The following is a 461,373-nucleotide window of genomic DNA, read 5'->3' as shown; positions in this document are numbered from 1 at the left end:
ATGTGGCGTTTAATCGGCCAAACTGAAAGTCAGTTTTTAAACCAAAAAGATTTTGAACACCTGGAATTAACTGGCTGTTTATCGCCCAGTTGATATTTCCTGCTTCTACTTTTCTTAGAAAACTTTCTTCCGGATTCTTATAATTCAGCTTTAATGCATTTTCAAAGTTGAAGCTGGCTTTGGTATCAAAGTTGGTCAAAAACCCAAGTCTGTCTCCCAGATTCGCGTTGAAGTTAATAGCGATCTGTTCGTTAAAAATAAAGTTTGTATTTCTTCTCTGACGGATCGGTAGTGCCGGATTATCGATAAACTGGTTCATTACGCCAAGATCCAGCGCAACAAATCCTGTCGGTTTAAAGTCTAGGAATTTATCTCCCAATATTTTAGAAAGTGCCGGCGGAACATCCAGTTTTGGTAAAAGTCCGCGTGCGCCCATAGCACTCTGACCATCCTGTCTGGAAGAATATTCCCTCAGCAAACTTTTAAAGGCACGATCCTGCAATGCCTTATCATACGTTTCCAAATCCATGGTTTCCGGAGCACGATAGTCCAGATTTCCTGTTGGAGTTATTATATTTTCGCTGACGGCTATTTTGCCGCTGCTGTCCAGTAATATCGATGTTGAAATATTGGCCGGATCTTTAAGATAAAACGGAGATCTTGGCCGTGGTTGGGCAAATTTGTTGGAATAGTAATCTTTCCAACGCATAATCAATTGATTCCCTGCGCGATCCACATTTTTCTTTGTGGTATCTCCGATCGTATCGGACAAAACAGCCCAGTCGGCAACCGCCTCAGAATATGATTCTTTTTGATCAACAGAAGCCGTTGCCAGCAGCATCGCTCCGGTTGAAATTGTTACAGCCTTAAAAAGAGATGAGTAAACAGTTGATGACAAGGCTAATAATCTTTATTTTGAGAGGGGTTTGGCAATCATCAATATCAACATATTCAACAAAACGGTAAAAAGCTTATCCATATTTTACGAAAAATGATGTTAAAATTCAGATTAACGAAGTGCAAGTTTAATTAGCTGCTCCACCGTAATTTCATAGCCTTCCCGTTTGATAATCGTATCCACGCTTTTCTCCGCCGTTGCTTTTGGAATTCCCAAAGTAACCAGTGCTGCCAGCGCCTCGCTTTTCAGTGCATTGTTTGAACTGCCCGGCGTTTTTACACCAGTAGTCAGCATCGCATCTTTGCGCATTTTATCACCTAATTCCAATATTACTCTTTGTGCCGTTTTTAATCCGATTCCTTTCATGGACTGGATCAAACGTAAATCTTCATCAATGATACCCTGACGAATTTCAGAAGATGAAAGAGAAGAAAGCATAACCAGCGCGGTTGAAGGACCCACTCCTGAAATACTGATCAAATCCAGAAAGAGTTTTTTTTCATCATTTTCCAAGAATCCGAAAAGGACATGTGCGTCTTCCCGGATATTTAGATAAGTGACCAGCTTACAGCGCTTCCCAACATCCGGCATAGCAGCGTAGGTCTGCAAAGAAATACGAACCTCATAACCCAGACCCTGGATGTCAATAACGGCAAAAGCGGGATCTTTGTAAGTTACGGTTCCGTCAACGTAGGCAATCATATGTATAGTATGTGCGTTAATAAAGCTATTTCTAGCTCGATACGATTAGTTTCATCCCTGGCTTGATCTCATTTCCTCTGATCTTGTTTGCCTTTTTCAAATCTGTAACTGGCAAACCATAACGTAATGAGATATTCCACAAAGTATCACCCTGTTGTACTGTGTGGTACCGCATTTTGATATGTCTTGATTTTCTGGTTTCCTCTTTTTCCGATCTTTCTGCTTTCTCATTTCTTGCAGAAGCAATCATCGTAGCCGGAACGGTAACCTTTACATCTTTATAAACAATCAGCTTCTGTCCGCCTCTGATTGCACTTTTGCGAATGTGATTCCAGGCTTTCAATTCTGCAATCTCAACATTATATTTTCTTGAAATGGATTCAAGCGTTTCTCCTCTTTTAACGGTATGCGAAGATTTTTTCGACTGGATTTTCGTAACTGTTCCTGTCTGCCGAATTTCCTCCGTTTCTTCCTGTCCGTCAGCATCCGCTACCAATCCCTTTTCAATTGTATCAATTTTAGCCAATTCTTTTTCAGGTTTTGCCGAAGCAACCAGAACCGGTTTCACTGTAACTTTTACATCTTTATAAAAAACCAATCGCTGACCGCGTTTCAATGCGTTTTTACGCATATGATTCCATCGCTTCAATTCAGCAACGGCAACGTCATATCTTCTTGAAATCGACTGCAAAGTCTCTCCTCTTTTAACTGTATGAGAAGATTTCTTCGATTTGATTTTCGTAACACTCCCATCGCCATAGTCATCATACTGATCGTTTTCCACAAAGGCATAAGGAAACGCTCCTTTTCCCATTGCAGCTGCTCTTGCGCTATCAATTCCGGCCAGCAATACGCCGGAAGGAAGCAGTCGGCGCGTACACGAATCCATGATCACATTTCTGTTGCTGATCAGGTAAGTATATTTCACGCTTGGAACCTTCAAAACAAAGTCGCGCGTTTGATCCGGCAATATTGTCTTGGTCAATTGAGGATTCAGTTTATTTAATTCCTCAAAATCAATACCGCTGGTTTCGCAAAAAGTCACTAAGTTGATATAACCATTTACATGAATGGTATCATTTGGAATCTGGTATTCAGGATTTTGGGCATAAACACCATGATCATTTCCATAATTCATCATGTAGTTCATAGCCACATACTGAGGCACATACGATCTTGTTTCTTTTGGTAAGGCATTATAAATTCCCCAGAAAGTAGTTCCGTGGGAACGGCGCATGGCACGTTTCACATTTCCTGGACCAGTGTTATAAGAAGCCAGGGCCAATTCCCAATCTCCGAAAATATTATATAGCTGTTTCAGATAACGACATGCGGCTTCTGTTGCTTTCACAGGCTCAAAACGTTCATCGATATAACTGTCCTGGTACAATCCGAACTCGCGGCCGGTTGCAGGCATAAATTGCCACAATCCACCTGCTCTTACCCGTGAAAGTGCAGTTGGATTCAGTCCTGACTCAATCATTGACAAATATTTCAGCTCAGTAGGAAGCCCGTATTTTGCAAGTGTTTTTTCAAATAAGGGGAAGTAAAGAGGCATTTTCTCCATCATGCTGATGGTGAACTTTGTCTTTTTGTAGATAAAGTATTCCACAAATTCGTGGGAAGACTTATGATATGTCAACGGAATTGACTTTTCCAGTTTCGCGAATCGCTCGCGTAACAGTTCCTCAGGAATAGCTGGTGTCAAACCAATTTCCTCCACAGTTGGAAGCATAGGAATGTCAGTATTTTCATCAGCTGCCGCCGCTATCCCTAGCGTATCCGGACCAATAATTCCTAATTTCTCTTGTTGTATTGTCGCCATAACCGGCGAATTCCACATTCCCACACACACGGCTCCAAGCCACAATACTCTCTTTGAAATCCTCATTAATTATGCTTTTTGATGGTTAGTCAATTCCTGTTATCAAATAGTCAATGTCTGATGATGAATACTTTATAGAAAAATGACATACTATTTATAATTTTTTAGAATGATTGGTATCAATTTTAAAAAACTATCTACTACTGGCACAATTATTTTACACTAAACACTGGTGTGAAATAATACAAATTTGGTTTTTCCTAATTTCAATTTTTGACTCAAATCGGAACAAAGTTAGTATTCCGCAGGTAAATTACGCCTCTAAAATATTTTCTTTTAAAATTAATGAAAGATGATTTGCAAATGAAAGCATCTTTTGCTCTTCAAAAAACGGAGCCATGATCTGAATACCGATTGGCATACCATCTTTATCGACGCCATTAGGAATAGAAACCGCAGGATTTCCCACAACGTTAGCCTGTACAGTAAATATATCGGCAAGATACATTTGTAAGGGATCTTCTGTTTTCTCTCCAATCGTGAACGCAGTTGTTGGTGTTACAGGAGAAATCAGAAAATCAAACGACCCGAAAAAGCGTTCGGTTTCTTCCCGCACCAATCTTCTAACGCGTTGCGCCTTGGTATAGTATGCGTCATAATAATTTGCACTCAAAACAAAAGTACCTAATAATATTCTTCTCCTCACTTCGTCACCAAAACCTTCTGTTCTGGAATTCTTGTAAAGTGCCTCCAAATCTCCTGTAACAGCGGATCTGTGGCCATATCGGACGCCATCAAATCTTGATAAATTTGAACTTGCCTCGGCAGTTGTAAGAATATAATAAGTTGGCAGTAAATAATCCAGCAAAGGCATTTCCACCGGAGTCACCTCGTGTCCCTGCGCGCGCAAACGATTTAGAACTTCTAATGTTTGTTCACGAATTTCAGGTGCAATAGATTCATTTTCAATTGTATCGCGAATATAGCCGATTTTAGCTTTGCCATTCCAATCAAGATTTTTGGAATAAGAAGGCACCGGTTTTACAGAAACTGTACTATCAAAATCATCACCTCCGGCCATGACTTCCAGAATTAGGGCAGCGTCTTCAATATTTTTGGTGATCGGACCGATAGAATCGAAAGATGAAGCATAAGCAATAAGTCCGTAACGCGAAACACGCCCGTAAGACGGTTTCAACCCCACAACACCACAAAAAGCAGCAGGCTGGCGAACTGATCCACCCGTATCACTTCCAATAGATGCATGACAAAGTCCGGCCTGAACCGCCACAGCAGAACCTCCCGAAGAACCACCCGGCACTTTGGAATTATCAGCCGCATTTAAAACAGGTCCGAAGTATGAGCTTTCATTGGAGGAACCCATAGCAAATTCATCACAATTCTGACGGCCAATAACAATTGCATCTTCATCCAGAAGACGCTGCACGGCAGTAGCATTGTAAGGAGCTATGTAGGAATCTAAAATCTTGCTTCCGGCTTGTACGCCATGTCCTTTATGAGAAAGGACATCTTTTAATCCAACAACAAGTCCCGCAAGTTTCCCGGCAGTTCCATTCCGGATCTTGATATCGATTTCAGAAGCCAAGCTGAGCGCTTCTTCCGAATAAACTTCAAGGAAAGCATTTAAATGGGCATTGGACTCAATCCGTTCCAAATAATGATTTACCAACTGCACGCAGGTTAAACCTCCTCCACGCAAATCATTTTGTATCTCGGTCAGCGTCGGGTACTCTTTCAACGTAATTATTTTTGGCGGGTAACAAATAAAAAATCAGAGCCATTTAAGTTTTTACTAAACGGCTCTGTTATGTACACAATACAATGGAAAAACTACTTTGTAGTAGTATCCTCCATGCTTTTTTCAATATTCTCTTTTACGTCTTTAGTCGCGTTCTTGAATTCATTAATGCCCTGGCCCAAACCACGCATTAATTCAGGAATTTTCTTTGCACCGAAGAAAAGCAAAACGAACAAAGCTACCAAAAAGATCTCTTGTCCACCCAATCCCATAATTCCACCTAAAACAGTTACTGATTCCATATCTATTCTTTGATTATATGTTTACAAAAATACTTATTATTTTGAAAAGAACTAAAACTTCAGACACTTTATCCTATATTAATTGTTTTTTCATTCTTTTCCCATTCACTGAATTTATTAATATCTTCTCCCAAAGTCCTGATCAGCCAAAGTACCAGCGCAATGTCATCCGTAATTCCTATAACAGGCAGAAAATCAGGAATCAGGTCAATTGGCGATACAAAATAAATGAGTACTGCAACAATCGATACCAGACTTTTCCAGGGCAAATTCTTATATGCACCCGAAGAGTAAGCTTTTACCATCCGGACCAGCAACTGAACGCTACCCTGAAATTCTGCCAGATTACCCTTAAATCCTACATGCTTTAACTTACTGACAACTTCACCTGCCAATTCAAAAAGACGACTGGCATTACCAGCGTATCTTCCTGCCTTTCCGGTTGCTTTTTTGAAAAATATGGAACGTAATATTTTCGCGATCAACGATTCGTCATTCATTTCTTAAATAAGAAAAAGTGGTTTGTGATGCCAATATAACTATCTAATTACGTAAAAAATTGCATTTCGGATCATACCAAACTACTTTTCTTACAAAAATTAAAACAGGGTGTGGTTTTAACAAATTAAGTAACCTATTTTTAGGATATATTTCAAAACATTAATTTTTATACAATTAACTATATTTTTTTATGAAGATTACAGTCGTAGGCGCAGGTGCTGTGGGTGCAACCACAGCAGACAATATTATTCGTCGCGAATTGGCGGAAGAATTAGTGTTGCTGGATATAAAAGAAGGTGTGAGTGAAGGAAAATCGTTGGATATGTATCAAACCGCAGCATTGCTTGGATTTAATACAAAACCAATCGGTTCAACAAATGATTATGAAAAAACAAAAGGATCGGACGTGGTGGTAATCACTTCGGGTATCCCACGCAAACCCGGCATGACTCGTGAAGAGCTGATCGGTATTAATGCGGGCATTGTCAAATCTGTAACTGAAAATATTTTAAAATATTCACCAAAGGCCATTATCATCGTCGTATCCAATCCTATGGATACCATGACTTACCTGGCGTTAAAAGAATCCGGCATTCCTAAAAAACGTCTTATCGGTATGGGCGGTGCTTTGGATAGTGCCCGTTTCAAGACATATCTTGCCCTTGCCATGGATGTTTCTCCAAGCGATATTCATGCGATGGTAATCGGTGGACATGGTGATACTACCATGATTCCACTGACACGTTTGGCAACATATAACGGAATTCCTGTGAGCCGTTTTCTTTCAGCTGAAAAGCTGGAACAAATTGCTGCTGATACCATGGTTGGTGGTGCAACACTTACTAAACTTATCGGAACTTCTGCCTGGTATGCGCCAGGTGCAGCTGCTGCGATGATGGTTGAAAGTATTGTTCGCAACCAGAAACGCATTGTTCCATGCGGTGTTTACCTGAATGGTGAATATGGTCAAAAAGATATTTGTATGGGCGTACCGGTTGTTTTGGGTCGCAATGGCTGGGAGAAAATTATCAACCTTCGCCTGAGTGATGCCGAAAAAGCGGCTTATGAAAAATCCGCAGAAGCAGTTCGTGCTATGAATGGAGCATTAGCTTTATAATTCTCCTTTTTTCTGTAAAAGCCAGCCTTGAAATTCAGGGCTGGCTTTTATGCTTAAGACCTTTTCAAAAATTACAAGTGTCCTAATCAAAGAAAAATTTGGTTACCAAATCAGGTTTTCATAGTCATAACGATTTTTTAGACAATCTTGATTCGTTAAAATATTGTATGGTTTAAAATGATTATTACAATTATAAATTTTATAATTTAGGTTTTAATTGTTATATTATTCTTATTGCAATTATTTATTTAATCAGTCTTATCAACTCACTAAACAATTATGGAACATGAAAAGAATTCTAATGTTATTATCCCTTACCTTACTTACAGCTGCAACTTATGCGCAGGGAATTAAAGGCAAAGTGACCGACGAAAAAAGCGGTTCAGGTATGCCAGGAGTTACCATTTTAATTCAGGGAACGAACAATGGAACTGTAACGGATGCGGAAGGAAATTATAACTTGTCCATAGGCTCCGGATCGTATCAGGTAGTAGTAAGTTTTATTGGCTATACAACACAAACGATTAAAGTAGATGTTAACGGACAAAAAGAACTGAATGTTATTCTTGCGGAAGGTTCTTCCGTTTTAGATGAAGTCGTAGTTACGGGTTCCCGTGGCGGTGGTCGTGTCAAAACAGAAAGTCCGGTTCCGGTTGATGTCATCAACATTCAACAGATGACTACACAAGCTCCTCAAAATAATCTCAATCAAATCCTGAACGTTGTTGCCCCATCTTTTACTTCCAATACGACTACGGTTGCAGACGGAACAGATCATATTGACCCGGCGCAACTCCGTGGTCTTGGTCCGGATCAGGTTTTGGTGTTGTTAAATGGAAAAAGAAGACATACTTCTTCGCTCGTTAACGTAAATGGTACACCCGGACGTGGTTCCGTTGGTACCGATTTAAATGCAATCCCGGCTTATGCCATTGAAAGGATTGAGGTACTTCGCGATGGCGCTTCTGCCCAATATGGTTCAGATGCGATTGCAGGTGTTATCAACGTGAAAATGAAAGAAGCAACAGGAAAATTGAATATGTCGGTTTATGGTGCAGGAAATTTTTCCCAGGGCGCCAATGATCACACAGGTGGAATGGACGGAGGAAATCTTCAGGTCGATGCCAATTATGGTCTCAGACTCGGACAAAAAGGTTTTATCAATTTCACAGCCTCTGCACTCACCAGAAAACCTACTTCTCGTGCCGATTTTGCCACAGGAAATATTTTTAATGCATACAACGCGATTGAATACAGAACCTTGCAAAGCGGCGGAAATGTCGGAGGACTGGTAAATAATGTTGCTGCTATTAAACAAGGAGCCTTGGGCGTTAGTTATCTGGATGCTGCAACGCAAAGTTCTATCGCAGCCGCAAATTCCATCGGAGATCTGCAAAAAGTACTAGGCGCCGACGTAACTGATAATGAGCTGGCTTACCGCGGATTGGAAAGAAAAGATTTCAATATGCGTGTTGGCCAGTCGGAACTAAAAAGCATTCAGCTGTTTGCAAACATGGCGATTCCTATCAACGAAAACCATGAATTTTATGCTTTTGGCGGTTATGGAAAAAGGAAAGGGAATGCTGGCGGTTTTTACAGAAGACCAAATCAGTCAAGAACTTACACAGGTCTTTTCATCAATGGTTTTCTTCCGGAAATTCATTCGGACGTTATTGACGCTTCTGCTGCTGCGGGTATTCGCGGTAAACTTGGCCAATTCAATTATGATCTGAGCAATACTTTTGGTTCCAACACATTTAACTATGGTGTAGAAAATACTGTTAATACCACATTGCTTCAAAACTCTCCGACTGTCTTTAAAGCCGGCGGATTAAATTTCAAACAAAATACAATCAATCTTGATCTTAACCGGAAATTCGATGTGCTGTCTGGTTTAAATCTTGCATTTGGTGCGGAAGGCCGTTTTGAATCTTACAGAATTAATGCTGGTGACGACAATTCATGGGCGCGTTATGATGTAAATGGTCAGGTCATAACGTCATCAACACAAGTAGTTCCAACAGATTTCTTCGGAGCTGCACGCCCCGGCGGAGCTCAGGTTTTTCCTGGATTCAGACCAGAAAATGCTCAGGAAACAAAGGATGCAAATCGTCAGAGTGTAGCCGGATATGTTGATGCAGAACTGGACATTACGGACAGATGGTTATTAGAAGGAGCTGTTCGTTTTGAACATTATTCGGATTTCGGAAGTACTACCAATTTCAAACTGGCAACGCGTTACAAACTGACGGACAATATTAATATCCGCGCCGCAGCCTCAACAGGTTTCCGTGCACCTTCACTTGCTCAAATCTATTTCAATTCTACCTCAACCCAATTTGTCGGCGGAGTTCCTTTTGAAGTTGGTACATTTAGTAACGCTTCCCAGGCAGCGCAATTGTTGGGAATTCCTCAGTTGAAACAAGAAAAATCAAAAAGTTTAAGTGCAGGGTTTACAGCGAAAATACCCGGCGCCAATTTGACAATTACGGCTGATGGATATTTTGTCCGAATCAACGACAGAGTTATTTTAACAGATCAATTCTCTCGGCCAAGTGGTACGGTAACAGGTTCTGCATTGGAATTACAACGCTTGTTTGATCAGGCAAATGCAACAGCTGCGACTTTCTTTGCCAACGCAATCAACACAGAATCAAAAGGCGTAGACCTTGTTATTTCGCATAAAACAAACTTTGATAACGGCGCAACATTAAGAACAGATTTGGCAGGAACAATATCTCAAACCAAACAAGTTGGTGATATTAAAGCCTCTAAAATTCTTGCTGATAATGGCCAGATCAACAATTATTACTCCGAAGCTTCAAGAATCTATTTGCAGCAGGCATTTCCAAGAGTGAAGTTTAACTGGAGTCATTCTCTAACAGTTAACAAACTTGACCTGTTTATCAGAAATGCATATTTCGGAAAGGTAACTGATCCAAATACGGTTGATGTAAATGGTGATGGTTTTATTGGAGCAAAAATTGTGAATGGATTGGCCGTTGAAACTGAACATCCGGTTTGGGGCGGACGGTTAATCACCGATCTTTCTGTTGGGTATCAAATTACAAGTTTTGTTAAAATTGTCGTGGGCGCTAATAACATTTTTGATATTTATCCCGACAGAAATTACAATCCAATCACGGCAAAAAGACCAACCGGTGTTGAAAACGGCAAAATTCTTTACAACGCAGCAGCAACCACTGTCGACCTTTCTAATCAAAATCAGTTTGTGTATTCAAGAAACACTTCTCAGTTTGGGATGAACGGAAGATTATTATTCGCCCGTTTAAATTTCACTTTTTAAGTCTAATAAAATATCAATCACAAAAAATGAGGCTGCAAAATTTCGCAGCCTCATTTTTTGTAAATCAAAGCAATCAAGCTATTAGATTGAAACCTGATATTGAAGAATCCAGGATCCTTTCCTCATATCTTTTTGAAGTTCATTTGAAAGCGTACTGTTTTTGTATACCGGACGGTTTTCATAATTTAACGTCAGCTTGCCATTATGACCTTTCATCAGCCAGTTGACACCCAAATTGTAAAGGAGCACCGGATCCCACAACCGGTCATAATCCGAATACTGCAAAGATGCATAAGGCATCAGCGTACCCTGACTGCCCAATAATCCATCTTTAAATTTATAGCCAGCCTGCGAATAAATCACATTTCCGGTTCCAAACATCGGATAAGCATTTCCATGTGTTCCACTTACACCCGTTATAGGTAAAGTTGTTCCGGTTGCCGGATTCATACTTCCATTATACCGAAGATATCCCTTTCCATAATCTGTATGAAAATAGCCCAGATAAGCAGATACCGCAGTTCCCTTTTCCTTATTTACGGGCATATCCAGATAAGACGCGATTGACCAAAGATTCATATTGCTATACAAAGTATCAACGCCTTCTTTTCGCCATAAGGCATTTTTCTGAGCGATGAAACCAGCTTCAATATTCAGGATTTTCCGTTTGCCAAGATAGGTTCCGGTCGTGTATCCTGGCGTTGTATTATCTTCCGTATCAAAAAGGTTATAGATAAACAATCCATCAAATTGTTTTTTATGTTTCTTTTGGGCAAATACCGAATTGGCATTTAAAGCAGGAGGAACTGCGCCATTTGTCTCAATAGGAAATGGATCCGCCACACTGATCCGGTAATTTATCTTTCCAATTTGTCCACGACTATAAACAGCAAGTTTTCTTGAAAACTGATCCGTTTGATCTGCCGTTGCCTGTGCAAAAATGGGAACATCCATGGTCATGATTGTTGAAATACTTGGCTGAGAAAAGCGGGAAAGTCCGTTCACGATCGTCAGGCCACCTCCGAAACGGATAAAACTATTTCCCTTTCTCTGAACTTCATATTCTCCAAGGGCGTCATGAAAGAAAGCCGCCACTTTTCTGTTGCTCGGCGTTCCGGCAGTATTGTATCCCGGGAAACCATTTGTCTTATTAAAATTGTTCAATCCAAACTGGGTATAGAAAAATATCCTGTCAGTAATCTGACCAAATAATTGCAATCTTGTTCGGCGCAGACCTATATCAAAAGTTTGAGAAGCAGGATCCGAAAGTACAGTCGTACCGGGATTATTATCGTTCAATCTAAACCAGACCTGATTGGTGAACGTAAATTTAACATAATGATAACCAGAGGGATTCAGGCTGTAACGTATGTCACTTTTGTTGTTATCGTCGGTAAGTTTGACCTGAGACATTGCAACAGATGAAATTAGTAAAAGCAAGGCAAGTACTATTTTTATTACCATATACGTTGGTGGTTTTAAAATGCATGAATTGTATGATACTGTTAATAATGAGATAAAACGAGATTAAAAACAAATTAAAAATGATTTTTTCCAAGGCAAAAGAGTGTTTTTTCAATATATCGTTTTACAATCAATCTAATAACCAGAACCGTATCAAAAGCTGTTTTTTATTTTTGCTTGTTATACTTCCTCTCCTGGCAACCGCTCAGGAAACGCCGCAGCTTATTAATTTCCCCAATACAATTTATAAAGCCCATAACCAGAACTGGGCGATAGATCAGAGCAAGGACAACATTATATATGCTGCCAATTCGGATGGTTTGCTGGAATATGACGGGGCTGCATGGAAATTATATCAACTGCCTAACAGACAAATAATTCGTACAGTTTTGTGCGACACTTTGATCAATGGAGATTCACGCGTTTATGTTGGGGGATTTTCTGAATTCGGTTATTGGCAAAAAACTGCCAAAGGACAGCTTATTTATCATTCATTAAGTCAGAATGCCAATTTTACAAGTCTGAAAACGGAAGAAATCTGGCATATCACAAAAGCAAAAGATGCCATCTATTTTCAATCATTTGCAAGAATATATAAATATGATGGCAAAAAAATAACAGAACTGAAATCGTCAGGCAATTTCATGTTTATCCGGAATGTGCGTAACCGGCTTTTTTTCCATATGCTGACAAAAGGTTTATATGAATTGAAAGACAATAAGTTTTTGCCTCTTCCGGGAACTTCCCTTCTATCCAATGCTGTCGTTTCCGGTATTCTACCCTTTTCAAATAATCGTCTTTTGATCACAACCACAAAACATGGTTTATTCATTTACGATTTTGAAAAACTAACGGAATGGAAAATTCCGCTTTCCGAAGAACTGAAAAAGAATATTATCAACAATGCACTTGTTTTAAATCCTGACAGCAGCCTTGCACTGGGAACAATATTAAAAGGGTTATATCTTCTTGATAAAAATGGTAATCTGAAATATCATTTCAAGAAAGAAAACGGCTTGCAGAATAACACCATTTTGGCATTAAAAGAAGATAGCCGAAAGCATCTTTGGCTCGGAATGGATCAGGGAATTGATCTCATAAAATTGTCTTCTCCAATCATTTCCTATCAGACCAATGACAATCCGCTTGGCTCCACTTATGCCGCGGCTATCTGGAAAGGGAATCTTTATGTAGGATCCAATAATGGAGTTTTTATAAAAAAATGGTTGTCGGCAGAACCTTTCAGAGCCATTCCGGGACTTGAAGGACAAACGTGGACTCTTAAAGTAGTTGATGGCCAGCTCCTTTGCGGACATAATGACGCGACTTTTCGAATTGAGGAAAATGGTATTACAAGAATTTCGTCTGTAACCGGCGGTTGGGTTTTTCTTCCGGTTGAAACAAAAAACGAAAAACTTTTATTGCAAGGCTCTTATACCGGACTACATGTTTACAAAAAAGATCTCAATGGAAACTGGGCTTATGCTTTTGAAGTAAAGGGAATTCCGCCTATTCCGATCAAACAAATTGTCAGGACAAAAGATGGCTCGCTTTGGCTGGCTCATGCCTACAAGGGACTATTCCGGACCGTTTTGAATGAAAATATGGATTCTGCAAAAGTATGGCAGGAATATAAATCTCCCATTGATATCCCAAGCGAATTTGCTATTGAAATCACGCCCTGGCAACCAAATATCCTTGTTCATTCAGGAAACGGTTTTTTCCAGCCAAATGATGAAAATAAATTAATGCCTTATCTGAATCTGAAAATCAGCGATGGTTATGCTTTTAAAATACGGACAGGAATCGATGGAGATTGGTTCAAGGTTTATTTGAATAAAATTCTCATCACAAATAAAAATGGTACCCGCTTGCTGGATTTATCTCTTTTGAGAAATAATGAGACCATTATTCCATTGTCCGACCAATATTACTTTTTCGGCCTGGATAACGGTTATGCACTGTATGACCGGACTTTATCAGAGAAACCTTTAACAATTACCACGTCTCCCCTAATCCGCAAAGTCGTTAACCTGAGAAACCTCTCAGAAACATTTGACACGAAAATCACTACAACTTTGCCCAAAGATGTCCGGTCCATTCGCATCATGTATGCGTTGCCCGAGTTTGGCCGGAATCTGCAATATAAATATCGTTTAAAAGGACTTTCTGAACAATGGTCGGAATGGACTGAGCAGAGCTACGTAGAGTATACAAACCTTGAATCCAAAGATTATACTTTCGAGGTTAAAAGTAATTTAAATGACCAAATTACAGTTTACCGGTTTTCTGTAAAACCTTATTGGTATGAAACCGTTTGGGCAAAATTGTTATTTGTATTAATGGCAGCAGCAGCGCTTACAGGAATTATGTTTTATCAGGAGAAAAGACTGATCTCACACCGGAAAAAATTATTGGAAGAACAGGAAGATAAACTCCGTCAGCAAATATTAATTAATGAAAGAAGAATCATCGAAATCAGAAACGAAAATCTTCAAAGTGAAATCAAAAACAAAAGTCAGCAGCTAAGTAATGTCGCGATAAATGTTGTCCGCAAAAATGAAATCTTACAGGAAATACGGGACGAACTGCAACAGGTAAAACAGGAACTCGGCCAGCAATTACCAAACATTCATTATCAAAAATTACTGCACAGTATTGAAAGAAACGTTGCCGGAAAAGACGACTGGGTGTTGTTTGAAGAGAACTTCAATGAAGTTCATGATGAATTTTTCAAACGTTTGAAGAAAACCTGTCCTGAAATTTCACCTTCCGAATTGCGCCTTGCTGCATGTTTAAGAATGAATCTTTCCAGCAAAGAAATGGCTCCTGTACTTGGAATTTCCCTTCGTGGTATTGAAATCAAGCGGTACAGATTACGAAAAAAACTTCAATTAGCGAATGATTTCAATCTTAATGAGTATATGATGGAGATTTAAATCATATAGACAAAACCAATATTTTCTTCTTAAAATAACAAATTTCATTGCATTATTCTTATTGATGTAGTTGTGATGTAGTGGTATTTTTGACAATGGCTATTATTACTTCTTAGTTTTGAAGACAATTTAATCTTTGTAAAGTTCAAAATACCTAACTAGAAACCAATGAAAGCAAATGTACGATCGCTGTACTTGTTGATCATTTTTGCGTGCATGACCACACTATCGTTCGCGCAGGGAATCAACATAACAGGTAAGGTCACTTCGGCGACAGACGGCTCCGCACTTCCGGGCGCAAGTATTCTGATTAAGGGTACCACTACGGGTGCTCCAACAGATAATGAAGGAAATTATACCATCAACGTTCCGTCTACAAGTTCAATCCTGGTTGTTTCCATGATCGGGATGACACCACAGGAAATTCCCGTAGGTTCAAATTCAGTAATTAATATCGCACTTCAGGAAGATGCAAAAGCGTTGAATGAGGTAGTGATTGTAGGTTATGGAACACAAAAGAAACTGGATATTACTGGTTCCGTAATTTCAATCAAAGGAAGTGAAATCTCAAAACAATCTTCTATTAACCCTGTCAGTGGTTTACAAGGAAAAGTTGCTGGTGTTCAAATCAACAACTCAGGAAAACCGGGTGAAGCTCCGCAAATTCGTATTCGTGGTGTAGGTACTGCTTATGGTAGCCCCAACCCGCTTTATGTTGTGGACGGAGTTTGGTTTGATGATATCAGCTTCTTGAATTCCAACGATATTGAAAGCATGAACATCCTGAAAGATGCTTCAAGCCAATCAATATATGGTGTTCGTGCAGCAAACGGTGTTGTTTTGATCACAACCAAAAAAGGAAAATCAGGAAAAGCGATCGTTGATTATAATGGCTATGTGGGTGTTCAGAAAGTGACCAACCAGATTAAAATGGCCAATGCCAATCAATACGCAACTGTGACTAATGAACTGAGCGCTATCAACGGAGGAAAACAACTTCTGGATCCTTCTCAGTATGGTGAAGGAACGGATTGGTACAAACAAATTCTTCGCGATGCATTCATTACAAATCATCAGATTTCTGTCAGTGGCGGCGGTGAAAAATCAACTTACGGTTTGTCACTGGGTTATCTGAAACAAGATGGTATTGTTGACAGGAACAATTTCAAACGTTATACGGCCCGTTTTCAAAACGATTTCCAGATCTCTAAAAATCTGAAAGTTGGTTATACAGCAACAGGTGCATTCAGTAAATCAAACGACGAGCCAGGGGTGGCAGGTGGTGGAATTTTCCGTCAATTATATGCAGCTGCTCCGGTAGTGCCGGTTTATAATGCGGATGGAAGTTATGGTGATCCTTCAAAATTACTTCTGGGTGATGCTGTAAATTTCAACCCACAGGTAACAGTTGACGTTTTCAACCAGGTTACGAAAAAAACTTTGCTGACAGCAAACGCATATGCTGAGTTGTCATTTTTGAAAAACTTCACATTCCGTACAAGTTTGGGTGGACGTTATGGACAGGATGAAACACGTACTTATACACCAGTTTATGCGGCGACCTTAGCTCAACGTAATACTAACAGTTTACTGAAATTTGTTCGTCCGCAGGCTCGGTACTGGATTTTTGAAAATACGCTGACCTACACCAAAGAAATTGGCAAACACAGTTTTACTGCACTTCTTGGACAATCAGCGCAGCACGATCAATCCTATCAGCTTACTGCTACTGCACGCGATGTTCCCTATAAAAGTGAAGGTGACTTATATCTTGCTTTGGGGGACGCTGATACTAGAAGTGTAACGGACGAAGGTGATTTGGCGACTTACTCATCTTACTTCGGTCGTGTTAATTATTCCTTTTCTGATCGTTATTTGATCAATGCTTCGTTAAGAGCGGATGGTTCTTCCAAATTCTATCAAGGCGGAAATGCCTGGGGTTATTTCCCATCGGTTGGTGCAGGCTGGGTAATTAGCAATGAGCCATTTTTACAAAACCAGAAAGTATTTGATAACCTGAAACTTCGCGGAAGCTGGGGTAAAATCGGAAATGCTTCTGTTCCTTCGAACCTTTCAACTTTAACGGTGGCAACCGGTGGATCTTTGGCTGCCATTTATGGTAGTACTGTGAACACGGGGGCTAGTATCAATTCTATAATCCCCCCAGTTACTTACTGGGAACGCGGAGTAGGTACAGATATCGGTTTGGAAGCATCGATGATGAAAAACCGTCTTTCAGTTGAATTAGATTATTATACTAAAAAAACAGAGAGAGCCATTTTTGATATTCCTGTTCTAGCTTCTATCGGTACTCAATCTGGTAGTATATTAGGAAACCAGGCTGATTTCCAAAATAAAGGATTTGAAGCATCGATCAGCTGGAGAGATGAAATTGGCAAAGATCTGTCATACAGCATCGGTGTTAACGGTAGCATGAATACCAACAAAGTTTTGTCTGTATCAACAGGTGCCAACCCGATTTATGCGGGTGGTGTAGGACTTACAGGTGGCGCACTTGCTACAAGAACCCGTGTTGGTGATCCTATCGGTTCTTTCTACGGATATATTGTAGACGGAATTTTCCAAAACCAGGCTGAAATTGATGCTTCTGCACAAAAAACTGCAAAACCAGGTGATTTCAAATACCGTGACATCAGCGGATCAAACGGAACACCGGATGGCAACATTACCGGTTTGGACAGACAAGTTATTGGTAATCCGAATCCAAAATATACATACGGTATCAATACTACCTGGAACTACAAATGGCTTGATTTGACATTGGATTTCCAGGGTGTTGCTAAAATCGACATTTACAATGCAAACCTGGGCTGGCGTTATGGAAATGAAAATGTCACCAAAGATTTCTTTGAAAACCGCTGGCATGGAGAAGGAACTTCAAATACGTATCCGTCTGCAAATATCGGAGGTGGCAGCAATTATCTTCCAAACTCATTCTTTGTACAAAGCGGAAGTTATTTCCGGGTTAGAAATGCACAGCTAGGGTTTACTTTACCAACGAAAATCACGGATCGTCTGAAACTGAAAAAACTGAGAGTATATGCCAATGCGCAGAATGCACTTAACTTTTTCAAATACAAAGGACTTTCGCCGGAAGTTAGAGCAACCGACAATAAACCAACAACGGCTGGAATTGATGCCAACGTTTATCCGTTGTCTGCAACTTACAACTTTGGTTTAAATATTACTTTCTAAGATCATCACGACTATGAACAATATAGATTTTAAAACAAATTTTAAACGGATCGGGCTTTATGCCGGACTTGCTTCCATGTTGCTTTTCCCGGTTGCATGTCAGGACAGTTTCCTGGATACCGATCCGCAAGGCAAGCAGGCTGGTGACGTTTTCTGGGTAAATGAAAGCGATGCAACCAAAGCTGTCAATGCCATGTATGCGAATTTGCGCAGTTTTGACAATACAGCTTTTGGCGCGATTGCGGTTGAAAGTTTAGGTTCTGACGAAACAGAAAAAGGAAGTTCTGCCTCAGACGCTACTTTTTTGAACACATACGACAATTTTTCCGTGGGTTCTACGGATGGTCAGCTTGGTGCTTTCTGGTCTGCTCAATACAAAAATATTAACTATGCCAACCAGGTTTTAGATAATATTCCTGCTATCGAAATGACTGCTGCTTTAAAAGAAAGATATCTGGCAGAAGCAAAATTCATCCGTGCTTATTCGTATTTCCGCCTGGTTCGCGCTTTTGGTGATGTTCCTTTAAGATTAAAAGTACCTGCCGGAACGGAAGAATATAACATTCCAAGAACTGCAAAAGCTGAAATCTATACAGCGATTGAAAAGGATTTAACAGAAGCAGAAGCTGTATTACCAACCAGTTATGGAGCTGCGGATTTGGGTCGTGTTACAAAAGGCGCGGCCTTGTCTCTACATGCGAAAGTATCAATGTATGAGAAAAAATGGCAGCAAGTATATGATCTGACTACGCAGGTTATCGGTTTGGGTCAATATAAACTGGTTTCAAATTTTGAACAATTATTCAGAATTGCTAATGAAAACTCGACCGAATCCATTTTTGAAATACAAAATGCTTTGGTACTTGAAAATGCTGATGCGTCCAATTCTCAATATTCACAAGTTCAGGGTGTGAGAGGTGTTGTTGGCGGTGGCTGGGGCTTTAACGTTCCAACCAAGGAATTAGCTGATGCGTTCGAAACGGGAGATCCAAGAAGAGACGCGACAATTATTTTCCGTGGTGAAACAACGCCGGAAGGTGATTTCATTCCAACGGTTGGCGACAATCCAATGTATAACCAGAAATCATATGTGCCTTTCAGCCTTTATGTTTCAGGATTTAATGAAGGGGCTCAGCAGAATGTACGTGTGATTCGTTATTCAGATGTTTTGCTGATGAATGCAGAAGCTGCCAACGAATTGGGGAAAACAACGGAAGCATTGGCTTCTTTGGAAATTGTTCGTGCAAGAGCAAGAGGTGCAAGTACAACCATTCTTCCAAAAGTTACTACCACAGAGCAAGTTGCTTTGAGAACTGCCATCTGGCACGAACGTCAGGTTGAATTGGCGATGGAATTTGACCGCTATTTTGATGTGATCCGCCAGGGAAGAGGAACAGCAGTTTTCGGACCAAAAGGATGGATTGCAGGTAAAAATGAAGTATGGCCAATTCCTCAGACAGAAATTGATTTGAGCGGCGGCGTTTTAACCCAGAATGCCGGATACTAATTAAATAAAATCCTACAACAAACACCGGTCGATAATACTCAGAAATCTGATTGTAAAATTCGGCCGGTGTTTTTTTATCCTAAGGGATACATCTCTCCCAGCCTAACAAAAGCAACACAGTGAAAAATTGGTTTCAAATATTCTTTCTGCTTCTTATTGTTTTTGCATCTGGGTGTAAAAGTGATGATGTTAAACCACCGGAAACGATTAAACCGGCAACTTTTGCAATTGACTCGACTGACAAATTCCCGATTATATCAGACGATGCCCTTTTGACTTTAGTACAAAAGCAGACCTTCAAATACTTCTGGGATTTTGGACATCCGGTTAGCGGTTTGGCCAGAGAAAGAAATACTTCCGGTGATGTGGTTACCTCTGGCGGAAGCGGTTTTGGCATTATGACAATTCCGATTGCTATTGAAAGGGAATTTATAACCCGGGCGCAAGGCCTGGAAAGAATGCAGAAAATCGTCGCCTTTTTGAAAACCAACGCACAAAAATTTCACGGTGCATTTCCACATTGGTTGAATGGTGCGACCGGAGTAGTGGTTCCGTTTAGTGCAAAAGATGACGGCGCAGATCTGGTTGAAACTTCATATTTGATCCAGGGTCTGTTGACAGCACGACAATATTTCGATGGGAATGATGCCAATGAAACTGCGCTAAGAAATGACATCAATACAATCTGGTATGCCGTAGAATGGGATTGGTTCAGAAATAATAATGAAAACGTATTGTATTGGCATTGGAGCCCAAATTACAACTGGGATATGAATTTGCCGATTAAAGGCTGGAATGAATGTCTGATCACCTATGCGTTAGCCGCCTCCTCGCCTACGCATGCAATCCCCAATATTGTTTATGATAACGGCTGGACCGGAAACGGTTCTTTCAAAAACGGCAACAGTTATTATGGAATAAATCTGCCATTGGGAGTTGCCTATGGAGGTCCGTTATTTTTCTCCCAATATTCGTTTCTTGGTATAAATCCAACCAATCTTACCGACAAATACACAAATTATTTAACTCAAAATCAGAACCATACCTTAATCAATTATAATTACTGCAAGACCAATCCATTAAAATATAACGGATACAGCGAACTCTGTTGGGGATTAACAGCCAGTGATATTCCAGATGGCTACAATGCCAATTCTCCGACCAGCGACAAAGGCGTGATCGCTCCTACCGCGGCTATATCAGCATTTCCATATACACCCACAGAATCGATGAAAGCCTTAAAGTTTTTCTATTATAAGCTGGGTGACAGGCTTTGGGGAGATTATGGATTTTATGATGCGTTTTCTTTACATACAAACTGGTACGCAACGTCTTATCTGGCCATTGACCAGGGACCGATCATTATCATGATAGAAAATTATCGTAGCGGCTTGCCATGGAAACTGTTTATGAGTTCACCGGAAATTAAAACAGGAATGAAAAATCTGGGCTTTCAAAGTCCGAATTTATAATTGAATAGAAAATAGATAAGACGAATAATTCACTACCTCAACATAAAGAATTTTATAAATATGAAATCAATACTCTTATCACTAAGCCTGATATGCGGTCTGCTTATTTCGCAGAACAGCATCGGTCAAAAGAAAAAATCTGCCGTTGCTCCACTAACCTTTAATCCCGTAAATCGTCCTAAAAATTTATCCGATACGGCCTTACTTGAATTGGTACAAAAACAAACATTCCGGTATTTCTGGGAATTTGGACATCCGGTAAGTGGTATGGCCAGAGAAAGAAGCAACGTCGCCTTTGATTATGGCGATGAAGTTGTTACAACCGGCGGAACCGGATTTGGTATTATGGCGATGATCGTAGCAGCAGAACGCGGCTGGGTTCCGAGAGATTCAGTTTCAAAAAGACTTTTAAAAATGGTGAAATTCCTTTCCAAAGCGGATCATTATCACGGTATTTTTCCACATTGGCTAAATGGAGGAACTGGTAAGATTATTCCGTTCGGACGAAAAGATGATGGTGGAGATCTGGTAGAATCTTCTTTTTTGTTTCAGGGATTGATTTGTGCAAAACAGTATTTTAAAGGAGAAAATGATACCGAAAGGGATTTAAGAAACCGGATTACCTGGATTTGGGAAGAGGCAGAATGGGATTGGTATACCAGAGGAAATCCGGATCAGCTTTTCTGGCATTGGAGCCCGAACAATGGCTGGGCAATGAATTTTGAATTGCGCGGTTATAATGAAACGCTGATCACTTACATCATGGCAGCGTCGTCACCCCGATATCCAATCACGGCACAGGTTTACAATAAATGCTGGGCACAAAGTGATCATTTTAAAAATGGAAAAGAGTTTTATGGTGTCAAACTTCCATTAGGTTTTGATTTTGGCGGTCCTTTATTTTTTGCACATTATTCATTTTTAGGATTAGACCCACGCAAACTGAAAGATCAGTATGCTGACTACTGGGAGCAAAATGTGAATCACACGATGATTAACTACAAACATTGTGTTGCCAATCCTGGAAAATTTAAAGGTTATGGTGAAAATAGCTGGGGATTAACAGCAAGCGATACCTTTGATGGATACAATGCATTTTCTCCGACCAATGATTTTGGTACCATAACACCGACCGCTGCATTATCCTCTTTTCCGTATGCGCCTCAACAATCAATGAAAGCGCTGAGACATTTCTACGATGATTTGGGAGATAAAATTTGGAGCGAATATGGATTTACAGATGCCTTTAACGAATCGCAAAACTGGTATGCAAAATCACATTTAGCAATTGATCAGGGACCAATAATTGTGATGATTGAAAACTACCGGACAGGATTATTGTGGAAATTATTCATGAGTAGCCCGGATGTACAAAATGGATTAAAAAAGTTGAATTTTGAAAGTCCGGCTTTGAAAACAATCAGCAAAAATTAACTGGTCATTTGCCAAAATTCACAAGAATAAGCTTTCCGAACTGCTTTTCAGAAATTATAAAATAAATTGTACCTTGATGGTATTTTAACGGCGTTCATGGAGCACAATTCCATGAACGCTTCTATACCCGACGCAATTTATTATGAACCTGTTTCACAAGATTTTCTCTATATTTCTAGCCATGAACGCCATGGCTTTTTCTGTTTCGGCTCAAATGTGGAAAGCCATCGAACCAGAAAATCTTCCGGTAAAAAGACTGGAAAATGCAATGGCTGAGGCTAACGGAAAACTTTATCTGCTCGGTGGCCGCGATATTAAAACCGTGGATGAATATGACCCAAAGAAAAATACCTGGGTCAGCCTAAGCAAGACACCTCTTGAAATGAGCCACTTCCAGGCAGTATCATTCAAAGACGAAATATATGTGGTGGGCGCGTTTACGGGCGGGTATCCTCACGAAACGCCAATTCCTAATATTTATATTTTTAATCCAATCAAAAATGAGTGGCGGAAAGGCCCGGAAATTCCTGAAAACAGAAGACGCGGTGCCGCTGGCGCTTTTGTTTTGAATGATAAAATCTATGTGATTTGTGGCATTCAGGACGGTCACTGGGATGGACAGGTTGCATGGTTTGATGAATTTGACCCTGCAACAAATACATGGAAACAATTGCCGGATGCCCCAAGAAAACGCGACCATATACAGGTTGCCGTTGTTGACAATAAACTTTACGTAGCTGGTGGACGACTTTCCACGGCAAGAATTAATCAGGTACTCAATACCACAATTGCCGAAGTTGATGTATATGATTTCAAGACCGGCAAATGGGAAACCTTAGATCCTTCCAACAATATCCCGACCAAACGAGCCGGAAATACTACCGTAGCTTTGGGCCATAAAGTTTTATTTATCGGAGGAGAAAGTGATGCGCATGAGGTAGGTCATAATGAAGTTGAAGCATTTAACACACATACCCGGAAATGGGAAAAATATCCGTCTCTGCTTCAAGGCAGACATGGTACTCAGGCCGTTACGATGCATAAAAAAGTTTATATAGCTGCCGGTTCAGGTAATCGGGGTGGCGGTCCGGAACTGAACACGCTGGAAGTTTTAGAAGAATAATCCATATAAAAGTCCTATCCTATTTCTTAAATAATAAATATTAATGTTAAAGAAACTCATTTCTTTCTGTCTGGTAATTAGTCCGTTTTTTGCTTTTGCACAAAAAAAACAAACCGTTTTTACCCACGCCGATACTTTGCGCGGCTCAATAACCCCCGAACGCGAATGGTGGGATCTGACTTACTATCATCTAAATGTTAAACCAAATGCAAAAGATAGCACGCTTACGGGCAGTACGGTTGTCAATTATAAAGTTTTGAAACCAAATCAGATTATTCAAATCGATTTGCAGGAACCTTTAAAGATTGAAAAAGTCGTACAGGATGGCCAGAATTTAACTTATAAAAGAGATGGAAATGCATTTTTCATCACGTTGACAAAAAAACAGGAAAAAGGAAAATCTGAATCCATTGAAGTATTTTATTCAGGAAAACCGCGTTTGGCAAAACGTCCGCCTTGGGATGGTGGCGTGCAGTGGGTACCTGATGGAAATGGAAATACAATTATTTCTACTTCTTGCCAGGGACTTGGTTCCAGCGTCTGGTGGCCTTGTAAGGATCATATGTATGATGAGCCGGATAGTATGATGGTGAGTATTACAGTGCCAAAAAACCTGACGGATGTTTCCAATGGAAAATTGCGCAGTGTTGTTGAAAATAATGATGACACGCATACTTTCAACTGGGCTGTTGTTAATCCGATCAACAATTATGGCGTCAATATGAACGTGGCGAATTTTGTGAGCTGGACTGAAACTTTCAAAGGTGAAAAAGGAGATTTACCGTTAAGTTTTTATGTATTGCCGAAAAATCTTGAAAAGGCAAAAGTTCAGTTTAAACAGGCAAACCAAATGCTAAAAGCCTTTGAACACTGGTTTGGGCCATATCCTTTTTATGAAGATGGTTATAAATTGGTTGAAGTTCCTTATTTGGGAATGGAACATCAAAGTTCAGTTACCTATGGTAATGGATATCAAATGGGTTATCTCGGACGTGATTTGTCGAAAACTGGTTGGGGTCTAAAATGGGATTTTATCATCATTCATGAAAGCGGACACGAATGGTTTGCCAATAATATTACCTACAAAGACGCGGCCGATATGTGGGTCCATGAAGGATTCACGAATTATTCAGAAAATCTTTACACAGAATATTACTTTGGCAAAGAGGCCGGCGCCGATTATGTAATTGGAACACGTGCGCTCATCGCCAATGATATTCCGATCATCGGGCCTTATGGTGTGAATGAATCAGGATCGAGAGATATGTATTACAAAGGCGGAAATATTCTGCACACGCTTCGTCAGGTTGTAAATGATGATGAAAAATGGAGACAGATTTTGCGTGGACTGAATAAAACATTTTATCACCAGACCGTTGTCACAGCACAAATTGAAGAATATATTTCAAAACATGCCGGAAGAAATCTTAATAAAGTATTTGATCAGTATTTGAGAGATACCAAAGTTCCGGTGCTGGAATATACTTTCAAAGATAACAGCCTACAATACCGCTGGTCGAATGTGGTAAGCGGATTTGATATGCCGGTCAAAATAAAACTGGGAGATTCAAAAGAACAGTTTGTTTATCCTACCGGTGAGTGGAAAACTTTAAAAACAAAAGGAGAAAAAACACTGGTTGTAGACCGCAATTTTTATGTTGAATCGAAAAGCGTTTAAGCTTTAATCCCAACATTCCATAATAAGCAAATCCCCTTTTGAGGCGGCAATCCGAACCATTCCATCGGCTTCCGCCTCATTACTATTTCCGGTCCGATGGCCCAGCGTCAGGGTTTCATCATTAAGATTATATTTCAATCCGGAAGTTTTAATTCCTTCGACTATACCAACCGGGATAAGAGAAATCGGTGTTTTGGCAACATACCATTTTTCAAAAACGCCCGACAACGGAAATATTTTTGAATAATCATCCAGCAAAACCAGACGAATTGTTTCTTTATAACGAACCAGATTTGTAATGTTTGTAATGGAATGATCTGCACGACGGCCTGTTGCCCAAATGATATTAGCTGCCGGAAAACCTTCACTTACTAAATAATCGATCGCTTTTTCAAGATCCGTTTTTTCCTGATCAGGCGTGTGAACAATTTTCAAAGGATACTGACGGGACCTGATTTCTTCAAAATCATGATGATGATCAAAATCTCCCAACCATACATCCACTTTAATTCCCAGTTCCAAAACCCTGTAAATCGCGTGATCTAGGACAAGAACCAGCGGACTCCATTCCAGTAATTGACCAAGCAATTCTTCACTGCAAGCTTCTCCATTGGCAATAATAAGTGCGGGTTCCTGTTTGTCCCTGATAATATGGTGTGAAGACATAAATTTAATTTTCCGATAATCGTCGATTCCCACGAAGTTACAAACTAATAAATAATTTTTGCGGCGACAGTGTCAGTGCATCGCCATCAGGTTATATCGACTTTGTCACCAAGCCTTCCACTTTATCACATCTTGTAATAAAACGTTCAACCAGCGTAGTTCTGACTTCAACAACCATCCGGCATTCCATTTCAAAGTTTTGTTCAAGAACCGGCAATTCCATTTCCTTAATAATCCGCATGACATCATTCATCTGGACATAGGAAAATTTCAGCTCGTAATTGACGACCAAATGTTTCACAACAATGTCAGCATTCTCCAATGCGTCTTCCGTTGCCGATCTGTAAGCATTTATCAAACCCGGAATTCCTAATAATGTCCCTCCAAAATAACGCACTACTACAACCAGAATATTGGTTATTTCTTTGGAATAAAGCGTATTTAAAATTGGCCGTCCGGAAGAACCTGACGGTTCGCCATCATCGCTCAAACGATACTGCATTCTGTCCAGACCAAAACGATAAGCATACACATGATGATTGGCTTTCGGATGCAATTCTCTTAATTTCAGAAGATGCGTTTTCACTTCATTTTCTGTTGTAATAGGAAATATGAAGGAAATAAATTTGCTTCCCTTATCCTTATAAAAACCTTCAACAGGTTCGGCAATTGTTTTGTAAGTATCTTCAAATAACACGGCTTGCCCTTCTTTTATATCTGTAAAGCACAATGGTATAAATCAAAGCTGCCGCAGCAAAAGCCGCCATAATCATAAAAACCAGTGGTAGATTTTCTATTTTGTTTGCAAAAATAGCAGCGGAAAGAAATGCCCCTATACCAATTCCTGCTTCGAGAGAAATATACATGGAAGCTATTGCGCGTCCACGGTTATGGTCGTTGCTCAAATCCACAGTCCAGGCGGAAAGTACGGGTGATAATATTCCCATTGAAATACCAAAAAATGCCGCTCCGGTCACGAAAAGAAAAACAGAATCGGCATATCCGGTGATGATCATCGAAATAATCAAAATGCTACATCCGGCAATGGTTACTGGTATCCGACCTTTGCGATCAGAAAGTTTTCCGGCTACAAAACGGATCAATATGGAAAATAAAGTGAATACCATGAAATAAATTCCTCGGTTAGCAAGGCCAAGATGCTCACTAAAATCCGGGCTTAAAGTAGCCACCGCGCCAAAACCAAAATAGGCAAGAAATGTTACAAATGCCGGGCTGAAAACATCAGGCTCAAAAATATCCCGCCAGGTAATTTGAAATGCCTTTACAGAAAGCCGCTCCTTTTCAACCAGCGTTTCTTTCATGTTGAAAAGAATAACGATTGACATCAATGCAAAAAGTGATGACGTATAAAAAAGCGCATTTATTGAAAAAGACTGACTGATCATACTTCCAATAGCCGGTCCGAAAGCGGAACCAACACCCATACACATACCATGAATTCCCATCGCTTCTCCTCTCCGATGTGCCGGAATTATGTCTGCGATGTAAGCTGCGGTGCCTGTTGGTTTAAAACCTGTGGAGAATCCGTGAACCAATCTTAATAATAAAAAGGGCATTACCGTCGTGAAAACAGGATACAAAAATCCACAAATAAAACACACCAGCGAGCCAAATGCCATCACCGGAACACGACCGACGCGATCCGTTAACCGACCACTAAAAGGCCTTGATATTCCGGCAGTTAGCGTAAATAAACCAATAATAAAACCCTTGTATTCAGCGCCACCCATAGCCGACAAATAGCTTGGGAGCTCGGGGATAAGCATATTAAAACTGGAAGAGAAAAGAAAGGAACTCGTACCAAGCAACCAAAATTGCAGTGTAAATATTCCGGGAGAAGCCGTATTTTGCATCCCGTAAATTTACAACTATCTTGGGGAAATAGTTGAAGGTTGAGAGTGGAAAGTTAAAAGTTAAGGGTCTAGAGTTGAAAATCACTTCGATGTGAAATACGACCATCCTAACTTTCTTAATAGCCTTATTCGCTTATTACTTTGCGTATGCACTCATTCTCAACTTTTCAACGCTCAACTTTTAACTGAAAAATGGTTAGAATATTTTATAAAGAGGGACGGCTGATAAAGCGCGAAAATGATATTCGTGAGCTTGGAAAGGTGCAAAACCTTGTCTGGGTAGATTTACAATCTCCCTCGGCCGAAGAAGAAGAATGGGTTGAAAACAAGTGTGATATCAGTTTTCAAACACCACAGGAAATTGTTGAAATTGAAAGCAGTTCACGGTTTTTCGAACAAAATGAAACCATCAACGCAAACTCCAACTTTTTGAGTATTGATCGGGATGGTTATAAAACTTATCCGGTTTCATTTATTCTTCATAAAAATATTCTTTTCACATACCGTCGCGGTGATTCCAAAACATTTGCCGATACGGTTAAGAAAATGAAAGTAAGTCCGGATACTTTCCAAACCGGCGTGGATTTTATGCTCATGCTGCTTGAAACAAGAATTGAGGCTGATGCGGATTCCCTGGAAGCGATTTCAAGAGATATTTCACAGATCAGTAAGGATTTGGCTCATGAACAAAAAGCCCGTCAGGAAGTACTTATTCGTATCAGTGCATTGCAGGAAACGACAATGATGCTCAGGGAAACGAGTATTGACAAACAGCGTGTACTTTCCGGAATTTTGCGCAGTCAGTATTTCCCGGAGGACCGGAAGGAGCATTTACGTATTATATTGAAAGATATCAGCTCACTGCTGGAATATACCACTTTCAATTTTGAGCGTCTGGAATATCTGCAAAATACTTTTATGGGTTTGATCAACCTTGAACAAAGTCAGGTAATCAAGATTTTCACCGTTGTGACAATTATTTTCATGCCTCCAACCCTGATTGCGGGAATTTTTGGTATGAATTACACCCACATTCCTTCCACCGAAGAACCCTGGGGTTTCTGGGTTTCTTTGCTCCTGATGGTACTTTCTTCACTCGTTGTACTCTGGTTTTTCAGAAGGAAAAGATGGATTTAAATTTTTGATATTTCCCTTACTACAATTTACATGTCAAATAATACAGCTGCCTCAATTGAACTGACATTTGCAGAAACACAAAAAGATATTGAAGAAATTCTGTCTCTTCAGCAACTTAATTTAAAAATCAACGTCTCAGAAGAAGTAAAAAAAGACCAGGGTTTTCTGACCGTTTGCCACAGTGAAGAGCAACTGCAAATCATGCAAAGTTTAACACCACAGATCATAGCAAAAGCAGATGGAAAAGTGATAGCGTTTGCCCTTGCCATGCTGCCTTCCATGGGAAAACTGATACCGGATCTTCAACCTATGTTTGATATTGTGGATGATATCGAATGGAAAGGAAAAATGATCAGAGATTACAAATACTACATGATGGGGCAAATATGTGTAGCGGCCGAATTTCGCGGACAGGGAATTTTTGACAAACTATATCTCACACATAAAAAATTTTATGAAAAAAAATTTGATCTATGCATCACAGAAATCTCAACATCCAACAAAAGATCTCAAAGAGCTCATGAAAGAGTTGGTTTTGAAACAATTCATCTTCATGAGGATCATGTTGATGAATGGAATGTGGTGGCATGGGAACTAAAACACTACGTGATACCTTAAATACCTAACATGTTAAAATACAATTAATAAAATGCAGATATCATTAATCTGTAATTGTAATATGGCAGGTTAATTATATTTTCTAAACCTGGCTGAATTTTCAGAAAAATTAATTTTTATTTTTTTTCTTCCTGTAATATTCAGTAAATCAATTATTTCGGCTACTCAACCAATTAAAAAAGTACAATTAATATTTAGAATATCAATGTAATATTATTCTAAAGGTGATTTGTGCTCTTTCACTTCTTCCAACCCTTTTTCCTGAATCAGTGTCATAATTGTAATGGCATAAAACTTGCAACAGATTACGTAATTATCAGGTATAGTCTATTAAGAGAGACAAAAAATTTACCTGAAACGAAATCAAGGTTTATATGCGATGGGCGGTGGCAATATCAAACGGTGCTTCGAAATAATGTGAGAGAGCGTTTGATTATGAACAATGAATCTTATAAAAAGGCGTTTCAGTTCCAAACTTGTGAGAATCATCTGCCATAGGCTGATTTAGTAAAACCGCTATACCGATCTAAAATAATGTATTTTAAAAGGTATTAGGTTATTCAATTCATTTAACTAAATAACCGACTGAATGAAAAGTATCTCAGTAATAATTCCTAATTATAATGGGAAACATTTATTTGAAAAGTATTTTGGACATAATTTCAATGTACTTATGTCCATTAAAACAGAGGTTGAAATCATTGTGATTGACGATGCTTCTACGGATGATTCTGTGGAATATTTGCAACAGAATTACGGAGACACTATCACACTTCTTAAAAAAGAAACCAATTCAGGATTCTCTGAAACCTGTAATCTGGGAATTAAGCAGGCAAATAATGATTTAATTTTCCTGCTCAATACGGACGTTACGCTGGAAGAAGGATACATAGAAAAGCTTTATAAATATTTTGAGAAAGGTGATACGTTTGGAGTGATGGGCCGTATCATTGGAATGGACGATGATTTGATCCGTGAGGCGGCAAGAGAGCCAAAAATTATGGGTCGTAAAATAAAATCTTCGGATCTGTTTCACCTCAAAAATATTAACGCACTCACACCTACGTTTTATCTTTCCGGAGCCAATGCTTTAATGGATACTAAAAAGTTGAAAACCATTAACGGCTTCAATGAAATGTTTAATCCATATTACGGTGAAGACCAGGAGTTATCAATTCGTGCGTGGAGGATGGGTTGGAAGTGTTATTATGAACACAATGCAGTTTGCCGTCACGAGGTAATGGCCAGCACCAAAAACCACAATCCTAAAAAAGCAATCAAAAGAATTCATTTCAGAAACCGCTACTACGTTCACTATCTACATCTGCAAGGCATTGATCTAACGCTTTGGCATTTACAGATTTTACTTTGTGATGTACTTTTAGGTATTTTGTCGTGCCAGTTTTACAAAGCTGAGGCTTATATGGATTTCCGCAGAAATCGCCAGGGACTCATGATTAAAAAGAGTGCCTTTACCCGGCAAATGAAAAGAAATCATTCCAACATAGGGATTATTGAAGTCATTGAAAGTATCAAGATGATGCTAAAATATCAGCATGTTATCAAGCTATGATATGAAGCGAAACATCTGTCAGAGGTGCTTTATCTAATCAGGCCAAATCCCGGTATATACTCAGGTATTGTCTCGCAGCTTTTTGCCAGGAAAAAGATAAAGCCCTTTCCCGAATTTTACCGGATGGCATTGTTTCTTCAAAATGTTCCAAAGTTGTTTTTAAAACATTTTGCATAGATTCCGGATCAAAGCTTTCAAAATAATAAGCAAAATCGCCTCCAATTTCAGGTAAGGAAGTGCAGGTGGATAAAATCACAGGCTTACCAAAATACATGGCTTCGATAACCGGCAAGCCAAATCCTTCTGCCGTAGAAGGAAACAAAAATGCCTTACAATTACTGAGATACCATTTTTTGTCATTTTCTGAAATGGGTCCGGTAAACAATAATCTATCTTCAACACCGTATTTTATTGCCTCATTTTTTATTTGCTGAACATAATCCTGATCTCCCTCTATTCCCGCTAAAACAAGATAAAAATTGTTATTTTTTAATAAAGCTGGCAAAACGTGAAAATTCTTTTTTTCAACAATGGTCCCGATAGAGAATAAAAAAGGCTGATCAGGTATATTCTCCGGCTGGATTATAGGCAGACTATCATCAACATTACATCCATTATAGATGACCGACGTCGGCTTTTCACCAAGAACCAGATGAGTCTTCAGATCATTCTGTACATAATGTGAAATAGCTACGATGTGATCTGCCCGGTTAATCTTTTTTTGCAAAAGGGCTAAACTTCTTTTCCTGTTTTTCTCAGTCTGCTTGCTGTCATATAAAAAATTCAAATCATGGATTGTTATTATGATTCGAACCTTCCTGTTTGAAGGAAAATAATTGGAGGCCTGAAAAGTACAATGCCAGATAGCTCCTTCATACAATTTTGGAAATAAATGTTTATGCAAAAAATGCTGCGGCTGATATTTTGCCTCGCTTCCAAAAACACCAGTCTGTGATTCCGGCAGATAAAATTTAACGGTTTCATGTTCAGAATCGATCTCCCGTAATATCGCATTTCCCAATTGCAGACAGAAATGAAATAGACCTGTATGAGGATATTTCATCCTTTCACAATCAATGTAAATGTTGTTGAGCATAGTCTTTGATTACCAATAATATTAACGGGGATTTTTTAAATGTACAAATAACGTTGGAATGATATACGATTGCCGTAAAAAGATTTCTACGAACTACTTTTTTTCAAATTCAAATTAGTTTGTTTTCATATGGATAAGATATGTTTCTTATCAGACAGTTTTTGTTATTTACGCCAAGTTTTTTTACCGTTTGATAGAATTTATTTACAAGCTGTTTACCTGAATTTTCAATAAAACCTTTACAGAAAAGATATAATTTGATTTATTTCTCCTTGAAATTACGGCTCAAAGCGTGTAGATTTGTTTTCTGCAGCAACCAACCTGATGGTAAGTCCGCTATGCTGCAATTGATGATCTGGTCTGTATAAATAATTTGAATTAACTATGTCACAAGAAGTTACAAAACAGGAACCCCTGTTGATAGAGGATCCGTTGCGCTTTGTTTTATTTCCGATTAAACACATGGATATATGGGAAATGTACAAACGCCACGAAGCGTCATTCTGGACTGCGGAAGAAATTGATTTATCGCAGGATCAAAAAGACTGGGAAAACCTGAGCGATGGTGAGCGCCATTTCATATCTCACATTCTTGCATTTTTTGCAGCATCTGATGGTATTGTTAATGAAAATCTTGCAGTTAATTTTCTTAGCGAAGTACAATATGCGGAAGCAAAATGTTTCTATGGCTTCCAGATTGCGATGGAAAATATTCATTCTGAAACTTATTCCTTGCTGATTGATACCTATATCAAGGATCCGGTAGAAAAAGATCATTTATTGCGTGCGATTGATACTGTCCCTTGTGTTCAGAAAAAAGCAGAATGGGCCTTAAAATGGATCAATAGCCCTGTTTTTGCGGAAAGAATTATTGCTTTTGCGGCGGTTGAAGGTATTTTCTTTTCAGGATCTTTCTGCTCAATTTTCTGGTTGAAAAAGCGCGGGTTGATGCCAGGACTTTCATTCTCGAATGAATTGATTTCCAGGGATGAAGGACTTCATTGTGAATTTGCCTGTTTGTTGTATACGCAGCATATTGTAAATCAGTTACCTCAGGATAGAGTAATTGAAATCATGCTGGACGCAGTAAAAATTGAACAGGAATTCGTTACTTCTGCCTTGCCGGTTTCTCTAATTGGTATGAATGCTGAACTGATGAATCAATACATCGAATATATTGCAGATTTTTGGCTTGAAAGATTAGGTTGTCCAAAACAATTCGGATCTGCCAATCCTTTTGACTTTATGGAATTAATCTCTTTACCGGGCAAAACAAACTTCTTTGAAAAACGCGTTGGCGATTATCAAAAAGCAGGTGTTATGAGCGGTTTACAAGATAAAGACTCAGGACACAAAATTTCTTTCGATTCAGATTTCTGATATTTATACCAACCTAATAATTGTCCGAAATTAATTTCGAACAATTATTAGGTTCATTTTCTTCACATTATTTGAGGATTCCATCGCTACGGTTTTTTCCACTTCCCTATCTCCGACGCCACTTCCACCGGCGTAATTTGTTTCATACATTCACATTTTGAAACATCATGCTCACATTTGTTACAGGCAGAATGTCCTACTAAAAAAGAAGCTTTCGGACCAATTGGCCCCCAACGTTTTGGAAAAAGTGGCCGCATCGGAGGATACAAACCAAGGGCATTGTTACCCAACGCCGCCGCAATATGCAATGGTCCAGTACTGGCGGCGATCAAACCATTGGAATAATAAATAAAAGCAATAAATTCCCTCAGGCTCATCATACCCGTCATATCCACCACGTGTTCAGGCAGTTGCGCAAGCCATCCGCGCATGGAAGCACCATCCGCCTTTGTCCCCGAAATGAAAATTTTGTATTTATCTTTTGGTAAAAGATGAATCAGATCCGCGAAATTTTCCAGTCCCCATTCTCTTGCACTTTTGTTCGATTTGGGATGTAAAATAATATTAAGCCTGTCCTTTTGTAAATAAGCCAGCAACCGCTTTGGCAATGGAGAAATTTTTGTCATCCTAAAATGACGGAAAATATCATTTAACGGAACAGATTCGTCAATATCAAGTGCTTTCAGCAATTTGATATTCAACTGAGCCTCGTGTAAATCTGAACCTCTGCGACTAAGTTTAATCAATTTGTTACAGGTCATCCAGTGAAACCAGCGGTTTGTGGTGCCGATTCTTACCGGAATTTTCGCATCCTGCGCCAATTTTGCTATTTTCTTGTTTGGTAAAACATGGACAATTGCATCATATTTTTCCTTTTTTAAAAATGCTATCTGGTCCTTATAGTCCAGTTTGTTTATTAGATCAATGTTAACAAACTTATCAATTGCAGTACAAGTATGAATAACATCTTCGGTATAAGATTTACCTAGAAAATGCACCTCAGAAATATCTTTATGCTCTTTTAAAATATCACAGACTGGAATTGTCAGAATCACATCTCCGATTGCATCCGTTCGGCTGACAAGAATTTTAAGCTTTTTTTTCAACATTTCTTCAAGTATCGTTTGCCACTGGCAGTTAGGGCATTTTTATTTTTTATTCTAAATTATTGAGCCATTAACGTAATGAATATAGTAAAATTTACTGTTTTTGATGCAATTCCCTATATAAAATAGTTAAAATATCATAAAATCGGTGACTAACCTTTGTCATGACTTTTCGCCACAACTTTGGCTTAACATTAAAGGTCTTCTATCGTTTTCCAAACCAGCTCACTTTCATAACCTTTCCCTAATGCAAAACGGGCTAATTTTTGTCTGAGCTTAAACTTATCCGTTTCAGTTCTTGACAAAAGTTCTCTTTTTTTGATTAATAATTCTTTCAAACCTGTTTGGTAAGCCTGTTCGGGAATTTCTTTCATTCCCTGTTGTATGCTATAATCGGTGAGTCCACGGCGATGAAGCTCCTGTTTGATTTTCATTTTCCCCCAGTTTTTCATTCTGAATTTTCCACCGGCGTAGGTTTTGGCAAAACGTTCTTCGCTCAAATAATTCATTGTAATTAACTCGGCAATAATTTCATCCGCTTCCTCTCCCCAGACTTCCCATTTTTGTAACCGCTTTCTAACCTCATCCTGGGTGCGTTCCTGATAGGCACAGTACGAGGCAGCTTTTTGAAGAATGAGACGATCCATACCGAAATTATAGTGATAATGTTTATTTCACAATGAGACGCAAGAATAAAGATAAAATATCAACTATGAATAACTATTTTTGATAAAACATCAATAAAAATATCGGCGCCGCGCCTAAACCAATTAACCCATATGATTCTTGAAAGACGTACTTTTTTGAAGTTTTTCCCTGCAATATCCGGACTTCCATTTCTTGATTTATCTGAAAATGAGCCAAGTGCAGCTAAATTAGCTTTACGATTTATCGTTGCATCTGATGGACATTATGGTCAGCCGAATACGGATTTTAAAGCTTATCACAGTGATTTAATTGGTTGGATAAATCAGGAAAAAGTACAAAAAGGTGTTGATTTTTTAGTTATCAACGGTGATTTAATTCATGACGATCCGACACTTTTATATGATGTTAAATCAACCTTGGAAAATCTTCGTGTACCGTATTATGTAACACGGGGAAATCATGATAAAGTAGGTGTTGATGTTTGGCAGAGTACCTGGGGATATTCTACCAATCACAGTTTTGCAAAAGGTGAATACGCTTTTATTTTGGGTGATACTTCTAACGAGAAAGGAGAATATGTTTGTCCTGATATTCAATGGTTAACGTCTGAAATTACCAAATATTCCACTGCAAAAGGGATTTATATTTTTCTCCATATCACACCAGAAAAATGGACTTCCGGCGGTGTTGATTGTAAAGAAGTTACCACTTTATTTGAAAAAACGCCGAATGTAAAAGCGATTTTCCATGGCCATGATCACGATCAGGACAGCCAAAAAAACCTGGGCGGAAAACCATATTTCTTTGACGGACACTTCGGTGGGAATTGGGGAACGACTTATAAAGGTTACAGAGTTGTGGAAATTTTTCAGGACGAAACCTGGCAGACTTATCAATATAATCCAACTGCGGCACCAATTCTTAATTCTTTTACAGGAAAAAAATAACGAGAACATTTTTAAAAAGAAAGGCGAAATGAATCTGATCATTTCGCCTTTCTTTTTATAAATCTGTTTGCTTACAAAACTTTGATCAAATGATTTTTCTTCCCTTTCGAAACAAGAATAAATTTGTCTTGCAGTAGTTCAAAATCAGCCAGAGATTGCTCCGGTGACGAGACTTTTACTTTGTTAATACTCACTGCATTTTGCTGCAACGCACGACGCGCTTCTCCTTTTGAAGGATATATTTCTGAATTCGTTACAGTTGAAATCAAGTCCAGCAAATTTGAAGTAGAATCCCAATCTGCACGAAAAATTTCCGTTTGTGGTACTCCATTGAAAATCGTGTCAAACTCATCAATCGCTATACTTTGCAGCATTTCCAAAGTTGCTTTTCCAAACAAAACATCAGAAGCTTTTAGTACCAATTGATAATCGCGTTCGGAGTGAATACGCATTGTTAATTCTGCTGCCAAAGCCTTTTGCATAATTCTCAAATGCGGTTCGGCAGCGTGACTCACTTCTAAAGCTTCGATTTCTTCTTTTGATTTCAGCGAAAAAACACGCAGATATCTTGGAGAATCTTCGTCACTTTGATTTAGCCAGAATTGGTAAAATTCAAATGGTGAAGTCCTTGTTGGATCCAGCCAGATATTTCCGCCTTCGCTTTTTCCAAATTTCGAACCATCTGATTTGGTTACCAGTGGCGTTGTTAAAGCATAAGCTTTAAAATATCCTTCCTCATCTCCTTCCTTACGACGAATAATTTCAGTACCCGTTGTGATATTCCCCCATTGATCCGAACCGCCCATTTGAAGACGGACATTTTTATGTTTGTATAAATGATAAAAATCATACCCCTGTAAAAGCTGATATGAAAATTCAGTAAAAGAAATCCCGGTTTCAAGGCGTTTTTTTACAGAATCTTTTGACATCATATAATTGACCGACAAATACTTACCGGCCTCGCGAAGGAATTGAAGAAATCCAATTTCCTTGAACCAGTCGTAATTGTTAACCATTTCAGCGGAATTTTCACCGCAATTAAAATCAAGAAATTGCTCCAATTGCTTACGGATTCCTTCCTGGTTAATACGCAAGGTATCTTCATCCAAAAATGAACGTTCCGACGCTTTAAACGAAGGATCTCCTATCATTCCGGTTGCCCCTCCTACTAATGCAATTGGTTTATGACCTGCTTTTTGTAAATGAACCAACAACATAATCGTCGCCAGATTACCGATATGCAGGGAAGCAGCCGTAGGGTCAAAACCGATATAACCGGCGGTCATTTCTTTATTAAGTTGCTCATCCGTTCCTGGCATCATGTCGTGCAACATGCCGCGCCAGCGCAATTCTTCAATGAAATCGGTTCTCATTTTTATACTATTTGGCAATTTTTAAAATCAAGGTGCAAAGATAGATTGATTTTGGTAAACGTCGCAGATTTAGGAAAGGTATCTGGTTTGCAACGTAAAATTTAGAAACGGATTCAAACGTTATTGTTGATTAATTGTTTATTTTAGAATTAAAAAGAGAAATTATTTAACAAATATCAGTCAAACGCATGCTATCCAAATTGAATACTATAATCTATCTGATTGCAATTCTTTGTATTATTTCCATTCCGGATTTTGCCCAGCAGCCAACAACTTACTGCAATCCAATGGATATTGATTACAAATACAATTTTGAACAATTGAATGAAAAGATTTCCTATCGGTCCGGTGCTGATCCGGTTATCATCAATCACAAGTCTGAATATTTTTTATTTGTAACGATTTCCGGCGGTTACTGGCATTCCAAAGATTTGCTGAACTGGAAATATATTACGGCAAACCGCTGGCCTTTTGAAGATATGTGCGCACCGGCTGCCGTTTCAGTAAATGATACTTTGTTTCTATTTCAATCAACTTTTGAGTCGCGTCCTATACTTTATTCGGTAGCACCGGAAAAGGGAATCTGGGAATTTTATAATCGCTGGACACCGCGTTTGCCCAAAGATATTGGCCCCTGGGATCCTGCACTTTTTCATGATCCGGATACAAATCGCTGGTTTATGTATTGGGGTTCTTCCAATGTTTATCCGATTTTTGGCGCGGAGCTTGATCATTCTAAAAAGCTGGCTTTTAAAGATCAGTACAAATCCATGTTTTGGCTTAATCAATATGAACATGGTTGGGAACGGTTCGGCCCAAATCATTCTGATCCGTTCAAACCTTTTACGGAAGGTGCCTGGATGACAAAATATAATGGAAAATATTACCTGCAATATGGGGCTCCGGGAACGGAATATAATGTGTATGCAAACGGGACTTATGTAGCAGACGACCCGCTCGGACCATTTACTTATGCACCATATAATCCGGTTTCATACAAGCCAGGAGGATTTGCGACTGGTGCCGGACATGGAAATACCTTTCAGGATAATTTTGGAAATTACTGGAACACCGGCACTTCCTGGATTGGTTTAAATTGGGCCATGGAGAGACGGATTGTGATGCATCCGGCTGGTTTTGATAAAGACGGGCAAATGTTTGCAAACACCCGTTTTGGCGATTTTCCACATAAAATGACAAGCAAAAAGTGGAATGGGAAAGGTGATGAATTATTTACGGGCTGGATGCTTTTATCGTACAAAAAACCAGTGACAGCATCCTCCACGCTGGACACTATGTCCGCCAATAAAATTACCGACGAAAATCCACGAACTTTCTGGGCCGCGAAACAAAATAAACCTGGTGAAACATTAACGATCGATCTTCAAAAAGAACAGGAAGTAAAAGCCATCCAGGTAAATTATACAGATTACAAATCTGACATTTTTGATAACAAGCCGGAGCAGGTTTATACCGAATTTAAAATCCTGGTTTCTGTTGATGGAAAAAAATGGGAAATTGTAAGAGATCTTATCAAAGAACCAAAACGGGATCGTCCGTGTGCTTATATTGAATTAACAAAACCTGTAAAAGCACGTTATGTCCGCTATGAACACGGTCACGTTGCATCACCGATTTTAGCAATAAGTGAATTCCGGATTTTTGGAAATGGCTCTGGGAAATCACCAGCTACGCCGAAAAAATTTACTGCTGTTCGCCAGAAAGATCAGCGGAATGTGGATTTGAAATGGGAAAAAGTATCGGGTGCAGTTGGTTATAATGTACTTTGGGGAATTGCTCCTGATAAATTATATCAAACATACCAGTTCTGGAACGACGAGCCGAATATGTTTGAACTTCGGGCTTTAAATGTCGGTGTGCCTTACTTTTTTGCTATTGAAACTTTTGATGAGAATGGGGTTTCGGGAGTGAGTGAGGTGGTTGGGGTTAAGTAAGAAAAGATTCAACTGTACGCAAATATAGTACAATTAAAGTTTGATGAATTTAAATCTCAAACTCCGGCTTTTCCTCATCCAGAAATACAATTCCTTCATATATTGCTGAAACCGGCAATGTGAAATTTAAAAGATCACAAGAAATAACCGACTCTGGTTTGTTAAAAGATTGATATGTCCAGAAACCTTCCTGTTCTGTTCTCGTATAAAGCTCTACCAGACATTCAAATTGAGAAACAAGCATGTAATATTGTAGGGATGAGATTTGGAGATACTGTCTCAATTTATAACCTCTGTCACTGTTGGATGAATATTTAGACCTAACCTGACCCAATAGAATTGGACTTCGGACAGTTCTTATCCTTGAAGTTTTTTCCAATTCCCGAATCAACATTATATCTGGACTAAAATAATTCCTCTCCGCTTCCAATTTCACATTTTCAGCAATAGCAATTGATTGGACTTGAAGTATTTCTCCTTTCAAGTAATTTTTTATACAATTAACTATTCTATTATGATTGACTGATTCTTCTGGCAATGAAAAGAATTTCCCATCATAACTTTCACATCTAGTTCCACTTATCTTCTCAAATTTCAGAAACTCAGAAATCGTATATTTTTTACCGGACATATGGTCGTATTATCATTTGAAATATAATACGCTATTTCATTCAATAAGTCATCATTCCCTCCGCCACAAGAGCGAACTATCCCCATAACTCAAAAACCGATACCCATTATCCATTGCCTCCTTATATATCCGCTGCCAATCCTCTCCTACCAAAGCTGCAACCAATAAAATTAATGTTGAGCCCGGCTGGTGATAATTGGTTACCAAACCTTTACATAAACGAAACTTATAGCCAGGAAAAATAAATATCTCAGTTTCGCCAACAATTTCATCCAGATTCTCCGAATCCATATACTTTGCAATCGCCGTTAGCGATTCATAAGCGGATGGAAGTTCGTCAGCAGAAAAAGGATAGGGATATAGTTTTTCAATGTTAAAAACGGTTGTTTCAGCACGGAATAATTTCACGCCAAACCAGTACAAACTTTCCAGAGAACGCAGAGAAGTTGTGCCCACAGGAACAATGGATTCCGTATTTTTAAGCAGCTCGTCAATTAACTGACGGGAATATACAACCTGCTCGGAATGCATCTTATGCTCTGTTACCGAGTTTGCTTTTATAGGTTGAAATGTTCCGGCACCCACATGCAGCGTAAGAAATGAGCGACGAATTCCCTTTTCAGCTAAATTTTTGAAAACATTTTCAGTAAAATGAAGTCCGGCTGTTGGCGCTGCAACGGCTCCGTTCTGGCGTGCATATACGGTTTGATAGGTTTGCTTATCTCCTTCCTCCGTATCTCTTTTCAAATAAGGTGGCAAAGGAATTTCACCTAATGCCTGCACAATATCCAGAAACTCAATATCCTGATCCCACCAAAGTTTTACAAGATTTTTTTCGTAATCATGATACGCAACCCGAAGCTTCACAAGTATTCCATTCACGATTAAGTCGGTAGAAAGAATATCTGTCAGTTTAAAGCGCTTTTTATTCCCGATCATACATTCCCAAGCACAGGAATCACGAACGAGCATGGCGTCATTAATAATTCTCGTCGGTAATTCCGGATGTAATAGAAGGATTTCAATGGTAGCACCCGTTTCTTTCTGGAAGTACGCGCGGGCAGGAATTACTTTGGTATCATTAAAAACCAAAAGCGTGTTTTCAGACAGGTTTTCAACTAAATCAGTAAATTTCTGATGCTGAATTTCTCCTTTATCATAAACCAAAAGCTTCGAACTGTCGCGGGGATTTAATGGATAACGCGCAATTCGCTCGTCGGGCAAATCATAATCAAATGATTCTATCCGAAGCGATTCCGCTTTTTCCAGCCAATTATTTTCCATCTGATCTTAGTAGGTATCTTCTTCCTCCGGCGTTGGTGTTTTCAGGAAACGTAACGGAAAAAGGAAAATCAGCAACAATAACGCAAGGCCCAAATAGGAAACCCACACAAAGTCAAAGACGCTTAACTTAAACTGGTTGCTATTAATGGTAGCCAATGCCAAAAGACTAAATCCAATAACGGTATTAATACCAGCAACGATGCAGTAAAGCCAGTTTATCAAATGCTCATTCAATAATGGCCGATACTGTGGCTGCGACCAAATTTTTCTATTAGGAATAGGGAAATGGGAAGCTTCAATTTTAGGAATTTGTTTTGCAAAAGCCGAAATAATCACATTATTCAGGACAAAGAAACCCATAACAATATAGAACAAATGCTCCTTGTTGACATAAATTTCGGCCAAACCCGATGCCGCAAAATCCACCGCAACCTGCTCAGGGAAAACGGAATAAGTCCACATCAATGAACCAATTACAAAAAGCATTGAGAACCAACGCCATACTTTTATACTAAATGTTCCAATTTTCATGAAATAACAATCCTCCTTATCTTTTCTATTTTCGCCATAAATTCGGGTGCAAAATTAGGTTGGAGACTTTCCAAAACCTAATCACTGTGAGAGTATATGAATTTATTAATCTCCTCAACTTTTGATCTCAGATGTATTTCCAGGCAAAAAGCCGCAGAGCGGCTTAATAATTGTAGTAGTTTTAGCAGGTTCCAATCCTGGAAAAGGTGTGGCGCACCGAAATTATTTGTCTCAAATTCTTCTAAAATGAAAATATATACCAAAACCGGCGATAAAGGCACAACTTCTCTAATTGGCGGCACCAGACTTAGCAAGGCACATATCCGTATTGAAGCATATGGCACAGTGGATGAATTAAACAGCTATATAGGTTTGCTTCGCGACCAGCCTGTCAATGAAAATCGTCGTGATCTGTTAAAAGAAATTCAGGACAGATTATTTACAATGGGTTCACATCTGGCTTCTGAGCCCGAGCAAACGAAGAAAATCCTGCCGGATTTATCAGAAGAAGACATCAAACTTCTTGAAAATGAAATGGATAAAATTGATGCGGTCGTTCCTGCGTTACGAGCATTTGTACTTCCAGGCGGTCATCAGTCCGTATCATTCGGCCATGTTGCACGTACCGTTTGTCGCCGGGCCGAACGTGGCGTTATTCATTTACAAACGCAGGAAGAAGTGGAAGATAGTGTTGTAAAATACCTTAACCGGCTCTCTGATTACCTTTTTATGCTATGCCGGGCCATGACTTTTGAGCTCGGAATTGAGGAAGTTACGTGGAAACCAAGAGTTGCCCCAAAAAATTAATTGTTATACTAAATATCTTCGTTTTGTTAGTATAAATTCCTTAAATTGCGGGACTAATACAAATCCTGGGAACTACTTAATTTACAGCATAAATTTAGGGCTTATGACTGCCGACACATTGCAAATAGAGATTAAGCAAACGGATAAATCACGTTTGCAGGAGGTTGATTTTAACAATCTTGTTTTTGGCCGGAACATCGCCGACCATATGTTCATTGCCGATTACCGCGATGGCCAGTGGCAAAATACACGCATCGTCCCTTACGGCGATCTTTCACTTAGTCCTGCAACAGCTGCTTTACATTACGGACAAGCAATTTTTGAAGGTATGAAAGCCTACAAAAGCGAAGAAGGCGACACACTTCTTTTCCGTGCAATTGATAACTGGAAACGTTTCAACAAATCTGCGGAACGCCTGTGTATGCCAACTATTCCTGAGGAAGTTTTCATGGGTGGGCTTACAGAATTGCTGCGTCTGGATGCTGCCTGGGTTCCTTCACAAGATGGCTGCTCATTATATATCCGTCCTTACATGTTCTCAACTGACGCTTATATTGGTGTGAAACCATCTGATACTTATACATTTATCATCTTTACATGTCCGGTTGGAACGTATTATGCGAAACCTCCGCGTGTTAAAGTTGAGACACATTTTATCCGTGCTGCCGAAGGTGGAGTTGGCGGAACAAAATGTGCTGGTAACTATGCCGGTTCACTTTATCCTGCAAAACTTGCTCAGGAAGAAGGTTATGATCAGTTGATCTGGACGGATGCACGTGAACACGCTTACATCGAAGAATCCGGAACGATGAACGTGATGTTTGTTATGGACGGAAAACTGGTAACGCCATTTGTTTCTGACACAACACTTGACGGAATTACCCGTAAAAGTATTGTTGCCATTGCGCATCAATGGGGAATTCCGGTTGAAGAACGCAGAATTTCAGTAAAAGAGATTATTGAAGCGCTGAAAGAAAATCGTTTGGAATCTGCATTTGGTGCCGGGACTGCCGTTGTGGTTTCTCCTTTTGCAACAATCGCTTACGAAGGTGTGGATTACGCTCTTCCTGAGTTGAAAGAAGATTCTTTTGTAAATAAAGTGAAAGATTATCTTACTGAAATCCGTACAGGAAAAACAGAAGACATATTCGGCTGGACTTTGAAAGTCTAGTTTTCAAATAAATCAATAAAATCATTTCGATGGATGGCAGCAATGTCATCCATTTTTTTTACTCCCATGCTCCAACATTCTGCCTGGGTCATTTTCTTCTCTTTTCCAATTGTTGGACGCAAGGTAATTTTTCTCCACTCTCAAAATTCAAATCAAATACAACTATTGCTGTACGAATCTTCAAAAACTACTTTTATTACAAGGGATTGCAAAAGACGAAAGTGTCAGCTTTAAACTTAAAACCCTTACAATCTGAAACATCTGCAATAGAAATAATTTCTTTCACATCTCACAATACTTGAATTATTACAATTCATAAGTTGAAATATTTAGTCAGAAATGACGTAATAGTATTATATCAAATTATTTAGTGGTTACTTTTTATTTAACTACACAATAACTAATTATAATACTATTTTCATCATTAAAATAATACAATATCAATACATATTGTGATTTTTAAGTAGCAATTTTACAGGAACAAGTTTTATGACTTCTATAATTGGATAAAATAGTACTATATTGCAGATCAAAAAAGTCTAGTAATTTGTATTAAAAATTATAATCCAACTAACGAATCATAAGCATGTTTAAAAGATTACTTATGATCGTCTCTTTGTTTTTGGGAACCTGCCTGATGGCAATGGCTCAGAACCAGAATATAACCGGGACGGTCTCAGATGAAAAAGGAGAAGGATTACCAGGCGTGGGCGTGGTAGTGAAAGGTACAACGATTGGTACAACGACGGATGTAGATGGGAAATTCACCTTGGGAATTCCGGCAGATGCAAAAACACTGGTTTTAAGTTCAGTTGGAATGAAATCCCTGGAAGTTGAAATTGGTGGCAAAACAAGTTTTGCTATTAAAATGCTTTCGGATGAACGCGCACTTGATGAAGTGGTGGTTGTAGGTTATGGTACGACCAAGAAAAGTGATATTACGGGTGCAGTAGCCTCTGTAAAAGCAGAAGCAATTACTAAAATCGCTACATCAAATCCTTTGCAGGCAATCCAGGGACGTGTTCCTGGTGTTAATATCGTTAGTCAGTCGGGAGAACCTGGTGCCGCTGTACGGGTACGTATACGTGGTGTCGGAACGATCAATAATAGTGATCCTTTGTACGTTGTGGATGGTTTTCAAACAAGTGATATCAGCTTTTTAGCACCGGGAGATATTGCGTCTATGGAAATTTTGAAAGATGCTTCTGCTACTGCAATTTACGGTTCGCGCGGATCAAATGGTGTTATCCTGATCACTACGAACAGAGGAAAAAGCGGAGAACCAAAAATCTCTTTTTCAACCTACGCCGGTGTACAGAAAGCGTGGAATAAAGTGGATGTACTTGACGCAAGTCAGTATGCAACATTGCGCCTTGAATCATATACCAATGACGGTACGGTACTTCCAACCAATGAAGCACTTTACCAGACTTTAAACGGTTTCAAGCAAGGAACGGATAAAGGAACAAACTGGCAGGATGAAGTATTGCAAACCGGTGTTGTTCAAAATTACAGCCTGAATGTAATGGGTGGAAATGATAAACATCGTTACAGCGTTACTGGTACTTATTTTGGACAAGACGGAATTGTTAAAAACTCACCTCTTAAAAAGTTTTTCTTACGTTTCAACAATGACTTTTATCTTACAAAATGGCTTGACGGCGGACTTTCTGCTGCTTACGCCAATACGGATAAAACGCAGTACAGTGGTGGTCAATATGGTGGTATATTAACCAGTGCATTGACAACTTCTCCATTAGCTAAGGCATGGGATCCTGTCACCAATTTCTATGGAACGCGCCCAGTACCGGAAGGAGGAGCATACAACCCGTTGCGTATTGTTGACGAAACAAAAAACAACAAAGCTTACGAAACGCTGGTAAATTCTAATTTCTTCCTGGATGCAAAAATCATCCCGGGTTTGAATTTCCGCACACAATTTGGTGTGAACTGGAAAACGACGCACGCCAAAAGATATTTGCCGCAATACTATCTGGCAAATGACGATCAGCGCCAACATAGCAGTTTGCGTGAAGGAAGAGGTGAGCAATTGGGCTGGGTTTGGACAAACTATTTGACTTACGCAAAAACAATTGGCAAACACAGCTTCACTGCCATGGCTGGTTTTGAACTTCAACGTACGACATACAGCGATATGTTCCTGACCGTTCTTGATGTGCCCAATGACAAATCTCAGTGGTATTTATCAGCAACAAAAGGGACGGATTATTTAGTAGAAGCAACACAGTCAGACGAATCTTTACAGTCGTATTTTGGTCGTTTGAACTACAACTTTGACGAACGTTTTCTTTTAACAGCAACCCTTCGTCGTGATGGTTCTTCTCGTTTTTTACCGGCAAATCGCTGGGGGACTTTCCCGTCTTTTGCAGCAGGTTATAACCTTGCCGAAGAACCTTTCATCAAAAGCATTCCTGCTATCACGCAGTTGAAACTTCGTGCCGGCTGGGGACAAGTTGGTAACCAGAACAGTGCAGCCAATTATGGTTATGCAACAACAGTTACCGGTAACAATATGTATGTTTTTGGAGACAATGCAGTGCAGGGTTTTGCACCAACAACAGCCAGTAATCCGGATTTGAAATGGGAAACAACTACGAGTTCAAACTTTGGTCTGGATGCAGGTTTCTTCAATAATCGCCTTACTTTAACTGCTGATTATTTTATTAAAGACACGAAAAACATGATTGTTCGTGTGCCAATTCCTGTATTTGCAGGTGTTGGGCCTCCGTATGTAAACGCCGGAAGTATGAACAATAAAGGTATCGAATTGGCCATTGGTTATAAAAACCACATCAAAAGCTTCACCTATGACGTTGGTTTCAACGTTACCAAAATTGTAAATAAAGTTACAAACCTTGGTGGCGGAGAGCCGATTGCCGGTGGAGATATCACTGGTCTTGGACAAACAACACGTACAGAAGTTGGTCGCGAAATCGCAGTTTTTTACGGTCTTAAAACAGACGGAATTTTCAGAACACAGGCAGATCTTGAAGCTTACTCGAAAAATGGTACAGCGATTCAGCCAAATGCAAAACCAGGCGATGTTAAGTTTGTAGATACCAACAACGACGGTGTAATTGACAACAATGACCGTACCTATCTTGGAAGCGCAACACCAAATCTTTCTTTCGGTTTCAATGCAAATTTTGGCTACAAAGGTTTTGATTTGAGTTTTTTCCTGCAAGGTGTAACAGGCGTACAACTGGTGAATGGTTTGGGTAACTGGATGAACAATGCAAACGGAATGTTCAATTCTGTATCAAGCCGCATGGATCGCTGGACGCCTGAAAATACACAAACAGATCAGCCTCGTATGACGCAGCTGAACCCAAATAACAACGACCAGTTTAGCGATCGTTTTGTGAGCAATGGAAATTATGTTCGTTTCCGTAATCTTACGCTTGGTTACACTTTACCAAAAGGATTACTTGACAAATTGCATATCAGCAGTGTCCGGGTTTATGTAGCTGCCGACAACTTGTTGACTTTCACAAAATACAAAGGAATGGATCCTGAAATTGGTGAATTCAACAACAACCCGCTGAATTTTGGTGTTGACCTTGGCGCATATCCGCAACCTCGGGTAGGCAGAATCGGACTTAACATAAACTTTTAAAAAATTAAACAATTCAGTTTTTGGTCAACAGACAACAGCTGATCGCTAAAAGCTAATTCCTACAAAACATGAAAAAATATAGTTTTCCCGCACTTTTGATAACCGCTTTCATGCTGTTACAAGGTTGTAGCGACTTTTTGGATAAAGACCCGTTGGGACGTGAAACCGACACCAACTATTTCTCTGATTCCACCAATTCAATTCTTGCCATCAATGCCGTGTATGATGTTTCTTCTTATGACGAAGGATCGGACGGACTTGGCAATTATCTTCCGCATAATTATGAATGGATGTGGGGCGATGTAATGTCGGACGATGCTGAAAAAGGAAGTACGCCCAGTGACTTTTTGGATATTCAAAACCTGAAAGAATGGAGAGCACTTGCCACCAATACACCGGTTTCAGGGGTATGGGGTAACCTTTGGATTGGGATTTACCGCGCCAACTGGGTTTTGAAAAATATCGAAGCGGCACCGATCAGTACTTCTCTGAAAAACAGAATTGCCGGTGAAGCACATTTCTTCCGCGCTTACTATTATTTCTATCTGGTTAGATTATTTGGCGGCATGCCTTTGTTTTCAGAGCCCGTAAAAACTTCTGAGTATTCAACGACCAAGCGTTCAACTTTACCTGAAACCTATGCTTTTATTGAAGCAGATCTGAACAAGGCGATTACTTTATTACCAGAAAAAAGTGGTTACGCAGCCGCAGATCTTGGTCGCGTTACAAAAGGTGCTGCCCGCGGTTACCTTGCCCGTGCAATCATGTATCAAATGGGTATGGATAATACCAACAATCATACGTGGCAGCAGGTTTATGATTTGACTAATGCAGTTTCTACCTCAGGTCAATATGGCCTGACCGCAAATTTCGCTGCGATATTTGATGAAGTCAGTGAAAATAATATCGAATCCATTTTCGAAATCCAGGCGAAAGAATCCGGACAAACCTGGGGACCGATCAAAACGGGTGTTACCAACAACGTAATCCAGAACAATCGTGCAACTTGGGGATGGGGTTTCAACAATCCAACTGCAAATCTGGTTAGCGCTTATGAAGCAAACGATCCGAGAAAAGCCATGACTGTTTATGGAAACGGAGACATTTTGTTTGGTGTAAAACAAACAATCGCTTACCCTGCTGAAAATTCAACCGGATATTTGAACCGCAAAGCTGCAATCGTACAACCTGCGCAGGCATCTGCATCTGGCCAGAATATCCGCAGAATGCGTTATGCAGAAGTATTGCTGATGAAAGCCGAAGCCGCTGCAAGAACCGGAAATGAAACTGTTGCCCGTGCCGCAATCAACGAAATCCGTGCAAGAGCGCGTAAATCAACTTTGCCGTTGGGATCTACTGTGGGTGGCTCAACTTATGATCCAACCAATATTCCAGCTACGGCTTTGCCTGATATTACAAGTTCAGTTACGGGACAAGCATTAATTGATGCTATCTTGCATGAACGCCGTGTTGAATTGGGTATGGAATCACTGCGTTTGTGGGATCAGATCCGTACAGGAACTTATATTAATTCACTTACGGGCGATATCAAAACGAGAGCTCAGGCACATTCTATCGCTGGTACTGTAAACCCGATTCCTGTTTTACCGATTCCATTGAACGAAGTGCAAACCTGGGGACTGCAACAAAATCCTGGTTACTAATCGTATTGATTATTAGCGAATTTTGATAGAAACGTAAGTTTCAAATTAATACTGACTCCGTAAGAGTTGCCTATTTCCAAGTAAGAATATAGGCGATTCCTACGGAGTTTTTTAAATAAAAATTATTAAAGCTTGCTGTAAACCGGATATTCCTAAGGAGCAAAATACCTCAATATTAAAAACGCCATGAATATCTTCCCTTAATTTATACTTCTAAAAACAAAATTGTTCTACATTCATTAATACAAACTCAAAAATCATTTCTGACACAAACGCTACACGAAATTTTACTATCATGCCCTTTACTAAATCTTTACTTTCATTCTTTCTGGTCATTGGAATTATTTTTTTTGCTTCCGGCTTTTCAACCGCGCAAATTGATAAAAGTGCAACACAGGCCACGAAAAATCTTTATTCTGGACTTAAAACAAGTGCTTCCAAAGGCGTAATATTTGGTCAGCAGGATGCATTGGCTTATGGTTTGAATGCGGACAAAAGTCGTTGGATCGGAGATGAAGGAAGGTCAGATGTAAAAACAGTTTCCGGTGAACATCCGGCATTGGTCGGTTATGATTTAGGACATCTTGAATTGGATAGTGCAAATAATCTGGACGGCGTTCCTTTTAAAAGAATTAAAGAAGACATTAGAAAAAATTACGAACGTGGCGGAGTTAATACTATAAGCTGGCATCCAAATAATCCCCTTAATTTTTCAAAAACAGCCTGGGACAAAGCTGATTTCACCATCAGGAAAATTTTATCTGATCAAACAAACAAGAAGAATTTTGAAAAAACGCTGGACAAACTGGCCACTTTTTTCCTAAGTCTAAAAGATTCCAAAGGCGAAGCAATCCCGGTTATTTTCCGTCCATATCATGAACATACCGGAAGTTGGTTCTGGTGGGGAGCCGACCATTGCACACCGGAAGAATACAAACAATTCTGGCAGTTTACGGTTGCTTATCTTCAAAAAACAAAAAAGGTACATAACCTGCTGATTGCTTATTCAACCGATAATTTTAAAAATAAAGAACATTATCTTGAACGCTATCCGGGCGACAGTTTCGTTGATATTCTAGGTTTTGATACTTATCACAGAAATCCTCCTGCAAGCGATTCTGCTTTTATTTCTAACGCCAAAAGAATGACCGGAACAATCCGCGATTTAGGAAAGATCAGCGGAAAACCTTTCGCTATAACCGAAACCGGACTGGAACAATTAACCGAACCCAACTGGTGGACGCACGTTCTTCAGCCAATTCTTGAAAACTCCGGATTAAGTTATGTTTTGGTCTGGCGCAACGGCCGTCCGGATCATTACTACGCTCCTTTTGAAGGAAATGATACGGCAGAAGATTTTAAAAAATTACAGCAATCGGGAAATATTTTACTGGAGAAAAAAGTCGCCAGTGAAAATTTGTATGGAAATCCTGCCAGGAAATAATCAGCGCTCATTTTTAACCCATTCTTAAATGAAAATTCAACTCGTCGATTTCCTGGTTATAGTATCTTATTTAGTGCTGGTAACCGTCATAGGACTCGTCCTCAAAAAGCAGGCTGAACGAAGTAAAAACGATTATTTGCTTGGTGGAAAATCCATGCCCTACTGGATGCTCGGCGTTTCCAACGCCTCCGGAATGTTTGATATTTCCGGAACTGCCTGGATGGTTGCGATCATGTTTGTTTATGGGGTTAAAAGTATCTGGCTTCCCTGGCTGTGGCCGGTTTTCAACCAGATTTTCCTGATGGTTTATTTGTCCGTCTGGCTGCGTAGATCGAATGTTTCGACAGGTGCAGAATGGATGCTGACACGTTTTGGAAACAAAGCAGACGCGCAGCTTTCTCACAAAATCATCATTGCTTTTGCCTTGTTAAGCTGCCTCGGGTTTATGGCTTACGGGTTTATTGGATTGGGAAAATTTATAGAAATATTCATTCCCTGGCCGCTGGTTCAGCCATATGTTCCGTTTACACTTGCACCAGCATATGTAGCGCATACCTATGGTATCATTTTTACTTTATTCACTGTTTTTTATTCTCTTTTAGGGGGAATGAAAAGTATTGTCTGGGCGGATCTGATCCATTATGTGATCATGGTTTTCGTCTCTTTTGCCATCGCGATTATTGCGATGAACGCTTTGGCCGCACATGGAAGTTTGCCCGTTCCCAACGGCTGGGCTGATCTGTTTTTTGGAAAAGATTTAAATCTCGACTGGACAGGTTATATCGATGAAGTAAATGAGAAAATCTCCGCAGACGGTTTTTCTCCATTTGGTTACTTCTTCGCTTTGATGACCGCCAAAGGAATACTTTCGAGTCTGGCCGGACCTGCGCCCAACTATGATATGCAGAAAATCCTTTCAACAAAATCCCCTCGGGAAGCTGCGCTTATGAGCATGATCGTGAATGTGGTTTTACTGCCAACACGTTATTTACTGATCATCGGAATCACAATTTTAGGTTTGCTTTATTACAAAGACCTCAATATCGCCTCTCCAAACGGACAGGATTTCGAACGGATTTTACCGGCTGTCTTAAACGCATACATCCCATCAGGACTTTTAGGTTTGGTTCTGGTTGGTTTGATGGGTGCATTTATGGGAACATTCGCCGGGACTTTCAACGCTGCGCAGGCCTATATGGTGAATGATATTTACCTTAAATCTTTCAACCCAAACGCGACAAATAAGCAAATCACCAAAATGAATTACCTGACGGGAATCGTCGTGGTTGCTATCAGTATTTCACTTGGTTTTTTCGCCAAAGATGTCAACAGTATTTTACAATGGATCGTGTCTGCACTTTATGGCGGATACATTGCTTCAAATGTTTTGAAATGGCATTGGTGGAGATTCAACAGCAACGGGTTTTTCTGGGGAATGTTTGCCGGAATTTTGTCGGCAATGATCTTGCCATACATTTTCACCGACACAGTCCCGCTTTTTTACTTCCCGATTATTCTCGTTTTATCCGCCATAGGTTCTGTCGTCGGCTCACTTATGACACCAGCAACAGATACCGAAGTTTTGAAAAAGTTTTACAAAAATGTAAAACCATGGGGATTCTGGGGACCAATTCGTGACGAGGTCATAATGGATGACCCAACATTCAGTCCGAACAAAAATTTCAAAAGGGATATGTTCAATGTCGTCATTGGTGTTATCGGACAAACTTCTATCACCGCCTTACCGGTTTTTGCGGTGCTGATGATGCCTCTGCAAACAGGAATTACAGCGGCGGTACTTGCAGTCTGCGTTGTCATACTTTGGAAAACCTGGTACAACAAACTTCCTACTGAAAATGAAGGAGCAACTTCCCCTAAATCATAAATCAAGAAATTATGTCAGTTTTTAAAACACGTCTAGCACAAATACAGGAAGAGCATATAGCTCTGATTGAACGAAAAAACCAGCCAGTTTGGCCCGGAAATGGCATTTATGATCGTTACACCCATCCGGTTTTGACGGCCAGACATGCACCTATCTTCTGGGAATACGATTTGAATCCAGATACCAATCCATTTTTGATGAAGCGTTTTGAGATCAATGCAGCTTTCAATGCCGGTGCGATCAAACACGACGGAAAATATCTGGTTGTGGCCAGAGTGGAAGGCGCCGACAGAAAATCATTTTTTGCCGTTGCCGAAAGCCCAAATGGTATTGATCATTTCAAATTCTGGGATCACCCGGTGGTAATGCCTGAAACCGATGAACCGGATGGAAATATTTATGATATGCGTCTGACAAAACATGAAGACGGATTTATCTACGGACTTTTTTGTACAGAACGTAAAGATCCGAACGCAAAACCGGGTGATGAATCTTCCGCAATCGCGCAATGCGGAATTGCAAGAACGTCCGATCTGAAAACCTGGGTTCGTCTGGCTGATCTGGTAACGCCTTCGCCACAGCAAAGAAATGTCGTTCTGCATCCGGAATTTGTTGATGGAAAATATGCATTTTATACCCGTCCGCAGGATGGATTTATTGAAGCAGGTTCGGGCGGTGGAATTGGTTTTGGTTTATCAGAAACAATCGATAATGCGGTTATTGAAAAAGAACACATTGTTGACCAAAAACGTTATCACACCGTTTACGAAATAAAAAACGGCCAGGGACCATCGCCTATTAAAACCGAAAAAGGATGGCTGCATCTGGCTCATGGTGTCAGAAATACCGCCGCAGGTTTACGTTATGTACTTTATATGTTCATGACCAATTTGCATGATCCGACCAAAGTGATTTACAAACCAGGAGGATATTTTATCGCGCCCGAAGGTGAAGAAAGGATTGGTGATGTATCCAATGTAACTTTTTCAAATGGCTGGATTCTGGATGACAACGGAACGGTTTTCATTTATTATGCATCTTCCGATACGCGTTTGCATGTTGCCACTTCTTCACTTGAAAAATTGCTTGATTACGTAACGAATACACCGGCGGACGGATTCCGTTCGGCACTTTCGGTTGAAGTATTAACAGGTTTGATCAATAAAAATCTGACTCACGCGGGTCATTCTGTCGAAATATAATGTTAGAAAAACTGGCACAATTCAAATCTGAAATCGGGAACGAACTAAACTCGATTTTGGATTTTTGGGTAAATAATTCTGTCGATAATCAGAATGGCGGTTTTGTTGGAAAAATCGATAATGCCGGAGTTGTTTATCCGGATGCAGAAAAAGGCTGCGTTTTGAATGCGCGTATCCTCTGGACTTTTTCAGCCGCGTTCAACAAATTCCAGAATCCAGTTCATTATTCTCTGGCAGAACGCGCTTACAATTATATCCAAAATCACTTCCGCGATCCGGAAAATGGAGGTGTATTTTGGTCCGTTGATGCATCCGGCAAACCGTTTAATACCAGAAAACAGATTTACGGATTGGCTTTTACGATTTACGGACTTAGTGAATTTTACCAAAATAATAAAAAACAGGAAGTCCTGGATTTTGCAATTTCGCTTTTTGAGTTAATTGAAAAGCATAGTTACGATCATAAAAATGGCGGTTATTGGGAAGCATTCAGCGCTGATTGGCAACCCATGGAAGATTTGCGATTAAGCGAAAAAGACCGGAACGATCCCAAAACCATGAACACGCATTTACATATTATTGAAGCTTATGTAAATCTGTATCGCGTCTGGCCGGAAAAAAGATTAGCAGAACGAATTCAGCACTTGCTGGAAATATTTGAAAAACACATCATCGATCCTGAAACTTTCCATTTGAAATTATTTTTCGACGACAAATGGAGAAGTCAGTCTGGTGCAATTTCTTATGGACATGATATTGAAGCAACCTGGCTTTTGCAGGAAGCGGCTGAAATTCTGGATGACGAATTTTTATTGGACAATTGGAAGGAAATCGCCATAAAAATGGCAGATGCGACTGCCAAAGGTTTCTTGCCCGATGGAAGTTTAATCCACGAATATGACCTTTCAACCCACCATCCCGATACGCACCGTGAATGGTGGGTGTCGGCAGAAGGTATGGTTGGCTACTTGAACGTATATAGCATCAGTGATGACGAAAGTTATCTTAAAAAAGTATTTGGTCTTTGGTCATTTATTCAAAAACATTTGCTCGACAAGAAAAATGGCGAATGGTTTTGGGGTGTTTATGACGACTATTCAAAGATGAATGAAGACAAAATCGGCTTCTGGAAATGTCCATATCATAACGCCAGGGCCTGTATGGAGATTTTGAGAAGGGTTTAGCATTCAACCTTGCACAGGAGGCTTGATAGCAATCAGGTCCTGTGTAAAGTTGCTGCTGCCAAGAATTACTTTAATCGGTAAGCCAGAATCAAATAGTTTCTTTTTATTGTAGACTGGAAATATTTATAGACTGACATTCCGTTGCTGTTCTCATGACGAAGTTCAAAAGAAAACTTATTGTAGTATCCTCCTATTCCAGCCAATAGCCCTTGTTCATACTTCCGCGAATCTCCTATGAAATTCTTTGATTTGATCGCCATTCCGTTTGATACTCCAAGGTTAATAAATAGAGAAACTGTCCCGACTGGAATTTTATATCGGAACATATTTTTCAGATTTATGTAACTATAATCCAGCACAAGATCTTTCGGAATATAGTACTTCATACCAGGTGCCGTTGTTTTGTAGGAATTATACGTTAGCTCGTTATTGATTGAAAATCTTTTTCTGGTTCTTGGTATCACAAAATTCAAAAATCCTCCCACAGTCAGATTATTCGAAGCCGAATAATCAAGATCTGTAAGCCCTTGAATATTACCTTTAAAAGCAGTCTTCGTTCTTGTGAGTCCAACTAACACACCCGCCTCAGTAATAATTTTTTCCTGAACAAAGGCAATCTCAGACTTCTCCAAAGAACATTTTGAATAATATGTTTTAAATAAAGACTCTATATCGCTTGGAGAATACCTAAGGTTGGTAAACGACTTATCAAGTGACGGACAATCCTGAAAAAAGACCTTTAGCTGATTTTTATACCGTGCGCTGCTTATAACACCCGATTTGATACCATTCTCTACACGGTAACGATAATTGTCCAGCAATTCAAATTCATCAGGCCCATTTCCAATATACATTTGTACCTTATTATCTGCATCTTTCAAATAATAGAATCTCTTTAATCCTAAGTATTCAACAAGTAAAAATACCGTCACTTTTGTAATAATCGCTTTACTGGAATAGGATAAATCTTCATCGTTACTCGGACTTATATCTTTGTCAACAGTCGCTTTAAGGTAGTTTTCTCCATGCACCTGAAATCCCGAGATATCTGCCGTTCCATAAGTTGTCTCATCTGCTTCCAAAACGGTTTTAAAACTGATTGTCTCAGGATTTTTCGACCAGTTTTTATAGTTGATAAATCCTCTTAGCGTATCCTTTTGATTAACAATTACAAAACCAGGCTCATAGTTTTTTTGGGCCGATACAGTTTTACAGAAAGCGATTAAAAGTAAAAGAGAGGTGGTAAAAATTTGACGATTCATTGATTTGATGAGAGGTTGGTTGAGTAAGTCACGAAGATATTAATTTAAAAAATATTGTAACCTAAGTTGTATTTATTTAAACGTCAACAGAAATATAAAATTTTAAGAAAGAACATTGATATAAGGGTTTCAAACGCTGAATAATGCAACTCAAATTGCAAATCGGTCTGAGCAGAAATTGTTGATCAAAATTCAAATATTGCTAGAAAGAAAATTTTGACTGATTTTTGAATAAAAGGTAGTCCTTCAACTATTCTCTTCAAAACCTCATTATTTGTACCAGTTCCACAGAAGCTCTTTCTCTCCATTTTTAATATTGATTCAAATATATCAATGATTTGATAATCAAATTATTATAAAGTAAAATACTACAAATCATATACCAGAAAGTATCACTTCAATAACAGTACAAATCTGCCGCATCAAAAAATGTGTTATTTTCTGATAAAATAAGATTATGCTTACCTGTTTTTAAAATGGTACATTTGAAACAATTATTTTGATTATACCCATAGAAAAATCCAATTTTATTCTTATCCGTATAATTATTTTAATTTTTAATGAAAAAGAGTCCAGTTAACCTATTTTAAAACCTACAAAAGTGGTATGCGAAAAATTGTACTAATCCCAGTATTATTCCTACTCTCCTTACTAGTCACCGTGGGCTTTGCTCAGGAAATGACAGTAACAGGGAAAGTGAGCGAGGATGGAGGAAGTGAAATTGCAGGTGTCAACGTGGTCCTTAAAGGAACCAACCGGGGCACGACAACAAATGACAAAGGAGAATTCAGCATTTTGGCTGAAAAAGGTAAAGTTTTGACTTTCAGCTACATTGGCTACAATTCAAAGGATGTTACCATCAACGCATCTGTAATAAATGTATCCCTTGAAGTAGAAGCAACGGCTTTGAACGAGGTCGTGGTAACAGCCCTTGGTATCAAAAAAGAGAAAAAAGCGTTAGGATATTCTGTTTCTGAAATAAAAGGAGAAGAACTTCAGCAGGCACGTTCTACCAACATCGCCAACTCATTGGTTGGTAAAGTAGCAGGTTTGAACATCACAAGTACCGCAACAGGACCAGGCGGATCTACACGTATAACATTGCGCGGTAACGGATCTATTGACGGTAATAATCAGCCATTGATTATTATTGATGGTATTCCTATCGATAACAGCAACCTTGGTGCTGCAGGTATGTGGGGTGGTGGTGACCGTGGAGATGGTATTTCCAGCTTGAACCCTTCTGAAATTGAAACAATGAGCGTTTTGAAAGGTGCTACGGCAGCGGCACTTTACGGTTCACGTGCTTCTAACGGTGCGATTCTGGTAACAACAAAAGGCGGAAAAATCGGAAAAGGTCTTGGTGTTGAAATCAACTCCAACATTACAATGGACAATCTTTTGATTACAAAATGGAAAGATTTTCAATATGAATATGGTTTGGGTCGTAATGGTGTTAAACCAACTACACAGCAGGAAGCAATGCTTTCTTCAAGCTTTGGTGCCAAACTTGACGGATCAAGTGTAATTCAGTATGATGGTGTTTCGAGACCCTATTCTGCTGTTAAAGATAACCTTACCAAGTTTTACAACACCGGTAGTACTTTTAACAACTCAGTTGCTTTGACTGGTGCAACGGAAAAAATGACGTACCGTTTATCTCTGGCCAATATGAATAATAAAGGCCTTGTTCCTGATAACACACTGGACAGACAAAACTATGCTTTGAACGTTAATGCTAACCTGAGCAAAAATTTCACAATTCTTGCAAACGTTAAATACGTAAAAGAGAAAAACCATAACCGTCCGAAAGTATCCGATTCACCAGGAAATGCTAACTATACCTTGATCAACATGCCAACTTCGCTAAGCGTGGCTACGATGAAACAAAGTATGCTGGATGCTAATGGTTATGAGCAGGTTTGGGGTGATAACATTTATGTAGACAACGCATATTTCGCTGCAACACAGTTCAAACAAGATGATAACAAGGATAGATTTATGGCTTCTTTCGAGCCAAGATATAACCTTACTGATTGGCTTTATGTAAAAGCGCGTGTTGGATTTGACAAATATTTCTACAATTACACAGCAATTACGCCAACTGGTACTCCTTACACTCCACTTGGAGGATACGACAAAAACATCCAGAACTTCTCAGAAGTTAACTCGGAATTGTTGTTAGGTTTAAATAAAAAACTATCAAGTGATTTCAACCTGAACGCACTTGTGGCAGGTAATTTGATGAAACAAGTTCGCAGACAGGATTATATCAGCGGATCAAGTTTCAACATTCCGTTCTTTTACGATATCACAAACATCAGCCCTGCTTCAAGATCAGCTTCTTACAACTATATTGAGAAAAGAATTAACTCTGTATACGGTTCAGCTGAGCTTTCTTACAAAAACTATGCATACCTTACTGTAACAGGCCGTAATGACTGGTTCTCTACTTTGAACCCGAAAAACAACAGCTTGTTCTACCCATCGGTAGCGGGTAGCTTTGTTTTGTCAGAAGCTGTGAAATTGCCTTCTATCATCAATTTTGCGAAATTGAGAGGTTCATGGGCCAAAGCAGGTGGTGACACGGATCCATATCGCTTATCACTTTATTACAGCTTGTCAGGAGCGCATTTAGGTTCTCCATTGGCTCAGATCAACGGAAGTGTGGTCCCAAATGCATTCCTGAAACCACTTACTACCAAAACATATGAATTTGGTATTGAAACAAGAATGTTTAACAATAAATTTGGTATTGACGCAACACTTTACAACCGTCACACTTACAATGACATCGTATCTGCATCTATTTCCGGAACTTCAGGTTTCACAGGAGCACTTTTGAACCTTGGTGAAATTTCAAACAAGGGTATTGAATTAATGCTTACTTATGATCTTGTTAAAGGCTCGAAATTCACATGGGATGTTTCTTATAACATGGGTTACAACAAAAGTTTAGTTGTTTACCTTGCTGATAATCTTCCAAACATCACGGTTGATAATCCTCGTTCACAAACTGCTTATGTATTCCAGGAAGTTGGCAAGCCATTCAGTTTGTTAAAGGCCAATTCATTTGTAAGAGATGCCAAAGGAAATGTTGTTTTCAACGACCAGGGATTGCCTGAAACAGGAACTTTACAATCTTACGGAACAGGTATTTCTCCATACACAATGGGTATTACCAACTCGTTCAGATACAAAGGTGTAGGACTTTCTGTATTGATCGATGGTAGATTCGGCGGCCATATTTATTCCGGTACAAATGCATTGGCAACCCGCTACGGACTTACAAAAGAAACTTTGGTAGGACGTGAAGGTGGTGTAATAGGAAAAGGTGTTAACAGTAAAGGTGAGCCAAATACAGTTAGCGTACCTGCAACGCAGTACTACGAAAACCTTTACAATTTCGGAGAGCCTTTCGTATACAGCTCTAACTTTATCAAACTTCGTCAGGTAATCCTTGATTATTCAATCCCTGCAAGAGTATTTGGAAAATCTCCCTTCAAAGGAATTTCTATCTCGCTTGTTGGAAGAAACCTTGCGATTTTGATGAAGAAAACACCGAACATCGATCCGGAATCTACTTACGGAAATGGTAACGCACAGGGTTATGAATTCGCCGGTGTACCTACAACCCGCAGTATTGGTGTCAACCTTAATTTGAAATTCTAATTTATCATACCTGACGGTAAATAAATTATCAAAACATATTAATGAAACTTCTTATGATACGTAAAATAGCAGTTATGTTAGCCCTGACTTTTTCGATGGGCGCTTGTACCAAGGATTTTGAGGAAATTAACATTAACCCTACCTCCCCATCCAAAGTACCTTTAGATTATCTTTTAGGCCAGGCCCAGTTGTTAATATCTGGATCCGCCGGTGACCCGGGTTACAAAGTATGGAGAGCCAACTTTATCTATTCAGCAATGATCGTTCAGCAAATGGCATCAGTTGATGACTATTATGCAGGAGATAAGTATACTTACAACGCTGATAACAGCGGTGCTTATTTTGCAGATTCATACGTTAATTCGGTAAAAAGTCTTGCTGATGTTATCTCTCAGGCCTCAGCAGATCCCGCCAATGTGAACATCCTTTCCATTGCAAGAATTCTCAAAGTGGAGCAAATGCATATCATCACAGATTTATATGGAGATGTTCCTTATACAGAAGCTGGAAAGGCATTTATTGAAAATATTTACAAGCCGAAGTATGACATGCAGCAAGCGATTTATGCCGATATGTTAAAAGAGCTTGATGAAGCAGGTTCTGCTTTGGATGCCTCTAAATATGTTCCTACTGCTGCTGACTTCGTTTACAAAGGCGACGTTACAAAATGGAAAAAATTCGCTAATTCACTAATGCTTCGTCTGGCTATGCGTATGCAAAAAGCCGATCCTGCTTCTGCGCAAACATGGGCAAAAAAGGCTGTTGATAAGGGAATAATGACCTCTAACGATGATACATTTGCATTTATTCATTCAGATGGTTCTACTGCAAGTCGTAACCCTAATTCTTATAATCTGGGTATTGGCCGTGGTTTGGTGAAAGGTGATAACCTTCAGTGGTCAAAAACACTGATTGATATGATGAAGGCAAGAAAAGATCCACGTCTTGGAATCATTGCTCAGCTGGCAAACGGCGACAGAGTTCCGGCTGATCAGAAGGGCCTTCCAAACGGTTTGGATAAAAGCAGCGGACCTAACGGATTGGTTACTGCAACGGGTGATGCAAACATTAAAAATTATTCTCGTCCAACAGATTTGATGTATGACGACAATGATCCTAACGTATTGTTAACTTTTGCTGAAACACAATTCCTCAAAACAGAAGCGATTGAAAGAGGCTGGGTAACAGGAACAGCGAAAGATTCATTTGAAGCCGGACAAAAAGCTGCCGTTACACAATTGGTAGTTTATGATGCAACAGCCGTTGTTTCTGATCCTGCTGCTTATGTTACAGCAAATCCATATCCTGCATCAGGAAGTCTGGCTGATAAAATGACGCAGATCCATGATGAAATTTTCATCCTGACTGCTTCAACTTTCAACCATTATGAAGGATGGGCCAACTGGCGCAGAACAGGAATCCCGGTATTGAAAGCAACAAATTATCCTGGTAACCAGACAGGCGGTGTTATTCCTCGTCGTTTGATTTTGCCAATCAATGAAAAAGCAGTTAATGAAACTAACTATAACGAGGCAGTTCAGCGTATTGGCGGTGACACTTTCCTTGGCCGTATGTGGTGGGATAAACAATAAGAATTTTCACTTATCAAAAAGATGCTCCAAAAGTTTTGGAGCATCTTTTTGCTTTTTATCCTAATTTTGAATTTCTACGGATCTTAACCAAACTTATTAAAATATGCTTGATGTATTTCCAGCTTCAACCGATAAAGCTGTTGTTTTTGAAAATGTTCAGAAATTCATTGACGAACAAGGCTTTTCAGTTGTAGCCAAAGATCATTCCCGTCCATGGGGAGGTTTTTTTGTACTTGACGAAAGTCAGGCACCTCAGTTTATCAAAACTTTTTTCCCGCACCTTTCTTTGGAAGATTTTGCAGGTTATGATAAATTAAGTCCGAAAATATTGGTTGTTGCTCCAGAAAAACGCCTTTCTTGGCAATACCACCACCGCCGTGCCGAAATCTGGAAAGTGATCGGTGGTAATGCAGGTATCGTGATCAGCGATACGGATGAAGAAACTGAAATGAAACAGTTACCAATCGGAACGGTGATCAGCCTTAATCAGGGCGAGCGTCACCGCCTGATCGGTGTTGACGAATGGGGTGTAGTGGCTGAAATCTGGCAGCATACAGATCCTTCGAATCCTTCGGATGAAGATGATATCGTTCGTGTTCAGGATGACTTTGGAAGATAATATTTCTTCACGATGCCATGATTTTTTGAAAAATCATGGCATATCTTTTCCTACTAAACTTCACTTATAACTTCGGCACAAACTCCTATGAAATTCGGAAAAATTGAAGATCCGCAACACGTCGAGTTTAAACTTCCGCCGGATAATCCGGGAAATTTGAATATTCTAAAAGGTGTTAAAGGAAAACCTGAAATTTTCATCGGTTGTGCCAAATGGAATAAAGCCGATTTAAAAAATTTCTATCCGAAAGGAACAAAAGACGAGTTGGCGTATTATGCAACTCAGTTCAACAGCATTGAACTGAACGCTACTTTTTACAATAATTTCCCGCTTGAAACCATTGATAGCTGGCATACCAAAACGCCGGAAGGATTTCGTTTTTTCCCAAAACTTCATCAGGGAATAAGTCATTGGAAAAGATTGAAGGACGCCGAACAGCCCACGAGTACTTATCTCGACCATATTTCTCATTTGGAAGAAAAACTGGGTATGCTGTTTTTGCAAATGCCGGATAATTTCGGTCCGAAAAACTGGGAAGTATTACGGGATTACCTGGAAGTCTGGCCATCCGGATTTCCCCTTGCGCTGGAATTGAGGCATACCGCCTGGTATGATGGCTCCTGGGATAACAGCCCGTTGTATGCGCAGCTTGAAAAGAAAAATATCTCACACATTATCACTGATACAGCCGGCAGACGCGATTTGTTGCATATGCGGTTAACAACACCGACAGCTTTTATCCGTTACAACGGCGCGAATGTTGATTCGGATTATACACGTCTTGACGACTGGCTGGATCGTTTGAAACTTTGGGTGGATCAGGGAATTGAAAATATTTATTTCTTCGTCCACCAAAATCATGAAGAGGCTTCTCCCCTTTTATCAGCCTATCTGATTGAAAAAGTGAATAAAGAATTGGGAACGGATATTAAAATTCCGCATACTCCTCAAATTCCGCCGAAAAAAGGTGATTCAGGTCAAATCGGATTATTTTAAGGCTTTCTCCTTTGCCACGAATGCTCTAATTTTCACGAAAGTGTTTTGATTTATGTGTTCGTGGTTTTTATAATTCAAATGCGGTTCCTTGTTCCGGATAAATTATTTCCAGACCCAGCGCGTTATTATTGCTTAATTGCCCTTTGATAATCACTTCATTTTGACCTGTTGGTTTGATATGGGTGATAATCAACTTTAAGTCTTTCATGTTTTCTTTTCCCGCCAAAACTGCCAGTTTATCCATTTCCTTCATAATCCAGTTTGGTGTTAAATGACCAAATAATTTATTATCCGGCTGCTCATTCGGATAGGAAACTTCCAGAAAAATTCCGGTTAATGTTTTTGCTTTAATAAAAGGAGCTGTCGCTTCCCACACTTTTTGCAGCTTGGTCGATTTTTCAACTTCATCCGGACCTGTATCTCCAAAATACAGTGCTTGTTTTCCATTATTTTGAATCAAAAACGCAGCGCCTTCATAAGGATTTCCATGGCTTAGTGAAAAAGTTTTAACTGTCATTTGAGTATTTTCCAGCGGAATTTCCTGACCTTCTGACAAAGGTTTGTAGGTATATTTTTTCAAAGGATTAACTCCCTCACTTCCGAAATTTGGCCAGCTTTCCCAGTTGAAATAATGATTTTTGATGACGTCAAGACATTTTGGAAGCGCATAAATTGTCTTTGCGGTATCTTCCGGTGCGTTCGTTATCATACCCGAAACGTGATCCAGATGCGCATGAGAAATAAGAAATCCTTTTATAAAACTCCTTGAAACCTGATCTGCCGTGGCTGAAAAGGCGCCATTGGCAACTGCCACTTCCACTCCCTGCCGAACCGTTCCGCCATCCAGACAAACATAAGCCTGGGAATTAACCGGAGCGATCATATAAGCCGAAAGATTTCCTTCCGCACCGCCACCTTTTACGCCAAGCGGAACGACATTAAACGCCGATTGCGCCTGACTGACTGAAACTAAAATCAGGTAAAAAATGGAAGTTAAAATCAGGTTGTAAATCCGATGTTTCATGATGATTTGGATTAAGGGTATCATAAAAATAAAATCCTTCACCCTAAAAGTACGGATGAAGGATTTATATTATTGTTTATTTTAAATTCAATTCAACGTTCTGGTATCTAAAACTCGAATTTCAATTCTTAAAATGCTACCGTATATCGTACGGAAACGGCGCGGCCTGGTAAATTATAACCGCGTTTTTCATAATAATTTTCGTCAGTCAAATTATTTATTTTCAAAGCCAATGTATGTTTTTGAGCGATTTTGAAAGCGGCGGTGAAATCCAGAACCATGTATTTTGGATAATCAATAACGGGATTAATCGGATCTGTATAATCTATATCCTGACGTGTTCCAATCGAACGACCGGACAAACGAAGCCGCAACCATTTTAAATTATCATATTCCAGACCATAGTTAAATGTGTTTTTCGCCACATTCTGAATATCACGGGTAACTTTTGATTCGTCAGTACCCACAATATCTTCCGTTGCTTTGATCATGGAAGTGGCATTTACAAAAGCTCTGAGGGAATATCTGTAATTGGATAAAGCACCAAAATCATAGGTTATTTCGGTTTCCAAACCATTAATTTCAGCATTTGCTGCATTGACAAAAGTAGCGCGGGAAACGATCACATCTTTGTTTGCAAGAGGCTCGTTAACTGTTCTGATCACCTTGGCAATCCGGTTTGTTACCTTTGTTGAGAAATAAGTAACATTTGCAGAAAGTCCTGCTTTTGGTTTATTAAAACTCAATCCCAAATCCCAGCTCACGCTGCTTTCATTTTTCAAATCCGGGTTTCCGGCAGTCACCGCAATTCTTCCTTTTGAATCACGAACTTCATTATACCCGGCCACGCTATAAGCGTCCGTTGTTACAAAAGCACGACCGACCGTTCCTTTCACACGTAAAGCCGGAATCAATTCATAACTCACGCCAAGACTTGGACTCGTGAACGGATTGTTTTTTTTGCCTGATTTATAAGTTGGCAAAAGCGCCGTTTCCTTCACGTCAAAGGTAATATTGTCATAACGGACACCAGGTTGAACAGTCAATCGACCGAAATTCAACATCGCCTGAGCAAAAAACGCAGAAGAAATTAGTGCATAAGCGGGTTGTGTCGGCGCACGTTCTGTCGTATCATTCGTCCAGCGACGACTTTCTGTTGAAGAATTCAAATAGTCATAACCAACAATTAAAGAATGATTTCCGATTGTCCAGACATCTTTTACCTGGATACCTTTCCAGTTATTCCCCAATTCGGCAGAGCGGAAAGGAACAACAGTTTTGCCGGATACATTGAGTGTATAATTTTTTGTATTTTCTTCCGAAGTAAATACTTTCAAACTCGGACTATGATTTCCAATTTTGCCGGTCAGCGAAACATCAAAAGCTGCGCGATCAACATCTTTTGTACTTGCCTCGGTGGAACCGGAAGAAATTTCACCCGGCGATTCTACATTTTTCGCCTGGAATTTATCGCCGCGAATATCAATTCTCCAATTGTCATTTAACTGATATCCAAGCCTTAAAGAACCCGTGAAATAATGAAGTTTTGTGTAAGGCCTTGTTGCACCATCCGTCTGGGTTTCATCCACATCCGTCTCCGGTTGAGTTGTGTAATTTTTTCTGACCTTGGTGTAATCAAAAGCATCACGGAACAAATTCCATTTCCCGATCTTGTAATTTTTTGATCTTTCGAAATAGGAAAAAGACATATCGTAATCCAGCTTTTTCGTCAGATTACCACCTGCATTCAAGCCAGCCTGGTACGACTGAAAGCTTCCATATTCCAGAAAACCGTTCCCTTTCGTATCGCCTTTTGATCTTTGGGTAATGATGTTAATAACACCACCCATCGCCTGAGAACCGTACAAAGAAGAAGCAGGCCCTTTCAAAACTTCAATTCTTTCGACGCCATTCAGATTGATTTGAGACAAATTGGTTGCACCCGCCGCACGGCCGTCAATCAATAACAAAGTCCGTTGGTTTAACCCTGAAAACTGAGGACGAAATCCACGGATACCAATTCCTGATGACAAGTTTGGATATTGGATTACATCCACCGCAGCCGTCTTTCTTACGATATCAGTCAGGTCATTTGAAGGCGTCATTTCAATATCCTGGCGCGTAATAATATCCAGTTTTTGAGGAATTTTTTCTTTCCGCGTTTCATAACGTGTAGCCGTTACAACCACAGGATTCAAAATATTTTCTCTTGTAGAATCAGATAAAACCACTTCCTGCGCTTGAGCGGAGAAAGTGGCGGTCATGGCTAATAGACCTGCAAACGTGAGTTGATGAATGGTAGCTTGGTAAAAATTGAAATTCATTAGGTATGGATGTATAAAAAATGATTGCGATTTTGAGCTTATGAAATCAGACTTTTTGAAGAATATCTCACCCTTCATACGCGCCGTATAATGTTATCAGTCCGATAACAGTTGAGAAAGTCCCGACTATGTAATTAATAATTTTTAATACGCGATCCCGTTTCGCAGCAAATTTATTGATCGAAAAAGCGAAGAAATAACCATAAGCAGACATGGAGAAAATGATTCCGAAACTTTGCAGAATAATGATCCAGACTGCCGTGTAAGCATCACTTGCGGCGAGGGTCAACGCTACTGCGCAGGCACCACCCGTTCCGGCCAGTCCGTGCACCATGCCCACCCAAAAAGAACGGCTGAATTTTTGTTCGGCTGCCGGTTGAACTGTCAAATCAGGCTTTCTGAAATTCCGGCGGAAGGCTACAATTCCGAGCCAGATCATCAACGGTCCGATTACCAATTCGACCTTTTCAGAAATGTTCAGAGAGATTGCTGATTTCAATATCAAAACCAGACAAGCAAAAAGAATCAACGTCAAAGAATGTCCAAGCGCCCAGTGCGACGACCGCCAGATTAATTTCAAACGATCCTTCGGCTTCTGGTTTTTCTCCGTTGCCAATACAGAAACTGCTGCCATATGATCCGGCTCAAAAGAATGCTGAACTCCAAGAAGAAGAGAGTCGATAAGTAAATAATTGATCATTTCCTTTCACATAAGTTATTGAGAAAAACCCGTTTACCATATCACAGGCAACTTATGGAAAATGCAATACGAAGCAACCCAGCAACAAAAATCACGCTGCCAAACCAGTAACTTCACGCCTTTTTTCCCGAAAGCATTCCGAATATGATGTTACATGGCAGGTCTTCTGGCTCGTTCAGTCTCCCAACGCCTTCCCGGGATTAATTTTGAATGATTGAATCTTGAATGAGAGAATGATGGAGCGCGCCAGATTTTGGAGTTATCAGCCATTCTATCATTCACTCATTAAATCATTCAAAATTATCCCCAGTGGCAAAAATGTTGTGACTTTTTTAGTGAACTTACAGCAGCGGGTACTACTCCGGATTTTCACCGGATTCCCTTTTAAGTGTTCGGCAAATTTTGCGTCACACACCACTTAACGGCTGCAAACTTACTATTTAATTTTATAGTGAGACAAAATTATTTTGCCGGAAATAAGTTTTAAGCGGTTTTTACGAGACGTTCCTAACGGAACGAAAGTTGTGGGTTGGCTATGTTTTTCTACCGACGAAATGTCCTGATGGGACAATTAAGTATGTGAATTCTTTATCGCAAAACATTGCTAAATGAAAACATCTTATTGATGTAATATACTCATTATTAACAATTTGTCACATACAAACATCTCGTCTATAAAAGAATAAGCCGAATCCTAGCACATGTTCAATAGGAACATCTCGTCGGCAGAAAACATATTCATCATTTAACAATCCTGTTCCATAGGAACATTCGTTGGTAGAAAGATACGACAAACCCCATCGCCATGTTCCGACAAGAACATTTCTTGATATAAAACGTATCCTTATTAAACCACCATGTTCCATAGGAACATTTCGTTGGTAGAAAAATACATGCATTGCTTATTGTTGCGCGTTCCTTCGGAACGTTTCGTGACTTCCGAAAATCTTTGCTACTATTCTAATTCCTTAAAAATATACTGGTCGTTCCAATCAATGTCAAAAGCAATTAAAAACTTCCGGTATTCCTCCATAAAATTTTTCTTTTGATGATGTGTTTCCTGATTTTGAATGTACCTGATTACATCGGGCACCTGACTTTTTCCATATGAAAAAGCGCCATAACCTTCCTGCCACGCAAAAGGATACTTACAGAAATTCTGCGTTTTAATCCATTTGCTGCTTTCAGTTTTTACGTTTTGAATCAAAGAAGAAATCGATTGATGCGGACTAATACCAACCAAAATATGAATGTGATCAGGCATGCTGTTAATTTGAAGCATTTTGTGCGATTTTCCTGAAAAATACCTGTGATGTATTTGTGTAATTTTTCCTTCCAAATAGGTTGAATCAAAGCTTCCCGATATTTTACCGCGAATACAAATTGGACATAAATTTGTGTGTAGGTATTAGCCATTATACATTTATTTATAGTGTGTTAGAATTGCAATCTATTGAAAATTAAGAAGGAGCCAAAAGATTATTCACGCATTTTTATGAACGAATAACCAAGATGGAACAAGCCGACAAAACAAAATCACGAAACGTTCCTAAAGGAACGAGTGTTCAGATGGTATCGCCACTTTCTACCAACGAAATGTCCCGATGGGACAATGAAGTAAATGAATTCCTTCTCGTAAACATTTCCTAAGTGAAAGTATTTTGTTGGTAGGAAAACATTAGCATTATTCAACCATCATGTTCCGGCAGGAACATTTCTTTGGTAGAAAAACCATCAGCTTCCGGACATTCGTTCCATAGGAACGTTTCGTAAAACTTTCAATTACTCCATTTAAAACCCTACATTTGCGCCTCAATAAGTTCTTTTCTTTATTTTTCCAACAGGAAAAGGTTTTACTATCAGTGAATTAATAGGGAATCGTGTGTAAATCACGAACTGTCGCGCAACTGTAAGTAACATCAAAAGTTTATATCAACAATGTCCACTGGGGCAATGATTGAGTTTTGAATGAGAGAATGCTAGAATGGCTGACGGCTCCAAAATCTGGCGCACTCCACCATTCTATCATTCTCTCAATCTATCATTCAAAATTCATTCCCCGGGAAGGACGGTATAAATGTTACAAGTCAGGAGACCTGCCTTTTCTTTGTTGACAATGCTTTCGCGGAATGAAGCTTCGTCAGGTTTGGTGTTTGTATATCCAGGCAATTTTGCCATGGATCGTCGTGCGCTTTTTGTACGACTCTAAACGTTTTTCTTGTCTTTTTTTCCTTTCTCCGTTTGCATTGTAAAATGCTGTAAAGAGCTTTTAACTCATTTCTCTAAACAAGTTAAAAGTATGCAAACGCAAAAAAACTGTTTCCCGCGGACTGGAAACGGCCATCTCATTTTTCAAAAAAAACGGTACAGTTGTGTGCTGAAAATCGCTTTATTATTTCAATTTTTCCTGATTAATAATGTCTTTGCACACCATTTTGGAACATTAAACGGTTCCATTCAAAGTGAGACAGGAGAGCCGATTATCGGTATTCATGTCCGTTTGGAAGGTACCTCATTCGCCACGATTACGAACGAATCCGGGCATTTTGAAATCAAAAATATTCCGGCTGGGAATTATACATTTTTGGCGAGTGGGACTGGTTATGAAGTAAAAAAAGAAAACATAGATATCAAGCAAAATGAGATAACACTTTTACAATACAAACTGAATAGTAAGACCAACGAATTGTCGGAAGTAGTAATCAGTTCGGTATCAAACCGCTCTTTTTCTTCGGTAAATAAAATTGACGTTGCCTTACGTGATATGCCCATCACCACTTCGACGGTTTCTGTAAAAACTATTGAACAACGCGGCGCGGATAATCTGGGTGAAGCGATGAAAAATACAACCGGTGTTCGTGCAAACAATACTTATGGTGGCTTTCAGCATTTTACGATCCGTGGTTTTTCAAATTTCGTTTTACTGGTTGATGGTGTTCGCGACGAAAGACATAATATCTCAACCAGCGCACCAAATACGAACCTTGCCAATGTGGAAAGCATTGAAGTTCTGAAAGGGCCAGCTTCGGTACTTTTCGGTCACTCCGCTTTGGGTGGAATTATCAATATTGCCAGAAAAAGACCTACTGAAAATTTCAAAGCGGATTTTTCTGCTACGTATGGAAGTTTTAATACAAGACGTATACGTGCCGGTGCCGGTGGAGCGGTCAGTGATAAATTACGTTACCGCATAGATTTTGGAATGTCGGATACAGACGGCTATCGTCATTCCGGTTCGAATACCAACAATGGATATCTGGCCTTAGAATATACCCCGACTGACAAAGATTTATTCTATCTGACCGTTGGAGCAAATAAAGATATTTATGATACTGATGCCGGAATTCCAATGCTTGAAGGAAGCAAAACAATACCAGGTTTGAATGTTAATACGCGCTACAATGACCCGGCCGATTTCCTGAAACATACCCGCTATGATTATCAGCTAAAATACATTCACAAGTTTAATGAAAGGTTGAAAATCTCAAATCAGCTTTCCTATTACGATGATAACATCAATTACTTTTCAACAGAAGAATTAACGCCAAATGCTACACTGGATTCAATAAATCGGTCATATCCTTTTTATTTTAACCACTTGACAAAACCTTTACAAAACCAGTTGGAATTGACTTATGAGTTCAATACCGGAAATATTGAGCACAAACTGCTGGTTGGTTATTCACTAAGTTTTTTGAACAGAAAAACCTACAATGGCGATGTTTACGGCCCTGGAAAAAACATGACCATTGATGTTAACAACCCAATTCTGAATCAGGGATATATCAATTTTACAGACAAAAATTACCGTGCAACTATGGAAAATGTTCACGGAATTTATGTGCAGGACTGGATCAAAATCACGGAAAATCTGAAAGCGTTGGCTGGTCTTCGTTACGATATTTTCGACGGGACTTACTATACGAATTTGGTCGATGCTGACAGAAATGTGACAGAAAAGGGAGCTAAGTCTACTATTTCAAAAGCAGCTTTAACCTACCGTGCAGGATTGGTTTATCAGCCAATAGAATCCTTGTCTGTTTACGGATCTTACTCAACTTACTTCAAACCCTCGCGCCGAGTAGCGCCAAACGGAGAAACTTTTGACCCTGAAACAGGATATCAGGGAGAAGTAGGAAGTCGCCTGGAATTATCTTCGAGATGGGCTGCCAATCTTGCTTTTTATTACATGCGGAAAAATAATCAGCTGGAAGCTTTGCCAGGTGGAATTTACAAACGCATCGGTTCGGCAGAATCAAAAGGTTTTGAAGCAGAAATCAGCGGAAATCTTCTGCCCGGTCTGGATGTGACGGCTGGCTATACTTATTCAAAAGCGAAATATTTGCCATACAAAACCGCAGAAATTAACGCTGCTGCCGGAAAACGAGTGGCTTTTGCACCAACCAATATGTTGAACGCCTGGCTGAACTATGAATTGCAAACGACTGCCTTAAAAGGTTTGAGTATAGGTGCCGGAGCAAATTATATGAGCGAAACTTTTACCACAAGTGCTAATGATTACGCATTGCATGGCTACACCACAACAGATCTTGCGTTTGGATATCGCGTTGGACGTGTCGGTTTAAGATTCAATATCAACAATGTATTAAACGAAAAATATTTCGCGAATGCCATTTTTGCCAACCAGTTCTCACCCGGACCAACTAGAAATTTCTTGTTGAGCTTAAAATACAGCATCTAAAAAGGTGCAGCGCACCGGAATATTTGTAGTAAAAGCCGCCCTGCCCAGATTCGGAAAGGTGCCTCGCACTGAAATATTTAACCGCAAACATTTCGATTGGCGACTACCAGTTGCCAATCGAAATATCAATATCAAACTCCCAACATGAAAACCATTACAAAATACACCCTTCTTTTTCACCGCTACCTCGGCTTTGCATTAAGTCTGCTTTTTGTAATCTGGTTTTTATCGGGTTTTGCCATGATGTATGTCAAATACCCGACAATGAAGCAAAATGAAAAATTACAAAATCTCCCGGTTATAGATCTTAGCCGGACAAAATTCACTTTAAACGAAGCACTTCAAAAAGCAAATATCACCGATACGCTCAGAGCTGCCAGATTAGGCATGTTACTGGAAAGACCTGTCTACCGCATCACGACCATTCAAAATAAAAATCTTGCGATCTACGCAGATAACGGCGAATTATTAGCACCAACCGATACGATACTCGCACAAAAACTGGCTATTGCTTTTGTAAAAAACAGATGTCAGCCGGAAAAACTTGAAACACTTACTGAAATCGATCAGTGGATGGCGGGCGCCCGATCCATAGGGTATCAGCCGCCGGTGCATCGGTTTAAGATGAATGATCCCGAAAAAACCTATGTATATGTTTCGACACAAACCGGAGAAGTAGTACAAATGGTGAATGTCAAACAACGCTTTTTAGCCTGGCTTGGCCCTATTCCGCACTGGATTTACCCAACCGTTTTATTGAGAAACCGCCCGCTCTGGAATGATATCATTGTCTGGACTTCTTCGCTTGGGACACTAATGTGTAGTGCCGGAATTGCCATGGGCTTTATCCGTTACAAAAGAAAAAACAAAGATTCGCTGGCATTTAGTCCGTATAAAAAGAAGTGGTTTCGCTGGCATCATTACACTGGATTTGTTTTTGGAATTTTCGCTTTCACCTGGGTTTTCAGCGGTTTGTTATCTATGACACCTTGGGATTGGGCGCCTTTTACAAGACTGAATCCGGAAGAAAATAAACAATGGACCGGCGGAATTTTCAGTCCAAAACTTTTTGCGCTAAGTCCGGTTAATGCCTCGAAAATATTCAAAAGCAATCTTGCTTTAAAGGAAATTCACTTTACACAAATTCAGGGAAAACCGTATTTTATTGGCTATCAGGATGAAATGCACACAGAATTATTATCCGCTGACAATTCCGAAAATAAACCCTTTGCGCTTTTTCCTTCAAAACCATTTGTTAAAAATATTATGGATTTGAACCCGGGTGCAAGTTTAGAAGAAGCCGTAGTCCTAACAGATTATGACGATTATTATTACACAAAAAATAAGGATAAACGTCTACCGGTATTGCGTGTCAAAATGAATACGCCGGAAAAAACCTGGTATTATGTTGATTTAAAAACGGGTCAGGTTGTATTAAAACATGAGAAGAAAAGTCGTTTGGAAAGATGGTTATACAACGGTTTACATAGTCTGGATTTCAGTTTTCTTCTCTACAAAAGGCCGCTTTGGGATATTGTAGTGATCATTTTAATGCTTGGTGGATTGGCTGCGAGCAGTACGGGATTGGTGTTAACGTGGAAATGGTTGAGGAGAAAAACGAAGAAGAAAGCGAAAGTGGGGTTAAAGACGAAAATGATTATATGAAATTTAAAAGAGATATTCACGAGACGTTCCTAAGGAACGAAATGGTGGATAACGCATCCAACTCCTACCCACCAAACGTCCCTTTTGGACGAATAAATGGTAGCCAAGATGTATCACATAAAATTATAGACTCGCTAAATAAAAACGTTCCAAAGGGACGGCTCGTTGGTAGCTACAAATTATGAATCTTGATGGCCTTCGTTCCATAGGAATGGCTTGTGTAAATATCCAAAAACCATCAACATGAACTTAAAAATTGTCAAATACCAACAAACCCGATTCTTAATGTATTTTTGTTAAGACAACAATAAACACCAATCGCCGACTCCTATGAAGCACAGAATTTTTTACCTCTTTCTATTTTTCATTCCACTTCTTTCCGATGCCCAGAATGCGGCGATGCCTGACACGGGCTGGGTCCGGAAAAACTATCAAAAAACGGAACAATTCATTGAAATGCGGGATGGCGTGAAGCTTTATACCGCCATATACACACCACGTGACACAGACGAAAAGTATCCGATTCTGATGCAACGAACGCCTTATTCCTGTCGCCCGTATGGTGTCAATAATTACCGTCCACGCATCGGACCGAATGGTGTTTTGATGAAAGAAAAATACATTTTTGTTTATCAGGACGCGCGTGGTCGATACAAAAGCGAAGGGAATTTCCGGGAAATGACACCGGCAATCGATAATAAAAAAACAAAACAAGACGTCGATGAATCCAGTGATACCTATGACACGATTGAATGGCTTTTAAAAAATACTGCCTCCAATGGTAAAGTTGGGATTTATGGAATTTCCTTTCCCGGGTATTATTCCTCAGCCGCTTTGCCTGACGCGCACCCGGCTTTAAAAGCAGTTTCGCCGCAGGCACCTATGTCAGATGAGTTTTTGGGAGACGACTGTAATCACAACGGAGCTTTTTTCCTGATGGATAATTTCGGTTTTTACAGCCATTTCGACGGTCCGAAAAGTGCGAACGGAGAGAGTTACAAACCATTTTTCAATGCCGATTTCAGTGACGCATATCAATATTTTCTTGATTTTGGTCCGTTAAAAAAAGCAAATACCAACGCTTATTTTTCTGATCCCAAAAGTGTGTGGCGACAAGTTACTTCTCATGATACTTACGACGAATTCTGGCAATCCAGAAATATCAAAAAGCACTTAAATAATATAAAACCGGCTGTTTTAGTGGTTGGTGGCTGGTTTGATGCCGAAGATTTGTACGGTGCTTTGAAAACCTATTCTGCCATTGAAAAACAATCACCAAACAATAATACGAGATTGGTTATGGGTCCGTGGACACACGGCGGCTGGGCCTCTCCTAGCTGGAAATCTTTTGCAGATTATCAGTTTGGCGCAGACTTAAACCAATACTACCAGAATGAAATCGAGACCAGGTTTTTCAATTTTTATTTGAAAGATAAAGGTGAATTTAACCAGGCGGAAGCGACCGTTTTTGAAACGGGTTCCAATCAATGGAAAAACTATGAAGTTTGGCCACCAAAAAACAGTCAGCCGGAAACATTTTATTTCCAATCAAAAGGAAAACTTTCAACTGAAAAACCGAAGGTGGCAAAAGCGGTTACCGATTATATCAGCGATCCCGCCAAACCTGTTCCCTATACCAACGAAATCAGCGGCGACCGGAATAATAAATACATGGCTGAAGATCAGCGTTTCGCTTCCCGCCGACCTGATGTAATTTATTTCCAAACGGATTCCTTAACCTCAGATTTGACTTTAACGGGTGAAATAACGGCAAATCTTTTCGTTTCAATCACCGGAACGGATGCTGATTTTGTTGTAAAAGTGATTGATGTATGGCCTGATAGTTTGCCGGCACAAGTGCAACGCGGACAACCAAAACCATTGGATATGAGCGGTTATCAGCAAATGGTTCGCGCAGAAGTGTTCCGTGGAAAATTCCGTAACAGCTTCTCAAAACCAGAGCCGTTTGTTAAAGACAAAGTTGAAAAAGTTTCGTTCAAACTAAACGAAATTGCGCATACGTTCAAAAAGGGTCACCGCGTGATGGTACAAATCCAAAGCAGCTGGTTCCCCTTGGTAGACCGTAACCCACAAAAATTCATAAACATTTTTGAAGCCAACGAATCAGATTTCCAATCCGCCAAAATCACAGTTCACCACGACCTAAAAAACAGCAGCAACATCATATTACCCGTTCTAAAATAATTAGGTTACACAGAGGGCCACAGAGGTAATAAGAGATACACAGAGTTTTTTCTTATCTCAAAATAAGACTCTATGTCCCTCTTTTTACCTCTGTGGTTCTCTGTGCAACCCAAAAAAACATGACTCATTTTCTTATTTCAGCTCCTTCCAGTAATTCCGGTAAGACCACCCTTACCCTCGGCCTTTTGCGGGCTTTGAAAAACAGAGGGTTGAATGTGCAGCCATTCAAATGCGGACCGGATTATATTGATACCAAACATCATACAATAGCATCAGGAAATCCTGGAATAAATCTGGATATTTTCATGGCTTCGGAAGCACACGGGCGTGATATTTATGATCGATATTCTGAAAAAGCAGACGTTTCCGTAACAGAAGGTGTCATGGGACTTTTTGATGGTGCTGATAAAATGCAGGGAAGCAGCGCGGCGATTGCGGAGTTACTGGATATTCCGGTGATTTTAGTTATTAATGCCAAATCGATGGCTTATTCCGCCGCGCCTTTGTTATATGGTTTTAAGAATTTTTATAAAGGGATCCGCGTCGTTGGAGCGATTTTCAACTTTGTCAGCACCGCTTCACATTACCGGTTTTTACAGGAAGCTTGTGAGGAAGTTGGTATTGAGGCGCTTGGTTATTTGCCCAAAAATGAAGCGCTGGCAATTCCTTCGAGGCATTTGGGATTGCACATTTCTTCTGAAACGGATTATGAAAGTATTATTGAAAAACTGGCCGAAGAAATTCCTAAAACGATTAATATAGACCGGCTGCTGGAAATTTCTACAAGAGAAATTCTTCCTAAAACAAAGTCAAAGACTTTATCTCAAATTCCTGTTTCAGCTAAAAAATATAAAATTTCCATTGCCCGGGACGAAGCCTTTACCTTTACTTATCATCAAAATATAGAAGTACTTTCTTCATTAGGTACGGTCACATTTTTTAGTCCAATTCATGATAAGGTACTTCCTGAAACGGACTTCCTATACCTGCCTGGCGGTTATCCTGAATTATATGCGGGTGAATTAAGTGAAAATAAAACGATGCTTGAAAGTATTCGATCTTATTGTTTTAATGGAGGATTAACCTTTGCAGAATGTGGTGGTTTGATGTATTTAGGAAATGAAATTATTACTTCTGACGGCTTAAATTTTCCAATGTCCGGTGTTCTGGATTGCATTACTTCCTTGGAAAATTCAAAATTAACCTTGGGCTATCGAACGATTCAATGGAATGATATGGTATTGAAAGGCCATGAATTTCATTATTCCAGATTAGTGGAAAATGCTTTGGAAACCGAATCCGCGATGGTTAAAAATGCCAAAGGAATTGAAGTAGAAACTCGGCTTTACAGGAAACTGAATACGTTTGCTTCTTATGTGCACTTGTATTGGGGAGAGCGATTTGAGTTTATTGAATACTTATTGGAAAATTTCGCGTCTAAAGGTTTCACGCAAAGCAGGTAAGCGGACGCCGCGCGGTTAAAACGCGAACAACGCTAAGTTTTTACTTTGCGAACTTAGCGTTTTATCCGCGCGGCGTCCGCTTTTTTACTTTGCGTGAAATAACACACACATCTAAACTTGACAATGAATAAAGACGATACACTATGGAAAGGCATACTCGAAAATATCTGCGACCGCGGCGGCGGACCGCGATTTCTTAAAATTCTTCTTCGAAGACGCCGAGAAGCTTTTTGACCTGGAATGAGGTTTTCAATTTTTAGATAAAGAACTCGAACAGCTCTTTCCAACCGAAGAAATAGAAGCACCGAAGTTTGTGGATAAGCTAGTGAAAGTTTATACCAAAGCCGGAGAAGAAGACTGGATTTTAGTACACATTGAAGTGCAGGGATATGATGATAAAGATTTTGCCAAACGGATGTTCACCTATTTTTATCGCATCCTCGACAAGTATGGAAAGCCGGTAACAGCCATCGCGATTTTCACAGATACGAACAAGAAATTTCATCCCAATGTTTATGAATACAAATACCTCGGCTCAAAAATTATTTATGAATTTAATACCTACAAAATTATTGAGCAAGATGAAACAGCACTGATTGAAAATGAAAATCCATTTGCTATCGTTGTATTAACGGTGTTATTGGCACTAAAAAAGAAGAAGCTGGATGATGAAAGTTTGTTTGATCTGAAATATTCGCTGGCCAAAAATCTGCTCATGCGGAAGATTCCAGAGAAGAAAATAGATGATCTGCTTATCTTTTTACAACGCTACATAACCTTTGCAGATCAAGGATATAATGTTAAATTTGATAAAGAAATTGGAGCGCTAACCGGAAATCAAAAAAGTATGGGAATAAGAGAAATGGTACTCGATAAGGCTGAGAAAAAAGGTATTGAGAAAGGAGTTGAAAAAGCAACCATCTCGTTCATTATAAATTTATGGGAAACGGGTAATCATACTGTTTCTCAAATTGCCAGTTTGGTTAAGGTTTCTGAGGCATTTGTGCAAAATACTATTGCTTCAAAATAATCTGCGAAATTTTTAAAATATCAGTAATAACTTACACACCATCAACCTAAAAAGACTCCCACCCCGGAGTCTTTCTTTTTATCAACAAACACGTTAACGGCCACACTAAAAGCTAACCGCTAATAGCCAACGCCTAACAACCTATGTCAGAAATAAAACGCCAACGTATCACCCGCGCAGACGGGAAAGCCATCAATCTTGTACAGCGCCGGGGACATTTGTCTTATTGTTATAACGCTTGCTGCTGCGGTCGGGTGGATCGCGGGTATGCGCCTATTCCGGTTGAATTGTACAAAAGTGAATGGCTGCGCCGGAAAATGCGGAATGTAGTGCATATGACAAAAGGCGGTTGCCTGGGCCCCTGTACGTTGGCGAATGTGGTTACGCTTTTATTTGACGGGAATTCTGTTTGGTTTCATTCAGTGAACAGCGACTGGCAGATTATTGCCATTTTTGATTACATCGACAGCATGATCGCGGCGGATCGTTTCCTTGTTCCACCGGCAGAATTATCTGAAAATGTGTTTCAATTTTATACATGGAAAGGCTCGGAAGCTTCCACAAAAATCGGCCAGACTCCCATGCCGACGGAGGGAATTGTTTTCCTAACCCATGCGGATACTGACTTATTAACATTGCACAGAACCATCCAGGATTTGCCGGATGATTTCCCAAAAACGTTAGGCATTAACCTAATGGCCGTGAAAAGTGAAGCGCAGATGAAGCAGTTACTTGATGGTGAAATTGCGGCGGCGCAAATCATTATTCTAAGGATTCTCGGTCGGCCTAGTGCTATTCCAGGGTTTAATGAATTGATCAATCGTGCTAAGAAAAACGGGCAGCATCTTATTGTTGTTAGCGGAACAGGCGATTTAAATCCTGATTTTGCAGCCGCTTCAACGGTTTCGCCAGCTATTTTGCATGACGCGATGTTGTATCTGCAAGCCGGGGGTTATGCCAATTTCACTTCGCTGCTTTATTACCTTTCTGATCATTTGTTGATGACAGGCTTTGGTTCCGACGCGCCGGTTACTTTGCCGGAACATGGCATTTATCATCCTGACCTACCCGAAAATGCTGATCTTTCCGATTGGCTTAAACGATATAATCCAGACCTGCCGACAGCCGGAATTACCTTTTACCGCTCGCACTGGACGAGTGGAAATACAACTTTCATTGATGCGATGGTCGGCGCTTTGGAAGATCGTAATATGAATGTTTTACCCATTTTCACGTCATCGCTCAAAGTGACCGATCCGGTTTCCGGACAACCTGTTGCTTTCCAGTTTTTCAATGGTGAAAAAGGTGTTCAGATTGATGTTTTGGTTAATACCGTTTCGCTTGCGATTACCGATATTCAAAAGGCAGGTTCGGAGAATACCGGCGCGGAGAAAGCGTTGAGTCAGTTGAACGTGCCGATTATCCAGGCTATTTCCAGTACCATGAACCGCAATGCCTGGGAATCTTCCAGTCGCGGGTTGAGTACTTTGGATACGGCTATGAATGTCGCGATTCCTGAATTTGACGGGCGGATTATTACCGTCCCAGTTTCTTTCAAGGAAAAAGACAGACAGGCAAAAGGGTATGAGGCGCTCGACAACCGCATCGATCGTGTGGCTGGAATTGCGCTGCGTTTTGCCCGTTTGCGTCATTTAAAAAATTCGGAGAAAAAAGTCGCATTCATCTTTACCAATTCCAATACCAAAGCTTCCCAGATTGGGAATGCGGTCGGGCTGGATGCGCCGGCTTCGCTGATGAATATTTTGTATTCCATGCTGGCGGAAGGTTACCAGATTAAAGATCTGCCTGCTACCGGGACGGAATTAATCCATCAGTTAATTGACCGCTGTTCTTACGACCAGACTTATCTCACACCCGAACAGCTTTCGAACGCGGCCGGTCAGGTTTCGTTTGAGCAATATGCTGGCTGGTTTGACGAATTACCGGAAGCTTTACGAAAAAAAATAACCAAACAATGGGGACAGGCACCCGGCGAAACCTATGTCCATGACGGGCATATCGCCCTCGCCGGACTTGAACTTGGCAATGCCTTCGTAGCCTTGCAGCCGCCGCGTGGCTATGGCATGGATCCGGATGCGATTTATCACCAGCCGGATCTCGCGCCGACGCATCATTATTATGCGTTATACCGCTGGCTGCGTGATGGCTGGGGCGCCGATGCGATTGTCCACGTAGGCAAACACGGAACGCTGGAATGGCTTCCGGGAAAAGGAATCGGGTTGTCAGAAAACTGTTTTCCGGATGCAATTCTGGGCGATCTGCCGCTTTTTTATCCTTTTATTATCAACGATCCCGGTGAAGGTTCGCAGGCGAAACGCCGTGCCCATGCCGTGGTGGTGGATCACCTGACGCCTCCCATGACTTCCGCGGATAGTTATGGCGAACTGGCGCAGCTGACCCAGCTTGTCGATGAATATTATCAGGTGGAAACGCTTGATCCTTCGAAATTGCCTTTGCTGCAAAGACAGATCTGGGAACTGATCAAACAGACCAATCTGGATACTGATCTGGCTGCGATGCTGAGCCGTGATCATGGCGATCACAAGCACGATTGGGACGATGATATGACGCCCGAAGGTGTGCCGGCGAGTCTGGCGGAGATGGATGGAAAGGATATTGCCCACCTGATCGAGGACATCGACGGGTATTTGTGCGAATTGGGCGCAGCGCAGATCCGTAACGGTTTGCACACGCTCGGACAAATGCCAGAAGGTGATGCGCTGATTGATATGCTGCAAGCGTTGACCCGGCTGCCCAATGCAACGGTGCCGGGTTTACAGTCGGAAATGGCTTTGCTTTTTGGATTTGAAATAGAGGACCTTTTACAGAAAAAAGGTCAGAAAATAGATTCAGTTTCGCCGCAATTTCAATCGCTCGCCGGTCGTCCGGTGGTGACGGCGGCGGATGCGATGGAGATTATTGATGAGCTGAATAATCATTTGTTCCGGGTGTTGGCGTTGCATCGATTTCATCCAAAATCCATTGATCAGGTTTTGTATAAAACGCTGGATATGGCGCCTTCGACGGCGGGTTTGGCACGAATCCGGCTTGTGCTGGAATTTGTCTGTACCCAGCTGGTACCGAATCTCGCGCGGACGGATGAAGAAATTACCAACCTCATGCACGGACTTTCCGGTGGGTATATTCCTGCCGGTCCGAGTGGCGCGCCTACACGCGGCATGGCGCATATTTTGCCAACCGGACGAAATTTTTACGCCGTAGATCCGCGCGCACTTCCATCCAAAGCGGCTTGGGAAGTGGGCCAGCAGCTTGCACGGGAAGTTCTGGATCGTCACCTGAAAGAAACCGGGCGTTATCCGGAAAGTGTCGGGATTAGTATCTGGGGCACTTCGGCGATGCGTACCCATGGGGACGATGTGGCGGAAGTGCTGGCGCTGATGGGTGCCCGGCCGGTATGGCAGCAGGAAAGCCGGCGCATTACCGGCGTGGAAATTATTTCGCTCGAAGAACTAGGCCGGCCGCGGATTGATGTGACCACCCGGATCAGTGGATTTTTCCGTGATGCTTTTCCGCATCTGATCGAACTGCTGGATGACGCCGTGCAGCAGGTTATTGTACTCGACGAACCGCTGGACCAGAATTTTGTCCGCAAACATTATTTGAAAGATCTGGCTGAATTACAAAAAGACAACGAATTATCGATTGAAGATGCCGAGGAACGGGCCAGTTACCGGATTTTCGGGGCAGCTCCTGGGGCTTATGGTGCGGGGATTTTGCCTTTGATCAATGAAAAAAACTGGCATGCGGATGCGGATTTTGCGCAGGCGTATGTCAACTGGGGCGGTTATGCCTATACGAAGAACGCGCAGGGTGTGGATGCCCGCAGTGAATTTCAGCAATGTCTTTCAGGCGTGGAGGTGGCGCTGCACAACCAGGACAACCGCGAACATGATATTTTTGACAGCGACGATTATCTGCAATTCCATGGCGGGATGATTGCGACCATACGCAGCCTTACCGGACAGCAGCCGAAACATTATTTCGGCGACTCGCAAAACCCGGCCCAACCGGTGGTGCGCGACCTGAAAGAGGAAACGTTGCGTGTTTTCCGTTCAAGGGTTGTAAACCCAAAATGGCTCGACAGCATCAAAAAACACGGCTACAAAGGCGGACTGGAACTAACGGCGACGGTTGATTACCTCTTCGGTTATGATGCCACGGCAAATGTGATCGACGACTGGATGTATGAAAAAGTGGCCGAAACCTACGCCCTGGACGCCAACATGCAGCAATTTTTCGCCGAAAGCAACCCATGGGCCTTACACTCCATCGCCGAAAGATTACTCGAAGCCGCACAAAGAGGGCTATGGACAGAGCCTTCCGCTGAGGTTTTGCAGGGGTTGAAGGAAGTTTATCTGGAGAGTGAGGGGTTGTTGGAGGTTAGGGGGAGTGAGGATGCACTTACACGTTAAATTGATGAATTAGATTAATTCTTTAATCTAATTAGAAGTATAAACATCGACAGGTATTGTTTATACTTCTAATTAGTTAACTACTCCTCTTGTAATGAAATTAGAAAAATCCTCGATCTTAGACCTTTTCCAAGCTAACTTAAATTTTAGCACTTCGTTGCTAACAACGAATTTGGAAGAAAGTGACCAAATTGAATTTAAACAATCACTCCATACTGTTTCAAATACTGTCGATAAAAAATATATAAAGCCAATAACTGCCTTTGCAAATAATAAAGGCGGATTTTTAATTTATGGTATAAATCCAGATAGAGAATTAGTAGGGATAAAAGATGACCAAGAGAATCTAGATAACAGCTATTTTAGCACTACTACAAGACTAGGGATAGATGGAACTTTGGAATTCAGTTTCTTCACCCAAAGATATTTAAATAAAATAATCGGCTTTCTTATTATACAGGAAGCGAAGTCAAAACCAATAATTGCCAAAGTTGATACAGGAGAAATAAAAATGGGTGATATTTTTTATAGATATCCTGCTCAGTCTACTAGAATTACTGCGAGTGACTTAAGAAGCATTATCAATGAAGAAATTACATTAAAAACTCAAAGGATTGTTGAGACATTTCAAAAAATTGTTGAGGTAGGAAATGAAAATATTGCTTTAATTAATACTAAAACCGGTGAAATTCAATCAAGTGAGCAGAGCCTTAAATTATTTTTAAATGAATCCATCCTTAATAAGCTAAACCTGATTAAAAGAGGAGAATTTGTAACAGAAAAAGGTGCTCCTGCTTATATTATCAAAGGTGAGATTGATGTAGAATCAAACAGTAATTATATTGAAAAATCAGTACCTGTAAATATTACAGATTCAGAAATATTACGAGTCTTTTTCAAAAAAGATTGCCAATATCCTGAAATTTATATCAAGAAAATATTAAGCAGCAACACAATATACCATCCAATTCATTACTTTACTAAGCTACTTGGCAAAAGCACTTTACAATCAATTCAGTATATCCAGAATCTGAACTTTTTAGAAATCAAACCAACTACAAAGAATAAATTATTAGAAAGATTGCAACCGTATGATTATAATACTTCCGGTGTTCTGTTTCCAAATTGCTCCATCACTCTCAACAATGGAAATTCATTAGAAGACTGTATATCTAAAATCTTAATAGAAAAGGGAACAAAACAAAAATTTGACGAAATGAAAATTAGTAGGACAATAATTTTCAATACCTTGTTTGCACAAATTGAATTACCCACTGAATTTTATGAGGTTAATACACAGAGATGTGTAGAAGCTTTTGGTCATTTAACTAAGGATATCGTAATGAGCAACATTACTTTACAATAATGAACTTCTCAAACTATACCTATTCCCAATAGACAGTTCGGCTCTAGGAAATTTTCGAAAAATTGTTTGCAGAATTGATGATTGGCTTTATAGAGATTAATTACTTTTTCATATTTGAGTAATTAAGCTAAAAACGAATCAATAGTATGGCAGAATTTGATTTTTCTACTTTAAATAGCTCGGATCTGGAAGAATTAGTTTGTGATTTACTAAATGCCAAAAGCAGAGCAAATAATTCAAAAGTCACCTTTAAGACATTTAAAGATGGAAAAGATAAAGGAATTGATATTCTTCATTCTGTTGAGAAGAATAATTATGCAATAATAGGACAAGTAAAACATTATTGGCGATCTAATTTCAATTTGTTATTGCGTGACTTAAAAAAAGAGAAGTTGAAAGTTGATCTATTATCCCCAAGCAAATATGTTTTTGCTACCTCCTTAGATTTAAGCCCACAAAATGTATTGGAGATAAAAATGCTTCTCAAACCTCACATTAAAAGTTTGTCAGATATTTACGGTAACAAAGGATCTTAACAGAATGTTGGAATTGTATCCTGAGATACAAAAAGAACATTTCAAATTATGGTTTTCTAGCACCACGGTATTGAGTGAAATTCTCAATTGGAATATCAAAAATAGATCTCATATATTTAAAGAAGAAGAGTTAAAAAGAAGATTAAGACTTTTTGTTGAAACACCATTTTTAAGTAATGCCCGAAATTTTCTTACTAAAAATAATTTTATAATTATTACGGGGCAACCCGGAGCAGGAAAAACAACAAATGCAGAATTACTCATTTACGAATTAATTAAAGATAATTATGAATTAGTAATTATTGATGACGATATAAAAGATGTCGAAAGATCACTTTCTGACAACAACAACAAACAAATATTCTACTATGATGATTTCCTTGGCCATACTTCATATGAAATTGCAAAGGCGAAAGGTTCGGAAACTGCATTACTTAAAATACTCAGACGTGTATCGTTTTTAGAGAATAAAAAATTTATTTTTACAACTAGAACATTTATATTGAACACCGCAGTTGGAGAGTCCGAAAGATTAAGGCAATTCAACATAAAAGCCAGAGAAGGAACAATAAATTTAGAAGAATACACATCCGAAAATAAATTTCAGCTTCTTACAAATCACATTGAAGAATCGAAAATTAGCAATCAATTAAAAGAAGTTTTACACAAAACAGACATCAAAAATTTCGTAGTTAATCATAGAAATTTTTCTCCACGTTCGGTGGAATTTATAACTTCCTCTGAAACGATTACCGCTGAGACCCCTGAATCCTTTGAGAAATTTATTAAAAATAATTTTGACAAGCCAGACGAAATTTGGCGACACGCTTATGAGCAGCAAATAAATGAAATCGATCGTTTGCTATTAAATACTATGGCTAGTTTCGGAGATAGTGTTCGTTTTGAAGAATTGGAAAACGCATTTATCTCTCGTCTAAATTATGAGTCTGAATTTAATAATTTTGTTCGGCCCATTAATGCTTTTAAATTGTCTATAACCCGATTAGAAGGGGGATTTATTATTATGGATCAAGATGACTATTGCTACTGCCAATTTTTGAACTACTCCTTATCAGATTTTATGACAAGTTGTTTACAAAATAATTTGGACGAGGTACTACGGATTAGTGAGTCAGCAACATATTTATCTCAACTAACAAATAGATTATTCACTCTAAGTAATACTCGTTTTAAAAATCATATTTCGGACAGACTTAAGTTTAGGCTTATTAGTGAATCGTTTACTTTTATTAAACCTAATACAAAGAATAGTGATTGCATAACATTAGCAATATTTGTAAATAATTATTTTGATGATTCTTACTCTATTATAAGTGAACTAATACGAAATGTCACGGATTGGTCAGTTTTGAGAACCGATGACGATTTAGGTTTTTATTTCAGATCATTTTTAAGAAATATTGAATCAATAAGCCTTTTGAAGCAGATAAAGGAACTTGGTAACTATATATTCCCTCCATTAATTCTATCAGACAATCAAATTGATGATGCTATTGATCTGCTACTAATAATTGAACAAAAAATTGGGTATGATATCGAAAACTTTTTTAGAAATTATAGCAATAATGATTTTGATGAACATTTTAGTGGTTTACTAAATGACAAAATTGAAGAAGATATAGATGACCTAAAATCATATTCTCATGCACATGACTTTGTAAGTGAAAAAGAAAAAGAATCTGAAAGCTTGAGAATCCGATTGACATCTTTTAGTCTAAACATTAAAGCAAATTTTTCAGAATATGATAATTACGACTGGTATGAGATCGGAATTGATAACCACGTTAAAGATTTAAGTAACAATAGTGACTAATAGTTGACACAACTGTGGACAACATATTTTGTAATCAAATTCAAATTAGCAAATAAATATATTAAAACGTATACTAACTATAAAAGGATAATTTCCTCGAATTCTATCTCACTCCTCAACCCCAACCCTATTCCTATCAACCCACCAAGCCAACCCCAGTACAATCACCTGCAAAACCACAAACGAAACAAACAAAATCATGATATTATCTTCCGGTGGCGGGCCGAATAGGTTGTAGGCGTTGGCCAGAATGAAAAAGCCGGTCATGATCCACAATCCCCAGGTACCTTGCGCGTTGATGGCTTTCGTGCTTTTGCATAGATATAAACGCCGCCGAAAAAGATAATACTTTCCAGCAATACGGTGATCATCTTATAATTCCATAAACCCATCCCGACTTTGAAATCACCAAAAGGCGTCAGAGGCAAAACCGGGATGTGGACTATAACGTCCAGAAACCAGTGGCTCAATACGGCTGTCAAAGGGAATTTTACGAAACGTTCCTACGGAACGAAAACCACATCGATCTCTCCCGGCTTCTACCAACGAAATGTCCCGATGGGACAATGACGTTGGAATATTCAGGCGTTTTGTTCCATTAGGAACATCTTGTTGGTAGGAAGTTAGTTTCAATTTTTGGGTACCGTTCCTTAGGAACAGCTTGTATTTGCCGATACTAAGTGTAATCTGGGAACCACATTAATTTGATAATTCGATAGGTATATTTGCTAATCGTTCTATTTTAGATATTGACGGCCCCATTGAAGATTAAACTTACTCTATCAATTTCAGATGTACAAAACTCTCCTCACAACCATTTTCATCTGCCTTTTACTGGTTTCCTGTTCGAAAAAGAGCAACCCTGAACCCGAGGAAATACCAGACTTTTACGTAAAATTTAACGCAAATGGAAAAGAATATTTATTTGACAAATTTGGTAAAGATGAAGGTAGTGCAAGCGCAGTTTTTAGCAGATACAATAACTTAACTGACTCTCTGTATTCCAGTAGTATTTTAATTTTTAAGAATTTCTACACTCCCTATCCTGGAATAACAATTAGCCTTAGATCTAAAACAGAGATTAAACCATCTGTTTTCAAATATGAAAAAGATAATCCTGATTCTTATGTCACTATCGACGGAGACCGAAGACAAAAAGTGATTATTCACATGTCATTGCCAAAAGGCGCGTTAAATGAATATGAATTATATTCAACGGATGAAGAATCAACAATAACGATTACGAAGTTGGACTCGGCAAATATGAAAGGAACTTTCAGTGGGAAATTAAAAGCAAAAACGGGTGAAACTATGCTGATCGATCAGGGGAAATTTAATCTGCCAACTACTAATTTCAGATATGCATGGTAATTCGTGCTTTCGGCATATATCTAAACCCCACCAAGACACACTTCCAAATCAACCCAACCGCAGCAATTTCCTGAAATCAAGGATTATAGTTGGCGCAAAACACCTGACTGCAATCCAGCCTTTTACTTATGGTTACGATATTTATGAACACGATATTCTTCTATCCGATTTCACTCTGACCAAACCGTTCCAGCTGCTGAAAGACAGGAATTAGCGACTGTCCTTTTTCGGTCAGTACGTATTCAATGTGCAAAGGTTTTTGTTTGATCACATTTTTTTGCAGCAGTCCAACGACTTCCAGCTCTTTTAAGGCAACGGCCAGTGTTTGTTTGTTAGCGCCTTCAATCTGGCGAAGCAGGCTGCTGAAACGCAAGGTACCGTCCACAGCCAGGCGAAATATTTCAGGCTTCCATTTCCCGGAAAGCGACTTTAAAAGTGCCTGGGCAGGACAAGTTTCATTGGTTACCAATTCGTTTTTAGTAGTCATAAATATCTGACTTATTGCGCACTCAAAATTAAGTCCTCAACTTTACCCAAAGATAAAAATAAACTGTGTTGGGTAATCGACTGCCGGTAAAAGTAACTTACCAATCACAGTTTCCACATGGAAAATTTCAGTGACCAGGCTTTAAACAAAACGAAAATGCAAGAACAAATAAATCCTTTATTATGTGACATTGAAAGCGGTCTTTGTGAAGTTGCCGTTGATCAAAAGGACACCACAGCCCTTGAAACATCAAAAGTTATTAAAAAACCCATAAGCATACTGTATTATACAGACCCGATTTGTTCCTCCTGCTGGGGAATTGAACCGCAATTGCGAAAGCTGAAGTTAACATACGGCAATGATTTTGAAACTGAATATAAAATGGGCGGTTTGCTCAAAGACTGGAGTTATAACAGCGGGCAGATCAGCAAACCGACGGACGTAGCAGTGCATTGGGACGAGGTTAGTGTGCATTATGATATGCCCATAGACGGGGATATCTGGCTGGAAGATCCCCTCGATTCATCCTATCCACCGTCGATTGCATTTAAGGCGGCTCAGATGCAAAACAGGGAAAAGGCCCTTTTATTTCTTCGTGAGATAAGAGAAATGGTCTTTTTGCAAAAGAAAAATATCACCCGATGGGAACACCTGGAAGTGGCTGCGACAAAAGTTGGCCTCGACATTATACAATTTAAAAACGACTACGAGGGTAAAGCAAGGATATTATTCCATGAGGATGTACAGGCTGGAAAAGAATCAGGTGTCAGAGGATTTCCAACAATGATCTTTACCAATGCCATGGGAGAACAGGAATTCGTATATGGTTCGAAGTCCTATGGTGTCCTTGAAAATGTAGTGCTTAAACTTTATCCGGCTGCAACAAAACTGATCTATAAAACGGATTGGAATTCCGTATTTTTGAAATACAATTCATTAACAGCGAACGAGTACGCACAAATAACAGGAACGGAAAGAAATCAGAGTGAGCATATTTTAAACGGCCTGGCAGCTGAGGGAAAGTTAGAAAAGTTGAGTACGAAAAATGGAGCCATCTGGACTCCGAAAAAAATACAGTAAGGGGCTTTTGGTAATTAGTTGTTAGCATTTAGTGCTGTAATCGGATGATTGATAAGTCATTGCAAAATCAAAAAAATTAGCTATTTTTTGCTGCTTATTTAAGTGATAGCTGGGGTTATGAAAAACATAAAAATTGAAAATATGGAACAAAACCAACCTAACGACGCGGAAACTCTGAAAGAGCAAAAAAAGATAAAAAACACTAAATTGATCAATGCATTCCTTATTGGCATCTGTATAGGCATTAGCGTGTACGGTGCGGTGAAAAATGGTTTCGGCTTTTTTACTTTTTTCCCATTGATTTTAGCTTATTTGCTGTTTCATAAGAGAGATAAAATCAAATTATTATAAGTCAGATATTCCATGCAAATCAATTTAACAGTAGTTTTTAAAAGCAAACCTGAGCATATCGAAGACGTACGTGCCATGCTTTTGAACCTGGTTGAAAAATCAAGAGAAGAAAAAGCCTGTCTGCAATATGACCTGCACCACGGTACAAAAAATCCCGAAATTTTCATTTTTCACGAAATTTGGGAAAGCCAGGAAGGTCTGGACCTGCATGATCAGCAGCCTTACATCAAAAAGCTTGTTGCAGAAATTCCGGCTTTAATTCAGGAACCAGCCGCGATTTACCATACTGAATTGTTGAATTTGTAAAAGTTAATGGTAAACAACTCCGGTATATTGCGGCCTTGCGCGTTGATGGCTTTCGTATTTTTTGCATAAATATAAACGCCGCCGAAAAAAATAATACTTTCCAGCAATACGGTGATCATCTTGTAATTCCAGAAACCAGTGGCTTAATACGGTTGTCACTGGGAATTTCACGAAACGTTCCTACGGAACGAAACCACATCTACATATCCCAACTCCTACCGACAAAATGTCCCTATGGAACAATGACATTGAAATATTAGGTATTTCTGTTCCGGTAGGAACATTTCGTTGGTAGGAAGTGAATTAAATTTCCGGGTAACCGTTCCTTCGGAACGGCTCGTGTTTGCTGATGCGAAGTATAATCTAAAAAAATGCTCAATGACTAAATTTAATCAATCAAAAACTACGTAAATTCAAACTGATCAACCTCTCTGTCAAACCTTACTTTCCACTCCTATTCCCATCAACCCACCGAGCTAACCCAAGCACAATCCACAATCACCTGCAAAACCACAAACGAAACAAACAACATCATGATATTATCTTCCGGTGGTGGGCCGAACATGTTGTAGGCGTTGGCCAGAAGGAAAAAGCCGGTCATGATCCACAATCCCCAGGTGCCCTGGGCGGTGATGGCTCTTGTGCTTTTTGCATAAATATAAACGCCGCAGAAAAAGATAATACTTTCCAGTAATACGGTGATCAGTTTATAATTCCAGAAACCGGTGGCTCAATATGGTTGTCACTTGGAATTTCACGAAACGTTCCTACGGAACGAAACCACATCTACATATCCTAACTCCTACCGACAAAATGTCCCTATGGAACAATGACATTGAAATATTAGGATTTCTGTTCAGGTAGGAACATTTCATTGGTAGGAAGTAAATTTAATTTCCGGGTAACCGTTCCTTCGGAACGGCTCGTGTTTGCAGATGCGGAGTATAATTTAAAAAAAGGCTAAATGACTAAATTAAATCAATCAAAACCACATAGATTCAAACTACTAAACCTCCTTATCAAACCTCACTTTCCAACCCTGTTCCGATCAACCCACCAAGCCAACCCCAGCACAATCACCTGCAAAACCACAAATGAAACAAACAACATCATGATATTATCTTCTGGTGGCGGGCCGAACATATTGTAGGCGTTGGCCAGAACGAAAAAGCCGGTCATGATCCATAATCCCCAGGTACCTTGCGCGTTGATGGCTTTCGTGCTTATTGCATAAATATAAACGCCGCCGAAAAAGATAATACTTTCCAGCAATACGGTGATCATCTTGTAATTCCATAAACCCATCCCAACTTTGAAATCGCCAAAAGGCGTCAGGGGCAAATCCGGGATGTGGACAACAACGTCCAGAAACCAGTGGCTCAACACCGCGAGACCAACAATAACAGCACTTTTGACATCCTTTTTGAAAAACCAGTAGCCGCCTCCAACGATAAGCCCCCAGATAATTCCCATAAAAAGGCTGTGCGTATAGGGGTAATGGACGAACTCGAAAGGTGTCACTTCGGTGAAACCGGGATGTATTTTCACGGTTTCAATATTGAACAGCAATAAAAATGGCCACAGGATATCCACAAATTCCACGGCTACAAAAAGCATGGTAAGCGAAACTTTGGGTGCTATTTTCTTCGCGGCAAAGGCGAGACCATAATGTCCTAAAAACATGATTTCTGACTTGGTTTGGTACATGACAAAAGTACCGGTCGCCCACGCCAAGCTACTTGACAAAAATCAAGAAAACGGATTTGGATGGAAATTTTAAAAATTTGGGAAGTTTGTGTTACGGGCTCACTGCAACTGCTTTCTCCGGATACGGCTGATGGTTTCGGGCGTCATACCGAGCATGGAGGCGATGTATTGCAAAGGTACCTGATTGAATAACTCGCGGTTTTTTTCAAAGAAAAACTGATAACGCTCCTCGGCTGTCATCGAGATAAATGAAAAAATACGGTCTTCCATCATCGTGAAACAATGCGCAAGGAACAACTTTTCCGTCTCCGGCCATTTCGGAATAATTTCCCCTAACCTATTATATTCCGCGCGTTCGATCACAAATATTTCCAGGTTCGTCAGTGCCTGCATATTCCAGCGCGACGGCGTTTGAAACAGCAAACTGGACAAATCCGCTACAAAATAACCTTTGGTTGATATCCATTGTGTGACTTCCTTCCCATCAATATCGGCATAAACCCGCAACATCCCCGACTGGATAAAACACAGCTGATTACACTGCTTGCCAGCTTTCAGGAAATAATCACCTTTATTCAAAGTCTTTTTCCTGAACAGCATGGACACTTTCACAAGGTCATCCTGATCAAAGGTGAAATAGGAATGGAGATATTGTTCGAGGTCGGTCATGTTTAGCTATCAGCTTTCGGCGGTCGGCTGGCCGCACAGGCTTTCAGATTTATGTAAAGAACGAAATTTTGTATGATTACTGAAAGGTGATCGCAAAAGTATGTGTTGATATAATTCGCGACAATGTATAATCGTCTTAAATATTCAAATTTAGAATCAGATTTGGATATTTTAAACCAAAACGTTTACTTACCACCGTAAAAATAATTCTCCACTTTTAAATATTTGTTTATGGGTAAATATGTGATAACCAAGCGCTCAAATGGTGAGTTTCAGTTTAATCTTAAAGCAGATAATGGACAGGTGATTTTAGCCAGCGAGGGATATGTTGCCAAAAGTTCGTGTGAAAACGGCATTGAATCGGTAAGAAAAAATTCACCCGATGATGCACGCTACGAGAAAAAAACTTCCTCAAATGGTAAGTTTTTTTTTAGTCTAAAAGCTACTAACGGCCAGATTATCGGCAGCAGTGAAATGTACGAAAGCACATCGGGAAGAGATAACGGAATAGAATCAGTGAAGAAAAATGGACCGACTGGAACGGTTGATGATCAGACGGTTTAAAGATATTACTTTCTGAAAACTCACAGGATTTAGTCTCGTGAGTTTTCGGAATGGTTTCAATTGATTCTTGTTCCTAAACTAGGCGATCAAATCATATTCTTTAATCAACGCATCTGCCGGTATGTGCAGTAGCTTGCTGAATTTCCTGATCATGGTCAGCGAGAGAGCCTGCTTATAGTTTAACACCTTACTTACAGTCCCTTTATCGCCATACTCATTGGCAAGATCGGTCGATTTAAAACCAAAATCAGCCATTCTTATTTTAATCAATTCAATAGGATCAACTTCCGGCAAACTACGGTTTTCTTTTTCAAATTCAGATATAAGGTGTACCAAAAGAAGTTTCTCTTTGTAATCATCAGAATTTTTAGGCGCACGTTTTACTTCTTCATACCGCGCAAGGGCTTTGTCATATTCTTGTTCGGTTTCCAGCAGAAACCATTGAGAGTTTGTCATTTTTTTAGCTTTAAACGTCAATAGAATTAAATGGTTTCTGCATTAATAAGGTCATACTCGGAATGGGTGCCAATGAACCTTACCTCTACAATTTCATCGTCATAATCAACCTCAACAATAAGACGATACTTATTTCCAACAATTTTGAACCGTGCCCTATTACCTCTGATAATTTTTGCTTTCGGAAAGTCCTGTAAAACATCCAGATTCTTCTTCCACTTCGCTTTTTCAACCACGGATATCCAGACTCTCAGACTTTTACCTGAATCTGCATGTCTGATTGCAAATTTGTCCAGTTTACGAGAATATAGTATGATCATGTATTAAAAACCTCTTATTATGTATTCCGCGGTTTTCTGCTGAATTAATTATTAAGATTTTCATAACATGATACTATAAGCAAAAATAATAAAAGTTGGCAAATAACCAACTTTGGTTATTTAAATTTATTTCTCTCACCGATCAAATAACGAACCTTGAATATATTCGTCCCCAGATTTTCCTAAAAATTTAAAAACAGCTATTTTTTGATTCTTATATGGACCTAGTGGTTTTTTAAAAAGAATCATTTGCTCAATCATAAAGTTTTCGAAAGTGTGATTTTCAGATTTTAATAGGGTCAAGAAGCAATCATAAAGTATTTTTTCCAGATGCTTCTCTATCGTTATATGAAGGTCATCTTTCATAAAGCGAGGCTCAAAAGTTCGATTATATTTTACACTTTTGTAGGGTTTGACTATGCCATTCAGCTTGGTTTTTAGTTTTTCAACAATTGCTTTAACAGGCTTTTTATCCTCTATATCAACATAAATTACTGAATTGTAGTCAAAACCTTTAATGCCAGAAAGTGTGACATTAAAAGGAGAAATAGAATCGGTAACATCTCTTAAAAATCGAATAAACTGACTTTCTTTCGATTCATTAAGACAGGTTAAAATTGCGGTTAAATGAGGATAATACCTTTTATCTCTCTCCAAAACAGATTGCTCTTGAATACGCATATTAAGAGAAACTGCCTTATCATAAAATCCTCCTTTGGGAATATTAAACACCAATAGATATTCAAACATTCTGTCTTCCGGATCTTGTTCCATGTTATTAAGTATATCTAAATTTATCAATCAACCTTCAACCCCGGCCCAACAACCTGCATTTCATTCTCACCAAATATCTTTGCAATTTCCTCCTGCGCAGGCACATGATCCACCCCAGCCATGGTGACGAAAAAGTTTTCAAGCTTGCCAGCAGGTTGTAATACGACCAGCATTTTACCTTTTTCTGAAACCTGCGTCCAGGCGTGAGGGACTTTCCGGGGCAGAAATATGCTGTCGCCTGTTTTCAAATCGTATTTGTCTTCTCCAACTTTGAAAATGTAGGAACCATCGATTACGTAAAAAATTTCGTCCTGTAATGGATGCACGTGCAATGGTGTACCTCTGCCTTGCGAGAGCGATGTTTGTTCAAAAATTGCCAGATCTCCATTAGTATCACTGCCTGAAATTTTGACATCAATCACGTTGGCATTTACGCCTTTCAGCTGAATATGTCCGTGAATTCTTCCTTCTCCCTTGGAAATTTTAAAGCCCTTTTCATTTCTGGAAAAGACTTTTGCAATGTTATTCCAGGCGATGGACGGTGCAGTAAATAATACAAGCAATGCCGTGATAAAGTTTTCCCTTTTCATATGCAAAAAGATTTAAAAATACTGATAAACAATAAGTTATATTCATTTTTCAATGTCTGATCAGATATAAAATTTACAAAAAAGTTATGGGAATGACTATTACCAGGCTTAGCAGTTATTGAACGGAGAAATTAATTTCCGTTATTATTTTTGTGTCTTCAAGATACATTTATCAGTAAATTCAATACATTTCCGGTTTTAAGAAAGCAATAGCCTGATGTATGTTTTGGCCAGCATCTGATTATCTCGTTTTTAAACCTTCCCGGAAATATGCAGCAGATTAAAGTATCTGAAAATTTTAAAAAAATGACCTTAAAGGCGATAGGTTCTATTGTCCTTTTTATTGTAACCTATTTTGTCCTTGTCATTCTTGCCGTCGCGCTGACAATCCTTTGCGGCATCCTCGGATTTGCACTTGTCTCGAGCAAAATAAATTCAATTACAATCATGCTGTCCATTGGACTGGTTAGTATGGGCATTTTAATCCTGATATTTCTGGTCAAGTTTATCTTTAAAAGGCATGTAACGGACCTGTCGCATCTGACTGAAATCACACGTAATGAAGAACCTGCGTTGTTCCGGATGATTGAAGATATCGTGAAAGAAGTCCAGACTGATTTTCCTAAAAAAGTATATCTGTCAACTGATGTAAATGCCTCCGTATTTTATGATTCAAGTTTCTGGAGTATGTTTTTGCCGGTCAAGAAAAACCTTCAAATCGGCGTGGGACTTGTTAATACAGTTTCTGTGATTGAATTAAAAGCTATCCTGGCGCATGAATTCGGGCATTTTTCACAACGAACTATGAAAGTCGGAAGTTATGTCTACAACATGAACCAGATCATTTACAACATGCTATATGACAATGAATCTTATGACAGCCTGGCTCAAAAATGGGCAAGCGGAGGTAATATTATAATGATATTTGTCACTTTTGCCGTAAAAATTGTTCAGGGAATTCAGTGGATTTTAAAAAAGGTATATGATGTCCTTAATCTCAGCTACATGAGTTTGTCGCGGGAAATGGAATTTCACGCTGACGAAGTGGCCGCTCACGTGGCAGGCTCACGTCCGCTGATCAATTCCCTGTTACGTATGGACCTGGCCGATCAATCTTACAATGCTGTTTTAAATTATTATCAGTCGAAGATCAACGATGCGGTAACATCGCAAAACATATATCCGCAGCAGGAATATGTAATGAAATTTTTGGCAGAGAAAAATAAATTACCGTTTGAAAATAATCTTCCTCAGGTAAGCCAGGATCATCTGAGCCGTTATAATAAATCAAAACTTGTCATTACCAATCAGTGGGCTTCTCATCCCAGTACCGAAGACAGAATCCATCAGCTTGAAAAACTGAATCTGGAAACCCGAAATTATGATACAAAACCCGCTTCGGCACTTTTTACCAATATGGCCGACTTGCAAAAAAGTCTGACAGACAAGTTATTTTCATCAATCCAGTATTCAACCGATACGGTCGTTCAATCGGGAGAGGAATTCATTAATGATTTCCTGGAAGAGCAAAGAGACAATTCTTTTGATGAAATTTATAATTCTTATTATGACTATAAAAATCCTTCCGCGCCTGATGATGACCAGAATAGTCTGTTACCTTCAGACCGGGTTTTCGATTTAAAAACACTATTCAGCAACGAGTCCGTAGATGAAGTTTACACCTTGGTCAGCCTGGAAGGTGATATAAATAATCTTCGCCAGATATCAGAAGGAAATTCGGGCATTAAATCTTTTGACTACGACGGAATCAAATATTCTCCGACCGACTGTCCGGCACTTATCACAGAGCTTGAAAGCAAAGTGGTTGAAGTGAAAGATTCAATTTCCAGAAATGATAGCAACATTTACAAATATTTTTTACAGTTAGCTGAACAACAGGGAAAAGAAGATGTTCTTAAAGGACTATATCAATCTTTTTTCAATATTGATCAATCCTTTGATGATAAGTTCGGTATTTATATTAAAATGCTGAATACCTCTAATTTCATCTTTCAGACTACGCCAATTGAAGTTATCTCGGAAAACCTCAAAATATTGAAAGAAGCTGAAACTGAATTTAAAAAAGAAATAAAATTCATGCTTACGGAAGAGAGATTTAGGGCGAGCCTTACAGAAGAAATCAAGGCTAATTTCGAAGATTATCTTTCCGGTTTTTATATTTTCTTTTACGATCAGTCCTATAAGCAGGAGGAACTGAGCGTTTTATTTAACACAATTAAAAACTATCAAACGGTTTTGTCCAAAACACATTTCATTGCCAAAAAGCAACTTCTGGATTATCAGGTTTCGCTGGTCAGGATTTAGGGAAGACATATCTATAAATTATTTTCAAGCCGGATATCAGAGAAAAGTCACTCTGTTATCCGGCTTATATATTTCATTAACTTTCACTTTTCTTCTTCGTCTCCTTAAAAAGCTTGTCCGGAATATCAACCGTCGTGCCAATCTCAGCCTTATTATCCCAACGCAATTTGTTGATATATTTTTTCGGCGTCATACCCGTTGCGTCATGACGCGCATCGAAAGATTTCTCGCTTTTTGGATTTTTATCTCCCACCGGAGTCCCCTCCTGCCCGCCTTGAATCGTAGATTTTTTTCCTGTTTTAGGATTCGTCCCCACCGCTTTCCATGTTTTTCCTTTCGCCGTAGCTTTGGATATTTTAAATTCTGCCATGGCTATTTTTCTTTTTTATCCCAGTTTTTTTCCATGTCCTCATAATTCTCCTTCGACACCGTGGAGTCTTTTTTACTATGCGATTCTCCTTTTTTCTTTTTTGCATTAATATTATTGACCAACGAATTTTTCACACCCAGTTTATTCTTTTTGGTACCTGTTTTCTTTTTGGCCCCGGTTTCTTTTTTTGTCTTTTCCATGATCTTTTTTAGTTGTTGATGAAGTGATTTTCGTGACGTTGTGTAAAATGTATGCCTGGTTGACTGGCAGCCTTAGGAATATAATTTGAAACCATTCCTGACCTTCACCATCAGCAAATTGTATATCTATTTTCCCAAATCGGACGGAACAATCCAATATCAATACTTATTTAAGTACCGAATAATCAGACAGATACCGAAAAATAAGTTCTCTTGAGCAAGCTGCTATTTTCCTTTAAATTCGTTTCCGAAAAAACTTATCCAACTTTCAGGGCTGACGATAATTTTCACTTTTAAACACCACTAAAATGGCAAAATATAATTTACCTCGTTTTGACCTGACTCTTGATGGGGATGATAATGTTGTCTGGAGTTTTCTTGAATCTCTTGATGGTTTTTTTGAAAATCTGGTATATGAGCCATTTAATTTTGCAGATTGGGTTGGCCGTCAACGCATCGGTGATTTAACGGCAAAAATGTTCCGAGAAGCTTGGGAAGAATCTAAGGATGCACTGAGAAGGGTTTGGGATCTTTACCGGGACAGTCAATATAAAAATACAATAATTGCTAAATTGGAAAGTGTAGGATTTACCAGTTACAGCCTGAAAGCCAAAGCTAATTTACTGAATACTTTATCGGACAAGCTGCGCGATTTTATCGATACTTTTTACAACTACGAATTACCTGATAATGGACTATTCTCATTGCTGCATAGTTTTAAGAGATTCGGAAGCACTATCTATACCGAATTTATAAAATTGTTCAAAGATCTGTTAGACTATCTGAATGCTTTGCTGGGAAGTTTGGCAAAATATTTGAAGTGCTGGATATTGTGAAAGAATTTAAAGAATTGGTTGAAGGAAGCGTTGATGTGTAAATTTACGAAGTCTGTTAGTGTGTCAGGAATAACTGATACTCTCCCAACACACTAAGAATAGTCATTGTGACTTTACAAAAACTATTTCGCCGCTGGCTTTTTCTTCGTCGGATCATCCGCTGCATTTACGTAAGTTGTTCCTGTTGGTCCATATCCTGTAATGGACACAATCACTTTCGTATCTCCCGTTTGTGCAAAATGATTAACACCCGGTCCTTCTGAATATACACTACCAACCGGCAAAGTTTTCAATTTCGCTGCGTCAAACTTAGAACCATATCCAAAATGCCAGGTTCCCGATACTACCGTTCCGATTCTGTCATCAGGATGATCGTGTGCGGCGATGGTCGTATTGGGTTCAACTTCCAGTAAAATTGTATACAATCCGGGTTTCGAGGGATCGCCATATAAAACAATAACTTTCACCGCTTCGTAACCTGATGAACCCGGCGCAAGTTTTCCTTCCGGTGCTTTTTTAGCAATTACTTCTTTTTGTGTAAGTCGGAGCTGACCTCTGAATGGTGCCGCATTCTGGGCATATGCCGCTGTCACAAAACAGGAAACAACAAAAATTTGAAGTACAATCTTGATACGATTGTGAAAGATCTCAGACATAACAGTTATGGTTTAACATTAATATTTTGAACGTCTCAGACATTTATCAAATAGAATACCATTTTATTAAAAAACTTATAATCAAATAGTTAATTCATAATCACAGATTTCAGACAACGATATTTCGTCTGAATACTTAGGAAAAAACTGTATAAAGTTGGTATAGAAAGCAACTAATTATCGATTTTCCTGAATTAGGTATGGCTTGAATTTGTATCATATTTCTGATACAAACCCATAAATCATGTTATTTTTATAATATATAAGGCCGTGGTAATTTTGTATCATCAAAAAAGAGATATCAAAATGACTAAAATATTCATCATCAACGGAGGACAAAAATTCGGTCATTCCGGTGGACGGTTTAATGAAACCATAGCAAATGCAACTGAAAATTTTTTTCTGCAACACGAAGGATTTGAGGTAAAAACAACCAATATCAATCACGATTACGATCCGAAAGAGGAAGTTGAGAAATATAAATGGGCCGATTTTGTAATTTATCACACGCCGGTCTGGTGGTTTCAGTTGCCGCACGGATTTAAAAAATATATTGATGTGGTATTTACGGAAGGACATAATAACGGAATCTATCACAGCGACGGCCGCTCTTCAAGTAATCCCGCGATTAATTATGGTACGGGCGGAATGTTGAAAGGGAAAAAATATATGGTTACCACTTCATGGAACGCGCCCAAAGAAGCCTTCACTCTTCCTGGTGAATTTTTCATGGAGACCAGCGTAGATAATGGGCCGCTTTTCGGTTTTCACCGCATGAATGCATTTACGGGAATGACACCTTTGGAAGGTTTACATTTTCATGATGTTGAAAAAAACGCGGATATTGAGCGTGATATGCGATTGTATATTGATCATCTTGAAAAAGAGTTCAAAATTTCCGCAGAGCCGGCACTTGTTTAGTAAAAACGACTTTCTATATACGTATTCAGGAATCTTCTTTGGTAAGAAGTTTCCTGAATTTCATTTTATGGCCAGAGAAAAAATTACGCACAATTCCTAAATTGCCTTACTTAACAAAATCCTCCTGATTGCCGTAAGATGTGAAAACAGTACCATCGGTACCAAAAGAGAGGGCAAAAAGATAAAAGGGAAAATCAGAATACCACGATTGGGCTGATCAAATGCAAATTGCTGAAAGACACCCGGCACAGATAATATTGCATTGAAAACAATATTAAACAGCAAACTAAGGCATACAAAATTCCAAACCAGAAGTACTGATCTGCTCAATTTCCTTTGTACAAAAACAAAATAATAAATCACTGGTGCAGAAATTCCAGAAAGAATATCAAAATTCCGTCCTTCAAAAGTCATTAATTCCGGAACCAGTTTATCCATAAAAAGCCAAAATAATGTCAATTCCACGGGTACTCTGATGATGTGAAAAAGCGTAAGTATTTTGATATCCAGACCGTCGATAAAATTTCTTCCTTTTTTTGTTGAGAACAGTATGATAGTCATAATCAAAGGCGGTAGTAATAATAACCCAACTCTGGGAGGAACAGAGTTTGTGATTTTATAGAAACCGGAAAGGCTAATGACAGTCTGTGCAGCCATCCAAATGGCGATTATTACAAGAAATGTTTTCGAATGATTTGTCGCTCTGTAAAAAAGAAACAAGGCTGCTAATACGGTGAGCCCAAAAACCAGATAGACGTAAATTGGTAGATTTTCCATTGCTTAAATATTTATAAGACAAAGGAATACATTGCCAAATGGAATGCACTTGCCAAATGACAAGAAATCGATTTTGTTAATCTCTTTTGGAAAACTCTCGTCTTATCCTGCTTAAAGAAGTATCTGTGATCCCAAGGTACGAAGCGATGTATTTTAGCTGGGCATATTTAAAAATTTCTTTCTCCGTACTGATCAGATTTTCATAGCGCTCTTCTGCACTTTTATTGATCATGGCCAATGTTCGCTGTTTAAAAGCAACAAATTCTCTTACCAACATGGCACGCCCGAATTCCCGGAATTCAGGAATGGTGTGAAAGAGCATATTCAGTTTTTCAAAAGTTAAAATATAACCCTTGCAATCGGTCAAAGCCTGAATATTTTCGGTAGAAATGGTGTGCATAAAAAATGATGACGCTTCAAATACAACCCTGTTTTTGGTATAAAAATAGGTTGTCACTTCATTCCCATCGGTATCAAAAGTGAAGGCTCTCATCACTCCATCGGCCAGAAAGAAATAGTTATCACTGACATTCCCTTCTTTCAAAAAATAATCATTTTTCAGGAAAGTTTTTTCTTCAAAATGTGCCGCTATTGCCATCAGCGTTTGATTTGAAGCAGGAATGGTATTCTGAATAAAATCTATCAGTGGCTTTTTGTTCATTGCTTTGAGAATGAATTCGGGATTCATTCCCGCAAGATAGCTCAAAGTAACAGGAATAGATAAAACTAAAAATGAAATTCCCGGACACTTGTACATCCAGGAATTATTCAAATCTGACTCCTCAAATTACTTCCCGGTCATGTTTACTACCGTGTTGCAAACAATCGTCGCATTGATGACAACACCATCCGCAGTTTTGCCTATGACGGTTACGGTTTTTGAACTTCCGTTTTCTTTAATGGTCAGTTTACCGCCGCTTCCCTGTTTTTTACCGGCGAGGGCATTGTCACTGTTGCTTACTTCGTAACTTTTGCCCATCAGTCTTTTGCCGAAAGCAACTTTGATATAAAACTTATCCGTACCTTTTTTTGCCGCTTCATAATCATCCACCAACAATTGTAGACTCGAAAATTCTTTGTCCGCCTTACCGCCTACCGAATATTGATTTCCAAAAGATTTCGGTCCGGTCGCTCCCATGCTGCATGTCGGATCCGCACTGGTTGCGGAAAATGATCCGGCGTTTGGTCCGCCAGTTAATGTGCCGCTAATGGTAGTTCCCGGTGCATTTCTGGCCGCATATTTTTCAGAAAAAAACACAACTGATGCTTTTTTGCTTTCCGAAGGTTTTCCATAAAGAAGAAAAACAGAGCTTATAAATAATAATAATTTAGACATAGGATGCTGATAGATTTAGGTAAAATAATTGAGCTTAAATATTTTGATAGTAGGTCTGTGAAGACACAGACCATGGAATTGCTGATAGATTAGGTTAAAATAACTGAACTTAAATATTTTGATATAGGTCTGAGAAGACATAGACTACGAAATTGACCATGAATTTTTGGTAAGATATATGCCATTGAATGGTCAATATGGAAAACGACTAAAAACCGATAATTTATGTTCATATGTATCAATAAGTTGCCGCAACAAATTCCATTAAATAAAGCAATTCTCAACACATTTCAATATTTACAACTCCTTTTTAATTACTATTTAATCTTTAAATTATGTAACTAAAATTTACATTAAACAATTAAAATTTGATTTTGTCTGGCATTATTTTTGAATTGTAAAAATTCTCACCATTAATTAAATCATTATGGAAAATATCAGTATGCCCGCCGATCACACAGAACTTCGTTTTACAGATCAGGATGGTAACCGCCATGAAGGACATTACAGCAAGGTTTTGAAATCTTTTGTTGATACAGAAGGAGGAAAAGATCCGGAGGATATCAATAATATTTATCAGGAATATAAAATTGTAGACTGGGAATATTTACATAAAAATAAAAACCCGGACTCTGATATCATGGTCATTTTATAAGAAAAGCAAATAGAAAAAATTCCATTGCCGATACTTGATCTGCAATGGAATTTTCATTTTCGCACCATTATTTACATTGCATAAGTGTCGCCATTCCGGTTTCCCACTTTGGATTAAGTAAATTTAAAGAGGGGACATAAATTGTCCTCACCTGCAATGACTTTAACCTGACCAAAGCACTATTTTTACATAAGCTTAAAGAAGTAAGATTATAACATGAAACAATTTCCAGATTTTCAAGGTTAGATAATCCGCTTAAATCAAGCGATTTAACCATAGACGAATTGGAAATAATCGTTTTTAAACCGAGATTACTCCCCAACACAAGGTTTCCAATTGTTGACGCATATCCACCCTGCTCCGAACTTCCGGAACAATCCAGATATTCCAGTTTCAGGTTATTGCTGACATCCAGTGTATCAATCGAAGGAATGAAATCTGCATTAACACCGGTCGGAAAAGCGTAATAGTAAATATTCGGATTGAGGGACACCGTTGAATAATATCCTCTAACTTTTAAAAATCTGAGATTTGTAAAGTATTCTATCCCTTTCAGATTTTTGTTCGATCCGTAAAAGACAATATCCAGACTGTCGACATTTTTAATATACTCATACCTGATCTTGCCATTTAAGACCTTCTCCGGATCAATTTTGTATTTAACAAGCAAATATTCAAATTCAGAAGAAACCGATACCTGGGCACTGTCGGCTGGAATTTTTAAAGGTTCTTTTATTGTAGCTTTTGGTCCTGCATCCTTTTCCACAGTTTCTTCTTCGCATCCAGGAAGCGTAAATAAAATGATTAGGGACAAAACGGATAACTTCAAAAATACCCGGTTTCCGACTTCGTTAGAAATGCTTCGTAAGATGTTTTTCATGGCTAAGTAGTTTTTACTTAGAGAGTAAAAAAATCATCAAATGGTTGTAACTTAAATTGTTAAAATTAAATCCCAGATGAATGGCGCGTAAAAACGATATCAATAACTGATTATATGGACACGGCATGGATTTTGCTTTAAGGATTAAATTTTTATCCCCAAATCTGATTTTTTATGCCGGAAGGACCATCCATCGTTATTTTAAGAGAAGCCGTTGAAGCGCTCAATATCAAAGGCAAAAAAATCGATTTTGCTGAGGGGAACAGCAGTAAAATTGACATTGACCGACTGGTCGATAAGAAGATTACGGATATCAGATCCTGGGGAAAGCACTTTCTAATTTGTTTCGACGACTTTACCCTGCGTATTCACTTTATGCTTTTTGGAAGTTATCTGATCAACGAAAAGAAAAAAACTGCTCCCCGCTTAACGCTGGAAATCAAAAATAACGAACTGAATTTTTATTCCTGCTCGGTAAAATTTCTTGAAGAACCTGCTGATAAAATCTATGACTGGGAAACAGATATTATGTCGGATCGCTGGAATCCGGAAAAGGCATTGGCGAAATTGAAGTCTGCTCCCAAAATGTTTGCCTGCGATGCTTTGCTGGATCAGGATATTTTCGCCGGCTCTGGTAATATTATCAAAAACGAAGTTTTGTTTAGAATCAGAGTCAACCCTTTAAGTTTGCTAGGAGAAATCCCGGAAGATAAACTTGAAGAAATGGTCGCAGAAACACGCAATTACAGCTTCGATTTTCTGGAATGGAAGAAGGAATTCACTTTGAAAAAACACTGGCTGGCACACACCAAAAAGATTTGTCCACGCTGTAATATTCCCTTTGTCAAAGAGTATCTGGGGAAGTCTAAAAGAAGAAGTTATTTTTGTACCAACTGCCAGATTTTTTATGGAAAGCCTGTGGTAAGAAAAAAGAAAGTCGCTCTTGTTTAAAATTTAAACAAAAACGACCGGGATTTTCAATCTCCAAGATTTAAAACATTGGCCCCCAAAGGCTCTTCCATAATCCTTTCAAGCTTTTTGTCGTGTATTGTCACCATTATTTCCACAGAGCCCGTACTTACCGTGGCAGCTAACATATGCCCTCCGAAAGCATGAAAGTTTTTGTCGGTAACAACGCCATGAACATGCAGTGATACCTGTTGTTTTTGCCAGGCAATAGATCCGTTCATACTTGCCATTTCCACATCGCTGAATTCTTTGGGATCATATTCTTTCGTTTTTTGGTTGAAGAAACCGAATTTAGCGTTGACAAAACCCATTCCGGAAATATTTGCGGATAGAATTTTTTCTGCCTCAGCCAGCTTTTCAAGTTGGGCAAAAACATCGTCTCCTTGCCTTAATACCATCAGATATCCAACCGGAATTTTGATATATCTTTTTGTTGAATCCATTTTTTGCGCGTTTGAATTTCCTGTCATTGCCAGCATTATGAGAAAAAAGAGAATGAGTGATTTCATTAGACGGATATTTGAAGGTGAGTTTGTTATGTTTTAACAGTTCGTAAAAATCATTCCATTTGAGAAAACCCGTTCTTGCTGGTCTGATTATTTTGAAAAATCAGCTTGTATTGATATGCTTCAAATCACTTATTAATCAGCAGATTATGGCAAAATTAAAAAGTAATGACGTTACGATAGATTACAATATTTATGGAAAAGGATCCGTAAATCTCCTTTTTGTTCACGGTTCCTACATCGACCAAACTTATTGGACTGAGCAGGTTAAATATTTCGAAAACGATTATTCTATTATCACTTTGGATCTTGCCGGACATGGTAAATCGGGGCGTGAACGTAAAAATTGGTCGATTGAAAGATTTGCAGATGATGTAGTAAATCTGATCAAAGAACTTGATTTGAAAAATGTAATTCTTGTCGGGCATTCTTTGGGAAGTGATGTCAATTTAATCGCCGCTTCAAAATTTCCTGAACCTATTATCGGTTTTGTCATTGTGGATAATTTCAAAAATGCAGCAACGCCGTTACCTGCAGAATTTGAAAATCAGGTTGATACAATTTTGGAAAATCTAAAAAAGGATTTTGCAGGTACCAACGAGCAATATGCAAGAATGGCTTTGTTGACAGAAAAAAGTTCTCCCGAAATCACGAACAAAATTGTCGCCGCTTACCGTAACACGTATGAGCCAATGGGCCAAGCCACAATGCCGGAAGTATTTGAACTATACAAAACCGAAAAAAGGTTATTGCCCGACCTGAATCTTAAAATTTATCTCGTCAATGTAAACTATATGCCTACAAATGAGCAGGCCTTGAAAGATCATGCGCCGCATGGTTTTGAACTAAAAGAAATCGACGGTACCTGCCATTTTCCAATGCTTGAAAATCCTGAAATACTGAATGAATCTTTGTCAGTAGTTTTTCAGGAGATTCTGGGTGACATAACAAATCTTGATTAGAATAAAAACAATTATTTCAATCATAACTTATTGACATTTAACAAATAAAAATAAATCGCTCCGGTCAATAACAAACGTGTTTATCTTTAGGAAAATGAAAGATGTCTGGCTATTTTTAATACAGGAAATCGCGATAACAAATTGGATTTACAAACCGTTATTTAGCTGATATACATTCCGGAATTCATCTTCATTTTCAAACTAAAACAAATTGTTACCATGTGCCACCACCACAGTTCACATCAACCTATTCAATGCATCGTCCCTCCTTACATGAGCGATAAATTGCTGGACGAAGCGAGTAAAAGTAAATTGCCGCTGATCCTGAAAACAGATCTGAGAAATACCAGATTCAGGAGTGACCGTGCGTTTTTTGCAAAACTTACGGAAACCCAGCGCGCGGCTTTAATTCCACCTCCAAAACCTGCTGCCAAACCGGTCATGAAAATGCAGGTTTACGACATGCAGCATGACACCGTGATCAGTAAAGGAAAACTGGTTTGGGACAATGGCAAGGAAAAAAAGCCGATGGATGCCGATACAAAAAATGTAGTGGCGGCCGGAACTGCAACCTGGGATATGTATTATCAGATTTTCGGTCGGAATTCGGTTGACAATCTGGGCCTGGTTTTGAAACATTATATTCATTACGACAACAAATATGACAACGCATTTTGGGATGGACAGCGCATGGTTTATGGAGATGGTGATGGTAAAATTTTCGGGAGCTTTACGGCAGATCCGGATATTATCGGCCATGAATTGACGCATGGCGTTACCCAATACGAATCCAGTCTGGAATATCATATGCAAAGCGGTGCTCTGAATGAATCCGTTTCCGATGTTTTTGGTATTATGATCAAACAGCGATTACTAAATCTGGATGTAAAAAAATCAAAATGGCTGATTGGTGAAAATGTGGTAAAAGGGGCTAAATATGCTTTGCGGAGTATGAAAGCACCGGGAACTGCCTATGTAAACCATCCGGATCTCGGAACCGATCCACAGCCGGCCACTTTCGACAAACTCGTAAATTTGCCGGATACAGATCGCGGTGACTGGGGTGGTGTTCATATAAATTCCGGCATAACCAATTTCGCATTTTATGTTACAGCATTTAATCTGGGCGGTTTTTCATGGGAAAAAGCCGGCAGAATCTGGTATGCCGCTTTAACAGATATTCAAAATTTAAAACCTACTGCAAGCTTTTTCGACTTCAAAAACCTGACCATTCAAAAAGCAGAAATATTGTTTGGTACCGGAAGTCTGGAAGCAAAAGCCGTTACAGATGGCTGGAATGAAGCAAAGGTATAAATCGATTTTTATGGAAATTAAATTGCAGCGTTTTGGTGGAATAGTTCCTCTAAAACAGGAGGCGACCACGCATGTGAGCTGGTCGGATAGTGAACTGGAACAATTGATCGATCACATCTGCCGGGATGAAAATAAAGAACCGCAGAGTATGAATGAGATTTGCCATTACCTGGAAGTTCAGGGGCGGGAAATTCCGGTCGATTTAAAAAAAGTGCCCCCCAAATATAAAGCTACATTTGAGGGGCTGAAATCTGAATTGAAATATGTCAAGGCCTGAAAATAACCCGGGGCGTTGCTCCGGGTTATTTCAATAAAGCAGTTGCCTTATCAATTTCGGCCGTAAATGCTTTAAGCGCATCGCTTACACGAACAATTCCCTGATCCGCTTCTGACCAGTTGCGTTGTTCAATTGCTTCACGAATCATTGGCAAAGTTTTCACACCATAACCTGTGTAAAATCCAGGAGCATAAATCTGGTGTTTATACCATGGACGTCTTGGCAAACCTTGCTCATTGATCAGATAACGTTCTGATTTGTATAATATATCGTTCAATTGTTTCAATTTATCTGCCGGTAACGTACTTACCTTACCAGATGCTGAGGCATAAGCCGTTGCACTTTTTTCCAATTTCGATAACGCATTTTCCAAAGGCGCAAAATTCAGATAAGGCGCAACTTCCATTGGAATTGGTTTCACGAACGGTTCTTTTGGATCCGCAGTAATTTCAAAACGATTTTCCGAGATCAGTTTATTCTGATCTTCCGCTTTTGTTCTTACAGCTTCCAGGTCACGTTTGATTTCCGTTGCGTAAGTTTGAACGGTGTTTGAAAAATTACTAAAATCAAAAGGAAGAACTTCCGCATCCGCAAAACGCAAAACAGAACGTCCCATCATTTTAGCAAGTGCTACGCCGTAAGAAAAATCAGAATCCTTGAACCGGACATAGTTATCATAAGAATCATAAATCGAGTGATAATCTCCGCCCTCATCTTCACCGCCAAAACCAAGATTAAGTGAGGAAATACCCAAATGCTGAATGAAAGGCGTAAAATCCGAACCGGAACCTAACGCTCCTATGCGTACGTCGCTGCGACTGCGGGTTTCTGCTTTTGAAGAAGCGGGACCATCCACAATCATTTTAGAACGAAGACGCTCAATAACACTGCCGCCTTTTTCGGGATCCGTAACACTTTGTCCAACCTGATTAATAAATTTTTCAAGGGTATGCGATCCGCCAACACCTAAAAATCCGCGACCGTTTCCATCCGTATTCAGATAAACAACCGTTTTTTCAGAAACGATTTTCTGATATTTTTCAACCCATTCCGTCGAACCTAACAAACCTGGCTCTTCACCGTCCCACCAGCAATAAACAATCGTTCTTTTTGGTTTCCAGCCGGTTTTTATCAATTCTCCAAGCACACGAGCTTCTTCAAGTTCTGCTACCGCGCCGCTCACAGGATCACTTGCGCCGAATACCCATGCATCGTGGTGATTTCCGCGCACAACCCATTGATCAGGAAATTCAGTTCCTTTGATCGTTGCGATAACATTATAGGCCGGAACAATGTCAAAATTAAATTCAAGTTTCAAATGCACTTTTGCAGGACCCGGGCCGATGTGATAAGTAATCGGCAAAGCACCGCGCCATGAGGCCGGAGCAACCTGTCCGCCCAATGCTTTTAACAACGGCAAAGCATCACCATATGAAATTGGCAAAACCGGGATTTTCATCATACTAGGTGCATCTTTTACCGACAAACGTTTGTTTTCAGCGCTTGCTACAAAACCATTTGTAAGCGGGTCACCAGGCGCCTGAGGCAAATCTACAACAGAACCACGTTGGGCTCCTGCATCATTTTTAAACGGACCTTTTGGGTAAACTTCACCCTGAAAATATCCGTCTTCTTTTGGATCTGAATAAATGATACAACCAATCGCGCCGTGTTCGTAAGCTACTTTTGGTTTAATTCCGCGCCATGAATTACCATATTTCGCGATCACGATTTTTCCTTTTACATCAATTCCCAACTTCGCCAGTTCGTCATAATCTGCCGGGATTCCGTAATTGACATAAACCAGTTCAGCCGTTACATCACCATCCGCGGAAAAAGCGTGGTATGGAGGAAGCACGTCCTTGGTTTGTCCGGAAGTTGCATCTTCTTTTACAGAACGTTCTGTCAAGGAAGCTTTGAATTTTGTTGGCTCCGTTAATTCAACGATTCTGATTTTTGGTGTTGGAAATAAAACATGAACCGTATCCAAATGTGCTTCAAAACCCCATGAAGTCAGTTTATCACGAAGAAAAAGAGCATTATTAAGTCCGTAGGCTGATCCCAACTGATGCGGAAAAGCCGTCATCCTTTTCATCCATTCCTGCAAATTTTTGGCTTGCAGCTGTTTGTCAAATGAAGCCTCCAGATCAATCTCTTTTTTTGAAGATTCCGCGCTGAAACCCATCAAATTCTGGGCATAAACGGGACTCAGTAAAATCTGTGAAAAGAGCAGGACACGGATCGTTTTTCGAAAAATGTGTTTCATAAAGGGAGCAAAAATTTTAGTTAGGCAGAAAAGAATAATCCTAATATAGTAATTATTAAAATTGAAGATTTTCGACCTAAATAAAATCATAAATAAGCTCAGTTTCCTTCTATCTGCGTGCTTATTTCCTGCAATTTCCTGATTATCAAATCTATTTCAGCCTGCTGTTTTTTTACGGTTTTTGGCCTGATATAAAACCAGCTAAACAAAATCCAGGCGATGGTTATGGAGTAAGCAAAAATCCCCATAGCCGTGCCCATTTTCAAAACAAACTCAATCATATAAAGCGCTATTCCGGTCGACAACAATATAAAATAACCTGTCATCAGAATACCCTGAATAAATTCCTGCTTTTTCTTAATCTCAATCATTCTTTGCAAATAAGCCTGATTGGTTTCGTCTGGTATTGTTTTAAATAAAATCAACAACAAACTGTTTGAAACCGCAATGAAAGAGACAATCGCCATGATCACCATAACGGCTCCTATTTTGGTTGTGATCATTTCAAAATTGTTGCTCATCAAAATGTAAATTATAACCCCAATGGTAGCGATCATCATGAAATTCATCCCGAAAAACTTAATTTTCGTCTTCCTGTTCAACTGTTTTGCTTTTCCTAAAATTTCTTCTAATGCCGGCACGGAGCCCACTTCCTGCTGCTGCCACAATGATTTAAAATCTATCTGATCTTTCATATTGACTGAATTTTTGAGATAATTTTTCTTTGATACGATGAACCCTCACACGGATATTGGTTTCTGAAAGACCAACGATTCCGGCAATTTCTGCCTGTTTTACATCTTCCAATTCAAGAGAAATGATGATACGGTCGGTTTCCGGCAATTCAGAAATACACTGATAAAGCAACTTGATTTTTCCATCCGTTTCTGAATTGCTTGTGGCTTGATCTTCAATCTCAAACGGAATTTCGGATCGAGGCATTTTTTTCTGATTTTCGATCTGCCTTAAACATTGATTGGAAGCAATCCGGAAAATCCAGGTACCGATCGACGCCTCATTTCTGAACTGATCCAACTTTTCCCATACCGTTATAAAAGTCTCCTGCGTAATATCGCGCGCCCATTCTTGGTCATTGACATATCCCATGCAAAGCCGGAAAATTTTGCGGTAATAGGTTTTATAAATGGTTTCGAAAGTCATCGCTGCTATTTAATAAAGTTCGATAATTGCTGATTGTACCAAGCCGTGTCGTCATACATAATAAAATGCAGTCCCTTGGTGGCATAGGCAAATTCCCCGGTTTTCAGCCCTTTATACTGCTCATCAATAGCAGGTTTATAATTTACAAAACTGGGCTCCAAAAGTACGAGCGCCGGACAATTTATTTTTTCCAGAACCGGTCTCAAATCTGTGTTTAAAAAATCGCAATACATTTGGCCAAAGGTTTCCATATCAGATTTTATCGACCAGCCAACAATTTCCCGAATCCGAGAAGTATCAGAAACCATCTGATGCATGGTCATAAACTGCATTTTTTCAAACTGGTCCGGCGTCATACTTTTCATCTGGGAAACTATCGGAGCGCAGTCATTATTTTCCCTGGCTTTAAAATTGGGATTCATCAGCGCGGCCAGACAAGGTAAAGCGTCCACAACGACAATTTTCGAAGCAAGTTCCGGATAATCCGCAGCAAGCGCCAGGGCAAGTCCGCCGCCCATACTGTGACCTACGATAACGGGTTTTACAATTTTTTCAGATTGAATATAATCTGCTATCGCCGCCTCCCAGTTTTTAAAAGAAGGCGAAGTCTGCGCAGGAATTCCGGCAAAACCAGCCATCGTCAAAGTATAACAGGTAAAACCTGATTCATAAGCCGCTCTTGTTTCTTTCCAGACATCACCAGAACTGGCAAATCCGGGAATGAAAATTATATTCTGCTTTCCTTTTCCTGTTTTTTGTACAACAAATGGATAATTTTTTGTTTGTCCAAAACCGATTATACCAGAAAAAACAAAGGCAATAACGATCAATAAAGTAGTTAGCGTTTTCATGATAATTTGATTGATTTAACTATTGGATACAATCAATTCAGGAATGCTACACTTTTGAAGAAATATTTTTTCGCACTACCACTTTTTTCTATTTCATGATAAAAAAAATAAAGTTTTACAGATCGGTTACAACTTATTTAATGACTTCATTTATAAGAAATAAAAATGTTCCTTTACGAAATAACCCACTTCCAGTCCATGAAAAAAACTTTACTGCTACTCTTCGTCTTTCAATTCTTCTTATCAATAGTATCATTTTCACAACCAATCCCGGTTTTAGAGCCTTACTTATCCGGATTCACTCGCCCGGTGAAAGCTACACATGCTTATGATTCGAGGTTATTTATTGCAGAGATCGGCGGTAAAATCAAGGTTGTAAAAAACGGAATTGTCAACCATAATACGCCTTTCCTGAATATCAGCTACAAAATGAGTGACCTTGACTGGGCGGGGATATTCAGTATCGTTTTTGATCCTAATTATCTGACCAACGGCTATTTTTATGTGATGTATGTGGTGAAGAATAAATTCGAAATTAATATTTCAAGATTTAGCAGAGTTGGTGGAGCGGACTCGGATCTGGCAGATGCCTCATCGGAAACGCTTATTTTGACAATTCCTTATACCGATGTTTTAGGCGGACACAGGGGCGGCGATATGGCGTTTGGAAAAGATAATTTTCTGTACATTTCAACAGGAGATAATGGCCCGGGAAGTCGCGGTGTGATGGGTGATCCTGAATTAAATTCACAAAACTCAAATCTGCTTTTTGGTAAAATAATAAGACTGGACGTCAGCAGCACTTCTCCGTCCGAAAATATTCTTCAAAAAATATGGGCAAAAGGCCTTCGCAATCCATGGAGAATAAGTTTTGATCGTGAAAACGGTGATTTCTGGTATGGAGATAACGGTCAGGATGGATGGGAAGAAGTTAATTATCTGAAAGCCACGGACGTCACCACGCCTAAAAATTTCGGCTGGGATTATATGGAGGGAAATTCCGTTTACAGAAATTGCAATTGTAATATTACCACTTCTTTTATTGCTCCAAAATTTGTTTATCCGGGTTTTACAAACAATGGTGGCAGCAGCGCTTCGGTGATGGGCGGTTATGTGTATCGGGGAACAAAATATGGTTCACTGAAAGGATCTTACATTTTTGGTGATTACCAGACTTTCAAAATCGGTATGATCACGCCTGCCGGATTTAGTGGTTTTCTGACCAATGTAACCTATCCTTCGCTGGTTTCATTTGGTGAGGATAATTCAGGTGAATTGTATGCGATTTCCTTTTTTGACGGTACAATTGCAAAAATTACGGGGCCAACCACACCTCTTCCGGTAAAACTTGAAAGCTTCACTGCCAAAACAATCGGCTGCGCCATCGACCTGCAATGGGATACTTCTCTGGAAAGCAATTTCTCCCATTTTGAAGTGGAAAGAAGTGCGGATGGTAAAAATTTTGGTAAAATAAAATCAATTCCTGCATCAGGATCTGATCAAGTTTATCGCTTCACCGACGAAAATCCGTTGGTGAACAGCAATCTGTATCGATTAAAAATGCTCGACAATGATGAAAGCTATGAGTTCAGCCGCATCATAGCAGCTAATACGGAATGTCCCGCCAATGAGATTTCAATTTATCCAAATCCGGCAACGAATCATTTCAGTATCAAAGGCTTACAGACGGGAAACAAAGTTTCTGTTTATAACGCCTCTGGCTCGTTAATCTTTTTAGAAAAAATTGTCTCCGAAGCCGAAATTCAAATCAATCTGAAAAACTATCCGAATGGCATTTACACTATTAATATAAATGAAGAAAATGCCGGTGATGTCATAAAACTGAAATTGGTAAAGGAATGAAATAATTAATACTTCCAATTAATTTATCGTGACAACAAAAGTGCACCAACTTTAACTTTCAATCCATCCGCCACAGCCAAACCAAGTTTTGTATCAATTTTGAAAAAATGATACAGCTGCTCTTTTATGATGTTCTCCTTTTGAGGATTATCGATTCCCTGTAATGAGCAAATAATGTTACATACCAGATTAGCCCTGTCGTCATCAGATAACATTTCTCTGTAAAACAGGCCTGGCAAATTGTAATCCTCCTCGTCGGCTGCAAAACCTTCAACAGCATTCAAATTCATAATCAGAGGCGATATTCCTGAAAAATCAGACAAGATGGCGGATTCTGTATCTGACGCAAATCCCTGCTTAAACCTGATACCATTTCCCAAATTAACACCTGATCTTTTTGTATTGTCGCTCATGGTTAATGCTATTTAAAGTTTGCCTGATGAATTTTCGACGGTATTAAAAAAATCTTTCCACAGATTATAATAACGGGAATAAAGTATCCGCTTCACTCCCGTTGATTGTAATACCATTTAATAGACAATTCAAAAGTACAAATCCCCTATGCTCCGCGCGATTGCTAAATAGCGGTAAAACGTGTACAAATTATGGGAAATCGATAAATGGTAAAAGATAAATGAAATTAACGGGTTACGTTAAAACTATATACGTAATTTTAACGTTTGTAGATTATGAATGCATAATTTTTTTTATACAACCACTTAATTAAGCAGAAATCATGATCGCATTAGGATTACTTGTAAGACTGGAAGCTAAGCCAGGAAAAGAACAGGAAGTAGCAGATTTCCTGAAAAGTGGATTGTCGCTTGTTATGGATGAACCCGATACCGTGACTTGGTACGGAATTAAAATTGGAAAGTCAACTTTCGGAATTTTTGACACCTTTCCTGACGAAGCTGGCCGAAATGCGCATCTAGCAGGGAAAGTTGCGGCAGCACTTATGGCAAACGCATCTGAACTTTTAGCGTCGGATCCGGTAATCGAAAAAATTGAAATTTTAGCTTCAAAATAACTATTCATATTATCCGGAACCGGCAGAATTTTAACTGCCGGTTTTTTTATGTTCTATCAAATATTTTATTTCTTCAAACAAGTTAAACCTTTATAAATATTTGATAATAAGTAAAATATAAAAGTATAGAAGGAGTATAATGCGCTTGCTGTTTGCCTTAAAAATCACTACTTTACACTAAGAAAACGGAGTTAGAATTTAACGATGTTCGAGTAAAAAATTAGGATAATGAAAAAGTTCATGTGGATTTCAGTGATTCTTGTAGTGCTTGTCAATATGAGATGCGCCACATCTAAAAGCAAACGTAAAGTCGTAATTCTCGAAAAAAGCGAAACCACAGTTGCACTCCGGAATGGATCGTCGTTGACCGTAAAAATTCCGTTACAGGCCGGAACGGGTTATGACTGGACACTTGATAAAGGCAAATCCCAAATTGAAGAAATATCGTCCTACACAGAGAAATCTCAGAAGGAAAATCTTCCCGGTAGAAAAAGGATGAAGATTTTTACACTGCGGACTACAAAGGCGATGGGCGAAGATTTATTGAAATTCAACCTGAGCCGTTCTTTTGAAAAAGGACCTGCTGCTGAAACAAGGATTTTAAATGTGATCATAGAACCATGAAGTTCCAGGGCGAACAGGACTCGCAACCTGCTCAGACCCCGGATACCTCAAGAATCAATATAATCGCATCGTTTGAAAGTGCTTCAAATTCCAGTTCATCAAGATTCCGGAGCGACAAACCGTCCCGGGTTTCCATCAATCTGTTCTGAACTTCAAAAGCACCTTCTATAATAAATACAAATATTCCGTTCTCCGGATTTTTAAGATGATACAGGTCTTCTTTCCGACCACTATATTTCCCAATAAAACCAAAAGTTTCCTGGTGAGTAGTAAGACCATTTTGTCCGGGAGAAAACAGCGGAAATAGCTGATTTCTGTTTTCCAGGTCAATATTAATTTCCTGAACCTTGGGAACAAAAGGATATTGATTATTTTTTAAAAATATTTGAATAAAATTTATCAGTTCCTTCTCATATGGATTAGAAATTTCATATTCCATACCTTCCGCAGCTGAGAAAATCTGCATTTGTCCGGCTTCCAGAATTCCCGTTTCACCCAAGCTGTTTGTATATTCAACCGCGCCGACAACCGGTAGTAAAATCATTTCTGTATTTTCTGCCAGCTGCATTTTGAAGCTTTTTCCGGCTGCCAGGGTATCGTCATTCAAAACCTTTAAATTACCAAATGGCTCTCTGTTGTGATCCTGATAAAGACCAAAATTAAAAGTATGAAAACTCCGGAACCAGGATAATTGGGAACATCCGCGTTGCCCGGCCAGATAAATTTGTCCTTCCGTTTGTGTGATCATCATGAGTTAATTTCGCTTTCAGCGGTTGAAGTCAAAAATTCACCATTTGGTATTAAAACCGGTTTCGCAGCCGGAAAAATCACGCTTGAAATATTCAGAAAAGGTTGCAAAGCGATCATTTCTGTTTCCACCTCTTCTCCCCGATTAATCGCTTCACGCTTATCTCCATAAGCAATTAATAACTTTCCATCCAGCGTATCAATCCAGGTTAACGGGTCGCTGTAAAAATAAATCGCCACCTTATGACCTGCCTTATCCTTTACGTCAGAATCTATTATTTCAAATTTGAAACGATTGAAAGGAAGACACAGTTTTCCATAAACATTGACAATATCCGGCACAACATCTTTTAACTGCCGGATATAATTAAATGCCGCCGTACTTACCAGATAAGTCAGATTTTTAGCCGCCGGAACATTTTCTGAAATTTCCTGAAAAGTCCTGTATTTCCCTTCCTGATTATACGTTTGCGCCTGCATGAAAAATTCCATATAGGTATCATCGAAAACATATTTGTCCCAGATCTTTTGAGAATCGGCATCAATTATTTTCCGGTAACAGAGTTGGATAAGGCCTTTTGTCATTTTCCGGGTTGTTTATTTTCCTTCAATTTCAAACAAATCTTAAAATTAAGCACTCACTACGATCGTATGCGTCAGCACGTAACCGTCAGCAACACTTCCTGTAAACGAAGCCAGTTCTGTTGAAACACCGTCGCTGAAAACATTGTCATTTGAATTTGTAGTATCCTGCAAACCGTGACTTTTATATGCGCCCTGAGCGTAAACTGTGTTATTGATTGTCTGGTCAAAAGCAATTTGCGTTACCAGAAGTGAAGTTCCTGAGCTGTTGTAAATATGTGCATGAATATGCGGCGCACGTCCTGAATACCAGCCTGGATAAATACTGGTAAAAGTTACCAGCCCGTTTGCATCCGTTGTTTGTCTTCCGCGAAGAAAATGAACAGTAGTATAGTTGGTTGACTGCATTCCGCTTCCACCGTATTCAGAATAATTTCCGGCAGCATCGCAATGCCAGATATCCACGATCGCATTTGCCAAAGCTGCGCAGCTGTTGTTTTTGTTCTGAATCGTGATTTTCACCGTCAGTTTTGTTCCGGTACGATCAGAAGTGATATCGTTCAACACCAGCGTACTTGGCGTTTTGGTAGGAAATGGCCCTGCTGTTTCAGTCGCAGTTGTCGTACATGAGCCAGTAGTAGTTCCTGTCGTTGTCCCGGTTGTCGTATCAGTCGTAGTTGTTGGATCTACGCTATCTTTGCTGCACGATCCTAAAATCGGAAGAATAGCGGCCGATCCTAGTGCTGATAAAAATCCTCTTCTTAAAAATTCCTTGCGTTCCATAGTTCAGTGAGTATGTTTTTTCAGTCAATACGCGGCAATGGTTAATGATGTTGCTGATCGTAAGCAGATTGAGGTAAAGCATAAGAATGTTGCGGTAAATTCCGGCTTTTATGATTTATCTTTCCAATAACTGATTTACTTTGTCATATGAAAAAATACATCATTTTAATCACTGCGCTGGCTTTGGGATGCACCACAACGAGGCAGCAATCGGTTACCACTGTATCTCCCACAAACCTGACAGCCGAAGGAAAATTATTTACCGCATTGTTTCAACAAAGAGCGGCAGAGTATAAAGCGCTGTGTTTTCAGGCATTCAACATTGCGCATATCCGGGTAGACGAGGCTTTGCTTCAGCCACAATCAAAACCTTTGGCCATAATTACAGACATTGACGAAACCGTTCTGGACAACAGTCCGTATGATGTAAAACAATCATTGCAGGGTAAAGATTATGAGCAAAAATCATGGGAAGAATGGACGGCACTTTCCAAAGCTGATACCATCCCCGGCGCCTTGCCATTTTTGAAATATGCATCTTCAAAAGGTGTAAAAATATTTTATCTTACCAATCGTGCGGAAGCAGAAAGAAAAGGAACGTTGGCGAATCTGGTAAAATTCGGATTTCCGGATGCGGTTAATGAAAATCTGATATTGAAACAAACCGTATCTTCCAAAGAATTAAGACGGCAGAAAATAGCAGAAACACATAACATCATTATGTTCATGGGAGACAATCTGGCTGATTTCAGCGCATTGTTTGACAAAAAACCGGAAGAAGAAAGAGTGAAAAATACCTACGCATCCGCAGCTGATTTTGGTAAACGTTTCATTGTTTTGCCAAATCCGGTTTATGGTGAGTGGGAAGCAGCGGTTTATCAGTACAATCTCAAATTGAAAGCTGCGCAAAAAGATTCTGTTATTAAAAGTGTTTTGAAAAGCTATTGAAACAGGATGCAGCACACCATAATATTTATCCTGCGATTGAAGGTGCTGAACACCGTAATACTTAAATTATAACAATTCCTAGACAAACGTGCAAAGCACATCAATATGAAAAAATCACTATCGTTTTTAATCCTCATTCTTCTAACTTTTCCTTTTACCGGAAAAGCACAAATCACAAAAAAAGGAAAACCGCTTACCGAGCTGCAACAGCAATTTATCGATTTGCGCTTTGGCATGTTTATCCATTACAACATCCCGACTTATGTAAATCAGGACTGGCCGGATCCGGATACTTCGCCTTCTGTTTTTAATCCTACAAAACTAGATTGCAATCAATGGGCAAAAGCAGCGAAATCTGCCGGGATGACATATGGCTGTCTGACGACCAAACATCATAGCGGTTTTTGCATCTGGGATACCAAAACGACGGATTATAATGTCATGAACAGCCCTTTGAAAAAAGATGTCGTGAAGGAATATGCTGAAAGTTTCCGGGCAAACGGATTGAAAGTGATGCTTTATTATTCAATTCTGGATACGCATCACAAACTTCGTCCGGGATTTATTGAAAAGAAACATATTGAAATGATCAAAGCGCAGCTTACCGAATTGCTGACCCAATACGGCGAGATTTCCGCGTTGATTATTGACGGCTGGGACGCGCCATGGTCGAGGATTTCGTATGACGATGTTCCTTTTGAAGAGATTTATACTTTGGTAAAAACCTTGCAGCCCAATTGTTTGCTGATGGATCTGAACGCCGCGAAATATCCAAAAGAAACCCTTTTCTACACCGATATTAAATCATACGAACAAGGCGCCGGACAGAAAATTTCAAAAGAAACGAATAAGTTACCGGCTCTTTCCTGCCTGCCGATCAATGGCTCATGGTTTTGGAAAACTAATTTCCCGACTGATCCGGTTAAAAATCCAAATGAATTAGTAAACAATAACCTGATTCCGTTCAACCAGGTTTTCTGTAATTTCATTTTAAACGTTGCGCCAAATCGTGACGGATTAATTGATGACAATGCCTTAAAAGCATTAAAAGAAATGGGTGATCTATGGAAAAAAGGAGGTAATGTACCAAAACTTGGTCCGGTTGACGCGCCTATCATTTCTTCCAACATTGCCAAACATCAGCCGGTAAATTCCAGTTGGAGTAATGATATGGATATCATGGATTTTGCCAATGACGACAATTTCAGTACTTCCTGGGTTTCAAATAAAGAAGTTAAAAATCCATGGTTTGAGATTTCTTTTGATAAAGACAAAGCCTTCAATACCATTACGATTGCGCAGGGAGAAGCTTCTATCAAAAAATATCGTGTGGAATATTTTGAAAATGGCAACTGGAAACCACTTCAAACAGTGAACAATCCCGAGAAAATTAAAACATTACGTTTTGACAGAATCTGGGCCGGAAAAGTGAGAATTTCAATTGACGAATTTACCGCTCCCCCAACGCTGGCCGAAGTTGGCGTCTACAACGAAAGAAGATAACCAAAAACCATCAATCCTAAAAATCCATCAATCCTTAAATCAAGATCTGACGATTATCATATAAACTGCCAACCTGCATCAATTTTTCTGCCTCAACGAAGTTCTAGTTTTGAAGAGTAAAAACTTACTACTTCAAGCTACTCATGAGCAAGGAAAATACGACGCATACTTTTCATATCCCGGTTTTAGGATTGGGCTATTCTGTTGATACACCCATAAAAGTTTCGCATCTGGGAATTTCATCCGTCGCCTCCATTGTGGACGACGAAATGATTGAACGGATGCGAAAATTTCATACGCTCAAAAACGGTGAAACATATATTCCGATTCTTTCCAGTGAACACGATTTCAGAAGCAGGCGCATCACGGCTTATCTGGATTTAACGGAAAGAATTGTCAACAAACAATTTGAAAATCTTCGTCAGCAGCCTTTTGAAGAAGGAAATGATATCACCCGTTATTTTGATCTTTTGCCTGATACTTCTTCTTTGAAAAAGCGGTACAAAAAAATGCTTTTATCAAACGATCCGGAAGAGAAAAAATGGATGCAGAATGCCTTGCGGAATTGTCTGAAAAAAGGAGCCATTGACGTAAATATTATGTCAAAGGTGGATAAATTGAACAAGGATGTATATGGAGAAATTCTGACCGATGATTATTCAGATGCATCCGCCGCGCTCCGTGGATTTGCCAATAGCACACTGACATCATCACTGATTCTCTCAGCCGGAATGAATCCCAGGCTTTATAATTATCTCGAAAATTTCAGGGATTTTTATCCTGATGAAAATGATAAATTCCGTAAAAAGATCATCCTGAAAGTAAGTGATTTCCGATCAGCATTCATTCAGGCTAAGTTTTTGGCAAAAAAAGGAATCTGGGTTTCCGAGTTCAGGATCGAATCTGGATTAAATTGTGGCGGACATGCTTTTGCAACGGAAGGCTATTTATTAGGGCCGATTCTGGAAGAATTTAAAGAGCGGAAAGAAGAAATGTTGACCGATCTTTTTTCTCTATATCAGGCTGCAATTGAATTGAAAGGATATAAAATCAGTAAAACGCCTGAGATAAAAATAACCGTACAAGGCGGAATTGGAACTGCGGAAGAGGATCAGTTTTTACTGGAACATTATCAGGTAAATGCAACTGGCTGGGGAAGCCCGTTTTTGCTTGTTCCCGAAGTAACAAATGTGGATGAAGCTACTTTGAAAGACTTGGCAGACGCGGAAAGTGACGATTATTATATCAGCAATTCCTCGCCGCTTGGCGTTCTTTTTAATAATTTCAAAAAAAGCAGCGCGGAAAAACAGCGTCTGGAAAGAATCGCAGCCGGTCGGCCAGGAAGTCCGTGCAAGAAAAAATACCTGGTTTCCAATACTGAATTTACAAGTGAACCGATCTGCACGGCATCGCGTCAATATCAGCATTTGAAAATAAAACAATTGCAGGAAATTGATCCAAGACCAGCCGATTACGAAGATCAATTTAACGCGATTACTGAAAAACTTTGTCTGTGTGACGGCCTGAGCACTTCAACATTACTCAAAAATCATCTGCTGAAATCAAGAGAAAATCTGGCCGTTTCTATTTGTCCGGGACCAAATCTCGCCTGGTTTTCAAAAGTATATTCTCTGGATGAAATGGTGAGCCATATTTATGGAAAAATTGATTTGCTGAGTAAAGTCAGTCGCCCCAATATGTTTATTAATGAGCTGAATCTTTATGTTGATTATTACAAAAAAGACCTTGAAACAAACGCCCACAAGCTGAACGAGAAAAAGAACAGATATCTGATCAAATTTAAAGAACAGCTTCTGACCGGCATTGATTATTACAAAGAGCTGGTACCAAAAATTATGAATCAGACGTTGGATTATAAGGCTGAGATGATTGGGCAGCTGATGGGGATTGAGATGGAGTTGCGGGAGATTGGGTGACGCTAACCCCGATTTGCAATCGGGGTTAAGTGGTCTAGCGTTTGTAACGCGAGACCATAACTTCTTTTATCTTAAATATAAACATTACTCGCGTTAATATAAACATCACTCGCGTTGCAAACGCGAAACAAAACAACCTCGATTGCAAATCGGGGTTAGCACATTCAAAAACTTTCCCGAACTTTGCCTCTACATTGGTTTACTTCCAAACCATAAAACTAATTCCAGACAATTAGTCTGTTTTGACTTTGAAACTATATAGAGGATTAATAGAGGCGACGGTTCAGGCCTTGCAGCAAATTTTTTCAGACAAGCAACAGGCAGATCGTGTTGTAGAACGTTTATTAAAATCCAATCCGAAATGGGGCGCGCGCGACCGGGCTTTTTTGGCGGAAAATATTTACGAAATTGTGCGCTGGTGGCGTTTAATCAAGTATTCCGCAAGTCAGGAAAAAGTGACACAGCCGGAACATTTCTGGAAAATGGTTGGTACCTGGCAAATTATAAAACCTGCACAGCTTCATACCGAAACCGATAATATCTTACCTGAATGGACAGAATTTGAAGAAATTAACTTGGAAACGGTTTTGAGCCGTTACCAGGAAGCTTTGAAAGTCCGCAAAATTGCCCAATCCATTCCAGATTGGATCGATGAAGTTGGTGAAAGAGAATTGGGCGATAAATGGGAAAAGGAAATTACTGCGCTGAATAACCAGGCTCCTTTTGTCTTACGTGTCAATACTTTGAAATCCGATTTACAAGCCGTTATTTCTGTTTTTGGTGAAGACAAAGTAGAATTGGTTAAAGAAGTTCCGACGGCAATTGTACTTAAAAAGAGACAAAATGTTTTCGGACAGGATGCATTTAAAAGAGGGTTTTTCGAGGTTCAGGATGCAGGTTCGCAACTGATTCCCGCATTTCTTGATCTCAAACCCGGACAAACCGTTATAGACGCTTGTGCAGGTGCTGGAGGGAAAACTTTGCAAATTGCTTCTTTACTGGAAAATAAGGGGAATATCATTGCGCTTGATATTGAGCACTTTAAACTGGAAGAACTTCAAAAACGCGCAGTCCGGAATGGCGTTAAAATTTTAACGACAGGTTTGATCAAAAATGAATCAACGGTGAAGGATCTCGTTGAAAAAGCAGACAGACTTTTGCTGGATGTACCGTGTTCAGGACTTGGCGTTTTGAGAAGAAATCCTGATACAAAGTGGAAATTGCAACCTGGATTCCTGACTACAATCCGAAATACGCAGTGGCATATTTTGAGCACTTATTCCAAAATGGTGAAAAGAGGCGGTAAAATGGTTTACGCAACTTGCAGCTTATTACCCTCGGAATCAGAAGATCAGGTAACAAGATTTGTTATGGAATTTGGTGACCGTTGGAGGTTAATGGATGAACGCCGCACATCCGTAGCCGACGAAGGCTACGACGGATTTTATATGGCTTTGCTTGAAAGAATAAAGTGAGATAAGCTTTCAATTACTCTTAACAGCAAAATCCTTCGCAATCAATAAACTTTTTGGATTACCATTTTCCGTCCAGCATAATGCCGCATTGTAAATTCCTTGCGGCATTTTTTGTGGGATAATGGTCGAAAAAGAGGCAGGCGGCAACTCTTTTTTCATAAGACTTCCCAGCCAGTTATTATCATTTACACGTAAAGCTACCATGTATGGCTTGTCGTTTTTGTTATCTTCGGATAATAATAAGTAAACATTTTTCCTGGGAATACTGGCCGGCAAATGATCAATTTCAATATTTAAAACCGGATAAATATATTTTCCGTACAGCGATTTATCCTCAATAACATTGGTTTTAAAAACCACTGCTGCATCCAGATTCTGACTTTTGATTTGTTCCTCCCAAGCAAACATTTCACTTTTTGAGAAGTATTCGGGAAAGGTATAATGTTTAAAAAATGTCGGGTCATGATCCCGCGCAGCTGAATATTGGTGAATAAAAAAGGAATGATTCGGAAAATTGTAGGAATCAGCCTTTAACTCATCGTTATGATTGGCAACTGCTTTACCATATTTTGCATAAGACCATCCATTTAATGTAACTGTACCTATCAGAAAAACTAAAAAAACGCCGTATTTAAACTTCCCGTTTTTTAGATTACTTAGTAAAAACAGGTAAAATAAAATACAAATACTGGCCGAATAAACCTGAAACCGCATCGCAGCCATACTGTCAATATTGGACATTCCACGTCCCATCGCGATCATGAATCCGCAGGCCAGCAATTTCAAAAAGCAAATTTCCGCAAAATTGACTGGTAACCAGACGCCTTTCCAGCCTTCTGATGTTGTAAATTTCTTTATAAAAAACAGCAGGTAAATTACCAGAAAAACACCTCCGGCTGTAAGCGACAAAATATAAACGTGTGAATCTGAAAGCACCTTTGTGATGGAGCCTGTAAAGGAAACGAAGCCTCTAAAAATCAGCCAGATTGTTTGAGACAAGGTAAAAGATTCGGAAGAAAAGGAAAATCTAAAACCTTTAAAAAAGAAAAATAAGTAAACGGCTGAGAAAATTGTAAACATCAGACTTTCCCGGGTTCTTTTTTGCAATAACAGCCAGACAAGTCCAACCGGGATAATACTCAAACCATCCAGATTTGCCAGCGTGGCCGCAATGGCAAAAGGAAAAGCCCAATACCAGATCTTTTGTTTCGAAGGTTGTAAAAAGTAAAGACAATAAAGAGAAAATGTAATCGCCAGCGTTTGCTCAAAAGCGGTGATACTCCAAAGATGAACGACGTAAACGATGGGTGAAAATATTAGAATAGTAGCAGGCAGAAAGAAAATCAACCGGTTGCTTACTGTTTTAAATACGAGATATAAAGCATGTCCCAAAAGAATCAGGTTCAGATAACCAAAGATGATCATGATTCTGAAATTCATCTCACCATTAAAAAATGCTATCAGTACAGCTGCCAGTCTTGAAAAGAAGATACGGTGATCATTGTGCTGCACAACCAGTGCATGAAATAAATTCCTGCTATTCTCTTGAATCGAGTTTATGCTGATTAATAATGCTTCATCGTCGTCATAAGGAATATTCACGGCATTTTTAAAAATATATGCACCGAAAATGATGACTGGAATAAGAATTAAAAACAGACGAATATATGTTCGCAGCGAATTTGAAAGCATAGGAAGTAAAGTTCCTGAATAGAAATTAGTGTATGAAAAGGAAAGGTACTAAAAACTAATTATATCAAAATAAAAAAATCTGCTTGTATCATACGCCTTGGCATAAGAAACAAGCAGATCTTACTATTCGGTAAAATGCTGGCTGAGATATTAGTTTTGGTAAACGTACGTATCCAAAAACCCATTTCTGAATTTCCCCTGAGGATCGTATTCTTTTATTAAATTCTGAAAATCAGGCAGTTTTTCATAAAGCGATTGCAGTCTGGCCGGAGCCATGGTAAACATTTTCCCCCAGTGCGGGCGGGCATTAAATGGAGCCAATTCTCTTTCAATAATTGGCAAAAGTTTACTAACATTCGGCCAATCCTGTTTCCATGTAAAATGTATCGCCACGCTATCCTGTTTGTAACAAGGACTCATCCAAAGATTGTCAGCGGCGATAGTACGGATTTCGGTTGTCAGCAAATGCGGACCAACCTGATCGGCCAGTTTGTAAACTGCCATAATAGCGTCCACTGCATTTTTTCTCGGCACAAAATATTCCGATTGTAACTCTACGCCGCTGCTTGGTGTAAAACCCATTTTAAAATGCGGCATTCTTTCATACCATGGACCGGGCACACCCATTTGAACAGTACAGTTTTCTGCTGATAATTCTGGAATTGGGTGGAGATTTTTTGTGGCCAGTTTTGCACCAAAAAGTTCTGCGTCCGGTTTATAGTTTTCTCCTTTTTCAATTTTTCTTTTCACCCAAACTTCCGCAATATCCCGGCTTTGCCAGTTTGTGAAAAGACTAACACTATAACCTTTTGCCTCAATGGCTTCAAAGTTGTCTTTCAGTTCCGAAAAAGGCAGATTTTGATACACATATTGATTCATCTCAAAAGTTGGCTGAATATCCAGCGTTACTTTTGTTACTACACCTAAGGCACCAAGGTTGACAACGGCTGCCAGGAATTTCTGCCCGTCTTTTTCTTTTGTCAATTTTATGGTTTCACCCATTCCGGTAACAATTTCCATCCCGGAAACTGCGGTGGATAAATTCCCGTTTTTGTTCCCAGAACCATGCGTTGCAGTCGCACACGCACCCGCAACGGAAATATGCGGCAGCGAAGCAAGGTTGTGCAAAGCATAACCTTTTTTATCAAGAACAGGACTTAGCTGTCCATATTTCAAACCTGAATTTACAGTAACCGATTTGCCGTCAGCGGATATTTCAATCAATTCATCTGCCTGGGTAAGGGAAATAAATTCATCCTTACTATCGGCGATTTTATTGAAGCAATGACGCGTACCAAGTACTTTAAATTTATTGTGCTTTTTTACAAATTCACTGACCTGTTCCGTTGATTTGGCCTGGTATAATTTGGTGGTACTATATTCAAGATTTCCGGCCCAGTTTTTGAGCTTTTCGCCAGTCGCCCAACCTGTCAAAGGAGAAAATAAAGGAGCAGTCATTAATGCAGATGATATTTTTAGAAATGTTCTTTTCTTCATACTAATCAGATCAAAATATAATTTTATCCCAAATTAGTTTAATAATTACAAAAAAGCGATAATATATTTCGAGTCTTAAAAAGAAGCTTTTTTTACACGGTATTTACCCGTAAAAACATTTCTGAATTAGTATTTCAAATCGCAATCCTCAACCGATTGCCGACCGCCGAAAGCCGAAGTCAAACATTATAATTCCTCCTTTTCCCTATACTCCTGTGCAATTTGTTCTCCCGATTTTGCCAGATTTCTGGCTTCAATGTAAATTCTTTTCACATCCGGAAAAGCAGCTTTGATATTGCTTTCTGTCCGACTGACGGCTTCTACAAGTTCTTTCAAGCTAATATCTTTTCTAAATTGGACATCAAGTGCCAGTAAAATTTCGTTTGGAGAAAGATGCATGGTTAACGGATAATAAACCGTAGAAACATCAGAATCCTGATTGACCAGTTCATAAATTCCACGGACGATATCCGATTGAGCACTTTCACCAACCAGTAATTTTCTGCTCTCAATTACCATCACTACGGCCACAACACACAAGATGATACCAATCACGATGGAAGCAACGCCGTCAAAAAGCGGATTGTTGAAATAATGACCAAGGAAAACACCAAAAAATGCGGTAATCAAACCAGCCAGAGCCGCGGCATCTTCATAAATCACAGCAAAAAGTGAAGGATCTTTACTTGATCGCAATTCACTCCAGAAAGTACCTTTTCCCCTCAGCTCATTGAATTTTTTGACGGCTATAATCAGCGACCCGCCTTCAAAAAACATGGAAACTGCCAGCACGATATAATTCCATTTTGGATCTTTTAGCGGTTCAGGATGCTCAATATGTGTGATTCCTTCATACAAAGACATACCGCCACCCAATGCAAAAATTAAAATTCCCACGATCAACGCCCAGAAATAAAGTTCTTTCCCATGACCAAACGGATGTCCCTGATCGGCTGGTTTTTTGCTTCTGCTGATGCCTAAAAGCAGCAATAATTCATTTCCGGAATCTACCGTGCTGTGAATTCCTTCCGAAAGCATGGCAGAACTGCCGGTGACTGATGCGGCGATAAATTTGATAACTGCAATCCCGATATTGGCGCCGAGCGCGCCGTAAATAGGAAGTTTTGATTCTTGGGCCATGAATAATGATCAGGAGTGAGTAGACTTTTAACAAATTAGGGAAAAGAACTGTACCAAATCAGTTTTTGCAATCAGTAAACTTCTTATTTTTAGACTTTTGCTACTAAACACAACTCACTCCGGTTATGAAACGCGTTGATACGATTGATTTTACCAGAGGTTTGGTCATGATCATTATGGCTTTGGACCATGTGCGTGATCTGATGCATACGACGTCCCTGACACAAAGCCCTCTGGACTTTAATACCACGACTACCGGGTTATTTCTGACACGGTGGATCACGCATCTTTGCGCACCAACTTTCGTTTTTTTATCCGGAACGTCAGCTTTTATTTCCCTGAAAAACAATCAGGACATTTCTGCCGGCAGGAAGTTTCTTATAAGTCGTGGTTTGTGGCTGATTCTTTTGGAATTTACGCTTATCAATTTCGCTTTATGGGCTGATATTCAGTTTAGGATACTGGTTTTGCAGGTTATCGGAGCTATCGGCGCAGGGTTTATTATCCTGTCTTTGTTATTGAAGTTATCATCACGAACCATCGGAATTATTGGGCTGATCATTATTTTTGGTCATAACCTTCTGGACAATGTTACTTTCGAAGAAAATCCTGTTTTGAAAGTTATCTGGACATTTTTTTTCCGGCTTAATATTTTTGAGGTCACGCCAAATTTCACATTTGGCATTCTTTATCCAATTATTCCCTGTCTTGGAATTATGTTGGCTGGTTATGGTTGTGGACAAATATTTTTGCTTGAAGATGGAAAAAGAAGAAAAACCTTGTTTTTCATTGGAATCGGTTTGCTGGCATTTTTTACTGTTCTGCGATATACTAATTTTTACGGGGATCAATCACCTTGGTCGGTGCAGAAAAATGCCGTTTTTACGTTTCTGTCTTTTATGAATGTTTCCAAATATCCGCCTTCCTTGCTTTATGCATCAGTTACATTAGGTATTTCGTTTTTGTTTCTTGCTTTGGCTGATGGTGTAAAAAATGGATTTACGCGGTTTGTATCTATCTATGGCAAGGTGCCTTTGTTTTATTTTCTTTTGCATTGGTATCTGGTTCATTCATTGATGTTTGTGATGGTGTTTGCGCAGGGATTTACATGGAAAGACCTGCCTTTCGGTGCATTTAAGTTTGGACGGCCAGAAACTGGATCCGGGGTTGAACTTCCTTACATTTACCTGATCTGGGCTTTTGTCGTGCTTTCACTTTATCCTTTGTGTGTCTGGTATTCAAAGTATAAGGCTGCACATCGGGAGAAAAAGTGGTTAAGGTATCTTTAAAGGTTTCACGCAAAGGCGCGAAGGCAAAAGCGCAAAGAAGGGAAGTTCTCGTATAGCGGTAAAAGTGAGAAGTTTTTGGTGGCTTGATTTTAATAAGGATAGTGGCAACTTAGTTTATTCGAAAATTTATTGGAGTTTGCGCTGAACAAGCTTCTTTTGCATTACCATTATGAATTCAACTGTACCGCAGCCCTTTTACCACAAGCTTTCACATACGATGATTGCTTTGGCTTTGATTACGCTTACCATTTATCTTGGCCAGGATATAATTGTACCTCTGGCCATGGCTACATTACTTGCCGTTTTGCTAAGACCTATCGAAAGCTGGCTCACCCGTCACGGAATTCCTAAAGTGCTGGCGATAAGTCTGGCCGTTTTGTTTGCAATATTGATAGTAGCCGGACTAGCCGTTTTGCTTTCCATGCAGCTGGCCGATTTTTCTGATGAATGGCCGAAACTTCAAAAGAATATCAATAATTTTTATCTTGATGCCCGTCGCTGGATTCGCCGTGAATATAGTGTTAGTTATCGTCAGCAGGATCAGTATCTGAAAAAGGCCCAAACGCAAACTATGGAAAATTTCCAGGGTGGGGAAACGCTCGGAATTATTACCGGACCGCTGGGAAGCCTGGTTTTACTTCCGATCTATATGTTTTTGCTTCTTTATTACCGCACCATGCTTTTGCTGTTTATGGTTGAATTATTTACCCAAAAACATAAGGAAAAAGTAATGGAAGTTTTGGGTGAGATCAAGGCTATTATTCAAAGTTATATGGTGGGTTTGCTTTTAGAAACGACTAGTGTCGCGATTTTGAACTGTATAGGATTGCTGGTTTTAAATGTACAATATGCTATTCTTTTGGGTATTATGGCTGCGATCCTGAATCTTGTTCCATACATTGGCGGGTTGGTAGCTATTGTTTTGGCCGTCATGGTTACATTCATCAGTCATCCTGAAATTGATACAATTTTAGGCGTCGTCGGAATATTTCTGGCGGTCCAGTTTGTAGATAATAATTTTCTGGTTCCGCTGGTTATCGGTTCTAAGGTTCGAATTAATGCACTTGTATCCATCGTCGGTGTTTTAGTGGGTGGCGCTATCGCCGGTATTTCCGGAATGTTTTTGTCTATCCCGGTAATAGCGATGATGAAAGTAGTTTTTGATCGTGTAGAAGGCCTGGAAGCCTGGGGTATTCTCCTCGGAGACCAGACGCCTAAGGAAGCAAAAGGTAATTTGTTTGGTCTAAGAAAAAAAAAGGAACCCGAAAAAATTGAAACAGATTTGGAATAAGGCTTTTGATTGAGATTTTAAGACAGACATTGATCCGGACTACCAGCTATCTCCAAACCGGAGTAAGCACGGGTCCGGACAGACAATATCTTTGCAGTGCATTTATTAAAATCATTGTTTATGAAGTTGTCAAAGTTTTACATTTTAGCATTCTTACTTTTCGTTTTACATTTTGCCAAAGCACAGGAAATAGCACTGGATCCTGTGACGGTTACCTCATCGCTTATTGAAAAAAGAGCGTCTGAAAGCGGCCGTAATATTGCCGTGATCAAAGGGGATTTATTTCAAAACCTGCCTGTTCACAGTATTGATGATCTATTACGATACATTCCGGGACTGGAAATTCAGGCACGTGGTCCTATGGGTTCACAAAGTGATATCGTTTTAAGAGGCGGAACGTTTCAGCAGGTTTTGGTCATTATGGACGGTCTACGGTTAAACGATCCCAATACCGGTCATTTCAGCAGTTATATTCCTATCGCTCCTTCCGAAATTGAGCGTATCGAAGTTTTGAAAGGCGCTTCTTCCGCAATTTATGGTTCTGAGGCTGTGGGCGGGGTCATTTATATTGTTTCAAAAACTTTTGCGGCAAAACTGGCTGCAAAAAGTGATGATGAATCTGTTTCTTCCCATAATATAACAGCTGTAAATGCTTCCGCGGCTGGCGGTCAGTATGGTTTGTTTACCGGAAATGTTGGCGCATTTGTTCAGAGAAATAAGCTGGCGGTTTCAGGTGGGTTTATTTCAAATAATGCCGATGGCGTTCAGCAAAGAGGTACCAAAGGTTATTTTCACAATAATACTGCGTCACTTTCTGCAAACTATGCATTTTCTCCTGCATGGAATCTGGCCGTAAGATCATCTTTTGATCATCGTGATTTTGCTGCGCAGAATTTCTATACAGCGGTTAAATCTGATACGGCAAACGAACAGGTCAAAACACTTTGGAACCAGGTAAAATTGGGCTACAAAAAAGGCAAATCTGCTTTTTCCTTTGATGGCGGTTATAAATTCGTGGAAGACCAGTATTTGTTCAATTCCCTCTCGATTAAAAATAACAGCAAGTCTAAACTTTGGCAGGGATTGGTAACCTGGCAGCAGGTTTTCACATCGAGCACCAGTTTGGTAGCCGGTTTGAATTATCAGAACAAAAACATTGCTTCCAATGATCGTGGAAATCATTCGATTAATCAGCTTGCGCCTTTTGTTACTTTGTCACAAAGAATTGGAGAGAATTTTACAGTAAGTCCGTCAATCCGTTTCGATTGGCGTGAGAAAATTGGTACCGAGGCAGTGCCGCAGGTTAATTTGTCCTACAAAAAAGACAACTGGCAATTACGCGGAAGTGCGGGAAAAACAATACGTGATGCCGATTTTACCGAACGTTATAATAATTATCAAAAACCGATCGTAAGCAACGGAAGCAGTGTGGGCGATCCGGCATTGAAGGCGGAAAAATCATTCAGTTACGAAGCGGGCGCGGATTGGTTTTTAACAAATCTGAAACTTTCCGGAACGGTTTTCCAACGCCGACAAAGCAATCTGATCGATTATACTTCAACACCCTATGCGCAAATGCCTCGCAAGGATAATCTTTCTCCAACCGGAACCTACGCTTTGGCAAAAAATATTGCCAGTGTGAATACAACCGGTGTCGAATTGGATGCGCAGTACTCCAAGGTTATAGCGGAAAAACAGAAATTATGGTTAACCACCGGACTTACCTGGCTGAATAGTGAAAGCAGCGAAACGACTTCGTTTTACATTTCGTCACACGCCAAATTCCTCGGAAATTTTTCTGCGCTGTATCAATATTCCAACTTCTCATTGAGTGTCAACGGAATTTATAAAAACCGTGCAAAACGTGAAGCATCGGCCATTGAAGCTACTATTTCCAGAGATTATTTTGTGCTGAATGTAAAAGCTGAATATGCAGTTTTGAAAAAAACATTATCTGTTTTTGTGCAGGCTGATAATATTGGAGATACGAAATACAGCGATTTGTTGGGAGCAAAAATGCCTGGAAGATGGGTAATGGGTGGATTGAAATATATTTTTGTAAAGTAAGTTTTAAAGAAGGGTCTAACGCAAAGCAGGTAGGAAAGAAGGGCAAAGGACGCGAAGTAGAAGCTTTGCGATCTTTGCCCTTAACTTTTTTGCTTTGCGTGAAACCCTTTTTAATCTTTCCTGAACCAAGCTTCGTACATATATAAAAGTTATTCTAACCGACGCATTCCTGCCGATTTAAACAAAAATATGTTGTACCTGACTCTAATCTTAACTTTATTTTCTACATTGATTTCAACCGAAAAATCAGTTTCTCAAACAGAAATTAAAGTAAACGAATCCACAAAAATGAACGTCTATTTTCTAAGTGGTTTAGGCGCAGATAAACGTGTTTTTGACAAATTGAAACTGGATGATCGTTATGCTGTTCATTACATTGAATGGATTTCACCTAAAAGAAAAGAGCCTCTGCATGATTATGCTCAAAGACTAATCGCCCAAATGGATACTACCAAACCATTTCAATTAGTCGGACTTTCTTTTGGTGGTATCATGGCCACAGAAATTGCTGAGATTGTTCGTCCTGAGCAGGTTATACTTATTTCAAGTACGCCAACAAGTATTCCGGTTTCAAAATTTAATCGTGGCTTGATTAAATTTCTCCTGGCCAGTCCATTCGCTGCACCTATATTGAAATCTACAAATAAGTATACCTACAAATATTTTGGTGCTGATACGCCGGAGTTGAAAACACTTTTAAAACAAATCCTTCACGATACGGATAGCAAATTTCTAAAATGGGCTTTGATCCGCATGAGTCAATGGAAACACCCGGACAAAATTGAAAATCTGTATCACATCCACGGTTCTGCCGACCGTCTGATTCCTTTGAAAATTGTAAAACCTGACGTCATTATTGAAGGCGGCGGACACTTGATGGTTTACAAAGAGCACGAAGAAATTTCAAAAATTCTTAATCAGCAGCTCGCAAAAAAATTCAAATAATTAAGTTTATTTCTTCTTCAACCCAACCTCACTCCTGCCCTTTGTAGTTTATTTTATTGACACCGACAGATTCTGTCATTCACTAAAACTTAACTTCAAATGGTCATGAAACAAGGAAAATTACTAATCGGGTTGATTTTGCTGGCGCTCATGCAGCTGGTAGCTTGTGAAAGAAATGATGTTGATTCTTCAAATTCAGCAGACAGAATCGGGACTTCCGAGCTGGAAGGAATAAAAGTCGCTACAACTACAACCGTACAAAAGGGCGAGCCTGTTCTTTTTGCTTTGGAAAACGGTTTATCTCCCCTCGATTTTCAATGGAAAATTTCTCCAAAACAAGATATCCGGGTAGAAAAAATCAAGACTGTCGCTTCTATTTATTTCCCACAATCCGGTAAATACACCGTCACTGCAATCGACAGTATTTCACAGGATTCCGTTTCTTTAATAGTGGATGTTGTCATTTATGAACCGGGATACGATAATATAGAAATACGTCAACCCTTTGATGCAGACGATATTTTAAGTTTAACACCTATTACGTTTTCTGATTCCACGTTTCACCTGGAATTTTTGGCAGAAACAAAAAACACTTACAAATGCAACAACAATTACATGCTCTTTTCCCGTGATAAGGTTCAGGACACGTTTGTATACGATTTCCTAAGGGTGATCAGTCCGGCAGGCTGTGCGACTGAAAACGCTAAATCAAAACAATACATTTATACCAATGAGCCGATAGTAGACGGCAAGACCTACAATCTTGAAATCACTTTTAACGGAAAAAATTATAAAGGATCTTTTACAAGAAATGGAGGAAATTACCAGTTCACATGGCCTTATGATGATGGAGTAATTTTCACGAAGAAGACATTGTAACGTAAACCTAACAAAATTTGACGCCGGCAAACGCTCACCTTTGCCGGCGTTTGGAGCATAAGCTTGGACAACTTAAAGGAAATATTAGCTGGTTGCCGACGAAAAGAGCGTCAGAGTCAGGAGAAACTGTATCGCCAGTTTTATCCTGTCCTCTTTGCTTTATGCAGAAATTTTTTTGAGGATAAACACGAGATCGTAACCGCCATCAATAATGGAATGATGAAGGTTTTTAAAAATCTGGATCAGTACGATGCGGCGAAAGGCGAGTTTTTCAACTGGATGTATACAACGGTGAGAAATGCTGCGCTGACTTTACTTCGGGATAAAAAAACGCAGCATTTTGACTATGATGAAATTAATGAAAACATGTTTTTTGAAGCCAGAGAAAATCCATTTCAGGAACTGGAATACGATGATATTGAAGTTTATATGAGTCAGTTACCAATGGCAACCCGACGCGTTTCCAGCCTTTTTTATCTGGATGGATTTTCGGTTAAAGAAATTGCAGAAGCATTAAACATCAGTGAAGGAACTGTGAAATGGCATTTGAGCGAAAGTCGCAGCAGATTGAAAATTATATTTGAAAAGTCGATTTAAAAACTTGTGAGCAAGAAAAACCAACATATCAAAAAGTACCTTAACGGAAAATTACCTGAACCGGAAGTTCAGGCGGATGACGCGTGGGGACAAATGAGTGGTATGCTGGGACTAACTTCTCTTCCGGATTCACCACTACAAACTGTGGGAAAATTCAAGTACTTTTTAAAATATGGTCTGGGACTTTTGTCAGGCGTTACGATTGCTGCGGGCAGCTGGTTATTAATTCCTGAAAGTTCAAAAATAAAAACAGATATAAAATCTCATTTTGAGGAAAACTTTCAAGACAGTATCGTACTGAATGAAACACTGGAAGAAGTAAAACCAAACATTACTGAAAATCTTATAACAGAAAACGACAGTTTTCAGAACGATTCAACTGGTATTGAAAAAAACATTGTAATTGATTCAATATCAAATAATAAAATATATTCCAGACAAGTAACCGACAATAAAAATCAATCCGTTAGTACCAGTTTCAATAATTCTGCAATAACATTATCAAATAAAAAGACAAATTCTGAGCGTAAGGAAAAAGGACAAAAAACCTCAGTTTCGGAAATCCCGGAATCTGATCATTTTGGAAATACATTAAAGGAAAAAGTTAGTAAAGAAAATGTATCAAACAGATTTTCAGAAGTTAATAAAACAGATAGACGGATAGTAAGTTCAAAAGACAAGGATTTTGGAAACAATATTGTTCAAAAATCTTTCAATTCAGTAGACAACAAATCTTCTTATTTCAAAGAAAAAAACGATTCGGTTGAACAAATAAATGATATAAAATCAGACCGTAAAATCGCTTTCTCAGTAAAAAATCTAATTCCAAAATCGACCCGATTTCCTGTTCTGAAAAAAAACAGCATTGTAACTACATCCGTAAAATCAGAAGATAAAAAAGAGGAGAATAAAAAAGTTAATTCTCCAAAGCCACTAGAATCATTTCATATTGGGTTGGAATGGAACGCCGCCAGCTCATTCAAAGACACCAAATATCTGCTTCCCGGTCCGGATAGCACTGACAAACCATATCGATTACTAATTCCGGGCATTTGGATTAGTAAAGATATCAACGACAAACAATCTGTGACTGCCAGTTTTTTCGTTTCCCAACAGTATTTCGCAGGAAATAAAATGATTAAGCGAACACTTGATTCGACCATTAAAGATCTTTTTTATAATACAAAAATGATCAAAGCTGTTGGTATCAATCTGTCTTTACAATATAATTATCAGGTTTTCTCCAATTTGGCGTTTTCAGCAGGATTAGGTTACAGCAAGCTGAATAGAGCGCTTTTTCAGGAAAGCATGACAAATTACGCAAATGAGACTTTTCCAACTTCAAAACTTTCTTTAAAGAAACCTGATCTTGGTGATTTTGTTCAAACCAATCTTGTAACCTTTAAAACGGGTATCCTTTTCAATCCTGGTAGATTTCAATTAGGAGTAAATTTGATTATTCCAATCACAAATGTCTCATCTACTTCATTGCCAATCAGAACTTTAAACGGCCAGGTTTTTTTCCGTTTCCGTTTGAAGTAATCGAAAACTACACAATTACATTAATATCCAAATCAATTTTTAGATTATTAGAAGAACACCTTTTTTTATTTGGATTCAATATAAGCAATGGATAGCTTTGCGGCTTATTAAGACTAATTATATACAAGGTAACCTATCTAATGAAGAAATTATTATCTACAATCACTTTGGTATTAGCCATTTGGCTGATTTCAAGTAATGCGTTTTCACAAGGAACAGGAAGAATTAAAGGAATAATCCGTACTTCTGACGGCGTTGGCGCTGAGTTTGTCAATGTTGGATTGAAAGGATTATCAAAAGGCTCAACGGCAAATTCAAAAGGAGAATACGAAATAAAAAATATTGAAGCGGGACAGTATATACTGATCGCTTCTTTCATCGGACTTGAAACGAAGGAAATTGCAATTGATGTAAAATCAGGCGAAACAACCGTTGTATCCGATATCACTTTGGCTGAAAATGCAAAAACATTCAGCGAAGTGGTCATTACCGCCCAAGGAATACTGCAACGCGAATCAAGCGAATATGTTTCCAAAATGAACTTAAAAAACCTGGAAAACTCTCAGGTTTACACCACAATCACAAGAGAGCTGATGAAAGAACAGCTTGTTTTCAGCATTGATGACGCACTTAAAAATGCGCCTGGTATCAGCAAAATGTGGGAAGCAACGGGTCGTAGCGGTGATGGAGGAAGTTATTACAACTCACGTGGTTTTATATTACAGAGTAAATTGAGAAACGGTATCGCAGGAAATGTTTCGACTAAAATCGATGCGGCAAATCTTGAAAGTGTTGAAGTAATAAAAGGTCCGTCGGCAACATTATTCGGAAACGCGCTGACTTCTTACGGTGGGTTGATCAACCGTGTTACTAAAAAACCATATGCAAAATTCGGTGGCGAAGTTGCTTATTCAACCGGAAGTTTTGGCTTTAACCGTATCAGTGCTGATGTGAATACTCCGCTTGATTCTGCTAAAAAAATTCTTTTGCGTGTAAATACGGCTTACAATTATGAAGGAAGTTTCCAGGATAATGGTTTTGGAAAAATGTTCACGCTTGCCCCAAGTTTGTCTTATAAGGTAAACGATAAATTATCTTTCAACCTTGATGCTGAATTTTACGATGGACAAAATCAGGGTAATACAATCATCTTCTTTCCATTCGGAGGCAAAATTTCTGCTCTTGGTGTAAATAGTGCCGATAAACTGGATATCGATTACAAACGTTCTTATTCCCGTGGTGATCTTTCCCAGAAATCAAGAAATACAAATTTCTTTGGTCAGATGAATTACAAGATTTCTGATAACTGGACTTCATCCACCAACTTCACAGCAACAAACAGTTACTCAGACGGTGTAAATCCATATTTCTACTTGCTTAGCAAATCAGCGGTAACAGGTGTGTCAACAGACATAGGAAACGGATATCTTTCACGTAATGACCAGGCAACGGAAAACAGTAAAGACCGTGTCATGGAATTTCAGCAAAACTTTAACGGTGATTTTAAGATCGCCGGCATGAGAAACCGTTTTGTAGGTGGTCTTGATTTTTTCCACCGGGTTGCAGACCAATACTTCACAGGCGTAACGATTGACACAATTGCGGCAACGGGTGATATTCCAACATACGGACAATTTAATCTGAATACATTGAAAGCTGCATACCAGGCAGGTAAAGGTTTTGATTATCCTTACAATTTCATCAACAATACATACAGTGCCTATGTATCGGATGTGTTGAACATCACAGATCAATTGATCGTTTCGGCAGGTTTGCGTATCGATTATTTTGACAACAAAGGAAATTACAGCATCATCACAGGCAAAAGAACGGGCGGTTATAACCAAACTGCATTCTCTCCAAAATTCGGTCTGATTTATATGCCGATTAAAGATGTTGTTTCCATTTTTGCTAACTATCAAAACGGCTTTACCAATCAGGTTGGAAATAGTTTTGACGGAAAAGCATTCAAGCCTGAACATGCTAACCAGGCAGAAGGTGGTGTAAAAATTAACGCATTCAACGGAAAACTGACTACAACTTTAAGCTATTACGATATCCAGGTTTCAAATCTGATCCGTGCTGATATTACTCACCCAAATTTCTCAATTCAGGACGGAACGCAGAGAAGTAAAGGTTTTGAAGCGGAAGTTATCGCGCATCCTTTACGCGGTTTAAACGTAGTTGCAGGTTTTGCTTACAACGATTCGAAATATGAAAAAGCGGATGAAGATGTGGTTGGACTTCGTCCTGCAACTGCGATGTCTCCATATCTTGGAAATTTGTGGATCAGCTACCGTATTCCGGAAGGAATGGTTCGTGGTCTTGGATTCGGATTTGGCGGAAACTATGCAAGCGATAACAAAGTAGTGAATACAAGAAGCCAGGGTGTTTTCATCCTGCCGGAATATACAATTTTGAACGGAACTGTTTTCTACGAACAATCGAAATTCAGATTCGGAGTGAAAGCGGATAACATTACGGATAAAAAATACTGGATCGGATATTCCTCTATCAATCCGCAAAAATTGAGAAGTTTTACTGCCAGCGTTTCTTTCCGGTTTTAAGTAAAACCAGAAAGATTTTCTGAGTAAAATCAATATCATTTTCTTCCCGTATTCTGGTCAAAAAACCGGAATACGGTATTCGTGTTAAAATTTGTTGCAGCATTTGAAAACTCATTCACCATGAAAAAGGTCTTACATTTTCTTCATCTCTGGCTAGGAATCGGCTCCGGAATCATTGTATTTATACTGGCTGTAACCGGATGTATTTACGCCTTCCAGCTGGAAATCCAGGATGCAACGCAGTCATTCCGCTTTGTGGAACCTCAGAATAAACCTTTTCTGGCTCCGTCGGAATTTAAGGTAATTGCCGAAAAAGCACTGCCGAACAAAAAGCTCCATAGCGTGCAATATGCGGATAAAAAAACAGCCGCTGTCATTACTTTTTTCAATTTCGATCCGGAATATTATTACCTGATGTTTGTCAACCCTTACACGGGTGAAGTTTTGGAAACGAGAAATATGGATACTGATTTTTTCCGGTTTATTCTGCTGGGACATTATTATTTATGGCTGCCACCAAACATCGGACAACCAATTGCTGCATCAGCTACGTTGATTTTTGTCATTATGCTTCTATCCGGTCTTGTTCTTTGGTGGCCAAAAAATAAAGCCGCTTTGAAGCAAAGATTTAAAGTAAAATGGGACGCACAATGGAGAAGAAAAAATTATGACCTGCACAATGTGTTAGGTTTTTACTCGATTCCTATTGCATTGATTATCGCTTGTACAGGTCTAATCATGGGCTTTCAGTGGTTTTCAAAAAGTGTTTACTGGGCAACTTCTGGTGGACAAACCATGACACAATTTTACGAACCAGAATCCAAAGGCAAACCAGTTTTGGATAAGAATACTCCTGCCATTGATTTCCTTTGGAAAAAGACAATGGCTGAATATCCGGCGGCACAAACCATTGAAATGCATTATCCGGAAACAGCTAAATCTACGATTGCAGCAGTTACAAATCCGATCGCAGGAACATATTACAAAGCGGATTATATTTACTACGATCAGTATAGCTTAAAACCACTTCCTGTAACGCATAACTTTGGTCGGTATCGTGATGATATTAATTTGGCAAACAAGATCATGCGGATGAATTACGATATTCACATTGGTGCAATAGTCGGATTACCTGGAAAAATATTGGCCTTTATTATCTCAGCCATCACCGCCAGCTTGCCTGTAACCGGATTTATTATCTGGTGGGGAAGAAGAAAAAAGAGTAAAAAGCCGAAAGTAAGAATGGGAGTTAAAAAGGAATTGGTAAAAGGTTAAACGCAGAGTTAAGAAGAGTTAAGCGCAGAGTTACGCAGGATTAATATTTAATTCTCTGTATAACTCTTCGTTCTCTGCGTTTAAACTCTTTTACTTTGCGTGTAAACCTTTCTTAAAACATATGCAAAGGATACTAAGAACTAACAGTGATAACCTAGATTTCGTAAAACTCACAAGCCAATTAGATATTGAACTTTGCAGAATCTACAATACAAATCCGGAAGACTATGAAGAATACAACCGAATCACCGGCCTGCCTACCGTTGTCTTAGCCTACGAAGATGAAGAACCAATCGGTTGTGGCTGTTTTAAAATTTTCAATGATAAAGCAGTTGAAATCAAGCGCATGTTTATCAAAGAAAATCAAAGAGGAAAAGGAGTTGCATCTTCAATCCTTGCAGCGCTGGAAATTTGGGCGAAGGAACTTGGCTATGAAGAAGCTGTTTTAGAAACCGGAAAAGGACAACCTAACGCAATTAATCTTTACAAAAAATACGGTTATCAAATCACCGAAAACTATAATCAATACGACGATCTGGAAATCAGTGTGTGCCTCAAAAAAGTACTTTAATGACATAAAAAAAATGCGTGACATCTTTCGACATCACGCATATCAAATAATCATTTTCAATTTATGTCAAAGAGACATATTGATTGATACTAACCTTCGCTTTCAATTCATGCAGCAAGCTGAATAAACCGAAAAAAGTACGGTTGATATAGATAAAATGTTTGGAACCACGATTCACATTCATCTTTCTAAGATTCTTATCATTCGCATATTTCTCTCCTAATTCAACCAATCTTGCAAAGAAAACTTCATCCGCAAAATCAAACTCTTCAACCTGAAAAGGCTCTGTGAATAAAGTCAGGATTTCATGGAAAAGTTTCGTGAAGTAAGCCGTTTCTTCCGGCGTATCTTTTTCAGTCAGAATTTCCAGTTCGAATAATTTACTTCTGAAAATCTCCGGATTATTCATATTTACCTTTTCAGCTAACTCGAAATAAGGTGTATAGAAATCCTCAGGAATTTCTTTCATACAGCCAAAATCAATAGCGATCAGATTTTCATCCTTATCAACCAGGAAATTTCCCGGATGCGGATCAGCATGTACTTTCCGAAGCTGGTGAACCTGGAACATGTAAAAGTCCCAAAGCGCCTGTCCTATTTTATTTTGAGCTTCCTGAGAAGGATTCGTTTTAACAAATTCTGAAAGGTGAATTCCTGTCATCCAATCCATCGTAATCACACGTTCCGAAGAAAATTCCTCGTAGTATTTTGGGAAACGAAGGTTTGGAATATGCGCACAGGCGTCCCCGATTTCCTTGCTTTGTGCAATTTCCAGAATGTAATTTGTTTCTTCCGTCAGCTTGGTTTCAACCTCTTTGAAATACTTGTCCGAATCCTTGCTCTGGATATTAAACATTTTCATCGCAATCGGTTTCACCAACGCAAGGTCCGAAGTAATACTTTCAGCAACGCCCGGATATTGGATTTTTACGGCCAGTTCTTTGCCATTAGCCGTTGCTTTATGTACTTGTCCGATACTTGCAGCATTAATCGCATTCGGATTAAACGTATCGAAAAGATCAAGCGGCGATTTGCCAAAATATTTTCTGAACGTTTTAATAACCAAAGGCGCCGACAATGGCGGTACCGAAAACTGAGAAAGCGAAAATTTTTCAACGTAAGCCTGCGGCATAAAACTTTTCTCCATGCTAAGCATCTGAGCCAGTTTTAAGGCACTTCCTTTCAGGTTTTTCAGGCCGTCGTAAATATCTTCTGCGTTATTTGTATTCAGATTGTCCCGTGCAGATTCAGGATTTGTGATCTTCTCACCGTAATATTTTAAATAATTTCCGCCGATTTTAACACCGGTAGTAATCAATTTGGATGCACGCTGAATTTTTGAAGTAGGTATGCTGTCTATGGTTTCCATTCACTACCGTAATTTTTCTTTGATTAAAAATTTACCAAAATCGATCACACTTTCCAGTGGTGTGATGTCAATCAGGTCAAATGTGGCGCGGATTGATTTTTCGATAAAAAGATCTGTCTTTTCAAATCCAACCGATTCATCATCAAGCCAGAATCTTAATGTTACCAACAGTTGTATCCATGCACCTTCTTCCAATCCGTCCTGTTGTAATTTTTGAAGTCGCTCACTTTTTCCTTTCAAATACCCCTGACTGCTTGCGGTGATAAACGATTTAAAATAAGACCGAAATTCTTTCAGTTTCATCAACCCGTTCAGTCTGCTTTTATCGCCTTTCAAAGCGAAGACAACATAACTTCTGTTGGCTGTCAGAATTTCAAAAAATGTGTAGTAATAAGTTAATAACTTTTCACGGAAGCTAAGCAGATCATTATCAGTGCTTTTGCTCATCAATTCCAGCGTCAGTTTATGAAAACTGATGAAAACAGATTTTTCAATCGCTTCAATGGACGAGAAATAAGTATAAAATTCTTTCTCAACTATTCCGTTTCTTTTGCAAAACAGATAAACAGACTTAGGATTTTCATTATGTTCCAGACAGTAATGAATGTACATTTCTGTAATACTCGCTGCTGATATTTCTTTAATTTTTGTTGCCATCTTTTTTTGAATTAGCACATCGACACGATGATTTCCATTAAATTTAAACGAATAAAAAGATACTATTCTTATTTCAGGAATTATTAAGAGGAAAGAAACTCATCTTATTTTCGGCAGATAAGTCTCACTTTTACATGAAAATTTTCACCATCAACAGCTTCTGACATTCACGCATGCGATTAAAAGATTTGGCAAAAATTATTCTGGTATGCTGTCTATTAGCTAACACAATTAGCCTGATTTTCATTACAGAATGGGCTCAAAATATTTTAAAAAACTGGCCGCAGGCAATCGTTTTAGGAATAATCATTTTTACCTTTCAGGCGATCATTCTCGCCGGTTTTGTAAAACCTTACTTTAACGAGATTTCATTTAGTACTCTTTTTGATGGGAAGAAACTTCTGGTTGCCTTGTTCATGGGATTTGTAGTTTGGACGCTGGCTCAAATTTGGGTTCATTACGCTACTGGAATTCCTATCCATTATCCGTCATCGCCAAGAGTCAAAAAATACCTTTTTATATTTTTGCTCAATTCCATTCCTGCTGCTTTGATTGAAGAATTCATATTCCGTTTTCTTCCCGTTCAATATGCTGAGAAGAAAGAAATTCCAAGACAGCAATTGATTGGTCTGGCCATTGGCGTTGCCGTTGTCTTTAGCCTTTCTCATGTTTCGGCTTATGTTTTCAGGGATCATACGGATGTTTCAGGGTTGGCGTCGCCGCTCATCAGCGCGTTTTTTTATGGGATGGCTTACTTTTTTGTCTACGTCGTCACCGACAATATTTACTTCACAACCCTGATTCACGCATTCAGCAATAATCAATTGTATCTGGTCAATTCGCCTTACAACGATTCTTTTTATTTCTACACGCTGATTTTTGTTACACTCGTTTGGTTTATGAGGAAGGAAACCCAACGGGTTCGAAGTTAAAATTTACCAGGAATTTGTCAAAATAATCTTTCCAATATGATCGCTGCTTTCCATTAATTCATGAGCTTTTCCAGCTTCTGACAATGGAAATTCACGATAAATTACCGGCTTAAATTTTCCATTTTCCAGTAACGGCCAGACATTTTCCAGGATTTCTTTTGTCAAATCAGCTTTAAAAGTCACATCCCGATTTCTAAGCGTACTTCCTGTAATAGTCAACCGGTTTTTCATGATCAATCTAAAATCTACACCTTCGGCTTTGTTTCCTTTCATGGTATTGATAAAAACCATACGACCGTCCACACACAGTAATCTCAAATTTTTCGGAATATAATCTCCGCCAACCATATCCAGAATCACATCGACGCCTTCACTTTTCAATACATCTTCAAAATCTTCCTTTTTGTAATTGATACACAAATCCGCACCAAGCGAAACACAGGCTTCACATTTATCGTCAGAACCGGCCGTAGCAAAAACTTTTGCACCAAAACCTTTGGCAATCTGAATTGCCGTAATACCAATTCCACTGCTTCCGCCATGGACCAAAAGATTTTCTCCGCTTTGCAATTTTCCTTTTTGAAATGCATTATGCCAAACGGTGTAAACGGTTTCCGGCAATGAAGCAGCCTCAACATAGCTAAAACCTTTCGGCATAGGCAGACAGTGCTGCGCATTCACAACGGCAAATTGCGCATAACCGCCTCCGGCCAAAAGTGCGCAAACAGCATCGCCAACTTTCCAGTTTTTCACTTCTGAACCAATTCGCTCAATTGTTCCGGCTACTTCCAAACCAGGAATATCCTGTGGCGCACCCGGAGGTGGCGGATAATTTCCTTTGCGTTGAAAAACATCCGGACGGTTAATTCCTGCTGCGAAAACTTTGATTAAAACATCATCTGCCTTAAAATCAGGAATCGGTCGTTCCTGGATTTCTAAAACTTCCGGTCCGCCCGGCTTCGTAATGACAACTGCTTTCATGACTTTCACTATTATAAATCAACTTTAACAATTACCGTGCCCTTATTTTTTCAAAGAAATTCATGACTTCATTTAAAAGCAAAAAACCTGAGAAATCTCAGGTTTTTTATTTTCTATATTAATCCAAAAATCAATAAATATCTTTTCCAAAAGGCGTAAATGACAGGCTCATTAATTTGAAATGTTGTTTGGCAAAAGGCAATCCGATAATGGTAATTGCCAACAAAATCCCGAAAATCAAATGTGTAAGCGCAATCCAGATTCCACCGATGAAAATCCAGATTAAGTTAAAAATTGTTGACAAACAGCCGGTTTGTCCGGGTACTTCCCGCACTTCCCTTCCAAAAGGCATTAGCGTCAATATCCCGATTTTGAAACATTGGATACCAAAAGGGATTCCAATAATAGTGCAACAAAGGACAAAACCTGCAATAAAATATTCAAGTGCGACGACAAATCCGCCGAAAATAAGCCAGATAATGTTACCGATTAAATTCATAGCTAATAGTTGAAAAGTAAATTTATAACGCTGTTAAAAAACATATTTACAACCAAACCTACAAATTTCCTTCCTTCATTTTATTAACGGCAAAATCCACCGCACGTGCGGTCAGAGCCATGTATAACAACGACGGACTTTGATTTCCGGTACTCGTCATGCAGGCGCCATCGGTGACAAATACATTCTGACAATGATGCAGCTGGTTATGCTCATTCAGCATGGAAGTTTGGGGATCTTTTCCCATCCTGCAACCACCCATTTCGTGAATATCCAGTCCGGGAGCTTGTTTGTTATCATGTTGGGAAATGTTGGTACAACCTGATTTTTCCAGCATTTCCGCACTTTCTTTCAAAAAGTCGCGGATCATTTTTTCGTCATTGTCATCATAACCTACCGAAGTGACCAGAAGCGGAATTCCCCACTGATCTTTTTTATCAGAACTAAGGGTAACCTGGTTCGTAGCTTTCGGAATCGTTTCTCCCTGCATGTACATATACACTTTCCAACCTCCGGGTTTTGACATTTCTTCTTTGAAATCTTTGCCAAAAGTTGAAACAGATTTCTCATTTCCGCGTGTCCGGTATGCACCCATGAAGGTGGTAAAACCGCCGACGTAATCGGTATCCTGTTTATGTAAATTGCGATAATTAGCTAAAATCGGCTCGGTTGGATTTCTTCCGAAATAATATTTATCCTCAAAACCCGGCATATCGCCTGCCACCGAAGCACGGTAATTGTGAAAGGCAATATATTTTCCTAAAACACCACTGTCATTTCCGAGACCATTTGGAAAACGTTTTGATTTGGAATTCAGCAGAACGAGATTACTATTTAGGGCAGAAGCATTCAGGAAAATAACTTTGGCAAAATATTCATGTACTTCCTTTGTATTCGCATCAATGATTTTAACGCCACTTGCCTTTCCGGTTTTCTCATCATAAACTATGGAATGAACTACTGAATGTGGGCGAATTGTCAAATTCCCGGTTTTTTCCGCCCAAGGCAAAGTCGAACTTACCGAACTGAAATACCCGCCATATGGACAACCGCGCATACATAAATTCCTGGCCTGGCATCCGCCTCTGCCTTGCTGAATATGGATTTCTTTCGGTTTTGTTAAATGCGCCCATCTTGCGTGAACCAGATGCCGGTCTTTATAATTTTCATTGATTTTTTCCTGAACAACTTTTTGGACGCAGTTTAATTCGAATGGCGGCAAATATTCTCCGTCGGGCATCGATTCCAGACCATCTTTATTTCCACAAACACCAATAAATTCTTCCACATGTGAGTACCAGGGCGCTACATCTTTGTATCCAATCGGCCAGCCGATTCCGTATCCATATCTTTCGGGTGCGGTAAATTCAAACTCACTCCAGCGCTGACACGCCCGTCCCCAGGTTAACGACTTCCCTCCTACCTGATAACCACGGATCCAGTCAAACGGCTTTTCCTGTACATAAGGATGATCTTTGTCCTGTACAAAAAAATGTTTAGTATCATCTCCAAAACCAGCGGCTTTACTGATAAGTGGATTATCATCCAGAAACTTTTTTGTCAGATTTCCACGGTGTTCAAAATCCCAGGGATTTAAATGTGCTGTTGGATAATCTTTATTGTGTTCCACATTTCTACCGCGCTCCAAAACCAGCGTTTTCATTCCTTTTTCACACAATTCTTTGGCAGCCCAGCCACCACTTATACCTGAACCGATTACGATTGCATCGAAATAATTCGTAGAATTTGAATCCTGAACTGAATTTTGTGATGGATCTGTCATGGCGAATAATGATTAGAAATAGATTCCGCGGATTGTTTCGGAAAGATTGGAAGCAGCTTCTTCGTCAAGAAAAATAAAAGCATTTTCATGTGAACGGATAATGGTTCCCGGAATCTGATTCGAGATTTCTTCCATTAAAACTTTTACAACGATATCAGCTTTTTTCTCCCCAGCGACAATTAAAATTGCCGTTTTTGCTTCGGTAAAATGTTGGAGGCCAAGTGTTATTCCGCCGGAAAGCTCAGTTGTTTTGTTAAAATATTTTTGTGCAACTTTCACCGTAACCGGATCCAGTTCGGTTGTATGTGCATAAGAATGGTAGTCAACGCCGGGTTCGTTTAAACCAATATGTCCATTCATTCCCAAACCGACCAACATCAGATCAATCGGTCCGTTTTCCAGAATATATTCATCCATACGCTTGCATTCCATATCAGGGTTTTCAGCGAGACCGTCGAAAAAAATGATTTGTTTTGGATTGATTTTTAATGGGTTGAAAAAATTGGAAAACAAATAATGTTTGCAGCTCCCTTCATCGTTTTCGTCCATACCAATCCATTCATCCAAACCTACAAAACGGCATTGGCTGAAATCAACATGTCCTTCCAGACCATATTTGACAAGATATTTTAATACGATTGTTGGAGATTCCCCAGACGGGAAACATAACAAAGAATCCGGTTTTTTCCGGATTTGTTCTACAATCAGATCCGCAGTTGCTTTGGACATCGCGTCCTTATCAGCATAGATATTCAACTTCATGGAATTGCTTTTACAAACAAAAGGACACGACGTTGATTTGTTACTATTTAATCGAAGTAAAAGTCAATTTCCCAGAAAAGTTGGTTTTTCAAGAATATCCCGCCAGTTTTCAATTTTCAGTTTTTTGAAAAAATCTTCCTCTTCCATTTCCCGGACTTTTCCCGGTTGCAGATCACCAAGTTCCAGATCTTCAATCGACATGCGGATTAATCTTTTGCATTTATGCCCGGCGGCATACACCATTTTTCTAACCTGATGATATTTTCCTTCGGTTAAAGTAATTCTCAGCCAGGTATGCGGCACATCTTCGGGTTCTTTTGAGCGTTTCAGCCAGCCTTTTGGCTTTTCTACAATTTCAACTTCACAAGGCGTTGTAACATATTTCACATTTCCTTTAATCAAAATTGGAATACCAGTTCTTAATAAATTCAGCTTTTCCTGGTTGATCACGTTTTTGACATGCACAACATAAACCCGCTTATGCGGCACCTCTCCCTGAAATAATAAACGGGTAACTTTTTTGTTCGTCGTTAAAATCAACAACCCTTCCGAATGACTATCCAGCCGGCCGATCGCATGAATTCCTTCCGGAAAATCATATTCCAGGTCGCCAAGTAAACCCACAGTATCCGGACTGATGAATTGGGATACCATGTTGGCAGGTTTGTTAATGATAAAATAACGATGTTTTGACTCGGTCATGAAGCTGGATTGCTGACAGGTCGTCCTGCCTTTTTTAATCAAAGATTGTTTCTTTTTATTTCAAAATCTCTTTAACGATGAAATGTTAGTTGATAAACATGTCACTGACAGAGACTTTTCCGCAATCAGTATTTTAAATCTTTCATATACTTTACATTTATTTAATACAATAATTTCTGTGTAAAATCTGGGTACTTCTGTTTCAATATACAAATATAAAACCGTTTGGAATTCGTACTATTGTATAGAAAGCAGACACATTTTAACGTACAGGTTACTCCTCATGAAGTGGGAAAAATTACTCTCGGCGAAACGCTGGGGAAGTGAAGATAAAAATATAGAAGACCAGGCTGAAGCACGGTCGGAATTTCAGCGTGATTATGACAGATTGATATTTTCTTCGCCTTTCCGAAGACTTCAGAATAAAACGCAGGTTTTCCCATTACCCGGAAGCATTTTTGTTCATAACAGATTGACGCATAGCTTGGAAGTGGCGAGTGTCGGACGTTCATTGGGTAGGATTTTCTATAACAGATTAAAGAAAAGCAGACCTGATCTTGACGACGAACTTCCGCTGATCAGTGAAATCGGAAATATTGTGGCAGCGGCTTGTCTGGCGCACGATCTTGGAAATCCGGCTTTTGGACATTCCGGAGAGGCAGCAATTTCCTATTATTTTACAAATGGTGACGGGCTGATTTATAGGGATAAAGTAGCAGAAGCGCAATGGGAAGATCTGACTCATTTTGAAGGAAATGCGAATGCTTTCAGGATTCTGACACATCCCTATGCAGGAAAAGGATATGGAAGTTTCGCGCTGACCTATTCAACATTAGCAGCTATTGCGAAATATCCCTGCGAATCACTTGCAGGACATGACAAATCGAAAATATTTAGAAAAAAATATGGTTTTTTTCAGTCAGAACAAGCTGGTTTTGAGAAAATTGCTACCGAACTTGGCTTGGCGCAAGTTGAAGATAACTATCTGATTTACAAACGTCATCCGATTGTTTATCTGGTTGAAGCAGCTGATGATATCTGTTATAACATCATAGATCTTGAAGACGCACACCGGCTTAAAATTTTATCTTACAGAGATGTTGAAGATCTGCTTTTACCATTAGCGAACGATCCTAAAATGGCTGAACGGCTTGCGGACATTGATGATGACGATGCAAAAATCAGCTTTTTGAGGGCAAAATCGATTAATACATTGATTGGTCAGTGCTCTGAGCTTTTTTATAAGGAGCAGGAAACCATTCTGAGTGGAGATTTTAACCATAGTCTGATTGACCAGATCCAGGAACCATTCTGCTCCATTATGAAGAATATTGAACAGATTTCTATTAAAAAAATTTACAATTATTCTTCCGTAGTGCAAATTGAAGTGGCGGGTTATAAGGTGATGGGCGGACTTTTGGAAGAATTTATTCCGGCATATCTTAACAACAATTCTCACTATTCAAAAAAACTGGTTGAGCTGATCCCGAAACAATTTATTACAAATAAAACTGACGAATACTCAAAAATCCAGACCGTTCTTGATTTTATATCCGGTATGACAGACCTTTATGCAGTAGAATTATTTCGAAAAATAAAGGGGATTTCGTTCCCGTCCATTAGTTAGAAAAGATTGCAGCGTTTCATTATAATTATTTATTTCTCAGGCAATTGACAAGAGCAGTTTCAGCTTCCTGATATTTTTTCAACTGCTCAGAAACTTTCATTATCTTGTAACCTCAAACAGCTTTTCAAAAGCCTATCTCAACTATGAAAATTGAACAGTTCGTCTATTCTGGCGCAGCCTCCGCCAAACCTTTTACAATAAATCCGCAATTAATTTTCGCTTTTGGACATAGAGAACTTCTTGAAAGTCAGACTTTGACGCAGGAGCTGGCTAAAAGCTATCCCGACGCAATTTTAACAGGCTGCTCAACCGCAGGCGAAATTATCAGCGAATCTGTTCATGACGGCACTATCATTTTCACCGCCATTGAATTTGAGGATGTAAAAATCAAATCAGCGAAAGTCGGGCTGAAAGATTCGGCTTATAACAGTTTTGAAATTGGTAAAAAGCTGGTTTCACAATTTCCGCAGGAAGGATTAAAACACGTTTTTGTCGTTTCCGACGGACTAAAAGTGAACGGAACTGATCTTGTAAAAGGTATTGCCGATGAATTACCGGCAAATGTCACCTTAACGGGCGGACTTGCAGGTGACGGACCTCATTTTTCTAAAACTGTCATTGTTGAACCTGACGGAACCGTGGCTACGGAAAGTATTGCCGCTATCGGTTTTTATGGAGATTCCCTTCAAATCGGTTTCGGATCACGTGGTGGCTGGGATAGTTTTGGCTTGGACAGACTAGTCACAAAATCGAAAGAAAACGTATTGTATGAAATTGACGGTCAGCCGGCTTTGGATCTATATAAATCATTTTTGGGCGACAGGGCAAAAGATCTTCCGTCATCCGGACTTTTGTTCCCGCTAAGTATGCGCGACAGCGAAGACCGGGCGCCTGTGGTAAGGACAATCCTCGGGATCAGCGAAGAAGATAAAAGTCTGACTTTCGCGGGTGATATTCCACAGGGAAGTTTTGTAAGGCTGATGAAGGCTAATACCGACAGATTGATCAATGGTGCGGAAGAGGCTGCTGTGGCTGCTAAAAATGGCGATAAAAAATCTCCGGAATTTGCATTGCTGGTAAGTTGCGTTGGCAGAAAACTGGTATTAAAACAAATTGTTGAAGAGGAAGTTGAGTCCGTTTCAGAAGTTTTGGATCAGCCGTTCATGACAGGATTTTATTCCTATGGTGAGATTGCGCCATTTAACCAGAATGTTCAATGTGAACTTCACAATCAAACTATGACCATTACCACCTTCCGGGAATCTTAAAAACTTAACGCATATTGGAAACAACGGAAATTACTTATCACCGTCTTTTAAAACGCCAGATCAGGAAATCTTTATCCCCTGAACTGGCTGAAAATCCTGAATTTCAAGATTTTCTTAATTCCGTCAATCAGGCTTATCTTGAATTTCAGGATGATATTGCCCGTGTGGAACATATATTGGAACAAAGTTCTACTGAATTATTTAAGGCCAACAAAGAGCTGATTAATATTGCCGCTCAGAAAACGGAAGAAGCCGCTTCAACAAACAGAAGGCTTGAAGAGGTGGCCAACAGTATTTCCGAAGTGCTTATTCAGCTTAACAAAGAAGGCAATATCATATATCTCAACAACGCCTGGGAAACGGTAACAGGATTTAAAGTAACGGACAGTCTGAACAAAAACTGGGCTGAATTTCAAATAAATAACGATTCAAAAACCAGGTTAGAATCACTTTTTACAGGGAAAATCAATTCGGTTCAGGATACTTTCAAATTAACAACAGCCGACAAAACCGAAAAATGGCTGGAAATTTCTATTTCTGCACAATTATCTTCTGATGAAGAAGTAATCGGATTTATCGGGACGGTGAGTGATATCACTTCCAGAAAAGCCCAGGAAGAACAGATTAACCGTATGGTTGAGTGGTTTAACGAATCCAGTGAGGCTGTTCAGGTTTCGGATGATACCGGAAAACTGCTTTTCATAAATCACGAAGCAGCCCGGCGTCTAGGCAAAAAACAGGAGGAAATAATCGGATCGCACATTAGCAGTGTTGAAAAAATATTTGAGGAAAATGAGAAATGGGAGGAGTACGTAAATAATTTGAAAAGTACTTCCAAGATGATCATTACCGGGGTCCACAGAAAGACAGATGGCAGTACTTATCCCGTAGAATCAAGTGTAAAATATTACGAAACCAATGGACAGGGTTATGTTCTGGCATTTATACGGGATATCACCGAACGGGTTGAAGCTGAGAATAGACTAAAATCTTACATGCGTGACCTGGAAAGGATCAACGCTGAACTTGACCAGTTTGCTTACGTGGTTAGTCATGATTTAAAGGCACCCTTACGTGCGATAAATAATTTATCCGAATGGATTGAGGAAGATATTGAAGACCATCTTGATGGCGACACAAAAGATCAGTTCAAACTTTTACGCGGACGAGTCCACAGGATGGAAAGTCTGATTAACGGAATTTTATCCTATTCCAGAGCCGGACGTATCAAAACAACCAAAGAAAGATTTCTGGTTAAATCATTGCTTGATGATCTTTGTGATACTTTCAGTTCAAAAAAGCCGATCGAATTTATTTTTGAGGGTGACTCGAAAAGGGAATTGCTTTCCGAAAAAATCACGCTGGGACAAATTATGCAAAACCTGATTTCCAACGGGATTAAGTACAACGATAAAGAGGAAATCAAAATCACAATTGGCTGGAAAGATGGAGATGGAGGTCTTGAATTTTTTGTAAGAGATAATGGACCAGGAATCAGTCCGGAGTTTCATGAAAAGATATTTGTCATTTTCCAAACTTTGCAATCCAGGGACGAAGTTGAAAGTACCGGCGTAGGCCTTGCCATTGTGAAAAAAATCATGGATGAAAAAGGAGCAAAAATCCGTATCGAATCTGTTATGAAGGAATCGACTACGTTCTTTTTCACCTGGCCGGTTAATGAAATAGCCGAGGTTGAAAAAATATAGAATCAATTTGAATAATCCTCTACTTATTAGTAATAAAAGTCATTAATTATAACAATCTTTACAAAATGTCCATTTCAAATCCAATCCCCATGACAATCTTACTAGTTGAAGATGACGAAGTAGATATCATGAATGTGAAGCGAGCATTTAAAAAAAATAACATCTCAAATCCACTCGTGATTGCCCATAACGGCATTGAGGCCCTTGAACTTCTTCGGTCCACGGAAGCAGATGCGCCAAAACCAAGAATCGTTCTTCTGGATCTTAACATGCCGAGAATGGGAGGAATTGAATTCTTAAAAGAAATCAGACAGGATCCAGAACTAAGTTCTTTATCCGTTTTTGTCATGACCACTTCCAATGAAGATGGTGATAAAATTGACGCCTTTAATCTCAACGTAGCCGGTTATATCCTGAAACCTTTGTCTATGGATCGCTTCATTGCGGCTGTGTCTACTTTGAAAAGCTACTGGACCCTTTGCGAGTACCCTGAATAAGCCTGCAAGCCCACCTCCTTTTAAAATGTTATGACCCCCTTGAATCTGCTGTTGGTAGAAGATGATGATATTGACGCGATGGAATTTAAACGTGCCATCCGGAAATGTAATGCTGAAATTCAGGAAATGCGGATATGTAAATATGCCGAAGAGGCCATTATGACCCTGGAAAACTGGACGCCTACCTGCATTTTTATTGATTATCAGCTTCCCAAAACCAACGGTCTGGAACTGCTTAAAAAAATAAAAAAGATTGCTCCAAAGCTTCCCGTGATCGTTTTAACTTCTCAGGGTGATGAACGAATTGCAGTAGAAATGATGAAAGCGGGAGCTATGGAATATTTTCCAAAAGCAGAAATAAACGCAGAAAAGCTGACAAAGACTTTTCATACCATGAGCCAGATGTTCGAGGTAGAAAAGGAACGTGAAATTGCGCAGAAGGAACTGGCGGAAAAGGAGGAATTTATCCAAAAGGTAGCACAGCTTTCACCCAATATCATTTATGTCATTGATATTGAAAAGTGGACAAACATTTTCCATAATCAACAGATCAGTGAAATCCTTGGTTATAAGGCAGACGAGCCACTTCCTGAAAATGTCTTTGCTTTTTCAAAACTGATCGATAATCAGGATGTGCTGACATTCCGGAAACATTACAGTTATATCAGGCATAATTTAAAAGACGGGGAAGTAATTGAAAAGGAGTTCCGTCTTAAACATAAAAACGGGTCTGATGTCTGGATCATTACCCGGGAAGTGCCTTTCAAGCGAAATGACGCAGGTGAAGTACTGGAAGTTTTGGGAACCGCCATTGATATAACAAGCAGAAAACTGGTTGAACAGGAATTGATAAAGGCAAAAAAAGATGCAGAAGAAGCCGCCCGAATCAAGTCTGATTTCTTGTCTACCATGAGTCATGAAATCCGTACGCCTATGAACGCGATCATTGGATTTACGGATTTGTTGCTGACAAGCAATTTCCCGGAAGAGGATCTTCAATATTTAAATACCATCAAATATTCAGCTGACAATCTGATGGTTATACTGAATGACATTTTAGATTTATCCAAAATTGAAGCCGGAAAATTCAGTCTTGAAGATTTTGAGTTTGACCTCCGGGAAAAAACCGGTCATTTATACCGGACTTTCGAATTTAAAGCAAAAGAAAAAGGAATCAGGCTTTCATTTGAAATTGACGACAAAATGCCGTCGATACTGGTCGGCGATGCATACCGTTTGAACCAGATTTTGGTCAATCTTATTGGTAATGCACTGAAATTCACTTCCGAAGGTTTTGTGAAAGTCTCTATCCTCGTTGAAAAGGAATATGCTAATAAAGTGGATTTAAAAATCCAGGTTAAAGATTCCGGGATTGGTATATCTGATGATAAACTGAGCCTGATTTTCGAAAGTTTTTCGCAGGCTCACAACAATAATGCAACCAAATTCTTTGGTGGAACCGGACTTGGTTTAAGCATTACGCGAAAAATTACAGAACTGATGCAGGGAGAAATTACAGCAGAAAGTGAGCTTGGTGCAGGAAGTTCTTTTTGCGTTTCGCTGACCTTCAAAAAAGGAAATTCTGTTCCTGCCAGAGATAATTTAAACGCAAATATTCCTTTTTCTCTTAAAGGTTATAGCGTAATTGTTGCAGAAGATATTCTTGCCAATCAGCTTTTACTTAAACATTTACTTAAAAGATGGGAAGCTGATTTTGTGATTTGTGATAATGGTAAAGAAGTTCTTGACACTTTGAAACTGCGTAATTTCGATCTGATACTCATGGACTTACAAATGCCAGTGATGGATGGCATTACCGCTATGAAAGCCATTCGAAATTCTTTTCCCCATCTTGACAAAGTTCCGGTTCTGGCATTTACTGCTGATACTTTTGCGCAGACTTCGCTTGAAATCATGGATTGTAAATTTCAGGATTTCATTACAAAGCCATTCCGGATTGACGAATTAACATCCGTCATCGGAAAACATCTGAATTTGTAAAACGGTCTTCCACGACACAACTTAGATTTGTACTGATGCTAAATTAGCTCATTGCTACTTCACCATCCGGTGGGATTGCTACCTTTGGGCAAAATTATTCACCATGACAAAAGTAAAGCTTACCGTTAATAATAACGGATCTCTGAAAGTAGACGGAGAATTTGAGATCGTAGATGCGCAGGGAAACGTGTACGGATTGGAAGGAAGAACTGTCGTTTCGATATGTCGCTGCGGACTTTCTGCCAACAAACCATTCTGCGACGGTTCTCACAAAGGACATTTTGAGCATAATGCGGTTGCATTTGATTTGCCTCCTAAAAAAGTTTAGGATCGAAAAAATTCTATTCTAAAATCCACTGGTTTTCAAAAGCCAGTGGATTTTTTGTTGGTATGTGTTTTGATACAATTCAATCGGAGGTCACCTGTTTGACGTATGTCATATATATTAAAACCTAACTAAACGATCTGTGAATTCTCAAACACGTGTCAGCATTATCATTATTCTTATTTTATTCGGAGCATTTTTGCTAACACTTTCCGGCTGTACTTTTCTTGGAAACAAAGCTCATAAAGATATCATTTATGCAAAAGGTATGGGAGCAATTCCTGATCAGCAGCTCAGTATTTTTGAACCAAAAAAACCTAAATCTCCTAAAGATGTTTTAATCTTTATTCATGGTGGAAACTGGAATTCAGGAAGAAAATCTCAATACAATCTGATCGGACGCAACTGGACAAAACGCGATATCGTTTATGTGATCATTGATTACCCATTAAGCCCGACTGCGACCTACAAAGAAATGGCAGAGTATTCGGCAAAGTCTGTAAAATGGGTCAAGGAAAATATTCAGAATTATGGTGGAAATCCTGACAGAATCTTCATTTCAGGGCATTCGGCTGGCGGCCATTTGGCAGCACTCATATCAATTGATGATCAATATTTTCAAAAGTTAGGTATGACAAATCCTATCAAAGGACTGATTCTGATTGATGCAGCCGGTTTGGATATGTATGGTTATTTGTTAGATGAAAAATTCCCGAAAGATCATACTTATTACAAAACATTTACTGCCGATCAAAAGACCTGGAAAGATGCGTCGCCACTTTATCACCTACATAAAGGAATGCCACCTATGACAATTTTCAGAGGTGGAAAAACTTATCCTTCTATTGTTTTGAGTAATGAAAAATTTATAAAAGCAATGCAGGAATTTGCACCTGAAACACCTTATGAAATCTTAAAAAGCAAGAAACATGTTCCAATGATTACGCAGTTTTTCAATCCCTGGAATAAACGCTATAATCAAATTCATCGTTTCATGGAAAGTGTTGATAACAAGGGAAGTATTGTCAAAAATTGATTTTCAATTTTCTTAGGCACATAAATAATTTTTGGCACAAGTTCGTTTCAGTATCAAATTTTTACTATATTTGTGATACTAATAGTATCATCAACAAACGTTAGAACATAGATATGTCGGAAAGACTTCATGAGAAGCTTGAAATTCTTGCTGATGCGGCCAAGTACGACGTATCATGTTCATCCAGTGGCAGCAAGCGCACCAATCACAACAAAGGATTAGGTGAGGCGACGGGAAGCGGAATTTGTCATACCTACACGGAAGATGGACGCTGCGTTTCACTTCTAAAAATCCTGCTTACTAATCATTGTATTTTTGACTGCGCTTACTGCGTTACAAGAAAAAGCAATGACATTAAAAGAGCCGCATTCACGGTTCAGGAAGTGGTCGATCTGACCATGAATTTTTACCGCAGAAATTATATTGAAGGACTTTTCCTGAGTTCGGGTATTTTTAAAAATGCCGATTACACAATGGAAAGGCTGGTTTCTGTTGCCAAAAAACTTCGGACAGAAAATAAATTCAACGGATATATCCATCTCAAAACAATTCCCGGCGCAAGTGATGAACTTATGCATGAAGCGGGTTTGTGGGCAGATCGTCTCAGCGTAAATATTGAAATTCCGACAGAAAGTGGTTTGAAACTTTTGGCTCCGGATAAGAATATCAAAGATATGATCGAGCCGATGACTTATTTGAAAAAGGAGATCATCCGGACGAAGGAAGAATCGAAAATATTTAAGTCTGCGCCGCTTTTTGCACCCGCCGGACAAAGCACACAAATGATCATTGGCGCCAGTGGTGAATCCGATAAAGACATCATGCACACGGCGAATAAATTCTATAAAGGATTTAATTTGAAACGGGTTTATTACTCAGGTTATGTACCAATCAGTAACGATAACCGATTGCCTGGTTTAGGAAGTGCTGTTCCGGTTTTGAGAGAAAATCGGTTATATCAAACGGATTGGCTTATGCGGTTTTACGGATTTCATGTGCAGGAATTACTGAATGATCAGTTTCCAAATCTTGACCCCGAAATCGATCCAAAACTTAGCTGGGCGCTCAGAAACATGGCTTTTTTCCCGGTTGATGTTAATACTGCCGACTTGCAATTAATTCTTCGGGTACCAGGAATTGGCGTCCAATCGGCACAAAAAATTGTTGGAGCGCGCCGGTTCAATAAATTGGGATGGGATCATCTTAAAAAAATCGGAATAGCGATTAACAGAGCGAAATATTTTATAACCTGCAACAGTCCGATAACCGATCGGAAGGATTATACGGAAGCCAAAATCCGGCAATTTATCCTCAACGAATCCCGGAGTAAATTCCTTACCAATGGAGGTCAGCAATACAATCTTTTCGGATAAGCCCGTCAGCGTTTCATACGATGGAACCTGGTATGGCTTATTGACTGCGGTTTTCGATGCCTATTCAAAAAAATGGAATGTTACCGGTTTTTCAGTTATTGACCGCGAAAGCCAGACAGACTTTTTTGCAGAAAAAGTAATTGTGGTAACGGATGAAGAAAAAGCAAAAAGAGTTTGGCTTGGACTGAAAAAGAAAGTCCCGAAAGAAAATTGCATACAACTTTATCGCTGTTATTTATCTGAGATTGCCGGCATTGAAATAACTATATTTTCCTGTATCAAGTTTTATTTTTCCGGTTTTGATTCGCCGCATCTGGCCTATGGCAATCCTGATGTTTTGAAAGTAAATCAAACTTCAAAAATGGTATATCGGGAGAAACACAGAATGGAAGCTTTTGTCAGATTTCAGCGCACGGCTGATGATTTGTATTATGCAGGAATTGAGCCGGATTTTAACGTAATTCCTCTATTAAACGAACATTTTGCTGAGCGTTACGCCGATCAGAATTGGTTGATTTATGATATTAAACGAAAGTACGGAATTTATTATGACCAGGATAAAGTGGAAGAAATCACATTAGATTTTTCCAATGATGCGGGAGCGAAAACATCGGTGAAAGATGTTTTTCATGATTCTGAAACCTTATATCAGGAACTGTGGCAGAATTATTTCAAAAACGTTAATATTCCATCAAGACGGAATATCAAGTTGCATGTTCAGCATGTTCCGAAACGGTATTGGAAGCATTTGATTGAGAAAAAGTAGTTGTTCAGTAATAAAATTGGATTGGATAAAATAGTTAATAACAAATATGTCACCCTTTCAGGGTTTGGCTGGTCGCTACATTGTATTCTTCTATAATAATTTCAACCCTTCGGGTTTGTTTTCCGAATTAAAATTCCAAAGGATGATATTAAATTGAAATAGGTTTGATCAACCTAGATATCAAATCCCGAAGGGATAACATTATTGTAGAAACAGAGAAATGATGGTTAGGCTAAAACCCGGAACGGGTGACATAATTACTTCATAAATTAATTCATCACCCAACCGCAAAAACCCGCTCTTCCGTCAACATATATATCTTCCTTCCTACAACCAAATCCACTCCAAAACCTCCCGTAAAAACGCCAAAACTTGGCAAAATTGCCTGATATTTATCCACTACAAAACACGGCAATCGAAAACTTTGCCGCCCTTTTCCATAGGACGTGAATACCGGATGAATGTGCCCGGCGAAGACAAATTTGGTTGGGTTCAGCTCCACTTTCGGATGGTGTGTAAAAATGAAATTTTCTTCTTCAAAATCATTTTTATACACTTCAATATTATTTTCCAGAAACAAAGTGATCGGTAAAACATCATGATTCCCGATCACAATAATCATTTCAACAAAATGATATTTCTTTCGCCATTCCGAAAAGGTTTCCCATTCTGAATTGTATTTGTTATGAAAAAGATCTCCAAGAAAAATGATACGCGAGCAATTTGTATTTTCCAGTAACTGATCCAGTCTTTCGAAGTTGTTGCCGGCGGCAATTTGAGGAATTGCGATTCCTTCTTTTCTGAAATGTGTAATTTTTCCTAAATGCAGATCACCGATGAGAAGTGTTTGTTTTTCCTGCCAAAAAATCGCCTTTTGTGTTAATAAATCAAAGTGGTTATTCCGTATTTCAATCTGCATCACTATACTGTTTGAGCATTTTTTGTATCCGGTCTTCCAGCTTTTCCGAGGTCAATTGTTCCCTCAGCCGGTCTACCATAATAGGAAACGAAAAAGGCGTTGGCTTTCTCGTTCTTTTGACAATTATTTTTTGTGTTTCAATCCGGTCCAGTGCCTTTCGCATTCTGACCTCTTCCAATTGATAAGTTAAAACTTCCTGATATGCCTGATTGACAAGTAAATTGTTGTTTTCGTATTTCGTCATAACCGTAAACAAAAGCGAACTGGAAGCCTGAACCTGCTTGGTTTTCATAAACTTTCCGGGATAACCCTGAAACATTAATCCGGCAATCGCGGCAATTTCTCTGAATTTTCGTTTCGCCATTTCCGTCGCGTTCACACTTTGGTATATATCATCCACCAAATGAGCTGTGGAAAACAAATCGATTTCTTTCACAATTTTTTCCATATCAACGTATTGATCGCTAAGCAGCTCGAAACCGTAATCATTCATAGCAAGCGAGAAAGTGATAGGAGATAATTTGCTGATCCGGTAAGCCAGAATGATCGCCATACCTTCGTGAACCAATCGCCCTTCAAATGGAAAAATGAAAATATGATGCCCTTCCCGGGTTTCACATTGTTCGATTAAAAGTTCACCGGTATTGGGAATCATCGACCGCTCTCGTTGCAATTCCAGAAGCGGTTTTAGTTTGGATAATTCTTTTTCCTTATGCGGATTTTCAATCGCATCGGATAATCGGTCGCGGATAAATGCTGATAATTGGGAAGACAATGGCATTCTCCCTCCCGCCCAACGCACCAAAAATCCTCTTTTACCCTCAGCCTTTTTAACCGTGACCGTCATCTCATGAATCCTGACAAATTCCACACTCATGCCGGCGAAAACGAACACATCACCCGTTTTCATTCTCGACACAAAAGATTCTTCAACGGAACCCAAATAGCGTCCATGCTGAAACTTAACTTTCAGCGAGGTTTCGGAAACGATGGTTCCCATGCTCAGCATATGCCGGTGTGCGATCCGACGGCTCGTTACTTTATATATACCGTCAATTCTTTCAACTTTTTTATATTCATCATAAACTGTCATTGAGGGACTTCCTGTTGTAATATAACCCAAAAGCCACTCCCACTCTTCCCGGTTTATAAATTGATAACCGTAACAATTTCTGACCTCATCAAACAATTGTTTTTCGTCAAAACCTTCACCAACAGCAAGCGTAATCATCCATTGTGCAAGAACATCAAAAGCATGAATAACGGGCGGACGATCCTCAATGATTTGTTTTTCAACACCATCCCTCAAAGACACGGCTTCGATTAATTCCAAAGCATTGGTCGGGCAAAAATATATTTTACTAGCCACACCCGGCTGATGCCCACTTCGACCGGCACGCTGGATAAATCTGGCGATACTTTTCGGACTGCCGACCTGAATCACCGTATCTACCGGCCGAAAATCTACGCCAAGATCCAAACTCGCCGTGCAGATGACCAGTTTCAGTTTTTCTTCATGTAAGGATTCTTCCACCCAATCACGGATTTCCCTGTCCAGTGAAGCGTGATGAAGCGCCATTATTCCGGCGAATTCAGGATATTTTTCAATGATAATCCGATACCAGATTTCCGTCTGCGACCGTGTATTTGTAAAAAGCAGGGTTGTTTTGCTTTTGCGGACAATATCAACTACATAGTCAATCAGCCTTGTACCCATATATCCCGCCCAGGGCAGCGTTTCTACTTTTTCGGGAAGAATACTTTCAACAAGAATTTTCTTTTGTGTTTTTGCTTTGACGATCACCGTATCTTCCTCCGCCGAATCCATGCCGACCAAAACTTGTTTGGCTTCTTCCAGATTTCCGATTGTCGCCGAAATCCCCCAGGTTTGAAGATCCGGATTTATGGTTCGTAATCTGGCGATTGCCAATTCGGTTTGCGTTCCACGCTTGCTTCCCATCAATTCATGCCATTCATCGACAACGATTGTATGAAGGTTTTTAAAAGTTTCGGAGCTGCCTTTTTGTGCAAATAAAAGATGTAAACTTTCCGGTGTAATCAGCAAAGCTTCCGGCATTTGTTTCTTTTGACTTGCTCGCTCCTTGGTGCTGGTATCGCCGGAACGCACACCAATCCGCAATGTCAGGTTCATTTCCAGCGCGGCAATTTCCATATTTCGGAAAAGGTCTTTTGACAAAGCGCGGAGAGGTGTAACCCACAAAATCTGCAAACCTTTACTTCTTTTAGCAGGATTTTTAGGCAAAGAATTAATGTATCGTATCAAAAAAGGAATCCACAGAGAATACGTTTTCCCGCTCCCTGTTGGTGCATTGACCAAACCACTTTTTCCCGAAAGGTACGCCTCAGAAGCCTCCTTTTGAAAAGCCGCCCATTTCCAGTTTTTATATTTAAACCACTGCTCAACAGCGATATGTCCGCGGGATTTTGTCAAAGGGAATGTTCTTTTTTGAAATTATTGATAATTAAATTTTTCAGGATATTATGCTTTTATCAAATTTCATTCCTGATTTTCTAAATTATCAATTAAATCTTTGAAATAGGTATATTTGTTAACGACTAAATGTAAAAGCTATGCTAACTACAATTGAAGGTGTTTATGAAAATGGTAAGGTAATTTTGACAGAAAAACCTCCTTTGAGAAAAAAAGCAAAAGTCTTAATAACTTTTATGGAGGAAGTTGAGCCAGATGTATCCTTAAACAAACGTCCATTAGGAACGATGAAAGGCACTATCAAAATGTCGGAGGATTTCAACGACTCCCTTGACGACTTAAAAGATTATATGTAATGGCATATTTGCTAGACACGCATGTAATACTTTGGGCTCTTGATAATAATAATCGTCTTTCCATCGAAGCGGAGTCTATTATTTCAGCTTTAAATTCAGATTGCTTTGTTAGTGTAATTTCTTTTTTTGAAATAACTATCAAAAAGAATATTGGCAAGCTTGAATTATTGAAATCAATACAAGAATACATAAATGAAGTGCAGCGAATTGGAATAATAACGCTGCCAATTAAAGATGAATATCTAAACAACTACAATCGTATTCCACTTTTTGATAATCATCGCGATCCATTCGATCGACTGATCTTAGCAACCGCTTTCACAGAAAAATTTCAAATTCTTTCTGCTGATGATAAGTTTAAATTATATAAAGATGTTGTAGATGTGATTTGGTGATTTCCTTAGTTATTTCTCACAAGAAAATTGCTTCAATTGAAGTCTGATAGGCGATTATCATATTGGAATCTTTCAAATGGCTGATAATTGTATCCCAATTTTATAAATAAATTTGAAGATCGTGAAGAAGAAGATTACCTAACTTTATTACGATTCTATTAAGCAGCTGATATCAATGAAAAAGAAGATCATAAATATTAAACATCGCATTCTAATTAAAAAGCGATTAAAGCTCGAAGAGAAGTCTGCAAATCTAACATTAAATGTAAGATTTGCAGACTTAATTACTTATACATCTCCAAAATCCCCTTCAAATTTTCCAAAGTATCCGCCTCCGCAGCCTTTTTATCCTTTCTCCATCTCAAAATCCGGGGAAACCGTACAGCAATTCCGGATTTGTGTCGTGTTGATTCATTAATTCCTTCGAACCCAATTTCAAAAACCAGCTCCGGCTTAACCGTCCTTACCGGGCCGAACTTTTCCAGAATATTACGTTTTATAAAGTAGTCGACCTGGCCAATTTCAACGTCGGTTAATCCTGAGTAAGCTTTGGCAAAAGGGATTAATTTCCCATCTTCACCCCAAACTGCAAAAGTATAATCGGTAAAAAGTTCAGCTCTCCGACCTGCTCCCTTTTGCGCATAAATCAAAACGGCATCAACACTTAACGGATCAATTTTCCATTTCCACCAGTCACCTTTTTTGCGCCCGACCTGATAGGTACTGTTCTTCCTTTTGATCATAAAACCTTCCGCAATATTTTCGCGGGAAGTTGGATGTAAATCATGCAATTCACTCCATTCTTTGAATTCGACCAGTGGCGAAAGATTAAAAACAGATTGAACAGGCATGTTTTTATGAATTTCTTCCAATTGTGCTCTTCGCTGCATTTGGCTCAAATTCCTTATATCGACTCCATTTGCTTCCATGATATCATAAGCGATGAAAGCGACGGGTGCTTCTTCCAATACTTTTTTAGAAAGATTTTTCCGGCCAATACGTGTTTGTAAAACATTGAAAGGCATCGGCTTATCATCAATATAACTTACAATTTCTCCATCCAGAACTGTACCATTTGGCAGGACAGTACTAAGAAAATGCAATTCCGGGAATTTGTCTGTTGAAAGCTCTTCACCCCTTGTCCAGATGAATAGTTCGTTATTCCGATAAATGATCTGGGAGCGAATACCGTCCCATTTCCATTCGACAAACCAGTCTTCCGGGTTTCCCAAATTCGAAACGTCACCTTCGATTGGATAAGCCAGAAAAAACGGATAGGGTCTTGAAGCATTATCATTCTCTCCTTCATCTAAAATCAGTTTTTCAAACGTCGTTTCCAGAGGATCCCATTGTCCCATGACCCGATGCGCAATCACATTTGAATCCGTTGAAGTTGCTTCCGCTAATGCCCTGACTACAAGTGTTTGGGAAACACCAATCCGGAAACTGCCCATTAATAATTTATTGAAAACAAAAGTTTCGTGCTGCGATAATTGAGACCAAGCCTGAAGAATATGATCATGTTTTTCTTCATCGGTCATCTTGGGTAATAGTCCCAAATAATAAAACCATTCGGACAAAGATTTATCAGAATCCTCAGAACCATTTCTTGGTAAAATAAGCGAAATCGTTTCACCTAAATCACCCACGCTTTGATAACTTTCCTGGAAAAGCCACATTGGAATATTTGCCTCCGCAGCGGCCCATTCTTTCACCTGTGTTCTATTTACTTTAAAGGATGGCCGACGACCCGTGAACAAAGTCAGTGCCCACATTTTATCTTCATCTGACGCGGACAGAAAATAGTTTTTCATCAACTCAACCTTTGCATTGGTTTTGTTGGTCCGGTCCAGATTCATGAAAAGTTCAGCGAATTGTTTCATTTTTAGCGATTGGCTTTTAGCGGTTAGCGATTAGCTTAGTTTCAAGTCCGGATCGTCGGGGATTGGCGATAAATCTTTGTTATTCTCAATTCCCTCTGCTTCCGGTCCATCACCCGTCGCCCTATCCTCCGTTTCCTCTTCATTTCCATACATCGTAGTCACCTCCCCCGCTTCAATCCCGTTCTCATTCAACCAACGTGAAAAAATACTGGTATAGCCATGCGTGACATAAACTTTCTCAGCTCCGGATTCTATAACCGCAGTGTTCAAATCAGGCCAGTCCACGTGATCGCTCAATATAAATCCCTGATCAACAGCACGACGATTTTTCGCGCCTCGCAATGCCATCCAGCCCGAACAATATCCAAGAGAATAAGGATTAAATTTCCGGATCCAGGTACTGCTGTCAACTGATGGAGGCGCTAACACTAACGATCCGCGAAAGAGTTTTTTATCTGTTTCTTTGGTAACCAAAGTGAGTTCCGGCAAATCATGTCCGGCTTGTCTCAGCCTTTCGTTTAAGGTATAAATAGCGCCATGCGCATAAATCACTTTGTCTTTCAGCTCAATACCTTTCAAAATCCGCTGCATTTTCCCCAACGAATATCCCATCAGAATACTGGCCTTATCCTGCGCTTTATTTTGCGCCCACCAGTTGTCAATTTCAGAGAAAATTTCCTGTTGCGGCTGCCATTTATAAATCGGCAATCCGAAAGTTGATTCTGTGATAAAAACGTTACATTTCACCGGTTCAAAAGGCACGCAAAAGTTGTCATCTTCCAGTTTATAATCCCCGCTGGCTACCCAAACTTCGCCTTTATATTCCACGCGAACTTGTGCAGAACCGATAATATGTCCGGCTGGATGCAAAGAAAAAACGACACCATTGATTACAAATTTTTCACCATACTCAACCGTTTGCAACGAAATATCCGGCCCCAAACGAAGTCTTAAAATAGCCTCACTGTCCTTATGGGCAAGATAATGTTTGCTTCCCCAGCGTGCGTGATCACTATGAGCATGTGTAATGATCGCACGGTCCACGGGAATCCAGGGATCAATGTGGGCATCTGCCTGAGAACAGTAAATGCTTTTGCCGGTGAATTGTAAGAGTGATTGTGTCGCCATAATTAAAAATTCAATAAAAGCATGCCAATATTAAACCTCACGAGCTCACCAGATAAGACGGAAAATTATGTTATTTTTGAAATGACTTTTTTAAAATTTGGAGTCAAATCAATAAATTCTTTTCAATTCCTATTGATATGGCCATTCAGAATCAAGACAACCTGCTTTCCCCAGCCGAAGAAGCTGCCCGCTACTTGCAAAACGCAAAAGAAATTTTGAGCGAAAAAGCAGGTAAAAAGGACGGATTATATGCTGATATTAAATATGTAAAAATGGCTGCGGGTACTGCTTATTCAGCTGCCTTGCTAATTCTGGATGAATATCTGAAACAAAAAGAAGGAGTAAAATTCATTAAACCCAAAAGCATTGAAGACTATACAAACAGGGTTAGAAAATATGACAAAAAACTGTTGAGATTATTAGTCAATGTTTACGACGAACTGCATATAATCGGATATTATCACGGTACAAGATCTGTTGATACCATTCAAACCGGCCTAAGTAACGTAACCAAAATGCTTGCCTATATCTGAGGTCGCATTTAAACGCAGAGGTACGGGAGTTAAAACGCAGAGTTGAAGGAGTTCATTTTACTCTGCGTAACCCCGCGCAAAACTCCATTACTCTGCGTTTAATTCCCTAATTTTGCCTCTCCCTTGCCACAAGGGAAAAGTAATTTTAATAATTCTTCTCTATGAAATATCCTTTTGCTGCCTTGGTTGGACAGGAAAAATTAAAGCGCGCACTCATATTGTGTGCAATCAATCCGTCCATTGGAGGTTTATTGATCAGAGGAGAAAAAGGGACGGCGAAGAGTACGGCTGCCAGAGGATTGGCTGAAATAATGCCGTTAATTCCTAAAAATGAAACCTTTCCATTATTATTTCAGGAAAATGATTTGCAGGATATTTGCGGTGAATGTCCTGTTGATATAGAAGAAATGGCAGTTCCTTTTATAAATCTTCCCCTTGGCGCAACCGAAGACCGAGTTCTGGGAAGTCTGGATCTGGAAGGTATTTTATCAGAAAAAAAGAAAAGATTACAACCAGGTTTATTAGCAACTGCACACCGTGGGATTTTATACATTGATGAAGTAAATTTACTCCCTGATCATTTGGTGGATGTTTTACTGGACGCTGCAGCGATGGGCGTTAACACAATCCAGCGCGATGGACTGTCTGAAAGTCATCCTGCAAAATTTACTTTGATCGGTACTATGAATCCGGAAGAAGGAAATCTGCGTCCTCAATTTCTGGATCGTTTTGGATTAATGGTCGATGTGGAAGCGCCGCGGGATGTTGCGGAAAGAACGGAAGTTGTACGCAGAAGAATTCATTTTGAAGCCAATCCGGAAAAATTTTCCAGTCAATGGGCTGCTGCTCAAAAGAATCTTCAAAACCAGATCAAAACGGCTCAGCAATTATTACCGTCTGTTATTTTGCCTGATGGATTATTGACTTTGATCAGTCAGCTTTGCACAGAAATGAATGTGACGAGCTTACGGGCGGATATCGTGATGTATAAAACTGCAATCACGCTGGCCGCTCTGGACAAAAGAACTGTCGTGACAGCCGAAGATGTACGACAAGCTGCTGAACTGGCACTGATTCACAGACAGCGAAAAAAACCATTTGAAGGAAATAGTAAAGGTGATAACAGGCTGGATGAATTAATGCAGCAGGAACAGCCAGAGCAAAACAATCTGCCGCAACAGCAAAATCAACCTGAATCAACAAAAGAAGAAGAAGAAGAGCTACTATCTTCTAAGCAGTTGCCTTCTGACGATCAAAATAATAACGATGATCCGGAATCACCTTCTTCAAAACAAGAACAAGTATTCGGTATAGCACCTCAAAAAGAAGCTCCAAATTTTAAAGTTGATTTAAATCCTGTTTCGCACCAAATGCCGGAAGGCCGGAGAAGTCAGGCAATCAATACAAATCGAGGGCCTGAATTAAGAGCGATCCCCGATCAATCTCCAAATGATATATCAATTATAGCAACGGTACAATCTGCCTTAATCCGTGATCAGGATGATTTTCATATTACACGAAATGATCTGCATCAAAAGGTTAGAAAAGGAAAAACAGGAAATTTAATTCTGTTTGTTGTGGATGCTTCGGGATCTATGGCGGCGAGCAGCCGGATGGAAGCGGTGAAAGGAAGTGTGCTGAGTTTACTTACGGATGCTTATCAAAGAAGAGATATGGTTGGCGTGATTTCCTTCCGTGGTGTGGAAGCACAGTTACTTTTGGAACCCACTTATAGCGTTGAACAAGCTGAACAAGCCATGCAAAATTTGCCAACAGGTGGAAGAACTCCTTTGCCGCATGCCTTGCAATTGGCCATTCAGGTGATCAATAAATTAAATCCGGATAAAGATTTAAAACCGCTTTTGGTTATTCTCAGCGATGGGAAAGCCAATGTTCCGCTTCCGGGAGGTGGTGATGCCTGGCAGCAAACACTGCAATTATCCGGTCAATTATTCCAATCCAATATTCCAGCTTTGGTGCTTGATACTGAAAACGATTACCTTCGTTTTGGAAGAGCCGCCGAAATGGCGAAGGTGATGGGCGCAGAATGTTTATCACTTGAAGAACTTTCTTCGGAAAATATCACGGTTACTATTTCCGGTAGAATTGTCTAATTTTCTTTTTTTTCACGCAAAGCAAATAAGGTTTTCGCAAAGACCGCCAAAAATCTTCGCGTACTTTGCGTTTTATCCGCGCGGCGTCCGCTTTTTTTGCTTTGCGTGCAACTTTACCTTAACCTAATGTCAAAGACCAGAAATCTCACAAAATCAATCATGTTTGTCGGCACCGCTTCCGATGTTGGCAAAAGTGTGATTTGCGCAGGATTTTGCAGGATTTTCAAACAAGATGGTTATCATCCGGCGCCGTTCAAAGCGCAGAATATGTCTTTGAACAGCTACGTAACACCGGAAGGTTTAGAGCTTGGACGCGCACAGGCGGTTCAGGCAGAAGCGGCAGGAATTCCTTGTCATACCGACATGAATCCGGTTTTATTGAAACCAACCAACGACCAGTCATCTCAGGTGATTTTGAATGGAAAACCGGTGGGAAACCAGTCTGCATACGAATATTTCAAAACCACCGACCGGAAAGAATTATTCATGGCTGTAACGCAGGCTTACGATCGATTATCGGCTCGATATTCCCCAATCGTGATGGAAGGAGCCGGCAGCATTTCTGAATTAAATCTTAAAAAACGGGATATTACAAATCTGCGAATGGCGCTTCATGCAGGAGCAGCAACCTATCTGATTGGAGACATTGACAGGGGCGGAATTTTCGGAAGTGTTTATGGTACCATTGCTTTATTGACACCAGAAGAACGTCAGTGTATCAAAGGAATTATCGTCAATAAATTTCGTGGTGATTCACGACTTTTTGAAGATGGGAAAAAAATGCTTGAAGAATTAACCGGCGTTCCCGTCGTTGGTGTTTTGCCTTTTTTCAAAGACATCCATATCGAAGAAGAGGATTCCGTTTCGCTTCAAAATAAATTTAATACAACGAAGGAAGGAAAAATTAATGTAGCGGTCATTTTATTAAAACGGCTGTCTAATTTCACTGATTTTGACCGACTGGAAAAAGATCCCCGCGTACACTTATTCTATACTTCACAACCGGAAGAAATTGCAAAAGCCGATATCATCATCATACCCGGAAGTAAAAATACGCTTGATGATTTGTTGACGATCAAGAATAATGGCGTCGCGGCGGCGATTGTTAACGCACGTAAAAACGGCAAAAAAGTCATTGGGATTTGTGGCGGTTATCAGATGATGGGAGACCTGATTGAAGATCCTGATCATGTAGAAGGTTCCTTGGAATCGATGCCAGGACTTGGATTACTGCCTGTAAAAACGGTTTTAAAGCCCGTCAAAACGACCTTGCAGCAACATTTCAGTTATCGGAAAAATCCGGAAGTTTGTACCGGATATGAAATTCATATGGGAGAAACGACTTCTGAAATTAATTCTCCGGTTACTGTTTTATCAAATGGAAGACCTGATGGCTACTTTTTAGATGAAAATTGCTGGGGCAGTTATCTGCATGGTATTCTGGATAACGCGGTGGTGATCGAAGATTTATTATCCGGTTTTTCAACAGAAACGATTGCTGAAACTTTCGACTATAATCAATTTAAAGAATTGCAATACGACCGGCTGGCAGATCATATTCGCGCGAATGTGGATTTGGAAATGATTTATAAAAGTCTGGAATAAATAGAAAATCTATGTTACAAGGCCACGGCGACGACTCGTACCGTTATGCCCAAAAAATCATCGCAGATTTCAGTACCAATGTCTGGTACGGAGGTGAACCGTCGGGTTTGAAAGAATATATTTTTGAGCAATGGTCGGCGATAAACCGTTATCCGGAAGTGATGGCTGAAAGTTTGAGTGAATTGGTTGCGTTTCATCATCATTTAAATCCCGAACAAATTTTAATTAACAGCGGAACGACAGAAAGCATTTATCTGATCGCGCAGGCTTTTGCGGGAAAAAGAACAACCATTGTCACGCCCGCTTTTGCTGAATATAAAGACGCATGCAAATTATATCAACACGATCTGACCTTTTTGCCCTGGTCTAAAATCCAGGAATTTCCTACATTGTTAACCGATCTGGTTTTCATTTGTAATCCCAATAACCCTACGGGAAAATCATTTTCTCAACTCGAAAGTTGGGTTCAGCAAAATCCTGAAACGCTTTTCGTCGTTGATGAAGCTTTTATCGATTTCACAGTGCAAATCAATTCTTCGATATCTTTAATTAACCATTATCCAAACCTGTTGATCATGCATTCGCTTACCAAAGCTTATGCGATTCCAGGGTTACGATTGGGTTATGTTGTCGCTTCGGAGGATTTAATTTCGAAATTGAAAGGTATCAAACAACCGTGGACAGTAAATACGATGGCGCTGCAAGCCGGGAAATTTATTTTTGAAAACTACCAGCAAATTCAAATCCCCTTAAATGGTTTACTAGCCGAAAAAGAAAGATTTACAGAAAAACTCAGCCAAAATCCGATATTGAAAATTCATGAAAGTGCTACACATTTTTTCCTGGCAGAAACACTGAAAGGCAACGCAGCGGAACTCAAACAATTCCTGATCGAAAAATATGGACTTTTAATTCGTGATGCGAGTAATTTCAGAGATTTAACAAAACAACATTTTCGGATCGCTACCCTGTCGCCTGAAAAAAATAATCTATTCATTGAAGCCCTCGAAGAATGGAGAAATTATTGATCATAGCTCCGTTGATTGTCGGTTACATTCTGGATTTAATTATCGGCGATCCTGACAACTGGCCGCATCCGGTTCGTGTATTTGGAAATGCTATTGCATCTGGCGACAAACTTTTAAATAAAAATTCATCTCGATTTTTGAAAGGAATGTTGTTAGCAACAAGTCTTTGTCTGCTCACATTTTTCTTTTTTTATTTTCTAAATAAGAGACTTCTAAACATAAATATGTGGCTTTTCATCGCCGTCAACAGCGTTTGGGTTTGGTATGGATTAGCAAATAATGCTTTAATCACCGAAGGTCAAAATGTGTTTTTAGTTTTGGAAAAAGAGGGATTGGAAGCAGGAAGAAAGCAACTGTCGCGCATCGTTGGCCGGGATACTTCGCAGTTAACTGCCCAGCAAATCCGGATAGCGGTTTTTGAAACCATGTCGGAAAATCTTAGCGACGGTGTTATTGCGCCATTATTTTTCTACGCAATCGGAGGCGTTCCGGCCATGATGGTTTACAAAATGATCAATACTTTGGATTCCATGATCGGTTACCGCAGCGATAAGTACGAGCAATTCGGAAAATTCGCTGCCCGACTGGACGACGTTGCGAATTTCATCCCGGCACGAATTACGGCATTGCTTATGGTGATTGTAACAGGAAATTATCGCGGTCTGCAATTCGTCTTCAAATACGGAAACCAACATAAAAGTCCAAATTCAGGCTATCCGGAATCTGCACTGGCCGGAATTCTTAATTGTCGTTTCGGCGGGCCAAATGTATATCATGGAAAGTGGGTTGACAAACCTTTCATCGGGGAGAAGGAACGGATTATCGAGTCGGGGGAAATTCGGAAAGCAGCATGGATTAATCATAAGGTTTGTTTTGTAACCGTCTTGATTATCAGTTTGTTTTTTTATCATTTCCTTTGATAAGATCCCAATTTAACGACAATGCTTATTTGCCATCGGCAGATCTTGTAGGTAGAAAACATTTAAGGTTAATTACGAGGCGTTCCTATCGGGAACGCTTTGTGGCACGAGTTACATCTTTGCTACCAACGAAATGTACCGATGGTACAGTATCCAAATACACGTGAAACCGATTTGAAATAAATAATTGGGATTTTATTCTTAACTCTCCAGAGAAGTCAAGTTTTAAAGGTGACATCTATTCTTGCCTTCTCTTATACCTAGCTTATTTCATCAATAGAAAATACACACATCAGATTTATTACAACAAATCAAAAACCCCACATAAATCTTAGTAGTTTTGCATTCATCAGGGTAGTATCCCGGATTTGCGAAAATCCGGTTACTTTAAAAGGGAATACCGGTGCAAGTCCGGAACAGTCTCCGCTGCTGTAAGTTCATAAAAACATTCATGACAATTGCCACTGGGGACAATGATTGAATTTTGAATGATAGAATCAGTGAATGATGGCCAATTGCAACACATTCTCTAATTCACACATTCTATCATTCAAAATTACACCCCGGGAAGGCGTCAGGGGAAATGGAACGAGTCAGAAGACCTGCCTTATTCACTTAATACGCATAGCTTTCGGAAGAAAGGCTGGTAGCACAAATGACAAAAAAACAGAAGACCTCCTTTTGGGAAGTTCGCAATGACTTTGCGTGCATTTCCACTTTTATTGCAGCTGCGAAGTTTGCGGCTTTATTATTTATCCCACTGCTATTTTTAGCAGGCTGCGGTACTTCTTCAAATCTCACTGAAAGTGCAGAAACGGCTTCTTCGGGGAAAGACTATTTTTCTGAAAAAATCCAGATTCATCATGCCAAGGGCTTCACGATCGAATACCACGATAATTTTAAGGTGATCAATGTTTTAAGTCCGTTTGAAAAAAGCACCGATACGGCCAAATATGTTTTGCTTCAACGCGGCACAAAAAAGCCGAAAGGATATTCAAACAGCCAGTTTATTGAAATTCCAATTCGTAGTCTGGTCGCGATGTCGTCCATGCACGTAGGGTTGGTTGGACTTTTGGGAGAAGAAAAAATTGTAACCGGACTGGGCAATTTGAAATATGTTTCCAACCCGGAAATTATCAAACAAATTGAGGCGGGCAAAATTGCCGAAGTTGGAAAAGATCAGGGGTTGAATGAGGAAAAATTGATTACCATGCACCCGGATTTGATCATGACCACGGGCAGTCCGGTTTCAAAAATGGAGCGGTATACAACTTTGAACGCTGCCGGAATTCCTGTTTTGATTAATTCTGAATGGGTTGAAACTACACCATTGGGCCGTGCGGAGTGGGTTAAACTTTTGGCAGCGCTGCTAAATCGTGAAGATTTTGTCAACAAGAAATTTGCCAAAATGGAAGAGGAATACAAACGTCTTGCGGCATTATCTCAAAAAGTGAAAGTAAAACCGAGCATCATTACCGGTATGAATTCCAAAGATTCATGGTTTGTCCCGAATGGAAATAGTTATATGGCGCAGTTTTTCCGGGATGCCGGCGCAGATTATCATTGGAATAATACCAAAGCAACGGGAAGTCTGGCGTTAAATTTTGAAGCCGTTTACCCGATCGCTCTGACAGCTGATTATTGGCTGAATGTCGGGATCAGCAACTACGATAACAAAAAAGAAATTCTTGCGAAAGATCCTCGTTATACCGATTTCAAAGCTTATAAATCCGGACAGATTTACAGCTATAATAAACGTGTGAACAACCGCGGTTCGAATGATTATTGGGAATCGGGTGCTGTGAATCCGCAGATTGTTTTGTCGGATCTGATCAAAATCCTGCATCCGGAATTATTACCGGAGCATGAGCTGGTTTATTATAAGCAGGTGAATTAGGCGGTCGGCAATCGGCGGTCAGCTTCCGGCTCTTGCCACTCGAACTCTGGGCCGATTAAAATACTAGTTATGCAAATTTCTTCTCAATCTTATTCCAATTCCCGTCGGCTGATCATTATTGTTCTGTCGGTTTTGGCTGTGCTTTTTTTTCTGCTGGATATCATGCTGGGGTCGGTAAGCATTCCGTTTGGTGAAGTGGTGAGAATTGTGTTTTTGGGAGAATCGGACACTACCGCATGGTTATTTATTATTGAAAAAATACGCTTACCAAAAGCGATTACGGCCATCATTGTGGGCTGCGGATTATCCGTCAGCGGACTTCAAATGCAGACTTTATTTCGCAATCCATTAGCTGGCCCGTCCGAACTGGGTATCACGGCCGGAGCCGGGTTAGGCGTTGCAGCCGTAATGCTTACGAGCGGAAGTACCGCAAGTATTTATGCAATCCGGCAATTGGGTGTTTCCGGGAGCTGGCTGATTGTTGTGATGGCATCGCTTGGCGCCGCTTTGGTTTTGTCCATGGTTTTATTGATCGCCGGAAGAATTAAGGATAATGTTATTTTATTGATTGTCGGCGTGATGGTCGGGACGATAACGGTTTCCGTGATCAGTATCTGGCAATATTTCAGTCAGCCGGAAGAGTTGCAGGAATATATTCTATGGACTTTCGGCTCACTTGGCGGCATTGTTCAATATCATTTATACGTACTCTCCGGCGTCGTGATCGTTGGTTTACTCATCGCTTTTTCTTCTTCAAAGGCACTAAATGCCATGTTATTGGGAGAAAATTATGCAAGAAGTATGGGTTTGACGGTTGGAAAAACCCGCTTCATTATCATGGCCAGTACCAGTTTACTTACGGGAAGTATCACCGCTTTTTGCGGCCCGATTGGTTTTGTTGGTATCGCGATTCCACATATCACCCGATCACTTTTAGGCACTTCCGATCACCGTATTTTAATTCCTTGCTGTTGTCTGGTAGGTACTGTTTTGATGCTCATTTGTGATATTATTTCTCAGATGCCGGGAACGCAGACCGTTCTGCCGATTAATGTGGTCACCTCATTATTAGGCGCGCCGGTTGTGATCTGGGTTATTGTCAGTCGCAACAATTTACGTTCTTCTTTCTCATGAACGATACGCCGCTACTATCTGCCCGGAACCTGACCATCGGTTATAAAACCGGAAAACGAGAGCCCAGAATCGTTTCAGAAGCTCTGAATCTGGACTTATGGCCGGGGCAACTGGTTTGTTTATTAGGTCCAAATGGCGCGGGAAAGTCAACGCTTATGCGAACACTTTCAGGCTTGCAGCCCGCACTTTCCGGAGAAATTATAATTGATAATGAATCTTTGGTAAATCTGAAACCTGTTGACCTTGCGCAAAAATTAAGTCTGGTTTTAACTGAGCGGATTGAGGCAGGAAATTTGACAGTCAGAGAATTGGTAGCGCTGGGGAGAACGCCTTACACCGGTTGGCTGGGCACACTTTCTGAAATTGATAAGAAAAAAATCGATTGGTCGATGGACGCTACGGATACAAAACGTTATGGCGAGCGACGAATGAACGAATTGAGTGATGGCGAGCGGCAAAAAGTAATGCTGGCCAGAGCATTAGCGCAGGATACCAAACTGATTTTACTGGACGAGCCAACCGCCCATCTTGACCTGCCGAACCGTGTGGAAATGATGCGATTGCTGCATAATCTCGCCCGTCAAACCAATAAGGCAATTTTACTTTCCACACACGAATTGGATTTGGCGCTTCAAGCTGCGGACAAGCTTTGGCTCATGCATCCGGATGGAAAACTCGTTTCTGGCGTACCGGAAGATCTGGTTTTGAACGGAAGTTTTGAAGCGGCTTTTATCAAAAACGGCTTCCACTTCGACCGGAATACCGGCACATTTACAATTCACAAGGAAGCCTCATCCACTCCTATTTATTTACGCGGAAAAAGCAATCTTGTTTTCTGGACAAAACGCGCGCTTCAACGGGAAGATTTTGTAGTAAGTGACGATCCTGATTTGCTGCACAAAATTGAAGTTATGGAAGGTGAAGAAAATCCTGTCTGGATATTTAGTGACGGATTAATCACTAAAAAATATCTGAACATCAGCGAATTGCTCGCTGATTTACAACATATCAAAAAGATAAAATAAATTAAAAAAATGATTTCTCATCAATGAAAATATATACTAAAAAAGGCGATAAAGGCACAACAGGGCTATTCGGCGGAAGTCGTGTTTCAAAGGATGATGTCCGGATTGAATGTATCGGGACTTTGGATGAGGCGAATTCAACGATCGGGTTGCTTCGTGTAAAACTGGGAAATGAACACGCCTGGCAGCCAAATCTTCATAAAATTCAGAAAGATCTGATGGATATGATGTCGCATTTAGCCCGCCCTTCTGATGCCAAAAAAGAGAATAAAAATCCGATGCCCGAAGATGGTGCCGAGTTTTGTGAAACCTGGATTGATACGCTGGAATCGGAAATGACTTCACCTTCGGATTACTTTTTACTTCCGGGTGGAAATGAAGTTTCGGCCTTATGCCATATGGCACGTACACAAATGCGCAGAGGCGAACGACGATTGGTTTCTTTGATCAAAACAGATACTGTTCACGAAGCGATCCCAGCCTACATCAACCGTTTATCTGATTTATTTTTCACGTTGGCAAGAGCTGAAATGGACAAAGCCGGCGTTGCAGAGGAGAAATGGCAGTTGTTTTTATACAAACGTTTTAAAGCACCTGAAGAAAAATGATAATCTACATCACCGGAGGGGCACGCAGTGGAAAAAGCCGTTTTGCACAGGAAAAAGCTTTGCAGCTCAGCAAATCTCCGGTATATGTCGCGACGGCACATATCTGGGACGACAATTTTGCCGAACGTGTTCAATTGCATAAAAACGAACGAGGACCTGAATGGACCACCTATGAATCGGAAACAAATATTCACAAACTTCCTATCGAAAATCAGGTTGTCGTTATTGATTGTGTGACGCTCTGGCTGACGAATTTGTTTGTCGCTTTTGATAACGATATCGAACAATCGCTCGCTGTATTTAAAGAAGAAATCGATGCAATCGCGCAGCTTTCCGGCACTTTCATCATCATCTCAAACGAGATAGGCATGGGCGTTCATGCGGAAACGGAGATTGGAAGAAAGTTTACGGATTTGCAGGGCTGGGCAAATCAATATGTGGCTAAAATAGCTGATGAGGCCATCTTCATGGTATCCGGCTTACCGCTAAATTTAAAAAGGTAGGTTACACAGAGGACCACTGAGTTAAGGAGAGATACACAGAGTTTTGTTTTAATATCTTTTCTCTGTGTCCCTCCCCTTATCTCCGTGGTTCTCTGTGCAACCTTTATAATAGAACTATGACTTTACCAGAACAGATACAGCATAAGATAAATAATAAGACAAAACCTCTAGGTGCCCTTGGGAAATTGGAAGAAGTGGCTTTGCAGATTGCTTTAATTCAGGAAACTTTGACACCAGATTTAGTAAAACCACATATAGTCGTTTTTGCTGCAAGTCATGGAATAGCCAATGAAGGCGTGAGTGCCTACCCTTCCGAAGTTACTTTTCAAATGGTTTTAAACTTCCTCAACGGCGGTGCTGCGATTAATGTTTTTACCAAACAAAATGGCATTGAATTAGCTTTGGTTGACGCAGGAGTTGACTATGATTTCGAGCCTAATGAAAAACTTATTGACGCAAAAATTAATCACAGTACCAAAAGTTTTCTATCGGAATCTGCCATGACAGAAACAGAATGTCAGCGGGCGATTGAGAAAGGAAAAGAGATTGTGAAAAACATTACAAAAACAGGCTGTAATGTGATCGGTTTTGGGGAAATGGGTATTGGCAATACGTCCTCTGCTGCCGTGATCGTGAGCAAATTACTTGATATTCCGATTGAAGATTGCGTAGGAAAAGGAACCGGAGTTAATCCGGATCAATATCAAAACAAGATTACAATTCTTCAAAAAGCAATTTCAAATCATACAGAAGTTTTAATAAATCCCTTGCAGATTTTACAAACTTTCGGTGGTTTTGAAATTGCAATGATGTGCGGCGCTTTCCTGGCAGCGGCTGAGAAAAAAATGATTTTGATGGTTGACGGCTTTATTGCTTCGTCGGCATTTTTATGCGCCTTAAAATTAAATCCTGCAATAAAAGATTTCGCCATTTTTTGCCATCAGTCAGAAGAAAAAGGCCATCAGCTTTTGCTTGAAAGTCTGAATGTCAAACCTTTGCTGAATCTGGATATGCGTCTGGGTGAAGGGACGGGCTGTGCGGTAGCTTATCCGTTGCTCAAAAGTGCAGTAGCATTTTTAAACGAAATGGCCAGTTTCGAAAGTGCTGGCGTTTCTGATAAATGAATTTGTTTCTAATTTCTGAGGTTACACAGAGAGCCACAGAGGAATGAAGAGATACCCAGAGTTTTTATCTACAACAAACAAAAACTCTGTGTCCCTCCCCTTATCTCCGTGGTTCTCTGTGTAACCTAAAAAAATTATGAAGAAAGTTAAATATATCATTGCGGCAGTTATTGCCCTTTTAGTCGGTTATATCATTTATGATTCGAGTTCTCAACCGACTGTAAATGATCTAAAAGGAAATTTCAAGGAAGTTGCGTTATATCGGAATCCAAATAATACCGGGCCTATTTTACGTATTTATGCCGTCACAGTGCAAGGCGAACCTTGGGAAGAAATGCAGAAATATGGTGATCTAATGCCTTATACCAAATACGGAAATACCAAGGTCTTCTTTTTTCAGGAAGGAAAACCGGCACCTGCTTCGCTTGTTTTGGAAGAGCCAAATTTCGATGCTCAGTTTCAGAAGAATTGTATTGCCCAATATGAAAAAGATGCGAACGGACAGGTTTCTTTGACCAGAAATCCTTTTAATCACTAAGACGAAAACTATCTTTGTAAATACGTTTTGACTAAATTTCTTTCTAAAATGGCCGCATTAGACATCGTAAAGCAATATTATAACGCATTCAACGAAAAAAACTTTGAAGGGATGCTCGCTCTTCTTCACCCGGAAGTTCGTCATGAACCTAACCAGGGAGAAGTAAGAGTAGGAATCGAAATGTTTACGGAGTTCATGAAAATGATGGACGATTCGTATGAAGAAACGCTGACGGACATGGTGTTTTTTACCGAGCCAACCGACAAAAGAGTTTCTGTTGAATTTGTCGTAAATGGAATTTATAAAAAAGGTGACGAAGGTTTCCCGGAGGCACACGGACAAAAATATGTTCTGCCAGCTGCTGCATTTTTGGAAGTTACAGACCAAAAAATCAGCCGGGTGACGACTTATTACAATCTTGAACTTTGGATTAAGCTGGTTTCTTAGGCCGTCGGCTTTCGGCAATCAGCTGTCAGACTTTGGATAGTAATTATTTTTAGGCACTACCATTTTCAAGTAAATCTAAAATTTAAAACGGGCGAAGAACTGATAGCCGATAGCTGACAGCCGAAAGCCCCAATCCCATGTCTCTTTCCTTTCTAACAAAACAAGGCCACGCCATAGAATCTGTTTTTGATGATCTGGCAAAATTACGGATTGCTGTTTTTCGGGATTTTCCTTATCTGTATGAAGGTTCGCTGGATTATGAGAAGGAATATCTGAAGACGTATGCAAATTCGGAACGGGCATTTTTGTTTGCTGTTTATGATGGCGACAAAATGGTTGGCGCTACCACTTGCATTCCTTTGTCTGATGAAACAGCGGAAGTTCAGGCGCCTTTTAAAGATGCCGGATTAGACATCGACAGTATCTTTTATTTTGGTGAAAGTATCTTGCTTTCTGAATACCGTGGACTAGGCTTAGGGCATCGTTTTTTTGATGAGCGCGAAAAACATGCAGCCAGTTTTGGTACTTATAAAACAACCTGCTTTTGCTCGGTTGAAAGAATAAACCACCCGGCTCAACCATCAGATTATCGCCCGAACGATGCATTTTGGATCAAACGAAAATATCATAAGGTGCCTGAATTAAAAGCTACAATGGAATGGCCGGATATTGGCGAAACGGAATCAACACCGAAAACGATGATATTTTGGATGAAGGAGAGCGAGTAACTTTTTTGGAGTAAGAAAGGGTGCAGAGCACCGCAATATTTGTAGAAATAAGGCATCAATGAAAAGGCAAAAGGTGCAGCGCACCGAAATCCTTAAATAACCAAAATATTATCTCAACATGGTCATCGCTTCCGCCAATTATCCAATTACTGAACACGCAACCTTCGCAGATTGGCGTAAACATGTTGAACTTTGGGTTGTTGATGCTGTAAATCAAAACGCCGGACTTTTACTTTTTCCTGAATATGGCGCAATGGAATTGGTTAGTATTTTTTCCCGTGATATCAGAAATGACATACGCCGGCAAGTAATTGAACTTGATTTTTTAAAAGATAAATTTTGCAATGTTTTTTCTGAGTTAGCTAGAAAATATAACGTCATTATTGTCGCGCCGAGCATTCCGGTGATTGAAAATGAAAGAAATGTAAACCGCGTTTTTGTTTTTTCTTCCAAAGGATTAGTCGGTTACCAGGATAAATTCTTCATGACCCGTTTTGAAAATGAAGAATGGGGAATCCAAAGCGGTATAAAAAATCTCACCCTTTTCGAAGCGTCCTGGGGCACTTTTGGTATTCAGATTTGCTATGATGTTGAATTTTCACTCGGGTCACAATTGCTGAGTTCAATGGGTGCTTCATTGATTTTAGCTCCAAGTTGTACTGAAACCATTCGTGGTGCTACACGTGTACACATTGGAGCACGAGCCCGGGCGATGGAAAATCAGGCTTACACTGTTGTTTCTCAAACCGTTGGAAACGCACTTTGGTCGCCGGCTGTGGATATAAATTATGGTTTTGCCGCCTTTTACTCAACACCGGATAAGGAAATGCCGGAAGAAGGAATAATTTCAACTTTGGAACCACAAAAAGTAGGCTGGCTTATTCAGGAGCTCGTTTTTTCAAAAATTAAAACCGTTCGTGATACCGGCCAGGTATTCAATTTCATGGATCATCAGCATCTGCATATTGGTTTTAAAAGTGAAAAAATAAATATTATTAAAAAATCGATATAGCCTGCTCATAACTGGCAACAAACCCAAACCTATGAAGCAGGAATTACGGCTTTTCTTTACCGCACTCCAATTTTATACTCGTCTCCCCGCTCCTGCCTGGGTTGGTTATAATCCGGACGACATGAATAAGGCAACCCGATACCTTCCGCTGATCGGCTGGATTGTGGGATTTCTTTCTGGCGTTTTTTTACTTCTCGGCACCTATCTGATTGATCTTTCAACCGGAATTATTCTTTCCATGATTTCTTCTATTTTGTTAACCGGAGCCTTTCATGAAGATGGATTTGCTGACGCCTGCGACGGTTTTGGCGGTGGCTGGACAAAAGAAAAAATTCTGGAAATCATGAAAGACAGTCGTGTTGGCACCTATGCCGTCGTAGGACTTATTCTTTTGTTGGGAATCAAATTTTCTCTGCTCAAAGCGTTAATTCCATTCATCCAAAATCAACCGGCTTTGGTGTTGTTGACTTTAATAAGTGCACACGCTTTAAGTCGCTTTATGGCTGTGACGATGATTTTTACCCACTCTTATGTACGTTTTACAAACGACAGTAAATCAAAACCGGTAGCAGAAGTTGGAAGTAAAAGCACACTTTTCATCGCCGGCATTTTTGCAATCATACCGCTGCTTCTTCTATATTTTCTTTTGAATCAGCCGGTACTTTTAATGGTAGTTACCTTTCTTTATCTGATCAAAATAATGCTTGCCCGTTATTTCACAAAATGGATTGGCGGCTATACCGGCGATTGTCTGGGTGCTACGCAACAGGTTTGCGAAATCGGTTTTTATATCTTCACTGCTATTTTATGGAAATTTATTTAGTCCGGCATACTACTCCATCCCTATCGCCCGGGCTTATTTATGGTCGGCTGGATGTTGCTTTGGAAGATACTTTTCCAGCTGAATTTGAAATTATCAAAACAAAACTTCCCCAAAATACGGATATCATTTATTCCAGTCCTTCCACACGTTGTACCTTATTGGCACAAAAAATAAATCCCGTTTTTCATGTAGATAACCGCCTGACCGAACTAGATTTTGGCGACTGGGAAGGCGCAACCTGGGATACTGTCAATGAAGCTGATTTAAAAATCTGGATGGATGATTTTGTAAATGTTGTCGTTCCAGGCGGTGAAAGTATGCAGCAAATGTCCATCCGTGTTCTGGAATTCTGGTCAGGATTAATTCAATCTGGTCATAAAAAGGCAGTTATTGTAACGCATGGCGGTGTGATCAGGCTAATTCTTGCGCATTTACGAAACATTGAACTTGCAAAAGCTTTTGACATTAAGGTGGCCTATGGAGAAGTTGTAGCTCTCGATATCGCCTGACTTTCGAATATTAATTAATCACTACCATTCTTCATTTTCAGCGCCGGGGTACAACTTTTTAAGATAGGTATCGAACTCGACATTTACCTTAAACGACGAACATGGATACTAATATTGAGATTTTAGGCGATCAGGAGGAAACGCTGGGGACCGCGGAGGATTTGAGAGAGGAAATAGCAGTAGAAGTTGTGCAGCATGAGGTAGTTGGAAGTCATGTCAAAATAGAATTTGAAACCTCGAAGGGACTGTGTACCGGTTATTATTTTGTCAACGAACTTGGTCATGAGGAGTTGAATATGGAGCCTGATTCCGTGATCATTCTCACCAATTTGTTCCCGGATTATTATGGAGCCTACATCAATTCGCTCAACAGAGATTGGGTTGATATCGATCTTTCGGTGAAGTATGACGGTTGCCCGGAGTATAAAATTTACAATCGGCATGTGGTTCTGTAAATCCGGCATATTATTGCTTCTTTCTTCTGGAATTTCTGTTATTTTTGGTTTATCCTCAACGTTAAAATTGATAAGCCATGAAAAGAATCCTTCTGTTTTTCGTTACCATTTTGCTTTTCAGTACTTGTAAAAAAGAGTATAGCGTTGGAGATATGAAAGATCCCTGTACCTGTTATGGGGATGAAGTCTGTACAGAACAATATGTTTCTTTAATAATTGATTTAAAAGATCAATACAAAGACCCAATCGTGCTTGATGAATATTATTCAACGATCCTGGAAACGGGAGAGAAAATTAATCTTCAAGATGTTGGGCTCGATTCTTTACGCAGAAAATCAGGACGATATCCGATCTGGGAGGATAAGTTAATGTCGCTTACCGGAAGATGTGCGAAACAAATTGAATTTACCGGGTTACGGGAAGGCCGTGAAATTGTTAAAAAAACTTTTTTAATCGGGCATGATTGCTGTCATGTTAAAATAACGTTGGGAGATCCAAATGTGATTATTCCAAAATAATTTCATTTCAACCTTCCTGCTTTCATCATAATATTCATTTTAATTAAATCAAGAAAGCGGATGTTTGAAACAGATTTTGAAAAAATACTTCATCAGGTTGAAAACATCCATCCTACAACTTATGGCAATACACGTAACTACAAGGACGGGTCAGTTACCCGTTTATCTCCATACATTTCCCGTGGCGTTATTTCAACAAAATACGTTTTTACAAGTTTATTAAATCGTGGTTTTAATTATTGGGAAATTGAACGTCTGATTCAGGAATTGGCGTGGCGGGACTACTGGCAGCAAATCTGGATTGAAAAAGGAAATCTTATCGATGATGATTTTAAATCGTCTCAAACCAATGTCGAAAATCATCAAATTCCAAAAGCCATAATTGAAGCTAAAACCGGGATTGAAGTTATCGATAAAGCAATTTTGGACTTTTATGAAACCGGATATCTGCATAATCATCTACGCTTGTATATCGCAAGTATCACTTGTAACGTCGCCAAAAGTCACTGGAAAATTCCGGCAAAATGGCTGTATTATCATTTGCTCGATGCGGATTGGGCGAGTAATGCGTTAAGCTGGCAATGGGTAGCAGGAGCAAACAGCAATAATAAGTATTTTGCAAATCAGGAGAATATTAACAAGTTTTTCTATTCCGATCAAAAAGATACCTTTCTGGATGTCGGATATGAGGAATTGCCACTTTCCAGTATCCCGGAAATCTTGCAGGAATTGACCACTCCGACTTTGTTGACTTCTCTGCCCGAAAAAAAATCCTTAAAAATAGATTCTCAAAAACCGACGCTGCTTTACAATTTCTATAATCTGGATCCGCTTTGGAAAAATGATATGGATGCAAACCGGATTTTACTACTTGAACCTTCACATTTCCAAAAGTATCCGGTTTCAGAAAAATCCATCGATTTCATTTTAGCACTCGGACAAAACATTGAAAACTTACAGATTTACACTGGTGAGTTTGAAGAGTTAATGAAAGAATACCAGCCAGAGAATATTTATTTCAAAGAACATCCTACAAATATTCATTACACAGGAACTGTGGAAAGTCGCGACTGGATGTTTTCTGTCAAAGGCTATTATTCCTCGTTTTTCAAGTTTTGGAAACAATGTAAAAAAGAACTTTCTATCCTATATAACGCTCAATAAATGCACCTTACAAAAGAAGACATTCAAAATACCGAACGAATCAAACGTTTAAATATCATCAATTCGATTACCGGTATTAAACCTGCGAACTTGATTGGTACAATCTCAAATGATGGAAAAACAAATCTGGCAATTTTCAGCTCTGTCATTCATTTAGGAAGTAATCCGGCGCTTATAGGATTTATTTTAAGACCGGACCGTGAAGCAGGCCAGCATACTTTTGATAACATTAAGGAGAATGGATCTTATACCATTAACCACATTCATGAATCTTTCATCGAGCAGGCACATTACACGTCGGCGAAGTTTACTCGTGAAGAATCCGAGTTTGACAAATGCGCTTTAACCGAGGAATTTATTGCTGATCACAAAGCTCCGTTTGTAAAAGAAAGTATGTTGAAGCTGGGAATGAAAATTGTACAGACGATTCCGATCGAACTTAATGGAACGGTATTAATTATTGGAGAAGTGGAGCACCTGATTATTCCGGATGCTTCGATGGATGATCAGGGACAAATTGATCTGAGTCAGCCGAATGATGTAGGAATTTCCGGGTTGAACACTTATTACAAACTGGAAAAGATTGCACATTTTCCTTATGCCCGTCCCAATGCATTACCAGACTTTCCAAAAGATGTTTAAATGAAAAAAGAACATTTGCCGAAAAAAATATGTGTCGTTTGCGGCAGGCCTTTTTCCTGGCGGAAAAAGTGGGAAAAAGTTTGGGACGAGGTAAAATATTGCAGTGATAAATGCCGAGGAAATAAAAATAAAGTACATGAAATCAGTTAATATCATTTTTCCACATCAACTTTTTGAAGAAAATCCGATCGCAGAAAACGGCTTTCCGGTTTATCTGGTGGAGGAAAAGCTGTATTTCAAACAATTTAAATTTCACAAACAGAAGATTGCTTTTCACCGGGCGACGATGAAATGTTATGCTGCTTATCTGGAATCAAAAAATGTGAAAATTCATTATATTGAATCAATTGATCCGCTTTCAGATACACGAAAATTGGTCGTTGAACTGGCTTCAAAAAATATTAAAAAGCTGCATTATATTGACCCAACGGACAACTGGCTTGAACAGCGATTAACCTCGGCTGCTGCCAAAGCAAACATAGAATTAATTCAATACAGAAGTCCTCTATTTTTGAATAGTAAAGAAGAACTTGGCGTCTTTTTTCATGACAAAAAGAAGAAGTTTTTCCAGACTGAATTTTACATTCAGGAACGAAAAAAAAGACAAATTTTAGTTGATAAAAACAACGAGCCGATTGGAGGTATGTGGAGTTATGATGTGGATAATCGTAAAAAATATCCACGCAAAAAAGAGCCGCCGCACATCACTTATCCTGAAACTACAACGTTTTACGAAGAAGCTAAAACCTATGTTCAGGAAAATTTTAAAGATAATCTCGGGCATTTGACCAAGTATCCGTTTTATCCGCAGGACTTCAAAACAACCAAATCCTGGCTCAAACAGTTTCTGGATAATCGTTTCAAGGAATTCGGGCCGTATGAAGATGCGATTGTCAAGGAAGAAAGTATTTTGCACCACAGCATGCTTACGCCAATGCTGAATGTCGGGTTGATCACGCCTGACATGATTATTAAAACCGCACTTGAATATTCAGAAGAAAACGAAATTCCATTAAATACAACTGAAGGTTTTATACGACAGCTGATCGGCTGGCGGGAATTTATGCGTGGATATTATGAGATAAAAGGCTCTGTCGCCCGGACGAAAAATTATTGGAATTTCACCCGGAAAATACCGAAATCTTTCTATGATGGAACTACCGGAATTGAGCCCGTAGACCAAACAATAAAGAAAGTTTTAGAGCGCGGTTATTGCCATCACATCGAACGATTGATGGTTTTGGGCAATTTCATGCTGCTTTGTGAATTTGATCCGGATGACGTTTATCAATGGTTCATGGAATTGTTTATCGACGCTTATGATTGGGTAATGGTACCGAATGTTTACGCCATGAGTCAGTTTGCCGATGGCGGGATGCTATCGACCAAACCTTACATTGCCGGCAGCAATTACATCATGAAAATGAGCAATTACGAAAAAGGTCCCTGGCAGGAAATCTGGGACGCGCTTTTCTGGCGTTTCATGCATGTGCATCGCAGCTTTTTCACAACAAATCCACGACTGGGAATGCTGATTGGCAGTTTTGATAAAATGGAAAGTGAAAAACGAAAAGGATTACTGAATACGGCACATAAGTTTTTAAAATCTCTGGATTAATTTGGTGCCTGTTTTTCAAGTATTGAATTGGAATCTGGAAATTGATGATTACCCGCGAATGATGAATTTGGAAACAGATATTTAGTAACCAAAATAAAAAACGCTACAACATTGGCAGTTGTGGTAGTGAGCAATGTTATGATGACGGTATCAGAAAGATGAAAGGAAAATTCAAAGTGATCCGGACCTTTTAAAAATCCTCCCTCAAAAGGATTCAGCAAGTAAAAATTACCAATTCCGTGTAGCCAAACAATAAATACGACAACGAAAAGAAAGGTAGCGACTAACTGAAATATACGTGCTGCATATTTCTTTCGCTCACTAATATCCTGAATAACACCTTCCAGACGTGCGATCTGAATTTGCAATGCTACGTCTTTTTCCTTATCAAGATGCCGGACTTCCTGAAGATTACGAATCTCCTGAAGCAAAGTTTCAGTAGTTACAGAATTGGGCTCGTTGAAAAAGGTATCATTACCCGCCACACCCTGAACCATTTGGATTCCATGCGCAACAATTTGCTCAGGACTCGGTACCGGCGGATTGTCTGATGAGATTTTGCTCAAAATATTCCTTAATAATTGAGTTGGAAATAATTGTATTTTCTCCTTTTGCATATGCCTGAGCCCAAGGTGAATTGGCGGCATGTGACCAGTTTGAAAGCGTTATTCCATCCAGGTTTTTTGTAATTTCCCAGGTATAATCTAATGTTTCTCTTTCACTTGATGTTAATAAATCAGCGTTATTAGTATTAGCCGACTCCGGAGTTGCCGCTTTTTCAACAATAGGGCTGCTTCCCCATTTTTTGTAAAGCTGATATATTGAAGGAACTACCGGACCAAATTTCCAGGCGTAAAAAGGCTCATTACATAAAATTTCCTGATGCAGGGCTAAATGCAATCCCTGAGCAAAAAAGACCATTTTCTGCAATTTCATTTGTGTAACCGGATCTCCTTCCTCAATTCCTTTATTAACAAATTCTTTTGCTATAACCTCTGCTGATACCATAATATTTAAATTTAATACGGCTTAAAATAACCCAATTCAACATTTGCAATACACAAAATACTATTTTGCAATCTATTAAACTTAACGAATAATTAAAAGGAAAAGTGCTAGAATTTACGAAGAAGCTGTAATCGTATTTTGCTTATTAATAATTAATTACAAAATATAAATGAATATTTTCAGATACTATTGGTTTCGGAAAATCAGCAGTTTATTGGCTTGGCCAAAGTTTAAACTGATATGGCCCGGAAAGGAATAGAAAGTTAGTTTGTCCAGATTCGTGTCGGATTGTTCAAGGTATACTAGCCTGGGTCGGAAGAGTCCTTCAAAATTTGTTATTAATGTGTAGCGTTTGCCCATTGCAACAAATTAAACATATAAAATGCCTTCTAAGTCCCCAATATTTCAGCACCTAAATTCCACCATTTTACATAAGAAAAAAGCACTTAACGATTTCTCGTTAAGTGCTTCTGAACCAGGGCTCCCGAAGTTGGGCTCGAACCAACGACCCTCTGATTAACAGTCAGATGCTCTAACCGGCTGAGCTATTCAGGAATTTCAAATCCGATTGTTTATCTGAATTCTGGTGCAAATATAGGCTTTCAATAAATATGACGCAAGTGTCAGATAAAAATATTTTTCAACTTTGAACCTGTTGAAGGATTAACTCCTTGACTCTCTTAGCATCTCCCTTGGAAAAATTATTGATAATAATTTCCGGGCGCATCCGTGGAATGACCCGGATGGTTGCAAAGAACATACTATTTTCGATTTCCACACCTGAAATGTCAGAATAGAAAACAAAGTTATCCGTGCTTCTGAAAAGTTTCTTTACAGTAAAAGTTACGCCTTTATCTCCAAATGTTACTTCATCAGGAAAAAATGGATTCATTAGCCCGCTGGCACTAAAACGCTCATTCATATTTTTATGGTTAAGATAAGTTTACGCGACTCAAAAATGCTTACAAAGGTACGTATACTACCTTTTTTGTTTCAAAAAATTCTTCTTTAAAATAATCAGAGAGATCATAAGAACGTGTTTTAATATTCAGTTCTGAAAGCTCTTCGGTTAAGTCGCCTCCTTTTAGATATAAAATACCGTTCCTGAGCGGATGAAATGAGTTACGACTGATATTCTTTCGTACCCAGCCAACAAATGGCGCCATACGCGTTACAGCCCGGCTCACCACAAACTCATAAGTATCTTCCAGTTTTTCAGCCCTGATCTGCTCCGCTTTTACATTTTTTAAATCCAGCGCGGCAGCTATTTCCTGCACAACTCTTATTTTTTTTCCAATACTGTCCACCAGATGAAACTGTGTATCCGGAAACATAATGGCAAGCGGAATACCAGGAAATCCACCGCCTGTTCCTACATCCAGTACTGATGTTCCGGATTTGAACTGTATCACCTTCGCAATTCCCAAAGAATGCAAAACGTGGCGTTCATATAAAGTATCAATATCCTGTCGGGAAATTACATTGACTTTTGAATTCCAGTCCTGATACAATGCTTCCAGCTGAGTGAATTTCTCACGCTGAACATCTGTAAGGTCCGGGAAGTATTTTAATATTAATTCCATGAAGTCCGGGGTTTTCTTCTTGTCATCACAAACAATCCGAAGAAGATATAATAAATAAAAAATGCAAAATCCATCAAAGGAAAACTAAACCACTCGACGGTTCTGTCCAGTTTTCTGTTGATGATAAAGAAAAGTATCCATTGGATAATCCAGCGTGTTCCAATGATCACGCCAAGTTCCTGAAGATAAAATATATCATGGTTAAAAATTCCAAAACCCAAAGCAACAAGTCCCAGGAGCCATATTACCATATGGGAAAAAGAAAGGATCCCTAACATGACTTTATTCCGCTTCCGGTAAAACTGGCTTACTGCCAGATGGCGTCTTTTCTGGCGTAACCATGTCGACCAGCTTGTTTTTGGTTTGGAATACACAAAAGATTCCGGCTCAATAGAAATTGCAGTATTATTGCTGGTTGCTACTTCATTCAGGAAAATATCGTCATCACCACCCATGATATGCCTGTGGCGGTAAAAGCCTTTATTCGCAAAAAACAATTCTGTTTTATAAAGAATATTGCGCCCCACACCCATGTAAGTCAATCCTGCCAAAGAGAAGGAAAGATACTGGACTGCGGTATAAAAAGTTTCGCAGCGAATAAACCAGTTCAATAAACCCGGATATTTTTCATACGGAGAAAATCCGATTACAATATCCTGCTGCTCGGTGATCTGCGAGGCCATGGAAGTGATCCAGTGCAGGGAATCTGGACGACAATCCGCATCTGTCATTAATGCCAATGGATATTTCGCCTGCTTCATACCCACAGTAAGCGCATATTTTTTGGGCGTCACATGCGAGAATTCATCATTGATTCGAATGTATCGGATATGTTTCCAGCTATGAATATTTTCGCGCATATAATCCTCACTTCCGTCATCAGAGCGGTCGTCGAGCAATATCACTTCAAATTCAGGATATTCCTGGGCATCCAGAAGCGGCAATAATTCAATCAGGTTTTCCCTTTCATTCCAGGCGCACACCAGTACTGTAACGCCTGGCGGGCGGCTTTCATAATTCCTGCTCTTCCCATAAAAGGCCAGTCGCGTGAAAATAAAAAGATAGTAAAACAGCTGAATCAGAACAAATGCGCAGAGCACATAAAGTAGAGAATCCGTCACGATACAGGGGGTGTGTAAATTTTTTCCATAAGTAATTTTACAAATATACGGTCATTGTCAGGAATGTTAGATGCCTTCCACCTATTTTTGCAGACTCATCTTGTATATTACCATTAATGAAGTTTACCTTACAAACCCAGGACCAGCACTCAAAAGCACGTGCAGGTCTAGTGGAAACAGACCACGGGACAATTCAAACGCCGATTTTCATGCCGGTTGGTACAGCCGGAACTGTAAAAGCGGTACATCAGCGGGAGTTGAAAGAGGATATTAAAGCCCAGATTATATTAGGAAATACATACCATTTATACCTTCGTCCGGGATTGGACATTATTCACAAGGCCGGTGGGCTGCATGGCTTCAATGGATGGGACAGACCAATCCTAACAGACAGCGGCGGCTATCAGGTTTACTCACTGGCGGGCACGGGGAGAAAAATCAACGAGCAGGGTGTGGTATTTAAGTCACACATTGACGGTGGGATACACACTTTCACACCAGAAGGGGTGATGGATATACAACGTACAATCGGCGCAGATATTATAATGGCCTTCGATGAATGTACGCCCTACCCTTGTGATTTCACCTATGCGCGTAATTCCATAGAGATGACGCACCGCTGGCTTGGTCGCTGCTGCACACGCTTTGATGAAACTCAACCTTTATATAATCATAGCCAGACACTTTTCCCGATCGTGCAAGGAAGTGTATATAAAGACCTTAGAAAACAATCCGCAGAAGTTATAGCTTCGTATGAACGTGAGGGGAATGCCATCGGCGGACTTTCCGTTGGCGAGCCTGCGGAAATAATGTATGAACTGACCGAGGTGGTTTGCGACATTTTACCAAAAGACAAACCGAGATACCTTATGGGTGTAGGCACTCCTGCCAATATCCTTGAATGCATCGCGCTGGGCGTAGATATGTTCGATTGCGTGATGCCTACACGTAATGCCCGCAATGGCATGATTTTTACTAGCGAAGGTATAATCAATATCAAGAATGAAAAGTGGAAAGACGACTTGTCACCTCTTGACAAAAATCTGGGCGGTTATGTGAGTACATTATATTCTAAAGCGTACCTTCGTCACCTGGTCAAATCAGAGGAAATGTTGGGGGCTCAAATTGCCAGTGTTCAAAATCTAACCTTTTATTTATGGTTGGTGAATACCGCAAGAGAAAAAATAATAGAAGGAACATTTACCTCCTGGAAGGCTGGAATTGAAAAAAAATTAATGCAACGCCTTTGAAAGATTGGAAAAAGAACATTTCTTTCGGAAAGATTTTACATTAATTACAGTTAAATTCCGCTATTTCATAAATAGGAGTTGATAAAATGACATTGTTAACCTAATTTTGTGCCCACTAGGCATTTTGATTAGTTATCTGGCCACGGAAATAATATATTGTTTTTATTATAATTGATTATTAAAGATCAATCCTAGTTAATCTTAATAACGCTAACTTGAATAGTATGAAAAAAGTATCCCAGTTGATTTGTTCGCTTGCCTTGGGGTCATTGATGGCTTTGCCTTCACTAGCTCAGCCCTTGGAGCAGCCGAATTCTCCGGATTACAATCCAAAAGCTACGTACGACGGTCCTTACAAACTAAATACATGGTCAATCGCGATTCATGGTGGTCCATCTATGTTTTTCGGTGATTTGAGAGAATACGATTTCTGGCCTGTAAACAAAACCACCACAGACAGCCACAAAGAATCAGGAACTTTTCAAGGAGGCTTAACGATTAACAAACAACTTTCGTATTTGTTTGGCGCTCGTCTTGACGGATCCATTGGAAAATTACGTGGTATGAAACGTCGTAATTACAACCGTTATTTTGAAGGAAACTATCAGGATGTTTCTTTGTCAGGAACTGTTAACCTTAAAGGGTTATTGATGGGACCTAATAAAATGAAGCGTTGGAAAGTTGACGCTTACGTTGGGTTTGGTCAAATTTTCTATGATTCAAAAGCATACGATCTTACAGGCGGTGTTAAACTTCGTGAAACTGGTAAGAAAAATGACTGGATCATTCCAACAGGTCTTGCAGTTAATTATGAATTGACATCACGTCTTGATCTTGGTCTTGATTTCCGTCTGAACTATACAAACTCTGATTATCTTGATGCAACGTGGGGTGGTGACTATGACAGAACACCAAACCTGAATTCTATCAAAGATGCTAAGACTTCACACAAAGGAAACTCTGAATTAGATAGCTATGGTTACGGTTCAGTAGTATTGACTTATAAACTTGGCAAGAAACCTCTTAAAGTTAAGAAAGAGGATGGAAAATGGGCTTACAAACCAGACGAAGGAGGATACTATCACCTACGTTATACAGATCCAAAAGTATTGTTGAGACCTGTTAAGATTCTTACACTTGAAGAAATGGACTCAGTTGCAAAAGCAAACCGTCCAAAAGATATCGATCCAAGATTGCTTCTTGATACTGATGGTGACGGTGTTTCTGACTTCTTCGATAAAGAACCAAATTCTCCAGCCGGAAGTATTGTTGACGGTAGCGGTCGTGTTCTTGACTTTGATACTTACGTGAAAAATGCGCTTGCAACAGGTGCGGCATGTAGCGAAATATTTGCTAACGTTCAGTTTGACACAGACAAAAACTTGTTGAAACCTGAATTCCAGGATATGTTGAAAAACGTAGCTGCCTTGATGAACAAAAACGGATGTCGTCTTCAATTGGCTGGACACGCTGACCGTCGTGCAACAGATCGTTACAATATGGCTCTTTCTCGCCGTCGTGTAGATGCAGTTAAAAACTACCTGATCAACGAAGCTGGATTGAAAGATGCTAGTAAAGTAATCGTTGACTACTTCGGTTCATTCAAACCAATCGCTGAAAGCTCAACTCGTGATGGTCTATTGAAAAACCGTCGTGTAGAATTGAAACTTCTTCCATAAGGAATAATAGAATTCAATAAATAAGAAAGGCTCCCATATGGGAGCCTTTCTTATTTCAAATCACTAGATTTGCGTTGGTATTAAAGTTTTATAGTAAATCAAAAAATTAGACAATCACTTCAATAAAAACCACTCATATAAATTACGCATGGCACAATACGATTACCTTATAGTAGGTGCAGGGCTCTGGGGCTCTGTTTTTGCACATGAAGCTACAAAAAGAGGAAAAAAATGTCTGGTTATTGACCGACGCCCACACACTGGTGGAAATACTTATTGCGAGAATGTTGAGGGTATTAATGTACACAAATACGGAGCGCACATTTTCCATACAAACGATAAAGACATCTGGGATTATGTTAATTCATTTGTAGAATTTAACCGATATACCAATTCACCGGTAGCAAATTATAACGGAGAACTTTACAATCTTCCTTTTAATATGAATACTTTTTACCAGTTGTGGAAAGTACGTACGCCGGAAGAAGCAAAAGCCAAAATTCAGGAACAAGTTAAAGAAGCGGGAATTACTGATCCGAGAAATCTTGAAGAACAAGCTATTTCTCTGGTTGGTGTAGATATCTACAAAAAGCTGATCAAAGGATATACTGAAAAACAATGGGGAAGAAAAGCGACCGAACTTCCGGATTTCATAATCAAGAGACTACCGGTTCGCTTTACTTACGATAATAATTATTTCAACGACAAATATCAGGGTATTCCAATCGGTGGCTATAACAAGCTGACCGAAGGATTATTAGAAGGTATCGAAGTAAGACTTGATACCGATTTTTTCAAAAATCGTGATGAACTAAGTGCGCTTGCGGAAACGGTTGTTTACACAGGTCAGATTGATGAATATTTCGATTTTAGCCACGGCTCACTTGAATACCGCAGTCTGCGTTTTGATAATCAATTACTTGAGCAGGAAAATTATCAGGGAAATGCCGTAATTAACTATACCGATGCTGAAACGCCGTTTACAAGAATTATCGAACATAAACATTTCGAATTCGGTACGCAGCCAAAAACGGTGATCACGCACGAATATCCATCAGAATGGACCACCGGGGCTGAGCCTTATTATCCTGTCAATGACGATAAAAATACTGAGGTTTTCAGCCAATATAAGGAATTAGCGAAGAATGAAGAAAATGTTATTTTCGGAGGAAGACTGGCAGAATATCGTTATTATGATATGCACCAGGTAATTGGATCGGCTTTGAAAAAAGTTAAGGTTCACTTCGGCGAATAAAAAATATCACACACACTATAATGCCTTTGGGCAATTTTACATATGTTTTCACGGATCAACTCCTGTGTAGGTTTGTTGCTATTGGCAATTACCATAAGCTGCGCTACACAAAAAAAGTCTCCTACAATAATTTCTGAAAAGCTTATAACGGCACCTGTACAAAAAAGTACAGGTGCTTATTTGATTCAGCCAGGTAATAAATTGCTGATTCATAATTTAAACTGGTCATCCCGCCTTTTTCCAGAACCTGATAAAATAGAGAACAGACAATCTATTTCAGAAAGCGGCTATCCTGCTCAGGTTAATTCCGAAGGAAATATCAATATGCCCGAAATCGGAAAAATTCACGTTTCCGGTTTAACAAGATCACAACTTGCTGACTCACTAATTTACAGATATAAAGACATTATTCGCGATCCGATTTTCGATGTTGAAATAACAAATCTACGCGTAAAAGTATTAGGAGCCTGCACCATTCAGGGCCTTGTAACGTTGGATAAAGAGACGCAAACATTAGATGAAGTATTGGCAAAAGCGGGTGGAATAAAATACAATGAAGCCGGCAATTCGATTCAGATTATCCGCGGAGATGGCAAAGAACAGAAAATCATCGAATACGATTTTCAGCAAATGGGAAATCCCCAGATAATGAATATTTCGGTTTTCGATAATGATATCATTTATGTTCCGCCTTCACGGGAAGGAATTCGTTCCGTTCGCTTATCCCGAAAACTTGTTATTCTTCAACCAGTACTCATTGCGTTAAACCTAGCTTTGCTCATTGTAAATATTACCAGGTAATGATACCCACTATTGTTGAAACTGCAAATTCCGGAATTTTAAGTTCGCTCGGTCTTGATCTCCACATGCATGTATTGCCCGGCATCGATGACGGTGCCCAAAATTTGCAGGATAGTCTCGCGCTTATTGATGCACATTACCGGGCAGGAATTAGAAAAATTATTGCCACACCACACATTCGGATCGATTTCTTCAAGAATACGCAGGAATCAATTCACAACGCCTGGACAGAATTAACCAACGTCACAACAGAGCAATATCCGGATCTTGAAATTAAATACGCCGCAGAATATTTCGCTGACGATTATTTTTTAACACTTCTCGAAAAAAGAGAAATCTTGCCAGTTTCTGGAAATTACGTTTTGGTGGAAACATCATTGAGACATGATATGCCTTACTTTCGGGATATTTTAAAAGAAATGATTTTACAAGGTTATCAGCCAGTTGTAGCACATCCGGAAAGATATCAGGCCTGGCACAATAAGCCTGAACGTTATGCAGAAATTTATGAACTGGGTGTAATTTTCCAAATAAATTTACTTTCCATAGGCGGCGCTTATGGCCCAACCGAGCAAATTACAGCAGAAAGGCTCATTCAACAGGGCTGGATTGGCGCGCTTGGAAGTGACCTTCACCGTGTAAGTCAGTATAAGTATATAAAAGAGGCAGTGGAAAATCCTTATTTCAAAAGTTTAAAGGATGCCAAACTGCTAAATCATACTTTACAATCTGACTAACAGAATGACAAAAGGGAATGAAGGTGCTTTTTTTGAAGAATTTCTTAATCACTCTGATTCCCTCGATTTTCAAAAGGTTTTCAAAGTGATTCTTAGCCGCTGGTATTGGGTGGCAGGATCACTTTTCCTTTTTGGTATCAGTTGTTTTCTTTTCTTGAAGCTTGTCAAACCAAAATATGTTGCGTCGATAAATCTTAAATATCTCGACAAACAAACCGAGCTTGACGAAATTACCAGCACAAAACCTACCTACCTGATTAATGATGGTAGTAATGAATATCTGACTGAAAAATATAATATTCAGTCTCAGGAAGTTGTCGAAAACGCTTTAATAAACCTTAAATATCCTTTTACGTTTTACCGTCTGAAAGATTTTCGTCGTATTGATATTTATCCCTATCAGCCGCTGTCGGTGAAAGTGATTTCATTTGACGAATTGAAATTTGAAAAAGGAAAGTTTTCCATCGATCCGGAGTTAAATTTTTCTTATCAAACTGAAAACGATTATAAAACTTTCAAGCTTATCAAAGGCGCAATCTGTTCTGTACCAGGTTTATCTTTTCAAATTGAGCTGATAAATATTAATGAAAAATTCAACTTCGAATTTGATTATAACAACCCATCAACCTTAGCCCGGGATTTTATAAAACGTATTGAAGTTTCTGAAATTGAGGATCAAATGCCTGTTCTAACAGTTTCATTCAAACATCATAACAAGCCATTTGCAAAGAATTTTCTGGAAATGTTACTGGAATCTTACCTAACTTATGACTTGCGTCAGAAACAGCAATCATCGGATCTTACGCTACAATTTATTGATAATCAGCTGCGTCTTTATTCAAAAACTTTAAAAGACGCAGCACATAAATTGGAAATTTTTAAACAGAAAAACACGGTTTTTGATGTAAGTACTTCGGCTGTCGGGATTTCTGAAAAAACGCGGGATATTGAACAGCGAAAAAATGAATCAGAAATTCAAAAAGCATATATAAAAGCCCTCGAAAAGAATCTTGGAAATACTTTTGAATCGGTTAATTATTTATCCGTTGGACTGGACGGAACGACCGACGCTGTACTGATTGGATTACTTGAACAATTTAATTCACTGATTTCCAAAAGAAAAGAATTACTGATAAAATACAGCTATAACGCACCTGCTGTTAAAAATCTGGATGAAGAGCTGGTAAAATCGCGTCGACAAATACTAGACAATATAAAACTTCAACAACAGAAAAATTCAGGTACAATTCGGATTCTGGATCAGAATCTGGCTTCACTTCAAAAGCAATTCAGGCAAATTCCCGCCCTCGAAAAAAATCTACTTTATCTGCAAAGCGATTTTGAAGTCAATAAAAATATCTATTCATTATTGCTGAACAAGCAAATTGAATCTTCGATTGTAAGAGCAGGAATGTTGCCGTCATTCCGCATTATTACGTTGATGAAAGTTGAAAAAATATTTCCTAAACCTGTTCAAATTATTACACTTTCATTGTTTCTCAGTCTTTTGACAGGTGTATCTTCCATTTTTATTATACGTTATTTTAATAAAACATTTGTTGATATTGATCTGCCAAAATCTGGTAAAAATATTCACCTACTAGGACTAATTCATCATTTTGAACAAAGAAAAGGTAAGGAAACCAGCTTTGATCTGAATATGCTTTTAACCGATCAATCCATCTTTACCGAATCCATCAGTGCGCTTAGAACGCGATTAAGTTTTTTAAAATCCGATGAAAAATTATATCCGGAAAAAGGAAAGCAGATTCTGATCACTTCTCAGCAATCGGGTGAGGGAAAAACTTTTGTTTCAATAAATCTTGCTTTATCGCTAACAAAAATTCGCAAAAAAGTAATAGTAATCGGCTGCGATTTACGAAAATCAAAGCTGCATTATTTTTTTGGAGACTTGAATGAAAAAGGTTTGAGTAGTTATTTACAGAAGAAAACGGATTTAAAAGAGCTGATCAAATCTTCAATTATATCAAATCTGGATTATATTCCTGCCGGTGCTCCCCCATTTAATCCAGCTGAACTTCTGCAACTGGATTTATTTCAGGACTTACTGAGTCATTGCCGAAAGGAATACGATTATGTTTTTCTGGATTCTGCACCTGTCGGGTTAGTTTCAGACAATATTCCTTTGCTAAATCAGAGCCATACAGTATTATTTATATTAAGATGGCTACACTCCCATAAAGATGCGCCCCGACTAGCCGAGAAATTGGCAGCAGATTATGAAATTGACAAAATCGAGGTTGTAATCAATGATTTTTATCCTGACAATTTATATAATTCGATAAGCTCATCTCCATCTTACACTGATCAATATGGATATGACTATCAGGGGAATTCTTATTTCAACAAAAACAGTAATGGAAAATTCGCTAATGTAAAAAAGAAGTTAGGATTGCAGAATTGATAAAACACGATACACACATTTATGAATAATTTGAATTATCAGCAGCCAAAAATCATTGCAGAAATTGGCTGCAATCACATAGGCAGCATGGATATTGCCAAAGAATTAATTCATTTGGCAAAAGAATGCAAAGCAGATTACGCCAAATTTCAGAAACGAAATCCAAAAGAATTATTAACAAAAGAGCAGTTTACCGCCCCTCATCCTGTTCCGTATCAATCTTATGGTCAAACCTATGGCGAGCACAGAGAGGTATTGGAATTTAATATTGATGAGCATAGGGAGCTGAAAAAGTATGCAGAAAATCTTGGCATTGAATATGCTTGTTCTGTCTGGGATATTACTTCCGCTCAGGAAATAATATCACTCAACCCGGATTATATAAAAGTACCCTCTGCCAGTAATTGCAATTTTGAAATGCTGGTTTTGTTACGAGATGAGTACTGCGGAGATATTCATTTGTCCATTGGAATGACAACTTGGGACGAAATTGAAAAAATCATACAGTTTTTTGAAGAAACAAATCAGGCTAAAAAACGTCTGGTTGTTTATAGCTGCACTTCCGGATATCCGATCGATTTTAAAGATGTCTGCCTGCTTGAATTGAGGAAATTATATTTTCATTTTAAAAGCCGAGTAAAAGAATTCGGGTTTTCCGGTCACCATTTGGGCATTGCCATTGATATCGCAGCTTATACACTTGGCGCAAAATGGATTGAACGTCACTTCACCAAAGACCGAGCCTGGAAAGGTACAGATCATGCAGCATCTTTGGAAGTACCTGGTTTACAAAAGCTTGTAAGAGATCTTCATCATACATATAACGCTTTAAATTTCAAACAGAAAGACATTCTGGATGTTGAAATAAGTCAGCGGGAAAAATTAAAAACACACATACATTGAAAAATATCTTGGCGATCATTCCTGCAAGAGGTGGCAGTAAAGGACTTCCTGGCAAAAACATCAGGCCTATGTCCGGACATCCTCTAATCGCTTATAGCATAAAAGCTGCGTTGGATTCTCCCTCCATCTCCCGTGTTATTGTTTCAACTGATTCCGAGGAAATCGCACAGATTGCAAAAAAATACGGAGCCGAGGTTCCTTTTTTACGGCCTTCGAGATTCGCAGAAGATTTAAGTACTGATCTGGAAGTTTTCACACATACGTTGGAATGGCTGGAAAAAAATGAAAATTATAAGCCCGATATGGTCGTACAGTTACGCCCGACGTCTCCCGTTCGTTTTATTCATGACATAGAAATTTGTATTCATAAAATGCAAAGTTCAGAAGCCGATAGCCTTAGAATTGTCACGCCTGCTTTCAATACACCATTTAAAATGTGGGTTTTGGATGAAGCAAGTACACAAATGCAGCCATTGCTGCAACAAGATGTGATCAGTGAATCCTATAATCAGCCGCGTCAGAATTTGCCTGAAGTTTATTGGCAGATTGGAACATTGGATGTAATCCGTACCGATGTTATTACAAGACAAAAATCCATGTCCGGCCAAAACATTCTTCCTTATATCATTGACCAGCAATATGCTGTGGATATTGATGATCTGGAAAGTTTTAAGCGCGCAGAAAAAATGATACTGAAATATGATTGCATAAAGTTTTAGGTATGATGAAAAAAGATGATCCCATTCTGATTTTTGGCGCTGGTTCCATAGGGGAAAGGCATATCTATATTCTCCAAAATTTGGGTTATCGTAACATCTGGATTTATAGGCAACGTAATCTTCCGCTTAGAAATATTGATAAAAAAATAGTTAACATTTTTAGTGATCTCATAAAAATTGACCAGATAAAACCAAAAGCTGCAATCATTTGCACGCCCACTTTTCAACATTTAGAACAAGCTTTATTTTGTGCAGAACGAGGAATTCATATCCTGATTGAAAAGCCGTTATCTCATAACTTAACTGATTGTGATAAATTAATTACGGCTTCAATTAAACACAACGTACATGTCCAGGTTGCGTACATGCTTCGTTATCATGACTTTTTTCAGGATATCAAATCGATTATTGAAAATAACAAAATGGGAAATTTACTTTCCATGCAAACTTATTGGGGAGAATATCTGCCCGACTGGCATCCATGGGAAGATTACCGACAATCTTACGCTGCCAGAAAAGAACAGGGCGGAGGAGCTGCACTCACGCTGAGTCATGATATTGATTTGTTAAACTGGCTTTCGGAAAGTGCTGTAACAAGCTGGAAAATCTTAAAAAATTACAGATCCTCACTCGAAATAAATGTTGAATCAGGAGCTGATATTCTAATAGGATATGAAAATGGTATTACTGCTCATTGTCACGTCAATTTTCACGAACTAAATTCGAAACGCTCATACCGTTTTGTATTTGATGAAGGATCCATCGAAATAGATTTTCTTCTATCAATAATGACAACTTTTTATCAGAAAAAAACCATCATCAAAACGATTCCGGATTTTAACAGAAACGAGCTTTATAAAGCGCAGACATTGGATTTTTTCAAAAAAATTAATGATGGCAATTTCCGGGAAGGCTCTTTACGCTCACTCGAAGAATCAAAAGTAATTATCAGTATTTGTCAATAATGAAAACTTACAGTACACACACTTCTTTATCTATTGCCGAAAAAGTTGTACTCATAACAGGAGCTTATGGTTTAATCGGACAAACAATTGCCTACGCATTTTTGCAACAGGGTGCATATGTTATTCTGGCTGACCTTGATGAATGCAAACGAAATAAGCTTGAAGATAAAATTTCCAAAACTTTCCCGCCGCGTCAGTTTCTTTTTCAAACGCTGGATATCACAGACGAAGCAAGTTGCCAGAAAGCAATGATAGAAATTATTCTAAAATTTGGTCGGTTGGATGTGCTAATTAATAATGCGGGTCTTGATGCCAAGTTTGATAAAGAATCTTTGGGGAAAGTAAATCATGGCCGCTTTGAAAATTATCCAACGCATTTGCTTCGCATTGCAATCGAAGTAAATCTTACAGGCACAATTCTGATAACACAATCTGCTTGCCATCAAATGATTAAGCAGAAATCAGGCAATATAATTAATGTCGCTTCAACCTATTCCGTAGTTGCGCCTAACCAGAATTTATATGATTATGGAGATGGAAAACAGAACTTCAAACCGGTTGATTACGTCGCTTCCAAATCCTTTATTCCCAATTTCACCAGATATCTTGCCACTTTTTATTCACGTGAGGGAATACGTTGCAACGCCATTGTTCCGCACGGGATTTACAATAATCATGACGAGCCGTTTTTAGAAAATTTTGCCCGCTTGTCTCCACTTGGACGCATGTGCAATCGCGAAGAACTTATTGGGCCCTTTACTTTTCTGGCTTCGGATGCTTCCAGTTATATGACAGGATCACTGTTAACTGTGGATGGCGGTTGGACAGCCTGGTAAATTCAGAATCTAAATAAAAGAACAAATGGACAATTCAGAAGAGAAATGGGATCTGGAAATTGTGGCTCATACAGGATTATTCGATATAAACTGGCGTGAAATCTGGTTATATCGTGACCTGATTTTTTTATTTGTCAGACGGGATTTGGTTGCAACTTACAAACAGACAATTTTAGGTCCACTCTGGTTTTTTATACAGCCCATCCTGACGACATTTATTTATGTCATGATTTTTGGTAATATGGCCAAAATTCCAACCGGCGGTTCTCCTAAAATCCTTTTCTATCTCGGCGGAATTACGATATGGAATTATTTTCAGGAATGCCTGGTCAAAACTTCTGAAACCTTTATTGCCAATCAGAATTTGTTCGGTAAAGTTTATTTCCCAAGACTAATTACGCCCATTTCCATAGTCATTTCCTGTCTTTTAAAATTTCTAATTCAGTTCAGCCTTTTTATAATTACCTGGCTTTATTTTCTGTTTCAAAAAACACCTGACATAAGTCCCAACTTTACAATTTTACTTCTTCCGGTTTACATTATTTTGATGTCAGGATTGGGTTTCAGTTTTGGCATATTGATTTCGTCCCTTACAACCCGTTACAGAGATTTACGGTTTGTAATTTCCTTTGGAATACAACTGCTGATGTACGCAACGCCAATTGTCTACCCTTTGGAAATCGCTTCCGAAAAATACAGATGGCTTCTACTCTTAAATCCTGTCACGAGCATTGTTGAAGCTTTTCGTTATTCATTTACCGGCCATGGAAATTTCTCGTATTACAATCTGACTTACAGCGCATTATTCATTCTGACAAGTTTATTTTTTAGTATAATAATTTTCAACAGAGTTGAAAAAACCTTTATGGATAAAATTTAATTATGGCAAAAACTGTCATCCGGTTTGAGAATGTTTCAAAGCTTTATCAACTGGGAGAAATCTCGACCGGAACTATTTCCCGTGACCTTTCCAGATGGTGGGCAGTTTCGAGAGGCAAGCCTGACCCTGTCAGTAAAATTGGGGAAGCTCCAAAAAAGCATTCAGATAAAGTGCTTTGGGCTTTATCCGATATTTCTTTTGAGATAACGCAGGGAGAAGTTTTAGGAATTATTGGAGGCAACGGCGCAGGAAAGTCAACGCTGCTGAAAATTTTGTCCCGCGTCACAAAACCAACAAGTGGAGCAATCAGGATCAGAGGTAGAATTGCATCTTTGCTTGAAGTTGGAACCGGTTTTCACCCAGACCTCACCGGCCGCGAAAATATTTTTTTGAATGGCGCAATTCTGGGAATGCGAAAACATGAAATCCGCGATAAACTGGATGAAATTGTTGCCTTTGCCGGTGTTGAACATTATCTTGATACTCCCGTCAAGCGCTATTCATCCGGAATGTACGTCCGTCTGGCTTTTGCAGTCGCCGCGCATCTGGAACCCGAAATACTTATTATTGATGAAGTTTTAGCCGTTGGAGATGTTGCGTTTCAGAAAAAGTGCCTTACTAAAATGAAAGATGTTAGCCAAAGCGAAGGCAGAACAGTACTTTTTGTAAGTCATAATCTGGCATCGGTTAAGTCCCTTTGCCCAAAAAGTGTTTTTTTAAAAAATGGTAAACTGGATTATTTGGGAGAAACCGATTTGGCTATTGATCAGTATCTTGAAAATCTTTCACACAACCAAAGTGAGTACTATTTTGACAGTGAAGAAATTCATGAAGCTTCACTAACATATCTAAAAATCACAGATAATAAAAATCAGCCACTTATTACATTTTTGAATAAAGATCCCTGGCAACTGAAAGTTGGCTTTCATGTGCGATATCCAGTTTCAAATCTGGTTGTATCTGTTGGTCTTATGACATCCGAAAATATTCTGATAAGGAATATTTCGTCTCAGGCATTTCAAGCCGAAAATGGGAATTATGAAGCATTTTTTCTTGAAAATGAAATTATTTATGGTGCCGGAACATACCAGATCATTCTTTCTCTTTCAGTCAACAATCATATTATTCAACAAATTGACGACGGTATTTTTATAAATTTTGAAGAAACGCAGCCTCAACATTCCTTTCTTATTACTAAAAACAAGAGTTTAATCTTGAATGAAATGAATGTCCGGATTTATTCGGTTTGAGATTTTTACGCTTTTAATATTCAAATTTTAGTTAGTCGTAAATAGAATAAAATGCCTTTGACGCTATATATCATAGCATTGATATTGCTCAAAGCTATGATATACATTTTTCTCGTCCCTAATTTGCCATTCATCGAGGCAAAAGCATGTGACCAAAACTTCGTTTTGAAATCTAATAGCTAAGAAACTCGACATTGCTTCATTACTCAATTTTGACAACGGAATTCTTCCGGTCAATGAAATTCTTCTCGTTACCAAGCATAAATCAAAATGAAAAATCTGGATGACGGATTTTTCCAAAATCGCATAAACACATTTTCAAAATTAAATGAAAATAGGAGTTCTGCCACATTACCTTGATACCAGAAAGGACCTGGTTGATTTACTCAATTTGCTGGGTAAAGAACATGATGTTGTGGCATACATCCGGGAATCTGATGTGCAAAAAGTTGGAAGATTGTTGCCAGGCATTACCATTATCTCGATTCCGGCACTCACTGGAATTTTCAGGATATTTCAAATATTAGGACAATATACTTACCTCCTATTCGGTCAAATACCAGCAAGTCAAAACAACTACTACCTGACCGAGCATATTAAATTATTGAATTCTTCGTACAAAAAATGGTCTAAATTAATACAATCCTATTTGCTGTCTTTAAGCAAAATGACACCGAAAATTATAAGTTATGACCAATATCTTGATTCCTTTTCCTGGTTAAAACCATCATTTAAACTTGAAGCAGATATTGATGTTTTTTTATGTTTCACTGAAATATCCTGCGACTGGGTTTTCGCAAAAATAATTCAGGAAAATAAACCCATATGGACATATGTGTACAGCTGGGATCATCCGTGCAAAATGAAAACATTTTCAAAAAGAACAAATTATCTTGTTTGGAACGAAGGAATTAAAGACGACCTCGTCACATTACAGGGAATAGAAGATGAAAAAATACAGATATGGGGCGCTACTCAATTTGTCTTCATTGAACAATTTTTAAATTCAAAAACCAATAATTATGAAGATGATTGTTTTCCATACATATACTTAGGCTGCGCAACGGGATACGATGAACTGGCGCGGCAGGAAGTAAAATACTGTGAAGAAATCGCTAATATTTTGCAAACGACATTACCGAATTGGAAATTGATCATCCGTCCTTATCCATTTCAGAAAAATCAGAATGTTTATTATCCTTTGAAGGCTTTATCTAATGTTGTTTTTGATGATAATACAGATTCAGAAAACAAATTCCTAAAACTAAAAAACGCCAAAGCTTTCTTCCACTTTGGTACCACGCTTGGGTATGAAGCTGTTTATTTCAATACGCCATCATTTCTAATCGACCTTACAGACCCTGATAAGGATGTTCTTTTGAATGGGTTTGTGCATCAATATCAAAATGACAAGTACCTTAATGCAAAGGATTCTCTTGTGATTAAAAGTAAAGCCAGGCTTATCAATATTCTTGAAGATTTAGCTCGCGGACAACCTGAGTTTTACTCAAATCAAGACCTTAGGTCATCTACACCTTTACAGTCCCTGCCTGTTTTAGCAGAAAAACTCATTTCGAAAATCTACAATGATAATCTGATCTCCCTATGAAACTTGTTACATCTCCGTTACTGCCCATGACTTCTGCCCCAAGCATTTCGGGCCGGATCTCACTGCGTATTCTCAACGAAGTTCGTAATGTTTTCAGAAAGCAACTACGACACGAAATGCTTTCCCGCCTGCACATTTACCAGCTTGAAAAAAATCAGCCGGAAATTCATATGCTTATATGCAAACGGGATTTTGAAATGGCTGTCATTTCAGCAGCGCAGCTTAATCATCTCGGACAAACAAGTCATTCATTTACTTTCCACGATGATGGCACGCTGGACGATAAAATGGAAGAAACTCTCCATCATTATTTTCCGGGGACTCTTGTTGTACGGCGTAATGTTGCAGACTTCATTGCCAACCAAAAGCTATCTGCCTATCCCAACATTATTGCATTTCGCAAAAAACAGGTATTGGCTTTAAAACTGATCGATAGTGCAATTTGGTCACAAAACAACCGGATTGGCTATTTGGATTCGGATGTTCTTTTCTTTAAATATCCGGAAGAATATATCCGGTCTTTTGATCAGAAAAACGACAGGAATTATTTCAACAAAGACATAACGGACGCCTATATTTCCAGTTCAACTTCGATTGAAAAAGAATTTGGTTTTTCACCTCCTCCAAGGATTAATGCCGGACTGTGGACTATGAATAAAAAGGATCTTGATTTAAGTCAGATTGAACTTTGGCTAAAACATCCATTTTTCAAAAAATACCATGCAGACTACCGGCTTGAACAAACATTTTTGGCTATGCTGGCCAAAATTTCAAAAACCGAAACCGCCCACTTTTCAAACGGTTACGATGTCTCCTTTGAAAAAAGTCCCACGCAAAGTGTTTGTAAACATTATGTTGGACGAATTCGATACGGCTATGAGCTTGAAGGCATTAAGTATCTGATTAAAAGTTAATTCTGTAAATAGTTCAACCTTGAAACACACACATTATCAAAAAATACTAATTCTTCCCGACGCAGGACCAGAAAATCCATTTCAGTATCAGATGATAAATTTTCTGAGAAGCAATGGATTTGACGTGTCCATAGGTACCAAAAGAAAGCTCGGAAGTATTTATTACGCTGTAAATCAGTTTAACCCCGAAATCATTTATTTCGATTGGGTTCATAGTTATGTGATTGGCAAAACGTTCCTATGGAGTTTTATTAAATCCCTGTTTTTTGTTTTTGATATTTTATATCTCCGCTTTTTAAGAAAGATTCCGATCGTTCATACTTTACATAATATCCAAAATCACGGCGGCTTCTGGATACCCTGGGAACATTTTATATATGGATTTTTTCTCAGGCGCTGTTCCAAAATCAGGGTTTATTCAGAAGCCGTAAAAAAGGAAGTTATTATCAAATTCAGAATATTATCCAGCGCAGTTTACATTATTCAGGACATTCCATTTCATTATTACTACCAAAATAATAGCACTCGAAAAGAAAGCAGAATTCATCTCAATATTGCTGAAAAGGGATTTGTTTTCCTGTTTTTCGGGAAGGTAAAAATCTACAAAGGTCTGGAAAATCTGATCCGGTCTTTTCTCTCAATCGCAGGTCCTGATGATCATCTTTTGATTGCCGGAGCATGTGCTGAAGAAAAATATATAGCGGAGCTGAAAAACATTTCCAACAACTCCAATCAAATCATTTGGCATATCCGGTTTATTCCAAAAGAAGACGTTCAATGTTTTTTTAATGCAGCAAATGTTGTTGTCCTGCCTTTTACCAAAATTGATCATTCCGGCAGCCTGGACCTGGCCTTGTCATTTTCGAAACCTGTCATTACTTTAAAAACAGAAGCAATTTTTGATCTGTTATCACATCAAAAAAATCTTCTCTTTGAAAAAGGAGATGATCTAAAAATGGCTATGGCCTTGGCTAAGGAGATTAACGAAGAAGAAATTGGCAAAAACAATTTCAAAATTGCGGATTCTGCGAATTACCGGGATCTGACTGAATTGTTTAAAAAGTATGCGTCATGAAAATACTATTTTGTACCAATACTTTTGAAAACGTCGTAAACGGCCCTTCCAAATTCGCCAAAAATTTACTGGAAATAAACAGACGTTACAGCCATGCAGAAATCAGAATTTTAACTGAGGATATCGCGGTTGAATCTCTGAGTTTCTACGATAATAAAGTTTTCAGATTAGACTTAAAACTGAATTTTTGGAACCGTCCATGGGGATTTATTTATAGAATGTTTCCTTACTACAACGCTTGCCGGACACTTCGGGAAATATACAATTTTGACATCGTCGTTTTTAATAACGCAATTACCGGAATCTGGTCTGCCATAAAACTGGCTAAACCGGTTATAGGTATGATTAATGACGATAACAGCGTTTCAGTTTCCAGAAAGAATTTTATCATTAATTATAAATGGATTCGCCATTTTATCTTCAAACATTTTGAAAAGATTGCGCTGATTTTTGAAGCCGGAGTAATTGCGAATTCCCATTTTCTATACCAATCTCTTTTGAAGAATTATCAACCAAACCTTTCAAAACTACACCTTTTGCATAAAGGTATTATGATTGATAAAGATTATATTTCTCCATTACGTCCCTTGAAATTACCGGTCAAAATCCTGTTTGTTAAATCAGATTTTATTCGTGGTGGATTGGTTGATCTGATCAATGCCCTGGCCTTACTGGTCAATGCGAGATTTGAATTAGATATCGTCGGGCCGAAGATGATTTACAAGCAGGAAATTTTAGCAAAAAATAAATCTTCAAATGTCAAGATCAACTTTATTGGTCCGGCGTCAGAAGAAGCTATAAAAAAACTGATGGATGAAAGTGATTTTTTCATTGTTCCCGCCCATCAGGAAGCTTTGGGAATTGCCAATATGGAGGCTCTGGCTCATGGCGTGACAGTTATTTCCAGTAACGCGGGGGGTATTCCCGAAGTAATGGATTTTGGAAAAAACGGATGGATGGTACAGCCCAAGAATCCATTTGAACTGGCAAAAACACTGCAATATGCAATTGAAAATCCAGAGGAAAGATCAATAAAACAAAAGAATGGATTTGATTTTGTTCGTCAGCATTTCTCGCATGAGCAGGTTATGGATCGTTTTCTGAAAATTCTTGAAAAGTACAAATCATGAAAATGATTTTCATATCCAACAACTGGGCCGATGCCCATCAGCAGACACGTTTGCAGGCGTTGTCAAAATTAAATTTATCCATAATCAGTATAGCCGCTTTACGGAATTATTACAGCGTTAAATCTCCATTTAATTCCATTTTTATTGGAAATATGCGGCATGCGTCTTATAGGAAACGGGTTAATATTTACTTTCAGCTTTTATATCAACTTACAAAACAGACTGAGCGCAATGATTTTATTTATGCTTTCGGATTTGACTTAATGTTGGTCTGTTTGTTTTTCAAGACAATTTCTGGCAAAAGAATTAAAGTAATTTATGAAGTACCCGATATCAGGGAGCTATTTTTTTCAAAATCGATTCGAGGAAAATTAATCAGGGTGATTGAAAAAATTGCTATCCCGAAAATCAATTTACTCGTTGCCACATCTCCGAATTTCATTTCAGAATACTACATCGAATTTCGTAAAATCTCTGTCCCGGACTTTTTGATTATTGAAAATAAAATCCATCTAACAGAAATTGAAAAATCTCTTGGTTTACCAGTTTCAATCATTCCTGATCATACTAGAAAAATAAGAATTGGTTACTTCGGTGTTTTAAGATGTCCGGCTTCTCTCGATTGTTTGATCAAACTTTCCAGAAATGGACGCTTTGAAGTTATTCTGCAAGGGATATTTATGCCTTTGACAAAACATTATGAAAAAGTTATTCAGGACGAAAAGCATATTCACTATCTCGGTACTTATCAGTCTCCAAAAGATCTCAATCTGATTTATTCCAAAGTCGACATTGTCTGGGCCGTTTATCCTTTTTCTAAAAATTTAATTGGAAATCATCTGTTTGCAAGAACTAATAGATTTTATGAATGTCTGTTTTTTAAAAAGCCATTTATAGTCCAAAAAGGTACAGCAGATGCTAAAAAGGTAGTTTTACTAGGAAATATTGCTCTGGAAATTAATCTGGAAAATGAGGACAAGGTTGTTGAATTTCTTGCTGCCCATATTAACCCTCAGAACCTTGTTTCAATGAAAAAGCAACTGCATTTGGTTCCGGAAAAACATTACCAAATCACCAACGAATATAAAGATCTGGGAAAGTGGTTACAGCTAAACAGATAGTATCCGGAAAGATCAATAATTATATTATCACTCCTGTGATTTTATTTTTATTTCTGAATATCGGCAATTATTCCTTTTTCAAATATTCCTTGCAAGGCACTGAAAATTCGTCCAGTTTCCTGAATCTTATTTCCGGTCTCCGATTTTTTCTTCCGGTCTGGATTGTGTTATATTCCTTTGGATTAAGTTTGAAACTTACCTCAAAAATTTTAACGGATAATTTTGATATAGTTGCTTTAGCTGCCAGCTGGTTGCTTTCGTGTCTTCTGAGTATGGATACTTCCAGTTATTTGATATATGGCATCTGGACGTTGTTTTCACTTCTAAGCATTTTATTATTAGTCTCCTATACCGCTGTCATCTCTACAACTTTTTCAGAATTTTCATTAAATATTTCGCAGGTACTCTGGAAAGGAAACTTTATTATACTGGTTCTTGATCTCATCAGTTTGCTACTATCAAAAACAAAAGGCGGGATGCTCAATATATTTTTTGCATCCAATACTTTTTGGGCATATCCGACTATGATCATGGGAATTCTGGCACTGATTAAAATGCGATTTACTTCCCCCAGCTTCTCAAAAAAGCTTTATTATGCCGCTATCTTTATTATTTCACTTACTTCCGTTTATTTCTCCGCCCGTAGAAGTCCGCTTTTTTGTTTAGTACTTACGTTGCCTTTGTTATACCTGCCATTAAAACTCCGACAGATTTTTCTATTAATTCTCTTTTCCCTAACCACTTACTCATTTACAGATTCCACCACAGGTAAGGATTTTCTAAACTCCCTTCCGGATTCCTATATGAAATACCGGATTGAAAGAATGTTTGGTCTGGTGCATGGACGGGAAGAAACGTCTTATTCTGAAAGACAAAAGATATGGAATATCTATCTTGATGCATTTTATCAAAAACCGGTAACAGGAGAAGGTTTAGCCGCTGTGAACCGGATTACAGTCACGACAAAAAACAAAACGGACAGACTCTCCGCACATAATACTTTTATTGGATTATTAGCCGAAACAGGATTATCCGGATCCTTACTTTTGTTTGTAGTTATACTAAGAAGTGTATTAATGGCAGGAAGAATAAGGAATGCAACATGGACAAAAATCTATTTAATACTTTTTATTCCAACCTTATTGATAAACTGGGTGGAATATAATCTTATTCCAGGCCAGATATTTTTTCTCTACACTATAATCGTTTGGCTTTTGCCGCGAGGTCTGCAATATCTCAAAATATAATTTTCCAATACCCCCTAAAAAAACAAAGACATGAAAAAATTTTCATGCCCTGTTTCACACTATACACACACTATATTTTTAATACTTTTATATCTCTTTGGGATTAATCGAATCAGCTTTCAGATGCACAAAATAACACATTAATGTTATCAGAAAAAAATTTCGATTATGATTTTATTTATATTACCCTTAAAACAATCTCTTTTTTCAATAAAAGCAAAATCTAAAACGAAAATACTTTATTACAGACAAAAAATATATTCTTATTCATAAGGTGTGGTTACTATGATATAACTAACTCACTACCTTATCATGACATCAATTTTAACGAAAGCCGCATTAATCAGTTTGTTAACACTTACCCAGCTTGAAGTCGTGCTTGGAATAGAAAACATCATTTTTGTAACAATAGTTGCAGGAAAATTCCCCATATTCCAACGAAAAAGAGCACAAAACTATATTTTACGTATCGCGTTATTCCCAGAATCGCATTATTTTTTGCAATTTCCTGGGTTATTGGATTGAAAGAAGATTTGGAGCCAATCTTTGGTCATGGTTTCACCGGTCGTGATGTAATTTTATTGGGAGAAGAATTATTTCTTCTTTACAGTACAACAAAGGAAATACATCACAAGCTTGAAGTTGAAACTGAAACTATTCCTTTTTCCGACAAACAGATTTCCGGAAAAGCAGGTTTATTCTTTGGAAATGCATTATCCAGATCGCGCTTTAAAATATAATTTTTCTTTTGATTCTGTTTTAACCGCGGTTGGTCTGGTAAAAGAAATTCCGATAATGATACTTGCAGTAATAGCTTCCACTTTTATTATGATCGGTTTTGTTGCTAAAATTGGTGATTTTGTAAATAATCATCCATCAATTAAAATTTTAGCGCTCTCTTTTTTGTTAACGATTGGAACCTTGCTGGTGGCAGAAGCATTTCATTACGAAATCCCCAAAGGTTACGCTTATTTCGCCATGGCATTTTCGTTTATTGTTGAGTTACTTAATATGAAACTTGGTAAAATGCGAAAAATCCTGTAAAGCTGCATGAGCGGATTGAATAATTGCTCTGGAAAATTTATTGATTCCAGGAGTAAATCTTATAAATTTAAATTGATAATCTTAAAAATGCGCATAAATCCCGAAACGGTTGACAGGATAAAACAATCCGCTGACATTGTGGAAGTGGTTGGGGATTTTGTGGCTTTAAAGAAAAAAGGAGCAAACTATTCCGCCTGTTGCCCTTTTCATAATGAAAAATCGCCGTCATTTAATGTCAATCCGGTCCGCCAGATTTTTAAATGTTTTGGATGTGGAGCTGCTGGTGACGCGATAAAGTTTGTGATGGATATTGATGGTATCGGATATGGCGAAGCCCTGAGATACCTTGCCAATAAATATCAGATTGAAATTCAGGAAGAGGAAGTTACAGATGAAGAAGCACTGCGCCAGAACGCGCGTGAAAGTCTCTACATTATATTAAATTTTGCAAAAAACTTCTATCTCCAACAACTTCACAATACAGACGAAGGACAATCAATTGGTCTGAGTTATTTTCGGGAACGTGGATTTACGAATGATATTCAAAAGAAATTTGAGCTTGGATATAGTCCCGATACCTGGGATGCTTTTACAAAAGAAGCTTTAAATAAAGGATATACTGCCGATATTCTTGAAAAAGCAGGATTGCTTATTCATAAAGAAGGCAGCCAGACGGCAGGATATGACCGTTTCAGAGGTCGCGTTATTTTCCCGATTCATAATGTAGCCGGGAAAGTAATTGCTTTTGGAGCGAGAATTCTGAAAACAGATAAATCCGGAAAAGGAGCATCACAGCCCAAATATCTCAATTCCCCGGAGACCGAAGTTTATCACAAAAGTGATATTCTTTACGGAATTTTTCAGGCAAAAAATGCCATCAGACAACAGGAAGCCTGTTATTTGGTTGAAGGTTATACAGATGTTGTATCGCTTCATCAAGCTGGAATTGAAAATGTTGTGGCTTCTTCCGGAACATCACTTACCATTGAGCAGATCCGTTTAATTGGCAGATTTACACCCAATATTACTATTTTGTATGATGGTGATGTGGCCGGTATAAAAGCTGCTTTACGTGGACTTGATCTGGTTTTGGAAGAGGGTTTGAATGTCAGTATCGTACTTTTTCCTGATGGAGAAGATCCGGATAGTTACGTTCGACGGGTTGGCGCGGAAGCTTTCAAAGAATATTTAAAAAAGGCTTCGAAAGATTTTATAACTTTTAAAACCGAAACATTATTACAGGATGCAGGAAATGATCCATTCAGGCTCGCTGCTTTAATTGGTGAAGTTGTAAACAGCATTATAAAAATCCCGGATGCGATCAAGCGCCAGGTATTTTTTCATCGCACATCAGAAATGATGAAAGTCGATGAGCAAATGCTTATTTCGGAAGGGAATAAATTACTCAGGAAACTTCACACGCAGCCAAAACCTCAGGAACGAGGTAATCGTCCTGCAATACCGCAAGGTCCTCAGGATATTCCATTTTCTGATGACGGACCACCACCAGATTTCTTTGAATCGGAATCATCTGGTCCGGCTTCAACAGAAGTGGAAGAATCAAGTCAGCGGACAAAACTTTATTATCAGGAGGAAGCGTTTATACGTCTTTTGATTCTATACGGAGCCCATGAGCTTGAACCAACCATTTCTGTTTGTGCATATGTCCTGGGAGAAATTCAGGGAATTGATTTTAAAGATCCTGTTTTTCACCACCTTTTGACTCTTTTCCGTGAAAATCATAGTCGCGATGTTGTTTTGCAAACAGATTATTTTCAGAATCATCATGAAGCAGAAGTCCGAAATCTGACGATTGGCTGGCTTACAAACAAATATGAACTGAGTACGCTGTGGACGGAAAAATTTGAGATTTATGTGCCGTCAGAACTTGATATGCTGGATAAAAGCAGTTTCATCAATATTCTTCGTCTGAAAAAAGCTTTTATTGAAGAAAAGATGAAAATCTGTATGGAACAATTAAAGAAAGCAAAAACCGAAGATGAAGAAAATGAACTGATGAATGAGTACATTTTTTATAAAGGAATCAGTATGGCCGCGGCGAAAGAATTAGGAAGTGTAATTGGATAATATTCGTTTGAAAAAACGCTTTTACAATCCACAAAAAAGGCCGATCCAAGAGGATCGGCCCATATATATTACTAAATATTAGTCAATTATACATTGTGGTTTACAACACTTCTAACTTTTTCGTTAACGTTATCCGCTACCGAACCAGCTTTGTCTTTTGCCACATTAACATTTTTAAAGAACCCTTCTTTCAATTTGTCAGCTAAGATTGAAAGTTCTTCAAGGCTCTTTTCATATGTATCCTTAGCTGTTCCTCCGATATCACCCGCTTTGCTTTTTACAGTATCGCCTAAATCATATGCTTTACTTTTAATCAGCTTACGCGTATCTTTCCCTTTCTTTGGGGCAACTAACAAACCAATTGCAACACCTGTAACCAAAGCGCTTAGCGTTCCTATTAGAAATTTCTGATTCTTGTTCATAACAAATTTTTATTTGTGTGATGTAAAATACATAGTTAACTAAATTTACTCAAATACCGTGCCAAAAAGACTATCCAACCTCCTGTTAAACCATTATTTTGCAATTTTCCTGATAATTCTATCAGCTACATGCCTGAGTTCTACAAATACATATGCGCAATGGGATATATTAAAAATAAAAACGGTGGTCAATATGCGTGGAGTGCATGCTGTTACTCCAACGACTTGCTGGATCGGAGGATCATCCGGAACTGTTTTACGCACCGTTAATGGCGGAAAAAGCTGGTCTGTCATGAAAGTTCCTGGTGGTGATTCATTGGATTTCCGTGATATACATGCATTTGGCCGTGAAACCGCAGTTGCCATGAGTGCCGGATTAGCGGAAACCGGAAGAGCCAGGATATACCGCACAGAAGATGGCGGAGAAACCTGGAATCTTGTGTACCAATCTACACAAACCGGGGTATTTTTGGATGGTATTGATTTCTGGAATAAAAACCAGGGAATATGCCTTGGCGATCCTTTAAACGGCAGATTATTTATATTGACAACAGAAGACGGAGGAAAAACCTGGCAGGAATTACCACTGGAAAACCGTCCCGAAGGGCAACCCGGCGAAGCATCATTTGCAGCAAGCGGAACTTCTATTTTGGCAGTTGGAAAAGATAAAGTTTTTATAGGAACCGGCGGAGGTAAAATGGCTCGTGTTTTCCGTTCCGAAGATTTCGGTCGGCACTGGAAAGTAGCCGAAACACCAATGCCGGCTGGTCCGACAAGTGGAATTTTCGGTTTGCATTTCTGGTCTAAAAAGGATGGAATCGCAGTAGGTGGAGATTACAAAAATATTTCTGACACAACCAGAAATGTTCTGCTTACTGACGATGGCGGAGAGACCTGGAAATATGGCACCAGCACCAAACCTCTTGGACTAAAAGAAGCTGTCGCAATTTATCACAAACACTACTCAACCTGGAACGGCGATACACAGATCCGCTCAGACGATGTTGCTTTGGTGGCCGTTGGCCCATCAGGAAGCAGCTCTTCTGTAAACCAGGGAAAAACGTGGATACCCGTTGGCACTGAACCTTTTCATGCGGTCAGCTTCGCTGGAAATGTAGGTTATGCGGTTGGAGGAAAAGGATTGATTGGAAAAATAGAGAAAATTTCGAGGAAGAAAAAGAAGAGGAGATTGGTGTTTGCGGAGTGAGAAACTGACAGAAAATATTGTCAACGATTCTTTTCAAACCCAAAATTTAGTAATTTGATGAAAACATTCAGAAAAACTATGTATACTTCAATCAGCGGAATTTTTGAAAATGGCGTTTTAACACTCAGCGAAACTCCTCCAACTAAAAATAAATCTAAGGTTGTTGTTCTTTTTCTAGAAGAAATTGAAACGACTGAAAAACAAAAACGTCAACCGGGTGGGCTTAATCGCTTACAACATCTGGCAGGGAAACCTATGTCAACTCCCAATGATTTTGATGAACCATTGGATGAAATGAAAGATTATATGTAATGAATTATTTTATTGACACACAAATACTTATTTGGTTTCAACTTGACGATAAAAGATTGAGTAATGAAATTTTAAGCATATTAACAGACGTAGATAATTTTATTTATGTTAGTATGGTAAGTATTTATGAAATTGCTATTAAGCAGAAAAACTAATAAGTTATCAGAATTTCCAGCATCAATAGAAGACATAATTTCAGTAGTTAATCAGAATGGTTTTAAAATATTGTCAATTACGGAAAAACATATTTCTAATTATGGTCAAATTCCATTATTAGAAATACATAAAGACCCTTTTGACCGACTTATTCTTTCCACCGCTTTAACAGAAAATATAACTATCATTTCAGCTGACGATAAATTCAAATTGTACACATCACAAATTGAACTTATCACCGCTTGATTTAAAACATTAATCAAATCCTGTCAATCAACTCCTTTACCTTTCTCACTTCCCGTCCCATCAAATGATCAGCAATTGCCGCCGCATGATCACGGCCATTTTCAATAAATATCTTCTCCGTAAACACGCCAGCCATTACCGTTCCGCACAAGTACAGGCCCGGAATATTTGTTTCAAATGTTTCAGGATCAAAAGTTGGCACTTTGGTTTGCGGGTCAAGGACGATTCCACATCGGAATAGTAAATGCTCGTCCGGAAGATAACCTACCAGCAGAAATACAAAATCAGCCGGCAGCCATTCCAATTCACCGGTTTCTATATTTTCAATCTGGATTCTTCCGGGTTCAATCGCCTTGGTAATGCTATTAAAACGTGTATGAATTTTACCTTCCTTCACACGGTTTTTCACATCCGGAACCAACCAGTATTTAACTTTAGTACGGAAATCAGCTTCTTTATGTACAATCGTGACGTGTGCATCGTGACGATATAATTCCAAAGCCGCCTCTACCGAAGAATTGGAACCGCCAACTAAAACCACATTGGTATAGGAATATTTAAATGGTTCATCATAATAATGAGAAACATGCGGCAAATTTTCACCTGGGACATTTAGCTTGCGAGGCACATCAAAATATCCAGTCGCCAGCACGACAGTTTTTGATTGAAAAATCTGACCGTCATTTGCATAAACAAGAAATGTTCCGTCAGCTTGTTTTTCCGTACGATCAACATCCACAAAAAGCTTGAAATTAAGATTGTAATATCCCGCCACTTTACGATAATACTGCAATGCTTCGTTTCTGTTCGCTTTTACTTCCGAGATTGCAAAAGGAATCCCTCCTATTTCTATATTTTCAGCCGTTGAAAAAAAACGCATCCGACGCGGATAATTGCGGATGGATTCTGTGATATTTCCCTTTTCAAGAATTAAATGATCAAGACCATTTTTGGTAGCTTCAATTGCCATGGCAAGTCCGCATGGGCCTCCGCCGATAATGATAACGTCGTGAATATGCATGAGTCTGGTTTCGAAATCTTGGTTGGAATTGCTGTCAGCCTTTGACTTCCGGCATTCAGTAGTAAATTTAAAAAGATTACGGCCAAAACGTTTTATCTGACCACTTTCTTAAATCCTTATAATAGTTCTAACTCTTTATTTAAACGATTGGTTTCTGAACTTTGTAAATTTGCAGACTGTTAAAAGTACCTGTTACAATTATTATTTTTTCAATTGACAAACACGAAACAAAATTTCTCAAAATGCCTCAACGATTGGGGGAAACGGAAAATTCCGTTTGTCTTTCTTATTGACTTTTTGTTGGAAAAACCTGTTGCCTGGCGTTTGGATGAGGTTGATTCGTCAGAAACCTTATTTGATTTTAATGGATTTACCAATTATTCAGAGAATAAAAGAAATGGATTTTTGCCCGATTTTCATTTCACAAAAAACCCAATTTCATTTGATGAATATCAAGCGAAATTCAATCATGTAGTCAACAATCTTAAAGCGGGAAATTCCTTTTTAGTGAATCTTTCGGTTCCAACACAAATTGAAACAAATCTTGGACTAAAAGATATTTTTCAATACAGTAAAGCACCTTACAGATTTTGGTTAAAAGATCAGTTTGTCTGTTTTTCACCTGAAATTTTTATCAAAATAAAAGAAAAGAAAATTTCATCCTTTCCAATGAAAGGCACAATCGACGCTTCTTTTCCTGACGCAGAAAACGTCATTTTATCTAACCCAAAAGAAGCTGCGGAACATGCCACGATTGTTGATCTGATCAGAAATGATATCAGTATGGTTGCCGATAAAGTCTGGCTTGAACGTTATCGTTATATTGAACAAATTGAAACAAACCAGAAGACACTTTTACAGGTAAGCTCCGAAATTGCAGGAATTTTGCCCGACGAATTCGATGGTGAATTTGGAAATTTATTACTGAAACTGCTTCCCGCCGGCTCCATCAGCGGCGCACCAAAACCCAGCACTTTGAAAATCATTAAAGATGCAGAAGGTTATAATCGTGGTTATTACACAGGCGTCATGGGTTATTTCGATGGTGAAAACTTTGAAAGTGCCGTGATGATCCGGTATATCGAAAATCAAAACGGAAAACTTGTTTTCAAAAGCGGAGGCGGAATCACGGCCAAAAGTGATGCAAATAGTGAATACCAGGAATTAATCGATAAAGTTTATTTACCATTTGCCCATGTCCCTTCCATTGTGCTTTGAAACGATTTGTGTCAAAAATCGTCAGCTGGTCAATTTATCTTATCATGAAGCGCGTCTGAATAAAACCAGAACGGAATTATTTGGTTTTACGGATTCATGGAATTTAGCGGAATTGATCTCAGTTCCTGATAACATTACTGATGGATATTATAAATGCAGATTAGCTTATTCGGAAAAAATAGATAACATAAAATGGGAGCCATATAATTTTCGGACAATCACAAAAATTCGGCCCGTGTATGATGATACAATTGATTATTCATTCAAATACGATGATCGAACCTCGTTGAATAATCTTTATGAAAAGCGCGGCGATGCAGAAGAAATTCTGATCATCAAAAACGGAATGGTTACAGATACATTATATTGTAATGTTGCTTTCCAAAAAGATGGACAATGGTTCACACCTGATTCGCCACTTTTACCAGGTACGCAAAGAGCATTTCTTTTAGATTCCGGTATTATTGAAGAAGCCCGAATCTCAGAAAACGACATTTCTGATTACAGTCATATTAAATTATTTAATGCGATGATTAGTTGGGAAAATACGACTGTTCTGGAAGTAGAGGTCATTCAATAAAACTTTAAAAGAAATAGTTCTGTTGAATTCAAAGATGTAAATTTGATTACCAGTAAACTGGTGAAATAGTCTGATTCATTATAATATTTAGTCCTATGAATATTCTAGTAAATACACGGAATGAGCAGGAAGAAAAAGTTATTCTGGCTTTTTTGGATAGTCTGGCTATTGAATATAAGACGGAGTTTGAGGAAGACGAACAAATTTCTAAAAACTTTATACATGAATATAATCGATCGCTGGACAAGGCGGATTCTGAAATTGAGAATGGAAATTTTGTTCATCAAAATGATGTAGAGGCATTTTTCGACAAAAGACGCCAATCTATTTAATGAAAATCAAGTGGAATAAGTCGGCGATTAAGCAATTACTTGACATCATTCAATTTATTGAAGAAAACGAGTTTCAGGAATATGCGGAAAAAGTTGAAAAAGAAATTTTAAACAGAATTCGATCTTTACCGGAAACTTTTCATTATCAATCCTTAGATCGATATAAAATCGATAATGATGGCAGCTTCCGCGCATTTGAATTTGAAAGATATCGCATTTCATTCCGGGTTAAAACAACAGAAATCAGAATTCTACATATTCGTCATACAAGCAGGTTGCCCAAAAGACACTAATAAACAGATTGAAGATTAGTAGCTGGTTCCAGTACTTCATAGCTCCAAGTTATTATTTTGTATATTTGAATTTATAAAAGGAATCACTATGAAAACCAAGTTAAATTCTAACAAAACTAGTTTGTTTAAAACACATACTTCACATTCTCCTGAGGAAATCCTGGCTTCCGGAGGTGCTGAATCTGCCGAACCATTTACATCAGAGGAATGGGAAAAATTAATGGCTCAGCTTGATGCCACCAAGTAATGAATCTTCTATTTGATACAAATATAATTCTTGCCGTTATAAGAGCTTCTGACGGATACGGTATAATCAGCTTTCTTAATCCAGAGAACTTACCACTATATGTTTCCGTTGTTTCAGAAGCAGAAATTAAATCCATAGCGTTGCAAAATAATTGGGGAAGCAAAAGAAGGGATTTGCTTGATATCTTTTTAGACCAGGTCAATATTGTTGATGTCAGTAATTTTAATGTTGATATTTACACTAAAATTGATGCTTATTCGCAAATAGCTAATCCTGCATTTAAAACTTATCTTTTTGCCACACCGAGAAATATGGGAAAAAATGATCTCTGGATTGCATCCCTTGCTGCACTCCTGGGACTTCAATTGATTACAACTGATTCTGACTTCGACCAATTGAACAATGTCTTTTTTGATGTTAGAAAGATAGATCAGAAGGATCTTTTGCCCTATTTTAAAAGTAAATAAAACAGATTTTGCCAATGACCTCCCTTTTTGAGGACGAAATTACCTTATTCGCCGATTTAATTCTTCCGGTTCCTGTTCCGAGGCTCTTCACTTACAGAGTTCCGCGAACGATGGCTGAGATGATTAAGGTAGGTGCCCGGGTGATTGTACAATTTGGGAAAAACCGGGTTATCACAGCCGTTGTTGCCAACATTCATTCCAATCCTCCGGCTCAGTATCAGGCTAAATATATTCTCGAATTACTTGATGATGAGCCGATTATCACAACCAAGCAACTCGAACTTTTCAACTGGGTTTCAGAATATTATCTGTGTAATATCGGTGAGGTATTAAATGTGGCACTTCCGGCCGGATTGAAAATTACAAGTCAGTCAAGAATTCAGCATAATCCTGAATTTGATTATGAAGAATTGCTGACAGATCAGGAACGGTTTATTCTTGATGAAATAAAAAAACATGCGACACTTTCTTATGAAGAAGTGGCCAGATTGGTCAATCAGACAAATATTACAGCTGTAATAAAATCATTGGTTGGGAAACGTGCTATCATTCTTTTTGAAGAAGTTAAAGAAAAATATAAGCCAAAAGTTGTCAAGAAAATACGTTTGACTTCCGCCTTTGTATCTGAAAAATCCTTGGTTGAATTAACCGCTTCCCTTGATAAAATCCCGAAACAGCAGGATATTTTGATGCGGTATTTAAGCCACGTTCCGGTTTATAATCATGCTGATCTGAATCAAAAAGGATTGGATAAATCAATCTTTTCACAAGACGACGGCTTATCAGATTCTGCTTTGCAAACCCTGATTAAAAAAGGAGTTTTTGAACAGTTTGATATTATCGTTTCCCGCTTTGCTGATATTCCGCTTGGTCCGCCGGCAATTGTTAATTTGACAGAATCCCAGCAAACCGCCTTCAAGGAAATTCACGAAGCTTTTTCTGAAAAGGAAGTTGTGCTTTTGCATGGAATTACGGGAAGTGGAAAAACAGAAGTTTATATTGAACTGATCAAACAGGCAATGGAAAGCGGATCGCAGGTTTTATTTCTGCTGCCTGAAATTGCTTTAACAACACAAATCGTAGTCCGTTTACGAAAAGTTTTCGGTGATGCGATGGGAATTTATCATTCCAAATTTTCCGATAATGAACGCGTTGAAGTCTGGAAAGGGATTCTGGATGGGAAATTCCAGTTTGTAGTTGGCGTTCGTTCCGCAATATTTTTGCCTTTTGATAATCTCGGGCTGATTATTGTGGATGAAGAACACGAAACTTCCTACAAACAACATGACCCGGCTCCACGCTATCATGCTCGTGACGTAGCCGTGATTATGGCTTATATGCACAAAGCAAAAACATTACTGGGTTCTGCAACGCCTTCACTGGAAAGTTATTATCACGCCAGAAGCGGCCGTTACGGTTTGGTTGAAATAACACAACGATTTGGTAATGCAGCTTTGCCTACTTTTGTTTTAATTGACACAAAAAAAGAAAAAAAGCAGAAAACGATGAAAAATGAATTTTCATCAGTTTTGCTCCAACATCTTGAATCAAATTTAAATAATAAAGAACAAACGATTTTATTCCAGAATCGCCGCGGTTATTCTCCCTACATGCAGTGTGAAGAATGCAGCTGGATTTCCGAATGTGCCAATTGTGATGTAAGTCTTACATACCACATGAAAGCTCGGGAACTTCGATGCCATTATTGCGGACATAAGGAAGAAGTACCAAGGACTTGTCCTGCCTGCGGTTCAACCCGGGTGAAAACAATCGGATACGGGACTGAAAAAATTGAAGAAGAGCTGCATTTGCTTTTACCAGCCGCCAGGGTTCAGAGAATGGATTTTGATACGACGCGTGCAAAAAATGCATATCAGCAGATTATCCAGGAATTTGAAGAAGGAGGAACGGATATTTTGGTTGGTACCCAGATGGTTAGCAAAGGTCTGGATTTTGACAATGTGAGTATGGTGGGCATTTTTGATGCAGACAGAATTATTCACTTTCCGGAATTCAGGGCATCGGAACGTGCTTTTCAAATGCTTACGCAGGTAAGCGGAAGAGCCGGACGAAGAGCTGACAAACCGGGAAAAGTTTTAATCCAGACAGCAAATCCGGCTCAGAAAATACTGGAAAGAATTATTCAAAATGATTACACGGGCATGTATGATGCTGAGATTGTGGAGCGTGAGCAATACCATTATCCGCCATTTACCCGGTTGATCAAAATAACAATCAAGCATATCGACGAGGCAACTTCGAAACGTGCCGCAGTTGCTTTGGCAGAAAAATTAACGGCCAATTTAGGTCAAAGTCGCGTGCTCGGACCGGAGCCTCCGTTGGTTGAAAGAGTAAGAAATCAGTTTTTGTTCGACATTCTCATCAAACTTGAACGAGAAAAGATTAATTTTAAGGCGGCAAAGTCGTTTATACAAGAAAAAGTCATTGATATTCTAACCGATAAAACCATAAAAGGCGTCCACGTCGTCATTGATGTGGATTGTGTTTAGTAAATTCATATAATACTGCAATTAACTCTATGTCTTCCAAGAAAACCAAAATTGTTGCTACCGTAGGCCCAACATCAGAAACAAAAGAAATGCTTCATGCTTTGGCAGTTGCCGGCGTAAATGTTTTTCGTCTAAACTTTTCTCATGGTACGCATGCAGACCACCTGGCCAGGCTTAATACTATTCGTGAAATAAACGAAGAATTCGGATTGAACCTTGCCATTTTACAAGATTTGCAGGGACCAAAAATCCGTATCGGACTCGTAGCTGAAAAAGATGGTGTATTGATCGAGGCTGGAAATAAACTTATTCTTTCCAACACAGAGGTTTTAGGTACAGCTGAAAAAGTAAGTACTCCTTACGATGGCATGTACAACGACGTAAAAGTTGGTGACCGTGTTTTGATGGACGATGGTAAGCTTGAAGTTCTGGTAACAGGAATTGACGGAAGCGATGTAATCACCCAGGTTGTTTATGGAGGTTTGCTGAAATCTAAAAAAGGTGTTAACCTGCCAAATACACGTGTTTCAATGCCTTCGGTTACAACGAAAGATTACGAAGATCTTGATTTCGGACTGGAACATAACGTGGAATGGGTAGCACTTTCGTTTGTGCGTACTGCTTCTGAAATTGTTAAAGTAAAAGAATACATCGCAAACAAAGGAAAATTTGCCCGTTTGATCGCGAAAATTGAAAAACCTGAGGCTATTGCTAACATCGATGAAATCATCGAAGCAGCGGATGGTATCATGGTTGCCCGTGGAGATTTGGGGGTTGAATTGCCAGCAGAAGAAGTTCCGATGATCCAGAAAATGATCGTTGAAAAATGTAACAAAGCAGGGAAACCGGTAATTGTTGCAACTCAGATGCTTGAAAGTATGATCGAAAGTCCTCGCGCGACCCGTGCAGAACTTAATGACGTTGCAAATTCGGTATTGGATGGAGCTGATGCAGTAATGCTTAGCGCTGAAACAGCGTCAGGAAAATATCCTTTGCTTGCTGTTGAAAGCATGAGCCGTACGATCGAAAAAGTGGAAGAAAACACAAATGCTGTTTATTTCAAATATCACTCGCATGTTAACGAAAAACCGGGTATCGACAAACTGAATGATAACGTAGTAATGAGCGCATGCCGTCTGGCACGTGATACAAGTGCTGCTGCGATCATCGGTGTTACGCGTTCCGGATACACATCTTTCCGTCTTTCGCATCACCGTCCGAAAGCAAGCTTGTTGATCTTCACTTCTGACAAAGTTTTGATGAACACGTTGGCGCTTTATTGGGGAACAAAAGTGTTCTTCTACGATAAAGATCAGGGTGTTTCAACAGATGATTTAATTGAAGACATCAAACTTTTCCTTATCGAAAAAGGTGAATTGAAAAAAGGTGATGTCTTTATTAATACATTGAGCATGCCGGTTTCAAAACAGCGTAAAACTAACGCAGTTAAATTGAGCGTGGTAGAATAAGCTTAAATTTGACATTTATATTAGGCAGCGGAATTCGATTCCGCTGCTTTTTTGTTTTAAGCTGAAATTAAATGACCGAAAAGCAAGCTGATAATCATAATTCGCTTATTACTAAGCATATCAAGGAATTGTCAAAGCATATTTTTATATTTGAATATTACTAGTGATGCGTTAACTTTTTAAAAATACTTATAACACGTTGTAAATAAATTAATTACGAACGTTCTTTGATTTTTTGATTTGATTTGCCCTTTAGCTTTGTGGCTTTTACACAAGGCTATGAATTCAGGAAAGTACGTTTTTGCTCAGCTTTTGCATTTTATTGACCATTATGAGTTTGAAAAATGTGTATCAAAGTACAATGGCGATTTCCGCACACGAGAATTCAATTGCTGGAACCAATTTATTCAACTGTTTTTTGGTCAATTGACTTCTCGTAATTCCTTACGTGACATCTGCACTTGCCTGAAAGCACATAAAAACAAACTTTATCACCTTGGAATCAGAAGCCACGTTAATCAGTCCACACTTTCACGTGCAAATGAGAGCAGAGACTGGAGAATATATGCCGACTTCGGGCAGTACCTTATAGACTTGGTCAGACCCTTGTATGCTATAAATCCAGTTCCCAATGTCAGTGTTCGAAATGAGGTGTTTGCACTGGATTCAACAACGATTTCCCTAAGCCTGAAACTGTTCACCTGGGCGCCAGGAAAGTATTCACGGGGAGCCATAAAAATACATACACTTTTGGATCTGAGAGGAAATATCCCATCCTTTATCCTTGTTACCGACGGCAAATACCATGATAGTAATATACTTGACGAGCTGTTAGTATCACCAGGAGCGATCTATATCATGGATAAAGCTTACATCGATTTTGCAGCCTTATACGATATGAATGAGTCCGGAGCCTTTTTTATCTCAAGAGCAAAGAGCACAATGGATTACACGGTCATAGAAAGCAATTTCAACATTGATCCTACGTCAGGGCTCAGGAGTGATAAAACCATCATACTCAATGGATATAAGTCCAGCAAACTATATCCCGAACCGCTACGGCTGGTAGAATATTACGATGATGAAAAAGAAATTCTTCTGTCTTTCCTGTCAAACAACGATATGCTTTCTGCGCTCGAAATAGCAAAACTTTACAAAAAAAGATGGCAAATAGAGATTTTTTTTAAGTGGGTCAAACAAAACCTGACTATCAAAACGCTCTGGGGACATTCCGAAAATGCAGTCAATATCCACATATGGGTTGCTATAAGCACTTATTTAATAGTAGCTTATCTCAAACATACCTTGAAAAGCAATCTCTCTATATATGAGATCATGCAAATATTGGGCATATCTGCTTTCGACAAAACTCCATTAAAAGAGCTTCTTACTGAATGTCAAATCAATCAAAATGTCAATGAACAATGGAACCTATTTGATGAATAAAACTTAACGCATCAGTACTATTTGAATATAGCAAATCGAATGACTATGATAGCTTCACCAGGTCCGGGCAAAGTTTCCACAGAGATTTCTGCCAATGAAATACCCAGCGTTTTGATCCATGAAATAATTGACGGTAAACCTTTATACAGAAAGGGATACCGTGAGGTTTTGGCCAAAACGAAAAAGATCGAAGATATCATGGGTTCGAGTTCATTACAGTTTTTTATCATTGATTATATTTTGGGTATTCTTTATTCTGAAATCAACAGAACAAAATATCTTATCGCAACTAACGAAGCAGGAATGCATCTGGACAGAAGAAATAATCTTGCAGGCGATATTCTTATTTTCGATAAAAATGTTTTGACAATTGATAAAATCAACAAGCATTACTCCAATGTTCCGCCGAAGATTTCTATTGAAATCGATTTGGATATTGAACTGGAAGAATTTACAGAAATGGGTTACATTACTATAAAGACAAAAAAGCTGTTGGAATTTGGTGCAGAAAAAGTAATCTGGTTTTTGACAGAATCGAAAAAGGTAATGATTGCTACGGTCGAGGGTGAATGGGAGACATTTGACTGGAATAGAGATGTTGAAATTTTGGATGGGATTGTCTGTCATGTAGGCGAATATCTTGCGAATGAAGGTTCACAATTTGCATAAAAAATAAGTATTATGATAGCTTCAATCGGACCTGACAGTGTTTTGACAAAAAATTCTGATACAGAAATACCCAGCGTTTTGATCCATGAAATAATTGACGGCAAACCTTTATACAGAAAAGGTTACCGTGAGGTTTTGGCCAAAACGAAAAATGTTGAAGACATTATGGGTTCGAGTTCATTACAGGCTTTTTTGATTACTTATCTAACAATCTGGATTGGAAAACAAATTGATGACAGCAAATACACGATACTCACCAATGAAGCCGGATTGCATATCGATAAAGGAAACAATCTTGCAGGAGACTTATTAATTTTTGATAATCAGGTTTTTGGAATAGAAAAAATTAATAAAAAGTATGCTGATGTTGCTCCAAAAATTTCGATTGAAGTAGATATTGATATTGCACTGGAAGGAGAATTTTCACAGAATGCCTACATTTCAATAAAGACAAAAAAACTGTTAGAATTCGGAGCAGAAAAAGTAATATGGTTTTTGACAGAATCTAAAAAAGTAATGATTGCAACGGCTGATACGGATTGGCAGATTTATAACTGGAATTATGATGTAGAAATTCTGGATGGAATTACTTGTAATGTTGGAGAATATTTGAAAGAAAAAGGCTCTGAATTTGCTTGAAACGAAAATTTTACAAAAAACTGAACGACTTGAACATTCTGGTCGTTTTTTTTATTTTAAATAATAACTAATAAAATAGTTGTAAAACTAATTAGATAGTCTTACATTTGAATACCCACTATTAAATAACAATATCATAAAAATTGAAAACATGGAAGTAAGAACATTAACACGGGCGGAAGAAGAAATCATGCGAATACTCTGGCAACTAAAAAAGGCCTTTGTAAAAGATATACTTGCAGAAATGCCCGAACCAAAACCTGCTTATAATACAGTTTCAACTATTATCAGGATTTTGGAAAAGAAGGAAGTTGTTGGTTATACGGCTTATGGAAAAACCCATGAATATTTTCCATTGATTACCGAAGAAGAATATAAACGCCATGAAATGCAGCAGCTTATGGTTAATTATTTTGATAATTCTTTGCCAAATCTTGTGTCCTTTTTTGTGAAAGACAACGATTTAAAGACAAATGATCTGGACGAAATCATGAAACTGATCAACGATCACAAAAGCGAATCTTAAACAATCAATCATCCGTTAGCCATGGAAATTTTGATTTATGTTGCCAAAGTAAGCTTATACTGGACCCTCTTCTATATTTGTTACCGGTTGTTGCTTAGTAAACAAACGTTCTTTATCTGGAACCGAATTTATCTGATCAGTTCTTTATTGTTATCGTTTGCACTTCCTTTTATAATTTATCCTGAGTCGGCACCGGTAATTTCTCTTAATTATTCCGTTGCCAATCCAAATTTTACAATCACAGCAACCCGCGCGGAACAAACGCCAGTGATTACCTGGACGCATTTTTTATGGTTCGCTTATGCTTTGGGAGCCTTATTTATGGTTTACAAATTATTCGTCAACTTCCGCCATCTCAACCAGTTTTTAACAGACGGAGAGCTGATCGAACTGGAAGACTGCAAAATCGTTTTGATTAACTCCAACCGCGTCGGTTCGTTCTCATTTTTGAAATGGATCGTTGTAAACCGCAATGATTACGAAAATCACTTTGATCCCATTTTACGCCACGAAACGGTTCATATGCAGCAGTGGCACAGCATCGATATTTTGCTGGTAGAAATATTGAAAATTGTTTTCTGGTTCAACCCTGTACTTCTCCTTTATAAAAAATCATTACAGGAAGTTCATGAATTCCTGGCTGATTATGAGGCGCCTAACCGAGAGAATTATGCAACATTTTTGGTTTCTTATGCCTTAAATGCACCCATCGCTTCGCTTACGAATCATTTTTATAAACCATCTCAAATTAAAACCCGAATTCAGATGATATACAAAAACCGCAGTTCGAAATGGTTGCTAAGTACTTACGTCTTTGCAGCAGCCTTAATTACAACCGTGGCAATATTCGTTGCCGGATGTGAGCAAAAAGAAAAAAGTGAATCAGCAACAAGCGAAAAAGTTGAAGCCGATAAAAAGACAGAACCTTTAAAAAAGGAAGTTGAAGGCAAGCTGAAAGAACGAAATGTCTACACCGTAGTTGAAGAACAGCCAGAATTTCCGGGAGGAATATCGGCAATGTTTGGATTCCTGGCCAAGAATATAAAGTATCCGGAAGCAGCCGCAAAAGCTAATGTTGAAGGAAAAGTTTTCCTCTCTTTTGTGGTAACTGAAACTGGAGAAACAGAAGATATCGTGATCTTAAAAGGGGTTGGATATGGCTGTGATGCAGAAGCGATCAGGGTTTTGAAGCTTTTCCCAAAATGGAAACCAGGAAAACAGAACGGCGTTCCGGTCAATGTAAAATATAATTTACCAATTAATTTTCAACTGGACGACGCAAAAAAAGCTGCGCTTATTGACAAAAAACAATCACAAAAACCGAAAGAATCTGAAAAGATACTTACGGCAGAAGCAGGTGGTGTTAAAGCAATTTCTCCAGAAATTAAGATTACAGCTCCTGCCATTGATCCAAATCCCCTTTTAGTAATTGACGGAAAAATTGCAGAAAATCAAAGTATTAAAGATCTTGATACAGACAAAATACAATCCATTAATGTCCTTAAAGGTCAAAAAGCAATAGCGGCATATGGAAAAAAAGGCAGCAACGGAGTAATTTCAATAATGACTAAAAAGATCTAAAATGGATTTATTGATCTACCTCGGGAAGGTTAATGTTTACTGGATTTTATTTTACGTTTGCTACTGGCTGCTATTCCGTAAACACACGTTTTTTGTTTGGAACCGGTTTTACCTACTCGGATCACTGATGATTTCCTTTGCATTGCCATTCATTCATTTCCCTGACAATGCAAGAGTAATTCCGACAGCAGTTTATGCCGTTTCGACAATTCCAGTTTACGTTTCCAGGCCGGAATCTACAAAAATAATTACGCACTGGACACAGTTCGTCTGGGCGATACAAATCATTGGATGCGGATTGATGTTGTTCAAATTATTGGAAGCATTTAAAAATCTCTTCAAACTGATAAATCAGGGCGAAACCATTCCGTTGGAAGATCACACGCTGGTTTTATTACCGCATAATGAAATCGGTTCTTTCTCTTTTTTAAAATGGCTGGTTGTAAATTTTACCGATTACGAGCTAAATTTTGACCCTATACTACGCCACGAATCGGTTCATATCCGTCAATTGCATAGTCTGGATATTCTCCTGATTGAAATACTAAAAGTCGGTTTCTGGTTTAATCCGGTACTATGGTTTTATAAAAAATCATTACAGGAAGTGCACGAATATCTGGCTGATGAAGAAGTGCCAAACCGTGAACAATATGCAAGATTTCTGGTTGCATATGCATTAAACGCGCCTATTGCCTCTCTGACCAATCATTTTTTCAATTCGTCTTTATTAAAAAGCCGTATTCAGATGATTTACAAAAACCGCAATTCACAATGGGCTTTGGGAAAATATCTGATGATTTTTCCGATCATCGGTATGGTGGTGATGTTGACAGCCGCGCGTGAAAGATTATTAACTGCCATAGAACGTAATAATTTTAAAGTACTATCAACCCGGGAAATCAGTGTAAGTGGTATTGTTAGTGATGAAAACGGACAGGCAATTGAATCTGCCAGCGTAATTGTAAAAGGTAAAACGGCTGGGACATTAACGGATATGTATGGTAAGTTTGAGATTTCAGACGTTTATATAAAGGACAGCCTGGTAATTTCTCACATTAATTATGAAACTATTATAGTTGATGTTAAAAACCCTGAACTGGATTTTATTATCCTGAAAAAGAAAGAGAATACGCTTGGCAAGATTGTCGTAACACCAGACCATTCAAATGAATCAGGCAGTAATTCTTCATCGGTACCTGTTTCAGGAAACACTGAAATGTCCGTAATAGAACAAATGCCACAGTTTCCCGGCGGAGAGACTGAACTTAGTCAATTCCTTTCAAAAAATGTTGTATATCCCTCAGAAGCAGCAAGTGAAGGTGTAGAAGGCGATGTCAAAGTCTCTTTTACGATCAATGACAAAGGATATATCAGAAATCCGAAAATCATTGAAAAAATGGGATATGGTCTGGATGAAGAAGCATTGAGAGTTGTATTGAAAATGCCTCGCTGGCAACCCGGCAAACAAGGCGGGCGGGCGATAGCGGTACAGTACAATTTGAATATTTCGTTCGCAATGAAGGCAGACAGGGAAAAATTTCCGGAGAATATTATAAGTACTGACAAAACTTCTGGTGCTACACAGAATTATCAGTCTGACAAGACAATTTCCGGTCAAAATATTGATTTGGGACTGAACCCCAAAAATTATTCAGCCGGTAAAATCACCAAGCAGGCGGCTAATATGGAAACGGCCATGTATGGTGTTGTTATGAATTTGGACAAGGGAAAGCCTAACTACAAATCAACTGGAAGTATTTTTCCAAAAGAGTATCATATTGCCGTGGATGGGAAAGTCAGCAAAGATCCTGATGTGTTGAAAAAAATCAATCCTGATGACATTCAATCCATATCAGTTTTTAAAAACGAATCCAGGCTTTACGTTAATAGTCCTAATGGCAAAAATGATATCATAATTATTACAAAAAAGAAAAAATAAGCGTCATGGAAACGTTGTTATATTTCGGAAAAGTGAATCTTTACTGGATTCTGTTTTATACCTGCTATTGGCTGCTTTTCCGAAAGCATACGTTTTTTGTCTGGAATCGCACCTATCTTGTTGGCTCACTACTCATCTCGTTTTTATTACCACTAATCAGTATTCCGGAAACGGAACAAACTGCGCCGACTGTATTTTATACCGTCAGCACTGTCGCCGCAGTTCCTTTATCCGCAACTAAATATACCGCGCCCGAAACTTTCGACCTGACCCAATGGATATGGCCATTTCTGGCTCTTGGATCGTTTTTCATGTTAAGGAAATTAATTAAAAGTTTTTGGCATCTCAATCAAATTATAGCACAAGGCGAGCAAATAAAATTATCAGAATACAATCTGATTTTACTGAGCGACAACAAAACCGGTTCATTTTCATTTCTGAAATGGCTTGTCTTAAACCGCTACGATTATGAAAATAATCCGGATCCGATTTTAAGACATGAAATGGTTCACATGCGTCAAATGCATAGTCTGGATATTTTACTGATTGAGATTATCAAAGTGATTTTCTGGTTTAATCCGGTGATCTGGTTTTACAAAACATCCTTACAGGAAGTCCATGAATATCTGGCAGACGAAGCGGCACCAAACCGTGATTATTATGCACGATTCCTTGTCTCCTATTCTCTTTCAGTCCCGGTAACATTACTTACCAATCATTTTTTCAATTCTTCAACACTTAAAAGCAGAATCAAAATGATCTATAAAAATCGTAATTCACGCTGGATATTAGGAAAATATCTGATGATAGTTCCCGTTTTGCTTTTTGCTTTGCTTTTGACAGCTGCAAGAGAAAAATTAACAGTAACCGAAGAAGTGCAAAATTTGCCAGCCAGCACTTTATATAATGAAAGTGAAATTACTGAAAACTCCGCCGTTGTTGAATCAATCCCGGCAATCGTAAAATCAGATACGGGAAAAGTTAAAGTAAATATCGAGGGTGATATTTTGCGGGAATCAGGTTTAGGAATTGCTGATGTTAATATTTTTGATCCGGAAAGGGATATTTCGGTTACCACTGATCCGCTGGGCCGTTTCAAAATGACAAATGTAGATGTTGGAGGAGTTTTGGTTGTAAGTCACGTCAGTTATATTCCACAAATCCTGGTTGTTGAAAAAGGGAAAACAAAGTATACACTGACATTTAAAAATGGACAAAACGAGTTAAAGGGACCAGAATTTACCGCTACTCAGGATGTTTCCAAAATCACCGAAGAGAGAAAAAAGAAGAAAGAAATCGCTGAATCATTATCCTCGGTTAAAGAGCAAAAACCACAATTTCCAGGCGGCGAAGAAGCCTTGGCAAAATATATAGAAAGCAATATCAGATATCCGGAAGAGGCAGTAGGTGTAAGTGCAGGCGGAATTGCGTTGGTTTCATTCACAATCAATAGCAACGGTGATGTACGCAAACCAAAGGTAGTTAAAGAAATCGGTTGGGGAATTGATGACGAAGCTGTTCGTTTGGTATTAAATATGCCAAGATGGGAACCTGCCCGGCAAAATGGCCATCCTGTTGCCATGGAATATATGCTTTCAATACGTTTCAATTTGAAACGTGAGGTTTCAGCCAAAGCAAGATACCAGGGAAATTATCCAGCTGATAATCAAAATAGCAAATATCACTACTTTAATTACAAAATGCCTGACACTCCGGTTTTGGCTAATCAGGATAATGTTTTAACAAAAGCATTTGATTTTTCTAATGATAAAAAGCCTGAGGTAAAGGTGCCGGCTATCCAATTAAGAATCTACAAACCTGCTGAAAAATAAGAGTAAAAAGATATTAAAAGAATACTGATTCGGATGGATTGTGAATAGTGCCCCGTGAAAATAATCACGGGGCATTTTCTTGTTAAAAGCCTGAAATCATTTTCAATTCAATATTTTTGCAGGCACTCTTAAACCAGTATTCCATGTCATTTCTTAAAGCCGCAATTATTGGCGGCGGCCATATTGCGGATCAAAATCATATTCCGGCACTAAAAAAATTATCCGATCAGGTTGAAATTGTTGCCGTTTGCGGTCGTGATATCAACAAAACCCGTTTAATGGCTGATCAGCATGCCATTCCAGGTGCTTTTGATAATATTGAAAACATGTTTTCAGAATATGATCTGGATCTTGTCATTAATTGCACACCCAATAATCTCCATTACGATTATACCATGCAGGCGCTCAAAAACGGCTGCCATGTATTATGTGAGAAGCCGCCCGCTATGACAGCCGCACAAGCGCGGGAAATGGCTGATCTGGCGAAGGAAAAGGGAAAAGTGCTAGCTTATAATTTTCAACGACGTCAGACTTCGGAATACCTACTTCTAAAAAAATGTCAGAATGAAGGACAATTAGGAGAAGTTTATCATATTAAAGCAAATTATCTGCGTCGAAGAGGAATTCCTGGTTGGGGGAATTTTACTAATAAAACAATTCAGGGTGGCGGTGCTTTGATAGATCTGGGCGTTCATATACTTGACCTTGCATTGGGAATGATGGATTATCAAATGCCTGAAAAAGTGGCAGGAAACATTTATGATTTTATTGGTAAAACTGGTGGCAAAGGATTGAAAGGACAATGGGATCCTGTAAAATTTGATGTCGACGATGCATGTTTTGCTTACCTGACTTTTGCAAATAATAAAAGTATTGCGCTGTCCTGTTCGTTTGCTTTAAATCAAAAGGAAGAAGAAATCATTAATCTTGAAGTTTTTGGCAGTAAAGCCGGAGCCATTCTAAATCCATTTTCATTACATACAGAGGTAGCCGGGGAGTTAGCAGATATTCAATTTCCTTTTCTGGAAGAGACGGATACGCAGCTTAAAAATACAACTGCTTTTCTTGATGCGGTTTTGGGAAAACCAACAAATATTTGCCTGGCTGAGGAAGGAGCTGTTTTGCAGGATATTGTTGAAAAAATATATCAAAGTGCAGATTCTCATCGTAATTGACTTTCAATTTTTCAAAATAAAAATGCCTTGCGAACTAAATCACAAGGCATTTTATATTTATTAAGAAGACGGATAATTTAGAATCTATTGCTGGTTATTTGGCGGTTGCCATTACCATTTTTATATCTTGTTTCGCTCCCAGTTCAAGTACATCCACAAGATCCTGAACAGCAAGATTTTTATCTACACGAAGTACAATCGTACGATCCTCTACGCCTGCAAATAAAGTTTGCAGCTGCGTTTCCAGTTGATCAAACGGAATTGGTTCTTTATCAATGTAGTAAACCTTTTTGTCGTCAATAGACAAAGTAATCTGCTTTTTGTACATCTGCTGTGTTGCCGATGCTTTTGGCAGCATCAGTTTGATCACGTTCGGATTTGACATTGTTGAAATGATCAAAAAGAACAGCATCAGGAAAAACATAATATCGCTGAGTGAGCTTGTAAACACCTCAGGGGCAAACCTGCTCTTTCGACGTATCTTCATATTTTAATTATCAATGGGTAAATGAGATTAATGCCTGACTCATTCCGGACATTTTATTTTGACGAAACCGGTTTTGAAAGTACGTCAAGGAAATCCGACGCAGCCACCTGAAGTCTTAATGCAAAGCGGTCGATCTTCATGTTTAACAAGTGATAACCCGCATACGCCAGCAAACCAATGATCAAACCGGAACCCGACGTAATCATTTTCTCATACATACCACTAGCAATTGTACTGATATTAAAATCATTACTAACAGAAATATCATAGAAAATACGAATAATCCCGGAAATGGTACCGACGAATCCAAGCATAGGTGCGATACCCGCGATTACCCCAAGATATCCCAGATTCCCTTCCATACGTTGAATTTCGATCTGGCTGGAAGTTTCAATTGAAGTTTCAATATCCTTGATCGGATAACCAATACGGCCAATAGCACGTTCGAAAATTCTTCCGGCAGCATTACGTTGGTTACGGCACGAAGATTCTGCTGATTTCAGATTTCCTTGCTGGATAAAGTCCTTCACGTTATCTACAAACTGGGAATCGATATTTCCGTTTGAGCCAATTCCCAGGTAACGCTCGATGATGATAAATAAAGTGGCAACAAAAAGCAGTCCCAGCGGGATCATTACTACTCCCCCTTTTCCCAGGAGGTCAATAATAGAGAGCCCTTGAGCAGCGGCGGGTGCGGCCAAAGTAGAGTCAGCAAGTGCTTGTAGAAGCATCATATTAATTGTGAAAAGTGAATAGTTATGCTAATGTAAATGAGATCAAGTCAGTATAAAAACAACCTTGACAATAAACGGAGCAAGTTGCCCCTTATTGTTTAAAGGGCAAAGATAGAAAAATTACTCTTCGGGAGAAGTCCATCCTTCTTTTACATTATCAGTTCCTTCATATAAATCTGATAATTTTAAAGTAGCTTCAATAGATTGGATGGTAACAAAATCTGATAATTTATAAGCATCCTCCGCAAGTAACCAGTGGTTATCTTCTGTTCTTCGGAATATTTCCACACCAACATTTACAGAATTAACTAAAACATATTCTCTCAAACTATCAATGTCTCTATAAAAACGAAATTTGTCACCACGATCGTAAGAACTTGTACCTTCTGATAAAACTTCGATAAGGACAGAAGGGTTAGTAATTGTGTTTTTATCCTTTTCTGCATATTGGTTTGGACCAAAGACTACCACAATATCCGGATAGCTGTAAAGTGAGTTTTCAGGAATATTGATACGCTGATCACTGGAATAGCTGCGTCAGGATTTTTTCTTTTTAAGATTATTATAAACCTCACCAGAAAGATTTTCCTTAATCCTGTTATGATTTGGCGTAGCACCAGCCATCATAAATATTTCTCCCTTGAAATATTCGCTTTTGTAATCTGACTTTTTCTCTAATATCAGATAGTCTTCTTCTGAATATATAGTTTGTGTGACGGCTGACATAATACTCGTGTTTTAACAAAAATAGCAAAATATGTATAGAAACGTAATCTCCTCTTACACACCGCCCGAAACATTATATTTAAAAACTTTGCCAGATATAATTAAAACTGCAATGTCTTCTCAAAACAGCACTTCCCCTCCTTATTTCAACTAAAATTAAGAATTTTCAATTTTTTCAAAGAACGTGTGACTTCATAAGAATGTCATAGTCTAAACTTTCGAAAACAACATTATTCATCCCCTATCTCTCTCAAAATTATGAATTACGACCTTATCAAGGCTCAGATTATTGCCACGGCATCAGAATACGGCGGCAAAATTTTACTAGCAATTCTTGTCCTCATTATCGGGCGAATCGTGATTGGGAAAATCACTTCCATGGTAAGTTCGTTGATGGACAGAAGACATGTTGACCGTGACGTTCAGCCATTTTTGAATTCGTTGATTGGCGTGATGCTGAATGTCATGCTTCTTTTAAGTATTGCAGGAATTCTTGGCATTCAGACCACCTCCTTTGTTGCAGTACTTGGTGCAGCCAGTTTGGCCGTTGGTTTTGCCTTGCAGGGTAGTCTTGCCAATTTTGCGGGAGGTGTTTTAATCCTGATTTTCAAACCTTATCGCGTTGGTGATTTAATTAATGCGCAAGGATTTACGGGCGTAGTTGAAGCAATTCAGATTTTCAATACCATTCTGGTTACGGTTGATAACAAAACAATTATTCTTCCAAACGGTGCCTTATCAACTGCCCCAATCACCAATATTTCAGGTAAAGGCAAAATACGTGTCGATATGGTTTTTGCAGCCGGCAGCCAAAATGGTGTGGACGCCATCAGAGCTTCAATCAGAAAAGTGACAGACGCCTGCCCAACCGCGTTGAAAAATGTGGAACATGATATTTTAGTTACCAAATTAACGGAAAACGCAATTTTCTTTGACGTGCGTGTATGGACACCAAGTGAGAATTACTGGGATACTTATTATTACGTAAATGAGGGTATCAGCAAACAATATGCAGCCGACGGCATCGGAGCTCCAAAGCCTGCCGAGCTTAGTGTGGCGCTAAAACAATAATATTTCATCAATTATATAAGCAAAAATCGAAGAAAATGACGGAGTACGGGAATGAACTTTCCTGTACTCCTCTTTTTATTTATACCTTTGTGCATTATTTCAATTCAAGTTCCGATCTCATCCATACCAATTTATGTTTGAAAACTTACAGGATAAGCTAAACAATGCCTTTCGTACTTTAAAAGGGAAGGATCGCATTTCTGATATAAACGTTGCCGCTACTACAAAAGAGGTTCGTAAAGCGTTGGTTGATGCCGACGTTAACTTTAAGATTGCAAAAGAAATTACTGACCGGATCAGGGAAAAAGCGCTTGACCGGAAAATATTGATATCCGTAGAACCGGGCCAGATGTTCGTTAAAATTGTTCAGGAAGAACTTACTGAATTAATGGGCGGACAAGCGGAAGGAATTAACATCAAGGGTGATCCTGCTGTTATTCTGATCGCTGGTTTACAAGGTTCTGGTAAAACGACTTTCTCCGGAAAGCTATCTGCTCTGTTAAAAAAACAGGGAAGACAGGTTTTGCTTGTAGCTTGTGACGTTTACCGTCCCGCTGCGATTGACCAGTTGAAAGTTCTTGGAGAGCAGGTTGGTGTTGAAGTTTACTCTGAACCGGATAATAAAAGCGCAGTTCAAATTGCTACTAATGCAGTTGCTCACGCAAGAAAAGTGGGTAAAAAAATTGTCATCGTCGATACTGCCGGTCGTTTGGCTGTGGATGAAGTGATGATGCAAGAGGTTGAAGACATCAAATCTGCCGTAAAACCTTCTGAAATTTTATTCGTTGTGGATTCCATGACGGGTCAGGATGCTGTAAATACTGCAAAAACTTTCAACGAACGTCTGAATTTTGATGGTGTTGTGTTAACCAAATTAGATGGTGATGCACGTGGTGGAGCCGCACTTTCTATCCGCCAGATTGTTGATAAGCCGATTAAATACATCAGTACCGGGGAAAAAATGGAAGCCCTTGATTCCTTCTATCCTGATCGTATGGCGAGCAGGATTCTTGGGATGGGTGACGTTATTTCTTTGGTTGAACGTGCGCAACAGGCATTTGACGAAGATGAAGCGAAACGCATTAACGCAAAAATGCGTCAGAATAAATTTGATTTTGACGACTTTTTGGGCCAGCTCCAACAAATCAAGAAAATGGGTAATGTGAAAGATCTGATTGGTATGATTCCTGGAATGGGAACTGCTATGAAGGATGTAAACATTGACAATGAATCTTTCAAACCTATTGAAGCGATCATCCAGTCGATGACGAAAAAGGAACGCGAAAATCCGGATTTGATCGATGGAAGCCGTAAAAAACGTATTGCAACAGGTAGCGGAACTTCAATATTGCAGGTAAATAACCTTTTGAAGCAATTTGACGAAATGCGTAAGATGATGAAGAAAATGAATACTATGCAGGCAGCAGGAAAAATGAGCAAAGCACTTCGTCGCTAATCTCGTAACTACTTGTCCGCAATTTTTTCAACATCAAACTTATTCATGAAACGACTTCTGATCCTGATTGTATTTATTTTAATGTGTAGCCGTGAAGGATTGATGGCTCAGGGATCCGTTGGTTATTATCCATGGAGCAATTTACTGACTATCAGCACCAACCCGCGAAAACTGATCTGGGCAGATGCAAGATTTCAAACAAATTCGCTTTTCAGCAGTTTAAGCATTGATCTTCTTCCGATGTTCAATCTAAAAAGAGGAGAAGTCACGCAGTGGTATATTGGTGGTGGCGTAAGACTTAATCCTTTATACCGTATTGCAGATTCCAAGGCAGATTTAATTACTGTGGATGGATATTCTGTGAACTTTGGTGTTCGTATAAAACCATTGCCGCAAAACCGAAACATTCAGTTAGCGCTGGAATTGAATCCTTATGTAAAAGATAAATTTGACAGCGGTGTTTTAAAAAGTCATTTTGGTATTGTTTACGTTTTTACCAAAAAGAAAAAAAAGATTGAAGAGGCTGCTCAATAAATATTAATTGAAATAGAAAAAGCCTGAATGGAGATTAAACTCTGTTCAGGCTTTTTCTATTTCAAAACATCAAAGAAATTAATTTCCTCCTCTTCCCGCCTTATAAGCGTCATATTCAGCAAGAAGTTTGGCAACATCATCTGCGCCATCGAAATCCAGATTTTCTTCCTTGATCACATATTGCATTTTATTTTTTTCGTCAGAAAGCACTTTTAAGAAGCTGTTTCTGTCTTTCAATTGAATTGGAGTTAACTTATCTCCTTTCAAAATGTATAGACTTTCATCTGTTGCGCCGCTTCCTGACTTTTTATAATGTTTTAACAACTTGGTATTTCCATCATAAAGAACCTGATAAAAACTTTGATCCGTTAAACCGGCAGCTGCTGGAAAACCACGTTTAAAAGTATAAAGAGCAGTTCCGGTTGGAATATTGAACTCTGTAATTTCTGGTCCCAGAACGTAAGCACTAGAATCATTTTTATAAATAATCTGGTCTTTTACAAGATCATAATTCAGCAAAACCCCATCATAAGGCTTCCCGGACTTATCTCTGACCAGACCTCTATACCATTCCTGAGTCAGGTAAGGAGATTTGTCGCTGGCATACTGAACTTCTTTAATCGGAGTACCCGTAAGTCCGGTTGAATCCTGGGCCTTAGCATTTATTGTAAGAAATAAAGCGGCGATGAATAAAATCCGGTGAACATTTTTCATAATATGATTTAGTTTATACTGTAAATTTGACTTTTTCAAATGGTACCGGAGCTTAATAATTCAAAAGGAATCAACAAACAAATTGGTTTATTCCTCTCGATCGCTTAGATTCCCTACCATCTTTATGTACTTTTGCCAAAAAAATTGTACCCGCGCTTTTGAACTTAAACGAACAACTCATCCATATACGCCAAAGCCTGGGAGGAATTGCTCCTGAGATTTTCCTGGCAGTGTTTTTCTGTTTTTTTCTTTTTTCTGAATTAGTTTTATTTAAACAGTTCGAAAAAAAGAAAGCTTCTTTCTGGCTTCAGAACCTGGCTTTGGCCGGAAGCTTCATAGCGCTTATCCTTGTTTTAGGACAATGGAACGAAAAAGCGTCTTTCCGTTTTTATCCATTATTATTCCTCGATCATCAGGCAGTATTTTTTAAAGTGATGATAATTCTAGCCTGGATTTTTTCACTGATACATGTCCGGGTTTTAAAATATGATTTTCCACCTGAATTTAATGCCTTACTAATTGCGACTGTTGCAGGCTTGAATCTGCTGACCATGTCCACGCATTTGCTGACGATTTATTTATCGCTCGAACTTATTTCGATCAGCAGTTATCTTTTGGTTGCGATTTCTCCGTATAAAAAAGCCGCTGAAGGCGGATTGAAATATTTGCTTTTTGGAGCCGCGAGTTCAGCCGTTATGCTTTACGGGATCTCATTGATTTACGGACTTACCGGAACAATGGATATTACAAATGAAGCAATCACTGCCGGTTTAATGAATAATTCCAATCTGGTTATCACCGTTTCCATTGTGATGACATTGGCTGGATTGCTTTTCAAATTATCACTCGTCCCATTTCATGTATGGACACCGGATGTATATGAAGCCGCCCCTACTCCATTGGTATCATTCCTTTCAGTTGCACCAAAAGCAGCAGTCATTCTTGTTTTGATGCGTTTAGCTTCGGTATTGCCGGCGCAATATTTTCCAATACTTGGTGGCATTGCACTGATCAGTATTACCATTGGAAACATCGCAGCGTTGTGGCAAACCAACGCCAGGCGATTGTTAGCTTACTCATCCATTGCGCAAGCGGGATATTTACTGGTTGGCGTTGCGTCTTACAGTCGTTTCGGATTTGAAACAGCCGTTTTTTATACTGCATCCTATCTGGTTGTAAATATGGCAGCTTTCTTTTTGATTGATTTATTACAGCCAAAAGCTACGACGGAATTATCGGCATTCGAAGGTTTGGGCAAACAAAATATGTGGATTTCAGGAGTTTTAACCGTTATTATGGTAGCTCTTGCCGGACTTCCGCCGACAGTAGGTTTTACTGCAAAATGGCTGATTTTCTCTTCACTTTGGGATAGTTACCACGACCAGGGATTTCCATGGATGCTTTGGCTTATGATCGGAGGAATTTTGAATGCAGCGGTTGCGTTGGCTTATTATTTGAGATTGCCTTATCTATTGTTCTTTAAAAATTCAAATCAGGAAAGTTCTGCTCCCAACGAAAGTGTATTAGGAAAAATCATTGCCGGAATCTTTCTGGCGGCAGTGGTATTGTTATTCTTTAATCCGGAATGGATTATGGGATGGATTTCGGCTTTTTGATATTAATTGAAATTATTATTTCCCAACAGCCCTAACCTTAAACCCATCCTTCTTCAACAAAGCAATAACTCCTTTTTCTCCACCTAAATGCGCAGCACCAACTGCTATAAAAGTTGGTTTTTCGTGTACAATTTTATCAATACGTTTAATCCAGTTTTGGTTACGTTGAAAAAGCATAACCTCATCCTGCCCGTCCATACCAAATTCACTTTTAAGCGTAAGATTATACAAACTTTGCAGATCCTGCTTTTTATATAATTCAACCAGATCATGAAACTCCGTTTTAGTTTCCGGAAGTTTATCGATCATAGAAAGCAGCATTTCGGCCTGGCGATTGTAAGGAATAGTGTCAAAAACAGCCATTTGCTCTTCTATCGTTTCCAGACCTATGATTTCAGATTTTTGTTTTGCGGCCAAAGTCATGAGGGAAATTTCATAAGATTGTGGTTCACAACCCAAAATTTTGTTAAACATCGGGCCCATCATCATAAAAGGTTTTGCTCTTCCAAAAGATGTAATATTCATTCCTAAAGAATCCTTATAAAACTGGCTCAGCTGGGCATATTGTTTTTCCGTAAGTATTCCCTGCAAAGTTTTTCCATCAGCCATAAACATCGTTTTGGTCATCGCTCCCATCAATCCCGGATCATCCATATCAATTTCCAACGCCAGTTGCCGGGTTTTTGAAACTGCATTTTTTAATGAATCACTTAGGGAAAAGTCGGCAGGACAAATAAGATGAATGGTTCCGAAGAGATAAGAAGGCTTGGTAATTCCCTTTCCTGAAATCTCCCAAAGCAATGATTTTTCAACCGGAGACTGAGCCCTGGAAAATGGTGAAAGCAATAACAAAAAAAACAGAAACGTGATTTTTTTCATGATACTCTGATAATATACGGCTCTCAAATTACGGATAAATTCCGAAGTTGAGATTGACAGTATATCCGGATATTAAATTTGTCATTAATTATGACTTTTCCATTAGACCGAATTCAACGAAAAGTTAAACCTGAACTAACGGAAAAGTCAATAACGCAGTTAATTACGAACAAAAACATTTACTGAATCCATCAATATTAAATCCTTCTTTAAGAAGTTTTTCCTTAGCAGCACCATTGATATTATCTTTTAAACAATGAAGTAATTTACAAATTGTGTCCTTGACATCATTGTTATCAGGATTACCCGAAGATGAGGAAGGGCCAGGTCTGTCCCCGCCTCTCCAGACACCGGCTGTCAAAACCTGCTCGCGGGTAAATGTTACATTTCTGCTGGTAAAACCGCTTGCATGAATCACAATCTCATAAATCCCCGCATAATTTGCTTTCAGTTCTAATTCATAAATTCCGGTCCCAACTTTTGCCAGCGCTACCGTCATAGAAGTTCCGTCGGGCATTTTCACAACAGCTTCTACACTGGTATTCTTTGTAAGTGGAACTCCATATTCCGTTATCACCGCCCGTAAATTTAGCAACGCGCCGGGTTCATAAGAATTTTGAGACAAAGAGCACAACATTCTTAAATTGGAATAGGCATGAACGAGTGCCGTAAATTTCACACCGTGGGCAGCCATTTCGGAATTATTGCCAAGATATCGCTTGTAATATTTCTCATTTACTTTCAATAAAATATTCCATTGCCCGGTATCCGCATTTATTGAGCCTCCATCATTCACAGGCAACGTCATCCTGAAATAAGTGATTTGTTGTCCGGTAACTTTTGTCACGGTAGGAAATGAGGCCAGATTTGAGTTGCTTATGACATCTCCGGATGGTGTTTCAATGGCAATTTCCAGGATTCCCTGAAATGGTAACATCACAATTGCATCAACCGAAATATCAGTCTCATTTAAATGAAACGGCACTTTTACAATACTTCCCGGCGCGACATATCCATTTGGATCCACCACAACCTGTTCATTATTCAAGCCTGCCTGAATTTGAAGAAAGTATTTGGCTAGTTTGAAAGTATCGTCATTATCAAGCTGATCGGTTAGCAACAAATAGCCGTCATGACCATTGCAAATTTCATTTAATGCGGCCGGATTTAATTCGTTTGCCATACCAAGCCCTACGGCAAAAAGCTGGGAATCGGTTGTTACATCAGCAATATATTTGGGGGCTGTTTCATGTCCGTCCGTAAAAACAATAATCGCTTTCTTGGTATATCCCGTTACACCTGACAGCATATTTTGAGCTTTTTCAATCCCGTCACCGATGGCCGTATTTCCACCCGGAGGTCCATAAGACCCAAGCGCTGTAATCGCTGCCGATCTTGACAAGTCAAAAGGATCATCTGCAGCACCGAAAGGACCGGCAACAGGATTAAGCAAATCATACGCATCATCATCAAACTGAACAATGCCAACACCATTGTTTTCACGAACATAAGTCATAAAAATGTTGGAAGAATATCGTAAAACCTGCTCGCGCGTCATGGTTCCTACACCAGATGGTTCTGACATACTGCCGGATTTATCCAAAACCATGACCATGGCGCAAGTGGGACGAGCGATGGTATTGGCCGAAATGGTAATATTAAAAATTTGTCCGGTTTGAATACATCTCGCCTCAGCAGTTCCGGTTGCGGAATCTCCTGCAACCGTACCGGTATATTTGATCCATAAAAACACTGGCCTTGGTGTGTCAAAATCAGTCGATTTACCAATGGAAACAGGAGGAGAATAATTGAACATTGTGAAAGGTGCACCTGGCAGGTTTGTCATTTCAAAAGAGGTAAAATGAAAACTTTTCACGTCTATTCTAACAGCACGAAGCTGCGTTTCTCCTTCCGGGATATCAATAAAATTTAAGTTGATTTGTACAGGTGTAAGCTCCCAGCCTGCTTTTGCGACTGCATTGGCAGCGTCAATTCGGCCATGTCCCCATGAATCATTGAAATCTCCGCTTCCCAATTTCACCGCCGTATTAACGATTACGTCACGCACCTCATCATTTGTCAATTGGGATACGTGGCTCCATACCAAAGATGCAAGTCCGGTAACGTGCGGCGTGGCCATGGAGGTACCATTCCAACTGACGTAATCGTGAGCAGTGTCACCATTGACGTCATAAGTAGGGAAAGTTGACAAAATATCTTTCCCCGGCGCAACAACGGTAACCGCAGGTCCAACATTGGAAAAATCCGTAACATTATCACTGTTATCTGTCGCACCAACGGCAATAACTCCGTTGAAATCAAGTGATTTTGTAGCCGGAAAGCGAAGTGTTCCACCTTCATTTCCGGTAGCAACACAAAGCAACATCCCATTATCGCTGGCATATCTGCATGCATCTGTGAGCGTATCACTGTCTGAAAACCAGCCTGCACTTAGATTTATGACGACCTTTAAGTTATTAGCAATTGCGTAATCAACAACTTCTTCCACCGCGGACTCAAAATCTCCTTCTGAGCCATTTCCGCTATCATCAAATATTTTACAGATATAAACCTGCGAATTCCAATTCAATCCGGCAATTCCATCTGCGTTATCTGTTTCTGCTGCTGCCGTACCAGTAACGTGTGTTCCATGACCATAATCATCTTGCGGAATAGCATCGTCGCTGATAAAATCTGTTCCCAGAATATACCGTCCGGCATCGTTCAAATCAGGATGCGTGAGCGATCCTGCCTCATATGAAATACCTGTGTCCAGGATGGCAATTAAAATATCGTTGGTTCCTTCTTCCAAATCCCACGCTCCTTCGGCGTTAATCATAGACAATGCCCATTGCTGAGCATATTGCGTGTCGTTTGGTGTCACCAGAATATCGGTAACCATATCGGGAGCGGCATATTTTATATTCGGGCGTTTTGATAATTCTTCTGCCAGTTTCAAAATGTCAGTACCTTCGGGCACTTCTAAAATCAGTTTTCCTGTTTTCCTTGATATTCTGATCAGTTTTGATCCTTCAATGCTGCGCAGAATCTCTTCCAATTTCTTTTCAATCATTTGGACATCCGGTTTTCTTGGAATAATGTCCAGTTTGATCAAGATCCTGTCTGTTCTGTAATCAATTTCTTTTCCCTTCCAGACACCTTTTGTGAATGAAATTGTTTTTCGTTTCCCGTTTTCCATGTTACCTGCTGATGTTTAAATTGATTAAAACCTTCATGATGCAACTTGCATTTTTACATGAATTTTTAGTCGTATTTTACACAAGCAAGGAAACGAACTTATGATTTAACGGTCTGGATATCAATGAAAATAGTACTCCATAATGCTAACGCATAAAAAAATCCCTGACCAAAAAGGTCAGGGATTTCTCGGGTCTAAAATTATTAGAATTTCAGCAGAACTATTCTTTGTGACTATCCACCTTAATTCGCTCTTCACGGTTAGCAAGTTCCCAGGCCGTGTAAAATACAAGTTTCACAATGGGTGCCTGTTTGTCAAACATAATTTTTTCAACATCATCGCCCGGACGGTGATAATCTTCATGAACACCTGTGAAATAGAAAATCACCGGGATATTTTTCTTGGCAAAATTGTAGTGATCAGAACGATAATAAAACCGGTTCGGATCTTTTGGATCGTTGAAAGTATAATCCAGTTTGTAGTTAATATATTTTTTATTCGCCTCTTCGCTGATCCCGTGAAGTTCGGAAGACAATTTATCAGCACCGATCACATAAACATACTTCGGATCGTTTTTGTGTGCTTCATCCACACGGCCGATCATGTCAATATTCAAATCTGCGATCGTATTTGCCAACGGTAGCAAAGGGTTTTCTGAATAATATTCCGAACCGAAAAGTCCTTTTTCTTCACCTGTAACATTCAGGAAAAGAATACTTCTGCGTGGTCCTTTTCCATCCGCTTTTGCTTTACTGAATGCTTCTGCGATTTCAACAATTGATACCGTACCCGAACCATCGTCATCTGCACCATTATTGATCTCACCATTTGCTGAGATTCCAATATGATCCAGGTGAGCAGAAATTACCAAAACTTCATCCTTTTTATCCGTGCCTTCCATAAATCCAGCCACGTTTTCGGTATTGACAATTTCAGTAATTCGATCGGCTTTGAATGCAACATTTCCCGTCAAAGGTTTTGATGTTGATTTACTTCCTTTGTCAATATTTGATTTGATATTGCTTAACTTTTGAGAAGAAGTTTTCAATAAAGAAGCAGCCAGTTCCGGTTTTAAAACAAAAGAAGCTATACCATTAGGAGATTCCTGTACCGGTTTCAGCGTTGGCGAGCTAAATCTTCTGGCCATTACCGAGCGCTGGCGAATTTCTTTGTCCAGATCTTCTCCGCTTTTATCTGTAATGATAAATACATATTTCGCGCCCTTTGCCACAGCAAGTTTTACTTTTTGCTGCCAGGAAAGTGGTCCGCTCCATTTTGTTTTTTCCATGGTGCCATTCAAAAGGTATTTTCCATCTTCTGCTCTTGGCTCTCCTTCAAAAACAATAACCGATTTCCCGTTTACATCCAGATTTGCATAATCGTTGTAAGTACCATCTTCAATTCCGTAACCAGCCAGAACAACCGCCGTTTCCGTTTCTTTCGGAACACTCACCAAGCCATTCAGATAAAAATCTTTGTTAAAGGAATATTTCTTCCCTTCAATTTTTACATAAACATCGCCATAACTGCGTTTATATAGTTTATATTTTTGAAGATAAGATTTCGCTCCTTCACCATTATCAGCTATTGGCTGCAAACCATAGGATTTGAAATATTTAGAAACGTATTCAGCCGCTTTCTTTTGTCCGGGGGAACCAGTGTCGCGTCCTTCCAGACTATCGGAAGCAATAATGACCAGATGTTTTTTGAGATCCTGGGGTGTTATGCTTTCGGCATATTTTGTCGCATCATCCTGCGCATAGCTCAAAGTCGTGAGCATCAGGAATATTCCTGCGAGTATGTTTTTGTTCATGGTGGGAATTATAAAAGAAATAGAATTCTTACAAAGAAAACAAAGACAACGGCGAAAGCCAAATTCTTGTTATGCTTATGAATTTTTAATTACCGCATTTTGTTAATCGTGAGGGAATGTATTTTTGCTTGTGTCTGAAGAGTTGCTAACTTTAATAGTTAGACACACATTATAAAATAAAATGCCCGAAATAAGTCGTTTTCTGGGAATGATTATCAAGATGTTTTTTGATGATCACAATCCTCCTCATTTCCATGTTGAATTTCAAGAGTACAGAGCCATCATCAATATTAAAACTGCTGATATTGTTGAAGGTTATTTACCACCAAAACAACTTAAATTGATTCAGCTCTGGACTTCAATTCACGAACAAGAGCTTTTAGAGAATTTTGTTAATCTTGGTAAGGATTTTAAATCCTGGAATAAAATTGATCCCTTGACTTGATTATGCTATATTATATAGAAAAGATCGTATCAATCCACGCATATACCATTTCCTGTCTTTTTAATACAGGCGAGGTAAGAGATGTTGACTTTACAGATATTATTGAAAAGTATAAAAAAATTAATGACGGACTGATAAGCGAACTGGTTGATGAGGAATTTTTCAAATCAGTTCAACTTGATTCCTACGGAACCCTTCAATGGAACAATGGAGTTGATTTTGACCCTGATAATCTTTACAAAAGATCAAAAAAACAAATAGTAACCATCCAATAATATTATTGACTTTTTGCACTTCTCTCAGCCTAAATGGCGTTTTTGAAATGTTAACAATAAAAAAATTGTAAATTACTGTTATTCAGCGAAAAAACTCCGTATCTTTGCACCTTATTTCAGAAAGTTCAGCAAGAACACAGCATAGCGGCGAGCCAGGGGGCACCTATTACTGTGCCTGCTGTTAACCGTAAACAATTGACTCATAAAACAATGCAATCCATTCGTAACATCGCAATCATTGCGCACGTTGACCACGGCAAAACAACATTGGTCGACAAAATCATTCATGCTTCGAAGCTTTTTCGTGAAAACCAGGAATTCGGTGATCTGATTCTTGACAACAATGATTTAGAGCGCGAACGTGGTATCACTATCGTTTCGAAAAATGTTTCGGTACGTTACAAAGACTACAAAATCAATGTTATTGACACACCAGGTCACGCCGATTTCGGTGGTGAAGTGGAACGTGTACTTAAAATGGCTGACGGTGTTTTGTTACTCGTGGATGCATTTGAAGGTCCTATGCCTCAAACGCGTTTCGTTTTATCAAAAGCGATTCAGCTTGGTTTGAAACCTATTGTTGTTGTTAACAAAGTTGATAAAGAAAACTGTCGCCCAGAAGAAGTTCAGGAAAATGTTTTCGATTTGATGTTCAACCTTGGCGCAACTGAAGACCAGCTTGACTTTACAACCGTTTACGGTTCATCAAAACAAGGATGGATGGGTCCGGACTGGAAAACTCCTACGGACAACATTACTTTCTTGCTGGATACTATTATTGATCAAATTCCTGCTGCTATCATCCACCCAGGTACTCCACAAATGCAGATTACGTCTCTTGACTACAATGCATTCGTTGGTCGTATCGCGATTGGACGTGTATTGCGCGGAACTTTGAAAGAAGGTGCTGTAATGACGCTTTGTAAAGCAGACGGCGTTTTCAAAAAAGTGAAAGTGAAAGAACTTCAGGTTTTTGAAGGTCTTGGAAGAGTGAAAGTGAGTGAAGTTGAAGCTGGTGATATTTGCGCTGTAACAGGTATTGAAGATTTCGAAATCGGAGATACTTTGGCAGATGCTGAAAATCCTGAAGCACTTCCACGTATTTCTGTTGATGAGCCAACATTGAACATGTTGTTCACAATCAACAACTCACCATTCTACGGTAAAGAAGGTAAATTTGTAACATCTCGTCACTTACGTGATCGTTTGATGAAAGAAACGGAAAAAAACCTTGCACTTCGTGTGGAGTCAACTGATACTGAGGATAAATTCTTAGTGTTTGGACGTGGTATTCTTCACTTGTCAGTTTTGATCGAAACGATGCGTCGTGAAGGTTATGAATTGCAGGTTGGACAGCCTCAGGTTCTTTTCAAAACGGATGAAAACGGACAACGCCTTGAACCAATCGAAACATTGGTAGTTGACGTTCCTGAATCATCTGCTGGTAAAGTAATCGAATTGGCTACACAACGTAAGGGTGAGCTTTTGATTATGGAACCAAAAGGAGATTTGCAGCATTTGGAATTCGAAATTCCTTCTCGCGGTTTAATCGGTCTTCGTTCTAACGTATTGACTGCAACACAAGGAGAAGCTGTAATGACGCACCGTTTCAAAAGCTTCGAACCATTCCGCGGACCAATTCCAGGACGTAACAGTGGATCGATCATCTCTAAAAATACGGGTGCTGCAACAGGTTACACAATTGATAAATTGCAGGATCGCGGTCGTTTCTTCGTTGAACCAGGTGAAGAAATTTACACTGGCCAGGTAATTGGAGAACATACTCGTCCAAATGATATCGTTGTAAACTTGCAGGAAGCGAAGAAATTGACCAACATGCGTGCTTCTGGTACGGATGACGGACTTCGTATCGTTCCAAAAATTAATTTCTCTCTGGAGGAATCAATGGAATACATCCAGAAAGACGAATATCTTGAAGTAACTCCGCAAAGCATGCGTATGCGGAAAATATATCTTGAAGAAAACGATCGTAAACGTTTCGGTGCTAAAATCGAAATGGTTTAGTCTGATCGCTGAATCAAAATTCTTTATTGAAAAGGAGCACAAAATTTGTGCTCCTTTTTTTTGTTTTTTTTCATTCTCAAATTTCATATAAACCATATGAAAAATTTGGAAAGCGTGCTTAATCCAGTGTTATCATTTCAACAATGTTGATAAGTATAAAATAATATTTTCGAGACAATATTTTATACATTTTCAAGATTGAACAGGTTACATCTTTAATATGTTGAAATCACGTATGTTTGTATTATCAAAGAATGACAATTCATTAACATACTTATTATCAGACTATTAATTTAAATATTAAAATGGCATATATAGAACCGGCTCCGATCAAGGATAAAGAAAATCCGTTGGAGTCTATGATGCAAAGATTTGACAAAGCGGTAGAACTTTTAGGCATTTCTGACGAAATGTACCATATTTTGAAAGTTCCACGCAAGCAGGTTACCGTAGGAATCCCTGTCACAATGGATTCTGGCAAAATAAAAGTTTTTGAGGGATACCGGGTTATTCACTCGACAATCCTTGGCCCAAGTAAAGGTGGTATCCGTTTTGACCCGGATGTAAATATTGACGAAGTGCGCGCACTTGCTGCATGGATGACATGGAAATGTGCCGTTGTAGATATTCCTTATGGTGGTGCAAAAGGTGGCGTGGCCTGTAATCCGCGTGAAATGTCTGCTGGAGAAATGGAAAGATTAATGCGTGGTTATACCATTGCATTACTAGATGTCTTCGGCCCCGACCAGGATATTCCTGCGCCGGATATGGGAACCGGACCAAGAGAAATGGCCTGGCTGATGGATGAATATTCCAAAGCGAAAGGAATGACCGTTCAGGCTGTTGTTACTGGCAAGCCGCTTGTTTTAGGAGGTTCATTAGGTCGTACCGAAGCAACCGGTCGCGGCGTTATGGTTTCCGCTCTTGCTGGGATGGAAAAGTTGAGAATCAATCCCTACCGTGCAACCGCCGTTGTTCAGGGTTTTGGAAATGTTGGATCTCATGCAGCGTCTTTGTTACGTGAACGTGGCGTTAGTATCCACGCGATCAGCGATATTTCCGGAGCTTATTATAATGACAAGGGAATTGATATCGCAGCGGCAATTGCTTACCGTGACGCCAATAAAGGTTCGTTAGAAGGATTTACAGGAGCCGAATCGATTTCGGGAGATGAGATATTTTCTCTGCCAGTTGATTTACTGGTTCCTGCTGCAAAAGAGGATGTCATTACCCGCAGAAATGTTGAAAGTATCCAGGCTAAAATGATTGTGGAAGGTGCTAACGGCCCGACTTCTTTCAAAGCTGATGATATTATTAACGATAAAGGCATCATGGTTGTACCGGATATTCTGGCCAATGCAGGTGGTGTTACTGTTTCGTATTTTGAATGGGTACAAAACCGTATCGGCTACAAATGGACTCTGGAACGCGTCAACCGCAGAACCGACCGCATCATGAAAGACTCTTTTGATAATGTATATGCAACTTCATTGAAATATAAAGTTTCACTACGGATTGCGGCCTATATCGTTGCGATTGATAAAGTATCAAGCACTTACAAATTCCGTGGAGGATTTTAAGATATCATTTTTTTCAAAAAGAACGGGGAAAGGCAAAGTGCTTTTCTCCGTTCTTTTTTATGTACAAATTTGATTACCAATAAATTATAGATAACTTTCTATAAAGTTAACCAAACGTTTTAGTCCGATGGAAAATGAAATAGCTGAAATTAAAACGAACATTCTGGAGAGAGATAAAGGAATGTTTATAATTCCAGGAATCGCAGGTACCTGTGCTGTAATTATCTTTTTCGTTAACTCCTCCTTGCTCATTGCAGGACTTTCAGTTATTCTTTTGTTCTGTGATTTCTGTACATAAATCAGCTGCAACTTTCCAAAATCGCAAGAAATATTCATTTTCCAGCTCCCGAAAATGGGGATGAAATTGATATCGTTTTAAGGTTAATCCAAAAAGAAAAGACTATAAATACCAATATAGTACCTTACTTAATCTTATACAGCGGAATTGTTTTATGCTGGGCAGGCATTGAAAATACATTATTTAAATTGACAGAATTCGCATTGTTGCAGTTTGTAGTTTTTGCGCTTATCTATGTTGATCAACTTTATAAAAACGGCAGAAAATACGCCAGCCTTCTCGAAACACTTGAACTGTTAAGTTTGAAGTAATTTATTTCAAACCGAATATTACCTAAATATTAATAAACCACGTTCTTGCCGGTAAATTGAGATTCATTCCTTTCAGAATGTTAACTTTATCTTTTTATTCGAAACAAAATTACTGCATTGATTTGCAGACTGAACGTTAATCCCACTTATGTCGCTGAGTCCACGCTTCATTGCTCTCATACTGGCTTTTGTCATTTCTCTCATCACCACATCCTTTTTAGCATTTGTTGATGGCGTCAACAAAAGCATGCTTTTCGTTGTTGCAACTGCCTGCTTTATTACTTCGTTTTTCCTGGTTTTGTATACCATCGACATTATTGTTTTCAGAGAAGTCAACAAAATGTACCGAACCATTCATAAGCTGAAAATGAAGGATTTTAATATGGTTCCGCGCAAAAAGCTGATCCAAGAACTGAATCCTTTAAAAACGCTGAATGACGAAATTTTCGTTTATGTTTCTAAAAAACAAAAGGAAATCGATGAATTGAAAAAGCTGGAATTATTCCGGAGAGAATTTCTTGCTGACGTTTCACACGAATTTAAAACTCCCATTTTTGCCGCCCAGGGATTTATCCACACACTTTTAGATGGTGCGATGGAAGACGAAAATGTACGTGAGCGTTTCCTGAAAAAGGCTGCGAAAAATCTGGATAGTCTGGATGTACTGGTTAAGGATCTGCTGGTACTTTCTCAAATGGAAACAGGTGATATCAAGATGAATATCGCTGCCGTGGATATGCATCAGTTGAGTCTGAATATTTTCGGTCGTCTTGAAAATATAGCTCAGGACCGCAACATTACACTAAAAGTAAAACCCGATGACCTGGCGGAAGTCTGGGTGAAAGCAGATCTTGACAGGATCGAACAGGTCATGTTAAACCTGATTGAAAATGCGATAAAATATGGAAATGAAGGAGGAAAAGTGATTGTACATTTTAACAGTGGTAAAAAATTCGTAGAAATTTCTGTTCGGGATAATGGTCCGGGTATACCACCGGAGCACTTAACCCGTATATTTGAGAGATTTTATCGTGTGGATAAAAGCAGATCCAAAGAGCGTGGCGGGACTGGCTTGGGCTTGGCAATCGTGAAACATATCATTAATGCGCACGATACCAAAATTGCAGTAATGTCAAAACCGGATAAAGGCACGACATTTACTTTTAAACTTGAAAAAGTATTCCAGGGCTCGACACACGCTGATCACGAAGAATCATTTATAACACAGACGAATTCTTAATTTATTTACCAACCCATAAATTTTTTCCCATGTTTGTTCATAACGTATTTTTCTGGCTTAAAGATAAAGAGAACGAAGAATCAAGAAAAGCACTTGCAGCTGGTCTTGAAACACTGAAAGCTATCGAATCAATCGTATCTGTTTACATCGGTACACCGGCATCTACCCGCAGACCAGTTATCGATGCAAGCTATGATTTTGCTGAAATCATGATATTTGACGATGAGGCTGGCCACGATGTTTACCAGGTTCACCCACTTCATAAAAAGTTTGTTGAAGACTGCGCACACCTTTGGGAGAAGGTTGTGATCTACGATGTAGAGGCTTAACAAATATTCACAAAAGATATCCACAAGTTATCCACACACATAATGTGGATAACTTGTGGATATCATGTTTAAAAAGGCCTATACAAGCTACCAGATCAACTTTTCAGGTTGTCAACAACTGTGGATAACTCATTGGATCGTTTATTGTATTGTAACTATTCCATATTATTTATTGTTATATGATCGTTACAGTTGAACAACTTTAAACAAACGAACCATGAAAAAGATCAGAATTGCTAGTTTATATATTGGAATACTTGTCGCAGCCATGAGCGTTTCATCCTGCGTTTATCACTCCCGCGCTCCATATTACGATAATGGATATGGCTACGGCGGTGGTTACTATGGAGCTCCCGGCCCTACTGTGATTGTTAGACCGACACCTCCTCCAAGAGTTGTTTACAGAAATAATTATCGTGCAAGAAGACATTACGACAGACACAGCTATCGTAGTTATAACAGACAAAGAAACAACCGTTATGGCCACAATGATCGTGGACATGGACCACGTTAATCTGATATAGAAAAACAGAAAGAGCCGGGAGATTTGATTCTTCCGGCTCTTCTGTTTTTCCAGGTTTCAAAAATTACTTCGCTCCGTCAATACCTGATTTGGATGTTTTTGCTTCAATTGGCGCTTTAAATTTCGCATTTTCAATTTTCATCACGACGGCATTGGGCCATCTGCGGTTGGTATAAAAACGCTGACCATTCACTGCACTTATTCCCAAACCGATTGGCGTTGGTGCAATTTTGACAGATGCATCAAAATTATTCACATATTCAACCAGTTCACTTTTATAACCCATGATACTAACCTTTGTTTTAGCATTTCCTTCGATCATTGGTAATAGGAAATCACGTCTTTCTCCATATTTCCATTCTTCCGGCGTATTTCTTGTTACAAAAGCATAGATATACTTATCATCATTAGATTGCGTAAACCAGATATTTTTATCCCGGATTACAGGCAATGGTTTTACCGCATAGATCGATTCACGGTTAGCAAAATTCCATAGCGCAATTTCTCTCAGCAAACTTTCCTGCTCGATCTGGATTTCTCCGTTTGGCTTTGGGCCAACATTCAATAAAAAATTCCCGCCTTTCGCACGAATTTCTATCAGCATATTGATAATCTCAGTCCCGGATTTTTGCGGATCATTTGTCGGTTTATACTGCCAGTCCGTTCCCATCGTATAACAAGCTTCCCACGGACGCGGCGATGCTTTGTCGGGAATATTCTGCTCCGGCGTATTCATGGCATCTCTGGTGATAACCAAATCAGGATTGATACTCCATGCATATTCACGCAGTCCGTCGCCCGGACCGTCAAAAAACATGATATCGATTTTTCCATAATTAGTCAAAAGCTCTTTCACCTGCTGCTTGTCATATTCCATCAGCTTTGGATTATTCATCGGGAATTGTTTTTCGTTTTGTAACCGCCCTAACGGAATATTGTTTTGATGAAAAAACAGAAAATCCTCTGGAGAAAAATAAATTCCTATTGCAATTCCCTGCTTACGAAATGCGTCAATGATTTCCTTTGTCACATCACGTTTGAAAGGCGTATTCATGACATTAAAAGTTGTGGACTTCGTATCAAACATGCAAAACCCTGAATGATGTTTGGTCGTAAAAACAACATATTTCATCCCTGCCAAACGCGCCAAAGTAGCCCATTCGTCCGGATCAAATTTCTTTGGATTGAAAAAAGTCGGCAATTCTTTCATGTAACGTTCCACATATTCATCAGACGCGCCGGCCAAAGAATGGCTGATAACAGCCCCCAGGGAAACGTCAACATTCCAGTGAATGAACATACCAAAACCCAGATCCTGAAACCATTTTACACGCTCAGGATTATTGACAACCTGTTGTTGTGATTGGGCAAAAAGAGAAAAACTGCAAAATAATGCTAGAAAAAATATTCGTCTGATCATAACTTAAAGAATACGAGATGTAAGTTAAGGATGTATAAAGCAGTATAAAATACTCTAAACTGATCGTTTTTTATTCATAAACTATCGCAAAATAGACTGTCTGCAAATTTGTTCGTAAAATTGCATATAGCTTTTTATTCCTATTCCCGGACATGCTCGCAGTTGCAATCATCGCTTATTTGTTATTGAATCTTGGCATTGGACTTTGGGCTTCGCGTAGAGTCAATACCACCGCAGACTTCGTATTGGCGGGTAGGCGTTTACCTCTTTTTCTGGCAGCATCGGTAACTTTCGCGACCTGGTTTGGCTCGGAAACTATTATGGGCGCCCCGGCAGAATTTATTGATAAAGGACTATTGGGCGTGATTGAAGATCCATTCGGCGCAGCACTCTGCTTATTTCTGGTAGGACTGTTTTTCGCCAGAAAATTTTATAAAATGAATATCATCACCTTTTGTGATTTTTTCAAAATACGATATGGTCGTCCGGCAGAATTACTTTCTGCATTGATGATCATCCCCTCCTATTTCAGCTGGATTGCTGCGCAGCTACTTGCCATGGGAATTGTTTTGAAAGTAATTTTGGGTTGGTCGTTAACAGAATGTATTCTATTAAGTTCTTGCGTAGTGATTTTATATACGATCTGGGGCGGTATGTGGTCGATTTCTGTTACAGACTTTTTACAGACCATTATGATCATCGTCGGATTGCTGATTGTGGCGATCGTTTTATACCTGAAAGTTGGTGGTTTTACCCCGCTTTTGAAGGCCGCACCAAAAGATTTTTTTAGAGCTTATCCCCAATTTACATTTAAAGATTCCATCGAATATTTTGCTGCCTGGATCACCATCGGTTTGGGATCCATTCCTCAACAGGATGTTTTTCAAAGAGTGATGTCTGCTAAATCTGCGAAGGTTTCTGTCAGAGCAACATTGTTGTCCTCGTTTATGTATTTGACCGTTGCCCTGCTTCCACTATTTATCGGGCTTTGCGGTCATCATTTGTATCCGGAATTAGGCAACGATCGTCAGATGATTATACCCAATATGGTATTACTTCACACGGGTTTACCTTTGCAGATACTGTTTTTCGGTGCTTTGGTTTCTGCAATTTTAAGTACAACCAGCAGCGCAATTATGGCTCCTGCTGCAATTTTAGGAGAAAACGTAATCAAATTTTTTCGACCTGAAATTACGGACAAACAATTGTTGTTAATTATCCGCATGGGAATTGTTGTAATTACGGGCGTCTGTATTTTCATGGCCGCCACGCGAGAAAGTATTTTTGAACTCGTAGCCGAATCATCTGCTTTCAGTCTCGTTTCACTTTTTATTCCGTTAGCTGCCGGGATTTACTGGAAACGAGCAAATCAGCTCGGATGTATTTTATCAATGGTAGCCGGATTGGTAATCTGGATGTTATCCATATGGGCTGAGACAGAATATCCTCCGCTTATTTATGGTTTGCTTGCAAGCGGATTGGCTATGGTGTTGGGAATTTATTTTGAAAGGATATTTCAAACTCGTATTCTGGCAAGTCCTGGTGAATAATATTATTTCAAAACCAGAAACAAAGAACTCCCAAAAGGCGCCGTTGGGAGAAAAACACTTTCCATATAGGTAATCGTTTTCAAAATTCCGTTGACAAAATCTCCCGGATAACTTACGTCAGAATGTAAATCAGTTTTACTTATTTTTCCTGAGCGCATTTGATATCGCTGCCATTTCCTCACCAGCCAAATCGGCAGCGAAAGGAAAAACGGCCAGTACGTATGATTGTCAATTTTCAGATTAGCAGCCTTTGCGTAACCGGCAAAATCTTTCAATACAAACCTTCTCGAACTTCCAACGGCCACGTCGTGTGTTCCGGAAAAAGCTTCATGTGCATGTATATTGATCAAAATCAAACCATTGGTATTAAGCCGGTTTTTGAAAGATTTTAATGCGTTTATAATTTCAGTATCGTCAAGAAAATAAAGTGCATCATTGCAGCAAATCACATCGAAAGTCTCACCTTTTTTAAAAGAATCCACATTTCTCAAATCGCCAAAACTTACATCCAGATTCCTTTCTTTTGAAAACTCGATCGCGTGTTGAGAATAATCAAATCCAATGGCATTGCGATAATCGTTTATTTTAAAAAAAGAAAGAAGTCCGCCAGTCCCACATGCCGCATCCAGAATGGTAATGTCTTTATTCTTTTTAAAATGTTTTTTAATTTGATATAAAACTTTTTCATGAAGGATTTGATACCACCACAATTTTTGTTCAACCTCAAACATCCGCTGGTATTCAGCCCGGTTATTAATCATAGAATATTTTCGCTGTTGTATTTAATAACATATTGCGGCTGGCCGCTTTGCGCCATAAAACTTTTACCAATATATTCTCCCAAAACACTAAGCAAAGTACATTGAATACCACCAACAAATAGTACAGCTGCCGTAACCACCTGCCAGCCTTTTGGATCCGGACCAATCATCCATTGACCGGATAAGAATAACAGAAAGAAAAAACCAAGTCCGAATAAACCCAGACCAATCGGCATGAAAAGGCGGATCGGAAGCGAAGAATAGCAAAACAAGATATTGAGAAAAAGAGAAATTAGCTTTCGCCAGGTATAATTTGACTTACCTTCTTCACGTTTTTGATGAATGACCTGAACAGTTCCTATATTATTGGTAATCCTGAAAATCAAACCGTCAATGTAAGGATAAGGACCCTTATACTTAATAATCTCCTCCACCACTTCTTTTCGAATTAATTTAAAGCTCGACAGATATAAATCTTTCGGTTTGTTCAGCAAATAACTGGTAATCCAGTTTACCAGCCGGCTGCCAAGATTACGATAAATGGCATGCTCTTTTTTAGAATAAAAAGTATAAACTACATCATAACTGCCCTCTTCTGCCCGGTTGACAAGTTTTCTTATTTCATCCGGCGGGTTTTGAAAATCATCATCAATCATGACACAAAATTCTCCACTGGCCCAGTTCAAACCACAGATCACTGCATTAAATTCACCATAGTTCCGGCGTAAAGCTATAAATCTTACATTTCCAGATTCTGTTGCCAGCCTGCTGCAAATTATATTGGAGCGGTCTGAACTTCCATCACTGATCAAAATAATTTCAAATAGAATATCTTTCAATTCCTGTTGTAATTTCTTAACCAGTAATTCAATTGTAGCTTCGCTATTATATACAGGTATGATGACGGATAATTTCATTGCAGTTTTTCAAATGTATTTACAGCGTTGATGACAGCAGTAACTTCCTGATCCGTCAGTATCGGATTCAGCGGTAGACTCAGAACTTGTTCATGAATTTTTTCTGTAAGCGGCAACTCCAAATGGCTGAGGTTTTGATAGGCTTTTTGTTTGTGAAAAGGTAAAGGGTAATGCACATTGGTTTGTACTCCTGCCCTATCCAGATGCTGAATTAAAGCAGCTCTCTCGGAATGTCTTATCACAAACAAATGCCAGGCATCTTCATCAATCCGGTCTGCGGGAGGTAAAACAAGATCTTTCAACTTTATTTCTGTCAGATAACGTCTGGCGATTTCCCGTCGTTTCTTATTATCTCTATCCAAAAATGGCAATTTCACATTCAAAATAGCTGCCTGGATTTCATCCAGTCGACTATTAATTCCCTGATATTCATTTTTATATCTTTCCTTCGATCCATAATTCCGCAGATAGAATATTTTCTCTGCCAGTTCGGCATCCATAGTGGTTACAGCACCGGCATCTCCCAGTGCTCCAAGATTTTTTGTTGGATAAAAACTGAAAGCTGTGGCATCAGCGATACTTCCTGTTTTTCTGTTTTGGTACAATGCTCCATGTGCCTGTGCTGCATCCGAAATAATTTTCAGATTATAACGAGCTCCGATTTCCATGATTTTATCCATTTCACAGCTCCGACCATATAAGTCCGCACAAAGAATCGCACGTGTAAGCGGCGTAATTCGTTCCTCAATTCTACCCGGATCGATCAGCATTGTAACCGGATCAGGTTCTACCAAAACCGGAATTAAATTTAAGTAGCTTACCGGTAACACTGATGCTATATACGTACTGGCCGGAACGATAATTTCGCTTCCTTCGGGAAAGTCATAGGCACGAAGAATGAGGCCAATGGCATCCAGTCCGTTAGCTACTCCTATGCAAAAACTGACGTTACAATATTCCGCAAAAGAATTTTCAAATGACAGCAATTCAGGACCCAGAATATACCATCCGGAGCGAACAGCACGTAAAGAGGCCTCCTCAATAGCTTTAAGATACGGCTTATTGATTTGATTTAAATCCAGAAAAGGAATCATAAAGAGAACTCTTGCGAACGCAGTAAATAAGGTTCATCAATATAATCTGCTCTGTCGTAATATTCATTTGACAAGACCAAAAGAATAGAATCTTTTGAAAATGAATCCATTATATGCCAGTCCTTAGGTTCCAGAACAAGGCAGCTTGCCGGATTGTCCAAAATAAAATCCTCTTCACTCTTCCCGTCACAACTGTATATGTGGCAGCTCCCATTCAGGCATATGAGCGCATTCCACGAACTGTGATGCCTGTGACCACCGCGACTAAGCTCCGTAGCTCCATAGATATAAAATACCCTTTTGATTGTACCGGGAATAATTTTTTCAAAAACCGTCAGATTCCCTGAATCTGCATTAAAAGTGTCCAGTTGTAATAATTTAGGCATAGATGATGGGTTAAATTATATTTTGACATATAAAGCAAGATAACTAGTGCTGTGGGGCAGGATTTTATTAAAGTTCTTAAATAAATCTTGTTAAATTTTATATCGGCTATAATTTTATTAAATGGTATGTAAACTAAAATCCGGCAAAGATTTCAGGAAAACAGATCCCATTTCATCCAGTAATCAAACAACATAAATATTTTTACAGGAAACGGTTCCATCCACAGAATCCTGTTGTAACCCATATAATAAACCATCGGGTGAATTACACAAACGGTCGCGGTAAAAAAGAGTATCAGCCTAATCGATCTCAATGAAACTGTTTGAAAAAGTATATAAAGGGCCATCAATAAAAATGGAAATCCATAGGATAATGCCCTATCAATATCATGAACATAAATTCCTGTGGCTATTAAGACGATAAATCCCAAACTTATCCCCAATAATAATATATACTTTTTAGTAAGCCACAACGCCAGAATTGCTGCGCTCATAAGCAACCACGTACCTTCAAATGCTGTCCACAGGCTGCTTCCAAGGCCATAGCGATGTGCATCAGCAAATAGAACCGGCGTGCCTAATGTGCTGTAACTGTGATCCGGGAAGTATTTACCCTTTACGTAAAACCGAACAGCAAAATAGAATATCCATGCAAACCAGATCCAGATATTTGGACCCGAGAATATATTTTTCAACAACGTAACCAGCCGGAAATCTTTAAGCTCATAGGCCTTGATTAAAATATGAAAAATCAGCAAATATCCTCCGGCAATAACAGCTCTTTCATCCGTAAAAAAAGCAATTTGCAAGGCTATAAAAATAATTGCCGGATTTCTTTTTAGCAATGCCACTAAAAGAAAAAAGTAAGCAAAACCATCGCCATAACCGTAAATATCTGCAAAAGTCCAGGTGCAGACGAAAATATTAGCAATTGAAACGACGAATAAGGCAGTTGTAATCTTATCTTTTGAAACAGAATAAACCCACCTTCCAACTTCGTAAATAAAGAAAACACCCAGAATCGATTGCAATAAAACTATAATGACAACATTATGCCCTGTCAGAAAGGATAAAAGCGGAAGTACCCAGCGAAAAATCATATTTTCACGGCGCACATCCAGGTCCATACCTTGCGGATGAAAAAGGTCATGGCTTTGATTTTGAACAAAGACCCAGGCATCCAGCTTCATGCCATGTTCACTGAGGTGACCTAATAATAAAGAGTAAGGAGGGAAAGCAAGAAAAAGAGAAATGAACACCGAAAAAGCTACAAGTTTCCAAAGCCAATATTCAGACGCAAGTTTTGATTCAATTCTTCGTCCGAAAGAATGGTAAAATTCCTCAAATAACATGTTGTCAGGGAGTGGTATTAATAACGTCCTATAAAGATAACTTTTAACCTGGCACAATTCCTAACCCCAACTCGTCATAATTTTACTTCCTTCTTCACTTTCAACAATTCGGAGATAAGCCTGAATTTCCTGTTGTAAATCTTCAACGTGGCTGATAATTCCCACTATCCGGTTTTCTTTTCTTAGGGATTTTAACGTTTCAAAAACAGTCTGTAAGGCATTTTTGTCAAGAGAACCAAAACCTTCATCGAGGAAGAAAAAGTTATGTTTTGACTCATTTCTTACGTGAATATGATCGGCCAGGGCAAGTGCAAGCGACAAAGCCGCCTGAAATTTCTGTCCGCCGGAAAGTGTTTTCAGTAACCGCATATGTCCGCCGTTCAGCAAATCCCGGACCCAAAAACTATTTCCTTCACCCAGTTCCAAATGAAGTTGCTGATGGGTCATCTGGTGGAAACGCTCATTGGCTGCGTGGATAAGATTTTGCAGATAAATACTTGACGCATAATCCACAAATCCGCTGGAACGGAATAACCTGGCCAGATCATCAAGATGTTCTTTTCTTAATTCAAGCCTGATTTTATCTTTTTGCAGCGATTCTTTTTTAGCCAGATCCTGGGCCATTTTTAAAAGCAGACCATCCAAACGGCCTTCTTCTTTTCTTTTATTATTGAGGTTCAGCGTAAGTGTTTCTTTTTGAGCAAGCACAGCCGCATGTTTTTCAGAATCGTAATGTTGATCTTCATTTTCAACTTTTAATGCTTCCAGATCTCTTTTGGCATTACTTAACATATTTTTATATTGATCAATAGCCTTTCGCTCCTGGTCAATAATAACTGGCTTTTGAAGAATTTTACCAACCCATTCCTCTGATTCAAACTGATGTTCTTTTAACTGACTTTCAATTTCAGACTGAGTGACAACTAATTCATTTTTATTCCTTTCCAGTGTTTCCTGTAAGATACTCTGGCTGCCGGAAATCGTATCTTTTTCTTTTTCAAGGATATCAAGCTGCTTTTCCGTTTGCTCATACAAACGGTTTAGATCTTTATATTGATTTTTCAACGCTTCAATTTTTTCAGAAATTGAAGCAGTATCAACATTTTCAAAGTTATCCAAACTGACCTTTTCGAGCTGTCCTGATAAGGTAGACACTGTATTTTCAATTTTCAGGATTTCATTTCTGAGATTTTGAAGCGGCTGTTCTATTTTTTCAACTTTCTCTTTTGTTTCAACTTCAATACTTTGCGAAATCGCCTTGATTGCAGCTTCATTTTGTTTAATTTCCGTCTGGATTTTTACGACTTCATCAAAATGCTTCTCAAAAACTTCTCTGTTATTCCTGTCAAATTTTGCCCAGACAAATGTTTTGTCATGGGCATCAATTCTGGCCCGAATTTCTGTCCAGCGCCGTTTAATCGTACTCTTCTGTTTTTCAAGATTTTCAATCTGGTTAAAAATTCTTTCCACCGGAGACTGGAACTGACGAATAGCCTGTTCCAGTTTTTGTAAATTAATACGCTGAACTTCGATGTTTTTTATTTCTTCAAAAACCGAATTGTCTTCATGTAAAACGGACGGATGATGTTCTGCGCCGCATAACGGACAGGGCTTACCATCTTCCAGACTATTCGCAAATCTTTGTAAAGCCAATCGCGTATTCGCCAAAACCAGCTTTTGATTCAAATCCTCACCTGCTTTTTCATTAACCAGCAAATAATCCAAAATTGAATTCTGAATCACTTCCTGACTTGCTTCCGGAAGAATTTGTAAAGAGAAAAGCTGATTTGCCTCTTCCGTTTTTATTAATAAAATGCTTTGCTGTTTTACGATTTCAGCCTTTAAATCGTCCGCTTCTTTTTTGATATTAATCCTGCTTTCAGTTAAGCTGTCCGACGTAGTATACCAAACTTTAATCTGGCTAAGCTCCTGAATATCTGACAAATTGGCTTTTATTTTTTCATTCAGTTCTTCTTTTTCCAGCTTTTGTATTTTCAATAATTCAATCGCTTTTTCCTTTTCCAGCAATTTTATTTCTCCTCTTAAAAGCGCGCCCTTATTTTTTTCCAAAGAGATTTTATTTTCAACAATCTGGATCACTTTTCCCAACTCCTCAGCCGTATCCAGTAATTCTTGCCGCTTTTCATATTGCGGCTGAATTTTTGCCAGTATTTCTTTTTGTTGTGTTAAGGTAGAATCCAGTTCAGCATTTCTTCGAAAGTTTTTTTCGAATAATTGCTTATCTCTTTCAATGGCACCGACATAGGACTTCTTTCTGTCAAAAAGCGATTTAAAATGCAGCGAGCAAATCTCAAAAACCCGGAGCGTTTCTTCGCGCAATTCCATATCCGGTTTTTGCGATTCCAGGCTGAGAATTTGATTATTAAGCAATTGCAGTTTTTCCGCAATCAGCTTTATTTTCTGAAACTGGCTTTCAAGTTCAGTCTGCGTAGCAAGTTCCTCATGGATTGACTTGATCAGCTGTCTTATTTCTTCCCTCTTGATTTCCTCAGCCGAAATCATTTCGGGCGTTACTTCACCCAGTGTCAGTAACTGTCCATCCAGATTTGATAATTCCAGATCATTCTGTTTGCTGAGCGTCCCAACTTTCCGGCTCAGATCATACTTTTCCAGTTGGAAAAGTTCTTTCATCATGCGCGTTCTCTCAGCATCTTTCAGTTCAATAAATTCCTGAAAACGACCCTGTGGGATAATGATCGTACGACGAAAATTGTCATAACTTAATCCAATAATCCGTTCCGCATTTTCTTCATCCGGAAGAGGCATCCAGGCGCCTTCAACCCATTTATACGCTTTTCTTTCAAAGGTTTTTACATCTTTAAAATTCTTGCTGTTCCTTCTTCCTTTAACCGTAAACCGGTATAACTCCGCTGGTTTTCCCGCAATACATTCAAAATCAATGAGCAACTCGTCCGACCGCAGGTTCATCATATTATAAGTACGATCGTCGCCCGAGCGGTTCAGACGCTCTGTATCTCCATAAAGCGCAAAAGTAATTGCTTCCAGAATTGATGATTTCCCACTACCCACGGCACCGAAAATTCCAAATAAAGATGCGTCTGTTAAAGCATCAAATTGAATTTCCTGTTCCGATTGATACGAGTATAAACCTTTTATTTTGAGATACTTGGGAATCATAGTAAGGCTTTCGGCCGTCAGCAGTCGGCTATCGGCTTAATAAAGGGTGATAAATTTTGATAAGCATATTAATGACTAACGTCAGAAGCCGATTGCTGGCTGCCGAAAGCCGACGTCCCCAATAAATCTTCCAGATAAATCCTGTCGTTGCTGAGTCTTGGAACCTTGTTTTGTCCGCCCAGTTTGTTGCGTTTTGACATCCAGTTATAGAAAGTATTCGCCGGGGCAAAATGCACAAGTGGTGATAACAGCGCCATATCCTTATACCGTTTTGCGTCATAGTCAGAATTTACTTCACGCAAAGTTTCGTCCAGAATTCTGGTAAACTCATCATGATTTTCGGGCTCTTTCGTGAACTCGATAATCCATTCATGACGCCCACGGTAACCATCGCCCATGTAAACGGGTCCGGCTGTATAATTGGCTACGAGTGAATCTGTATTTTGGGCAGCAATTTTGATAGCATGATCTGCATTTTCAACGATAACTTCTTCACCAAAAGCATTGATAAAATGTTTTGTACGTCCACTGACTTTCAGGCGAAAAGGATATTTGGAAGTAAATTTCACTGTATCGCCAATCAGGTAACGCCACAGACCGGCATTGGTAGAAATCACCATTGCATAGTTTTTTCCTACTTCAATCTCATCAAGCAATAGTGCTTTCGGATGTTGTTTTCCAACTTCATCAATGGGTATAAATTCGTAAAAAATGCCATAATCCAGCATTAAAAGCATTTCTCCAACTTTGGAAAGATCATCCTGAATGGCGAAAAAACCTTCGGACGCACTGTAAGTTTCAAGATAAGTTACCTGCTCGGAAGGAAAATATTTTTGCGTGAATAAATCACGGTAAGGCTCAAAAGAAACGGCTCCATGAACAAAAACTTCAAAATCCGGCCAGACTTCAAGCATATTTTTTTTACCGGTTTTGGCAAGAATCTGATCCAGCAAAACGATCGTCCAGGTTGGTACTCCTAAAATACTGGTGACATTTTCCTGCGAACAAATTTCAGCCATTTTTTCCAGTTTGCTTTCCCAATGATCCATAAGCGCCACTTCCAAAGGAGGTGTGCGCATGAATTCACCCCAGGCAGGGAGATTTTGCATGATTACCGCAGAAACATCTCCAACCTGTGTATAATCATCAAATGGATTTGCATGTAAAGTTCCACCGATTGATAAACCTTTTCCATCAAAAACCCGTGTTTCGGGCCTGTTATGAATCAGGAGCGTCATCATGTCTTTGCCGCCTTCATAATGACATTCTTCTAGTGCTTCCGGAGAAACGGGAAGAAATTTGCTTCGGGCGTTTGTTGTTCCTGATGATTTTGAAAACCACTCGATCTGTGACGGCCAAAGAACATTGGGCTCCCCTTTTAGAACGCGTTCGATGTATGGATATAATTCTTCATAGGAAGAAACCGGAACCTGCTCCTGAAATTCCTTTATGGATTTTATTTGACCAAAATTATATTTTGTGCCCCATTCGGTATATCTGGCCGTTTCAATTAGTTCAGAAAATATACGTTGCTGGGTTTCAACAGGGTTTTTCATAAACTGCTCGATCCTTTCAAAGCGTCGCTTCAAAAACCACACAGTCATATTATTCACCAGTTTCATAGTAATCGGGTTGTTGACAAATCCTTATCAGGAATTTCTCAAAAATAACAAAATAAATGGAGAGGGAATAAGATTGCAACCTTATTCCCTCTCCATCGTATCAAAATCTTTTTATGCTTTTGTACTAAATTTTCTATAAAGGAAAAGAAGTAAAACAGCACCTAAAATGGCAATAAAAAGACTACCAATATTAAATCCGTCGACAGGACCATATCCCAGCAGTGAAAATATCCAGCCGCCGACAACAGCCCCGGCAATACCTATCAATATTGTCACCAAAAATCCTCCCGGATCTTTTCCCGGATGTAATGCCTTTGCGATGGCCCCTGCTACTAATCCAACGATAATCCAAGTCAAAATGCCCATAGTGTCTTCTGTTTATAGTGTTAGAAATTTGAAAGCTTTTCTAATATTATAAAAAGTATACCGAACCTGAAAATTTCACAAAAATATCCTGAAAAGTAACTTGATGAACTTCGGGAAACAGACAAAATCCCACTATAATTAATTGCAGTTCTGGGTTTAAGCGAATAAAATTTATTTATCAAAGAACATGTTGCTTCCACCCGCTTTCCTTTCGATTGTGGACATGACTTCCTTATAAGATGAGGAAATTCTTAATGCTTCCGGTGTCTGGCGCGTAACTGGGGAACCAACAATCTTAGCCAGAGCAGCGGCTAATAACGGATCTTTCGGATTACCGTAAGGATACAATCTCAGTCCTTCTTTTGCCGCTATATCCGGTGTAAAACCTGTTGAATAATCGGATTGTTTCAGACTATTGTAAGATCTGGTAACAATCGGCTGCAATCCCCATTTTACTTTTCCGGTCTTATCACTTAGTGTAATAGATCCAACATTTTTGCCCACCGTTTTATCTCCCACCAGCGTAACCGTCATGTAGGGTTTCAATCCATTGATAAGCAATTCACTTGCAGAAGCGGTGCGTGAAGAAACCAGAACAATCAGATTAGTAAGATTTGAGCCGATATTCTGGCTTTTGGAAGCAAATTTGTCATTGAAATAATCATCACCGTATTCTTTTTGAAGTACGGGTGTGATGGTAGCGTTATAGCCTTTGTAATAAAATACTTTGCTATCAGATATATTCTTTCCAATCAGACTGGCCAGATTTGTCGCTGAACTTACATAACCTCCCGGATTATACCGCAGATCCAAAATTAGAGAATTTACATTTTTGGCTTTAAATGCAGCAATTTTATTATCAAGTTCTGTATCATATTCCTTTTTATCGCTTCCGTTTTTACTGGTAATAAACTGGTGATAAACAAGATAACCAATGGTGTTGCTTCCGTATTGAAAAGTGGTATCAAAGAAAACCGGATCTTCCTGAAAACTTACCGGCGTGACATCTTTTTTAACAGTTGTTTCAACGATAGAATCTTTGTCCGTTAAACTTCCCATCGTAAAAGTTTTCGATGCATCAGAATAAACCAGATCGTAATAATTCGATGCGGTAAGTTTCTGGTCATTGATCCGGGTAAAAACGGCGCCACGCTTAATACCAGCCAGAGCGGCGGGTGAACCGGGCAAGGTATAAGCAACGAGACCTACAATATTGGAGCCGCCGGTTGGATAGTAAAACAGCTTCAATTCCATCCCCGTGGTTTTGGTTGATCCGCTTAATTCTGCTTTTAAAGCATCCGCATCACTTTCAATCCATGAAAAACGGTCCCCGTCGGGACGAGATGTTGCGTCAAATTTGTATAACAGAGAATTGAAAAAGGCTTCCGGCTCCTGATTAAGGTCTGGATTTGCCGTAATTTTATCATTCCAGTAATACCAGGTTTTCATCTGATCAAGAATCCATTGATTGGTTTCCGTATTGGTAGCAGGATCAACATTTTTTTCATGACAAGCTGCCAAAAAACCAGTTACAAAAAGTAGCAGAACAAAGACCTTTTTCATTAAGTTATTTTAGTTTGTTGACAAAAAAACTTCTTCAATGATATCACAAGCAGCATTCATTTGTTCTTCGGTGATTACCAAAGGCGGAGCAAAACGGATTTTATTACCATGTGTAGGTTTGCACAACAATCCTTTGTCCATCATTTTATAACACAAATTCATCGCCGTAGCACTTTCTTCCGTGTCATTTATTACAATCGCATTTAATAAACCCTTGCCACGAACCAATTCAATCAGATTACATTTCCCCTTCAAAGTTTCCATTCTATGACGGAAAAGCTGTCCCATAATCTCAGCATTTTCAGCCAGATTTTCATCCTCCACAACTTGCAAAGCAGCCATTGTTACGGCGCAAGCCAAAGGATTTCCACCATAAGTTGAACCGTGTTCCCCGGGAGCAATGGTCAGCATAATTTCATCACTGGCAAAAGCTGCGGAAACCGGCATAGTTCCGCCTGATAATGCTTTTCCAAGAACCAGAATATCCGGCTTCACATCTTCCCAGTCACAAGCCAGTCTTTTTCCGGTTCGCCCGATTCCTGTTTGCACTTCATCCGCAATAAACAAAACGTTATATTTTGTACACAAATCGCGTACCCCTTTCAAATATCCTTCTTTTGGTACCACAACCCCTGCTTCTCCCTGAATGGGTTCAACCATGAAACCGGCAATGTTTGGGTCACTTTTAAATGTATTTTCCAAAGCTTCAAGATCATCGTAAGGAATGATCAGAAAACCTGGTAAAAACGGTCCGTAATCATCAGTACTTGACGGATCTGTCGAAGAAGAAATGGCGGCCAGCGTACGTCCCCAGAAATTTCCGGAAGCATATACCGTTTTGGCTTGGTTTGCTGCAATGCCTTTCACCTTATAAGCCCATTTCCGGGTAAGTTTCAAAGCAGTTTCACCTCCTTCAACACCGGAATTCATCATCAAAACCTTGTCATAACCGAAATATTCACATAGAAATTTTTCACATTCTCCCAGTTTGTCGCTGTAAAAAGCACGGGAAGTCAGCGTCAATTTTTGCGCCTGCTCAATCATGGCAGCGATAATTTTCGGATGACAATGTCCCTGACTGACAGCGCTGTAAGCTGATAAAAAATCGAGATATCGTTTTCCTTCCACATCCCAAACATACACACCTTCACCTTTGGAAAGCACCACGGGCATCGGTTTGTAATTGTGCGCGCCGTATTTTCCTTCCAACTCCATTGCAAGTTGTGTCGCCTCGAGCATGGTTGTGTCTGTATAATTTGCCATCATATTTACGTTAAAGCAGATTCATTCGATTTAGATTGTGCAAAAATACGCAAATCACGGGTGTTTTAAGCGAAACGAAAAAGTAAAGAATCAAACCAACTCTTTCTGATTCGAATATTTCTCCCGCGAAGCCTTAATCGCAGGCATGTTTTCCAAAGCCCAATCCACAAGCAGCGACATGGCAGGCAATAAACTTTCTCCAAGCGGCGTCAAAGTATATTCAACCCGTGGAGGTACCTGCGGGTAAATTTTTCTGGAAATGAGTCCATCGGCTTCCAGTGTTTTCAACGTCACCGTCAGCATTTTTTGAGAAATGGTGCCGATGATTGCGTTCAGCTCATTAAAACGCAAAGTGCCGGCTTCACCCAAAATTGTAATGACCAGAATAGACCATTTGTCGCCGACCCGGTCCAGCACATTTCTTACCGGACAATCTTCCAGCACGACATATTTTTTCAAATTTTCTTTTATCATAATTGCCTGATGGTCAGCATTAGTTACTTCAAAGTAAGTTATTGGTTTTCGCGTACGTTATTGTGCTACGCTAAGTTACCAATTACCTTTAACTATACAAAAGTAACTATTGGTTTAAAACATAAAGAAAAAAAGACATGAGCAAGATTTTGGTAACCGGCGCGACCGGACATTTAGGCACTGCCGTAATAGAATTCCTTTTGAAAAAAACAGATGCTTCCAACATTAGCATTCTCGTTCGTGATGCAGAAAAAGCGGAAAAATTTAAAGCAAAAGGAGTCACTATACATGTTGGTGATTATGATAACAGCGAAGCACTTTTGAAAGCATTTGAAGGTGTTGATAAAGTGTATCTGGTTTCCGGACTGGCTCATAATCGTGGCGAACAGCATGAAAAAGTTATCAATGCAGCGAAGGAAGCAGGTGTGAAACAAATTCTTTACACCAGTTTTCAGCGCAAAACCGAAGCGGCGGATTCGCCAATCGGATTTATTGCGGAAAGTCATTTGTATACCGAAAAAGTGTTGAAAGCCTCTGGCGTGACTTACACGATTTTACAACACGGTTTATATGCGGACGTGATCCCAATGTTTGCAGGCGAGCATCTTCTTCAAAGCAAAACCATTTATTTGCCTGCAGGTGAAGGAAAAACGGCTTTTGCTACAAGAGAAGATTTTGCAGAAACAGGTGCGAATATTTTACTGGACGAAACCGGAAAATTCGATAATCAGTCTATTGAACTGTCAGGTTCAGCTGCAATTAGCTTTACCGAAATTGCTGCGATCATTTCAAAAGTTACAGGAGAAACAATTTCTTATGTTAATCCACCCGTTTCTGAATTTATCGAGACACTGACAAACGCAGGTGCTCCGGCGGAAATTGCAGGACTTGTTGCCGGTTTTAGTCAGGCGATTGGTTTGGGAGAATTTGAAGCAACAAATGGTGAATTGGAAAACATTTTGGGCAGAAAACCTGCAACGGTTGAAGAATATCTGACAGGCGTTTACGGGAAAGCATAATATTTCGAAAAACTTCTAAAAACAGGACTGCTTTTTCGGGCAGTCCTGTTTTGTGTTATAGTGGAATGAACATTTTGCACTGGCCTTAATGAACCAATTTGAAGTATATAGTGGAAAGTAATTTTGCCACGGAAGTATTTCTTTTTTATGCGTTCAAAAATTCAATCTTACAGTTTCCTGCCGACTTTCAAATGGTCAGCCATTTGCCTTGTGCTGCTTTTTTCCGGTTTCGCCCATTCCTTATTTGCCCAGACTGTAAATCTTAAAAATGCAGTCTTGATGGTTTCTCCGGCTATTCCGTCTCCGATGAAGGAAACTGCCGCTGCGGTACTTTCCGAAGAAATCGCAAAAAGAACGGGTTTTGGTTTGAAAAATGCTGCCGTCTGGCCGAAAGCCGGAGTGCCTACAATTGCGCTTGTCTTATCATCCGATACTGAATTATTTGGAAAACCGGCTCCTGCAAAACGGACGGGTGAAAATCCTGAATTTAAAAAAGAAGGCTACCGCATTGTCACAGAAACTTCTGAAAAAGGAAATATTATCTGGATCATCGGTGCGGATTCCCGTGGTATTTTATTTGGTTCGGGCTGGTTGCTGCGGAATTTGAGCATGGATAAAAATATACTTCAACTGGATGAGAAAGCAGATTTTGCCACTTCTCCCGATTATCTCATTCGGGGCCATCAGTTGGGTTACCGGACCACGGCCAATACATACGACGCCTGGACAACCGGACAATTTGATCAGTACATCCGTGAACTGGCAATTTTTGGTACCAATGCCATTGAAGGAATTCCTTTTCAGGAAGGCGAAGCGCCGAGTCCGCATTTTAAAATTCCTTCTGCTGAAATGCGGATCAGAATGAGTGAAATGTGTCAGAAATATGACATGGATTACTGGGTTTGGACGCCGGCTACTTTCAATCTGAAAGATGAGGCCAAGCGAAAAGCAGAAATTGAAATGCATGAGGAGTTTTACAAAAAAGCGCCGCGTCTTGATCATATATTTTTTCCCGGCGGTGATCCCGGAGAAAATCACCCTTCGGACGTGATGCCGTTTTTGAAGGAGTTGCAAAGCCGGTTGGTAAAATATCATCCGAATGCCAAAATGTGGATTTCGTTGCAGGGATTCAGCGTGGAGCAGATCGATTATTTTTACAAATATCTTGAAACCGAAAAACCAGCCTGGCTTCAGGGCGTGGTATCCGGTCCGGGCAGTCCGCCTATGGCTGAAACCCGATACCGCCTTCCGAAACAATATCAGCACCGCGAATATCCCGACATCACCCACGCCATCCGCTGCGAATTTCCGGTGGAAAAGTATGATCAGGCTTTTGCTTTGACGCTCGGAAGGGAATCTGTGAATCCGCGGCCTTATGCTTTTGCCAAAATCCATGAAAAATACGCGCCCTTTACCGATGGTTTTGTGTCCTATTCCGATGGCAGCCATGATGATGTGAACAAGGTTTTGTGGAGCATGCGTGCCTGGGATGTGAAAAAAGATGTGCACCAGATATTGAAAGAATATGCCCGTTTTTTCTTTGGGAAAAATATTGATAATGCCGTAGCCAGTGGTATCGAAGCGCTGGAACAAAACTGGAAAGGTTCGCTGGCTGAAAACGGCGGTGTTGAAATGACGTACCAGTTCTGGAAAAACCTGGAAAGTACCAATCCAAAATTGAAAGATAACTGGCGCTGGCAAATGCTGTTGCTGAGAGGATACTACGACGAATATACCCGCCTGCGACTGATCAACGAGCAGGAACTGGAAAAACAGGCCAACGAAATTCTGGCCAAAGCAGATAACCAGACCATCACAAAATCCATGGATCAGGCACTGGCGATTGTCAACAAAGCCGATACCGAGCCGATTGCCAGAGATATCCGCAAACACATCGAAGACCTGAGCGATGCCTTGTACATTTCCATCGGTTTGCAAACGAGCTCGGCCAAACATAAACCAAGAAATCCGGAGCGCGGCGCGGTGATGGATTTTGTAGATTACCCACTAAACAACCGCTGGTGGCTGGCTGATGAATTTGAGAAAATCAAAAAGATAAAAGACCCGGCAGAACAGCTGGCGATGTTGAAACGTATAGCGACCTGGGAAAATCCCGGCGAAGGAAGTTATTACGACGGAGTTTCAAGTGTAGCCAAAGGCCCGCGTGTAAAAACCATTTCCGACGACGCCACCGACGTGGCCTGGTGGGACAGTGGAAAAAGCAGAAAACGCCTTTCTTCCCAGCTTTTCCAAAGAGAACCGGCGTTAGATTATGTAAATTTGGATCCGGGTGCACGCTACATTATCCGCGTGGCAGGCTACGGCGAGGCCCTTTTACGTGTAGACGGACAAAGACTTTCCCCAACGATATACAACAAGGAAGAGAATTCTTTCAAAGAATGGATTGTCCCGCTATCACTTACGCAAGACGGCAAAATTTCTGTAACCTTCGACGGCCCGGAAGAATCCGATTTGAACTGGCGGAAGAATTCGAAGATTTCGGATGTTTGGTTGTTGAAGGAGTAGGTTACCAGAATAGATATCTGCAATACAAAACTTTAATTACAGATATCTATTCTTCCCAAGCATCAATAAATTCAAAATGGTTGTCTTTTAACATTTCAATAAATTCAGTCCTGTTTAAGCTATCGGCAACTCTGTAATGCCAATGTTGAAACCCAAATTCAAGATTATAAAAGTCTCGTGTTTGTTTGTAACCTAAATCTTTTATTTGCCCAATAAAGTGTTTAAATACCTCTTCATCCTTTGTATAAAGTTGAATTTTTTTATGGTCATCAAGAGTGAGATTTGATTCTCCCTGAACGCTGTGAACGACCAACTTTATAAATCCATTTTTAATTGTATTATTTTCCTGTTCAGTTAGAAAATAAATAACTTGTTCCTTATTTACAAAATGTTTAGCTACCCAGAGCTCTGTCTTTTTATCACACCAATGGCTTTGAATATAAATCCAGAATCCATCCACCGTCGGTAAAAAGTCAATTATCTTTAAAAAGGCTTCAATAAGTTTTGCTTTACCAACGACCAATTCAAGTTCAAAAATTCCATTGTCATCTTGTCCATAAGCGACAAAATTCTCTGTAATTAGATCGTAATCATATTGATCTTCTCCCGTTGATTTTGTAATCCCTACCGGTGGCTGAAACTCTTTGTCTAAGTCATCGAACGAAAAAGGATAAATTTTCTCTCTCATATATACGTCATTGGAGAGTTTAATCAATTCGTTATTTTTTTCAATAACTTCAAAATTGTCTAGCTTAAAAGCTTCAATAAGATTAGGATTTTGAAATTTTACTTTGGCAATGATTTCAAATGTATTATTTAGTGCATCACCTAAATGCAGTCCATAGGAATAGAAATTTCCATACAAGCCTGTTGTAGCATCCGATTGCCCGTTTATTAGAAGATACCAAAGTTCTTTCTTCACTGTAATATTTTGATTGCTAACCCCTGATTAGTTATCAGAAGTTTAGCAATTTAATTGTAAAATTGCATATTTGAGAAGCACAACTTTATTTTAATAGCGAATATGAATAGATAATTGTGATTAACTGATGACTATTACTTATGAATAGAAAAGAAATAAAGGCGTTGGAAAGCGCTCTGCGCAAGCAGCGAAAAGAAGTTGTTGGATCAAAAACAGCTGCTAAAAAGTTTCTGACAGACCTTGGTGTTTTTCAGCTTCTAGTTCCTAAGGGAACCAATCAAACGGTCTTAGAAAGACAGAATTCCTAATCTGTTTTTGATGTATTCTTCAAGACCCGCTTTATTATCGGATTTCACGGATGTGACGAAAGTGTTCGGGACGATATTGTTTCCGGAAGGAAAAATATGGTTTCCAGTAAGAACGATTATGATTGGCGGGGAAAGGATATTACTTCTGGGAAAATAATTATGAGCGAGCTTTGGACTTTGCAAATAATCCTCCCGGAAAAACTAAAAGTACAAAACCTTCTGTACTTGGTGCCGTTATTGATCTTCAAAGTTGTTTAGATTTTCTGGATACAGATTATCTAAGGCTTGTGCAATATTCTTATCAAAGTCTTGAATTAATAGCTTCCAAATTTGAACTAGAACTTCCTGTAAACCGATCAGGGAAAGGAACAAAGGATTTAGTTTTACGAAATCTGGATTGTGCTGTTATTGAACATCTTCACAGTATTCAACAAGCCAGCAAGTTCAGACCTTTCGGTTCTGCAAGAGGTGTTTTTGTCGAAGGTGCCGAGCTCTACCCAGGAGCAGGATTTCATGAAAAGAATCATGTTCAAATTTGTATTCGAAATCCTAATTGTATCAAGTGATTTTTTATTCCAAGGATTGAAGTTGATTGGATTTGATATTTTTGTTAAAGACTTTTCAAAATTAAAATTCAATAATCAGGTTTAAATAAATTAGTCATAAACTGACGATATTACGTCCAACATTGGATTGCTTTCGTAGACCGTCGCAAACGATCATTTATTCAAGTACGCAGTGTTTTAAGAACACTAGACACAACGGCTTAATAAGAACAAGATTTCATTCTACATAGCCAGCCACTAGTTAAGTTCTTTGTAAAGTAAAAGAAAGCATAATACTGCTTTTGAAAGAAAGCTTAGCATTATGCAGCCATTCTACCTCTTATTTTGGAAAATCAATAATAATGAAAATTGAAGATTTGCTTGCTAAAGGATATTTTCCTAGAGAATTACCACCTCCCTTTAACACAGTTGATTTCGCATCCAAATATGGTGAGTTAAAACCTCGTCTAGAGGGATGCATCACTAAGGAACCAACAAGGTGTATTGATTTCTCGGTGGCAAAAGTAGGACTGGTGAGAAAAACAATTAAAATACCCAATCCAATCCACCAAACTAGACTTTGCGAAACCATCGTAGAGAATTGGGGAGAAATTGAATTGATATATAAGCTGTCAAAATTCTCTTTTAGTCGTCCAAAACAGACAGGTACAAGGGCGTCTAATCCTGGGAAATTCAAGAATTTTATGCGGAAGGTTTTTTTAGAATCTTATCCTTACTCATATGAATTGAAAACAGACATATCAAAATACTATCCATCTATATATACTCATAGCATTCCCTGGGCCATTCATGGGAAAGCCGTCTCGAAGGCTAATAAGGGATCAAGAAGTCTTCTTGGAAATAGAATTGATAGTGAGGTAAGCAATACTATGTATGGTCAAACTGTTGGTATTCCAATGGGGCCAGATACGTCGCACATTATCTCGGAAATTATCGGTTGTAAAATTGATGAAAGAATTGCGAGCGAGTTTCCCAACTTGAAAGGATATCGGTATGTTGACGATATGTATTTCTTTTTTCATAGTGAAGCAGAAGCGGAAGATGCTTTACTTAAACTACAACAGACATTGAAGGAGTTTGAATTACAAATCAATGCAGAAAAAACAAGTATTAGAAAAATTCCAAGAGGTATCGAACCCGACTGGATTATCCAACTGCGGTCTTTTGATTTTCGTAACACTGAAATCAAGCAAAATAATGATATTATCAGTTTTTTTAGCCAGGCGTTTGATTTGGCAATAAGACTTCCAAGGACTTTGTGCTTTCGTACGCCGTTGAAAGAGTTAAACGCTTGGCTTTATTGTCAGATACGAATTTCGCTCTCTTGGAAACTATGCTTTTAAAGACAATGATTTCTGAACCTTCAACTATCAAAGAGATTTTCAGAATTCTGTATTCCCATAAATCGAAAGTTAGAGTAGCAAAGTTAGAGAACGTTCTTCTGAGCTTTATAGAATATCATTGCCAAAGAAGAAATGAGTATGAGCTAGCATGGTCGCTTTGGATTGCCAGAACTTTCGAATCGTCATTCCCGCTTCAATCGTTGGCTTATTGTCGAAAATTGAAGATCCTGTAAATGGACTCTTAATTTTGCATCTTGCAAGTTTAAACCTAATTAAGGCAGAAGATCTGGATACCTCTCGATGGGTACAAAAATTAAACGAACAATATTTGACCGATGAAAGCTGGTTGTTCGCATATGAGATCTCATTAAAAAAATGGATTGGAACTGATTTCACGTATGTTAATAGGAATCCCTATTTCAAACAGCTACGTAAGGCAAAAGTTTCATTTTATGATGAAAGTCGGCAAATTGAAGTTGTTAATTTTTCAAAAGTACAAACAGTTGAAACGGATCAGGAGGTGGAATATAGCAGTGTAAGTGGCACAGTCGACGTGCAAACTCAGACTTCAACTGATTCTAATCAACCTGTATCAAGATTAAACTATCAAAATTTAGGAGATATGCTTCGTGGCTTTGACAATATGATAGAAGGGGACGAACTGGATCTTGACTACTTAGATTATTAGGTCTCAATCATTTGGTTTTTGGATTTTTCCTAGCTCAAGGTTTACTAAGAGCTTATTTAATAAAATGTATACTCAATGGACATACTCCAACTTCACTATTATCTCGAAAATAATTCTCATTCAATGGATGCGACTGTCAAAAATAGGGCGGAAGCTGAGATTATAAAGATATTTAAAGAGGTTGCAAGTTTACTCGAATTAGATATAGATTTAGAAATAGCTGCTTTGGAGCCCGGTGGGATAAAGGAAATTTTTAAATTTTTGAGGAAAAAGAAACATGCAAAGATGGTAGGTCCAATTCTTGTTTTTTTGGGAGGTATTATCAGTGGTGTGATAGTGGACCTCGTGGTTACCGGAATACAGCATAATTCGGAATTAGATCAACTAAATGTCAAAAAGACTGAACTCGAAATCAAGAAGCTTCAAAGGGAGCTCGAATTATTAGATGACACATCTCAGGAAGTTGAAAGGCATTTAGGCAACATTATCGTTCTTATATCTCAAACAGACAGGATAAGGAGATACAAGTCGAATTTCTATTCTTCATTACTTTATGAAAGCAAGGTGGAGAAAATCGGTATAACAACCTTGGATAATAATTTTCGGGAATTATCGCCAGAAATGTTCGTAGACAGGAGTGATTTTAGGAGATATGTTGTAGACCAAATCATGATGGCTCCTGTGATATACAGGGAGGTTCTTGTTGAAATTGTTGCTCCTGTTTTAAAAAGTGGAAAGTTAAAATGGAAAGGGATTTATAACTCCGAAACAATAAATTTTAATTTACATGATGCTGAATTTAGGCAGTCAGTTATAAATCGCGAGGTAAGCTTTACAAATGGATCAATAATCAAATGTGACGTAGAGTTTGAGCGACAAATGGATCAAAACGGAGATGTGAAGGTGGCTAGTGTGAATGTATCCAATGTTACCGAACTTATTCAGGGACAGTCGGTAATGGAAACGAGCAAGGGACGGCGTAGGAGGATTATCAAGTCTCAACTTGGTTTGTTTGAATAGTTTATTAAAGCCGGGTCGCTCTCTGAACTTTGGTGAAGAACCTACAAATCGCAAACAGAGTTTAAAAAGTAAGTTTAATAATTAAATTACTAAGGAATTTGAAACAAAAAGACACTTACAAATAATTTTATAAGTGTCTTTTAACTTTTCCGTCGGGATGACAGGATTTGAACCTGCGACCTCTTGCACCCCATGCAAGCACGCTACCGAGCTGCGCCACATCCCGTAATTTTCCAAGGCTGCAAACTAATTAAAAAAAACGCAGAGTTAAAAGAGTTTTTCGCAGAGTTACGTTGAGTTTTTATTTTTTAATAATCTCTGTGTAACTCTGCGCTTAACTCTTTAAACTCTGAGTTTAAATAACTCTGCGTTTAAACAAACAAGCAATTTATATACTCTCGTTCTGCCAGTTTGGGTTGATGACTTCCTGTTTGCCTTTACGGAACCATTTGTCGCGTACTTTTTCGTTGACGTAATACATACATGGAACGAGTAGAAGCGTCAGGATGGTTGAGAAGGTAAGTCCCATGATGATCGTCCAGGCGAGGATATTCCAGAATACGGAACTCGCTCCGCCCGTCGTGATATTTGGGGCGAAATCTCTGAACAGCGCCACGAAATCCAGCGTAATACCGAATGCAAGCGGAATCAGACCAAGTACCGCCGCCGAAGCTGTCAGCAATACAGGCGTCAGACGAATCGCGCCGCCTTCGATAATTGCATTGCGCAGCGGGTAACCGCGTTCACGAAGTTCATCAATAAATTCAATGAGCAGAATCCCGTTTTTCACCACGATACCGGCCAGTGCGATGATACCCACACCGGACATGATCACAGAGAATGTTTTATCAAAAATCACAAAACCAAGCAATACCCCGATCAGCGAAAGCACGATCGTAAAGAAGATGATCAGCGGTTTCACAACCGAGTTGAATTGTGTAGCCAGGATCAGGTAAATCAGCAAAATCGCTGCGCCAAATGCCCCGGTCAGGAAGTTCATGGATTCGGCCTGGTCTTCCTGTTCACCACCCATTTTCACGGTATATCCGCTTGGTACTTTCACGTTATTTACAAGTTCCTGGATCTGGGCCACAATATCATTGGCGTTATATCCCGGCAATACATCAGAGCTCAGCGTTACAATGCGTTGCTGATCTTTCCGGTTAATCTGACTGAATGTAGTCGAGTAGGAAATGTTGGCTACGGACGTAATCGGAACCTGACGAAGCGCGCCGCCGGAATTCATATCACGGTATACAATGTTCAGACTCAACAGTTTTTCAATCTGCTGACGGTCGTCCTTTTTCAAACGGACCATAATCGGATATTCATCTTTCGCATCACGGAATTTAGAAACTTCCAGACCGAAAAGTGCCGTACGGATCGACAGTGCAATCTGCGAAGAACTGATCCCTTCGCGCTGTGCTTTTTCACGGTCAATATCAATCGTGATTTCCGGTTTGTTCGTTACCAGATCGGATTTCAACTGGTCAATTCCCGCGATACCGGAGTTTTGTACACGTTTTAAAAGATCTTTTTCCAATACCTGCAATTCCTCAAAATCATCACCCGAAATCTCAATCGAAATCGGCTTTCCGGTAGGCGGGCCGGTACTTTCACGTTCTACGGAAATTTCAGTTCCGGGAATTCCGGCTACGGCATCACGTACTTTGGTCAGCAATTCCTGCGTCGAGCGGCCGTCACGGGATTCACTTTTCACAAAAGCCACCGTCACTTTGGACTTATGCGGCGTAGCGGCACGGTCCGGGTTATTCGGGTCACCGGCATTTTTACCAACGTTGGAAATGACGGAGTTCACGATATTCATCGCTTTTTCTGTTTTCAAAACTGAGAAAACACGTTTTTCAATCACTTTTGTAATCGAATCCGTCGTAAGTGCATCCGTTCCCGAAGGCAGCTTGTTGTACACATAAATATAATCCGGATCACCGCTCGGGAAGAATTGTACTTCCGGCTTGGCAATACCGACAATGATAAACGTAGCAATCAAAAGCACGACCATCGAGATAATCGCAAATACAGGACGGTATCCTTTGATCAGCCAGGTAATCAGTTTTTTGTAATTATTTTTGAGTGCCGGAAGTAATTTGTCCTGGAAAGGAACAAGAATTCTCGGAGTCAGAATGTAGTGATTGAAAACAAAAAGCACGAGGATAATCACAAAGAAGTTACCCACACCACGGTCAACAAAATAACCAACCAAAGCCATCGCTGCCAAGATCAACATCGGACGCATGATCGCTTTAATGCTCGTATCGTGTTTTTCTTTTTCATCTTCATGACGACCCATGAACGTTACCGCAAAAACCGGGTTGATCACATAGGCTACAAAAAGTGATGACATCAGCGTCAAAATCAGCGTCAGCGGCAGGAATTTCATAAAATCCCCGACAATTCCCGGCCAGAAAAGAAGCGGGAAAAACGGTGCAATTGTTGTCAACGTACCGGAAAGTACGGGCACGAAAACCTCACCCGCAGCAGCTTTCACAGCCTGCTGGATTGTCCAGTCTTTATGATTGTTGAATAAACGGTGGGTATTTTCAATCACCACAATCGCATCATCCACCACGAGACCAATCCCCAGCAGGAAGGCAAAAAGTACGATTGTGTTCAAGGTGAAAGAAGTACCGATCACGGGGCCTAACACCGGCATTAATACAAAGGCAACGAGTGCAGAAAGTGGTACGGAAAGTCCGATGAAAATCGCGTCACGGATACCCATGAAGAACATCAGTACCAAAACCACGAAGATGAAACCGATGATAACCGTATTGATCAATTCATGCAAATCCGCACGGGTACGTTCCGACTGATCAGCTGTGATCCGGATATCCAGTCCTTGCGGCAATTCGGATTCCTTCATTTTATCAATGATCACTTCAATATCATCAGCCGCTTTTACAAGGTTAGATCCGGCTCTTTTGATCACGTTCAGCGTGATTACGGATTTGTTGTCCAGACGGGCAAAATCAAGTTGTTCTTCAAAACTGTCTGTTACTTCGGCGATATCACCCAAACGGACAACGGCGCCAGTTCCGGTACGGATACGCAGATTCGCAAGCTGAGTCATGTCAAGGAATTCTCCTTTTACACGAAGCGTACGACGCACATTTCCAACTTTCAAATCACCACCAGAAACGTTAATGTTTTCACTTTGAACGGCTGTCTGAATATCCGTAAAAGTCAGACCGGTCGATTGCATACGAGGCAAATCCAGGTTAATCTGAATTTCACGGTTCAGCGCACCGACGATATCTACACGGCTGATTTCAGGCATCGCTTCAATCGCATCCTGCATATCTTCCGCATATTCTTTCAATTGTTTCAGCGAATAATTACCGGCCAGGTTAATGTTCATGATCGGGAATTCCGAAAAGTTCACATCCTGTGCCGTCGGACCGGAATCCAGTTCCTGAGGTAAGTCCTGTTTGGCTTTATCAATCGCATCACGGACGCGCTGCAAAGCATCCGACACTTCAACATCCGGCGTAAATTCCACCAGAATTACCGAAACGTCCTGCAAAGCGTTTGACTTGATATGTTTTACACCATTGATCGACTTCAACTGCTTTTCAATGGGTTTGTTAATCGTGTTCTCCACATCGGCGGGAGCGGTACCAAAATAGACCGTGTTGATATAGATCTGCGGTATTTTGATATCCGGAAACTGCTCTTTCGGCAGGTTGTTGTATACCACGAAGCCCGCCAGCGTGATGATAACCGTAAAGATGTAAATCGTCGTCCGATTCTCTACGCACCAGTTGGTAAAACTAAGGGTTTTATGATCTTCAAATTTCATGGGTATGCTAGCTGAAAGTGAATGTTAGTACGAAATCGTTTGTCCGTCCGAAACCTCCTGGTATCCGGTCGTGATAATTTCGTCTCCTGCCTGTAAGCCTTCCGTTATTTCAATTTTTCCGTTGTAAATCAAACCTGTTTTCACAATTTTCGATTTCGCTTTTTTCTTGCCGCCTTCATTTACAGCAACATAAACAACCTGTCCTTTTTCAGTTCCCTGAATAATGTTCTGGTCAACGATCAAAGCATTTTTCTTGGTTGCATCGTTAATCTGGACTTTCGCCGTCATGTTTGGTTTCAAAGCAGGACTGGAAGGAAGATTTGCTTCAATCACAAAAGTGCGGCTCAATGGATCAACCGTTGTTCCAACGAAAGAAACTTTTGCCTTGTAATCTTTATTCAAATCAGGAAAACTGATCAGAATTTCGTCACCGCGTTTAACACTCGCAGCATATGTATCCGAAACCTTGGCCGTAACTTTCAGATTCCCCAGATTAACAACCCGGAAAAGACCAACGCCCGGAGCCGCAGTTTCACCCACTTTTACATTCACCTGATCCACAACGCCTGAAATCGGCGCGGAAACTCTGGATTGAGAAAGCTGCGTATTTAATGTAGAAAGTTTTCTTTCCAAACCTTGCTTGTTATTTTCAGCTTGTAAAAACTGTACTTCGGTACCGATTTTCTGGTCCCAAAGATTTTTCTGTTTGGTGTAAATGGTGTTCGCCAGCGTCAGCTGCGTTTTCACTTCTTCAATGCTTTCACGCAAAATGCTGTCGTCCACTTTGGCCATCGCACTACCCGCTTTCACCTGATCGCCTTCACGTACATAAACAGCCGTGATCACACCACCGGATTTCGGCGTTACCATCACACTGTTTTTTGCATCAATTGAACCCTGCAATTCAACATAATGACTTAGCGTACCCACTTCAAGCGGTTTTACGGTAACGACTTTTATATTGGTTTCAGCTCTTTTGGTCGTGTCGAGCTTCGCTATCTCCGATTCAAGTGCTTTTATTTTTTTCTCAGTTTCGCTTTGTTCTGATTTAAGCTTGGTCAGCTCTTCCTTTTTTCCAGCCAATCCTTCCTTTTTCTCTCCTGAGCAAGAAGCCAGCAAAGCAGCAGCGATTGCGATTGATAAAATATTCTTTTTCATGATATAGGTAAGTGTCCGTTATTTAATTGTTAATGCCGGGCCGCCGGTGCGGTTAAGTGTTAATGGTTAATTAGAGTTGGTTAATTATTAGTAAGGCTTGGCTCAACAATGAGCCGTCATTAACAATTAACCCTTAACCATTAATCATTATAAAGCTCTCCTTTCGCTTTGCTCAAATCAACTTTTGCGATAAGCATATCATAAAGCGCAGAGAAATAATTCGTTTGTGCTTCTTTGTAGGCAGATTCTGCGTTGATAACCTCAATGTTAGAACCGACGCCTTCTTTGTATTTGATTTTAGAAACCCGAACTACTTCCTTGGCCAGATCAACATTTCTTGTTTGTGTTTCCAGAGTTGCAAAGGCATTTTTTATGTTGATCGCAGCTTGTTTGGATTGCATATCGATCGTTTGTTCCAGAAGTTTCTGGTTGAGCTTAACTTTATCCAACGCAACTTTTTTCTGTTCAACCTGGTACTTTTTGACAAAACCGTCAAAGATTGGAATGTTCAGATTGATGGCCAGGATCGAATTGTTAAACCATTTTGTGCCGAATAAATCTGGAATGGTATTTCTACCATTGTTATGACCATATCCAAAGGAAGCGGAAAGACTTGGTAAATAACCTGCACGGATATTTTTCAGATCAAGTCCGGCCAGTTTTTGCTGGGTATCCAATACAGAATATTCGATCCGGCTGTTGTAATTCACTTTATAATCAGAGAAATCTGATCTTAATGATTCGATATTCAGGTCGTCAACTTTGTCCGTTAGTGTAATTTTCTCATCAAGCGACATACCCATTTGATATTTCAAAAGTGTATAACTCAACTCGATCAAATTCTGAACTTTCTGACGTTCCGTTACAAGATTATTGATCTGAACTTCCAGACGTGTCACGTCAAGCAATTCAACAAATCCGCTTTCATTCATCTTTTTTGTTTCAGCTCTCAATGAATCCACGCGACTGATATTCAAGTCAAGAACTTTGGCACGTTCTTCCGAAACCTGAGCAGAATAATAAGCCTTGGTAACATTTTCTGCCACCGTAACTTTGGATTGCGTAACATTCTTGCTCGCCAGTTCTCGATAAGTAGCTGCTGCACGTAAACCAATAAAATAAGAACCACTGAAAATCAACTGGTTCAACGTTGCCGATGCACTTCCTGAATATTTCACCCCAAACTGAACGGCAACCGGTGCTGCATCCGGAGAAGCATTCGGGTCGGCAAAGTTGGCGGGAAGGAAAACGCGCTGGATAATGACGTTATCGCTTAAATTGAAATTGGCAGCGACCTGAGGTAAACCTGAACCACGAACTTCACCAATCCTGGCTTCTGCCGAAATGGCGTCCAGTTGCGAGCTTTTCACATTCAGGTTGTGCTTGATGGCATAGTCTACGGCCTCCTTGACCGTAAAACTCGCCTCCTGCGCTTTCACAGAGATGAGACTTAAAAATATCGCGAGTGTTAAAACCCCATCGCGAATCAATCGATTATTTTTCATGGGTAATAGATGTTGCTGATTCTTCTTTATATTTAGTATAGTATTCCAATCCTTTTTCAGTCAGAATTCCGTGTAAGAAATGGTACACAAATTCCATCTGAACATTCATCATATTGAATTTATCTGCCGGATAAATTGACGGATCCATCGCCATTAATATCTGCTCCATCCGTAGTACTGACAAAATATCAATATCTATTTCTTTCCTGTAAAGTCCGGTTTTAACTCCTTCACTCAGATTTTCCCGTATACCTTTTATAATATACTCATGCTTGTACTGATGGAATAAGTCCCAGGCCAGCGGATGATATTTTTTTAAATCATGGAAAACTACCGGATTCATATGCGCCAGAGAAATCCGCATGTAATCCGCTCCCAGGATCATTTGTGCGACTGGATTCAGTTTATCTTCATCCATTTTATCCATCTGGCACTTCTGACTTTCCAGCTCCTGCTCTATTACCAATATCACAATTGCTTCCTTGTCAGGGAAATGCTGATAAATAGTCCGTTTGGAAATACCGAGATCCTTCGCGATATCGTCCATCGTTACGCTTTTGATGCCGTAGCGCCAAAAGAGTTTGAATGCTTCTTTTATAATTCGTTCTTTCACAGGACAAAGTTGAAATTTTCCGATGATAAAAACTATGAAAACTTTAATAATGTTTAAAGTTTTCTGTCACTTTAATGCTTTTTTCTCTTATAATATAATTAAGATATATTTAATGATTTATTAATCTACTGGTTCCCAAATTGTTAACTATGATCGATAACTTTGGGGTCGCAAACACCGACATCGTATGGTAATTTTAGAAGCGTTTTTGACACTATTTCTTATTATCGGCAAATTGCAATAAACTTATATTTAATAATCTTTAATAAATAAGATTATAATCAGGACACACGAGGCAAATGTTCTTTTATTGATTTTAATCATGCTTCAAAGTAAATGAGGAGTGCAAAAAGAAACTATCAGAAAAGTACCAAATGGGCGATTTGCAGTATGAACTTTAAAATATTGATGATAAAGTAACTGCGCGGAATGTTTTAAAGTCAAATGATGTTTGGAAATAATACATATTCTGCCCAAATTTCGGGTCTTTTCTTTTAAGCAGAAGGAGTATTAGAAATAGTGATCTGAACGTTGAAGAGAGAGCCCGAAAGAATGAGAGAGAAAACAAAACAAAGTTCAATTATTTATTCAAATCCACTAATTGCTATCCGCGAAAACAAATAAATGAAAAGCTACATTGACCTGATTCAGCAAACGTTCGAGTTCCCAACGATGGAATTTAACGTTGACAAAAATGAATTGCTGTTCAACAATGTACCACTGATGGACATCATCAAGGAACATGGTACGCCTTTGAAACTTAATTATCTGCCCAAAATCGGTGAACATATTGGCAATGCGAATATGTTTTTCAAAAACGCATTTAAGCGACATAATTATAAGGGAACTTATACTTATTGTTATTGTACCAAATCTTCGCATTTTAGTTTTGTGCTGGAAGAGGCGCTGAAACATAATATACATCTTGAAACTTCATCGTCTTTTGATATTCCGATTATCCGGGAACTATACCGCCGCGGCAAAATCAGCAAGTCTACTTACATTCTTGCAAACGGCTATAAAAGGCCACTTTATACACAATATTTAAGTGAGCTTATCAACGAAGGTTTCAATGTTATTCCAATTCTGGATAATCTTAAAGAAATTGAATCTTACGAGCAGCAGGTTACGGCTGATACCGTAAATTTTGCAATGCGTATCGCAACGGATGAAGAGCCTAATTTTGCGTTTTATACCTCACGTCTGGGAATTCGTTATAACGATGTGCAGCAATTATATAAGGATAAAATCGAGTCAAATCCTCGTTTTAAACTTAAAATGCTACACTTCTTTATTAATACCGGAATTAAAGATAGTGCGTATTACTGGAGTGAATTGACACGATTCATGTTCAAATACTGCGAAATGCAGAAGATTTGTCCTGAACTGGATTCTATCGATATCGGAGGCGGGCTTCCAATCCAGACTTCTTTGCAATCAGGCTACGATTACCAGCAAATGATTGACGAGATCATTGAAAATATCCAGTGGATCTGTAACAAGAATAATGTTCCTGTTCCGCATATTTTTACAGAATTCGGAAGTTATACAGTTGGAGAAAGTGGTGCGGTGATTTACGAGATCATTGACAAAAAACTGCAAAACGATAAGGAACTTTGGTATATGATCAACGGATCATTTATCACACAGCTTCCTGATTCATGGGGTATGAACCAGAAATATATCATGCTTCCGATCAATAACTGGGATAGTCCATACCAAAAAGTTAACCTCGGCGGTCTGACTTGCGATTCGCAGGATTTCTATAACAGTGAAATGCACAGCGCGGATTTGTACATGCCGATTTTTGAGGAAGAGGCCGAAAAACAATACATTGGATTTTTCCATACAGGCGCTTACCAGGAATCTCTGGGCGGTTATGGTGGAATTCAGCACTGTCTGATTCCGGCTCCAAAACATGTTTTGATCGACCGTGATGAAGAAGGTAAAATTGTTACCAAAGTTTTTGCGGAAGAGCAGGACAGCGATTCAATGCTGAAAATTCTGGGTTTCAAAGATGAGTCTTTTATTACGCCTGTAATTAAAGATGAAGTTCCTTCTGAAACCGAAGAAGAGCTGGTTGAAACAAAAATTTGACGAAATATATAACGTTCTTTGAATGAGTTCGTTACTTTTACGAACTCATTCAAAGAAATAAGTTTAAAAACCTGACGTTATAATACTACTCTAAAAAATTTATATGAAAAAGGTATTCTTTCTTTTGGCAATTTGCGGCACAATTGGTTTTGCATCTTCATGCACAAAACATCAGTGCCCGGCATACGGATCTGCTGTGAAAGTTCAGAAACAGCCGATTAAAGTACGCGCTTAGTATTTATTGAGCTAAAATAATCTTTGCCGCTTCAAATAAACTGACAGCGGTGAAATCTCCTGCTGAAGTTTCATTTTCTGGAATCACATGAATTGTCTTTAAGCCGACTTTATGTCCGGCTTCCATATCTCTTGACCGGTCTCCGATCATCCAGGATTGGGTTGTATCAATATTATATTTGGCAATCGCTTTTTCAAGCATCAGAGAATCCGGTTTGCGGGAAAGTGATTTTCCTGTGAAATCAGGATGTGAAGGTGCAAAATAAATGTCGTCCAGCGCATTTCCGGAAACTTCCTGCATTTTCTCGTGGATGGCATATACTGCTTCTGCGCCATACATTCCCTTGGCAATTCCAGCCTGATTGGTAATTACTATTAATAAAAAACCAGCTTCTTTCAGCATTTTCAAAGCTTCCGGAACGCCTGCTGGAATGACGAGTTCATCCAATTTATGCAAATAATCACTCAGATCTTCATTCAGAACACCATCACGATCAAGGAAAACGCACTTTGTTGTTGGGGACATGGAGATTTTTTTAGGTTACACAGAGGCACACGGAGTTAAGGAGAGAGCCACAGAGTTGTAATTTGAGAAAACACCTCTGTGTATCTCTCCTTAACTCTCTGGTTCTCTGTGTCCCTGAAACTAAGCCGAGTATTCTTTTACGGCTTCAATGAAGCACCTTACTTTATCTGGCTGCATATCCGGATATACGCCGTGGCCAAGATTGGCTATGTAGCGTTGAGTACCGAATTGGCTTACCATTTTCTTCACTTCCGCTCTGATTTGGTAAAAAGAAGAATATAGTACGCACGGATCAAGATTTCCCTGCAACGTTTTATTTGGAATTAATTGGCGGGATTCGATGATATCCATGTTCCAGTCTAGTCCTACAACGGAACAATTTAATTTCCCGATTTCTTCTCTTGCAAAAAATGCTCCTTTGGCGAAAACCGTAACCGGAGCTTCGGTAATTGCGTCGCAGATTTGTTTGATGTAAGGAAGAGAAAAAGTTTTGTATTGTTCCGGAGAAAGAATTCCTGCCCATGAATCAAAAATCTGAACAAGATCTGCACCTGCTGCGATTTGTGCTTTCAGGTAAGCAATTGTGCTGTCTGTTATTTTTTGTAATAACAAATGAGAAAATTCCGGATCAGCGTAAAGGTGTTTTTTCGCAACTGAAAAGGTCTTGGATCCTTTACCTTCCGTCATATAACAGAAAATAGTAAAAGGAGCGCCGGCAAATCCAATTAAAGGAACGCGGTCTGCCAAACCTGTTTTTGTAAGACGAATGGCTTCCAAAACATAACCCAGATCATTTTCAGGATCAGCAATTCTTAGCTTGTCCAGATCTGCAATGGTATTTACTGTTGTTGGAAAAACCGGACCTTTTTGCTCGGCCATTTCGTAAGGTAAACCCATTCCTTCGGGAACTACCAGAATGTCCGAAAATATAATGGCGGCATCAACGCCTAGCAAATCAACAGGTTGTATAGTAACTTCGGCTGCAAGTTCCGGTGTTGTAGCAAGCTGGATAAAACTCCCGGCTTTTTCACGAACGGCACGATATTCAGGTAAAATACGTCCGGCCTGACGCATCATCCAAACGGGAGTACGCTCTACATTCTCACCACGCGCTGCCCGAAGCAAAAGATCATTTTTCAATTTCATGCCGCAAAGGTAGGAATTATAGGATAAAGGAATGAACTAAAATATCAGAATTCCCGAAGTGTTTTCGCTCTTTTATTAATTCAATATTCTAATTTTGAATTAATAACAATTCAACTTACACCAGATACTACTATACGTTATTAAACATTCGATTCTGATAATTGCAAATTTGCCGAAGGATTTGGAATAAGATTTTTAGTGTTACTCCTTCAAGGTTAAAAAATTTTATGAAAAGAATATTTTAGCCAGGAAGAAGAAAATATTTAATATAGAAACAAGTCCTATGAGGTATAATAGTTTTTTAATTTTCATCCTTTTCTCAGTCATTTTTTCTTCTTGCGAAAAAAAAATGACTGAGGAAGAAGTTTCGCAAATCGGCATCGCTTCGTGCCGAAATTCAGGTGCTTTTATAAAAACTCTTGGCTTTGATCCCACCCGTTCTGGCTTGTCAACAACTGAGCCGTCTTTTATGGGAGTAGTGCTGGTTCAGTTTCCAAGAAATCAGGCAGATTCTGCAAGCAAAAAAACCTATCAGGATCGGAGCTGGGCACAATACGGCTGGATGGGCGGCATAACTTCCGACATTGATGGAAATACTTATACCGCGCCGCTTCCAAAAGTTAATTTGCTTGACAACCCCTTAAGCCAGATGAACAAAATCTACAAAGTTGATTCTGAAACAGGTGTAATGGCTGTCCTTACCGAACTTCCAAAACCGGATAGTGTCGCAGGAGTTATGCCTTTTGCCGTTTTGGGTATTTACTTTGATTGTCACGGTAAGAAATTATATGCAAGCAGCGTTGCAGGAAGTACGCGGGATGAGGAAAAAGGGGTCATTTATGTAATCGATCCGGAAAACGGAGATGTAGTGGATAAGCTCGAAGGACATGATGCGTTTGCTATTTTTGTTGGCGGCATCACTGGCGAAAAACGTCTGTATTTTGGAAGCACGCGTTCGTCGGATATTTATTCCATTGAACTTACGAAAAGCGGGAAATTTAAAGGTGACATACGAAAAGAATGTTCACTTGAAAATTTAGGTCCTCGTGGTGATGACAAAGCCAGACGTATCCGTTTTGATGAGAATGGAAATATGATGGCTTTTGGTGTTGAATTTAATGACAGTTTGCCCGCACCAAGTGAGAAAGCTGAAACGCTTTATCAGTTTGCTTTTGACAGAAATGCAAAAAAATGGGTTACTATCCAGGGGCGTCAGTAATACTTAATACCGGAAAATCTTCAGCTTAATTTTATTTCTTTTGATACTGAATAGCTTCGCAACACATGTTCTCTACAAATTAAGCGGTCGTAATACTGAAAAAGAAATTGATCTTTCAGAAGCTGGCCGTTATTTTTTTTAATACCAGATTTTCTTTAACAGTGACGGGTTTTACGGAAGCAAAACCGCGGGTGGCGATATCGTTTTAAATGACGCTCCGTCGCTGATCAATACAGGTGCACTTTTTAGGGAAGAGGAAATGACTTTGTCAACTTTCTGCATGCACTTAAAAACTCAACGATATTATTCAATCCGAATTTTGTAAAACCATGGCGGAGAGTAGTCACCATTATTAATTAAACAGTCCCGGTAATAGGGAATGTTGATTCCAAAAAAACGTAACTGAAAATAGATATTGGTTTTGTCCAATAGAAATTTTTCTATACAGCTGTCCATTTTTCGCTTAACTACATTTTGAATTTTCTCAGGATTCGTCCAGTTTTGCCTAAATACGGTTTTGTTATAGAAATTATTCTACAAAGGAGTAGAAAATTACGATTCAAAAAAGTAGTAATTTATTTGTTTTCTAACATTTCTTCAAAAAATCATATTTCAAATTAATCTGCTCACTTTATTTTCTCTAATTTTGAATCGAAATATTTCAAGGGACCTAGAATATTTTTTATTCGGCGTTATTTAAACTTCACACACATTTCAGTAAGTACAATCATTTTCAAATTCTTTTTTTCAGAGTAAAGCGCACTGTAACGTACCACTTAAAAATGTTGAAATAAATTTGACCGGTATTTCCCGGGTGCAATGTTATTGTTCATTTATAATATGCAACCAAAGGTTACTTTATAAACATCATTTTAAACAGAGTTAAAGCAGCAGCAGCTCTGAACAATTTGACTTCTGCCACAATCCAATCATTTATGTAATAACTTTTATGAAACCTTTCACAAAAATCTCCTCGTTCTTCTTTTTGGTGTTTGCCAGTATAAACGCCATGTCACAAACATTACCTGTACTTCCTAGTCCGGATTTCAGCGGTAATCATGATGCACAAATTACCGGTACTGTTACCATTGAAGGTACGAAAACTCTTCCGGGTATTCTGGCACGTTTGACACGTGTGGTTTCAGGTGGCGATAACATTATTGTTTCTTATGCCATTAGTGATGCAAATGGAAAATTCACTTTAAGTGGAAGATCCGGTGTTAGCTACATTGTGAATTACGAATTCCCAACAAGCGGGTTTACAGCAAAAACCGTAAATCCATCCGCAGCATTTGTTGCGTCGGCAGGTGAAAATACAGCTCCTGATGGTGGGCTAACGTTAACAAGAAACACAAATACGATTACTAATTGTAATGTTTCGGTACCAACATTAACACCTTTTACCACCCAGTCTGTAACAGTTGATAAGGCTATTCCAATTAATTCTCTTGCAACTTTGTCGAGCGTGCAGGTTTTTTCATCAGCGCTGGTTGCGAACCCTACTATTGTAGTATCAACGACAACGACTTCGCAAATCCAAAAATTAATAATCGGTGCAAGCGTTAAAATTGGAAATCCATTTAGTGCTGCGACTTTGTCTAATCTTGTCACAACCAAAGTATTTGCTAACGATGAAGACGAAAATGCAGATAATCAAAACCCTATAGATATAGCAGCGGGAACATCGCTATCCTATTTTGATATTACCTCCGGAAAAACAAGTACAACAAATATTGCAGCATTCAATCCAAATTATATCGGAACCGGGACTATCACGTTTCCAATATCGGGAACTGCTTCAAAAACCATTACAAATTCGGGGGGTAATACTTCAAGCCAGGAAGTAACGAATGCACTAGGAGGAGTTTGTCTTATTTACACTTACACAATTGATCCTTTACCGGTAACACTGGCAAGTTTTTCAGCAAAAGTTCAACCTTCCGAAGCAACTAAAAGCGTTGTCTTAAATTGGACTACTACGCAGGAAAAAAATAGTGATTATTTTGATATTCAACACAGTACAGACGCTAAACAATGGAATGTTTTAGGAAAAGTTCAGGCAGGTAACGAAAGTTCAGAAATTAAAAGGTATGACTTTACTGATACTGATCCAAAAAACAGTACTAATTACTATCGGTTAAAAATGGTGGATAAGGATGGCACGTTCGCATACAGCCGTATTGAGAGCGTATCAATTGATGGAAAAGATCTTGCTGTAACGCTTTTCCCTAACCCTGTCTCCAACGAACTTTTTGTGCAGGATGTTTCTAACCAAAGTGTTAAGGAGTTATCAATTTTTAATTCAAACGGGCAGATTGTTCAGCAGGCAAACTCGATTTCTCCGACAAAAGGAATCAACGTAGAAGGATTGTCCAATGGATTGTATATTGTAAAGGTTTTAAGAACCGACGGCACTCAAAATTCGAACAAAATTGTGATTCGTCACTAGTAAACAGTCAAGACATTTCAGCCCCTGGAATTTTTGAATTGCATAATTATGAAAGAAGACTGCCTTGCAACGAGGCAGTCTTCTTTTATTTAAGTCTTGCAAAAAGTTCAAATTATTTTTGTCTGAAGTGCCATTATTTTGCCAGATACAATGATCTTTGTGGTTACCTATTTATTAAAGGATGTTTTATAATGTTGGAAGAATTAAGGAGAATTGCTTTTAGGTTTCAGATTGACCCTCAACAAACTGCCGGACATACGGCAAGATTATCTTCCGTTATCACGGTTTTAAATAATCTAAATACTTCATTTCTGAATTTTATTGAAATAGAATTTTTGAAGAATGACAAGTTCAGGGCAGCCTATGAAAAGTCTCCAAAGGTTTTGGACGGATTGAAAAAGGAACTGGAATTATTAATTGTCGATCTTAAATTCAGCAGTTTCGAAGCCGCTGTTGCTTCCAATATTGTAGAGCCGCCAAGCCTTTTTACAACCGATATTGACGATTGGAAAAGAAATGCCTTTTCGGAATTCAAGAAAAATATTCTGTTCGGGAATTTTGAAGAACCACAGTATATGAATCAGGCGATCGATAAATATTCGCCCGAAGAAAGAAACCGGATATACAAACCGCTTTTCACCGCAACTTCGTCCGACCGCCCGTTTAAACTTTTTCTGATTGATGCCAAAGGGAAAAAACTAAACCTGAGAACGCCGGATAAGAGTTTTACCGATTTGTATTTTCCAAAAAAAGCAAAAGTAAAAAAGGAGAAAACTGTTTACCGTTTTGCCAAAATATATGCCAAAATCGGAGGAAAGGATGCATCAGCTGATTTGAGCAAAAAGGATATTAAAAAGGTTCTTTTGATCGAAGAAATGGAACATGGGACATATCCTTATAGTCCGGATATCATTAAGTATGACGAAAAATTATATGTGCTTCATGATAAGCTGAATTGTGAAGTGAACTTTGAAAACCAGGCTTATGTAATTGCATTCCAGCCTTTGGATATTTGCGTTTGGGGAACGACGAGAGAAGAAGCTGAGGCAGCATTCAATTTTACTTTCCACGCCTTATACCAAAATTTTGGTTTGGAACAGGATGAAGTGCTTTCAAACGAAGCCATTATCCTGAAAAATAAATTGTTGACCATCGTTAAGGCAATCAAATGAAAGCAAGAAAAAGTAAGGATATACAGAGAGCATTACAAAAACAAGGTTTTGAATTATTCTCGGAGAAAGAACATCACCAGTTGCATTATCTGGTTGTTGACGGGAAAAAACAAGCTGTTTTTACATATCTGGGAAAAGCACCGCTAAGTCCGGAATTGATGGAAACAGTTTCCAGTCAATTGAAATTGACGGATGGAAAAATGGCAGACAGCTTTTTTTCTGGTCGGTTGAATGGAGAAAAGTATATTGAAATGTTGAAGGAAATGGAGCTTTTGAGTTGATATCGGAGCGTTAATTATTACGGTGCTCCGCACCTTATTTCCACTTCAGATTTCATATGCTACAAATATCACAGTGCTCCGCACCTCTCTGATAATCGTATTTTGTGGCAATATCAATTTTCCAGGATTAATGTGCAGAGCATCAAAATATTTTTAGAAGATAACGATGTAAGTATTTATTTTAAGGTACAGAGCACCGTAATACTTCTAGCCAGGAATTGCAAATCCGAAGGTTTAGGTGCAGCGCACCGAACTATTTTAAAAGCAAAAGAGAACGCCATAGACGTTCTCTTTTGCTTTTAAATCCTTTGTAAATTTCTAAAAATGGAAATTCACTCCAACTAAAAAATTGCGTCCTGCCTGCGGGAAATAGAAATTTTCCTGTGTCAAAGCACCTCCGCTGATATACCCGTAAGTGTATCCATTCGATTCATAACGTTCGCTGAAAATATTATTGAGCAGAAAATTAAACGAGATTTCTTTAATCCATTTCGGCTTGACCGTGTAAGTAAGGCGTAGGTCATTTGTGAAATAAGCATCAAGACGACGCGTTTCAGTCGAAGTATTATCAAGATATTGTTTGCCAACATACTTGGTCAATAAAGCAAATTCCAGGTTTTTCTGCGGACTGTAAGTAAACTGACTTCCTACAATTACATTCGGAGAAAACGAAATATCCGACTTTCCATGATTAACCATATCATAACCGCCGGTGTCATAATTGACAATATACTCGGTGAAATTGGCAATTTTATTCTGGCTGAATGTTGCGTTGGCATTCCATTTCAAGTGTGAATTAAAAGCAACGGCTCCTTCTAGCTCAATTCCTGTCCGGTAGCTTTTTGGCACATTCACACGGATAGAATTTCCAACATCATTAATCTGGCCGGTTAGTACCAGCTGATTTTTGTAATGCATCAGATAGTAATTTGCCGCTACCATCCATTTTCCCTGTTGCAGACGAAATCCGGCTTCGACGTTATTTAGCCTTTCACTTTTTGGGAAAAGTCGGGTTGTGGAAGCTGCAAAGTCGTCGCGGTTTGGCTCTTTATTACCAACACTGTACGAGGCATAAACAGAACTTTGCGGCGCCAATTGATAGGTTATACCTGCTTTTGGGTTAATAAAGGAATATGACTGGTCAAAATTCATCTGGACCATTTCATTATCCTTGCCATCAATTTTATGACTTACGCTGCGGTATTGCAGATCACCAAAAGCATTTAGCTTTTCAGTGAATTGATAGTAAAGTTTTCCATAAATATTAAAATCCTTTTTGACGCCTTTGTTGAAATAATAACGTTGTTCGTTTTCAGTAGCACCGGCATTTCTGGCCCAGACAATTTCTCCATAATGATCACCGGTATAATAAGTATAACCACCACCAACACTGGCAGTCAGCTTTTTGAAACTGTTATAGTCCAGCGAAAATGTGGAGCCGTAGAAATAATTGTCAAGCCATCTGCGGCGTATCAGATCCGTTCCTGAAATGGTATCACTTCCTGAAATTATATCAGGCAAATTATAATTACTGAAACTGTCATTTTTACGATACTGCTCATAATAACCAAGACCGCGCACCAGAAAACCGTTAACGTTTAAAGTCAGATTATTAGAAAGCGTGTGAGAAGTTACAACCTGGTAATGATCCTGACGGTAATTATCAACCTCGTTTTTATAGGTGTAGGAATTGTAAGTTCGGTCGTTGGAATTGATCAGGTTTTGTGCATCCTGCTCATCAAGTCCGTTGCGATTGATATAAGATAAAATCCCTTCGCGGTCGCCCCTGAGTTTTGCCTCCGGAACACCATTCCAGGATTGGTAAGTTCTTTCCTTTCCCGAGAAAACATTCACCCGAACAAAACTTTTTCCGCCAAAATAGGCTCCTGACAAATAGTAAGAATGTAATTCCGAAGAAGCCCTGTCGACAAAACCATCCGAAGAAACGCGGGACAAACGGGCGTCAAATGTGAATTTATCCTTGATTAAACCGCTGCCAACTTTGAAGGTATTTTTAAAAGTATTAAAAGAACCATAGGAATTGTTAAGCTCCGCATAAGCTTCCTTGCGGAATTGGTTGGTGCTGATATTGACCGTTGCGCCGAAAGCACCAGAGCCATTTGTTGAAGTTCCAACACCACGCTGAATTTGAATACTGCTCACGGAAGAAGCGAAATCCGGCATATTAACCCAGTAAACGCCCTGACTTTCGGCGTCATTATAAGGAATTCCATTCACTGTTACATTAATACGTGTTGCATCCGTACCACGAATTCTGATTCCAGTATAACCAACTCCGCCACCCGCATCACTTGTACTTACCAATGAGGGTGTGAAATTTAGCAATACAGGTAAATCTTGTCCAAGATTTTGTTTGTTCAAAGCCTCCGCAGTCACGTTGGTGTAAGCCATCCCGGTTTTATCAGTAACGCGGGTTGCATTCACAATCACTTCATCAGCCTGGAATGTGCTTTTTTGCAGTTTTATTTCAAGCGGCTTTCCATCGCTAAAATTGGCAGTTTCAAGTTTTATCGTTTGATAGCCAATGTAAGAAATTTCCAATATGCCAATATTATCGGAGATATTTCGAAGCGTAAATCTACCGTTGGCATCAGTAGTTGTTCCGCGGATTTCTCCTGCGCGGATAGTAGCGCCGGGAAGTGATTTTCCATCTTCCTGATCGGTAACCTGACCAGTTAGTGTTTTTTGAGCAAAAACAGATATGCTCAGTAATGTGCTGATAACGAGTGTTAAAAGACAAGTCGTAACGTTTCGCATTGCGATCAATAATTGTTACGAACAGGCAAGGGGCCACCTATCCTTTTGGTTCAATAAATATAATTATTCGATTCAGCCGACTTTATTGAGCTTGAAAATCAATATGTTTTTGTTGATTTTCGCTGGTCCTAAGTTTAGCTTTCTCTTCCTACGCCGGCATTATCCGGATCAGGTAATATGGGTATGATCTCAGCCCGTTAGGTAGGGCACCCCTTTGAGATTATGATGTAAAGTTAAGTGGTTTGTAGTGGGGAAACAAGGGGAAATTACTGATGTTAATTTTTGATTTGCAAATCGCGAATCGTAAATAAGTGTGCTAATATCTTCAATCTGCTTGAATAATAATTGGCCCCAGCGCCAGTTGTCCAGATTTTAAATGATTATTAATTTGATCCGAAAGTTTAGTTAATTCAGAGTAAATATTGATATGTGCTGTTAACACAAAAGGTGATCGTGTATTTGGAAAATTTTTGCTGATGTTGGAGATTTTTGTCGAAGGTTAGCAAAACGTCAAAATTATCTTCAAGCATTAACTTCAATAATTCTCCATTTTTCACACCATTCCACTCTTTATCCCGAACGGTAAAAACTTCATGATCAGGAAAATCAAGCTTTAAACGCTTAGGTAAGTTTCATCAAGCAACAGTCGCATATAGCTGCTCGATATTTTTGGAAGTAAGGAATTTATTTGCTGTTTCAAGAACTGCTATAGCCTGGCTTTTGGATACAGTCGGGAAATCTTCTAAAAAATCATCCAATGAAACACCCGCTTCCAAATGATCAAACAGCGTTTCAACAGGCACACGTGTTCCCGCAAAGACAGGTTGACCGCCTAAGATATCTTTGTCTATTGTAACGAGTGTTTTAATTTCCATACTTAAAAATAGTAAATTTTAGTTAATAAATGATTAATTCAAATTTACTTCTCCACCAAACTCAACCACTCCTTCACCACACTTTTCAAAGTTTTTTCTTTTGATTTCACATCATCCAAATCCTTAAAAACCACCGTTCTTCGTCCATCTTTGTAATCTCCTTCAAGAAATCCTGTTGTGTCTTTAACCCTGGCGCCGCTTGGGAAAACGAGCATGATTCTTCCTTTGTGCAGGTTCATTACAACGATATCTCTTTTATACTCCTTCGGCTCAAACGGTTTCATTTCGCCGGTATAATAAAAGCTGGGATTATTCCATTTGATATGTTCAGCAATTTCTTTGTCGGTACTTAAAATGATTTTTCGTATCGCTTCAATCACTTTTCCTAATTCAGGATCCAGTTTTTGAATATGTTCTGTGACCTGTTCTTTATCTGAAAGTTTGGGAGGTTTTACGGGTGTTTTCTTTTTAGATTTTGAATCTGCTTTTGCCAGGTTTTGTTCAATTCTGTATTTTGTGATTTTTGCTACCAAATCAAGCGGCAGTGGTTTGTCAAATGGAAACTGGACCGATCCTTTCGCACCTTTATATCCTGACAATTCTTTCTTAAAAGCTTCCAGTCCGCGGGGTGCGGGATAAAATCCAATGTGATTTTTGAAAGCAGCATAATGAACCAGATTCCCATTCAAAGTAAATGTCGGTATTCCATAACCGATTTTTTCTTCCGCATCCGGTGCAACTTTCCGGATTGTCTGACGCATTTCTTCCAAAAGCTTTTGGATTTCCTTTGGAAAGGCGGCGATGTAGCTGTCAACATCAGGATTGTTTTTTGTCATGGCTGTGTGAGGATTAAGGTCAAACAATATTTTTACAAATGTGTAACCGACTGAATTATAGAGGTTTTATTTCCCGTCAAGATTAAAATTTGTTAAGAAAAATACAAAAAATTATCGAAATGTTAATTTGTATCTGAAACTCAGACAAAAAAAGCAGCACAGAATTGAATCAGCGCTGCTTCAGATATTTTTTACAATTAATGAATCAGGAGTCTTTAAGCTGGGATTAGTTATTGGGTTTGATATAATTTTTCAAATGATCATACACATACATAAGCTGTCTCCTACTCCCATCCCTTTTCTTTTTCAATTGAAATAATCCTGAGGTAATCAAAGAATTTCCTGTGAAATTTCTCTGTGATAAAACAAGATTTCTGGTTGTGTCAATGAGCAGAAATTGTCCGCCATATCCATCTGCCCAGATTGTGTTATTATCTTTATCCAGCCACCACAGATAGGAATAACCGTCAAACGGCCACATACTTTCATCAAGGCTATCAGTATACATTTTTGTACTTTCTTCAATCCATTGGGCCGAAACAATTTGCTTATTATTCCACTTCCCTTTTTGCGCTACCAATGCACCAACTCTGGCGAAATCACGGGCGCTGAGAAACATCCAGTAAACCCGGTAATCAGAATTGTCGCTCCGGACCGGCCATGGATTTCCGTAGACAATATTTGAAGGTGCAAATTCCTGCATTCCTAGCGGTTGAGCCAGGTACTTTTCCATAAACTCACCAATTGTTTTCCCTGTCTTTTTTTCAAGAATAGCACCAAGGACATTGAAATCGAAATTATTATAAAAGAAAAATTCTCCCGGTTTGTATTGCTCTCTTTTTGGCCGGTGCGCCTTTGCAAAATCAGTTTCGGCTTCCGCCGGAAGGTATACGCCCGAGCGTGCCATTAATAAATCCCGGATAGTCGCAGATTTTTCCTGCGCGGTCAGTGGCATTTTACTTTCATCAATTCCTAGCTGGCCCAATGTTTCATTCAGCGTCAAAAATCCCTTTTCTTTTGCTATACCAAATAAAACGCTCATCATACTTTTCCGGGCGGAATGGCAGTTGATAAGTTTTTCAGTATCACCTGCTTCCAGAATTATTTTTTCGTTGTGCAAAACAACCACGGCCTGGGCATTTTGCGCAGTATCTGTGATGAATTTTGATAAATTGTTTTTTATGGCTGCTGGCAATAGCGAAGATTGGGGAAGTTCTGTTCCGTAAGTGCTTTTCTTATACCAAACTCTCGGTAATAAAGTATAGATAAGAATAGTAACCAAAACTATAAGTAAGGTCCACAACAATTTTTTAGGCAGGGCTTTCATTTGAGGATTTTTATCAGGATAATATATAACTAAAATTGGTATCGCCCTATAATTCAATCTTATAGGTTATGACCCAAAGCTCCGGTTTTATCTGCTTTCCGATTTTTTTCTTCCAGAAATTTATATGTCCTGTGCACGGCCAATGATTTGTCCAATTTCTCAAAAAGCTTGTCATTTTTAAAAGCATACCAATTGATTTTCATCAAATACAAACTGACATATGAATCCAGGTGGCCGGCAATGTATTCACCCGTTTTCCTGACAAGATCTTCTTTTTCAATGGCTTGTTTGTCAACCCAATAATTTAGACTGTCAGCATTTCTTTCCTTACGTGCACGTTTTTCACCTTGTGAATAATCATTAATTCGCTGATCATAAGGTTTTTGTAGGCTATCCTCAAATAATTTCCATTCCGGATTGCTTTTGGAATTTGTTACAATGGATTTTGAAACATCCGTAGTATCCAGTTGAATTTTTGTCCCGGATTCCAGAAAAAAAAGAAGTGATCCTTTAACCTGTGAAATATGCAGTTGATAAAGATCGGGCACAAGATCATTAGCAATTTGGAGATTAAAAATGTCAGAATTGAGCTTAATGGAATGTACAATTGCAGCAAATCCTTTTTCCCGGGTGAGTAAAATTGCCTTTCGTCCCATGAATTCTTTTGGGGCTACGATCTGAATTTTAACATTTTGAGAAAACGTCGATACCGGAGAAAACAAAAGAAAAAGTAGAGGGATAAGGTATTTATTCATTTTCCTGATCGTATGACTTATTATTTTTCTTTTGTATGAATCACTTCATCTATATTTCCCAACAGCGATTTTGCCCCGTTGTCGTCCTGCAACAATTGCCAGATCATAATTCCTCCTGTTTTCTCCAAAGCTAGTGCAGTTTTTTTACGAATTGTTGGAATTCCGTTGTAATAAATTGTACCGCCGTTTACGTTGAATTCATCTGTTTGAACAGCATTTGGATAATTGAGCAAAAGGGTTTTCCACGAAATACTTTCAGGTGCTGTTCCTCCAAAACCATATCCATAAAACGGAACGCCCAGACTCAGTTTTTCTTTTGTGATACCACGTGTTTTATTCCAATACTCAACATCTTCGACGGCCATTTCATAAGGCGCATGCGGACCTGGTTTTGATGGATTCCACGGACCGGTTCTGTCGTAAGACATGATATTGACAAAATCGAATTGTGCCAACGCTTTATCGGAAAACTGATCTTTGTAAACCGTTGCGATAGCAGCAGTTATCATTTTGTTTTTAAGTTTTAACTGTGCCGCCAGATCGATTACAAAGTTTTCATAATTTGCATCAATAAGGTCGCCTTCCAAGTCCACATCAATGCCATCCAGATTGCTTTCGACAGCCAGATTTACAAGATCTGTTATCAGTTTTGACTTTTTATCCCCAATTAAAAACGAAGGATAATATTTGGGAGCGCCTCCTCCGCCGATGGATGCCATTATTTTGACATTTTTTGAATGCGCAATTGCGGCAACTGCGTTCAGATTTTCTGTTCCCTGCAAGGTTCCGGAAGAATCAGGATTGATAAAGGCAATATTCAAATGCGTTATTTTACTATAATCAATGGTATTAGCGGATTGTACCAGATTTTCCCTCCCCGGTAAATAGCCGATGACTCGGAAGGTGGATTTGGAATTATCGATCGTAATTGATTTTTTACTGCATGATATTAATAGAAAAAGCAACCCGCAAAACAGTATTGAAATAACTGAAGTGAAAGAAATATTTTCCAGGTTTAACTGTTTTATTTTCAATGAGCATTTCATGATTCAGTTAATTTACTTTTAGTCCTTTTGCCTTGATTTTGGATAATTTCCGTTCCGGAAATTTAAACAAAAATCAGTTTTTGATAAACTACAAAACGTAGAAGTGAAAAACAAACAGTTTCTCGTCGCCAATTTACGTGCTTGAAAAGTCAAATCAATTTTAGATTAATCAAATGCAATTTTTAATTTTACCATCGGTTAATATTACAAAGCTTATTGATAAGATTCTATTCTTGTCATTTTGCAACAAATGTTATCATGGTATAGTATTTGTAGCAAAAAGGGCTTCATGCAAGCGCCAGATTCGCTGTAGCGTATTGGCTTTTACCAATCAGATTGAGAATACCAGACAAATGCATATTTTAGTTACCAGAGTGGATGCGATCGGAGATGTTGTTTTGACCCTTCCTCTTTGCGGTTATATAAAACAAACTTTCCCGGGCTCCAAGGTTGCAATTTTAGCAAGAAAATACACCAAACCGGTGGTAGATGCCAGTGATGCGGTAGACACTTTCATTGATTATGATGAAGTGTTTGCGATGCCTAAAAAAGAGCAGACAGCATTTATCAAAGCGTTTAGATTTGATGCGATTTTGCACTTGATAACTCAGCCCGATCTGGCCAATTTGGGCAAAGATGCTGGCATTCGTAAAAGGGTTGGTACCATTAGCCGTCCTTACCACTGGGTTACTTGTAACAGGCTGGTATGGTTACGTAGAAAAGTATCCGACGATCATGAAGCTAACCTTCACTTTCGACTGCTTCGTCCGTTGGGAGGTGGTAAAGCTCCTGACAAATTGTGGGAATATTATCACCTTAAAAATTTCGCAGCTTTACCGGATGAATTTTCGGCATTGCTTAAAACGGATAAGTTCAATATCATTTTGCATCCGAAATCCAACGGAAATGCATTGGAATGGAAATTAGATCGTTTTTCGGAATTAATTGATTTACTTGATCCCGAGCTTTTTCGTGTATATATCACAGGCTCCGAAAAGGAACATCTGGAATTAAAATCCTGGCTGGAAACTTTACCAAAACATGTTGTAGACTTAACGGGAAAACTCCCGCTTGATCAACTAATTTCTTTCATACATGATGCCGACGGGCTGGTTGCCGGAAGTACTGGTCCAATGCACCTCGCAGCAGCAACAGGAATAAATACCCTGGGTTTATTTCCAAAAAACAGACCAAAACATGCCGGAAGGTGGGGTCCAATCGGACGTCGGGCAAGCTTTATACAGACAACCACAGAAGATCTTGACAGTATTTCGGCAGAGGAAGTGTTGCAGGAAATAAAAAAATGGGAAAAGATTACAGATAATTAAACCGGTTCCTCATCAGCTTCTGGACTTCCTGAACCTAAAACCAAATCTGTACGGAATAAACAGCAGGGCCGATAAAAGTATCATAATTAACGTTGCTTTCCAGGCAGAAGAAAATCCTTTAAATTGAAAATTCCCGTCAGGTGACATGTCATAAAAAATCCCGTATTTTTCTGTCACAACCATTTCTTCCCTAAAAGGTTCAGCCTCGCTAAACCAGGTTTTGGTAATCACTTTTCCGGTCGTATCAACATAAGCGTATTTATTATTCAGCTGAATCATCGCCACGCCATGTTTAAAATAGGAAGCAGACTGATAAATAATCGGCGTGGTAATTTTTCCCGTCGTATCAATGTGACCAAATTTTCCATTGAGAGAAACCGAGGCCCGGTTTTCATCCATAAACCTTCCGGCATAGTCGTACAAAAACGGAATAACGGTTTCTCCCTTCTTATTAATACAACCCCATTTATTTCCTTTTTTTACCCAATAACGGCCCAATGATGGTTTTTGGGTATCATCATATAAAAACGGAATAACTATTTCCCCCGTTTTTGAACTCACATAACCAAATTTCTTACCGTATCTGACTCTCGCTAATCCTCGCCCGGAATGTTTGTAAATCAGATCAATATCATCCAATGCAACCGGGACACGTAAAATCATGTTTTTATCAACAATCCCGAATTTTCCGTGATAATAAAAACGAAATGGTTCTTTTGCTTTTTTAATATCTACCTCGGTATATCTTCCAAAATCCCAGTTTAGTGTCGTCAGGTTTCCGTTTACATGCCAGATAAAATCTTCCTGACAATCGTGGTAAGCAACATAGGCTGCCTGTGCTTTGCCAATCAAAAAATCGTTGGGAAACAACTCAACGGGGATTTTATAAATCTCTTTTCCCAGTGTATCAAGATAAGTCAGCCCGAATTGTTTCCCTTTTGGATACATGACATACGTAATACCATTTTTAAATTCTCCTGCGCCACGATAAATCGCCGGAATAATTATTTTCCCGTTTTTATTGATATACCCATGCATTCCCAACGCTCCCTGATGATTTTCAAAAGTCACGAATTCCGCAAGACCATTTGAAAATTTACCGATATCCCTGTAAGCAGGTGTCAGCTTGTTCCCATTTCTGTCCACCAGAAAACTGGCGTATGCCCCACCCGATCTTTCTATCGTTTTGACAACATATACATTCCCAAACTGTTCATGCTCCTGATATTTTTTAAGCCAATCCGGATTTTCCGCAGCATTTGCTTTCACAAAAATGCATACGCCCAGGAGGATAAAAAGCAATGAAAACTTACTGGTTTTGGCAATCATAAAATTTTAGTTTCTAATACAAAAGGCGAAATTCATTTCCGTAGAGAAATCCCAGACGGAAAGTTAATTTTCTTTTTTGAAAAAAAACCATCAATATATGCACAGGAGCATAATATTGATGGTTCAAACGAAAAAATATATGGTTCAAAATTTTATTTTACAATCAAAACTTTTTGATTTAAAATTCTCTCATTCCCCTGCAATCTTACGATATACATTCCGGAGGATACACTTTCAACAGGAATATTCAAATCCCCGCTTTCATTGGTAATATCTTTTCGCATCAAAACATTTCCATTTGCACTCACAAGTTCAAAAGAATTAAAAGGTTCTTCAATCAAAAGGTGCATCATTTTACTATCTATTAACGAGGGACGCACAAAATTTGCACTGACATTTTCATTGCCGGAATCGATACTGATAATGGTAGAATATTTGAAACTATCGTCCTGGTCTACCATTTTCAAACGATAATAAAGCGTTTGAGCGCTGTTAACAGAGTGAAAAAACTGATACTCACTTCCGGTTACGCTATTTTTAGGATATACACTTCCTACCTGCGAAAATGATTTTGCATTGGTACTATACTCAACATCAAACTGCCGGAAATCTTTCTCCATTGCAGTTTTCCAGTTCAATCTCACACCTTCATTGCCCGAAACTCCTGTGAAACTGATCAGGTCAACTGGAAGTGGATTCTGTGGTGTAAGATTATAAACGGCACCGGATGTTAAGGCAACCGCATAAATTTCACCATTTTCTGCCTCTCCGAAATCAGCAACATCGGTAATAGTGGAAGTTCGAACGGTTGTTGTAATAGTCCCGCTTACAGGCCCGATGATGTGAAGATTGCCCGACTTAAAATCACCACCGATATAATATCCCTGCATTTCCGGATGTAGCGTTCCCCTGTAAACAACCCCGCCTACGACAGAATTGCCTGCGGCACTGTTTGTAACATACTCATGTATAGGAAAATGATATTGGGCATTAGGTATACAATCGGCATTATTATGTGTAAGTGTTCCCTCATAACAACCCCAGCCATAATTCGCAGCTGATAAGGTAGCGGCAGTACGATGGTTAATTTCTTCCCGAGCGCCCTGTCCAACATCTCCAATCCACATGTCGCCGGTTCCGCTATCAAAACTCCACCGAAAAGGATTTCTTAATCCTGTGGCAAAAACTTCATTTTTACCCCCGTTTCCGTCAGGATAAGGATTGTCGGCAGGATTTGTATAAATGGGCCCAACATCGGTTGTATTGACCGCAATCCTCAAAATTTTACCAAGAAGTCTGGTTGGATTCTGTGCATTATTATTAGGATCATCACCGCCGCCGCCATCACCAATTGACAGATACAAATATCCATCACTGCCAAAATGAAGTTCACCCCCATTATGGTTTGGCTGATCAGGATGGAGAATCGTTTTTACAATGGTTTTTGATCCCTCATTAGCCAGATTAGCATTTCCGGGATTTACTTTATATCGGGCTATTTCCAGATTGCCGTCAAGATTGTTGTAATAAACAAAAAATGTCCCGTTCGTTTCATAGTCAGGGTGAAAGGCCATACTTAACAGCCCTTGCTCGCCACTATTTAAAACTCCGTCAACGGTGAGAAAAGTACCAAGTGAGGTAAAAGCTGAATTAAATACTTTAATAGTACCTCCTTTTTCGACAATAAAAATTCGATTTGTTCCGTCACCAGCATTGACAAGTTGTATTGGAGAATTTAATCCACTGGAAATTACAGACTTAAAATAAATTGTTGGCTGTGAAAAACTTTGATTTTTGCAAAGCAGCAAGCAAATAAGCACCAGGACTGACAGGTTTACAATCCTTTTTTTCAGGTTGAATTTTTCCATGGTTGATGAATTTAACGATGAGAAATAGTTGTACAAGTACTTGTACAACATTCATGCCATGTAATATCCTGAATACTACTTTATTAGGAAACCATTTTTGCGAAGTAGTGACATGTTAAGAAAAAGTCGTTTTTTTAACATGTTTTTCTATTAGGTTAAAAAAAAGTCATTTTATTAACACATTAATTATGCGTTAACATTGATCAATAATTTGTATAAAGCATTATTCACATAGTAATTCTCTTTACCTAATTTCACCTTACTTATTAATCCTATTTTTTGTAATTCATCTAAATATTTAGATGCAGTTTGTCGAGAGACTGCTAATTCATCTGAAACGAACTCTATTTTTGTATAGGGATGTCTGAACAAATTATTTAAAAGATCCTGACTATAAATTTTGGGTAAATTTGATCGTATTTCATTTTTATAATTCTGCATTTGGTTCTTTATATCTCCTAACAAAACTATGGTTTGCTTTGAAACACTCTCAATACCTTCAAGAATAAACATAATCCAGCTTTCCCAATTACCATCATTCCTTACCTCTTGTAACAATTGGTAGTATTTTCTTTTATTGAGATTGATATACCTGCTGAGATATAAAATTGGCAAGTTTAAAAGATCTTGTTTAACAAGATAAAGAATATTAATAATCCGTCCGGTTCGCCCATTTCCATCATAAAAAGGATGAATACTTTCAAATTGATGATGAATAATAGCCATTTTCACTAATGGATCTAAATCACTCAACTCATCATCATTGATAAAATGCTCCAAATTGTCCATCAATCTGACAATTTCATCAGGATGCTGCGGTGGCATGTATATGACTTCACCAGTCTGATTATTTTTTAAAGAGGTTCCTGGAAGCTTTCTAAAACCTGCCGTGTTACCTTCAATTTCACTTTGTATCTGAAGAATATAGCCATTTGTAAGAATACCAGTTTCCTTCACAATTTGAAAACCATATTGTAGTGCTTTTGAGTAATTAAATACTTCTTTCGCACCAATGCTCGCAAATTGTTGGGTAAGCGCATTACTCTGATATAATTCATCATGGGTAGTTATAATATTTTCAATCGCTGAACTGTCTTTCGCTTCCTGCAAAGAAAGTGTATTGATCAATATCGCTTCGTTAGGTATACTTTTAGCAATACCTTTTAACTCAGCTAATGCCTGATGCGCTTTTGCAACTTTTTTCAAAATTGCCTTTGTCTCAACATCCTGCTTAAATGGAAGTAATGGAATTGTCTTATGCATATTTATAATATCGTATTCAACCCAAAACCCAACATTTAAGAACTTATCATTGTTAAAAGTTATTCGTAGTAAAACGTCCCAGCCTCACTCGTAATCGTCAGTTTTTTAACCGGAGAAGCTTCTACCCTTCCGATAATCTGCGCTTCGATTCCAAATGATTGTGAAATTTCAATAACACGGGCTGCATTTTCTTCGGATAAATAAATCTCCAAACGATGACCCATGTTAAAAACCTTATACATTTCCTGCCACGAAGTTTTGCTTTCTTCCTGTATTAAACGGAACAAAGGTGGAACGGGAAGTAAATTATCTTTTATAATATGCAGATTATCAACAAAATGTAAAATCTTGGTTTGTCCGCCGCCGCTGCAATGTACCATGCCGTGGATCTGCGGACGAAGTTCATCAAGTAATGCTTTGGCTACGGGAGCATATGTTCTTGTTGGAGAAAGAATTAATTGACCCACATTTAGATCCGTTCCTTCAACAGCATCTGTCAGTTTTTTTGAACCACTGTAAATCAGATTGCTGTTAACTTCGGGATCAAAACTTTCAGGATATTTTTCAGCAAGATATTTCCCTAAAACGTCATGACGTGCAGAGGTCAGTCCGTTGCTGCCCATACCTCCGTTATAAGAAGTTTCGTAGTTCGACTGACCGTAAGAAGCCAGACCAACGATGACGTCACCAGCCTGGATGTTGGCGTTATCCACTACTTCTGATCTCTTCATTCTGGCAATAACTGTACTGTTCACAGTAACTGTCCGCACCAAATCTCCAACATCAGCAGTTTCACCGCCGGTACTATATATTTCAACGCCATAACTGCGCAGCATATCCAGAATTTCCTCAGCACCGTTGATCACCTCAGCGATAACTTCACCCGGAATACGGTTTTTATTTCTGTCAATCGTGGATGAATAAAGCATCGGACCTGTTGCGCCTACACACAATAAATCATCCGTGTTCATTACAATAGCATCCTGTGCAATTCCTTTCCAGACAGAAATATCACCGGTTTCTTTCCAATACAAATACGCCAGCGAAGTTTTGGTACCCGCTCCGTCCGCGTGCATGATGGTGCAATATTCCGGATCTCCGGCGAGCGTATCAGGAACAATTTTGCAAAAAGCTTTTGGATATAAGCCCTTGTCAATATTCTCGATTGCCTTGTGTACGTCTTCTTTCGATGCAGATACGCCGCGTTGCAAATAACGGTCGGTGGTTTCCATGCGTTAAGTATGGTTAATTCTAAATATTCTTATTGAAGGGTGCAAAAATAGGAAAAAAGATGAGGTGAATGAAGCTTAACATGACGATTGACAAATAGAATCATAAAATCACTGGCCCTTAACGACTTAACACGCAAAATAAGAAAGTTCACAAAAACTTAATTCTTTAAAATTTCTTAAATGCCAAATCCTTGTTATCTTTAAACTTCTAACGTTTTTAATAGGAAACACAATATTTTCTATTGACATAAGTTTAAGTATCAGAACCTAAACCAATCTGAATGCAGAATTTGATTCAACGTACCGTTCTTATAAGCCTGTTTCTTTGCGCTGTTTTATTGTCAAATTTTGCAAACGCAAAAACTGTAACTCCTCCAAAAACAGCTGCTGATACGCTCAACCCAATTGAATCTCTGGTTTCTTTTGCCGATAAACATCTTCATATCCGTTACCGCTCGGGCGGTTCATCCAAAAAAGGTTTTGATTGTTCCGGTTTTGTGCGCTATTGTTTTAGCAAATGGGATATTCTTTTGCCGCATTCAAGCGCAGCTCAATCTGAAAAAGGTGAACAAATTGATCTTTCCGAGGCACGAAAAGGTGATTTGATTTTTTTTAAAGGTCACAGTTCAAAAGATTCTCGCGTAGGGCATGTTGGAATAATTACCGAAATAGCCCCGGGATATGTACGTTTCATACATTCTGCCTGGAATGGCGGTGTACGTTACGATCTGCTGAGTGCTGATTATTACCAAAAACGCTTCGTAGCCATCCGGCGAATGATTAACTGATTTCTTGCTTACTTGTAGGTTACACAGAGAACCACAGAGATAAAAAGAGCGGACGCCGCGCGGGGACACAGAGATTTTATTTAAATACTTCTTTCTTTTTAATTACGATTCCTCTGTGTCCCTCTTTTTGTCCGCGCGGAGTCCGCTCTGTGCACCTCTGTGTAATCTAATATATTAGCAAAACAATTTCCTCCGAGTTTCCTCAATTGATTGTAAATTTGTAGCATTAAGCGCATGATTGACTGGGAATAACACCTCTGTGTTTCTCATTCCTACTCTGCGTACCTCTGTGTAACCATAATTCGTCTACTGATTTTGAAACTCTGGCAAAAAGAAAATACCGTTACTTCTGAAAAAATAGAACGTTTCACTGTTGGTCGTGATCGTGAAATGGATTTACATCTGGCTGAATTTGATGTGCTTGGAAATCTTGCACATGCAACGATGCTTGAAACAATCGGCTTACTTACGGCAGACGATTTGACTGCATTGAAAGCAGAACTAATTGAAATTTACGCACAAATCCAGCAAGGCAATTTTGTGATTGAAGATGGCGTCGAAGATGTTCATTCACAGGTTGAATTGATGCTGACGCGCAAATTAGGCGACATCGGTAAAAAAATTCATAGCGGACGTTCACGTAACGACCAGGTTTTGGTTGATATGAAACTGTATACCCGCGACCGTCTTTTTCAGGTTGTTCAGGCTACCGAAAAACTTTTTGATGTATTGATCAGGAAATCGGAAGAACATAAAAATGATCTTCTACCGGGTTACACGCATTTGCAAATTGCCATGCCTTCTTCTTTTGGCTTGTGGTTTGGCGCTTATGCCGAAGGTTTGATCGACGATGTGATTCAATTAAATGCCGCATATCGTTTAGCCAATCGGAATCCGCTGGGATCAGGCGCAGGTTATGGTTCTTCTTTTCCTCTAAATCGCACACTGACTACTGAATTGTTAGGATTTGAAGGTATGCATCATAATGTGGTTTATGCGCAAATGAGCCGCGGACGTACGGAACAGGCTGCTTTAACAGCCATTTCTTCTGTGGCTGCAACGGTTTCCCGCCTCGCCATGGATGTTTGCTTATATAATAGTCAGAATTTTAGTTTCATCGTTCTACCAGATGATCTTACGACGGGCAGCAGCATTATGCCGCATAAAAAAAATCCGGACGTTGCAGAATTGCTTCGTGCCAAAACAAACCGGATGAAAGCGCTTCCAATGGAAATTACGATGGTTTTGAGCAATCTTCCTTCGGGTTATCACCGCGATATGCAGCTTTTGAAAGAAATCCTTATGCCTGCTTTTGACGAAATTCTGGATTGTCTGGATATTGCAGCTTTTATGCTTGAAAATATCAAAGTGAAACGAAATCTACTGGATGACCCAAAGTATGATTTACTTTTCAGTGTGGAGCGTGTGAATGAACTGGTAATTAATGGCGTGCCCTTCCGGGATGCATACCGTCAGGTTGGAGCGGAAATCGGTGACGGTAGTTATGTTGCACCTCGCGAATTGAAACATACGCATGAAGGAAGTATCGGAAATTTGCAAAATGATTTGATCAAGGCGCGAATGGATAATGAACTGGCGCGGTTTGGGTTTGATAATGTAAAAGCTGCTTTGGATAATCTTACGGTTTGATAATACACGGCGTTTGAAAATCATCGAGGTCACTAAAGAAGTTAATATAGGGCATGTCCCGGGAAGGGTTGATTTCTTTTTTAATCCCGAAATATTTCTTTCAAAAAATAAGCTTGTTGTACCTCAGCAAATGCAGAAAATACCTTACACGAAACCTATTGTTATCAGTTTTATTTCCATTTGGATATTTTCATTTTCACGGACTGAAAATGAAAATCATACAACTATAACCTCTCCTGATTTAATTCAAAAACAAACTTCGGATTCATTAACAGGCAAGGAATTGGCGGGACAATATTGTCAAAGCTGTCATATCCTCCCAGATCCGTCGCTATTAGATAAAAATACTTGGATTACTTCTGTTTTACCCAATATGGGGCTGCGTCTTGGCGTAAAAAGTGCAGGAAGAAATCCTTATCAAGATTTGCCGGAAGAAGAAAAAAAACGGATACGTGATCTTGATATTTATCCTGAAAATCAAATTGTTTCAGACGATGAGTGGGCAAAAATTGTGGCATATTTTGAATTAGAAGCACCGGCAATGCCACTTCCTCAAAGAAACGTTTTACCAATAACAGCCAATCTTCCTCTGTTTAAAACGCAGGAAATCATGTTGGGAGACAAACCTTTTCCACAAACTACTTTACTAAAATTTGACAAATCGACGTCACGACTTTATGTTGGCGACGCCCAGAATACTTTATATATTTTAGACAACCAGTTCAATTTAAAAGAAACCAAATCGATTGATAGTCCTCCAACAGATATAGATTTTCCGGCTTATGCAGCGCCACGTTTACTTATGATCGGGAGTTTTAAACCGTCCGAGCAACGTTCCGGCCGGCTGTTATCACTTGCACTTGAACAAAAAACCAAATCTTCTTACCTTAATATCGAAGGATTGCACCGGCCGGTACAATTCGTTTCCTCAGATATCAATATGGATGGTAAGGAAGATGCTCTTATCTGCGAATTTGGAAATCATTCCGGAAAATTGTTTTGGTATGATAACTTTCAGCCAACCAAAGAGCATGTCTTAAAAGCTTTTCCCGGAGCCAGAAAAGTGGAGATCGCAGATTTCAATCATGACAAAAAACCTGATGTCATGGTGCTCATGGCACAGGCTCGGGAAGAAATGGCCATTTTTTATAATCTTGGAAATGGTAAGTTTCAGGAAAAAACTTTGATGCGTTTTCAACCACTTTTTGGCGCAAGTTATTTTGAGCTTACCGATTTTAATCAGGACGGCTTTCAGGATATCCTTCTGACCAATGGAGACAATTGGGATTATTCGGCGGTGAAAAAAAATTACCACGGCGTCCGAATCTATCTGAATGATGGTAAAGACAATTTTAAACAAATGTTCTTTTATCCTTTATACGGTACAAGCAAAGCCATTGCACGGGATTTTGACAACGATGGAGATATTGACCTGGCTGCTATTTCCTTTTACACCGAACTTGACAATCCAGAACAAAGATTTATTTATTTATCTAACGAAGGAGAACTTCACTTCAAAGCATTTTCCACACCGGCAGCGGCTAATGGAAAGTGGCTAACAATGGATGCTGCTGATTTTGACCATGACGGCGATCAAGACATTGTCTTAGGTTCCTACTTTCACAATCTTTCAGAACTGACGACATTGATTTTTCAAGGAATTACATCCTTTCCACAGTTGCTTGTTCTAACAAACGGAACAAAGTGATTTTCATTAAGAATCATTTAGAAACAGCATAATATCAAAAAGGCAGACCTCACGATCTGCCTTTTTTGATATTATTATTAAAACGAACTCAGACTATTTTACATCCCAGAAAAGCTTGGTATTAAGATTATCTGTTCCTTGCACTGCTGCGTAGTTAGCTGCATTGTAAGTAATCTCATTAGCCGGGATAGTCCATCTTACCGGCGGTACGGTTTGCTTGTTTGCATTATCTAATGGGAAAGTGAAAGATGGCAAATCAAGTCTACGTGTTTCAGCCCAGTTTTCATATGGCTGAACCAGGTTATAGTGCAGCCATTTCTGCGTTCCAATAAGTGTCAGCTTGGCCGCACTTGATGTTGCTTTATCCCAGCTTACCCCATCTTTTAGGATGTAAGCAGCAATAGATGCATCTGTAGCTGCAGCAGGTGCAGCATTCACACCCGTTGCATTACTAATAGCAATAATTGAGTTGTAAAATTTCACAGACTGAGAAATTGCAGTTTCGTATGCAGTTTTAGCAGAAGCATCATTTGAAGTTCTCAAATAATACTCAGCCTTGATCAGATTGACTTCAGCCGCATTAATAATTACTCCAGGGAAAAACTGGTTATGACTTGTAACGTAGCGGTTGTAAATTGCAACCACACCCGCATTTGAAAGCGCAGATTGAACTGCTTGTGTTGCATTTGGGTCAATACCAATGTAGGCTCCTGCCGCATTTGCTCCCGGTTCAAAAAGAATTGGCAAACGAGGATCAGCATTTGTATTCATGAAATCCATCATTTTCTTTCCGGCTGTGTTTCCGTACCAGCCACCATCAGAAGCAATTCCGTCTTTAAAACCTTTTGAATTTATATCCGTATTGATATCGTAAACATCAAGCTGAATGTTTTGATCGTTGGATTCAACAATTGGATAAGTTGTTGAATTACCAAGAATCTCCGCCATTTCAGTAGTTGCTCTTGATGAGAAGCTTGATGCAGCTGAAACTCTGTTTAACATTCTCAAACGAAGTGAGTTGCAATAACGCTTCCAGGCAGTAAGATCACCATTGTTAATGATATCTTGTGTTTTGAAAGATGTCTGATAACCAGCGTTGATCGTTGTAGCGTTTAATTCCGTAGAAATCGCTTTCAAATCATCCAGCATCGTAGTATAAAGCGTCTGAGGATCATCAAACTTTGCATATGAAGCAGCATAATCTCCACCATTTGTACTTAAAAAACCTGCCTCGGTAAAGGGAATCGGTCCAAAAAGATCAATCATTCTTTCAGTCTGATCGTAAAGGAAGATACGGGCAACTGTCATAAAGAATTTGCGATCCGCCTGCTCAGTCGTAGTCTTAGATGCATAAACTTTTTGAAGTTCGCGGTATTGCGCCAACATATTGTAATAGTTGAACCAAACCGCTTCTGTACCAGATGAGCCAGGGACAAACTGGGCAGATGCGTCATTAACCCAGCCAGTTACTTGATTGTAATGGTTGATAGAAGTTCTCAACGCAACAAAATAATTGGTATATCCAGGAAGGACGTAATCTTTTGTTGAAACAAGAAATCCGGTAAATTGTTTTTCTACGGAAGTTACAGCAACTTTCGAGGGATCAGTATAGTTTTCAGCAATGTCGGATTCCTGACAGGATACTGCACCCAGTAAAAGTCCTGCTAATATAAATGATGATATCTTTTTCATTTTCATAATCAAATTAAAAATTAGAAGCTGGCTCTTAACATTGCACCAAACGTACGGAAAGAAGGGTTGTTACCTGCATTGCTGATGTTTTCATACCATCTTGAACTTGAATTGGCCTGCTCAGCATCCATATCTTTAATTGTTCTGTAAAGGAAGAAAAGGTTACGTCCAAAGACAGACACCGTTACATTTTGAGTTCCGATTTTACGAGCGATGAAAGATGGAAGTCTGTATGCAAGTGAAATCTCTCTCATTTTTATGTAAGTGTTTTTCTTCACATACAATTCGTAACGTGAGTTGCTGTATTGCGGCCCACCCCAGTTATAAGTATTGTTATAATAAACTGACTGGGGAACAACATTTGTGTTAGCTTCACCATCGTTAGTAACGCCATTCATTAACATACCGTCATGGTAAAGTGTCTTGCCACTTGGAGCAGCACCTTCACTTGTCTGAACACCTTTACCGTTTTCATCAATGTAGTATGTCAAACCACCATGCTCGGTATCCATTGCATTCAAACTTTCTTTTGTTAAACCACGAGAAGTCATCCAGTTAATACCAGTTGGCATAATTGATCCGCCAAATCTAAAATCTGTAACAACATCAAGCGTGAAGCTTTTGTAGCTAAAATTGTTGATCAAACCTCCTGTTAATTTTGGCAGAGCATTACCTACTCTTTTGAAATTTGGATCCAGTTGATAAATACCATCAGCACCAACAACTTCTCTTCCCTGTGCATCTTTCAAGATACCATGTGCATAAATATCACCCATTGGACGTCCCACAACAGATCTCAGCTGTGCTGCATTTCCATCGTAGTCAGCATGTAAAAATTCCGTGGCACCATTTGCAAGCGTAATAACTTTATTAACGTTCTTTGCAAGGTTTAAAGTCGCATCCCAGCTTAGATGGTTGCCATCTTTTGATTGAAGAGGTGAGAAATTCAATGCCAGTTCAAGACCCTGGTTTCTCATGTTACCGATGTTAGCAAGAACAGACTTGGCACCACTTGAAGAAGGAATTGTCATTTGAAGGATCATATCAACGATTTTCGCGTTGTAATACGAAAGATCAAAACCTAAACGGTTGTTGAAAAGTTTTGTCTCCAAACCAAATTCAAATTCATGTTTCTTCTCTGCACGGATTTTATCATTACCATAAGCAGAATTGATGTAAGTATAAAGAACAGAAGAACCACCTTTTTGCTGTACGCTAAGTGTGTTTTGCAGGTATGAATTGTTCGCAGCGTAAAGATCAGGATAGCTACCCACGATACCGAACGAACCTCTGATTTTACCGTAGCTTATAAATCTTGGAAGATTAAACGCGTCACTGAATACAAAGCTTGAGTTAACTGAAGGATAGACAAAAGAATTGTTACCCGGAGCTAATAGTGACGTACGGTCCCTTCTGACTGTACCTTCAACAAAGAACAAGTTTTTGTAGTCAAAATTGACAGTTCCAATATAAGCATCTCGCATATTACGCTCACGGGTAGTAGTTCCCGTAGCTGTATTAACAGAAGCCAAGATATCATAGAAGTTTTCTGTACTCAAACCTCCACTGGTAGAACGGCCCATTTTTGTATTAAATGTTTTGTTTGCGGTGTATCCTCCCATTACATTCACTGACATATCCGCATTTAATTTTTTCGTATAGGTCAACAAAAGATCTCCATAAACATTATTATAAAGATTATTGTTTAGCGTAAATCCACCTGAGTAACCAAACGCAAGAGGTTTTTCAGTCGCCTGTCTGTCTTCAATTCTTTCAGAAGTAAAGTCTGTTGCAATTCTTCCTCTCAACTTCAGATCATCAGTGATCTGCCAGTGCTGTGTCAAACTTGCAATGATACGATTGCTGTATTCATCATAAGTATTCTTTCTTGTACTCCATACGTAATCCGCAATATCCGTTTTAAATCCGTTGTACTTGATATTTTCATCAGGAGTCAAGCTTGGATTTCCAGAAGCTGCTGTTACATATTTATATCCCTGGCTTGTTTGATAGGTGTTGAAATACCAGTCAGCAGACTCAAAGCGGTTCATCATCCCGGTGAAGTTATTGATCATTCTATCCACTTTGTAAGGACGATTGTGCGTTTTCTGATTCACAAAATTTACCATCAAATCCGTCTTTAATTTCTTACCTGTATTAAAGCTAGAGTTAAAGTTTGCAATGTTTTTGCTGTTTTTCGCATCGTAACTGATCATCCCGTTGTCCTGGCGAGTGAATGAGAAACGAATATTTGCATTATCCGTTACTTTTGAAACCGCAAGGTTTATATTTGAGCTGCTTGTGTTTTGGAACAAATCAGCATAACTGTTGCCAGATGCAACATATGGCCGCACCACTCCGTCAAAAGCCATTACAGGCTGTCCGTCAAATTTAGGTCCGAAGTTAACAGATGCACCTAGTAACCCTCTTACTGCAGTGCCATTAACATTATAAGAAATAAAGCCATTTGCATCCTGGCCTCCGTTAGCGTAGTTCAAGCCATAACCAGGACCTCTTACATCCTGATATCTTGGCAGATAAGCAATTCTATCTACGTTATAACTTGCAGAAAAATCTACACCAAAGCCTTTTTTCCCTTTTCCAGTTTTAGTAGTTACCAAAACAACTCCATTCGTGGCCTCAGAGCCGTACAATGCCGCAGCAGATGCACCTTTAAGAATTGATATATTTTCAATATCAGCAGGGTTCAAATCCAAAAGACCGTTACCACGGATACGTTGATCTCCCCAGTAATCTGTATTTCTTGCTTCACCATTACGGATTGGAATACCATCCATTACGATAAGCGGTTGTGTATTTCCATTAATGGAGTTGAAACCACGAATGCTAATACTAACACCACTGGTTGCTCCACCAGGAGTAGCATTGATCGTAACACCAGGCGCTTTACCATACAATGCCGTAGCAAAGTTAGGCGAGGCTGTTTTTACCAAAGATTCATTGTTAATCATGGCAGTGGCATATCCCAACGCGCGCTCTTCCTTTTTAATACCAAGTGCCGTAACAACAACTTCATTTAATTGAGAAGCGTCTTCAGCCATAGATACATCCACCACTGCTCGCTTTCCTACGAGCACTTCTTGTGTTTTGTAACCAATGAAGGATACAACCAATGTGTTGGCCGCAGTAGCAGAAATAGTAAATTTCCCGTTTGCATCCGTGGTTGTTCCCGAAGTAGTTCCTTTTACCAGAATAGATACACCTGGTAAAGTTTGCCCGTCGGAGCTGGTCGTAACTGTTCCCGTAATCGTCTGAGCGAAAACGGGAGCGCTCATTACCATAATCATGACAATAAGCTTAAGTAAATTTTTTCCCATAGAGAGTAAAAAAGGTTATAAGTGAACAGCAATTATTCTATAAAAGAATTAAAGCACACAAACTTAATAAAATATTTTAATAAATATCAAAAGCATTTAAAAAAAATTATGTTTATTCAAAATCTTATTAATATATATGTTGAAGTGAGCGTAATAAAGAAGAATCTTTTGTTTAAAGAGGAAATTGATCAATAACTATAAGACCATCTATTATGGTTTATCTTATAATTTTAGAAGAGAAAATTCAATTAAATAAATGTCAAGCACGCGCAAAAGTAATTTTCGGACTTCAATATGAATGTCTCCTGGTTTTTTCTTAATAAACATGTCTCAAAAAAATATAAATTCCGCACAAACATTGTTGGGCAGAATTTATTTAAAGCTTTAAGAATAAATACTACATTATTCTATTTGAATTTATCAGCTACACATTGGAGATAGTAGTACCGGCATCTCCATAAACCGCTTTCTCCAAGTCATCCGCGTGACAAATAATTACATTGGCAACACCTCGGTCCAGAGCAGAAAATGCATTGTCAAGTTTTGGTATCATTCCTTTATTAATAACACCTGAAGCTTTGTATTCAGCATATGTGGGAGGTGTTAAGGAAGTTATAACAGCTTCATCATTGTCAGGATCCGACAATACACCTTTTTTTTCAAAACAATATATCAATTTTACAGCGAAACGACTTGCCATGGCCACCGCAACAGCCGAAGCCATCGTATCAGCATTGGTATTTAAAAGTGACCCCTCATTACTATACGTAAGCGGCGCGATTACCGGAATCAGTTTACTATTTAATATAGCATCAATCTGAGTATCATTTACTTCTTCAATATCACCGACAAAACCATAATCAACTGTTTTTACGGGACGTTTTACAGAACGGATTATGCCTCCGTCAGCACCCGTCAGCCCGATCGCATTGCAATTTAATGATTGCAAACCTGCCACCAGATTTTTATTAACCAGCCCACCATAAACCATTGTCACTACATCCAGCATCGGTTTGTCGGTAATCCGGCGGCCGTCAACCATTTGTGTTTCAATCTGAAGCCTGGCGGCAATTTGTGTAGCCACTTTTCCTCCTCCGTGTACAAGAATTTTCGTCCCGGGCAACTGTGCAAAAACCGCTAAAAAACGGGCACAGGCATCAGGATTATCAATTACATTACCACCGATTTTAATTACGTAAAGCGTTTCAGACATTGAATTAATGGTTACTTTTCTGTATTCAAGGCCGCAAAGTTAGAAGAAATCGTGGATTGGAATTTAAATGCGCTGGAAGGTTTTAATAAAATAAATTTCACCTCTGACGAAATTCCTCCATTAACCAGTACCGGACAAGTAAATTTGCATAATTCTGCCTATGTGATACATGCTGGAATTTACGTTATTTTACAACGTGAATTTTTTTAGAAAAATTACGTTGAGTAGTTAAGTCCGGAGGAAGCAATGAGCAGCCGGAAATCTTTAGAACTTGAAACCTGAATTATGCAATTCAGCTCCCACTATCAAAATATCCGATGAAACGAAGTCTTTTTCTATTCATTATTGTTTGTGCATTTTTTGCAAAAACCAGTGCCACTGCCCAAATTCAAAAACATGCGCAATGGACTTATACGTTCTCAAAAGGTGAAGTAAAACAGGGCGATGTGGTAGACTTGGTTTTTACGGCCGTGCTCGACAAAGACTGGTATATCTACTCTTCTGATTTTGATCCCGAACTTGGGCCCATGTTAACGACTTTTTCGTATACCAAAAATAAGTCTTATGAATTGGTTGGGAAACTGAAACCTCAAAATCCCAAAACAAAATATGAGGAAATTTGGGGCGGAAATGTTAAGTTTTTTGATGGAAAAGCGGTTTTTAAACAAACTGTAAAAATACTTACGGATAATCCTGTTATAAAAGGAACCTCAGAATACCAGACTTGCAGCCACACCTCAGGAACTTGCGTTCCGGGAGGCGATGATTTTGAATTTAAAGGTTTGAAAGTGGTAGCAGGCACTTCTGCCGAACCGGCCATCGGAACCACTCCTGGCGAAGAAAAAACAACTGCTTCCAATACAGAAGTAAAAGACACGACTACTCAGGAAACAGCTAATATTTCTTTAACTGCGGGCGATTCTGCCGCAGCTTTCCAGGCGAAATCAGAATCACCAAAAACAGATTTGACATCGGAAGATACCGGTGCAGATAAATCCTTATGGGCATTTGCACTTGCTGCTTTTTTATCAGGTTTAGTTGCTTTATTGACACCTTGCGTATTTCCAATTATTCCGATGACGGTGAGTTATTTCACCAATCAGACGAATGGAAAAGTTAAAGCCTTATTATATGGTATATCCATTGTATTGATTTATACTTTGATTGGAACAGTTGTTTCACGTTTGAACGGACCGGCGTTTGCAAATTTTCTGAGTACACACTGGATTCCAAATGTACTTTTCTTCGCCATCTTCTTTGTTTTCGGATTATCATTCCTGGGACTTTTTGAAATTGTTTTACCAAGTGCTTTTGTGAATAAAATGGATGCGAAATCAGATCAGGGAGGTTATGCAGGAATTTTCTTCATGGCATTTACACTCGTTCTGGTTTCATTTTCTTGTACTGGGCCAATTGTTGGAAGTTTGTTAGTTGCCTCAGCGGGCGGTGCGGTTGTAAAACCGATTGTTGGAATGGCGGCGTTTTCTTCTGCTTTTGCAATTCCTTTCACTTTGTTTGCATTATTTCCTCAATGGCTTAAATCTTTGCCAAAATCTGGTGGCTGGTTAAATACTGTAAAAGTGGTGCTGGGTTTTCTTGAACTTGCGCTTGCGTTGAAATTTTTAAGTATTGCAGACCAGGTTTATCACTGGCATTTGCTTGACCGCGAAGTTTACCTTGCTTTCTGGATTGTTATTTTCTCGCTGATTGGTTTTTATCTTTTGGGAAAACTCCTTACGCCGCACGATTCTCCGATTGAACGTGTAAGTGTTCCAAGAATTTTACTTTCTATCATCACTTTCACCTTTGTCGTTTACATGATTCCGGGTATGTGGGGCGCACCTTTGAAAGCATTGGCAGGTTACTTGCCTCCACAATCCACAATTGATTTTGATTTAAGTAAAAGGGTAAGCGGAATAGCTCCGTCAGCATCTTCGGGTGAGACTAAAAAATATGCTGATCTGTTTCATTTGCCGCATGATCTGGATGGATTTTTTGATATCAAAGAAGCACAGGCTTATGCTAAAAAAGTAAACAAACCTGTTTTCATCGATTTTACAGGACACGGCTGTGTGAATTGTCGTGAAATGGAAGCGAGAGTATGGCCGGATCCGGAAGTTTTGAAACGTCTTCAAAATGATTTTGTCATTGCTGCACTTTATGTGGATGACAAAACTGAATTACCGGAAGCCGACTGGTATACCTCAAAATATGATAACAAGGTAAAGAAAACCATTGGTGCACAAAATGCTGATTTGCAAATTGTTAAATACAACAATAATGCGCAGCCACATTACTGCATCGTGGATCAAAATGGTGATCTTCTGGTTGCTCCAAAAAATTATGACTTAAATCCGGCTCATTTTGTAGCCTTTCTGGAAAGCGCAAAAGCTGCTTTTAAGAAATAAATTCGATACCAATTATTAAAAATGGCTTCATTGTTCAGACAGTGAAGCCATTTTTATTTATAAATAACAAGAAAATCAGCATATTTTCCAGAACTTCGTCTTTTCGCTAAAACGTTTTTTCAAATCCTTAACTCAACAAAAAAATATACAGAATCTGTGAAAACAAATTTTTATCAAATGACTAAAGGCTGTTTTTTTGCTGTCATATTATTTGGATTGAATACCTGCTTTGCCCAGAATTTCCGTCCACCTGCTGTCCCGCTTATTACGGTTGATCCTTATACCAGTGTCTGGTCATTTGGTAGTGAACTAAACGGCTCACCTACTAAACACTGGACAGGCAAACCGAATCCAATAGACGGATTAATTCGTGTTGATGGAAAAACATTTCGTTTCATGGGCGCTGCTGTACCTGTTTTGAAAACCATTGTAGGCACAGCAAAAGTGGAGGAATATGAAGCAGTATACACCACAGAAAAACCAGCTGCCGACTGGAATAAAGAAAATTTCAAAGCAACTGGCTGGAAAAGCGGGAAGGCTCCTTTTGGCACAAAAGACCGTAATGACAATATGCTGAAAACCGGGACAGTTTTTCCAAAAGAAGTATGGTATCGCCGGGAATTTTCTTTGGATAATGTCAATTTTGAAAAGATTGGTTTAAACATTTTTCATGACGATGATGTAGCCGTTTTTATAAATGGGGTTTCTGCATATGAATGTGCCAATTGCTTTACCGGTGGTTATGAAACAAAAAAGATCAGTGAAGCTGCAAAAAAAACATTAAGAAAAGGCAAAAATACCTTAGCCGCTTTTTGCAAAAACGGAGCCGGACCAGGATATATCGATATTGGTTTGACTGACGAAATTGCACCAAAAGGCGCAGATGTAATTATAGCTGCGAAACAAACCAGCATGATGATGAAAGCAACACAAAGCATTTATACTTTTGACGCCGGAACAGTACAGATCACAGCAAGTTTTGTCGCTCCTTTGTTGATGGATAATCTGGCATTGCTTTCCAGACCGGTTAATTATATTGTTTACGATGTAAAATCGAAGGATGGAAAAGTACATGATGTTCAGATATTGACTTCTGTTTCAGGATTATTAGCAGTCAATGAAGGTAATCAGGAAGTAACTGAAAGAGCCGGAAAAGATGGTGGCCTGGTTACGCTTGCAATTGGAAGTCTGGATCAAAAAGTTTTACAGCGAAAAGGTGATGATGTACGTATTGACTGGGGTTACGCGTATTTGGCAGCCTCCGAAAAAACGGTTTCAGGTTCAGCTTTCGGAACACCAGCCGGACTGATAAAAAGTTTCTCTCAAAAAGGTGTACTGGATCCGATCAATACCATGGTGATCGGTACCGGCGAAACGAGGGCGATGGGAATTATTTCCAACCTTGGAAAGGTTGATGCCAAAGGCTCTTCGAATCACGTTTTGCTAGGTTATGACGACGAATTTTCAGTTCAGTATTTTGAAAAAAACCTGCTTCCGTGGTGGAATAAAAATGGTGATAAGACAATTCAGGGAGAGTTGAAAGAGGCTGAAAACAAGTTCAGTCAAATCATAAATGACTGTAAAGCTGTTGATTTGAAAGTTTATGATGATGCTTTAAAATCGGGTGGAAAAAGTTATGCTGAACTTTGCGTTGCAGTATACAGACAGGCTATTGCTGCCCACAAACTGGTTGCCGGACCAGATGGAGTGCCATTATTCCTGTCAAAAGAAAATTTTAGTAACGGATCAATCGGGACCGTGGACATAACGTATCCTTCTGCGCCTCTTTTTCTTGTTTATAACCCGACCCTTTTAAAAGGAATGATGGAACCGATTTTCTACTATTCTGAAAGTGGAAAATGGAAAAAGCCTTTCGCAGCACATGACGTAGGTACTTATCCACTTGCAAACGGACAAACCTACGATGAAGATATGCCGGTTGAGGAATCGGGTAATATGCTAATTCTGACTTACGCAATCAGCAAAGCTGAAAAGAACTTGGAATTTGCGAAGAAACACTGGGAGACTTTAACTGTTTGGGCCAACTATTTGAAAAAAGAAGGTTTCGATCCTGCAAATCAGCTTTGTACGGATGACTTTGCCGGCCATTTGGCGCACAATACTAACTTGTCTATAAAAGCCATTATGGGTTTAGCCAGCTATGCGAAACTTGCTGAACAATTAGGTCAGAAAAAAGAAGCAGACGAAGTGAATGCTTTGGTTAAAGAGTTTGCAAAAAAATGGATGGAAATGGCTGCGGATGGCAATCACTATGCATTAACTTTTGACAAGAAAGGAACTTGGAGCCAGAAATATAATTTGGTCTGGGATAAGCTTCTTGGCTTGAATGTGTTTCCAAAAGAAGTGGCAAAAAAGGAAATTAACTTCTATTTGACAAAACAGCTGGCTTTCGGATTACCATTGGATAGCCGTAAGACTTATACCAAATCGGACTGGATTTTCTGGACTGCTACTCTTGCTGATAATCAAAAGGATTTTGAAGCTCTGATTAAACCGGTTTATAAATATGTAACAGAAACTCCGGATCGGATTCCTCTTTCAGATTGGCATGAAACGACAGATGGAAAATCGGTTGGTTTCCGAGCTCGCTCGGTTGTTGGAGGATATTATATGAAGGTTTTGGAAGCAAAGTTAAAATAACTGGATTGGGGTGAGTATTTTAAATGCTCACCTCATTTTATTTCTTCCGTTCTAAATCTTCGCGAACGTTTTCAACAAATGATTCAGAAGAATTGGTAAGGGCAGCGATTTTGGAAATTTCGAAGTCCGTATGAGATAACAGATTTTTTGGTAAATTCGTAAGTTTTATGCTGCCAACCTATTTCAATGCCTATTTTGGTACCTATTACAAATCCCTTTTCAAAGACCTCCTCGAAGGTTATCAATTTTATGGCTTCAATAATTCCCATAACCTTCCAATTTTGTAGCTATCCTAATTGAATTACGAACTACTTGCCTAACCGCAAATCTTCTTGAACCTCTTCGACCAATGATTCAGAGCAATTAGCGAGAGCCGCAACCTTAGATATTTCGAAATCTGTATTTATTAAAAGATTCTTAACAATTTCATAAGTTTTATTATACTCCCCCGTTGCAATCCCCTCCTCCAAAGTGATAATCTTGATTGCTTCTATAATTCCCATGGCATTCTCATTTCCGGTTAAAGTTTTTACCTCACTATCAAATTTAATATTTATTTCAGGATTTTCAATGTAAATGAAAGTCTTCAGAAAAAAGAGAAAACGTCTGATTTTTTCATTGTCGTATCGCTTGCTTTCTATTAGTGCCCTAACTATTCTTAATCTTTGTTCGCCTAATTCGAATTCTGAAACCTGGTTTGCCAACGACGCCTTTTGCGCGGCAAGAATTACCAATGCAAAAAGATTATCCATACTTAACAATTGATCCTCAGTATGGTCAAGTATGTGATAGGAATTATACTTATAAATAATTTCCGTCCCTAAAAAATTCTTCCGGTATTCAGCCGGCCGTTTTTGATTTTGTTTTCCCGTAAATACCGCCAAAGCCGCCACTTCAACTTCGAATCTGTCCAGTATTCTGTAATAATATTGAAACATTCGTTGCGGGAAATTTTTTATAGCGCCATCCTGTATTTCAATATGAACCAGAATATATTCTTCCTCACCGGTTTTCAGATAGGTTTTCACCAACATATCCACAAACCGGTTTCCACCTTTTTTCTCTAAATCTGGAAAAAGTTCTGCCAGCTCTTTATCCATAAAATCAAAACCTTTTTCAAAATCAAAAACAATATCAGCATCTTTGAAAAAGAAATATAAAAGATCAGCGAAGCACTCTTCAAATGCGCTTTTTAGTAGTATATCGTTTTTTCTCCGCATGTAATATGAGTACGGGGTTTTGGACAAAATAGATTTTGAACAAAATAAAAACCACTTGTAAAACTGAAATTTCAGTAATACAAGTGGTTCTGTTTGTATCGATATTCGGACGCAGACTTTGGCTCGCCGTCTCGAAATAAAGACGTTTTATTTATTCAAAGTTTTGAAAAGCATGCCTTTTTCAACTTTATCCGTCAAAGCCATTCCATTAAGGATCGCTAGATCGTCCAATTTATTATCCGGCATATTTGCATCTTTTAAAAGATCACGAAGTGTTCCATCGCGCTGCGCCGTTTTTATTCTTATACGATCTGGTTCTCTGTTTAGTTTTGATTGATCGGTTATCGATTTAAATCCTTGTGCAACAGACTTAAACTGATTAAAATTCGAGCCAAAATCAGTACTCGCAGCAACACCATGAATAGCGTAAATAGATCCGTTATACTGAATTAACCAGGTTGCAATCTGCGCCGCATTGGCAGCCGGAGCAGTTTGTCCCTGAGCAACTTGTTTTGCTACCATTGCAATGGCTGGAAATCCATTGATCGTTGTTTTATTATTTTCAGAAGTTTGCAAGCCGTAATTTTTGATCACAGTTTGTGCGGCTTCATCAAGCGTTTTTCCTTCTGCAATTGTAAAAAGCATCATTGCTTTTCCGTCTTTGGAAGCCATCTGGAATTGTGCTGGCGTATTTTCTGTCTGCCAATCCGCTGGAACCGGGAACTGGAATTTTAATTCAGGATGATAAAATTGTCCGCCTTCAACAAAACCTTGTTTGGGATCTACGCCATAAATTAGTCCTTCTATCTTACGCAAATAAACATCACGGTTAACATTATATTTAGCCTGATGAGCAGCTTGATAATTCGTTGCAAGTTTCTCCACCGTTACCTGACGATTTCCCGGATCCGGGTGAGTTGACTGGAAAGTTGGAATCGTTGCTCCGCTTTTTTCACTGATTCTTTTCAAAGTACCAAAAAAATCCGCCATTTGATGTGCGTCATATCCAATTTTGCTTGAATATTCTACACCCAATTCATCCGACTGACTTTCATGATCACGACTGTATTTCAGCAACAATAAACCTAGTCCTGCTGACGCTTGGTCCGACAAACTTCTGAATGTAGGAGAAAGTACAGAACCGGCAAGTAAAACACCTTGTGTAAAAACCTGTTTTGTTTGCTGGCTGGCTGAATGGCGTGCAGCAATATGTCCGATTTCGTGTCCTAAAACACCTGCAAATTCGGCTTCATTATTGAAATGAGCCATAATTCCACGGGTAAAATAAACATATCCGCCAGGAACCGCAAATGCATTCACAACCGGTGAATCAACAATAAAAAACTGATAATCAACTTCCGGCCGATGCGAAACTTTTCCCATCGCTTTACCTTTTTCATTGATAAATGCCGTCAGATTTTTATCATCATATAATCCCATGGAAGCTACTACGGACGGATGCGATTCTGCGCCCAAAGCTTTTTCTTTTTCCGGAGACATGAAAATGATTTCATTTTTGCCGGTTACCGGATTTCTGGAACAACCGGAAAAAATTCCTGCTCCTAAAAAACAAGCCAGCAGATGTATTTGAAACTTCGTATTCATAAAAATCATTAATGTTTTTGTTAGTGAGCAGGTCAAAATTAAGTAAGTATTGCTCCGCAATCAAAGAATCATGCCAATTGACGGAGTGAATACTTTGACTGAAAAACATACTTCCGGTTACATTTTCTTATAGCACAGTTATTTTATTAAATATTTGAATCTCTTTATTAACTTACCTTTGCTTACCAAAACGCGATTGATTGTTGCAAAATAATCTGCGCCCATTTAACTCAGACACGATTTATTGAATATACATTATCTCATGGCATCAAAAAAAAGTACGTTTAGCGCGCTTCCAACCTGGTTGGCTCGATTTGATTTCCTTGGGATTTTCGAAAAAGACCCTTTCGGCAATTTTCTGATTATTAAACGCTTCTTCATTTTTGTTATTGGCTGGTTTACCTATTATCGATATACGGCGGTAAATAAAATCAAAATCACAGGAAGTGAGCAGCTTATTGACCTGCCAGATCATGGTGTTATTTTTCTCTCAAACCACCAGACTTACTTTGCTGATGTCATTGCGTTTTATCACATTTTCTGTGCTACAAAATGGGGTTACAAGGATACTATTGCACCACCTTTTTATCTGTTTTCACCAAGAGCGCGCTGTTATTATGTGGCTGCTTCTGAAACTATGAAGGAAGGTATTTTACCAAAACTTTTTAGTATCGGCGGTGCCATCACCATCGACCGTTCCTGGCGGGCCAATGGTGAAAATGTAAAACGGGAACTGGACAATTCTGCGCAGGACAAAATTGGTATGGGCCTTAAACATGGCTGGGTTGTCAGTTTTCCACAAGGCACAACAAAACCCTTTGCACCGGTAAGAAAAGGAACCGCATACTTAATAAAGGAACATCAGCCCATTGTTATTCCTGTTGTCATCAATGGTTTTAGAAGAGCTTTTGATAAAAAAGGACTGCGTTTTAAAAAGAGAAATACAACGCTTACCGTTCAGTTTAAAGAACCAATGCATTTTTTACCGGATGAATCTGTGGAAGATATGATTGACAGAATTACCCGCGCCATTGAACAGGAACCGCCGAAAGAAATCAATAATGCTCTGGCCACGCAATAACAGGGCATCATTTTTGTACCATTCAATATAACTCATTCAAAAAATTTATGGCACAAAAAGTATTGATTACCGGCGGAACAGGTTTGATAGGAAAACGGCTGACTACATTTCTTTTGAAAAGGGGGTATGAAGTTGCTTATCTGACCAGAGAAAAATCAAATATTCCGTTTGTAAAAGTTTATGAATGGGATGTAAAAAATAAATACATCGAAGCTGGTGCACTGGAAAATACCTATTACCTGATTCATCTTGCAGGAGCAGGTGTTGCTGATGAAAAATGGAGTGAGGAAAGAAAAAAGGAAATTTTTAGTAGCCGTACGGATAGTATAGAGCTGATCTCCCGAAAATTAAAACAGCTGAATATCAAGCCAAAATCATTTATCTCGGCCTCAGGAAGCAGCTATTATGGCGAAGACACAGGTGATATTCAGCATACCGAAATGTCGCCTCCCGGAAAAGATTTCCTATCCGAGGTTACCGTTGAATGGGAAAAAGCTGCTGATAATGTAAAACAACTGGGCATCCGAACTGTAAAACTGAGAACTGGAATCGTCCTTAGCAATGACGGTGGAGCAGTTCCCAAAATGGCTCAGCCAGCAAAATTTGGTTTTGGTGCACCGCTGGGTTCGGGTAAACAATGGCTTTCCTGGATTCATATTGATGATCTCTGCCGGTTATATATTGAATGCATGGAAAAAGATTCCTGGGAAGGTGCCTATAATGCCGTTGCTTTTCCACCTGCGACTAACGAAGATTTTACCAAACAAATCTGCAAGGCACTGGATAAACCGCAATGGCTCCCAAATGTTCCTTCTTTTGCACTTCGTCTGGTTTTTGGAGAAATGGCCAATGTCGTTCTTGGTAGTAATTATGTGATCAACCAGCGGATAAAAGATGAAACGGATTTCAAATATGATTTCCCGGATCTTCCTGAAGCGTTGAAGGACGTTTTTTCAAAATAATTTTAATAAACATAAATCGGATTTGTGTAAACCCAGGGAAGCCATTCTTTCCTGAATTTCAGTCTTGCGACAATCCGATAATTTCCTTTTTTATTTTTTGTTTGAAATTCATAATCATAACTATCTTCCTTACTATCAATTATTTTTCCATTTTGGTATAATTCAAATTTGACAGGAAATGGAGAAGTCGCTTTTAATCTGAATACATTTTTGCTTTGAATTAAATCTCCCATCACCGCATTTATTTTTCCTGAGCTGTCGGAAGAAACGAATTGGAAACCATTTGCTTCGGCCAGACTTTCAAAGGAAATATAAGCATGTCCTTTCACCAGTTCATTTTTTAACGCACGGCTTGAAAGCGTATCGCCAAAGATATGCGTGTTAGCAAAATTGAAAGAATGAAAATAAGTATCCAGTTCCATTTTAAAAGTCCAGCCGGCAATATCAGGTTTTCCAAACAACAACTTTTCTTTCCAACCAGGCTCTGTTATAGATAAAGTTTTGGCATTTGGGCCAACCCATTCCACTTTTCCATTTTTCAAATATCTTGCCCTTAGACTTTGATTATTATGTGCATCCACGGCGGCCATTCCAACAATTTTCCGATGATTGTTGAGTGAATCCCAAAGTACAATAATTTTTGTTTGTTCATCAAAAAGTTCGCGATAGCTCCAATGGCGGTTCACTCCGCTATTTAACATTCCATTGATTAAAAATTTCAACGGACTTTTTTCATCAATCAAATCAGAATGAATATTGTAAATTTCCATTCCCTGATAATCCGGATTTGCCCAGTCGTGCGAATCTTCCGAATGCAGATAAAAAACCATCCCGCCATTTTTTACCACATTGTGAATCAGTTGATTTCTGTCACTTTTCCAGTCCAGAACTACATTTCTTAACGGCGTTACCATCATACTTGGCCCAGGAGATTCCGTTCCTGATTCTATTACGATATCGTTGAAAGTCCCGTGAATTCCTCTTGGAAAGGTATCCAGATCAGACAAGCGATGATCTACCAGAAAAATAAAATTCAATTTCGCCTTTTTCGCCGCCGGGATTATTTCAGACAAAATACCGCGACTGTCGTGAGAACGATATGTGTGGGAATGAAGGACGCCTTTATAATCTGTGTGTTTGGTAGATTGTTGTGGCTTTTTATACTTTTTCCACAAAAGAGCTCGCTCATGTTCCAGTTCAGGGTAAATAATGTAACGATTATAAAGTGGCGGGATGAGGAAGTAAAGGATAATTGCCAGAGAAAGCACGGCCGAAAGTTTAACCAAAATAAGTAAAATGCGTCCGATTATTTTCACCGCTTTCATGGTAAGAGAAAGATTTAAAAAGCTAATCCCTAAAAGCTAACAGCTACATACCTTATTCTTCCTCCTCTTCTTCTTCACTCAAAATCTGTCTCGTTTCCAGCCATTTATCACGCTGCACTTTTGCCCGAAAATCATCCTGAACATTAAGCTGGATATTTCCGTTACTGAAAATTGTCATTTGCAAGCCTACAAAAGCCAGTGCTTCGTTCAATCTTGTTTCCAGAGGTTCGTTTGTGAAAATGCAGTCATGCCAGTACCAATCCAGCTTTTCACCTGCAATTTCCTCAACAACATTTTTGTAATCTTCAACAGTATAACCCACGAACGGTTTACCATAACGTTGCCAGAGAATTTGCATAACCGTATCCAGTGAAACTTCATGATTGGATTTTTTTCTCAAATACAAATCCAGAATCATTGCCACCAAAGCACCTTTGTGATATACCGAAACTTTACGGTGCGGAATTCCTTTTTCATAACCATCAAGCCACAGATCAAAAGAAGATTCAGCAAGGGATTGTGAAGCAAGCGCATTATTTTCAAAATGCCGCTTCATATAAACCTGTAATTCTTTTACATAAGCTTCATCATCGAAAACACCGGCGCGCCTTAAAAATAAATCTCCATAATAAGTTGTGCAGCCTTCGGCGACAAAACAGGTTTCGAAATAATTTTCTTTGGTAAAATCGTATGGTAAAAGTTCGACTGGACGGATTCTGATAATATTCCAGGCGTGAAATAATTCGTGGGAACTTACGCCTAACAAATCAGTATATAATCCTTCGCCTTCATCATCGGGGCCTAAAACGATCATTGTAGAGTTATGATGCTCCACACCGTGATAAAAAGCATTTGGTAAAATCAGATTCAGGAAATGGTAATCTTCTTCCGGGAATTCTTCCATGGTCGCAATTTGCTCTCTGGAAAATCTTCGGAAATCACGCTGAATTCGTTTCCAGTTCGGTTTCAGATTCCCGTGCATCCATATATGAAACTGCACACCGCGAACAACGTAGTCAGATTTCTGCAAAGTTTCTGATGCCAGAAGCGGACTATCAACCAATTGATAAAAATCCTTTGCAATTAGTTGATGCCGACCGGAAGATTCCAGTCCACAGGCAATTTCAAAACTTTCGGGCAAGGCCAGTGAAACTGAACATTGATCATTAATTCTGCCTTCTGTATAAAAACAAAAATTGATAAAATTAAGATACCAAAGTTCCTCATCGACATAACTGCTGCCGGCATTTTGTATCGCTGCAAAGAAAGAATAGCGTATTTGAACTGTTTTTTCTGAATTTGTTTTAACCTCCCAACGATCTTTCGTGATTTTGCGTAATGGTAGTTTATCACCGCTTATTGAAATTGCTTCAATAAATTGAATATTTTTGGCAAAATTTTGAATTTCATAACGCCCGGGCCGCCATGCAGGTAACTGAATTTCAATACGATCCGCAGTTATATCAGGAATGGTGTAAGTAATCGATAAAAAATGCGAAGCAGGGTCAGTTACTGAAATTTGATAGTGCATAAACGTCGAAATGAGGCGTACTAATGAGGGTCAGATCAATAATAAACCAAAAGTTAAGAATTTTGCGTTAGTATTAACAATATTAAATAAACCATTTAGAAATGAAAAGGAAAATCCTCCTATCCTGCTTGTTTATCCTCACACTAGCGATTAAAACAACTGTTTTTGCCCAAAATGACGAATATTACCGTCCTGATACAGTGAAAAAGGAAAGGCCAGTCAGAAGAGAAATGCAGCCTGTTGAAGATAAAGCTCCTGTTGAGCCTAAAAAAATTGAGAGTGATTTAAAGAATCTTGCATTTAAAGAAAGAATACGTTTGGGCGGAAGTTTTGGGTTAAGTTTTGGGACGATCACCAATGTGAACTTATCGCCTATGGTCGGCTACCAGATTACAGATAAACTTGTCGGCGGAGTTGGTGCTACGGTTATGTGGTTTAAGTCAAAATATTTTGGATACAATACCATCAATTATGGCGGCCGGGCTTTCCTGATGTACCAGATTGTACCGGTAGTCAATATTATTGCGGAATATGAATCGTTAAACGTACCTATGTCTTACCAAAAAAGAACCTGGCTGAGCTCGCCTATGATTGGTGCTTCATACAGTCAGCCGACAGGTGGGAAATTAATTCGGGCGGTTCACTTTACAGCGCTTTTTAATGTGAATTATAACAATCAGATTGATCCTTATAATCAGGAAAATCTCTCGCCTTATGGAAGCCCTTTTGTCTTCCGGGTAACTTTTCTGTAAATCAATCCGTACTTTTGTAACAAATATTATTTCTGCCGCCTTTTTGTATCCTATTGTTTGATATAAAATCAATCAGATTCATTAACAAATACTATTACGTTTTTCATTTTCAATCTTTTATAAAAGAGAAAATGAAATCAATTCAATTATGGAAAATCCGGTTTTAATTTTTGGTGCAGGCGCATTGGGTATGCAGGCACTTGATATTTTCAGAAGAAACAATGTACTCGTCTATGGAATCCTGGACGATAATAAAGAATTGCACGGTAAAGAATTCGGTGATGTAAGTGTTTTGGGCGCTACGGACGATGAAGCTTTTGTAAAAATTATCGGCGAAAAATGTGAAACTTTTGTGGCAGTTGGTGAACGTTCGGTACGTAAACAATTGACAGAAGGTTTGAACGAGCGTTTTAAAAGTATGCCGGTTAACGCAATCCATGAAAGTGCGATCATTTCAGAAATGGCAGCCGTTGGGCATGGAAATCTTTTTGCAGCACGTACGGTTGTTGGGGCTACGTCAAAATTAGGAAGTCATTCTTTATTTCTGACCGGTTCTGTTATTGAAACGGCTGTTCAGGTTGGTGATTATGTTACAATTGGAGCAGGAGCTATTATCAACGATCGTGTAAAAATTGCCGATGGCGTATTTATTGGATCGGGAGCAATTATTGTTGCAGGTATTGAAATCGGGAAAAATGCACGGATTGGTGCAGGTTCTGTGGTTGTGGAAAACGTACCGGCAAATGCCACATTTTTTGGCAACCCGGCAAAGAAGATTTAACTCTGATTTGTCATGAAAAGACCAATGCTTGCTGAGTAAGAGCCGGTTCAATGTTAAATACCTCAGTTTAAATCAATAAAATTCGTAGATAGTTTTTTTATTCACACGAAAAGACACTACCTTTGCAGTCCTTTTGACAGAAATAGTGAAAGAGCTAAGTAAATACAACATAGACATTTACGGTTTGGAAGACAAACAGTATGACTATGATATGGAGTCGGGAGACGCTTTTTTTCAAGAATTAGAGCAGGATCTCATCGAACACGGACAGTTTAAAACCCATGTGGTTTTGACAAAATCTGCTACGATGCTCCAATTGCATTTTCATACTGAAGGGTCGGTCGAGTTACTTTGCGACCGCACTTTGGAACCGTTTGAGGAGCCTGTAATTTCGGACGACCGGATTATTTTAAAGTTCGGCGACCGTGATGAAGAGCTGACCGATGAGATAGAAATCATCAACCGGAATACTAACCGGATCAATGTTGCGAAATACGTCTTTGAATTCATTGCACTTTCGCTTCCGGTTAAAAAATTGCATCCAAGTCTTCGGACAGAAGATGATACTGATGATGAATCAGAAGACGATGAAGTGATATTGGTATATTCTTCGGCAGACGATGAAGAAACTGATGAGAACGATTCCGAAGAAAAAATTGACCCACGTTGGGAAGCATTAAAAAAATTAAAAGGGCAATAAGGAATTAATAATTCTGAGCCACATATAAAAGTTTTTCAAACCGAATATTAACAACCGAACATAAAGCATCATGGCACATCCTAAGCGGAAAATTTCCAAAACCCGTCGCGATACACGCAGAGCACATGACTTCCTTACAGGCAAGCAATTGTCAGTTGACTCTTCAACAGGGGAAATTCATCAGTTCCACCGTGCGCACGTACACGAAGGAAATCTGGTTTATAGAGGCAAAGTTGTTGTTGAAAATTATGCCAAAACGGTTTAATTTTTGATGATGAGAATGCCAATTTCGCAGCAGCCTTATAAAAGTTGTTGCGAAATTCTTTTTTACTAAGGCACAACTGCTAAATTTACACCTTCGATTTCTAACTTTTAGTACAAAATAACAGCGTGTAAATGAAAATTGCGGTAGATGCTATGGGGGGAGATTTAGCTCCACAAGCAATTGTTGAAGGGGTTATGCAAGCCACTTCCGAACTGCCATCGGATGCCCGAATCGTGTTAATTGGCCGTGAAAGTGATATTTTGGAGATTTTTCGCCAGAATAACTTCTCTTCATCAGTCGTTGACATCATTCATGCAGATGATGTTATTGAGATGGGTGAGCACCCTACAAAAGCTCTTTCTCAAAAGCCCAACTCTAGCATAGGAATAGGTTTTAAGCTTCTGAAAGAAAAAGAAATTGACATTTTTTGCAGCGCCGGTAACACAGGAGCAATGCATGTCGGTGCTCTTTTTAGCATAAAAGCTATTGAAGGCGTTTTAAGGCCAGCTATTGCAGGTTATGTACCTCAGGTTGGAGGCGGATATGCCATCATGGTGGATATTGGTGCCAATGCAGATTGCAAACCGGAAGTTCTGGCGCAGTTTGGAGAAATCGGCTCTCTTTTTGTTCAGCACACATTCCAGATTGAGCGCCCACGTGTTGCACTAATGAATATTGGTGAAGAAGAACAGAAGGGATCATTAACTGCACAGGCTACTTATCCGCTGCTCAGGGATAATAAAAAAATCAATTTTATTGGAAATATTGAAGGGAAAGACCTCTTCACTAATAAAGCAGATGTGATCGTTACTGACGGTTTCACTGGGAATGTATTATTTAAATTAGGAGAGTCGTTTTACGAAATTGCCAAACAAAAAGGGATTCAGGATGATTTTATCGATCAGACGAATTATGAATCCATCGGCGGAAGTTCAATTATCGGAGTAAACGGAAATGTAATGATTGCACATGGTATTTCTTCGCCGCTGGCAATTAAGAACATGCTTGGATGGGCATACAAACAAGTTAAATCAAAAGCATATCTGCACATTGCAAATGCATTGAACTAACAAGGCACAACAGGAAGTTATAATTGCGAATAAACTCTGATACTATTTTTTACCAAAATTCATATGAATTTTGAATGCTAGAAATTAACCATGACCCACGCAAGAGCCTCTATAACAGGAATACACGGGTATGTGCCTGACTATATTCTGACAAATGCTGAATTGGAAACAATGGTGGCGACAAACGATGAATGGATCGTTAGCCGCACCGGCATTAAAGAACGTCGCATACTTAAAGGAGAAGGTTTAGGAAGCTCACATATGGGCGCTGAGGCGGTAAAAGGGTTGCTTGCCAAAACCAATACTGCTCCGGAAGAAATTGATTTGCTGATCTGCGCTACCACTACTCCCGATTTTATTTTTCCTGGAACGGCCAATCTTATCTGTGATATGACAGGCATCAGGAATGTTGGAAGTTTTGATATTCAGGCGGCTTGTTCCGGATTTGTTTATGCACTTACAATCGGTTCTCAGTTTATTGAAACCGGAAAATATAAAAAGATCATCGTGGTTGGTGCTGATAAAATGTCAGCAATTGTAGATTATACCGATCGCAAAACCTGTATTCTTTTTGGTGACGGTGCCGGAGCTGTGCTTTTGGAACCTGATACAGAAGGATATGGCATTGTAGATTCTATTATTCGTTCTGATGGTGTTGGATATCCATATCTTCACCAGAAAGCAGGAGGAAGCCGGTATCCGCCTACACACGAAACCGTTGATAATAAATGGCATTCTGTTTATCAGGATGGTGCACAGGTATTTAAATTTGCTGTGAAAAATATGGCTGATATCTCAGCTGAGATCATGGAAAAAAATAACCTGACCAGTGAAGACGTTGCATGGCTTGTTCCGCATCAGGCAAACCGCCGGATCATTGAAGCAACAGCCAATCGTATGGGTGTTGGGATGGATAAAGTGATGGTGAATATCCAGAAATACGGAAATACCACATCGGCGACGATTCCACTTTGCTTGTGGGATTATGAGTCGCAATTGAAAAAAGGAGATAATCTTGTTTTAGCTGCTTTTGGGGGAGGATTTACCTGGGGAGCTATATATTTGAAATGGGCATTATAAAAAGAAATGAATAATGGGCATGCTTCATTATTCATTTTTTGTTTAAGATTTTACAAAATTTTTGCATTACTTATTAACTAAACATGGCAACGACTGCAGATTTACGTAACGGACTAGTAATACATTTTAACCATGACCTGTTTCAGGTTATTGAGTTTCAACATGTAAAACCTGGGAAAGGAAACGCTTTTGTTCGTACTAAAATTAAAAGCCTTACTTCCGGAAAAGTATTGGACAATACTTTTTCTTCGGGTGCTACTATTATTCCGGTTCGCGTAGAAAGACATAAATTCCAGTTTTTATACAAAGATGAAGTTGGATACAACTTCATGAATTCCGAAACATTTGATCAGGTTTTGATCGATGAAAAACTTGTAACAGCTGCTGATTTGATGAAGGAAGGACAGGAAGTTGAAATACTGATCAATACTGAAACAGATGCTGCTCTACTTTGTGAATTGCCTCCATTTGTAGAATTAGAAGTGACCTATGCTGAACCAGGCTTGAAAGGAGATACTGCAAACTCTCCGAAAAAAGCAATTGAGGTAGAAACAGGTGCACGTATCATGGTACCTTTATTTATTGAAGAAGGTCAGAAAATTAAAGTAGATACACGCACGTACGACTACGTTGAAAGAGTAAAATCATAGGCCACCATCCTGCAACTGTTTAAACTTGACTAAATGGAAACTAAAGAAATTCAAAAACTTATTGACTTCATCGCCCAGTCTGGTCTTGATGAGGTAAACATTGAAACAACGGATCTTAAAATTAAGGTAAAGAGATACGGTTCAGCGCCAGTTGTATCTGTTGCTCCGGCACAGCCTGCTTCTGCACCGGTTTATACATCTGCTGCACCTGCTGCTCAGTCTCCTGCCACTCCGGCTGCACCTGCTGCTGAGCCTGCTGCTTCTGCAAATTTGATTACAATTAAATCGCCGATGATTGGTACTTTCTACCGTGCGTCAAATCCTGAGTCACCTGCATTTGCAAGTGTTGGAGATGAAATCGCACCTGGAAAAACAGTTTGTGTGATTGAAGCGATGAAACTTTTCAACGAAATTGAATCTGAAATTTCAGGAAGAATTGTGAAAGTTTTGGTTGAAAACGCTACTCCGGTAGAATTCGATCAGCCTTTGTTTCTTGTTGAACCTATATAACGGTAATGACCGGTCTTCAAAACTTAATTAAATTTCATGTTTAAAAAGATTCTCATTGCCAACAGAGGTGAAATCGCACTACGTGTGATCAGGACCTGCCGTGAAATGGGCATAAAAACGGTTGCGGTTTATTCAACTGCTGATCGTGACAGCCTTCACGTAAGATTTGCTGACGAAGCTGTTTGTATCGGACCTCCGCCAAGCCGTCAGTCTTACCTAAGTATTCAAAATATTATTTCTGCTGCCGAAGTTACCGGTGCAGATGCTATACATCCGGGATACGGATTTTTGTCTGAAAACGCTGAATTCTCCCAGATTTGTGCTGATTACGGTATCAAATTTATAGGAGCAACAGCTGCTCAGATCAACGGAATGGGCGACAAGGCTACTGCCAAAGCAACCATGATCAAAGCTGGTGTTCCTGTTGTTCCGGGTTCAGAAGGTTTGTTAGAATCCGTTGAACAAGGAAAAGAGCTTGCAAAAGGTATTGGCTATCCTGTGATTGTGAAAGCCACAGCTGGTGGCGGTGGACGCGGTATGCGTATCATCAATAAACCGGAAGAATTTGAAAAGGCATGGAATGATGCCCGTACAGAATCTGCCGCGGCTTTCGGAAACGATGGTTTATATTTGGAAAAATTCGTTGAAGAACCTCGTCACATTGAAATCCAGATTATCGGTGATCAGTATGGCAAAGTTTGTCACTTATCAGAACGTGATTGTTCAATTCAACGTCGTCACCAGAAACTGGTTGAAGAAACGCCTTCACCGGTAGTTACGCCTGAACTTCGTGAAAGAATGGGTGCTGCTGCTATCAAAGGCGCGCAGGCAATCGGATATGAGGGTGCGGGAACGGTTGAATTCCTTGTTGACAAATACGGTGAATTCTTTTTCATGGAAATGAACACACGTATTCAGGTGGAACACCCGATTACAGAAGAAGTTACTGATTTTGATTTGATCAAGGAACAAATTAAAGTTGCTGCCGGAGATCCGATCAAAGGTATCAACTATACACCGAAATTATTTGCTATGGAATGCCGTATCAATGCGGAAGATCCTGCAAATGGTTTCCGTCCGTCTCCTGGAAAAATTACAAATCTGCATTTCCCGGGCGGTCACGGTATTCGTATTGACAGTCATGTTTACAGCGGCTATACTATTCCGCCAAATTATGACTCTATGATTGCAAAATTGATTGTTAGCGGTCAGTCGCGCGAGGAAGTGATTACAAGAATGAAACGTGCTTTACAGGAATTTGTGATTGAAGGGATTAAAACTACAATTCCATTCCATATCAAATTGATGGATGATCCAGGTTTCCAATCTGGTAATTTCACTACGAAGTTTTTGGAATCATTTGATTTCTCTACGCTTTAATTTTTGTTTAAACGCAGAGTTATTGAAGTTTTCCACTGAGTGCGGGGAGTTTTATTTGATATAATATTTTGAAGAGGTGTTTGGTTTGACCAGGCACCTTTTCTGCTTTTTGAGGTTTGTATTAAAATTAAGTAGCTTTACCTTACTAACTTACATGCTATGTCAACAATCGTAACGGATATTAATCAACTGGATCTGAATGGTACTTATACCTATGCAGATTATTTGTTATGGCAAATCGAGGAACGCCTGGAATTAATTAAGGGCAAGATTTTTAAAATGTCGCCGGCTCCTTCTTTGCGACATCAAAAAATATCAGGAAGATTGCATTTAGAAATGGGCCATTTTTTCAAAAATCATTACTGTCAGATTTTTTATGCTCCGTTTGATGTAAGACTACCAAAAAAAGATTCATTAGCAAGTGATGGTAAGATTTTCACGGTTGTTCAACCGGATCTTTGTGTGATTTGTGATGAAAATAAATTGGATGAAAAAGGTTGTTTAGGCGCACCTGATCTCGTCATTGAAATACTTTCTCCTGGTAATTCCAAGAAAGAAATGAATGAAAAATTCGATTTGTACGAAGAAACCGGCGTAAGAGAATACTGGCTCGTTGAGCCTTCTGAAAATGCAGTTTATATTTATGTTTTGAATGAGGATGGAAAGTATATTGGGTTGAAACCTGTTACTGCTACACTTAAATCAAGCATTTTCCCTGATTTGGTGATTAATATAGAAGAGATTTTTCAACAATAAATCATTTAATTTCTCAAGGCTTTAAACGCAGAGTGCTTGGAGTTTTTCGCTGAGTGCGGGGAGTTTTATTTGATATAATATTTTGGAGAGGTGTTTGGTTTGACCAGGCACCTTTGCTGTTATTGAGGTTTATATTAAAATTAAGTAGCTTTACCTTACTAACTTACATACTATGTCAACGATCGTAACGGATATTAATCAGCTGGATCCGGATGGAACTTATACCTATGCAGATTATTTGCTATGGCGGATTGAGGAACGCCTGGAATTAATTAAGGGCAAGATTTTTAAAATGTCGCCAGCTCCTTCATTAATGCACCAAAGGATTTCGACCCAATTGCAGGGGACGCTATTCAATTATCTAAAAAGTAGTTCATGCGATCTTTTTAGCGCTCCTTTTGATGTAAGATTGTATAATGAAAAAAAATCCAAATTAGCATTCAAAGAAATTTTTACTGTTGTTCAGCCAGACCTTTGCGTAGTTTGTGATGAAAATAAGCTGGATGAGAAAGGTTGTCTTGGTGCTCCGGATCTAATAATTGAAATACTTTCTCCCGGCAATTCTATGAAAGAAAAAAATGAAAAATTTAATCTATATGAAGAATCCGGCGTAAGAGAATATTGGTTAGTTGAACCTCTGGTGAATACAATTTACATGTATGTTTTAAACGAAAGCGGAAGGTATGTCGGTTTAAAACCCGCTACAACTATACTCACATCCAGTATTTTTCCCGATTTGGAAATTAATTTAGAAGAGATTTTTCAACAATAAATTTAAATAAGACAAAAAAACAGCCCCGACAAATTTTATCCGGGCTGTTCTGTTTATAAACACATTTGTAATTTTATACAATCTCCGGCACCGTATAAGGCGCTCTGTATTTTCTTGTCAAATAAGTATTAGCATCATTATCACCAACAAATTTTTCTGTTTTTGGATCGAACGTTAATGCTCTGCCAGTTCGGTAAGCAATGTTTCCTAAATGTGCTAATCCTGATGCCAAATGTGCTGTTTCAACCGGCGCATTGACCATTTTAGGATCTTTGGCAATAACAGCTTCAATAAAGTTTTTATAATGATCTCCGCCTTCTTTACGCGTCGGTCCAGGCTTTTTCTCTTTGCCAAGGAAAGTTTCGTAATAATCATATCCCTTTACTACCAGGTAACCTTCACTTCCGTAAAAGATATTTCCAATACCAACTCCGCCTTCTTCATTTGTTATCCACGGACGAACTTCAAATTCGATGATTTTCTTTTCCTTTGGATAAATATAAGATGACGACAATAATTCCGGCGTTTCTTTTGCATCATTCCAAAGGAATTTTCCTCCTGATGAAGTTATTTTTTCCGGGAAACTATCAACACCAAGTCCCCACATACACATATCGGTTTCATGAATTCCCTGGTTTCCAATATCTCCGTTTCCGTAATTCCAATGCCAGTGCCAATCGTAATGCACATAGTTTTTTGAGAACGGTTTCATTTCTGCGGGACCTGTCCACAAATCGTAATTTAAACCTTCCGGTACCGCAGAAACACCTTTATCTCCAATATCCGGTCTCCATTTATAAACCAGTCCGCGTGCCATATAAACATTCCCGATCAAGCCATCCCGCATATGTTTTACAGCTTCCTGTAAAGCAACAGAACTCCTAAGCTGCACGCCATGCTGCACAACTCGTTTGTATTTATGTGCTGCTTCAACCAGTTTCCGGCCCTCATGAAGATTGTGCGATCCTGGCTTTTCAACATAAACGTCTTTGCCTGCCTGACAAGCCCAAATTGCCGCTAAAGAATGCCAGTGATTTGGTGTGGCTATACTTACAGCGTCAATTGATTTGTCCTCGTAAACCTTCCGTAGGTCGTTTTCCGTTTTCAGCTTTTTGCCATTATATTTTTCAGCATATTGTTTTGCCCGGGTTTGCAAAACGTTATTATCCGGATCACAAATTGTTACCAGTTCCACATTGGGAAGATTAGAAAAACCCTTGATATGGTCCTGCCCTCTCCCGTTCACGCCAATTACGGCTACGCGAACACGGTCATTAGCGCCAAAAGCACTGGCAGGAATGATAGAAGGAATGGAAAGTGCCACGGCTGCTCCTGTGGTGCTTTTAATAAATTCCCTTCGGGAAACTTCGTTTTCTTTATTCATGAGATGGAGATTTAGGAATTTTATTCTTTGGAAAAATAAATTGCATTTTCGTTTATTATCCTGACAAGTAACTAATTAGACGCACTTATAAGACTTTAACCCCGAACAGTTACTTATAAAAAATACAATTATTTTAAATTATAATACCAAATAAAAATCAAAACGTACTATTCATTTCAAATGAATTTATACAACAATCTGCCTAAGTAGCTAGGGAGAAAATCAGAAGAATTTCACCGCATTTAGCATTTCGGCAAATAGGAAGACAAAAGGAAATAGACTTTGAAGTGAAAAGCGGGAATTATTTTTTATCCGGATGAAAAACTCCGTCATAATAAGTGCCCATATAAGCACCCCAGCGTATTGGTTTAGTGATGTTTATACCTGTTCTGATCAAACTGACCTGCATTCCATCAAAGGAATAGGTCCGGTGTTTGTTGTTGCTGCTGCAAAAAACAATATCCAGCATATTGTCATTATCAATATCGCCTATCCATGGAGTTGAGGAGAGATTTTGTCCGGGAAGACCATTTAAAAGTTCTACTACCTCATTGGTTTTAAACCCGACAACGGCAAGCGTATTCAGGAATTCTTTTCTCCCAAATTGATCCTGCGCTTCATAATTAACACTCATGATAATTTCTTCCTGATCATCAGCATCAATATCAACCGCTACCGGGGTACTTGTTTGATATTTTCCAATAGAATCCTTAAAAGCAACTTCTCCGCTTTTTCCATTGATCATATATTGTTCCGTTGTTTCCAGCGCCGGCCATTTTCCTTTGGCAACAGAAACAAAAAAATCCGGAATTTTATCCGGTGTAAAATCACCGACTGCAATGGAGGTATAAGCTTCTGAATTTGGAATTTTCACACTCCAGAGAGGTGCGAGTGTTTTACCATCAAAGGCCAGAACGCGGCCGTCTACGGCATTCGCAACAATATCAGGAATATCGTCGCCGGTTATTTCTACCCAGACGGCAGGGGCAATAAATCCTTTATCCGGACTGGTTGCAATTTTAACAGCAGAGGCCAAACTCCCCGACAAAATATCTTTTAAGGATCCTACAAAAAGATTCCCTCCAATCGTTTCTCCACCTGTTCCAAAAATCACTCTGTAATCATCATTGGCAAAATGTTTTGAAACGGAAACCGACATGTAAGTTTCCTTTCCGTCGGGCATCATAGCTTCGGCAATGAGCTTTCCGGTTGCCGAACTTAGGACAACTAATTTTCCTGGGGGACGTTTCGGGTCATATGGTTTAACGGTAACATCTCCACCATTTGAAATCAGGAGATCTTCCATGCCGTCACCATCCTGATCAGGAATAAGCTGTGGATTATAGAAATTGTACCACTTTTTACTTTTCTGTGAAGGCGTCTTTTTATCAAATTCCCAGATAATCGCACCGGTATTTCCATTAATTGCCTGCAACTCTCCTACCCGGCCACCGATGATTACATCCTCCACACCATCTTTATTCAGATCTTTCAAAAGTGCAGAACCAAAAATCTGGTCCCTGGCGGGATTTTTCCAAAGCAACTCACCGGTTTTACCGTCCAGTGCGATAATGGCAGAGTCACAGGCCATAAATTCCAGCCGGCCTACACCCAGTACAATATCTTTTACACCATCACGATTAAGATCAGTAACCCTTGGAGAAGAAAAAGTGGAAACTTTCGGGAGTGTTTTTGACCACAAAATCTGAGAAATTCCTGTCATTGGAGACAAAGCCGCCATTACAAAAAACAGCAATCTGTTAAGCAGAATACTTTGTCTGAATGACATGGAACAAATCAATAATTAATTTCTGATACTACAAATTGCCCACCACCTGATGAATAGATTTTACAGTACTTGTATTACTTTCTTCGTTTGGTAATCCAAAAAGTGATTTTTCCTTGATGATATTAGCCACATTTTCAGGCACAAGTTTTTCCCATCCAGGCTCTCCTCTTTTAATTTTTTCAAGCACGCTATCTGTGGTGATATGCATATGTTCCTTATTAAAATTCCGTATATCTTCAATTTTATTATTGATGATAAGGTATTGAAACAAAGGACGTAAGTGCTCATCCACAACAAAATTCTCGCAGCTGTAAACCGAACCATCCGGTTGTAATGTGGGATAGATAAACAGCTTTACTTTACGACTGAACAGTGTAGCAAAAGATTCAAGAATTCCGCCAGGAAGGAATTCGTAATGTTTTTCTTCAAAAATATCCTGCAAACTCGGACTACCTAAAAGTAAACCCGCTTTCAGTTTTGACAATCTTGAAAGATATGCCACAAGACGGAAATATTCGTGGTGATTGGAAATCATAACCATATGCCCGAGCGAGCATAAAATATCCACACGGTCAAGAAAATCCTTCTCGTCAATATCTTTGTCTGAACCTTTCAGGTTATGCAAAGTCAGCTCGGAAACCAGGACAACCTTGGATTCGTCCACGTCCGGTTCAGCCAAAAATTGCTTTTGACCATTACTGATCAGGTCAATATGCACATTGGTGATCGGACGCAAACGTCCGCGCATCATCAGAATATGTTTTTTGTATAAGGCTTCCGAAGGCTGTAAAACACCACCATCAGAGCCGAAAAGTGCTGCATCTGTAAAACCATTTTTCACCAGACGAAGGCTCATCAAACGGTTGTCAACTTTAACAAAATCCGGTCCGCTGAAACGAACCATATCAATTTCGATACGATCCGGAGTCAGATCGTCCATTAAGGACAACAATAATGTTTCCGGTGATTTATGATAAAAGAAACAGCCATACATCAGGTTCACACCGATAATCCCCAAAGCTTGTTGCTGAAGAAGATTTTCGTCGTCACGCATACGCACGTGAATCACGACGTAATTGGATGGTCCAAGTGGTGTTAATTGAAACTGAAGGCCTATCCAGCCATGGGATTCATTTGTTTTTTGAAAATTTAAAGCAACAACGGTATTGGCAAATGCAAAAAACTGACTTTCCGCACCGCGTTTTTCCTGAAGACGTTTTTCAACAAGATTGTATTCTCTGTTTAACATTTTCATCAGCCTCGACTCCACGACGTAACGCCCGCCTTCCTCTGTTCCGTAAATCGCGTCACTGAAAGTCATGTCATAAGCCGACATGGTTTTGGCCACCGTACCCGATGCACCACCTGATTTAAAAAAGAATGCTGCTGTCTCCTGCCCTGCGCCGATTTCAGCAAATGAGCCATAAATCCGACGGTCGAGATTGATTCTTAACGCCTTTTGTTTAGTACCAAGATTCTTTTCGTACATATCAATTCTGGGTTAGATGAAGAGCTTTACACGTAAATATAAGAAAAATCCCATTCCGAATAGTTAATAAGAATAACAGATTCTATATTAGAACCGAAAAATTCTATAAATTATTATTATTAACAGAATGAATTAAATCTATTTTATTTCTATGACTTCTGACGCAGTTTATTTGTTCACTTATGGAACTTTGATGCACGGATTTTCAAATCCTTTTGCAGAGCGTCTGCACACTTTATCAACATTTACAGGCAAAGGATCATTCCCCGGAACGCTATATAAAATTGACTGGTATCCGGGTGCCGTTTATGAAGCTGAAAATCAATATAGAATTTATGGTGAGGTATATAAAATAACAGTTCCGGAAATTTTATTCCCGGAACTGGATGAATATGAAGATGTTTTTGAAGATGTCAAAAAAAGCCTTTACCTGCGCAAAATCATTCCGGTTTTAATGGATGACGGCTCGGTACTAAATTGCTATACCTATCTTTATAATCAGGATGTTAGGAACCTTGAAATAATCAGAAGCGGAGATTTCAGACAAATTAATTTGTAACCTTACCTCCAACTTTTTCCCCGATAATTCTTAATCCGTCCAACGTTAATTTCCTGTCAATTTCAATAAATTCGTCACGAAGTGTATCAATGATTGAAGACAAACCTCCCGTAGCAACGGCTATACAATCTCCTCCCATTTCGGCTCTGATTCTGTGAATTAACGATTTTACCAATCCTTCATAACCAAGCAAAATACCAGCCTGAATTGACTGTACCGTATTTTTTCCGATAGCGGATTCAGGCAATTTTAATGGTACTTCCGGAAGTTGGGCGGTATTGGCAAATAATGCTTTTACGGCCGTTACCAATCCTGGTAAAATAGCTACGCCCAGAATTTCTCCATCTTTGGAAACCGTAGTAAAAGTTAACGCTGTACCAAAATCCACCACAACGCAATTTTGTTTGTAGCGGGTAATTACTGCCACTGCATTGGCAATCAAATCTGCACCGAGCTCATGTGGATGATCAATCGCGATGGTCAGTCCCGGAAAAGTATTTGGGCCAACAACAATTGTATCATCCCCGAAAAGCGACCTGAGCATTTTTTGAATAATGGGTGTGAGCGCAGGGACTACGCTACTCAAAACCACCGTCTTAACCTCATTAAAGGAAATTCCTGCTTCCAGAAAATGCAGCATTAACTTCGACGCATAGTGCGATTCACTTTCCTGGGCCAATGATCGTTCCCGCCAGACATGTTCCCACATGCCGGTTTTGTAAAGCCCAAAAACAGTATCCGTATTACCAACATCGACAGCTAGCAGCATAATCAGGTTTTTATATTAAGAGAACAAATAAAAGCATAATCGAAATAAAACTGCAATCGCCGGCGTTTTTAAGCACAGTTTCTTTTTTGTTTAAACCTACTTTTAATACTTTTACGAATAGCCCACTCCGTGTCTTCCGGTTACTTTTGTAATTAGTAAAATTCACTCCGATTTAGTAAAAAACATGTCCTATTTGAATAACTGCCGGTTTTTAACCCTCAATACATTTCTTCTTTTTACCACATTAACGCTTAAAGCACAAAAAATTCCTGAATGGAAAGATCCGGAAGTGATCAGCGTCAATACTGAAAAAAACCGTGCTGATTTCGTGCCTTATGCTGATGAAAAAAGTGCGCTTAAATTTGATAAAAAATCAGCTTTTGTAAAATCGTTAAACAGGACCTGGAAGTTTAAATGGGTTTCGCATCCATCCAAAGCACCTTCCAATTTTTTCCAGCCTAATATTTCTACTTCTGGTTGGGATGATCTTATTGTTCCCTCCAATTGGCAGGTTATTGGCGCGAGAGAAGGCCGTGCTTATGATAAACCAATTTTCACCAACATCAAACATCCGTTTAAAGCGAATCCTCCGGGCGTCGATGCGGATACCAATGCCACCGGACTTTACAGAACTACTTTTAATGTAACAGACGCAGATAAAGGAAAAACTTTTTTTCTTCAATTCGGAGGCGTTCAATCGGCTTGTTATGTTTGGCTAAATGGAGAAGCCATTGGGTATCACGAGGACGGGATGACGCCTTTTGAATTCAATGTAACGGAAGATGTAAAAACGGGGATTAATCATTTGGCTGTCGAAGTTATCAACTGGTCGGATGGAAGTTATCTGGAAGATCAGGATTTCTGGCGTTTGTCGGGGATTTTTCGGGATGTAAATTTGATCACGGTTCCGGATGTGCATGTGAATGATTTTTCCGTTCGCACGGATCTTGATGCTAACTATCAGAACGCTACTTTAAAGATCAGCACATTCATCAAGAATTTTTCCAAGCAGGCCGCTGCCGGAAATCAGTTGGTTTATACTTTATATGATGACAATAAATCTGCCGTCATTTCTCCTGTCAGCCGGCCGATTCCTACCATTGAACCATCTGGAGAATTGCCCATCCGCATTGATCTGCCGGTAACCAATCCTGATAAATGGAGCGCCGAATCCCCCAATCTTTATACACTGACGATTCAGATTTTAAACTCAAATGGAAAAACAATTGAAGCCATAAGTCAGCGTGTTGGTTTCCGTGAGATTAAAATTTCGGGCGGACAATTGATGGTTAATGGAAAACCGATCATGATCAAAGGTGTTAACCGTCATGAATTTGATCCTGAAACGGGTCGCGTCATGAACCGCGAATCCATGATCAGGGATATCGTTTTGATGAAACAACATAACATTAATGCGGTCCGAACTTCGCATTATCCGAACGTGCCGGAATGGTATGATCTGTGTGACGAATACGGTTTGTACGTGATGGATGAAGCGAATATTGAAAGTCACGAATTATGGGGCAAAAACATTATTCTGGCCGATAAATCACAGTGGAAAGCTGCATTCCTGGCGCGGGGAACTGCGATGCTTGAAAGAGATAAAAACCACCCTTCGATTATAATCTGGTCGCTCGGAAATGAATCCGGGATGGGCGCAAATTTTACAGCGATGGCAGATTATATCCATTTATCTGACCCGACACGTCCCGTTCATTATGAAGGAAGAAGCAATTACAGACCGACAACGCTAAGCAATTTTGATATTATTTCGGTGATGTATCCTTCGGTCAATGATATGATTGAACTGGTAAAAAAAGATAAAAACCGGCCGTTAATCATCTGTGAGTATGCGCATGGAATGGGAAACAGCATTGGAAATTTTAAAGATTACTGGGATGTCATTGAAAAATACCCAACCATGCAAGGCGGTTTTATCTGGGATTGGGTTGATCAGGGATTAAGTCTGAAAACAGCTGACGGAAAACCTTACTGGGATTATTTCAACTATATCGACGGTGCCAATGCAGGCGACGGACTCGTAAATCCCGACCGTGTTCCTCAGCCTGAAATCAATGAAGTCAAAAAAGTTTATCAGAATATAAAATTTGAAATTCCTGATACAATTCGTACGGGACAACATCAAATTACTATTAAAAACACCTACGATTTTATTTCTTTAAGTGGATTTGAGCTGGTCTGGTCGGTGCAGGAAAATGGAAAATCAATCGGTGAAGGTACTATTTCAAATCTGACTGCACTTTCAAAACAATCACAGCAGCTTACGATTCCATATCAGATTCCTTCTAACCCAAAACCGGGTTATGAATATTTTCTGAATCTTAGCATTCGAACAAAAAAAACGAATTTATGGGCTTCTGCCGGACATGAAGTGGCCTGGTACCAGGTTCCTCTTGAAGTTTCGGCGGATGAAATGAAGGACGTTGCTTATACGCGCAGTCCGGCATTACGTTTGTCGCTTACACGCGGAAAAGGCATTACGATCAGCGGCCAGAATTTCTCGGTAAGTTTTAACAAGAAAACCGCGCGCATGTCTTCTTTTATGTACAAAAAAGAAGAATTGCTTGAATCCGGCCCATTTGCAAATTTCTGGCGTGTACCAACGGATAATGACGAAGGCGGAGGAAAACAAAGTTTTGCAACCAGCTGGCGAAATGCTAACCTGGATTCTTTGCGATTAACCGGTTCTGATTTGCGTGTGGAAAAATTGAATCCGCATGTGTATAAAGTGACGATGATGAAAAGTTTGCGGAGCAAAGCCGGCGCGATGATTGTCAGCTCCATTTATACCGTTTATGCATCGGGAGATATTGAAGTAAAAAATACTTTCACACCAAGCGGAGAATGGCCTTCACTTGCAAAAGTGGGCATGCAAATGCAAATGCCGTCGACTTTTGACAAATTCGAATGGTATGGAAATGGCCCGTATGAAACCTATGCTGACCGGAAAACAAGCGGCAGAATCGGGTTATATTCCGGAACGGTAGCTGAGCAGCATTTTCCTTACATCAGTCCACAGGAAAATGGAAATAAAACGGACGTTCGCTGGGCCAGTGTTACCAACGAAGACGGACTGGGTTTATTAGCAATCAGTGATTCTGTGTTCAATGTCAATGTTCACGATTATACCGACAAAGAATTGTTGGCAGCCAAGGAAAGAGCTTCTGATTTTTCAAGAGGAAATATAACTGTTGTTAATCTGGATCTTGCGCAAATGGGATTGGGCGGTGATGACAGCTGGTCGCCAAGAGTTCATGACAAATACAGATTGCCTGCCAAACCTTACTCCTATTCTTTCCGGTTAAAAGGTATTGACAAGTCTACTAATCTTGAACAGATTGTTCATACAAAATTACCCGCTATCGCGCCTAAACCCGTTCAAGTCGCTGCCCCAAGTGCAGCAGATGATACGGAAGAAGTTGCAGGTGATGACGCCGAAGAAGAGGAAGTTGTAAAACCGACAACGAGAAGATATTCTTCTAAATATTCTAAAAAAAGAGTTTCACATAAAAAGAAACCGACTCGTAAGAAGAAGTCGGTTTCTAGAAAAAAATCAAGTTCGAAAAAGAAATCATCTTCCAAAAAGAGAAGAAGAAGATAGGTTTCTCAGGATCGGAATATGGACTTTCTTACTTTTTATAAGGAGAAAGAACATATTCCGATTTTACTTTTATAGACTGTGCGATTTTGACAAAAACGATTGACGGCACTTCAATTTTATGATCAGTCAGCGGTACTTCAAAGTCGGAAATGATTGTAACTTTTGATCCTTCAATCTTCAATTTCCCTTTAATTGTTCTCGTTTTTGCTACGCCGTGAACGGTAAAACTTCCGGTTGCCGAAGCATCATAGGATCCATCTTTTGTGAAGTCAATCGTCTGATCCAGCTTTCCGCTGAATGTCCCTGTCGGGAATTTCGCAGACTCCATATAATTCTCATTAAAGTGTTCCTGCATCAATTTATTTGGAAAAACAAAGTCGCGCATTGTCATACGGATAGCAATTTCGCTGGTTGCAGTATTAAGCAAAACCTGCGTTTTTTTATTTTCTGCAAAGATGTTTTCCATTGGCGTTACCGATGAAAAACTGGTATTTCCAGTTGCCGTTGCAAACATTCCGCCCTGGGCAAAAGTCTTGCCGGTTATTCCCAAAATCGTCATCAAAAAGATCACGCTCAGGACTATATGTCGTTTCATAAAATCTCGTATTTAGTGATTAACCTTTCCTTTTACTTTTCTTGTCAAAACTGAAAGTTCTGGAAATATTAAAGCCGTAGTGCACATCTCCTTTACCCCAGCTTCCGGTGGTTTCTCCAATAAATTGTTTTTCAATCATACCCAGCGAATTGGTAAAATGAAGCTGAAAAACGTGACCGCCCGTATCAATATCAACACCCAAAGCCATGGAATCATGGTAAGGCAGCGCGCCATTATTCCTTGCTGTCCAGAAATATTCAGCATTTACAGAAACCCGTCTGCTGATTTTCAACCGACCTCCCAAACCAAGAGAGAAAAGTCCCCGCTCCTCTCCCGTTAGCTCAGGCAGGTTTCGATATAGATAGGTTGGCGTAATTTGTAAAGAAAGTTTTTCACTGAATTTCCGGGCGATCAATGCCTGATAAACATAGGTTAATTTATTCTGGAAACTGCGTTTCAATTCCTCATCCGTAAGCGGACGCAACGTTCTGATTGCGCTGCTTGCAAAAAGTGTCACTGAAACGGGAACAACTCTTGCTCCGGAAGTTTGTTTTAATAAACGGTATTTGGCAAAAAAATCGAATGCTTTTTGTTCGGTACTTCTTCCGACACCGATCATCAGATCGTCGCTAAGTCCATATTCAAATCCCAATCTTAACGTAGCCTGATCCAATCCGTACAATTGATAAGAACCGGAGTTCAGGCGGCCAAAACGGTGAGATATCCGAAAATCCATATGGTTTTTCTTCACTGTTTCCATAGAGTGGCCATTTATGATTCTGGTGGATTTAAAGGTAGCTTCCACAGGAACGGTTGTATTGCTATCCAGTTTGTTCAATTCCCCAAGTAAATCGTTTTGCGCACAGAGCGTTGTTACAGGAAAAAGTAAGATGATTGCGAGGCGGAGTGCTTTCATGATTTTCGGGATTATGCGGTTACTGTTAATGAATTGCCATCTGTTGAAAGAACAGCCTTATACGCTTTCAGAGCGGCCACTGCCGGGCCTTTGTCTACGGCGCCGGTCAGTTTAAATTCTGATCCGTGATTGGCACAGTAGATATCATTTTCCGAACTTCTGTACTGAACCGTTGTTCCTTCATGCGTACAAACTTTTGAAAGTGCGACATAGGTATTTGTTGTAGAAAGTGCCACAATCAGATCACCGATGATCAGGTAAGATCCGGAGGTTTTTAATTTAGAATAAGCAGTATTCGTAAGATCAATAGTGAAATTGATAGCGCCAGCCGAAGTGGTTGCATTTCCGGTAAAGGCTGCGCCTGTTGTTGGATCTGTCGGGGTTGTGGGTGTTGTAGGCGTTGTTGCAGTTAATGGATCCATGTCTCCGGTGCTGCAAGATGTCATGGTGCCCATGCAGTAAAAGGCCATTAACGTTGAGGTTCCAAGGCTCAGACTTCTGAGGAATTCCCCTCGTTTCATCGTCTCTTTCTGAGTAGTGTTCATGTGATATAAGTAGGTTGGTGAAAATTCAGACATAGTTTTCCCGTTTCCTGATTTTCAGGAATTGGAAAATGATCTTGACCGATCGGGTTACTTTTTAAAGATAGGGGTATAACGAATTGAAAACCAGACGCCTGTGGTAAACAAGTCTACTTTTCCAAAGCCAACTTTCTTGACCGGAATCCGCACATAGGGTTCTGCTAAAAGCGACAATTTCTTTGAAAAACGATATTCATATCCTGCCGAAGCATTGATGTGACTAAGCCAATACCAACCGGTTGAACCGTCCCAGTCAGGCCATTTTACTCCGGTTGCACCCGGCTTATAGTTATAGATATATTTTTCGTTTTGCATATAATAAGATGAAACTCCCGCGCCCACGAACCACCTCGAACGTGCTCCATTCGTTATATCATAACGAAGATTCAGCGGAATTTCAATTACTTTACAAGTTGCATCAGTACTGTAAGGTCTAACGGTTTGATCATCCCAGCTGCTCGGCCAAACGTATTCTCCACCTTCCGCCTTATACACTTTTGAACTTCTCGCCACACCACTTTGAATGTATAATTTCGACCAAAGCGCATATTCAACAAGCAAAGAAACGGCTGTTCCCGGTTTGGTAAGATTCTTTAATCCCACACTGCTGATATCCGGTGAATAACTAAAACGAACTGCAAATTTTGGTGTCGGTTCTTTCTCGCTGACTTCTTTAACCGGTTCTGAAACTGGCGGAATTTCTGCTTCTTTAACTTCAATTTTCGGTAATGAATTTGATTTTTTCCAAACCAGTGATCTGGATTTTAATGCGTTAGCCGAAATACTGAGTCTTGTTATTTCACTATTATCAACGTCTTCACTAACTACCTTTTGCTTACTATCAACAATCGAAAAACTGTTTTTAACATTTCCTGAATTCCCATTTTCCACTGTATTCGAAATCACTGGCGGCAGCTTTTCTGGTCTGGCTTTTGCTACATCCAAATTTGCTACACCGTTTATATTCTGATTATCAGCATTTTCAGATAAAGATGCCCCGTCGCCCCTTCTCCCAATAGAATGGTTTGGTGCTAAGTACACTCCGCCTGTCTTAGACCAGCGCCGGGGCAGTGTCTTTCTGTTTTCGGATTTGGAAACCTTGTATTCGCTTTTTGTGGATAGTTTTAATGTTTTATTTTCAGAATCTTTTAATTTATCTGTCTTAGCAATTTCAGTACGCGTTGCCGTAACTTTTTCACCTTGTGAATAATCCGTTTTTGCTTTTAGTTCTTTTCCGGTAATTGACAAGTTTTTATCAGATTTTGATTCAAACGTATTATTACCATCTTTCTCCGAACTGTTTCCAGATTCAGCCAGCTTTGTATCATCAGAAACACTTCCTGCCTTTTCAGCTGGTTGCTTATTCTGATTTTCAGTTAATACCCCTGACTCAGGAAACTGATTTTCTTTCCTGACAACACTCTTTTCCGCATTTCTCTCCTCATTTGACAATAAATACGTTGTCAATCCTGCCAGCATCAAAAGTGCAAGCATACCAGCCGGCCACCATTTTTTAAACCAGCCACCGGGTGTTTTTCCGTCATTTTCGTCCAACCTGTTTTTTAACGCATTCCAATCCTGGGGATCAAAATTCGAATCAAGCTCTTCCGCAGACTTTCTGAAGAGCTTGTCCAGTTCGTCATCTGGGAACTCTTTCATAATTGTCTATATTAATCTTGGATAGCATAATTCTCAATTTCTCCCGGGCCCGCGACAAATTTGACTTTGAAGCTCCAACGGAAATATTCAATTGCTCAGCAATTTCTTCGTGTGTGTAACCGTCAATCACAGCCAAACTAAATACCAGCCTGTAAGCCGGCGTCAGTTCCTGTATCAAACCGATAATTTCTTCATGCGCCATTTTAGTAATCACTGTTTCATCTACAAATACCTGATCCGCAGCTTCCACATCATCTAAAACTTCATGACGAATTTCGTGCCGGTAATGATCCAGTGCGGTGTTGATCATTATCCTGCTCAACCAATTTTTAAAAGAACGGCTCTGGTCGAAACTATCAAGCTTGGTAAAAATCTTTAAAAATCCATCATTCAGTATCTCCTTTGCCTCTTCCCTACTACGTGTATAGCGCAAACAGATGCTCATAGCATAGCCATAAAACTGTTTATACAACAGCTCCTGACTACGGCGGTTCTTTTTCAAACAGCCGTCGAGTAGTTCATGTAGAACGGCGGAGTTATACTCGGGCATGTCTTTGTTTTTTTAGTAGTTACGAACCGAAAGACAAAACGGTTGCGTGATCTGAAATCTTTTTTTAATTATTTTTTAATTGTGTGGTTTTTACAACGACTGATTATTGATGTTATGCTTCCTTTTCAGCGGAAATATGATTTCCTGCTTATCACAAAACTTTCATTAATTTTAAGCAAATGTAAATGAATACAAAGTGCTAAGTATCTGATTTTAAATTATGGAGCAAGATATTCGCTGGATACAAAGGTTTCAAAATTTTAACAAAGCGTTTTCAAAACTTGACAATGCGATCACGGTATTTCAAAAAAATGGATTGTCAGAACTTGAAAGAGAAGGTTTAATTCAAAGATTTGAATATACCCATGAACTCGCCTGGAATGTGATGAAAGATTTTTTTGAATTGGAAGGAAATAATACGATCATGGGTTCCCGAAGCGCAACCCGAGAAGCTTTCAAAAAAGGATTGATAATTGATGGAGAGAACTGGATGGACATGATTAATAGTCGAAATTTGACTACTCATACCTACAATGAAGAAGTTGTTGATGAAATAACAAACAAAATAATTGCTTCATACTACCCCGCATTCAAAGAATTTCAAAACAAAATGACACAGTTCCTGGCCTGATATGGAATACGGTTTAAAAGAAAATGTAATTCAGCGTATTCAAGCGGTTTTGGCAAATTTTCCGGAAATCGAAGAAGCTATCCTTTATGGGTCAAGAGCAAAAGGAACTTATAAAAACGGATCTGATATTGATTTAACCTTTAAAGGAAAAAATCTCACGCTTCTGATTGTTGGAAAAGTGGACGAACAATTAGACGATCTGCTTTTACCCTACACCTTTGACTTATCAATTTATCACCAAATAAATAACCCGGATTTTCTTGACCACATCAACCGTGTCGGCCAATTATTTTTCAGTAAAAAAACGGAAACCGACTTTTTTCCCAAACAATGACAAATCTCAATTGTCAGACTTCTTATTCTTATCACTTAATTATCAATTATTCCGTACTTTTGCCGTTCTGAATATAGTGTTATGGTTATCAGCGTTTTGAAATAAATTTCATCCGCTTTAACGAAACATAATTTCTGTTTCAGCATCATTTTAAGTAACGCATGTCGAATACCTTTTTGTAATGGCCAAAAGAAGAAATAGTGAGGAAGGAGACTCAGCATCTCCGTTTGCGGTGAAAAAAATCAGTTGGGAAGGACTCAAAAAAACGTTTGCCCTTTTTCGTTATATACTTCCATATAAATGGATTTTCATAGTCGGGATGGTATTTCTGGTGCTTTCAACTTTTACATCGCTTGCATTTCCAAAACTGGTTGGAGGTATTGTGGAAGTAATTGAAGGAAAATCAAAATACACCATTAACCAGATAACAAGCTTCCTGATCCTGGTTCTAGTTTTCCAATCCATATTTGCATTCCTACGCATATACCTTTTCACCAGAGTTAGTGAAAGAGCCATGGCGGATCTTCGAAGGGATACGTATAGCAAAATCATAACCTTGCCGCTTGAATTTCTTGAACAACGTCGTGTTGGTGAATTGACGAGCCGTGTCACATCGGATGTCTCGCAGCTGGAAGGCGTTTTATCTTTTACAATTGCAGAATTTTTCCGTCAGGTTGCAACGCTTGTTGTTGGTATCGCTATCATTTCCTACACTTCCTGGAAGCTGACTTTATTCATGATGGCGACTTTTCCGATTCTGGTAGTGGCGTCTGCGTTTTTTGGGAGATATATTCGTCGTTTGTCCAAAAAAGCACAGGATGAACTGGCAGCGGCCAACGTAATTGTGGAAGAAACTTTGCAATCAGTTAATGTAGTAAAAGCATTTACAAATGAACATCTGGAAGTTAAGCGGTACGAAAGCGCCTTGGGACGCGTTGTCCAACTTGCACTCAGAGCATCGTCATTCCGCGGTGGCTTTGTCTCGTTTATCATTTTCGCCATTTTCGGTGGAATTGTTGGGGTAATCTGGTTTGGAGCCGGATTGGTACAATCCGGTGAAATGAGTCTTTCTGACTTGTTTACATTCATTCTCTACACAACATTTATAGGCGCTTCCATCGGCGGCATGGGCGACTTATACGCGCAGATCAACAAAACGGTCGGTGCTTCGGAACGTATATTTGAATTATTAAGAGAAACTTCGGAGGTAACGGTCGAAGATTCCGCAGAAGAACCAAAGGCTCACGTTTTGGGAGAAATTGAATACCGCGATGTGCATTTCTCGTATCCTTCAAGAGCTGATCTTCCTGTGTTAAAAGGAATATCATTACATGTTAAGGCGGGAGAAAAAATTGCCCTGGTTGGTTATAGCGGTGCTGGCAAATCGACGATTATCCAGTTATTAATGCGGTTTTATAAACATCAATCAGGACAAATACTGATCGATGGAAAATCGGTAACCGACTATGGAATTTCCGAATTGCGTAAAAACATCGCGATCGTACCGCAGGAAGTAATGCTTTTTGGAGGAACGATTTATGAGAATATTGCTTACGGTCGTCCTTCGGCAACGGCTTCTGAAATTTTTGAAGCTGCCAAAAAAGCTTATGCAACGGAATTCATCGACACGTTTCCTGAGAAATTCGAAACCATTGTTGGAGAGCGTGGTATCAAATTATCAGGCGGTCAGCGTCAACGAATTGCTATTGCACGTGCGATTTTGAAAGATCCAAAAATCCTTATTCTGGATGAAGCAACAAGCTCGCTGGATGCAGAATCGGAAAAACTGGTACAAATTGCGTTGGATGAATTAATGAAAAACCGTACGACGATTGTGATTGCTCACCGGTTGTCTACCATCCGGAAGGTGGATTCTATTTACGTAATCCGTGAAGGTCAGATTGCAGAATCCGGTTCACATCAGGAGTTATCGTTACTGGACAATGGCTTGTATGCAAGTCTGATTAAATTACAGTTTGAAACCGCAGAAAGCCATTAATGGATAATCAAAAGGAAATTACCAATCCACAGACTTTTTTTGAAGCTGAATTTAAAAAAGCAAAATTAGCAGAATCCATTGCGCAGGGGCAGTTCAATATGCTGTCGGTTGGCAGAATAGTGGCCTTTCTAAGCATTTTTGGAACAGCCTGGCTTTGGAATCATTTTAATCAGCCGAGCTGGGGAATTGGTACTGCTATTGCATTGGTTATATTTTTGATACTGATGCGCCTTCAACAAACAGCCAAAACAAAACGTAATTTCCAGAGGAATATCCAGACCATAAATGAAGATGAAATCCAGCGTCTTTCTTTTAAATTTCTGAGAAAAGATACCGGAATTCACTTTCAGGAAAAAAATCATTCGTTCGCTACCGACCTTGATATTTTCGGTGAATATTCTTTATACCGTCTATTAAACCGTACAAGAACTTCGGAAGGCAGCCGCAGATTGGCAAACTGGCTGAAACATCATGCTTCGTTAGAAGAAATTCTGATGAGACAGGAAGCGGTTGAAGAATTTAAAAACAATCCTAAACTCAGACAAATCTGGGAAGCAACGGCACTTTTGCATGAACATGCAGCTCAGCAAGTAGGCGCTTTTCGTGATTGGTCCGCGGAAACTTTACCTGATTCTTTACAATCTTCCCTTCGCTGGCGGTTTTTTCCATTCATAACATTACTGGTTGGCGGACTTGTTTTTGCGGGAATAATTCCCGGCTGGTTATTGGCAATGAGCCTTGTTTGGCATCTGGTCATTCTCAGACGTTATCAGGAAACTCTGCAAGGTATTGTAAATCGTACGACCGCACTTGGTTTCACTCTTTCTGCTTATTCTGATTTATTAGACATTGCTGACGCTGCACCATTCCGGTCTCGCTGGTGGAAACAACGCCAGACTTTAATCCGTGGCGCCGCCCATTCTCTTAGAAAAGCAGGCGTTTTGTTTGAGCGACTGGATTATAGAAATCACCCATTCTTCGCCATTTTTGTCGGTATTACCACAATGTGGGATTTGCACTGTCTGGCTGGTTTGGAAAACTGGAAAAAAGCGAACAAAGACCATTTGCATGATTGGTTGAATGTTCTTGCTGATACAGAAGCAATGAATAGTCTGGCTGGAAATGCCTTTGCTTATCCGGATTCCACCGTTCCACAGGTAACCTGGGAAAAAGGTGTTTATATTGAAACAACCGAAATGGGACATCCGCTTATTCCGAAAGAAAAACGGGTAAGTAATAATTTTGGCATGAATGGATTGGGACAAACGATCCTTGTTACCGGTTCTAATATGTCCGGAAAAAGTACATTTCTGCGTACAATCGGACTAAATCTAGTTCTGGCACAAATAGGCGCCGTAGTATCTGCAAGCAAATTTGCCTGTTCGCCGCTTCGTGTTTTCAGCAGTATGCGTACGCAGGATTCTCTGGAAGAAAGCACATCTTCTTTTTATGCTGAATTAAAACGATTACGTCAGCTTTTAGAACTGGCTGATGAAAAAAATGAATCTCCGGTTTTTTATCTTTTGGATGAAATATTAAAAGGGACAAATTCAGCAGACAGACATAAAGGCGCTGAAGCCCTGATTCGTCAATTGCACGCAAAAAGTTCAGCAGGACTGGTTTCCACCCACGACCTTGAATTAGGTGAATGGGGCGCGAATGAAACTTATGTTCAGAACTTCCATTTCCGTTCCGATGTGGAAAACGGACAGCTTAAATTTGATTATCAATTGCACGATGGAATCTGTAAATCTTTCAACGCATCCGAATTAATGCGGATGATGGGAATTGATATTGACATGCAAAAATCATAAACCAACTACCGTTCATCAAAGGTTTTTGAATGAAATTGCACCTTTTGAGTAACTTTACTGTACGAGTTTACGTTTATTTGTATTAGCAAGAAAAATAAAAGTTTAATCTTTGAAAATAAAGAATCTACCTCGCCTCGCGAAACAGTTTCAATTTTCAATTTCCATTATCAATTTTCAATAATTTCAAAGATCTGAATGGAATACTTAGAGTACCTGATTATGGCCGGACAACTCATACTGGGTTTGTCTATTTTGGTAGGATTGCATGAATGGGGGCATATGTTTGCCGCTAAGACGTTTGGTATGCGTGTTGAAAAATACTTCATCGGTTTTCCTCCGAAAATCTGGAGTATACAAAAAGGAGAAACTGAATACGGAATCGGTGCAATTCCACTGGGTGGATTTGTTAAAATATCAGGTATGATTGACGAATCCATGGATACCGAGGCAATGAATAAAGATCCTCAGCCATGGGAATTCCGCTCAAAACCAGCCTGGCAACGACTTATCGTAATGCTTGGCGGTATTATCGTGAATGTTATCGTAGGTATTTTTATATTTATCGTCCTTGCTTATAAAGACGGTGAAAAGATTTTGTCTAACGCGGAAGTTAACAAATACGGTATTGTAGCCGGCGATCTTGCACAGCAAATCGGACTTCGCACAGGTGACAAAGTTGTAAAAATCAATGGAAAAAGTTTCACTGATTTTAATGATGTTGTGAGCTCTGATGTATTTCTGGGAAGCAACAGTTCTTACACCGTTAATCGTGGCGGACAGGAAGTTGATATTGATATTCCAAATAACTTTATCGAAAAACTTTCAGAGGCTGATCGTGAAGAAAAAAATACTTTTATTATGCCTGCCATGCCCTTTAAAATCAGGGAACTGGTACCAGGAATGCCAGCTGCAAAAGCAGGTATCAAAGCGGGTGATAAAATTGTTTCGATCAACGGCGCTCCGATTCGTTACTATAATGAATTGCAGGAAACACTTCCAAAACTGAAAGGTCAGGAAGCGAAAATCGTTATCGACCGCGCCGGACAACAACAGGATATCAATGTTAAAGTTTCCGCTGACGGAACAATCGGGCTATATCCGGAAAGTCTTTTGGCATTTACAACAATCAAATTTACGGTTGGTCAGGCTATTTCAGAAGGTACAAAAAATGCTTTCAACGTTGTTTTCAATAACATCAAAGGTTTTGGCAAGATTTTCCGCGGTGAAGTTTCTGCTTCAAAAGCATTAAGCGGCCCAATCGGAATTGCCCGTATGTTTGGCGGAGTTTGGGACTGGAACCGTTTCTGGCATCTTACAGGTTTACTTTCCATGGTTTTGGCATTTATGAATGCTTTGCCAATTCCAGCTTTGGATGGTGGCCATGCCGTTATTCTTTCTTATGAAATTATTTCCGGCCGTAAACCTTCTGACGTTTTCCTTGAAAATGCTCAGAAAGTTGGTATGGTATTGCTTTTAGGATTAATGGCTTTTGCCATCTTCAACGACGTTTGGAAAGCAGTTTTCTAAAAAATATTTTCCCTCGACCGGCTTATTTTGTAAATCGGTCGAGGTTATAAATTATCCTCATCTTCTTACAAGTTTGCATTGAAGATCACCCGTCTTACCTTTCTGCTCGTTATCTTTTGGCTATCTAGCTCGTTTGCGCCCAAACATCAATACCATGTCAGCGTAACGCAAATGAAGTATGATAAGCCTGGAAAATCCTTTGAAATAAGTATTCGTATTTTTACGGATGATTTGGAAAAAGGACTTTCGGAAGATAATAACAAACGTATTTTCACCATTAAAAATAATGATCAGAATAATCCGTTTGTAGAGCGTTATGTCCGCAAACATTTTGCCCTGACCAACACACAGAAAAAAGCAGAAATCCAGTATGTCGGCAAGGAAGAAGAAGCTGATGCAACCTGGATCTATCTTGAAATTCCATTTTCCGAAAATCCCGAAGGCTGGAAACTTCAAAATAGCATTTTAATGGAAACGTTTGATGATCAGGTTAACATGATGAATCTGAAACTTCCATCAGGACCAAAAACTTTTTTGTATAAAAAGGGACAATCTGTTCAAACGCTTTAAAAAAGGTGATTATCGATAATTTGCCTGACAACATTTGGTTGGCACGGCAATTTTGTTGTATTTATCCCTTTCATTTGAAAGTCATTATTTATAAATTAGGAAAAGATTATCTGTCATTATGACAGAATGCCTATGAAATTTGAACCTTCTGACCTCTATAGTCGGCTTCTTATGTCCGATTCGGATTTAGATAGCCTTGAAATTGTTCCCCTGGGTGGTCCCGAGGGCTCTGATGAACCTTTTGAAGTACCTAGTGAACTTGCGATTCTGCCAATCAGGCAAACAGTTCTATTTCCCGGAATGGTTATTCCGGTTACCGTAGTACGCCAAAAAGCAATCCGTCTTGTCAAAAAAATATATCGTAATTCGGATATTAACATGCGGATTTTGGGTGCAGTTACGCAGGCCAAACCAAATAAAGAAGATCCTACCGCAGACGACCTGCATAAAATCGGAACCGTTGCACACATACTGAAAATGATCACACTTCCGGATGGAAATGTTACGATTATCGTTCAGGGCCGTCAGCGTTTTGAAATAAAAAAGATATTAAGTGAAGATCCATATCTCACTGCCGAGGTTGAGGCAATAGAAGATTCTTTCGTTGCTCCAACTAAAAAAGAATCGAAAGCACTTTTGCAATCGCTTCGTGATGGTGCGCATAAGATCATGCGTTTGAATCCAGAGATTCCTCAGGAAGCAAGAATTGCATTGGATAATATAGAAAGTCCTGTTTTCCTGATCCATTTTCTTTCTTCAAATATTAATGTTGAAGTGGCTGATAAGCAAAGATTGCTGGAAGAAAGAAACGGGCACAAGCAGGCGACGCTTTTGCTTCAGTATATGATGCGGGAGATTGAAATGCTTGAATTAAAACGTGAAATCCAATCAAAAGCAAGTTCTGATATCGACCAGCAGCAACGTGATTATTACCTGCGTCAGCAAATTAAAGTTTTGCATGATGAACTTGGAATTGATAGTCCGGAGCGCGACATGGATGATATCCGTGCCAAAGCAAGCCAGAAAAAATGGTCGGACACTGTTCGTGCGCATTTTGACAAGGAACTTGCCAAATTACAGCGTATCAACCCAATGGCACCTGAATATCCGGTAACATTAAATTATCTGGAAACGCTGGTTGATCTGCCTTGGGGTGAATATACAAAAGACAATTTTGATCTTGTCCGCGCACAAAAAGTGCTGGATGCAGATCACTTTGGTTTGGAAAAAGTAAAAGAAAGGATCATCGAATATCTTGCAGTTTTAAAACTGAAAGGAAATTTAAAAGCTCCGATTCTTTGTTTGTATGGACCTCCCGGCGTTGGTAAAACTTCCCTTGGTAAATCCATAGCAAAATCTCTGAACCGTGAATACATCCGTATGGCCCTGGGTGGGGTACATGATGAAGCCGAAATTCGTGGTCATCGTAAGACATACATCGGAGCAATGCCAGGGAAAATTGTCCAGAACATCAAAAAGGCTGGTTCTGCAAACCCTGTTTTTATTCTGGATGAGATTGATAAAGTAAGCTCAGATTACCGCGGCGATCCTGCTTCTGCATTGCTCGAAGTTTTGGATCCTGAACAAAATTCTTCTTTCACAGATAATTATCTTGAAGTTGAATACGATCTTTCCCGCGTACTTTTTGTAGCTACTGCCAACGCACTTGATACAATCCACCCGGCACTTCGCGACCGTATGGAAATTATCGAGATGACGGGTTATACAATTGAAGAAAAATTGCAGATCGCTAAACGTTATCTTGTACCAAAACAGCGCAAAGATCACGGTTTGAAAGCAACGGATGTGAAATTTGATGATGCTGCATTGTTGCGCGTTATTGAAGGATATACCCGTGAATCCGGCGTTCGTAACCTGGAACAAAAAGTAGGTACACTGGTACGGAAAATTGCCAAATCTGTGGCGATGGATCAGGAATATCCAAAAACAATAAAAATTGAGCACGTTGAGAAATTCCTGGGTGCTGAGATTTTTGATAAAGATCTGTATCAGGATAATGATTTTGCCGGTGTGGTTACAGGTTTAGCCTGGACTTCGGTTGGCGGAGAAATCCTGTTTATTGAAACCAGTTTAAGTCGTGGAAAAGGTGGCTTGACCTTGTCGGGACAACTGGGTGATGTGATGAAGGAATCAGCGATTACGGCTCTTTCTTACTTGAAAGCACATTCTGATAAACTGGATATTGATTACCGTATTTTCAATCATTACGATCTGCACGTGCATGTTCCTGCGGGAGCAGTTCCGAAAGACGGTCCTTCTGCGGGTATCACGATGGTAACTTCGATGGCTTCGATTTTTACACAACGTAAAATTCGTCCGTTCCTGGCTATGACCGGTGAGATTACTTTACGTGGAAAAGTGCTTCCTGTGGGTGGAATTAAGGAAAAAATCCTTGCAGCAAGAAGAGCCGGTGTGAAAGAAATTATCATGTGCTCAAAAAACCGCAAAGACGTTGAGGAAGTACCAGCGAACTATATCAAAGATTTAACTTTCTACTATGTGGATAAAGTTGATGAAGTGTTAGAGATCGCCTTGCTCCCTGAAAAAGTATCGAACGCTACCACTTTTGTTTTTCCAGACGAAAAGAAAGAAAAAGAAGAAAGCGGATACGTAACATTGACTGTATAAAAGTTACCTGATTCATTTCAGAAATATTCCCGAAAGAGGCGCCCCAATGGTGCCTCTTTTTTTAGGGGTTTAAACACAGAAAAAGCGTCATATTCCTGAACAAGAAATTTACAAAAATGACCGTATCCCAGCTATCTCCCGAGTTATTAAAACAACGTCCTGAATTATATCCCGACTTAGATAAACTATTGGCTTTACCGGAAAAAATAATCCAGTTCGGTACAGGCGTACTTTTACGTGGACTCCCTGATTACTTCGTCAATAAAGCCAATCAGCAAAATATTTTTAATGGCCGGATTGTCGTTGTAAAATCAACTTCACAAGGCAGTGCCGATGCTTTTGAAACGCAGAAAAATATTTTTTCTCACGGTATAAGAGGAATTCAAAATGGAGAACATATTGATGAAACGGTGATTAATACTGCCATCAGCAGAACACTTTCGGCAAGTAATCACTGGGCTGAAATTCTGGAATGTGCGCATAATCCGGAAATACAGATTGTCATTTCCAACACAACAGAAGTCGGTATTCAGTTTGTGGAAGATAATTTGCAGGCTTCTCCCCCAACCTCTTTTCCCGGAAAATTGACTGCTTTTTTATTTGAGCGTTTTAAAGCCTTTCAAGGCACGGCAGAATCCGGAATGGTGATTGTACCTACGGAATTAATTGTTGGAAATGGTACGAAACTGCGTGAGATCGTTTTAAAACAAGCACAGGAACATAATTTGGGTGATGATTTTATAAATTGGCTTGAACAGCATAATCAATTCTGTAATTCACTTGTCGACCGGATCGTTCCCGGAAAACCTGATGCGGAAACAGTTGCCGAATTATCAGAAAAATCAGGTTATAAAGATGATCTATTAATCGTTTCAGAAGTTTACAGTTTGTGGGCAATTGAAGGTGATGCACATGTAAAATCTGTTCTGAGCTTTGCACAAGCTGATAACGGCGTTGTCATCGAACCGAATATTGATCTTTTCAGGGAATTAAAACTACGTTTGCTTAATGGAACGCATACATTGGCTTCCGGTTTGTGTTTTTTACATGGATTAAACACAGTTCGCGAAAGCATGGAAAATCCTGAAACATCCGAATTTATAGCTGGTGTTATGCTGAAAGAATTAGCTCCGGCAATTCCATACGAAGTGGATCCGGGGCGTGCTCAGGAATTCGGAAATCAGGTTCTGGATCGTTTCAGAAATCCTTTTATCCGTCACCAGCTGATTGATATTACTGTTCAGTATACAGCAAAAATGAAGATGCGTAATATCCCTACACTGCTGAATCACTATCAAAAATCCAGTGAAGTTCCGGTACTTTTTGCCAAAGGATTTGCTGCTTTTTTACTGTTTATGAAATCTACGCAATTCCTGGAAGGTATTTATTCGGGTGAACGAAACGGTGAACTGTATCCGATCCGCTGCGATTCAGCCGCCTATTTTGCAGAAAAGTGGGACGCCGCTGAAACACTTTCCGAATTGGTTCAGAAAGTGTTAAGTGACGAATCTTTATGGGGTGCTAATTTGACTTCCCTACCTGGTTTTTCAAACGCGGTAACGGAAAACCTGGAATTGCTTTCGAAGAAAGAAACGATAATTAATTAACATTTACTAGAATGTAAAAAACCACTTGTTGATAATTAGCAAGTGGTTTTTTTGTTGCAATAAGCTTCAAATTATTTGGTAGCACGCGTTTCGTATGATTGATTTTTTATCAATTTCAAATGATTTAGTTCAGGAACTACAATAAAACAATCTTTTGGAATAACACCTCTGGAAATCCAGTTATGTACTCTAGCTATTGCCAAATGATTATTCTTGGCATAATCTGATGTCGTAATCCATTTATTAATTCTCAAAGCCTCCTCCACTTTTCAATCCTCAAAAACAAATCTTCGGAATCCACATCGCTCGAACTAAAATAAACATCTCCCTCCATAGTATTAAGCAACAAAATTTGCTTTTCCCTTTTATTAACAAAAAGCTTAATTGTCTTCCTGTCTTTCGTTTTGAAATAACCCTTCCTGAAATCGCCTGCCGCAAAACCATTTGACTTCATTGTAATTTTCGGTAACTCATCAACTATTTTGACATCCAGAATTTTATCACGACTGATTTTCTCGCCATACATTCCTGTTATTTTCAGATTATTTTCTTCCAGCAATATCTCATTATTCTTAAACCCGTTGAAAAAAAGATAGCCAACACCACAAGTTGTCAGAAATAAAATTCCTACCGTAACTTTGGTCCAAATTCTACGGTTTTTAATATCAGGAAAATATCTATTCCCTTTTAATACAAAATAACAATAAGCCAATAGCGGATACGTTCCCAAAATGATAGCAGCAAAATTCGCGTTAAACGTGCCTACAATCATCACAAGGGCAAAAACAGAAATCCCCAGATGAAGATGAAATTGTTTGAAAAATCGCAAATATCCATCCATATCAACTAGCGACCGCTGCTGTTCCGACATCATATTATAGCCCGAAAGAATATATCTGGCATTATTTTTCGTCACCAGAAATCCCATGGAAACAAAAACTACGGAAAGGAGTATTGCAGGAATTATCATGATCTCATTATTTCAAAACTGTTTTTTTGATCCAATCAGAAATCTCAATTAATGCAACCGGAGAAAATGTTTGTTCAATTTTATCATATTCAGTCGGAGAACCAGTTGTGCTTTCCTGAAAAAGATGATTCAGATTTGGTAACAATTTCGTGGTAACGTTTTTATTTCCACCTTTTTCAAGAGCCATTTTTATCGTTTCCAGATCCTCTTTTGGAGGTACCTGAAGATCCTTCTCTCCATTAAAAGCCAAAACCGGGCATTTCACCTTTTCCAAAGCCGGCACAGGATCATAACTTACAAAAAATTTAAACCAAGGCGTCGCAATCCTGTTAACTGCTTGGGAAACATATGCCGTTTTTTGTTCTGCTGGTGGCTGATTTGCGGCAGGAATTTGATTTAATGCATCGTCGAAAATGACAGTCAATTCTTTTTTAATTTCATTCAGATCCGTTTTCTCTTTTAGAATTCCATATATTTTTTTGTTAGTCTGATCTGCCTGGTTGAGTTCATCATCACTTAAACCATTCGCCTTCCCAATCAAACGTGATTGTTTTATCAAAATATCTTCTCCTGTAAGTCCTGGCCCGGCAAGCAAAACAATAAAAGCAACATCTTTTGAATCAACTGCCACCATAGGAGCGATCAAACCGCCTTCACTATGCCCGATCAAGCCGATTTTCTTATTATTAATTTCTTTTCTTGTCTTTAAATAAGCAATAGCAGATTCCACATCGGAAGCAAAATCTTTGGTTGTACCCAATGCAAAATCTCCTGTCGATTGCGCAGTTCCACGGTCATCATATCTTAAAACAGCAATGCCGTTTTTAGTAAGATAATCGGACAAGACCAGGAAAGGTTTATGACCTGCTAATTCTTCATCGCGATTTTGCGGTCCGCTTCCGGAAATCAGAATTACCGCCGGGTAATTCCCTTCCTTCTTTGGTAATGTCAGTGTACCGGCCAGCGTGATCTTATCCTTTTCATTCAGAAACTTGACATCTTCCGAATAATATGGATAAGGCTTGACAGGATCCTGAGGCCTTACAATCGCAACTTTTTCGATGACTTTCCGGGAAAGATCCAGTGGAAATGCCTGACCATTTTGCTTGAAAATACCTTTAAAATTATTTTCAGCATCCAGTGCTCCACTATATTCTGCATTCAGGCTCGTCATTGTCAATTTTAAAATTGGATGACTGTAATCAACAGTATTCACCGGAATTCCATTCGCCCCCTGGTCAGGACTATCAAGCGTTGCACTGAATCCGGTTGGCGTCTTTGTGAAGTTCACGACCAATCTCAACTGAGCGCCAGGTAATTTTAAAATTCCATTCCATTGTCCCGAGATATCCTGGGCGAAAACCGTAAAAGATATGAGTATTAGGAATGCGGATAGTAATGTGTTTTTCATTATGATATATTTGTGAAGTGGTAAATCTTTCTGGCTTTTGATAGCATAAGCAATTACGTTTAAAGAAAAGAGAAAGTAAACAAGAATGTGATAATTGGAATCAAATAACCATCATGGAGCAAAACACACAACTGGAATTAGCGGCTCAATTCGTTCATAACACCAATAAAAACATCTTTTTAACCGGAAAAGCAGGAACGGGAAAAACTACTTTTTTGCATAATCTTAAAAAAACGCTTCACAAAAGAATGGCAATTGTGGCACCTACGGGAGTAGCTGCCATTAATGCCGGCGGCGTAACGATACATTCTTTTTTCCAGTTACCATTTGGCCCGTATATTCCGGAAAGCAATCCGAATGAGCAACGTTACAGCCGGTTTAACAAGGAAAAAATAAACCTGATCAAAAGTCTGGATCTGCTTGTGATTGATGAAATCAGTATGGTGCGGGCAGATATGCTGGATGGAATTGATGAAGTTTTAAGAAAATACAAAGACCGGAATAAACCATTTGGTGGTACGCAATTGCTCATGATCGGCGACTTGCACCAGCTTTCTCCTGTCATTAAGGATGAAGAATGGAATATGCTGAAACCGTATTACGATACCGTTTTCTTTTTCAGCAGTAACGCACTCCGACAAACGGACCCGGTTAGGATTGAGTTAAAACATATTTACCGCCAATCGGATACTTTTTTTATTGATCTGTTGAATAAAATTCGTGAAAATCAGCTGGACAAAATCAGTCTGGCAGCTTTAAACGAACGTTATATTCCCAATTTCAAACCGGCGGAAGACGAAGGTTATATCACTTTAACAACGCATAATAATACCGCGCAGGAAATAAACAGTGAAAAACTGGAAGAGCTCAAAGGCAAAACCAAACATTTTGAAGCGCAAATCCACGACGATTTCCCACAATTTGCTTATCCGACAGAGCAAAGTCTGGCTTTGAAAATTGGTTCGCAGGTTATGTTTGTCAAAAATGATTCTTCGCGTGACAAGCTTTATTATAACGGCAAAATCGGTACGGTAACACGTTTCGATAACGATACGATTTTTGTAAAATGTAAAGGTGATTATACTGAAATTGATGTCCATCCCGCTGAATGGAAAAATATCAAATACGCTTTAAATCCGCAGACAAAGGAAATTGACGAGCAGGTAATTGGCAGTTTTGTCCAGTATCCTTTAAAACTTGCCTGGGCGATTACCATTCACAAAAGTCAGGGTTTGACGTTCGAAAAAGCGATTATCGACGCAAATAATTCATTTGCACACGGACAGGTTTATGTAGCGCTCAGCCGTTGTAAAAGTTTTGAAGGTATGGTTTTGCGCACACCGATTTCTCAAAACAGCGTAAAAACCGACGGAACGGTAGCGGCTTATACCAAAGATGCCAGTGCAAATGAACCGGACAGCGATCAGCTTACAAATTCGAAAATGAATTTTCAGCGCTCGCTACTTCTCGAATTATTTGATTTCAGTGAAATGAAATATGCCTTTTCTAGACTGAACAGGGTTATTGCGGAGCATGAAAATGTCATCAATAATTCGGTCAAGATCACTTTAAAATTGATTCAGGCCACGGCAGATCAGGATATTTTTATTGTTTCGGATAAGTTTAAAAATCAGCTGAATCAGTTTTTTACAGAAGCTGGTTTACCGGAAGAAAATGAAAATCTGAGTGCCCGGGTTCAAAAAGGCTGTGTTTATTTTTATGATAAAATCGAGCAATCCATTTATCCGGAAAGTCGCGCGCTTGAAATCGATGTTGATAATATCGCTGTAAAAAAAGTAGTGGAACAAGCTCTGGAAAACTTTCAGCGGGCTGTATTTATAAAGAGGACAGTGATGGAAGCATGTAAAGAGGCTTTCAATGTCGCGGCTTATCTGAGGGCTAAGTCCAATGCTGATATAGATTTTAAGGTTAGTATAAAAACTGTAACACCTGTTACCAAAGCCGCCGCAGCACTTAAAAATATTCCAAACGCGGAGTTATATAAAACCATTCGCGACTGGCGGAATAATCTGGCGACAGAAAAAGATGTTCCTGTTTATATCATTCTGCCGCAAAAAGCATTGGAAGAATTGGTATCGAAATTACCAACAACACTTGCTGAATTGGAATCTGTTAAAGGAATTGGAAAAACGAAGGTCAAGCAATTTGGCAAGGAGCTGGTAACCATGATTGTTACTTATTGTGAAGACAATCAGATTGAAAAAAATACCAACCAGCTTTCGCTCACAAAAGAAAAAACGGATACGAAAAAAGTAAGTTTTGATCTTTTTAATTCAGGAAAAACGGTTGAAGAAATCGCAGAGGAAAGAGGTTTGGGCGTAACTATAATTGAAACGCATCTGGCACATTACATCGGCACCGGCGAACTGGACATTTTCGATATTTTCCCAAAAGAGAAGATCAATAAAGTGATTGACTACTTCATGGAAAACAAACAGGTCACTTTGAATGAAGCAAAAGCAGCGTTAAGTGATGATGTGACATATACAGAATTACGGGCGGCTTTGAAGCATTTGGAGTTCTTGGGAGTGTAAAATAATTCGTCATGATTATTCCATTTAATCTTCCCGGCATTCCGGTTTTTTCATATAAAGAGCTACTCGAATTAAGTTTGGCCAATCCGGATTTAATTATTGAACGAGATAATAACGGCCAGCTTTTTTTAAAATGATTTCAGTTTCGGTATTAACTAGTGCCAATAAAAGTGAATTAATTGGTCAAATCGGGATATGGAATAGAAAAACCAATTCGGGTAAAATATTTGGATCAGGTTGTGGCTATTTTCTAGCTGATACTTCCATGCACATTCCTGACGTTGCCTGGATTAGAATAGATCGCTGGAATGCATTGTCTATGTCTGAAAAGAAATCTTTTCCGCATTTAACACCGGATTTCACTATCGAATTAAAATCGGAAACAGACAGCCTTAAAGATCTTCACATTAAAATGTTGAAATGGATAGAAAACGGTGTGAGACTTGCATGGCTTGTTTCGACAGAAGAGCAGCTATCGTATTTACAAACCTGGTGAAGAGGTAAAAACTTGTTTATTTGATGAATTGATTTTTGGGGAAGATATTTTGGTAGATTTTTCTGTTCGGTTGAGTAAAATTTTGGAGTACTAAGTCAATAATGATTTTCAACAATTTTATGAAAAGATCGACTATACAATATCATTAGATTGTAAACAATTACAAATCTGTTTACTATTGGTTTGCACTTCATAGACCAATAAGATATGTTTTCGAATCGGCGGTTTTTTCTATTTATTCTAACTTCGGCTTTTCCTTCCATAGTTTTCGCCCAAAATAAATCCTGGCATCCAGAATTTAAATCCGGAAAAATCCATCCTTTCCGAGGAACTGAAATTAATTTATCCGATTATTTGTCAGAGGGTGTTTCTTATATATTTTCAAATAACGACTGCAAAATATATGGAAGCCAATTTTTTTTTCGGGTCAATTATTTGGGCAAAGTAGATAGTGTAAGTTACAATAACAGCACTTTTCCCGTTGAAATGGCTAAAAAAATTATTGCTAATATTCAGAAAACAGAAGGGCACTGGATCATTCCCAAACATACGAAGCAAAAAGATTTTTGTTGGTTTGAGTATCCTTTTATTGATGTGGGAATAAATTCCGATTGTAACGCAAAAGAAGAAGCTTTAAAGTCGCACTTGCTCCAAATGTTATACCTTATATCCAGCTTGAAGTCTATAACACAAACTACTGATAAAAGTTATTTTATTATTGCACCCACTTTACGTGGAAGCCCTTTTGAACGTGAATAAATATAGATCTGAGATATTAATATAAGAAAGAAGCTCAACCAGAAAATTTCCAGTTGAGCCTTTTTCTTGAACATAATTTATAAATTAAGCCTTCGCCCGAAACTCCTTAATCAACTGTATACTTTCAGCAACTTTCTGCTCAATCCAGGCATAATTTCCTTCGCTGATCACATTTTTTGGGAAAAGATTTGAACCCATTCCAACGCCATAAGCGCCGGCGCCAAACCATTCTTCTATGCTTTCTTTTGTTGGAGCAACGCCACCTGTTACCACAATTTTCACATGAGGCATCGGGCCTTTTACTGCTTTTACGAAAGCAGAACCGTAAACTTCACCAGGAAATAATTTTACAACTTCCGCTCCGCCTTTTAATGCATGGAAAATTTCTGTCAACGTAGCAATTCCCGGAATCCAGGGAATATTTGCTTTAAGACAAACTTGTCCAACTTCCGGATTGGTAAAAGGCGCTACGACGAAATCCGCCCCGGCATCAACGTATTTCTGAGCCGTTTCTGCGTCATAAACGGTACCAATTCCCAAAGCTAATCCCGGAAGATTTTCAAGGCTGTAAGCGATTAAGTCTATAAAAACTTCGTAAGCATTTTCTCCGCGGTTTGTAAATTCAAATGCGCGGGCTCCGCCTTTATAACTGGCTGTGAGAACCGCTTTTGCTACCTCAATATCTGCATGATAAAAAAGCGGCAATAAGCCTGTTTCATTCATCAAAATGATGGTGGTATCTTTATCTATTGTTGCCATAATGTTATTTCAAATTTTTTGAGATCTGTATATTATTACGGTGCTCTGCACCTTTAACCAGATCGAGCTTATTTGATTTCTACAAATATTTTAGTGCTCTGCACCTTTCGCCTATTGCGATCTTTTATTTATTGAATTCAATTGTGCTCTCTATATTTGTTAATCTATCTTCTAATTCTTCCCGAAGTTTCTCCCTGACGGATTGCTTCAACTTCTGCAATGGTTGAAATCAGCGCATCTCCCTCAATGGTATGTTTCAAAGCGGAAGCTGCAACACCAAATTCCAATGCTTTTTGTTCATCATTGAAAGTGATTAATCCATGGATCAATCCTGCAATAAAGGCATCTCCACCTCCTACTCTGTCCACGATTGGGTTGATATCAATATCCGCTGTTTCCAGTACCGATTCGCCGTTCCATAAATAGGCTCTTAACAAATTATGTGTTGCGCTGATGGAAGTTCTTTTGGTATCAATAACGCGGCTTACTTGTGGGAAAGCTGCTTTTAGGTTAACACAGGATTCAACAAAATCTTTCCCTTCAATACCAAATATTTCACTGATATTCTCGCGGTTAGCAATGACGATATCTGTTCCGGCGGTAAGTGCAGGAAGTACATCGGAAGGTTTTTTACCATATTTCCACAAATTGGCACGGTAAAAAATATCTCCGGAAACAGTAATACCTTTTCTTCTTGCAGCCTCAATTCCAGCCAGACAAGCATCCGCAGCTCCCTGAGAAAGTGCAGGTGTAATACCAGCCCAGTGAAACCAATCTGCATCTTTCAATATTTCGTCCCAGTTCAGTTCGCTCGGATCAATAGTCGCTAATGATGAATTCACACGGTCATATACGATTTGACTTGCTCTTAAAGCAGCACCGGTTTCCAGGAAATAAACGGCCATTCTTGGACCGCCATAAATAATATTGGAAATATCAACACCATGAAAATGAAGATATTGTGCAGCCGATCGCCCGATCGGAGAATCCGGAAAACGGGTTACGTGAGCTGTGTGGTGACCCCAGTAAGCGAGTGCAGAAGCTACGTTTGCTTCACCGCCTGCATAGGTAACATCCAATTGTCTTGCTTGTTCAAAACGGGAAAAGCCGGGGGTTGACAGACGCATTAAAACTTCCCCAAAAGTTACTATTTTAGACATAAACTACTTTTTCAATTTTAATCAGAAATGGTTAGGTCAGTATTTATTTCAATACCGGAATAGTATTTAAATAACTGACCGCTAAGTTATACCAAAAGCCGGCCGATTTCCAAAATCAGACCGGCTTTCTGCAAGAAGGTTTTGAAAACAATTACCTACCTTCAAAAACCAAAGTAATTTTTGGCATTGTTATAAGAAATATCCTGAACCAGTTTTCCAAGCCAGGGAAGATCTTTCGGCAATTCGCCGTTTTCTACATCGTTACCGATCAGGTTACAAAGTATGCGGCGGAAATATTCATGACGCGGATAAGACAAGAAACTTCTGGAATCGGTCAGCATACCTACAAATCGACTCAAAAGTCCGATGTTGGAAAGTGCGTTCATTTGCTTTTCCATGCCATCTTTTTGATCTAAAAACCACCAGCCTGAGCCGAATTGCATTTTTCCGGGTACCGTTCCGTCATTGAAATTTCCGGTCATCGTTGCGAGTACTTCATTATCACCCGGATTTAGATTATATAAAACCGTTTTTGCCAATTGGTCTGTTGAATCCAGTTTGTTCAAAAACTTCGATAATGCCTCAGCCTGGCTATAATCTCCGATAGAATCCCAGCCCGTATCCGGACCAAGCGTACTTAACATCCGGGAATTGTTATTTCTCAATGCACCCAAATGAAACTGTTGCGCCCAGTCTTTGCTATGATCCATTTTGGCAAGATCATATAACAAAACCGATTTGAAAGCGGTCCGCAACTCAGCGGAACTGGTTTTTCCTGATAATGTTTCTGCCAATGCTGTGCGTGCCGCAGATTCATCAAAAGAGGCATAAATATGTTCCAGACCGTGATCTGATAATCGTCCGCCCATTTCAGCAAAAAAGTCATGACGATTTTTTAGCGCAGCAAGCAAATCTTCATAAGTACTGCCATTTGATACCCCGGAAAGCTCAAATAATTTATTGAGGTATTGCTGAAATTCAGCCGGGGAATCGATTAATAACATCGCTTTGTCCGGGCGGAAAGTTGGCAATACTTTTATATCAAAATCGCTGTCTGCGATGATCTGATGATGTTCGAGAGAATCCGTTGGGTCATCTGTTGTACAAATTACCTTCACATTCATCCGGCGCAGAAGATTACGAACGCTGTAATCTTTCTGTTTTAATTTTTCGGAACATTCGTCATAAATTTCACGTGCTGTATCTTTATTCAGCAGGATATCAATATCAAAATACCGTAACAATTCCAGGTGCGTCCAGTGATATAATGGGTTACGCATCGTGTACGGAACTGTTGCTGCCCATTGCTCAAACTTTTCCAAGTCGCTGGCATTTCCTGTGCAATATTTTTCGTTGATGCCATTGGCACGCATCGCACGCCATTTGTAATGATCACCATATAGCCATATCTGCGTCAGGTTTTCAAACTGTTTATCCTGGGCAATCTGATCCGGAGGCAGGTGGCAGTGGTAATCAATGATCGGCATTTCTTTCGCATAATCATGATATAATATGCGTGCAGTTTCGGAACGTAAGAGAAAATCTTCGTCAATAAACGTTTTCTGTGCGGTCGTATTTGTGGCTACCATTGCTGATTAAATAATATATCGTTCGTCGGTTCAAAGCAATTTATTGTTGCAATTCTATGACGACAATTTCTGTTTGTTACCCGAAAAAAATTATAATCCTCTTTCGATTCCCATCTCCAAACCACGCAATTCTGCCAAGCCTCGTAACCTTCCAATCGCCGTATAACCAGGATTCATCCGTTTTGTAGCGGTTAAATCATCCAGCATTCTGTGGCCATGATCGGGGCGGAAAGGCATTCTTAAATCTTTTCTGTTTTCAGAAATCCTTCTTTTTTGCTCCAAAATCAAGGCATGCATTACGGCATACATATCCACATCACCATTCAAATGATCGGCTTCATAGAAACTTCCATCCGGTTCCCGGCTTGTAGCACGCAAATGGATGAAATTTATTTTATCACCCAAACGGTTAACCATGCCTGAAAGATCATTATCAACCCTGACACCATAGGAACCGGTACAAAAACAAAGTCCGTTCGCCTTGCTGTCATAAGCTGCCAATAATAGCGATGCGTCATTTTCCGTACTTACCACACGCGGCAAACCCAGAATCGGATAAGGAGGATCGTCCGGATGAATAGCCAGATTTATTCCTGCCGATTCCGCAACTGGTGCGATAGCCTGAATAAACTGGTACAAATGTGTACGCAATTCCAGATCGCCAATATTTTTGTAAGTGCTTAAAACCTGACGGAATTCTTCAATCGTAAAACTTTCCTCAGAGCCAGGTAAACCGGCTATAATATTTCGGGTAAGCTTATTCACGTCGTCTCCGCTAGCTTTTTCGAGCCAGGTTAATGCAGCCGTCCTCTGTGCTTCACTATATTGATCTTCTGCATTTTCTCTCCTTAATATGTAAAGATCAAAAGCAGCAAATTGTGTCGCGTCAAATCTTAAACCAGTCGAACCATCGTGCATAGGTGCATCCAGATCGGTCCTTGTCCAATCCAGAATTGGCATAAAATTGTAGCAAACGGTATCAATTCCACATTTACCAAGATTGATTAGCGATTTCTGATAATTCTGGATATATTTTTCAAAATCTCCGGTCCGCGTTTTAATCGCTTCATGAACCGGGACACTTTCAACAACGGACCATGTTAAACCCGCAGCTTCAATAATTTCTTTACGATTCAGGATTTCATCAATTTCCCAGACAACGCCGTTGGGTATATGATGTAAAGCGGATACAATTCCCGTAGCTCCCGCCTGACGGATATCCTGCAGCGAAACAGGATCATTTGGGCCAAACCAGCGCCAAGTTTGTTCTAAAGACATAGATTAATAGCTGTCGGCTTTCAACTTTCGGCTAATAACCGTTAAGCTTCCAACTTCTCAGCGGATTTAGTTGTAATAAATTATTAAGCTATTTTCAGCCAATAGCATTCAGCTTTTGGCAATCCAATATAGCTTCAAGTTAGCAGCATTTAATAAAATTTATTCCTTTTATAAAAAATTGAAGTAATTAAGATTCTGGCCATTGTCCTCAAAAGCCAAAAGCTGACCGCTGATAGCCGAAAGCCTCTATGCTACCAACTTATGCTCCGGAACTCTTTCCCGCAACACTTTCAGAGCCCGGCTCATCTGTGTTTCTACGGTTTTGACTGAGATTTTTAAACGTTCTGCGATATCACGATAGCGTAAACCTTCTTCACGGCTCAGTCTGAAAATGACCTGACATTGGCGTGGCAAATCCTGAATGCATCCTTCAACGCGTTCGTAGAATTCGTTAAAGGCCATTTCTTCAATGGGCGTATAATGATCTGCATGCGTCAGATTCCACTGTACATTGTCAAGAGATTCACGCTCATTTTGACGATGAATTTTCAGTTTCAAATAATCCAGCGCCTGATTCCGAACTGCTCTGTATATGTAAGCCTGAAAGGAAGTATGAACTTCAATTTGTTCCCGGTTCTTCCAAAGTTTTACAAAAACGTCCGAAACTACTTCCTCCGCAATTTCTCTTGTAACCACTACCCGCATCGCATAATTGCAAAGGGAGCGATAGTGATGTGTAAACAATTCACGAAAAGCTAAATAATCTCCATTGGCGACTACCTTACCAAACAAATTTTCCAGAAGACTTTTCTGAGAATAAACAGCTGGTAATACATTAGTAAACGATTTCGTTTCCATCAACATTTGGTATAGGTTATAGAAGAATTCTCAGATTATTGTACGCACCATTCAGTGCAACTACTGCTATTGTTCGTCTAGTTTAATGATTGGTTCGTTGATATACAAAAATAAATCTTGAAAAAAATCAATATATTTACGCAACCGTTCCCGAAACCGTTCCCGGAAATACAAATTTCCCGGAACAGAGAAAAATAATTTGAATTTCGCTCCAAATTTGAGTCTGGTGCATTTCAAAGATTAAATATTATAATTGCATTATTCTGATATCCTCTTCTTTATGAGAAAAGCTTCGATTACTATTAAGGAAATAGCTAGACAGTTAAATGTTTCAAAATCAACAGTTTCAAGAGCACTGCGTGATAGTCCGGAAATTAGTGAAGAGACAAAGAAGAGAGTTATTGCTTTGGCAGAATCACTCAATTATTCTCCTAATCCGATTGCATTAAGTTTATTGAGAAACCGGACGCAAACGCTGGGTATCATTGTTCCGGATATTGCCAATGCATTTTTTTCTACTGCCATTGGCGGTGTTGAAGATATTGCTTACAGCCGGGGCTACCACACCATGATTTACCAAAGTCATGAGTCTTATGAACGGGAATTGGCTGATACCAAGCATATTGCTACAAGACGTGTTGATGGACTAATCGTTTCTATTTCCAGTCAGACTGAAAATCATGATCATTTCGTCGAGTTACAGGAACAGGGAATTCCTGTCGTATTTTTTGACAGGGTAAGCGAAACCATGCCAAGTCATAAAGTCCGGGTGGATGATTATAAAGGTGCTTATGAAGCCACAGAACATTTAATTAGTCGCGGATGTAAAAGTATCGCACATATTGCGGGACCGCCAAATCTCTCTATAAGTCAAAACAGATTGAAAGGTTATCAGGATGCATTGACAAATAATGGTCTGGAATTACATGATGAGTGGGTAGTCAGCAGCGAATATAATCAGGCAGGAGGAACTGAACGGGCTTATCAGCTCATGGCTTTAAGAAATCGTCCGGATGCAATTTTTGCAGCAAGCGACCGGATTGCGTTCGGCGTTCACTGGGCTTTGCGTCAATTGGGTTACCGGATGCCGGATGATGTTGCTATTGTCGGCTTTTCCGATCTTGCCATTTCTTCCCTTTTAGATCCGCCACTTAGTTCCGTTGCGCAGCCTTCTTTTGAAATGGGACAACTGGCTGCAACATTATTATTAGACCTTATAGAAAGCAAAAGCACCCCGGCCGCTTTCGAAACCAGGGTGCTTACTTCTAATCTTATAATCAGAAAATCGTCTATGAAAGAATCAATTGGTGATTGATTTCAATTTTCTTTCAAACTCAGACAAAATTCTTTCTTTCATTGCTACTTTACGTTTCTGGATATTGATACGTCCCTGGGCTTGTTTGTCTTGCTCAGGATCGCCGGTTGCTGTTCTGTCAAACTCTATAATCGCGAATTCAAGATCGCTTTTCTCACGTTTGGCAAGCCATTCCAATTCTCTCAATTTCGTACGAAGTTGTTCTTCTTCGCTTTTCATTTCGAAAGCTGGATATTTACGGCTGATCACACGGGCCAGATAACTAAGCTCAAAAATCTTGTCACAAACAGAACGGAAACGTTCAGCCAATTCTTTGTCGGCAAGTTTGAAAGGAATTTTAATTTCTTTCCATTTGCTCAACAACACTTTCGCTTCCTGCGACGCTTCTACAATATCTTTTTGTCTTAACAAAGTTTCAGCGCGAGCCAGCAATGCCTGTTGTTCCACAATTCTTGGGTCAACACGCACCTTAGGTTCGATACCTTTGGCAAGATTGTACTTGTCATAAAATAATTTAAGGAAATGGCGGTAAGCTTTATTTACCTTAAAGAATCTTTTTGGAGGAACCTCTCCCACATTATTCCATGCAACCCTCACTTCGCGTGCCTTATTATAGGCATCATCAAGATCGCGTGAATAACTCAGCGTTTTTGTAATTTTAATCAGACGCTCATATTCATCGATACGTTCCTGATTAATTTTATTCTGTTCATCAAAATAATCACGGCGTCTCTGAAAGAAACTGTCAAGAATTTCCTGAAAAGTAACTTCTACTTCATCCTGGAATTCTTTTTCAACCGGACCCGTCCTAATCCACTTTGCTTTAATTTCCTGAATCTGATCCGTTGCCGCTGCATAATCTTCAATGGCAGCAGCCACTTTTACGTCTTCAATCAGTGCGCGTTTGATTTCAAGGTTTTTTAATTGATTAATTTCAATTAAACCCCGCAAATACTCTTCCTTCTCCTGAAGCCTTTCTAACAGAGGGACGAAATCTCCCAATGCGTCAAAACTTATCAGTTTTCGTTGCAACTGTATAAGCTTTGTCAAGTAAGAACCTTTGTTGAGCGCTTCATCAATTTCAGATTCCAGTTGTTCTACCTTATTAAGTACGATAGAAAAACGGTTTTTGAAATAATCGATCGCTTCTTGTTCCGTCCTTTTTACTTCTCCAATTTGCCGATCCGGGTACTCTAAATACCCCTTTAAAAATACTTTGCTGTCTTTAACATAGCCGTATTCATCATTCAATGTGGCATTTTCCATTCTTTCAAGTTTTTTATCTGCTAAGTGTAGGGATTATAACGATATTTGCTAAGCACAAATTAACTAAAAAATGAGTAACGAAACCATTATTTTCTCAATGTCGGGAGTTAACAAAATCATTCCCCCCAACCGACATATCATAAAAAATATTTATTTATCCTTTTTTTATGGAGCTAAAATTGGTGTACTAGGGTTAAATGGCTCTGGTAAATCTACACTTTTACGCGTCATTGCAGGTATAGATAAAGACATTCAGGGGGACGTTGTGTTTTCTCCTGGCTATTCTGTTGGCATGCTGGAACAGGAACCTAAGCTTGATCCGACCAAAACCGTTCGCGAAGTTGTGGAAGAAGGTGTACAGGAAATTGTAGATCTTTTGAAAGAATATGACCAGATCAACGAAGCGTTCGGCGAGGAAGATGCTGATTTTGACAAATTATTAGAAAGACAAGGTACCGTTCAGGAAAAACTGGATGCGACTGATGCCTGGAATCTCGACAACCGTCTGGAAGTTGCGATGGACGCTTTGCGTTGCCCTCCTTCGGATGCGCTGGTTGGAACTTTGTCCGGTGGAGAAAAACGCCGGGTAGCGATGTGCCGTCTTTTACTTCGTCAGCCAGATGTATTATTACTTGATGAACCAACCAACCATTTGGATGCTGAATCAGTACTTTGGCTTGAAGAACATTTAAGACAATATAAAGGAACTGTAATCGCAGTAACCCACGACAGGTACTTCCTGGATAACGTAGCTGGCTGGATTCTTGAACTTGACCGCGGCGAAGGTATTCCATGGAAAGGAAATTATACTTCCTGGCTGGAACAAAAACAGGAGCGTCTGAAAAAAGAAGAAAAGACAGAATCGAAGCGCCAAAAAACCCTTGCACGTGAGCTTGAATGGGTACGTATGGGCACCAAGGGTCGTCAGGCAAAATCCAAGGCACGTTTGGGAGCTTATGAAAGATTGCTGGGTGAAGAAGGCAGAGAAAAAGAAGAAAAACTGGAAATCTTTATCCCGGCTGGCCCACGTTTAGGTAACAAAGTTATCGAAGCACATGACGTTTCTATGGGCTTTGGAGACCGTTTATTATACGAAAACCTAAATTTTGCCTTACCACCAAATGGTATTGTCGGAATTATCGGACCAAACGGTGCTGGTAAAACCACTTTATTCAAATTGATTACCGGCGAATTGAAACCATTACATGGCCATTTTGACGTTGGAGACACCGTTCAACTCGCTTATGTGGATCAGGAACATGATAATCTGGATCCTGCCAAAACCGTTTATCAAAGTATCGCAGACGGAAATGACTGGATCATGATGGCGGGTAAACAATCCAACGCGCGGGCATATGTCAGCCGGTTTAATTTTGGTGGTGGTGATCAGGAGAAAAAGGTAGGAACGCTTTCTGGCGGAGAAAGAAACCGTGTCCATCTGGCCATGACTTTGAAGGAAGGCGGGAATCTTTTATTACTCGATGAGCCAACCAATGACCTGGATATCAATACACTTCGTGCTTTGGAAGAAGGTTTGGAAAACTTTGCAGGCTGCGCCGTAATCATCTCCCACGACCGGTGGTTTCTCGACAGAGTAGCCACACATATCCTGGCTTTTGAAGGCGATTCCCAGGTTTACTGGTTTGAAGGAAACTTCTCAGAATATGAAGAAAACAGGAAAAAGAGGTTAGGTACAGAAGCTACGCCAACCAGGATTAAATATAAAAAACTGGTGTAAATTACAATTAAAATAACCTCCAAATTGGTATGATTATATTCGTTTGGAGGTTATTTTAGTTTTGAACCGAAAATATTCTACAAAAAAATTTCACTAACCTAAAATAGCTTAAATTAATTTATCCATTTTTTACTCTATGCGGTGAAAAGTAAAATAATAATGACGAGTTTTACAGTATAAATTCGATCAAACTAACAGTATTTTACTTTAATGCACACCCCATTCCCACCTTTAAATCGAAACTTTTCCGGCAAATCTCACAGTGCCGTAAGCAACAGGCATAGCTCTTTTCCTCTGTATTAGTTTATCGGCCTTACAGAAACCTTTGTACGCATGAAACAGAGCCTATTAATGCTAAACTCCTTGATGAACAAGCGTTACGGCCAAATAAAAATAGCTATCTTTTTATTTTTGCTTGTTTTTTCAACCACTTTCCCCAAATACATTGAAATATTAAATGATGGCTCTCCTGTAACAACCTACGCCTACTTTTTTGAAAAAATTGAACATCCGTTATCACCTTCTCTTTTGGGCGACACCAAAAGCCATGGAGCAAAAATAGCATTTAGGTTAACGGCTCCTCTAATAGCTAAACTATCCGGAACTCATTTGATCGGCAAGGGCAAGGGCGTCATCGTCGTTTATATAATACAGTCATCGCTGTTATTACCATTTTTCTTTCTGCTGATAAAAACAATAAAAAGGTTTGCTAATAACCTAATGGCTTTTCTTTTAGTCGTTTCTTTTTCAGCCATTTACGTTACCAACAGCTTCTTTTGGGATTATGACTTTTGGTTTGATGGGTACGCCTATTTCTTTTTAATGCTAAGTATGTATTATACTAACAAGACTGGTATACTCATAGCTTCGCAGCTTGCTTGCTGGACAGATGAACGTGCTGTAATTGCCTTATATTCAGTATATATTTTTCACTTACTAAATGAAAATAACTTTGTTACCACCCGTTTGTATGAAGTTATAAAAATTAATTTAAAGAATAATTCCTCTATCGTACTGTTATCAGGGATCATATATGCAACAATAAGAATTTCCCTCTCTTATTTCTTAAAACTTAACACTCCTTTAGGAGAGGGTGCTGACGCAGGATTTGATTTAATACCTTACCAAATCAACAATCGGATTATAGGTGTATTTTTAACGTTTGAAGGTTTATGGTTAATTTTTTTGATCGCGTTATTCACGTTGATTTCCCAAAGAAAATATTTCCTCTCGATATTGCTTTTGAGCATTACAGGCATACATATCCTCGTAGCTTACAGTGTTTTTGATATAACCAGGAGTCTGTCATACGCCTTCCCGATATTTATTATTTGTGCGGCTATTCTTGCAAAAAATAAATTACAGAAGTACGACTTGATTTTTTATCTTTCTGCCATAATCTGTATTCTCACTCCTACTCAGTTTTTAATATTTTTCCCCCGGAATATTCCATGGACACTAGCCTCTTATCCGGAAATTAAAACTGTTATTAAAAATTTAATATACAACTTTTGATAATACCGGAATGGGAAATACCTCAGTTTTGACAACTCAAGTTACTTCTTATTTTGACACAATTCATTCTATGAACGCCAACCTTCATAACAATATTCATCAGTATACTGCTACCGTTTAATAATTTTTCTATTTTTTTAATCGAAATAGAAAAAATTATTTTTGAATAAATAGAATATTTCATTGTACTATTCAAACAAAAAGAATTAAAACGGGCCCTTTTTTTCCAATTCCTCAAAAATTGCCATCTAAATATTGGTTTTAAACGTAAAGTAAGAATTACATTGATAGTATAAATTCTACGAGAATGTAGTATGTTTAAACTGCGATGTCAAATTACATACCATACGTTTAATCATATGTACGGAAAACACTACTCAACTTTAAGTATTTACTCTTTAAGGTTAGAAAAAATTCTTAAAACTGTTTTAGGCATTCTTTTTGTCCTTGGCATTTGTAATTCAAAACTTTTGGCGCAACCCGAAATTATATTGAATACAACTGGCTACGGGTTTAGTAAGGACGAGGCTAACGGCATCAATAGCGATCAGTGGGTCTACATCAAAAGGTTTGCCAACTTAACATACAACGGTCAGGATGCCAGCGTTACCGCGGTTCGTCTGCACATTGAATGGAATCAATATGAGCCAACTCCCGGCAATTATCAACGTGCAAAAATGATAGCAGCAGTAAAAGCGCTTACTGAGTTAAAGCCCGGGATGAAGTTTGCACTGCACTTTCCGTATCAACGCGCCGGATACTGGAATGATACTTACTTTGGCAGTTCCGATGTTGCACAAACTAAATACGGAGCATTGGTGCGATCAGAAATTGCATATACCTGTCCTTCTATTTTTTCGGATTATGCACAAACCCGGTTTAACGCCTTTGTGGATGATGTCCTTACGCAAATTAAAGATTACTATCCGAAGTTGTTATATGTTGAAATGGGCAACAGCCCTGCAGAGGAATATGCTATTCCATTCAACAGCGGAAGTTCCGGGCCCGATCCGGGCTTTTTTGAACAAAAAGCTTTGGAATCATGGAGAACCAAATTCTTGCCGCTTCGTTTCCCAAATCAAACCGTGGCCACTTGGGGAAATCAAAAAGTTAACATAAGTTCAGCTTCCCAGCCTACTGACGGAAATTATAATTCTGACATGGGAAGAGATTTACATCGTTTTGCCGGCTGGGGGCTTTTGAAAAAATTCCAGGGTTTTTACAATATTGTAAAAAGCCATAGTCCTTCTATAAAAGTTCTTTATTTTATTTCTGATTTCGGTACACCGCAGGGAAATTTGTCGCACCTTCATAATAGTACGCTGCCTCTGGCATTGGAACTGGCAGATGGGATATATACATCTGATGGAACAAATCAATATGATCTTCAGAAAAAAATATTAGCGCTGGATGTGCTTAAAGGAACAAATCCGGATAAAATAGCAGCAATCGAATTTGATCCGGAAGATTTGGGAGAACAGTCGAGCGGATCTGGAATTAATTGGAATATCCCATACGAGTGGATGCCGAGAGGTTACAAACATGGTGCGGACTATATTCATCTGGCAATGTACTATTCTGACGACGCGATGAACCAGCTTGCTCCTGCACTGGCATTGATTAAAGCCCAATATGTTGGAAGAAATTATAAAGCTCCGAAACGCGCTGCTTCTGTACCTATTAACATTTTCCCTACCGTTTTTACCGATAAAAACCTTTTTCAGCAATGGAACGATACAGGTGGTGCAAACTGGGCAAGCACAGATGCTCTTCCTAAGTCATTTAAAATGTCAGACGATGGCTATTGGGATAATCTTTGGGACAGCAATAATTTACTGCCTTGTACTTTTACTATCCAGGCCGCGACTTCTGATGATAAACCTGCGGCAGGAAAAACAACTACGCTGTCCGTAAATTGTGCCGGCGGAGAGTGCGATGACGTAAAATATACCTGGAATGGTGAGGGCGCGATCAATAAAACCGGATCATCTATTGAAATTCAAGCTCCGTCGGCGAATGGAAATTATGTATATACCGTAAAAACCAATCGTGACGGATGCAGCGCTAAAATAGCTACAACATCACTTGCAGTTGGAGATCCCCTACCCGTAACTTTAACCAGTTTTACAGCAACAAAATCAGAAAAAACAGCTTTGTTAAATTGGGCAACTACCATGGAGGTAAACAGCGACCGATTCGATATCGAGCACGGTACTGATGGAAAAAGCTGGGAAACCTTGGGAACTGTAAAAGCAAATGGTGAAACAAATCAAACGCTTTCAAAATATTCTTTTACTGATGCACAGCCCCTAAACGGAGAAAATCTCTACCGGTTAAAAATGATTGACAATGACGGATCCTATGCTTACAGCCGCATTCAGAGCGTAATATTTGAAACAGGAAATCTGGCAATTATTTATCCAAATCCTGCCGTGAACAAATTGACCATCACAGCCGACGATTGGAGTAAAATTGACAAAGTACAAATTATTAACCTGTCCGGAGCCGTAATATATGAATCCGATAATAAGGCAGGGCCAGAAATTAATGTGAGCCAACTTACACCCGGAGCATATGTCCTGAGGCTCGTTCATACGAGTGGTTCTCAGGAAACTCAGAAATTTGTGAAAAGAGGTTAATTGTTTCAAATTATTTAGAAAAAGCGGCTTTCGTAAAAACGGATAGCCGCTTTTTCTATTCAGGTTTGACTATTTTTACCAGCTGCATTTCATCTGTCATTTGCCCAAAGATCAATTCTTGTTAACTTCGCTTCTAATCAGCCATTACGATAATAAATAATGAGTCAGAATACTTCATCCAGAAAAATACATTTCATCTCCATAGGCGGGAGCGTTATGCACAATCTTGCCATTGCATTACACCAAAAAGGCTACATCGTTACCGGATCCGATGACGAAATTTATGAGCCATCGGTCAGCCGCCTGGCAAAACACAATCTCTTGCCAGCCGAAACAGGCTGGTTCCCGGAAAAAATTACGGCTGATCTTGAATCAGTGATTTTAGGAATGCATGCAAGAGAAGATAATCCTGAATTAAAAAAAGCACAGGAATTGGGTATTAAAGTTTATTCATATCCTGAATATATTTTTGAACAAAGCGTCGACAAACAGCGCGTTGTTATTGCCGGAAGTCATGGTAAAACAACTATCACTTCCATGATTCTGCATGTTCTGAATTTCAACAAACGTGTTTTCAATTATCTGGTTGGTGCTCAGATAGAAGGTTTTGAAAATATGGTGAAACTTTCTGATGATGCTCCCGTTATTGTCATTGAAGGAGATGAATATTTCACATCACCGCTGGACAGAACACCAAAATTCATGCATTACCAGCCGCATATGGCACTTATCAGCGGTATTGCCTGGGATCATTACAATGTTTTCCCGACCTGGGAATCTTACGTAAAACAATTTGAACTGCTTGCGGATTCCATTCCAAAAGCAGGTGCTATTGTTTTTGATCAAACTGACGATATGCTGGATGTAATTGGTCAAAAAGAGCGTGCTGATGTAGTAAGTGTTCCGTATGAGGCGCATCCTTACAAAATTGAAAACGGTAATACTTTCCTGATAACCATAGAAAATGGAGATATACCTGTTTTGATTTTTGGTGAACATAATATGAAAAACATCAGTGGCGCCAAAGCAATTTGCGAAAGATTGGGCCTTACTGACGAAGCATTTTATACCGCAATCCAGTCGTTTAAAGGTGCTTCAAAACGTATGGAATTGCTTGGAAGTAATGATAATGTAAATATTTACAGGGACTTTGCCCACGCGCCTTCTAAAGTTGAAGCCACAACAGCTGCTGTAAAAGCACAATTTCCGGATCGTAAATTAATTGCCGCTGCCGAACTACATACTTTCAGCAGTTTGAACAAAACATTTTTGAAACAATACCGTAGAAAAATGAATGCAGCGGATGTTGCGATCGTTTATTACAATCCTCTGACGTTAGAACATAAAAGACTGGAACCGATAACAGAATCGGATATTCGGGAAGCTTTCAAAAGAGAAGATCTGAATGTGTTTACAGATAGCAAAAAACTGGTCGATTTCCTGGAAGAGCAGGAATGGAAAAATACCAATTTGCTATTAATGAGCTCCGGAACTTTTGGAGAACTTGATTTCAAGTTACTGGCAGAAAGGATCCTTAAATAAATATTGCCGTCTTTAAATTAGAAAAAATGCAATCCATAGTAGTTTACTGCGGTTCAAATTTTGGTTCAAAGGCCATTTACAGTGAAAAAGCTTATGAACTTGGCCGGGAGCTGGCAAAGAAAAATATCAAACTGATATATGGCGGCGGAAATATGGGGCTGATGGGCCGTGTTTCGGATGGCGCGATGGAAAATGAAGGGTCTGCAACGGGAATTATTCCAAATTTTCTGGCACAGCTGGAAGTGGCAAATAAAACTCTGACCGAACTTCATTTTGTCGAAACCATGCATGAGCGTAAAGCGAAAATGGTTTCATTATCAGATGGCGTCATTGCTTTACCAGGCGGATTTGGAACACTGGATGAATTATTTGAAATACTTACCTGGTCGCAGTTAAAAATATTTAAAGGTCCGATCGGGCTTTTAAATATCAATGGCTTTTACGATCATCTCCTGGCTCATTTGGACAAGACAGTTGAAGAAGGATTTTTACATATTGAAAACCGGGAATTACTTCTGGTTGCCGATAATGCTCCTGAACTTCTCGAAAAAATGGAAGCATTTTACAAAAATTGAAAAGAAAATAAGCGGCAAGATAAATCGTTGTATTTCAAGACGGGAAGTAAAAATTTCGTTTTTCTTTTATAAAAAACACACCATATTCTCTGACAAAAAATGCGTCTCCCTCTGCTTTTTATATTTTCTGCGCTGATGATTTCGCCGGTCTGGGCTCAGTTGGAAAATCTTGGTAAAACGGTTAATACGGAATTCAATGAAATTGCCCCGATTATTTCTCCTGACGGCAAAACGATTTATTTTTCCAGGATCAGTCATCCGCAAAATACAAACGGGACAAAAGGCAGTCAGGATATCTGGTTTTCTGAACTGAAAAACGAAAAATGGACGCCGGCGCGCAGATTGCCATCTCCTTTGAATAAGGAAGAATATAACAGTCTTTACAGCATAACACCTGACGGAAATACACTTTTGATCAAAGGTGCTTACAAAGCCGGCGTTTACGAAACACGTGGATTTTCTATGAGTAAAAAAACTGCCAAAGGCTGGTCTGTTCCAAATAAAATTGATATTCCGAACTATGCTAAAATAAGTAAAGGGCAGTTTGATTGCGGTTATTTGTCGACAGACGGAAAATCGTTGGTGATGTCGTTCAGTGAAAAAAAGAATAGCAAAGTTGATGATCTGTATGTGAGTTTTAAACAAAAAAACGGAACCTGGACTAAGCCGATGAATCTTGGCCCGGAAATAAATACAGAAGATTTTACTGAAACAACACCATTTCTTGCTCCCGACGGTGTAACCCTTTATTTTTCCAGCGACCGGAAAGGAAGCCAGGGAAGTAATGATATTTATTACAGCAAACGCATCGACAAATCCTGGAAAAGATGGAGCCGACCGGTAAATCTTGGTCCTGCTATCAATACCGATGGTTATGACGCTTACTACACCATTTCCGCTGCTGGTGATTATGCTTACATGATTTCTTTCAAAGACACGGAAGGAAAAGGTGATGTGGTGAGATACAATTTGCAGCCAAAACCTGTTCCCGGCGATACTGCAAAAGCACAGCCTAATTTGCCTACATCTGATCCTGTGGTCATGATCAGCGGTAAAGTAATTGATTCAAAAACGGGTAAACCGATAGAGGCTACCATTATTTACGAAACCTTGCCGGATGGTGAAGAAGCAGGTACAGCGACTACAAATCCAGTGACAGGGGAATATAAAATCGTACTTCCGTACGGTCAAAAATATAGTATGCGTGCCGTTGCACCGAATTTTATCGCCGAAGGAGAAAGTGTCGATTTAACAGATTCGACAACAACCGGAAAAGGGAAAAACTATAAGGAAATTTCAAACAAATCATTAAAATTAATCCCGATTGAAGAAGGACAAATTGTTCGTTTGAACAACATTTTCTTCGCTTTTGGCAAGGCGACACTTAACACAGAATCCTTCCCGGAACTGGATCGTATAGCGATTACGATGAATGAGAATAAAAAATTGTTTATTGAAATCGGCGGACATACGGATAATATTGGCGGCAATGAGGCCAACCTTAAACTTTCACAAGATCGTGCTGATGCGGTGCGTGAACATTTGATCGGCAAAGGTATTGAACCGGATCGCGTGGCGAGTAAAGGATATGGAGAAACCATGCCGGTTGCTAAAAATGATACGCCGGAAGGCCAACAGACAAACCGGCGCGTAGAATTCAAGATCTTGAAGAAATAGGAATTTCGATTTCCTGACCAACGTCTTCTGTTTTCCTTTTTATTGTTTTCAATCCAAAAAGAAAGCGTAAAAAGTTAAACCGTTTGATCAGGAAATGGTAAAGTACCAGACATACCAGAAATGTGGTAACTGCGAGATAAATAAATTTCAGCCAGATTGGCAAGACAGAATTTATCAACGGATAAGCCAGACAAATAATGACAGTCTGGTGCAAAATGTAAAACGGATAAACCGCTTCATTGGCGTATTTGAGAAATCTGTTTGTGAATTGCAGATATAAATAGGCATATCCAAAAAATGACAACAGGACGCACCAGGCGTTTGTAGTGCGGATTATTGAATAAAACATCCATTCCCAGGCTGGTAATTCTCTGTCGCTTAACCAGTAAACTGAATACAGAATAGTTGTTAGCACTATCCATATTCCCAGAGTTAGTTTTCTGTATTTAACCAGTGTTTCCCAAAAAGCTGTCTGCGTACATAAAATAAATCCGCAGATAAATAAAGTCAGGGAATGGAAATGATTGTTCCAGTCGTGAACAAGGTTGTTTGTGTTTGGAAATCTTTCACCCAAAAACTTTTCGCCGATAAAATGCCAGATAACGGGTATAACAATCAACGCAAAAGGATTACGGAAAAATTTCGCCCATTTCGCAGTCATTTGCGGACGTTTCTTTATAAATAATAACAGCGGCAAAGTCAGTAAAGAATAAAAGAAAATATACACCAGATACCACAAATGGTGCCAGCTGAAATTGCCGTGAGGATAGGAATGAAATTGAAAAACCGTTTTGTAAAATTCTCCGTAGGAATATGTTTCACCCTGTGTTAATCTTTCAAAAAATATCTGCGGCGGAACAATTACAAACATCCCAAAAAGCAAGGGAATAAAAATTCTGATAAATCGCTCCGAAAGAAAGGATTTTGAACTCCGGTTTTCCAAAGCAAAATACACACCTGCTCCCGAAATCATAAACAAAAGTGCCATCCGCCACATACTCGTAAAGCGCATCGGCAACTCGATTGCAGAATTGATTTCATTGTTTTTGATATGCCATCCCCAGGAATTAAAAAACATCCCGACATGAAAGAAAATCAGGATCAGAAAAGCGATTACTCTTAGCCAGTCAAGATCGTAACGGCGTATTGGAGAAATTTGCGGCTGGTTTAAAATTGGATTTTTCATTTGACTATTTTTTTAATTGATAGCCAAAATTACCCCCTTGCTGAGCCCTGAGAAGCATGTGCGTATCAGTCAGACGTTCTTCCCGATAGATCAGAACATCAAAAAAATCTATTTTACGCTTTGTTTTTTGAATTCTGATGGGGTCAATCCCGTATTTTTCCGGAATGCAGTGTTGAAGGCGGATTTGGAATTGTAACCCACCATTTGTGCAATTTCTTCAATCTTTATATAGCTGCTATCTTCCGCGCAAAGCAAAACTTTTGCTTCTGCAATCCGGTGTGAAGCGAGGAAATCAAAAAAAGTTTGTCCCAGTTCTTCATTCAAAATCTGGGATAAATGATGCGTGGAAATACCAAGTCGTTTTGCCAAAGCGGGCATAGAAAATCCTGCATCCAGAAAAGGTTTTTCAGTCTTCATGATCTCTTCCAGCTTTTTCAAAGTGGAAGTTTGGAGTTCTTCGGTTAAAGACGATTTTTCATACTTTTTGACAACTCTCGTATTGTTTTCCTGAAAAAACATAGATCTGCTAAATACCGTTAAGCTTGTTGCATAAATAATCAGCGTGATCAAAGCAGCAATAATATGGTCTCCGAGATCACTGTTAAAAGAAATTCGGATGATCAAAAAAGCAAGAACCAGTGTAACAAGTTGTAAATGAAATCTCCGATACCAGGATAAGGCTGTTTTCTCACGCGTAAAAAATGAGTATCCTATTTTATCATAAGCCTTTTTCAGCATGACGAAAACGGCAATATCATAACTGAACATGCTCAAAAAAGTGAAGTCACTAATATGCCGTTTTAGTAAAAACATCCAGTGTTCGCCATACATATCGGCCGAAATTCTGTTCATTTCAGGATGAAAAGCATCCACATTTGCGTTGTATTTATATTCGGCACTTTGTGGATAAACCAGTAAAGCCATGTAAATCAGATATGTACCAAACGGAATAAAATGAAGCCAGTCGCGATTCTTAAAATCCTGATTACTAATCGCTTTTTTGATATACAGATACGTTAGCGGAGCTAGCAGGAGATTTATTGGTTCAGTAGTATCGACAAGCCAAACCACTTTAAACATGTAATTGGTATAACCCAGCCATACATCCGTGATAATCAAGGATAAGCCTAGTAACAAAATTCCAAGCAGAAGATTTGGAAGCCGGTTGCCTTTACTATTTGATATAAAAAAATACGAAAGAAGTATTCCCTGGACAATACCAAGTAATATAACGATGGAAAAAAGATCCATACGGATTGGCGGAGCTGGGAACATAGTTTTTAACAGCATGTTCAAAGATACAAATCAGGAACTATCTTCGATATAATTACTTCATCTACATCACAGAACGCTTCTTTTTTACAAAATAAAAACAAGGAACTAACATTTTTTTAATCTTTCCAACTCGATTTTAACTGTACATTTGAGGAATAATTACTCCTTATGACTTCGAAAAAATCTCCGGCAATCGGATTTATATTTGTTACGCTTCTGATTGATGTAATTGGCCTTGGAATTATTATTCCGGTCATGCCAAAACTGATCAGCGAATTGGTTGGCGGCAGTTTGAGTGACGCCGCACGTTATGGAGGCTGGATTCTGTTTTCTTATTCCTTTGTTCAATTTATCTGTGCACCAATCGTTGGCGGATTAAGCGACCAGTTTGGTCGCAGACCTGTTCTGCTTGCTTCGTTGCTCGGTTTTGCTCTGGATTATATGTTTCTGGCTTATGCGCCAAGCATTGGATGGCTGTTTGTTGGCCGGATCATCGCCGGAATTATGGGTGCAAGTTTTACAACAGGCGCAGCCTATATCGCTGATGTAAGCTCACCGGAAAAACGTGCCCAGAATTTCGGACTTATTGGTGCAGCTTTCGGATTAGGATTTATTATTGGACCTGTTTTGGGAGGTTTATTAGGTCAATATGGATCGCGTGTTCCATTTTTAGCAGCAGGAGGACTTTCTTTAGTAAACTGGATATATGGATTTTTCATCCTTCCAGAATCCTTGAAACCTGAAAATCGCCGTAAGTTTAGTTGGGATCGTGCCAATCCTGCCGGTGCATTGAAAAATCTGCAACGTTATCCGGTTATTTCCGGACTTATTGTTTCGCTTGCACTATTGTACATTGCCAATCATGCCATTCAGAGCAACTGGTCGTACTACACCATGGAAAAATTCCATTGGGATGCCCAGATTATCGGATATTCCTTAGGAGCGATGGGTTTGTTGGGGGCAATTGTGCAAGGCGGACTTATCCGATTAATTATTCCAAAAATCGGTCAGAAAAAAGGTGTTTATATTGGCTTGTTCCTATATTCAGTAGGCTTTGTTTTATTTGCTTTTGCGGCAGAAACCTGGATGATGTTTGCTTTCATGATTCCTTATATTTTAGGAGGAATCGCCGGACCGTCATTGCAGGGACTTATTTCAACGCAGGTACCAGCAAATGAACAGGGAGAATTACAAGGTGCTATGACCAGTTTGATGAGTTTGACATCCATCATTGGTCCTCCGCTCATGAGCAATCTTTTCTATTTCTTCACAAAACCGACCGCTCCGTTTTATTTTCCGGGCGCACCTATGCTTACAGCGGCTGTACTGACTTTGGTCAGCGCATTTTTGGCAAGAAAAAGTTTGAAAAAGAATTTTTAGTAGGTATTGAAGAAACTCAAAGAAAGCAATAAAAGAAAAACTGTAACCCACAAAACATCTACAAAATGCCAGTAACGGGTTATTAATTTGAGTTTAAGACGATTGGGAGGATTGACACTATATACAAAAGAATCTACGTAAGCCCTGTTCTTCAATGCTTTTTTGAACATGATCCCAAGATAGATTACGCCGATCAGAATGTGGATTAAGTGTAAACCTGTGAGCAGATAAATAAATCCGAAAGAGGTGTTATTTTGATTGCCAAAACTTCTGCTTTCAATAATCTCCATCCAGCCGCCGCCTTGGAGTAACATGAACGTAATACCAAGTAGGAGTGTTGCGGCGAGAAAAATCCTGTAATGTAGAAAACGCTCCTGGACAAAAGCCAGATTTGCTTCGTGTAAAGTAATACTGCTGAAAAGAATAACCAGCGTACTCAACCAGAACATATCCGGCAAAGCTACAAAATGCCAGTTACCGCCATCAGCGCGAAGAATATATTCAAGAAAGATAATGCAAAACAAAAGCGAACTACCAATAACCCCTAGCCAAAGCATGAACCCGAAAGGTTCTCTGCGCTTTGTGAACGGGTTTTCTTTGTCTTTGGTAGAGTGTTTAGGACTCATTATTCAATCTCTTTATCAAAACAGGTTAATGACACGGGAATATAAGTTTTTATAACGACAATTTTTGTAGTACCGATACAACAAGGCCATAATTATTATTTCAAATAGCCCTGCCAAACTTTATATTGGCCAAAAATGCCGGACAAGTCGGTTTCTTCATCAAAAATACCATACAAAGTCGATCCCGATCCGCTCATCGCTGCATACTTTGCTCCTTTGTTATACAAACTTTCTTTTATTTTTTTCAATACAGGATATTTTGGAAATAAAGATGTTTCAAAATCATTTTTCACAACCTCTTTCCAGTTTTCCATAGGCGTCGTCAAAATCTCACGGAGATCATTTTCTGATCTTAACGGTTGAATTCCCGCATATGCTTCGGCCGTTGAAATATGCAGTTCAGGATTAACCAAAACGATCCATTTTCCTGCCAGGTTTAGACCGATTTCTTCAAAGCGGTCACCCTTCTCAAAACAGTAAACAGGTTTGTTTTCTATAAAAAAGGCACAGTCACTGCCTAATCTACGCGCATAATCCAGTTGTTTTTCCAAAGAAATTTCTAAGCCGAATAATTCGTTTAACACCTTTATCGTAAATGCCGCGTCCGATGAGCCTCCGCCTAATCCTGCACCAATTGGTACGGCTTTGAGCAACTGAATACTGACCGGCTCAACATCATAATCCTCTGCCAGCATGTAATACGCCCTTGAACAAAGATTCGTTGCCGGATCTCCGGGAATATTTATTCCATCCGATTGAAACGAAAAACTTTCAGCCGGTAGAATTTCCAATGCATCAGACCAGCCAACCGGATAAAAACACGATTCAATATTATGAAATCCGTCCTGTCTTTTTTCAACAATATTGAGTCCGATATTAATTTTTGCGTTTGGAAAAACAACCATGGATTTTAAAATTTTGTAAGCCATGACAAATATCCGCAGTAATCTTTTGAAGTGGTATTGAAGATTTGAAATAAGTGTTAAAATTTGTTTGCTTTCCTTTTCAACCTTTGATAAAACCTCTCAATTGGAAAACACGATCAAAAAAATCCGTCAGCTTGGTTTAAGTGAAAATTCATTATCCGACTTTATATCGATTCTTGAAAAAGTTGAATATCCGAAAGGTCATGTATTGATCAAGGCCGGACGAATTGAACGTAGTGTTTATTTTGTTGAAACCGGTATTGCCCGCGCTTATCTGGACAAAGAAGACAGAGAAGTGACGTTTTGGTTTGGTGCAGAATCGGATGTTTTACTTTCCTACAATAGTTTTTTTCTGGGTTTACCGGGTTATGAAAGTATCGAATTACTTGAAGATTCGGTACTTTATAAAATTTCAAATGAGGTATTACAAAAGCTTTACAGCTCCGATCTGGAAATTGCTAACTGGGGACGAAAACTGGTTGAATCAGAATTGATCAAAACAGAAGAAAGATTTATTTCCAGGCAATTTAAAACGGCAACAGTGCGCTATGAAGATTTTATAAATTCTTATCCAAACGTTCTTCAAAGAGTTAATTTGGGACATATTGCCTCGTATCTTGGAATCAGCCAGGTTACACTAAGCCGAATCCGGGCGGAACTCAAATGATTTCATTTTTTAACATTTGTAAAATTTTATGTGGATAAACAGGCTGAACTTTGTGGACAAGAGCTCTTGGCATTTTAGCCATTAGCGTTTACAAATTTTGATTATGTACTGGATCATCTTAATAATAGCCGGCATTTTTGAAGTAGGTTTTACAACCTGTCTGAAACACTCTGACAATTTCACAAATCTGAAATGGAGCCTTGGCTTTTTTGTTTGTATTGTATTTAGTTTTCTTCTTTTGAATAAAGCAATACAAAGTATTCCGCTTGGTACCGCTTATGCCGTCTGGACTGGAATTGGCGCTGTCGGGACTGTTATTATCGGGATTATTTTTTATAAAGATCCCGCAGATTTCTGGCGAATGTTTTTTATCACTTTATTGATTGGCTCAATCGTAGGCATAAAAATGGTCTCGAAATCGTAATTCCGAGACCATTTTTTAAACTCGATACATTCAAATTATCATTCTCCCCATCTCCACTCCTGCCCGATCACGAGCTCTTGTTTCAAACCCTGAGAAATCAAATAATCTCTTGTTTTAGTATCTGAGAGCTTTTTGCCCGGGATTTTATCTGCGTTTGAAAGCGCATATAAACACATGGCTGCTATACGAACTGTGTTTTCAAGCTGATCTTTATTAACAAGTTTAAAATCATCACAATCAGCATGGTAACATTGGATAACTTCCGGAGCAAGTGTACCGGAAAGTCCCGCAACCGGAATTCCTTCCAACATAAATGGCTGATGATCACTATGTAAACCGGCTCTGTTAGCTTGTTCGTTTTTATAACCTGCATCAACAGTGTGAATAGCTTCGCCGACACCTTTGAAGAAATCTGTCATTTCATCTTTTCCAAAAGCATTGATTCCTTTTGGATCGTTGGTCATGTCAAGGTTCATCATATACGCGACTTTGTCAACCTGTCCGGTACGTTTTAACTCACTGACAAAATGTTTTGATCCTAACAATCCCTGCTCTTCACCCATGAACAAAACAAATTGAATGGTGCGTTCAGGCTTGATTTTCAAAGCTTTGAAAGCACGTGCAATGTCCATCACAGCAAATGAACCGATACCATTATCGATAGCGCCAGTTGCCAGATCCCATGAATCAAGGTGACCGCCGATGATAATTTTCTCGTCCGATTTTCCTTTCAAAGTTGCAATTACATTTCTCGCTTTGATCTGTTTTGAAATGTTGTGCATATCAATATGCGCCTGCAACGGACCTTCATCTTTCAACCAGCCACGGATTTCTTTTCCGCTATCGTTTGAAACACAAACCGCTGGAATAGAAATAATTGCACCTGTAACCGAGGCAGTTCCTGTCAGCAAAATTTTGCCGGGAGCCTGGTTTACCATGATAATTCCGTCGGCACCATATTTAATAGCAAGAGCGGTTTTTTCAGAACGATGCAAATTCTTTTTGCCCGTCACGCCTACTACTCCGATATTGGCCAGAACAATTTTGCCCTTAACCTTATCTTTCAGTGCTTCAAAATCTTCTTCCAGACCATTCCCAACATCCACAATCTCACCTTTAAGATTTGACTGAACCGGTGAATGGGCCAGAGAAACCACGGGCACATCACGGAAATTGTCGCTGCTTCCGGGAACAATACTAAGCGTTACAGTATCGCGCATCCAGGCTTCCACTTCGAAAGGCTGGTAGGCAACGTCTGTAAAACCATAACTTTTTAATAATTTGTAAGCATATTCTTCGGCTTTTTCACCATTTGCACTGCCCGTCAGCCTGTGGCCAATGGTCTGTGTGGCGCTGCCCAAAGTTTCGTATGCTTTACTGTTCTTTCTTACTTCGGTGTCAAGACGTGTAAAAGTTTTTTCCCATTTTTTGTCATCTGAATTAAACCCGGTGGCTAAAAAGAATAATCCGCCGGCTACCGCAACCAATATTATTTTTTTCATAATTTCCTATAAAAGGACGATGTAGATTTACGAAATCTAAGTTAGCAAAGAATTTGATTTTTATTATCTATGGAAAATAACTTAAACTAAAATTAGATTTAAGATGCAACAAGAGTTTTGAAAGAATCATTTAAAACAAGGTAAAAATTGGTGTTTTAAGTTTTTAAATAAAATAGTGGATCATCATTTTTTTTAAAGTGTAATATATACACTTATTATTTATTGTAATATCCAACAAATTCAACAATTTTGCATTTCTGATTTTAATCTGTTAATATTTATAATTTTTCCAATAAACCGACTAACCGCAAACTACCAATATGTATTTCCTGGGATTCGATTTAGGCAGTTCATCTATCAAGGCATGTCTCCTGCATGCAGACACCGGCCAGGTGATAGCTTCGGCTTTTTATCCTGAAAAAGAAATGGCTATTGCCGCGCCAAAGCCAGGTTTTGCAGAGCAGCAGCCTGAACAATGGTGGGAAAACGCATGTCTTGCATCCAGAGCGGTCATGCAACAATCCGGAATTTCTCCTGATTACGTTGGCGCCATCGGAATTTCCTATCAAATGCACGGTTTGGTCGTTGTTGACAAGGATTTAAACGTACTGCGTCCATCCATTATCTGGTGCGATAGTCGTGCTGTTGAAATTGGAAACAAAGCGATGGAAGCGATTGGGGAGAAGACCGTTTTACCACATTTGCTGAATTCCCCAGGTAATTTTACGGCTTCAAAACTTGGTTGGGTTAAACAAAATGAGCCCGATGTATATGCCAAAGTGCATAAATTCATGCTTCCGGGAGATTACCTGGCAGCTAAGATGACTAGTGAAATTGTCACTACACCTTCGGGATTATCTGAAGGAATTTTCTGGGACTTTAAAGAAGAAAAACCGGCCGATTTTCTTTTGGATTATTTCGGTTTTGACAAAAATCTGATTGCCAATGTTTTGCCAACCTTTTCTGAGCAAGGAAAACTGACGGCGGGGTCAGCAGCTGCTTTGGGTTTGAAAGCAGGAATACCTATTACATACCGCGCTGGTGATCAACCCAATAATGCATTTTCTTTAAATGTTTTAAACCCCGGGGAAGTAGCAGCAACGGCAGGGACTTCGGGTGTTGTATACGGTGTAAGTGATCAGATAAAATTTGATGAAAAATCCAGGGTTAATACTTTTCTTCATGTAAATCATACCGTTGAAGCGCCGCGTTATGGTGTTTTACTTTGTGTAAACGGGACAGGAAGTTTGAACAGCTGGTTGAGAAATACATTATTACAAGGCAACATTTCCTATCCTGAAATTAACAATTTGGCGGCTCAGTCGCCGGTTGGTTCGGATGGATTAATTTGTCTTCCGTTTGGTAATGGCGCAGAACGAATGCTTGAAAACCAGGATCCGGGGGCCAATTTCCGTGGTCTACAGTTCAGCCGTCATGGTATCAGTCATTGGACGCGCTCCGCTCAGGAAGGAATTGTTTTCGCACTTTATTATGGTATGGAAGTAATGGAAACGCTTGGCGTTTCATTGAAAAATATCAGAGCTGGTGAAGCAAATATGTTTTTAAGCCACGTTTTCCGGGAAACTTTTGCAAATGTTTCCGGAGCAACCGTTGAACTTTTCAATACTGACGGAGCACAGGGAGCTGCCCGTGCCGCAGGTTTGGGATTGGGTTATTACAAAAATCGTAACGAAGCTTTCACTGGTTTAACCGCAGTTCGTACCATCGAACCGGACTCTTCTTTAACGGAAGTCACAAAAGAGGCTTATGGAAAATGGAAGGAAGCACTTGTAAAAGAAGTTTAAAAGAACAAGTTTAAAGTATATCTAGGGGCTGACCAAAAAGAGTTCTTTGATTTATAAATAAAAGATCTTCATTTTGATTTTTAGCTTCGTTATTTAATTGATTTATAAAAAATGGCCGGAAAGTACTCTTAAGAGCAGCTATCTGGCCATTTTTTCTACTTAGGCTGCTGATTTTTGTCTTTTAAGATGCAGTTTTCTCAGGTTGTGGGCCATAGCAACCAAGGTAAACTCAGTAGTTACCTTTTTAAGACCTCTAAGATGGAAGCGGCGAAAACCCATGTTGGCTTTTATGTCGCCAAAGCAGCTTTCTATTTCAATACTTCTTCGTCTGCGGAGCTCAAAACCTTTCTGTGAGTTAAGGTTGTCCCGTGCCTGTTGCTTGTATTGGTCAAGCTGCTCATTAACTTTGAGTGTACGGTTATGCCCTTGGGTAGATTTACAACAGCGTTCGTAGAATGGGCAACCCGTGCAGTCTGTACATTCGTATTCCTTTATATGTGACTGATAACCTGTTTTTTTATGTGTATGCTTATAGCTGCTTCGAAAAGTAAGCTGCTGCTTATTGGGGCAGGTATAGCTATCTGCAGCGGGATCGTAATAGAAATTCTCTTTTAAAAAAGGGTTATTCTTATAGGATTTCTTTTGCTCATTATGGAACTGGGGGAATTTCAAATAATTGTTTATCCCCTTGTTTTCCAGTAGCTCATAATTCTCTTCGGTACCAAAGATGCTGTCAGCAATGATGTTTTCAGGGGTCACAGACTGCTGAACTGACAGCTGATCCAAGTGGTCTTTGAAGCAGGTGCCGTCATTGGTGTTCTGGTGCAGGCTTACGCCGGTAATAAACTGATCTTCACATCCCGCCAGCACATTATATGCGGGCAGTACCTCAACCTTATTTTTCATCATCATCGCACTGGCGTCCTGATCTGTTACATTATAGCCACTGCGGCTGCCCGCGATAAGAATCTGCTGCTCGTATTTCTCAATCCGATCTGCTGTTTCTACCAGTTGTTTGCCCAGGCTTTGGGCTTTGCGTTTTGTTTTTTTGACGCTGGTATTCTTAATCTTTTCATTGAGCTGGTCAATCTGATTGGCCAGGACCTGCCGGCTAACAGGCTGTGATCCATATTCTTCAAGATCTTTATTTCCGTAGGTAAAATCTTCGGATGCATTCAGCGCATCAATCTCTTTGAGCAGCTGCTGGCATTTCTGTTCTGCTGATGCCTTATACCGGAGGGCATTCTTCTTCCAGACCATCTTGTGCTTATTGGCATCGGCCATAAATGGGCTGCCATCACAGAAATAGTGCTCCATTTTGATATACTTGTGTTCCATCAAAAACACCAGCATGGAGCTGAACAGCACTTCAATCACTTCTTTGGCTTTGCTGCTCCGGAAAGTATTGATGGTCCGAAAATCGGGCCGGCTCATACTGCTCAGCCAGAAGAAATGGATGTCCTGACCCAGGGCACGGGCTATCTTTCTGCCAGTATATATCTTGATGCAATACGCATAAAGTAAGACTTTCAGCAGCATCCGCGGATGGTATGCGCTGGTTCCCCCACCTTCATAAAGGTTCATCAGCTCTGTGATATCCATCCGTTCAACTACTTCATTAACAACCCGTACCAAATGCGTAGGAGGTATCAGTTCTTCAAGAGAAGGTGGTAAAAATAATAGCTGCTGCGGGCAGTATTCTTTAAAGACGATAGATTTTTTTATCTTGCTCATGTATTTCTAATGTGGTAATTAAAAATACAAAAAAGCCCTCTATCTACAAAGTAGATAAAGGGCTTTGGCTTTTTGGTCAGCCCCTCAGCCTAATAACAGCTTCACTATTTTATAACCGATTCTGATTTTTTGCAGTCAGGTGCTCATAAAAATATTCCACAAGCGAATAAAATATTACCTATTTGAAATTTCTAATCAAATATTGAATAAAACCAATTATTTATTAAATATTTCCGTTAAAATATCTTCTTTTTCATACTTTCGGTGCAATAGTATTCTTAACACTATACACATCATTATTATGATTAGAAACTTTTACGCTAAACAGCTCTTGCTGTTAATCTTTATTTTTTGTGCGCCTTCACTTACTTTCGGGCAAATTTATTTAAATACTTTTACGGGGGCATCGGCCTGTCCCACACCTGGTAATGTAGCAACAGCAATTCCCGGCGTTACCGGAACAGAACTCACCAGAAACACAATTACCTGTACCGCTTTCTCCAATGCTTTTAATTCTACAACACTCAACAATACGGCAACAATTAATAACAACTCTTACATTGAGTTTTCCGTTACGGCTGATGCCGGCTTTCAACTTAATGTCACTTCGTTAACCTTTTTCCGACAAGGGAGTGCCTCAGCTCCTAATCAGCTTGAAATCCGTTACAGCACCGACGGCTTCGCTACATCCACAGCATGGGGAGCGGCTCCTTTGACAGTAACGTCGCCCGGAGCAACAACAAATTGGGATTTTGATGATTTCACTGTGGCAAGCGGCGTAAAATTAACTTTCAGAATTTATCCATATGGTCCGCAAAGAGCAGATTTAAGTGCAAACACCGCTTCCACTGGTGCCAGTTTCAGGATGGATAATGTCACCCTTAATGGTACCGTCATTTCCCCGATGCCAGTCAAACTAAGCTCATTTAAAGGCAGTTGTGAAAATAATTCAGTTTTATTAAAATGGGAAACTACATGGGAAGATCAAAATGAAGGTTTTGAAGTTCAAAAAAGTGTTGACGCGATAAACTTCCATAAGGTTGGATATGTTGCAGGAAATTCCACTACCCTGTTGAAATCCTCCTATGAGTTTTCAGATACGGGAATTAAATCAGAACAGACTTTTTATTACCGTCTCAAACAAATTGATCTGGATGGAAGTTATGAATATTCAAGAATAATTGCCGTTAAATCAGATTCCGGGGATGAAAAACTTTTTGTTTACCCCAATCCTACAACCGGAACCTTTGAAATCAAATCGCTGGAATTAAAGAATCCGGAAATCAGGTTGTATAACCATCTTGGCAAAGAAGTTCCCATAAAAATAAGTAAAAGTGAAAATATGGATTCCTATCAAATTATTATAAAAGGAAATCCAACACCCGGAATATTCGAATTAAAAATTAATGATACGAACGGTGATTCCAAGCCCAGATCGGTCAAAGTGTCAGTAATTGAATAAAAATAAATCCAATAAACCCTTAACAAAGCTCCGAAACTCTTGATTGAGTCAGGAGCTTTCTTTTTTATACTGAAATCCTTATTAAGTTTTAAGTAATCGTAGGAGTAATACAGAAATTGGATTGCTATTTTTAAAATTAGGGTATTTTTGCAACTTGATCCAACCAACACCACCGAATGAAAAAAGTTAGTTTAAGTGATTCCGGCCCAAAAGTATCAGAAGCAATTTATGGTTTCTGGAGATGGAAAGATGAAGGTGCAGAAACAACATCCGCCATTGAAAAAACGGTTAATCTGTGTCTGGAACTAGGAATAAATACATTTGACCATGCAGATATTTACGGCGATTTTACCGTAGAAGAGCATTTTGGCAAGGTTATCAAAAACAAATCCTTCAAAAGAGAAGACATAGTTCTTTTCAGTAAATGCGGGATCAGAAAGTCAGATAATGGCGATTTTAAATACTATGACACTTCGAAAGATCATATTATCAATAGCGTAAATGGTTCTTTGAAAAGACTGAACACAGACTATCTTGATATTTTCCTTTTGCAGCACAGCGATTTTCTGGCAGATCCGGAGGAAACGGCCGGTGCACTTGCGGAAGTAGTTAAATCAGGAAAAGTGAAACATATTGGTGTTGCGAATTTCTCTGTTTTTCAGCACCAGCTTTTAGCTTCTTACCTCAGAATCCCGATTGTTACGAATCATATTGAATTAAATTTGATGAATACGACAGCCATTGAAGATGGTCGTATTGATTTTATCAAACAGTGTTTTAGTAAACCGTTGGCCTGGGCACCTCTGGCAGGCGGAAGAATTTTAGATGGGACAGATGAAAAAGCTGTGGCGTTAAGAGCTAAACTTGAAGAAATTGGTAAAAAATATGATGCTAACATTGAACAAACGGCAGTAGCCTGGTTGATGAAATTAGGTACTTTGCCAATTATCGGATCTTTATCAGAAACAAGAATCAGAAACGCAGCAAGTGCCTCGGATATTCAATTAACAAATCAGGATTGGTACGCACTTTATCAGGTCGTTAATCCATTCTGATAATAATAAGTTTTTGCTCAAAAGCCAGTTACGTTTATGAAACGTAACTGGCTTTTTTATTTTTCAGTATCATCAAAACTTTTCTGAGGAAATGTGACTTATAAAGCTCTAATCCGTATAAATACCAAAAGCGAGAGCTTTAAACTTTGAATAAAAAAAACCATATCAGACAAATGAAAAAAATATTGATCATTGCCGCTCTATTTGCATTTTCAACTGCTTCTTTCGCGCAGGATACTGATTCGACAAAAACGCAGAAAGCTGTTGCAGCTACCAAATCAAGAGCTAAAAAAGTAGGTGCCGCAATTAAAAAGGATGCCAAAGTTGTTGGTAACGGCGTAAAAACCGGAGCTGAAAAGGTAGGCGAAGGTGCTGAAAAAGCATATGATGGCACTAAAAAAGTAGCGAAGAAAGTGGGAAAAGGTGTAAAGGATGAAGTGAAAAAATTATAAGATTTTTTTCAATATATGATTATTAAAAAACCTGCTTGACAGCAGGTTTTTTAGTTATAATGGCAAAACTTCAATTATTATTTACTGAGCACTATGCTCCATGTACTTCCACTAAACACATGATACTTCTCAGAAAAACTTGCCATATTAATTCCCAAAGAAAAATTGAGTAAGCTGTTGAAATAACCGACATCACTCCCTTCAGGTACTTCTCCAAAAGTATTGACATATTTTACGGTTCCGGTGTAGACTTTTTTCTCTCCGTCAAAAACCTCGACCTTGATATTTTCTCCTATTTTAATTCCCAATTGATTAAAAAGCTTTTTGTCAATATCCGTCCAGACGTTGCCATATTGAATATCCAGAATTGGTATCGTTCCTTTTACTTTTCCCTTTTCGAAAGATGGTTTTGTGTAAGGAATTGAAACAATTTGATTCGGAAGTTTTGGCCCAACCTGATCATAAGTAATGGTTTTGGAAGCTAATCTGGCTGCGGTAAATGCATATACATCGCGACCATGAAAGGTATACGACTCATTCGAATTTTTACGACGGTTTTTCACTTCATCAATTTCACGCACCTCCTGAATTCCCATTTGTTCTGCAACAAGAGTTAATGTTCCATTATCCGGCGTGACAAAATAATGTCCTGTTTTTGTTAATAGGACCACTGATTTTCTTTTTGTTCCAACACCCGGATCGCAAACGGAAACGAAAACAGTGCCAACCGGCCAATATGGTGCCGTTTGAACAAGTCGGTAAGATGCTTCCCAAATGTTGTAAGCCGGAATTTCATGCGTTAGATCAAATATTTTCAGGTCAGGAGAAACACCCATCGCTACACCTTTCATCGCAGAAACGGCGCCATCTTTTAATCCAAAATCAGACTGGAAAACGAGAATATTGTTTTGGGCATTTGAAGTGAAAGAAAGAAGCGTCAGCAAAATAGTAATCGCTGACAAAATGAATTTTTTGATGTAGTTAACGAAGGAAAATGATGCCATAATTTATACCTGTATATTTAAGAATTACTTGCCTTTTTTGTATGATTCAGTATTCGTGTAGTCCTTTTGTAAAGTTATAAAATTTCAAAGATCATCTGTCGAGACTAACAAAAATCAATGGTTGGCATAGCTTTTGAACCGTTTTCTTATAATTACTTTACTCACATCAATTTAACAAAATATTCATGGCAGTTATTGGAGAACTGATCAAAAAGGCAATTGACCTTTCGGGTTATATAACAAGCGATCCGGATCCGGTGAAAGAGCAGCGGGAAGTGCTTCTTTCGCTATTGGAAAAAGCAAAACTTACCGCATTTGGAAAAGCTTATAATTTCAAAGAAATTTTAGAAAGCGAAGACATCATAGCTGCATTTCAGCAATTTGTTCCGGTTCATGATTATGACAAAATGAACGCCGACTGGTGGCATTATTTACTCGAAGGCCATCAAAATGTAACCTGGCCAGGCGGTCAGAAATATTTTGCATTAAGCAGCGGAACCACCAGCAACAGCAAACATATTCCAGTCACAGACGATATGCTGGATGCGATCAGGAAAAGCGGTACACATGAAATCATGAATCTGAGTGCATTTGATTTACCCGCAGAGTTTTTTGAAAAACAAATCTTAATGCTTGGAAGCAGTACCAATCTGATTGAAAAAGATGATCATTTGGAAGGAGAAATAAGTGGAATAAGTGCAAGCAATATTCCTAGCTGGTTTGGAGGTTATTACAAGCCAGGACGCGAAATTGCGGATATTAAAGATTGGGATGAACGTGTTAAAGTCATTGCAGAACAGGCACCAGATTGGGATATTGGATGTCTGTCTGGAATTCCTGCATGGATTGAGTTGATGCTGAAAGAAATTATCAAAAAGCATAACTTAAAAAATATCCACGAAATCTGGCCAAATCTCCAGGTGTATACAACAGGCGGCGTTGCGTTTGATCCTTACCGGAAAAGTCTGGAAAAATTATTTGCTCATCCCCTGATTTACATCGATACTTATCTGGCTTCTGAAGGTTTTATTGCCATACAAAACCGGCCTGAGACTTCTTCAATGGCTTTATTTACCAACAGCGGAATTTTCTTTGAGTTTGTACCGATGGAAGGCGACAATATTGATGAAGATGGTTTGGTGAAACCGGATGCAGAAATATTTGCCCTTGAAGACGCAGCAGAAGATGTAAATTATTGTCTGCTGATTTCTACCGTTTCCGGAGCGTGGCGTTATATGATTGGCGATACGGTAATGATAACGGACAAATCAAGGGCAGAAATAAAAATCACCGGTCGGACAAAACATTATCTGAATGTAGTGGGTGAGCAACTTTCTGTTAACCAGATGAATGATGCACTTCGTGTTCTGGAAAAAGAATATGATCTGGTCATGACCGAATTTATTGCTGCCGCAGTTCATAAAAATGAAGAATTTATTTTGAAATGGTATATCAGTTCTGACAAGTTTCCAGATGCAATCAAAGTTGCGGAATCGCTCGACAATGCTTTACAAACCAGCAATAAAAACTATAAAGTTGCGCGTGGAAAAGCGCTAAAAGGCGTTGAAGTGGTACTTATTCCCGAAACTGTTTTTCATAAATGGAGCGAAGAAACTAAGAAACTGGGCGGACAGGTAAAAATTCCCCGGGTCATGAAAGAAGAAGATTTTATTGAATTTGAAGCTTTTGTAAGTCAAAATTCATAAAGCTGCTCTTTGCACTTCCAATAATCTCACTTGCTCGACTATATCATCAGGAGAAAGATATAGCCGGGCAATTTTTTGTTTATATTTCTCTGGTAATTCGGCGTGATTCAGGATAAAGTTTTTAGTTTGGATGATATAATTTCCCAGACCATGGGTAACAGCAAAAGTATCCGCCACCTTTTCTGCCTGCTGAATATATTTTGTTGAAAATAAGTACCCAAAACCAAATCTGATCATGCCAAAAATATTGCGATTATGATAATCCATAATATGCCCCAATTCATGCCCTATCCAGCCAATCAGGATATCCTTTGGAATTTGATGAATAGGAATTGCAGTATGTGTTAACTTAAATAAAGCGCTGATATTGATCTGATAACCACGATTTTTCTTTCCCGTGAACATTGTTCCAATTTTTGGCTGCGCCTGCATGACTGATTTTTTTATGTTTTGTTTAAACACAAAATCAATCGGTACATTTTGCAATTCGGGATAAAATGAAAGTGCTTTTAAAATTTCATTTTCGATCACTTTCGGGATTTTCTTGTTTTCCCGAAAATGGGTAAAATCTTCCGGATTGAATTGATCTTGATCAGCCATATCGTCTGCTACGTTAAGTAATTTACATTCAAGTAGCAAAAACCGATCCAAATCAATCTTTCAAGGTTTTTACATCTACTTTTCTCAGAATTTCCTTTTTGTCAAATAACAATCTCCAAAGTGCAAATGATGGTGTTTTGTCAGCAAGACAGGTTTTACAAATTTGTAAATCAGCAGGAACGTTATAGACAACTGTGGTATCATTAATCGGCTGAACATTATCGCTTAATGAGGTTGTATTACTTTTGGCACTATAAAGATATGCCTTTAAAAGCTCGGTTTCTTTCTTATCAAGTTCTGTATTTGTCGTATCATCAGAACCAAGCAATGAAATTTTTACGCCATACTTTTTTTCCAAAGCACCTATAATTGGGATTTCAGATGGGTTTTTACAAAGTTCGGCTGCCTTTTCCGGACTTTTCACCAGTGCTTCTTCTAATGATTTCTGCGCCAGTTTTGAGATTTTCTTTCCCCATTCGTCGACCGTATAAATAAGCTGGGTATTGGTAACACGCACGATTTTCGATTGCTTTATTTCATTGGACAATTCCTTGGTATTTTCAACACGGGTATTATTACAGCCAGACAAAAGCAATACAAAAGCCAGAATATATACGATACGATTCATTTTATTTTTATAAGTTAAACTGGTAAAAGCGTTACAAAAGCAGATTTCAACAAACAAAATCAGGGATTTTCCACACTTATTCTTCAACGTTAAATACAACTTTGTAATTCAAAACAGACAACGAACGTACGAAAAACATTCTTCAACCTAAAATGCGTATCTTTGTCGCCCGAATATGCAATGCCAAAAGACATTAACGCGATATGCAAGATAAATTAGAAGCCATAAAAGAACGTTTCGAAGAAGTTTCGCAACAAATTATACAACCTGAAATCGTTTCCGATTCCACTAAATATTCCAAATTGAGCAAGGAATATAAGGATTTGGGAAAGATTGTTGAACAGTACGCAATTTACCAAAAACTTCAAAAGGATATTGCAGGGACGAAAGATATGATCGTCAATGAAAAGGACGAGGAGCTGCGCCAGATGGCAAAAGAAGAATTGGACGAATTGCTTCCAAAAATGGAAGAAATGGATCTGATCATTAAAGAATTATTGATACCAAAAGATCCTAATGACAGCCGTAATATTATCCTTGAAATAAGAGGTGGAACGGGTGGAGATGAAGCTTCGATTTTTGCCGGCGATTTGTTCCGCATGTATCAGCGTTTCTTCGAAAAAATGGGTTGGAGATCGTCGATCATGGATTTTACTGAAGGTACCAACGGAGGTTACAAAGAGATTATATGTAAAGTTGAAGGTGAAGATGTTTACGGTAAAATGAAGTTTGAATCGGGCGTTCACCGTGTTCAGCGTGTACCGCAAACGGAATCTCAGGGAAGAATTCATACCTCAGCGGCCTCGGTTGCCGTTTTACCGGAAGCAGAAGAAGTTGATGTTCAGATTAATATGAACGATGTGCGTATTGATACATTTATGTCATCAGGTGCTGGTGGACAGTCAGTTAACACTACTTATTCTGCCGTTCGTTTGACACACATCCCATCGGGACTGGTTGTTAGCTGTCAGGATGAACGTTCGCAGTTGAAAAATAAAGATAAAGCCTTGGGTGTTTTGCGCTCACGTCTTTACGAGATTAAATTGAAAGAACATAATGATGCTGTCAGTTCTCAGCGTAAATCCATGGTTGGAAGCGGCGACAGATCTGACAAAATCAGAACATATAATTACCCGCAAAGCCGGATTACTGATCACCGCATCGGTTACACCGTTTACAATTTGCCTGCCGTAATGGAAGGTGATATTGCAGAATTTATCGAGCGTTTGCGTATTGCTGAAAATGCGGAAAGAATGCAGGAAGGCGAAACAATTTAATTTGGGAAGTTCAGCTCCTTTGAAGCTTCCTGTTTATAGCAATTGCACTTGTTCCTCAGAGTTTTGGCTCCTTCGGAGCCTCCTGTGAATATTGTTGAATTCTTGGCCCAAACAGGAAAAAGGTAGATTACAGGTGACTCTGAAGGAGTCTGGATTTGGTTGCGAATATTAGTTTCTATAAAAAGGATATCCCTTTGGGATTGATTTGCTGAATTAATCAACAGAGAAATAAAAAAAGGCTTAAAAATGATAAATTCATTTTTAAGCCTTTTTTTATTTCTAACCAGGTTATTTACTTGTATAAAGCTGCTTATAAGTTTTCGCTTTATAATCTTCGAAAGACTCTTTTTTATTATAATTATCGCCAAAGAAGGTGATCACTTCATGAAATTCCTTTGCTTTCATATAACCTGGCAAAGGCTGGATCATTTGAAATTTGTCGTCGAGGAAAATCGTTGTTGGAAAACTTGGCTGATTATTTGTAAGCGCCAGTGCAATTTGATGAATGCCTTTTTGTCCTTCTGCAATAAATTCAAATTTCTGACTTCCAAGCGTTATGGCTTCTCTTTGTTCAGCATTCAGTTTTACGGCATAATATTTTTTGTTGATGTAATCAATTACCTCAGCATTTTTATACGTTTCCCGATCCATCACTTTACACCAGCCACACCAATCTGTATATAAATCAACCAACACTTTCCGCGGCTCTTTCTGGGTTTTCGCATAGGCTTCTTCAATGGTCATCCAGTGAATTCCTTCTTCTTTTTTTGTTACAGAATCTGTTCGGAAACTGGTTAATGCAAGAAACAGAATCAAAACCGAAGTAAATATGTAAGCTGATCGTCTCATAATTTTTTGATATACATTTTTAAAACGCATTTTTTGACCAAATAATTTTTTTATGAATTAATATCAGGCAATTTTATATTCAAATCTTACCATACACATATTCATTTGCGAGTAATCATTTGCTTGCGAAACAATCAACATTATTAATCATGAAAGTAAACAAAGTTATTCCGCTTATCCGAATTTTCGACGAAGCAAAGGCGGTCGAATTTTATGTAAACTGGCTGGGCTTTACAATTGACTGGACGCATCAGTTTGAGACCAATTTTCCGCTTTATATACAGGTTTCAAAAGAAGGGATTGTTTTGCACCTGACAGAACATCACGGTGACTGCACGCCTGGCGGGAAAGTATTTATTGACTGTGTGGGTTTAACAGAATATCATGCCGAATTGATCGAAAAAAATTACCGTTTCAACCGTCCGGGATTGGAAGAAGCGCCATGGAATGCCATTACAATGGAAGTTTCAGATCCTTTTGGAAATAAATTACTTTTCAACGAATCCAAAGAATAATTTTTTTGCCACGAATACACTAAATTCGTGCGTTCGTGGCAAGCTTATTTTTTTGTTTTATCTTTTGAAAAAGAGACTAACAAACCTCCACTTATAATCAAGGCCATTCCCGATAATGTGGTAATAGTTGGAATCGCCTCTCCCATCAAAAATCCAAATATCAAAGCAAAAAGAATATTGGAATATCCGACCGCTGCGACGCGTCCTGCTTTATCAAACGTAAAAGATTGTGTCATCATGATCTGGCCGATCATCGCCGTAATTCCCAGTGCAAGAAATCCCAGCCAGTGTTGCCAGGTTGCCGGCCATTTGAAAGTTCCGATTAGAAAGTCGAGCTGATCATTTGGGAAATAAGTACCGATTACGATTGAAAATATTGGCAGAACTATTCCGCTCAACATGAAGGAAAGCACAATAGCCCGGGTATCATAAACTTGTCCTAGCTGACGAATCGCCAGATAGGCAACAGCAGTTAATAATGCATTTCCCAATCCTATGACATGATTTCTGACCGACATCGAAAGATCCGGACGGAAGACAAACAGTATCCCGGCAAAGCCCAGTAAAATAGCAATCCACTCGGTAAAATTTAATTTTTCCCCCAGAAAAAGCCAGGACAGAAATGCCAGAAAAATGGGATAAGTATATTGATACGTGGAGGCTCGGCCTAATCCAAGATTTTGAATTGCGTAAAAAAGAAGATATAATGAAAGTGTTCCGACAACGCCGCGAAAAATAAGTAAGCCAAGTCTCCCACCTTTTTGCTTCAACGGTCGCTGCAAAATACTTGTTCCGATAAACAATACGCCAATAATATTTCGAAAGAAAACCAGCTGTACAATATGAAAATCACGACTCAGCCATTTTGAAATTGCAGACATTAGGGCAAAGAAAAAAGATGCCCCAAGCATCAGAAGAACACCTCTTTGTGGTGCTGAAAGTGAAAAAGATTTTGTGGTGCGGGTTAACAAATTGTCAGAATTTTAGGCAAAGATAACGCAACGATTTTAAGGAGAGCGCCATTTCAAAAAAACGATTATGTGACACCCGCATAATTTCGTTAACTTTACAAAGTTTTTGGTGCCGGAAGTTGAATCAAATCAACCATATGGCTTAATAGGGAATCCCGCGAAAAACGGGAGCTGTCCCCGCAACTGTAAGTCTTACAAAAAACTGATCTCATCTGCATAACCACTGTGAAAACGGGAAGGTACAGGATCAGCAAGACAAGCCAGGAGACCTGCCAGAAACATTCAGCGTTTTGATTTTCGGAGGAAAAATCATTTAATCGTTTTACTATGATGATCTTGAATTTTTACGGTGCGTAGCGGGCAAATTCGCTTTTATCTCCTGCTTGTGATTTTGTTGGTTAATGCCTTCGAAAATCAATTGATGGCGCAAAAGGATTCAATTCATCTGGATCCGGTGACCATTTATGGTTATGCGCCTGAACGTTTTATGAGCGGATTAAAAGTGCAGAAAATCGATTCTGTTACGATGGAACAATTTCGTTTCAGAAATATTACGGATCTGCTTTCTTTAAATACGCCCATCATTATTAAGAATTACGGTCCCGGACAATTAGCAACCGTTGCTTTTCGCGGGACTTCCGCAAATCATACTGCGGTGCTGTGGAATGGTCTTAATGTAAATCTTCCCACTTTGGGACAAACTGATTTTTCAACAATTCCGGTTGCAGGATTTGACCAGTTATCCGTTCAGTATGGTTCTTCCGCCAGTATTGTGGGAACTGATGCAGTAGGTGGAAGTATTTTGCTGGGAAGTTCCATGCCTCAGGCAGGACTGCAAGTTATGATTGGAAGACAGCAGGAAAGTTTCCGAAACAGCCAAACACAGGCAACTATTAAATACGGGACGAACCTCGCTAACAAATGGACTTTTGCGGGAAAAACCGCGGCATATGATGGCAGGATGAATAATCATTATCCGTATACTGAAAGGAATAAGAAACAAATGATTCCTTCCGAAACATTCCAGAAAGGTCTGGTTCAGGACTTATATTTTACAAAAAACAGCCATCAATTATCGGCACATTTTTGGCTTACTGATAATCAGTTAACCAATAATCCTGAAAATCTTACAGGCCGTGAATATACCGCAATAAAGTCTTATCGTACAATGCTGAGGTATCAGGTTGATAACTGGACGGTCAGAACTTCCTGGATCCGGGACATTGTTGATCATGCGGCAGGTGATTATTCAAAATTCGATCATGCAGTTACCGATAGAATCGGTGCCAGGTTTGAGCGTGCATTTGAATGGAAATTTAAAAATCTGGGAAATATTCAACTACAGGCGGGAGCAGAATTTACGCACTATATAACACACTTTACTGATTATGAAAAACCCGTTACCGCAGAGAATCGTGAAGATTTTTTTCTTCTGACACGCTGGCACGCTACTCCAAAATTCCTGGTCTCCATCAATCTTCGCCAGGCCTTAGTTACAGGATTTAATCCACCCTTTACACCTTCGCTTGGTGCCGAATATCGCTTGATTCAAAATAATATTAATTCATTAAAAGTCAGAGGTTCTGTTGGGAGAAGTTACCGCGTCCCAACTTTAAATGAACGTTACTGGAAAAGTCTGGGCAATCCAAATATTCGTCCTGAGGATGGTTTTAACAAAGAAATCGGTTTGGAAGGAACACATGTTGTCAGTTGTACTCACTCTTTTACGGCAAGTTTAACAACTTATCATAATCGCATTAATAACTGGACTTACTGGAATCCTGCGAATAATTTCCGCGTGGAAAATCTGCAATTGGTAGTTGCACGAGGCATTGAAACACAAATCGGCTGGAAGGGAAACTGGACCAATTGGAAAGCGGGCGGTAATTTGAATTATGCTTTTACAAAAAGCTCGCAGGAAAAGGTTTATGACGCATATGCCTCTGATATTGTCGGCAAACAATTACCGCACATTCCCTTACATTCCGGAAACGTAAATCTGTTTGTTCAATACAAAAAAATCCGGTTGACAAATCAATTACAATTTGTTTCAAAACGATACACTTTGGCTGATCATGCACAGTTTACACAGGGATATATTCTTGAAAATTTTCTGGTTGAAACCACCTTTGACTGGCGTGGAGCGGCCGCTTCTTTGCAGGGCAGAGTAAATAATATTACCAATTCTTTTTACCAATCCATTAATGGAAATCCCATGCCCGGACGTAGTTTTGCCATTAGCTTATTGTTTTCTTTAAAAACAACCAATCATTCGATATAAAACTTTCATCAGCACGACTAACAAATAATTATTTAAACGAATACCTTAATTGATAAAACAATGAAAAAACAATTATTCAGAATTCTGACAATCACCTCTATATCAGCAGTTTTGTGGTCTTGTAATCAAAGCGATCCTGTTCCAAAAGGTACTTATGTTCAGGGCGTTTTTGTAATTAATGAAGGAAATTTCTCACAGAATAATGGTTCTGTTTCATTTTTTGCAAGAGAAAACACTACTGCTGATGCGGATGTTTTCTCGTTAGTAAATGGAAATGCACTCGCCGGTGGTGTGCAAGGTTATGATATTGCAGGAGATCACGGATTAATTCTGGTTGATAATTCAGCAGCCGGACAAGATAAAATTCAAATTGTGAATGCCAATACATTTGCATCAGAAGCTACGATCAGTACTGATATTGAAAACCCACGTGATGTTGTGGCTGTAACCAATGATAAAGCCTACGTTACTTGCTGGAACACACTTAATTCAGATTATTCTTATCCGGTTGGGTACGTTGCTGTGGTTGATTTGGCGACTAACAAGGTTACCAAGAAAATCAGTACTGATAAAGGCCCTGAAAAGATGATTTTCTATAAAGACAAAGTTTTTGTTGGGGATAATTTTTATAGTGGTGGTACTAAGCTTACCGTTATCAGCACCTCTGCTGATGCAATTTTGAGTAGTATTTCTTTTAAATCAGCTCCAAATCCAATTGGCGTTGATGCGAACGGAAAATTATGGGTACAAGCAGGGATAGAATTATTTCGTTTGAATACTGAAACTTTTGCTATTGAAACAACTTTGAAAATCGGTACCGACGAAACTAAAAAACCAGAAAATTTTGCAATGGCTTCTGATCTCTCAACGATCTATTTTGTTCTTTCGTACTCGGACGCAAATTACATCAGCCACGGAGCAACTTACAAGTTCTCGATTACAGATACTCAGGTTAACGTAACAACTCCTTTTGTAAATAGAATTTTTACGGGTCTGGCTGTTGATCCAACACAAGGATTAGTTTATGCAGCAGTTACGCCTTCGTATTCACAATCCGGTTATGCTGTTCGTTACCGTGGAGATGGTTCTCTGGTTGATTCTGTTAAAGTAGGCGTTGCTCCTACCGGATTTTTCTTTAAGCAGCTTTAATTTAAGCGAAACCGAAATAGTTCGAACAAAAAAATAAGTCAGCCTTTTCAGGTTGACTTATTTTTTTGATTATCTAATTTGATTTCAGTATTATTTCCTACTTAAAAAACCCTTGCGGATCAGGAAGTTTTGCTTTCAAAAGCTCTACAAATTCAATGTTCAGCTGACTAAAATCAAGCATTCTACCTTTGTGAAGTCGCTCCCAGGATTTCTCCGGTTCATTGCGATTGTAGTAAACGAGCGCAAGATTATATTGTCCCAAAGCATAAGTTGAATCCAGCGCAACTGCTTCTTCCAACAATTTATTCGCCTCGTCCAGATCTTCCTGCTGTTTGTTCATCGCATAAAGTTTAAGATCAACAGTAGAAAGATCAACCAATAAAGGAACATTATTCGATTGAAGATTTACACCACGACTTAACATACGCTTAGCATCTACCCAGTTTTCTCTCTGGTAACAAACTACGCCAAGTCCCCAATATGCCTCAACATTTTTGTCGTTCAGCAAATTAGCAAGATTGAAACGGTAACAAGCTGTGTCCAGAGATCCTTCCTGCAAATACTCCCAGGCACGCGCTGAAAAAAAGCTGCTGGCCTCTGGTCTGCTTGAAAATGATTTATCGCAATCACTTAAAAATTTAATTTCTTCGTCAATCTGCTGCGAGGTTTTGCTTTCCTCGCCAAATAAAGGAACTACGCGTCTTTCTTTTAATTCCAGCGGTCTTCTTTGTGAAATATTGGTATCAGAAACAGGTGCCGCACTCGCCAAATGTTTTTCCTGGGCAAGCCCAAGAACAGGTATTAAAAGAGCAAACCAAATAACAACGGATTCTTTCATAAAATAAAAATAGAGAAACAGGTTTTTCTATTGTCCAAGTTAAACGGAATTATTGGATATCGTATTGTATTATTTACGTTTAGTTCGCTTTGTAGCTGTCTTTCTACGGCCTGTGTCTTTGCCCTTCGACAAAGTTTTTTGTTTGAAGAGATGTGCGTTCTTTTTTTCATGAAATGCCCCCAGGAACGTAGGATCCTCTTTTCTTTTCTGGTTGTCAATTTCACGAAGCATCATCTGGCGTTCATCTACTGGTGTTTTTGCAATTTCCAGATCTTCCGGCAATTCTTCGCGTGGAATTTCCATGCGAATCATTTTTTCAATTTTTGCAATATGATATTCGTCGGCAATTGTCATAAAAGTGATCGCCTGTCCAAGCATGTTTGCCCGTCCGGTCCGCCCGATTCTGTGAACGTAATCTTCGTAAATCAATGGAACATCAAAGTTGATCACATGACTTACTTCGGTGATATCAATTCCCCTGGCAACCACATCAGTTGCCACCATCACACGAACAGATCCTTCCTTAAAAGCATCCATGGCATTGGTCCGGGTATTTTGTCCTTTATTGGCATGGATAACACGAAGTTCATTTTCCTTCACAACACCATTCAGCATATAACTGTGCACCTGACCTGCCACTTCACGACTTCTGGTAAAAATCAATACACGATTAAAAACCTCTTCGTCCTTTAACAATCTTGCAAGCAAATTGATTTTCGTCCGGAAATTAGGTAGTTCATAAAGTACCTGAGTAACTCTCTCCGCCGTTGTAGCCTGCGGCGTCACTTCAATTCTTGTAGGATATTCCAGAAATTCAAAGGAAAGCTTTTCCACTTTATCAGAAAAAGTAGCAGAGAAAAGCATATTCTGGCGTTTCCGGGGAAGGATTTCAAGAAAACGACGGATCTGCGGCATGAAACCCATGTCCATCATTTTATCCGCTTCATCCAAAATCATGACATTGATATACTTCACCACGATTTCTTCCTGTAAATAAAGATCCATGAATCTTCCAGGCGTGGCGACAATAATATCCACCCCTTTCCGGATCGCATCAATCTGCGATTTTGGACCAACTCCTCCGAAAAGGACAACAGTGCGGATATCTGTGTATTTACTAAGTTCGTTAACGGCCTCTGCAATTTGCATAGCCAGCTCCCGTGTCGGTGCCAAAATCAATGCGCGAGGATCCTGGCCTTGTGCATATTTTATACGCATCAACAATGGCAAAGTGTAAGCCGCGGTTTTGCCGGTGCCTGTCTGTGCGATGCCTAATATATCCTGTCCGGCTAATGCTAAAGGTATTGCCTGTTCCTGTATGGGCGTAGGCTCCGTGTAGCCTGCTTCTTCAATTGCATTGAGTAATTGACGGTTAAGCTTAAATTGCTCAAATTTATTTTGCGTAGTTTGCATCGCGCAAAGGTACGAAAACTAAAATCAGGTTCCATATTTTAAGCCTTTATAGCTTCTTCAACCATCGTCGATGAGCCCACATAAATGGGAGAACGCTGGTGAAAATCAGAAGGAACAATATCCAGAATGTCACGAAATCCATCGCTGGCCTTGGCTCCTGATTTCTCGGCAATGAATGCCAAAGGGTAACATTCATAAAGTAAACGCAGCTTTCCTTTCGAATCTTTTGTGGTTGAAGGATATAAGTAAATTCCGCCTTTTAAAAGATTCCTGTGAAAATCCCCAACCAGAGAACCGATGTATCTTGCACTGTAACTTTTTAATTTACAATCTGTTATATATTTCTTTATTGATTCCGGATAGCTGTTATAATTTCCCTCATTGACAGAATAAATCTTTCCGTCAGAAGGAGAAATAATATTTTTATGGGATAAAATAAATTCCCCTAGCGACTGATCATAAGTAAATCCATTCACACCATCTCCTGTTGAATAAACAAGCATCGTTGATGAACCATAAAGAATATAGCCGGCCGCAATCTGTTTTCTTCCGCCTTGTAAAAAATCATTGATATTTGCTGGTGAATTGATCGGAGTAATGCGTCGGTAAATAGAAAAAATTGTACCGATTGAAACATTTACATCAATGTTGGAAGAGCCATCGAGCGGGTCCATGGCCACTACATATTTGCCATGATCATTACCCGTATGAATAATATCCTCATCTTCTTCGGAAAGAATGGCACAAACTTCTCCCCCATTTTTCAAAGCTCTTATGAAACGGATATTGGCGATGATATCCAGTTTTTGTTGATTTTCTCCCTGCACATTTTCCGTTCCATTTGCGCCTGTCACATCAATTAATCCGGCTTTATTGACTTCCCGGTGGATGATCTTTCCTGCCAGGGCGATATCTCTCAATAATTGTGATAGTTCACCGGTCGCATATGGAAATGCACTTTGCGAATGCATAATAAAACGATCCAGCGTAACTCCTACCGGCAACGCCAGTTCCTGAGCAGTTTTTGATTCTGAAACACCCATTTTTATAATTTCAACAAGTTGTGAGATGTGTAAGGCAGTATGATTTGATCAAATTTCAAACTCTTTTTTAACAAATCAACACGATTTCAACTATATTTTTAAAGTAGAAAATAAGCAATATACGTCATTCAGGGTAAGACAATTATATAGTCGTCATGCACTTTTGGGAAGGAAATTTCCAACAATATTAAAAGATGAATTTCATCTAAAATGTTTAGTTTGTAATCTTAACAGGTTCCTAAACTAAATAGATATGTATTCGCTGCTTCTGGCTTTCTTTTCAATTTTTTCACAGTCATTTTCAGGAAGTTTTTCAAAAAACGAAGACGTTCTTGCCTTACCAGATACCAACCGCATTCACGTTCCAATCGGCGGAAATTCCTGGATTCAAAATGGGAAAACAGAAAAGATAAGTGAAACCGGATTGTCGGATTGGACAAATACAGAATCAATTCTTCAGACTTATGTCCGTTTCGCTAAAATCGGAAAAATAAATCTTTCGCTAAAAGCTTCTTGTGAAACAGGAAAAAGTAAAATCAGAATTTTGGTCGCCGGGAAATCGAGGGAAATTGAGCTCTTAGGTATCGAAAAAATTTATGACCTCGGTTCCTGGGAGATTAACCAAACCGGTTATTTAAAACTTTCCGTTCAGGGAATTTCAAAATCGGGAAAAGAATTTGGAAAACTTAATGAATGGATTTTAGGAGGCAATGCTATTGATGAAAAAGCTGCTTTTGTAAAGGATAATGCTGGCAATTTTTTCTATTGGGGAAGACGCGGTCCGTCGGTTCATCTTAATTATCCAATTCCAACCGATGAAAATGTTGAATGGTTTTATAACGAAGTGACCGTTCCTGAAAAACAGGATGTCATCGGTTCCTATTTTATGGCTAATGGTTTTGGTGAAGGATATTTCGGTATGCAGGTTAATTCGGCAAAAGAACGCAGAATTTTGTTTTCAGTATGGAGTCCATTTCAAACAGACGATCCGAAATCAATTCCAAAAGACAAACAGATTGTAATGTTGAAAAAGGGAATTGATGTATATACCGGCGAATTTGGCAACGAAGGTTCGGGAGGACAAAGTTATTTGAAATACAATTGGAAGGCCGGAATTACGTACAAATTTCTGTTGCAGGGAAAACCTTCAGGCGATAGCACTACGACTTATACTGCTTATTTCTTCACTCCCGAAAAAGCAGAATGGAAATTGATAGCCAGTTTCAAAAGACCAAAAACACAGACTTACCTGAAAAAACTACATTCATTTTTAGAAAATTTCATCCCCGAAACCGGAAATCAGACGCGTAAAGTTTATTTTGGAAAGCAATGGATCAGAACTGCTTCCGGAACTTGGACCGAACTTAATCAGGCAAAATTTTCAGCAGACGCGACGGCAAGAAAAGGTTATCGTTTGGATTATGCAGGTGGAAAAGAGAAGAATTATTTCTATTTGAAAAACTGTGGTTTTTTTAATGAATTTACCATGATTGGAGATTCGTTTACTCGTGAATCTAGCGGAGAAGCACCGAAAATTAATTTTGAAAAGCTGCCTTAGATTTTAAGAACACAGAAAGTTTGCGGCTTAATTATGTCACCCTTTCAGGGTTTGGCTCGGTGTGATACCCATATTTTTTTATAATAATGTCATCTTTTCAGGATTGTTCGGCGGAAATATTCCCGGATCATATGATGTCATTTTCTATAATAATGTAACCCTTTCAGGATTATTTCATCGCTCGTAAACCGTCCGGAATCATAAATTCAGAGACATCCCAAGTCCGAAGGACTGATATTATTATAGAAAACATTTACGTCGATTGTGTAAAAACCACGAAGTGGTGGCATATTTTCTCCGTTAACTACGATACTTAACAAAAAACAGCGCTGAAACCGAAAAGTAACAGCGCTGTTTTTATAGCTATTCTTTTTTATCCAAGTCTAACCAAAGCCTCTTTCAAAGTCACAATTTTCGCCTCAGCATCAGCCATTTTTTGTCTTTCTTTTTCAACAACATCAGCATTTGCATTTTGAACAAAACGCTCGTTTGAAAGTTTTTTGGCAACTGAATTCAGGAATCCTTCTGTGTAAGCAAGTTCTTTCATCAGATTTTCACGCTCTGCTTCAACATCAATTTCTCCTTCAAGATTGATAAAAAATTCATCAGAACGAACAAGGAATGACATACCGGGTGCTTGCTCTGATACGAAATTGATTTCCGCAACATTCGCCAGTTTTCTTACCAATGCTTCCAAACCTTTATAAAGTTCAGGTTGATCCGATTTTATAGCTAACGGCAATTCAATTTTCGGACTGATATTTTTTGTATTTCTCAAATTCCGAATGGCTGAGATCAATTCAAACAGAATTTCAAATTCACCTAAAAGATTGGTATCAACCGAGCCAACGATTGGAAAATCAGCCACACAAATGCTTTCTTTTTCCTGACGCTCACGAATATTCTGCCAGATTTCCTCTGTGATAAACGGCATGAACGGATGTGCCAGACGCATTAATTTATCAAAAAATTCAAGCGTTGCTTCAAAAGTAGCGGCATCAATTGGTTGCTCAAAACCAGGTTTAATCATTTCCAGATACTGCGCGCAGAAATCATCCCAGATTAATTTATAAACCGAATTCAGAGAATCTGAAATACGGAATTTGGTAAAATGATCCTGAACTTCTGCCAGTGTCTGGTTCAATTTACTATCAAACCATTTTACCGCCAGGCTAGAACCTTCCGGCGCAGAAAGTGAAGTATCAACGCTCCATCCTTTTACCAGACGGAATGCATTCCAGATCTTGTTACAGAAATTTCTCCCCTGTTCAACCAGTTTTTCATCATATGGCAAATCGTTTCCGGCCGGAGAGCTAAACAGCATTCCGGTACGAATTCCATCCGCACCATATTTTTCAATCAGTTCAATCGGATCAGGAGAATTTCCCAACGACTTCGACATTTTCCGTCCTTGTTTATCACGGACAATTCCAGTGAGATAAACATTTTTGAACGGATAAGTGCCTTTATATTCGTAACCGGCAATGATCATACGCGCCACCCAGAAAAACAAAATTTCAGGAGCCGTTACCAGATCATTTGTTGGATAGTAATAATTTATTTCTTCGTTATCCGGCTTTTTGATTCCGTTAAAAACCGAAATCGGCCATAACCAGGAAGAAAACCAGGTATCCAAAACATCTGCATCCTGTGTTAAATCTTCTTCGGTAAGCGCAAATAGCTGATATTCGTGCTGCGCGATATGGAGCGCCTCATTTTTGGTTTTAGCAACGATAACCGTTCCATCCTGCAAGTAAAAAGCAGGAATCCGGTGTCCCCACCAAAGCTGGCGACTGATATTCCAGTCACGCACATTTTCCATCCAGTGACGGTATGTATTTTTGAATTTTGGCGGAATCAGTTGAATGGTATCATTCATTACATTTTCCAAAGCTGGCTCACTTAACCGGCTCATTTTCAAAAACCATTGTTCAGAAATTCTTGGCTCAATAACCGCATTTGTGCGTTCCGAATGGCCAACATTCGATTTATATTCTTCGCTTTTTACCAGATTTCCTGATTCTTCAAGCAATTTGATAATTTTCTTACGGGCAATAAAACGGTCTTCACCAACCAGAATCTGCGCTTTTTCATTCAGCGTTCCGTCTTCATTCAAAAGATCGATGATCGCCAGATTATGTTTTTTTCCTAGTTCATAGTCATTTGTGTCATGTGCCGGAGTAACTTTTAAAGCACCGGTTCCAAATTCCATTTCAACATATTCGTCAGCAATTACATCAATGGCGCGTTTGATTAATGGAATTATAACCTGCTTTCCAATGAGGAATTGATAACGTTCGTCATTTGGATTTACACAAATCGCCGCATCCGCCATGATCGTTTCCGGACGCGTTGTTGCAATAATAATTCCTTCCCCTTCGGCACCGCCAACCAGATCGTAGCGGATATAAACCAGTTTCTGATTTACTTCTTTTGTAATTACTTCCTCGTCAGAAACGGTCGTACGCGCCTGAGGATCCCAGTTCACCATGCGGTGACCGCGATAAATATCTCCTTTTTTGTACAGGTCAATAAAAACATCGATCACAGAATCGTAAAGATCCGGATCCATGGTGAAAGCAGTACGGTCCCAGTCGCAGGAAGCGCCCAGTTTGCGCAATTGCTGCAAAATAATTCCACCATATTTGTGCGTCCACTCCCAGCAATATTCCAGAAATTCGTCGCGGGAAAGATCACGTTTGTTGATCCCACGTTCTTTCAACATCGCCACCACTTTCGCTTCCGTTGCGATAGACGCATGATCCGTACCAGGTACCCAACATGCTTCCCTGCCTTCCATCCGCGCTTTACGGATCAGAATATCCTGAATCGTGTTATTGAGCATGTGCCCCATATGCAAAACACCCGTCACGTTTGGTGGCGGAATTACAATGGTATAAGGCTCTTTATCAGGATTTGGCTTGGAATTAAAATATTTGTTTTCGATCCAGTAGCTATACCATTTATCTTCTATCTCTTGCGGCGCGTAGGTTTTGGAGATCATTCTTTTTGTAAAATATGGGCGTTATTAACAATTGCAGTCTTAAAAAGAATGGCAAGTTATCACTTGAAACCGATATTTTCACGTGAATGATAGGAGATTAATGATTGTCTTGCCAATTTTTATGCTTCGGCAGGAGCAATCGGCAGCCAGATAATAAACGTACTTCCGTGGCCCGGCCTGCTATGCACATTAACAGTTCCTTCATGCGCTTCCACCATTTTCTTCACGTAACTCAGTCCCAGACCGAAACCTTTGACATCATGAACATTTCCGGTTGGAACGCGATAAAATGTATCAAAAATGCGTTGGATCTGCTCTTTACTCATTCCTAAACCATGATCTGTTATAGCGATTGAAATTCCATTATTTTCATTTTCCGTTCTGACTTTCAGATGCAGTTTTTCAGGAGAGTATTTAATTGCATTATCAATCAGATTGTTCAGCACGTTGGAAATATGCAGTTCGTCGCAGGAAATAATTTCATTGACTGCTTCAAATTCCAGATCAATTTCTCCTTCTTTCTGCTCAATCTGAACACTTTGACTGTTCAGTACTTTTTCTATCAGATCATGAATATTTGCCTCACTTCTTTTCAGTTTCACATGACCTTTATCCAAAAGTGCCATCTGTAAAACCTTCTCCACATGCGTTCCCAGCCGTTTATTTTCTTCCCGGATAATGCCGAGATAACGCGTCATTCTTGGAGAAGTCTCAGTGCCCGCCGACCTTGAATTTTCCTGCGCCATATCCGCAGCCAACGCAATCGTCGAAATTGGCGTTTTAAATTCGTGGGTCATATTATTGATGAAATCATTCTTGATATCCGAAAGTTTTTTCTGATGAAGAATCGTTGAAACGGCCATATAAAAACAAGCCATTATTACGACAATCAGAATTCCTGAGCCGCCAAACATGACGCCCATATTACTCAGAATATATTTTTGCTGATCCGGAAAAAAGACGTAAAGCAGATTATTGCCCTGCAAGGTTTCGTTCGGGAAAAGTGATGCTTTATAAGATCTTTGCTGCCATTCCGAAGTTTTCAGGCTGGCCGTTGAAAATACCAATCCGTTGTTTGTATTTCCCTGAACAGCAAATTCATATGACAACGTAATTCCATTTTCGACCAGTTCCTTTCTCAACAAAGTATCCAGCAAAAACCGGTTTACGCGTTCCTGAATTGGTCTTTTGGTATACATCAGATCCTTCATTACTTCGCGAAGCAAATCTGCTCTGTCAAGATCACGGGATTTTCCATTAATGAGTGGTTTTGTTCCGGCGAGTTGTGGTGATTTTTCAGGACTAAGCTTAGACTTCCTATATAAAATCTGAGAATTAGCTTCACTTTCTCCATTCGCATTTTGACTTTTTCCATCCGTTTTCTGACCCGGAAAAGCTTCCTGAAAAGCACTTCCCAATTTCTTTTCCTCTTCCAGTCTTCTGCGCATAAATTCATCCATACCTTCTGCCCCGAATCGCTGCGCCTGAAAAAATTCTTCGATAATCTGCTGCTGATGATCCAGCGTTACACGGAAATTTGGACTTAATACATCAGAAGGAGCGGCTTCTGTAAAAAACTGATAATGGATTTCGTCACCATTCGGACCGATAAATACCTGGACATTAGGCTGAGGCAAAACCGCAGAAACCGGTTTTTTATTCTGTTTTGAACCCGATTTTTTAACCGGCATTTCTCTCAGCTGCGTGATACGGTTCAGTTTATCTTTCTGTTGTTCCGTTTCAATACGCTGCTGAAGCAAATACATCATTTCCTGTTTTTCAAGTCGATGCACCACTTCCTGTACAGATTCGGCCACTTTTTGGTTGAACTGCTCATTCCGGATCGCAATCGCCTCGCGTATCCAGTACCACTGAAAACCGATGAGGCCGATAAGCGCCAGGCACATTAAACCGATTATAATCTGGATTTTCCGCTTCGTCATTTTTATTTATTTGTCGATGCACCGCTTTCAATGCAACACCAGCACTTTTTTCTGCGACTTTGTTATGTTGAACAAATTTAAGGCATCCGGAGAAGCCGTTTCTTTTTTTAACAAAATTTAACAGCCAGTTTTTCAGGCAAAATTTAAATTTGTAATTATCTCAAAAACAAAACAATAGAATATTATGAGACAAAAATTCCTATTACACGCCGCTTTGTCTTTATTCGTCATAACTGGTCTTTCTTCTTTTGAAAAGACGTTCGCCCAATCCGAAAAAGATGATCAGAAAAAAACTTCCATCCGTATTAAAGTAACGGAAGATAAGGACGGAAAATCAAGAACGATTGAAAAAAATTACGAGCTTCCGCAGATGCCGGGAGATGAAAGGGAAGATTTCGTTGACAAAGCCATTGATTCAATGAAGCTTGATCCTAATGGTAAAAAACAGGTTACCATAACTGTTGACGATGGCAGAGGAAATAAACTCGTTCAGCGTCGTGGGAAAATGCAGAAAAAGTCAGATGGTGACCATGAAGATTTCGCATTTAATTTCCGAAATGATGATTTCAAAGATTTCAACTACAATTTCGATGATCTGCGAAATCAGACGCGAAATCTTGAAAGACAAATCCGTCCGAAGGCAAAAATCATGATGCGCGACATGGAAGATTTCGGAAATCGCATTGGTGATCATGTGGGCAGTTTTTGGAATAATGAATCAGCAAAAGCATCGACTGTCCGTGAATTAAATGTTTACCCAAACAATCCTGATAATGGCGTGATGAATCTTCGTTTTTATGTTCCGCAAAAAGGCGATGTACTTGTAACAATCTCAGATACAAAGGGAAAAGAAGTTGGAAAGAAAGAAATTAAAGATTTCAGCGGCGAATTTGTTGGCCAGATAGATATTAAGAAAAACACAAAAGGAACACTTTTCGTGACCGTTACACAGAATGAAGACGGAGCCGTGAAGCGTGTGGTTCTTCCATGATTTTTTGAATAATTTTACCCCGGTCCTCTTGATTAGTAATAATTAAGAGGATTTTTTATTGGAAAAAAACGAGATAATTGAACTGACATGTATTAAGTAATTGTAAATTTGCACCCAAACCATCTTATTCTCCGAAATTTATTTCATTAAGCAATATGCTGAATCTTATACTATTTGGTCCTCCGGGTGCTGGAAAAGGCACTCAAAGTGAGAAAATTATAGCACAATACAAGCTCATACATCTATCTACCGGAGACTTGCTTCGTTCTGAAATTCAGGGCGGTACCGAACTAGGACTTCGTGCAAAAACCTTAATGGACCAGGGATTACTGGTTCCCGACGAAGTTGTGATCGGGATGATTGACAATAAATTGAAAGAGCACAAAGAGTGCCCAGGATTTATTTTTGACGGCTTTCCACGTACCGTAGCACAGGCAGAAGCGTTGGATGCTTTGCTTGAAAGTTATGGCGAAAGTATTTCTGTTATGGTTGCGCTTGTGGTTGATGACAATGAACTTCTTACACGTTTGCTAAACAGAGGAAAAACTTCCGGCCGTCCTGACGACCAGAACGAAGAGCTGATCAGCAAGCGGATTCACGAATATAACAGCAAGACAAAACCGGTGGCTGACTATTACCAGGCGCAGGGAAAATATATTGCCATTAACGGTATTGGAGAAATCGAAACGATTTTTGAAGGCATTACTGAAGCAATTGAACAGGCATAATAAAATTTAAAAAGGTGTAGACTGCCTAGGCTCAAACCCGGCTTCTGCACCTTTCTTCTGTAAATACATCAACGTAATTACACTTCTCACATAATTTAAGCAAAAAACGGCAGCAGGGTATGGCATCTTCAAACTTTATAGATTACGTAAAAATTAATGTTCGCTCGGGCGCAGGTGGTGCGGGAGCGCTGCATTTTCGTCGTGAAAAGCATGTCGAAAAGGGGGGGCCGGATGGTGGAGACGGAGGCCGCGGCGGACACGTTATTTTAAAAGGTACAACACAAGTCTGGACACTTTTACATTTAAAATATACAAAACACATCCGTGCATTTGACGGAAAAGGCGGTGAAGGCGGAAGAAGAAAAGGGGCTGACGGAAAAGACATTTACCTGGAAGTTCCGCTTGGAACCATCGCAAGGGACGTGGAAACGGGTGAGCAGCTTGTTGAAATTACCGAGGACGGACAGGAAGTTATTTTGATGAAAGGCGGCCGTGGCGGATTAGGAAATGATCATTTTAAATCAGCAACAAACCAGACACCACAACATGCTCAAACGGGAGATCCATCTGTTGAATCATGGATTATTCTTGAACTGAAAGTATTAGCGGATGTTGGCCTGGTTGGTTTTCCGAATGCCGGAAAATCTACATTGCTTTCTGTTGTATCTGCCGCACGCCCTGAAATTGCTGATTATCCGTTCACTACATTGGTTCCAAATTTAGGCGTGGTTGACTACCGCAATTACCGGTCGTTTGTAATGGCCGATATTCCGGGAATTATTGAAGGCGCCTCACAGGGAAAAGGACTTGGTTTACGTTTCCTTCGGCATATTGAAAGGAATTCAATCCTTCTTTTTATGGTCGCAGCCGATAGTGAAGATATTGAAGCAGAATACAATACATTGGTTAATGAACTTCAATTATACAATCCGTCTCTTCTGGATAAAGAACGTTTACTAGCCGTTTCAAAAGTTGATATGCTATTGGAAGAAGAGCGCGAAGCACTTGCTGCAAAATTGCCAAAAGGGATTTCAACTACTTTTATTTCTTCATTGACAGGAGAAGGGATTGATCAATTAAAAGATCAAATCTGGGGATTATTGAATGATTCTGCAGCCGTTAAATAAAATTCTGAATTATTTTATTTCTAGAGGCAACCATTTGTACCCATTTTTGTGTCCAATAGGTTAATTCCAATTGAATTCTTTTTTTTCATGAAACACTTTTTACAGTTTTTTTCTTGTCTGGGGATTATTGTTTGTTTAACTTCTTTCAAAGCAGAAGCACAAATCTCGATCGAGTATCCTTCTAGCAGGGCTATATTTCAACGTGACAAATTTAACTCTGCAACGATTTATATTGCAGGAAGTTATACACAAATTATCGACCGCGTTGAAGCCAGACTGGTTGCCATCAATGGTGGTTCTTCAACAAATTGGACACCGATACAATCGAACCTTCAGGGTGGGGTGTTTTCCGGAAGTATTAATGCAACGGGAGGCTGGTACCAGCTGGAAATCCGTGGTTGGAACGGGAATCAGGTTGTTACTGCTCCCCCACTTGACAGGGTTGGCGTGGGAGAGGTTTTTATGATTAGCGGTCAGTCAAATGCCGGACAGATAAATCCTGAAGATTCAAAAGGAGCAACAGGCTCCGGGGCCAGCGACGACCGGGTGAACTGTGTTAATTTAAATAATGCCAATAATCCAAATACGGATTTATCATATCCACAGTTTTCTCACTTAAACTCGGATACCTACATTGCCCCAAGAGGCAATTTTGCATGGTCATGGGGAAAACTGGGCGATTTGCTTGCAAGTCGTCTTGGCGTACCGATTTTGTTTTACAATAGTGCCTGGACCGGTTCTGCCGTGAAAAACTGGCGCGAAAGTATAAATGGTACTGCCTATAATATTTATAATGGTGCACCTTATCCAATTAGTGGAGTTCCTTATGGAAACCTTCGTTCTGTCATGCAGACTTATGTTCCGATTACGGGTATCCGTGCCATTTTATGGTTGCAGGGAGAAGCAGAAGCTTTTGCAGGTACATCCGCAAGTTCTTATGCAGCTGATTTGAAAACGGTAATCGAAACGAGCCGGAATGAATCAGGGAAAAACCTGGCATGGATGGTCAGCCAGACATCTTACAGTAATACAACCGGCGTTTATTCCAATGCTGTAAATGGTCAAAAACAAGTTATATCCACTGTCCCGAATGTTTTCCCGGGCCCAAATACAGATGTAATACAAATTCCAAGAGATGGAGGACCTGACGGAGTCCATTTTACAGGAAGCGGCCTCGATCAACTCGCAAATGCCTGGAATACCCAGCTTAATGATGCTTTTTTTGCAAGTTCAACGCCATTTACAGGCGTTAGCCCTTTAATGATTTCTGCATCCTGTGTTGGCAATGGCAATATGAATCTCGCTGTAAATACTAGTGGGTATTCGTCCCTTCGTTGGAGCAATGGACAGTCTGCCGGAAATATCCAGGTTGGAAACGGTACTTACAGAGCACAGGCGCGTGACGCAAACAGTAACATTATTTTTTCACCGGAAGTAAGACTTAACGGAACAATTCAACCTGCCCAGCCAATCGTTACATTGGAAGGAAGTAATCCTGTTTGTAAAGGAAATACGGCAGTGCTTATTGCCAATACTTCTTCCAATATTCAATGGAACACCGGACAAACCGCTGACCGGATCAATATTACAACAGCCGGTGAATATTCTGTTACAACAAGAAATGCCTATGGTTGCCAGGCCACTTCTGCGAAAGTAGCGGTTAACGTTTTAACTTCGCCTCTTCCCGACAAGCCAAGTATTTCCGCCTCCAGTGCACTTACGTTTTGTGACGGAGGTTCAGTCAATCTTAAATCAAGCTCTACGGTTAAAAGTATATGGTCAAATGGATCGAATGATGCAACGATTTCAGTAAGGTCTTCGGGAGAATACAGGGTAAAAGCTCAGGATAGTTTCGGCTGCATGTCGCCCGATTCTGATCCTGTTACGGTGAAAGTAAATGCTTTGCCAGCCAAGCCTGTTATTTCATTAAATCGGTCTCCGCTGCTTTGCGAAGGGGAAAATATAACGATGACATCCAGCTATGACAACGGAAATACCTGGAATACAAATTCGACATCAAAATCTATAACCGTCAACGTTTCCGGAACTTTCAGCCTGAAACAAAAGGATTCCAACGGTTGTGAATCTACTTCTGACGTTGTTACAACGAAAGTAAATCCACTGCCGGCAACTCCGACAATTGCTTCATTACGTCCCACAACTTTTTGTGACCGTGATTACACCACGCTTCGGGGCAGCGAATCTTTTGCATACCAGTGGAGCAACGGTGCAACAAACCGCGAGGTGGAAATTCGGAATTCAGGAAGTTATACGCTTTCTGCAAAGGATGACAACGGATGTTTGTCACCTCCAAGCCCTGCGATCAGAGTGGTTGTAAATCCACTTCCGCCAAAACCTGCTATTACAGCAAGCGGGCCAACAACATTCTGTGCAGATGCAAGTATAAGCCTTAGCGCCAATGACGCAGCAAAATATGTATGGAGTACAGGAGCGACTTCAAAGGTAATAACAACCAATACGTCCGGGGATTATTCTGTTAAAACGATTAATGAATTCAGTTGTTATTCTGATCCATCCGATGCTGTAAGAGTTCAGGTTTTGGCTTTACCGCCAGCTCCGTTGATTCAGGCATTGGGTCCGACTTCATTTTGTGACGGTGATGCGGTAACACTCAGAGCTTCAAACGGGACCTCGTTTTTCTGGAATAACGGAACGACAAACAGTTCTTTGACCGTTAGCAAATCCGGAAGTTATTCTGCCCGGGTAAAAGACAGCCAAGGCTGTTTTTCACCTTATTCTTCGTCCGTATTGGTGGATGTAAAACCTTTACCTTCCAAACCTGAAATCCGGCAAATTGGAACTTACACCTTGCTGGCAGAAAATAATATTAATGACGGAAATCACGTATGGCAGTTTAACGGCACCAATCTTCCGGAAAACGGCGCAACTTTGAAAGCTATTGAAACGGGACAGTATGTTGTAAATAACACCGTCATTTACAGTCCTGTATTGACATGTTTCTCTGCCTTTTCTGATCCTTTCCTGTTTACCATGGATCCTTCCGGAGAAGAAGTCAGTGTATATCCTAATCCAAGTGATAACGGATCATTTACGATTGAAACCATTGCCAATCTTAAAAATGCAACCGTTCAGATATATGATCTCAATGGCAGGCTTTTACGGACTTATCCGGCCCAAAACTTCGATGAGCGAAGATTTATAAATCTGTCACCGATGGCAAACGGGACTTATATATTGTCAATACAGTCGGATGACTATAAAAAAGCGAAAAAAATAATGATTAATCGGTAAGAACTGATCAGTTACAAAAGAGAACAGAAAGGCAGCTTTCTGTTCTCTTTTTTTATTTATTTTGATGTAATTTAGCGATCTGAAATACGTTTTTGATGGGATGTACCATTCGGTCCATACGTTTTTATGAGTGGAGAAATTTTGATATCTTGATAGTTAATATTCAAAATCCTTCGTTTTTTATTACAATATCGAATAAATGGCCCCGACGATAAAAGAAGTACTTCAAAACCCAAACTAATATTTTAAATTTGCCAGAATTTCAGCCTAAGGCTCACACTATTTACAAATTTGTACACAGGAATAATTCTTAAACATATACTAATGCTTGATAAATTTTTTACCTCTTATTTTCTTCGGGCCTGGCTGTTTCTTACTTTAATTCCGTTAGGGTTAAGTGCCCAAATTAAAATTACTTCACCAGTAGAAAGAGCCGTTTATCAGCGTGAAATAAACGGGCAGGCTACTGTTTCGGTAACAGGAAATTATACAGCTCCGGTTGATAAAATTGAAATACACGCTGTGCCTGTTTTGGCCGGACAAGGTGTTGAAACAGCCTGGGCAGTTTTACAGAATAATCCTACCGGAGGAGTTTTCAGTGGGATGATCCGCCTTTTGGGAGGATGGTACACGTTAGAAGTAAGAGGTTCTAAAGGCGGCAAACTGGTTGGCGTTTCATCCGTAGTTTCCCGAATGGGCGTTGGTGAAGTTTTTATTATTTCAGGCCAGTCAAATGCGCAGGGAATCGATTACACCAGTCCGCCTGCAACGGACGACAGGGTAAATTATATTGATCAGGACAACTCGGTAAATGCACTTACCAATCCACCTTATCCGATTTTCAAGAAAGTTGATTCCAATATCGTCACCATGGGTCCAAGAGGAAAAGGAGCCTGGTGCTGGGGTATTCTTGGTGATTTACTTACCAAAAAACTTAATGTTCCTGTTTTGTTTATCAACACGGCCTGGGAGGGAACAGCAATTAGAAACTGGCAGGAAAGCAGCCAGGGCTTGAAAACACAAAATTCTTTTGGGTTTATTTACCCTGAGCAAATGCCATACGGCAACCTCAGAATTTCCATGCAAAATTATGGTAAAGAATTTGGTGTACGTGCCATTCTATGGATGCAGGGAGAAACAGATACTTATCCGCTGGCAACAACCTACGATGATTACAGAACGCGTTTACAGGCATTAATAGACAAACTTGGTGCGGATATTGGCGGCAATATAACCTGGGTTATTGCACGTACTTCAAGAATATCAAATGATCAGGGAGCATCAATTACCAGTCCGGCGGTGATAGGTGCACAAAATGCTGTGATTAACCGTATTTTCAGCTCTGCATATCCTGGCCCGGAAACAGATCCATTATTTCCTCAAAGAGCTGATGGAACTCACTTTGCAGGAACCAACGGTGTTACAATTCTGGGAAATGCATGGAATGACGTACTTTCACTTAATTTCTTTGCTACTGTAAGTCCGCTTGCGCTTGCACCCGTTCCAGTTTTGACAAGCGCTTGTGCGCCAAATAACACTTCACTTATATTGAGTTTGCCGGAAGGGTATTCTTCTTATTCCTGGTTACCGGGAGGCTCGACCGGACGAACTTTGACAGTAACAAGTCCTGGGGAATACAGCGCGTTGGTTAAAGATGCGTCAGGAAATATAGTTCATAGCCAAAAACTGGTTATTGAATCATCCATTAAACCTATAACACCGACCATTGTACAATCGGGGTCGCAACAAGCTTGTGCGGATTCAGCATTTACTTTTTCAGTCAATGGAAATGATGCTTACAGCTGGTATAAGCAAGGAAATAGTACCGTACTTTCAACAGGTTCGACGTATGCGGTATCTGAGGCTGGAACTTTTATCGTGAATAGCCAAAACGTTTTTGGCTGTAAATCTGACAATTCAGCGGCGGCATCATTGATTATTCGCCCGGCAATTCCGAAGCCAACCATTACAAAATCAGGGCCTTTCACAATTATGGCTTCTGTTTCGCAAGCTGGCCTTAATGAGCAATATGATTGGAAAAGAGGTGAGAAAATTTTACTGAGCCATTCCAATATCATTAAAACTGATACCTCTGGTAAATATGCAGCACGGGCAAAAGTCACATACACATTGGGCAGTAATTCATTGACTTGCTACTCTGCATTTTCTGACTCTGAAGAAATTGTAACCAATGATAAAAATGATGTCGTTATTTTCCCGAATCCGGGATTGGTTGATGAACTTTATATTGAATCACGCGACAATATGAAAAATGCGGAAATCACTGTTTATGACATTTCAGGCAGGATTGTGATTTCGCAAAAACAGGATTTAACAAGCCGTGTAAGAATTCAGGTTAAAAATCTTTCCACCGGTAAATATGTCATTCGTGTAAAAAACGAAGATGTTGATCTGACTAAGCAAATTATGATTAAATAAATATTTTTTCTTAAATATTTACTAAATAAGCTCCGGGTGATCGGAGCTTATTTAGTATGATACTAATTTGGTAAAAGAAAAAGTAAAGAATTTGATTGATAAATTTGCAAAGGCTAATTTTGACAGTAATAAAGGTTTCCCAATTTGCAATCTTTCAGATTGCTGATAGCAGAACACAATTGAAATTAAAAATCAATGAATAATAACTATCTTCCTTCGGACTATTTACCCATTATTGTTCAGTTTCTTCTGGCAGCCGGTTTCATTGGCGGTACGATGATTGTGACACACTTAATTGGTCCAAGTCGTAAAAGCAAATTGAAAGATGATCCTTTCGAATGCGGAATTGAATCGGTTGGTGATGCACGGACTCCTATTTCGGTAAAGTACTTTTTAGTGGCTATTCTTTTTGTGCTTTTTGACGTGGAAGTAATTTTTATGTATCCTTGGGCTGTCAATTTTAAACAATTGGGAATGTTTGGGTTCGTAGAAATGTTGTTATTCATGGTATTACTTCTTTCCGGATTTTATTACATTATCCGTAAAGGTGTTTTGAATTGGGAAGATTAGATTATAAATTATTGTAATCAGAAGGTTATGAAAGAAGTAACAATAGCGGAAGCACCGCAAGGACATAGCGGATCAGGATTTTTTGCAACTTCATTTGATGAAGCCATTGGTCTTGCCCGGAGTTATTCATTATGGCCATTACCATTTGCAACATCTTGCTGTGGTATTGAATTCATGGCTACCATGGGTGCTCATTACGATATATCACGTTTCGGATCGGAACGTCCAAGTTTTTCTCCACGCCAGGCCGATTTGCTTATGGTAATGGGAACCATTGCTAAAAAAATGGCTCCTGTTGTTAAGCAGGTTTATCTTCAGATGGCAGAACCACGTTGGGTTTTAGCCGTGGGCGCCTGTGCATCCAGCGGTGGAATTTTTGATACCTACAGCGTTTTGCAGGGAATTGACCGTATTATTCCGGTTGATATCTATGTTCCTGGCTGCCCTCCACGTCCTGAACAAATCATTGACGGATTGATGGGCATTCAGAAACTGGCCCAAAACGAAAAACTTCGTCGCAGAAATACCGACGAATACCAGGAATTATTAGCATCCTATAATATTCAATAATTACCTATGCTAAGCAATCAGGAAGTAGCCGAAGAGCTATTGGGGAAATTTGGTGATCAGGTTTTTGACTTTGAAGAGCCTTATGGACTACTGACGCTCTCTACAACCCGGGAAGAAATTATCCCTGTTCTTGAATTTTTGAATAAGCATAAAAACTTTCAGATTAACTTTCTTACAGATATTACAGGTGTTCACTATCCTGACAATACTGACCGTGAGTTTGCTGTGGTTTATCACGCGCATAGCTTTATTCATAATTTCAGAATCCGTATCAAAGTATTTATCGCAGAAGCTGATATTCATATTCCAACCGCGACGGTTCTTTATGCCAGCGCAAACTGGATGGAGCGTGAAACGTATGACTTCTTCGGAATTCTTTTTGACGGACATCCAAATCTGGTACGTATTCTGAACATTGAGGAAATGGATTATTTCCCGATGCGTAAACAATACGCGCTTGAAGATGCTACACGTGAAGATAAAATTGATGCGCTTTTTGGTCGATGACCCTATCAGGAAAAGAGTAAGCTATGGCAGATATCGAATTATTACCGCATAATGTTCCTTCTCAATCAGAATTGCCTGAATTGATCGAGGAACTTACAACCCTAAACCTTGGTCCTACCCACCCGGCAACCCACGGAATTTTTCAGAATATCCTGCAAATGGATGGTGAAAAGATCGTTTCCGGAGAGCAGACCATTGGTTATATTCACAGAGCTTTCGAAAAAATTGCTGAAAGACGCCCGTACTATCAGCTGACAACACTTACTGACCGCATGAATTATTGCTCGTCGCCAATCAATAATTTTGGATGGCATATGACGATGGAAAAATTTCTGCAAATCCAGGTTCCAAAACGTGCGCAATACATTCGCGTGATCATGATGGAACTTGCCCGTATTTCGGACCATTTGATCTGTAACAGTATCCTGGGTGTGGATTCGGGTGCTTTCTCCGGATTCCTTTACGTAATGCAAAAACGTGAGGATATTTACGAAATCTACGAAGAAGTTTGTGGGGCACGTTTAACAACAAACATGGGACGTATCGGTGGTATGGAGCGTGATTTGTCAAGCACAGCCATTCGTAAAATCCGTGAATTTATTAAAAGCTTTCCTCCTGTTTTGAGCGAGTTTGACAAATTGATGAGCCGTAACCGTATTTTTATGGACCGGGTTATTAATGTTGGACCAATCTCTCTGGAACGCGCACTATCCTATGGCTTTACCGGGCCAAACTTACGTGCAGCCGGTTTGGACTACGATGTTCGTGTAATGGAGCCATATTCCTCTTACGAAGATTTCGATTTCAGCATTCCGGTAGGACAAAGCGGCGATACTTTTGATCGCTACAATGTACGGATGGAAGAAATGTGGCAGAGTCTGAAAATTATTGAACAGGCTTTGGAAAACCTTCCGGAAGGACCTTATTTCGCTGATACCCCTGAGTATTATTTACCCCCTAAAAAGGAAGTTTACAGCAATATGGAGGCACTTATTTACCATTTCAAAATTGTAATGGGAGAAATAGATGCGCCAATCGGAGAAGTTTATCACGCTGTGGAAGGCGGAAACGGAGAACTTGGATTTTATCTGATCAGCGATGGAGGCAGAGCCCCGTATCGTCTGCATTTCCGTCGCCCGAGTTTTATATATTATCAGGCCTATCCTGAAATGTGCAAAGGAAGCACGCTTTCAGATGCTATTCTAACCATGAGTAGCCTGAATGTTATTGCAGGAGAGTTGGACGCATAAAATCAGATTGATTATTTGATTTTCAAAAGATCGCATTAGAAATGACTGAAACACCAAATCCCGTTGCGTTTACCCCGGAACGACTTGCGAAAGTAAAAGAAGTTATTGCACGTTATCCTGAAGGCCGCCAAAAATCGGCCTTGCTTCCTGTTTTACATATTGCCCAGGAACAATGGGGATGGGTAAGCAGTGAGGTAATGGATCATGTGGCCGAAATATTGAGTATCGAGCCGGTTGAAGTTTATGAGGTAGCTACATTTTATACAATGTATCACCTTGATCCGGTTGGAAAACATGTGATTGAATATTGCCGTACAGGCCCTTGCTGCCTGATGGGTGGGGAAGAAATATATGATTATCTAAAACAAAAACTGGGCATTCAGGCTGGCCAGACTACTGCTGATGGTCTTTTCACAATCAAAGAAGTAGAATGTCTTGCAGCTTGCGGCTGGGGACCGGTTTTCCAGATTCGTGAGAAATTCTACATGAACCTGACCCGCGAACGTGTTGACGAGATCATTGAAGAATTGAGTAAATAAGCCTTTTTATAAGCTGAAAATATTACCCTGAAAATGGCTAGAAAAATATTGACAGAGCATATCAATGTTCCAGGTATTGAAACCTTTGAGGTATATCGCAAACAAGGCGGTTATGCTGCTGTTGAAAAAGCGATAAAAACCATGTCCTCGGAAGAGGTTGTGGAAGAAGCGAAGAAATCCGGGATACGTGGACGTGGTGGTGCTGGATTTCCAATGGGAATGAAATGGGGCTTTTTGGCAAAACCGGAAGGTATTCCCCGTTATTTAGTTTGTAATGCAGATGAATCAGAGCCTGGTACTTTTAAAGATCACCACCTGATGAAATCAATTCCTCACTTACTTATTGAAGGAATGATCGTTTCCAGCTACGCTTTGGGAGCGAACAAGTCTTTTATATACGTACGTGGTGAACTTATGTATGTAATCAGAATCCTTGAAAAAGCTATTGAAGAAGCGAAAGCAAATGGTTTTTTGGGTAAAAATATATTAGGAAGCGGTTATGATCTTGAACTTGTAGTACAGCCAGGTGGCGGTGCTTACATTTGTGGTGAAGAAACTGCTCTGCTTGAATCTTTGGAAGGTAAAAGAGGAAACCCTCGTAATAAGCCACCATTTCCTGCGGTGAAAGGGTTATACCAAAGCCCAACCGTAGTTAATAATGTTGAATCCATTGCCAATATGCCTTGGGTTATTAACAATGGTGGTGATGCTTATGCGGCAATCGGAATTGGAAGAAGTACAGGAACGAAACTTATTTCAGCTTCCGGACATATTCAGAAACCAGGCGTTTATGAAATTGAGTTAGGTCTTAGCGTTGACGAATTCCTTAACTCAGATGAATATTGTGGTGGTATCCGTAAAGGACATTACCTGAAAGCATTGGTTGCGGGAGGTTCTTCAGTACCTATTTTACCTGCACATTTGATTACAAAAACAGCAGCTGGTGAAGATCGCTTGATGAGTTATGAATCTTTATCGGATGGTGGTTTTGCAACCGGAACAATGTTAGGATCAGGCGGTTTTATTGTTTTTGATGAAACAGCTTGTATTGTTCGTAATACCTGGAACTTCTCTCGTTTTTATCACCACGAATCATGCGGACAGTGCAGTCCTTGTCGTGAAGGTACTGGCTGGATGGAGAAAGTTCTTCACCGTATTGAACATGGTCACGGAAGCATGCATGATATAGATCTGCTTGTTGATGTTGCCAAAAAAATTGAAGGAAATACAATTTGTCCGTTAGGTGATGCAGCTGCCTGGCCAATTGCCAGCGCAATCCGTCATTTCCGTGAGGAATTTGAATGGCATATTAACAGCCCGAAAGAAGCGACCCAACCAGGCGCTGTATTTATGGGTGCTGTATTAGCCTGATTTCAAGAGGTTAAATACCAAATATCCTGTTTTATTATTCTTTAAAACGGGATTGGATATATAGATTTAAGTAACTAAGACGATTATTGAAGTCTTGATATGGAAGAAGTAAAACCTCAGTTAATAAAAATAACTTTCGACGGCATTGAAGTCGAAGTGGAACCGGGAACTACCATCATGCAGGCGGCACGTAAAATTGCCGAAGCAGATGAGAGCCAGGGACATTTGGTACCACCTGCCATGTGTTATTACAAACCACTTCCTACATCGGGAGGTAAATGCCGTGCTTGTTTAGTTCGTGTTGCAGCTGGTTCTGCAAAAGATCCGCGTCCGATGCCTAAGCTTGTTCCGTCATGTATTACACAGGTTCAGGAAGGTATGATCGTTGAAAATACAACGAATCCGGCTGTTCTTGATACACGTAAAAGCATTGTTGAATTCCTTTTGATTAACCATCCGCTTGACTGTCCGGTTTGTGACCAGGCTGGCGAATGTCATCTTCAGGATTTCTCTTTTGAGCATGGATCTGTAAAAACACGCTACGAAGAAGACCGCAGAACTTTTGACAAAATAGATATTGGTCCTTTTGTGCAGCTTCACATGACGCGTTGCATTTTGTGCTATCGTTGTGTTTACACCGCTGATCAGATTACCAACAAACGTGTTCACGGGGTTATGAATCGTGGGGATGCTTCGGAAATCAGTACTTATATTGAAAAAGCAATTGATAATGATTTCTCCGGAAATGTTATCGATGTTTGCCCGGTAGGTGCTTTGACTGATAAAACGTACCGTTTCAAAAGTCGTGTTTGGTTCTCAAAACCGGAAGATGCACATTGCGATTGCGACAAATGCAGTGGAAAAGTTACACTTTGGTACCGTGGTGACGAAGTGATCCGCGTGACAGCCCGCAAAAATATGTGGGGTGAAGTTAACGAGTTCATTTGCAACAAATGCCGTTTTGAACGTAAGAAAACCAGCGACTGGGTTATTGAAGGACCAACGAAAGTGAAACGCAGTTCTGTTATTTCTGCTAATAAGTATCGTAAAGATCTTATCGCAAAACCTGATTTCTCTCTTAAACTTGCTGCAACGCAGTTTAAACCAATTGACGACGAACGCGAATACACCACAGATATCGAAACTGTTCGCCATCAAAGCATAGAGAATAACGATAAGGCAAATCATCGTTCGCTATTAACAGGTAACAGAAATTAATTTCTGACATTACTATTTAACTGTAAAGTAAAAAAATGGAATTAACTGAGTTTATTATCAAGACTTTAACAATCCTGGTTGTTTTTGTTTTAACACTACTTATCGCTATGTACTCGACCTGGGGAGAGCGTAAAGTGGCTGGTTTTATCCAGGACCGGATGGGACCAAACAGAGCGGGGCCGGGTGGATTATTACAACCTTTGGCTGATGCCGGAAAAATGTTCTTCAAAGAAGATTTTATTCCTGCACTTGCTAACAAATGGTTATTTATTTCCGGACCAAGTTTAGCGATGTTAACCGCTTTACTTGCCAGTGCGGTAATCCCTTTTGGCAGTACTTTCCGTTACGGCGGCGTTGAAGTTGTTCTTCAGGGTGTTGAATCGAACATTGGTATTCTTTACGTTTTTGGCGTTGTCGCCTTGGGCGTTTATGGAATTATGATTGGTGGCTGGGCATCAAACAACAAGTTTTCACTACTTGGTGCAATTCGTGCAGCTTCTCAAAATATTAGTTATGAGGTAGCAATGGGGCTTTCCCTGATCGCTATTTTGATGATGAGCAGTTCTTTATCTCTTGGTGATATTGTTGCTCAGCAACATGGTGGAAACTGGAATATTTTTTACCAGCCGTTGGGTTTCATCATTTTCTTAACCTGTTCTTTCGCTGAATGTAACCGCGTTCCTTTCGATTTGCCAGAATGCGAAACGGAGCTTGTAGGTGGATACCATACGGAATATGGAAGTATGAAACTTGGATTTTACCTGTTCGCAGAGTATATCAACATGTTCGTATCTTCGGCTATTATTTCTGTACTTTATTTTGGCGGATACAATTATCCTGGAATGGATTGGGTATACAACCAATTGACAGCAGCATTAGGTACAACAACAGGCCACAATATTGCTACCTTGATCGGTACAGGCGTATTCTTTGGAAAAGCTTTATTCTTTATCTTTTTCTACATGTGGGTTAGATGGACACTTCCACGTTTCCGTTATGACCAATTGATGAACTTAGGTTGGAAAAAACTGATTCCATTGGCTATCTTTAACATTATTATCACCGGAGCAAGTGTGCTTTTCTTGAAGCCATACATTACTGCTCTGTTGAACTAAGTAACAAAAATCCCTATTGCCATGCAATTGACAAATCGCTCTAAGCAAGTAAGCAATAAAGAAATGACGCTGATGGAACGCGCCTACCTACCCGCTATTGCGACTGGTCTTGCGATTACCTTAAAGCACTTTTTCGCTAAGAAAGTAACGATTCAATATCCTGAGGTAAAACGGTATTTAGGACCTGTTTTCCGTGGAAGACATATACTTAAAAGAGACGAAGACGGACGTGAACGTTGTACTGCCTGCGGATTATGCGCAGTTGCATGTCCGGCAGAAGCAATTTCCATGGTCGCGGCTGAACGTGAAAAAGGCGAAGAAACACTTTACAGAGAAGAAAAATACGCTGCGGTTTATGAAGTAAATATGCTGCGTTGTATTTTCTGCGGTCTGTGTGAAGAAGCTTGTCCGAAACAAGCGGTATATTTGCGTCATGATGAGTTTATTCCTGTTTTTAATGATCGTAATCAGGTGATCTGGGGAAAAGATTTATTGGTAGAAGATATGAACAATCGTTATACCCGTGAAGCTTGGACAAAAGAAGAAGCTCATATTCTGGACAGAAAAAGAGCAAATGGTGAAGTTACCAACGTTGTTCCAAGAGCTATTCCCTGATTTTCGAAAATACTGAATCAGCAATTCAAAAATATTATGAATCCGACGCTATCATTTTTTTATTTTTTGTCTTTTTTAACTGTGCTTAGTGCTTTGATGGTCATCCTGTCAAAAAACCCTATCCACAGTGTGCTTTATCTTATCCTGACTTTTTTTACGCTTTCAGGACATTATATTTTATTGAATGCCCAATTCCTTGCCGCAGTAAATATTATCGTTTATGCGGGAGCAATCATGGTATTGTTCCTTTTTGTGATCATGTTCCTTAACGTTAAGGATATTCACGAGGAAGCAAAAAACAGTCTGACAAAAATTGCAGCAGCGATTGTTGGAGGAACCGTTTTCGTAATTCTTTTCGGCGCTTATCGTAAAACAATCATCGCCCCGGCAGATCCAAATACATTCGATTCTCAGGTTGGTATGATTGAAAGTCTTGGAAAGCTTCTTTTCCGCGAATATTTACTTCCTTTTGAATTAGCTTCTATCTTGCTTTTAGTGGCAATGGTTGGTGCAGTGATGTTGGGTAAGAGAGAAATTGGAGAAAGACACTTCTAGTTGATTTCAAGATATATTCATTATTTTATAGAAAGCGAATCGTTACTGATTCGCTTTTTTTTGTTTTAGGGGTTTATATTATTGGATAAAATTAATTATAAACCAGAACCGCTCGTTAGAGCATCCTGTTTATAGAAGAAAGTTTTCAATGTCTGGGTTTGAACTCTGTAAGAGTTTCCTATTTTATAGTTTGAACGAGGAGGCTCCTATGGAGCCAAGAACGAGCATCTAAATGATTTGATATAAACAGGATGCTCCAAAGGAGCAAAACAACAAAAGGAGCAATCTCTTTCGAAATCGCTCCTTTTATAAATTATATTAACTGGTGCTATCTCCTACTCCACCTCAGCATAAGCCTCAACCGGAATACAAGAACAAATCAGATTTCTATCTCCAAAAGCGCTGTCTACACGACTAACACTTGGCCAAAATTTATTGAAACGTAAATGAGGCAATGGGAAAGCAGCTTTCTCGCGACCGTAAGCATGTTCCCAAACATCTGCAAGTACAACGCGTGATGTGTGCGGCGCATTTTTAAGAACGTTATCTGTTTTATCCGCAATACCTTCTTCCACTTCACGCACTTCATTTCTGATCGCAATCATTGTATCACAAAAACGATCCAATTCCGCTTTCGATTCAGATTCCGTTGGCTCAATCATTAAAGTACCAGCAACCGGGAAAGATAATGTCGGTGCATGGAAACCGTAATCCATTAAGCGTTTTGCCAAATCCTCCGCCTCAACACCGGCCGCTTTAAACGGACGACAATCCAGGATCATCTCATGTGCACAACGTCCGTTTGTTCCTGTATAAAGAACTTCGTAATGTCCTGCAAGACGTTCCTTGATATAATTAGCGTTCAAAATCGCGTACTTGGTAGCATTTGTAAGTCCTTCTCCACCCATCATTGCGATATATGCATATGAAATAGTAAGAATACTTGCACTACCATAAGGTGCAGCAGAAACTGCTCCTGCCTGTCCAGCTGTTAAATGCTCAGATTGTTTACCCAAATTCACGTGACCTGGAAGGAATGGAATAAGATGCTCTCCAACGCCGATCGGTCCAACACCTGGTCCACCACCTCCGTGAGGAATACAGAATGTTTTATGCAGGTTCAAGTGGCAAACGTCAGCTCCAATTGAAGCGGGACTTGTCAAACCAACTTGTGCATTCATATTTGCACCATCCATATAAACCTGTCCGCCAAATGAATGGATCATTGAACAGATTTCAATAATACTTTCTTCGTAAACACCGTGTGTTGAAGGATATGTTACCAACAGACAAGACAACTCGTCCTTATATTGTTCAGCTCTCGCTTTCAAATCAGCAACATCAATATTTCCGCGTTCGTCACATTTTGTAACAACCACTTTCATACCCGCCATTACAGCCGATGCAGGGTTTGTTCCATGTGCAGAAGAAGGAATCAAGGCAACATTACGGTGATGATCGCCTCTGCTTTCATGGTAACCACGAATAGCCATTAATCCGGCATATTCACCCTGTGCTCCCGAATTTGGCTGCATGGACATTGCAGCGAAACCAGTGATTTCGCATAGCCAAGCGCTTAATTCCGCTACTAATTGGCCATAACCCAAAGCCTGATTAGCAGGAACAAATGGATGCAAAGAACCAAATTCCGGCCAGGTCAATGGAATCATTTCAGCCGTTGCATTTAATTTCATGGTACAGCTTCCCAAAGAAATCATTGAATGAACTAAAGAAAGATCTTTGTTTTCAAGTGATTTCAAATAACGAAGCATTTCATGTTCTGTATGATAAGAACTGAAAACCGGATGTGTCAGGTAAGAAGTAGTACGAACAAGATTTTCAGGAATATTGAAATCCGTTTCTTCATCAATTACCATTTCTCCCTGGAATCCAGAAACTTCTGCAAACAGGTTTAAAAGCGCTATAACATCATCAAAAGTTTTGGCCTCATCAAAGGAAACACTAACACTTTCATCTTTATTATAACGCAAGTTAATTCCCCATTTCAAAGCGTTTTCTCTTAGCTTGCTTGAAAGTGGTGTTTTAATCGTAACAGTATCAAAATAATTTGTTGTTGCTACGTCGTAATGGAATTTCTTGATTGTATCAACAAACAATCTTGTCAGCCCATGAACTCTGGAAGCAATATTTTTAATTCCTTCCGGACCGTGATAAACGCTATATGCTCCCGCAATTACTGCCAACAAAACCTGTGCAGTACAAATATTAGAAGTAGCTTTTTCACGACGGATATGCTGTTCACGCGTTTGAAGTGCCATTCTCAAAGCACGATTTCCTTCTGCATCAACAGATACACCAATGATACGACCCGGAATCTGACGTTTGAAAGCATCTTTTGTAGCAAAAAATGCCGCGTGAGGACCACCATAACCCATTGGAACACCAAAACGCTGCGAAGAACCAACAACAACGTCAGCACCCATTTCACCTGGCGATTTCAATAATGTCAGTGCTAACAAATCAGCTGCAACGGCAACGGTTATGTTAACATCATGCGCAGCCGCTATAAAATCAGTATAGTCAATAACTTCTCCATTGGTAGCAGGATATTGTACCAAAACACCATATAGATTTTCATCTGTCAAATCTACGGTTGCGTGGTTTCCAACAACAACTTTAATTCCAATCGGATTAGCTCTTGTGTAAATTAAATCAATCGTTTGTGGGTGGCAAAGTTCAGAAACGAAGAAGGTATCTGCTTTTTTCTTTGCGCCAGGACGTAAGCTGTGAAGCATTGTCATTGCTTCTGCCGCTGCTGTTGCTTCATCCAGAAGAGAAGCATTTGCAATTTCCATCCCCGTGAGATCAGTAATTACCGTCTGGAAATTCAGAAGCATTTCCAATCTTCCCTGAGCAATTTCCGCTTGGTAAGGCGTATAAGCTGTATACCAGGCCGGGTTTTCAAGAATATTTCTTAAAATAACATTTGGCGTGATCGTATCGTAATATCCTGTTCCGATATAGGTTTTCAGGATCGCATTTTTACGAGCCAGTTTCTTGATTCCGTCCAAAAAATCTTTTTCAGATTTTGGATTCGGCAAATTCAAAGGCTTTTGCAGACGAATCGCTGCCGGAAGCGTTTGTGCTATCAATTCATCCAGAGAAGATGCTCCAACCGTGCGCAACATTTCCTGTAATTCCTGCTCATTCTTACCGTGATGACGGTTTTCGAATTTATCCTGGCTTCGAAGATTGATTTTCATTATTTGGGCTAACGAGACCGTTATATAGTTGGTTATAAAATACAAAAGTAAGCAAATCCGTGCAAATCTCAGAGAGATTGTCGGGAATGCTTACTCTTGAATATGTTCAATAATCAATAAATTTTTCTTTTCAGTGTTTTGGACAACCGCAGTCTGTTTTGCGCTTGAATATTCCCAGGATTTTTTTGGATTTCGGCTTTTGATATCCTCTGTTTTTCTTCCTGTTGTTAGAAAACATTTCTGATTTAACATGCTTGGGAGCAGCGTTCACTTCCTGAACACCAGAAAAGCCTAAAAGAAATCCCGACAGAAGAAATAATGCAACAAATTTTTTCATAACTCTATAAATTTAACCCCGTACCTGAATATTCAACGACTTTATATGTCTTGTAAGTATGTTAATCTGCACTTTAAAATACTGATTAACAAAGATCTTAATTCCTTAGCCTCTTACCAACTCAATGGTCGTAATTTCGGGCAAAATACCAACACGTCCCGGATACCCCAGGTAGCCAAATCCACGGTTAACATATAAATGCTGATTATTTTCGGTATACAAACCTGCCCACTCCTTGTAACGATATTGAACAGGACTCCATTTAATTCCTGCCACTTCAACACCAAACTGCATACCATGTGTGTGACCAGCAAATGCTAAATCGATATCGTTATATTTTGGAAGTACCTGTGCACGCCAATGACTTGGATCATGGGAAAGTAATATTTTTACCGGATAATCTTCTGCTCCCTGATAAGCTTTTTCAAGATTACCATATTTGGCAAAATTTCCGGCACCCCAGTTCTGGATTCCAATTAATCCGATTTCTTCATTATCCACACGAATCGCCCGGTTTTCATCAAGCATCAGATTCCAGCCCAACAATTCATGCGCCTTTTTAAGATTTGCAAGATTCTGATTTTTTTCCTGCTGAGATCCCCATTGATAGTAATCGCCATAGTCATGATTACCTAACGTTGAGTGCACACCAAGTGGAGCTTTTACTTTTTCAAAAATGTTGATGTAATCTTTTACTTCAACGGCGCGGTCATTGACTAAATCGCCTGTAAAAAATGCAATGTCCGGCTTTTCTCTCAACAACATCTCCACACCACCTTTTACTGCGGTTTTATTGAAAAAACTACCTGAGTGAATGTCAGAAAGCTGCGCAATTTTCATTCCGTGAAATGCTTTTGGAAGATTTTTCAGCACCACTTTTACCCGGCGAATCCGGTAATCATGCGCCCCTGATAAAATCCCGAATACAAAAGTGCCCATTAAGGCAGTTCCTGCAACCAAAGCAGTAGTTTCCAAAAATTGTGAACGCGGAATACCTCGCTCAACAGAATTTGCCGGATTTACGGGAGCAACTGGCGCAACCGATGGAATAAAATAACTGACAATCCATTGAAGCAAGCGGCGGACATCATCTATCAACAAAAAGAAAACAACCAGTAATTTGGAAAGATAAGGAATCGCGATTCCTGCGATGATAAAAGTTCTGGTAATTCGGTTGAAAAAATCAGCAGGAAGAAACTGCATGACCACATATGCAAATAAAGTTAAAGACGTAAATCCCCAGTAAGCGAGAGTAATCCATCTTTGTGTCGGCTGGGAAAGATTCCGGATTACAAAACGTAAAGCCTGCCAGACATACCAGTCCATACCAAATAGTACGACTGTAAATAATATAAAAAAAAGAGTACGGTTCATCCAGTCAAAAGAGTATATATGTGACAATTAACACCCGTTATCTTTTTCTCGTTCAGCAACAGAAAACTTTCTTCAAAGAAAAAGTTTCTAAGGAAAAATTCAGTGCTAAACGGCAGGCATGTTCATCTCAAAGGTGAAATTTTGTAATTTTGGACCTTAACAAAAATTTCTATTATGCCTGATTTCGATTTCAAACGTTTCCACATCCGTTCTATGAACGCTGCATCCGGAGAAGAACGCGCCGCTATTAATCAGGAATTGAAAGATCTTTATGCGTCACTTTCGGAGGAAGATAAAACTGTTTTTAACGAGCAGCTTCAAAAATTTCTCATTAGTGAAACGGCTCGCGTGAAGTCCGATTATGAATCTATTCATGGATTGAATAGTCCTAATTAATTATCTTGCCATGGGCCATTAGCGTTTAGGGTTGATGAACACAAGATGATTGCACATTGTAAATCAAAAAATATAAACTAATCTTTTGCTTAGCTTATTAATTTAGATTAGGGTCAATGGGATAATGTGCAATCGAACGGTATTCTCCGCCCATATTTTTGAGAATTTCACGCCAGAAATTTGCCGGAGGCGTCGTAAACAGAAAATCAGAAGTCGTTTGGGTGATAATCCAGGAATTCTGAGAAAGCTCGTCTTCAATTTGTCCCCCACTCCATCCTGAATAACCGATAAAAAACCGGACATCATCCGCCTTCAAAGAATTAATATTTAACAGCGTTTTCACCTGATCGAAATCGCCGCCCCAAAAAACATTGGGCATAATTTCGGCTCCTCCGGAAATTAAATCCGGTTTGCGGTGGATAAAATGAAGCGTATTCTTTTCAACCGGCCCGCCTAAATGCAAAGGAATATCCTGATAAATAGTATCATCCAGCACATCTCCCAAGTACAAGTCTGTCACCTGGTTAAGTACAAAACCAAAACTTCCTTGTCCGTTGTATTCACATAACAGAATAACGCCACGCTCAAAATTTGGATCTCCCAAATAGGGCTTGGCAATCAATAGGGAACCTTTAGATAGATTTTCTGTCATGGCCATATTCTGTTAATTTAATTAATTAAAAAACGAAATATATTTATTTTTAAGTAACATTACCCAAGTTTTATATTCTCGTTGATTAACGAAAAAAGGGAATTTTAATTAGAAAAACGAATATATAATCATTTAAATATGGCACTGATCAGATCGGTTCGCGGAAATCATCCTGAGTTTGGAGAAAATTGCTGGCTGGCAGAAAATGCCTCCGTCGTTGGAGATGTTGTGATGGGCGAACACTGTACCATTTGGTTTAATGCGGTGGTGCGTGGTGATGTTAACAGCATCCGGATTGGCAAGTATTCCAATGTTCAGGATGGGGCGGTCATTCATTGTACCTATCAAAAAAATGGTACCTATATCGGGGATTATGTTTCTATCGCGCACAATGCAATTGTACATGGCTGCATCATTGAGGATCATGTCTTAATTGGAATGGGATCGATAGTGATGGATGGCGCAGTGATTGGAACAGGTTCCATTATTGCTGCCGGAGCTATTGTTACACAAAATACAAAAGTGCCGCCGGGAACAATTTATGCTGGAAATCCAGCAAAATATTTGAAAGATGTTTCTCCTGATTTGGGAGCAATTATCGACAGAACGGCGAATAATTATATTACTTATTCGGGTTGGTTTAAGGAGGAAGAGTAAATAAACTTAATCTTCTTTTCCGATAAGGAGGTCAGGATTACTGTCTGTTTTTTTAAAAGATATTGTTCCCGTTAAGGCGGTCAGAAAAAACGCTTGAACAAGAGTTGCCCAAAACCAATAAGTGTTTGGATTGAAACTTTCCCGGCCGTGAATTGCCATTAAGCCTAATGTCAGTATAACAGATAAACCAATGTTGAAATTGCGCTGTTTCTTGTTATAATAAATTTTCATAGTGTGTCTTTTTTAATACTCAATTAAAAAAGTTCTACTCCTCAACCATTCCCTTTCTCGCATTAAAATATCCTTTGATTACGGTGAAAGTCGTAATTGCTAAAAAGAACAAAATGATATAGTGAACGTAGTCAACAATCCACGGAAAACGCTCACCAAATAAAAATCCGCCACCGGTAAGCGCACCAATCCAGACTGCTCCACCGATTACATTATTCAACAGAAAAGCAGGAAATGACATTTTCGCAACGCCGGCCAGAATCGGTGCAAAAGTCCTGACTATTGGTAAAAACCGGCTTACAATTAACGTCCGGCTGCCATATTTATCAAAATATTTCCGGGTAGTTTCCAAGTGTTTTTTCTTGAAGAAGAAAGAATCTGGTCTGTTTTCAAACATATCACCAAAATATTTCCCGAAGATATATCCTGTAAATGAACCCAGAACAGCCGCAGCAAACATACACAACAATAAAATTCCTATTGGTACCTGCAAAATACCTGTTCCGCAAAAAACGCCTGCCAGAAATACCAGATAATCTCCCGGAAGAAAAAACGCAAAGAAAAGTCCGTTTTCTGCAAAGACAATAAAAGTAATAACAAGCAAGCCGCCGGTCCGGATTAACTCTTCCGAATTGAGCAGGTACTGGAAAAATTCTACAATTGAATTCATAGGGTTTTACTCTAAGTATCCATTATTTTTAAGATAATGGATAACTGTATTAACGAAATGGCGGGCTTTATTTAATGTTTCCAAGGCTTCTTCATTATTAATTTCAGAATCGATATCATAATCACCCATTTGACGCTGATTAAATGTTGCTACCAAAATTGTATTCATTTCTTTTGTAAACTCCCTAGTAAAAATGAATAATTCATTAAACTTTATATGCGCTCCTTTGTGTGATTTTGAAGACACATTTTTAGTTTCTAAAAGAGCTATCAAGCAATACTAGAGCACATAGTAATAACGTTGACAGTCGCAGAATAAAGGCCCCCTTCCAGATTATTAACCGCATTATCAATATTATTCTCAGCTTTTGGTATGATTGAATTAATATCACTCATATTTCAATTCCCTCTGAACGAATATTTCGAAAAAGTGGCATCGTGCTATCTTCAAATTTTCTCCTACTTGTTGGAACAACACTAAATACCTTATGGTAATGGCTTAAAAATTCCCCCAATACAGGGGAAATTTTTGATATTTCAGTTAAGGGACGAACTTCATCCTTATTTAAAACAACCAGGAAATCAACATCAGAATCATCACGAAAGTCATTTCTGGCAAATGAACCGAACAAAATCACTTTGTACAGCAAGTCACCATACAAAGTTTTCATCTCATCTTTAAATTCTTTTGAAACCGTTTTGATATTCATGACAATCGCTGATTATCTTTTTCAAAATTAAACATTTTCCGACAGTTCCAGCCAGCGCATTTCTTTGTCAGATTGTGTCTGTGTTATTTCTTCAATTTGCATTGCCCAGGAAGTAACTTCCACATGAGAGCCGCCATTTTCCAATTTTTCAAGCAATTGCGCTTTTTTCTTTTCCAATGAAGCCATTTCACTTTCTAATGTTTCCAGCTCGCGCTGTTCTTTAAAACTTAATTTTTTCTTTGGAACTGCTGGTGCTGCTACTACTTCTTTAACAGGAGCCGGCGCTTGCACATTACTTTTTCCGGAAGCCAAACTTTTCTTTTCCGCTTCCTGCTCATCCTGATATTCACGAAGCTCCGTATAATTTCCAGGGAAATCGCTGATTCTTCCTTCTCCTTCAAAAACAAAAATATGTTCAACCAAACGATCCAGGAAGTACCTGTCGTGTGATACGATCATAATACAACCCGGGAAATTCATTAAGAATTCTTCCAGCACATTCAAACTCGCAATGTCCAAATCATTCGTTGGCTCATCCAGAATCAGGAAGTTTGGCTGTTTTATTAATGTCAGAAGAAGCTGAAGTCTCTTCTTTTCTCCTCCACTCAACTTCGCAATAAAATCATACTGTTTTGATGGAGAAAATAAAAACGCCTGCAACAAATGGCCAACCGTAACTGTTTCACCCGTTCCAAGCTGTACAACTTCCGCGACATCTTTAACAATATCAATAACCCGTTGGGTTTCATCAAAAACCAGATCCGTTTGTTTGTAATAACCAAACTGAACTGTTTCACCTTTTACAATTTGTCCGCTGTCAGGTTCCAGTTCGCCGGTAATCATGTTCAGCAAAGTGGATTTCCCCATACCATTCTGACCAACAATCCCGATTCGGTCACCTTTGCGGAATGTATATTCAAAGTTTTTGATCAGCTGACGATCACCAAATCCTTTGCTGACATTTTCCATTTCAATGATCTTGCTTCCCAAACGCGCTGTGCGTACGTTAAGCTCCATCTGTGTATCGAATTTTTTCTGGCTTGCTTTCTCTTTTAGTTCTTCAAAAGCATCCACCCGGTATTTTGCTTTTGTACCACGCGCTTTCGGCTGACGTCTGATCCAGTCCAATTCCTTACGCATCAGGTTCCTTGCCTTGTCAATTCCTGCTGCCTCTACTTCTTCCCTTTCTGCTTTCTTTTCAAGGAAATAAGAATAATTTCCCTTGTATGCATAGGCCGAACCATGATCAAGTTCCAGAACCTGGTTACAAACCGTGTCAAGGAAATACCTGTCGTGGGTTACAACCAGAAGCGTAGTATTTTGTGTATTCAAATATTTTTCAAGCCATTCAACCGTATCAAGATCCAAATGGTTGGTTGGCTCATCCAGAATTAGCAACTCAGGATCTTCCAATAAGATTTTGGCAAGCGCTACACGTTTTTTCTGTCCACCGGACAAATTTCCGTACAAATTTTCGGTGTCATGGATTCCCAATCTTCCCAAAACCTCTTTCGCTTTGTACTCAAAATCCCAGGCCTTGTACGTGTCCATATCTTCCATGGCTGTCGCCAAGGCATCATGGTCGTCCGTCTCAATAGCATGTTCGTATTTCTTTACAGCAATTGCAACAGGATTGTTTGATGAAAAGATAACTTCCAAAACCGGGAGCGCAGGATCAAAAGACGGACTCTGATCAAGATATCCCACGCGAATATCCTTCCGAAGACTAACCGATCCTTCTTGTGGGGGAATTTTGCCCGTCAAAATATTTAGGAACGTCGTTTTTCCAGTACCGTTTGTTCCGATAAGTGCCACTTTATCACCGCGACTAATCCCGAAACTGATATTTTTAAAAAGCCACCGGTCTCCAAATGACTTCGCAATATTTTCTGCTGAAAGGTAATTCATAGGTAAATTTTGGATTCAATTACTACAAAGGTAGGATAGATATTAAAGAAGAAAGAAAAAATTCGTTTTCATAGGGTAAATACCATAATATTGCTACTTATTCTTTGTTATATGGTTCAATGAGAACACATTTTAAAAAATTATGTACAAAAAAATCCTTAACCTAATCCCCGTTTTTTTTCTTTGTTTAAATGCATCTGCGCAGGATAATTTTAAGAGTTACACACAGGTAATCGGCGGAAGCCCACAAGTTTATGACATGGTTGCTATTCCGGGCGGCGAATATACCATGGGTAGCCCAGCCACCGAAAAAGGCCGCAGACCAGATGAAGGCCCTCAGCATAAGGTTAAAATCGAACCTTTCTGGATGGGAAAAGTAGAATTGAGTTGGGACATTTATGACCTGTATGCTTTCAAAAATATGGAAAAAGAAATGGCTCTGCGTCATCCTGATCCTGAAAAAAGCGTTGCAAAAACGGATGCAAGCACACGCCCTAGTCCTCCTTACGTAGATATGTCGTTTGGAATGGGACGTGCAGGATATCCTGCTATTAACATGACACAATACGCTGCCATTCTTTTTTGCAAATGGCTGTATGAGAAAACAGGTGTTTTTTACCGTCTTCCAACCGAAGCCGAGTGGGAATATGCTTGCAGAGCGGGTTCAAAAACAGCTTATTCATTCGGAGATGATGCTTCCAAACTTGATGAATATGCCTGGTATCGTAAAAACAGCAGTTCGGCATATAAAAAAGTTGGAACAAAAAAGCCAAATGCATGGGGCTTAAATGATATGCATGGTAATGTAATGGAATGGACGCTTGACCAATATATTCCTGATTACTATGCGAAACAGCCAGCGGGAGAAAAGTTTGCTCCGGTAACAGAGCTTTATCCAACGGCAGTGCGCGGCGGATCATGGGATGATGAACCGGCAGATTTGAGAAGTGCGGCGCGTACACCTTCAAAACCCGAATGGAAAGTTTTGGATCCACAGCTTCCAAAAAGTGAGTGGTGGATGACAAGTGCATCTTTTGTAGGTTTCAGATTGGTTAGACCTGTGAAAACGCCTTCGGCAGAAGAAATCACAAAATATTACAGTCCTGCATTGATAGAAGATTATTGATATAAAACTCTTAATTTAACTTTAAAAATGGAACAAAACAGACGCGAATTCCTTAAAGCATCTGGCCTGGTTGCAGGCAGTGTTATCCTGAACCCCTTCACGGGCTACGGATTTAACAGCGCAGTGGGTGATACGATCAAAGTAGCCTTAATTGGTTGTGGCGGACGCGGAACAGGTGCAGCAGCGCAGGCGTTAAGCACAAAACAAAATGTGCAGATCGTTGCGATGGCTGATGCTTTCAAAGACAGACTTGACGAATCTTACAGAAACCTTACTGCAAAAAAATATAAAAATGCAGCAGGCGCGACAGTGGATATCAAAACAAAAGTTGACGTTCCTGAAGATCGCAAATTTGTTGGATTTGACGCTTTCAAAAAGGCGATTGCTTTAAAAGATGTGGATGTTGTTATTTTGGCAACACCTCCGGGATTCCGTCCTTCTCATTTTGAAGAAGCGGTTAAGAACAATAAGCATGTTTTTATGGAAAAACCGGTTGCAACTGATGCACCTGGTATCCGTAAAGTTTTAGCGCTTGCCGAAGAAGCTAAGAAAAAGAAATTGAACGTTGTAGTTGGTCTTCAGCGCCGTTATCAGGCTAACTACCGTGAAGCAATCAAAAGAATCCAGGATGGCGCTTTAGGTGATATTGTTGGCGGACAGGTTTACTGGGTTGGCAGCAGTCCGTGGATGAAAGAACGTCAGCCAAATCAGACTGAAATGGAATACCAAATGAGAAACTGGTATTATTTCAACTGGCTTTGCGGTGACCATATCAACGAGCAGCATGTCCATAATATTGATGTTGCAAACTGGATAAAAAATGCTTATCCTACGCAAATTCAGGGAACTGGCGGGCGAGAAGTGCGTACAGGAAAACAGTATGGCGAGATTTTTGATCACCATACCCTGGATCTTGTTTATGCTGATGGAACAACAATTTCAAGCCAATGCCGACAATTTGAAGGTACATGGAATAAAGTGGATGAAGCATTTGTAGGTACAAAAGGCCGTATTGACAGCTTTGATGGCAAGAAAACGATTTTAAAAGATTACAAGGGTGGTGTGATTTATGCGCACGACGACAAAGCCGATATCAACCCATATCAGGTTGAACACGATGAATTGTTTGATGCTGTTGCAAAAGGTGAATATAAATTTGCCGATGCAGAAAGATCTGCAAAAAGTACGATGACTGCTATTATGGGTCGTATGGCTACTTATTCAGGAAAACTGATCAAGTGGGATGAAGCTCTAAATTCAGATATCAATTTATTCCCTGACAAACTTGCATGGGATGCAAATCCAAAATTATTACCAGGAGCAGACGGTTTATATCCGGTTGCGGTTCCTGGTAAAACAGTAGTTATCTAAGTTTCTGCTGATATATTAAAAGCAATAAAGGCTGCGATTTCTCAATCGCAGCCTTTATTGCTTTCGGTCTTTTTAAGACGATTATTTTATTGTATTCCAGCTTTTTATCTGATCGCCTTTTGTCTCCACCAGCCAGACTTTGTTATTCGGAAATCTCTTCAAATATTTCTTACCCTCTTTAATTCCTGATACACTAAATGCCGTTGCCAATGCGTCCGCTTCAACTGAGGTTGGTGATATCACGGTCGTTCTTACGTGATATAAAAGACCAATCCCCGTTTTTGGATCGACGATATGAGAATATCGCTTGCCATTATATTCCAGATAACGATACGTCGGGCCAGAAGTCGCCATACCAACGTTTGCGTATTCAATGGTTTCAACTGAATCCCGTCCGGAAGAAATTACAATCTTCCACCCTTTTTCGCCGGGGGGTGCATCCATTAACGCAAGTTTTCCACCGGCATCAATCATACCGGATTTTATACCGTACCTTTTCAAAACTTTCACCGCTTCATCCGCAGCATATCCTTTTCCCAATCCGCCGATATCAAGTCGCATTCCTTTATCTTTAAGTTGGATGCTTTGCGTTTTTTTATCAAATTTAATTTTTTGATATCCTGTTTTACCAAGTGCACCTTTTATTAAATCAGTATCCGGAAAATATCCCTTTCGTGTAGCCCTACGCCATTCCTGTACAATAGGCCCAAGCGTAGCATCGAAAGCCCCATTAGTTTTTTTACTAATGTCGTCTGAAATGTAAAGAATATCAAAAAGGTCTTTGCTGACAGGAATCCATTTTTCAGTTCCTGATTGCGCTGAGACAGCATTAATCTCGCTATCGTCCCGATAGTCACTTAAAGAAGCATTAAGGTCTTCAATACGCCTAAAAGCGCTTTGAGCAGCCCGATTGGCAGTTGAATCATTATCCGAATAAATAATGATCCGGAAAGGAGATCCCATCAGTCCTTTTTCGAAAGTGTACCGTTTCTCCTGGGCAAAAGTTTGGGAAGAAAAATAGCAAAGTAAGAATAGAATCCCTATATTCGATATATAGTGCTTCCTTGAAGCGAAGTTGTTAATAAAGTGGAACGAACGATATAATCGGGTGAAACTGAATCTACTAAATGCTATTATCATCTTATCAGCAGGTCTGCTATTAATTGCCACAGGTGCATTTATAAAATCTACACATGTGCATTATAGTAATCCCGCCATGTTAAGCGGGCTTACCGTTGAATTCTTGGGAACGATCTGGCTGGTGCTAAGCCTGAACCGAAGGCGAAAAAAAAATTAAAGCTTGCTGGCCTTATTGCGCAAATAAAAATCTGCTAAAACTAAAGCTGCCATTGCTTCAACAATAGGTACGGCACGTGGTACCACACAAGGATCATGACGTCCCTTTCCTTGCACAACCGCCGGATCTCCATGTGAATCCACACTTTCCTGGTCTTGCATAATGGTTGCTACCGGCTTAAAAGCCACTTTAAAATAAATGTCTTCCCCGTTAGAAATACCACCCTGAATTCCTCCGGAATGATTTGATCTGGTATGGACTTCTCCTTTGTCGTCAACAAAAAAAGCATCATTATGTTCTGAACCCAGCATCGCGACACCGTCAAAACCACTTCCGTATTCAAAGCCTTTTACAGCATTGATACTAAGCATCGCCTTTCCAAGTTCTGCGTGTAATTTGTCAAAAACGGGTTCTCCCCAACCTGCCGGCACTCCTTTTACAACACAATTCACAACCCCTCCGATAGAATCTCCTTTTTTACGGACATCATCAATGTAGTTAAACATCTTTTCTGCCATTTCAGGATCAGGACAGCGAACTGCATTGTTTTCCGTTTGGGTCAAATCCAATTCAGTATAGAACTTATCGAGTTTCATAGCCCCCACCTGAGAAACATAGGCCTGAATATTAACTCCAAAATTTGCAAGTAGTAATTTTGCCAAAGCACCAGCAGCTACTCTAGCAGCAGTTTCTCGTGCTGAACTTCTTCCGCCTCCGCGATAGTCTCTCACACCATATTTTACCTGGTAAGTATAATCTGCATGAGATGGGCGAAATTGGGCCGCTATATGTGAATAATCTTTACTACGCTGATCTTCGTTTCTGATAATTAAGGCAATCGGAGTGCCTGTGGTTTTTCCTTCAAATACACCAGATAAAACCTCAAATTCATCCGCTTCTTTTCTTTGTGTGGTGATACGCGATTGTCCCGGTTTTCTGCGTGTCAGTTCGCTTTGAATAAAATCTGTATCAAAATCAACGCCGGCCGGACAGCCTTCCACAATCACACCAATTCCTACACCATGCGATTCCCCAAACGTGGAAATCTTGAATATTTTTCCGTATGTACTACCCATGAAATCTATTTTCTTAACACCCAAACCATCGTAAGCAATAACAGAATTACGATGGCATTTGTTAACTCTTTTAGTATTTGTTTAAAATCAAAATATTCTGCGCTGCTGTCTAACCTTTCAAGGTTATCATACAATCCGCTGGATCCGTGTAATGATATATTGCCCAATTTATAATCCTCTCCTTTTACCTGAAGTGTTTTTTGAGAAATCAGCGTATCATATTTTGCAGCCTTTGGATCAAAATACACCCATTGAAAATATCTTCCCAATGGAAAAGTCCCATCCTGGCGCGGTACTACAAAATAATCAAAGCTCTTTTCTCCGCTTACATTCTGATTGCTTCTTTTTATCAGCTGACTAATATCCGGCGGATAAAAATCAAAAGAAGAATTCGCAATAATTTCAGGTGTCGGTATGGCTGCTATGTTTCCTTTACCTTCAATCCTGAATAAATACCGGATACTCTCTCCCGGATAAACCAGCGCACTTGAAAGACGTTCTACCAGTTTGTATTGTCCAACGGCCACCTGATCTTTTAAAGGATGTGGCGGAAGTGGCTTTACACTTACCTTAACAACTTTTGATCGGAAACTTTTGAGAAGTTTTCCCTCGCCAGCCTTTCCATTTCCAACAAGCATCTCCAAAGTTACCGAAGGAAAAATAATATCCTGTAATGTCATCGGGAAAAACTGCGCCTGGTATAAATTGAATTCTGTATATTTCCTCCCGCCAATTTCAATACGACGCTTAATAATCTCCTCAATTCCTACATTTTCTTCCCAACAACCAACTGGTCGTATTTTTTTTAAAATTAATTGCAATTGGATATTCACCTGATAAAAATCCATTTGTATCGGTGCATTTTCAGCCACATATAAAGAAATTCCAAGCGCAAAGCCTTCCCGCATAAAGACGCTTTTTTTATTCGCTCCAACAGAAAGAAATACATCCTCGTCGTTATTTCCTACCTCAGGTAATAATGCCAGATCTTCTTCACTTATAACCTCAGGATTAATTAATACTCTTGCATTATACTCAACGGTTACGCCTTCTGATTTAATTTTCAAACCATTAACGGTGACAAAAAAAGATGGAATTACGTATGTTCCCTCTTTTAAAGCAAAGTATTGCTGGCTGATTGTTTGTACTACAACTTTTTCGCCGCCCACTGTGTTAATTGAGCTGGTTGCCGATTTACTTCTTTTTTCGAGCCCATTAATTTCGGGAAAACTCACTGATGGACGGTTTTCTTCTCCCGGAACAACAACCGAAATGGTAAATGGCTCATCCATTTTGAGATTTTTCGGCCCAAACTCAATTATTGGATCATTATTTATAATTTGCGCATGAATAGTACAAGAAAAACACAAAATTATGCTTAAAATTACATATAATTTCATGGGAAATATTCGTTACACTTATCGGTGATACTAATATGGACTGATTATCTGTAAAAAGTTCTTTTAACGTTGTGTCTTACCTAAACCGCAAAACTACATAATACTATGGCCTCTATGCTTGAATACATTAAAATTATTCTGCAAAAGGTTAGTTTCGACCGCAGATTGTTCGAAAAAGAATTAAGAAAAGCAATCCGCATGTTAATGCCTGCCGAAGTAAAGCGTTTAAGAAACTGGTGCTACGAGAATTACAGCTCGGTACATTTGGCTACACTTAACAATTGCTTCCCGCTTCCATCTACACTGGGCTGATCCATTGTAATAGAATATGAATTAAAACGAAAAGACCCGCCGAAATCGGCGGGTCTTTTCGTTTTAATTTCACTAAGCTCTTATTATTTTTTAGGAGCTGGCTTTTTAGCCGGAGCAGCCTTAGCCGGTGTAGCTGTTGCGGTACCCGCAGCAGCTGGCGCCGGAGCCATTCCTAAGGCTTCTTTTGCCGCTGCACTATTAGGATCAATCGCAAGCAATTTAGTCCAGTATTCTTTTGACTTCGCTTCATCTTTCAATGTAGTTTGGCTATAAAAAGCAAGGTAATTATAAGCCAACTTTAGATAAGATTTGTATTTCGAAGGATCTGGATCCTTTTCTGCCAATTCAGCAAGTTTAAGATAATAAGGAGCTGAAATTCCTTTATCAATATTTTCTTGTTTGTCATAGGCATTGTAAAGCGCACTTGCTCTCCAATAGTAGCCATA

394 protein-coding genes, 2 tRNA genes, 2 pseudogenes and 5 riboswitches (2 of these 403 running past the window's edge) are annotated in these 461,373 nt (G+C 39.3%); of the genes and pseudogenes, 241 read left to right on the top strand and 157 right to left on the bottom strand.

What is annotated here, in order from left to right; translation table 11 throughout:
- The 6 genes from sov to IEE83_RS33770 all read right to left on the bottom strand — a co-directional run.
- Positions 1 to 898, bottom strand: the start of a protein-coding gene (sov, locus tag IEE83_RS32060; RefSeq protein ID WP_194124775.1) for a T9SS outer membrane translocon Sov/SprA. The gene continues 6,278 nt to the left of window position 1, outside the view; the window shows 898 of its 7,176 coding nt (coding positions 1-898); it begins with the start codon at positions 896 to 898; the stop codon falls past the left edge of the window.
- Between the two features lie 111 nt (positions 899 to 1,009).
- A complete protein-coding gene (gene ruvA / locus IEE83_RS32055; RefSeq protein WP_194124774.1) occupies positions 1,010 to 1,600 on the bottom strand; it encodes a Holliday junction branch migration protein RuvA in 591 nt (196 codons plus the stop codon).
- A gap of 31 nt (positions 1,601 to 1,631) precedes the next feature.
- Positions 1,632 to 3,491 carry a LysM peptidoglycan-binding domain-containing protein gene (locus tag IEE83_RS32050; RefSeq protein ID WP_194124773.1) on the bottom strand — a complete coding sequence of 620 codons (1,860 nt, stop codon included), beginning with the start codon at positions 3,489 to 3,491 and terminating at the stop codon, positions 1,632 to 1,634.
- Between the two features lie 247 nt (positions 3,492 to 3,738).
- Entirely contained in the window at positions 3,739 to 5,184 is a 1,446-nt protein-coding gene (gatA, locus tag IEE83_RS32045) for an Asp-tRNA(Asn)/Glu-tRNA(Gln) amidotransferase subunit GatA (RefSeq protein ID WP_194124772.1), read from the bottom strand.
- A 92-nt stretch (positions 5,185 to 5,276) separates the two neighbouring features.
- The gene (locus tag IEE83_RS32040) at positions 5,277 to 5,486 is read right to left on the bottom strand and encodes a Sec-independent protein translocase subunit TatA/TatB (protein ID WP_137338602.1); all 210 of its coding nucleotides are present in this window, start codon (positions 5,484 to 5,486) and stop codon (positions 5,277 to 5,279) included.
- A gap of 68 nt (positions 5,487 to 5,554) precedes the next feature.
- Positions 5,555 to 5,986 carry a YkvA family protein gene (locus IEE83_RS33770; RefSeq protein ID WP_194124771.1) on the bottom strand — a complete coding sequence of 144 codons (432 nt, stop codon included), beginning with the start codon at positions 5,984 to 5,986 and terminating at the stop codon, positions 5,555 to 5,557.
- A gap of 191 nt (positions 5,987 to 6,177) precedes the next feature.
- On the opposite strand from IEE83_RS33770, the gene mdh reads away from it, so the two are divergent.
- Together mdh and IEE83_RS32025 are read left to right on the top strand one after the other, a co-directional pair.
- Entirely contained in the window at positions 6,178 to 7,104 is a 927-nt protein-coding gene (mdh, locus tag IEE83_RS32030; RefSeq protein ID WP_194124770.1) for a malate dehydrogenase, read from the top strand.
- Between the two features lie 286 nt (positions 7,105 to 7,390).
- Entirely contained in the window at positions 7,391 to 10,411 is a 3,021-nt protein-coding gene (locus IEE83_RS32025) for a TonB-dependent receptor (RefSeq protein WP_194124769.1), read from the top strand.
- Between the two features lie 81 nt (positions 10,412 to 10,492).
- Here IEE83_RS32025 and IEE83_RS32020 read toward each other — a convergent pair whose 3' ends face one another.
- Positions 10,493 to 11,875, bottom strand: coding sequence for a hypothetical protein (locus IEE83_RS32020; protein WP_228102163.1), 1,383 nt, complete (start codon positions 11,873 to 11,875; stop codon positions 10,493 to 10,495).
- Positions 11,876 to 12,048: 173 nt separating this feature from the next.
- Between IEE83_RS32020 and IEE83_RS32015 the strand changes: the two genes are divergently transcribed.
- The 7 genes from IEE83_RS32015 to IEE83_RS31985 all read left to right on the top strand — a co-directional run bounded on the left by IEE83_RS32015 (position 12,049) and on the right by IEE83_RS31985 (position 25,244).
- A complete protein-coding gene (locus IEE83_RS32015; protein ID WP_228102162.1) occupies positions 12,049 to 14,814 on the top strand; it encodes a triple tyrosine motif-containing protein in 2,766 nt (921 codons plus the stop codon).
- A gap of 168 nt (positions 14,815 to 14,982) precedes the next feature.
- Entirely contained in the window at positions 14,983 to 18,030 is a 3,048-nt protein-coding gene (locus IEE83_RS32010) for a SusC/RagA family TonB-linked outer membrane protein (RefSeq protein WP_194124767.1), read from the top strand.
- Between the two features lie 13 nt (positions 18,031 to 18,043).
- The gene (locus tag IEE83_RS32005) at positions 18,044 to 19,537 is read left to right on the top strand and encodes a RagB/SusD family nutrient uptake outer membrane protein (RefSeq protein ID WP_194124766.1); all 1,494 of its coding nucleotides are present in this window, start codon (positions 18,044 to 18,046) and stop codon (positions 19,535 to 19,537) included.
- Between the two features lie 119 nt (positions 19,538 to 19,656).
- Positions 19,657 to 21,009 carry a glucoamylase family protein gene (locus tag IEE83_RS32000; RefSeq protein ID WP_194124765.1) on the top strand — a complete coding sequence of 451 codons (1,353 nt, stop codon included), beginning with the start codon at positions 19,657 to 19,659 and terminating at the stop codon, positions 21,007 to 21,009.
- Positions 21,010 to 21,069: 60 nt separating this feature from the next.
- The gene (locus IEE83_RS31995) at positions 21,070 to 22,443 is read left to right on the top strand and encodes a glucoamylase family protein (RefSeq protein ID WP_194124764.1); all 1,374 of its coding nucleotides are present in this window, start codon (positions 21,070 to 21,072) and stop codon (positions 22,441 to 22,443) included.
- A gap of 142 nt (positions 22,444 to 22,585) precedes the next feature.
- Positions 22,586 to 23,566, top strand: a complete 981-nt coding sequence (locus IEE83_RS31990) for a Kelch repeat-containing protein (RefSeq protein ID WP_194124763.1) — start codon at positions 22,586 to 22,588, stop codon at positions 23,564 to 23,566.
- Between the two features lie 43 nt (positions 23,567 to 23,609).
- Positions 23,610 to 25,244, top strand: a complete 1,635-nt coding sequence (locus tag IEE83_RS31985) for a M1 family metallopeptidase (protein WP_194124762.1) — start codon at positions 23,610 to 23,612, stop codon at positions 25,242 to 25,244.
- 3 nt (positions 25,245 to 25,247) lie between these two features.
- Here IEE83_RS31985 and IEE83_RS31980 read toward each other — a convergent pair whose 3' ends face one another.
- From IEE83_RS31980 to IEE83_RS31970, 3 genes are all read right to left on the bottom strand, one after another.
- The gene (locus IEE83_RS31980; RefSeq protein WP_194124761.1) at positions 25,248 to 25,910 is read right to left on the bottom strand and encodes a thiamine diphosphokinase; all 663 of its coding nucleotides are present in this window, start codon (positions 25,908 to 25,910) and stop codon (positions 25,248 to 25,250) included.
- 91 nt (positions 25,911 to 26,001) lie between these two features.
- Entirely contained in the window at positions 26,002 to 26,607 is a 606-nt protein-coding gene (locus IEE83_RS31975) for an IMPACT family protein (RefSeq protein WP_194124760.1), read from the bottom strand.
- Positions 26,597 to 27,784 (bottom strand): MFS transporter, encoded by a 1,188-nt coding sequence (locus IEE83_RS31970; RefSeq protein WP_194124759.1) that lies wholly within the window; start codon positions 27,782 to 27,784, stop codon positions 26,597 to 26,599. Before IEE83_RS31970 ends, IEE83_RS31975 begins: the two co-directional genes overlap by 11 nt.
- Positions 27,785 to 27,976: 192 nt before the next feature.
- On the opposite strand from IEE83_RS31970, the gene corA reads away from it, so the two are divergent.
- The 3 genes from corA (at position 27,977) to IEE83_RS31955 (ending at position 31,112) form a co-directional block, all read left to right on the top strand.
- Positions 27,977 to 28,921 (top strand): magnesium/cobalt transporter CorA, encoded by a 945-nt coding sequence (gene corA, locus IEE83_RS31965; protein ID WP_194124758.1) that lies wholly within the window; start codon positions 27,977 to 27,979, stop codon positions 28,919 to 28,921.
- A gap of 30 nt (positions 28,922 to 28,951) precedes the next feature.
- Positions 28,952 to 29,539, top strand: coding sequence for a GNAT family N-acetyltransferase (locus tag IEE83_RS31960; protein ID WP_194124757.1), 588 nt, complete (start codon positions 28,952 to 28,954; stop codon positions 29,537 to 29,539).
- A gap of 589 nt (positions 29,540 to 30,128) precedes the next feature.
- Entirely contained in the window at positions 30,129 to 31,112 is a 984-nt protein-coding gene (locus IEE83_RS31955; RefSeq protein ID WP_194124756.1) for a glycosyltransferase family 2 protein, read from the top strand.
- Between the two features lie 37 nt (positions 31,113 to 31,149).
- On the opposite strand, the gene IEE83_RS31950 is transcribed toward IEE83_RS31955, so the two are convergent.
- The gene (locus tag IEE83_RS31950; protein WP_228102161.1) at positions 31,150 to 32,208 is read right to left on the bottom strand and encodes a glycosyltransferase family 4 protein; all 1,059 of its coding nucleotides are present in this window, start codon (positions 32,206 to 32,208) and stop codon (positions 31,150 to 31,152) included.
- A gap of 384 nt (positions 32,209 to 32,592) precedes the next feature.
- On the opposite strand from IEE83_RS31950, the gene IEE83_RS31945 reads away from it, so the two are divergent.
- Positions 32,593 to 33,588 carry a ribonucleoside-diphosphate reductase small subunit gene (locus IEE83_RS31945; protein WP_194124755.1) on the top strand — a complete coding sequence of 332 codons (996 nt, stop codon included), beginning with the start codon at positions 32,593 to 32,595 and terminating at the stop codon, positions 33,586 to 33,588.
- A gap of 86 nt (positions 33,589 to 33,674) precedes the next feature.
- On the opposite strand, the gene IEE83_RS31940 is transcribed toward IEE83_RS31945, so the two are convergent.
- Positions 33,675 to 34,697, bottom strand: coding sequence for a glycosyltransferase family 9 protein (locus tag IEE83_RS31940; protein WP_194124754.1), 1,023 nt, complete (start codon positions 34,695 to 34,697; stop codon positions 33,675 to 33,677).
- Positions 34,698 to 34,888: 191 nt separating this feature from the next.
- Positions 34,889 to 35,341 carry a regulatory protein RecX gene (locus IEE83_RS31935; protein WP_194124753.1) on the bottom strand — a complete coding sequence of 151 codons (453 nt, stop codon included), beginning with the start codon at positions 35,339 to 35,341 and terminating at the stop codon, positions 34,889 to 34,891.
- A 132-nt stretch (positions 35,342 to 35,473) separates the two neighbouring features.
- Here IEE83_RS31935 and IEE83_RS31930 point away from each other — a divergent pair, with 132 nt between their 5' ends.
- Entirely contained in the window at positions 35,474 to 36,289 is an 816-nt protein-coding gene (locus IEE83_RS31930) for a metallophosphoesterase family protein (RefSeq protein ID WP_194124752.1), read from the top strand.
- Between the two features lie 71 nt (positions 36,290 to 36,360).
- Here IEE83_RS31930 and tyrS read toward each other — a convergent pair whose 3' ends face one another.
- Positions 36,361 to 37,662 (bottom strand): tyrosine--tRNA ligase, encoded by a 1,302-nt coding sequence (tyrS, locus tag IEE83_RS31925; RefSeq protein WP_194124751.1) that lies wholly within the window; start codon positions 37,660 to 37,662, stop codon positions 36,361 to 36,363.
- A 209-nt stretch (positions 37,663 to 37,871) separates the two neighbouring features.
- Here tyrS and IEE83_RS31920 point away from each other — a divergent pair, with 209 nt between their 5' ends.
- The gene (locus IEE83_RS31920; RefSeq protein ID WP_438821035.1) at positions 37,872 to 39,617 is read left to right on the top strand and encodes a discoidin domain-containing protein; all 1,746 of its coding nucleotides are present in this window, start codon (positions 37,872 to 37,874) and stop codon (positions 39,615 to 39,617) included.
- Between the two features lie 49 nt (positions 39,618 to 39,666).
- Here the strand turns inward: IEE83_RS31920 and IEE83_RS31915 are convergent, their stop codons facing one another.
- The 3 genes from IEE83_RS31915 to IEE83_RS31905 are packed head-to-tail and all read right to left on the bottom strand — an operon-like array spanning position 39,667 to position 42,063.
- Positions 39,667 to 40,248 (bottom strand): Uma2 family endonuclease, encoded by a 582-nt coding sequence (locus IEE83_RS31915; RefSeq protein ID WP_194124749.1) that lies wholly within the window; start codon positions 40,246 to 40,248, stop codon positions 39,667 to 39,669.
- Between the two features lie 51 nt (positions 40,249 to 40,299).
- Entirely contained in the window at positions 40,300 to 41,532 is a 1,233-nt protein-coding gene (locus tag IEE83_RS31910; RefSeq protein ID WP_194124748.1) for an S-adenosylmethionine:tRNA ribosyltransferase-isomerase, read from the bottom strand.
- A gap of 6 nt (positions 41,533 to 41,538) precedes the next feature.
- Complete coding sequence (locus IEE83_RS31905) at positions 41,539 to 42,063, bottom strand: hypothetical protein (RefSeq protein WP_194124747.1); 525 nt, start codon at positions 42,061 to 42,063, stop codon at positions 41,539 to 41,541.
- A gap of 246 nt (positions 42,064 to 42,309) precedes the next feature.
- On the opposite strand from IEE83_RS31905, the gene IEE83_RS31900 reads away from it, so the two are divergent.
- From IEE83_RS31900 to IEE83_RS31865, 8 genes are all read left to right on the top strand, one after another.
- Positions 42,310 to 42,870, top strand: coding sequence for a cob(I)yrinic acid a,c-diamide adenosyltransferase (locus tag IEE83_RS31900; protein ID WP_194124746.1), 561 nt, complete (start codon positions 42,310 to 42,312; stop codon positions 42,868 to 42,870).
- Between the two features lie 103 nt (positions 42,871 to 42,973).
- Positions 42,974 to 44,041, top strand: a complete 1,068-nt coding sequence (locus tag IEE83_RS31895; protein WP_194124745.1) for a branched-chain amino acid aminotransferase — start codon at positions 42,974 to 42,976, stop codon at positions 44,039 to 44,041.
- A gap of 586 nt (positions 44,042 to 44,627) precedes the next feature.
- Positions 44,628 to 47,678, top strand: coding sequence for a SusC/RagA family TonB-linked outer membrane protein (locus IEE83_RS31890; RefSeq protein WP_194124744.1), 3,051 nt, complete (start codon positions 44,628 to 44,630; stop codon positions 47,676 to 47,678).
- 68 nt (positions 47,679 to 47,746) lie between these two features.
- On the top strand, positions 47,747 to 49,342 hold the full coding sequence (locus tag IEE83_RS31885; RefSeq protein WP_194124743.1) for a RagB/SusD family nutrient uptake outer membrane protein: 1,596 nt from the start codon (positions 47,747 to 47,749) through the stop codon (positions 49,340 to 49,342).
- A 295-nt stretch (positions 49,343 to 49,637) separates the two neighbouring features.
- A complete protein-coding gene (locus tag IEE83_RS31880; protein WP_194124742.1) occupies positions 49,638 to 50,786 on the top strand; it encodes a glycoside hydrolase family 26 protein in 1,149 nt (382 codons plus the stop codon).
- A 28-nt stretch (positions 50,787 to 50,814) separates the two neighbouring features.
- Positions 50,815 to 52,671, top strand: a complete 1,857-nt coding sequence (locus IEE83_RS31875; protein WP_194124741.1) for a sodium:solute symporter family protein — start codon at positions 50,815 to 50,817, stop codon at positions 52,669 to 52,671.
- 11 nt (positions 52,672 to 52,682) lie between these two features.
- Positions 52,683 to 53,873 carry a glycoside hydrolase family 130 protein gene (locus tag IEE83_RS31870; RefSeq protein WP_194124740.1) on the top strand — a complete coding sequence of 397 codons (1,191 nt, stop codon included), beginning with the start codon at positions 52,683 to 52,685 and terminating at the stop codon, positions 53,871 to 53,873.
- Positions 53,873 to 55,057, top strand: a complete 1,185-nt coding sequence (locus IEE83_RS31865; RefSeq protein WP_194124739.1) for an AGE family epimerase/isomerase — start codon at positions 53,873 to 53,875, stop codon at positions 55,055 to 55,057. The genes IEE83_RS31870 and IEE83_RS31865 overlap by 1 nt, the downstream gene beginning before the upstream one ends.
- Positions 55,058 to 55,122: 65 nt before the next feature.
- On the opposite strand, the gene IEE83_RS31860 is transcribed toward IEE83_RS31865, so the two are convergent.
- Positions 55,123 to 56,319, bottom strand: a complete 1,197-nt coding sequence (locus IEE83_RS31860; RefSeq protein WP_194124738.1) for a hypothetical protein — start codon at positions 56,317 to 56,319, stop codon at positions 55,123 to 55,125.
- A 606-nt stretch (positions 56,320 to 56,925) separates the two neighbouring features.
- Between IEE83_RS31860 and IEE83_RS31855 the strand changes: the two genes are divergently transcribed.
- The 4 genes from IEE83_RS31855 (at position 56,926) to IEE83_RS31840 (ending at position 63,198) form a co-directional block, all read left to right on the top strand.
- Entirely contained in the window at positions 56,926 to 59,991 is a 3,066-nt protein-coding gene (locus IEE83_RS31855; RefSeq protein WP_194124737.1) for a SusC/RagA family TonB-linked outer membrane protein, read from the top strand.
- Positions 59,992 to 60,044: 53 nt separating this feature from the next.
- A complete protein-coding gene (locus IEE83_RS31850; RefSeq protein WP_194124736.1) occupies positions 60,045 to 61,583 on the top strand; it encodes a SusD/RagB family nutrient-binding outer membrane lipoprotein in 1,539 nt (512 codons plus the stop codon).
- 103 nt (positions 61,584 to 61,686) lie between these two features.
- Positions 61,687 to 62,202 (top strand): cupin domain-containing protein, encoded by a 516-nt coding sequence (locus tag IEE83_RS31845; protein ID WP_137338562.1) that lies wholly within the window; start codon positions 61,687 to 61,689, stop codon positions 62,200 to 62,202.
- 87 nt (positions 62,203 to 62,289) lie between these two features.
- Positions 62,290 to 63,198 carry a DUF72 domain-containing protein gene (locus tag IEE83_RS31840; RefSeq protein ID WP_194124735.1) on the top strand — a complete coding sequence of 303 codons (909 nt, stop codon included), beginning with the start codon at positions 62,290 to 62,292 and terminating at the stop codon, positions 63,196 to 63,198.
- 67 nt (positions 63,199 to 63,265) lie between these two features.
- Here the strand turns inward: IEE83_RS31840 and IEE83_RS31835 are convergent, their stop codons facing one another.
- The 4 genes and pseudogenes from IEE83_RS31835 to tnpA form a co-directional block, all read right to left on the bottom strand.
- Positions 63,266 to 64,222: an MBL fold metallo-hydrolase gene (locus tag IEE83_RS31835; RefSeq protein ID WP_194124734.1), complete on the bottom strand. Its 957-nt coding sequence runs from the start codon at positions 64,220 to 64,222 to the stop codon at positions 63,266 to 63,268.
- A 128-nt stretch (positions 64,223 to 64,350) separates the two neighbouring features.
- Positions 64,351 to 66,486 carry a TonB-dependent receptor plug domain-containing protein gene (locus IEE83_RS31830; RefSeq protein WP_228102160.1) on the bottom strand — a complete coding sequence of 712 codons (2,136 nt, stop codon included), beginning with the start codon at positions 66,484 to 66,486 and terminating at the stop codon, positions 64,351 to 64,353.
- A 127-nt stretch (positions 66,487 to 66,613) separates the two neighbouring features.
- Positions 66,614 to 67,246, bottom strand: coding sequence for a sulfite exporter TauE/SafE family protein (locus tag IEE83_RS31825; RefSeq protein ID WP_194124732.1), 633 nt, complete (start codon positions 67,244 to 67,246; stop codon positions 66,614 to 66,616).
- 139 nt (positions 67,247 to 67,385) lie between these two features.
- A riboswitch (cobalamin riboswitch) is annotated at positions 67,386 to 67,680 on the bottom strand.
- A gap of 521 nt (positions 67,681 to 68,201) precedes the next feature.
- Positions 68,202 to 68,662, bottom strand: a pseudogene (tnpA, locus tag IEE83_RS31820) (IS200/IS605 family transposase).
- Between the two features lie 96 nt (positions 68,663 to 68,758).
- Here tnpA and IEE83_RS31815 point away from each other — a divergent pair.
- The 12 genes from IEE83_RS31815 to IEE83_RS31760 all read left to right on the top strand — a co-directional run bounded on the left by IEE83_RS31815 (position 68,759) and on the right by IEE83_RS31760 (position 87,872).
- On the top strand, positions 68,759 to 68,896 hold the full coding sequence (locus tag IEE83_RS31815; RefSeq protein WP_194124731.1) for a hypothetical protein: 138 nt from the start codon (positions 68,759 to 68,761) through the stop codon (positions 68,894 to 68,896).
- Positions 68,897 to 69,077: 181 nt separating this feature from the next.
- A riboswitch (cobalamin riboswitch) is annotated at positions 69,078 to 69,364 on the top strand.
- A 181-nt stretch (positions 69,365 to 69,545) separates the two neighbouring features.
- Positions 69,546 to 71,948: a TonB-dependent receptor gene (locus IEE83_RS31810; protein WP_194124730.1), complete on the top strand. Its 2,403-nt coding sequence runs from the start codon at positions 69,546 to 69,548 to the stop codon at positions 71,946 to 71,948.
- A gap of 144 nt (positions 71,949 to 72,092) precedes the next feature.
- Complete coding sequence (locus tag IEE83_RS31805) at positions 72,093 to 73,613, top strand: PepSY domain-containing protein (RefSeq protein WP_194124729.1); 1,521 nt, start codon at positions 72,093 to 72,095, stop codon at positions 73,611 to 73,613.
- Positions 73,614 to 73,943: 330 nt separating this feature from the next.
- Entirely contained in the window at positions 73,944 to 75,818 is a 1,875-nt protein-coding gene (locus tag IEE83_RS31800; RefSeq protein ID WP_194124728.1) for a CocE/NonD family hydrolase, read from the top strand.
- Positions 75,819 to 75,937: 119 nt separating this feature from the next.
- On the top strand, positions 75,938 to 77,281 hold the full coding sequence (locus IEE83_RS31795; RefSeq protein WP_194124727.1) for a cobyrinic acid a,c-diamide synthase CobB: 1,344 nt from the start codon (positions 75,938 to 75,940) through the stop codon (positions 77,279 to 77,281).
- Between the two features lie 313 nt (positions 77,282 to 77,594).
- Positions 77,595 to 78,311: an RpnC/YadD family protein gene (locus tag IEE83_RS31790; protein ID WP_194124726.1), complete on the top strand. Its 717-nt coding sequence runs from the start codon at positions 77,595 to 77,597 to the stop codon at positions 78,309 to 78,311.
- 143 nt (positions 78,312 to 78,454) lie between these two features.
- The gene (gene cobN, locus IEE83_RS31785; protein WP_194124725.1) at positions 78,455 to 82,765 is read left to right on the top strand and encodes a cobaltochelatase subunit CobN; all 4,311 of its coding nucleotides are present in this window, start codon (positions 78,455 to 78,457) and stop codon (positions 82,763 to 82,765) included.
- A 94-nt stretch (positions 82,766 to 82,859) separates the two neighbouring features.
- Positions 82,860 to 84,131, top strand: a complete 1,272-nt coding sequence (locus IEE83_RS31780; protein WP_194124724.1) for an ATP-binding protein — start codon at positions 82,860 to 82,862, stop codon at positions 84,129 to 84,131.
- Between the two features lie 146 nt (positions 84,132 to 84,277).
- A complete protein-coding gene (locus IEE83_RS31775) occupies positions 84,278 to 84,667 on the top strand; it encodes a hypothetical protein (RefSeq protein ID WP_194124723.1) in 390 nt (129 codons plus the stop codon).
- A gap of 4 nt (positions 84,668 to 84,671) precedes the next feature.
- Entirely contained in the window at positions 84,672 to 86,501 is a 1,830-nt protein-coding gene (locus tag IEE83_RS31770) for an ATP-binding protein (protein WP_194124722.1), read from the top strand.
- A 399-nt stretch (positions 86,502 to 86,900) separates the two neighbouring features.
- Complete coding sequence (locus IEE83_RS31765) at positions 86,901 to 87,071, top strand: hypothetical protein (RefSeq protein WP_194124721.1); 171 nt, start codon at positions 86,901 to 86,903, stop codon at positions 87,069 to 87,071.
- A 222-nt stretch (positions 87,072 to 87,293) separates the two neighbouring features.
- Positions 87,294 to 87,872 carry a hypothetical protein gene (locus tag IEE83_RS31760; RefSeq protein ID WP_194124720.1) on the top strand — a complete coding sequence of 193 codons (579 nt, stop codon included), beginning with the start codon at positions 87,294 to 87,296 and terminating at the stop codon, positions 87,870 to 87,872.
- A gap of 160 nt (positions 87,873 to 88,032) precedes the next feature.
- Here the strand turns inward: IEE83_RS31760 and IEE83_RS31755 are convergent, their stop codons facing one another.
- Positions 88,033 to 88,359 (bottom strand): winged helix-turn-helix transcriptional regulator, encoded by a 327-nt coding sequence (locus IEE83_RS31755; protein WP_194124719.1) that lies wholly within the window; start codon positions 88,357 to 88,359, stop codon positions 88,033 to 88,035.
- 156 nt (positions 88,360 to 88,515) lie between these two features.
- Between IEE83_RS31755 and IEE83_RS31750 the strand changes: the two genes are divergently transcribed.
- From IEE83_RS31750 to IEE83_RS31740, 3 genes are all read left to right on the top strand, one after another.
- The gene (locus IEE83_RS31750) at positions 88,516 to 89,439 is read left to right on the top strand and encodes a DsbA family protein (protein WP_194124718.1); all 924 of its coding nucleotides are present in this window, start codon (positions 88,516 to 88,518) and stop codon (positions 89,437 to 89,439) included.
- Positions 89,440 to 89,556: 117 nt separating this feature from the next.
- On the top strand, positions 89,557 to 89,790 hold the full coding sequence (locus tag IEE83_RS31745; RefSeq protein WP_194124717.1) for a hypothetical protein: 234 nt from the start codon (positions 89,557 to 89,559) through the stop codon (positions 89,788 to 89,790).
- A gap of 12 nt (positions 89,791 to 89,802) precedes the next feature.
- Positions 89,803 to 90,096: a putative quinol monooxygenase gene (locus IEE83_RS31740; protein WP_137338544.1), complete on the top strand. Its 294-nt coding sequence runs from the start codon at positions 89,803 to 89,805 to the stop codon at positions 90,094 to 90,096.
- 1,026 nt (positions 90,097 to 91,122) lie between these two features.
- On the opposite strand, the gene IEE83_RS31735 is transcribed toward IEE83_RS31740, so the two are convergent.
- Both IEE83_RS31735 and IEE83_RS31730 read right to left on the bottom strand, forming a co-directional pair.
- A complete protein-coding gene (locus tag IEE83_RS31735) occupies positions 91,123 to 91,842 on the bottom strand; it encodes a hypothetical protein (RefSeq protein ID WP_228102159.1) in 720 nt (239 codons plus the stop codon).
- A 60-nt stretch (positions 91,843 to 91,902) separates the two neighbouring features.
- Complete coding sequence (locus IEE83_RS31730; RefSeq protein ID WP_194124716.1) at positions 91,903 to 92,472, bottom strand: Crp/Fnr family transcriptional regulator; 570 nt, start codon at positions 92,470 to 92,472, stop codon at positions 91,903 to 91,905.
- A gap of 231 nt (positions 92,473 to 92,703) precedes the next feature.
- Here IEE83_RS31730 and IEE83_RS31725 point away from each other — a divergent pair, with 231 nt between their 5' ends.
- A complete protein-coding gene (locus IEE83_RS31725; RefSeq protein WP_194124715.1) occupies positions 92,704 to 93,036 on the top strand; it encodes a YegP family protein in 333 nt (110 codons plus the stop codon).
- Between the two features lie 78 nt (positions 93,037 to 93,114).
- Here IEE83_RS31725 and IEE83_RS31720 read toward each other — a convergent pair whose 3' ends face one another.
- The 4 genes from IEE83_RS31720 to IEE83_RS31705 all read right to left on the bottom strand — a co-directional run bounded on the left by IEE83_RS31720 (position 93,115) and on the right by IEE83_RS31705 (position 95,176).
- The gene (locus IEE83_RS31720) at positions 93,115 to 93,492 is read right to left on the bottom strand and encodes a helix-turn-helix domain-containing protein (protein ID WP_194124714.1); all 378 of its coding nucleotides are present in this window, start codon (positions 93,490 to 93,492) and stop codon (positions 93,115 to 93,117) included.
- A gap of 26 nt (positions 93,493 to 93,518) precedes the next feature.
- The gene (locus IEE83_RS31715; RefSeq protein WP_194124713.1) at positions 93,519 to 93,812 is read right to left on the bottom strand and encodes a type II toxin-antitoxin system HigB family toxin; all 294 of its coding nucleotides are present in this window, start codon (positions 93,810 to 93,812) and stop codon (positions 93,519 to 93,521) included.
- Positions 93,813 to 93,947: 135 nt separating this feature from the next.
- On the bottom strand, positions 93,948 to 94,586 hold the full coding sequence (locus IEE83_RS31710) for a 2'-5' RNA ligase family protein (protein ID WP_194124712.1): 639 nt from the start codon (positions 94,584 to 94,586) through the stop codon (positions 93,948 to 93,950).
- A 23-nt stretch (positions 94,587 to 94,609) separates the two neighbouring features.
- Positions 94,610 to 95,176: a cupin domain-containing protein gene (locus tag IEE83_RS31705; RefSeq protein ID WP_194124711.1), complete on the bottom strand. Its 567-nt coding sequence runs from the start codon at positions 95,174 to 95,176 to the stop codon at positions 94,610 to 94,612.
- Between the two features lie 270 nt (positions 95,177 to 95,446).
- Between IEE83_RS31705 and IEE83_RS31700 the strand changes: the two genes are divergently transcribed.
- Entirely contained in the window at positions 95,447 to 97,501 is a 2,055-nt protein-coding gene (locus IEE83_RS31700) for a M48 family metallopeptidase (protein ID WP_194124710.1), read from the top strand.
- Positions 97,502 to 97,577: 76 nt separating this feature from the next.
- Here IEE83_RS31700 and IEE83_RS31695 read toward each other — a convergent pair whose 3' ends face one another.
- A complete protein-coding gene (locus tag IEE83_RS31695; protein ID WP_194124709.1) occupies positions 97,578 to 97,871 on the bottom strand; it encodes a hypothetical protein in 294 nt (97 codons plus the stop codon).
- Between the two features lie 2 nt (positions 97,872 to 97,873).
- Positions 97,874 to 98,071 (bottom strand): hypothetical protein, encoded by a 198-nt coding sequence (locus IEE83_RS31690; RefSeq protein ID WP_194124708.1) that lies wholly within the window; start codon positions 98,069 to 98,071, stop codon positions 97,874 to 97,876.
- Positions 98,072 to 98,379: 308 nt separating this feature from the next.
- Between IEE83_RS31690 and IEE83_RS31685 the strand changes: the two genes are divergently transcribed.
- Positions 98,380 to 98,907 carry a hypothetical protein gene (locus tag IEE83_RS31685; protein ID WP_194124707.1) on the top strand — a complete coding sequence of 176 codons (528 nt, stop codon included), beginning with the start codon at positions 98,380 to 98,382 and terminating at the stop codon, positions 98,905 to 98,907.
- 122 nt (positions 98,908 to 99,029) lie between these two features.
- On the opposite strand, the gene IEE83_RS31680 is transcribed toward IEE83_RS31685, so the two are convergent.
- Entirely contained in the window at positions 99,030 to 99,563 is a 534-nt protein-coding gene (locus IEE83_RS31680; protein WP_194124706.1) for a cupin domain-containing protein, read from the bottom strand.
- A gap of 306 nt (positions 99,564 to 99,869) precedes the next feature.
- Here IEE83_RS31680 and IEE83_RS31675 point away from each other — a divergent pair, with 306 nt between their 5' ends.
- Positions 99,870 to 100,484, top strand: coding sequence for an NAD(P)H-dependent oxidoreductase (locus IEE83_RS31675; protein ID WP_194124705.1), 615 nt, complete (start codon positions 99,870 to 99,872; stop codon positions 100,482 to 100,484).
- Between the two features lie 96 nt (positions 100,485 to 100,580).
- Here IEE83_RS31675 and IEE83_RS31670 read toward each other — a convergent pair whose 3' ends face one another.
- The 3 genes from IEE83_RS31670 to IEE83_RS31660 form a co-directional block, all read right to left on the bottom strand.
- The gene (locus tag IEE83_RS31670; RefSeq protein WP_194124704.1) at positions 100,581 to 101,261 is read right to left on the bottom strand and encodes a DUF8737 domain-containing protein; all 681 of its coding nucleotides are present in this window, start codon (positions 101,259 to 101,261) and stop codon (positions 100,581 to 100,583) included.
- A gap of 76 nt (positions 101,262 to 101,337) precedes the next feature.
- A complete protein-coding gene (locus IEE83_RS31665) occupies positions 101,338 to 102,018 on the bottom strand; it encodes a Crp/Fnr family transcriptional regulator (protein ID WP_228102158.1) in 681 nt (226 codons plus the stop codon).
- 30 nt (positions 102,019 to 102,048) lie between these two features.
- The gene (locus tag IEE83_RS31660) at positions 102,049 to 102,597 is read right to left on the bottom strand and encodes a hypothetical protein (protein ID WP_194124703.1); all 549 of its coding nucleotides are present in this window, start codon (positions 102,595 to 102,597) and stop codon (positions 102,049 to 102,051) included.
- Between the two features lie 427 nt (positions 102,598 to 103,024).
- Between IEE83_RS31660 and IEE83_RS31655 the strand changes: the two genes are divergently transcribed.
- Complete coding sequence (locus tag IEE83_RS31655) at positions 103,025 to 103,252, top strand: hypothetical protein (RefSeq protein WP_194124702.1); 228 nt, start codon at positions 103,025 to 103,027, stop codon at positions 103,250 to 103,252.
- 67 nt (positions 103,253 to 103,319) lie between these two features.
- Here IEE83_RS31655 and IEE83_RS31650 read toward each other — a convergent pair whose 3' ends face one another.
- The gene (locus IEE83_RS31650) at positions 103,320 to 104,132 is read right to left on the bottom strand and encodes a hypothetical protein (RefSeq protein ID WP_194124701.1); all 813 of its coding nucleotides are present in this window, start codon (positions 104,130 to 104,132) and stop codon (positions 103,320 to 103,322) included.
- Positions 104,133 to 104,306: 174 nt separating this feature from the next.
- On the opposite strand from IEE83_RS31650, the gene IEE83_RS31645 reads away from it, so the two are divergent.
- A complete protein-coding gene (locus IEE83_RS31645) occupies positions 104,307 to 105,083 on the top strand; it encodes a DNA-formamidopyrimidine glycosylase family protein (RefSeq protein WP_194124700.1) in 777 nt (258 codons plus the stop codon).
- A 26-nt stretch (positions 105,084 to 105,109) separates the two neighbouring features.
- On the opposite strand, the gene IEE83_RS31640 is transcribed toward IEE83_RS31645, so the two are convergent.
- Positions 105,110 to 105,610 (bottom strand): PPC domain-containing DNA-binding protein, encoded by a 501-nt coding sequence (locus IEE83_RS31640; RefSeq protein ID WP_194124699.1) that lies wholly within the window; start codon positions 105,608 to 105,610, stop codon positions 105,110 to 105,112.
- 146 nt (positions 105,611 to 105,756) lie between these two features.
- Here IEE83_RS31640 and IEE83_RS31635 point away from each other — a divergent pair, with 146 nt between their 5' ends.
- The 3 genes from IEE83_RS31635 (at position 105,757) to IEE83_RS31625 (ending at position 108,160) form a co-directional block, all read left to right on the top strand.
- Positions 105,757 to 106,569, top strand: a complete 813-nt coding sequence (locus IEE83_RS31635; RefSeq protein ID WP_194124698.1) for an alpha/beta fold hydrolase — start codon at positions 105,757 to 105,759, stop codon at positions 106,567 to 106,569.
- A gap of 273 nt (positions 106,570 to 106,842) precedes the next feature.
- Entirely contained in the window at positions 106,843 to 107,883 is a 1,041-nt protein-coding gene (locus tag IEE83_RS31630) for a M4 family metallopeptidase (RefSeq protein WP_228102157.1), read from the top strand.
- 10 nt (positions 107,884 to 107,893) lie between these two features.
- The gene (locus IEE83_RS31625) at positions 107,894 to 108,160 is read left to right on the top strand and encodes a hypothetical protein (RefSeq protein ID WP_194124696.1); all 267 of its coding nucleotides are present in this window, start codon (positions 107,894 to 107,896) and stop codon (positions 108,158 to 108,160) included.
- Positions 108,161 to 108,185: 25 nt separating this feature from the next.
- On the opposite strand, the gene IEE83_RS31620 is transcribed toward IEE83_RS31625, so the two are convergent.
- From IEE83_RS31620 to IEE83_RS31605, 4 genes are all read right to left on the bottom strand, one after another.
- Positions 108,186 to 110,426 (bottom strand): transferrin receptor-like dimerization domain-containing protein, encoded by a 2,241-nt coding sequence (locus tag IEE83_RS31620; RefSeq protein WP_194124695.1) that lies wholly within the window; start codon positions 110,424 to 110,426, stop codon positions 108,186 to 108,188.
- A gap of 98 nt (positions 110,427 to 110,524) precedes the next feature.
- On the bottom strand, positions 110,525 to 111,121 hold the full coding sequence (locus IEE83_RS31615) for a hypothetical protein (RefSeq protein WP_194124694.1): 597 nt from the start codon (positions 111,119 to 111,121) through the stop codon (positions 110,525 to 110,527).
- Complete coding sequence (locus tag IEE83_RS31610) at positions 111,099 to 111,587, bottom strand: RNA polymerase sigma factor (RefSeq protein ID WP_194124693.1); 489 nt, start codon at positions 111,585 to 111,587, stop codon at positions 111,099 to 111,101. The genes IEE83_RS31615 and IEE83_RS31610 overlap by 23 nt, the downstream gene beginning before the upstream one ends.
- A gap of 5 nt (positions 111,588 to 111,592) precedes the next feature.
- Positions 111,593 to 112,438, bottom strand: coding sequence for an alpha/beta fold hydrolase (locus IEE83_RS31605; protein ID WP_194124692.1), 846 nt, complete (start codon positions 112,436 to 112,438; stop codon positions 111,593 to 111,595).
- A gap of 198 nt (positions 112,439 to 112,636) precedes the next feature.
- Here IEE83_RS31605 and IEE83_RS31600 point away from each other — a divergent pair, with 198 nt between their 5' ends.
- On the top strand, positions 112,637 to 114,301 hold the full coding sequence (locus IEE83_RS31600) for a PQQ-dependent sugar dehydrogenase (protein WP_194124691.1): 1,665 nt from the start codon (positions 112,637 to 112,639) through the stop codon (positions 114,299 to 114,301).
- A 23-nt stretch (positions 114,302 to 114,324) separates the two neighbouring features.
- Here the strand turns inward: IEE83_RS31600 and IEE83_RS31595 are convergent, their stop codons facing one another.
- The gene (locus IEE83_RS31595) at positions 114,325 to 114,714 is read right to left on the bottom strand and encodes a catalase-related domain-containing protein (RefSeq protein ID WP_194124690.1); all 390 of its coding nucleotides are present in this window, start codon (positions 114,712 to 114,714) and stop codon (positions 114,325 to 114,327) included.
- A 323-nt stretch (positions 114,715 to 115,037) separates the two neighbouring features.
- Between IEE83_RS31595 and IEE83_RS31590 the strand changes: the two genes are divergently transcribed.
- Positions 115,038 to 115,331, top strand: a complete 294-nt coding sequence (locus tag IEE83_RS31590) for a putative quinol monooxygenase (RefSeq protein ID WP_194124689.1) — start codon at positions 115,038 to 115,040, stop codon at positions 115,329 to 115,331.
- A 228-nt stretch (positions 115,332 to 115,559) separates the two neighbouring features.
- A complete protein-coding gene (locus tag IEE83_RS31585; protein WP_194124688.1) occupies positions 115,560 to 115,955 on the top strand; it encodes a protease inhibitor I42 family protein in 396 nt (131 codons plus the stop codon).
- Positions 115,956 to 115,986: 31 nt separating this feature from the next.
- Here IEE83_RS31585 and IEE83_RS31580 read toward each other — a convergent pair whose 3' ends face one another.
- The 3 genes from IEE83_RS31580 to IEE83_RS31570 are packed head-to-tail and all read right to left on the bottom strand — an operon-like array spanning position 115,987 to position 118,067.
- Complete coding sequence (locus IEE83_RS31580) at positions 115,987 to 116,706, bottom strand: pirin family protein (protein ID WP_228102156.1); 720 nt, start codon at positions 116,704 to 116,706, stop codon at positions 115,987 to 115,989.
- A complete protein-coding gene (locus IEE83_RS31575; RefSeq protein WP_194124687.1) occupies positions 116,703 to 117,287 on the bottom strand; it encodes a hypothetical protein in 585 nt (194 codons plus the stop codon). Before IEE83_RS31575 ends, IEE83_RS31580 begins: the two co-directional genes overlap by 4 nt.
- A 45-nt stretch (positions 117,288 to 117,332) precedes the next feature.
- Positions 117,333 to 118,067: a dioxygenase family protein gene (locus tag IEE83_RS31570; RefSeq protein ID WP_194124686.1), complete on the bottom strand. Its 735-nt coding sequence runs from the start codon at positions 118,065 to 118,067 to the stop codon at positions 117,333 to 117,335.
- Positions 118,068 to 118,214: 147 nt separating this feature from the next.
- Between IEE83_RS31570 and IEE83_RS31565 the strand changes: the two genes are divergently transcribed.
- The 4 genes from IEE83_RS31565 (at position 118,215) to IEE83_RS31550 (ending at position 123,930) form a co-directional block, all read left to right on the top strand.
- Entirely contained in the window at positions 118,215 to 119,015 is an 801-nt protein-coding gene (locus tag IEE83_RS31565) for a 5'-nucleotidase, lipoprotein e(P4) family (protein ID WP_194124685.1), read from the top strand.
- A 105-nt stretch (positions 119,016 to 119,120) separates the two neighbouring features.
- A complete protein-coding gene (locus IEE83_RS31560; protein ID WP_194124684.1) occupies positions 119,121 to 120,518 on the top strand; it encodes an alpha-L-fucosidase in 1,398 nt (465 codons plus the stop codon).
- A 143-nt stretch (positions 120,519 to 120,661) separates the two neighbouring features.
- Positions 120,662 to 122,455 carry a hypothetical protein gene (locus IEE83_RS31555; protein WP_194124683.1) on the top strand — a complete coding sequence of 598 codons (1,794 nt, stop codon included), beginning with the start codon at positions 120,662 to 120,664 and terminating at the stop codon, positions 122,453 to 122,455.
- 248 nt (positions 122,456 to 122,703) lie between these two features.
- Positions 122,704 to 123,930 carry an RsmB/NOP family class I SAM-dependent RNA methyltransferase gene (locus IEE83_RS31550; protein ID WP_194124682.1) on the top strand — a complete coding sequence of 409 codons (1,227 nt, stop codon included), beginning with the start codon at positions 122,704 to 122,706 and terminating at the stop codon, positions 123,928 to 123,930.
- A gap of 9 nt (positions 123,931 to 123,939) precedes the next feature.
- On the opposite strand, the gene IEE83_RS31545 is transcribed toward IEE83_RS31550, so the two are convergent.
- From IEE83_RS31545 to IEE83_RS31535, 3 genes are all read right to left on the bottom strand, one after another.
- Entirely contained in the window at positions 123,940 to 125,622 is a 1,683-nt protein-coding gene (locus IEE83_RS31545) for a hypothetical protein (RefSeq protein ID WP_194124681.1), read from the bottom strand.
- A 150-nt stretch (positions 125,623 to 125,772) separates the two neighbouring features.
- Positions 125,773 to 127,119 carry a D-arabinono-1,4-lactone oxidase gene (locus IEE83_RS31540; RefSeq protein ID WP_194124680.1) on the bottom strand — a complete coding sequence of 449 codons (1,347 nt, stop codon included), beginning with the start codon at positions 127,117 to 127,119 and terminating at the stop codon, positions 125,773 to 125,775.
- Positions 127,120 to 127,305: 186 nt separating this feature from the next.
- The gene (locus IEE83_RS31535) at positions 127,306 to 128,259 is read right to left on the bottom strand and encodes a cation diffusion facilitator family transporter (RefSeq protein ID WP_194124679.1); all 954 of its coding nucleotides are present in this window, start codon (positions 128,257 to 128,259) and stop codon (positions 127,306 to 127,308) included.
- Positions 128,260 to 128,384: 125 nt separating this feature from the next.
- On the opposite strand from IEE83_RS31535, the gene IEE83_RS31530 reads away from it, so the two are divergent.
- The 10 genes from IEE83_RS31530 to IEE83_RS31485 all read left to right on the top strand — a co-directional run bounded on the left by IEE83_RS31530 (position 128,385) and on the right by IEE83_RS31485 (position 141,282).
- Positions 128,385 to 129,548 (top strand): acetyltransferase domain-containing protein, encoded by a 1,164-nt coding sequence (locus tag IEE83_RS31530; RefSeq protein ID WP_194124678.1) that lies wholly within the window; start codon positions 128,385 to 128,387, stop codon positions 129,546 to 129,548.
- Between the two features lie 169 nt (positions 129,549 to 129,717).
- Complete coding sequence (locus tag IEE83_RS31525) at positions 129,718 to 130,839, top strand: AI-2E family transporter (RefSeq protein ID WP_194124677.1); 1,122 nt, start codon at positions 129,718 to 129,720, stop codon at positions 130,837 to 130,839.
- Between the two features lie 120 nt (positions 130,840 to 130,959).
- The gene (locus IEE83_RS31520) at positions 130,960 to 132,906 is read left to right on the top strand and encodes a TonB-dependent receptor plug domain-containing protein (RefSeq protein ID WP_194124676.1); all 1,947 of its coding nucleotides are present in this window, start codon (positions 130,960 to 130,962) and stop codon (positions 132,904 to 132,906) included.
- Between the two features lie 288 nt (positions 132,907 to 133,194).
- Entirely contained in the window at positions 133,195 to 133,851 is a 657-nt protein-coding gene (locus tag IEE83_RS31515; RefSeq protein ID WP_228102155.1) for an alpha/beta fold hydrolase, read from the top strand.
- Between the two features lie 105 nt (positions 133,852 to 133,956).
- Positions 133,957 to 134,730: a hypothetical protein gene (locus IEE83_RS31510; RefSeq protein ID WP_194124674.1), complete on the top strand. Its 774-nt coding sequence runs from the start codon at positions 133,957 to 133,959 to the stop codon at positions 134,728 to 134,730.
- Positions 134,731 to 134,793: 63 nt separating this feature from the next.
- Complete coding sequence (locus IEE83_RS31505) at positions 134,794 to 135,327, top strand: RNA polymerase sigma factor (RefSeq protein WP_194124673.1); 534 nt, start codon at positions 134,794 to 134,796, stop codon at positions 135,325 to 135,327.
- A gap of 6 nt (positions 135,328 to 135,333) precedes the next feature.
- Entirely contained in the window at positions 135,334 to 136,869 is a 1,536-nt protein-coding gene (locus tag IEE83_RS31500) for a hypothetical protein (RefSeq protein ID WP_194124672.1), read from the top strand.
- A gap of 140 nt (positions 136,870 to 137,009) precedes the next feature.
- Complete coding sequence (locus IEE83_RS31495; protein WP_194124671.1) at positions 137,010 to 139,436, top strand: TonB-dependent receptor; 2,427 nt, start codon at positions 137,010 to 137,012, stop codon at positions 139,434 to 139,436.
- A 120-nt stretch (positions 139,437 to 139,556) separates the two neighbouring features.
- A complete protein-coding gene (locus IEE83_RS31490; protein WP_194124670.1) occupies positions 139,557 to 140,711 on the top strand; it encodes a PepSY-associated TM helix domain-containing protein in 1,155 nt (384 codons plus the stop codon).
- Positions 140,712 to 140,832: 121 nt separating this feature from the next.
- Positions 140,833 to 141,282 carry a GNAT family N-acetyltransferase gene (locus IEE83_RS31485; protein ID WP_194124669.1) on the top strand — a complete coding sequence of 150 codons (450 nt, stop codon included), beginning with the start codon at positions 140,833 to 140,835 and terminating at the stop codon, positions 141,280 to 141,282.
- Between the two features lie 61 nt (positions 141,283 to 141,343).
- Here the strand turns inward: IEE83_RS31485 and IEE83_RS31480 are convergent, their stop codons facing one another.
- Together IEE83_RS31480 and IEE83_RS31475 are read right to left on the bottom strand one after the other, a co-directional pair.
- A complete protein-coding gene (locus IEE83_RS31480) occupies positions 141,344 to 142,651 on the bottom strand; it encodes an ABC1 kinase family protein (protein ID WP_194124668.1) in 1,308 nt (435 codons plus the stop codon).
- Positions 142,652 to 142,654: 3 nt separating this feature from the next.
- Positions 142,655 to 143,308: a TetR family transcriptional regulator C-terminal domain-containing protein gene (locus IEE83_RS31475; RefSeq protein ID WP_194124667.1), complete on the bottom strand. Its 654-nt coding sequence runs from the start codon at positions 143,306 to 143,308 to the stop codon at positions 142,655 to 142,657.
- A 173-nt stretch (positions 143,309 to 143,481) separates the two neighbouring features.
- Here IEE83_RS31475 and IEE83_RS31470 point away from each other — a divergent pair, with 173 nt between their 5' ends.
- On the top strand, positions 143,482 to 144,240 hold the full coding sequence (locus IEE83_RS31470; RefSeq protein ID WP_194124666.1) for a CPBP family intramembrane glutamic endopeptidase: 759 nt from the start codon (positions 143,482 to 143,484) through the stop codon (positions 144,238 to 144,240).
- A 3-nt stretch (positions 144,241 to 144,243) separates the two neighbouring features.
- Here the strand turns inward: IEE83_RS31470 and IEE83_RS31465 are convergent, their stop codons facing one another.
- The 5 genes from IEE83_RS31465 to IEE83_RS31445 all read right to left on the bottom strand — a co-directional run bounded on the left by IEE83_RS31465 (position 144,244) and on the right by IEE83_RS31445 (position 148,967).
- A complete protein-coding gene (locus IEE83_RS31465; protein WP_194124665.1) occupies positions 144,244 to 145,221 on the bottom strand; it encodes an NAD(P)H-quinone oxidoreductase in 978 nt (325 codons plus the stop codon).
- A 130-nt stretch (positions 145,222 to 145,351) separates the two neighbouring features.
- Positions 145,352 to 145,720: a YccF domain-containing protein gene (locus tag IEE83_RS31460; protein WP_194124664.1), complete on the bottom strand. Its 369-nt coding sequence runs from the start codon at positions 145,718 to 145,720 to the stop codon at positions 145,352 to 145,354.
- A 58-nt stretch (positions 145,721 to 145,778) separates the two neighbouring features.
- Positions 145,779 to 147,503 carry a GMC oxidoreductase gene (locus tag IEE83_RS31455; protein ID WP_194124663.1) on the bottom strand — a complete coding sequence of 575 codons (1,725 nt, stop codon included), beginning with the start codon at positions 147,501 to 147,503 and terminating at the stop codon, positions 145,779 to 145,781.
- Between the two features lie 12 nt (positions 147,504 to 147,515).
- Entirely contained in the window at positions 147,516 to 148,265 is a 750-nt protein-coding gene (locus IEE83_RS31450; protein ID WP_194124662.1) for a 6-phosphogluconolactonase, read from the bottom strand.
- A gap of 63 nt (positions 148,266 to 148,328) precedes the next feature.
- Positions 148,329 to 148,967: a pseudouridine synthase gene (locus IEE83_RS31445; RefSeq protein WP_194124661.1), complete on the bottom strand. Its 639-nt coding sequence runs from the start codon at positions 148,965 to 148,967 to the stop codon at positions 148,329 to 148,331.
- Positions 148,968 to 149,250: 283 nt separating this feature from the next.
- On the opposite strand from IEE83_RS31445, the gene IEE83_RS31440 reads away from it, so the two are divergent.
- The 9 genes from IEE83_RS31440 (at position 149,251) to IEE83_RS31400 (ending at position 159,566) form a co-directional block, all read left to right on the top strand.
- Positions 149,251 to 150,594: a deoxyguanosinetriphosphate triphosphohydrolase gene (locus IEE83_RS31440; RefSeq protein ID WP_194124660.1), complete on the top strand. Its 1,344-nt coding sequence runs from the start codon at positions 149,251 to 149,253 to the stop codon at positions 150,592 to 150,594.
- 143 nt (positions 150,595 to 150,737) lie between these two features.
- The gene (locus tag IEE83_RS31435; RefSeq protein WP_194124659.1) at positions 150,738 to 151,862 is read left to right on the top strand and encodes an FIST signal transduction protein; all 1,125 of its coding nucleotides are present in this window, start codon (positions 150,738 to 150,740) and stop codon (positions 151,860 to 151,862) included.
- Positions 151,863 to 151,876: 14 nt separating this feature from the next.
- Positions 151,877 to 153,568 (top strand): PAS domain-containing sensor histidine kinase, encoded by a 1,692-nt coding sequence (locus tag IEE83_RS31430; RefSeq protein ID WP_194124658.1) that lies wholly within the window; start codon positions 151,877 to 151,879, stop codon positions 153,566 to 153,568.
- A gap of 89 nt (positions 153,569 to 153,657) precedes the next feature.
- A complete protein-coding gene (locus IEE83_RS31425) occupies positions 153,658 to 154,065 on the top strand; it encodes a response regulator (RefSeq protein ID WP_310588627.1) in 408 nt (135 codons plus the stop codon).
- A 30-nt stretch (positions 154,066 to 154,095) separates the two neighbouring features.
- The gene (locus IEE83_RS31420) at positions 154,096 to 156,066 is read left to right on the top strand and encodes a response regulator (protein WP_194124656.1); all 1,971 of its coding nucleotides are present in this window, start codon (positions 154,096 to 154,098) and stop codon (positions 156,064 to 156,066) included.
- 103 nt (positions 156,067 to 156,169) lie between these two features.
- A complete protein-coding gene (locus IEE83_RS31415; RefSeq protein WP_194124655.1) occupies positions 156,170 to 156,394 on the top strand; it encodes a CDGSH iron-sulfur domain-containing protein in 225 nt (74 codons plus the stop codon).
- Between the two features lie 139 nt (positions 156,395 to 156,533).
- Entirely contained in the window at positions 156,534 to 157,427 is an 894-nt protein-coding gene (locus IEE83_RS31410; protein WP_194124654.1) for an alpha/beta hydrolase, read from the top strand.
- Between the two features lie 113 nt (positions 157,428 to 157,540).
- Positions 157,541 to 158,800 carry a putative DNA modification/repair radical SAM protein gene (locus tag IEE83_RS31405; RefSeq protein WP_194124653.1) on the top strand — a complete coding sequence of 420 codons (1,260 nt, stop codon included), beginning with the start codon at positions 157,541 to 157,543 and terminating at the stop codon, positions 158,798 to 158,800.
- Entirely contained in the window at positions 158,769 to 159,566 is a 798-nt protein-coding gene (locus IEE83_RS31400) for a TIGR03915 family putative DNA repair protein (protein WP_194124652.1), read from the top strand. The genes IEE83_RS31405 and IEE83_RS31400 overlap by 32 nt, the downstream gene beginning before the upstream one ends.
- Before the next feature lie 277 nt (positions 159,567 to 159,843).
- Here the strand turns inward: IEE83_RS31400 and pdeM are convergent, their stop codons facing one another.
- Together pdeM and IEE83_RS31390 are read right to left on the bottom strand one after the other, a co-directional pair.
- A complete protein-coding gene (gene pdeM, locus IEE83_RS31395) occupies positions 159,844 to 160,485 on the bottom strand; it encodes a ligase-associated DNA damage response endonuclease PdeM (protein ID WP_194124651.1) in 642 nt (213 codons plus the stop codon).
- Positions 160,475 to 162,937, bottom strand: a complete 2,463-nt coding sequence (locus IEE83_RS31390; RefSeq protein WP_194124650.1) for a ligase-associated DNA damage response DEXH box helicase — start codon at positions 162,935 to 162,937, stop codon at positions 160,475 to 160,477. Before IEE83_RS31390 ends, pdeM begins: the two co-directional genes overlap by 11 nt.
- Positions 162,938 to 163,077: 140 nt before the next feature.
- Here IEE83_RS31390 and IEE83_RS31385 point away from each other — a divergent pair, with 140 nt between their 5' ends.
- Entirely contained in the window at positions 163,078 to 163,293 is a 216-nt protein-coding gene (locus tag IEE83_RS31385) for an antitoxin AF2212-like protein (protein ID WP_194124649.1), read from the top strand.
- Entirely contained in the window at positions 163,293 to 163,688 is a 396-nt protein-coding gene (locus IEE83_RS31380) for a type II toxin-antitoxin system VapC family toxin (protein ID WP_194124648.1), read from the top strand. Before IEE83_RS31385 ends, IEE83_RS31380 begins: the two co-directional genes overlap by 1 nt.
- A 284-nt stretch (positions 163,689 to 163,972) precedes the next feature.
- Here IEE83_RS31380 and IEE83_RS31375 read toward each other — a convergent pair whose 3' ends face one another.
- Positions 163,973 to 165,571, bottom strand: a complete 1,599-nt coding sequence (locus IEE83_RS31375; protein ID WP_194124647.1) for an ATP-dependent DNA ligase — start codon at positions 165,569 to 165,571, stop codon at positions 163,973 to 163,975.
- A 30-nt stretch (positions 165,572 to 165,601) separates the two neighbouring features.
- On the bottom strand, positions 165,602 to 166,699 hold the full coding sequence (locus IEE83_RS31370; protein WP_194124646.1) for a ligase-associated DNA damage response exonuclease: 1,098 nt from the start codon (positions 166,697 to 166,699) through the stop codon (positions 165,602 to 165,604).
- A gap of 137 nt (positions 166,700 to 166,836) precedes the next feature.
- Between IEE83_RS31370 and IEE83_RS31365 the strand changes: the two genes are divergently transcribed.
- The 23 genes from IEE83_RS31365 to IEE83_RS31255 all read left to right on the top strand — a co-directional run bounded on the left by IEE83_RS31365 (position 166,837) and on the right by IEE83_RS31255 (position 187,644).
- The gene (locus tag IEE83_RS31365; RefSeq protein WP_194124645.1) at positions 166,837 to 167,232 is read left to right on the top strand and encodes a DUF5618 family protein; all 396 of its coding nucleotides are present in this window, start codon (positions 166,837 to 166,839) and stop codon (positions 167,230 to 167,232) included.
- 161 nt (positions 167,233 to 167,393) lie between these two features.
- Complete coding sequence (locus IEE83_RS31360) at positions 167,394 to 169,346, top strand: magnesium chelatase subunit D family protein (RefSeq protein WP_194124644.1); 1,953 nt, start codon at positions 167,394 to 167,396, stop codon at positions 169,344 to 169,346.
- A gap of 126 nt (positions 169,347 to 169,472) precedes the next feature.
- Entirely contained in the window at positions 169,473 to 170,951 is a 1,479-nt protein-coding gene (locus IEE83_RS31355) for a cobyric acid synthase (protein WP_228102154.1), read from the top strand.
- Between the two features lie 11 nt (positions 170,952 to 170,962).
- Positions 170,963 to 171,979 (top strand): pyridoxal phosphate-dependent aminotransferase, encoded by a 1,017-nt coding sequence (locus IEE83_RS31350; RefSeq protein WP_194124643.1) that lies wholly within the window; start codon positions 170,963 to 170,965, stop codon positions 171,977 to 171,979.
- Positions 171,964 to 172,899: an adenosylcobinamide-phosphate synthase CbiB gene (cbiB, locus tag IEE83_RS31345; RefSeq protein WP_194124642.1), complete on the top strand. Its 936-nt coding sequence runs from the start codon at positions 171,964 to 171,966 to the stop codon at positions 172,897 to 172,899. Before IEE83_RS31350 ends, cbiB begins: the two co-directional genes overlap by 16 nt.
- A gap of 335 nt (positions 172,900 to 173,234) precedes the next feature.
- Positions 173,235 to 173,523, top strand: a riboswitch (cobalamin riboswitch).
- Between the two features lie 31 nt (positions 173,524 to 173,554).
- Positions 173,555 to 174,796 (top strand): ABC transporter substrate-binding protein, encoded by a 1,242-nt coding sequence (locus IEE83_RS31340; protein WP_194124641.1) that lies wholly within the window; start codon positions 173,555 to 173,557, stop codon positions 174,794 to 174,796.
- Between the two features lie 69 nt (positions 174,797 to 174,865).
- Positions 174,866 to 175,930: a FecCD family ABC transporter permease gene (locus tag IEE83_RS31335; protein WP_090337608.1), complete on the top strand. Its 1,065-nt coding sequence runs from the start codon at positions 174,866 to 174,868 to the stop codon at positions 175,928 to 175,930.
- Complete coding sequence (locus IEE83_RS31330) at positions 175,927 to 176,955, top strand: ABC transporter ATP-binding protein (RefSeq protein WP_194124640.1); 1,029 nt, start codon at positions 175,927 to 175,929, stop codon at positions 176,953 to 176,955. Before IEE83_RS31335 ends, IEE83_RS31330 begins: the two co-directional genes overlap by 4 nt.
- A 23-nt stretch (positions 176,956 to 176,978) precedes the next feature.
- Positions 176,979 to 177,563 carry a cob(I)yrinic acid a,c-diamide adenosyltransferase gene (locus IEE83_RS31325; RefSeq protein ID WP_194124639.1) on the top strand — a complete coding sequence of 195 codons (585 nt, stop codon included), beginning with the start codon at positions 176,979 to 176,981 and terminating at the stop codon, positions 177,561 to 177,563.
- Complete coding sequence (gene cobU, locus IEE83_RS31320; RefSeq protein ID WP_194124638.1) at positions 177,560 to 178,066, top strand: bifunctional adenosylcobinamide kinase/adenosylcobinamide-phosphate guanylyltransferase; 507 nt, start codon at positions 177,560 to 177,562, stop codon at positions 178,064 to 178,066. The genes IEE83_RS31325 and cobU overlap by 4 nt, the downstream gene beginning before the upstream one ends.
- 116 nt (positions 178,067 to 178,182) lie before the next feature.
- The gene (gene cobT / locus IEE83_RS31315; RefSeq protein ID WP_194124637.1) at positions 178,183 to 179,190 is read left to right on the top strand and encodes a nicotinate-nucleotide--dimethylbenzimidazole phosphoribosyltransferase; all 1,008 of its coding nucleotides are present in this window, start codon (positions 178,183 to 178,185) and stop codon (positions 179,188 to 179,190) included.
- Between the two features lie 136 nt (positions 179,191 to 179,326).
- Entirely contained in the window at positions 179,327 to 179,728 is a 402-nt protein-coding gene (locus IEE83_RS31310) for a hypothetical protein (RefSeq protein WP_194124636.1), read from the top strand.
- Positions 179,729 to 179,776: 48 nt separating this feature from the next.
- On the top strand, positions 179,777 to 180,175 hold the full coding sequence (locus tag IEE83_RS31305) for a nuclear transport factor 2 family protein (RefSeq protein ID WP_194124635.1): 399 nt from the start codon (positions 179,777 to 179,779) through the stop codon (positions 180,173 to 180,175).
- A gap of 137 nt (positions 180,176 to 180,312) precedes the next feature.
- Positions 180,313 to 180,903: a GNAT family N-acetyltransferase gene (locus IEE83_RS31300; RefSeq protein WP_194124634.1), complete on the top strand. Its 591-nt coding sequence runs from the start codon at positions 180,313 to 180,315 to the stop codon at positions 180,901 to 180,903.
- A gap of 118 nt (positions 180,904 to 181,021) precedes the next feature.
- Entirely contained in the window at positions 181,022 to 181,915 is an 894-nt protein-coding gene (locus tag IEE83_RS31295) for a carbon-nitrogen hydrolase family protein (RefSeq protein ID WP_194124633.1), read from the top strand.
- A gap of 31 nt (positions 181,916 to 181,946) precedes the next feature.
- A complete protein-coding gene (locus IEE83_RS31290; RefSeq protein WP_194124632.1) occupies positions 181,947 to 182,738 on the top strand; it encodes an adenosylcobinamide-GDP ribazoletransferase in 792 nt (263 codons plus the stop codon).
- A complete protein-coding gene (gene cobC, locus IEE83_RS31285; RefSeq protein ID WP_194124631.1) occupies positions 182,723 to 183,247 on the top strand; it encodes an alpha-ribazole phosphatase in 525 nt (174 codons plus the stop codon). The genes IEE83_RS31290 and cobC overlap by 16 nt, the downstream gene beginning before the upstream one ends.
- A gap of 101 nt (positions 183,248 to 183,348) precedes the next feature.
- Positions 183,349 to 183,702 carry a hypothetical protein gene (locus IEE83_RS31280; RefSeq protein WP_194124630.1) on the top strand — a complete coding sequence of 118 codons (354 nt, stop codon included), beginning with the start codon at positions 183,349 to 183,351 and terminating at the stop codon, positions 183,700 to 183,702.
- Positions 183,703 to 183,779: 77 nt separating this feature from the next.
- The gene (locus IEE83_RS31275) at positions 183,780 to 184,220 is read left to right on the top strand and encodes a hypothetical protein (RefSeq protein ID WP_194124629.1); all 441 of its coding nucleotides are present in this window, start codon (positions 183,780 to 183,782) and stop codon (positions 184,218 to 184,220) included.
- A 60-nt stretch (positions 184,221 to 184,280) separates the two neighbouring features.
- Positions 184,281 to 185,384, top strand: a complete 1,104-nt coding sequence (locus IEE83_RS31270; RefSeq protein WP_194124628.1) for an FAD-binding domain-containing protein — start codon at positions 184,281 to 184,283, stop codon at positions 185,382 to 185,384.
- On the top strand, positions 185,385 to 186,026 hold the full coding sequence (locus tag IEE83_RS31265; RefSeq protein WP_194124627.1) for a flavin reductase family protein: 642 nt from the start codon (positions 185,385 to 185,387) through the stop codon (positions 186,024 to 186,026).
- The gene (locus IEE83_RS31260; RefSeq protein ID WP_194124626.1) at positions 186,027 to 186,176 is read left to right on the top strand and encodes a DUF2256 domain-containing protein; all 150 of its coding nucleotides are present in this window, start codon (positions 186,027 to 186,029) and stop codon (positions 186,174 to 186,176) included.
- Positions 186,163 to 187,644, top strand: a complete 1,482-nt coding sequence (locus IEE83_RS31255; protein ID WP_194124625.1) for a cryptochrome/photolyase family protein — start codon at positions 186,163 to 186,165, stop codon at positions 187,642 to 187,644. Before IEE83_RS31260 ends, IEE83_RS31255 begins: the two co-directional genes overlap by 14 nt.
- Here the strand turns inward: IEE83_RS31255 and IEE83_RS31250 are convergent.
- The 6 genes from IEE83_RS31250 to IEE83_RS31225 form a co-directional block, all read right to left on the bottom strand.
- Positions 187,641 to 188,210 carry a hypothetical protein gene (locus tag IEE83_RS31250; protein WP_194124624.1) on the bottom strand — a complete coding sequence of 190 codons (570 nt, stop codon included), beginning with the start codon at positions 188,208 to 188,210 and terminating at the stop codon, positions 187,641 to 187,643. The genes IEE83_RS31255 and IEE83_RS31250 overlap by 4 nt on opposite strands.
- Positions 188,167 to 188,652, bottom strand: a complete 486-nt coding sequence (locus tag IEE83_RS31245) for a Panacea domain-containing protein (RefSeq protein ID WP_194124623.1) — start codon at positions 188,650 to 188,652, stop codon at positions 188,167 to 188,169. The genes IEE83_RS31250 and IEE83_RS31245 overlap by 44 nt, the downstream gene beginning before the upstream one ends.
- A gap of 481 nt (positions 188,653 to 189,133) precedes the next feature.
- A tRNA-Asn gene (locus IEE83_RS31240) sits at positions 189,134 to 189,207 on the bottom strand.
- 85 nt (positions 189,208 to 189,292) lie between these two features.
- The gene (locus IEE83_RS31235; protein ID WP_194124622.1) at positions 189,293 to 189,574 is read right to left on the bottom strand and encodes a hypothetical protein; all 282 of its coding nucleotides are present in this window, start codon (positions 189,572 to 189,574) and stop codon (positions 189,293 to 189,295) included.
- Between the two features lie 40 nt (positions 189,575 to 189,614).
- Positions 189,615 to 190,235 (bottom strand): 16S rRNA (guanine(527)-N(7))-methyltransferase RsmG, encoded by a 621-nt coding sequence (gene rsmG / locus IEE83_RS31230; RefSeq protein WP_194124621.1) that lies wholly within the window; start codon positions 190,233 to 190,235, stop codon positions 189,615 to 189,617.
- The gene (locus IEE83_RS31225; protein WP_194124620.1) at positions 190,226 to 191,356 is read right to left on the bottom strand and encodes a glycosyltransferase; all 1,131 of its coding nucleotides are present in this window, start codon (positions 191,354 to 191,356) and stop codon (positions 190,226 to 190,228) included. The genes rsmG and IEE83_RS31225 overlap by 10 nt, the downstream gene beginning before the upstream one ends.
- 116 nt (positions 191,357 to 191,472) lie before the next feature.
- Between IEE83_RS31225 and tgt the strand changes: the two genes are divergently transcribed.
- From tgt to dnaG, 22 genes are all read left to right on the top strand, one after another.
- On the top strand, positions 191,473 to 192,606 hold the full coding sequence (gene tgt / locus IEE83_RS31220; protein WP_194124619.1) for a tRNA guanosine(34) transglycosylase Tgt: 1,134 nt from the start codon (positions 191,473 to 191,475) through the stop codon (positions 192,604 to 192,606).
- Between the two features lie 224 nt (positions 192,607 to 192,830).
- On the top strand, positions 192,831 to 194,285 hold the full coding sequence (locus IEE83_RS31215; protein WP_194124618.1) for an OmpA family protein: 1,455 nt from the start codon (positions 192,831 to 192,833) through the stop codon (positions 194,283 to 194,285).
- A 148-nt stretch (positions 194,286 to 194,433) separates the two neighbouring features.
- Positions 194,434 to 195,540 carry a UDP-galactopyranose mutase gene (gene glf, locus IEE83_RS31210; RefSeq protein ID WP_194124617.1) on the top strand — a complete coding sequence of 369 codons (1,107 nt, stop codon included), beginning with the start codon at positions 194,434 to 194,436 and terminating at the stop codon, positions 195,538 to 195,540.
- A gap of 42 nt (positions 195,541 to 195,582) precedes the next feature.
- Complete coding sequence (locus tag IEE83_RS31205) at positions 195,583 to 196,341, top strand: polysaccharide biosynthesis/export family protein (RefSeq protein ID WP_194124616.1); 759 nt, start codon at positions 195,583 to 195,585, stop codon at positions 196,339 to 196,341.
- Positions 196,341 to 197,078 (top strand): tyrosine-protein phosphatase, encoded by a 738-nt coding sequence (locus IEE83_RS31200; RefSeq protein WP_194124615.1) that lies wholly within the window; start codon positions 196,341 to 196,343, stop codon positions 197,076 to 197,078. The genes IEE83_RS31205 and IEE83_RS31200 overlap by 1 nt, the downstream gene beginning before the upstream one ends.
- Before the next feature lie 4 nt (positions 197,079 to 197,082).
- A complete protein-coding gene (locus IEE83_RS31195) occupies positions 197,083 to 199,503 on the top strand; it encodes a GumC family protein (RefSeq protein ID WP_194124614.1) in 2,421 nt (806 codons plus the stop codon).
- A gap of 21 nt (positions 199,504 to 199,524) precedes the next feature.
- Positions 199,525 to 200,406 carry an N-acetylneuraminate synthase family protein gene (locus IEE83_RS31190; RefSeq protein WP_194124613.1) on the top strand — a complete coding sequence of 294 codons (882 nt, stop codon included), beginning with the start codon at positions 199,525 to 199,527 and terminating at the stop codon, positions 200,404 to 200,406.
- Positions 200,403 to 201,125, top strand: coding sequence for an acylneuraminate cytidylyltransferase family protein (locus IEE83_RS31185; protein WP_310588626.1), 723 nt, complete (start codon positions 200,403 to 200,405; stop codon positions 201,123 to 201,125). The genes IEE83_RS31190 and IEE83_RS31185 overlap by 4 nt, the downstream gene beginning before the upstream one ends.
- Before the next feature lie 2 nt (positions 201,126 to 201,127).
- Positions 201,128 to 202,090, top strand: a complete 963-nt coding sequence (locus IEE83_RS31180; RefSeq protein WP_194124612.1) for a Gfo/Idh/MocA family protein — start codon at positions 201,128 to 201,130, stop codon at positions 202,088 to 202,090.
- Positions 202,090 to 202,926 carry an SDR family oxidoreductase gene (locus tag IEE83_RS31175; protein ID WP_194124611.1) on the top strand — a complete coding sequence of 279 codons (837 nt, stop codon included), beginning with the start codon at positions 202,090 to 202,092 and terminating at the stop codon, positions 202,924 to 202,926. Before IEE83_RS31180 ends, IEE83_RS31175 begins: the two co-directional genes overlap by 1 nt.
- 25 nt (positions 202,927 to 202,951) lie before the next feature.
- Positions 202,952 to 203,806, top strand: coding sequence for an ABC transporter permease (locus IEE83_RS31170; protein WP_194124610.1), 855 nt, complete (start codon positions 202,952 to 202,954; stop codon positions 203,804 to 203,806).
- A 2-nt stretch (positions 203,807 to 203,808) separates the two neighbouring features.
- On the top strand, positions 203,809 to 205,056 hold the full coding sequence (locus tag IEE83_RS31165) for an ABC transporter ATP-binding protein (protein WP_194124609.1): 1,248 nt from the start codon (positions 203,809 to 203,811) through the stop codon (positions 205,054 to 205,056).
- Positions 205,057 to 205,384: 328 nt separating this feature from the next.
- Entirely contained in the window at positions 205,385 to 206,665 is a 1,281-nt protein-coding gene (locus IEE83_RS31160; protein WP_194124608.1) for a hypothetical protein, read from the top strand.
- Positions 206,662 to 207,579, top strand: coding sequence for a hypothetical protein (locus tag IEE83_RS31155; RefSeq protein WP_194124607.1), 918 nt, complete (start codon positions 206,662 to 206,664; stop codon positions 207,577 to 207,579). The genes IEE83_RS31160 and IEE83_RS31155 overlap by 4 nt, the downstream gene beginning before the upstream one ends.
- 19 nt (positions 207,580 to 207,598) lie before the next feature.
- The gene (locus IEE83_RS31150; RefSeq protein WP_194124606.1) at positions 207,599 to 208,654 is read left to right on the top strand and encodes a glycosyltransferase; all 1,056 of its coding nucleotides are present in this window, start codon (positions 207,599 to 207,601) and stop codon (positions 208,652 to 208,654) included.
- Positions 208,651 to 209,784, top strand: a complete 1,134-nt coding sequence (locus tag IEE83_RS31145; protein WP_194124605.1) for a glycosyltransferase family 4 protein — start codon at positions 208,651 to 208,653, stop codon at positions 209,782 to 209,784. The genes IEE83_RS31150 and IEE83_RS31145 overlap by 4 nt, the downstream gene beginning before the upstream one ends.
- Complete coding sequence (locus IEE83_RS31140) at positions 209,781 to 210,905, top strand: glycosyltransferase family protein (RefSeq protein ID WP_194124604.1); 1,125 nt, start codon at positions 209,781 to 209,783, stop codon at positions 210,903 to 210,905. Before IEE83_RS31145 ends, IEE83_RS31140 begins: the two co-directional genes overlap by 4 nt.
- A 272-nt stretch (positions 210,906 to 211,177) precedes the next feature.
- On the top strand, positions 211,178 to 212,152 hold the full coding sequence (locus IEE83_RS31135) for an O-antigen ligase family protein (protein WP_194124603.1): 975 nt from the start codon (positions 211,178 to 211,180) through the stop codon (positions 212,150 to 212,152).
- A gap of 312 nt (positions 212,153 to 212,464) precedes the next feature.
- Entirely contained in the window at positions 212,465 to 212,677 is a 213-nt protein-coding gene (locus tag IEE83_RS33130; RefSeq protein ID WP_228102153.1) for a hypothetical protein, read from the top strand.
- On the top strand, positions 212,674 to 212,892 hold the full coding sequence (locus IEE83_RS33125; RefSeq protein ID WP_228102152.1) for a hypothetical protein: 219 nt from the start codon (positions 212,674 to 212,676) through the stop codon (positions 212,890 to 212,892). Before IEE83_RS33130 ends, IEE83_RS33125 begins: the two co-directional genes overlap by 4 nt.
- A complete protein-coding gene (locus IEE83_RS33120; RefSeq protein WP_228102151.1) occupies positions 212,861 to 213,196 on the top strand; it encodes a TerC family protein in 336 nt (111 codons plus the stop codon). The genes IEE83_RS33125 and IEE83_RS33120 overlap by 32 nt, the downstream gene beginning before the upstream one ends.
- Positions 213,197 to 213,283: 87 nt before the next feature.
- Positions 213,284 to 215,284, top strand: a complete 2,001-nt coding sequence (gene dnaG / locus IEE83_RS31125; RefSeq protein WP_194124602.1) for a DNA primase — start codon at positions 213,284 to 213,286, stop codon at positions 215,282 to 215,284.
- A gap of 86 nt (positions 215,285 to 215,370) precedes the next feature.
- Here the strand turns inward: dnaG and IEE83_RS31120 are convergent, their stop codons facing one another.
- Positions 215,371 to 215,706, bottom strand: coding sequence for a YtxH domain-containing protein (locus IEE83_RS31120; protein ID WP_194124601.1), 336 nt, complete (start codon positions 215,704 to 215,706; stop codon positions 215,371 to 215,373).
- Between the two features lie 193 nt (positions 215,707 to 215,899).
- Here IEE83_RS31120 and IEE83_RS31115 point away from each other — a divergent pair, with 193 nt between their 5' ends.
- The 3 genes from IEE83_RS31115 to IEE83_RS31105 all read left to right on the top strand — a co-directional run bounded on the left by IEE83_RS31115 (position 215,900) and on the right by IEE83_RS31105 (position 217,627).
- Positions 215,900 to 216,913, top strand: coding sequence for a WD40/YVTN/BNR-like repeat-containing protein (locus tag IEE83_RS31115; protein WP_194124600.1), 1,014 nt, complete (start codon positions 215,900 to 215,902; stop codon positions 216,911 to 216,913).
- A gap of 57 nt (positions 216,914 to 216,970) precedes the next feature.
- Entirely contained in the window at positions 216,971 to 217,225 is a 255-nt protein-coding gene (locus tag IEE83_RS31110) for a hypothetical protein (RefSeq protein WP_228102150.1), read from the top strand.
- Positions 217,226 to 217,351: 126 nt separating this feature from the next.
- Complete coding sequence (locus IEE83_RS31105) at positions 217,352 to 217,627, top strand: PIN domain-containing protein (protein ID WP_194124599.1); 276 nt, start codon at positions 217,352 to 217,354, stop codon at positions 217,625 to 217,627.
- Between the two features lie 13 nt (positions 217,628 to 217,640).
- Here IEE83_RS31105 and IEE83_RS31100 read toward each other — a convergent pair whose 3' ends face one another.
- On the bottom strand, positions 217,641 to 218,648 hold the full coding sequence (locus tag IEE83_RS31100) for a YpdA family putative bacillithiol disulfide reductase (protein ID WP_194124598.1): 1,008 nt from the start codon (positions 218,646 to 218,648) through the stop codon (positions 217,641 to 217,643).
- Positions 218,649 to 218,861: 213 nt separating this feature from the next.
- Between IEE83_RS31100 and IEE83_RS31095 the strand changes: the two genes are divergently transcribed.
- From IEE83_RS31095 to IEE83_RS31020, 16 genes are all read left to right on the top strand, one after another.
- Positions 218,862 to 219,866: an aminodeoxychorismate synthase component I gene (locus IEE83_RS31095; RefSeq protein WP_194124597.1), complete on the top strand. Its 1,005-nt coding sequence runs from the start codon at positions 218,862 to 218,864 to the stop codon at positions 219,864 to 219,866.
- Positions 219,844 to 220,446: an aminotransferase class IV gene (locus IEE83_RS31090; protein ID WP_194124596.1), complete on the top strand. Its 603-nt coding sequence runs from the start codon at positions 219,844 to 219,846 to the stop codon at positions 220,444 to 220,446. The genes IEE83_RS31095 and IEE83_RS31090 overlap by 23 nt, the downstream gene beginning before the upstream one ends.
- A gap of 95 nt (positions 220,447 to 220,541) precedes the next feature.
- Positions 220,542 to 220,778 (top strand): hypothetical protein, encoded by a 237-nt coding sequence (locus tag IEE83_RS31085; RefSeq protein WP_194124595.1) that lies wholly within the window; start codon positions 220,542 to 220,544, stop codon positions 220,776 to 220,778.
- The gene (locus IEE83_RS31080; RefSeq protein WP_194124594.1) at positions 220,778 to 221,071 is read left to right on the top strand and encodes a type II toxin-antitoxin system RelE/ParE family toxin; all 294 of its coding nucleotides are present in this window, start codon (positions 220,778 to 220,780) and stop codon (positions 221,069 to 221,071) included. The genes IEE83_RS31085 and IEE83_RS31080 overlap by 1 nt, the downstream gene beginning before the upstream one ends.
- A gap of 88 nt (positions 221,072 to 221,159) precedes the next feature.
- A complete protein-coding gene (locus IEE83_RS31075) occupies positions 221,160 to 221,318 on the top strand; it encodes a hypothetical protein (protein ID WP_194124593.1) in 159 nt (52 codons plus the stop codon).
- Entirely contained in the window at positions 221,318 to 221,785 is a 468-nt protein-coding gene (locus IEE83_RS31070) for a type II toxin-antitoxin system VapC family toxin (RefSeq protein WP_194124592.1), read from the top strand. The genes IEE83_RS31075 and IEE83_RS31070 overlap by 1 nt, the downstream gene beginning before the upstream one ends.
- 14 nt (positions 221,786 to 221,799) lie before the next feature.
- Entirely contained in the window at positions 221,800 to 224,295 is a 2,496-nt protein-coding gene (priA, locus tag IEE83_RS31065; RefSeq protein WP_194124591.1) for a replication restart helicase PriA, read from the top strand.
- Positions 224,296 to 224,324: 29 nt separating this feature from the next.
- Positions 224,325 to 225,764: a pyruvate kinase gene (gene pyk, locus IEE83_RS31060; RefSeq protein WP_194124590.1), complete on the top strand. Its 1,440-nt coding sequence runs from the start codon at positions 224,325 to 224,327 to the stop codon at positions 225,762 to 225,764.
- Between the two features lie 279 nt (positions 225,765 to 226,043).
- On the top strand, positions 226,044 to 227,210 hold the full coding sequence (locus tag IEE83_RS31055) for an IS4 family transposase (protein WP_194124589.1): 1,167 nt from the start codon (positions 226,044 to 226,046) through the stop codon (positions 227,208 to 227,210).
- Between the two features lie 45 nt (positions 227,211 to 227,255).
- Positions 227,256 to 227,879 carry a Uma2 family endonuclease gene (locus IEE83_RS31050; protein ID WP_194124588.1) on the top strand — a complete coding sequence of 208 codons (624 nt, stop codon included), beginning with the start codon at positions 227,256 to 227,258 and terminating at the stop codon, positions 227,877 to 227,879.
- A gap of 12 nt (positions 227,880 to 227,891) precedes the next feature.
- Positions 227,892 to 228,518 carry a Uma2 family endonuclease gene (locus IEE83_RS31045; RefSeq protein ID WP_194124587.1) on the top strand — a complete coding sequence of 209 codons (627 nt, stop codon included), beginning with the start codon at positions 227,892 to 227,894 and terminating at the stop codon, positions 228,516 to 228,518.
- A gap of 151 nt (positions 228,519 to 228,669) precedes the next feature.
- Positions 228,670 to 229,044, top strand: a complete 375-nt coding sequence (locus IEE83_RS31040; protein WP_194124586.1) for a BlaI/MecI/CopY family transcriptional regulator — start codon at positions 228,670 to 228,672, stop codon at positions 229,042 to 229,044.
- Between the two features lie 21 nt (positions 229,045 to 229,065).
- On the top strand, positions 229,066 to 230,625 hold the full coding sequence (locus tag IEE83_RS31035; protein ID WP_194124585.1) for a M56 family metallopeptidase: 1,560 nt from the start codon (positions 229,066 to 229,068) through the stop codon (positions 230,623 to 230,625).
- A gap of 1 nt (position 230,626) precedes the next feature.
- Positions 230,627 to 232,564: a M56 family metallopeptidase gene (locus IEE83_RS31030; protein WP_194124584.1), complete on the top strand. Its 1,938-nt coding sequence runs from the start codon at positions 230,627 to 230,629 to the stop codon at positions 232,562 to 232,564.
- 5 nt (positions 232,565 to 232,569) lie between these two features.
- Positions 232,570 to 234,396: a M56 family metallopeptidase gene (locus IEE83_RS31025; protein ID WP_194124583.1), complete on the top strand. Its 1,827-nt coding sequence runs from the start codon at positions 232,570 to 232,572 to the stop codon at positions 234,394 to 234,396.
- A 143-nt stretch (positions 234,397 to 234,539) separates the two neighbouring features.
- Positions 234,540 to 235,571 (top strand): Gfo/Idh/MocA family protein, encoded by a 1,032-nt coding sequence (locus IEE83_RS31020; RefSeq protein WP_194124582.1) that lies wholly within the window; start codon positions 234,540 to 234,542, stop codon positions 235,569 to 235,571.
- A 94-nt stretch (positions 235,572 to 235,665) separates the two neighbouring features.
- Here the strand turns inward: IEE83_RS31020 and IEE83_RS31015 are convergent, their stop codons facing one another.
- The 3 genes and pseudogenes from IEE83_RS31015 to IEE83_RS31005 all read right to left on the bottom strand — a co-directional run bounded on the left by IEE83_RS31015 (position 235,666) and on the right by IEE83_RS31005 (position 237,518).
- The gene (locus tag IEE83_RS31015; protein ID WP_194124581.1) at positions 235,666 to 236,058 is read right to left on the bottom strand and encodes an ExbD/TolR family protein; all 393 of its coding nucleotides are present in this window, start codon (positions 236,056 to 236,058) and stop codon (positions 235,666 to 235,668) included.
- 53 nt (positions 236,059 to 236,111) lie between these two features.
- Positions 236,112 to 236,792, bottom strand: coding sequence for a MotA/TolQ/ExbB proton channel family protein (locus tag IEE83_RS31010; protein WP_194124580.1), 681 nt, complete (start codon positions 236,790 to 236,792; stop codon positions 236,112 to 236,114).
- A 120-nt stretch (positions 236,793 to 236,912) separates the two neighbouring features.
- A pseudogene (locus tag IEE83_RS31005) lies at positions 236,913 to 237,518 on the bottom strand (Uma2 family endonuclease).
- A 258-nt stretch (positions 237,519 to 237,776) separates the two neighbouring features.
- On the opposite strand from IEE83_RS31005, the gene IEE83_RS31000 reads away from it, so the two are divergent.
- The 3 genes from IEE83_RS31000 to IEE83_RS30990 all read left to right on the top strand — a co-directional run bounded on the left by IEE83_RS31000 (position 237,777) and on the right by IEE83_RS30990 (position 240,579).
- A complete protein-coding gene (locus IEE83_RS31000; RefSeq protein WP_194124579.1) occupies positions 237,777 to 238,589 on the top strand; it encodes a mechanosensitive ion channel family protein in 813 nt (270 codons plus the stop codon).
- A 133-nt stretch (positions 238,590 to 238,722) separates the two neighbouring features.
- Complete coding sequence (ffh, locus tag IEE83_RS30995; RefSeq protein WP_194124578.1) at positions 238,723 to 240,045, top strand: signal recognition particle protein; 1,323 nt, start codon at positions 238,723 to 238,725, stop codon at positions 240,043 to 240,045.
- Between the two features lie 45 nt (positions 240,046 to 240,090).
- A complete protein-coding gene (locus IEE83_RS30990; RefSeq protein ID WP_228102149.1) occupies positions 240,091 to 240,579 on the top strand; it encodes a hypothetical protein in 489 nt (162 codons plus the stop codon).
- Between the two features lie 78 nt (positions 240,580 to 240,657).
- Here IEE83_RS30990 and IEE83_RS30985 read toward each other — a convergent pair whose 3' ends face one another.
- The gene (locus tag IEE83_RS30985) at positions 240,658 to 241,293 is read right to left on the bottom strand and encodes a hypothetical protein (RefSeq protein ID WP_194124577.1); all 636 of its coding nucleotides are present in this window, start codon (positions 241,291 to 241,293) and stop codon (positions 240,658 to 240,660) included.
- Between the two features lie 158 nt (positions 241,294 to 241,451).
- Here IEE83_RS30985 and IEE83_RS30980 point away from each other — a divergent pair, with 158 nt between their 5' ends.
- Positions 241,452 to 242,909, top strand: coding sequence for an NADH-quinone oxidoreductase subunit N (locus IEE83_RS30980; protein ID WP_194124576.1), 1,458 nt, complete (start codon positions 241,452 to 241,454; stop codon positions 242,907 to 242,909).
- A gap of 15 nt (positions 242,910 to 242,924) precedes the next feature.
- Here IEE83_RS30980 and IEE83_RS30975 read toward each other — a convergent pair whose 3' ends face one another.
- The 3 genes from IEE83_RS30975 to IEE83_RS30965 all read right to left on the bottom strand — a co-directional run bounded on the left by IEE83_RS30975 (position 242,925) and on the right by IEE83_RS30965 (position 248,800).
- Positions 242,925 to 243,788 (bottom strand): TraB/GumN family protein, encoded by an 864-nt coding sequence (locus IEE83_RS30975; protein ID WP_194124575.1) that lies wholly within the window; start codon positions 243,786 to 243,788, stop codon positions 242,925 to 242,927.
- Between the two features lie 163 nt (positions 243,789 to 243,951).
- Entirely contained in the window at positions 243,952 to 246,987 is a 3,036-nt protein-coding gene (locus tag IEE83_RS30970) for a S8 family serine peptidase (RefSeq protein ID WP_194124574.1), read from the bottom strand.
- Between the two features lie 220 nt (positions 246,988 to 247,207).
- Positions 247,208 to 248,800: a M28 family peptidase gene (locus IEE83_RS30965; RefSeq protein WP_194124573.1), complete on the bottom strand. Its 1,593-nt coding sequence runs from the start codon at positions 248,798 to 248,800 to the stop codon at positions 247,208 to 247,210.
- 181 nt (positions 248,801 to 248,981) lie between these two features.
- On the opposite strand from IEE83_RS30965, the gene IEE83_RS30960 reads away from it, so the two are divergent.
- From IEE83_RS30960 to IEE83_RS30930, 7 genes are all read left to right on the top strand, one after another.
- The gene (locus IEE83_RS30960) at positions 248,982 to 249,245 is read left to right on the top strand and encodes a DUF4160 domain-containing protein (RefSeq protein WP_194124572.1); all 264 of its coding nucleotides are present in this window, start codon (positions 248,982 to 248,984) and stop codon (positions 249,243 to 249,245) included.
- A 2-nt stretch (positions 249,246 to 249,247) separates the two neighbouring features.
- On the top strand, positions 249,248 to 249,520 hold the full coding sequence (locus IEE83_RS30955; protein ID WP_194124571.1) for a DUF2442 domain-containing protein: 273 nt from the start codon (positions 249,248 to 249,250) through the stop codon (positions 249,518 to 249,520).
- Positions 249,521 to 249,730: 210 nt separating this feature from the next.
- Entirely contained in the window at positions 249,731 to 251,545 is a 1,815-nt protein-coding gene (typA, locus tag IEE83_RS30950; protein ID WP_194124570.1) for a translational GTPase TypA, read from the top strand.
- 305 nt (positions 251,546 to 251,850) lie between these two features.
- Positions 251,851 to 253,125: a Glu/Leu/Phe/Val family dehydrogenase gene (locus IEE83_RS30945; RefSeq protein WP_194124569.1), complete on the top strand. Its 1,275-nt coding sequence runs from the start codon at positions 251,851 to 251,853 to the stop codon at positions 253,123 to 253,125.
- Positions 253,126 to 253,882: 757 nt separating this feature from the next.
- Positions 253,883 to 254,974, top strand: coding sequence for a sensor histidine kinase (locus IEE83_RS30940; protein ID WP_194124568.1), 1,092 nt, complete (start codon positions 253,883 to 253,885; stop codon positions 254,972 to 254,974).
- A 29-nt stretch (positions 254,975 to 255,003) separates the two neighbouring features.
- Positions 255,004 to 255,303: a Dabb family protein gene (locus tag IEE83_RS30935; RefSeq protein ID WP_194124567.1), complete on the top strand. Its 300-nt coding sequence runs from the start codon at positions 255,004 to 255,006 to the stop codon at positions 255,301 to 255,303.
- Positions 255,304 to 255,520: 217 nt separating this feature from the next.
- Complete coding sequence (locus tag IEE83_RS30930) at positions 255,521 to 255,817, top strand: hypothetical protein (RefSeq protein WP_194124566.1); 297 nt, start codon at positions 255,521 to 255,523, stop codon at positions 255,815 to 255,817.
- 73 nt (positions 255,818 to 255,890) lie between these two features.
- Here IEE83_RS30930 and IEE83_RS30925 read toward each other — a convergent pair whose 3' ends face one another.
- Positions 255,891 to 257,246, bottom strand: coding sequence for an alpha-L-fucosidase (locus IEE83_RS30925; RefSeq protein ID WP_194124565.1), 1,356 nt, complete (start codon positions 257,244 to 257,246; stop codon positions 255,891 to 255,893).
- A 152-nt stretch (positions 257,247 to 257,398) separates the two neighbouring features.
- On the opposite strand from IEE83_RS30925, the gene IEE83_RS30920 reads away from it, so the two are divergent.
- The gene (locus IEE83_RS30920) at positions 257,399 to 258,796 is read left to right on the top strand and encodes a high affinity choline transporter 1 (protein ID WP_194124564.1); all 1,398 of its coding nucleotides are present in this window, start codon (positions 257,399 to 257,401) and stop codon (positions 258,794 to 258,796) included.
- 2 nt (positions 258,797 to 258,798) lie between these two features.
- Here IEE83_RS30920 and IEE83_RS30915 read toward each other — a convergent pair whose 3' ends face one another.
- The 11 genes from IEE83_RS30915 to IEE83_RS30865 all read right to left on the bottom strand — a co-directional run bounded on the left by IEE83_RS30915 (position 258,799) and on the right by IEE83_RS30865 (position 271,753).
- Positions 258,799 to 259,557: a class I SAM-dependent methyltransferase gene (locus IEE83_RS30915; RefSeq protein WP_194124563.1), complete on the bottom strand. Its 759-nt coding sequence runs from the start codon at positions 259,555 to 259,557 to the stop codon at positions 258,799 to 258,801.
- On the bottom strand, positions 259,554 to 260,474 hold the full coding sequence (locus IEE83_RS30910; RefSeq protein WP_194124562.1) for a glycosyltransferase family 2 protein: 921 nt from the start codon (positions 260,472 to 260,474) through the stop codon (positions 259,554 to 259,556). Before IEE83_RS30910 ends, IEE83_RS30915 begins: the two co-directional genes overlap by 4 nt.
- Positions 260,471 to 261,568 (bottom strand): DegT/DnrJ/EryC1/StrS family aminotransferase, encoded by a 1,098-nt coding sequence (locus IEE83_RS30905; protein WP_194124561.1) that lies wholly within the window; start codon positions 261,566 to 261,568, stop codon positions 260,471 to 260,473. The genes IEE83_RS30910 and IEE83_RS30905 overlap by 4 nt, the downstream gene beginning before the upstream one ends.
- The gene (locus tag IEE83_RS30900; RefSeq protein WP_194124560.1) at positions 261,565 to 261,954 is read right to left on the bottom strand and encodes a sugar 3,4-ketoisomerase; all 390 of its coding nucleotides are present in this window, start codon (positions 261,952 to 261,954) and stop codon (positions 261,565 to 261,567) included. Before IEE83_RS30900 ends, IEE83_RS30905 begins: the two co-directional genes overlap by 4 nt.
- Before the next feature lie 152 nt (positions 261,955 to 262,106).
- Positions 262,107 to 263,306: a hypothetical protein gene (locus IEE83_RS30895; RefSeq protein WP_194124559.1), complete on the bottom strand. Its 1,200-nt coding sequence runs from the start codon at positions 263,304 to 263,306 to the stop codon at positions 262,107 to 262,109.
- 60 nt (positions 263,307 to 263,366) lie between these two features.
- The gene (locus IEE83_RS30890; RefSeq protein WP_194124558.1) at positions 263,367 to 266,465 is read right to left on the bottom strand and encodes an SbcC/MukB-like Walker B domain-containing protein; all 3,099 of its coding nucleotides are present in this window, start codon (positions 266,463 to 266,465) and stop codon (positions 263,367 to 263,369) included.
- A 68-nt stretch (positions 266,466 to 266,533) separates the two neighbouring features.
- Positions 266,534 to 268,087, bottom strand: a complete 1,554-nt coding sequence (locus IEE83_RS30885; RefSeq protein ID WP_194124557.1) for a GH3 auxin-responsive promoter family protein — start codon at positions 268,085 to 268,087, stop codon at positions 266,534 to 266,536.
- A 111-nt stretch (positions 268,088 to 268,198) separates the two neighbouring features.
- Complete coding sequence (locus IEE83_RS30880; protein WP_194124556.1) at positions 268,199 to 268,453, bottom strand: GlsB/YeaQ/YmgE family stress response membrane protein; 255 nt, start codon at positions 268,451 to 268,453, stop codon at positions 268,199 to 268,201.
- 171 nt (positions 268,454 to 268,624) lie between these two features.
- Complete coding sequence (locus IEE83_RS30875) at positions 268,625 to 270,016, bottom strand: S41 family peptidase (RefSeq protein ID WP_194124555.1); 1,392 nt, start codon at positions 270,014 to 270,016, stop codon at positions 268,625 to 268,627.
- 9 nt (positions 270,017 to 270,025) lie between these two features.
- Positions 270,026 to 271,279, bottom strand: a complete 1,254-nt coding sequence (gene rocD / locus IEE83_RS30870) for an ornithine--oxo-acid transaminase (protein ID WP_194124869.1) — start codon at positions 271,277 to 271,279, stop codon at positions 270,026 to 270,028.
- 90 nt (positions 271,280 to 271,369) lie between these two features.
- Positions 271,370 to 271,753: a winged helix-turn-helix transcriptional regulator gene (locus IEE83_RS30865; RefSeq protein ID WP_194124554.1), complete on the bottom strand. Its 384-nt coding sequence runs from the start codon at positions 271,751 to 271,753 to the stop codon at positions 271,370 to 271,372.
- A gap of 137 nt (positions 271,754 to 271,890) precedes the next feature.
- Between IEE83_RS30865 and IEE83_RS30860 the strand changes: the two genes are divergently transcribed.
- Positions 271,891 to 272,772, top strand: coding sequence for an SDR family oxidoreductase (locus IEE83_RS30860; protein WP_194124553.1), 882 nt, complete (start codon positions 271,891 to 271,893; stop codon positions 272,770 to 272,772).
- A 147-nt stretch (positions 272,773 to 272,919) separates the two neighbouring features.
- Positions 272,920 to 275,298 (top strand): hypothetical protein, encoded by a 2,379-nt coding sequence (locus IEE83_RS30855; RefSeq protein ID WP_194124552.1) that lies wholly within the window; start codon positions 272,920 to 272,922, stop codon positions 275,296 to 275,298.
- Positions 275,299 to 275,344: 46 nt separating this feature from the next.
- Here IEE83_RS30855 and IEE83_RS30850 read toward each other — a convergent pair whose 3' ends face one another.
- The gene (locus IEE83_RS30850; protein WP_194124551.1) at positions 275,345 to 276,220 is read right to left on the bottom strand and encodes a hypothetical protein; all 876 of its coding nucleotides are present in this window, start codon (positions 276,218 to 276,220) and stop codon (positions 275,345 to 275,347) included.
- A 140-nt stretch (positions 276,221 to 276,360) separates the two neighbouring features.
- Here IEE83_RS30850 and IEE83_RS30845 point away from each other — a divergent pair, with 140 nt between their 5' ends.
- The 5 genes from IEE83_RS30845 to IEE83_RS30825 all read left to right on the top strand — a co-directional run bounded on the left by IEE83_RS30845 (position 276,361) and on the right by IEE83_RS30825 (position 280,145).
- The gene (locus IEE83_RS30845; protein ID WP_194124550.1) at positions 276,361 to 276,528 is read left to right on the top strand and encodes a hypothetical protein; all 168 of its coding nucleotides are present in this window, start codon (positions 276,361 to 276,363) and stop codon (positions 276,526 to 276,528) included.
- A 122-nt stretch (positions 276,529 to 276,650) separates the two neighbouring features.
- The gene (locus tag IEE83_RS30840) at positions 276,651 to 277,094 is read left to right on the top strand and encodes a hypothetical protein (RefSeq protein WP_228102148.1); all 444 of its coding nucleotides are present in this window, start codon (positions 276,651 to 276,653) and stop codon (positions 277,092 to 277,094) included.
- A 341-nt stretch (positions 277,095 to 277,435) separates the two neighbouring features.
- Positions 277,436 to 278,437 carry an RNA-directed DNA polymerase gene (locus IEE83_RS30835; protein WP_194124549.1) on the top strand — a complete coding sequence of 334 codons (1,002 nt, stop codon included), beginning with the start codon at positions 277,436 to 277,438 and terminating at the stop codon, positions 278,435 to 278,437.
- Positions 278,438 to 278,585: 148 nt separating this feature from the next.
- Positions 278,586 to 279,125 (top strand): hypothetical protein, encoded by a 540-nt coding sequence (locus IEE83_RS30830; protein ID WP_194124548.1) that lies wholly within the window; start codon positions 278,586 to 278,588, stop codon positions 279,123 to 279,125.
- A 75-nt stretch (positions 279,126 to 279,200) separates the two neighbouring features.
- Complete coding sequence (locus IEE83_RS30825; protein ID WP_194124547.1) at positions 279,201 to 280,145, top strand: hypothetical protein; 945 nt, start codon at positions 279,201 to 279,203, stop codon at positions 280,143 to 280,145.
- 152 nt (positions 280,146 to 280,297) lie between these two features.
- On the opposite strand, the gene IEE83_RS30820 is transcribed toward IEE83_RS30825, so the two are convergent.
- The 5 genes from IEE83_RS30820 to IEE83_RS30800 form a co-directional block, all read right to left on the bottom strand.
- Positions 280,298 to 280,371: transfer RNA gene (locus IEE83_RS30820), tRNA-Pro, on the bottom strand.
- A gap of 162 nt (positions 280,372 to 280,533) precedes the next feature.
- On the bottom strand, positions 280,534 to 283,965 hold the full coding sequence (locus IEE83_RS30815) for an efflux RND transporter permease subunit (RefSeq protein ID WP_194124546.1): 3,432 nt from the start codon (positions 283,963 to 283,965) through the stop codon (positions 280,534 to 280,536).
- A gap of 24 nt (positions 283,966 to 283,989) precedes the next feature.
- Positions 283,990 to 285,123, bottom strand: coding sequence for an efflux RND transporter periplasmic adaptor subunit (locus IEE83_RS30810; RefSeq protein ID WP_194124545.1), 1,134 nt, complete (start codon positions 285,121 to 285,123; stop codon positions 283,990 to 283,992).
- A 140-nt stretch (positions 285,124 to 285,263) separates the two neighbouring features.
- A complete protein-coding gene (locus IEE83_RS30805) occupies positions 285,264 to 286,628 on the bottom strand; it encodes a TolC family protein (RefSeq protein ID WP_194124544.1) in 1,365 nt (454 codons plus the stop codon).
- Positions 286,618 to 287,241, bottom strand: coding sequence for a TetR/AcrR family transcriptional regulator (locus IEE83_RS30800; RefSeq protein WP_310588622.1), 624 nt, complete (start codon positions 287,239 to 287,241; stop codon positions 286,618 to 286,620). Before IEE83_RS30800 ends, IEE83_RS30805 begins: the two co-directional genes overlap by 11 nt.
- 624 nt (positions 287,242 to 287,865) lie before the next feature.
- On the opposite strand from IEE83_RS30800, the gene IEE83_RS30795 reads away from it, so the two are divergent.
- Positions 287,866 to 289,338, top strand: coding sequence for a type III PLP-dependent enzyme domain-containing protein (locus tag IEE83_RS30795; RefSeq protein ID WP_194124543.1), 1,473 nt, complete (start codon positions 287,866 to 287,868; stop codon positions 289,336 to 289,338).
- Positions 289,339 to 289,441: 103 nt separating this feature from the next.
- Positions 289,442 to 289,573, top strand: a complete 132-nt coding sequence (locus IEE83_RS33360) for a hypothetical protein (protein ID WP_262893276.1) — start codon at positions 289,442 to 289,444, stop codon at positions 289,571 to 289,573.
- A 3-nt stretch (positions 289,574 to 289,576) separates the two neighbouring features.
- On the opposite strand, the gene IEE83_RS30790 is transcribed toward IEE83_RS33360, so the two are convergent.
- A complete protein-coding gene (locus IEE83_RS30790) occupies positions 289,577 to 290,098 on the bottom strand; it encodes a D-glycero-alpha-D-manno-heptose-1,7-bisphosphate 7-phosphatase (RefSeq protein ID WP_194124542.1) in 522 nt (173 codons plus the stop codon).
- 120 nt (positions 290,099 to 290,218) lie between these two features.
- A complete protein-coding gene (gene hemE, locus IEE83_RS30785; protein ID WP_194124541.1) occupies positions 290,219 to 291,244 on the bottom strand; it encodes a uroporphyrinogen decarboxylase in 1,026 nt (341 codons plus the stop codon).
- Positions 291,245 to 291,593: 349 nt separating this feature from the next.
- On the opposite strand from hemE, the gene IEE83_RS30780 reads away from it, so the two are divergent.
- From IEE83_RS30780 to IEE83_RS30765, 4 genes are all read left to right on the top strand, one after another.
- Positions 291,594 to 292,463 (top strand): YncE family protein, encoded by an 870-nt coding sequence (locus IEE83_RS30780; RefSeq protein ID WP_194124540.1) that lies wholly within the window; start codon positions 291,594 to 291,596, stop codon positions 292,461 to 292,463.
- 1,009 nt (positions 292,464 to 293,472) lie between these two features.
- On the top strand, positions 293,473 to 294,912 hold the full coding sequence (locus IEE83_RS30775) for a T9SS type A sorting domain-containing protein (RefSeq protein ID WP_194124539.1): 1,440 nt from the start codon (positions 293,473 to 293,475) through the stop codon (positions 294,910 to 294,912).
- A gap of 191 nt (positions 294,913 to 295,103) precedes the next feature.
- On the top strand, positions 295,104 to 296,084 hold the full coding sequence (locus IEE83_RS30770; RefSeq protein WP_194124538.1) for a hypothetical protein: 981 nt from the start codon (positions 295,104 to 295,106) through the stop codon (positions 296,082 to 296,084).
- On the top strand, positions 296,081 to 296,365 hold the full coding sequence (locus IEE83_RS30765; protein WP_194124537.1) for a hypothetical protein: 285 nt from the start codon (positions 296,081 to 296,083) through the stop codon (positions 296,363 to 296,365). Before IEE83_RS30770 ends, IEE83_RS30765 begins: the two co-directional genes overlap by 4 nt.
- Positions 296,366 to 296,683: 318 nt before the next feature.
- Here IEE83_RS30765 and IEE83_RS30760 read toward each other — a convergent pair whose 3' ends face one another.
- The 6 genes from IEE83_RS30760 to IEE83_RS30735 form a co-directional block, all read right to left on the bottom strand.
- Positions 296,684 to 299,143: a TonB-dependent receptor gene (locus tag IEE83_RS30760; RefSeq protein WP_194124536.1), complete on the bottom strand. Its 2,460-nt coding sequence runs from the start codon at positions 299,141 to 299,143 to the stop codon at positions 296,684 to 296,686.
- A gap of 128 nt (positions 299,144 to 299,271) precedes the next feature.
- Positions 299,272 to 299,367, bottom strand: a riboswitch (TPP riboswitch).
- A 411-nt stretch (positions 299,368 to 299,778) separates the two neighbouring features.
- Positions 299,779 to 300,018, bottom strand: a complete 240-nt coding sequence (locus IEE83_RS30755) for a DUF433 domain-containing protein (protein WP_194124535.1) — start codon at positions 300,016 to 300,018, stop codon at positions 299,779 to 299,781.
- 44 nt (positions 300,019 to 300,062) lie between these two features.
- Positions 300,063 to 300,854, bottom strand: coding sequence for a DUF1801 domain-containing protein (locus IEE83_RS33495; RefSeq protein WP_194124534.1), 792 nt, complete (start codon positions 300,852 to 300,854; stop codon positions 300,063 to 300,065).
- Between the two features lie 226 nt (positions 300,855 to 301,080).
- On the bottom strand, positions 301,081 to 302,181 hold the full coding sequence (locus IEE83_RS30745; protein ID WP_194124533.1) for a serine hydrolase domain-containing protein: 1,101 nt from the start codon (positions 302,179 to 302,181) through the stop codon (positions 301,081 to 301,083).
- A 59-nt stretch (positions 302,182 to 302,240) separates the two neighbouring features.
- Positions 302,241 to 302,936, bottom strand: a complete 696-nt coding sequence (locus IEE83_RS30740) for a hypothetical protein (RefSeq protein WP_194124532.1) — start codon at positions 302,934 to 302,936, stop codon at positions 302,241 to 302,243.
- Between the two features lie 20 nt (positions 302,937 to 302,956).
- The gene (locus tag IEE83_RS30735; RefSeq protein WP_194124531.1) at positions 302,957 to 303,982 is read right to left on the bottom strand and encodes a glycosyl hydrolase family 18 protein; all 1,026 of its coding nucleotides are present in this window, start codon (positions 303,980 to 303,982) and stop codon (positions 302,957 to 302,959) included.
- A 353-nt stretch (positions 303,983 to 304,335) separates the two neighbouring features.
- Here IEE83_RS30735 and IEE83_RS30730 point away from each other — a divergent pair, with 353 nt between their 5' ends.
- On the top strand, positions 304,336 to 305,310 hold the full coding sequence (locus IEE83_RS30730; RefSeq protein ID WP_194124530.1) for a glycosyltransferase family 9 protein: 975 nt from the start codon (positions 304,336 to 304,338) through the stop codon (positions 305,308 to 305,310).
- 12 nt (positions 305,311 to 305,322) lie between these two features.
- On the opposite strand, the gene IEE83_RS30725 is transcribed toward IEE83_RS30730, so the two are convergent.
- The 4 genes from IEE83_RS30725 to IEE83_RS30710 all read right to left on the bottom strand — a co-directional run bounded on the left by IEE83_RS30725 (position 305,323) and on the right by IEE83_RS30710 (position 311,002).
- Positions 305,323 to 306,639: a WG repeat-containing protein gene (locus tag IEE83_RS30725; RefSeq protein ID WP_194124529.1), complete on the bottom strand. Its 1,317-nt coding sequence runs from the start codon at positions 306,637 to 306,639 to the stop codon at positions 305,323 to 305,325.
- A gap of 152 nt (positions 306,640 to 306,791) precedes the next feature.
- Entirely contained in the window at positions 306,792 to 308,507 is a 1,716-nt protein-coding gene (locus tag IEE83_RS30720) for a PQQ-dependent sugar dehydrogenase (RefSeq protein ID WP_194124528.1), read from the bottom strand.
- 186 nt (positions 308,508 to 308,693) lie between these two features.
- Positions 308,694 to 309,770, bottom strand: a complete 1,077-nt coding sequence (locus tag IEE83_RS30715; protein WP_194124527.1) for a Fic family protein — start codon at positions 309,768 to 309,770, stop codon at positions 308,694 to 308,696.
- 59 nt (positions 309,771 to 309,829) lie between these two features.
- Positions 309,830 to 311,002: an AIR synthase-related protein gene (locus IEE83_RS30710; RefSeq protein ID WP_194124526.1), complete on the bottom strand. Its 1,173-nt coding sequence runs from the start codon at positions 311,000 to 311,002 to the stop codon at positions 309,830 to 309,832.
- A 281-nt stretch (positions 311,003 to 311,283) separates the two neighbouring features.
- On the opposite strand from IEE83_RS30710, the gene IEE83_RS30705 reads away from it, so the two are divergent.
- The 3 genes from IEE83_RS30705 to IEE83_RS30695 all read left to right on the top strand — a co-directional run bounded on the left by IEE83_RS30705 (position 311,284) and on the right by IEE83_RS30695 (position 315,148).
- The gene (locus IEE83_RS30705) at positions 311,284 to 311,790 is read left to right on the top strand and encodes a C40 family peptidase (protein WP_194124525.1); all 507 of its coding nucleotides are present in this window, start codon (positions 311,284 to 311,286) and stop codon (positions 311,788 to 311,790) included.
- A gap of 315 nt (positions 311,791 to 312,105) precedes the next feature.
- Complete coding sequence (gene argH, locus IEE83_RS30700; RefSeq protein WP_194124524.1) at positions 312,106 to 313,440, top strand: argininosuccinate lyase; 1,335 nt, start codon at positions 312,106 to 312,108, stop codon at positions 313,438 to 313,440.
- Positions 313,441 to 313,453: 13 nt separating this feature from the next.
- On the top strand, positions 313,454 to 315,148 hold the full coding sequence (locus tag IEE83_RS30695) for an FG-GAP repeat domain-containing protein (RefSeq protein WP_228102147.1): 1,695 nt from the start codon (positions 313,454 to 313,456) through the stop codon (positions 315,146 to 315,148).
- 93 nt (positions 315,149 to 315,241) lie between these two features.
- On the opposite strand, the gene IEE83_RS30690 is transcribed toward IEE83_RS30695, so the two are convergent.
- The 3 genes from IEE83_RS30690 to argB form a co-directional block, all read right to left on the bottom strand.
- On the bottom strand, positions 315,242 to 316,840 hold the full coding sequence (locus IEE83_RS30690; protein WP_310588621.1) for a SusD/RagB family nutrient-binding outer membrane lipoprotein: 1,599 nt from the start codon (positions 316,838 to 316,840) through the stop codon (positions 315,242 to 315,244).
- Positions 316,841 to 316,860: 20 nt separating this feature from the next.
- Positions 316,861 to 320,178, bottom strand: coding sequence for a SusC/RagA family TonB-linked outer membrane protein (locus IEE83_RS30685; RefSeq protein WP_194124522.1), 3,318 nt, complete (start codon positions 320,176 to 320,178; stop codon positions 316,861 to 316,863).
- A gap of 424 nt (positions 320,179 to 320,602) precedes the next feature.
- On the bottom strand, positions 320,603 to 321,391 hold the full coding sequence (argB, locus tag IEE83_RS30680; RefSeq protein ID WP_194124521.1) for an acetylglutamate kinase: 789 nt from the start codon (positions 321,389 to 321,391) through the stop codon (positions 320,603 to 320,605).
- A 317-nt stretch (positions 321,392 to 321,708) separates the two neighbouring features.
- Between argB and IEE83_RS30675 the strand changes: the two genes are divergently transcribed.
- Positions 321,709 to 323,799: a protein-disulfide reductase DsbD family protein gene (locus IEE83_RS30675; protein WP_194124520.1), complete on the top strand. Its 2,091-nt coding sequence runs from the start codon at positions 321,709 to 321,711 to the stop codon at positions 323,797 to 323,799.
- Between the two features lie 177 nt (positions 323,800 to 323,976).
- Positions 323,977 to 326,460 (top strand): glutaminase family protein, encoded by a 2,484-nt coding sequence (locus tag IEE83_RS30670; protein WP_194124519.1) that lies wholly within the window; start codon positions 323,977 to 323,979, stop codon positions 326,458 to 326,460.
- 308 nt (positions 326,461 to 326,768) lie between these two features.
- Here the strand turns inward: IEE83_RS30670 and IEE83_RS30665 are convergent, their stop codons facing one another.
- Positions 326,769 to 327,680 carry an RpnC/YadD family protein gene (locus tag IEE83_RS30665; RefSeq protein WP_194124518.1) on the bottom strand — a complete coding sequence of 304 codons (912 nt, stop codon included), beginning with the start codon at positions 327,678 to 327,680 and terminating at the stop codon, positions 326,769 to 326,771.
- A gap of 147 nt (positions 327,681 to 327,827) precedes the next feature.
- The gene (locus IEE83_RS30660; RefSeq protein WP_194124517.1) at positions 327,828 to 329,285 is read right to left on the bottom strand and encodes a M48 family metalloprotease; all 1,458 of its coding nucleotides are present in this window, start codon (positions 329,283 to 329,285) and stop codon (positions 327,828 to 327,830) included.
- A gap of 262 nt (positions 329,286 to 329,547) precedes the next feature.
- Between IEE83_RS30660 and IEE83_RS30655 the strand changes: the two genes are divergently transcribed.
- Together IEE83_RS30655 and IEE83_RS30650 are read left to right on the top strand one after the other, a co-directional pair.
- Entirely contained in the window at positions 329,548 to 330,366 is an 819-nt protein-coding gene (locus IEE83_RS30655) for a lysophospholipid acyltransferase family protein (protein ID WP_194124516.1), read from the top strand.
- Positions 330,367 to 330,413: 47 nt separating this feature from the next.
- Positions 330,414 to 331,328 (top strand): TIGR01777 family oxidoreductase, encoded by a 915-nt coding sequence (locus IEE83_RS30650; protein WP_194124515.1) that lies wholly within the window; start codon positions 330,414 to 330,416, stop codon positions 331,326 to 331,328.
- 2 nt (positions 331,329 to 331,330) lie between these two features.
- Here IEE83_RS30650 and IEE83_RS30645 read toward each other — a convergent pair whose 3' ends face one another.
- Both IEE83_RS30645 and IEE83_RS30640 read right to left on the bottom strand, forming a co-directional pair.
- Positions 331,331 to 332,653, bottom strand: a complete 1,323-nt coding sequence (locus IEE83_RS30645) for a CehA/McbA family metallohydrolase domain-containing protein (protein WP_194124514.1) — start codon at positions 332,651 to 332,653, stop codon at positions 331,331 to 331,333.
- Between the two features lie 52 nt (positions 332,654 to 332,705).
- Positions 332,706 to 334,184 carry a M61 family metallopeptidase gene (locus IEE83_RS30640; protein ID WP_194124513.1) on the bottom strand — a complete coding sequence of 493 codons (1,479 nt, stop codon included), beginning with the start codon at positions 334,182 to 334,184 and terminating at the stop codon, positions 332,706 to 332,708.
- 101 nt (positions 334,185 to 334,285) lie between these two features.
- On the opposite strand from IEE83_RS30640, the gene IEE83_RS30635 reads away from it, so the two are divergent.
- From IEE83_RS30635 to IEE83_RS30585, 11 genes are all read left to right on the top strand, one after another.
- Entirely contained in the window at positions 334,286 to 334,936 is a 651-nt protein-coding gene (locus IEE83_RS30635; protein ID WP_194124512.1) for a hypothetical protein, read from the top strand.
- A gap of 148 nt (positions 334,937 to 335,084) precedes the next feature.
- Positions 335,085 to 335,717, top strand: a complete 633-nt coding sequence (locus tag IEE83_RS30630; RefSeq protein WP_194124511.1) for a NeuD/PglB/VioB family sugar acetyltransferase — start codon at positions 335,085 to 335,087, stop codon at positions 335,715 to 335,717.
- Positions 335,718 to 335,862: 145 nt separating this feature from the next.
- Positions 335,863 to 336,417, top strand: a complete 555-nt coding sequence (locus IEE83_RS30625) for a YceD family protein (protein ID WP_310588619.1) — start codon at positions 335,863 to 335,865, stop codon at positions 336,415 to 336,417.
- 70 nt (positions 336,418 to 336,487) lie between these two features.
- Positions 336,488 to 336,682 (top strand): 50S ribosomal protein L32, encoded by a 195-nt coding sequence (gene rpmF / locus IEE83_RS30620; protein ID WP_090337350.1) that lies wholly within the window; start codon positions 336,488 to 336,490, stop codon positions 336,680 to 336,682.
- Positions 336,683 to 336,813: 131 nt separating this feature from the next.
- Positions 336,814 to 337,752: a phosphate acyltransferase PlsX gene (gene plsX, locus IEE83_RS30615; protein WP_194124510.1), complete on the top strand. Its 939-nt coding sequence runs from the start codon at positions 336,814 to 336,816 to the stop codon at positions 337,750 to 337,752.
- Between the two features lie 90 nt (positions 337,753 to 337,842).
- Positions 337,843 to 338,832 carry a beta-ketoacyl-ACP synthase III gene (locus IEE83_RS30610; RefSeq protein ID WP_194124509.1) on the top strand — a complete coding sequence of 330 codons (990 nt, stop codon included), beginning with the start codon at positions 337,843 to 337,845 and terminating at the stop codon, positions 338,830 to 338,832.
- A gap of 83 nt (positions 338,833 to 338,915) precedes the next feature.
- Entirely contained in the window at positions 338,916 to 339,482 is a 567-nt protein-coding gene (gene efp, locus IEE83_RS30605; RefSeq protein WP_090337344.1) for an elongation factor P, read from the top strand.
- A gap of 33 nt (positions 339,483 to 339,515) precedes the next feature.
- Complete coding sequence (gene accB, locus IEE83_RS30600) at positions 339,516 to 339,992, top strand: acetyl-CoA carboxylase biotin carboxyl carrier protein (RefSeq protein WP_194124508.1); 477 nt, start codon at positions 339,516 to 339,518, stop codon at positions 339,990 to 339,992.
- A 36-nt stretch (positions 339,993 to 340,028) separates the two neighbouring features.
- A complete protein-coding gene (gene accC / locus IEE83_RS30595; RefSeq protein WP_137338286.1) occupies positions 340,029 to 341,372 on the top strand; it encodes an acetyl-CoA carboxylase biotin carboxylase subunit in 1,344 nt (447 codons plus the stop codon).
- A gap of 159 nt (positions 341,373 to 341,531) precedes the next feature.
- A complete protein-coding gene (locus IEE83_RS30590) occupies positions 341,532 to 342,128 on the top strand; it encodes a Uma2 family endonuclease (protein ID WP_194124507.1) in 597 nt (198 codons plus the stop codon).
- A 172-nt stretch (positions 342,129 to 342,300) separates the two neighbouring features.
- Positions 342,301 to 342,900 carry a Uma2 family endonuclease gene (locus IEE83_RS30585; protein WP_194124506.1) on the top strand — a complete coding sequence of 200 codons (600 nt, stop codon included), beginning with the start codon at positions 342,301 to 342,303 and terminating at the stop codon, positions 342,898 to 342,900.
- A gap of 73 nt (positions 342,901 to 342,973) precedes the next feature.
- Here IEE83_RS30585 and IEE83_RS30580 read toward each other — a convergent pair whose 3' ends face one another.
- From IEE83_RS30580 to IEE83_RS30570, 3 genes are all read right to left on the bottom strand, one after another.
- Positions 342,974 to 344,284 (bottom strand): Gfo/Idh/MocA family protein, encoded by a 1,311-nt coding sequence (locus IEE83_RS30580; RefSeq protein WP_194124505.1) that lies wholly within the window; start codon positions 344,282 to 344,284, stop codon positions 342,974 to 342,976.
- Between the two features lie 301 nt (positions 344,285 to 344,585).
- Entirely contained in the window at positions 344,586 to 346,073 is a 1,488-nt protein-coding gene (locus IEE83_RS30575) for an outer membrane protein assembly factor BamB family protein (RefSeq protein ID WP_194124504.1), read from the bottom strand.
- Positions 346,074 to 346,101: 28 nt separating this feature from the next.
- Positions 346,102 to 347,562: a TonB-dependent receptor gene (locus IEE83_RS30570; protein ID WP_194124503.1), complete on the bottom strand. Its 1,461-nt coding sequence runs from the start codon at positions 347,560 to 347,562 to the stop codon at positions 346,102 to 346,104.
- A gap of 151 nt (positions 347,563 to 347,713) precedes the next feature.
- Here IEE83_RS30570 and IEE83_RS30565 point away from each other — a divergent pair, with 151 nt between their 5' ends.
- Positions 347,714 to 348,121, top strand: a complete 408-nt coding sequence (locus tag IEE83_RS30565; RefSeq protein ID WP_194124502.1) for a gamma-glutamylcyclotransferase family protein — start codon at positions 347,714 to 347,716, stop codon at positions 348,119 to 348,121.
- Here the strand turns inward: IEE83_RS30565 and IEE83_RS30560 are convergent.
- On the bottom strand, positions 348,111 to 348,890 hold the full coding sequence (locus IEE83_RS30560; protein WP_194124501.1) for a type III pantothenate kinase: 780 nt from the start codon (positions 348,888 to 348,890) through the stop codon (positions 348,111 to 348,113). The genes IEE83_RS30565 and IEE83_RS30560 overlap by 11 nt on opposite strands.
- 184 nt (positions 348,891 to 349,074) lie before the next feature.
- Between IEE83_RS30560 and lacZ the strand changes: the two genes are divergently transcribed.
- A complete protein-coding gene (lacZ, locus tag IEE83_RS30555; protein ID WP_194124500.1) occupies positions 349,075 to 352,512 on the top strand; it encodes a beta-galactosidase, LacZ type in 3,438 nt (1,145 codons plus the stop codon).
- Between the two features lie 28 nt (positions 352,513 to 352,540).
- Here lacZ and IEE83_RS30550 read toward each other — a convergent pair whose 3' ends face one another.
- The 5 genes from IEE83_RS30550 to IEE83_RS30530 all read right to left on the bottom strand — a co-directional run bounded on the left by IEE83_RS30550 (position 352,541) and on the right by IEE83_RS30530 (position 356,813).
- On the bottom strand, positions 352,541 to 353,107 hold the full coding sequence (locus tag IEE83_RS30550) for a YceI family protein (protein WP_194124499.1): 567 nt from the start codon (positions 353,105 to 353,107) through the stop codon (positions 352,541 to 352,543).
- 19 nt (positions 353,108 to 353,126) lie between these two features.
- Positions 353,127 to 354,023 carry a DUF5777 family beta-barrel protein gene (locus tag IEE83_RS30545; RefSeq protein ID WP_194124498.1) on the bottom strand — a complete coding sequence of 299 codons (897 nt, stop codon included), beginning with the start codon at positions 354,021 to 354,023 and terminating at the stop codon, positions 353,127 to 353,129.
- A gap of 11 nt (positions 354,024 to 354,034) precedes the next feature.
- A complete protein-coding gene (locus IEE83_RS30540) occupies positions 354,035 to 354,568 on the bottom strand; it encodes a QcrA and Rieske domain-containing protein (RefSeq protein WP_194124497.1) in 534 nt (177 codons plus the stop codon).
- Between the two features lie 87 nt (positions 354,569 to 354,655).
- Entirely contained in the window at positions 354,656 to 356,263 is a 1,608-nt protein-coding gene (locus IEE83_RS30535) for a hypothetical protein (protein ID WP_194124496.1), read from the bottom strand.
- The gene (locus IEE83_RS30530) at positions 356,244 to 356,813 is read right to left on the bottom strand and encodes an RNA polymerase sigma factor (protein ID WP_194124495.1); all 570 of its coding nucleotides are present in this window, start codon (positions 356,811 to 356,813) and stop codon (positions 356,244 to 356,246) included. The genes IEE83_RS30535 and IEE83_RS30530 overlap by 20 nt, the downstream gene beginning before the upstream one ends.
- 220 nt (positions 356,814 to 357,033) lie before the next feature.
- Between IEE83_RS30530 and IEE83_RS30525 the strand changes: the two genes are divergently transcribed.
- The 8 genes from IEE83_RS30525 (at position 357,034) to IEE83_RS30490 (ending at position 367,944) form a co-directional block, all read left to right on the top strand.
- On the top strand, positions 357,034 to 357,444 hold the full coding sequence (locus tag IEE83_RS30525; protein ID WP_228102146.1) for a nucleotidyltransferase substrate binding protein: 411 nt from the start codon (positions 357,034 to 357,036) through the stop codon (positions 357,442 to 357,444).
- A 1-nt stretch (position 357,445) separates the two neighbouring features.
- Positions 357,446 to 357,778, top strand: coding sequence for a nucleotidyltransferase domain-containing protein (locus tag IEE83_RS30520; protein WP_194124494.1), 333 nt, complete (start codon positions 357,446 to 357,448; stop codon positions 357,776 to 357,778).
- Positions 357,779 to 357,959: 181 nt separating this feature from the next.
- On the top strand, positions 357,960 to 359,777 hold the full coding sequence (locus IEE83_RS30515) for an ABC transporter ATP-binding protein (protein WP_194124493.1): 1,818 nt from the start codon (positions 357,960 to 357,962) through the stop codon (positions 359,775 to 359,777).
- The gene (locus tag IEE83_RS30510; RefSeq protein ID WP_194124492.1) at positions 359,777 to 361,591 is read left to right on the top strand and encodes a MutS family DNA mismatch repair protein; all 1,815 of its coding nucleotides are present in this window, start codon (positions 359,777 to 359,779) and stop codon (positions 361,589 to 361,591) included. The genes IEE83_RS30515 and IEE83_RS30510 overlap by 1 nt, the downstream gene beginning before the upstream one ends.
- Positions 361,592 to 361,786: 195 nt before the next feature.
- Complete coding sequence (rseP, locus tag IEE83_RS30505) at positions 361,787 to 363,118, top strand: RIP metalloprotease RseP (RefSeq protein ID WP_228102145.1); 1,332 nt, start codon at positions 361,787 to 361,789, stop codon at positions 363,116 to 363,118.
- A gap of 171 nt (positions 363,119 to 363,289) precedes the next feature.
- Positions 363,290 to 363,688, top strand: coding sequence for a DUF6702 family protein (locus IEE83_RS30500; RefSeq protein ID WP_194124490.1), 399 nt, complete (start codon positions 363,290 to 363,292; stop codon positions 363,686 to 363,688).
- 171 nt (positions 363,689 to 363,859) lie between these two features.
- Entirely contained in the window at positions 363,860 to 366,337 is a 2,478-nt protein-coding gene (gene lon / locus IEE83_RS30495) for an endopeptidase La (RefSeq protein ID WP_194124489.1), read from the top strand.
- Between the two features lie 116 nt (positions 366,338 to 366,453).
- On the top strand, positions 366,454 to 367,944 hold the full coding sequence (locus tag IEE83_RS30490; protein ID WP_194124488.1) for a tagaturonate reductase: 1,491 nt from the start codon (positions 366,454 to 366,456) through the stop codon (positions 367,942 to 367,944).
- A 250-nt stretch (positions 367,945 to 368,194) separates the two neighbouring features.
- Here IEE83_RS30490 and IEE83_RS30485 read toward each other — a convergent pair whose 3' ends face one another.
- Both IEE83_RS30485 and IEE83_RS30480 read right to left on the bottom strand, forming a co-directional pair.
- Entirely contained in the window at positions 368,195 to 368,914 is a 720-nt protein-coding gene (locus IEE83_RS30485) for a DUF3784 domain-containing protein (protein WP_194124487.1), read from the bottom strand.
- A gap of 7 nt (positions 368,915 to 368,921) precedes the next feature.
- A complete protein-coding gene (locus IEE83_RS30480) occupies positions 368,922 to 370,325 on the bottom strand; it encodes an alpha/beta hydrolase family protein (RefSeq protein WP_194124486.1) in 1,404 nt (467 codons plus the stop codon).
- 113 nt (positions 370,326 to 370,438) lie between these two features.
- Between IEE83_RS30480 and IEE83_RS30475 the strand changes: the two genes are divergently transcribed.
- The 3 genes from IEE83_RS30475 (at position 370,439) to IEE83_RS30465 (ending at position 374,135) form a co-directional block, all read left to right on the top strand.
- Positions 370,439 to 372,880 carry a helix-turn-helix domain-containing protein gene (locus tag IEE83_RS30475; protein ID WP_194124485.1) on the top strand — a complete coding sequence of 814 codons (2,442 nt, stop codon included), beginning with the start codon at positions 370,439 to 370,441 and terminating at the stop codon, positions 372,878 to 372,880.
- Positions 372,881 to 373,013: 133 nt separating this feature from the next.
- Positions 373,014 to 373,376 carry a Uma2 family endonuclease gene (locus IEE83_RS33105; RefSeq protein ID WP_228102144.1) on the top strand — a complete coding sequence of 121 codons (363 nt, stop codon included), beginning with the start codon at positions 373,014 to 373,016 and terminating at the stop codon, positions 373,374 to 373,376.
- A gap of 354 nt (positions 373,377 to 373,730) precedes the next feature.
- Positions 373,731 to 374,135: a hypothetical protein gene (locus IEE83_RS30465; RefSeq protein ID WP_194124483.1), complete on the top strand. Its 405-nt coding sequence runs from the start codon at positions 373,731 to 373,733 to the stop codon at positions 374,133 to 374,135.
- Between the two features lie 84 nt (positions 374,136 to 374,219).
- Here the strand turns inward: IEE83_RS30465 and IEE83_RS30460 are convergent, their stop codons facing one another.
- The 5 genes from IEE83_RS30460 to IEE83_RS30440 form a co-directional block, all read right to left on the bottom strand.
- Positions 374,220 to 374,894, bottom strand: coding sequence for a bifunctional 4-hydroxy-2-oxoglutarate aldolase/2-dehydro-3-deoxy-phosphogluconate aldolase (locus IEE83_RS30460; RefSeq protein ID WP_228102143.1), 675 nt, complete (start codon positions 374,892 to 374,894; stop codon positions 374,220 to 374,222).
- Between the two features lie 164 nt (positions 374,895 to 375,058).
- Complete coding sequence (locus IEE83_RS30455) at positions 375,059 to 376,054, bottom strand: sugar kinase (RefSeq protein ID WP_194124482.1); 996 nt, start codon at positions 376,052 to 376,054, stop codon at positions 375,059 to 375,061.
- 161 nt (positions 376,055 to 376,215) lie between these two features.
- Positions 376,216 to 377,643: a glucuronate isomerase gene (gene uxaC, locus IEE83_RS30450; protein ID WP_194124481.1), complete on the bottom strand. Its 1,428-nt coding sequence runs from the start codon at positions 377,641 to 377,643 to the stop codon at positions 376,216 to 376,218.
- 90 nt (positions 377,644 to 377,733) lie between these two features.
- A complete protein-coding gene (uxuA, locus tag IEE83_RS30445) occupies positions 377,734 to 378,921 on the bottom strand; it encodes a mannonate dehydratase (RefSeq protein ID WP_194124480.1) in 1,188 nt (395 codons plus the stop codon).
- A gap of 246 nt (positions 378,922 to 379,167) precedes the next feature.
- On the bottom strand, positions 379,168 to 379,779 hold the full coding sequence (locus IEE83_RS30440) for an RNA polymerase sigma-70 factor (protein ID WP_194124479.1): 612 nt from the start codon (positions 379,777 to 379,779) through the stop codon (positions 379,168 to 379,170).
- 253 nt (positions 379,780 to 380,032) lie between these two features.
- Between IEE83_RS30440 and IEE83_RS30435 the strand changes: the two genes are divergently transcribed.
- Positions 380,033 to 381,094 (top strand): LacI family DNA-binding transcriptional regulator, encoded by a 1,062-nt coding sequence (locus tag IEE83_RS30435; protein WP_262893275.1) that lies wholly within the window; start codon positions 380,033 to 380,035, stop codon positions 381,092 to 381,094.
- Here IEE83_RS30435 and IEE83_RS30430 read toward each other — a convergent pair.
- Positions 381,080 to 382,360, bottom strand: a complete 1,281-nt coding sequence (locus tag IEE83_RS30430) for a DUF349 domain-containing protein (protein ID WP_194124477.1) — start codon at positions 382,358 to 382,360, stop codon at positions 381,080 to 381,082. The two genes, IEE83_RS30435 and IEE83_RS30430, sit on opposite strands and share 15 nt — an antisense overlap.
- A 70-nt stretch (positions 382,361 to 382,430) precedes the next feature.
- On the opposite strand from IEE83_RS30430, the gene ettA reads away from it, so the two are divergent.
- From ettA to IEE83_RS30400, 6 genes are all read left to right on the top strand, one after another.
- On the top strand, positions 382,431 to 384,098 hold the full coding sequence (ettA, locus tag IEE83_RS30425; RefSeq protein WP_194124476.1) for an energy-dependent translational throttle protein EttA: 1,668 nt from the start codon (positions 382,431 to 382,433) through the stop codon (positions 384,096 to 384,098).
- A gap of 333 nt (positions 384,099 to 384,431) precedes the next feature.
- Positions 384,432 to 385,613 carry a hypothetical protein gene (locus tag IEE83_RS30420; protein WP_194124475.1) on the top strand — a complete coding sequence of 394 codons (1,182 nt, stop codon included), beginning with the start codon at positions 384,432 to 384,434 and terminating at the stop codon, positions 385,611 to 385,613.
- 359 nt (positions 385,614 to 385,972) lie between these two features.
- Entirely contained in the window at positions 385,973 to 388,252 is a 2,280-nt protein-coding gene (locus tag IEE83_RS30415; protein ID WP_194124474.1) for a T9SS type A sorting domain-containing protein, read from the top strand.
- A 159-nt stretch (positions 388,253 to 388,411) separates the two neighbouring features.
- Positions 388,412 to 389,794, top strand: a complete 1,383-nt coding sequence (locus IEE83_RS30410; protein ID WP_194124473.1) for a UDP-N-acetylmuramate--L-alanine ligase — start codon at positions 388,412 to 388,414, stop codon at positions 389,792 to 389,794.
- Between the two features lie 26 nt (positions 389,795 to 389,820).
- Entirely contained in the window at positions 389,821 to 390,369 is a 549-nt protein-coding gene (locus IEE83_RS30405) for an LOG family protein (protein ID WP_194124472.1), read from the top strand.
- Between the two features lie 99 nt (positions 390,370 to 390,468).
- On the top strand, positions 390,469 to 392,046 hold the full coding sequence (locus IEE83_RS30400) for an OmpA family protein (protein WP_194124471.1): 1,578 nt from the start codon (positions 390,469 to 390,471) through the stop codon (positions 392,044 to 392,046).
- Here IEE83_RS30400 and IEE83_RS30395 read toward each other — a convergent pair.
- Together IEE83_RS30395 and IEE83_RS30390 are read right to left on the bottom strand one after the other, a co-directional pair.
- On the bottom strand, positions 392,027 to 393,232 hold the full coding sequence (locus IEE83_RS30395) for an acyltransferase family protein (RefSeq protein WP_194124470.1): 1,206 nt from the start codon (positions 393,230 to 393,232) through the stop codon (positions 392,027 to 392,029). The genes IEE83_RS30400 and IEE83_RS30395 overlap by 20 nt on opposite strands.
- Before the next feature lie 108 nt (positions 393,233 to 393,340).
- On the bottom strand, positions 393,341 to 394,507 hold the full coding sequence (locus IEE83_RS30390) for a helix-turn-helix domain-containing protein (protein WP_228102142.1): 1,167 nt from the start codon (positions 394,505 to 394,507) through the stop codon (positions 393,341 to 393,343).
- 168 nt (positions 394,508 to 394,675) lie between these two features.
- On the opposite strand from IEE83_RS30390, the gene IEE83_RS30385 reads away from it, so the two are divergent.
- Complete coding sequence (locus tag IEE83_RS30385) at positions 394,676 to 395,887, top strand: TCR/Tet family MFS transporter (RefSeq protein WP_194124469.1); 1,212 nt, start codon at positions 394,676 to 394,678, stop codon at positions 395,885 to 395,887.
- Here the strand turns inward: IEE83_RS30385 and IEE83_RS30380 are convergent.
- Both IEE83_RS30380 and ispE read right to left on the bottom strand, forming a co-directional pair.
- On the bottom strand, positions 395,884 to 396,513 hold the full coding sequence (locus IEE83_RS30380) for a cytochrome c oxidase subunit 3 (protein ID WP_194124468.1): 630 nt from the start codon (positions 396,511 to 396,513) through the stop codon (positions 395,884 to 395,886). The two genes, IEE83_RS30385 and IEE83_RS30380, sit on opposite strands and share 4 nt — an antisense overlap.
- A gap of 95 nt (positions 396,514 to 396,608) precedes the next feature.
- Entirely contained in the window at positions 396,609 to 397,418 is an 810-nt protein-coding gene (gene ispE / locus IEE83_RS30375) for a 4-(cytidine 5'-diphospho)-2-C-methyl-D-erythritol kinase (RefSeq protein ID WP_194124861.1), read from the bottom strand.
- A gap of 124 nt (positions 397,419 to 397,542) precedes the next feature.
- Here ispE and IEE83_RS30370 point away from each other — a divergent pair, with 124 nt between their 5' ends.
- Both IEE83_RS30370 and IEE83_RS30365 read left to right on the top strand, forming a co-directional pair.
- A complete protein-coding gene (locus IEE83_RS30370) occupies positions 397,543 to 398,106 on the top strand; it encodes a Crp/Fnr family transcriptional regulator (RefSeq protein ID WP_194124467.1) in 564 nt (187 codons plus the stop codon).
- A 103-nt stretch (positions 398,107 to 398,209) separates the two neighbouring features.
- Positions 398,210 to 398,530, top strand: coding sequence for a DMT family transporter (locus tag IEE83_RS30365; protein ID WP_194124466.1), 321 nt, complete (start codon positions 398,210 to 398,212; stop codon positions 398,528 to 398,530).
- Positions 398,531 to 398,568: 38 nt separating this feature from the next.
- Here IEE83_RS30365 and IEE83_RS30360 read toward each other — a convergent pair whose 3' ends face one another.
- Complete coding sequence (locus tag IEE83_RS30360) at positions 398,569 to 400,032, bottom strand: M20/M25/M40 family metallo-hydrolase (protein ID WP_194124465.1); 1,464 nt, start codon at positions 400,030 to 400,032, stop codon at positions 398,569 to 398,571.
- 320 nt (positions 400,033 to 400,352) lie between these two features.
- On the opposite strand from IEE83_RS30360, the gene IEE83_RS30355 reads away from it, so the two are divergent.
- Positions 400,353 to 401,837, top strand: a complete 1,485-nt coding sequence (locus IEE83_RS30355) for a xylulokinase (RefSeq protein WP_194124464.1) — start codon at positions 400,353 to 400,355, stop codon at positions 401,835 to 401,837.
- A gap of 159 nt (positions 401,838 to 401,996) precedes the next feature.
- On the opposite strand, the gene IEE83_RS30350 is transcribed toward IEE83_RS30355, so the two are convergent.
- The gene (locus tag IEE83_RS30350; protein ID WP_194119464.1) at positions 401,997 to 403,571 is read right to left on the bottom strand and encodes an IS1182 family transposase; all 1,575 of its coding nucleotides are present in this window, start codon (positions 403,569 to 403,571) and stop codon (positions 401,997 to 401,999) included.
- 301 nt (positions 403,572 to 403,872) lie between these two features.
- Between IEE83_RS30350 and IEE83_RS30345 the strand changes: the two genes are divergently transcribed.
- The 3 genes from IEE83_RS30345 (at position 403,873) to IEE83_RS30335 (ending at position 406,540) form a co-directional block, all read left to right on the top strand.
- A complete protein-coding gene (locus IEE83_RS30345; protein WP_194124463.1) occupies positions 403,873 to 405,033 on the top strand; it encodes a T9SS type A sorting domain-containing protein in 1,161 nt (386 codons plus the stop codon).
- A 176-nt stretch (positions 405,034 to 405,209) separates the two neighbouring features.
- Positions 405,210 to 406,088, top strand: coding sequence for an aldo/keto reductase (locus IEE83_RS30340; protein ID WP_194124462.1), 879 nt, complete (start codon positions 405,210 to 405,212; stop codon positions 406,086 to 406,088).
- Between the two features lie 173 nt (positions 406,089 to 406,261).
- On the top strand, positions 406,262 to 406,540 hold the full coding sequence (locus tag IEE83_RS30335; protein ID WP_194124461.1) for a hypothetical protein: 279 nt from the start codon (positions 406,262 to 406,264) through the stop codon (positions 406,538 to 406,540).
- Positions 406,541 to 406,617: 77 nt separating this feature from the next.
- On the opposite strand, the gene IEE83_RS30330 is transcribed toward IEE83_RS30335, so the two are convergent.
- Complete coding sequence (locus tag IEE83_RS30330; RefSeq protein WP_194124460.1) at positions 406,618 to 407,544, bottom strand: SAM hydrolase/SAM-dependent halogenase family protein; 927 nt, start codon at positions 407,542 to 407,544, stop codon at positions 406,618 to 406,620.
- 185 nt (positions 407,545 to 407,729) lie between these two features.
- Here IEE83_RS30330 and IEE83_RS30325 point away from each other — a divergent pair, with 185 nt between their 5' ends.
- On the top strand, positions 407,730 to 409,250 hold the full coding sequence (locus IEE83_RS30325) for a GH3 family acyl-acid amido synthetase (RefSeq protein ID WP_194124459.1): 1,521 nt from the start codon (positions 407,730 to 407,732) through the stop codon (positions 409,248 to 409,250).
- On the opposite strand, the gene IEE83_RS30320 is transcribed toward IEE83_RS30325, so the two are convergent.
- The gene (locus IEE83_RS30320) at positions 409,245 to 409,850 is read right to left on the bottom strand and encodes a hypothetical protein (RefSeq protein WP_194124458.1); all 606 of its coding nucleotides are present in this window, start codon (positions 409,848 to 409,850) and stop codon (positions 409,245 to 409,247) included. The genes IEE83_RS30325 and IEE83_RS30320 overlap by 6 nt on opposite strands.
- Before the next feature lie 52 nt (positions 409,851 to 409,902).
- A complete protein-coding gene (locus tag IEE83_RS30315) occupies positions 409,903 to 410,478 on the bottom strand; it encodes a hypothetical protein (protein WP_228102141.1) in 576 nt (191 codons plus the stop codon).
- Positions 410,479 to 410,681: 203 nt separating this feature from the next.
- Here IEE83_RS30315 and prfA point away from each other — a divergent pair, with 203 nt between their 5' ends.
- Positions 410,682 to 411,755, top strand: coding sequence for a peptide chain release factor 1 (gene prfA / locus IEE83_RS30310; RefSeq protein WP_194124457.1), 1,074 nt, complete (start codon positions 410,682 to 410,684; stop codon positions 411,753 to 411,755).
- Positions 411,756 to 412,043: 288 nt separating this feature from the next.
- Here prfA and IEE83_RS30305 read toward each other — a convergent pair whose 3' ends face one another.
- Positions 412,044 to 412,604: a thioredoxin family protein gene (locus IEE83_RS30305; RefSeq protein ID WP_194124456.1), complete on the bottom strand. Its 561-nt coding sequence runs from the start codon at positions 412,602 to 412,604 to the stop codon at positions 412,044 to 412,046.
- Positions 412,605 to 412,753: 149 nt separating this feature from the next.
- Here IEE83_RS30305 and IEE83_RS30300 point away from each other — a divergent pair, with 149 nt between their 5' ends.
- Positions 412,754 to 413,119, top strand: coding sequence for a glyoxalase superfamily protein (locus tag IEE83_RS30300; RefSeq protein ID WP_194124455.1), 366 nt, complete (start codon positions 412,754 to 412,756; stop codon positions 413,117 to 413,119).
- Between the two features lie 44 nt (positions 413,120 to 413,163).
- Here IEE83_RS30300 and IEE83_RS30295 read toward each other — a convergent pair whose 3' ends face one another.
- Complete coding sequence (locus IEE83_RS30295) at positions 413,164 to 414,090, bottom strand: DMT family transporter (RefSeq protein ID WP_228102140.1); 927 nt, start codon at positions 414,088 to 414,090, stop codon at positions 413,164 to 413,166.
- 90 nt (positions 414,091 to 414,180) lie between these two features.
- A riboswitch (cobalamin riboswitch) is annotated at positions 414,181 to 414,381 on the top strand.
- 130 nt (positions 414,382 to 414,511) lie between these two features.
- Between IEE83_RS30295 and IEE83_RS30290 the strand changes: the two genes are divergently transcribed.
- Together IEE83_RS30290 and IEE83_RS30285 are read left to right on the top strand one after the other, a co-directional pair.
- A complete protein-coding gene (locus tag IEE83_RS30290) occupies positions 414,512 to 416,371 on the top strand; it encodes a TonB-dependent receptor plug domain-containing protein (protein ID WP_194124454.1) in 1,860 nt (619 codons plus the stop codon).
- Between the two features lie 60 nt (positions 416,372 to 416,431).
- On the top strand, positions 416,432 to 417,520 hold the full coding sequence (locus tag IEE83_RS30285; RefSeq protein WP_194124453.1) for a YncE family protein: 1,089 nt from the start codon (positions 416,432 to 416,434) through the stop codon (positions 417,518 to 417,520).
- A gap of 97 nt (positions 417,521 to 417,617) precedes the next feature.
- On the opposite strand, the gene IEE83_RS30280 is transcribed toward IEE83_RS30285, so the two are convergent.
- The 3 genes from IEE83_RS30280 to fbp all read right to left on the bottom strand — a co-directional run bounded on the left by IEE83_RS30280 (position 417,618) and on the right by fbp (position 420,814).
- Positions 417,618 to 418,358, bottom strand: a complete 741-nt coding sequence (locus IEE83_RS30280; protein ID WP_194124452.1) for a tetratricopeptide repeat protein — start codon at positions 418,356 to 418,358, stop codon at positions 417,618 to 417,620.
- A 69-nt stretch (positions 418,359 to 418,427) separates the two neighbouring features.
- On the bottom strand, positions 418,428 to 419,771 hold the full coding sequence (locus tag IEE83_RS30275; protein ID WP_194124451.1) for a DEAD/DEAH box helicase: 1,344 nt from the start codon (positions 419,769 to 419,771) through the stop codon (positions 418,428 to 418,430).
- 38 nt (positions 419,772 to 419,809) lie between these two features.
- Positions 419,810 to 420,814, bottom strand: coding sequence for a class 1 fructose-bisphosphatase (gene fbp / locus IEE83_RS30270; RefSeq protein ID WP_194124450.1), 1,005 nt, complete (start codon positions 420,812 to 420,814; stop codon positions 419,810 to 419,812).
- A 253-nt stretch (positions 420,815 to 421,067) separates the two neighbouring features.
- On the opposite strand from fbp, the gene IEE83_RS30265 reads away from it, so the two are divergent.
- Positions 421,068 to 422,372, top strand: coding sequence for a DUF3472 domain-containing protein (locus IEE83_RS30265; RefSeq protein WP_194124449.1), 1,305 nt, complete (start codon positions 421,068 to 421,070; stop codon positions 422,370 to 422,372).
- 373 nt (positions 422,373 to 422,745) lie between these two features.
- Here IEE83_RS30265 and IEE83_RS30260 read toward each other — a convergent pair whose 3' ends face one another.
- Positions 422,746 to 425,376: a valine--tRNA ligase gene (locus tag IEE83_RS30260; RefSeq protein WP_194124448.1), complete on the bottom strand. Its 2,631-nt coding sequence runs from the start codon at positions 425,374 to 425,376 to the stop codon at positions 422,746 to 422,748.
- 119 nt (positions 425,377 to 425,495) lie between these two features.
- Positions 425,496 to 427,319, bottom strand: coding sequence for a sensor histidine kinase (locus IEE83_RS30255; RefSeq protein WP_194124447.1), 1,824 nt, complete (start codon positions 427,317 to 427,319; stop codon positions 425,496 to 425,498).
- Between the two features lie 184 nt (positions 427,320 to 427,503).
- Here IEE83_RS30255 and IEE83_RS30250 point away from each other — a divergent pair, with 184 nt between their 5' ends.
- The 15 genes from IEE83_RS30250 (at position 427,504) to IEE83_RS30180 (ending at position 444,187) form a co-directional block, all read left to right on the top strand.
- Positions 427,504 to 428,310, top strand: a complete 807-nt coding sequence (locus IEE83_RS30250) for a T9SS type A sorting domain-containing protein (RefSeq protein ID WP_194124446.1) — start codon at positions 427,504 to 427,506, stop codon at positions 428,308 to 428,310.
- 155 nt (positions 428,311 to 428,465) lie between these two features.
- The gene (locus IEE83_RS30245; protein ID WP_194124445.1) at positions 428,466 to 429,038 is read left to right on the top strand and encodes an adenylate kinase; all 573 of its coding nucleotides are present in this window, start codon (positions 428,466 to 428,468) and stop codon (positions 429,036 to 429,038) included.
- 119 nt (positions 429,039 to 429,157) lie between these two features.
- Positions 429,158 to 430,165, top strand: coding sequence for a GTPase ObgE (gene obgE / locus IEE83_RS30240; protein WP_194124444.1), 1,008 nt, complete (start codon positions 429,158 to 429,160; stop codon positions 430,163 to 430,165).
- Positions 430,166 to 430,252: 87 nt separating this feature from the next.
- A complete protein-coding gene (locus tag IEE83_RS30235; protein ID WP_194124443.1) occupies positions 430,253 to 433,438 on the top strand; it encodes a T9SS type A sorting domain-containing protein in 3,186 nt (1,061 codons plus the stop codon).
- 324 nt (positions 433,439 to 433,762) lie between these two features.
- Complete coding sequence (locus IEE83_RS30230; RefSeq protein WP_194124442.1) at positions 433,763 to 435,877, top strand: sialate O-acetylesterase; 2,115 nt, start codon at positions 433,763 to 433,765, stop codon at positions 435,875 to 435,877.
- A 195-nt stretch (positions 435,878 to 436,072) separates the two neighbouring features.
- Complete coding sequence (locus IEE83_RS30225; protein WP_194124441.1) at positions 436,073 to 436,447, top strand: NADH-quinone oxidoreductase subunit A; 375 nt, start codon at positions 436,073 to 436,075, stop codon at positions 436,445 to 436,447.
- A gap of 27 nt (positions 436,448 to 436,474) precedes the next feature.
- Positions 436,475 to 437,017: an NADH-quinone oxidoreductase subunit B gene (locus tag IEE83_RS30220; RefSeq protein ID WP_137338216.1), complete on the top strand. Its 543-nt coding sequence runs from the start codon at positions 436,475 to 436,477 to the stop codon at positions 437,015 to 437,017.
- Positions 437,018 to 437,023: 6 nt separating this feature from the next.
- Complete coding sequence (locus IEE83_RS30215; protein WP_194124440.1) at positions 437,024 to 437,524, top strand: NADH-quinone oxidoreductase subunit C; 501 nt, start codon at positions 437,024 to 437,026, stop codon at positions 437,522 to 437,524.
- Positions 437,525 to 437,547: 23 nt separating this feature from the next.
- Positions 437,548 to 438,774 (top strand): NADH dehydrogenase (quinone) subunit D, encoded by a 1,227-nt coding sequence (gene nuoD, locus IEE83_RS30210; protein WP_194124439.1) that lies wholly within the window; start codon positions 437,548 to 437,550, stop codon positions 438,772 to 438,774.
- 41 nt (positions 438,775 to 438,815) lie between these two features.
- Positions 438,816 to 439,313 (top strand): NADH-quinone oxidoreductase subunit NuoE, encoded by a 498-nt coding sequence (gene nuoE, locus IEE83_RS30205; protein WP_194124438.1) that lies wholly within the window; start codon positions 438,816 to 438,818, stop codon positions 439,311 to 439,313.
- 33 nt (positions 439,314 to 439,346) lie between these two features.
- Complete coding sequence (gene nuoF, locus IEE83_RS30200; RefSeq protein WP_194124437.1) at positions 439,347 to 440,684, top strand: NADH-quinone oxidoreductase subunit NuoF; 1,338 nt, start codon at positions 439,347 to 439,349, stop codon at positions 440,682 to 440,684.
- 99 nt (positions 440,685 to 440,783) lie between these two features.
- Complete coding sequence (locus tag IEE83_RS30195; RefSeq protein ID WP_194124436.1) at positions 440,784 to 441,902, top strand: NADH-quinone oxidoreductase subunit G; 1,119 nt, start codon at positions 440,784 to 440,786, stop codon at positions 441,900 to 441,902.
- Positions 441,903 to 441,937: 35 nt separating this feature from the next.
- Positions 441,938 to 443,017: an NADH-quinone oxidoreductase subunit NuoH gene (gene nuoH, locus IEE83_RS30190; RefSeq protein ID WP_194124435.1), complete on the top strand. Its 1,080-nt coding sequence runs from the start codon at positions 441,938 to 441,940 to the stop codon at positions 443,015 to 443,017.
- A 21-nt stretch (positions 443,018 to 443,038) separates the two neighbouring features.
- Positions 443,039 to 443,632 (top strand): NuoI/complex I 23 kDa subunit family protein, encoded by a 594-nt coding sequence (locus IEE83_RS30185; RefSeq protein WP_194124434.1) that lies wholly within the window; start codon positions 443,039 to 443,041, stop codon positions 443,630 to 443,632.
- Positions 443,633 to 443,668: 36 nt separating this feature from the next.
- Positions 443,669 to 444,187: an NADH-quinone oxidoreductase subunit J family protein gene (locus IEE83_RS30180; RefSeq protein ID WP_194124433.1), complete on the top strand. Its 519-nt coding sequence runs from the start codon at positions 443,669 to 443,671 to the stop codon at positions 444,185 to 444,187.
- A gap of 335 nt (positions 444,188 to 444,522) precedes the next feature.
- Here IEE83_RS30180 and gcvP read toward each other — a convergent pair whose 3' ends face one another.
- The 3 genes from gcvP to IEE83_RS30165 all read right to left on the bottom strand — a co-directional run bounded on the left by gcvP (position 444,523) and on the right by IEE83_RS30165 (position 449,122).
- Positions 444,523 to 447,411 carry an aminomethyl-transferring glycine dehydrogenase gene (gene gcvP, locus IEE83_RS30175; protein WP_194124432.1) on the bottom strand — a complete coding sequence of 963 codons (2,889 nt, stop codon included), beginning with the start codon at positions 447,409 to 447,411 and terminating at the stop codon, positions 444,523 to 444,525.
- Positions 447,412 to 447,541: 130 nt separating this feature from the next.
- Positions 447,542 to 447,748, bottom strand: a complete 207-nt coding sequence (locus IEE83_RS30170) for a hypothetical protein (protein WP_194124431.1) — start codon at positions 447,746 to 447,748, stop codon at positions 447,542 to 447,544.
- Positions 447,749 to 447,853: 105 nt separating this feature from the next.
- Positions 447,854 to 449,122, bottom strand: a complete 1,269-nt coding sequence (locus IEE83_RS30165; RefSeq protein WP_194124430.1) for a metallophosphoesterase — start codon at positions 449,120 to 449,122, stop codon at positions 447,854 to 447,856.
- 174 nt (positions 449,123 to 449,296) lie between these two features.
- Between IEE83_RS30165 and IEE83_RS30160 the strand changes: the two genes are divergently transcribed.
- The gene (locus IEE83_RS30160; protein WP_194124429.1) at positions 449,297 to 449,518 is read left to right on the top strand and encodes a hypothetical protein; all 222 of its coding nucleotides are present in this window, start codon (positions 449,297 to 449,299) and stop codon (positions 449,516 to 449,518) included.
- Between the two features lie 97 nt (positions 449,519 to 449,615).
- On the opposite strand, the gene IEE83_RS30155 is transcribed toward IEE83_RS30160, so the two are convergent.
- Positions 449,616 to 450,176, bottom strand: a complete 561-nt coding sequence (locus IEE83_RS30155; protein ID WP_194124428.1) for a YqgE/AlgH family protein — start codon at positions 450,174 to 450,176, stop codon at positions 449,616 to 449,618.
- A 132-nt stretch (positions 450,177 to 450,308) separates the two neighbouring features.
- On the opposite strand from IEE83_RS30155, the gene IEE83_RS30150 reads away from it, so the two are divergent.
- Positions 450,309 to 450,827: a gamma carbonic anhydrase family protein gene (locus IEE83_RS30150; protein ID WP_194124427.1), complete on the top strand. Its 519-nt coding sequence runs from the start codon at positions 450,309 to 450,311 to the stop codon at positions 450,825 to 450,827.
- A gap of 6 nt (positions 450,828 to 450,833) precedes the next feature.
- Here IEE83_RS30150 and IEE83_RS30145 read toward each other — a convergent pair whose 3' ends face one another.
- The 5 genes from IEE83_RS30145 to IEE83_RS30125 form a co-directional block, all read right to left on the bottom strand.
- Complete coding sequence (locus IEE83_RS30145) at positions 450,834 to 451,058, bottom strand: hypothetical protein (RefSeq protein WP_194124426.1); 225 nt, start codon at positions 451,056 to 451,058, stop codon at positions 450,834 to 450,836.
- Between the two features lie 34 nt (positions 451,059 to 451,092).
- The gene (locus tag IEE83_RS30140; protein ID WP_194124425.1) at positions 451,093 to 451,728 is read right to left on the bottom strand and encodes a DedA family protein; all 636 of its coding nucleotides are present in this window, start codon (positions 451,726 to 451,728) and stop codon (positions 451,093 to 451,095) included.
- A 6-nt stretch (positions 451,729 to 451,734) separates the two neighbouring features.
- Positions 451,735 to 451,974, bottom strand: a complete 240-nt coding sequence (locus IEE83_RS30135) for a hypothetical protein (RefSeq protein WP_194124424.1) — start codon at positions 451,972 to 451,974, stop codon at positions 451,735 to 451,737.
- Positions 451,975 to 452,119: 145 nt separating this feature from the next.
- On the bottom strand, positions 452,120 to 452,437 hold the full coding sequence (locus IEE83_RS30130) for a nucleotidyltransferase domain-containing protein (RefSeq protein WP_194124423.1): 318 nt from the start codon (positions 452,435 to 452,437) through the stop codon (positions 452,120 to 452,122).
- A gap of 27 nt (positions 452,438 to 452,464) precedes the next feature.
- Positions 452,465 to 454,345, bottom strand: a complete 1,881-nt coding sequence (locus tag IEE83_RS30125; RefSeq protein ID WP_194124422.1) for an ABC-F family ATP-binding cassette domain-containing protein — start codon at positions 454,343 to 454,345, stop codon at positions 452,465 to 452,467.
- A gap of 142 nt (positions 454,346 to 454,487) precedes the next feature.
- On the opposite strand from IEE83_RS30125, the gene IEE83_RS30120 reads away from it, so the two are divergent.
- Together IEE83_RS30120 and IEE83_RS30115 are read left to right on the top strand one after the other, a co-directional pair.
- Entirely contained in the window at positions 454,488 to 455,471 is a 984-nt protein-coding gene (locus IEE83_RS30120; RefSeq protein WP_194124421.1) for a formylglycine-generating enzyme family protein, read from the top strand.
- A gap of 27 nt (positions 455,472 to 455,498) precedes the next feature.
- Positions 455,499 to 456,842, top strand: a complete 1,344-nt coding sequence (locus tag IEE83_RS30115; RefSeq protein WP_194124420.1) for a Gfo/Idh/MocA family protein — start codon at positions 455,499 to 455,501, stop codon at positions 456,840 to 456,842.
- Positions 456,843 to 456,923: 81 nt separating this feature from the next.
- Here IEE83_RS30115 and IEE83_RS30110 read toward each other — a convergent pair whose 3' ends face one another.
- From IEE83_RS30110 to IEE83_RS30100, 3 genes are all read right to left on the bottom strand, one after another.
- Positions 456,924 to 457,805 (bottom strand): FAD:protein FMN transferase, encoded by an 882-nt coding sequence (locus tag IEE83_RS30110; RefSeq protein WP_228102138.1) that lies wholly within the window; start codon positions 457,803 to 457,805, stop codon positions 456,924 to 456,926.
- A gap of 330 nt (positions 457,806 to 458,135) precedes the next feature.
- On the bottom strand, positions 458,136 to 459,215 hold the full coding sequence (gene aroC, locus IEE83_RS30105; protein WP_194124418.1) for a chorismate synthase: 1,080 nt from the start codon (positions 459,213 to 459,215) through the stop codon (positions 458,136 to 458,138).
- 5 nt (positions 459,216 to 459,220) lie between these two features.
- The gene (locus IEE83_RS30100) at positions 459,221 to 460,615 is read right to left on the bottom strand and encodes a BatD family protein (RefSeq protein ID WP_194124417.1); all 1,395 of its coding nucleotides are present in this window, start codon (positions 460,613 to 460,615) and stop codon (positions 459,221 to 459,223) included.
- A 105-nt stretch (positions 460,616 to 460,720) separates the two neighbouring features.
- Here IEE83_RS30100 and IEE83_RS30095 point away from each other — a divergent pair, with 105 nt between their 5' ends.
- Positions 460,721 to 460,927: a hypothetical protein gene (locus IEE83_RS30095; RefSeq protein WP_137338192.1), complete on the top strand. Its 207-nt coding sequence runs from the start codon at positions 460,721 to 460,723 to the stop codon at positions 460,925 to 460,927.
- A gap of 83 nt (positions 460,928 to 461,010) precedes the next feature.
- Here the strand turns inward: IEE83_RS30095 and IEE83_RS30090 are convergent, their stop codons facing one another.
- On the bottom strand, positions 461,011 to 461,373 hold the 3' portion of the coding sequence (locus IEE83_RS30090; RefSeq protein ID WP_228102136.1) for a tetratricopeptide repeat protein. It continues 1,401 nt past the right edge of the window; 363 of the gene's 1,764 nt are visible here — the last part of the coding sequence; its start codon lies off the right edge, out of view; the stop codon is at positions 461,011 to 461,013.

Origin of the sequence: Dyadobacter subterraneus, assembly GCF_015221875.1 — a bacterium.
In the GTDB taxonomy this organism is placed as follows: domain Bacteria; phylum Bacteroidota; class Bacteroidia; order Cytophagales; family Spirosomataceae; genus Dyadobacter; species Dyadobacter subterraneus.
Note: the sequence above shows the minus strand (reverse complement) of the source record. Positions and strands in the feature narration are given on the sequence as shown.

Excerpts from the sequence above, each read along its gene's own strand:
- pdeM (WP_194124651.1), bottom strand. The coding sequence starts at position 160,485 with ATGCAGATTGAAATACGGAATAACCACTTTGATTTATTAACACAAAAG.
- IEE83_RS30120 (WP_194124421.1), top strand. The coding sequence starts at position 454,488 with ATGTACAAAAAAATCCTTAACCTAATCCCCGTTTTTTTTCTTTGTTTA.
- IEE83_RS30685 (WP_194124522.1), bottom strand. The coding sequence starts at position 320,178 with ATGGGAAAAAATTTACTTAAGCTTATTGTCATGATTATGGTAATGAGC.
- corA (WP_194124758.1), top strand. The coding sequence starts at position 27,977 with ATGGTTAGAATATTTTATAAAGAGGGACGGCTGATAAAGCGCGAAAAT.
- IEE83_RS31460 (WP_194124664.1), bottom strand. The coding sequence starts at position 145,720 with ATGAATTTAATCGGTAACATTATCTGGCTTATTTTCGGCGGATTTGTC.
- IEE83_RS30610 (WP_194124509.1), top strand. The coding sequence starts at position 337,843 with ATGACCCACGCAAGAGCCTCTATAACAGGAATACACGGGTATGTGCCT.
- IEE83_RS31510 (WP_194124674.1), top strand. The coding sequence starts at position 133,957 with ATGAAACAAGGAAAATTACTAATCGGGTTGATTTTGCTGGCGCTCATG.
- IEE83_RS30185 (WP_194124434.1), top strand. The coding sequence starts at position 443,039 with ATGCAATTGACAAATCGCTCTAAGCAAGTAAGCAATAAAGAAATGACG.
- IEE83_RS30755 (WP_194124535.1), bottom strand. The coding sequence starts at position 300,018 with ATGGAAATTAAAACACTCGTTACAATAGACAAAGATATCTTAGGCGGT.
- IEE83_RS31480 (WP_194124668.1), bottom strand. The coding sequence starts at position 142,651 with ATGGAAACCATAGACAGCATACCTACTTCAAAAATTCAGCGTGCATCC.
- IEE83_RS31255 (WP_194124625.1), top strand. The coding sequence starts at position 186,163 with ATGAAATCAGTTAATATCATTTTTCCACATCAACTTTTTGAAGAAAAT.
- IEE83_RS31565 (WP_194124685.1), top strand. The coding sequence starts at position 118,215 with ATGAAAAAATACATCATTTTAATCACTGCGCTGGCTTTGGGATGCACC.
- IEE83_RS30360 (WP_194124465.1), bottom strand. The coding sequence starts at position 400,032 with ATGAAAAAAATAATATTGGTTGCGGTAGCCGGCGGATTATTCTTTTTA.
- IEE83_RS31165 (WP_194124609.1), top strand. The coding sequence starts at position 203,809 with ATGGCAAAAACTGTCATCCGGTTTGAGAATGTTTCAAAGCTTTATCAA.
- IEE83_RS31970 (WP_194124759.1), bottom strand. The coding sequence starts at position 27,784 with ATGCAAAATACGGCTTCTCCCGGAATATTTACACTGCAATTTTGGTTG.
- IEE83_RS31490 (WP_194124670.1), top strand. The coding sequence starts at position 139,557 with ATGAAAAAGGTCTTACATTTTCTTCATCTCTGGCTAGGAATCGGCTCC.
- IEE83_RS31380 (WP_194124648.1), top strand. The coding sequence starts at position 163,293 with ATGGCATATTTGCTAGACACGCATGTAATACTTTGGGCTCTTGATAAT.
- IEE83_RS31655 (WP_194124702.1), top strand. The coding sequence starts at position 103,025 with ATGGAAAATATCAGTATGCCCGCCGATCACACAGAACTTCGTTTTACA.
- IEE83_RS33360 (WP_262893276.1), top strand. The coding sequence starts at position 289,442 with ATGAAAAAGGTATTCTTTCTTTTGGCAATTTGCGGCACAATTGGTTTT.
- IEE83_RS31075 (WP_194124593.1), top strand. The coding sequence starts at position 221,160 with ATGAAAACCAAGTTAAATTCTAACAAAACTAGTTTGTTTAAAACACAT.
- IEE83_RS30215 (WP_194124440.1), top strand. The coding sequence starts at position 437,024 with ATGCTAAGCAATCAGGAAGTAGCCGAAGAGCTATTGGGGAAATTTGGT.
- IEE83_RS30145 (WP_194124426.1), bottom strand. The coding sequence starts at position 451,058 with ATGAAAATTTATTATAACAAGAAACAGCGCAATTTCAACATTGGTTTA.
- IEE83_RS30990 (WP_228102149.1), top strand. The coding sequence starts at position 240,091 with ATGAAACGACTTCTGATCCTGATTGTATTTATTTTAATGTGTAGCCGT.
- IEE83_RS30660 (WP_194124517.1), bottom strand. The coding sequence starts at position 329,285 with ATGAATACGAAGTTTCAAATACATCTGCTGGCTTGTTTTTTAGGAGCA.
- IEE83_RS31725 (WP_194124715.1), top strand. The coding sequence starts at position 92,704 with ATGGGTAAATATGTGATAACCAAGCGCTCAAATGGTGAGTTTCAGTTT.
- IEE83_RS30665 (WP_194124518.1), bottom strand. The coding sequence starts at position 327,680 with ATGCGGAGAAAAAACGATATACTACTAAAAAGCGCATTTGAAGAGTGC.
- IEE83_RS31080 (WP_194124594.1), top strand. The coding sequence starts at position 220,778 with ATGAAAATCAAGTGGAATAAGTCGGCGATTAAGCAATTACTTGACATC.
- IEE83_RS31745 (WP_194124717.1), top strand. The coding sequence starts at position 89,557 with ATGAAAAACATAAAAATTGAAAATATGGAACAAAACCAACCTAACGAC.
- IEE83_RS31595 (WP_194124690.1), bottom strand. The coding sequence starts at position 114,714 with ATGAGCGACAATACAAAAAGATCAGGTGTTAATTTGGGAAATGGTATC.
- IEE83_RS31900 (WP_194124746.1), top strand. The coding sequence starts at position 42,310 with ATGAAAATATATACCAAAACCGGCGATAAAGGCACAACTTCTCTAATT.
- IEE83_RS31140 (WP_194124604.1), top strand. The coding sequence starts at position 209,781 with ATGAAAATGATTTTCATATCCAACAACTGGGCCGATGCCCATCAGCAG.
- IEE83_RS30635 (WP_194124512.1), top strand. The coding sequence starts at position 334,286 with ATGAAAAGGAAAATCCTCCTATCCTGCTTGTTTATCCTCACACTAGCG.
- IEE83_RS31555 (WP_194124683.1), top strand. The coding sequence starts at position 120,662 with ATGAGCAAGGAAAATACGACGCATACTTTTCATATCCCGGTTTTAGGA.
- IEE83_RS31890 (WP_194124744.1), top strand. The coding sequence starts at position 44,628 with ATGTTTAAAAGATTACTTATGATCGTCTCTTTGTTTTTGGGAACCTGC.
- IEE83_RS31835 (WP_194124734.1), bottom strand. The coding sequence starts at position 64,222 with ATGAAACATCGGATTTACAACCTGATTTTAACTTCCATTTTTTACCTG.
- IEE83_RS31740 (WP_137338544.1), top strand. The coding sequence starts at position 89,803 with ATGCAAATCAATTTAACAGTAGTTTTTAAAAGCAAACCTGAGCATATC.
- IEE83_RS30480 (WP_194124486.1), bottom strand. The coding sequence starts at position 370,325 with ATGAAAAACACATTACTATCCGCATTCCTAATACTCATATCTTTTACG.
- IEE83_RS30795 (WP_194124543.1), top strand. The coding sequence starts at position 287,866 with ATGAAAAGCTACATTGACCTGATTCAGCAAACGTTCGAGTTCCCAACG.
- IEE83_RS31650 (WP_194124701.1), bottom strand. The coding sequence starts at position 104,132 with ATGAAAAACATCTTACGAAGCATTTCTAACGAAGTCGGAAACCGGGTA.
- IEE83_RS30855 (WP_194124552.1), top strand. The coding sequence starts at position 272,920 with ATGCGTTCAAAAATTCAATCTTACAGTTTCCTGCCGACTTTCAAATGG.
- IEE83_RS31955 (WP_194124756.1), top strand. The coding sequence starts at position 30,129 with ATGAAAAGTATCTCAGTAATAATTCCTAATTATAATGGGAAACATTTA.
- IEE83_RS30945 (WP_194124569.1), top strand. The coding sequence starts at position 251,851 with ATGGCATATATAGAACCGGCTCCGATCAAGGATAAAGAAAATCCGTTG.
- IEE83_RS30355 (WP_194124464.1), top strand. The coding sequence starts at position 400,353 with ATGTATTTCCTGGGATTCGATTTAGGCAGTTCATCTATCAAGGCATGT.
- IEE83_RS31945 (WP_194124755.1), top strand. The coding sequence starts at position 32,593 with ATGTCACAAGAAGTTACAAAACAGGAACCCCTGTTGATAGAGGATCCG.
- IEE83_RS31855 (WP_194124737.1), top strand. The coding sequence starts at position 56,926 with ATGCGAAAAATTGTACTAATCCCAGTATTATTCCTACTCTCCTTACTA.
- IEE83_RS31330 (WP_194124640.1), top strand. The coding sequence starts at position 175,927 with ATGAACGATACGCCGCTACTATCTGCCCGGAACCTGACCATCGGTTAT.
- fbp (WP_194124450.1), bottom strand. The coding sequence starts at position 420,814 with ATGGGTGTTTCAGAATCAAAAACTGCTCAGGAACTGGCGTTGCCGGTA.
- IEE83_RS30235 (WP_194124443.1), top strand. The coding sequence starts at position 430,253 with ATGAAACACTTTTTACAGTTTTTTTCTTGTCTGGGGATTATTGTTTGT.
- IEE83_RS31850 (WP_194124736.1), top strand. The coding sequence starts at position 60,045 with ATGATACGTAAAATAGCAGTTATGTTAGCCCTGACTTTTTCGATGGGC.
- IEE83_RS31830 (WP_228102160.1), bottom strand. The coding sequence starts at position 66,486 with ATGACCGCCACTTTCTCCGCTCAAGCGCAGGAAGTGGTTTTATCTGAT.
- IEE83_RS31235 (WP_194124622.1), bottom strand. The coding sequence starts at position 189,574 with ATGAATGAGCGTTTTAGTGCCAGCGGGCTAATGAATCCATTTTTTCCT.
- nuoF (WP_194124437.1), top strand. The coding sequence starts at position 439,347 with ATGGCTAGAAAAATATTGACAGAGCATATCAATGTTCCAGGTATTGAA.
- IEE83_RS30420 (WP_194124475.1), top strand. The coding sequence starts at position 384,432 with ATGAAACAGAGCCTATTAATGCTAAACTCCTTGATGAACAAGCGTTAC.
- IEE83_RS30525 (WP_228102146.1), top strand. The coding sequence starts at position 357,034 with ATGGAGCAAGATATTCGCTGGATACAAAGGTTTCAAAATTTTAACAAA.
- IEE83_RS31070 (WP_194124592.1), top strand. The coding sequence starts at position 221,318 with ATGAATCTTCTATTTGATACAAATATAATTCTTGCCGTTATAAGAGCT.
- IEE83_RS31360 (WP_194124644.1), top strand. The coding sequence starts at position 167,394 with ATGAAATATCCTTTTGCTGCCTTGGTTGGACAGGAAAAATTAAAGCGC.
- IEE83_RS31770 (WP_194124722.1), top strand. The coding sequence starts at position 84,672 with ATGTTGGAATTGTATCCTGAGATACAAAAAGAACATTTCAAATTATGG.
- IEE83_RS31860 (WP_194124738.1), bottom strand. The coding sequence starts at position 56,319 with ATGAATCGTCAAATTTTTACCACCTCTCTTTTACTTTTAATCGCTTTC.
- IEE83_RS31050 (WP_194124588.1), top strand. The coding sequence starts at position 227,256 with ATGATAGCTTCACCAGGTCCGGGCAAAGTTTCCACAGAGATTTCTGCC.
- IEE83_RS31800 (WP_194124728.1), top strand. The coding sequence starts at position 73,944 with ATGAAGCACAGAATTTTTTACCTCTTTCTATTTTTCATTCCACTTCTT.
- IEE83_RS30400 (WP_194124471.1), top strand. The coding sequence starts at position 390,469 with ATGCGTCTCCCTCTGCTTTTTATATTTTCTGCGCTGATGATTTCGCCG.
- IEE83_RS31615 (WP_194124694.1), bottom strand. The coding sequence starts at position 111,121 with ATGAAAGATCAGATAGATTTTAAATCATTGTGGCAGCAGCAGGAAGTG.
- IEE83_RS31635 (WP_194124698.1), top strand. The coding sequence starts at position 105,757 with ATGGCAAAATTAAAAAGTAATGACGTTACGATAGATTACAATATTTAT.
- IEE83_RS31025 (WP_194124583.1), top strand. The coding sequence starts at position 232,570 with ATGGAAACGTTGTTATATTTCGGAAAAGTGAATCTTTACTGGATTCTG.
- IEE83_RS31245 (WP_194124623.1), bottom strand. The coding sequence starts at position 188,652 with ATGGTATCAGCAGAGGTTATAGCAAAAGAATTTGTTAATAAAGGAATT.
- accC (WP_137338286.1), top strand. The coding sequence starts at position 340,029 with ATGTTTAAAAAGATTCTCATTGCCAACAGAGGTGAAATCGCACTACGT.
- IEE83_RS30300 (WP_194124455.1), top strand. The coding sequence starts at position 412,754 with ATGAAAGTAAACAAAGTTATTCCGCTTATCCGAATTTTCGACGAAGCA.
- IEE83_RS30835 (WP_194124549.1), top strand. The coding sequence starts at position 277,436 with ATGAAAATTGAAGATTTGCTTGCTAAAGGATATTTTCCTAGAGAATTA.
- ispE (WP_194124861.1), bottom strand. The coding sequence starts at position 397,418 with ATGGTTGTTTTTCCAAACGCAAAAATTAATATCGGACTCAATATTGTT.
- IEE83_RS30830 (WP_194124548.1), top strand. The coding sequence starts at position 278,586 with ATGGTCGCTTTGGATTGCCAGAACTTTCGAATCGTCATTCCCGCTTCA.
- IEE83_RS31760 (WP_194124720.1), top strand. The coding sequence starts at position 87,294 with ATGTACAAAACTCTCCTCACAACCATTTTCATCTGCCTTTTACTGGTT.
- IEE83_RS30975 (WP_194124575.1), bottom strand. The coding sequence starts at position 243,788 with ATGAAAAAAATCACGTTTCTGTTTTTTTTGTTATTGCTTTCACCATTT.
- tgt (WP_194124619.1), top strand. The coding sequence starts at position 191,473 with ATGAAGTTTACCTTACAAACCCAGGACCAGCACTCAAAAGCACGTGCA.
- IEE83_RS30460 (WP_228102143.1), bottom strand. The coding sequence starts at position 374,894 with ATGGCAACAATAGATAAAGATACCACCATCATTTTGATGAATGAAACA.
- IEE83_RS31175 (WP_194124611.1), top strand. The coding sequence starts at position 202,090 with ATGAAAACTTACAGTACACACACTTCTTTATCTATTGCCGAAAAAGTT.
- IEE83_RS31435 (WP_194124659.1), top strand. The coding sequence starts at position 150,738 with ATGAAAATTGAACAGTTCGTCTATTCTGGCGCAGCCTCCGCCAAACCT.
- IEE83_RS33105 (WP_228102144.1), top strand. The coding sequence starts at position 373,014 with ATGATTTCAGTTTCGGTATTAACTAGTGCCAATAAAAGTGAATTAATT.
- IEE83_RS31875 (WP_194124741.1), top strand. The coding sequence starts at position 50,815 with ATGAAAATTCAACTCGTCGATTTCCTGGTTATAGTATCTTATTTAGTG.
- IEE83_RS31805 (WP_194124729.1), top strand. The coding sequence starts at position 72,093 with ATGAAAACCATTACAAAATACACCCTTCTTTTTCACCGCTACCTCGGC.
- IEE83_RS30715 (WP_194124527.1), bottom strand. The coding sequence starts at position 309,770 with ATGCATAAGACAATTCCATTACTTCCATTTAAGCAGGATGTTGAGACA.
- IEE83_RS30740 (WP_194124532.1), bottom strand. The coding sequence starts at position 302,936 with ATGAATAAATACCTTATCCCTCTACTTTTTCTTTTGTTTTCTCCGGTA.
- IEE83_RS30245 (WP_194124445.1), top strand. The coding sequence starts at position 428,466 with ATGCTGAATCTTATACTATTTGGTCCTCCGGGTGCTGGAAAAGGCACT.
- IEE83_RS30915 (WP_194124563.1), bottom strand. The coding sequence starts at position 259,557 with ATGATTAATAACCGGGCTGAATACCAGCGGATGTTTGAGGTTGAACAA.
- IEE83_RS31540 (WP_194124680.1), bottom strand. The coding sequence starts at position 127,119 with ATGAAGAAAAGAACATTTCTAAAAATATCATCTGCATTAATGACTGCT.
- IEE83_RS31755 (WP_194124719.1), bottom strand. The coding sequence starts at position 88,359 with ATGACTACTAAAAACGAATTGGTAACCAATGAAACTTGTCCTGCCCAG.
- IEE83_RS31110 (WP_228102150.1), top strand. The coding sequence starts at position 216,971 with ATGAAAACATTCAGAAAAACTATGTATACTTCAATCAGCGGAATTTTT.
- IEE83_RS30815 (WP_194124546.1), bottom strand. The coding sequence starts at position 283,965 with ATGAAATTTGAAGATCATAAAACCCTTAGTTTTACCAACTGGTGCGTA.
- IEE83_RS30575 (WP_194124504.1), bottom strand. The coding sequence starts at position 346,073 with ATGTCATTCAGACAAAGTATTCTGCTTAACAGATTGCTGTTTTTTGTA.
- IEE83_RS30440 (WP_194124479.1), bottom strand. The coding sequence starts at position 379,779 with ATGGAAACGAAATCGTTTACTAATGTATTACCAGCTGTTTATTCTCAG.
- IEE83_RS32050 (WP_194124773.1), bottom strand. The coding sequence starts at position 3,491 with ATGAGGATTTCAAAGAGAGTATTGTGGCTTGGAGCCGTGTGTGTGGGA.
- IEE83_RS30260 (WP_194124448.1), bottom strand. The coding sequence starts at position 425,376 with ATGATCTCCAAAACCTACGCGCCGCAAGAGATAGAAGATAAATGGTAT.
- IEE83_RS30540 (WP_194124497.1), bottom strand. The coding sequence starts at position 354,568 with ATGAACACTACTCAGAAAGAGACGATGAAACGAGGGGAATTCCTCAGA.
- IEE83_RS31520 (WP_194124676.1), top strand. The coding sequence starts at position 130,960 with ATGAAGTTGTCAAAGTTTTACATTTTAGCATTCTTACTTTTCGTTTTA.
- IEE83_RS30775 (WP_194124539.1), top strand. The coding sequence starts at position 293,473 with ATGTCACAAACATTACCTGTACTTCCTAGTCCGGATTTCAGCGGTAAT.
- IEE83_RS30265 (WP_194124449.1), top strand. The coding sequence starts at position 421,068 with ATGTATTCGCTGCTTCTGGCTTTCTTTTCAATTTTTTCACAGTCATTT.
- rsmG (WP_194124621.1), bottom strand. The coding sequence starts at position 190,235 with ATGGAATTAATATTAAAATACTTCCCGGACCTTACAGATGTTCAGCGT.
- IEE83_RS30590 (WP_194124507.1), top strand. The coding sequence starts at position 341,532 with ATGTCAACAATCGTAACGGATATTAATCAACTGGATCTGAATGGTACT.
- IEE83_RS31535 (WP_194124679.1), bottom strand. The coding sequence starts at position 128,259 with ATGGCCCAAGAATCAAAACTTCCTATTTACGGCGCGCTCGGCGCCAAT.
- IEE83_RS31645 (WP_194124700.1), top strand. The coding sequence starts at position 104,307 with ATGCCGGAAGGACCATCCATCGTTATTTTAAGAGAAGCCGTTGAAGCG.
- IEE83_RS30645 (WP_194124514.1), bottom strand. The coding sequence starts at position 332,653 with ATGAAAGCGGTGAAAATAATCGGACGCATTTTACTTATTTTGGTTAAA.
- IEE83_RS31405 (WP_194124653.1), top strand. The coding sequence starts at position 157,541 with ATGTCGGAAAGACTTCATGAGAAGCTTGAAATTCTTGCTGATGCGGCC.
- IEE83_RS30630 (WP_194124511.1), top strand. The coding sequence starts at position 335,085 with ATGGAAAATCCGGTTTTAATTTTTGGTGCAGGCGCATTGGGTATGCAG.
- IEE83_RS30490 (WP_194124488.1), top strand. The coding sequence starts at position 366,454 with ATGACCGTATCCCAGCTATCTCCCGAGTTATTAAAACAACGTCCTGAA.
- IEE83_RS31625 (WP_194124696.1), top strand. The coding sequence starts at position 107,894 with ATGGAAATTAAATTGCAGCGTTTTGGTGGAATAGTTCCTCTAAAACAG.
- IEE83_RS30430 (WP_194124477.1), bottom strand. The coding sequence starts at position 382,360 with ATGGAAAATGCCACATTGAATGATGAATACGGCTATGTTAAAGACAGC.
- IEE83_RS31440 (WP_194124660.1), top strand. The coding sequence starts at position 149,251 with ATGAAGTGGGAAAAATTACTCTCGGCGAAACGCTGGGGAAGTGAAGAT.
- IEE83_RS30935 (WP_194124567.1), top strand. The coding sequence starts at position 255,004 with ATGTTTGTTCATAACGTATTTTTCTGGCTTAAAGATAAAGAGAACGAA.
- IEE83_RS31815 (WP_194124731.1), top strand. The coding sequence starts at position 68,759 with ATGGAACAAGCCGACAAAACAAAATCACGAAACGTTCCTAAAGGAACG.
- IEE83_RS30325 (WP_194124459.1), top strand. The coding sequence starts at position 407,730 with ATGGCAGTTATTGGAGAACTGATCAAAAAGGCAATTGACCTTTCGGGT.
- IEE83_RS30510 (WP_194124492.1), top strand. The coding sequence starts at position 359,777 with ATGGATAATCAAAAGGAAATTACCAATCCACAGACTTTTTTTGAAGCT.
- IEE83_RS31620 (WP_194124695.1), bottom strand. The coding sequence starts at position 110,426 with ATGAAACACATTTTTCGAAAAACGATCCGTGTCCTGCTCTTTTCACAG.
- IEE83_RS30455 (WP_194124482.1), bottom strand. The coding sequence starts at position 376,054 with ATGTCTAAAATAGTAACTTTTGGGGAAGTTTTAATGCGTCTGTCAACC.
- IEE83_RS30845 (WP_194124550.1), top strand. The coding sequence starts at position 276,361 with ATGAATAGAAAAGAAATAAAGGCGTTGGAAAGCGCTCTGCGCAAGCAG.
- IEE83_RS31775 (WP_194124723.1), top strand. The coding sequence starts at position 84,278 with ATGGCAGAATTTGATTTTTCTACTTTAAATAGCTCGGATCTGGAAGAA.
- IEE83_RS30675 (WP_194124520.1), top strand. The coding sequence starts at position 321,709 with ATGAAACGAAGTCTTTTTCTATTCATTATTGTTTGTGCATTTTTTGCA.
- IEE83_RS30790 (WP_194124542.1), bottom strand. The coding sequence starts at position 290,098 with ATGTCCCCAACAACAAAGTGCGTTTTCCTTGATCGTGATGGTGTTCTG.
- hemE (WP_194124541.1), bottom strand. The coding sequence starts at position 291,244 with ATGAAATTGAAAAATGATCTTTTGCTTCGGGCAGCGCGTGGTGAGAAT.
- IEE83_RS30180 (WP_194124433.1), top strand. The coding sequence starts at position 443,669 with ATGAATCCGACGCTATCATTTTTTTATTTTTTGTCTTTTTTAACTGTG.
- IEE83_RS31370 (WP_194124646.1), bottom strand. The coding sequence starts at position 166,699 with ATGGCGACACAATCACTCTTACAATTCACCGGCAAAAGCATTTACTGT.
- IEE83_RS31295 (WP_194124633.1), top strand. The coding sequence starts at position 181,022 with ATGGTCATCGCTTCCGCCAATTATCCAATTACTGAACACGCAACCTTC.
- IEE83_RS31585 (WP_194124688.1), top strand. The coding sequence starts at position 115,560 with ATGAAAAAGTTCATGTGGATTTCAGTGATTCTTGTAGTGCTTGTCAAT.
- IEE83_RS31475 (WP_194124667.1), bottom strand. The coding sequence starts at position 143,308 with ATGGCAACAAAAATTAAAGAAATATCAGCAGCGAGTATTACAGAAATG.
- IEE83_RS31995 (WP_194124764.1), top strand. The coding sequence starts at position 21,070 with ATGAAATCAATACTCTTATCACTAAGCCTGATATGCGGTCTGCTTATT.
- aroC (WP_194124418.1), bottom strand. The coding sequence starts at position 459,215 with ATGGGTAGTACATACGGAAAAATATTCAAGATTTCCACGTTTGGGGAA.
- cobN (WP_194124725.1), top strand. The coding sequence starts at position 78,455 with ATGTCAGAAATAAAACGCCAACGTATCACCCGCGCAGACGGGAAAGCC.
- IEE83_RS31640 (WP_194124699.1), bottom strand. The coding sequence starts at position 105,610 with ATGAAATCACTCATTCTCTTTTTTCTCATAATGCTGGCAATGACAGGA.
- IEE83_RS30805 (WP_194124544.1), bottom strand. The coding sequence starts at position 286,628 with ATGAAAAATAATCGATTGATTCGCGATGGGGTTTTAACACTCGCGATA.
- IEE83_RS30960 (WP_194124572.1), top strand. The coding sequence starts at position 248,982 with ATGCCCGAAATAAGTCGTTTTCTGGGAATGATTATCAAGATGTTTTTT.
- IEE83_RS30570 (WP_194124503.1), bottom strand. The coding sequence starts at position 347,562 with ATGTACGAAAAGAATCTTGGTACTAAACAAAAGGCGTTAAGAATCAAT.
- IEE83_RS31445 (WP_194124661.1), bottom strand. The coding sequence starts at position 148,967 with ATGACCGAGTCAAAACATCGTTATTTTATCATTAACAAACCTGCCAAC.
- priA (WP_194124591.1), top strand. The coding sequence starts at position 221,800 with ATGACCTCCCTTTTTGAGGACGAAATTACCTTATTCGCCGATTTAATT.
- IEE83_RS30150 (WP_194124427.1), top strand. The coding sequence starts at position 450,309 with ATGGCACTGATCAGATCGGTTCGCGGAAATCATCCTGAGTTTGGAGAA.
- IEE83_RS30810 (WP_194124545.1), bottom strand. The coding sequence starts at position 285,123 with ATGAAAAAGAATATTTTATCAATCGCAATCGCTGCTGCTTTGCTGGCT.
- IEE83_RS31195 (WP_194124614.1), top strand. The coding sequence starts at position 197,083 with ATGACAAAAGGGAATGAAGGTGCTTTTTTTGAAGAATTTCTTAATCAC.
- IEE83_RS31750 (WP_194124718.1), top strand. The coding sequence starts at position 88,516 with ATGCAAGAACAAATAAATCCTTTATTATGTGACATTGAAAGCGGTCTT.
- IEE83_RS30530 (WP_194124495.1), bottom strand. The coding sequence starts at position 356,813 with ATGCCCGAGTATAACTCCGCCGTTCTACATGAACTACTCGACGGCTGT.
- IEE83_RS31030 (WP_194124584.1), top strand. The coding sequence starts at position 230,627 with ATGGATTTATTGATCTACCTCGGGAAGGTTAATGTTTACTGGATTTTA.
- uxaC (WP_194124481.1), bottom strand. The coding sequence starts at position 377,643 with ATGGTAGCCACAAATACGACCGCACAGAAAACGTTTATTGACGAAGAT.
- IEE83_RS31055 (WP_194124589.1), top strand. The coding sequence starts at position 226,044 with ATGAATTCAGGAAAGTACGTTTTTGCTCAGCTTTTGCATTTTATTGAC.
- IEE83_RS31325 (WP_194124639.1), top strand. The coding sequence starts at position 176,979 with ATGAAAATATATACTAAAAAAGGCGATAAAGGCACAACAGGGCTATTC.
- IEE83_RS30250 (WP_194124446.1), top strand. The coding sequence starts at position 427,504 with ATGAGACAAAAATTCCTATTACACGCCGCTTTGTCTTTATTCGTCATA.
- IEE83_RS31020 (WP_194124582.1), top strand. The coding sequence starts at position 234,540 with ATGTCATTTCTTAAAGCCGCAATTATTGGCGGCGGCCATATTGCGGAT.
- IEE83_RS30780 (WP_194124540.1), top strand. The coding sequence starts at position 291,594 with ATGACTGAGGAAGAAGTTTCGCAAATCGGCATCGCTTCGTGCCGAAAT.
- IEE83_RS30095 (WP_137338192.1), top strand. The coding sequence starts at position 460,721 with ATGGCCTCTATGCTTGAATACATTAAAATTATTCTGCAAAAGGTTAGT.
- IEE83_RS30710 (WP_194124526.1), bottom strand. The coding sequence starts at position 311,002 with ATGGAAACCACCGACCGTTATTTGCAACGCGGCGTATCTGCATCGAAA.
- IEE83_RS31705 (WP_194124711.1), bottom strand. The coding sequence starts at position 95,176 with ATGAAAAGGGAAAACTTTATCACGGCATTGCTTGTATTATTTACTGCA.
- IEE83_RS31350 (WP_194124643.1), top strand. The coding sequence starts at position 170,963 with ATGTTACAAGGCCACGGCGACGACTCGTACCGTTATGCCCAAAAAATC.
- plsX (WP_194124510.1), top strand. The coding sequence starts at position 336,814 with ATGAAAATTGCGGTAGATGCTATGGGGGGAGATTTAGCTCCACAAGCA.
- IEE83_RS31205 (WP_194124616.1), top strand. The coding sequence starts at position 195,583 with ATGTTTTCACGGATCAACTCCTGTGTAGGTTTGTTGCTATTGGCAATT.
- IEE83_RS31470 (WP_194124666.1), top strand. The coding sequence starts at position 143,482 with ATGCGATTAAAAGATTTGGCAAAAATTATTCTGGTATGCTGTCTATTA.
- IEE83_RS30640 (WP_194124513.1), bottom strand. The coding sequence starts at position 334,184 with ATGCACTATCAAATTTCAGTAACTGACCCTGCTTCGCATTTTTTATCG.
- IEE83_RS30905 (WP_194124561.1), bottom strand. The coding sequence starts at position 261,568 with ATGATTCCTTTTCTGGATTTAAATCAAATCAATAAGCCGTATCTTAAA.
- IEE83_RS31545 (WP_194124681.1), bottom strand. The coding sequence starts at position 125,622 with ATGCTTTCAAATTCGCTGCGAACATATATTCGTCTGTTTTTAATTCTT.
- IEE83_RS30275 (WP_194124451.1), bottom strand. The coding sequence starts at position 419,771 with ATGCAAACTACGCAAAATAAATTTGAGCAATTTAAGCTTAACCGTCAA.
- IEE83_RS31515 (WP_228102155.1), top strand. The coding sequence starts at position 133,195 with ATGAACGTCTATTTTCTAAGTGGTTTAGGCGCAGATAAACGTGTTTTT.
- IEE83_RS31905 (WP_194124747.1), bottom strand. The coding sequence starts at position 42,063 with ATGAAAATTGGAACATTTAGTATAAAAGTATGGCGTTGGTTCTCAATG.
- IEE83_RS31780 (WP_194124724.1), top strand. The coding sequence starts at position 82,860 with ATGAAATTAGAAAAATCCTCGATCTTAGACCTTTTCCAAGCTAACTTA.
- IEE83_RS30550 (WP_194124499.1), bottom strand. The coding sequence starts at position 353,107 with ATGAAACGACATATAGTCCTGAGCGTGATCTTTTTGATGACGATTTTG.
- IEE83_RS30500 (WP_194124490.1), top strand. The coding sequence starts at position 363,290 with ATGAAGTATGATAAGCCTGGAAAATCCTTTGAAATAAGTATTCGTATT.
- IEE83_RS30545 (WP_194124498.1), bottom strand. The coding sequence starts at position 354,023 with ATGAAAGCACTCCGCCTCGCAATCATCTTACTTTTTCCTGTAACAACG.
- IEE83_RS30670 (WP_194124519.1), top strand. The coding sequence starts at position 323,977 with ATGACTAAAGGCTGTTTTTTTGCTGTCATATTATTTGGATTGAATACC.
- IEE83_RS30225 (WP_194124441.1), top strand. The coding sequence starts at position 436,073 with ATGAATAATAACTATCTTCCTTCGGACTATTTACCCATTATTGTTCAG.
- IEE83_RS31940 (WP_194124754.1), bottom strand. The coding sequence starts at position 34,697 with ATGTTGAAAAAAAAGCTTAAAATTCTTGTCAGCCGAACGGATGCAATC.
- IEE83_RS30365 (WP_194124466.1), top strand. The coding sequence starts at position 398,210 with ATGTACTGGATCATCTTAATAATAGCCGGCATTTTTGAAGTAGGTTTT.
- IEE83_RS30320 (WP_194124458.1), bottom strand. The coding sequence starts at position 409,850 with ATGGCTGATCAAGATCAATTCAATCCGGAAGATTTTACCCATTTTCGG.
- IEE83_RS31275 (WP_194124629.1), top strand. The coding sequence starts at position 183,780 with ATGAAAAGAATCCTTCTGTTTTTCGTTACCATTTTGCTTTTCAGTACT.
- IEE83_RS30395 (WP_194124470.1), bottom strand. The coding sequence starts at position 393,232 with ATGAAAAATCCAATTTTAAACCAGCCGCAAATTTCTCCAATACGCCGT.
- efp (WP_090337344.1), top strand. The coding sequence starts at position 338,916 with ATGGCAACGACTGCAGATTTACGTAACGGACTAGTAATACATTTTAAC.
- IEE83_RS31495 (WP_194124671.1), top strand. The coding sequence starts at position 137,010 with ATGAAGAAATTATTATCTACAATCACTTTGGTATTAGCCATTTGGCTG.
- IEE83_RS31310 (WP_194124636.1), top strand. The coding sequence starts at position 179,327 with ATGAAGAAAGTTAAATATATCATTGCGGCAGTTATTGCCCTTTTAGTC.
- IEE83_RS30560 (WP_194124501.1), bottom strand. The coding sequence starts at position 348,890 with ATGCTGCTAGCTGTCGATGTTGGTAATACGGATACTGTTTTTGGGCTT.
- tyrS (WP_194124751.1), bottom strand. The coding sequence starts at position 37,662 with ATGAGAACCGATTTCATTGAAGAATTGCGCTGGCGCGGCATGTTGCAC.
- IEE83_RS30390 (WP_228102142.1), bottom strand. The coding sequence starts at position 394,507 with ATGTTCCCAGCTCCGCCAATCCGTATGGATCTTTTTTCCATCGTTATA.
- IEE83_RS31600 (WP_194124691.1), top strand. The coding sequence starts at position 112,637 with ATGAAAAAAACTTTACTGCTACTCTTCGTCTTTCAATTCTTCTTATCA.
- IEE83_RS31685 (WP_194124707.1), top strand. The coding sequence starts at position 98,380 with ATGGCAAAATATAATTTACCTCGTTTTGACCTGACTCTTGATGGGGAT.
- IEE83_RS30535 (WP_194124496.1), bottom strand. The coding sequence starts at position 356,263 with ATGAAAGAGTTCCCAGATGACGAACTGGACAAGCTCTTCAGAAAGTCT.
- IEE83_RS31355 (WP_228102154.1), top strand. The coding sequence starts at position 169,473 with ATGTCAAAGACCAGAAATCTCACAAAATCAATCATGTTTGTCGGCACC.
- IEE83_RS32010 (WP_194124767.1), top strand. The coding sequence starts at position 14,983 with ATGAAAGCAAATGTACGATCGCTGTACTTGTTGATCATTTTTGCGTGC.
- IEE83_RS31035 (WP_194124585.1), top strand. The coding sequence starts at position 229,066 with ATGGAAATTTTGATTTATGTTGCCAAAGTAAGCTTATACTGGACCCTC.
- IEE83_RS30335 (WP_194124461.1), top strand. The coding sequence starts at position 406,262 with ATGAAAAAAATATTGATCATTGCCGCTCTATTTGCATTTTCAACTGCT.
- IEE83_RS31680 (WP_194124706.1), bottom strand. The coding sequence starts at position 99,563 with ATGTCTGAGATCTTTCACAATCGTATCAAGATTGTACTTCAAATTTTT.
- IEE83_RS31960 (WP_194124757.1), top strand. The coding sequence starts at position 28,952 with ATGTCAAATAATACAGCTGCCTCAATTGAACTGACATTTGCAGAAACA.
- IEE83_RS31090 (WP_194124596.1), top strand. The coding sequence starts at position 219,844 with ATGTCCCTTCCATTGTGCTTTGAAACGATTTGTGTCAAAAATCGTCAG.
- IEE83_RS31840 (WP_194124735.1), top strand. The coding sequence starts at position 62,290 with ATGAAATTCGGAAAAATTGAAGATCCGCAACACGTCGAGTTTAAACTT.
- ffh (WP_194124578.1), top strand. The coding sequence starts at position 238,723 with ATGTTTGAAAACTTACAGGATAAGCTAAACAATGCCTTTCGTACTTTA.
- IEE83_RS31085 (WP_194124595.1), top strand. The coding sequence starts at position 220,542 with ATGAATATTCTAGTAAATACACGGAATGAGCAGGAAGAAAAAGTTATT.
- IEE83_RS30580 (WP_194124505.1), bottom strand. The coding sequence starts at position 344,284 with ATGAATAAAGAAAACGAAGTTTCCCGAAGGGAATTTATTAAAAGCACC.
- IEE83_RS30970 (WP_194124574.1), bottom strand. The coding sequence starts at position 246,987 with ATGGAAAACGGGAAACGAAAAACAATTTCATTCACAAAAGGTGTCTGG.
- IEE83_RS30900 (WP_194124560.1), bottom strand. The coding sequence starts at position 261,954 with ATGCCTAAATTATTACAACTGGACACTTTTAATGCAGATTCAGGGAAT.
- cobC (WP_194124631.1), top strand. The coding sequence starts at position 182,723 with ATGGAAATTTATTTAGTCCGGCATACTACTCCATCCCTATCGCCCGGG.
- IEE83_RS31675 (WP_194124705.1), top strand. The coding sequence starts at position 99,870 with ATGACTAAAATATTCATCATCAACGGAGGACAAAAATTCGGTCATTCC.
- IEE83_RS31015 (WP_194124581.1), bottom strand. The coding sequence starts at position 236,058 with ATGAAGATACGTCGAAAGAGCAGGTTTGCCCCTGAGGTGTTTACAAGC.
- IEE83_RS31870 (WP_194124740.1), top strand. The coding sequence starts at position 52,683 with ATGTCAGTTTTTAAAACACGTCTAGCACAAATACAGGAAGAGCATATA.
- IEE83_RS30100 (WP_194124417.1), bottom strand. The coding sequence starts at position 460,615 with ATGAAATTATATGTAATTTTAAGCATAATTTTGTGTTTTTCTTGTACT.
- IEE83_RS31865 (WP_194124739.1), top strand. The coding sequence starts at position 53,873 with ATGTTAGAAAAACTGGCACAATTCAAATCTGAAATCGGGAACGAACTA.
- IEE83_RS30350 (WP_194119464.1), bottom strand. The coding sequence starts at position 403,571 with ATGAGCAAGATAAAAAAATCTATCGTCTTTAAAGAATACTGCCCGCAG.
- IEE83_RS31670 (WP_194124704.1), bottom strand. The coding sequence starts at position 101,261 with ATGGAAAATCTACCAATTTACGTCTATCTGGTTTTTGGGCTCACCGTA.
- nuoD (WP_194124439.1), top strand. The coding sequence starts at position 437,548 with ATGGCAGATATCGAATTATTACCGCATAATGTTCCTTCTCAATCAGAA.
- IEE83_RS30380 (WP_194124468.1), bottom strand. The coding sequence starts at position 396,513 with ATGAGTCCTAAACACTCTACCAAAGACAAAGAAAACCCGTTCACAAAG.
- IEE83_RS31455 (WP_194124663.1), bottom strand. The coding sequence starts at position 147,503 with ATGACAGATCCATCACAAAATTCAGTTCAGGATTCAAATTCTACGAAT.
- IEE83_RS30230 (WP_194124442.1), top strand. The coding sequence starts at position 433,763 with ATGCTTGATAAATTTTTTACCTCTTATTTTCTTCGGGCCTGGCTGTTT.
- IEE83_RS30415 (WP_194124474.1), top strand. The coding sequence starts at position 385,973 with ATGTACGGAAAACACTACTCAACTTTAAGTATTTACTCTTTAAGGTTA.
- IEE83_RS31810 (WP_194124730.1), top strand. The coding sequence starts at position 69,546 with ATGCAAACGCAAAAAAACTGTTTCCCGCGGACTGGAAACGGCCATCTC.
- IEE83_RS30405 (WP_194124472.1), top strand. The coding sequence starts at position 389,821 with ATGCAATCCATAGTAGTTTACTGCGGTTCAAATTTTGGTTCAAAGGCC.
- IEE83_RS30155 (WP_194124428.1), bottom strand. The coding sequence starts at position 450,176 with ATGGCCATGACAGAAAATCTATCTAAAGGTTCCCTATTGATTGCCAAG.
- IEE83_RS31385 (WP_194124649.1), top strand. The coding sequence starts at position 163,078 with ATGCTAACTACAATTGAAGGTGTTTATGAAAATGGTAAGGTAATTTTG.
- IEE83_RS30825 (WP_194124547.1), top strand. The coding sequence starts at position 279,201 with ATGGACATACTCCAACTTCACTATTATCTCGAAAATAATTCTCATTCA.
- ettA (WP_194124476.1), top strand. The coding sequence starts at position 382,431 with ATGAGTAACGAAACCATTATTTTCTCAATGTCGGGAGTTAACAAAATC.
- IEE83_RS30885 (WP_194124557.1), bottom strand. The coding sequence starts at position 268,087 with ATGAAACTGGTGAATAATATGACTGTGTGGTTTTTGAAGCGACGCTTT.
- IEE83_RS31155 (WP_194124607.1), top strand. The coding sequence starts at position 206,662 with ATGAAACTTGTTACATCTCCGTTACTGCCCATGACTTCTGCCCCAAGC.
- IEE83_RS30730 (WP_194124530.1), top strand. The coding sequence starts at position 304,336 with ATGCATATTTTAGTTACCAGAGTGGATGCGATCGGAGATGTTGTTTTG.
- cobU (WP_194124638.1), top strand. The coding sequence starts at position 177,560 with ATGATAATCTACATCACCGGAGGGGCACGCAGTGGAAAAAGCCGTTTT.
- cbiB (WP_194124642.1), top strand. The coding sequence starts at position 171,964 with ATGGAGAAATTATTGATCATAGCTCCGTTGATTGTCGGTTACATTCTG.
- IEE83_RS31270 (WP_194124628.1), top strand. The coding sequence starts at position 184,281 with ATGTTTGAAACAGATTTTGAAAAAATACTTCATCAGGTTGAAAACATC.
- IEE83_RS31335 (WP_090337608.1), top strand. The coding sequence starts at position 174,866 with ATGCAAATTTCTTCTCAATCTTATTCCAATTCCCGTCGGCTGATCATT.
- IEE83_RS31575 (WP_194124687.1), bottom strand. The coding sequence starts at position 117,287 with ATGACAAAAGGCCTTATCCAACTCTGTTACCGGAAAATAATTGATGCC.
- IEE83_RS31300 (WP_194124634.1), top strand. The coding sequence starts at position 180,313 with ATGTCTCTTTCCTTTCTAACAAAACAAGGCCACGCCATAGAATCTGTT.
- IEE83_RS30705 (WP_194124525.1), top strand. The coding sequence starts at position 311,284 with ATGCAGAATTTGATTCAACGTACCGTTCTTATAAGCCTGTTTCTTTGC.
- IEE83_RS30690 (WP_310588621.1), bottom strand. The coding sequence starts at position 316,840 with ATGAAAAAGATATCATCATTTATATTAGCAGGACTTTTACTGGGTGCA.
- IEE83_RS30520 (WP_194124494.1), top strand. The coding sequence starts at position 357,446 with ATGGAATACGGTTTAAAAGAAAATGTAATTCAGCGTATTCAAGCGGTT.
- IEE83_RS31340 (WP_194124641.1), top strand. The coding sequence starts at position 173,555 with ATGACAAAAAAACAGAAGACCTCCTTTTGGGAAGTTCGCAATGACTTT.
- IEE83_RS31930 (WP_194124752.1), top strand. The coding sequence starts at position 35,474 with ATGATTCTTGAAAGACGTACTTTTTTGAAGTTTTTCCCTGCAATATCC.
- IEE83_RS30330 (WP_194124460.1), bottom strand. The coding sequence starts at position 407,544 with ATGGCATCATTTTCCTTCGTTAACTACATCAAAAAATTCATTTTGTCA.
- IEE83_RS31135 (WP_194124603.1), top strand. The coding sequence starts at position 211,178 with ATGGATACTTCCAGTTATTTGATATATGGCATCTGGACGTTGTTTTCA.
- uxuA (WP_194124480.1), bottom strand. The coding sequence starts at position 378,921 with ATGTCTTTAGAACAAACTTGGCGCTGGTTTGGCCCAAATGATCCTGTT.
- IEE83_RS30315 (WP_228102141.1), bottom strand. The coding sequence starts at position 410,478 with ATGAATCGTATCGTATATATTCTGGCTTTTGTATTGCTTTTGTCTGGC.
- IEE83_RS31525 (WP_194124677.1), top strand. The coding sequence starts at position 129,718 with ATGAATTCAACTGTACCGCAGCCCTTTTACCACAAGCTTTCACATACG.
- IEE83_RS31580 (WP_228102156.1), bottom strand. The coding sequence starts at position 116,706 with ATGATGATCACACAAACGGAAGGACAAATTTATCTGGCCGGGCAACGC.
- IEE83_RS30955 (WP_194124571.1), top strand. The coding sequence starts at position 249,248 with ATGCTATATTATATAGAAAAGATCGTATCAATCCACGCATATACCATT.
- IEE83_RS31665 (WP_228102158.1), bottom strand. The coding sequence starts at position 102,018 with ATGTACAAGTGTCCGGGAATTTCATTTTTAGTTTTATCTATTCCTGTT.
- IEE83_RS31990 (WP_194124763.1), top strand. The coding sequence starts at position 22,586 with ATGAACCTGTTTCACAAGATTTTCTCTATATTTCTAGCCATGAACGCC.
- IEE83_RS31570 (WP_194124686.1), bottom strand. The coding sequence starts at position 118,067 with ATGGAACGCAAGGAATTTTTAAGAAGAGGATTTTTATCAGCACTAGGA.
- IEE83_RS31690 (WP_194124708.1), bottom strand. The coding sequence starts at position 98,071 with ATGGAAAAGACAAAAAAAGAAACCGGGGCCAAAAAGAAAACAGGTACC.
- IEE83_RS31605 (WP_194124692.1), bottom strand. The coding sequence starts at position 112,438 with ATGAAAACGCTAACTACTTTATTGATCGTTATTGCCTTTGTTTTTTCT.
- IEE83_RS30110 (WP_228102138.1), bottom strand. The coding sequence starts at position 457,805 with ATGGGATCTCCTTTCCGGATCATTATTTATTCGGATAATGATTCAACT.
- IEE83_RS30195 (WP_194124436.1), top strand. The coding sequence starts at position 440,784 with ATGGAAGAAGTAAAACCTCAGTTAATAAAAATAACTTTCGACGGCATT.
- IEE83_RS30895 (WP_194124559.1), bottom strand. The coding sequence starts at position 263,306 with ATGTTATTTGAGGAATTTTACCATTCTTTCGGACGAAGAATTGAATCA.
- IEE83_RS31100 (WP_194124598.1), bottom strand. The coding sequence starts at position 218,648 with ATGCATATTCACGACGTTATCATTATCGGCGGAGGCCCATGCGGACTT.
- IEE83_RS31010 (WP_194124580.1), bottom strand. The coding sequence starts at position 236,792 with ATGATGCTTCTACAAGCACTTGCTGACTCTACTTTGGCCGCACCCGCC.
- obgE (WP_194124444.1), top strand. The coding sequence starts at position 429,158 with ATGGCATCTTCAAACTTTATAGATTACGTAAAAATTAATGTTCGCTCG.
- IEE83_RS30965 (WP_194124573.1), bottom strand. The coding sequence starts at position 248,800 with ATGAACAAAAACATACTCGCAGGAATATTCCTGATGCTCACGACTTTG.
- IEE83_RS30515 (WP_194124493.1), top strand. The coding sequence starts at position 357,960 with ATGGCCAAAAGAAGAAATAGTGAGGAAGGAGACTCAGCATCTCCGTTT.
- mdh (WP_194124770.1), top strand. The coding sequence starts at position 6,178 with ATGAAGATTACAGTCGTAGGCGCAGGTGCTGTGGGTGCAACCACAGCA.
- IEE83_RS31980 (WP_194124761.1), bottom strand. The coding sequence starts at position 25,910 with ATGTCTTCACACCATATTATCAGGGACAAACAGGAACCCGCACTTATT.
- glf (WP_194124617.1), top strand. The coding sequence starts at position 194,434 with ATGGCACAATACGATTACCTTATAGTAGGTGCAGGGCTCTGGGGCTCT.
- IEE83_RS30865 (WP_194124554.1), bottom strand. The coding sequence starts at position 271,753 with ATGATAAAAGAAAATTTGAAAAAATATGTCGTGCTGGAAGATTGTCCG.
- lon (WP_194124489.1), top strand. The coding sequence starts at position 363,860 with ATGTCCGATTCGGATTTAGATAGCCTTGAAATTGTTCCCCTGGGTGGT.
- IEE83_RS30125 (WP_194124422.1), bottom strand. The coding sequence starts at position 454,345 with ATGAATTACCTTTCAGCAGAAAATATTGCGAAGTCATTTGGAGACCGG.
- IEE83_RS30385 (WP_194124469.1), top strand. The coding sequence starts at position 394,676 with ATGACTTCGAAAAAATCTCCGGCAATCGGATTTATATTTGTTACGCTT.
- IEE83_RS30485 (WP_194124487.1), bottom strand. The coding sequence starts at position 368,914 with ATGATAATTCCTGCAATACTCCTTTCCGTAGTTTTTGTTTCCATGGGA.
- IEE83_RS31710 (WP_194124712.1), bottom strand. The coding sequence starts at position 94,586 with ATGGAACAAGATCCGGAAGACAGAATGTTTGAATATCTATTGGTGTTT.
- IEE83_RS30345 (WP_194124463.1), top strand. The coding sequence starts at position 403,873 with ATGATTAGAAACTTTTACGCTAAACAGCTCTTGCTGTTAATCTTTATT.
- IEE83_RS30475 (WP_194124485.1), top strand. The coding sequence starts at position 370,439 with ATGGAGCAAAACACACAACTGGAATTAGCGGCTCAATTCGTTCATAAC.
- IEE83_RS30160 (WP_194124429.1), top strand. The coding sequence starts at position 449,297 with ATGCCTGATTTCGATTTCAAACGTTTCCACATCCGTTCTATGAACGCT.
- IEE83_RS31695 (WP_194124709.1), bottom strand. The coding sequence starts at position 97,871 with ATGGCAGAATTTAAAATATCCAAAGCTACGGCGAAAGGAAAAACATGG.
- IEE83_RS30925 (WP_194124565.1), bottom strand. The coding sequence starts at position 257,246 with ATGATCAGACGAATATTTTTTCTAGCATTATTTTGCAGTTTTTCTCTT.
- IEE83_RS31365 (WP_194124645.1), top strand. The coding sequence starts at position 166,837 with ATGGCCATTCAGAATCAAGACAACCTGCTTTCCCCAGCCGAAGAAGCT.
- nuoE (WP_194124438.1), top strand. The coding sequence starts at position 438,816 with ATGACTGAAACACCAAATCCCGTTGCGTTTACCCCGGAACGACTTGCG.
- IEE83_RS31895 (WP_194124745.1), top strand. The coding sequence starts at position 42,974 with ATGACTGCCGACACATTGCAAATAGAGATTAAGCAAACGGATAAATCA.
- IEE83_RS31120 (WP_194124601.1), bottom strand. The coding sequence starts at position 215,706 with ATGAACAAGAATCAGAAATTTCTAATAGGAACGCTAAGCGCTTTGGTT.
- argB (WP_194124521.1), bottom strand. The coding sequence starts at position 321,391 with ATGTCTGAAACGCTTTACGTAATTAAAATCGGTGGTAATGTAATTGAT.
- IEE83_RS31845 (WP_137338562.1), top strand. The coding sequence starts at position 61,687 with ATGCTTGATGTATTTCCAGCTTCAACCGATAAAGCTGTTGTTTTTGAA.
- IEE83_RS31105 (WP_194124599.1), top strand. The coding sequence starts at position 217,352 with ATGAAATTGCTATTAAGCAGAAAAACTAATAAGTTATCAGAATTTCCA.
- IEE83_RS30650 (WP_194124515.1), top strand. The coding sequence starts at position 330,414 with ATGGCACAAAAAGTATTGATTACCGGCGGAACAGGTTTGATAGGAAAA.
- IEE83_RS30255 (WP_194124447.1), bottom strand. The coding sequence starts at position 427,319 with ATGACGAAGCGGAAAATCCAGATTATAATCGGTTTAATGTGCCTGGCG.
- IEE83_RS32040 (WP_137338602.1), bottom strand. The coding sequence starts at position 5,486 with ATGGAATCAGTAACTGTTTTAGGTGGAATTATGGGATTGGGTGGACAA.
- IEE83_RS31420 (WP_194124656.1), top strand. The coding sequence starts at position 154,096 with ATGACCCCCTTGAATCTGCTGTTGGTAGAAGATGATGATATTGACGCG.
- rseP (WP_228102145.1), top strand. The coding sequence starts at position 361,787 with ATGGAATACTTAGAGTACCTGATTATGGCCGGACAACTCATACTGGGT.
- IEE83_RS31190 (WP_194124613.1), top strand. The coding sequence starts at position 199,525 with ATGAATAATTTGAATTATCAGCAGCCAAAAATCATTGCAGAAATTGGC.
- IEE83_RS30565 (WP_194124502.1), top strand. The coding sequence starts at position 347,714 with ATGACTTCTGACGCAGTTTATTTGTTCACTTATGGAACTTTGATGCAC.
- IEE83_RS31415 (WP_194124655.1), top strand. The coding sequence starts at position 156,170 with ATGACAAAAGTAAAGCTTACCGTTAATAATAACGGATCTCTGAAAGTA.
- IEE83_RS31935 (WP_194124753.1), bottom strand. The coding sequence starts at position 35,341 with ATGGATCGTCTCATTCTTCAAAAAGCTGCCTCGTACTGTGCCTATCAG.
- IEE83_RS32020 (WP_228102163.1), bottom strand. The coding sequence starts at position 11,875 with ATGGTAATAAAAATAGTACTTGCCTTGCTTTTACTAATTTCATCTGTT.
- IEE83_RS30765 (WP_194124537.1), top strand. The coding sequence starts at position 296,081 with ATGAAAGCAAGAAAAAGTAAGGATATACAGAGAGCATTACAAAAACAA.
- IEE83_RS31730 (WP_194124716.1), bottom strand. The coding sequence starts at position 92,472 with ATGACCGACCTCGAACAATATCTCCATTCCTATTTCACCTTTGATCAG.
- rocD (WP_194124869.1), bottom strand. The coding sequence starts at position 271,279 with ATGGCAAATTATACAGACACAACCATGCTCGAGGCGACACAACTTGCA.
- IEE83_RS31825 (WP_194124732.1), bottom strand. The coding sequence starts at position 67,246 with ATGATCAATTATTTACTTATCGACTCTCTTCTTCTTGGAGTTCAGCAT.
- ruvA (WP_194124774.1), bottom strand. The coding sequence starts at position 1,600 with ATGATTGCCTACGTTGACGGAACCGTAACTTACAAAGATCCCGCTTTT.
- IEE83_RS31040 (WP_194124586.1), top strand. The coding sequence starts at position 228,670 with ATGGAAGTAAGAACATTAACACGGGCGGAAGAAGAAATCATGCGAATA.
- IEE83_RS31465 (WP_194124665.1), bottom strand. The coding sequence starts at position 145,221 with ATGAAAGCAGTTGTCATTACGAAGCCGGGCGGACCGGAAGTTTTAGAA.
- IEE83_RS30735 (WP_194124531.1), bottom strand. The coding sequence starts at position 303,982 with ATGAAATGCTCATTGAAAATAAAACAGTTAAACCTGGAAAATATTTCT.
- IEE83_RS31400 (WP_194124652.1), top strand. The coding sequence starts at position 158,769 with ATGGAGGTCAGCAATACAATCTTTTCGGATAAGCCCGTCAGCGTTTCA.
- IEE83_RS31485 (WP_194124669.1), top strand. The coding sequence starts at position 140,833 with ATGCAAAGGATACTAAGAACTAACAGTGATAACCTAGATTTCGTAAAA.
- typA (WP_194124570.1), top strand. The coding sequence starts at position 249,731 with ATGCAATCCATTCGTAACATCGCAATCATTGCGCACGTTGACCACGGC.
- IEE83_RS31610 (WP_194124693.1), bottom strand. The coding sequence starts at position 111,587 with ATGACTTTCGAAACCATTTATAAAACCTATTACCGCAAAATTTTCCGG.
- prfA (WP_194124457.1), top strand. The coding sequence starts at position 410,682 with ATGCAAGATAAATTAGAAGCCATAAAAGAACGTTTCGAAGAAGTTTCG.
- IEE83_RS33130 (WP_228102153.1), top strand. The coding sequence starts at position 212,465 with ATGACATCAATTTTAACGAAAGCCGCATTAATCAGTTTGTTAACACTT.
- IEE83_RS31115 (WP_194124600.1), top strand. The coding sequence starts at position 215,900 with ATGCGTGGAGTGCATGCTGTTACTCCAACGACTTGCTGGATCGGAGGA.
- pyk (WP_194124590.1), top strand. The coding sequence starts at position 224,325 with ATGTCTTCCAAGAAAACCAAAATTGTTGCTACCGTAGGCCCAACATCA.
- IEE83_RS31795 (WP_194124727.1), top strand. The coding sequence starts at position 75,938 with ATGACTCATTTTCTTATTTCAGCTCCTTCCAGTAATTCCGGTAAGACC.
- IEE83_RS30170 (WP_194124431.1), bottom strand. The coding sequence starts at position 447,748 with ATGAAAAAATTTGTTGCATTATTTCTTCTGTCGGGATTTCTTTTAGGC.
- IEE83_RS33120 (WP_228102151.1), top strand. The coding sequence starts at position 212,861 with ATGCATTATCCAGATCGCGCTTTAAAATATAATTTTTCTTTTGATTCT.
- accB (WP_194124508.1), top strand. The coding sequence starts at position 339,516 with ATGGAAACTAAAGAAATTCAAAAACTTATTGACTTCATCGCCCAGTCT.
- IEE83_RS33495 (WP_194124534.1), bottom strand. The coding sequence starts at position 300,854 with ATGACAAAAAACAATCCTGATGTTGACAGCTACATCGCCGCCTTTCCA.
- IEE83_RS32025 (WP_194124769.1), top strand. The coding sequence starts at position 7,391 with ATGAAAAGAATTCTAATGTTATTATCCCTTACCTTACTTACAGCTGCA.
- IEE83_RS30725 (WP_194124529.1), bottom strand. The coding sequence starts at position 306,639 with ATGATTGCCAAAACCAGTAAGTTTTCATTGCTTTTTATCCTCCTGGGC.
- IEE83_RS31910 (WP_194124748.1), bottom strand. The coding sequence starts at position 41,532 with ATGGAAAATAATTGGCTGGAAAAAGCGGAATCGCTTCGGATAGAATCA.
- IEE83_RS30890 (WP_194124558.1), bottom strand. The coding sequence starts at position 266,465 with ATGATTCCCAAGTATCTCAAAATAAAAGGTTTATACTCGTATCAATCG.
- IEE83_RS31660 (WP_194124703.1), bottom strand. The coding sequence starts at position 102,597 with ATGTCTAAATTATTATTATTTATAAGCTCTGTTTTTCTTCTTTATGGA.
- IEE83_RS30880 (WP_194124556.1), bottom strand. The coding sequence starts at position 268,453 with ATGGGCATTTTGACTTGGATTATCGTTGGATTAGTAGCAGGGGCCATC.
- IEE83_RS33770 (WP_194124771.1), bottom strand. The coding sequence starts at position 5,986 with ATGAATGACGAATCGTTGATCGCGAAAATATTACGTTCCATATTTTTC.
- IEE83_RS31885 (WP_194124743.1), top strand. The coding sequence starts at position 47,747 with ATGAAAAAATATAGTTTTCCCGCACTTTTGATAACCGCTTTCATGCTG.
- IEE83_RS30410 (WP_194124473.1), top strand. The coding sequence starts at position 388,412 with ATGAGTCAGAATACTTCATCCAGAAAAATACATTTCATCTCCATAGGC.
- IEE83_RS31630 (WP_228102157.1), top strand. The coding sequence starts at position 106,843 with ATGAGCGATAAATTGCTGGACGAAGCGAGTAAAAGTAAATTGCCGCTG.
- IEE83_RS31450 (WP_194124662.1), bottom strand. The coding sequence starts at position 148,265 with ATGAAGTTGAATATCTATGCTGATAAGGACGCGATGTCCAAAGCAACT.
- IEE83_RS31160 (WP_194124608.1), top strand. The coding sequence starts at position 205,385 with ATGAAAATAGGAGTTCTGCCACATTACCTTGATACCAGAAAGGACCTG.
- IEE83_RS31530 (WP_194124678.1), top strand. The coding sequence starts at position 128,385 with ATGAAACGCGTTGATACGATTGATTTTACCAGAGGTTTGGTCATGATC.
- IEE83_RS30745 (WP_194124533.1), bottom strand. The coding sequence starts at position 302,181 with ATGAAAGCCCTGCCTAAAAAATTGTTGTGGACCTTACTTATAGTTTTG.
- IEE83_RS31425 (WP_310588627.1), top strand. The coding sequence starts at position 153,658 with ATGACAATCTTACTAGTTGAAGATGACGAAGTAGATATCATGAATGTG.
- IEE83_RS30760 (WP_194124536.1), bottom strand. The coding sequence starts at position 299,143 with ATGCGAAACGTTACGACTTGTCTTTTAACACTCGTTATCAGCACATTA.
- IEE83_RS30875 (WP_194124555.1), bottom strand. The coding sequence starts at position 270,016 with ATGAAAAAGGTCTTTGTTCTGCTACTTTTTGTAACTGGTTTTTTGGCA.
- IEE83_RS31280 (WP_194124630.1), top strand. The coding sequence starts at position 183,349 with ATGGATACTAATATTGAGATTTTAGGCGATCAGGAGGAAACGCTGGGG.
- IEE83_RS31880 (WP_194124742.1), top strand. The coding sequence starts at position 49,638 with ATGCCCTTTACTAAATCTTTACTTTCATTCTTTCTGGTCATTGGAATT.
- IEE83_RS31375 (WP_194124647.1), bottom strand. The coding sequence starts at position 165,571 with ATGAAACAATTCGCTGAACTTTTCATGAATCTGGACCGGACCAACAAA.
- IEE83_RS30720 (WP_194124528.1), bottom strand. The coding sequence starts at position 308,507 with ATGGAAAAATTCAACCTGAAAAAAAGGATTGTAAACCTGTCAGTCCTG.
- IEE83_RS31715 (WP_194124713.1), bottom strand. The coding sequence starts at position 93,812 with ATGATCATACTATATTCTCGTAAACTGGACAAATTTGCAATCAGACAT.
- IEE83_RS30220 (WP_137338216.1), top strand. The coding sequence starts at position 436,475 with ATGAAAGAAGTAACAATAGCGGAAGCACCGCAAGGACATAGCGGATCA.
- IEE83_RS30280 (WP_194124452.1), bottom strand. The coding sequence starts at position 418,358 with ATGAAAGAATCCGTTGTTATTTGGTTTGCTCTTTTAATACCTGTTCTT.
- IEE83_RS31305 (WP_194124635.1), top strand. The coding sequence starts at position 179,777 with ATGGCCGCATTAGACATCGTAAAGCAATATTATAACGCATTCAACGAA.
- IEE83_RS30655 (WP_194124516.1), top strand. The coding sequence starts at position 329,548 with ATGGCATCAAAAAAAAGTACGTTTAGCGCGCTTCCAACCTGGTTGGCT.
- IEE83_RS30910 (WP_194124562.1), bottom strand. The coding sequence starts at position 260,474 with ATGAAATTATCCGTCATCATACCTGTATATAATAGCGAAGCTACAATT.
- IEE83_RS30770 (WP_194124538.1), top strand. The coding sequence starts at position 295,104 with ATGTTGGAAGAATTAAGGAGAATTGCTTTTAGGTTTCAGATTGACCCT.
- IEE83_RS31720 (WP_194124714.1), bottom strand. The coding sequence starts at position 93,492 with ATGACAAACTCTCAATGGTTTCTGCTGGAAACCGAACAAGAATATGAC.
- IEE83_RS30930 (WP_194124566.1), top strand. The coding sequence starts at position 255,521 with ATGAAAAAGATCAGAATTGCTAGTTTATATATTGGAATACTTGTCGCA.
- IEE83_RS30860 (WP_194124553.1), top strand. The coding sequence starts at position 271,891 with ATGAGCAAGATTTTGGTAACCGGCGCGACCGGACATTTAGGCACTGCC.
- IEE83_RS30115 (WP_194124420.1), top strand. The coding sequence starts at position 455,499 with ATGGAACAAAACAGACGCGAATTCCTTAAAGCATCTGGCCTGGTTGCA.
- IEE83_RS30140 (WP_194124425.1), bottom strand. The coding sequence starts at position 451,728 with ATGAATTCAATTGTAGAATTTTTCCAGTACCTGCTCAATTCGGAAGAG.
- IEE83_RS30940 (WP_194124568.1), top strand. The coding sequence starts at position 253,883 with ATGTCGCTGAGTCCACGCTTCATTGCTCTCATACTGGCTTTTGTCATT.
- IEE83_RS30340 (WP_194124462.1), top strand. The coding sequence starts at position 405,210 with ATGAAAAAAGTTAGTTTAAGTGATTCCGGCCCAAAAGTATCAGAAGCA.
- IEE83_RS30285 (WP_194124453.1), top strand. The coding sequence starts at position 416,432 with ATGAAAAAACAATTATTCAGAATTCTGACAATCACCTCTATATCAGCA.
- IEE83_RS30585 (WP_194124506.1), top strand. The coding sequence starts at position 342,301 with ATGTCAACGATCGTAACGGATATTAATCAGCTGGATCCGGATGGAACT.
- IEE83_RS31700 (WP_194124710.1), top strand. The coding sequence starts at position 95,447 with ATGCAGCAGATTAAAGTATCTGAAAATTTTAAAAAAATGACCTTAAAG.
- IEE83_RS31260 (WP_194124626.1), top strand. The coding sequence starts at position 186,027 with ATGAAAAAAGAACATTTGCCGAAAAAAATATGTGTCGTTTGCGGCAGG.
- rpmF (WP_090337350.1), top strand. The coding sequence starts at position 336,488 with ATGGCACATCCTAAGCGGAAAATTTCCAAAACCCGTCGCGATACACGC.
- IEE83_RS31200 (WP_194124615.1), top strand. The coding sequence starts at position 196,341 with ATGATACCCACTATTGTTGAAACTGCAAATTCCGGAATTTTAAGTTCG.
- nuoH (WP_194124435.1), top strand. The coding sequence starts at position 441,938 with ATGGAATTAACTGAGTTTATTATCAAGACTTTAACAATCCTGGTTGTT.
- IEE83_RS30985 (WP_194124577.1), bottom strand. The coding sequence starts at position 241,293 with ATGAAAAATGTTCACCGGATTTTATTCATCGCCGCTTTATTTCTTACA.
- IEE83_RS30165 (WP_194124430.1), bottom strand. The coding sequence starts at position 449,122 with ATGAACCGTACTCTTTTTTTTATATTATTTACAGTCGTACTATTTGGT.
- IEE83_RS31180 (WP_194124612.1), top strand. The coding sequence starts at position 201,128 with ATGATGAAAAAAGATGATCCCATTCTGATTTTTGGCGCTGGTTCCATA.
- IEE83_RS30290 (WP_194124454.1), top strand. The coding sequence starts at position 414,512 with ATGGCGCAAAAGGATTCAATTCATCTGGATCCGGTGACCATTTATGGT.
- gcvP (WP_194124432.1), bottom strand. The coding sequence starts at position 447,411 with ATGAAAATCAATCTTCGAAGCCAGGATAAATTCGAAAACCGTCATCAC.
- IEE83_RS31045 (WP_194124587.1), top strand. The coding sequence starts at position 227,892 with ATGATAGCTTCAATCGGACCTGACAGTGTTTTGACAAAAAATTCTGAT.
- IEE83_RS30130 (WP_194124423.1), bottom strand. The coding sequence starts at position 452,437 with ATGAATATCAAAACGGTTTCAAAAGAATTTAAAGATGAGATGAAAACT.
- IEE83_RS31145 (WP_194124605.1), top strand. The coding sequence starts at position 208,651 with ATGAAAATACTATTTTGTACCAATACTTTTGAAAACGTCGTAAACGGC.
- dnaG (WP_194124602.1), top strand. The coding sequence starts at position 213,284 with ATGCGCATAAATCCCGAAACGGTTGACAGGATAAAACAATCCGCTGAC.
- IEE83_RS31950 (WP_228102161.1), bottom strand. The coding sequence starts at position 32,208 with ATGCTCAACAACATTTACATTGATTGTGAAAGGATGAAATATCCTCAT.
- IEE83_RS31290 (WP_194124632.1), top strand. The coding sequence starts at position 181,947 with ATGAAGCAGGAATTACGGCTTTTCTTTACCGCACTCCAATTTTATACT.
- IEE83_RS31000 (WP_194124579.1), top strand. The coding sequence starts at position 237,777 with ATGAATTACGACCTTATCAAGGCTCAGATTATTGCCACGGCATCAGAA.
- IEE83_RS31215 (WP_194124618.1), top strand. The coding sequence starts at position 192,831 with ATGAAAAAAGTATCCCAGTTGATTTGTTCGCTTGCCTTGGGGTCATTG.
- IEE83_RS30305 (WP_194124456.1), bottom strand. The coding sequence starts at position 412,604 with ATGAGACGATCAGCTTACATATTTACTTCGGTTTTGATTCTGTTTCTT.
- lacZ (WP_194124500.1), top strand. The coding sequence starts at position 349,075 with ATGTCCTATTTGAATAACTGCCGGTTTTTAACCCTCAATACATTTCTT.
- IEE83_RS30920 (WP_194124564.1), top strand. The coding sequence starts at position 257,399 with ATGCTCGCAGTTGCAATCATCGCTTATTTGTTATTGAATCTTGGCATT.
- IEE83_RS32005 (WP_194124766.1), top strand. The coding sequence starts at position 18,044 with ATGAACAATATAGATTTTAAAACAAATTTTAAACGGATCGGGCTTTAT.
- IEE83_RS31265 (WP_194124627.1), top strand. The coding sequence starts at position 185,385 with ATGCACCTTACAAAAGAAGACATTCAAAATACCGAACGAATCAAACGT.
- IEE83_RS31560 (WP_194124684.1), top strand. The coding sequence starts at position 119,121 with ATGAAAAAATCACTATCGTTTTTAATCCTCATTCTTCTAACTTTTCCT.
- IEE83_RS31590 (WP_194124689.1), top strand. The coding sequence starts at position 115,038 with ATGATCGCATTAGGATTACTTGTAAGACTGGAAGCTAAGCCAGGAAAA.
- cobT (WP_194124637.1), top strand. The coding sequence starts at position 178,183 with ATGACTTTACCAGAACAGATACAGCATAAGATAAATAATAAGACAAAA.
- IEE83_RS31170 (WP_194124610.1), top strand. The coding sequence starts at position 202,952 with ATGGACAATTCAGAAGAGAAATGGGATCTGGAAATTGTGGCTCATACA.
- IEE83_RS31985 (WP_194124762.1), top strand. The coding sequence starts at position 23,610 with ATGTTAAAGAAACTCATTTCTTTCTGTCTGGTAATTAGTCCGTTTTTT.
- IEE83_RS31915 (WP_194124749.1), bottom strand. The coding sequence starts at position 40,248 with ATGTCCGGTAAAAAATATACGATTTCTGAGTTTCTGAAATTTGAGAAG.